The organism is Devosia yakushimensis (assembly GCF_030159855.1).
In the GTDB taxonomy this organism is placed as follows: Bacteria; Pseudomonadota; Alphaproteobacteria; order Rhizobiales; family Devosiaceae; genus Devosia; species Devosia yakushimensis.
This window is the reverse complement of the sequence record NZ_BSNG01000001.1, coordinates 225,696-687,068: the sequence shown is the minus strand read 5'-3', so window position 1 is coordinate 687,068 and position 461,373 is coordinate 225,696. Positions and strand designations below refer to the sequence as shown.

At 62.7% G+C, this 461,373-nt stretch carries 429 protein-coding genes, 2 tRNA genes and 2 pseudogenes (2 of these 433 running past the window's edge); 207 read left to right on the top strand and 226 right to left on the bottom strand.

The annotated features are described in order from the left end of the window. Positions 1-262 carry the 5' portion of a GatB/YqeY domain-containing protein gene (locus QQL79_RS03240; protein ID WP_284387872.1) on the bottom strand. It extends 191 nt beyond the left edge of the window, so the window shows 262 of its 453 coding nt (coding positions 1-262); its start codon is at positions 260-262; its stop codon lies off the left edge, out of view. 191 nt (positions 263-453) lie between these two features. On the opposite strand from QQL79_RS03240, the gene carA reads away from it, so the two are divergent. The 3 genes from carA to QQL79_RS03225 all read left to right on the top strand — a co-directional run bounded on the left by carA (position 454) and on the right by QQL79_RS03225 (position 3,388). Beyond that, positions 454-1,659, top strand: coding sequence for a glutamine-hydrolyzing carbamoyl-phosphate synthase small subunit (gene carA / locus QQL79_RS03235; RefSeq protein WP_284387870.1), 1,206 nt, complete (start codon positions 454-456; stop codon positions 1,657-1,659). A 3-nt stretch (positions 1,660-1,662) separates the two neighbouring features. Then, positions 1,663-2,400: a GNAT family N-acetyltransferase gene (locus QQL79_RS03230; RefSeq protein ID WP_284387867.1), complete on the top strand. Its 738-nt coding sequence runs from the start codon at positions 1,663-1,665 to the stop codon at positions 2,398-2,400. A gap of 76 nt (positions 2,401-2,476) precedes the next feature. Beyond that, positions 2,477-3,388: an NADP-dependent oxidoreductase gene (locus tag QQL79_RS03225; protein ID WP_284387865.1), complete on the top strand. Its 912-nt coding sequence runs from the start codon at positions 2,477-2,479 to the stop codon at positions 3,386-3,388. Here QQL79_RS03225 and ypfJ read toward each other — a convergent pair. From ypfJ to QQL79_RS03210, 3 genes are all read right to left on the bottom strand, one after another. After that, on the bottom strand, positions 3,385-4,317 hold the full coding sequence (ypfJ, locus tag QQL79_RS03220) for a KPN_02809 family neutral zinc metallopeptidase (protein WP_284387863.1): 933 nt from the start codon (positions 4,315-4,317) through the stop codon (positions 3,385-3,387). The two genes, QQL79_RS03225 and ypfJ, sit on opposite strands and share 4 nt — an antisense overlap. A gap of 184 nt (positions 4,318-4,501) precedes the next feature. Next, positions 4,502-5,401 (bottom strand): haloalkane dehalogenase, encoded by a 900-nt coding sequence (locus tag QQL79_RS03215; protein ID WP_284387860.1) that lies wholly within the window; start codon positions 5,399-5,401, stop codon positions 4,502-4,504. A 62-nt stretch (positions 5,402-5,463) separates the two neighbouring features. Continuing rightward, on the bottom strand, positions 5,464-5,841 hold the full coding sequence (locus QQL79_RS03210) for a DoxX family protein (protein WP_284387858.1): 378 nt from the start codon (positions 5,839-5,841) through the stop codon (positions 5,464-5,466). A 125-nt stretch (positions 5,842-5,966) separates the two neighbouring features. Here QQL79_RS03210 and QQL79_RS03205 point away from each other — a divergent pair, with 125 nt between their 5' ends. Beyond that, positions 5,967-6,362, top strand: coding sequence for a winged helix-turn-helix transcriptional regulator (locus tag QQL79_RS03205; protein WP_284387856.1), 396 nt, complete (start codon positions 5,967-5,969; stop codon positions 6,360-6,362). Positions 6,363-7,020: 658 nt separating this feature from the next. Continuing rightward, positions 7,021-8,997, top strand: a complete 1,977-nt coding sequence (locus QQL79_RS03200) for a bifunctional 2',3'-cyclic-nucleotide 2'-phosphodiesterase/3'-nucleotidase (protein WP_284387854.1) — start codon at positions 7,021-7,023, stop codon at positions 8,995-8,997. Positions 8,998-9,045: 48 nt separating this feature from the next. Here QQL79_RS03200 and QQL79_RS03195 read toward each other — a convergent pair whose 3' ends face one another. After that, on the bottom strand, positions 9,046-9,447 hold the full coding sequence (locus QQL79_RS03195) for a GFA family protein (RefSeq protein ID WP_284387852.1): 402 nt from the start codon (positions 9,445-9,447) through the stop codon (positions 9,046-9,048). A gap of 165 nt (positions 9,448-9,612) precedes the next feature. Continuing rightward, entirely contained in the window at positions 9,613-10,020 is a 408-nt protein-coding gene (locus QQL79_RS03190; protein WP_284392805.1) for a MarR family winged helix-turn-helix transcriptional regulator, read from the bottom strand. A gap of 141 nt (positions 10,021-10,161) precedes the next feature. On the opposite strand from QQL79_RS03190, the gene QQL79_RS03185 reads away from it, so the two are divergent. After that, a complete protein-coding gene (locus QQL79_RS03185; protein ID WP_284387849.1) occupies positions 10,162-10,590 on the top strand; it encodes an organic hydroperoxide resistance protein in 429 nt (142 codons plus the stop codon). Positions 10,591-10,654: 64 nt separating this feature from the next. Here the strand turns inward: QQL79_RS03185 and QQL79_RS03180 are convergent, their stop codons facing one another. Further along, a complete protein-coding gene (locus QQL79_RS03180; protein WP_284387847.1) occupies positions 10,655-11,881 on the bottom strand; it encodes an MFS transporter in 1,227 nt (408 codons plus the stop codon). A 250-nt stretch (positions 11,882-12,131) separates the two neighbouring features. On the opposite strand from QQL79_RS03180, the gene QQL79_RS03175 reads away from it, so the two are divergent. Next, the gene (locus QQL79_RS03175) at positions 12,132-12,878 is read left to right on the top strand and encodes an ABC transporter ATP-binding protein (protein WP_284387845.1); all 747 of its coding nucleotides are present in this window, start codon (positions 12,132-12,134) and stop codon (positions 12,876-12,878) included. Then, positions 12,875-14,407, top strand: coding sequence for a permease (locus QQL79_RS03170; protein ID WP_284387843.1), 1,533 nt, complete (start codon positions 12,875-12,877; stop codon positions 14,405-14,407). Before QQL79_RS03175 ends, QQL79_RS03170 begins: the two co-directional genes overlap by 4 nt. Here the strand turns inward: QQL79_RS03170 and QQL79_RS03165 are convergent, their stop codons facing one another. After that, the gene (locus tag QQL79_RS03165) at positions 14,408-15,592 is read right to left on the bottom strand and encodes an MFS transporter (protein ID WP_284387840.1); all 1,185 of its coding nucleotides are present in this window, start codon (positions 15,590-15,592) and stop codon (positions 14,408-14,410) included. A 112-nt stretch (positions 15,593-15,704) separates the two neighbouring features. Here QQL79_RS03165 and QQL79_RS03160 point away from each other — a divergent pair, with 112 nt between their 5' ends. Together QQL79_RS03160 and QQL79_RS03155 are read left to right on the top strand one after the other, a co-directional pair. Further along, positions 15,705-16,028 (top strand): ArsR/SmtB family transcription factor, encoded by a 324-nt coding sequence (locus QQL79_RS03160; protein ID WP_284387837.1) that lies wholly within the window; start codon positions 15,705-15,707, stop codon positions 16,026-16,028. Between the two features lie 70 nt (positions 16,029-16,098). Then, positions 16,099-16,566, top strand: coding sequence for a GNAT family N-acetyltransferase (locus tag QQL79_RS03155; RefSeq protein ID WP_284387834.1), 468 nt, complete (start codon positions 16,099-16,101; stop codon positions 16,564-16,566). Here the strand turns inward: QQL79_RS03155 and QQL79_RS03150 are convergent, their stop codons facing one another. The 5 genes from QQL79_RS03150 to QQL79_RS03130 all read right to left on the bottom strand — a co-directional run bounded on the left by QQL79_RS03150 (position 16,567) and on the right by QQL79_RS03130 (position 20,306). Then, on the bottom strand, positions 16,567-17,403 hold the full coding sequence (locus QQL79_RS03150; protein WP_284387832.1) for an aldo/keto reductase: 837 nt from the start codon (positions 17,401-17,403) through the stop codon (positions 16,567-16,569). It lies immediately after the preceding gene. Between the two features lie 17 nt (positions 17,404-17,420). Further along, the gene (locus QQL79_RS03145; protein ID WP_284387830.1) at positions 17,421-17,594 is read right to left on the bottom strand and encodes a DUF1328 family protein; all 174 of its coding nucleotides are present in this window, start codon (positions 17,592-17,594) and stop codon (positions 17,421-17,423) included. Positions 17,595-17,666: 72 nt separating this feature from the next. Beyond that, a complete protein-coding gene (locus tag QQL79_RS03140; RefSeq protein ID WP_284387828.1) occupies positions 17,667-17,939 on the bottom strand; it encodes a DUF2277 domain-containing protein in 273 nt (90 codons plus the stop codon). A gap of 58 nt (positions 17,940-17,997) precedes the next feature. Further along, positions 17,998-19,683, bottom strand: coding sequence for an alpha/beta hydrolase (locus tag QQL79_RS03135; RefSeq protein WP_284387826.1), 1,686 nt, complete (start codon positions 19,681-19,683; stop codon positions 17,998-18,000). Then, positions 19,680-20,306 carry an exopolysaccharide biosynthesis protein gene (locus QQL79_RS03130; protein WP_284387824.1) on the bottom strand — a complete coding sequence of 209 codons (627 nt, stop codon included), beginning with the start codon at positions 20,304-20,306 and terminating at the stop codon, positions 19,680-19,682. The genes QQL79_RS03135 and QQL79_RS03130 overlap by 4 nt, the downstream gene beginning before the upstream one ends. A 187-nt stretch (positions 20,307-20,493) precedes the next feature. Here QQL79_RS03130 and QQL79_RS03125 point away from each other — a divergent pair, with 187 nt between their 5' ends. After that, the gene (locus tag QQL79_RS03125) at positions 20,494-22,080 is read left to right on the top strand and encodes an EAL domain-containing protein (RefSeq protein ID WP_348523167.1); all 1,587 of its coding nucleotides are present in this window, start codon (positions 20,494-20,496) and stop codon (positions 22,078-22,080) included. Between the two features lie 195 nt (positions 22,081-22,275). Here the strand turns inward: QQL79_RS03125 and QQL79_RS03120 are convergent, their stop codons facing one another. Continuing rightward, positions 22,276-23,625: an autotransporter outer membrane beta-barrel domain-containing protein gene (locus QQL79_RS03120; protein WP_284387822.1), complete on the bottom strand. Its 1,350-nt coding sequence runs from the start codon at positions 23,623-23,625 to the stop codon at positions 22,276-22,278. Between the two features lie 469 nt (positions 23,626-24,094). Here QQL79_RS03120 and carB point away from each other — a divergent pair, with 469 nt between their 5' ends. The 5 genes from carB to QQL79_RS03095 all read left to right on the top strand — a co-directional run bounded on the left by carB (position 24,095) and on the right by QQL79_RS03095 (position 30,361). After that, positions 24,095-27,406: a carbamoyl-phosphate synthase large subunit gene (gene carB, locus QQL79_RS03115; protein WP_284387820.1), complete on the top strand. Its 3,312-nt coding sequence runs from the start codon at positions 24,095-24,097 to the stop codon at positions 27,404-27,406. Positions 27,407-27,649: 243 nt separating this feature from the next. Further along, entirely contained in the window at positions 27,650-28,450 is an 801-nt protein-coding gene (locus QQL79_RS03110; protein ID WP_284387819.1) for a phytanoyl-CoA dioxygenase family protein, read from the top strand. Between the two features lie 128 nt (positions 28,451-28,578). After that, positions 28,579-29,211, top strand: a complete 633-nt coding sequence (gene catB / locus QQL79_RS03105) for a type B chloramphenicol O-acetyltransferase (protein WP_284387817.1) — start codon at positions 28,579-28,581, stop codon at positions 29,209-29,211. 85 nt (positions 29,212-29,296) lie between these two features. Next, a complete protein-coding gene (locus QQL79_RS03100; protein WP_284387815.1) occupies positions 29,297-29,797 on the top strand; it encodes a hypothetical protein in 501 nt (166 codons plus the stop codon). 57 nt (positions 29,798-29,854) lie between these two features. Continuing rightward, the gene (locus tag QQL79_RS03095) at positions 29,855-30,361 is read left to right on the top strand and encodes a hypothetical protein (RefSeq protein WP_284387813.1); all 507 of its coding nucleotides are present in this window, start codon (positions 29,855-29,857) and stop codon (positions 30,359-30,361) included. On the opposite strand, the gene ltaE is transcribed toward QQL79_RS03095, so the two are convergent. The 3 genes from ltaE to QQL79_RS03080 form a co-directional block, all read right to left on the bottom strand. Beyond that, positions 30,358-31,374: a low-specificity L-threonine aldolase gene (gene ltaE / locus QQL79_RS03090; RefSeq protein ID WP_284387812.1), complete on the bottom strand. Its 1,017-nt coding sequence runs from the start codon at positions 31,372-31,374 to the stop codon at positions 30,358-30,360. The genes QQL79_RS03095 and ltaE overlap by 4 nt on opposite strands. A gap of 60 nt (positions 31,375-31,434) precedes the next feature. Then, positions 31,435-32,628 (bottom strand): glycoside hydrolase family 5 protein, encoded by a 1,194-nt coding sequence (locus QQL79_RS03085; RefSeq protein ID WP_284387810.1) that lies wholly within the window; start codon positions 32,626-32,628, stop codon positions 31,435-31,437. Between the two features lie 64 nt (positions 32,629-32,692). Continuing rightward, positions 32,693-33,691 (bottom strand): class I SAM-dependent DNA methyltransferase, encoded by a 999-nt coding sequence (locus tag QQL79_RS03080; protein ID WP_284387808.1) that lies wholly within the window; start codon positions 33,689-33,691, stop codon positions 32,693-32,695. Between the two features lie 511 nt (positions 33,692-34,202). Between QQL79_RS03080 and QQL79_RS03075 the strand changes: the two genes are divergently transcribed. Further along, positions 34,203-34,412, top strand: coding sequence for a cold-shock protein (locus QQL79_RS03075; RefSeq protein WP_092421346.1), 210 nt, complete (start codon positions 34,203-34,205; stop codon positions 34,410-34,412). A gap of 58 nt (positions 34,413-34,470) precedes the next feature. Here the strand turns inward: QQL79_RS03075 and QQL79_RS03070 are convergent, their stop codons facing one another. Beyond that, positions 34,471-34,848, bottom strand: coding sequence for a VOC family protein (locus tag QQL79_RS03070; protein WP_284387802.1), 378 nt, complete (start codon positions 34,846-34,848; stop codon positions 34,471-34,473). A 662-nt stretch (positions 34,849-35,510) separates the two neighbouring features. Further along, positions 35,511-36,668 carry a PQQ-dependent sugar dehydrogenase gene (locus QQL79_RS03065; RefSeq protein WP_284387800.1) on the bottom strand — a complete coding sequence of 386 codons (1,158 nt, stop codon included), beginning with the start codon at positions 36,666-36,668 and terminating at the stop codon, positions 35,511-35,513. A gap of 199 nt (positions 36,669-36,867) precedes the next feature. Here QQL79_RS03065 and greA point away from each other — a divergent pair, with 199 nt between their 5' ends. The 7 genes from greA to QQL79_RS03030 all read left to right on the top strand — a co-directional run bounded on the left by greA (position 36,868) and on the right by QQL79_RS03030 (position 43,720). Further along, positions 36,868-37,341 carry a transcription elongation factor GreA gene (greA, locus tag QQL79_RS03060; protein WP_284387798.1) on the top strand — a complete coding sequence of 158 codons (474 nt, stop codon included), beginning with the start codon at positions 36,868-36,870 and terminating at the stop codon, positions 37,339-37,341. 299 nt (positions 37,342-37,640) lie between these two features. Then, complete coding sequence (trxB, locus tag QQL79_RS03055) at positions 37,641-38,591, top strand: thioredoxin-disulfide reductase (RefSeq protein ID WP_284387796.1); 951 nt, start codon at positions 37,641-37,643, stop codon at positions 38,589-38,591. Between the two features lie 36 nt (positions 38,592-38,627). Next, a complete protein-coding gene (locus tag QQL79_RS03050) occupies positions 38,628-39,521 on the top strand; it encodes a LysR family transcriptional regulator (RefSeq protein WP_284387794.1) in 894 nt (297 codons plus the stop codon). 35 nt (positions 39,522-39,556) lie between these two features. Further along, the gene (locus QQL79_RS03045) at positions 39,557-39,925 is read left to right on the top strand and encodes a VOC family protein (protein WP_284387792.1); all 369 of its coding nucleotides are present in this window, start codon (positions 39,557-39,559) and stop codon (positions 39,923-39,925) included. A gap of 44 nt (positions 39,926-39,969) precedes the next feature. After that, complete coding sequence (gene lepB / locus QQL79_RS03040) at positions 39,970-40,575, top strand: signal peptidase I (protein WP_284387790.1); 606 nt, start codon at positions 39,970-39,972, stop codon at positions 40,573-40,575. 1 nt (position 40,576) lies between these two features. Then, positions 40,577-41,287: an HAD family hydrolase gene (locus tag QQL79_RS03035; protein WP_284387789.1), complete on the top strand. Its 711-nt coding sequence runs from the start codon at positions 40,577-40,579 to the stop codon at positions 41,285-41,287. A 1,320-nt stretch (positions 41,288-42,607) separates the two neighbouring features. Continuing rightward, positions 42,608-43,720, top strand: coding sequence for a hypothetical protein (locus QQL79_RS03030; protein ID WP_284387787.1), 1,113 nt, complete (start codon positions 42,608-42,610; stop codon positions 43,718-43,720). Positions 43,721-43,970: 250 nt separating this feature from the next. Here the strand turns inward: QQL79_RS03030 and pip are convergent, their stop codons facing one another. From pip to QQL79_RS03015, 3 genes are all read right to left on the bottom strand, one after another. Beyond that, positions 43,971-44,924, bottom strand: coding sequence for a prolyl aminopeptidase (gene pip, locus QQL79_RS03025; RefSeq protein WP_284387785.1), 954 nt, complete (start codon positions 44,922-44,924; stop codon positions 43,971-43,973). Between the two features lie 2 nt (positions 44,925-44,926). Then, entirely contained in the window at positions 44,927-46,129 is a 1,203-nt protein-coding gene (locus QQL79_RS03020) for a pyridoxal phosphate-dependent aminotransferase (RefSeq protein WP_284387783.1), read from the bottom strand. Between the two features lie 73 nt (positions 46,130-46,202). Then, on the bottom strand, positions 46,203-47,282 hold the full coding sequence (locus QQL79_RS03015; RefSeq protein WP_370461241.1) for a LacI family DNA-binding transcriptional regulator: 1,080 nt from the start codon (positions 47,280-47,282) through the stop codon (positions 46,203-46,205). Between the two features lie 126 nt (positions 47,283-47,408). On the opposite strand from QQL79_RS03015, the gene QQL79_RS03010 reads away from it, so the two are divergent. After that, entirely contained in the window at positions 47,409-47,609 is a 201-nt protein-coding gene (locus tag QQL79_RS03010; RefSeq protein ID WP_284387779.1) for a hypothetical protein, read from the top strand. Positions 47,610-47,675: 66 nt separating this feature from the next. On the opposite strand, the gene QQL79_RS03005 is transcribed toward QQL79_RS03010, so the two are convergent. Continuing rightward, complete coding sequence (locus tag QQL79_RS03005; protein ID WP_284387777.1) at positions 47,676-48,089, bottom strand: DUF4864 domain-containing protein; 414 nt, start codon at positions 48,087-48,089, stop codon at positions 47,676-47,678. A 97-nt stretch (positions 48,090-48,186) separates the two neighbouring features. Here QQL79_RS03005 and QQL79_RS03000 point away from each other — a divergent pair, with 97 nt between their 5' ends. Beyond that, positions 48,187-48,522, top strand: coding sequence for a hypothetical protein (locus QQL79_RS03000; RefSeq protein WP_284387775.1), 336 nt, complete (start codon positions 48,187-48,189; stop codon positions 48,520-48,522). Between the two features lie 154 nt (positions 48,523-48,676). Beyond that, positions 48,677-49,105, top strand: coding sequence for a CBS domain-containing protein (locus tag QQL79_RS02995; protein WP_284387774.1), 429 nt, complete (start codon positions 48,677-48,679; stop codon positions 49,103-49,105). 361 nt (positions 49,106-49,466) lie between these two features. On the opposite strand, the gene QQL79_RS02990 is transcribed toward QQL79_RS02995, so the two are convergent. From QQL79_RS02990 to QQL79_RS02960, 7 genes are all read right to left on the bottom strand, one after another. Next, positions 49,467-51,041, bottom strand: a complete 1,575-nt coding sequence (locus tag QQL79_RS02990) for a DHA2 family efflux MFS transporter permease subunit (RefSeq protein ID WP_284387772.1) — start codon at positions 51,039-51,041, stop codon at positions 49,467-49,469. 61 nt (positions 51,042-51,102) lie between these two features. Next, entirely contained in the window at positions 51,103-52,278 is a 1,176-nt protein-coding gene (locus QQL79_RS02985) for an HlyD family secretion protein (protein WP_284387771.1), read from the bottom strand. Continuing rightward, a complete protein-coding gene (locus QQL79_RS02980) occupies positions 52,279-52,749 on the bottom strand; it encodes a MarR family winged helix-turn-helix transcriptional regulator (protein WP_284387769.1) in 471 nt (156 codons plus the stop codon). It abuts the gene before it with no gap. A gap of 206 nt (positions 52,750-52,955) precedes the next feature. Then, a complete protein-coding gene (locus tag QQL79_RS02975; protein ID WP_284387768.1) occupies positions 52,956-53,693 on the bottom strand; it encodes an ABC transporter ATP-binding protein in 738 nt (245 codons plus the stop codon). Next, entirely contained in the window at positions 53,690-54,535 is an 846-nt protein-coding gene (locus QQL79_RS02970; RefSeq protein WP_284387766.1) for an ABC transporter ATP-binding protein, read from the bottom strand. The genes QQL79_RS02975 and QQL79_RS02970 overlap by 4 nt, the downstream gene beginning before the upstream one ends. After that, positions 54,522-55,424, bottom strand: coding sequence for an ABC transporter permease (locus QQL79_RS02965; RefSeq protein WP_284387764.1), 903 nt, complete (start codon positions 55,422-55,424; stop codon positions 54,522-54,524). The genes QQL79_RS02970 and QQL79_RS02965 overlap by 14 nt, the downstream gene beginning before the upstream one ends. Continuing rightward, positions 55,421-56,449, bottom strand: coding sequence for an ABC transporter permease (locus QQL79_RS02960; RefSeq protein ID WP_284387762.1), 1,029 nt, complete (start codon positions 56,447-56,449; stop codon positions 55,421-55,423). The genes QQL79_RS02965 and QQL79_RS02960 overlap by 4 nt, the downstream gene beginning before the upstream one ends. 244 nt (positions 56,450-56,693) lie before the next feature. Here QQL79_RS02960 and QQL79_RS02955 point away from each other — a divergent pair, with 244 nt between their 5' ends. From QQL79_RS02955 to QQL79_RS02940, 4 genes are all read left to right on the top strand, one after another. Beyond that, positions 56,694-57,413, top strand: coding sequence for a FadR/GntR family transcriptional regulator (locus QQL79_RS02955; protein ID WP_284387759.1), 720 nt, complete (start codon positions 56,694-56,696; stop codon positions 57,411-57,413). A gap of 63 nt (positions 57,414-57,476) precedes the next feature. After that, positions 57,477-58,451, top strand: a complete 975-nt coding sequence (locus QQL79_RS02950; RefSeq protein ID WP_284387757.1) for a mannonate dehydratase — start codon at positions 57,477-57,479, stop codon at positions 58,449-58,451. Positions 58,452-58,478: 27 nt separating this feature from the next. Then, entirely contained in the window at positions 58,479-59,381 is a 903-nt protein-coding gene (gene kdgD, locus QQL79_RS02945; RefSeq protein ID WP_284387756.1) for a 5-dehydro-4-deoxyglucarate dehydratase, read from the top strand. Between the two features lie 249 nt (positions 59,382-59,630). Next, positions 59,631-60,413, top strand: coding sequence for a TatD family hydrolase (locus QQL79_RS02940; protein ID WP_284387754.1), 783 nt, complete (start codon positions 59,631-59,633; stop codon positions 60,411-60,413). Here the strand turns inward: QQL79_RS02940 and QQL79_RS02935 are convergent. The 3 genes from QQL79_RS02935 to QQL79_RS02925 form a co-directional block, all read right to left on the bottom strand. Continuing rightward, positions 60,405-61,103, bottom strand: coding sequence for a YoaK family protein (locus QQL79_RS02935; protein ID WP_284387751.1), 699 nt, complete (start codon positions 61,101-61,103; stop codon positions 60,405-60,407). The two genes, QQL79_RS02940 and QQL79_RS02935, sit on opposite strands and share 9 nt — an antisense overlap. Before the next feature lie 65 nt (positions 61,104-61,168). Next, positions 61,169-63,082: a DUF5054 domain-containing protein gene (locus QQL79_RS02930; protein ID WP_284387749.1), complete on the bottom strand. Its 1,914-nt coding sequence runs from the start codon at positions 63,080-63,082 to the stop codon at positions 61,169-61,171. Between the two features lie 10 nt (positions 63,083-63,092). After that, positions 63,093-64,142: a LacI family DNA-binding transcriptional regulator gene (locus QQL79_RS02925; RefSeq protein ID WP_284387748.1), complete on the bottom strand. Its 1,050-nt coding sequence runs from the start codon at positions 64,140-64,142 to the stop codon at positions 63,093-63,095. Positions 64,143-64,450: 308 nt separating this feature from the next. Between QQL79_RS02925 and QQL79_RS02920 the strand changes: the two genes are divergently transcribed. From QQL79_RS02920 to QQL79_RS02900, 5 genes are all read left to right on the top strand, one after another. Next, entirely contained in the window at positions 64,451-65,800 is a 1,350-nt protein-coding gene (locus QQL79_RS02920; RefSeq protein ID WP_284387746.1) for an extracellular solute-binding protein, read from the top strand. A gap of 212 nt (positions 65,801-66,012) precedes the next feature. Further along, entirely contained in the window at positions 66,013-66,948 is a 936-nt protein-coding gene (locus QQL79_RS02915; protein WP_284387744.1) for a carbohydrate ABC transporter permease, read from the top strand. A 3-nt stretch (positions 66,949-66,951) separates the two neighbouring features. Next, positions 66,952-67,782: a carbohydrate ABC transporter permease gene (locus QQL79_RS02910; RefSeq protein WP_284387742.1), complete on the top strand. Its 831-nt coding sequence runs from the start codon at positions 66,952-66,954 to the stop codon at positions 67,780-67,782. Between the two features lie 12 nt (positions 67,783-67,794). Further along, a complete protein-coding gene (locus tag QQL79_RS02905; protein ID WP_284387741.1) occupies positions 67,795-68,907 on the top strand; it encodes an ABC transporter ATP-binding protein in 1,113 nt (370 codons plus the stop codon). Then, positions 68,904-70,307 (top strand): CehA/McbA family metallohydrolase, encoded by a 1,404-nt coding sequence (locus tag QQL79_RS02900; protein ID WP_284387739.1) that lies wholly within the window; start codon positions 68,904-68,906, stop codon positions 70,305-70,307. The genes QQL79_RS02905 and QQL79_RS02900 overlap by 4 nt, the downstream gene beginning before the upstream one ends. 243 nt (positions 70,308-70,550) lie before the next feature. On the opposite strand, the gene QQL79_RS02895 is transcribed toward QQL79_RS02900, so the two are convergent. Continuing rightward, a complete protein-coding gene (locus tag QQL79_RS02895) occupies positions 70,551-70,940 on the bottom strand; it encodes a GNAT family N-acetyltransferase (RefSeq protein WP_284387737.1) in 390 nt (129 codons plus the stop codon). 133 nt (positions 70,941-71,073) lie between these two features. Here QQL79_RS02895 and QQL79_RS02890 point away from each other — a divergent pair, with 133 nt between their 5' ends. Together QQL79_RS02890 and QQL79_RS02885 are read left to right on the top strand one after the other, a co-directional pair. After that, positions 71,074-71,700, top strand: a complete 627-nt coding sequence (locus QQL79_RS02890) for a Spy/CpxP family protein refolding chaperone (RefSeq protein ID WP_284387734.1) — start codon at positions 71,074-71,076, stop codon at positions 71,698-71,700. A 235-nt stretch (positions 71,701-71,935) separates the two neighbouring features. Beyond that, entirely contained in the window at positions 71,936-73,159 is a 1,224-nt protein-coding gene (locus tag QQL79_RS02885; RefSeq protein ID WP_284387729.1) for an aminotransferase class V-fold PLP-dependent enzyme, read from the top strand. Between the two features lie 151 nt (positions 73,160-73,310). Here QQL79_RS02885 and QQL79_RS02880 read toward each other — a convergent pair whose 3' ends face one another. Then, entirely contained in the window at positions 73,311-73,700 is a 390-nt protein-coding gene (locus tag QQL79_RS02880; protein ID WP_284387727.1) for a DUF2147 domain-containing protein, read from the bottom strand. Positions 73,701-74,070: 370 nt separating this feature from the next. Here QQL79_RS02880 and QQL79_RS02875 point away from each other — a divergent pair, with 370 nt between their 5' ends. The 5 genes from QQL79_RS02875 to QQL79_RS02855 all read left to right on the top strand — a co-directional run bounded on the left by QQL79_RS02875 (position 74,071) and on the right by QQL79_RS02855 (position 77,407). Then, positions 74,071-74,676, top strand: coding sequence for a thymidine kinase (locus tag QQL79_RS02875; protein WP_284387724.1), 606 nt, complete (start codon positions 74,071-74,073; stop codon positions 74,674-74,676). After that, entirely contained in the window at positions 74,666-75,052 is a 387-nt protein-coding gene (locus QQL79_RS02870; protein ID WP_284387722.1) for an acyl-CoA thioesterase, read from the top strand. The genes QQL79_RS02875 and QQL79_RS02870 overlap by 11 nt, the downstream gene beginning before the upstream one ends. A gap of 83 nt (positions 75,053-75,135) precedes the next feature. After that, the gene (locus QQL79_RS02865; protein WP_284387720.1) at positions 75,136-75,864 is read left to right on the top strand and encodes an SH3 domain-containing protein; all 729 of its coding nucleotides are present in this window, start codon (positions 75,136-75,138) and stop codon (positions 75,862-75,864) included. A gap of 205 nt (positions 75,865-76,069) precedes the next feature. Further along, complete coding sequence (locus tag QQL79_RS02860) at positions 76,070-76,726, top strand: SH3 domain-containing protein (RefSeq protein WP_284387718.1); 657 nt, start codon at positions 76,070-76,072, stop codon at positions 76,724-76,726. A 123-nt stretch (positions 76,727-76,849) separates the two neighbouring features. Then, a complete protein-coding gene (locus QQL79_RS02855) occupies positions 76,850-77,407 on the top strand; it encodes a peptidase inhibitor family I36 protein (protein ID WP_284387716.1) in 558 nt (185 codons plus the stop codon). 343 nt (positions 77,408-77,750) lie between these two features. On the opposite strand, the gene QQL79_RS02850 is transcribed toward QQL79_RS02855, so the two are convergent. Next, positions 77,751-80,894, bottom strand: coding sequence for a putative Ig domain-containing protein (locus QQL79_RS02850; protein ID WP_284387715.1), 3,144 nt, complete (start codon positions 80,892-80,894; stop codon positions 77,751-77,753). 282 nt (positions 80,895-81,176) lie between these two features. On the opposite strand from QQL79_RS02850, the gene uvrB reads away from it, so the two are divergent. The 13 genes from uvrB (at position 81,177) to QQL79_RS02785 (ending at position 97,971) form a co-directional block, all read left to right on the top strand. Beyond that, positions 81,177-83,795 (top strand): excinuclease ABC subunit UvrB, encoded by a 2,619-nt coding sequence (gene uvrB / locus QQL79_RS02845; protein WP_284387712.1) that lies wholly within the window; start codon positions 81,177-81,179, stop codon positions 83,793-83,795. 28 nt (positions 83,796-83,823) lie between these two features. Beyond that, positions 83,824-84,441, top strand: a complete 618-nt coding sequence (locus QQL79_RS02840) for a hypothetical protein (RefSeq protein ID WP_284387711.1) — start codon at positions 83,824-83,826, stop codon at positions 84,439-84,441. A gap of 8 nt (positions 84,442-84,449) precedes the next feature. Beyond that, on the top strand, positions 84,450-86,381 hold the full coding sequence (locus QQL79_RS02835; RefSeq protein WP_284387710.1) for a caspase family protein: 1,932 nt from the start codon (positions 84,450-84,452) through the stop codon (positions 86,379-86,381). 90 nt (positions 86,382-86,471) lie between these two features. Next, positions 86,472-86,759: a hypothetical protein gene (locus QQL79_RS02830; protein ID WP_284387709.1), complete on the top strand. Its 288-nt coding sequence runs from the start codon at positions 86,472-86,474 to the stop codon at positions 86,757-86,759. Positions 86,760-86,833: 74 nt separating this feature from the next. Next, a complete protein-coding gene (locus QQL79_RS02825; protein ID WP_284387707.1) occupies positions 86,834-87,205 on the top strand; it encodes a hypothetical protein in 372 nt (123 codons plus the stop codon). 368 nt (positions 87,206-87,573) lie between these two features. Further along, positions 87,574-87,915 carry an SH3 domain-containing protein gene (locus QQL79_RS02820; protein ID WP_284387705.1) on the top strand — a complete coding sequence of 114 codons (342 nt, stop codon included), beginning with the start codon at positions 87,574-87,576 and terminating at the stop codon, positions 87,913-87,915. Between the two features lie 53 nt (positions 87,916-87,968). Then, positions 87,969-90,335 carry a thiamine pyrophosphate-binding protein gene (locus QQL79_RS02815; RefSeq protein ID WP_284387703.1) on the top strand — a complete coding sequence of 789 codons (2,367 nt, stop codon included), beginning with the start codon at positions 87,969-87,971 and terminating at the stop codon, positions 90,333-90,335. A gap of 378 nt (positions 90,336-90,713) precedes the next feature. Then, positions 90,714-92,318 (top strand): peptide ABC transporter substrate-binding protein, encoded by a 1,605-nt coding sequence (locus tag QQL79_RS02810; RefSeq protein WP_284387702.1) that lies wholly within the window; start codon positions 90,714-90,716, stop codon positions 92,316-92,318. Between the two features lie 68 nt (positions 92,319-92,386). Next, positions 92,387-94,147 carry an ABC transporter ATP-binding protein gene (locus QQL79_RS02805; protein WP_284387700.1) on the top strand — a complete coding sequence of 587 codons (1,761 nt, stop codon included), beginning with the start codon at positions 92,387-92,389 and terminating at the stop codon, positions 94,145-94,147. 10 nt (positions 94,148-94,157) lie between these two features. Then, positions 94,158-95,087, top strand: a complete 930-nt coding sequence (locus tag QQL79_RS02800; protein ID WP_284387698.1) for an ABC transporter permease — start codon at positions 94,158-94,160, stop codon at positions 95,085-95,087. Then, positions 95,084-95,968 carry an ABC transporter permease gene (locus QQL79_RS02795; RefSeq protein WP_284387696.1) on the top strand — a complete coding sequence of 295 codons (885 nt, stop codon included), beginning with the start codon at positions 95,084-95,086 and terminating at the stop codon, positions 95,966-95,968. Before QQL79_RS02800 ends, QQL79_RS02795 begins: the two co-directional genes overlap by 4 nt. 1 nt (position 95,969) lies before the next feature. After that, positions 95,970-97,169 carry an aminotransferase class V-fold PLP-dependent enzyme gene (locus QQL79_RS02790; protein ID WP_284387694.1) on the top strand — a complete coding sequence of 400 codons (1,200 nt, stop codon included), beginning with the start codon at positions 95,970-95,972 and terminating at the stop codon, positions 97,167-97,169. A 73-nt stretch (positions 97,170-97,242) separates the two neighbouring features. After that, positions 97,243-97,971 (top strand): FadR/GntR family transcriptional regulator, encoded by a 729-nt coding sequence (locus QQL79_RS02785; RefSeq protein ID WP_284387692.1) that lies wholly within the window; start codon positions 97,243-97,245, stop codon positions 97,969-97,971. 149 nt (positions 97,972-98,120) lie between these two features. On the opposite strand, the gene hemH is transcribed toward QQL79_RS02785, so the two are convergent. The 4 genes from hemH to QQL79_RS02765 form a co-directional block, all read right to left on the bottom strand. Beyond that, positions 98,121-99,146, bottom strand: a complete 1,026-nt coding sequence (gene hemH / locus QQL79_RS02780; protein WP_284387690.1) for a ferrochelatase — start codon at positions 99,144-99,146, stop codon at positions 98,121-98,123. Between the two features lie 305 nt (positions 99,147-99,451). Beyond that, complete coding sequence (locus QQL79_RS02775) at positions 99,452-101,137, bottom strand: HoxN/HupN/NixA family nickel/cobalt transporter (RefSeq protein ID WP_284387689.1); 1,686 nt, start codon at positions 101,135-101,137, stop codon at positions 99,452-99,454. Positions 101,138-101,146: 9 nt separating this feature from the next. Further along, a complete protein-coding gene (locus QQL79_RS02770) occupies positions 101,147-102,049 on the bottom strand; it encodes a LysR family transcriptional regulator (protein WP_284387687.1) in 903 nt (300 codons plus the stop codon). A gap of 3 nt (positions 102,050-102,052) precedes the next feature. Continuing rightward, the gene (locus tag QQL79_RS02765) at positions 102,053-102,841 is read right to left on the bottom strand and encodes a creatininase family protein (RefSeq protein WP_284387685.1); all 789 of its coding nucleotides are present in this window, start codon (positions 102,839-102,841) and stop codon (positions 102,053-102,055) included. Positions 102,842-102,989: 148 nt separating this feature from the next. On the opposite strand from QQL79_RS02765, the gene QQL79_RS02760 reads away from it, so the two are divergent. The 3 genes from QQL79_RS02760 (at position 102,990) to QQL79_RS02750 (ending at position 105,201) form a co-directional block, all read left to right on the top strand. Beyond that, positions 102,990-103,412 carry a winged helix-turn-helix transcriptional regulator gene (locus QQL79_RS02760; protein ID WP_284387684.1) on the top strand — a complete coding sequence of 141 codons (423 nt, stop codon included), beginning with the start codon at positions 102,990-102,992 and terminating at the stop codon, positions 103,410-103,412. A 113-nt stretch (positions 103,413-103,525) separates the two neighbouring features. Continuing rightward, positions 103,526-104,506 carry a ParB/RepB/Spo0J family partition protein gene (locus QQL79_RS02755; protein WP_284387683.1) on the top strand — a complete coding sequence of 327 codons (981 nt, stop codon included), beginning with the start codon at positions 103,526-103,528 and terminating at the stop codon, positions 104,504-104,506. A gap of 194 nt (positions 104,507-104,700) precedes the next feature. Continuing rightward, positions 104,701-105,201 carry an SH3 domain-containing protein gene (locus tag QQL79_RS02750; RefSeq protein ID WP_284387681.1) on the top strand — a complete coding sequence of 167 codons (501 nt, stop codon included), beginning with the start codon at positions 104,701-104,703 and terminating at the stop codon, positions 105,199-105,201. Positions 105,202-105,237: 36 nt separating this feature from the next. Here the strand turns inward: QQL79_RS02750 and QQL79_RS02745 are convergent, their stop codons facing one another. Continuing rightward, entirely contained in the window at positions 105,238-106,161 is a 924-nt protein-coding gene (locus QQL79_RS02745) for a DMT family transporter (protein WP_284387679.1), read from the bottom strand. 83 nt (positions 106,162-106,244) lie between these two features. Further along, positions 106,245-106,574 carry a hypothetical protein gene (locus QQL79_RS02740; protein ID WP_284387677.1) on the bottom strand — a complete coding sequence of 110 codons (330 nt, stop codon included), beginning with the start codon at positions 106,572-106,574 and terminating at the stop codon, positions 106,245-106,247. A 222-nt stretch (positions 106,575-106,796) separates the two neighbouring features. On the opposite strand from QQL79_RS02740, the gene QQL79_RS02735 reads away from it, so the two are divergent. The 6 genes from QQL79_RS02735 (at position 106,797) to QQL79_RS02710 (ending at position 112,398) form a co-directional block, all read left to right on the top strand. Further along, a complete protein-coding gene (locus QQL79_RS02735; protein ID WP_284387674.1) occupies positions 106,797-107,579 on the top strand; it encodes an SDR family oxidoreductase in 783 nt (260 codons plus the stop codon). Then, a complete protein-coding gene (gene uvrC / locus QQL79_RS02730) occupies positions 107,576-109,468 on the top strand; it encodes an excinuclease ABC subunit UvrC (RefSeq protein WP_284387672.1) in 1,893 nt (630 codons plus the stop codon). The genes QQL79_RS02735 and uvrC overlap by 4 nt, the downstream gene beginning before the upstream one ends. 334 nt (positions 109,469-109,802) lie before the next feature. Beyond that, positions 109,803-110,876, top strand: coding sequence for a 3-deoxy-7-phosphoheptulonate synthase (locus tag QQL79_RS02725; RefSeq protein ID WP_284387670.1), 1,074 nt, complete (start codon positions 109,803-109,805; stop codon positions 110,874-110,876). A 259-nt stretch (positions 110,877-111,135) separates the two neighbouring features. Continuing rightward, positions 111,136-111,702, top strand: a complete 567-nt coding sequence (gene pgsA / locus QQL79_RS02720; RefSeq protein ID WP_284387669.1) for a CDP-diacylglycerol--glycerol-3-phosphate 3-phosphatidyltransferase — start codon at positions 111,136-111,138, stop codon at positions 111,700-111,702. Beyond that, complete coding sequence (moaD, locus tag QQL79_RS02715) at positions 111,699-111,950, top strand: molybdopterin converting factor subunit 1 (RefSeq protein ID WP_284387668.1); 252 nt, start codon at positions 111,699-111,701, stop codon at positions 111,948-111,950. The genes pgsA and moaD overlap by 4 nt, the downstream gene beginning before the upstream one ends. A gap of 1 nt (position 111,951) precedes the next feature. Beyond that, the gene (locus QQL79_RS02710) at positions 111,952-112,398 is read left to right on the top strand and encodes a molybdenum cofactor biosynthesis protein MoaE (protein WP_284387666.1); all 447 of its coding nucleotides are present in this window, start codon (positions 111,952-111,954) and stop codon (positions 112,396-112,398) included. Positions 112,399-112,966: 568 nt separating this feature from the next. Here the strand turns inward: QQL79_RS02710 and QQL79_RS02705 are convergent. Continuing rightward, the gene (locus QQL79_RS02705) at positions 112,967-113,857 is read right to left on the bottom strand and encodes a branched-chain amino acid aminotransferase (RefSeq protein ID WP_284387664.1); all 891 of its coding nucleotides are present in this window, start codon (positions 113,855-113,857) and stop codon (positions 112,967-112,969) included. Positions 113,858-114,021: 164 nt separating this feature from the next. On the opposite strand from QQL79_RS02705, the gene QQL79_RS02700 reads away from it, so the two are divergent. Next, a complete protein-coding gene (locus tag QQL79_RS02700) occupies positions 114,022-114,513 on the top strand; it encodes a MarR family winged helix-turn-helix transcriptional regulator (protein WP_284387663.1) in 492 nt (163 codons plus the stop codon). A gap of 96 nt (positions 114,514-114,609) precedes the next feature. On the opposite strand, the gene proC is transcribed toward QQL79_RS02700, so the two are convergent. From proC to QQL79_RS02685, 3 genes are all read right to left on the bottom strand, one after another. Then, complete coding sequence (gene proC / locus QQL79_RS02695; RefSeq protein WP_284392803.1) at positions 114,610-115,401, bottom strand: pyrroline-5-carboxylate reductase; 792 nt, start codon at positions 115,399-115,401, stop codon at positions 114,610-114,612. Between the two features lie 29 nt (positions 115,402-115,430). Continuing rightward, the gene (locus QQL79_RS02690) at positions 115,431-115,931 is read right to left on the bottom strand and encodes a type III secretion system chaperone family protein (RefSeq protein WP_284387662.1); all 501 of its coding nucleotides are present in this window, start codon (positions 115,929-115,931) and stop codon (positions 115,431-115,433) included. Positions 115,932-116,303: 372 nt separating this feature from the next. After that, positions 116,304-116,558, bottom strand: a complete 255-nt coding sequence (locus QQL79_RS02685) for an accessory factor UbiK family protein (RefSeq protein WP_035103542.1) — start codon at positions 116,556-116,558, stop codon at positions 116,304-116,306. Between the two features lie 122 nt (positions 116,559-116,680). On the opposite strand from QQL79_RS02685, the gene lgt reads away from it, so the two are divergent. From lgt to QQL79_RS02645, 8 genes are all read left to right on the top strand, one after another. Next, positions 116,681-117,499 (top strand): prolipoprotein diacylglyceryl transferase, encoded by an 819-nt coding sequence (gene lgt / locus QQL79_RS02680; RefSeq protein ID WP_284387659.1) that lies wholly within the window; start codon positions 116,681-116,683, stop codon positions 117,497-117,499. Next, a complete protein-coding gene (locus tag QQL79_RS02675) occupies positions 117,499-118,581 on the top strand; it encodes a class I SAM-dependent methyltransferase (protein WP_284387657.1) in 1,083 nt (360 codons plus the stop codon). Before lgt ends, QQL79_RS02675 begins: the two co-directional genes overlap by 1 nt. Then, positions 118,578-119,345 carry a peptidoglycan editing factor PgeF gene (gene pgeF / locus QQL79_RS02670; protein WP_284387655.1) on the top strand — a complete coding sequence of 256 codons (768 nt, stop codon included), beginning with the start codon at positions 118,578-118,580 and terminating at the stop codon, positions 119,343-119,345. The genes QQL79_RS02675 and pgeF overlap by 4 nt, the downstream gene beginning before the upstream one ends. Positions 119,346-119,460: 115 nt before the next feature. After that, entirely contained in the window at positions 119,461-120,393 is a 933-nt protein-coding gene (locus tag QQL79_RS02665) for a ribose-phosphate pyrophosphokinase (protein ID WP_284387653.1), read from the top strand. A gap of 213 nt (positions 120,394-120,606) precedes the next feature. Then, the gene (locus tag QQL79_RS02660) at positions 120,607-120,957 is read left to right on the top strand and encodes a YciI family protein (protein ID WP_284387651.1); all 351 of its coding nucleotides are present in this window, start codon (positions 120,607-120,609) and stop codon (positions 120,955-120,957) included. Positions 120,958-121,044: 87 nt separating this feature from the next. Further along, a complete protein-coding gene (locus QQL79_RS02655; protein WP_284387649.1) occupies positions 121,045-121,398 on the top strand; it encodes a YciI family protein in 354 nt (117 codons plus the stop codon). Positions 121,399-121,407: 9 nt separating this feature from the next. Further along, on the top strand, positions 121,408-121,758 hold the full coding sequence (locus QQL79_RS02650) for a YciI family protein (RefSeq protein WP_284387648.1): 351 nt from the start codon (positions 121,408-121,410) through the stop codon (positions 121,756-121,758). After that, on the top strand, positions 121,758-122,993 hold the full coding sequence (locus tag QQL79_RS02645) for an RNA polymerase sigma factor (RefSeq protein ID WP_284387646.1): 1,236 nt from the start codon (positions 121,758-121,760) through the stop codon (positions 122,991-122,993). Before QQL79_RS02650 ends, QQL79_RS02645 begins: the two co-directional genes overlap by 1 nt. On the opposite strand, the gene QQL79_RS02640 is transcribed toward QQL79_RS02645, so the two are convergent. Together QQL79_RS02640 and QQL79_RS22555 are read right to left on the bottom strand one after the other, a co-directional pair. Then, entirely contained in the window at positions 122,990-123,244 is a 255-nt protein-coding gene (locus QQL79_RS02640; RefSeq protein WP_284387645.1) for a BrnA antitoxin family protein, read from the bottom strand. The two genes, QQL79_RS02645 and QQL79_RS02640, sit on opposite strands and share 4 nt — an antisense overlap. A 19-nt stretch (positions 123,245-123,263) precedes the next feature. Then, positions 123,264-123,521 carry a BrnT family toxin gene (locus QQL79_RS22555; RefSeq protein WP_370461171.1) on the bottom strand — a complete coding sequence of 86 codons (258 nt, stop codon included), beginning with the start codon at positions 123,519-123,521 and terminating at the stop codon, positions 123,264-123,266. A gap of 177 nt (positions 123,522-123,698) precedes the next feature. Between QQL79_RS22555 and QQL79_RS02635 the strand changes: the two genes are divergently transcribed. The 4 genes from QQL79_RS02635 (at position 123,699) to QQL79_RS02620 (ending at position 127,515) form a co-directional block, all read left to right on the top strand. Next, positions 123,699-124,331, top strand: a complete 633-nt coding sequence (locus QQL79_RS02635; RefSeq protein WP_284387643.1) for a 50S ribosomal protein L25/general stress protein Ctc — start codon at positions 123,699-123,701, stop codon at positions 124,329-124,331. Between the two features lie 75 nt (positions 124,332-124,406). Then, the gene (pth, locus tag QQL79_RS02630) at positions 124,407-125,105 is read left to right on the top strand and encodes an aminoacyl-tRNA hydrolase (protein ID WP_284387641.1); all 699 of its coding nucleotides are present in this window, start codon (positions 124,407-124,409) and stop codon (positions 125,103-125,105) included. 206 nt (positions 125,106-125,311) lie between these two features. After that, positions 125,312-126,034: a thermonuclease family protein gene (locus QQL79_RS02625; RefSeq protein ID WP_284387639.1), complete on the top strand. Its 723-nt coding sequence runs from the start codon at positions 125,312-125,314 to the stop codon at positions 126,032-126,034. Next, positions 126,031-127,515 carry a M48 family metalloprotease gene (locus tag QQL79_RS02620; RefSeq protein WP_284387637.1) on the top strand — a complete coding sequence of 495 codons (1,485 nt, stop codon included), beginning with the start codon at positions 126,031-126,033 and terminating at the stop codon, positions 127,513-127,515. Before QQL79_RS02625 ends, QQL79_RS02620 begins: the two co-directional genes overlap by 4 nt. Positions 127,516-127,530: 15 nt before the next feature. On the opposite strand, the gene QQL79_RS02615 is transcribed toward QQL79_RS02620, so the two are convergent. Genes QQL79_RS02615 through argJ form a run of 4 tightly spaced genes read right to left on the bottom strand, consistent with a single transcriptional unit; the run spans position 127,531 to position 130,147 of the window. Then, positions 127,531-127,725: a Flp family type IVb pilin gene (locus tag QQL79_RS02615; RefSeq protein WP_284387635.1), complete on the bottom strand. Its 195-nt coding sequence runs from the start codon at positions 127,723-127,725 to the stop codon at positions 127,531-127,533. Between the two features lie 21 nt (positions 127,726-127,746). Next, positions 127,747-128,145, bottom strand: coding sequence for a (deoxy)nucleoside triphosphate pyrophosphohydrolase (locus QQL79_RS02610; protein ID WP_284387633.1), 399 nt, complete (start codon positions 128,143-128,145; stop codon positions 127,747-127,749). Beyond that, complete coding sequence (locus QQL79_RS02605) at positions 128,142-128,894, bottom strand: GNAT family N-acetyltransferase (protein ID WP_284387631.1); 753 nt, start codon at positions 128,892-128,894, stop codon at positions 128,142-128,144. The genes QQL79_RS02610 and QQL79_RS02605 overlap by 4 nt, the downstream gene beginning before the upstream one ends. Positions 128,895-128,914: 20 nt before the next feature. Then, entirely contained in the window at positions 128,915-130,147 is a 1,233-nt protein-coding gene (gene argJ, locus QQL79_RS02600; protein WP_284387629.1) for a bifunctional glutamate N-acetyltransferase/amino-acid acetyltransferase ArgJ, read from the bottom strand. A 159-nt stretch (positions 130,148-130,306) separates the two neighbouring features. Between argJ and QQL79_RS02595 the strand changes: the two genes are divergently transcribed. Then, positions 130,307-130,383, top strand: a tRNA-Arg gene (locus QQL79_RS02595). A 188-nt stretch (positions 130,384-130,571) separates the two neighbouring features. On the opposite strand, the gene QQL79_RS02590 is transcribed toward QQL79_RS02595, so the two are convergent. The 12 genes from QQL79_RS02590 to QQL79_RS02535 form a co-directional block, all read right to left on the bottom strand. Next, positions 130,572-131,291 (bottom strand): ribonuclease activity regulator RraA, encoded by a 720-nt coding sequence (locus QQL79_RS02590; RefSeq protein ID WP_284387627.1) that lies wholly within the window; start codon positions 131,289-131,291, stop codon positions 130,572-130,574. Positions 131,292-131,301: 10 nt separating this feature from the next. Beyond that, on the bottom strand, positions 131,302-133,038 hold the full coding sequence (gene araD / locus QQL79_RS02585) for an L-arabinonate dehydratase (protein WP_284387625.1): 1,737 nt from the start codon (positions 133,036-133,038) through the stop codon (positions 131,302-131,304). Then, positions 133,035-134,426 (bottom strand): enolase-like domain-containing protein, encoded by a 1,392-nt coding sequence (locus tag QQL79_RS02580; protein WP_284387623.1) that lies wholly within the window; start codon positions 134,424-134,426, stop codon positions 133,035-133,037. Before QQL79_RS02580 ends, araD (QQL79_RS02585) begins: the two co-directional genes overlap by 4 nt. Next, positions 134,426-135,442 carry a hydroxyacid dehydrogenase gene (locus QQL79_RS02575; RefSeq protein WP_284387621.1) on the bottom strand — a complete coding sequence of 339 codons (1,017 nt, stop codon included), beginning with the start codon at positions 135,440-135,442 and terminating at the stop codon, positions 134,426-134,428. Before QQL79_RS02575 ends, QQL79_RS02580 begins: the two co-directional genes overlap by 1 nt. A 5-nt stretch (positions 135,443-135,447) precedes the next feature. Next, the gene (locus QQL79_RS02570) at positions 135,448-136,263 is read right to left on the bottom strand and encodes a sugar phosphate isomerase/epimerase family protein (protein WP_284387619.1); all 816 of its coding nucleotides are present in this window, start codon (positions 136,261-136,263) and stop codon (positions 135,448-135,450) included. A gap of 3 nt (positions 136,264-136,266) precedes the next feature. Continuing rightward, positions 136,267-138,144, bottom strand: a complete 1,878-nt coding sequence (locus QQL79_RS02565) for a GH39 family glycosyl hydrolase (RefSeq protein ID WP_284387617.1) — start codon at positions 138,142-138,144, stop codon at positions 136,267-136,269. A 28-nt stretch (positions 138,145-138,172) separates the two neighbouring features. Next, positions 138,173-139,003 (bottom strand): 5-deoxy-glucuronate isomerase, encoded by an 831-nt coding sequence (locus QQL79_RS02560; protein WP_284387615.1) that lies wholly within the window; start codon positions 139,001-139,003, stop codon positions 138,173-138,175. Beyond that, positions 139,003-140,055: an ABC transporter ATP-binding protein gene (locus QQL79_RS02555; RefSeq protein ID WP_284387613.1), complete on the bottom strand. Its 1,053-nt coding sequence runs from the start codon at positions 140,053-140,055 to the stop codon at positions 139,003-139,005. Before QQL79_RS02555 ends, QQL79_RS02560 begins: the two co-directional genes overlap by 1 nt. Further along, positions 140,052-141,110, bottom strand: coding sequence for an ABC transporter ATP-binding protein (locus QQL79_RS02550; RefSeq protein ID WP_284387611.1), 1,059 nt, complete (start codon positions 141,108-141,110; stop codon positions 140,052-140,054). The genes QQL79_RS02555 and QQL79_RS02550 overlap by 4 nt, the downstream gene beginning before the upstream one ends. Then, positions 141,085-142,221: an ABC transporter permease gene (locus QQL79_RS02545; protein WP_284387609.1), complete on the bottom strand. Its 1,137-nt coding sequence runs from the start codon at positions 142,219-142,221 to the stop codon at positions 141,085-141,087. The genes QQL79_RS02550 and QQL79_RS02545 overlap by 26 nt, the downstream gene beginning before the upstream one ends. Before the next feature lie 14 nt (positions 142,222-142,235). Continuing rightward, positions 142,236-143,222: an ABC transporter permease gene (locus tag QQL79_RS02540; RefSeq protein WP_284387607.1), complete on the bottom strand. Its 987-nt coding sequence runs from the start codon at positions 143,220-143,222 to the stop codon at positions 142,236-142,238. A 105-nt stretch (positions 143,223-143,327) separates the two neighbouring features. Further along, positions 143,328-145,250 carry an ABC transporter substrate-binding protein gene (locus tag QQL79_RS02535; protein WP_284387605.1) on the bottom strand — a complete coding sequence of 641 codons (1,923 nt, stop codon included), beginning with the start codon at positions 145,248-145,250 and terminating at the stop codon, positions 143,328-143,330. A 192-nt stretch (positions 145,251-145,442) separates the two neighbouring features. On the opposite strand from QQL79_RS02535, the gene QQL79_RS02530 reads away from it, so the two are divergent. Beyond that, on the top strand, positions 145,443-146,450 hold the full coding sequence (locus QQL79_RS02530) for a LacI family DNA-binding transcriptional regulator (protein WP_284387603.1): 1,008 nt from the start codon (positions 145,443-145,445) through the stop codon (positions 146,448-146,450). 28 nt (positions 146,451-146,478) lie between these two features. Further along, positions 146,479-147,792: an alpha-L-fucosidase gene (locus tag QQL79_RS02525; protein ID WP_284387602.1), complete on the top strand. Its 1,314-nt coding sequence runs from the start codon at positions 146,479-146,481 to the stop codon at positions 147,790-147,792. Positions 147,793-147,845: 53 nt separating this feature from the next. On the opposite strand, the gene QQL79_RS02520 is transcribed toward QQL79_RS02525, so the two are convergent. The 5 genes from QQL79_RS02520 to QQL79_RS02500 all read right to left on the bottom strand — a co-directional run bounded on the left by QQL79_RS02520 (position 147,846) and on the right by QQL79_RS02500 (position 151,388). Beyond that, on the bottom strand, positions 147,846-148,865 hold the full coding sequence (locus tag QQL79_RS02520; RefSeq protein WP_370461170.1) for a LacI family DNA-binding transcriptional regulator: 1,020 nt from the start codon (positions 148,863-148,865) through the stop codon (positions 147,846-147,848). Between the two features lie 70 nt (positions 148,866-148,935). Further along, on the bottom strand, positions 148,936-149,271 hold the full coding sequence (locus tag QQL79_RS02515; protein ID WP_284387601.1) for a hypothetical protein: 336 nt from the start codon (positions 149,269-149,271) through the stop codon (positions 148,936-148,938). Continuing rightward, positions 149,268-150,155, bottom strand: coding sequence for an NAD(P)-dependent oxidoreductase (locus tag QQL79_RS02510; protein WP_284387600.1), 888 nt, complete (start codon positions 150,153-150,155; stop codon positions 149,268-149,270). Before QQL79_RS02510 ends, QQL79_RS02515 begins: the two co-directional genes overlap by 4 nt. Continuing rightward, on the bottom strand, positions 150,152-150,637 hold the full coding sequence (locus QQL79_RS02505) for a gluconokinase (protein ID WP_284387598.1): 486 nt from the start codon (positions 150,635-150,637) through the stop codon (positions 150,152-150,154). The genes QQL79_RS02510 and QQL79_RS02505 overlap by 4 nt, the downstream gene beginning before the upstream one ends. A 1-nt stretch (position 150,638) precedes the next feature. After that, a complete protein-coding gene (locus QQL79_RS02500; protein WP_284387596.1) occupies positions 150,639-151,388 on the bottom strand; it encodes an SDR family oxidoreductase in 750 nt (249 codons plus the stop codon). Positions 151,389-151,481: 93 nt separating this feature from the next. On the opposite strand from QQL79_RS02500, the gene QQL79_RS02495 reads away from it, so the two are divergent. Together QQL79_RS02495 and QQL79_RS02490 are read left to right on the top strand one after the other, a co-directional pair. Continuing rightward, entirely contained in the window at positions 151,482-152,432 is a 951-nt protein-coding gene (locus tag QQL79_RS02495) for a 2-hydroxyacid dehydrogenase (RefSeq protein ID WP_284387594.1), read from the top strand. Further along, the gene (locus QQL79_RS02490) at positions 152,432-153,469 is read left to right on the top strand and encodes an L-idonate 5-dehydrogenase (RefSeq protein WP_284387593.1); all 1,038 of its coding nucleotides are present in this window, start codon (positions 152,432-152,434) and stop codon (positions 153,467-153,469) included. The genes QQL79_RS02495 and QQL79_RS02490 overlap by 1 nt, the downstream gene beginning before the upstream one ends. A 29-nt stretch (positions 153,470-153,498) precedes the next feature. On the opposite strand, the gene QQL79_RS02485 is transcribed toward QQL79_RS02490, so the two are convergent. From QQL79_RS02485 to QQL79_RS02425, 13 genes are all read right to left on the bottom strand, one after another. Next, the gene (locus tag QQL79_RS02485) at positions 153,499-155,397 is read right to left on the bottom strand and encodes a LysR family transcriptional regulator (RefSeq protein WP_284387590.1); all 1,899 of its coding nucleotides are present in this window, start codon (positions 155,395-155,397) and stop codon (positions 153,499-153,501) included. Positions 155,398-155,469: 72 nt separating this feature from the next. Then, positions 155,470-157,083 (bottom strand): HAL/PAL/TAL family ammonia-lyase, encoded by a 1,614-nt coding sequence (locus tag QQL79_RS02480; RefSeq protein ID WP_284387588.1) that lies wholly within the window; start codon positions 157,081-157,083, stop codon positions 155,470-155,472. 38 nt (positions 157,084-157,121) lie between these two features. After that, entirely contained in the window at positions 157,122-158,396 is a 1,275-nt protein-coding gene (locus QQL79_RS02475; RefSeq protein ID WP_284387586.1) for a Zn-dependent hydrolase, read from the bottom strand. Positions 158,397-158,401: 5 nt separating this feature from the next. After that, complete coding sequence (ertD, locus tag QQL79_RS02470; protein WP_284387584.1) at positions 158,402-159,787, bottom strand: hydantoin-5-propionate amidohydrolase; 1,386 nt, start codon at positions 159,785-159,787, stop codon at positions 158,402-158,404. A gap of 15 nt (positions 159,788-159,802) precedes the next feature. Further along, positions 159,803-160,303 carry a TIGR02444 family protein gene (locus QQL79_RS02465; RefSeq protein WP_284387582.1) on the bottom strand — a complete coding sequence of 167 codons (501 nt, stop codon included), beginning with the start codon at positions 160,301-160,303 and terminating at the stop codon, positions 159,803-159,805. Between the two features lie 10 nt (positions 160,304-160,313). After that, entirely contained in the window at positions 160,314-161,321 is a 1,008-nt protein-coding gene (locus QQL79_RS02460; RefSeq protein WP_284387580.1) for an ABC transporter ATP-binding protein, read from the bottom strand. Then, positions 161,311-162,339, bottom strand: a complete 1,029-nt coding sequence (locus tag QQL79_RS02455) for an ABC transporter ATP-binding protein (RefSeq protein WP_284387578.1) — start codon at positions 162,337-162,339, stop codon at positions 161,311-161,313. The genes QQL79_RS02460 and QQL79_RS02455 overlap by 11 nt, the downstream gene beginning before the upstream one ends. A 1-nt stretch (position 162,340) precedes the next feature. Further along, positions 162,341-163,261, bottom strand: coding sequence for an ABC transporter permease (locus QQL79_RS02450; protein ID WP_284387575.1), 921 nt, complete (start codon positions 163,259-163,261; stop codon positions 162,341-162,343). Beyond that, entirely contained in the window at positions 163,258-164,205 is a 948-nt protein-coding gene (locus QQL79_RS02445; RefSeq protein ID WP_370461240.1) for an ABC transporter permease, read from the bottom strand. Before QQL79_RS02445 ends, QQL79_RS02450 begins: the two co-directional genes overlap by 4 nt. Positions 164,206-164,295: 90 nt before the next feature. Beyond that, complete coding sequence (locus QQL79_RS02440) at positions 164,296-165,228, bottom strand: isocitrate lyase/PEP mutase family protein (RefSeq protein WP_284387571.1); 933 nt, start codon at positions 165,226-165,228, stop codon at positions 164,296-164,298. Between the two features lie 118 nt (positions 165,229-165,346). Next, entirely contained in the window at positions 165,347-166,963 is a 1,617-nt protein-coding gene (locus QQL79_RS02435; RefSeq protein ID WP_370461169.1) for an ABC transporter substrate-binding protein, read from the bottom strand. Between the two features lie 85 nt (positions 166,964-167,048). Next, positions 167,049-167,630 carry a UbiX family flavin prenyltransferase gene (locus QQL79_RS02430; protein WP_284387569.1) on the bottom strand — a complete coding sequence of 194 codons (582 nt, stop codon included), beginning with the start codon at positions 167,628-167,630 and terminating at the stop codon, positions 167,049-167,051. Positions 167,631-167,633: 3 nt separating this feature from the next. After that, on the bottom strand, positions 167,634-168,968 hold the full coding sequence (locus QQL79_RS02425; protein ID WP_284387566.1) for a UbiD family decarboxylase: 1,335 nt from the start codon (positions 168,966-168,968) through the stop codon (positions 167,634-167,636). 377 nt (positions 168,969-169,345) lie between these two features. Here QQL79_RS02425 and QQL79_RS02420 point away from each other — a divergent pair. Together QQL79_RS02420 and QQL79_RS22550 are read left to right on the top strand one after the other, a co-directional pair. Further along, a pseudogene (locus QQL79_RS02420) lies at positions 169,346-169,481 on the top strand (thiolase family protein); the annotation flags it as partial. A gap of 17 nt (positions 169,482-169,498) precedes the next feature. Further along, positions 169,499-169,662 (top strand): annotated as a pseudogene (locus QQL79_RS22550) (acetyl-CoA C-acetyltransferase); the annotation flags it as partial. On the opposite strand, the gene QQL79_RS02415 reads toward QQL79_RS22550, so the two are convergent. The 6 genes from QQL79_RS02415 to QQL79_RS02390 form a co-directional block, all read right to left on the bottom strand. Further along, a complete protein-coding gene (locus QQL79_RS02415; protein ID WP_370461239.1) occupies positions 169,649-170,878 on the bottom strand; it encodes an ABC transporter substrate-binding protein in 1,230 nt (409 codons plus the stop codon). The pseudogene QQL79_RS22550 and the gene QQL79_RS02415 overlap by 14 nt on opposite strands. A gap of 47 nt (positions 170,879-170,925) precedes the next feature. Next, complete coding sequence (locus QQL79_RS02410) at positions 170,926-171,690, bottom strand: helix-turn-helix domain-containing protein (RefSeq protein ID WP_284387563.1); 765 nt, start codon at positions 171,688-171,690, stop codon at positions 170,926-170,928. Positions 171,691-171,785: 95 nt separating this feature from the next. Further along, on the bottom strand, positions 171,786-172,631 hold the full coding sequence (locus QQL79_RS02405; RefSeq protein ID WP_284387559.1) for a phytanoyl-CoA dioxygenase family protein: 846 nt from the start codon (positions 172,629-172,631) through the stop codon (positions 171,786-171,788). Positions 172,632-172,758: 127 nt separating this feature from the next. After that, positions 172,759-173,460: a GntR family transcriptional regulator gene (locus QQL79_RS02400; protein ID WP_284387557.1), complete on the bottom strand. Its 702-nt coding sequence runs from the start codon at positions 173,458-173,460 to the stop codon at positions 172,759-172,761. A 149-nt stretch (positions 173,461-173,609) separates the two neighbouring features. Further along, on the bottom strand, positions 173,610-174,683 hold the full coding sequence (locus tag QQL79_RS02395; RefSeq protein ID WP_284387555.1) for a Gfo/Idh/MocA family protein: 1,074 nt from the start codon (positions 174,681-174,683) through the stop codon (positions 173,610-173,612). 62 nt (positions 174,684-174,745) lie between these two features. Then, entirely contained in the window at positions 174,746-176,026 is a 1,281-nt protein-coding gene (locus QQL79_RS02390; RefSeq protein ID WP_284387554.1) for an ABC transporter substrate-binding protein, read from the bottom strand. Positions 176,027-176,141: 115 nt separating this feature from the next. Here QQL79_RS02390 and araD (QQL79_RS02385) point away from each other — a divergent pair, with 115 nt between their 5' ends. Beyond that, the gene (araD, locus tag QQL79_RS02385; RefSeq protein WP_284387552.1) at positions 176,142-177,896 is read left to right on the top strand and encodes an L-arabinonate dehydratase; all 1,755 of its coding nucleotides are present in this window, start codon (positions 176,142-176,144) and stop codon (positions 177,894-177,896) included. A gap of 137 nt (positions 177,897-178,033) precedes the next feature. Here araD (QQL79_RS02385) and QQL79_RS02380 read toward each other — a convergent pair whose 3' ends face one another. From QQL79_RS02380 to QQL79_RS02355, 6 genes are all read right to left on the bottom strand, one after another. Next, the gene (locus QQL79_RS02380) at positions 178,034-179,149 is read right to left on the bottom strand and encodes a TRAP transporter substrate-binding protein (RefSeq protein ID WP_284387549.1); all 1,116 of its coding nucleotides are present in this window, start codon (positions 179,147-179,149) and stop codon (positions 178,034-178,036) included. 29 nt (positions 179,150-179,178) lie between these two features. After that, positions 179,179-180,807, bottom strand: a complete 1,629-nt coding sequence (locus QQL79_RS02375) for a TRAP transporter large permease (protein ID WP_284387548.1) — start codon at positions 180,805-180,807, stop codon at positions 179,179-179,181. Positions 180,808-180,822: 15 nt separating this feature from the next. Beyond that, positions 180,823-181,371 (bottom strand): TRAP transporter small permease subunit, encoded by a 549-nt coding sequence (locus tag QQL79_RS02370; RefSeq protein WP_284387546.1) that lies wholly within the window; start codon positions 181,369-181,371, stop codon positions 180,823-180,825. Positions 181,372-181,517: 146 nt separating this feature from the next. Beyond that, a complete protein-coding gene (gene mctR / locus QQL79_RS02365; protein WP_284387544.1) occupies positions 181,518-182,147 on the bottom strand; it encodes a two-component system response regulator MctR in 630 nt (209 codons plus the stop codon). Continuing rightward, positions 182,144-183,517, bottom strand: a complete 1,374-nt coding sequence (gene mctS / locus QQL79_RS02360) for a two-component system sensor histidine kinase MctS (RefSeq protein WP_284387542.1) — start codon at positions 183,515-183,517, stop codon at positions 182,144-182,146. Before mctS ends, mctR begins: the two co-directional genes overlap by 4 nt. Positions 183,518-183,621: 104 nt before the next feature. After that, on the bottom strand, positions 183,622-185,724 hold the full coding sequence (locus QQL79_RS02355) for a TonB-dependent receptor (RefSeq protein WP_284387540.1): 2,103 nt from the start codon (positions 185,722-185,724) through the stop codon (positions 183,622-183,624). 305 nt (positions 185,725-186,029) lie between these two features. Here QQL79_RS02355 and QQL79_RS02350 point away from each other — a divergent pair, with 305 nt between their 5' ends. Further along, positions 186,030-186,533 carry a CAP domain-containing protein gene (locus QQL79_RS02350; RefSeq protein ID WP_284387537.1) on the top strand — a complete coding sequence of 168 codons (504 nt, stop codon included), beginning with the start codon at positions 186,030-186,032 and terminating at the stop codon, positions 186,531-186,533. Next, positions 186,523-186,750 (top strand): sulfurtransferase TusA family protein, encoded by a 228-nt coding sequence (locus QQL79_RS02345; protein ID WP_284387536.1) that lies wholly within the window; start codon positions 186,523-186,525, stop codon positions 186,748-186,750. Before QQL79_RS02350 ends, QQL79_RS02345 begins: the two co-directional genes overlap by 11 nt. Positions 186,751-186,957: 207 nt before the next feature. Here QQL79_RS02345 and QQL79_RS02340 read toward each other — a convergent pair whose 3' ends face one another. Next, the gene (locus QQL79_RS02340; protein WP_284387535.1) at positions 186,958-188,124 is read right to left on the bottom strand and encodes a D-alanyl-D-alanine carboxypeptidase family protein; all 1,167 of its coding nucleotides are present in this window, start codon (positions 188,122-188,124) and stop codon (positions 186,958-186,960) included. Between the two features lie 167 nt (positions 188,125-188,291). Between QQL79_RS02340 and QQL79_RS02335 the strand changes: the two genes are divergently transcribed. The 3 genes from QQL79_RS02335 (at position 188,292) to aac(3) (ending at position 190,130) form a co-directional block, all read left to right on the top strand. Further along, positions 188,292-188,861 carry a DJ-1/PfpI family protein gene (locus QQL79_RS02335; RefSeq protein ID WP_284387533.1) on the top strand — a complete coding sequence of 190 codons (570 nt, stop codon included), beginning with the start codon at positions 188,292-188,294 and terminating at the stop codon, positions 188,859-188,861. A 70-nt stretch (positions 188,862-188,931) separates the two neighbouring features. Continuing rightward, positions 188,932-189,348, top strand: a complete 417-nt coding sequence (locus tag QQL79_RS02330; protein WP_284387531.1) for a winged helix-turn-helix transcriptional regulator — start codon at positions 188,932-188,934, stop codon at positions 189,346-189,348. A gap of 5 nt (positions 189,349-189,353) precedes the next feature. After that, complete coding sequence (gene aac(3) / locus QQL79_RS02325; RefSeq protein WP_284387529.1) at positions 189,354-190,130, top strand: aminoglycoside 3-N-acetyltransferase; 777 nt, start codon at positions 189,354-189,356, stop codon at positions 190,128-190,130. A gap of 49 nt (positions 190,131-190,179) precedes the next feature. Here aac(3) and QQL79_RS02320 read toward each other — a convergent pair whose 3' ends face one another. Beyond that, entirely contained in the window at positions 190,180-191,535 is a 1,356-nt protein-coding gene (locus QQL79_RS02320) for an MATE family efflux transporter (RefSeq protein WP_284387527.1), read from the bottom strand. A 289-nt stretch (positions 191,536-191,824) separates the two neighbouring features. Between QQL79_RS02320 and QQL79_RS02315 the strand changes: the two genes are divergently transcribed. The 3 genes from QQL79_RS02315 (at position 191,825) to QQL79_RS02305 (ending at position 194,060) form a co-directional block, all read left to right on the top strand. Then, complete coding sequence (locus QQL79_RS02315; protein WP_348523166.1) at positions 191,825-192,778, top strand: alpha/beta hydrolase; 954 nt, start codon at positions 191,825-191,827, stop codon at positions 192,776-192,778. A gap of 176 nt (positions 192,779-192,954) precedes the next feature. Beyond that, the gene (locus QQL79_RS02310; protein ID WP_284387524.1) at positions 192,955-193,374 is read left to right on the top strand and encodes a hypothetical protein; all 420 of its coding nucleotides are present in this window, start codon (positions 192,955-192,957) and stop codon (positions 193,372-193,374) included. A 71-nt stretch (positions 193,375-193,445) separates the two neighbouring features. Further along, positions 193,446-194,060: a general stress protein gene (locus QQL79_RS02305; protein ID WP_284387522.1), complete on the top strand. Its 615-nt coding sequence runs from the start codon at positions 193,446-193,448 to the stop codon at positions 194,058-194,060. Between the two features lie 89 nt (positions 194,061-194,149). Here the strand turns inward: QQL79_RS02305 and QQL79_RS02300 are convergent. Continuing rightward, a tRNA-Leu gene (locus tag QQL79_RS02300) sits at positions 194,150-194,233 on the bottom strand. Between the two features lie 223 nt (positions 194,234-194,456). Between QQL79_RS02300 and QQL79_RS02295 the strand changes: the two genes are divergently transcribed. The 5 genes from QQL79_RS02295 to QQL79_RS02275 all read left to right on the top strand — a co-directional run bounded on the left by QQL79_RS02295 (position 194,457) and on the right by QQL79_RS02275 (position 199,127). Continuing rightward, positions 194,457-195,140, top strand: coding sequence for an outer membrane protein (locus QQL79_RS02295; protein ID WP_284387521.1), 684 nt, complete (start codon positions 194,457-194,459; stop codon positions 195,138-195,140). A gap of 17 nt (positions 195,141-195,157) precedes the next feature. Continuing rightward, positions 195,158-195,979 carry a DUF72 domain-containing protein gene (locus tag QQL79_RS02290; RefSeq protein ID WP_284387519.1) on the top strand — a complete coding sequence of 274 codons (822 nt, stop codon included), beginning with the start codon at positions 195,158-195,160 and terminating at the stop codon, positions 195,977-195,979. 76 nt (positions 195,980-196,055) lie between these two features. After that, positions 196,056-196,574: a disulfide bond formation protein B gene (locus QQL79_RS02285; RefSeq protein WP_284387517.1), complete on the top strand. Its 519-nt coding sequence runs from the start codon at positions 196,056-196,058 to the stop codon at positions 196,572-196,574. 76 nt (positions 196,575-196,650) lie between these two features. Then, positions 196,651-197,748, top strand: a complete 1,098-nt coding sequence (gene ychF / locus QQL79_RS02280) for a redox-regulated ATPase YchF (protein ID WP_284387515.1) — start codon at positions 196,651-196,653, stop codon at positions 197,746-197,748. Positions 197,749-197,885: 137 nt separating this feature from the next. Further along, positions 197,886-199,127 (top strand): MFS transporter, encoded by a 1,242-nt coding sequence (locus tag QQL79_RS02275; protein ID WP_284387514.1) that lies wholly within the window; start codon positions 197,886-197,888, stop codon positions 199,125-199,127. Positions 199,128-199,831: 704 nt separating this feature from the next. On the opposite strand, the gene QQL79_RS02270 is transcribed toward QQL79_RS02275, so the two are convergent. Further along, complete coding sequence (locus tag QQL79_RS02270) at positions 199,832-200,761, bottom strand: helix-turn-helix domain-containing protein (protein ID WP_284387512.1); 930 nt, start codon at positions 200,759-200,761, stop codon at positions 199,832-199,834. A gap of 163 nt (positions 200,762-200,924) precedes the next feature. Between QQL79_RS02270 and QQL79_RS02265 the strand changes: the two genes are divergently transcribed. The 5 genes from QQL79_RS02265 to QQL79_RS02245 all read left to right on the top strand — a co-directional run bounded on the left by QQL79_RS02265 (position 200,925) and on the right by QQL79_RS02245 (position 208,348). Beyond that, the gene (locus tag QQL79_RS02265; RefSeq protein ID WP_284387509.1) at positions 200,925-203,018 is read left to right on the top strand and encodes an ABC transporter substrate-binding protein; all 2,094 of its coding nucleotides are present in this window, start codon (positions 200,925-200,927) and stop codon (positions 203,016-203,018) included. 61 nt (positions 203,019-203,079) lie between these two features. After that, entirely contained in the window at positions 203,080-204,084 is a 1,005-nt protein-coding gene (locus QQL79_RS02260) for an ABC transporter permease (protein WP_284387508.1), read from the top strand. A 56-nt stretch (positions 204,085-204,140) separates the two neighbouring features. After that, positions 204,141-205,286 carry an ABC transporter permease gene (locus QQL79_RS02255; protein ID WP_370461238.1) on the top strand — a complete coding sequence of 382 codons (1,146 nt, stop codon included), beginning with the start codon at positions 204,141-204,143 and terminating at the stop codon, positions 205,284-205,286. Between the two features lie 11 nt (positions 205,287-205,297). Further along, positions 205,298-206,965 carry an ABC transporter ATP-binding protein gene (locus QQL79_RS02250; RefSeq protein WP_284387504.1) on the top strand — a complete coding sequence of 556 codons (1,668 nt, stop codon included), beginning with the start codon at positions 205,298-205,300 and terminating at the stop codon, positions 206,963-206,965. A gap of 15 nt (positions 206,966-206,980) precedes the next feature. Continuing rightward, a complete protein-coding gene (locus QQL79_RS02245) occupies positions 206,981-208,348 on the top strand; it encodes an alpha-glucosidase/alpha-galactosidase (RefSeq protein ID WP_284387502.1) in 1,368 nt (455 codons plus the stop codon). Positions 208,349-208,517: 169 nt separating this feature from the next. Here QQL79_RS02245 and QQL79_RS02240 read toward each other — a convergent pair whose 3' ends face one another. Next, positions 208,518-209,972, bottom strand: a complete 1,455-nt coding sequence (locus QQL79_RS02240; RefSeq protein WP_284387500.1) for an alpha-glucosidase/alpha-galactosidase — start codon at positions 209,970-209,972, stop codon at positions 208,518-208,520. A gap of 80 nt (positions 209,973-210,052) precedes the next feature. On the opposite strand from QQL79_RS02240, the gene QQL79_RS02235 reads away from it, so the two are divergent. The 8 genes from QQL79_RS02235 (at position 210,053) to QQL79_RS02200 (ending at position 215,139) form a co-directional block, all read left to right on the top strand. Then, positions 210,053-210,925, top strand: coding sequence for an AraC family transcriptional regulator (locus QQL79_RS02235; protein ID WP_284387498.1), 873 nt, complete (start codon positions 210,053-210,055; stop codon positions 210,923-210,925). Between the two features lie 64 nt (positions 210,926-210,989). Further along, complete coding sequence (locus QQL79_RS02230; RefSeq protein WP_284387496.1) at positions 210,990-211,469, top strand: MaoC family dehydratase; 480 nt, start codon at positions 210,990-210,992, stop codon at positions 211,467-211,469. Then, positions 211,466-212,023, top strand: coding sequence for a MaoC family dehydratase (locus tag QQL79_RS02225; RefSeq protein WP_284387495.1), 558 nt, complete (start codon positions 211,466-211,468; stop codon positions 212,021-212,023). Before QQL79_RS02230 ends, QQL79_RS02225 begins: the two co-directional genes overlap by 4 nt. A gap of 31 nt (positions 212,024-212,054) precedes the next feature. Beyond that, positions 212,055-212,399, top strand: a complete 345-nt coding sequence (locus QQL79_RS02220) for a hypothetical protein (protein WP_284387493.1) — start codon at positions 212,055-212,057, stop codon at positions 212,397-212,399. 196 nt (positions 212,400-212,595) lie between these two features. Further along, positions 212,596-213,615 (top strand): TerC family protein, encoded by a 1,020-nt coding sequence (locus QQL79_RS02215; protein WP_284387492.1) that lies wholly within the window; start codon positions 212,596-212,598, stop codon positions 213,613-213,615. 362 nt (positions 213,616-213,977) lie between these two features. Continuing rightward, positions 213,978-214,154: a hypothetical protein gene (locus tag QQL79_RS02210; protein ID WP_284387491.1), complete on the top strand. Its 177-nt coding sequence runs from the start codon at positions 213,978-213,980 to the stop codon at positions 214,152-214,154. A gap of 103 nt (positions 214,155-214,257) precedes the next feature. Continuing rightward, positions 214,258-214,650, top strand: a complete 393-nt coding sequence (locus QQL79_RS02205; protein ID WP_284387489.1) for a VOC family protein — start codon at positions 214,258-214,260, stop codon at positions 214,648-214,650. 87 nt (positions 214,651-214,737) lie between these two features. Beyond that, entirely contained in the window at positions 214,738-215,139 is a 402-nt protein-coding gene (locus QQL79_RS02200; protein WP_284387487.1) for a GFA family protein, read from the top strand. 164 nt (positions 215,140-215,303) lie between these two features. Here QQL79_RS02200 and QQL79_RS02195 read toward each other — a convergent pair whose 3' ends face one another. From QQL79_RS02195 to petA, 5 genes are all read right to left on the bottom strand, one after another. Further along, the gene (locus QQL79_RS02195) at positions 215,304-215,837 is read right to left on the bottom strand and encodes an adenine phosphoribosyltransferase (protein WP_284387485.1); all 534 of its coding nucleotides are present in this window, start codon (positions 215,835-215,837) and stop codon (positions 215,304-215,306) included. Between the two features lie 33 nt (positions 215,838-215,870). Beyond that, entirely contained in the window at positions 215,871-216,065 is a 195-nt protein-coding gene (locus QQL79_RS02190; RefSeq protein ID WP_284387483.1) for a hypothetical protein, read from the bottom strand. 139 nt (positions 216,066-216,204) lie between these two features. Continuing rightward, a complete protein-coding gene (locus tag QQL79_RS02185) occupies positions 216,205-217,050 on the bottom strand; it encodes a cytochrome c1 (protein ID WP_284387482.1) in 846 nt (281 codons plus the stop codon). Positions 217,051-217,067: 17 nt separating this feature from the next. Further along, a complete protein-coding gene (locus QQL79_RS02180) occupies positions 217,068-218,318 on the bottom strand; it encodes a cytochrome b (RefSeq protein ID WP_284387478.1) in 1,251 nt (416 codons plus the stop codon). A 14-nt stretch (positions 218,319-218,332) separates the two neighbouring features. Beyond that, a complete protein-coding gene (gene petA, locus QQL79_RS02175; protein ID WP_370461168.1) occupies positions 218,333-218,863 on the bottom strand; it encodes a ubiquinol-cytochrome c reductase iron-sulfur subunit in 531 nt (176 codons plus the stop codon). Between the two features lie 247 nt (positions 218,864-219,110). Here petA and QQL79_RS02170 point away from each other — a divergent pair, with 247 nt between their 5' ends. The 4 genes from QQL79_RS02170 (at position 219,111) to QQL79_RS02155 (ending at position 221,890) form a co-directional block, all read left to right on the top strand. Next, positions 219,111-219,581 carry a tRNA (cytidine(34)-2'-O)-methyltransferase gene (locus QQL79_RS02170; RefSeq protein WP_284387474.1) on the top strand — a complete coding sequence of 157 codons (471 nt, stop codon included), beginning with the start codon at positions 219,111-219,113 and terminating at the stop codon, positions 219,579-219,581. Continuing rightward, positions 219,578-220,474 carry an oxygen-dependent coproporphyrinogen oxidase gene (hemF, locus tag QQL79_RS02165; protein ID WP_284387472.1) on the top strand — a complete coding sequence of 299 codons (897 nt, stop codon included), beginning with the start codon at positions 219,578-219,580 and terminating at the stop codon, positions 220,472-220,474. Before QQL79_RS02170 ends, hemF begins: the two co-directional genes overlap by 4 nt. Positions 220,475-220,484: 10 nt before the next feature. After that, positions 220,485-221,630 carry an AAA family ATPase gene (locus tag QQL79_RS02160; protein ID WP_284387470.1) on the top strand — a complete coding sequence of 382 codons (1,146 nt, stop codon included), beginning with the start codon at positions 220,485-220,487 and terminating at the stop codon, positions 221,628-221,630. 62 nt (positions 221,631-221,692) lie between these two features. After that, the gene (locus QQL79_RS02155; RefSeq protein ID WP_284387468.1) at positions 221,693-221,890 is read left to right on the top strand and encodes a DUF1059 domain-containing protein; all 198 of its coding nucleotides are present in this window, start codon (positions 221,693-221,695) and stop codon (positions 221,888-221,890) included. 58 nt (positions 221,891-221,948) lie between these two features. Here QQL79_RS02155 and QQL79_RS02150 read toward each other — a convergent pair whose 3' ends face one another. The 3 genes from QQL79_RS02150 to QQL79_RS02140 form a co-directional block, all read right to left on the bottom strand. Then, positions 221,949-223,130, bottom strand: a complete 1,182-nt coding sequence (locus tag QQL79_RS02150) for a CCA tRNA nucleotidyltransferase (protein ID WP_284387466.1) — start codon at positions 223,128-223,130, stop codon at positions 221,949-221,951. Beyond that, complete coding sequence (locus QQL79_RS02145) at positions 223,127-223,753, bottom strand: CoA pyrophosphatase (RefSeq protein ID WP_284387465.1); 627 nt, start codon at positions 223,751-223,753, stop codon at positions 223,127-223,129. Before QQL79_RS02145 ends, QQL79_RS02150 begins: the two co-directional genes overlap by 4 nt. Positions 223,754-223,825: 72 nt before the next feature. Next, positions 223,826-224,389, bottom strand: a complete 564-nt coding sequence (locus QQL79_RS02140; protein ID WP_284387463.1) for a GNAT family N-acetyltransferase — start codon at positions 224,387-224,389, stop codon at positions 223,826-223,828. Here QQL79_RS02140 and QQL79_RS02135 point away from each other — a divergent pair. Both QQL79_RS02135 and QQL79_RS02130 read left to right on the top strand, forming a co-directional pair. Then, positions 224,388-224,729, top strand: a complete 342-nt coding sequence (locus QQL79_RS02135) for a hypothetical protein (protein ID WP_284387461.1) — start codon at positions 224,388-224,390, stop codon at positions 224,727-224,729. The two genes, QQL79_RS02140 and QQL79_RS02135, sit on opposite strands and share 2 nt — an antisense overlap. Before the next feature lie 16 nt (positions 224,730-224,745). Continuing rightward, the gene (locus QQL79_RS02130) at positions 224,746-225,705 is read left to right on the top strand and encodes a glutathione S-transferase family protein (RefSeq protein WP_284387460.1); all 960 of its coding nucleotides are present in this window, start codon (positions 224,746-224,748) and stop codon (positions 225,703-225,705) included. Between the two features lie 171 nt (positions 225,706-225,876). On the opposite strand, the gene QQL79_RS02125 is transcribed toward QQL79_RS02130, so the two are convergent. Further along, the gene (locus QQL79_RS02125; RefSeq protein ID WP_284387459.1) at positions 225,877-226,353 is read right to left on the bottom strand and encodes an NUDIX domain-containing protein; all 477 of its coding nucleotides are present in this window, start codon (positions 226,351-226,353) and stop codon (positions 225,877-225,879) included. 110 nt (positions 226,354-226,463) lie between these two features. Between QQL79_RS02125 and QQL79_RS02120 the strand changes: the two genes are divergently transcribed. Further along, positions 226,464-227,354, top strand: coding sequence for a metallophosphoesterase family protein (locus tag QQL79_RS02120; RefSeq protein WP_284387457.1), 891 nt, complete (start codon positions 226,464-226,466; stop codon positions 227,352-227,354). Between the two features lie 80 nt (positions 227,355-227,434). Here the strand turns inward: QQL79_RS02120 and QQL79_RS02115 are convergent, their stop codons facing one another. From QQL79_RS02115 to QQL79_RS02085, 7 genes are all read right to left on the bottom strand, one after another. Further along, positions 227,435-228,226 carry a hypothetical protein gene (locus QQL79_RS02115; RefSeq protein WP_284387456.1) on the bottom strand — a complete coding sequence of 264 codons (792 nt, stop codon included), beginning with the start codon at positions 228,224-228,226 and terminating at the stop codon, positions 227,435-227,437. Further along, the gene (locus QQL79_RS02110) at positions 228,223-229,254 is read right to left on the bottom strand and encodes a Gfo/Idh/MocA family protein (RefSeq protein WP_284387454.1); all 1,032 of its coding nucleotides are present in this window, start codon (positions 229,252-229,254) and stop codon (positions 228,223-228,225) included. Before QQL79_RS02110 ends, QQL79_RS02115 begins: the two co-directional genes overlap by 4 nt. Then, the gene (locus QQL79_RS02105) at positions 229,251-230,129 is read right to left on the bottom strand and encodes a sugar phosphate isomerase/epimerase family protein (protein ID WP_284387452.1); all 879 of its coding nucleotides are present in this window, start codon (positions 230,127-230,129) and stop codon (positions 229,251-229,253) included. Before QQL79_RS02105 ends, QQL79_RS02110 begins: the two co-directional genes overlap by 4 nt. A gap of 92 nt (positions 230,130-230,221) precedes the next feature. Next, the gene (locus QQL79_RS02100; RefSeq protein ID WP_284387449.1) at positions 230,222-231,289 is read right to left on the bottom strand and encodes an ABC transporter ATP-binding protein; all 1,068 of its coding nucleotides are present in this window, start codon (positions 231,287-231,289) and stop codon (positions 230,222-230,224) included. Positions 231,290-231,294: 5 nt separating this feature from the next. After that, positions 231,295-232,122 (bottom strand): carbohydrate ABC transporter permease, encoded by an 828-nt coding sequence (locus QQL79_RS02095; RefSeq protein ID WP_284387448.1) that lies wholly within the window; start codon positions 232,120-232,122, stop codon positions 231,295-231,297. 4 nt (positions 232,123-232,126) lie between these two features. Beyond that, positions 232,127-233,041 carry a carbohydrate ABC transporter permease gene (locus tag QQL79_RS02090; protein ID WP_284392799.1) on the bottom strand — a complete coding sequence of 305 codons (915 nt, stop codon included), beginning with the start codon at positions 233,039-233,041 and terminating at the stop codon, positions 232,127-232,129. Next, positions 233,041-234,303, bottom strand: a complete 1,263-nt coding sequence (locus tag QQL79_RS02085) for an ABC transporter substrate-binding protein (protein WP_284387447.1) — start codon at positions 234,301-234,303, stop codon at positions 233,041-233,043. The genes QQL79_RS02090 and QQL79_RS02085 overlap by 1 nt, the downstream gene beginning before the upstream one ends. Before the next feature lie 279 nt (positions 234,304-234,582). On the opposite strand from QQL79_RS02085, the gene QQL79_RS02080 reads away from it, so the two are divergent. Further along, positions 234,583-235,650: a LacI family DNA-binding transcriptional regulator gene (locus tag QQL79_RS02080; RefSeq protein WP_284387445.1), complete on the top strand. Its 1,068-nt coding sequence runs from the start codon at positions 234,583-234,585 to the stop codon at positions 235,648-235,650. 8 nt (positions 235,651-235,658) lie between these two features. Here the strand turns inward: QQL79_RS02080 and QQL79_RS02075 are convergent, their stop codons facing one another. Together QQL79_RS02075 and QQL79_RS02070 are read right to left on the bottom strand one after the other, a co-directional pair. Next, positions 235,659-236,450: an alpha/beta fold hydrolase gene (locus QQL79_RS02075; protein WP_284387442.1), complete on the bottom strand. Its 792-nt coding sequence runs from the start codon at positions 236,448-236,450 to the stop codon at positions 235,659-235,661. Positions 236,451-236,484: 34 nt separating this feature from the next. Continuing rightward, on the bottom strand, positions 236,485-236,901 hold the full coding sequence (locus QQL79_RS02070) for a YciI family protein (RefSeq protein WP_284387441.1): 417 nt from the start codon (positions 236,899-236,901) through the stop codon (positions 236,485-236,487). A 146-nt stretch (positions 236,902-237,047) separates the two neighbouring features. On the opposite strand from QQL79_RS02070, the gene QQL79_RS02065 reads away from it, so the two are divergent. The 3 genes from QQL79_RS02065 to QQL79_RS02055 all read left to right on the top strand — a co-directional run bounded on the left by QQL79_RS02065 (position 237,048) and on the right by QQL79_RS02055 (position 240,065). Beyond that, positions 237,048-238,376: a MurL-like N-terminal domain-containing gene (locus QQL79_RS02065; protein WP_284387439.1), complete on the top strand. Its 1,329-nt coding sequence runs from the start codon at positions 237,048-237,050 to the stop codon at positions 238,374-238,376. Continuing rightward, entirely contained in the window at positions 238,366-239,655 is a 1,290-nt protein-coding gene (gene murD / locus QQL79_RS02060; protein WP_284387436.1) for a UDP-N-acetylmuramoyl-L-alanine--D-glutamate ligase, read from the top strand. Before QQL79_RS02065 ends, murD begins: the two co-directional genes overlap by 11 nt. A 77-nt stretch (positions 239,656-239,732) precedes the next feature. Next, entirely contained in the window at positions 239,733-240,065 is a 333-nt protein-coding gene (locus QQL79_RS02055; protein ID WP_284387434.1) for a DMT family transporter, read from the top strand. Here QQL79_RS02055 and QQL79_RS02050 read toward each other — a convergent pair whose 3' ends face one another. The 8 genes from QQL79_RS02050 to QQL79_RS02015 form a co-directional block, all read right to left on the bottom strand. Then, positions 240,066-241,748, bottom strand: coding sequence for a tetratricopeptide repeat protein (locus QQL79_RS02050; protein WP_284387432.1), 1,683 nt, complete (start codon positions 241,746-241,748; stop codon positions 240,066-240,068). 571 nt (positions 241,749-242,319) lie between these two features. Further along, complete coding sequence (locus QQL79_RS02045) at positions 242,320-242,850, bottom strand: MgtC/SapB family protein (RefSeq protein ID WP_284387431.1); 531 nt, start codon at positions 242,848-242,850, stop codon at positions 242,320-242,322. 65 nt (positions 242,851-242,915) lie between these two features. After that, positions 242,916-243,701 (bottom strand): SDR family NAD(P)-dependent oxidoreductase, encoded by a 786-nt coding sequence (locus QQL79_RS02040; RefSeq protein WP_284387429.1) that lies wholly within the window; start codon positions 243,699-243,701, stop codon positions 242,916-242,918. Between the two features lie 9 nt (positions 243,702-243,710). After that, positions 243,711-244,004 carry a barstar family protein gene (locus QQL79_RS02035; protein ID WP_284387427.1) on the bottom strand — a complete coding sequence of 98 codons (294 nt, stop codon included), beginning with the start codon at positions 244,002-244,004 and terminating at the stop codon, positions 243,711-243,713. Then, positions 243,997-245,049 (bottom strand): NAD(P)-dependent alcohol dehydrogenase, encoded by a 1,053-nt coding sequence (locus QQL79_RS02030; protein ID WP_284387425.1) that lies wholly within the window; start codon positions 245,047-245,049, stop codon positions 243,997-243,999. The genes QQL79_RS02035 and QQL79_RS02030 overlap by 8 nt, the downstream gene beginning before the upstream one ends. Positions 245,050-245,217: 168 nt before the next feature. Beyond that, complete coding sequence (locus tag QQL79_RS02025) at positions 245,218-246,030, bottom strand: ATP-binding cassette domain-containing protein (protein WP_284387423.1); 813 nt, start codon at positions 246,028-246,030, stop codon at positions 245,218-245,220. Further along, a complete protein-coding gene (locus QQL79_RS02020; RefSeq protein WP_284387421.1) occupies positions 246,027-247,103 on the bottom strand; it encodes an ABC transporter permease in 1,077 nt (358 codons plus the stop codon). The genes QQL79_RS02025 and QQL79_RS02020 overlap by 4 nt, the downstream gene beginning before the upstream one ends. Before the next feature lie 178 nt (positions 247,104-247,281). After that, positions 247,282-248,307 carry a sugar ABC transporter substrate-binding protein gene (locus tag QQL79_RS02015; RefSeq protein WP_284387419.1) on the bottom strand — a complete coding sequence of 342 codons (1,026 nt, stop codon included), beginning with the start codon at positions 248,305-248,307 and terminating at the stop codon, positions 247,282-247,284. A 285-nt stretch (positions 248,308-248,592) separates the two neighbouring features. Here QQL79_RS02015 and QQL79_RS02010 point away from each other — a divergent pair, with 285 nt between their 5' ends. Further along, entirely contained in the window at positions 248,593-249,807 is a 1,215-nt protein-coding gene (locus QQL79_RS02010; RefSeq protein ID WP_284387417.1) for an ROK family transcriptional regulator, read from the top strand. Between the two features lie 95 nt (positions 249,808-249,902). Then, entirely contained in the window at positions 249,903-252,146 is a 2,244-nt protein-coding gene (locus QQL79_RS02005) for a putative bifunctional diguanylate cyclase/phosphodiesterase (RefSeq protein ID WP_284387416.1), read from the top strand. Between the two features lie 4 nt (positions 252,147-252,150). On the opposite strand, the gene QQL79_RS02000 is transcribed toward QQL79_RS02005, so the two are convergent. Both QQL79_RS02000 and QQL79_RS01995 read right to left on the bottom strand, forming a co-directional pair. Beyond that, positions 252,151-253,149, bottom strand: a complete 999-nt coding sequence (locus tag QQL79_RS02000; RefSeq protein ID WP_284387414.1) for a DNA topoisomerase IB — start codon at positions 253,147-253,149, stop codon at positions 252,151-252,153. 3 nt (positions 253,150-253,152) lie between these two features. Next, a complete protein-coding gene (locus QQL79_RS01995; RefSeq protein ID WP_284387412.1) occupies positions 253,153-253,311 on the bottom strand; it encodes a hypothetical protein in 159 nt (52 codons plus the stop codon). Between the two features lie 134 nt (positions 253,312-253,445). Here QQL79_RS01995 and ade point away from each other — a divergent pair, with 134 nt between their 5' ends. Together ade and nadN are read left to right on the top strand one after the other, a co-directional pair. Beyond that, complete coding sequence (gene ade, locus QQL79_RS01990; RefSeq protein WP_284387410.1) at positions 253,446-255,155, top strand: adenine deaminase; 1,710 nt, start codon at positions 253,446-253,448, stop codon at positions 255,153-255,155. A gap of 82 nt (positions 255,156-255,237) precedes the next feature. Further along, positions 255,238-256,995 (top strand): NAD nucleotidase, encoded by a 1,758-nt coding sequence (nadN, locus tag QQL79_RS01985; RefSeq protein WP_284387408.1) that lies wholly within the window; start codon positions 255,238-255,240, stop codon positions 256,993-256,995. A 17-nt stretch (positions 256,996-257,012) separates the two neighbouring features. On the opposite strand, the gene QQL79_RS01980 is transcribed toward nadN, so the two are convergent. The 11 genes from QQL79_RS01980 to uraH form a co-directional block, all read right to left on the bottom strand. After that, positions 257,013-259,178 carry a malate synthase G gene (locus tag QQL79_RS01980; RefSeq protein ID WP_284387407.1) on the bottom strand — a complete coding sequence of 722 codons (2,166 nt, stop codon included), beginning with the start codon at positions 259,176-259,178 and terminating at the stop codon, positions 257,013-257,015. A 228-nt stretch (positions 259,179-259,406) separates the two neighbouring features. After that, entirely contained in the window at positions 259,407-260,708 is a 1,302-nt protein-coding gene (gene guaD, locus QQL79_RS01975) for a guanine deaminase (RefSeq protein WP_284387405.1), read from the bottom strand. Next, positions 260,705-261,931 carry a urate hydroxylase PuuD gene (locus QQL79_RS01970; protein ID WP_284387402.1) on the bottom strand — a complete coding sequence of 409 codons (1,227 nt, stop codon included), beginning with the start codon at positions 261,929-261,931 and terminating at the stop codon, positions 260,705-260,707. Before QQL79_RS01970 ends, guaD begins: the two co-directional genes overlap by 4 nt. Before the next feature lie 235 nt (positions 261,932-262,166). After that, complete coding sequence (locus QQL79_RS01965) at positions 262,167-263,255, bottom strand: BMP family ABC transporter substrate-binding protein (protein WP_284387398.1); 1,089 nt, start codon at positions 263,253-263,255, stop codon at positions 262,167-262,169. A 55-nt stretch (positions 263,256-263,310) separates the two neighbouring features. Next, complete coding sequence (locus tag QQL79_RS01960; protein WP_284387396.1) at positions 263,311-264,234, bottom strand: ABC transporter permease; 924 nt, start codon at positions 264,232-264,234, stop codon at positions 263,311-263,313. A gap of 1 nt (position 264,235) precedes the next feature. Continuing rightward, positions 264,236-265,318, bottom strand: a complete 1,083-nt coding sequence (locus QQL79_RS01955) for an ABC transporter permease (protein ID WP_284387394.1) — start codon at positions 265,316-265,318, stop codon at positions 264,236-264,238. Then, on the bottom strand, positions 265,302-266,846 hold the full coding sequence (locus tag QQL79_RS01950) for an ABC transporter ATP-binding protein (protein ID WP_284387392.1): 1,545 nt from the start codon (positions 266,844-266,846) through the stop codon (positions 265,302-265,304). The genes QQL79_RS01955 and QQL79_RS01950 overlap by 17 nt, the downstream gene beginning before the upstream one ends. Further along, a complete protein-coding gene (xdhC, locus tag QQL79_RS01945; protein WP_284387390.1) occupies positions 266,836-267,696 on the bottom strand; it encodes a xanthine dehydrogenase accessory protein XdhC in 861 nt (286 codons plus the stop codon). Before xdhC ends, QQL79_RS01950 begins: the two co-directional genes overlap by 11 nt. Before the next feature lie 289 nt (positions 267,697-267,985). Continuing rightward, positions 267,986-270,313: a xanthine dehydrogenase molybdopterin binding subunit gene (xdhB, locus tag QQL79_RS01940; protein ID WP_284387388.1), complete on the bottom strand. Its 2,328-nt coding sequence runs from the start codon at positions 270,311-270,313 to the stop codon at positions 267,986-267,988. Continuing rightward, positions 270,313-271,770 (bottom strand): xanthine dehydrogenase small subunit, encoded by a 1,458-nt coding sequence (xdhA, locus tag QQL79_RS01935; protein ID WP_284387386.1) that lies wholly within the window; start codon positions 271,768-271,770, stop codon positions 270,313-270,315. Before xdhA ends, xdhB begins: the two co-directional genes overlap by 1 nt. A gap of 3 nt (positions 271,771-271,773) precedes the next feature. Further along, entirely contained in the window at positions 271,774-272,130 is a 357-nt protein-coding gene (gene uraH, locus QQL79_RS01930; protein WP_284387385.1) for a hydroxyisourate hydrolase, read from the bottom strand. A 108-nt stretch (positions 272,131-272,238) separates the two neighbouring features. Between uraH and QQL79_RS01925 the strand changes: the two genes are divergently transcribed. Together QQL79_RS01925 and puuE are read left to right on the top strand one after the other, a co-directional pair. Beyond that, positions 272,239-273,228, top strand: a complete 990-nt coding sequence (locus tag QQL79_RS01925; protein ID WP_284387383.1) for a LysR family transcriptional regulator — start codon at positions 272,239-272,241, stop codon at positions 273,226-273,228. 119 nt (positions 273,229-273,347) lie between these two features. After that, positions 273,348-274,763: an allantoinase PuuE gene (gene puuE / locus QQL79_RS01920; protein ID WP_284387381.1), complete on the top strand. Its 1,416-nt coding sequence runs from the start codon at positions 273,348-273,350 to the stop codon at positions 274,761-274,763. A gap of 7 nt (positions 274,764-274,770) precedes the next feature. On the opposite strand, the gene QQL79_RS01915 is transcribed toward puuE, so the two are convergent. From QQL79_RS01915 to QQL79_RS01900, 4 genes are read right to left on the bottom strand one after another with little or no spacing between them, the layout of a single operon-like run. Then, positions 274,771-274,917 (bottom strand): hypothetical protein, encoded by a 147-nt coding sequence (locus QQL79_RS01915; RefSeq protein WP_284387379.1) that lies wholly within the window; start codon positions 274,915-274,917, stop codon positions 274,771-274,773. Positions 274,918-274,977: 60 nt separating this feature from the next. Next, positions 274,978-275,427, bottom strand: a complete 450-nt coding sequence (locus QQL79_RS01910) for an SRPBCC family protein (protein WP_284387378.1) — start codon at positions 275,425-275,427, stop codon at positions 274,978-274,980. Positions 275,428-275,454: 27 nt separating this feature from the next. Beyond that, positions 275,455-275,817 carry a VOC family protein gene (locus QQL79_RS01905; protein ID WP_284387376.1) on the bottom strand — a complete coding sequence of 121 codons (363 nt, stop codon included), beginning with the start codon at positions 275,815-275,817 and terminating at the stop codon, positions 275,455-275,457. Continuing rightward, the gene (locus QQL79_RS01900; RefSeq protein ID WP_284387375.1) at positions 275,814-276,266 is read right to left on the bottom strand and encodes an SRPBCC family protein; all 453 of its coding nucleotides are present in this window, start codon (positions 276,264-276,266) and stop codon (positions 275,814-275,816) included. The genes QQL79_RS01905 and QQL79_RS01900 overlap by 4 nt, the downstream gene beginning before the upstream one ends. 52 nt (positions 276,267-276,318) lie before the next feature. Here QQL79_RS01900 and QQL79_RS01895 point away from each other — a divergent pair, with 52 nt between their 5' ends. The 8 genes from QQL79_RS01895 to QQL79_RS01860 all read left to right on the top strand — a co-directional run bounded on the left by QQL79_RS01895 (position 276,319) and on the right by QQL79_RS01860 (position 282,999). Beyond that, entirely contained in the window at positions 276,319-276,654 is a 336-nt protein-coding gene (locus tag QQL79_RS01895; protein WP_284387374.1) for an ArsR/SmtB family transcription factor, read from the top strand. Positions 276,655-276,711: 57 nt separating this feature from the next. Continuing rightward, positions 276,712-277,539: a bifunctional allantoicase/(S)-ureidoglycine aminohydrolase gene (locus tag QQL79_RS01890; RefSeq protein ID WP_284387372.1), complete on the top strand. Its 828-nt coding sequence runs from the start codon at positions 276,712-276,714 to the stop codon at positions 277,537-277,539. After that, complete coding sequence (locus QQL79_RS01885; RefSeq protein ID WP_284387371.1) at positions 277,539-278,039, top strand: ureidoglycolate lyase; 501 nt, start codon at positions 277,539-277,541, stop codon at positions 278,037-278,039. The genes QQL79_RS01890 and QQL79_RS01885 overlap by 1 nt, the downstream gene beginning before the upstream one ends. Before the next feature lie 75 nt (positions 278,040-278,114). Next, the gene (locus QQL79_RS01880) at positions 278,115-278,876 is read left to right on the top strand and encodes an META domain-containing protein (RefSeq protein ID WP_284387369.1); all 762 of its coding nucleotides are present in this window, start codon (positions 278,115-278,117) and stop codon (positions 278,874-278,876) included. 15 nt (positions 278,877-278,891) lie between these two features. Further along, positions 278,892-279,515, top strand: a complete 624-nt coding sequence (locus QQL79_RS01875) for a nucleoside deaminase (RefSeq protein WP_284387368.1) — start codon at positions 278,892-278,894, stop codon at positions 279,513-279,515. An 88-nt stretch (positions 279,516-279,603) separates the two neighbouring features. Next, entirely contained in the window at positions 279,604-280,380 is a 777-nt protein-coding gene (gene otsB, locus QQL79_RS01870) for a trehalose-phosphatase (RefSeq protein ID WP_284387367.1), read from the top strand. Positions 280,381-280,596: 216 nt separating this feature from the next. Then, entirely contained in the window at positions 280,597-282,009 is a 1,413-nt protein-coding gene (locus tag QQL79_RS01865) for an alpha,alpha-trehalose-phosphate synthase (UDP-forming) (RefSeq protein WP_284387365.1), read from the top strand. A gap of 132 nt (positions 282,010-282,141) precedes the next feature. Beyond that, a complete protein-coding gene (locus QQL79_RS01860; RefSeq protein ID WP_284387363.1) occupies positions 282,142-282,999 on the top strand; it encodes an intradiol ring-cleavage dioxygenase in 858 nt (285 codons plus the stop codon). 24 nt (positions 283,000-283,023) lie between these two features. Here the strand turns inward: QQL79_RS01860 and QQL79_RS01855 are convergent, their stop codons facing one another. The 5 genes from QQL79_RS01855 to QQL79_RS01835 form a co-directional block, all read right to left on the bottom strand. Next, the gene (locus QQL79_RS01855; protein WP_284387361.1) at positions 283,024-283,914 is read right to left on the bottom strand and encodes a 2-dehydropantoate 2-reductase; all 891 of its coding nucleotides are present in this window, start codon (positions 283,912-283,914) and stop codon (positions 283,024-283,026) included. Between the two features lie 104 nt (positions 283,915-284,018). Then, the gene (locus QQL79_RS01850) at positions 284,019-285,560 is read right to left on the bottom strand and encodes a DEAD/DEAH box helicase (RefSeq protein ID WP_370461167.1); all 1,542 of its coding nucleotides are present in this window, start codon (positions 285,558-285,560) and stop codon (positions 284,019-284,021) included. A gap of 462 nt (positions 285,561-286,022) precedes the next feature. Further along, positions 286,023-286,814 carry a molybdopterin-dependent oxidoreductase gene (locus QQL79_RS01845; protein WP_284387359.1) on the bottom strand — a complete coding sequence of 264 codons (792 nt, stop codon included), beginning with the start codon at positions 286,812-286,814 and terminating at the stop codon, positions 286,023-286,025. Beyond that, positions 286,811-287,656, bottom strand: a complete 846-nt coding sequence (locus QQL79_RS01840; RefSeq protein ID WP_284387357.1) for a cytochrome b/b6 domain-containing protein — start codon at positions 287,654-287,656, stop codon at positions 286,811-286,813. Before QQL79_RS01840 ends, QQL79_RS01845 begins: the two co-directional genes overlap by 4 nt. A gap of 141 nt (positions 287,657-287,797) precedes the next feature. Beyond that, on the bottom strand, positions 287,798-288,145 hold the full coding sequence (locus tag QQL79_RS01835; protein ID WP_284387356.1) for a hypothetical protein: 348 nt from the start codon (positions 288,143-288,145) through the stop codon (positions 287,798-287,800). A 189-nt stretch (positions 288,146-288,334) separates the two neighbouring features. Between QQL79_RS01835 and QQL79_RS01830 the strand changes: the two genes are divergently transcribed. Continuing rightward, positions 288,335-288,859: a sigma-70 family RNA polymerase sigma factor gene (locus QQL79_RS01830; RefSeq protein WP_284392798.1), complete on the top strand. Its 525-nt coding sequence runs from the start codon at positions 288,335-288,337 to the stop codon at positions 288,857-288,859. Continuing rightward, complete coding sequence (locus QQL79_RS01825; RefSeq protein ID WP_284387354.1) at positions 288,856-289,494, top strand: NrsF family protein; 639 nt, start codon at positions 288,856-288,858, stop codon at positions 289,492-289,494. Before QQL79_RS01830 ends, QQL79_RS01825 begins: the two co-directional genes overlap by 4 nt. A 231-nt stretch (positions 289,495-289,725) precedes the next feature. On the opposite strand, the gene QQL79_RS01820 is transcribed toward QQL79_RS01825, so the two are convergent. Both QQL79_RS01820 and QQL79_RS01815 read right to left on the bottom strand, forming a co-directional pair. Continuing rightward, a complete protein-coding gene (locus QQL79_RS01820; protein WP_284387353.1) occupies positions 289,726-290,382 on the bottom strand; it encodes a ThuA domain-containing protein in 657 nt (218 codons plus the stop codon). A gap of 196 nt (positions 290,383-290,578) precedes the next feature. Continuing rightward, positions 290,579-291,040 carry a GtrA family protein gene (locus QQL79_RS01815; RefSeq protein ID WP_284387351.1) on the bottom strand — a complete coding sequence of 154 codons (462 nt, stop codon included), beginning with the start codon at positions 291,038-291,040 and terminating at the stop codon, positions 290,579-290,581. Between the two features lie 494 nt (positions 291,041-291,534). On the opposite strand from QQL79_RS01815, the gene QQL79_RS01810 reads away from it, so the two are divergent. Next, positions 291,535-293,139, top strand: coding sequence for a bifunctional metallophosphatase/5'-nucleotidase (locus tag QQL79_RS01810; protein ID WP_284387349.1), 1,605 nt, complete (start codon positions 291,535-291,537; stop codon positions 293,137-293,139). Positions 293,140-293,210: 71 nt separating this feature from the next. Here the strand turns inward: QQL79_RS01810 and QQL79_RS01805 are convergent, their stop codons facing one another. Next, entirely contained in the window at positions 293,211-293,462 is a 252-nt protein-coding gene (locus tag QQL79_RS01805; RefSeq protein WP_284387348.1) for a GlsB/YeaQ/YmgE family stress response membrane protein, read from the bottom strand. Positions 293,463-293,642: 180 nt separating this feature from the next. Between QQL79_RS01805 and QQL79_RS01800 the strand changes: the two genes are divergently transcribed. Continuing rightward, positions 293,643-294,272: a VOC family protein gene (locus QQL79_RS01800; protein ID WP_284392797.1), complete on the top strand. Its 630-nt coding sequence runs from the start codon at positions 293,643-293,645 to the stop codon at positions 294,270-294,272. A gap of 42 nt (positions 294,273-294,314) precedes the next feature. Here QQL79_RS01800 and QQL79_RS01795 read toward each other — a convergent pair whose 3' ends face one another. The 6 genes from QQL79_RS01795 to QQL79_RS01770 form a co-directional block, all read right to left on the bottom strand. Next, a complete protein-coding gene (locus QQL79_RS01795) occupies positions 294,315-295,358 on the bottom strand; it encodes a Gfo/Idh/MocA family protein (RefSeq protein ID WP_284387345.1) in 1,044 nt (347 codons plus the stop codon). 161 nt (positions 295,359-295,519) lie between these two features. Next, positions 295,520-296,302 carry a ThuA domain-containing protein gene (locus QQL79_RS01790; RefSeq protein ID WP_284387344.1) on the bottom strand — a complete coding sequence of 261 codons (783 nt, stop codon included), beginning with the start codon at positions 296,300-296,302 and terminating at the stop codon, positions 295,520-295,522. Between the two features lie 170 nt (positions 296,303-296,472). Further along, positions 296,473-297,480 carry an ABC transporter ATP-binding protein gene (locus tag QQL79_RS01785; RefSeq protein ID WP_284387343.1) on the bottom strand — a complete coding sequence of 336 codons (1,008 nt, stop codon included), beginning with the start codon at positions 297,478-297,480 and terminating at the stop codon, positions 296,473-296,475. Positions 297,481-297,494: 14 nt separating this feature from the next. Beyond that, the gene (locus QQL79_RS01780; protein ID WP_284387342.1) at positions 297,495-298,340 is read right to left on the bottom strand and encodes a carbohydrate ABC transporter permease; all 846 of its coding nucleotides are present in this window, start codon (positions 298,338-298,340) and stop codon (positions 297,495-297,497) included. Further along, positions 298,340-299,257 carry a carbohydrate ABC transporter permease gene (locus QQL79_RS01775; RefSeq protein WP_370461237.1) on the bottom strand — a complete coding sequence of 306 codons (918 nt, stop codon included), beginning with the start codon at positions 299,255-299,257 and terminating at the stop codon, positions 298,340-298,342. The genes QQL79_RS01780 and QQL79_RS01775 overlap by 1 nt, the downstream gene beginning before the upstream one ends. Positions 299,258-299,408: 151 nt before the next feature. Next, positions 299,409-300,677, bottom strand: coding sequence for an ABC transporter substrate-binding protein (locus tag QQL79_RS01770; RefSeq protein ID WP_284387339.1), 1,269 nt, complete (start codon positions 300,675-300,677; stop codon positions 299,409-299,411). 488 nt (positions 300,678-301,165) lie between these two features. Here QQL79_RS01770 and QQL79_RS01765 point away from each other — a divergent pair, with 488 nt between their 5' ends. The 3 genes from QQL79_RS01765 to QQL79_RS01755 all read left to right on the top strand — a co-directional run bounded on the left by QQL79_RS01765 (position 301,166) and on the right by QQL79_RS01755 (position 303,555). Next, complete coding sequence (locus QQL79_RS01765) at positions 301,166-302,188, top strand: LacI family DNA-binding transcriptional regulator (protein WP_284387337.1); 1,023 nt, start codon at positions 301,166-301,168, stop codon at positions 302,186-302,188. Between the two features lie 200 nt (positions 302,189-302,388). After that, positions 302,389-302,991, top strand: coding sequence for a uridine kinase family protein (locus tag QQL79_RS01760; protein WP_284387334.1), 603 nt, complete (start codon positions 302,389-302,391; stop codon positions 302,989-302,991). Between the two features lie 69 nt (positions 302,992-303,060). Then, on the top strand, positions 303,061-303,555 hold the full coding sequence (locus QQL79_RS01755; protein WP_284387332.1) for a GNAT family N-acetyltransferase: 495 nt from the start codon (positions 303,061-303,063) through the stop codon (positions 303,553-303,555). 41 nt (positions 303,556-303,596) lie between these two features. Here the strand turns inward: QQL79_RS01755 and QQL79_RS01750 are convergent, their stop codons facing one another. The 6 genes from QQL79_RS01750 to QQL79_RS01725 all read right to left on the bottom strand — a co-directional run bounded on the left by QQL79_RS01750 (position 303,597) and on the right by QQL79_RS01725 (position 309,735). Beyond that, positions 303,597-303,992: a hypothetical protein gene (locus QQL79_RS01750; protein WP_284387330.1), complete on the bottom strand. Its 396-nt coding sequence runs from the start codon at positions 303,990-303,992 to the stop codon at positions 303,597-303,599. 71 nt (positions 303,993-304,063) lie between these two features. Next, complete coding sequence (locus QQL79_RS01745) at positions 304,064-304,564, bottom strand: GNAT family N-acetyltransferase (RefSeq protein ID WP_284392796.1); 501 nt, start codon at positions 304,562-304,564, stop codon at positions 304,064-304,066. A gap of 23 nt (positions 304,565-304,587) precedes the next feature. Further along, positions 304,588-305,679, bottom strand: a complete 1,092-nt coding sequence (locus QQL79_RS01740) for a DUF1513 domain-containing protein (RefSeq protein WP_284387328.1) — start codon at positions 305,677-305,679, stop codon at positions 304,588-304,590. 2 nt (positions 305,680-305,681) lie between these two features. Next, a complete protein-coding gene (locus tag QQL79_RS01735) occupies positions 305,682-306,749 on the bottom strand; it encodes an imelysin family protein (protein WP_284387326.1) in 1,068 nt (355 codons plus the stop codon). Continuing rightward, complete coding sequence (locus QQL79_RS01730) at positions 306,749-308,263, bottom strand: di-heme oxidoreductase family protein (protein ID WP_284387324.1); 1,515 nt, start codon at positions 308,261-308,263, stop codon at positions 306,749-306,751. The genes QQL79_RS01735 and QQL79_RS01730 overlap by 1 nt, the downstream gene beginning before the upstream one ends. A 218-nt stretch (positions 308,264-308,481) precedes the next feature. Continuing rightward, a complete protein-coding gene (locus QQL79_RS01725) occupies positions 308,482-309,735 on the bottom strand; it encodes an imelysin family protein (RefSeq protein WP_284392795.1) in 1,254 nt (417 codons plus the stop codon). A 545-nt stretch (positions 309,736-310,280) separates the two neighbouring features. On the opposite strand from QQL79_RS01725, the gene QQL79_RS01720 reads away from it, so the two are divergent. The 7 genes from QQL79_RS01720 to QQL79_RS01690 all read left to right on the top strand — a co-directional run bounded on the left by QQL79_RS01720 (position 310,281) and on the right by QQL79_RS01690 (position 319,661). Next, positions 310,281-311,390, top strand: coding sequence for an ABC transporter substrate-binding protein (locus QQL79_RS01720; RefSeq protein ID WP_370461165.1), 1,110 nt, complete (start codon positions 310,281-310,283; stop codon positions 311,388-311,390). Positions 311,391-311,576: 186 nt separating this feature from the next. Further along, positions 311,577-312,458 (top strand): ABC transporter permease, encoded by an 882-nt coding sequence (locus QQL79_RS01715; protein WP_284387322.1) that lies wholly within the window; start codon positions 311,577-311,579, stop codon positions 312,456-312,458. After that, entirely contained in the window at positions 312,455-313,246 is a 792-nt protein-coding gene (locus QQL79_RS01710) for an ABC transporter permease (protein WP_284387321.1), read from the top strand. Before QQL79_RS01715 ends, QQL79_RS01710 begins: the two co-directional genes overlap by 4 nt. A gap of 1 nt (position 313,247) precedes the next feature. After that, positions 313,248-314,315 carry an ABC transporter ATP-binding protein gene (locus QQL79_RS01705; RefSeq protein WP_284387319.1) on the top strand — a complete coding sequence of 356 codons (1,068 nt, stop codon included), beginning with the start codon at positions 313,248-313,250 and terminating at the stop codon, positions 314,313-314,315. Between the two features lie 93 nt (positions 314,316-314,408). Continuing rightward, positions 314,409-315,239 (top strand): 3-mercaptopyruvate sulfurtransferase, encoded by an 831-nt coding sequence (gene sseA, locus QQL79_RS01700; RefSeq protein ID WP_284387317.1) that lies wholly within the window; start codon positions 314,409-314,411, stop codon positions 315,237-315,239. Positions 315,240-315,363: 124 nt separating this feature from the next. After that, the gene (locus QQL79_RS01695; protein ID WP_284387315.1) at positions 315,364-316,530 is read left to right on the top strand and encodes an efflux RND transporter periplasmic adaptor subunit; all 1,167 of its coding nucleotides are present in this window, start codon (positions 315,364-315,366) and stop codon (positions 316,528-316,530) included. Between the two features lie 17 nt (positions 316,531-316,547). Then, on the top strand, positions 316,548-319,661 hold the full coding sequence (locus QQL79_RS01690) for an efflux RND transporter permease subunit (protein WP_284387313.1): 3,114 nt from the start codon (positions 316,548-316,550) through the stop codon (positions 319,659-319,661). Between the two features lie 78 nt (positions 319,662-319,739). Here the strand turns inward: QQL79_RS01690 and QQL79_RS01685 are convergent, their stop codons facing one another. From QQL79_RS01685 to chvE (QQL79_RS01665), 5 genes are all read right to left on the bottom strand, one after another. Next, the gene (locus QQL79_RS01685) at positions 319,740-320,789 is read right to left on the bottom strand and encodes an MraY family glycosyltransferase (protein ID WP_284387311.1); all 1,050 of its coding nucleotides are present in this window, start codon (positions 320,787-320,789) and stop codon (positions 319,740-319,742) included. 188 nt (positions 320,790-320,977) lie between these two features. Beyond that, positions 320,978-322,258 (bottom strand): multiple monosaccharide ABC transporter permease, encoded by a 1,281-nt coding sequence (gene mmsB, locus QQL79_RS01680; RefSeq protein ID WP_370461163.1) that lies wholly within the window; start codon positions 322,256-322,258, stop codon positions 320,978-320,980. Then, complete coding sequence (mmsA, locus tag QQL79_RS01675) at positions 322,255-323,787, bottom strand: multiple monosaccharide ABC transporter ATP-binding protein (protein WP_284387309.1); 1,533 nt, start codon at positions 323,785-323,787, stop codon at positions 322,255-322,257. Before mmsA ends, mmsB begins: the two co-directional genes overlap by 4 nt. A gap of 75 nt (positions 323,788-323,862) precedes the next feature. Then, positions 323,863-324,927 carry a multiple monosaccharide ABC transporter substrate-binding protein gene (gene chvE, locus QQL79_RS01670; RefSeq protein WP_370461236.1) on the bottom strand — a complete coding sequence of 355 codons (1,065 nt, stop codon included), beginning with the start codon at positions 324,925-324,927 and terminating at the stop codon, positions 323,863-323,865. Positions 324,928-325,430: 503 nt separating this feature from the next. After that, on the bottom strand, positions 325,431-326,459 hold the full coding sequence (chvE, locus tag QQL79_RS01665) for a multiple monosaccharide ABC transporter substrate-binding protein (protein ID WP_284392791.1): 1,029 nt from the start codon (positions 326,457-326,459) through the stop codon (positions 325,431-325,433). A gap of 466 nt (positions 326,460-326,925) precedes the next feature. On the opposite strand from chvE (QQL79_RS01665), the gene QQL79_RS01660 reads away from it, so the two are divergent. The 16 genes from QQL79_RS01660 to QQL79_RS01585 all read left to right on the top strand — a co-directional run bounded on the left by QQL79_RS01660 (position 326,926) and on the right by QQL79_RS01585 (position 345,859). Then, a complete protein-coding gene (locus tag QQL79_RS01660; protein ID WP_284387307.1) occupies positions 326,926-327,687 on the top strand; it encodes a FadR/GntR family transcriptional regulator in 762 nt (253 codons plus the stop codon). Positions 327,688-327,921: 234 nt separating this feature from the next. Next, a complete protein-coding gene (locus tag QQL79_RS01655) occupies positions 327,922-328,875 on the top strand; it encodes a sugar-binding transcriptional regulator (RefSeq protein WP_284387305.1) in 954 nt (317 codons plus the stop codon). A gap of 161 nt (positions 328,876-329,036) precedes the next feature. Next, the gene (locus QQL79_RS01650) at positions 329,037-330,347 is read left to right on the top strand and encodes an ABC transporter substrate-binding protein (RefSeq protein ID WP_284387303.1); all 1,311 of its coding nucleotides are present in this window, start codon (positions 329,037-329,039) and stop codon (positions 330,345-330,347) included. 229 nt (positions 330,348-330,576) lie between these two features. Further along, positions 330,577-331,449 (top strand): carbohydrate ABC transporter permease, encoded by an 873-nt coding sequence (locus QQL79_RS01645; RefSeq protein WP_284387301.1) that lies wholly within the window; start codon positions 330,577-330,579, stop codon positions 331,447-331,449. Positions 331,450-331,460: 11 nt separating this feature from the next. After that, entirely contained in the window at positions 331,461-332,291 is an 831-nt protein-coding gene (locus tag QQL79_RS01640) for a carbohydrate ABC transporter permease (protein ID WP_284387300.1), read from the top strand. A gap of 191 nt (positions 332,292-332,482) precedes the next feature. Further along, positions 332,483-333,487, top strand: coding sequence for an ABC transporter ATP-binding protein (locus QQL79_RS01635; RefSeq protein WP_284387298.1), 1,005 nt, complete (start codon positions 332,483-332,485; stop codon positions 333,485-333,487). Between the two features lie 273 nt (positions 333,488-333,760). Further along, complete coding sequence (locus tag QQL79_RS01630; RefSeq protein WP_284387296.1) at positions 333,761-335,236, top strand: mannitol dehydrogenase family protein; 1,476 nt, start codon at positions 333,761-333,763, stop codon at positions 335,234-335,236. Further along, positions 335,182-335,922: an HAD family hydrolase gene (locus QQL79_RS01625; protein WP_370461162.1), complete on the top strand. Its 741-nt coding sequence runs from the start codon at positions 335,182-335,184 to the stop codon at positions 335,920-335,922. The genes QQL79_RS01630 and QQL79_RS01625 overlap by 55 nt, the downstream gene beginning before the upstream one ends. Before the next feature lie 2 nt (positions 335,923-335,924). After that, complete coding sequence (locus QQL79_RS01620) at positions 335,925-337,511, top strand: FGGY-family carbohydrate kinase (RefSeq protein ID WP_284387292.1); 1,587 nt, start codon at positions 335,925-335,927, stop codon at positions 337,509-337,511. 115 nt (positions 337,512-337,626) lie between these two features. Further along, on the top strand, positions 337,627-340,977 hold the full coding sequence (locus tag QQL79_RS01615) for a transglutaminase family protein (RefSeq protein ID WP_284387291.1): 3,351 nt from the start codon (positions 337,627-337,629) through the stop codon (positions 340,975-340,977). A 5-nt stretch (positions 340,978-340,982) separates the two neighbouring features. Then, the gene (locus tag QQL79_RS01610) at positions 340,983-343,394 is read left to right on the top strand and encodes a circularly permuted type 2 ATP-grasp protein (RefSeq protein WP_284387290.1); all 2,412 of its coding nucleotides are present in this window, start codon (positions 340,983-340,985) and stop codon (positions 343,392-343,394) included. A 4-nt stretch (positions 343,395-343,398) separates the two neighbouring features. Beyond that, positions 343,399-344,277: a transglutaminase family protein gene (locus tag QQL79_RS01605; protein WP_284387289.1), complete on the top strand. Its 879-nt coding sequence runs from the start codon at positions 343,399-343,401 to the stop codon at positions 344,275-344,277. A gap of 139 nt (positions 344,278-344,416) precedes the next feature. Beyond that, positions 344,417-344,584 carry a hypothetical protein gene (locus QQL79_RS01600; RefSeq protein ID WP_284387288.1) on the top strand — a complete coding sequence of 56 codons (168 nt, stop codon included), beginning with the start codon at positions 344,417-344,419 and terminating at the stop codon, positions 344,582-344,584. Positions 344,585-344,626: 42 nt separating this feature from the next. Further along, positions 344,627-344,785, top strand: a complete 159-nt coding sequence (locus tag QQL79_RS01595) for a DUF3309 family protein (protein WP_113121451.1) — start codon at positions 344,627-344,629, stop codon at positions 344,783-344,785. Between the two features lie 268 nt (positions 344,786-345,053). Then, positions 345,054-345,419, top strand: coding sequence for an ElaB/YgaM/YqjD family protein (locus QQL79_RS01590; protein ID WP_284387281.1), 366 nt, complete (start codon positions 345,054-345,056; stop codon positions 345,417-345,419). Between the two features lie 5 nt (positions 345,420-345,424). Further along, the gene (locus QQL79_RS01585) at positions 345,425-345,859 is read left to right on the top strand and encodes a hypothetical protein (protein WP_284387279.1); all 435 of its coding nucleotides are present in this window, start codon (positions 345,425-345,427) and stop codon (positions 345,857-345,859) included. Here the strand turns inward: QQL79_RS01585 and QQL79_RS01580 are convergent, their stop codons facing one another. The 4 genes from QQL79_RS01580 to QQL79_RS01565 all read right to left on the bottom strand — a co-directional run bounded on the left by QQL79_RS01580 (position 345,860) and on the right by QQL79_RS01565 (position 350,684). Next, positions 345,860-347,371 carry a sensor histidine kinase gene (locus tag QQL79_RS01580; protein ID WP_284387277.1) on the bottom strand — a complete coding sequence of 504 codons (1,512 nt, stop codon included), beginning with the start codon at positions 347,369-347,371 and terminating at the stop codon, positions 345,860-345,862. It abuts the gene before it with no gap. Between the two features lie 184 nt (positions 347,372-347,555). Further along, entirely contained in the window at positions 347,556-348,452 is an 897-nt protein-coding gene (locus tag QQL79_RS01575; RefSeq protein ID WP_284387276.1) for a diacylglycerol/lipid kinase family protein, read from the bottom strand. Positions 348,453-348,463: 11 nt separating this feature from the next. Beyond that, positions 348,464-349,882 carry a sensor histidine kinase gene (locus tag QQL79_RS01570; RefSeq protein WP_284387274.1) on the bottom strand — a complete coding sequence of 473 codons (1,419 nt, stop codon included), beginning with the start codon at positions 349,880-349,882 and terminating at the stop codon, positions 348,464-348,466. Between the two features lie 109 nt (positions 349,883-349,991). Further along, positions 349,992-350,684, bottom strand: coding sequence for a Crp/Fnr family transcriptional regulator (locus tag QQL79_RS01565; protein WP_284392790.1), 693 nt, complete (start codon positions 350,682-350,684; stop codon positions 349,992-349,994). Between the two features lie 202 nt (positions 350,685-350,886). On the opposite strand from QQL79_RS01565, the gene QQL79_RS01560 reads away from it, so the two are divergent. Further along, on the top strand, positions 350,887-351,264 hold the full coding sequence (locus QQL79_RS01560; protein ID WP_284387273.1) for a response regulator: 378 nt from the start codon (positions 350,887-350,889) through the stop codon (positions 351,262-351,264). Here QQL79_RS01560 and QQL79_RS01555 read toward each other — a convergent pair. Both QQL79_RS01555 and QQL79_RS01550 read right to left on the bottom strand, forming a co-directional pair. Then, a complete protein-coding gene (locus QQL79_RS01555; RefSeq protein ID WP_284387272.1) occupies positions 351,252-351,806 on the bottom strand; it encodes an RNA polymerase sigma factor in 555 nt (184 codons plus the stop codon). The genes QQL79_RS01560 and QQL79_RS01555 overlap by 13 nt on opposite strands. 4 nt (positions 351,807-351,810) lie before the next feature. Beyond that, the gene (locus tag QQL79_RS01550) at positions 351,811-352,014 is read right to left on the bottom strand and encodes a NepR family anti-sigma factor (protein ID WP_370461160.1); all 204 of its coding nucleotides are present in this window, start codon (positions 352,012-352,014) and stop codon (positions 351,811-351,813) included. Between the two features lie 169 nt (positions 352,015-352,183). On the opposite strand from QQL79_RS01550, the gene QQL79_RS01545 reads away from it, so the two are divergent. From QQL79_RS01545 to QQL79_RS01535, 3 genes are all read left to right on the top strand, one after another. Continuing rightward, positions 352,184-352,978 carry a response regulator gene (locus QQL79_RS01545; RefSeq protein ID WP_284387270.1) on the top strand — a complete coding sequence of 265 codons (795 nt, stop codon included), beginning with the start codon at positions 352,184-352,186 and terminating at the stop codon, positions 352,976-352,978. Positions 352,979-353,115: 137 nt separating this feature from the next. After that, positions 353,116-353,280, top strand: coding sequence for a DUF1328 domain-containing protein (locus QQL79_RS01540; RefSeq protein WP_284387269.1), 165 nt, complete (start codon positions 353,116-353,118; stop codon positions 353,278-353,280). An 89-nt stretch (positions 353,281-353,369) separates the two neighbouring features. Then, positions 353,370-354,338, top strand: a complete 969-nt coding sequence (locus QQL79_RS01535; RefSeq protein WP_284387268.1) for a sensor histidine kinase — start codon at positions 353,370-353,372, stop codon at positions 354,336-354,338. Here the strand turns inward: QQL79_RS01535 and QQL79_RS01530 are convergent. After that, on the bottom strand, positions 354,323-355,123 hold the full coding sequence (locus QQL79_RS01530; protein ID WP_284387267.1) for a YdcF family protein: 801 nt from the start codon (positions 355,121-355,123) through the stop codon (positions 354,323-354,325). The genes QQL79_RS01535 and QQL79_RS01530 overlap by 16 nt on opposite strands. A gap of 207 nt (positions 355,124-355,330) precedes the next feature. Between QQL79_RS01530 and QQL79_RS01525 the strand changes: the two genes are divergently transcribed. The 6 genes from QQL79_RS01525 (at position 355,331) to QQL79_RS01500 (ending at position 361,464) form a co-directional block, all read left to right on the top strand. Continuing rightward, entirely contained in the window at positions 355,331-356,128 is a 798-nt protein-coding gene (locus tag QQL79_RS01525) for an ABC transporter ATP-binding protein (protein ID WP_284387266.1), read from the top strand. A 43-nt stretch (positions 356,129-356,171) separates the two neighbouring features. Beyond that, positions 356,172-356,924 (top strand): transporter substrate-binding domain-containing protein, encoded by a 753-nt coding sequence (locus QQL79_RS01520; RefSeq protein ID WP_284387265.1) that lies wholly within the window; start codon positions 356,172-356,174, stop codon positions 356,922-356,924. A gap of 189 nt (positions 356,925-357,113) precedes the next feature. After that, positions 357,114-357,923 carry an ABC transporter permease subunit gene (locus tag QQL79_RS01515; RefSeq protein ID WP_284387264.1) on the top strand — a complete coding sequence of 270 codons (810 nt, stop codon included), beginning with the start codon at positions 357,114-357,116 and terminating at the stop codon, positions 357,921-357,923. Next, positions 357,924-358,658, top strand: coding sequence for an ABC transporter permease (locus tag QQL79_RS01510; protein WP_284387263.1), 735 nt, complete (start codon positions 357,924-357,926; stop codon positions 358,656-358,658). A 4-nt stretch (positions 358,659-358,662) separates the two neighbouring features. After that, complete coding sequence (locus QQL79_RS01505; protein WP_284387262.1) at positions 358,663-359,802, top strand: succinylglutamate desuccinylase/aspartoacylase family protein; 1,140 nt, start codon at positions 358,663-358,665, stop codon at positions 359,800-359,802. A gap of 300 nt (positions 359,803-360,102) precedes the next feature. Further along, positions 360,103-361,464 (top strand): aminotransferase class I/II-fold pyridoxal phosphate-dependent enzyme, encoded by a 1,362-nt coding sequence (locus tag QQL79_RS01500; protein ID WP_284387261.1) that lies wholly within the window; start codon positions 360,103-360,105, stop codon positions 361,462-361,464. Between the two features lie 43 nt (positions 361,465-361,507). Here QQL79_RS01500 and QQL79_RS01495 read toward each other — a convergent pair whose 3' ends face one another. From QQL79_RS01495 to QQL79_RS01480, 4 genes are all read right to left on the bottom strand, one after another. Beyond that, on the bottom strand, positions 361,508-361,903 hold the full coding sequence (locus QQL79_RS01495; protein WP_284387260.1) for a response regulator: 396 nt from the start codon (positions 361,901-361,903) through the stop codon (positions 361,508-361,510). 15 nt (positions 361,904-361,918) lie between these two features. Next, on the bottom strand, positions 361,919-363,760 hold the full coding sequence (locus QQL79_RS01490) for an ATP-binding protein (protein ID WP_284387259.1): 1,842 nt from the start codon (positions 363,758-363,760) through the stop codon (positions 361,919-361,921). Positions 363,761-363,896: 136 nt separating this feature from the next. Further along, a complete protein-coding gene (locus QQL79_RS01485) occupies positions 363,897-364,244 on the bottom strand; it encodes a DUF4326 domain-containing protein (RefSeq protein ID WP_284387258.1) in 348 nt (115 codons plus the stop codon). Next, on the bottom strand, positions 364,241-364,855 hold the full coding sequence (locus tag QQL79_RS01480) for a trimeric intracellular cation channel family protein (protein ID WP_284387257.1): 615 nt from the start codon (positions 364,853-364,855) through the stop codon (positions 364,241-364,243). The genes QQL79_RS01485 and QQL79_RS01480 overlap by 4 nt, the downstream gene beginning before the upstream one ends. 85 nt (positions 364,856-364,940) lie before the next feature. On the opposite strand from QQL79_RS01480, the gene QQL79_RS01475 reads away from it, so the two are divergent. Further along, positions 364,941-365,561, top strand: a complete 621-nt coding sequence (locus tag QQL79_RS01475; RefSeq protein ID WP_284387256.1) for a hypothetical protein — start codon at positions 364,941-364,943, stop codon at positions 365,559-365,561. Positions 365,562-365,612: 51 nt separating this feature from the next. On the opposite strand, the gene QQL79_RS01470 is transcribed toward QQL79_RS01475, so the two are convergent. From QQL79_RS01470 to QQL79_RS01395, 16 genes are all read right to left on the bottom strand, one after another. After that, entirely contained in the window at positions 365,613-365,948 is a 336-nt protein-coding gene (locus QQL79_RS01470; protein ID WP_284387255.1) for a cupin domain-containing protein, read from the bottom strand. Positions 365,949-365,958: 10 nt separating this feature from the next. Next, complete coding sequence (gene kduD, locus QQL79_RS01465; protein ID WP_284387254.1) at positions 365,959-366,711, bottom strand: 2-dehydro-3-deoxy-D-gluconate 5-dehydrogenase KduD; 753 nt, start codon at positions 366,709-366,711, stop codon at positions 365,959-365,961. Further along, positions 366,708-367,496, bottom strand: a complete 789-nt coding sequence (gene kduI, locus QQL79_RS01460) for a 5-dehydro-4-deoxy-D-glucuronate isomerase (protein WP_284392789.1) — start codon at positions 367,494-367,496, stop codon at positions 366,708-366,710. The genes kduD and kduI overlap by 4 nt, the downstream gene beginning before the upstream one ends. A 350-nt stretch (positions 367,497-367,846) precedes the next feature. Continuing rightward, entirely contained in the window at positions 367,847-369,256 is a 1,410-nt protein-coding gene (gene lpdA / locus QQL79_RS01455; RefSeq protein ID WP_284387252.1) for a dihydrolipoyl dehydrogenase, read from the bottom strand. A gap of 27 nt (positions 369,257-369,283) precedes the next feature. Beyond that, the gene (locus tag QQL79_RS01450) at positions 369,284-369,916 is read right to left on the bottom strand and encodes a LysE family transporter (protein ID WP_284387250.1); all 633 of its coding nucleotides are present in this window, start codon (positions 369,914-369,916) and stop codon (positions 369,284-369,286) included. A 92-nt stretch (positions 369,917-370,008) separates the two neighbouring features. Next, a complete protein-coding gene (locus QQL79_RS01445; RefSeq protein WP_284387248.1) occupies positions 370,009-370,461 on the bottom strand; it encodes a hypothetical protein in 453 nt (150 codons plus the stop codon). 157 nt (positions 370,462-370,618) lie between these two features. Then, positions 370,619-371,893: a 2-oxoglutarate dehydrogenase complex dihydrolipoyllysine-residue succinyltransferase gene (odhB, locus tag QQL79_RS01440; RefSeq protein WP_284387246.1), complete on the bottom strand. Its 1,275-nt coding sequence runs from the start codon at positions 371,891-371,893 to the stop codon at positions 370,619-370,621. 12 nt (positions 371,894-371,905) lie between these two features. Further along, positions 371,906-374,908, bottom strand: coding sequence for a 2-oxoglutarate dehydrogenase E1 component (locus tag QQL79_RS01435; RefSeq protein WP_284387244.1), 3,003 nt, complete (start codon positions 374,906-374,908; stop codon positions 371,906-371,908). A gap of 355 nt (positions 374,909-375,263) precedes the next feature. Further along, entirely contained in the window at positions 375,264-376,172 is a 909-nt protein-coding gene (gene sucD, locus QQL79_RS01430; RefSeq protein WP_284387242.1) for a succinate--CoA ligase subunit alpha, read from the bottom strand. 8 nt (positions 376,173-376,180) lie between these two features. Continuing rightward, complete coding sequence (locus tag QQL79_RS01425) at positions 376,181-376,558, bottom strand: cupin domain-containing protein (RefSeq protein WP_284387239.1); 378 nt, start codon at positions 376,556-376,558, stop codon at positions 376,181-376,183. Further along, a complete protein-coding gene (locus QQL79_RS01420) occupies positions 376,555-377,067 on the bottom strand; it encodes a hypothetical protein (protein ID WP_284387237.1) in 513 nt (170 codons plus the stop codon). Before QQL79_RS01420 ends, QQL79_RS01425 begins: the two co-directional genes overlap by 4 nt. A gap of 4 nt (positions 377,068-377,071) precedes the next feature. Next, positions 377,072-378,265 carry an ADP-forming succinate--CoA ligase subunit beta gene (gene sucC, locus QQL79_RS01415; RefSeq protein ID WP_284387235.1) on the bottom strand — a complete coding sequence of 398 codons (1,194 nt, stop codon included), beginning with the start codon at positions 378,263-378,265 and terminating at the stop codon, positions 377,072-377,074. A 164-nt stretch (positions 378,266-378,429) separates the two neighbouring features. Next, positions 378,430-379,392, bottom strand: a complete 963-nt coding sequence (gene mdh / locus QQL79_RS01410; protein WP_284387233.1) for a malate dehydrogenase — start codon at positions 379,390-379,392, stop codon at positions 378,430-378,432. 376 nt (positions 379,393-379,768) lie between these two features. After that, a complete protein-coding gene (zapE, locus tag QQL79_RS01405) occupies positions 379,769-380,920 on the bottom strand; it encodes a cell division protein ZapE (RefSeq protein ID WP_370461159.1) in 1,152 nt (383 codons plus the stop codon). A 231-nt stretch (positions 380,921-381,151) separates the two neighbouring features. Then, positions 381,152-381,802, bottom strand: coding sequence for an AprI/Inh family metalloprotease inhibitor (locus QQL79_RS01400; protein ID WP_284387230.1), 651 nt, complete (start codon positions 381,800-381,802; stop codon positions 381,152-381,154). Between the two features lie 188 nt (positions 381,803-381,990). Next, entirely contained in the window at positions 381,991-382,224 is a 234-nt protein-coding gene (locus QQL79_RS01395) for a hypothetical protein (RefSeq protein ID WP_284387228.1), read from the bottom strand. A 373-nt stretch (positions 382,225-382,597) separates the two neighbouring features. Between QQL79_RS01395 and QQL79_RS01390 the strand changes: the two genes are divergently transcribed. From QQL79_RS01390 to QQL79_RS01365, 6 genes are all read left to right on the top strand, one after another. Then, entirely contained in the window at positions 382,598-383,689 is a 1,092-nt protein-coding gene (locus QQL79_RS01390) for a microcin C ABC transporter permease YejB (RefSeq protein ID WP_284387226.1), read from the top strand. Further along, positions 383,686-384,816, top strand: coding sequence for an ABC transporter permease (locus QQL79_RS01385; protein WP_284387225.1), 1,131 nt, complete (start codon positions 383,686-383,688; stop codon positions 384,814-384,816). Before QQL79_RS01390 ends, QQL79_RS01385 begins: the two co-directional genes overlap by 4 nt. Beyond that, positions 384,813-386,414, top strand: coding sequence for an ABC transporter ATP-binding protein (locus QQL79_RS01380; protein WP_284387223.1), 1,602 nt, complete (start codon positions 384,813-384,815; stop codon positions 386,412-386,414). The genes QQL79_RS01385 and QQL79_RS01380 overlap by 4 nt, the downstream gene beginning before the upstream one ends. A 76-nt stretch (positions 386,415-386,490) precedes the next feature. Beyond that, positions 386,491-388,338 (top strand): extracellular solute-binding protein, encoded by a 1,848-nt coding sequence (locus QQL79_RS01375; protein WP_284387221.1) that lies wholly within the window; start codon positions 386,491-386,493, stop codon positions 388,336-388,338. A 434-nt stretch (positions 388,339-388,772) separates the two neighbouring features. Continuing rightward, positions 388,773-390,623, top strand: coding sequence for an autotransporter assembly complex protein TamA (locus tag QQL79_RS01370; protein ID WP_284387219.1), 1,851 nt, complete (start codon positions 388,773-388,775; stop codon positions 390,621-390,623). After that, on the top strand, positions 390,623-394,963 hold the full coding sequence (locus QQL79_RS01365; protein ID WP_284387217.1) for a translocation/assembly module TamB domain-containing protein: 4,341 nt from the start codon (positions 390,623-390,625) through the stop codon (positions 394,961-394,963). The genes QQL79_RS01370 and QQL79_RS01365 overlap by 1 nt, the downstream gene beginning before the upstream one ends. Before the next feature lie 136 nt (positions 394,964-395,099). Here the strand turns inward: QQL79_RS01365 and QQL79_RS01360 are convergent, their stop codons facing one another. Together QQL79_RS01360 and QQL79_RS01355 are read right to left on the bottom strand one after the other, a co-directional pair. Further along, positions 395,100-397,058 carry a MacB family efflux pump subunit gene (locus QQL79_RS01360; RefSeq protein ID WP_284387215.1) on the bottom strand — a complete coding sequence of 653 codons (1,959 nt, stop codon included), beginning with the start codon at positions 397,056-397,058 and terminating at the stop codon, positions 395,100-395,102. Further along, a complete protein-coding gene (locus QQL79_RS01355; protein WP_284387212.1) occupies positions 397,055-398,257 on the bottom strand; it encodes an efflux RND transporter periplasmic adaptor subunit in 1,203 nt (400 codons plus the stop codon). The genes QQL79_RS01360 and QQL79_RS01355 overlap by 4 nt, the downstream gene beginning before the upstream one ends. Positions 398,258-398,595: 338 nt before the next feature. On the opposite strand from QQL79_RS01355, the gene QQL79_RS01350 reads away from it, so the two are divergent. From QQL79_RS01350 to QQL79_RS01330, 5 genes are all read left to right on the top strand, one after another. Further along, a complete protein-coding gene (locus QQL79_RS01350; protein WP_284387211.1) occupies positions 398,596-399,369 on the top strand; it encodes an SDR family NAD(P)-dependent oxidoreductase in 774 nt (257 codons plus the stop codon). A 204-nt stretch (positions 399,370-399,573) separates the two neighbouring features. After that, on the top strand, positions 399,574-400,467 hold the full coding sequence (locus QQL79_RS01345) for an aromatic ring-hydroxylating dioxygenase subunit alpha (RefSeq protein WP_284387208.1): 894 nt from the start codon (positions 399,574-399,576) through the stop codon (positions 400,465-400,467). Positions 400,468-400,699: 232 nt separating this feature from the next. Then, a complete protein-coding gene (locus QQL79_RS01340; protein WP_284387207.1) occupies positions 400,700-402,397 on the top strand; it encodes a Rieske 2Fe-2S domain-containing protein in 1,698 nt (565 codons plus the stop codon). A 3-nt stretch (positions 402,398-402,400) separates the two neighbouring features. Next, complete coding sequence (locus tag QQL79_RS01335) at positions 402,401-403,051, top strand: glutathione S-transferase family protein (RefSeq protein ID WP_284387205.1); 651 nt, start codon at positions 402,401-402,403, stop codon at positions 403,049-403,051. A 327-nt stretch (positions 403,052-403,378) separates the two neighbouring features. After that, positions 403,379-404,365 (top strand): magnesium transporter CorA family protein, encoded by a 987-nt coding sequence (locus QQL79_RS01330; RefSeq protein WP_284387204.1) that lies wholly within the window; start codon positions 403,379-403,381, stop codon positions 404,363-404,365. 152 nt (positions 404,366-404,517) lie between these two features. Here QQL79_RS01330 and QQL79_RS01325 read toward each other — a convergent pair whose 3' ends face one another. The 5 genes from QQL79_RS01325 to epmA form a co-directional block, all read right to left on the bottom strand. After that, positions 404,518-405,825, bottom strand: coding sequence for a hemolysin family protein (locus tag QQL79_RS01325; RefSeq protein ID WP_284387202.1), 1,308 nt, complete (start codon positions 405,823-405,825; stop codon positions 404,518-404,520). A gap of 97 nt (positions 405,826-405,922) precedes the next feature. Next, positions 405,923-406,309, bottom strand: coding sequence for an MAPEG family protein (locus QQL79_RS01320; protein ID WP_284387201.1), 387 nt, complete (start codon positions 406,307-406,309; stop codon positions 405,923-405,925). A 121-nt stretch (positions 406,310-406,430) separates the two neighbouring features. Next, positions 406,431-407,165: a phosphotransferase enzyme family protein gene (locus QQL79_RS01315; protein ID WP_284387200.1), complete on the bottom strand. Its 735-nt coding sequence runs from the start codon at positions 407,163-407,165 to the stop codon at positions 406,431-406,433. 1 nt (position 407,166) lies between these two features. Continuing rightward, positions 407,167-408,222, bottom strand: a complete 1,056-nt coding sequence (locus tag QQL79_RS01310) for a lysine-2,3-aminomutase-like protein (protein WP_284387199.1) — start codon at positions 408,220-408,222, stop codon at positions 407,167-407,169. Between the two features lie 173 nt (positions 408,223-408,395). Further along, positions 408,396-409,406: an EF-P lysine aminoacylase EpmA gene (epmA, locus tag QQL79_RS01305; RefSeq protein ID WP_284387198.1), complete on the bottom strand. Its 1,011-nt coding sequence runs from the start codon at positions 409,404-409,406 to the stop codon at positions 408,396-408,398. A 198-nt stretch (positions 409,407-409,604) separates the two neighbouring features. Between epmA and efp the strand changes: the two genes are divergently transcribed. Then, positions 409,605-410,174: an elongation factor P gene (gene efp / locus QQL79_RS01300; protein WP_284387197.1), complete on the top strand. Its 570-nt coding sequence runs from the start codon at positions 409,605-409,607 to the stop codon at positions 410,172-410,174. 51 nt (positions 410,175-410,225) lie between these two features. Here efp and QQL79_RS01295 read toward each other — a convergent pair whose 3' ends face one another. Further along, on the bottom strand, positions 410,226-410,447 hold the full coding sequence (locus QQL79_RS01295) for a DUF2934 domain-containing protein (RefSeq protein ID WP_284387195.1): 222 nt from the start codon (positions 410,445-410,447) through the stop codon (positions 410,226-410,228). 164 nt (positions 410,448-410,611) lie between these two features. Between QQL79_RS01295 and QQL79_RS01290 the strand changes: the two genes are divergently transcribed. Continuing rightward, positions 410,612-411,331 carry a class I SAM-dependent methyltransferase gene (locus tag QQL79_RS01290; protein ID WP_284387194.1) on the top strand — a complete coding sequence of 240 codons (720 nt, stop codon included), beginning with the start codon at positions 410,612-410,614 and terminating at the stop codon, positions 411,329-411,331. 47 nt (positions 411,332-411,378) lie between these two features. Here the strand turns inward: QQL79_RS01290 and QQL79_RS01285 are convergent, their stop codons facing one another. The 12 genes from QQL79_RS01285 to QQL79_RS01230 all read right to left on the bottom strand — a co-directional run bounded on the left by QQL79_RS01285 (position 411,379) and on the right by QQL79_RS01230 (position 426,876). After that, positions 411,379-412,026, bottom strand: a complete 648-nt coding sequence (locus QQL79_RS01285; protein WP_284387193.1) for a ThuA domain-containing protein — start codon at positions 412,024-412,026, stop codon at positions 411,379-411,381. Continuing rightward, a complete protein-coding gene (locus tag QQL79_RS01280) occupies positions 412,023-413,666 on the bottom strand; it encodes an acyltransferase (RefSeq protein WP_284387192.1) in 1,644 nt (547 codons plus the stop codon). The genes QQL79_RS01285 and QQL79_RS01280 overlap by 4 nt, the downstream gene beginning before the upstream one ends. A gap of 165 nt (positions 413,667-413,831) precedes the next feature. After that, positions 413,832-414,842: a hydroxyacid dehydrogenase gene (locus QQL79_RS01275; protein WP_370461235.1), complete on the bottom strand. Its 1,011-nt coding sequence runs from the start codon at positions 414,840-414,842 to the stop codon at positions 413,832-413,834. Then, positions 414,839-416,692, bottom strand: a complete 1,854-nt coding sequence (locus QQL79_RS01270) for a DUF2264 domain-containing protein (protein WP_284387189.1) — start codon at positions 416,690-416,692, stop codon at positions 414,839-414,841. Before QQL79_RS01270 ends, QQL79_RS01275 begins: the two co-directional genes overlap by 4 nt. Beyond that, a complete protein-coding gene (locus QQL79_RS01265; RefSeq protein ID WP_284387187.1) occupies positions 416,693-417,730 on the bottom strand; it encodes an ABC transporter ATP-binding protein in 1,038 nt (345 codons plus the stop codon). Continuing rightward, positions 417,727-418,749, bottom strand: coding sequence for an ABC transporter ATP-binding protein (locus QQL79_RS01260; protein ID WP_370461234.1), 1,023 nt, complete (start codon positions 418,747-418,749; stop codon positions 417,727-417,729). The genes QQL79_RS01265 and QQL79_RS01260 overlap by 4 nt, the downstream gene beginning before the upstream one ends. Continuing rightward, on the bottom strand, positions 418,739-419,863 hold the full coding sequence (locus tag QQL79_RS01255) for an ABC transporter permease (RefSeq protein WP_284392788.1): 1,125 nt from the start codon (positions 419,861-419,863) through the stop codon (positions 418,739-418,741). The genes QQL79_RS01260 and QQL79_RS01255 overlap by 11 nt, the downstream gene beginning before the upstream one ends. 15 nt (positions 419,864-419,878) lie before the next feature. Then, entirely contained in the window at positions 419,879-420,871 is a 993-nt protein-coding gene (locus QQL79_RS01250; RefSeq protein WP_284387183.1) for an ABC transporter permease, read from the bottom strand. A 280-nt stretch (positions 420,872-421,151) separates the two neighbouring features. After that, a complete protein-coding gene (locus QQL79_RS01245; protein WP_284392786.1) occupies positions 421,152-423,011 on the bottom strand; it encodes an ABC transporter substrate-binding protein in 1,860 nt (619 codons plus the stop codon). 201 nt (positions 423,012-423,212) lie between these two features. Next, positions 423,213-425,033, bottom strand: coding sequence for a heparinase II/III domain-containing protein (locus tag QQL79_RS01240; RefSeq protein WP_284387180.1), 1,821 nt, complete (start codon positions 425,031-425,033; stop codon positions 423,213-423,215). Positions 425,034-425,282: 249 nt separating this feature from the next. Then, positions 425,283-426,284: a LacI family DNA-binding transcriptional regulator gene (locus QQL79_RS01235; RefSeq protein WP_284387178.1), complete on the bottom strand. Its 1,002-nt coding sequence runs from the start codon at positions 426,282-426,284 to the stop codon at positions 425,283-425,285. A gap of 91 nt (positions 426,285-426,375) precedes the next feature. Next, on the bottom strand, positions 426,376-426,876 hold the full coding sequence (locus QQL79_RS01230; protein ID WP_284387176.1) for a flavin reductase family protein: 501 nt from the start codon (positions 426,874-426,876) through the stop codon (positions 426,376-426,378). 183 nt (positions 426,877-427,059) lie between these two features. Between QQL79_RS01230 and QQL79_RS01225 the strand changes: the two genes are divergently transcribed. Then, positions 427,060-428,733 (top strand): electron transfer flavoprotein-ubiquinone oxidoreductase, encoded by a 1,674-nt coding sequence (locus QQL79_RS01225; protein ID WP_284387174.1) that lies wholly within the window; start codon positions 427,060-427,062, stop codon positions 428,731-428,733. Positions 428,734-429,125: 392 nt separating this feature from the next. Here the strand turns inward: QQL79_RS01225 and QQL79_RS01220 are convergent, their stop codons facing one another. Continuing rightward, on the bottom strand, positions 429,126-430,622 hold the full coding sequence (locus tag QQL79_RS01220) for a CoA-acylating methylmalonate-semialdehyde dehydrogenase (RefSeq protein ID WP_284387172.1): 1,497 nt from the start codon (positions 430,620-430,622) through the stop codon (positions 429,126-429,128). A 179-nt stretch (positions 430,623-430,801) separates the two neighbouring features. Between QQL79_RS01220 and QQL79_RS01215 the strand changes: the two genes are divergently transcribed. Further along, on the top strand, positions 430,802-431,680 hold the full coding sequence (locus QQL79_RS01215) for a LysR family transcriptional regulator (RefSeq protein ID WP_284387170.1): 879 nt from the start codon (positions 430,802-430,804) through the stop codon (positions 431,678-431,680). Between the two features lie 115 nt (positions 431,681-431,795). Beyond that, positions 431,796-433,412, top strand: a complete 1,617-nt coding sequence (locus tag QQL79_RS01210) for a GMC family oxidoreductase (RefSeq protein ID WP_370461157.1) — start codon at positions 431,796-431,798, stop codon at positions 433,410-433,412. Between the two features lie 363 nt (positions 433,413-433,775). On the opposite strand, the gene QQL79_RS01205 is transcribed toward QQL79_RS01210, so the two are convergent. After that, the gene (locus tag QQL79_RS01205; RefSeq protein ID WP_284387168.1) at positions 433,776-435,230 is read right to left on the bottom strand and encodes a xylulokinase; all 1,455 of its coding nucleotides are present in this window, start codon (positions 435,228-435,230) and stop codon (positions 433,776-433,778) included. A gap of 266 nt (positions 435,231-435,496) precedes the next feature. On the opposite strand from QQL79_RS01205, the gene QQL79_RS01200 reads away from it, so the two are divergent. The 10 genes from QQL79_RS01200 to QQL79_RS01155 all read left to right on the top strand — a co-directional run bounded on the left by QQL79_RS01200 (position 435,497) and on the right by QQL79_RS01155 (position 446,190). Beyond that, a complete protein-coding gene (locus tag QQL79_RS01200; protein WP_284387167.1) occupies positions 435,497-436,438 on the top strand; it encodes a substrate-binding domain-containing protein in 942 nt (313 codons plus the stop codon). Positions 436,439-436,856: 418 nt separating this feature from the next. Then, a complete protein-coding gene (locus tag QQL79_RS01195) occupies positions 436,857-438,368 on the top strand; it encodes a sugar ABC transporter ATP-binding protein (RefSeq protein ID WP_284387165.1) in 1,512 nt (503 codons plus the stop codon). Positions 438,369-438,372: 4 nt separating this feature from the next. Further along, positions 438,373-439,341: an ABC transporter permease gene (locus QQL79_RS01190; protein WP_284387163.1), complete on the top strand. Its 969-nt coding sequence runs from the start codon at positions 438,373-438,375 to the stop codon at positions 439,339-439,341. Next, positions 439,338-439,940: a nitroreductase family protein gene (locus QQL79_RS01185; protein ID WP_284387161.1), complete on the top strand. Its 603-nt coding sequence runs from the start codon at positions 439,338-439,340 to the stop codon at positions 439,938-439,940. The genes QQL79_RS01190 and QQL79_RS01185 overlap by 4 nt, the downstream gene beginning before the upstream one ends. A 65-nt stretch (positions 439,941-440,005) precedes the next feature. Continuing rightward, positions 440,006-440,980, top strand: a complete 975-nt coding sequence (locus QQL79_RS01180) for an ATP-binding cassette domain-containing protein (RefSeq protein ID WP_284387159.1) — start codon at positions 440,006-440,008, stop codon at positions 440,978-440,980. Beyond that, a complete protein-coding gene (locus tag QQL79_RS01175; RefSeq protein ID WP_284387158.1) occupies positions 440,977-441,789 on the top strand; it encodes an ABC transporter permease in 813 nt (270 codons plus the stop codon). The genes QQL79_RS01180 and QQL79_RS01175 overlap by 4 nt, the downstream gene beginning before the upstream one ends. Further along, entirely contained in the window at positions 441,786-442,607 is an 822-nt protein-coding gene (locus QQL79_RS01170) for a substrate-binding periplasmic protein (RefSeq protein ID WP_284387156.1), read from the top strand. The genes QQL79_RS01175 and QQL79_RS01170 overlap by 4 nt, the downstream gene beginning before the upstream one ends. Before the next feature lie 193 nt (positions 442,608-442,800). Further along, positions 442,801-443,433, top strand: coding sequence for a c-type cytochrome (locus QQL79_RS01165; protein WP_284387154.1), 633 nt, complete (start codon positions 442,801-442,803; stop codon positions 443,431-443,433). 50 nt (positions 443,434-443,483) lie between these two features. Continuing rightward, a complete protein-coding gene (locus tag QQL79_RS01160) occupies positions 443,484-445,247 on the top strand; it encodes a pyrroloquinoline quinone-dependent dehydrogenase (protein ID WP_284387151.1) in 1,764 nt (587 codons plus the stop codon). Between the two features lie 121 nt (positions 445,248-445,368). Next, entirely contained in the window at positions 445,369-446,190 is an 822-nt protein-coding gene (locus tag QQL79_RS01155; RefSeq protein WP_284387149.1) for a substrate-binding periplasmic protein, read from the top strand. Between the two features lie 93 nt (positions 446,191-446,283). Here QQL79_RS01155 and QQL79_RS01150 read toward each other — a convergent pair whose 3' ends face one another. Together QQL79_RS01150 and QQL79_RS01145 are read right to left on the bottom strand one after the other, a co-directional pair. Next, positions 446,284-446,889, bottom strand: coding sequence for a zinc metalloprotease (locus QQL79_RS01150; RefSeq protein WP_284387147.1), 606 nt, complete (start codon positions 446,887-446,889; stop codon positions 446,284-446,286). A 103-nt stretch (positions 446,890-446,992) separates the two neighbouring features. After that, positions 446,993-447,307, bottom strand: coding sequence for a plasmid stabilization protein (locus QQL79_RS01145; protein WP_284387145.1), 315 nt, complete (start codon positions 447,305-447,307; stop codon positions 446,993-446,995). A gap of 313 nt (positions 447,308-447,620) precedes the next feature. Here QQL79_RS01145 and QQL79_RS01140 point away from each other — a divergent pair, with 313 nt between their 5' ends. Continuing rightward, positions 447,621-448,073 carry a hypothetical protein gene (locus tag QQL79_RS01140; protein ID WP_284387143.1) on the top strand — a complete coding sequence of 151 codons (453 nt, stop codon included), beginning with the start codon at positions 447,621-447,623 and terminating at the stop codon, positions 448,071-448,073. Between the two features lie 53 nt (positions 448,074-448,126). Here QQL79_RS01140 and QQL79_RS01135 read toward each other — a convergent pair whose 3' ends face one another. Further along, the gene (locus tag QQL79_RS01135; RefSeq protein WP_284387141.1) at positions 448,127-449,800 is read right to left on the bottom strand and encodes a GMC oxidoreductase; all 1,674 of its coding nucleotides are present in this window, start codon (positions 449,798-449,800) and stop codon (positions 448,127-448,129) included. Between the two features lie 226 nt (positions 449,801-450,026). On the opposite strand from QQL79_RS01135, the gene QQL79_RS01130 reads away from it, so the two are divergent. Together QQL79_RS01130 and QQL79_RS01125 are read left to right on the top strand one after the other, a co-directional pair. Further along, positions 450,027-451,505 carry a lipopolysaccharide biosynthesis protein gene (locus QQL79_RS01130; RefSeq protein WP_284387139.1) on the top strand — a complete coding sequence of 493 codons (1,479 nt, stop codon included), beginning with the start codon at positions 450,027-450,029 and terminating at the stop codon, positions 451,503-451,505. Positions 451,506-451,655: 150 nt separating this feature from the next. Further along, positions 451,656-452,759 carry a glycosyltransferase family 2 protein gene (locus tag QQL79_RS01125; protein WP_284387137.1) on the top strand — a complete coding sequence of 368 codons (1,104 nt, stop codon included), beginning with the start codon at positions 451,656-451,658 and terminating at the stop codon, positions 452,757-452,759. 18 nt (positions 452,760-452,777) lie between these two features. On the opposite strand, the gene QQL79_RS01120 is transcribed toward QQL79_RS01125, so the two are convergent. The 7 genes from QQL79_RS01120 to QQL79_RS01090 all read right to left on the bottom strand — a co-directional run. After that, positions 452,778-453,527, bottom strand: coding sequence for a TIGR02186 family protein (locus tag QQL79_RS01120; protein ID WP_284387135.1), 750 nt, complete (start codon positions 453,525-453,527; stop codon positions 452,778-452,780). Next, positions 453,527-454,459, bottom strand: coding sequence for a sulfite exporter TauE/SafE family protein (locus QQL79_RS01115; protein ID WP_284387133.1), 933 nt, complete (start codon positions 454,457-454,459; stop codon positions 453,527-453,529). The genes QQL79_RS01120 and QQL79_RS01115 overlap by 1 nt, the downstream gene beginning before the upstream one ends. 76 nt (positions 454,460-454,535) lie before the next feature. Beyond that, positions 454,536-455,405 (bottom strand): formylglycine-generating enzyme family protein, encoded by an 870-nt coding sequence (locus QQL79_RS01110; protein ID WP_284387131.1) that lies wholly within the window; start codon positions 455,403-455,405, stop codon positions 454,536-454,538. A gap of 65 nt (positions 455,406-455,470) precedes the next feature. Next, positions 455,471-457,936 carry a beta-glucosidase gene (locus tag QQL79_RS01105; RefSeq protein WP_284387129.1) on the bottom strand — a complete coding sequence of 822 codons (2,466 nt, stop codon included), beginning with the start codon at positions 457,934-457,936 and terminating at the stop codon, positions 455,471-455,473. 5 nt (positions 457,937-457,941) lie between these two features. Beyond that, a complete protein-coding gene (locus tag QQL79_RS01100; RefSeq protein ID WP_284387128.1) occupies positions 457,942-459,486 on the bottom strand; it encodes a sulfatase family protein in 1,545 nt (514 codons plus the stop codon). A gap of 22 nt (positions 459,487-459,508) precedes the next feature. Beyond that, on the bottom strand, positions 459,509-461,290 hold the full coding sequence (locus tag QQL79_RS01095; protein WP_284387126.1) for a sulfatase family protein: 1,782 nt from the start codon (positions 461,288-461,290) through the stop codon (positions 459,509-459,511). A 77-nt stretch (positions 461,291-461,367) separates the two neighbouring features. Beyond that, a protein-coding gene (locus tag QQL79_RS01090; RefSeq protein ID WP_284387124.1) for an ATP-binding cassette domain-containing protein crosses the window boundary here: on the bottom strand, positions 461,368-461,373 show its end. Its footprint extends 816 nt past the window's final position; only the last 6 of its 822 coding nucleotides appear in the window; the start codon falls outside the window, past its right edge; the stop codon is at positions 461,368-461,370.

Below are 461,373 nucleotides of genomic sequence, written 5' to 3'. Positions count from 1 at the left end.
GAATATCGATCTCTTCCTTTTCCACCGTGGCCAGGTCCGCGCGCCCAGCCTGCGCATAAATGGCAAAGCTCTCCTCACGCTGCTTCACCATCTTCTGAACGATGGCCAGAATCTCTTCATTCGTCGCGGGCCCGCGATTCTCGGGCCGGATGGCGATATCCTTGTCCTTGATCGCCGCATTGATAGCCCGAAGCGTCGCCGTCCGCCGCAAATCCCGCGCCTTGAGCGCCGTCTTGAGCCCTTCGCTGATCTCGTCGCGCATGGGTTTTCATCCTCTTGCTATGCATTTTTCGTGGCCCATATAGGCACAATAAGCGTCGCGCGCCACTTGCGCTGGCGGCCATGGGCTTCTAATACGAGGCCTCAATCGACATCATTCAGCGCGGTCCGGAGAAGTTGCCCAACTTTGCCGGTTGTTCCGCGCGACCACGAAACTTACCTTGGAGGCCCACCGTGACCGGCTGGCAGCAATCCCCCGCGACCGCCCTTTTGATCCTTGCGGACGGCACGCGCCTGGAAGGCCGCGGCATTGGCGCGATCGGCCATGCGGCCGGCGAAGTCTGCTTCAACACCGCCATGACGGGCTATCAGGAAGTGCTGACCGATCCTTCCTATGCGGGCCAGATCATCACCTTCACCTTCCCCCATATCGGCAATGTCGGCACCAATGACGAAGACATCGAGACGGTGAACATGGCCGCTCTCAGCGGCGTCCGCGGCGTCGTGCTCAAGGCCGACATCACCAACCCGTCCAATTACCGCGCAGCCGAAAAGCTCGATGCCTGGCTCAAGAAGCGCAACATCATCGGCATTACCGGCATCGACACCCGCGCCCTGACCGCTCAGATCCGCGAGCATGGAATGCCCAATGGCGTCATCGCCCATTCCGATGTCGGCTATTTCGACGAGCCCTCGATCCTGGCCGAACTCAAGGCCTTCCCCGGCCTTGAAGGGCTCGACCTCGCCAAGGAAGTCACCACCGCCCAGACCTATCACTGGGACCAGACCGGCTGGAAATGGAACGAGGGCTACGGCAAGCTCGACAAGCCCGATTTTCACGTCGTCGCCATCGATTACGGCGCCAAGCGCAATATCCTGCGGTGCCTCGCCGATCAGGGCGCTCGCGTCACCGTGGTCCCGGCGACCGCTACGGCGGCCGACGTGCTCTCGCACAATCCCGATGGCATTTTCCTCTCCAACGGCCCCGGCGATCCGGCCGCGACCGGCAAATATGCCGTTCCCACCATCCAGAAGCTGATGGAAACCGGCAAGCCGGTCTTCGGCATCTGCCTTGGCCATCAGCTGCTCGGCCTGGCCCTGGGCGGCACCACGTCCAAGATGCATCAGGGCCACCATGGCGCCAATCACCCGGTCAAGGACCTGACCACCGGCAAGGTCGAGATCACCTCGATGAACCATGGCTTTGCCGTGGATAAGGAAAGCCTGCCCAGCGGCGTCACCGAGACCCATATCTCGCTGTTCGACGGCTCCAATGCCGGCCTCAGCGTCGATGGCAAGCCCATTTTCTCGGTGCAATATCACCCCGAAGCCAGCCCCGGCCCGCGCGACAGCCACTATCTCTTCACGCGCTTCCTCAACCATGTCCGCGCCCAGAAGGGCATGGAACAGCGCCCGGAATACGTCGCTCCCGCCGCCTGAACCATGGCCATTGCGCTGCTCTCAGCCAAGGATCGCCCAGACCTCGTCGACGCCGCCGAGGCCATGGGTGGTTCCTTGTGGCCGCAATGGCTGACGACGGCTGCGCAGCGCTCCTATTGGTCCGCGCTCTACCAACCGAACCTCGCCGCATTCCAGACCATTGCCGTGGACGACACCAGCGGCGAAATCGTGGGCCTCGCCAATAGCGTGCCCTTTTGGCGCGGCGACGCCTTGCCCAATACGGGCTGGGATTGGGTCCTCGAACACGGCGTGCTGGCGGCGCGCTCCGGCAGCGCCACCAATGCGCTTTCGGCCTTGGCCGCAGCCGTGCTTCCCAGCCAGCGCGGCACCGGCCTGGCGCAACGCCTGCTAGAGGCCATGAAGCCTCCGGCCCGTGCTGCGGGCCTGACCAGTATGGTGGCGCCGGTCCGCCCGACCCTGAAGGCGCTCTATCCCCTGCAGGATTTTGCCACCTATTGCGCCTGGCGGCGTGATGACGGCACCCCGTTCGACCCCTGGCTGCGCACCCATGAGGCCATGGGCGCCCATGTGATCGGCCCCGCCATGGCATCCCAGACTATCACCGGCACACTCGCCCAGTGGCAGCACTGGACTGGCCTCAAATTCCCGGCCAGCGGGCGCTACGCCATTCCTGGCGCCCTTGCCCCGCTCGACATCGATCTGGCCGCCGATCTCGGTATCTGCCTCGAGCCCAATCTCTGGATGGAACATCCGCTCTAGCATCGGCGCAAAAGGGTCTGGAACACCAGGCCGAATTCCCCCAGACTGCCGCCCGATACGACATACGGAGCATCCCATGCGCGCCGCTCGTTTTGCGACCTTTGGCGGTCCTGAAGTCCTCTCCATTGACGAGATCGCCACGCCCGAGCCCGCCGCGGGCGAGGTGCGTGTGCGCATCAGGGCCGCAGCGATCCAGCCCTTCGATCGCCGCGCCCGCATCGGCGACATTCCCCTGCCGCCCGGCATGAGCCTGCCGCTCACCACCGGCAATGAATTTGCCGGCGTGGTCGATGCCCTGGGCGAGGGCACCACCGGCTTTGCCATTGGCGACCGCGTCGCCGGCCGCCGCACCTTTGGCGCGGTTGCCGACTATATCGCCGTCGCCGCCACCGACATTGCCCTCATCCCCGCCGAGCTCAGCTTTGCCGAAGCCGCCACCATGGGCGGCACCGCACAGACGGCCGATGCCGTCATGGACGCGCTCGCCATCGGCCCCGGCGATATTTTCCTGATCAATGGCGCAGCCGGCGGCGTCGGCTCCTTCGCCGGCCAGCTCGCCCGCCTGCGCGGCGCCACGGTCATCGGCACCGCCAGCCCCGCCAATCAGGATTATCTGCGCTCACTTGGCATGATCGCCCTGCCCTATGGCGAAGGCCTCGCCCAACGCCTGGCCGCAGCCGCCCCCAATGGCGTCACCGCCGTGCTCGACTGCGCAGGTGGCGAGGCGCTCGATCTCTCCATGACGCTGGGCGCACCCCTCGACCGCATCACCTCGATTGCCGATCCCCGCGCCAAGGCCCTGGGCATTCGCGGCATCGAGGGCACACGCAGCGGCGCCCGCGTCGCCAAGCTCTTCGCCCTGGCCGCCAGCGGCCAGCTCAAACCCCAGGTCCGCCGCACCTATCCCATGGACCAGATCGTCGCCGCCCATAACGAGCTCGAAACCGGCCACGGCCACGGCAAGATCGTCATCGAGATCAGCCCCTAGACATTCCCCGAGAACGTATCGCAATCGCTCGGATTACCCGACTGATAGCCGCGCTCGAACCAGGTCTTGCGCTGCGCCGATGTGCCGTGGTTGAACGTCTTGGGCACGGCAAAGCCCTGCATGCGCTTTTGCAGCGTATCGTCGCCGATTTGGTCGGCCGCGTTCAGCGCTTCCTCGAAATCGCCCTGCTCCACGATATTCTGCTGGCCGGCATAATTCGCCCACACCCCGGCATAGCAATCGGCCTGCAATTCGATGCGGATCGAATAGGCATTGGCGTCGGTTTCGCTCATCGCCTGGCGGCGGCGATTGAACTCGGGCAGCACGCCGGTAATGTTCTGGATGTGGTGCCCCACTTCATGGGCCAGCACATAGGCCTGGGCAAAGTCGCCCGGCGCGCCAAACTGGTCGCGCAATTGGTCATAGAAACTGAGGTCGATATAGACCTTCTGGTCCCCCGGGCAATAGAACGGCCCGGTCCGCGCATCGGCGCCGCCACAGGCCGTATTGACCTGGCCCGTAAACAGCACCACCGCCGGCGCCGGATAGCGCTCGCCCGATGCCGCGAACACCTCGGTCCACAAATCCTCGGTTTCCTTCACCACCACGCCGACGAAGTCGCGCAGATCGTCTTCCTGCCCGCTTGTCGGCAGTGACGACGAGGAAGGCGCCGCCGATTGCGTCTGCGGGCTCGCCCCGCCCGTCAGCATGTCGAGCGGGTTCTGCCCCGTGGCAAACCAGATAATCCCCAGAATGACGATGACGCCGATCACCCCGCCAATACCGCCGCCCGAGCGCCCGCCGGTCGGAATCCGAATACCGCCGCCACCGCGTCCGAACGGGCTACCGCCAAGGCCGCCCATCCCGCCGCCGATCTGCCCGCGCCGATCCTCGATATTGGAGCTCTGCTGCCTGCCGCGCCACTTCATGGAATAATCCTCATGCCCATCACTCTTGCCGCCCGGACATAAGCCATAACGCGCCTTACCGGTTCCGCGCCAGAGCTAAGGAGATTTGGGGACGTTTCGAATGGAGTGGCGGGCCGACAGTCTACTTATGCAACGGGCAGCGTCAGTCACGGCGAGCCAACGCTGCTCCAGACATTCAGTATCGCTAGGCGGCGTGTGCGCGAAGCTTCCGGACAAACTCGGCGATCGCCAGCCCGACTTCGTCCGGACTGGTCTCCTGGACGTAATGGGCGCCTTTGACGGTGGCCTCCGTCTGATTTGGCCAGCTTTGGGCAAAATCGAGCAGCCGGTCCCTGAGCAAGTACCCCGGATCGGCGTTGATGAGCAGCTTGGGGATCGAGCTTTCGGCGAGCCACGTTGAATATGCCTCGACAATTGCAGCAGTATTCTCGGGGTATCCACCAACCGGCAGATCGAACGAAATCATGGGGCGACGGTCCTCGCCAGGCACGAGGAAGGGCTTTCGGTAGTGCGCCTGTTCGATTGCCGAGAACTCACGCGCGCCGAGCAGGAATCCTTCGAGGAATCCGAGATCCTGAAGACTTGCTTCCATGGTTTCCGGTGTCGCACTGCGGAGCGCTTCCTGGACGTAAACCGGAAAATCGGTGACCCGCAGCGGCATGACTATGGATTCCATATAGGCGATGCCCTGAACGCGTCCACGGTTCTGGTTCGCCCAATCGAAACCGAACATGGACCCGGTGTCGTGCAGGACCAGGATCACGTTGTCGCCCAGATCGAGCTGGTCCCAAAGTCCATGCAGATATTTGCGCTGCTCTTCGAATGAGTACCTAGACCGGCCGAGCGAAGCACCGAGCTTCTCGGAATCGCCCATCCCCATGAAGTCCGCAGCGATCAATCGGCCCATATTCTTGAGGTGGGGCATGACATTGCGCCACAGATAGGACGACGTGGGGTTGCCATGCTGGAAGACGATGGCGGGCCCTTGGCCCTCATCGATATAGGCCATGCGATGGCCATGGATGTCCTTGTATTTCTTTTCGGCGAAAGGTTGTTCAGATGTCCTGGATTGGATTTCGGTCATTTTGCAACTCCATTTTTGATTAGGCGAGGAAAGGCTGGGCCTTTGAGGCTCAGCGGCATGACTCACAGCCCGTACGGGGACGGGATTGCGCGAACTGCGTTCTGGGTGAGGAAGGATGCCGCAAGGAAAAAAAGCCCCAACGCGGCGGGAAGAGCGCCAATCGGTTTCTTCGTTCCAAGATGGGCGAGCGCGGAAATTAGCAGATGGTAGAAAACGCCGGCATATGCCAGGTCGCTCAAGCCCACGTTGAAGCGAGACACGATCGCCAAAGGGGCAAGAATCTTGATGACGATCAGGAACGGAATGAGGTTCGTGGCCGAATAACCCAGATCAGACTGGGCCTTTTTTACTGCCTCCGGCTTGGCGATGTAGAATGCGGCCGACGAAAGGTACAGCAGTGTAAGCAGGGCCGTACTGGCCCAGTAGGTATAAAAAAGCATCTCTCACCTTTTTTAGATTTATCCTGCCAGGGACCCCAAAGGGTGCTTGGCGGATTTTGTTTCTTTGGCGAGAAATGGCGTGCTATTTTAATTTTCACAAGTAGGATGAATTGGAGCATGCAGGTATGGAAAAACATACTACGGACGCTGGCGCCATCAACATGCACGACGAAATGCGCCGGGCTTTCGGCCTGTTATCTGGGAAGTGGAAGCTCGAGATCATGTGGCTTCTACATCAAAGGGTGTTCCGCTTTGGCGAGTTACGCAAAGCCATTCCGGGAATAACACAGCATATGCTGACCGTGCAGCTCCGCGAGCTCGAGGCGGATGGCCTTGTCTTGCGTACCATTTTTCCCGAGGTCCCGCTCCGCGTCGAATATGAAATAACCGCAAAAGCCCGCGGTTTAACGCCAACGCTTGAAGCATTGATGGCTTGGTGGCAAGAGTTTGGGGACACCCTGCCGGCTCGTCCGGAGGGACGCGGGCGTAAGGCGAATATTACAAAGAAAACAGCGAGATAGCCTAAGTTGGACTGCGATTTTTGTTGCCAGGCGGGAAGCGTTTGGTTTCGTCGATAGGCGACTGACTGAAGATTGCTGTTTGTGCGTAGATGCCGGCTCCAAAAAACTTATCCCCGCCCCAAAACCCCATGCCATCATGCCCCTATTCCCGCCAGTTACGCGGTCCCGACGCAGGGCCGGGTGGGGAGGCCGTGGGAGAGGGGCGCCTTTCCAGTGGGGTTGGAAACTCGGCAGCCGGACCTGCAATAATGGTACCGCCTGAACCGGACCTTGCGCAAAAGCGGATCGTGACGGGCGGCCTTTGGCTCCCCTAGACTATACTGGCTCGAGTCAAAGGCCGCCCGTTACCGTATAACCGCGACGCCTCAGGGCCGGGCGGAAATTTCGGCTGTCCGGCGTTTAGATACTGGGGTCGGCCGCCGACCTCCAGGCACCCCCAAAAAATTCCGCTGCTCACCCCACTGTCATAAATTGACCAACCGGTCAAAACTTCCTAGCTTGGCCGCTGCGCTGTCATGGCAACGTCACCTGCCAGCGGCATGAGCATGGTTGCCGGCAGCGCCGGTCCGCAATTCGCCGGAGCCGCTCCGGCCGCCCGGGAGCGGAGGCCCCCGAGCTCAGTTCCAGTTCATCAGTGAACGCCCAAGGGAGACGATCAATGAATTTCCTGCCAAAACTGTCGCGACGTACATTCCTCGCCGGTTCGGCGAGTCTGGGGGCCATGGCCGCAATGCATCCGTTTGCCACCAGCGCCCAGGCCAACCAGGCCCATTTGCGCATCCTGGAAACCACCGACCTGCACGTCGCTGTTTTCGCTTACGATTATTATGCTGACGCCCCCAACGACACGATGGGCCTGGCGCGCACCGCCTCCATCATCGAAGCGATCCGCGCCGAAGCCGGCAATTCCATGCTGATCGACAATGGCGACATCATCCAGGGCAACCCGATGGGCGACTATATCGCCTACGAAAAGGGGCTCGATGGCAATGTCCACCCCATCATCGCCGCCATGAATACCCTGGGCTACGAAGCCGCGACCCTGGGCAATCACGAATTCAATTATGGCCTCGAATATCTCGACAAGGCCCTGGCCGGCGCCACCTTCCCCTTCGTTTCGGCCAATCTGGTCAAGGGTGAACTGGCCGCCGATGCGCTCAGCGACACCACCTATATCAAGCCCTATCTGATCGTCGAAAAACAGCTGACCGACGGCGCCGGCGCCACCAAGACCATCAAGGTGGGCCTCATCGGCTTCCTGCCGCCCCAGATCATGACCTGGGATGCCACCCATTTGACCGGCAAGGTCAGCACCCGCGACATCGTCGAAACCGCCACGGCCTATGTGCCCAAGATGAAGGAAGAAGGCGCCGATCTCATCATCGCCCTCTCCCATTCCGGCATTGCCGCCGGCCAGACCGCGGGCGCGGAAAACGCCTCCCTGCAACTGGCCGCCATCGAAGGCATCGACGTGGTCCTCACCGGCCACCAGCATCTGGTCTTTCCCGGCCCCGATTATGAAGGCGTCGAGGGCGCCGACATCACCGCCGGCACGCTCAACGGCAAGCCCGCCGTCATGGCCGGCTTCTGGGGCAGCCATATGGGCCTGATCGACTTGCTGCTCGAGCAGGATGCCGACGGCAAATGGTCCATCGTCTCGCACACGTCCGAAGCCCGCCCGATTTCCGAGCGCGTCGAAGGCAAGGTCAATGCGCTGGTTGAGGACGAAGCCGAAGTCGCCGCCGCCGCCCAGACCGATCACGACGAAACGCTCGAATATGTGCGCCGCGCCGTGGGTGAAACCGCCGCTCCCCTCTATTCCTATTTCGCCCTCGTCGCCGACGATCCCTCCGTCCAGATCGTGAGCCAGGCCCAGACCTGGTATATCGAGCAGATGATGAAGGGCACCGAATGGGAAAGCCTGCCGATCCTGTCGGCTGCGGCGCCCTTCAAGGCCGGCGGCCGTGGCGGCCCCGATTACTATACCGACGTCCCCGTTGGCCCGGTCGCCATCAAGAATGTGGCTGACCTTTACCTCTATCCCAACACCATCCAGGCGGTGGTCATCACCGGCGCCGACGTCAAGAACTGGCTGGAGCGTTCTGCCGGCATGTTCAACCAGGTCCCGGCCGGTTCGGCCGATGCCGAGCTGATCAACCCCGATTTCCCGTCCTACAATTTCGACGTGATCGACGGGGTGACCTACAAGATCGACCTCACCCAGCCCTCGCGCTTCTCCTCGGATGGCAAGGCCGAGCCCAATCCCGATGCCAGCCGCATTGTCGATCTGATGTATGATGGCAAGCCGATCGATCCGGCCGCCAAATTCGTCGTTGCCACCAACAATTACCGCGCCGGCGGCGGCGGCACCTTCCCCGGCATCGGCCCCGATGTGATCGTCTTCAAGGGTCCCGATACCAATCGCGACATCATCGTCCGCTATATCGTTGAGAACGGCACCATCGACCCCAAGGCCGACAGCAATTGGTCGCTCGCGCCCATTGCCGGCACCACGGTCCTGTTCGCCACCGGCCCCAAGGCCGCCGACTATGTCGATGACGTGACCGCCGTAAAGATCGAAACCACCGGCGAAACCAATGCCGACGGCTTCGGCATATACCGCATCACGCTCTGATCAAGCCGCTTGCAATCAGGCCCTCCCCCAAGGGGGAGGGTCTCCGTTCTATCCGGGCAACCCGTCCAGCCTGGGCACATCCTCCAGCCGCTCATCCCATTCCGCCCGGCTGGCGTAGCAGATATGCGCACTGGGTTTGATATCGATCGGACTATCAAGACTTCCCGCCGGCACGACGAGCATCGTTCCTTGCATGGCAGGCACCGCCGCTCCGCATGCAACGCAAAAGCTCTTTTCGTGCCGTGTATCAGGCACCCGATAGGTCCTGATGCTGTCCTGGCCCGACTGCCAGTCGAGTACCGCCCGCGCGGAAAAGAGATTGGCCGCATGCGCCGATCCCGTATCCTTGCGACAGCGTCCGCAATGGCAAAAGAAAAACGCGTCGAACGCGCCAGAAATTCGAAATGTCACCGCGCCGCACTGGCACGACCCATGAACGCCCTCAGTCACAGCCTCTCCCCCATTCAATACTAAGCTGACCAGCTCGGCCGCTAGACCGATCACTTATCCCCCTCGGTCCCTGCCGGTCATAAGATGTCCACAAGGGGGGAAACGATGTCACCAATTCTCAAAACACCAAACCTGACATTGCGGCCGGCGATTGCTGTCAGGCCCTCACCCAACCCCATCCAGCCGCTCGCGCAGGCTCACCAGCTCGCGCCGCAGCGCATCGGCTCCCGCAATATCCAGCCCGCTCGCCTTGCCCACGGCCAGCGGAATGCTCAGCGCCTTTTCGCGCAACGCCTTGCCCTCGTCGGTCAGCAATACCCGCACCTGCCGCTCGTCTTCCTGGTCTCGCCGCCGCACCACCAGTCCCCGCGCCTCCAACCGCTTCAGCAGCGGCGTAATGGTTCCCGAATCCAGCAGCAGCCGCTCCCCCAACGCCTTGACCGTAAGGCCATCGCCCTCCCACAGCACCAGAAACACCAGATATTGCGGATAGGTCAGTCCCAATGCGTCGAGGCGGGGCTTATAGAACCGGTTGAAGGCATGCCCGGCGGCATAGACCGCAAAGCACAGCATCGAATCCAGCTTGAGCAGGTCGGGCTTATCGGCCACGCCAATCTCCATTCAGAACGCGTTCGTCGGTGAGCATATCATGTCTTTTTCAATTGCACACAATTTAATTGTACGCTATATGATCGGCATCCAAGGAGACCAGAAATGATCAAGTCAGCTATCTACACCGCTCACGCCACCTCCACCGGCGGCCGCACCGGCTCCAGCGCCACCGATGACGGGCGCCTCTCGGTAACCCTTGATACGCCTAAGGAAATGGGCGGCAATGGCGGCCCCGGCACCAATCCGGAGCAGCTCTTCGCCGCCGGCTATTCCGCCTGCTTCCTCGGCGCCATCAAGGCTGTCGCCCGCGGCGAAAAGATCAAGGTGCCCGACGAAACCAGCATCAACGCCGCCGTTTCCTTCGGCGAAAACGCCAATGGCATCGGCTTCGGCATCGCCGTCGCGCTCGAAGTCACCATTCCCGGCATGGACCGTGACGCGGCCCTGGCGCTGGTGGAAAAAGCCCACCAGGTCTGCCCCTATTCCAACGCCACGCGCGGCAATATCGACGTCAAGCTCAGCGTCGCCTGATCGAAAAAACGGCCGCCGGGACATGGTCCGGGCGGCCGTAATCTCTCGGAAATTACGATGGTTGTCAGGCCGCCTCGGCAACCACTTCCAGCGGCTCCCAGCGCTGCGTCCGCCGGTCCAGCGCCAGCGAGATGAAGAACAGGATCAGCCCGCCAACGGCCATGATCGCGCCAACCACGCCGGTCGATCCCCAGCCATAGCCCGCCGAAATCGCTGCCCCGCCCAGCAAGGCTCCCAGCGCGTTCGCCATGTTGAACGCCGCATGATTAAGCGTCGCCGCCAGCGTCTGGCCATCCGCCGCCACGTCCATCAGCCGCGTTTGCAGTGCCGTGCCAATGGCCACGGTGAACCCCACCAGCAGCACGCTGATCGATGCCGTCAGCCAGAACTGAGCCGTCAGCGGAATGATCGCAAGGCTCACCACATTGAAGGCCAGCATGCCGCCAATGGTCGCCATCAGCGCCTTATCAGCCATATAGGCGCCCAGGATATTGCCCAGCGTCATCCCCACGCCAAACAGCGCCAGCACCAGCGGCACCCAGATCATCGGGATACCAGCCACATCGGTCAGCAGCGGCACGACATAGGTGAACACCGCAAACATCCCGCCGCACCCGACCGCGCTGATCCCCAGCGTCAGCCACACCTGCGGCCGCCGGAGCGCACTCAATTCACGCAGCGGGCTCGCACCATCGGCAATCGCGATCACCGGCGCAAAACGGGCGATCATCACGAGCGCCAGCACCCCGACAATGCCAACGCCGGTAAATGTCGGGCGCCACCCCATATATTGCCCCAGCCACGTCGCCATCGGCATGCCGATCAGCGTCGCAATGGTCAGCCCCAGCATCACCCGGCCAACGGCCCGGGCGCGATAACCGACATCCACCATGGATGCCGCCACCAGCGCCGCAATGCCGAAATAGGCCCCATGCGGCAAGCCGCTGATGAACCGCAGGGCGATGAGCGAGAGATAATCGGGGGCGGCGGCGCTGCCGAAATTGCCCAGCGCAAACAGCGCCATCAGGCCCAGCATCAGCGGCTTGCGCGACACCTTGGCAAAAAGCACGGCAATGAGTGGCGCCCCCACCACCACGCCAAGCGCATAGGCGCTGATGACATGCCCCGCCTCCGGTTCGGTGATGCGCAGATCGCCGGCGAGGTTGGGTAATAGCCCCATAATGGCAAACTCGCCTGTGCCGATGCCGAAGGCGCCAATGGCCATGGCGAAGATCGCCAGCTTGGTGGATAGCGAGCCGAGCCCGGCAGAAGGACGGGAGGAAGCGGTCACGGCAAATACTCCGGCAGAAACACTGGCACGGCACAGAGAGGCCGTCGCCGTCAGCAATGTGGGATGGCCGCAAGAGGGATTGCGGTTCATCGCCACACTAAAATGTCGGCCGGCCAAGCCACAATGCCGGTTTCTGCAGGGCGGCTTTGCAACAATTGCCTGCCCTACAAGGATAATCTTTAACGCTGCCGATTCATCGGGACGAAAGGGCTTGCCGCTAAGCTCGCGCCGCATTCCCCGGAGCGACGCCATGTCCGTCCCAGCCCTCGCCGTAAGCAATCTCACCAAACGCTATGATCGGCCGGTCGTTACCGACCTTGCGCTCAATGTCCGGGCCGGCGAATTCTACGCATTGCTGGGCCCCAATGGCGCGGGCAAGACCACATTCCTGCGCATGGTTGCCGGGCTGCTCCAACCCGATGCAGGCGAAATCTCCATCTTCGGCATCAATGCCCGCCGCGATCCGATCGCAGCCAAGCGCATCACGGCCTGGGTGTCCGACGAACCCATGGTCTATGACCGGCTCACCCCGCTGGAATATCTCGAATTCGTCGCCGGCCTCTGGCAGATCGATGCGAGCGCGGCGCAACGCCGCGCCCACGAGCTCATCGGCTGGCTGGGCCTGGCCCCGCATGCCAACGAATTATGTGGCAGCTTTTCCAAGGGCATGCTGCAGAAGGTCGCGCTTGCCGGCGCCCTCGTCCACGAACCGCGCCTGATCATCCTCGACGAACCGCTGACCGGTCTTGATGCCGGCTCCGCCCGGCAGGTGAAAGATGTGCTGCTGGGCAAGGTCCGCGACGGCGTCACCGTGATCATGACCACCCATATTCTCGAGGTCGCCGAGCGCATGGCCGAACGTATCGGCGTCATCGCGCAAGGGCGGCTCATCGCCGAGGGCACGCTGGCAGAGCTGCGCTCCCGCATCGGGCGCCAATCCAGCCTCGAAGATATCTTCCTCGATCTCGTCGCACAGGGCGGGGCCGAGGCCGCATGAGCGCACAACCAGCCTCGCTGTTCTGGTTTGCGCAGCATGAAGTAACCCTGGCCTGGCGCGAATGGCTGGCCATGATAACCGGCGGCCGCCGCGCGCGGGGCATTGGTGCGGCCGTGGCCATCACCATAGCCCTGCTGCTGTTTCATCTGCTGGCGTTCGGCCTGGTTGCTCCCTGGGTCGCCCATGGCATTGCGCCCGACAAGCCGACCCTGGTCATGCTGGCCGGCAGCGGCTTGCTGTTCTGGTCGGTCATGCTGTCGCAGGCGCTCGAAGCCGTCACCCGGGTCTATTATGCCCGCTCCGATCTTGACCTCATCCTGTCCTCGCCGGCCTCCTCGCGCCGCATCTTCGCCGTTCGCACCGGATCGGTGGCACTTTCCACCACCCTGCTGGCCGCCTTATTGGCGAGTCCGGTCATCAATATGCTGGCAGTGCTGGACGGACCGCATTGGCTGGCCAGCTATGGCGTACTGGCTGCTGCCGGCGCACTCGCCACGGCCATCGCCGTCACCGCAGCCATCGCGCTGTTCCGTTTCGTCGGCCACAAGCGCGCCCGGCTCGTCGCCCAGATCATTGCTGCAATCGTCGGGGCAGGCTTTGTCATCGGCGTACAGGCCGCCGCTATTCTGCATTATGGCAGCCTGTCCCGCTTCACCCTGCTGCAATCGGCCGATCTCATCGCCTTGGCCCCGACGGCGGATAGCCTGTTCTGGCTCCCCGTCCGCGCCACCATGGGCGAGCTTCCCGCCCTGTTCACGGTTCTTGCCATCGGATTTGGCGCTCTTGGCGGGGTGCTGGCCTTTACCGCTTCCAGCTATGGGCATCACGCCATCTCCGCTTCCGGCTTGAGCCACATTCGCAGCCAGCGCCGGCCGCGCATGGCAGGCTTCCGTCCCGCTTCGCAGCGGCAGGTCTTGCGCAGCAAGGAGTGGCGGCTGCTGCAGCGCGACCCCTGGCTGCTGTCGCAAACGCTGATGCAGATCCTTTACCTGCTTCCCCCCGCCCTGATGCTCTGGATCAATTTCGGCGACGCGGCCGGCGCCAATGTTGTCGTGGTTCCCGTGCTCGTCATGGCAGCAGGGCAATTGGCCGGCGGCCTCGCCTGGCTCGCCATATCGGGCGAAGACGCTCATGATCTGGTGGCAACGGCCCCGGTCACGCCCCGCTCGATACTGATCGCCAAGATCGAAGCCGTGCTGATCATCATTGCAGTGATCTTGATCCCCCTGATTGCACTGCTGGCGCTTTCTTCGCTCTATATCGCGGCCGTCACCGCCCTTTGCGCCGGTCTCGCAGCCAGCTCGGCCACCGCCATCCAGCTCTGGTTCCGGGTTATCGCACGGCGGTCCATGTTCCGCCGGCGCCAGGTCGCATCGCGCGCCGCCACGCTAAGCGAAGCCTTTGCTTCCATCATGTGGGCCGGTACCGGCGCGTTACTGGCGGTGCAATCGCCGCTGGCTCTGCTGCCAGCAACGCTCGCCCTTGCCATCCTCGGCATTGCCCGCCTGATCAGCCCACGACGGCGCTAGCTACCCCATCCGGGCCATGCTCGGTCGCCTTTCATGCCGCCGAATGGCGGCCAGGCCAATTCCGGCCAATGACAGCGCCGGCAGCGTCGCACCGACCCAGCCAAGATCACCCGCCGAACCGAACTGCAACACCAGCCCGGCAATCAGCGAGCCGCTGGCAATCCCCAGATAAAGAGCGGACGCGTTGAGCGAAAGCACCAGCGGCGCGCTATTGGGCGCCAGGCCAAGCAGGTAGCTCGATTGAGCGGGCGGAAAGGCCCAGCCGGTGGCGCCCCAGACGAAGATCAGGACGAAAAAGGCCGGCCCGACAAGGACCATCGGCAAGTGCGCCACCATCGATATGGCAACGAGCATGGTCATGTTGAGCGCCACGGCCGCAACGACCGTGGGCCGTGCCCCAAGCCGGTCGGCCAATTGCCCGCCTGCCGCATTGCCGACCGCCGCCCCGACGCCGAAGGCCAGCAACACCGCCGGCACCAGCTCTGCGGCCAGGCCCATCGATTGCGTGGTCACCACCGCAAGGTAGATGATGACCGTGAAGGCCCCCGCCAGATTGAGCCAGGTGGTCACCAGAGCCCCCGGCACTCCGGGCAAGGCCACCGCGGCAACACGCTGCCGCAGGCTCAATTGGGCGCCCCGCAGCCCGGCCGGCAACATGATCCAGATCGAGGCCGCCGCGATGGTGCCGAACAGCGCAACCATCAAATAGCTGCCGCGCCACCCCACCAGGCCCGCAACCAGCGCACCGAGCGGCGCACCAAAGGCGACCGCCATGGTTGTGCCGCCAACGATTACCGAAATTGCCCGCGCACGATGGTCGGCCGAAGAGATCGCGACGCCCGTGGCTTGCGCGGTGGCAGTGTAGAGCCCCGCCGCAAAGGCCATTACGATACGGGCGGCCATGAGGTCGAAATAACCCTGCGACAGAGCCGCTCCGATGGCCCCGGCCGAAAAGAGCAGCGCAGTAATCGCCAGCGTCCGGCGCCGGTCAGCGGTACCCGTCAATGCGGCCAATACGGGCGAACCAAAGGCATTGGCCAGCGCAAAGGCAATCACCAGATACCCAGCCTGGGTCAGGCTGACACCAGTGGAATCGGCGATCTGCGGCAGCAGGCTCGGCACGGCAAAGCTCTCGACGCCTATGGCAAAGGTGCCGACCGCCAGCCAGATGAGACGGATATCCATGAAAAGCGTCCTTGTCCAAAATTTATTGGACAATTGGACCTCGCGGATCATTGTGTCAACCACTAGTCCAAAACTTATTGAACTAACTAGCATCCGGCGTTACATATCCGTCATGTCACTGCCGCATCCAGACGCCGACCAGATCACCATGCCAGCTGTCCTCGCCGCCCTTGGCGACGAGACGCGGCTGGCCATTGTCGGTCATTTGTCCCGCTGCGAAGACGTGGGCATGGTCTGCGGTCAGTTTCACGATCTGACCTCCAAGACCAACCTCACCTATCACCTGGCCAAATTGCGTGAAGCCGGTGTGGTCAGCGTCACGCCCGAAGGCACGCGACGGCGCGTCACCCTGCGTCGTGCCGACCTGGAGGAGCGTTTCCCCGGTTTTCTCGATACGATCATCGCCGCAGCGGTCAAGTCGCCACTGATGGCCTGACCAGAACGCCGGCTTGCCATGGCGCTGGCCAGATGATCATGTGCTGCCGCCTTTCCTTAAAGCGACGCCCATGACCAACCTGACCTTCCGCGACGCCACCCCGGCGGACATCCCCACCATGATCCAGCTCAGCCATGCCGGCGATGCACGCGGCACCGATACGCCACCGCTGGATCCGGCAACGCTGGACGATCCACGCTATCGCGCCGCCTTCGACGAGATCGCCGCCGATCCCAAACATCGCCTGATCGTCGCTGATCTGGATGGTGAGGTCGTCGGTACCCTCCAGATCAGCTATCTACCCGGCCTGCCCAATTTCGGCATGAAGCGGGGCCTGCTCGAAAACGTCCATATCCGCGGCGACCTGCGTGGCGGCGGCCATGGCAGCACCATGGTCAAATGGGCCATCGAGCGCTGCCGCGAAGCCGGTTGCGGCCTGGTTCAACTAACCTCGAACAAGATCCGCCTCGACGCCCACCGCTTCTACGAAAAGCTGGGCTTCGCCAAAAGCCACGAAGGCTTCAAGCTCAAGCTCTAGCTACCAGATGGCATTGTTGGTGGCCGGATCGCTGCCCACTTTCCCGTCGCGGCGGTCCAGCTTTGCAATGCTGGCCATGTCATCGGCATCCAGCTCGAAATCGAACACATCGATATTGGCGCGAATGCGATCGGCATGGGTGGATTTGGGGATCACGATCAACCCCTCCTGCAAATGCCAGCGAATGATCGCCTGGGCCGGGCTCTTACCGTGCTTGCTGGCAATCGCGCCGATCGTCTCGTTGTCGAGCGCCGCCCCGCTACCCAGCGGGCTATAGCTTTCGATGGCGATATTGTGCTGCCGGTGCAACGCCCGCACGTCACGCTGCTGGAATTCGGGATGCACCTCGATCTGATTGACGGCGGGCGCGACCCCGCTATCCCCGATAATGCGATCGAGATGCTCCGGCAGGAAATTGGACACCCCGATCGAGCGGATGCGGCCATCGCGCTGCAATTGCACGAAAGCCCGCCAGGTGTCGGAATATTTGTCCTGCGCCGGCACCGGCCAGTGGATCAGGAACAGGTCAAGATAGTCGAGCCCCAGCCGGTCCAGCGAGCCCATGAATGACTTGAGCGTCGCGTCATAGCCCTGATCACGCGTCCGCAGCTTGGAGGTGATGTAAAGATCACTCCGCGCGATGCCGCTATCCCGGATGGCCGCCCCCACGCCCTTCTCATTGCCATAGCCCTGCGCCGTATCGATTGACCGGTAACCGGCGCCAATCGCCTCGGCCACGGCGCGGCCCACCTCGTCATTGGGTATTTGCCAGACGCCAAATCCCAATTGCGGGATGGTCTTGCCGTCATTGAGCTCTATCGCGGGAATAGCGGACATCTCGATAATCCTTCAGGTCAGAACAGAACAGCCAGGCCCATGACCGCCAGGATGAGGATAATGGCGATGCCGGCCAGCATGAGGAAGAAAATGATCTTGGCCAGCGCCGCCGCACCGGCCGCAATGCCAGTAAAGCCGAGCGCGCCGGCGACCAGGGCGATGACGACGAGAAGAATGAGCAATTGCAGCATGGATATGTCCTCGGGAAGGTATTCCCGTCGTCAACGCGCTGCTCCTCTGCCCGTTCCGCCCTGTATGCGGCGTCAGGCGGTGCCGTATCGCAGTTTCGCCCGCTCCCGGGCCTTGGCCGCGACCACCTCCCGGTCCCGGGCGGGCGCATCGGTATCGAGCGATTTCAGCAGGTTGCGGACCACCTTCTCGATCTCTTCGACCGCTTCGTGAAACGCCGCCTCATTGGTCTTGGAGGGATGAGTATATCCCGAAATCTTGCGCACGAACTGCAGCGAAGCGTCATGCATTTCGTTGCGTGTGGCGGGTGGCTCGAAATTGAACAGGGTCTTGATGTTCCGGCACATGATCAGTCTCCTCGTACCCCAAGGCTGACTCGATCACGGCCCCGGCGCAAGCCCGAACCTAGTCGCGGAACCATCCGGCTCCGATCAATGCGCGGTCGCCATGCCGCGTCAGCCTTGCCTTCAACGCGGCCAGGGCCTCTGCCGTCCAGCCCGGCGGGTCGGTCACCGCCACCCAGCCGTCAAAATAGTCCTGCGGTGCGTAAACATGGCCGAAGCCGACCGGCGCCGTCTGGGCCAGTGCCATATCGAGCGCCAATTGCAGGAACGTCACCACCGGATACCAATTCAGCAGCGGCGACACATCGGGCGCCCGCTTGCCTTCGATCCATTCCGGCGGGCGGTAGAAGGCGTCAGGCTCGAAAAAGACGATGGGATCGCTCGGATACTGCAAATAGACCAGCCGGATCGGCCCCCATTGGGCCCCGGGAATATCGAGCGCATTACCCTGATTGGTAAAGCGGATGATCGAGCCATCCTCGAAGCGCGGCAGCCATTCCGGCGTGCTGGGGTCGCGATTGGCTGTCGTCGTCCGCCAGGTTGCGCTGGCAAAAGGCGGTCCGGCCCAGAGCGCCCCATCGAACGGATCGGCCAGAATCTCGTAGAGCGTGCCCGAGGCCTGCGAGGCATAGGCACCCAGGCTCAGCCCATGCAGATAAAGCTTGGGCCGCGTCTCCTTCGGCAAATCCGTCCAGTAATGATAGACCGCGCTGAACAGCGCCTGCGCCGCCGATGTGCCCACATCCGGCTCGACCACCAGCGACAGCCAACTGGTCAGATACGAATATTGCAGCGCCACGCTCGCAACGTCTCCACCATGCAGGATTTCGAGTGTGTCGATCGCCGGCGGATCGACCCACCCCGTGCCCACCGGCATGATCAGCACCAGCACCGACCGGTCGAACGCCCCCACCCGCAGCATCTCGGCCAGCGCGAGGGCCGCCCGCTCCTGCACGGTTTCCGACGATCGCAAGCCCACATAGACCCGCAGCGGCGTCTCAGCAGGCCGCCCGATCATTGCCGAGATTTCCTCGGCAGTCGGCCCGGACTCCACATAGACCCGCGCATCCAGCCCGATCGTATCCCAGGGGATCAGCGACGCGGCACTGCCCGACTTCAACGGATCGGTTGGCGCCGGATCGTCACGCCCGGCTATGGTGTCGAATTCGGCATAGAACCGATCGGCGGTGTAAAGCGCCCAGCGGATCACCACGCCATTGACGAAAAGGCTCGCGACCAGGCCGACAACCAGCACGCCGCCGACAAAGGCCACACGGCGCGGGATGATGCGGCGCAACATGGCCGACACCAGGCGCACCCCCTGCACGATCAGCGTACCAATCCCGATCAGCAGCGTAGCCGGCACAATCGCAATGGCCGCCACCCAGAGCGGCTGGATACTCTCGACCGGCTCGACGCCCATCACCGCCCGGATAGAATTCTGCCACCCGGTGGAGAACCACAAAAACGCCACCACCAGACCAGCACAGGCCAAGGTAATTCCCTGCTTGATCCTGCGCGCCCAGACATCATTGGGCAGGCTTAATTCGAGAAAGGTCCAAAGCCATTCGAGAAAGACACCGATGCCATAGCCCGCCGCGAAAACGCAGCCGGTCAAAATCCCCTGCACCACGAAATTGCGGGGAATGAGCGATGGCGTCAGCGACAGCGCAAAGAACAGCAGCCCCAGCATGATGCCGCCGGTCGAAAAGCGGTTGAACCAGGCAAGTGCGCGAGCAAATTTCATCCGCCTGTCCCTACTATATCGCCGGCCGCAAGACCCAGCGAGACGACACCCCAGATCAGCAGGCCCGCAATAGTCAGCCCGATCAACCCGATAATGGCGCCCACGATCATGCCTGCGCCGTCCCGATTGATCCGCGACAAGCAGATTACCGCAATGCCCACATTGGGCACGGCGTTGATCAGGGGAATGGGTATGACCATCGGAATACTGAGCACCAGAATGGAGAACCCGACTGCCATCCGCCCCCGTTCCGCGGCCAGAAATTCCACCCGTGGTGCGGAAAACCGCGCCACCAATTTCGAGAACCAGCGCAATTGCTGCACCATGCGCGACGCCAGCCTCGGCGACAGCCGCCGGTCGCTGATAAAGCGCGGCAGTGCCGGCGGCCGTCCCACGATCATCGCGACGGCAAAAGCGATGATGGCGCAGGCAATCGTGCCGCCATAGCCGGGCGGCCCAGGGAGCATGTTGAGCACGCAGAACACCAGGATGACGAAGCTGTGCGACTGATCGCCCAGAAGGGCAATGATCTGCCGGACGGTTAGGGCCTCGCCTCCTGCCGCCTCGGCCTGTTGCAGGCCTGCGGCGATGGCGTCGATCTGCATCTCGACTGGGCTGGGCATATCATTCATCGGATGGCGATATTCCGGGCATCGTTTCTCCAAGGTTAGGTCGGATTCGGAAACCAGGGCAATCGATCTGCCGCCATGCCGGCTTACCAAAAGTTAGCTACCGCCCCGATCTGGCGTTGACCAGGCTGCCTTGCGCCGTGAAATACCCTGCCGCATGGGGCGGCGAGGGACTCAGCCTGTGAAGTCGCGCCATGTGGTATTGCTGAGCATCGCCATGGCCATTGCCGGCGCGGCTATCCCCTTGGCCGCAGCGGCCTATCTGTCCTGGCAGCTTGCGCTCGGCGCCGAACAGGGCCGCCTGAGGGAACTCGCCGATCGGCTGATCACGCGCACCACCTCCACCCTGGCGGACGCTTCGGAAGCATTGGATGCAATCGGGGCCGCTGGCCTCGCCCCCTGTTCCCCCGACCACATCGCCGAAATGCGGCGATTGACCACCAGCCGGTCGATCAAGGAGATCGGCTATGTCGAGCAGGGCCTGGTAAAATGCACGTCATGGGGCCCTACCACGCCACAACCGGCAGCGGCGTCCGTCGATTTCCGTACAATGGACGGCCTTGGCATCACCGCCCCATTCATTTCCAATGTGTTGGGCGGCGGCCAGCCGATGATGGGCGTGCAACGCGGCGCCTACACGGTCCTGATCGACCCGCAAGGGTTCACCGATGTCGTCGACAGTACGGGATCGGGTCTCACCATCGCCCATGACGGCGGTCCGGTGCTCAGCGCAAGCCACGCCCTCGACCCCGCCCTATTGGCCTCGCTTCTCGCCGCCCCCCGAAGCGGCGCGGACGACAATACCATCTTCGCCATAGCCAGGCGCGATGGCTGGCTGGCCGTGGCAGCCAGCCCGCGCGGCGCCATATTCGCCAATCTTTGGCGGCAATTGCTGATATTGCTGCCCCTGGGCATGGCTATCGCGGCCCTGCTCGTTGGCGTCGTCGTCTGGATGTCGCGCCGGCGCCTGTCTCCCCTGGGCGAACTGACCCGGGCCGTGCGTCATCGGGAATTCGTGGTCCACTATCAACCGCTGATGGAGCTCAAATCCGGCATCTGCGTCGGCGCCGAAGCGCTCGTCCGCTGGCGCCGCCCCGACGGCACCATGGTCCGGCCCGATCTATTTATCCCGCTTGCCGAGGAAAGCCGGCTGATCCTGCCCATTACCGATCAGGTCATCGACGCGGTGATTGCCGAACTCGGCCCGACCCTGGTGGCCGACCGCTCCTTGCACATCGCCATCAATTTCTCCGCCGACGACATCAAGACCGGGCGCATGCTGCCGCTTCTCGAGGAAAAGCTGCGTGCGGCGGGCATCAAGCCGCAGCAGATATGGCTCGAGGCAACCGAACGCGGTTTCCTCGATATCGAAGCCGCGCGGGCGACCATGGCCAAAGCCCGCGCCATGGGGCATTCGGTCGCCATCGACGATTTCGGCACCGGCTATTCGAGCCTGCAATATTTGCAGGACCTCCCGCTGGACGCTCTGAAGATCGACAAATCCTTCATCGACACCATTGGCCGGGGCAGCGCCACCAGTTCGGTGACGCCGCACATCATCTCGATGGCCAAGACCCTCGGGCTCTTTTCTGTCGCCGAAGGCATCGAAACCCAGGAGCAGGCCGATAGCCTGATCGCCCAGGGCGTCGAATTCGGGCAAGGCTGGCTCTATGGCAAGCCTGTTCCAGCCGCCGCCTTCGCCGCCTTCCATGCTCAAAACAAGGCCACAAAAGGCAGCGCCCCCGAGATCATGCGCGCCTCACCCTAGCCCCGCAGCGGGGGACCGGGTGTGATCCTCCCACCTCTGACCCCACCCACCGTCGCTTCACTCCGGCTTGACCCGAGGGTCACTCGCCGCTTGTGCCGGGTTGAGAAAGGCCCTTGGGTCAAGCCCGAGGAAGCGACGGTAGTGTTTGGAGATGGTGCAAATTTGCTGGTCGCACATGCAATCGAAGAACCGCGCCTAGCGCAGTGGCACGGACAAGGTGCCGCTGGCATTGAACATGCGGCTATCGGTACCGATGCCGCCATAGCCCAGCGTCGTCTTCCATCGCGCCCCGGCCGGCAGGATGATTTCCACAGTCCCCTCAAGCCGGCCACTCACCCCCTCAAATCCCCCCGAACTGCTCATCAGAGTGGCGGTCGTATTGAGCCGCAGGCCCGTATTGACGACCACATTGTTCTGCGTTGTCAGCCGATAGGAGAGCCCCGGCCCAATGGCGAGCCGGCCCCGCCCCAATTCCTGCCCGCTCACCAGATTGCCACCGGCATCGAGATAGGGCGCGATTTTCTCGTCGAAATAGCTGAGCCGCGCCTGGGGGCTGAAGGTCCAGTCCCCCGCGCGCCACTGGCCCAAAACGGCCGCCGTCAGCAGCCAGGACTCGGCGGCAAACCGTCCCGCCACGCCCTGCGCTTGCGTCACCCCCAGCGACGTTCCACCCCCGCCCAGCACATCCACATAAACATTGTCGAGCACGCGCGCCGTGGCATAGCCACCGGCGATCCAGCCCCCGCGCGACAAAGCCGAGGCATCGTTCCACTCCCGCACCATGGTATCGGCCTGGACGAACCCGCCCAGGAGAACGTCCTCGTTCACCAGCCGGTCCATGCCCAGCGCGGCAACGCCGAACCGCCCCGCCGCGCCCTGCTCGCTGGCCAATGCAAACGTGCCGCGCATCCAGATATCCCAGGGATTGCGCTGCTCATTGCCAACAATCCTGTCAAAGGCGCCCAGCGAAGCCGCCAGCGGTATCGGCTTGCCAGCCACAATGCCCGGCAGCGCATTCATGAACCGCTGCGGAGAATCGGCCACCGCTATGGATCCCTTGAGCCGGTTGATACGATCCTCGCTGGGCGGCAGGCTGGCCAGCATCAGATCGCCGCGCGCCGGAACCAGGCTCTCGATCAACTCCGTGGCCCGCTCCGGGGCGCTGGCGACGGTAAAGGTGCAGACCAGCATCTCCCCCGCATCGAGCCTGAAGCTTACGCTGCCCGCGTCGCCATGGCCGCGGCCATCCGCGCAATCGGCACCCTTGAGGGACATGCCCAGCCCGCTGAGGTCGTCGATTTCAATCCGGTAATCCCCGGCCGGCAGGACAATGGGCAGACTCTCGGCCAGACCGCCGATACTGGTCAGATAAAGATTGAGCGCGGGCGTCGGCGAGGTAAAGCCGAAGACCGCATCCGCGCCTGTAGCGCGGATGATGACAATCCCCGGATCGGCGGCCGGTTGCGCAAACGCCGGGAATGTCGTTGCCAGAACCAGGCACAACCAAACGCCGCCGGGCCGGAATAGCCGGGCGAGCGAGAACATCCCGCTTTGTCCCGTCCGGTATGACCCGGACAATCCAGCCATGTGCAATTGCCGTCCTTGCCTGCTCGGCGCCTGCTCGCGGCCAAACTGGCCACAGCGCCTCCTGCATCAAGAGAGCCCCGGGACTGACGCTGGCTCTCCGCTCACCCCGAATAGGGCTATGGCAATGGTCACCCCATTTGGCGTCACAATCCACCCCTCTGACCGCAAGGGAGTCATGACCTGAGAGGGCAACTGCGCGCCTGGGGACAAGAGCGGCGCCGAAATCCGCAGCCGCCACAAAGGGGAACGCCACCCCTTCCCTTTCCGCCGCTTCTCCGCTAGACAGCCCACCTAACCACCCCGTCCAAGCCTTCCCCAAGCGCCGCAACGCCCTGTTGTCGTGCGCGAATGGTGCGGGTGGCCTGAGCGTCTGGTGATTCTTCCTCGCCCGACCCGTCCGTAGACCGAGCCGAGCGAGCCCAAGAAAATGCCAAAGCGTACCGACATTAAATCGATCCTCATCATCGGTGCGGGTCCGATCATTATCGGGCAGGCTTGCGAGTTCGATTACTCGGGCACCCAGGCGTGCAAGGCACTCAAGGAAGAGGGCTACCGCATCATCCTGGTGAACTCGAACCCGGCGACGATCATGACCGATCCGGACCTGGCCGACGCCACCTATATGGAGCCGATCACCCCCGAAGTGGTCGCCAGGATCATCGAAAAGGAACGTCCCGACGCCCTGCTGCCCACCATGGGTGGCCAGACGGCACTGAACTGCGCACTGTCGCTGCGCAAGATGGGCGTGCTGGAGAAGTTTGGCGTCGAGATGATCGGCGCCACGGCCGAAGCCATCGACAAGGCCGAAGACCGCGAGCTGTTCCGCGACGCCATGAAGAAGATCGGGTTGGAAACCCCACGCTCCATGCTGGCGCATAACGCCATCGAAGCGCTGCAGGCCCTTGAGGTCATTGGTCTTCCCGCCATCATCCGCCCCAGCTTCACCCTGGGCGGCACCGGCGGCGGCATTGCCTATAACCGCGAGGAATATCTGGCGATCTGCGAAAGCGGCATCGATGCCTCCCCCACCAATGAAGTGCTGGTGGAAGAAAGCGTGCTCGGCTGGAAAGAGTACGAAATGGAAGTTGTCCGCGACAAGAAGGACAATTGCATCATCATCTGCTCGATCGAGAATATCGATCCGATGGGCGTCCATACCGGCGACTCCATCACCGTCGCTCCAGCCCTGACGCTGACCGACAAAGAATACCAGATCATGCGCGACGCAAGCCTTGCCGTGCTGCGCGAAATCGGCGTCGAGACCGGCGGCTCCAACGTGCAGTTCGGCATCAACCCCGCCGATGGCCGCATGGTCGTCATCGAGATGAACCCGCGCGTGTCCCGTTCCTCGGCCCTCGCCTCCAAGGCCACTGGCTTCCCCATCGCCAAGGTCGCCGCGCGCCTCGCCGTCGGCTACACGCTGGACGAATTGGACAATGACATCACCGGCGGCATGACCCCGGCGTCCTTCGAGCCCACCATCGACTATGTCGTGGTGAAAATCCCGCGTTTCGCCTTCGAAAAATTCCCCGGCGCCGACAATCGCCTTACCACCTCGATGAAGTCGGTCGGCGAAGCCATGGCCATTGGCCGCACCTTCCAGGAAAGCCTGCAAAAGGCCCTGCGCTCGCTCGAAACCGGCCTCACCGGCCTCAACGAAATCGGCATTCCGGGCCTGGGCGAAGGCGAAGACAAGAACGCCATCAAGGCCGCTCTTGGCACGCCCACGCCCAATCGCCTGCTGCATGTGGCCGAGGCCATGCGCCTGGGCATGAGCCTCGAAGACATTCACGAGGCCTGCAAGATCGACCCCTGGTTCCTCGAGCAGATGCAGGGCATTGTCGACACCGAGGCCAAGGTGCGCGAATTCGGCCTGCCCCAGGACGCGGCCAATCTGCGCGCTCTCAAGGGCATGGGCTTCTCCGACGCGCGTCTCGCCCAGCTCGCCGCCCTCAAGCCGTCCGACGTGCGCAAGCTGCGCCATTCGCTCGACGTGCGCCCGGCCTATAAGCGCATCGACACTTCGGCTGCCGAATTCGCTTCGCCAACGGCCTATATGTACTCGACCTATGAGACCACCTTTGCCGGCGTCGTGGCCGACGAAGCCCGCCCGTCCGACCGCAAGAAAGTGGTCATTCTCGGCGGTGGTCCCAACCGTATCGGCCAGGGCATCGAGTTCGATTATTGCTGCTGCCATGCCGCCTTCGCACTGGCTGACGCGGGCTATGAAACCATCATGGTCAACTGCAATCCCGAAACCGTTTCGACCGACTACGACACCTCCGACCGCCTCTATTTCGAGCCGCTGACCGAGGAAGACGTCATCGAAATCCTGCTGCGCGAAAAGCAGAATGGCACCCTGCATGGCGTCATCGTGCAGTTCGGCGGCCAGACCCCGCTCAACCTGGCCGAGGCCGTGCAAAAGGCCGGCGTGCCGATCCTGGGCACCCAGCCGGACGCCATCGATCTGGCCGAAGACCGCGACCTCTTCTCCAAGCTGCTCAACAAGCTGGAGCTGACTCAACCCAAGAACGGCATCGCCTATTCCCTTGAACAGGCTCGCCTTGTTGCCGAGCGCCTGGGCTATCCACTGGTCATCCGCCCCTCCTATGTGCTGGGCGGCCGCGCCATGGCCATTGTCCACTCGGCCAATGATTTCGAGCGCTATGTGCAGGACACGCTGACCGGCCTGGTCCCGCCCGATATCCTGCAGCGCTATCCCAATGACAAGACCGGCCAGATCAATTCGGTCCTGTCCGACAATCCGCTGCTGTTCGATGCCTATCTGTCCGGCGCCACCGAAATCGACGTCGATGCCCTTTGCGATGGCAAGGACGTGTTCGTTGCTGGCATCATGGAGCATATCGAAGAGGCCGGCATTCACTCGGGCGACAGCGCCTGCTCGCTGCCGCCGCAGAACCTGACGCCCGAAACCATGGCCGAACTCAAGCGGCAGACGGCCGAACTGGCCTTCGCCCTCAAGGTCGGCGGGCTGATGAATGTGCAATATGCGCTCAAGGACGGCGTGATCTACCTGCTCGAAGTCAATCCGCGCGCTTCCCGCACGGTGCCCTTCGTCGCCAAGGTGATCGGTGAACCCATCGCCAAGATCGCCAGCCGCATCATGGCCGGCGAGAGCCTCGCCAGCTTTGGCCTCGTCGAAAAGACCTTCAAGCATGTCGCCGTCAAGGAAGCCGTGTTCCCGTTCAACCGCTTCCCCGGCGTCGATACGGTCCTCGGGCCCGAAATGAAGTCGACCGGCGAAGTGATTGGCCTCGATACCAATTTCGCCATGGCCTTCGCCAAGTCGCAAATGGGTGCCGGCTCCAAGGTCCCCACCAGCGGCACCGCCTTCATCTCGGTCCGCGATGCCGATAAACCCCATATCGTCGATATGGCTCGCCATCTCGCCGAGGCCGGTTTCACCATCCTCGCCACCAGCGGCACCCAGCGCTATCTGGTGGAAAACGGCATCGCCGCCACCAAGATCAACAAGGTGCTCGAAGGGCGTCCGCATATCGTGGACTCCATGAAGAATGGCGGCGTGCAGCTGGTGATCAACACCACCGATGGCATGAAGTCGATCAGCGACAGCCGCGACATCCGCCGCACGGCCCTGCTCGCCAAGATCCCCTACTACACCACCATCGACGGCGCCCTCGCCGCCGTGGAAGGCATCGTGGCCCTCAAGCAGGGCAGCCTCCAGGTCCGTTCGCTGCAGAGCTATTTCGCGGCCTAATCGCCAGATACTCGATCTGTCCCTCCCCCTATCAGGGGGAGGCTAGGAGGGGGTACTCCAATGCCCCATCTTGACTCCTAATCACGCGTCACTATCCTGCCCGCCACCATGATGATGTCCGAAGCAACTAAGTTCGCAGTGCACTTGAACGCCTAACGGCGCTCTTGGAGCACTCCCGACGAGCGGCATTCCGCTCGATCCGGCTGTCCTCGCGACGGCCACGCGAACTTATGGACATATCTCATGCCCTCTCATTTTGCTGCGCTCAGCGAAGCGCAAATTGCTGCCTTCATCACTGAAGGTTTCGTCCGCATCGACAATGCCTTCCCCCGCGACCTCGCCGACGAGGCTCGCGCCATCCTGTGGCGGGATACCGGCTGCGACCCGGACAATCCTGCCACCTGGACCAAGCCGGTCATCCGGCTGGGCGGTTATTCCGACCTCCCCTTCCGCGAAGCGGCCAATACCCCGCTGCTCCATGCGGCCTATGACCAGATCGTGGGCAAGGACAGGTGGGTAGCGCCGCAAGGGCTGGGCACTTTCCCGGTGCGCTTCCCCTCGCCCGATGATCCGGGCGACGCGGGCTGGCATGTCGATGTCAGCTTCGGCTGGCAGGACAACCCGACCGATTTCCTGGCCTGGCGCGTCAATGTCATGTCACGGGACCGGGCCTTGCTGATGCTGTTCCTCTTCTCCGATGTCGGTGAATTGGACGCGCCAACCCGCATCCGGGTCGGCTCGCATCGCGACATTGCTCGCCAGCTGGAACCCGCCGGAGCAGCCGGACTAAGCCTGCGCGAACTGGCCGCCGATAGCTTTGCCGGCACGGCCCATTGCCCGGAAGTCCTGGCGACTGGGGCCGCCGGCACGGTCTATCTGTGCCACCCCTTCCTGGTCCACGCGGCCCAGCCGCACCGGGGGACGCAACCGCGCTTCATGGCCCAACCGCCGCTCCAGCCCAGGGAACAACTCTCCCTGGACCGGCCCGACGGCGCCTATTCCCCGGTCGAAACGGCCATCCGCCAGGCGCTCAATCGCGCCTGACACACACAATTTGCTCCCCACCCACCGGGTCATTCCGGCGCAGGCTGGAATCCATGCTGAGATATCAGGATGGGTTCCAGCCTTCGCCGCGCCGACACCGTGGATAGGCAAACCCACAAGAGACAAACATGACCAACTATTTCAAAGACGCCTTCAGCGGCATCCGGCTTGATGAGCAAGTCACCAATCCGAACATCATCGTGGGCCGCTACAGCTATTATTCCGGCTACTACCACGGCCATAGCTTCGATGATTGCGCCCTCTTCCTCATGAACACGCCCGGCGTCGACAAGCTGATCGTGGGCAGTTTCTGCTCCATCGGCTCCGGCGCCGCCTTCGTCATGGCAGGCAATCAGGGCCATCGCTACGATTGGGTCAGCTCCTTCCCGTTCCACTACATGCCCGAAGTCCCCGGCTTCGGCACGGCCGCCGATGCCTTTGCCAGCGCCGGCGATACCATCATCGGCAATGACGTGTGGATCGGCACCGAAGCCATCATCATGCCAGGGATCAACATCGGCCACGGCGCTGTCATCGGCACGCGGGCGCTCGTCACCAAGGATGTCGAACCCTATGCCATTGTCGGCGGCAACCCGGCCCGGACAATCCGTAAGCGGTTCAGCGAGGAACACATCACCATGCTGCTCGAAATGGCCTGGTGGGATTGGCCGCACGAACAATTGCTCGCCGCCATGCCGCTTATGACCAGCGACGATATCCCTGCGCTGCATAGCCATTGGCAGCAGAAAATACGGACCTGACCGGCGCGCGGGCGGACATCAATGTCCGCCCGCTTGACCACCAATATCCGTCCGCCTAATGCTGCGCGGCAATCTGGAGACGCCCATGCGTTTGGCCCTGCCCCTGCTGCTGCTTGTCGCGCTGCCTGTCGCCGCCCATGCGCAGAACACCGATTTCAATCCCTACCAGGCAGTGCTCGACCATATGCCCCAGGCCGAAGCGGAGCCCCTGATTGAAGCGGCCCATGGCCCGATCCAGACCCGCCAACCGGGCAATCCCGAAATCGATGGCAATGCCGAGATGGTGTTCGCGGGGGGCACAGGACCAAATCTCACCGTGTTCCTGTTCTGCGACGGCAAGCTCACCGCAGCATCGGCACCGGTCACCGCAAAGGTCGCAATGGACGTCTTGCGCCCGCTGACGACATCACCCGATCTGGGCACCGTCTACCCAACCGAAGACGGCGTCACCTTCCTGCTGCAGGATGGCGCCCTGAACGTCACCTATTGGGGCATTGGCACGGACGCCAGCGGCGTAGGCGTTGCCTACCCCACTGGCGTATTCAATAATTATCAGACCTGCGCCGACCTGGCGGCTAATCCCTAGACGCCAAAGGCCCCGAGGGCCCAGTTTGGACCCTCGGCATCTCATCGTGGAGGTATCATGCGGTCGATCTATGTCGTCGTGCTGGCGGCAGCCATTGCCACGCCTGCCCTGGCCCAAAGCGAGGACTTCAACCCCTATCAGGCCACGCTTGACCGCATGCCGCTGGCCGAAGCCCAAACCGCGATCGAGGCGGCCTATGGGCCCATTGCCGATCGCAGCCCCGGCTCGGCGACCTCCAAGGACAAATCGGCGCTGGTCCTGACCGTCAAGACCTTGCCCAATCCCAGCTTTTTCCTGTTCTGCCACGAGCAGATGGCCGGCTTTTCAGCACCCGTCACGCCAGCCCAGGCGGGCGATATCATCAACGCGCAAACCGGCGCCGGCAAGACGCCACCCGCTGTCTACGGCACACCCGACGGCGTTACCGTCTCGCTGCAGGATCGCGCCCTGTCCATCTCCTACCTGGCCGTCGGCACGGAGCAAAACCGGGTCGAAATGACCTATCCGACGGAGGTCTTCACCCTCTTCAATACCGACGCACTCTGCGCCGCATTGATCGGCTAGCGGAAAAACTCCGCCACCTCGGCCAGCGCCCCATCCACGGCCTCGTCATCCACATCCAGATGCGTCACCCAACGCTGCTGGCCATAGCGACCGGTGATCCCGATGCCGCGTTCGGCCAGAAAAGTGTTGAACCGCCCGCCCAATTCCGCCTCGCTGTTGAGGAAGATGATATTGGTATGTGGCATGGTCACCTTGAGCGCGGGATAGGCAGCCAGCCCCTCCGCCAGTCGTCTGGCCCGCCGATGGTCATCAGCCAGCCGCGCCACATTGTGCTCCAGCGCATAAAGCCCTGCCGCGGCCAGAATGCCCGACTGGCGCATCCCGCCGCCCAACATCTTGCGATTGCGCCGCGCCGTCTCGATCAAATCGGCCCGTCCGATCAACACCGAGCCCACCGGGGCACCCAGCCCCTTGGAAAGACAGATCGACACCGTATCGAACGGCGCCGTGAACTGCTCGATATCCAAGCCCAGCGCAACGCTGGCATTGAATGCCCTTGCGCCATCGAGATGCAGGCCAAGCCCGCGCTGCCGGGCCAGTTCCCCCACTGCCGCCATATAGTCCACCGGCAGAATCTGCCCGCCATGGGTATTTTCCAGCGCGATCACCCGCGTCGTGGCAAAATGGCTGTCTCCCGCCTTGATCGCCGCGGCAATATCGTCCAGCGCCAATGTGCCATCCGGCTGATGCGCAATCGGTTGCGGCTGGATCGAGCCCAACACGGCCGCGCCGCCGGCCTCATACTTGTAGCAATGCGCATTCTGCCCGGCGATGAATTCGTCGCCACGCCCGCAATGGCTCATCAATGCCAAGAGATTAGATTGCGTCCCCGAGGGCACAAAGAGCGCGGCATCCTTGCCCAGCATGGCCGCCATACGCTGTTCCAGGCGGCTGACCGTGGGGTCATCACCAAACACATCGTCGCCCACCTCGGCCTCGGCCATGGCTGCTCGCATTGCAGCGGAGGGCCTGGTGACGGTGTCGGAGCGGAAATCGTAGCGAATGGTGTTCATGCGGCAACCTCAATAGATCTCATCAGAGGTCTATTGAGGCGCCGCTGGCTTGTCAGCCCCCTACTCGCGCAACCCTGCCTGAATGGCATCCCATAGCGGATTTGGCTTGTAGGGCATCACCGGCGGCTCGCCCTTCTCCACCGCCTCCCAATATTTCCAGCCCAGCGCATCGCTGCCCAGCTCGTAGTCGAACCCGTCATATTCATCCTCGCGGAACGAATAGAAGGCCCAGTGAATGTCATGGCTGTTCAGATTAGCCATGACATCGGTGAGGTAATCAGCACAGCCCTCATTGCGCCGCATACAGCCGAATTCGGCGGCAACGATGCGATTGGCGGGAATGGCCTGCTTGTCCGCCCAGTCATAGACGGGCTGCAGGAATTCATTGACCGTGCTCGCGTCCCAGGCCACATCGCCCGTCCCGAACGGCACCGTGCCGGGATAGACATAGCCCAGCTTGTCGCGAAAATTCTTGCCGGCGGTAAAATTGTACGGCTCGTACATATGGAAGGCGTAGAGCACCTTGTCGTCGTGCAAGGCATTGGGCCAGCCGCTGAAGGCTCCCGCATTGGCGTACCACCCGGCATCCACCATGATCGGCGTATCGGGATCGACCGAGCGGATGGCGGCGATGACCATTTCATAAAATGCTGGCAGATCGCGCGCCGTGCCTTTATTGGCTTCGGCGAAGGCGACATGGCTTGCAACATCGCCCGGCGCCGTATTCTCGGCCGCCCCAGTGCCGCGCTCCGGCGCCGGCTCATTGACGATATTATAAGCCAGCACGCCCGGATTATCCTTCAGCTCGGCAGCAAGATCGCGCCAGAAATCGGCCGTCTGCTGCCAATAGGCTTTATCCTCCCAAATCCGCCCGTCGAACTTATCGCCATTATTCTGGCTCCAGCGCATGCCGGGCAGGCTCAGCGGCGCGATCACCATGCCAACCCCGGCACCATGGGCCCAGCCCAGCACTTCCTTGAGCCGCGCCACGTCCGGCTGGACCAGGCCGTCATAATGGTCGGCGTCGCCGATCAGGAAGTCGCGGCCGGTGGCGTCCCATTTGTCATAGGCCAAGCGCCCCCATTGGATGCCGGCGGCATGGGCTTCGGCAAATCGTTCGGGCGACGGCACGACGGAAAAGAAGTTGCTGCCCTTGCGCTGGGTGTCCCAGAAACCGATCGTATCGCCCGCAAACGCCGGGAAACCGGTGAGAAACAGAGCGAGCGCCAGGCCCGCCTTTGCTGCAATTTTCATAAAAGTTCCGCCTGTTTTGCTGGGCGGAACCGAAATCCCCAAAACGGGGCGTGACTGTGGCAGGCTAGGCCGCGACACCCCCGGACGCACCAAACCCCATTGTCATCTCGTCATCTAATGTTAGCAGACTGTTAACATTGGCGGACCGCCGCGCCAAAATCAGCATGCCCGCTATGGGCGCCCCGCGATCCTGCCGGAGCGTTGCCATTTCGAATTGCAGGATTTCGAGACCGGCATCGGTCAGCGCCTGCCGCGTAGCGGCCACCCCATGGGCATAGCGCAGCGAGGGTCGCAGGAAGACCGGCTCCTCGCCGTCATGGGCTTCAAGCGAAAATGCCAGCAGGCCCCCCGGCATCATGGCGGGAACCACGGCGGCCAGCACCGGCGGCAGGGCGCCGCAATAGATGAAGACATCGGCGGCGGTGACCAGATCGGCCTCGGCCGCACGGCCGGTCAGCGCGACGACCAGCTCGGCCTTGTCCAGCCGGTCGTAAATGCCCTTCTTGCCGGTTTCGGCAATCATGGCGGCGCTGAGATCGACCCCTTCGAGATAGGACACCCTCGAGCGCACGCGCTCGCCCATCAGCCCGGTGCCACAGCCCAGATCGATAGCCCGGGCGAAATGGTCGATCCCCAGCCGCCCCATCTCCGCACCGAGCATACCATCGAGCAGGGCCGGCACCTGATAGCCCAGATTTTGCAGCAGCGCGCTTTCAAAGCGCGGCGCATATTGGTCGAACAGCGCCTCGACATAGCTGACCGCCGTGCCCTCGCCCGCCCGCGCTGCGCCATGCGCCGCCAGTTTGAGGCTCGCGCCGAACAGGCCTTCGTCATCAAGAGCTTCGAGGTGCCGCCAGGCCGAAATGGCGCCGGATATGTCCCCGGCCTTCTCGCTGTAATTGCCCAGCAATTCCCAGCCAGCCGCCCATTCGGGCGTCAGCTCGAGCGCCTGAGCCATCAGATCGGCGGCAGCAGCATGGTCCCCGCCCTCGGCCAGCATCCTGGCATAGCCGGAACGACGGTCGGCGATGACATCGCCGGAAGAATGAAACGCCTTGGTCAAGACGAAGTGATCTCTGGAGGGCTACCGGTCCCGCTGGCCCGGCGAGCGGGGGATTTGCCGCAAAACCGGGACGAAATCAAGCCGCTCTTTGCACTGCATAGCAGGGGTGCGACCAAGAGTGCGGTAGCCAAGCCCGGCAATCGGAGTAGTATGGGTTTGTCCCGATCCGGTCATTGGCAACCGGGTTGGCGGCAGGACGCCCTTGATTAAAAGTTCATCGCGCGTCAGCACCCGGTTCCCCAAGACCTGGCGCAAATACTTGACGGAGTTCAATTTTCTCCTGGCAGATCCCTCGATCGGCCGGGCCTTTCGTCATGTGTAAACAAATTATTGAACGCCGCTTTTTTTGCAGCTAAGCTCGCCCGATCGAATATTGCGGCCGACAGATCTGATCCTGCGAAGACCATTCGCGCATGCTGACGTCACTTTCCGATATTTCGATATCATCAAGTCTTGGTCATCATGACTGGGACCGTTCTACCGCAGCGATTGCACGAGGGAAACGCGCATCATGGCAACTGGCACTGTGAAGTGGTTCAACGGCCAAAAGGGATATGGCTTTATTCAGCCCGATGAAGGTGGTGCGGACGTCTTCGTCCACATCTCCGCCGTCCAGCGCTCGGGCCTCAATGGCCTGGATGAAGGCCAGAAGGTCACCTACGAAATCGTCAAGGACAAGCGGACCGGCAAATCCGCCGCCGACAATCTGACCGCCTCCTGACGGGCCTGAACCAAAACGAATTAAGGGCGCATCGAGGGGATGCGCCCTTTTTTGTTGGCTAGATCACCTGGCCGACATCGATGCGATTTCCGTCCGGGTCCTCGAAGACGAATGCGCGCAGACCATAATCCTTGTCCTGCAGTCTCTTGATGATCCTGGCCCCATACTGAACGCAAATGGCGTGCAGTGCGTCGGCATCATCCACCATCAGATGCGCGATGTTGAAGTTAGCGGCCTTGTGACCCGGCTGGAGCGTCAGGTGCAACTCGCCCTGATCGCGCTTGAGGATCATGAACCCGACAGGGTTTCCGTTCTCGAAGGTTTTCTCAAAACCCAGAGCCCCGGCGTAAAAGGCCAGGGCCCGGTTCATATCGCTGACGGGCAGCATCGCGGCAATTCGTCCGAACCGGACAGTGTGAGGGGCGATAACAGTCATGGCAGTGCCTCTGCTAGCGAAGTCGCGATCACCCGCCAGTCGGTGCCGGCTGAGGTGATGCACTCCATCATTTTGGATCAGCAGGGCGGTGCCTACAAAACCAAACCTATCGCGGCTTTTGCTCGAAAAACAGGCCCAATATCACTGTGGCGGTGGGGAGGTTGGAGCATCTTGGGATGCGCGGAGCACTCAACCAACCACCGGGTCATTCCGGCGCAGGCCGGAATCCATGCTGTGCTCTGACCGCGTGCGGGATGGAGTGGATGGCCTTCAGAATGGATTCCGGCCTGCGCCGGAATGACATCGGGGGCGGGGCGGGATGAGGGCGCATACACGATGGGATGGTTGGGCACCCACATACTTTGCCCGAGCCCCTTCGCCCCCCTGCCCACCGCCGCCTTCCTCGGGCTTGACCCGAGGATCATTCGCCGCTTGTGCCCTGTTGAGAGTGACCCTCGGGTCAAGCCCGAGGGAAGCGACTGTGGGTGGGGGAGCGTGTTCTAAGCACCAACCGCTCAAGCACCAACCGCGTCATTCCCGCGCAGGCGGGAATCCATTCTGAAATCGACCCGTGCAGATCAAGAGTGGATTCCCGCCTGCGCGGGAATGACGCGATGGCAGGACGCCGTGTGGAGCGTCCTAGCTCCTCATAGGCCCTCTCCTCACACCCCTTCCGGCGCAACCCGGATCAGCCGGCCATTGCCGGCATCAGTCAACGCATAGATGGCGCCATCCGGCCCCACTCGCACATCGCGGATGCGGCCCAGCTGGCCTTCGAACAGCCGCTCCTCGCCCACCACGGCATCGCCTTCCATGTCGAGCCGTACCATGACATTGCCGCTCAGCCCGCCGGCAATCAGATCGCCCTGCCAGCCTTCGATCAGCGCGCCTTCATAAAAATCGAGGCCCGACGGCGAAATGGAGGGGTCCCAAAAATGCAGCGGCTGCTCCAGCCCCTCTTTCTCGGTGCCTTCACCAATCGAGGCGCCGGAATAGTCCACGCCATAGGTAATGACCGGCCAGCCATAATTGCCGCCGGCGCGCGGCATGTTGACCTCGTCGCCCCCGCGCGCACCATGCTCGACGGTGAACAGCGCGCCATCGCTCTCGCGCAACGTCGCCCCCTGCGGATTGCGGTGCCCCTTGCTCCACAATTCCGCCGCCCAGCCCTCGACCTGGGGATTGCCCTCGGGCACGGAGCCATCGGGCGCAATACGCACCACCGCACCCGCCAGATCGGCCATATCTTGCGCACGATCGGCCTCGCCCCGCTCGCCCAGCGTGACGAACAGATTGCCGTCATTGCCGATAACGATGCGTGACCCATAATGGCGGTCGGTGCCGGTGAAATTGTTCATGCGGAAAATGACATTCTGCTCGCTGAGCGCCCCGCTATCCCCATCCAGGGTCAGCTTGGCCGAAAGCACCGCCGTACCCTGCCCGCCGCGCAGCCCGGCATCCTCAGCCGCCTCGGAAAAGCTCAGGTAAATCCGCCCGCTACTGGCAAAGTCGGGCGCCAGCGCCAGATCGAGCAACCCGCCCTGCCCCCGCGCTACGACACGGGGCACTCCTTCGATCGGCGCTCCCACCGCTCCATCCTGCCCTACCACGCGCAATTGCCCGCTGCGCTCGGTGACCAGCATGCGGCCATCGGGCAGAAAGCCCAGCGCCCAGGGATGATCCAGCCCCTCGGCAATCACATTGGCCGTGAGGCGCCCGGCGCTGGTATCGATGGTCTGCGCCACGGCAGGGGAAGCCAGAAGAGCGGCGAACGCGGCGCCGGAAAGAGTTGCGAAGCAAAACGGGTACACACGGATCATGCTGGGGGCCTTTCGGTGGGAACACTGGCAAATCTTGAATGGGTATGTGGAGATAACCATCTTCATGATGCACCCCCGCTTGACCGGAACGCGGCAGGCGGGCAAGTTGAACCTATCTCCCCCAAAAACTTATCGTGATGCACACGCCGGGTTTGGCTGGGGAGTTTGACGTTTTTGCCGTGCCGAATGGAGGCGACGAATGGACAAGATCCCGATGACGGTCGGTGGCCACAAAACCCTGACCGCCGAATATGAGCACCGCACCGCAACCGAACGCCGTCGGATTATCGACGCGATCGCTGAAGCACGCGCCCATGGGGACCTGTCTGAAAACGCCGAATATTCGGCCGCCAAGGAACAGCAGAGCCTCAATGAAGGCCGCATCCAGGAACTGGAATCGATTCTGGCCCTCGCCGACATCATCGATGTCAGCAAGCTGTCGGGCGCCAGCGTCAAATTCGGCGCCACCGTGACATTCCTCGACGAGGATACCGAAGAGGAAAAGACCTATCAGGTCGTGGGCGATCCGGAGGCCGATGCCTCGGGCGGCCGAATCTCGATTTCTTCCCCCATTGCCCGCGCCATGATCGGCAAGGGCGAAGGTGATTCGTTCGAAGTTTCGGCGCCCGGTGGGGCCCGCAGCTACGAGATCGTCCGGATTCGGTACATCTAACAGGACCGATCAGCATTCATCTCAGGCCGAATCGAAAATGGTGTTTTCGAGAACCGGACCGGAGCGTACCTTTGGGTACGTGAGGACCGGAAGCGCAGAAAACGCCATTTGCAGACGGCATCAGATGAATGACGGCGGTTCTGGCGCCCATTTCTTGGGCATTTGCCCTAGGCAGGCTGTGACATTTTCGTTCGTTCCACAGTCACGAGCGCCACAAAAACGACTTAGCCTTGAAAGAGTACACCTTCGCCCCTTAACTTAGGGCCGAGGGTTACTCGCATTTGTTGGAGAGCGTTGCGATGCACGCGAAAGTCATCATCATCGGTTCCGGCCCTGCCGGCTACACCGCTGCGATTTACGCGGCGCGTGCCATGCTCGAACCGGTGATGATTCAGGGTCTGCAGCCCGGCGGCCAGCTGACCATCACCACCGATGTCGAGAACTATCCCGGCTTTGCCGATGTCATCCAGGGCCCCTGGCTCATGGACCAGATGAAGGCGCAGGCCGAACATGTCGGCACCAAGATCGTCAATGACCTGATCGTCAATGTCGACCTCGACAAGCGCCCCTTCGTTTTGACCGGCGATAGCGGCGATATCTATACCGCCGACAGCCTGATCATCGCCACCGGCGCCCAGGCCAAATGGCTGGGCATTCCGTCCGAGCAGAAGTTCCAGGGCTTCGGCGTGTCCGCCTGCGCCACCTGCGACGGCTTTTTCTACCGCAACAAGGAAGTGCTGGTGGTCGGCGGCGGCAATACCGCGGTCGAGGAAGCTCTGTTCCTCACCAATTTCGCCAGTAAGGTCATCGTTGTGCATCGCCGCAACGAATTCCGCGCCGAACGCATCCTGCAGGATCGCCTATTCAAGAATCCCAAGATCGAAGTGCGCTGGAATACCGAAATCGCCGAAGTCGGCGGCTCGGCCATGCCGCCCTCGGTCAATTCGGTCACGCTGCGCGACACCACCACCGGCCGCACCTATGAGCAGCCGATCGACGGCATTTTCGTCGCCATCGGCCATGCCCCGGCAACGTCAATATTTGCTGGCAAGCTCGACATGAAGCCGGGCGGCTATCTCCTGGTGAAGCCGGGCACGACCGAAACCAATGTTCCCGGTGTCTTTGCCGCCGGGGACGTGACGGACGATATTTACCGTCAGGCAATCACTGCCGCAGGCATGGGTTGCATGGCGGCACTCGAAGCAGAACGATACCTGGCTGAACACGAGCTCGCCGAAGCGGCGGAGTAGACTGACCGACGACCCAAATAGAAAGCGTCACAAGAAATGCTCGACTGGGACAAGCTCCGGATTTTCCACACCGCCGCCGAGTCGGGCAGCTTCACACATGCCGCTGAAAAGCTCGGCATGAGCCAATCGGCCGTCAGCCGCCAGATCTCGGCGCTGGAGGATGATCTCGGCCTCAAGCTCTTCATCCGCCACGCGCGCGGGCTGGTGTTGACCGAAGTGGGCGAACAATTGTTCCGCACCGCCCACCGCATGCACTGGGAGCTGCAGCAGGTCGAAACCCAAATGTCCGAAAGCCAGGACGTCCCGACCGGCCCGCTGATCGTCACGACCACGGTGGGTATCGGCTCGACCTGGCTCAGTTCGCGCCTCGATGAATTTCTGAAACTCTATCCGCTGATCCAGCTCGAAATCCGCCTCAATGACGCCGAGCTCGACCTGGCCATGCGCGAGGCCGACGTGGCCATCCGCCTGCACCGGCCCAACCAGTCCGAGATGATCCAGCGCAAGCTGTTCACGGTGCATAACCACTTCTACGCCGCCAATAGCTATGTCGATGAAGTGGGCATGCCCGCCACGGTCGATAATCTCGAAGACCACCGCATCATCAGCTTCGGCGAGCCGGTGCCCTCCTATCTGGGCGACATCAACTTCCTCGAACGCATGGGGCGCTCCGATTCGAGCCCCCGCCGCGCCACGCTCAAGGTCAATTCGATCTATGGCATGCTGCAGGCCTGCCGCGCCGGCATCGGCATCGCCATGCTGCCCGATTACGTGACGGAAAAGGAAGACGGTCTGGTCCAGGTGCTGCCCGAAATAGAGCTGCCGGCCTACGAGGCCTATTTCGTCTATCCCCCTGCCCTCAAGAATTCCAAGCGCGTCGGCGTGTTCCGCGACTTCCTGGTCGGCAAGGCCCGCGAGTGGAGCTTCTAGCTCGCTCGCCGTCCACATTCTCATAGGGGCGTTGCGTGAACCTGATTGCCCATGTCGAAATTCCGGTCACTGACCTCGAACGGGCGATGCGTTTCTACAGCGCCGTTTTCGACGTGACCTTCGGCGAGGTCGTCACCATCCACGACAACAAAATGGCCTACTTCCCTTTCGAAGCAGGCAAGGACGGCGCCAGCGGAGCGCTCGCCCAGGGCGAGGTTTACGTTCCCACCCGGGACGGAGCCATTATCTATCTCAGCGTCGCCGATATTGACGATATTCTTGCCAGGGCCGTCGCGCAGGGAAGCGAGATACTGTTTCCAAAGACGCCGGTCGGTGAAAACGGGTTTGTCGCCGAAATTGCCGATAGCGAGGGCAACCGCATCGCGGTTCAATCGCTCCGATGAGGCAAATCTCATCACCACAATCGTCTCGACGGCAAGGCCCACGAGTGGTCGCGCTGGCGCTGGGCCTTGCGGCCAGCCTGCAACCCGCCGCGGCCATGCCGCTGTTCAACATCCCCTCGACCTCGATGATGCCCACACTGCAAGCGGGCGAGGTGATCCTGGCCGTTCCGCTGACCGCCCCGCCTCAGCGCGGCGATATCGTGGTCTATACGATGGACGATCAATCCTGGCTTGGCCGGGTCATCGCCTTTGCCGGGGAGAGCGTGGAATTGCGCCACGGCCAGATCTTTATCGACGGCACCGCCCTGCCGCAGACCCCGCTTGCCGATGCGATAGAGGATGGCTGCCCGGACTTCCTGCAGCCCGATGCCACCTGCACATTTCTGCGCGAAACAATGCCGGACGGCAGGAGTTACGCCATCATCGACAGCCTGCCGGACAGCATGGTCGACACCATGCCCGCCCAGCGCGTGCCCAAGGGCAGCGTCTTTATCATGGCCGACAATCGCGACAATGCGGTGGATAGCCGCCTGCCCCAGCACGGCGCGGTCGCCGTCAGCGCCATACTGGGCATGGTCCAGAACGTCGTCGTCAGCGCCCATCTCGGCACAGGGGCAGACCGTCTGGCCGGATTTCCCGAGGCAAGATAGCATGCCCCTGATCACCACGATCGCCTTCGATGCCGATGACACGCTCTGGCAGAACGAACACTTCTTCCGGCTGACCGAGCAGCGCTTCGCCGACCTGCTCAAGGACTATACCGACGCGCCCGATCTCAATGCGCGCCTGATCAAGGCCGTCACGGCCAATCTGCAATATTACGGCTTCGGCATGAAGGGTTTTACCCTCTCCATGGTTGAAACCGCGCTGGAGGTAACCGACCATCGCGTGCCTGGCACGGTCATCGCCGAAATCCTCGCCGCCGGGCGCGAATTGCTGACCTATCCGGTCGAAACCCTGCCCTATGTCGACCAGGTGCTGAGCCAGTTGCAGGATACGCATCGCATGATCGTCATCACCAAGGGCGATGCCTTCGATCAGGAACGCAAGCTCGCCGCGTCCGGCCTGGCCGATTATTTCGCCGCCGTCGAAATCGTCACCGACAAGAATCCGGCCACCTATAGCAGTATTTTCGAGCGCCATTGCGATGGGCCGGAACGAACCCTCATGGTGGGCAATTCGCTCCGTTCCGATATTTTGCCCGCCTTGGCGGCCGGTGGTTTCGCGGTCTATGCGCCCCATGCGCTGACCTGGTCCTATGAGCATGCCGAGGAGCCCGTGGGAGAATCGCGCTATGCAAAAATTGAGCATATTGGGGAGCTTCCCGCAGCCATTGCCGCCTTCGAGGCCAGCCATGGCTGAGATAACCTGCCGTTTTTCAGGCAGTTTTGTCGCTGCTCTGCCTGCGACATACCGTACCGCTTGTTACAGCTATTCTTGATTTCATTACGATTTTCGGCCTCACATGCTCGCCATGCATGGCTGACATGTAGCCTGCCTAATTGTTGAGCGCGGTGCCGCCTCTTATATGAGCGTCATCACAGCGGCGCTTCCCTCCTCCCTTGCGCGCTGCTGCGTTCCCTCCTGGCGGGATTTTGTCCCGCTCCCTTGTGGCTTCGCTCTCCCCTCGAGCGAGGCCACTTTTGTTTTAAGCCCCAGACATTTGCCCGCGCGTTTATGCATGGCTGGCATGTAGCTTTCCGTATTGCCGACTAGTTCAGTAGAGTTCATATAGAAGGTGTCGCTGAGACGCGCTCCGAATCCTCCTCCCTCGGACCCCGTATCGCGACACCGAACCAGGGCCGTATCCTCCTCCCTCGGCCAGGGTTCAACGGTAGAGCGCATATCCTCCTCCCTTGCCTCTACCCCACTTTCGATTTGGCTTCGGCCCAGTCATCGGCCCCATCCTCGGATGGGGCCCTTTTTTTTCGCGCCGTGTGGAACCTATGCAGCAAGGCCGCATTGCTCTGCTGCACAAAGAATGGACAACTTGTCGCAGTGCCTATTGCATGGCTGACATGTTTAGACATGTATTGCTGACCGAACGGTCAAAATCTATATGTGTACTCGTCGCTGGGACGCCGCTCCGTATCCTCCTCCCTCGGACCCGCGTTAAGGCGACACCGGATCAAAGCCGTATCCTCCTCCCTCGGCTTGGGTCCAACCGGTTTGGTGCATATCCTCCTCCCTTGCACCGGACCATTACTTACGATTTGGCTTCGGCCCTATCATCAGGCCCCATCTTCGGATGGGGCCCTTTTTTTGTTTTGAGGTACGTGGGCCAAGCGGCATCGTCAGAGCTCGGCGTCATTCCCGCGCAGGCGGGAATGACGTTGTGGCAGAACCGGCCGGGATGCCGGGGATCCATCTTCCTCTCCCTTGAGGGGATTAGATCAGGGCCCCTCTACCCCCTCACGCATGGCTGACCTTCCGATTGAGCGTTTGTTCCGCAGCGGCACATGGAAGATAACTGCGCCAGGTTTTCCGCTTCGGCGGAAGGCCCTTGGCCTCGCCCATCCCCTCGGGCGGGGCCTTTTCGTTTTCCAGCCGGATAATTCCTGCCGCCGCCCGGCAAGTTCTGCCGCCCCCGGAATGGCCCATTACGCTAACCCATTGAAACGGTTGAGCATGGCTTCGGCATGCCGCTTGCAACGCCTTCTGGCAAAGCCAGGAGAAACGCCCATGGTTGCCGTCAACACCGCCTATAGTGCCAGCACCTATTATAGCGCCGCGGCCAGCCAGACCGGCAATACGGCCACCACCGGCAATGCTACATCCACCAGCACTACACCGGTCGAGACCGCCGCAACCTCGGTGACGCTTTCGGACGCCGCCAAGGCAGCGCTGGCCACCAAGGATTTCGCCACGGTGCTCACCGAAACCCACGCCAAGCTCAAAGCCTTGCTCAAGGAAGCCGGCCCCACAAATCCGCTGGAAAAAGACAAGCTGGCGCTGGACCTGTCGAGCCTCGATGCGCGCGAGCTCTATGCCATGGCCAGCAATGACGGCTTTACCAGCGACGAGCAGAAGGCGGCCGGCCTCGAAATGCAACGCCGGCTCGAAGCGGCGCTGGCCGGCCCGGCAGCCGTCAGCAAGGTCACCGGCAATTATCACGGGCTCTATAAAGCGGCGGCCGAATATCTCGATAGCCTCGGCCCCGAGGAAAAGGCGGCGCCCGACTGGGTCGCCGCCCGCGCAGCCATTACCGAAGGCCTCAAGCAGCTGCAGGCCGACCCCAAGAAACTGCCCGATGCCGGCAAGGACGATCCGGTCGCCATCTATCTGGCGCTGGTCAATTCCGGCGAAACCACCACGCCCCGGCCTATTACCGACATCGCCACGACCGCCCGCAAGACCCTCGATACCCTCTATGCCGACGCCACCGCCGCAGGCAAGGCGGCCACGTTCAACAAGAATACGACCGTGGGCACCTATATCGACATGTCCAAATTCGACAGCCGCACGCTGTCATCCATCGTTCTGGATACATCGGGCCAGTTCACCACCGAGGAAACCCGGGCAGCCAATATGGCGCTCAAGGCCAAGAGCGGCGCAGCCCTGCTGGCCGGCTTCCAGAGTGCCGCCAAATCGAGCGACCCCACCGCCTTCAGCCAGAACGTCATCTCGATCTATTCTTCGATGAGCGCCGAAGAACGCCTGGCCGCCGGCTGGAGCGAAGACTTCTACAAGGCAGCGCTCGGCAGCTACCAATCCACCGCCAATCTACTCAACATGTTCTCCCAGGCCACCAGCTCCAACAGCGGCACGGGCATAATGAGCTGGTTCGCGCAGTAGCGGGCAAGCGGCAAAGCCGAATTAGGCGATATCCCAGCCCTCCCCCAACGTGATATGAGCGCACAAAACCTCACCCCACCACTGCGCCTCCCTCGGGCTCGACCCGAGGGCCATTCTCAACCCGGCACAAGCGGCGAGTGGCCCTCGGGTCGAGCCCGAGGGAGCGGCGGTGGTAGGGATAGATTGGGGACCCAACGCGATCTATCGCGCGATGCCCCATCCGGGGTTTCTAACGAATGCAGACCAACCGCTATCCCGCAAACCCATCCAGCGCCGAGACAATCGCTTCGCCCATGCCGGCGTCGCCGCTGGAATGGCCGGCGCCTTCGATGATCACCAGCCGGGCAGCGGGCCAGGCGCGGCTCATGTCCCAGGCGGTCGTCAGGGGCGCCTGCAGATCGAGCCGCCCCTGCACCATCACGCCGGGAATATCAGCCAGTGCGGATGCCCCGGAGATCAGCGCGCCCTCCTCGAGCCAGGCGGCATGGCGGAAATAATGCGTCACGATGCGGGCGCGGGCCAGGATATAGGCGGGATCGTTCCAGCGTTCGGGCCAGCCGGCATTCGGGTCCGACGAAATGGTTGCGGCTTCCCAGAGATGGAAATCGAGCGCGGCCTTGTTGTGGATCGCGCCATCGGGGCTGAGGAGCAGATCGCCATAGGCCGCAATCAAGCCGCTATCGGACGTTCCCGCCGGCGCGCCCGCGCGAAAGGCTTCCCATTGCGCGGGAAAGAGCGGGGCAAGGCCCCGATAGAGCCAGCCGATTTCCGATTGCCGCGTCGTGGTAATGCCCGCCAGCACCATGGCCCGCACCCGTTCGGGATGCCGTTGGGCATAGGCAAAGCCCAGCGTGGTGCCCCAGGACATGCCATAGAGCACCCAGCGCTCGACGCCCAGATGCAGGCGCAGCGCCTCGATATCGGCCAGCAGATGCCCGGTCGTATTGGCGGAAAGGTCGGCCCCTGCCGCTCCGGCATGGGGCGTGCTTCTGCCGCAGCCGCGCTGGTCGAATGCGATGATGCGATAGCGCGTGGGATCGAAGAACCGTCCGGTCGAAGCCGCCACACCCGAACCCGGCCCGCCATGCAGGATCAGGGCGGGCACGCCGTCGGGATTGCCCGAAATGCTCCAGAAGATGGCGTGCCCCTGCCCCACATCGAGCATGCCCTGGGCATGCGGCTCGACGAGGGCATGGAATGCCATTCTTACGCGATCCCGGCGCAGAAGCCCTGAATGCGCCGCACCGCCTCTTCCAGCTCGGCATTGCTCGCCGCATAGCTCAGCCGGAAATGCCCCGGCAGGCCAAAGGCCGTGCCATGCACCAGCGCCACGCCGGTCTCTTCCAGCAGCGCCATGACGAAGTCCTCGTCAGTGGTCAGCAGCTTGCCGCCCGCGCTGGTCTTGCCCAGGAGCCGCTGGCAGGAGGGGAACACGTAGAACGCGCCCTCCGGCACCAGGCAATCGAGCCCGGTATTGGCATTGAGCCCGGCCACGACCAGGTCGCGCCGCTGCTGGAATACCTGACGCCACTCGGCCAGGAACTCCTGCGGCCCATTGAGAGCCTCCACCGCCGCCCATTGCGAAATGGACGAGGGATTGGTGGTCGATTGCCCCTGCAGCTTGGTCATCGCCGCCAGCAGCGGCCGCGGGCCGGTGCAATAGCCGATGCGCCAGCCGGTCATGGCATGAGACTTGCTGACGCCATTCATGGTCAGCGTGCGCGGGCGCAGGGCCGGCTCGACCTGGGCGATGGTGGCGAAGACGCCGCCATCATAGACCAGCACCTCATAGATATCGTCGGTGAGGATATGCACATGGGGATGGCGCAGCAGCACATCGGCCAACCCGCGCAGCTCGGCCGCCGAATAGGCCGCGCCCGTGGGGTTGGACGGCGTATTGAGGATCAGCCACTTGGTACGGGGCGTGATCGCCGCCTCCAGCACCTCGGGCGCAAGCTTGAAACCGGTCGAGGCATCGGCCACGGCAAATACCGGCTCGGCGCCGCACAGCCGCACGATTTCGGGGTAGCTCACCCAATAGGGTACGGGCACCACAACTTCATCACCCGGATTAAGTGTCGCCATCAGCGCATTGAAAATGATCTGCTTACCGCCCGAGGAGACGAAGCAATCCGCCGCCGTCACATCGAGCCCATTGTCACGCCGGAACTTGGCCGCCACCGCTTCCTTGAGCTCGGCAATGCCATCGACATTGGTGTAGCGCGTCTTGCCCTCGTCCATGGCCTTGATCGCGGCCTGGCGCACATTGAGCGGCGTGTTGAAATCGGGCTCGCCGGCCGAGAGCGCGATAATGTCCCGCCCCTCCTCGGCCATGACCCGGGCTTTCTGGCTGATGGCCACCGTCGCCGAGGGAGCTACCCGCGCCAGTGCATCGGACAAGAACGCCATTTCATTTCTCCCGGGAAAAAATACCGGGGGATTGATAGGGCGTTAGCGGCAGCACGGCAACTGGCCAGATGTCTTATTTCGCGCGCGGCGGCGCCGTCGATTCCCGCACCACCAATTGCGTCGGCAGCACCCGCCGGCCTTCGACCTGGCTTTCGCCCAGTGCCGCATCGACGGCGAGCCGGGCAATGTCATGCATCGGCTGGGCCATGGTGGTCAGCTTGGGCGTCGCGACGGCCGCCTCAGGCACGCCATCGAAGCCAACCACCGACACATCGCCGGGCACGGTCCGGCCCGATTGGAACAGCCAATCGACGGCATACATGGCAATCTTGTCCGACATGGCCAGGATCGCCGTTGGCGGTTCGGGAACGGCGAAGATCTGCGCCATGGCCGCATGGGTGCTGGCCTCGTCCTCCCGCGTTCCGAAAATAGGCGCCGATAGCGGATCGATCCCGGCGGCCTGCAGCGCCTGCCAATAGCCCAGGGCCCGATCCCGCGAGGTGGAATACCAGGCCTGCCGGACCAGGGCCTCATCCGCCCGCCCGGCATGACCATCACGCAGCATGGTCGAGAGGATGGCAATGCGGCGATGCCCCAGCCCCAGCACATGCTCCGCCGCGATGCGCGCGCCGTTCAGATTGTCGACGCCTATGGCCGGGACGGATTGGTCGTCCGCGCCGATGGCCAGCGCCACATAGGGCAATTGGCGCTGCCGGGTGATGTCGACCAGCCGCTCGCCGCCCTCGACGCAGAGCAGGATGAACCCATCCACCAGGGCCGAGCCGATATTCCAGGCCAAGCGCTCATCATTGCGCGCCGACACCAGCGCCACCCCCGCGCCGCGGCTGTCGCAGATATCGGAAATCTCCGCCATCAACTGGCGCGCCCAGAGGTCCTCGAAGAAATAGCTGAGCGGCTCGATGGCGGCGACGCCCACCGCATTGACCTTGCCCGCCCGCAGCAGCCGCCCGGTGACGCTGGGCCCGCCATAGCCCAGCTCCTTGGCCACGGCATGCACCCGCTCGCGCACTTCCTCGCGGACGATTTCGGGCCGGCTGAACACATTGGACGCGGTGCCTTGCGACACGCCAGCCGCCTTGGCCACGTCCTTGAGCTTGATCTTTTCGGAGCCTTTGACCGTCATGCGGCTGATTTAGCATGATTTTTGGATCGATTCAATTTTTGCTTGACGTGGCGCTTCTGACGGCCTAGATTTGAACCGGTTCAACGACACAGATCCGCCGACGGATTGAACCGATTCAATATTCAGGAGGAAGAGATGATCCCCGCCAGCTACATGTATAGGGATATCTATCACCAGCATTGGGAAGTGGCCGAAACGGAAGCCGCTTCCGCCCGCCCGGCACCGCGCGGCGGGATCACCATTCCCATGCGCGATATCGTGGCGCTGCTCGGCCGGGCCGTGGAGAGCCTGCGGCGCCGGCCAGTCGCCGCCGGTCAAGTCCAGCCCTGCCCGTAGAGCCCTTGTTTGGTCGCGTTTCCGAGCGGCAAAACCGTTGCCACTTTGCTGGAAACGCTCCAGGGGCTAGATGCCCATGCCGGGCGCCTTGCGCAGGATGACGCCCCGCACCCGCCAGCCGAGGCCGGGCTCATTGCCCAATTGATAGAGCGCCTCATAAAGGCTTTGGTCGGGCCCGACCAACCGCACCACCTGGGCCACTTCGGTTTCACTCACCCGGGTAAAAGGCCCGAAACTATGCGACCGCGAGGCGACGATCGGCCCATAACCGGTCGCGACGATAGCGGCGATAAAAACATCGGGATCGGAAAACTGCTGGCGAAAACCGGCGCCCGCAAAGCCCAGCGCCGCCTCTCCATCACCCGCCCGAAACGCCTCGATCTGCCCGCTCACCACGGCCTGCCAGGCCTGTTCCTCGGTCTGCGCCGAGAGAGGCACTGCAAGCGCCAGCATCATAGCCAAAGCCAGAACAACGCGCATTTCCGCCTCCAACGGGCCAGTGCCACAGTTCTGCCGCCAAATGGTACGCCAAGCGACGCATTGGCTACAAACTCGAACCGCATTCGCATGGTTTCATTTGATCGTCGCAACGAACAAAGACGACGTCGATCCCATGCACAAATCTACGTCTCCCAAGCGGAAAAGTTTCAGGCTCTTTGCCATCGCGTCGGCCGCCCTTCTGGCTGTCGGCTCGGCTGGTGCCCTGATCGCTGGCGTCACACCGGCGACCGCTGCGAGCCTGGCCAACCACGCTGATACGCAAATTGCCGTCTTCATGGTGCCGCTGACTATTCTGCTTGTTGCGATCCTGTATGAGGCCGCACGTATTGCCCTTCGCGGCAACCTGCCCGTCGAGGCGCCCGCGCGCCGTGCGGCGGGCCGCTATTGGTCCCCCGACCGTGGCGAAGGCTGAATACAGTCTTATCTGATCTCCCTAGTTCCCTGACCAACGTCACACTGGACCGGCCTCGCGCCGGTCCTTTTCTTTGTGTCCGCTGTTCGACCAACCGACTATTGCCCCCGCCCCCCTGCAGGATCACACTGGTCCACGTGAGGAGGACTGAACCATGCTGGTTGATACCATACTGCAAAACAAGGGTTCGCTGGTCTACACCCTGCCCGAAACGGGCACGCTCGCAGACGCCGTCGCCATGCTCAACACCCACAATATCGGCGCCGTCGTCATCACCCATCAGGACGGCACCATTGCCGGCATTCTATCGGAGCGCGATGTGGTGCGGCGCCTCGGCGAGGACACCGCGGCAGCATTGGCCCTGACCATAGCCGAATGCATGACCCGCTCGGTCTATACCGCCAGCCGCCAGACCCATATCGATGACATCATGGAGCGCATGACCCATTCGCGCGTCCGCCACATGCCGGTCACCGAAAACAAGAAACTGGTCGGCATCGTCTCGATCGGCGACGTGGTGAAACTCAAGATCGAACAGGTCGAGAAGGAAGCCGAGGAACTGCGCGAATATATCGCGTCGTGAGCTAGGCATCGTGGCTCCATCACTCCCTCCCAACCTCCCCCATCATGGGGGAGGTGCCGGGCCGGTGGATGGGGCAGTATTTCGCCCATTCACCGGGTTCACCCTCCCCCTTGATGGGGAGGGGTGATGGGAGCCCGGATATCGGAACTCCCGCTGGTGACGCCACGACCTCCATTCCCCCCAAAACCACAGCGTCATTCCCGCGCAGGCGGGAATCTATTCTTCCAAAAGAGTGGATTCCCGCCTGTGCGGGAATGACGTGGTGGCTGGAAACAAAAGAGAGCCACGATCCCAGCTTTTTCGCGTACGCGAAAAAGCTGACCTCCCCTCAAGGGAGAGAACAGGATCGGGGCTCGCCCCCTTACTCCGCCATGGCATGCGCCCGTTCGAGCGCCTTTTCCTCGTCGGTCAGGGGCTTGTCCGGCTTCTTTGGTCCGCGCAGCAGCAGGATCAGCGGCACGGCGCCCAGGCTGAGCAGCAGCATGAGCCAGAAGTCGTCGAGATAGGCCAGCATCTGCGCCTGCTGGGTGACCAGGCCATTGACCATCGACACCGTCACCGGATTGCCCGTGAGCAGAGCCGGCATCTGGTTCATCACGGCCTGCGACGTGGCGGTGATCCGCTCGGCCAGCTCGGCATGGTTGACCTGCATCATATTGGCCAGCACCGCCGTCACCAGCGAAATGCCCACGCCCTGCCCCATATTGCGCACCAGCGCGAACATCGAGGTCGCGTCGGCCCGGAATTTGGGGGCAATGGTGGCAAAGGCCAGCGTCTGCAGCGGCACGAACAGGAAGCCCATGCCAAAGCCCTGGATACAGCCGGTGATGATCACTGGCCAATAGTCCATCTGCAGGTTGAAGCTGGTCATGCCGTAGAGCGAATAGGCCATGCAGCCAATGCCGAACAGCATCAGCAGGCGCGCATCCACCTTGCCCGAGAGCCGGCCCACAATGACCATCGAGGCCATTGTGGCAATCCCGCGCGGCGCCATGATCTCGCCGGTCAGCACCACCGGATATCCCATCAGGTTCTGCAGCAACGGCGGTAGCAGGGCCAGCCCCGAGAACAGGGTGATACCCACAATGAACATCAGGATCGAGGCCAGGGCGAAGTTGAGATCCTTGAACAGGCGCAGGTCGATGAACGGATTTTCCGTGGTCAGGCAATGCACCACGAAAACCCAGAGGCCCGTGATCACCAGCCCCAGCTCGATCCAGGTCTCCGTGGATTCGAACCAGAAATTCCCTGCCCCGCGGTCAAGCAGCAATTGCAAGGCCCCGACGCCCAGCGCCAGCATGGCAAAGCCGAAGAAATCAAAGCGCCGCTGCCTGATATCAGTATCGGGCATGAAGGCCAGCAACATCATGACCGTCACCACGCCGACCGGCAGGTTGATCAGGAACACCCAGCGCCAGTCATAGCTCTCGGTCAGCCAGCCGCCCAGTGTCGGCCCGATGATCGGCGCCACCATGATCCCCATGCCATAGATGGCCATGGCCTGGCCCATCCGTTCCTTGGGATTGATATTGAGCATCACCGTCTGCGCCAGCGGCGCGATGACGGCACCGAAAATGCCCTGCATCACCCGGAAGATCACCATTTCGGGCAGGCTTGTGGCAATGCCGCACAGCGCCGATGCCACGGTAAACCCGATCACGGCGATGAGGAACAGCCGCTTCTGCCCGATGCGGTCGCTGACCCAGCCTGTCAGCGGCGTCGCAATGGCGGCCGCCACGATATAGGAGGTGAGCACCCAGGTAATTTCGTCCTGCGCGGCGCCGAGCGAGGCCGCCATATGCGGCAGCGCCACATTGGCAATGGTGGTATCGAGCACCTGCATGATGGTGGCCAGCATCAGGGCTCCGGTGAGGAGCCCCTTGTGCTTGACGACCAATGTGGGTGCGGAAACGGCTTGAACTGGGGCTTTGGCCATGATCGGCCTCCAAACGTCTAGCGGCGCGGACTTTCGGCGCGGTTCGAACCGCGCCGAAGCCTTATTTGCTCATCATCTTGTCGAGCGTCGACCGCCCGGTATCGACCGACACGGTCGCGCTCATCCCCGTCTTGAGCATGGCAAGTTCAGGATCGTTCGGCAGCGCGATCCGCACCGGCAGCCGCTGCACTACCTTGACCCAATTGCCGGTGGCGTTCTGCGCCGGGATCAGGGAAAATTCCGAACCCGTAGCCGCGCCCAGGCTGTCGACAGTGCCATGCAGCACACCGGGATAGGCGTCGACATGGATATCGACCGGTTGCCCGACCTTGAGCTCGGCCAGCTGGGTTTCCTTGAAATTGGCCTGGACCCAGGTCGCCTGGCTTTCGACCAGCGATGCAATCGTGGTGCCCGCGGCTATGAACTGGCCCACATTGAGGCTCGACACATTGGCAACGACCCCGTCAGATGGCGCGACAACCGTCGTCTTGCTCAGGTTGCGCTCCGCCAGATCGACGGCGGCGAGCGCTGCCAAGACGGTCGGATGCGTGTCGGTGGGAATGTCGGGATTGCCTGCCAGCGCTGCCGTGGCGGCAGCAACCTGCTGATTGGCCAGATCCACCGAGCTTTGCGCCTGCTGGTAGGCCAGCTTGGTATCGTCCAGCGTCGCATTGGCATTGATGCCCTGCGTTACCAGCGTGCTCTGCCGGTCGAACGCCGCCTTGCGAATGGCCAGCGTGTCTTCCGATGACTTAAGCTGGGCCTGCGCCGTGCCATAGCTCACCTTGAGCTGCTCGACGTTGACCCGCGCCGTCGCCAGCGCTGCATTGGCCTGGCTCAAGGCGATCTGGTAGGGCTGCGGATCGAGCGTGAACAGCACGTCGCCAGCCCTCACGGTCTGGTTCTCGGCCACTTCGACGCCGGAAACGCGGCCCGCCACATCGGCACTCAGCGAGACCTTGGCCTGCTGCACATAGGCATTGTCGGTGTCTTCAAAGCGGCCGCCGGTCAGCCAGAACCAGCCCCCACCGGCCACCAGCAAGAGCGGCACGCCGAACATCAGCAGCATGCGGCCGCCATTGCGCTTCTTGGGTGCAGCGGCGGGCTGGGCGATTTCGGCGGCAGGCGGCGGCAACGCAGTCTCGGGCGCCTCGACCGCCGGCGCGGACTTCTCCAGGCGCGGCATGGCGACGACGCTAGCTTCACCGGCTTTCGGATCAGTAACGCGGGCGTTCATTTAAACGGCTTCCTTTTCTTGATCGGCCTCTGGGCCGAGATTGTTGAGATTGTCCCGCATGCGGGTCAGCCCCGAAATGAGAGTGTCGCGTTCGGCCTCCGACAGACCGGCCAGCGCGTTCTGATACAGTTCAAATCCGACATGGCGGGCTTCGCCCACCAGCTCCATCCCTTCGGCCGTCAGCCGCGAAAGCTTGGCGCGACTGTCTTCGGGATGGGCATAGCGCTCGATAAGGCCGCGCTTTTCCAGCCGGTCGAGAATGCCGCTCACCGTCATCGGGTCGGCATCGATATAGCCGGCCAGCTCCACCTGGGTGACCGCCTCTTTCCAATGGATGGCCCCAAGCGTCCGCCACTGCGCCAGGGTCAACCCATGCGCCCGCGCCTCTTCCTCGAAACGCCGGCGGAACAGGCGCGCCACCTCGTGAACGAGGTAGCCGATCGGCCTTTCCTTCTTCACATCGGGATGCATCTGCACCTCATAAGTACACTTATTGTCTGCGGGTATATAATAAGCACACCGACCAATTCAATCGCAATGGGATCATTGCTCCCATGCGCCGGTATTGTGGCTCGAGATGCAAAAAAGCCGCGCCACCCGGTTGGGCAGCGCGGAGACTATGAAGAACAATCAGATTTGCGCGATGCGTTGGAAGCCGCGATCGCGGCTCTCAGTCCCTAAAGGAAACTGGCCTCAAACAACGTCTTGGAATAGGCCTGCGTAATCTCCCCGCCCCGGAACGCCTCCGGGGTCAGCTCATCGACAAACACGCCATCCTTCATCACCAGCACGCGGTCGCACATATGCGCGATCACCGACAGATCGTGGCTGACCAGCACATAGGTCAACTGCTGCGCCTCGCGCAGATCGCTCAGCAAATTGAGCACTTCGGCCTGCACCGAAACGTCCAGCGCCGAGGTCGGCTCGTCCAGCAGCAGGATCTGCGGCGCCAGCATCAGCGCCCTTGCGATAGCAACACGCTGCCGCTGCCCGCCGGACAATTCATGGGGAAACCGTTCGGCGAACGCGGCCGGCAAGCCCACCCGTTCCAGCGCCGGCACGACACGATCCCAGCCCTCGCCACGCTTCATGGCGCGCAGCGGTTCGGCCAGCACCCGCTCGATGCGATGGCGCGGATGGATCGAGCCATAGGGGTCCTGAAACACCATCTGGGCCAGCTCGAACTGTTCCTTGGTGCGCTCCTTGGCCACATCCTGCCCGGCCAGCGCGATGCGGCCGGTCCAGTGCCGGTCGAGGCCCGCGAGCGAGCGCAGCACGGTGGATTTGCCGCACCCGGATTCGCCCACAATGCCCAGCGTCTCGCCCTTGGCGACCTTGAACGACACCGATTTGACGACCTGCTTGCGATCATCGCCCTTGCCGAAGGCGACTTCGAGATTTTCGACTTCGATCATGGCCGCGCCTCCGCTGCGTCGATTGCCTTGCGGTCGAGCACCTGCAGGCGCTTCACCGGATGGCGGGGATCGGGCATGGCCGCGATCAGGCCCTTGGTATAGGGATGGCTGGCGTCTTCCAGCCGCGTCAGGCTTTCCACCACATGGCCCTTGTACATGACGAGGATGCGCTGGCAGAACGCGGCCACCATGCGGATATCATGGCTGATCAGCACCAGGCCCGAATTGTTCTCGGTGACCAATTCATCGAGCAGCTTGAGCACATCGCCGCGCACGCTCACATCAAGCGCCGAAGTCGGCTCATCCGCAATCACCACGGCCGGCTTGGCCAGCAGCATCATGGCGATCATCACGCGCTGCCCCATGCCGCCCGAAATCTGGTGCGGATAAAGCCGCATCGTGCGCTCGACATCGGCAATCCGCACCCGCTCCAGCATGGTCGCGGCCACCGCATAAGCCTCACGCTTGCCCAGGCCCAGATGCAGCTTGGCGGCCTCAGCCACCTGCTTGCCCACCGACAGCACCGGGTTCAGCGAATAGCGCGGGTCCTGCATGATCAGCGCCATCTTGTTGCCGCGCAGCTTGCGCATATGGCCTTCGCTAAGGCTCAAGAGAGGCGCGCCTTCGAAGTCGAGCCGCTCGGCCTCAACGCGGGCCGAATTGGGCAGCAGCCGCATGATGGCGCGGCCAACGGTGGATTTGCCCGAACCGGATTCCCCCACAATGCCCAGCCGTTCGGCGCCCAGCTCAAAGCTCACATCATTGACCGCCCGCACCTGGCTTTGCGCGAACCGCACCGACAGCTTGCTGACGCTGAGAATGGTCTGATCAGGAGCGGACATGGCGCGGATCCAGCAGGTCACGGAGGGCATCGCCCACCAGATTGAAGGCAAGGCTGGTGATGAGAATGGCCAGGCCCGGCATCACCGCGACCCACCAATAATCCAGCATGAATTTGCGGCCATTCGAAATCATCGCGCCCCATTCCGGCGCCGGCGGCTGTGCCCCAAGGCCCAGAAAGCCCAGTGCCGCAGCGGTCAGGATAATGCCGGCCATATTAAGCGTCAGCCGCACCACCACCGAGGGAATGCACATCGGCGCGATATAGAGGAACAGGATGCGCAGGGGCGAAGCGCCATAAAGCCGGGCCGCCGCCACATAATCGGTATTGCGCACGACCAGAGCCTCGGCCCGCGCCAGGCGCGCGATCGGTGGCCAGCCCGTCAGCGAAATGGCGATGATCGCCGTTTGCAGCCCCGCCCCCATGGCGGCGGCAAAAGCCAGTGCCAGGATCAGCGAGGGAAAGGACAGCACGATATCGGTGGCGCGCATCAGGATGGCGTCGGTACGGCCGCCAACAAAGCCGGCCACCACGCCGATGACCAGCCCCACCGGCCCGACGATCAGCGTCACCGCCAGCACCGTCTGGATGGTGATGCGGGTACCGTGGATCAGACGCGAGAGAATATCGCGGCCGAATTCATCGGTACCAGCCCAATGCGCCCAGCTCGGCGGCTGCAGCGCCTGCGGCAGGTTCTGCGTTACCGGGCTATAGGGCGCGATCCAGGGGGCAAAGATGGCGATGATGACCAGCAAGGCCAGCACGATGAAGCCAAGCATGCCCAAAGGCTCGCGCGACAGCTTGGAGAGGCTCAGCCGCAGCGTCGTCGTTATGCGGCCCACAAGCCGGCCAAATCCGCCGCGCCCGGGAAGGGTCTCGACATTACTCATGAGGTCGCCTCGCGGGTACGGGGATCAAGAAAGACATAGGCGAGATCGGCCACGAAATTGAGCAGCATGAAGATCAGGCCGATGATGAGCGTCGAGGCCAGCACCGCATTCATGTCGCCGATCATCAGCGCATTGGTCATGTATTGGCCGATGCCCGGCCAGGAGAACACGATCTCGGTGACCACCGCGCCTTCCAGCAGCCCGCCATAGGAAATGGCGAGAATGGTGACGAGCTGCACCGAGATATTGGGCAGGATATGCCCGATAACGATACCGGCCGAGGACACGCCTTTGGCGCGGGCGGCGGTCACATAATCCTGGTTGAGCTGCTCCAGCGTGAAGCTGCGCGTCATACGGGTGATATAGGCCATGGCCGAATAGGCCAGGATACAGGCGGGCAGGATGATGTGGCTGATCGCGTTCCAGAACACCTCCATGTCCCCAACCAGGAGGCTATCGATCAGCAATAGACCGGTGCGCGGCTCCACCAGCCCTTCGAGATAGATATCGACTCGCCCCGGCCCGCCGACCCAGGCGAGACCGGCATAGAAGATGACAAGCCCCACAATGCCGAACCAGAAGACGGGAATGGAGTGCCCCACCAGCGAGACGACGCGGGCGATCTGGTCGATCAGCGAGTCGCGATAAAGCGCCGCCGCCATGCCCAGCGGCACGCCGACCAGGGTGGAGATGATGACGGCCAGCGTGGCCAGTTCCAGGGTCGCCGGAAAGGCCGAGGCCAGATCCTGCGTCACCGGATTGCCGGTGAGAATGGCCGTGCCCAGGTCGCCGCGCAGCAGCGAGGTCACATAGATCCAGAATTGCTGGTAGAGCGGCAGGTCCAGCCCGAGACGCTGGCGCATGGCTTCGAAAGCCGCGGGGTCAGCCAATTCGCCGACAATGGCCCCCACCGGATCGGTGGGCAGCACGCGGCCGATCACGAAGGTAACCAGCAGCAGGATGAACAGGCTCACCAGCAGTTGCACGAACCGCTGGCCCAGTTCCTTGAAGTTGAATTCTTTCATATTGGCCGCTCTGTTTCAGATGGCATACGGCCTGGCAAGCCTGCCAGGCGCGGCCGTCGGATGTGGAAATACCGACCGGGCAGCGTCCACGCCCAATCGAATCGAAAACAGTTCCATTTTTCCTCCGGCATTGGTACCTTTGGCGCTAAGACGTCATTGGTATCTCGTCATATGACTTACTTTATGTGATGAAGGCTGGCAAGCCGCTTGGAATCACGGCTCAATGACGAGCAAGGGGGACGCAATGAACAGCGACGGCAAGAGCACGACCCGCCGAAGGCAACGGCTGGCCCAGGCCGTCATCGACACCCTGCGTGACCGTATCGTCACCGGCGACCTGGGCATTGGCGACCAGCTCCCCACCGAAATCCAGCTCGAGCTCGAATTCGGCGTCAGCCGTACCGTCGTGCGCGAGGCCATTGCCGAATTGCGCGCAGCGGGCCTGGTCACCCCCGTTCAGGGCAAGGGCATTTTCGTGGCCGAGCCCCAGGCGAGCGGGCGGCAGCTCCACCTCACCCCGGGCGAGCTCAAAAGTATCCCGGAAACCCTGGAATTACTGGAATTCCGCCTCGCCATCGAAGTTGAGGCCGCCGCCATCTCCGCCTATCGCCGCTCACCCCAGCAGGAAGAAGCGATTCGCGACGCCAACCAGCACATGGCCGCCAATATCCATGCCGGCGCCCCTACGGTGGAGGCCGATTTCGCCTTTCACCTGGCCATCGCGCGGGCCACCAATAATCACTATTACATCGACTCGATGACCGGCTTCGGCCCCCGTTCGATTCCGCGCGGCCAGTTCCCGACCCTGCCCGATGCCAGCGATGTCGACTATCTCAACGGCGTCATCGCCGAGCACGCCCGCATCATCGACGCCATTGCCGACCAGGACCCCGATGGCGCTCGCGCCGCCATGCGCGAGCATTTGCTCAACAGCCAGAAACGATATCGCCGGCTGGCGCGCTAATCGCTCGACAGACTTCAAAATTCATATTATGTCATACCTCATTGATGAAATGGGGAGTATGTCATGTATGTAGGAACTCAGCTCGCCGCCCGTGACGACGACGATTATCGCGTCTGGGCGCAGCTCGGCATCAAGCACATCTGCGCCGATCCCGAGACCAAGCTCGGCACCTGGACGCTCGATGACCTCAAGCGCCTGCGCGACAAGGTCGAAAGCTTCGATCTGATTCTGGACATGATCCAGCTCCCCCTGCCCTCGAGCCCCATCGAGACGGCGACCTATCCCGATATCCTGCTGGCCGGCCCCGAGCGCGATCGCCAGCTCGACGCCATCTGCCAGCTGATCGAGAACCTGGCCGCGGCCGGCATTCCCGCCGCCAAATACAATCTCAATCTCATCGGCATTCCGCGCACCCCCGACGAATTGGGCCGCGGCGGCTCGCGCAATGCCTCCTTCCGCTGGGACAAGACCGACCAGAAGGCTGCGCCGGGCCTTGCCGGCGTGCTGTCGGAAGAGGAAAACTGGGAACGGATCGACTATTTCCTCTCCCGCGTCGTGCCCGTCGCCGAATCCAACAAGATCCGCCTCGCCTGCCACCCGCACGACCCCTATACCCCGCCCGGCTATAAGGGCGTCACCCGCGTGCTCGGCACGGTCGAAGGGCTCAAGAAGTTCGTCACCCTGCATGAAAGCCCCTATCACGGCCTCAATTTCTGCCAGGGCACGGTCGGGGAAATGCTCGACAATCCGCGCGAGGAAATCGACGACGTGATCCGCTGGTTCGGCAGCCGGAACAAGATTTTCAACCTGCATTTCCGCAATATTCGCGGCCACAAGCTGTCCTTCATGGAAACCTTCCCCGATGAAGGCGACATGGACATGGCCCGCTCGCTCAAGGTCTACAAGGAAGTGGGCTACCAATACATGGTCATGCCCGACCACGTCCCCACCATTGATGGCCGCGATCCGCAGGGCGTCGCCTTTGCCTATTGCTATGGCTACACCGCCGCGCTGCTGCAGGCGCTCGACACCTATTAATTCCCGTATTCAGAGGACTTCTCTTCCATGACTCCCAGCGAACTCAAAGTGGCGCTCGGCAGCGGCCTGCTCTCCTTCCCCGTCACCACGTTCAATGCCGACCTCACCATCGATGAGGATGCCTATCGCACCCATATCGATTGGCTCGACGGGTTCGGCGCTGCCGTGCTGTTCGCTCCGGGGGGCACGGGCGAATTGTTCTCGCTGACCCCGGCCGAAGTCGCCCACGTCACCAAGATCGCCAAGACCACGGCCGGCAAGACCCCGATCCTGGGTGGCGCCGGCTATGGCACCGCCATGGCCGTGGAAATGGCCAAGGCTGCCGAAGCCGCCGGCGCTGATGGCGTGCTGCTGTTGCCGCCCTATCTGATGTTCTCCGAGCAGGAAGGGCTCGTTGCCCACGTCAAGGCGGTCTGCGATGCCGTGGGCATCGGCGTCGTGGTCTATAACCGCGACAATATCGTGCTCACCGCCGATAGCCTGCAAAAGCTGTGCGATCAGTGCCCCAACCTGATTGGCTTCAAGGATGGCTATGGCGAGGTCGACCGCGTCATCGAAATCACCACCAAGCTGGGCGACCGCCTGACCTATATTGGCGGCATGCCGACGCATGAACTCTACGCCACCGCCTATTTCGCCGCCGGCGTCACCACCTATTCCTCGGCCGTGTTCAACTTCGTCCCCGAACTGGCCCAGCGCTTCTATAAAGCCCTGCGCGCCGGCGACACCAAGACCACTGACGGCATCCTCAAGGACTTCTTCTTCCCCCTCACCACCCTGCGCAACCGCCGCAAGGGCTATGCCGTCTCGATCATCAAGGCGGGCCTCGAAGTCCGCGGCCGCAAAGCCGGCCCGGTACGTCCGCCCCTGGTCAACCTGACGGGTGAGGAACTGGCCCAGCTCAAGGCCTTGGTCGACGCGAATATCTGATCTTTACGATCGGGGCCAGAGAGCCCCGATCCGTCCCCTCCCCCTTGAGGGGAGGGCTAGGGTGGGGGTTCTGCGCCCACCATGAACTCCATGCCGATGGAAAGCTCAGAACCCCCACCCTCAATCCCTCCCCTCAAGGGGGAGGGAGGCAGATCGTGGCTCCCCGCATACCCGAAATCCTCCCAACGCCCTGCCCTATCACCAGCGCCCATGCTACCTATCCCGCACCACCGCCGGATAGGACTCCCCGTGCTGATCGATAGCCACTGCCACCTCGATTTCGACGAGTTCAACCCGGACCGCGACGCCATCCTCGCCCGCGCCACCGCGGCCGGCGTCGATGCCTTTCTCACCATCGGCATCCGCGTCCGCCAATTCGCCCGCGTCCTGGCCGTGGCCGAGCAATACGACAATGTCTATTGCACCGTGGGCACCCTGCCCCATTTCGCCGACGAAGAACGCGACGTCACCACCGCCGAACTCGTCGCCCAGACGGCGCACCCCAAAGTCATCGGCATCGGCGAAGCCGGCCTCGACACTTTCTTCGGCAATGCCTCCTGGGACGCGCAGATCGACGTCTTCCGCGCCCATATCCATGCCGCTCGCCAGACCCAATTGCCGCTGGTGATCCACTCCGTCCGCCAGGACGACGCCATGGCCCAAATCCTCACCGAGGAAAGCCGCAAGGGAGGCTTCCCCATCCTGATGCACGCCTTTTCCGGCGGCCCGCAACTAGCCGAAACCGCGCTGTCCCTAGGCGCCTACCTCTCCTTCGGGGGCCTGCTGACCTTTCCCGAAAACGAGACCTCCCGCCAGATCGCCGCAGCCGCGCCTGCCGATCGCCTCCTGGTCGAAACCGACGCCCCCTCCCTCGCCCCCGTCCCCCACCAGGACGAACGCAACGAGCCAGCCCTCATCATCCACACTGCGCAATTGCTGGCCGATCTCCGCCACACCGATCTGGCAACGATAGGCCAGCAGACCAGCGAGAACTTCTATCGCCTCTTCACCAAGGCAAGGCGGTCAGACTGAGGCCCGGGCCTTGAGCACTTCGGGAATCGAGATCAGCAACAACAGCGCCGCCGAAATCAGCAGCATCACCCCACCCACAGCCTGATAGGCCACCACGCCCGCTATCCCCCCGAGGAAAAAGGCCAGAATGGTCGTGCAATGAAGGCGCAGGCGGTGCAACACCTCCGCGCTGGCGCCCCCTTTGTTGAACAGGGCCGCGAGCCCCAGCCCAATATCGGTGGCCATGCCGGAAACATGGGTCGTGCGCACGCGAGCGCTGGAAATCCGCGTCGTGGCGGCATTCTGCAGCCCCATCAGGAAGCTCAGGCCCAGAATGACGAAGGAACTGCTATGCACGGCGGCAATGAACAGGTCCGCCACGCCAAGCGCCACCAGCAACCCGCCTTCCGCCGCGATGCTATAGGCATAGATAGCCCTGATGCCGCGCTGCCGGCCCACTTCGATCAACAGCCCGGAAAAGAAGGCGCCCAGGATAAAGGCCACCACAATCGAGCCAAACAGCGCCGCCAGCCAGAGATTGCCCAGCCCCAGATAATCCGACAGCGCCGAGACATTGCCCGTCATATTCGCCGAGAAATAGCCCACGGCATGAAAGCCCGCCGTATTGAGGCCGCCCGCTATCGCCGACAGCATGGCGGCCAGCCGGATATCGATGGCCGCCGTCCGCTCCTCGCCCTCATGCACCAACATGCCAAGTCCCCCAGTCACTGTCCTAGGGTTGGCCGGACGCCCGGGGAAAGTCCAGAGGCCCCGCTCTAGATTGAGAGCACCAACCGGCTGACAATCGTTCCCTCGCACCACATGGGGAAATTGGTGCCCCATTTATTGTTGTGCAGGTTGACGCGGAAGCCACCGGCGAAATCCGGCCTTTGCGGCTGGAACGGCATGAAAGGCGCCGTCGCCGGAGCCACGAGCGCACTATCGAGAAGCTGCACCGAAATGGGTGTTGCCCCAACCACCGCCCGCATTGCCTCGACAGCCTGCAATTGCCCGCCGCCGCGTTCGACGATAGCGGCCGCATCCTGCCACAGCCCCATCTTGCGCAGGGCCCAATGGCTGGTATCCTCTGGCGTGAAGGCGAGGAAACTGGCTTCGGGCATGCGATTGGCCGGCTTGTCACGCAGCACCAGCGCAATCTCCAGCTGCCGCTCGTCCAGCGCGCGGAAAGCCAGCTCGATCCGCGGCGGCGCGCCCAGCGTCTCATGCGCCAGCGCCGGCATTTCCGCCAGTGCGGTCTTCCCCGCGACGCCCTTGAAACGCGGCGCGAAACTCTGCGTCAGTGCAGTCTTCGCCTGCGCCAGGCCGGGCTTGTCATGGTCGAGAATGGCCCATTCCAGCCGGTGCTGCAGATAGCTGTCGAGATGCCGCTGCAACTCGGCCCAGTCATAGGTCTCATAGCGATAGCCCAACAGCGAACCACCAGCACCCTCAATGACCACGCCAGCAGGCGAAACAATCCGCGCAATGTCGCCGGTCTGGGGATCAAGCGTCACCACCCAACCGCCATCGCTCAGCTCATGCCCAGCCGCCAGCGCCCCCGGCAGATCCGGCTCCCACTCCGCACCCTCAGCCAGCGCCCGATCCTCCGGACCCAAAGCCGCCACCGCCGCATCGAGATAGTCCCGCTGCTCGGCCCAGGACTGCTCGGCATAAGCAAAGCGATAATCGCCTTTGCGCGCCGCCTCAAAAGCCGGCCGGTCCCACGCCTTCTCGTCCCGCAGATAGGTCTTGATATCGACGCCCCAGGTATGTTCGGCCACCATGGCGAGCCCACGCCCGAAGGCCAACCGCTCCGGCGTCAGCTCTGCTTCAAAGCCATCATAGAGCCGCTGCAAGGCCCGGAACCGCGCAATCTTGCCGGGATCGCTCCCCGCGCCATGGATCCAGCTATCGCCGATCTCCTCCGTCACCGCCGGAAAGCTGTCGCGCCGCTCCCACATGGCGGCCCCGAAAGCATCCAGCGTCGACGCCACGATCTCCGCGCCCGGCTGCGCATGCCCCAGCGCCCGCACCGCCTCCATCGTCTGCCCCACGCTTTGCGGCCCGATATTGTCGTTAGTATGGGCAAAGCTCAGCCCGATATCGTCACCCGCCGGAAAGTCCGTCTCCCCATAGGAGGCCTGGTACATCACCACCACTTCCGACCCATCCGGCGCCCACCAGCGGAAAATCGGCGGCACGTCGGGTACCGGGCTCGCCGTATTCACCCCCAGATGCAGGAATTTGACGCCCGCCTCAGCCAAAAGCGGCACCATGCCCAGCGTATGCCCCGGCACATCGGTCATCTTGGCCGCGATCGTAGACTTGCCAAATCGCCTGTCCAATTCCTGCCCATAGCTCAGTCCCGCCCGGAACACCGCCGGCGACATCAGCTCGGTATGGGTCGTAAACGGCAGCGCATGCCACGCAATCAGCCCCCGCTCGATAGCCCGCTCCAGCCGCCTGACCCGCTCACCATCCTGGCTATTGAGATGATCCCAGATCAGCCATGCGCCAGTGGTCCAGATGAAGCCAGGCCGCGCGGGATTCTCCGCATAAAAATGCTCGCCCGTGGCGATGGCCTGCGGAATGAACTGCTCATGATATTGCCGCCGCACGCGGGCGGCATGGTCGGTAAAGCCGATATCGAGATGGGTCTTGAAGACCAGATGGATGCGCTTGTTGGTCATGAAAATCCGATCAGCCAACCGTGCCGCGCACGACCAGCCTTGTTTGCAGGGTTTCTTCGAAGGCGGGCGCATCCGGATCGTTGAGCCGCCGCAGGATCAGCCGCACCAGCGCCCGCACCCGCTCAGCCAGGTCGATCTTGACCGTGGTGAGACTGTAGCTCTTCCAGTGCGATTGCTCGATATCGTCGAACCCGACCACCTTGACGTCCTGCGGCACACGCAGCCCGAATTCATGCCGCAACGCATCGATCACCCCGAAGGCGCCCACATCGTTGGCGGCAAAAATGGCATCCGCCCCCTGCCCCACGCGGAACAGATCGACGGTCGCCGCATAGGCCGTGTCATAGGTAAAATCGCCCGCGAATACCTGCGGTTCGCCCAGCCCCCGCTCGGCCATCACACGGCGCAGGGTCTGCTCGCGCGCGACGCTCGCCAGCGATCGCGGCAGGCCGGAAAGATAGGCGATGCGCTTGGCGCCATAGCCCTGCACCAGCGCCACCGCCTGTTCCATGCCATTGCGCTGCAGGATATTGAGCCGGTCATGCAGCGTCTTATCGGCGGCCAACACACCCGTTTCGGGCTGCCCTTCGAGCGGATAATGCACATAGATCGGCACCGCGCGCCCCAGCACGCGCGCCAATATGGCCGGCTTGATATTCTCGACAAAGGCGATGACCGAGTCCGGATTGAAGCCCTTCATATAGGTCAGCAGCGTCTCGTCCATGCTCATATCGGTCTGGGTCTTGAACAGCAGCGTGGCAAAGCCCTCGTTCTGCAGCGCCGTGGTCAGCGCGTCGATTTCCTGGCTTTCCCAGGGGCTGCAGACATCGGGCACGATGACGCCCACCAGATGCGAGCGCCCGCTGACCAGCGCCCGCGCCGCCCGGTCCGGCGTGTAATTCAGCTCCTGCGCGATTCGGAGGATCAGCTCGCGCTTTTCCGGCTTGAGCGAGGTATGGGGATTGAAGGCGCGTGACACGGCGACCCGCGAGACCTTGGCCCGCTGCGCCACCATCTGTGCCGTCGCACGCTCCCGCGCGGGCGCCCCGCTATCGCTCAAACAATCCTCCCACACGTTTATGAAATCGTGTTCAAAACACTGGCTCTCGCCTGCGGCACTGTCAAGCACGAGGCTTTTTTCCGCGCAACCGAAATCCACGCACTTTGTCACGCAACCTTTGCAAAACATGCTCACCATGCCCCGGCACGTTTCTGCCTCGTCCTGTCCAGTCAAATGCCGCGCATTGACGAGCAGTGAAAACGTGTTCATTGTTGATGGGTTCGTGCCTATACCGGTCAGCGCCGGGGGCCACGAACCAACACCGGCTACCGGACCAATCCGGAGCCAATACATGGGAGGTTTTTGCGATGAGCAATCGTCTGCGCGCCCTGGCCTTTGGCCTTGTCGGCGCTACTGCAATGGCCGGTCCGGCTTTCGCCGTCGACCTCGAGATCACCTGCCGCTGCGTCATTGGCGGCGTCAATAGCGGCACTGCCGAGTGGATTCAGAACAGCGTCATTCCCGCCTTCGAAGCGGCCAATGCGGATACCAAGGTCACGCTCAACCAGTTTGGCGGTGAAGACGCTCAGCTCACCCAGCAATTGGCCCTCGATTTCTCCACCGGCGCCGGTCCCGACGTCACCGCATTTGACGGCTTCCTGATCCCCAGCTTCGTCGAAGGCGGCCTGCTCAAGCCCCTCAATGAAGTGGCCGGAGCCGAAGTCGATGACTGGTCCGGCTGGGCCGCCCTGTCGGAAGGCTCGCGCGCCCTGATGCTCTATCAGGACAAATATTACGGCATTCCGCTCGGCACCGACGTGCGCATGCTCTACACCCGCAAGGACATGCTGACCGAAGCCGGCATCGACGCCGAAACCTGGCAGCCCAAATCCTGGACCGAAATCCTCGATGCCGCCCGCGCCATCAAGAAGGTCAAGCCTGACAGCTTCCCCATCCAGCTCAATGCCGGCGTCGCCATGGGCGAAGCCACCACCATGCAGGGCTATTGGCTGGCGTTGCTGGGCACGGGCGAAACCGTGCTCGACGAGAACGGCAAATGGATCGTGGGCAGCCAGGGTATTCTGGACACGCTCAACCTCTACAAGACCATCTATGTCGATGAGCAGCTCGGCGATGCCCGCGCGCAATTGCTGGCCGATGGCCGCAACCGCTCCTTCGCCAATTTCCGCGATGGCGTGACGGCGCTGCTGTTCGAGGGCGATTATTTCTACCGCTCGGTCACCCCCGAAGGCTCCGAATTCGCCGTGGCCGACCGTGACAATGTCATGGGCTGGGTCAAGATTCCCGCCGAGGAACCCGGCAAGGGCATTCGCGGCCAGGATTTCGTCACCATTTCGGGCGGCACGGGCTTCGTGCTCAATCCGGCCACCGACACCCCCAAGGAAGCCTGGGCCCTGCTCTCCTTCATGAACGAGCCCGCCCAGCTCGAGGCCTTCCAGGCGATCCAGCCGCGCATCACCGCGCGTACCGATGTGCCGATCCCCAACAGCCCCTTCCTGACCCAATCCAGCCAGGAACTGTTGCCGATCACCACCGCCCGCCCGAACGATCCCGATTACAACGCGGTCTCGGCCGAAATCCAGCGCATGACGGAAAGCGTCGTCTCGGGCGAACTCTCGCCCGAAGATGCCATGGCCCAGTATCGCGACGCGGTCATCCGCATCGTCGGTGAAGAAAACACCGTCAGCCTGCTCTGACGGCAAGAGGTTCCTCCCCGAGCCGCCCGGTGTCCCACGGGACATCGGGTGCGGAGGAGAGGCTCCAAGCTCTCCTCCCACAGTGTCATTCCGGCGTAGGCCGGAATCCATGCTGAAGGCCATCCACGCCATCCAGCTTGAGGAGGGAACACAGCATGGATTCCGGCCTACGCCGGAATACACCGCATACTGGACGAAATCAGGAAAACGGCATGACGGCTGAACCAACGACACCGGAACCCAAACCCGCCCGCCGCTTCGCCCTGCTCTCCAACCGCGCCGGCGCCGTCTTCCTCACTCCGGCTGGAATTCTCGTCGCGCTCTTCGTGATCATCCCCTTCTTCTGGGTGATCTTCGTATCCTTCACCAACCGCACCCTGCTCGGCCGCACCGCGCTCAATCCCGAATTTGTTGGCCTCGCCAATTACTTCGCGCTGTTCGACCCCTCCAATTTCTTCCAGCGCGGCCAGTTCGGCTTCTCGCTTATCCTCACCACCCAATTCGTGCTGGCCTCGGCGCTGATCGGCCAGGCCCTGCTCGGCCTATTGCTCGCCTGGCTGATCCAGACCGTGCCGCCCTGGATCAAGCGCCTCACCGAAACCTTCGTCATCGCCGCCTGGATTCTGCCCGAAGTGGTGATCGGCTTTGCCTGGTTCGCTTTCCTCGATCGCGATCAGGGCACGCTCAATGCGATCCTGGGGAGCGTCGGCCTGCCCAAGGGCGATTTCCTGCTGCAACAGCCCTTCTGGGTCATCGTGGTGTTCAATACCTGGCGCGGCGCCGCCTTCTCCATGATGCTGTTCAACTCGGCCTTTTCCTCGATCCCGCCCAGCTATTTCCAGGCGGCCGACGTGGCCGGCGCCTCCTCCTGGCAAAAGTTCAAGGATATCGCCCTGCCCCTCATCCGGGGTCATGTGGTGACCGATCTGATCCTGATCACCATGTGGACCTTCAACACCTTCACCCCCTTCCTGCTGACCAATGGCGGGCCCTCCTACCGCACCGAATTGCTCTCGATTTACAATTACCGGGTAGCCTTCCGCGATTTCGAATTTGGCAAGGGCGCGGCGGTCGGCGTCATCATCATGCTGATCAATCTGGCTTTCGCGCTGATCTATCTCACCATCGGCCGCAAGAAGAGGGCTTGAGACATGAAACTCACCTTCCCCGCCTTTGCCGGCCGCATCGCCTTCTCAGCCCTCGCCGCGTTGATCGGCGCCATTTTCGCGCTACCGCTGATCTGGTTCATCTTCGCCCCCTTCAACGCACGGGCCGAATTGGGCGTTACCATCCCCGATCCCTGGACGCTGTCCAATTTCATGACCGTGTTCCAGAACAACTTTGCCATGCAGGCGCTGTGGAACAGCCTGATCCAGTCCATCGGCGGCGTCATCCTCGTCGGCGCAGCCGCAACGCTGGCCGCCTATGCCCTCAGCCGCTCCTCCATCCCCGGCAAAGGCGCCGTCACCTATATCCTGCTGCTGTTTTCCTCGGTCGTGTCAGGCTCGGCCGCCATGGTGCCGATCTTCCTCATTGTCTCGGCCATGGGGCTGATCGATAGCCACCTGGCCGTCATCCTCACCTTCGCCGGCGGGCTCCTGCCCACCGCCATGTTCATCCTGCGCGACTTCATCGATTCCATCCCCAAATCCTACGAGGAAAGCGCCATGGTCGCCGGCGCCTCCCCCGTCCAGGCATTTTTCGATGTCGCTTTGCCGGTCATCCGCCCCGGCATTGTGGTCGTCGTGGTCTGGGCGTTCGTGAACATCTGGGGCAGCTTCCTCATCCCCTTCATCCTGCTGCGCAGCGACAAGCTGATGCCGGCCTCGGTCGCCATCTATTCCTTCTATTCAGAAGCCGGCACGCCCACCGTCACGCTCCTTGCCGCCTATTCGCTGATCTATTCGCTCCCCGTCATCATTCTCTACCTGTTCGTCAGCTGGAAGTTCGGCTTCCGGTTCTTCGGCGGCATCAAAGCCTAGGGCTCCCATTTCATGGCTTCAGTCGAATTCAAAAACGTCACCAAGAGCTTTGGCGCCTTCAACGCCGTTTCCGATGTCAGCTTTGCCATTGGCGATGGTGAATTCGTGTGCCTGCTCGGCCCCTCCGGCTGCGGCAAGACCACCAGCCTGCGCATGATCGCGGGCCTCGAAACCCCCAGCAGTGGCCGGGTGCTGATCGGGGGCGACGATGTCACCAATCTGCACCCCAAGGACCGCCAGATTTCCATGGTGTTTCAGGATTATGCGCTCTATCCGCATATGAACCTGGCCGACAATATCGCCTATCCGCTCAAGGTGCGTGGCGAACCCATCCAGAAGCGTCACGGCCGCGCCAAGGAAGTGGCCGATGTGCTCAAGATCGGCCATCTCATGGATCGCCTCCCCAGCCAGATTTCCGGCGGCCAGCAGCAGCGCACTTCACTCGCCCGCGCGCTGGTCTATCCCTCCCGCGTCTATCTGTTCGATGAACCGCTTTCCAATCTCGACGCCAAGCTGCGGCTGGAAGCCCGCGGCTTCCTCAATCACCTGCAACGCGACATGGGCATGACCGCCGTTTACGTCACCCACGATCAGGCCGAAGCCATGGCGCTCGCCACAAGGATCGCCGTGATGGACCAGGGCCGCATCGTGCAATATGCCCCACCCATCGAAATCTACCGCCGGCCGGCCACCACCTTCGTCGCCAATTTCGTCGGCAATCCGCCCATGAATCTGGTGCCCGTGGAAGCGAGCCATGGCGACGGCCAATTGCAGCTCAAGGCCGATGGCCTGACCTTGTCGTCACTCCCCATGTCCTCCGGCATCGCGGCCGCCCTCGCCAAGGACAAAAACCTCACCCTCGGCATCCGCCCCGAACACCTCGCCATCGCTAATCCGGGCCTCGCCAACACCATTTTCGGCACCCTTTTCGCCAACGAAAACATGGGCCCCGAAAGCCTCGTCACCATCGAACGCCCCGACACCTCCCGCCTCACCGCCCGCATCTTCACGGATGACCACATCACGCTGAGCGAGGCGGTGGTGCTCAGCTTCTCGCCCGAGCACATCCACCTCTTCGACAGCACCGGGGCGCGCATTCCGGCGGACGGGGAACAGCCGCTGTGACCACAATCACCACCCCCATCACCCGCGCCGACCAGTCAAAAAATCCCTATTTCTACATCCCCTTCGACGTCCCCGCCGGCACCACGCGCATCGACGTCACCCTCGCCTATCCCAAGGCCGAAGACTGCATCATCGACCTCGGCGCCTTCGACTCCAGCGATACCGGCTATCCCACAGCAGAAGGCTTCCGCGGCTGGAGCGGCGGCGCGCGCGACCATTTTTTCATCGCCACAGACGACGCCACGCCGGGCTATATCCATGGCGATATCCCGCCCGGCCGCTGGAACGTCATTCTGGGCCTCTACAAAATCCCCGAAACGGGCACCCAGGCCTCCGTCACCATCACTCTCGACAGCGCCGCCCGCCCCCTCGCGCCACAGCCCGCCCGCACCTTCCCCATCCGCCGCGAACCCGGCTGGTACAAGGGCGACCTGCACTGCCACACCTACCATTCCGACGCCAAAGGCGCCCCCGAACTGCTCCACGCTGCGGCCAAACAGGCCGGCCTCGATTTCCTCGCCATTGCCGACCACAACACCATCACCCAGCGCCGCTATTTCCACCCCCATTCCAGCCCCGATCTGGTCTTCGTGCGCGCCATGGAAATCACCACGGCAGTCGGCCATGCCAATGTCTTTGGCGTCGATGACTGGATCGATTTCCGCATGACCCAGCCGTCCGATGCCCACATTCTGGCCCAGTCGGTGCACGACAAAGGCGGCCTGCTTTCGATCAATCACGACAAGCCCACCATCCCCTGGGATTATGAGCTGCCCGAAATCGACTGCATGGAAGTCTGGCAATCCACCTGGCTGGCCTGGAACTGGATTTCCCTCGAGCGCTACCAGCGCCGCCTGGCCGCCGGCCTGCGCATCTCTGCCATCGGCGGCTCCGACTATCACCAGCCCGACCGCCTCCTGCCCGAAGGCCCGCTCGTCCTCGCCCGCCCCACGACAGTCCTCTGGCTGGACGAACTCTCCGAAGACGCCGTCCTCGCCGCCATGAAAGCGGGTCACGGCTACATCACCGAAAGCCCAACCGGCCCGCATCTCTCCATCACCGTCGATGGCCATCCCATGGGCTCAACAGTCAATGGGGCAGCCACGACCACGGCAAATATCCGCGGCGCCGCCGGCGACCGCCTGCTCTGGATCGATGCCAATGGCCCCCTGGCCGAAGTCACGATTCCCGATGACGACTGGCGGGCCGAACTGCCCCTGTCCGACGCAAAAACCTTCATCCGCGCCGAAATCATCGCCCAGGCCAGCCGCGAAAGCCTCATCGCCGACTTCACCGCTACCCTGGAAAATCGCGAACTACCCTGGCAGCTCAAGGGCAGCGACCTCACTCAGCAACCGATAAGACGGGCGCTGAGCAATCCGGTCTATCTAACGCGCTAGAGGCTTGCTGCGGGGCCTGCATGAGCCCCTCTTCCCCTCGCCCCTTGAGGGAGAGGGATAGAAAATCCGCGTTCAGCGGATTTTCGAGGGTGAGGGGTACTGCGCCCACCTATGCTTGGATGCCCGCTCCCCCACAATGTCATTCCCGCGAAAGCGGGAACCTCCGTTTTCTTCTCCAGTATCCCGAAACAGAGGTTCCCGCTTTCGCGGGAATGACACCGTGGATGGCGAGGACTTAGAGCCTCACTCCCCCAACCGCATCAACCCCGCCGCAGTCCCCCGGAACCCGCAGCCCCGATAAAACCCCTCCAGATGCGCTTCAAAATCCACATGTAGCCATTCCGCGCCCCGTGCCTCGGCCAGCTCCGCCGCCCGCGCCACCAGCGCCGTCGCAATACCCTTCCGCTGATGCTCCCTGTGCACCGACGTATCGAGCACAAAGGCATGCGCGCCGCCATCCCAGGCCACATTGACAAAGCCCACCAGCACGCCCGCCTCATAGGCCCCGACATGCGCCAGGCTCCGCTCCAGCACCTTGCCATAGCCCGGCGCCACGGGGCCGTTCCACGCGCTCAGCCACAGCGTGTTCAGCGCCTCAATACCCGGAAAGGGATCGTCGACAATCTCAACCATTCGCCGTCTCCCCGCTGCACCTTACCAACCTGACCAAGTCTTCATGCCGCCGCAAGGTCGGGAAGAGTTTGCCTGCCCTATGGTCCTTTCCATACCGGACGACCCGGTCCCATGCAAAAGGACGTAAACCTCCATGAAGACGCTCTCCCGGACCGCCATTGTGGCCCTCGTGACTGCCGCCCTCGGCCTGACCTCTGTCGCCCCTTCCTTCGCCCAGCAAACCCCTGCCCCTCTGGCTGCCGAAGCGCAGAAGGACAATCCCGGCCATAACCGCTTCCAGCGCCCGGGCCAGTTCCCCGGCTTTGGCCCGCGCCATATGGAAATCCGCAATGGTGGCGGCTTCCTCAATTTCGAACGCGGCGCGGAAGCCGCCGAAATCGGCCTGGTTCGCCTCAGCCATCGCATCGAACTCACTGCCGAGCAGCAGCCCCTGTTCGACGCCATGAAGTCATCAATCCTGGCCGCCGCCGAAAATTTTGAAACCGCCGCCAAGGCAGCTCGTCCCGCCGAAGGCGCCGAGCGTCCCGATGTCACGGCCCGCCTCGATACCCGCATCGCCGTCGTCACCGCGCAGCTCTCCGCACTCGAAGCCGTAAAACCCTCGGTCACCGCCTTCTTCGATAGCCTTACCGACGAGCAGCGCCAGGCGCTGGCGCCGGAGCGCGGCGAGCGCCCCAACTGGTCCGGCAAGCCCGGCGGTCCGCGCCATCCCGGCCCCGACGCCGCCCAGCCGGCCCTGCCCGCGCCAACCAACGGCTGAACCAGGCACCCCCCTCCGTGGGGAGGTTGGGAGGGTGTTAAGAGCCTGATCTTCGGGTCATCCGGGCCCTCCAAAATTCCCTCCGGCGCTGCCTATACCTCCTGTGGCAGCACCGTCATTGCGGATCATCCGGCCGACCCTCCCCGGACCCGCACAAGCCCCGGCCCGCAATGGCCGGGGCTTGCATTTGTCCAATCATCCACTACCAATCTCTGAGTTTTGTTTGGATGATGTAATGACCGCCCTGCCCCTCGACCCCGCGCGCATTCGGGCGCATTTCCCCGCCTTTGCCGAACCCTCCCTTGCCGGTCAGGCCTTTTTCGAAAATGCCGGGGGCTCCTATACGGCCCGCGCCGTGCTCGACACGCTCGAGCATTTCTACCGCGCCACCAAGGTCCAGCCCTATGGCGTCTACCCCGCCTCCATCGCGGCGGGCGACGCGATGAACCGCAGCTATGAGCGCATTGCCCAGGCCTTCAATGTCGATCCCGACTGGATCCATTTCGGCCCCTCCACCTCCGCCAATACCTATGTGCTGGCCAATGCCTTCGGCGCCTGGCTCAAGCCCGGCGATGCCATTGTGGTCACCAATCAGGATCACGAAGCCAATACCGGCAATTGGCGGCGTCTCGCCGCGCGCGGCATCGAAGTGCGTGAATGGCAGGTCGATCCGCAAACCGGCCGCCTCGATCTGGCCGGCCTCGACGCCATCCTCGACGCCAAGGTGCGTCTCGTCGCCGCCCCGCATTGCTCCAACATCGTCGGCGAGATCAATCCTATCGCCGAAATCTCGGCCCGCGCCCATGCCGTGGGCGCTGTCACCGCCATAGATGGGGTGAGCTACGCCCCCCATGGCCTACCCGACCTCAATGAACTCGGCGCCGATATCTATCTCTTCTCCGCCTACAAGGTTTATGGCCCCCATCTCGGCGTCATGGCCATCCGGCCCTCACTGGCGCTGGACCTGCCCAATCAGGGCCATTATTTCAACGACACCAAGCTGCGCTATCGCCTGACCCCCGCTGGCCCCGACCACGCCCAGATCGCCGCCGTCGGCGCCATTGTCGACTACTTCGAGACCGTGGCTGACATCTCCGGCGGCACCGGCAACCCCTTCGCTCGCGCCCGAAAGGCCATGCGGAGCCAGGAAATCGCCCTGGTCCAGCCGCTGCTCGATTACCTGCGCGGCAAGAACAATGTCCGCCTCGTCGGCCCCGACGACGCCGAAAGCCGCGCCCCCACCATTTCGCTGATCCTGTCCGAGCCCGGCGCTGCTGTCGCCGCCCGTCTCGCCAAACACGGCGTCATGGCCAGCGGCGGCAATTTCTACGCCGTCCACCTGCTCGAAGCCCTCGGCGTCGACCCCAACCACGGCGTCCTCCGCCTCTCCTTCGTGCACTACACCACGCCCGAGGAAATCACCCAGTTGATCGCCGCACTGGATGCGGAACTGCCGTAAGGCAGGCCGGCTTCAATACTCGCCCACCCACCGCGCCTCCCTCGGGCTTGACCCGAGGGCCTCTCTCAACCCGGCACAAGCGGCGAGTGGCCCTGGGGTCGGGCCCGAGGGAGGCACCGCGCTTCTTGATGCACCTCGACGGCCACAATCCTCAATCACCGATCCGATACATCTGATAGGTCCGGCAGACGACGAACATGAAGCACCCCTGCAGCGAGATGGAGGTGTCGCTCGTCTGGGTAATCGTGCCGCCGGCCTGCTGGCCGTAAAGGTGCAGCGTGCCCTTCCATTCGTTGGCCGCGGTCTGCGGCGCCCGGTCGATCAGGAGCGTATTGAGATAGGGCAGGTTCTCGGCATTGTCGGCGCCATTGCCCAGCCAGACAAGTTCCGCGCAAAGCTGGGTGCCGTCGCCGCATAGCGTGACCTTGTAGCGCGAATCCCCGCTCTCGATTTCCCACAACCCCTCGGGCGAGGCCAGCACCGGCAGGCTCGCCGCCAGAACCAATGCCATTGCGGCCAATGCGCGAGCCATGATCTTCATGCCAATTCTCCGGTTCTGACCGCTAGATAGTGCTTCAGTTTGCTTGCGGCAAACTGAACTCGCGCTGAACAAATCGTGTCACGCCCACGTCATAGAAGGCCGCTAGCCTCTGCCTTGTCCCGGCGATCCCCCATGCAGCCCGGACTGCCGCGCCCCACGTCCCCAACGTCGCGCCCGGCCATTTGGAGCCCGGCCGCCAACCCCGGCTCCGCCGATCAGATCGGCATTTTTGGCCGCCCTCGGGCGGCCTCTTTTTTCGTCGGCCCGCAATGAGCTGTTGAACGCCGCCGGCAAGGCTTCTAGCCGGCCCTGTTCCGGTCTATTGGCTTGTGCTGTCCCCTGCGCAACACTGAGTCCCCCCGCATCCCGCATGGCCAAGCTCTATTTTTCCTACGCGGCAATGAATGCGGGCAAATCGACCCTGCTGCTGCAAGCTGCCTATAATTACCGCGAACGCGGCATGCGGCCGCTGCTCTATACCTCCGCGCTCTATGCCGAAAATGGCATCGGCCTCATCAGCTCGCGCATCGGCATTGCCGAGCCGGCCGAACTCTATTCCGCCGATGACGATCTCTATCTCGCCATTCGCGAGCATATCGACGAGGCCAAGGTCGATTGCGTCTTCGTCGACGAAGCCCAGTTCCTGACCGCTGAACAGGTGTGGCAGCTGGCGCGCGTCGCCGACCGGCTCAAGGTGCCCGTCATGTGCTTTGGCCTGCGCACCGATTTCCGCGGCAAGCTCTTTCCCGGCTCCATGCAATTGCTGGCCATTGCCGATGTGCTGCGCGAAATCCGCACCATCTGCGAATGCGGCGCCAAGGCCACCATGGTAGTGCGCCAGGATATTTCAGGCCGCGTCCTCACCGATGGCGATCAGGTCTCGATTGAAAAATCGGTTTATGTTTCTCTCTGCCGCAAGCATTGGGAAGAAGCGGTTGGCCGCTGGCCCGTGAAAGGACCTGAACATGAACGCTGACCAGACCGAGCCCAAGGGCGCTCTCACCATCCGCACCCTGGCCATGCCGGCCGATACCAATCCCGCCGGCGATATTTTCGGCGGCTGGGTGATGAGCCAGATGGATATTGCCGGCGCCATCGCCGCGGTCGAGCGGGCCCAGGGGCGCGTTGTCACGGTGGCCGTCGAAGCCATGACCTTCATCGCGCCCGTCAAGGTGGGCGATATTCTCTGCGTCTATACGACTGTCGAACGCGTCGGCACCACTTCGATCACCATCGGCATCGAGGCCTGGGCCCGCCGCAACCGGCTCGACGATCGCGTCAAGGTCACCGAGGGCCGCTTCGTTTATGTTTCGCTGGGCGAGGACGGCCAGAAGCGGCCAATTCCAACCTGACGCCATCGTTCAGCCCGCGTTCACCTCGATAATGGTTATTGAGCGTCATCAACCGCCGATTGGCGGCACTCCGGGGAGCAAAAATGAAGTCCTTCCGCCTCGCCATTTTCACCGCCATAGCCGTTGTCACCGCGGCAAGCGCGGCCTTTGCCGCGCCGGCAACCGTCACCACCAATGTCAATGTCCGCTCCGGCCCCAGCCAGCAGACCGCCGTGCTCGACGTGCTGCAGGCCGGCACCCGGGTCGATGCGCAATGCGACAGTAGCGGCTGGTGCCAGGTCAGTTACGGCCGCATCTCCGGCTGGGTCTCGGCCGCCTATATTTCCACCGGCGGCGTATCGATGAATCCCAAGCCCCCGCGCCCCACCGAGCCGCAGCCGGTTCCGCTGCCCGAGCCCATTCCCGGCAATCCCTGGCCCGGCAATCCTGGCAACCCCTGGCCGGGCAACCCCGGCAATCCGTGGCCGGGCAACCCCGGCGGTGGCTGGAATCCGGGCAATCCCGGCTGGCCGCAGCCCCCGCGCCCGCCGCGTCCGCAGCCGCAGCCGCCCGTTTATGAAGATGCCGGCGCCTGCTTCTATAGCGAGCGCAATATGCGCGGCCAGAGCTTCTGCCTCGACCAGGGCGAGACCATGGATCGCCTGCCCCGCGGCTGGAATGACAATATCCGCTCGGTCGAAGTCTTCGGCGGCGCCCGCGTCGACCTCTGCTCCGACCAGTTCCAGTACGGCGCCTGCATCACGCTCCGTTCCGATACCCCCCGCCTGCCCGGCCGCCTCGACCGCCAGGCCTCCTCGGTCGACGTGTACTAAGCCGGCTACCAAAGGCCGTATTTGCGCCCTTGATCCCTCCCCCATAATGGGGAGGGATGCTCTGCATCCCCACGCGCCACCAACCCCACCGCAGTTAACCTAGTCCATTGATTTGGCAACCATATCGGGAACTCCCGCTCACCGCTTCCCATTGCTTGCGCTAGAATGGCCAAAATTGTCTGGCGTTGAGTGAGGAGCGTCATTGATGAACCATAAAAGCAAAGTGCTGCTCAGGATTGTCGGGGCCCTTGCCCTGGCGGTAGCGGCGGTCGTGGTCTTCCTGCCCGCGGCCCAGGCCGCGCCTGGCACCGTCACCACCAATGTCAATGTGCGCTCCGGCCCAGGCACCAACTATGCCGTCGTCGATGTCGTGCGCGCCGGCACCCAGGTCGATGTGCAGCGCTGCCAGGGCTCCTGGTGCTACATTGCCAAGGCCGGTCCCGATGGCTGGGTTTCGGCCAGCTACCTCACGGCCGGCGGCCGCCCGGTCAATCCAAACCAGCCGGGCCTTTCCTTCGGCTTCACCATTGGCGGCCCCAATGGCTCGGTCAGCATCGGCATCGGCCAGCCCAATCCGCCGCGTCCCCCGCGCCCGCCGATCATCCAGCCGCCCGCCTTCTACCCCGAAGTCTGCTTCTTCGATCGCACCCGCATGCGCGGCGACAGCTTCTGCCTGCAGGCCGGCGATGCCAATCGCGATCTGCGCAACTGGGTCGACCGCATTTCTTCCATCGACAATCCCGAAGGGCTCGAAGTGCAGGTCTGCTCGGAAGTCAATTTCCGCAATTGCCGCGTCTACACCACCAGCGCCAGCTCCCTGGGCGATTTCGACGACTATATCGCCTCCATCCGCGTGCGCTGATCGGCACCATCGCAACACGGGCGCCAATCTTGCGATTGGCGCCTTTTCTTTATGCCTCCGGGGCTTGGAGATAAGACGCGGGCGCGCTAATCTCCGCGCGCTTTGTTCGCGAGGGTTTCCATCATGCGTCTTATTTCCGCTCTCACTTCGGCCTGCCTGGCCATCGTCATGCTGTTTGGCGCCACCACGGCCAGTTTTGCGGAAGAAGCCGGCACCCATGCCTGGGCCATCAAGCCGCTGATCCTGGCCTCCGGCCCCGGCCGTTCCTATGACGTCACCGGCCACATCGCCAGCGAAACCGCCATCAAGGTGCTGCGCTGCCAGCGCGACTGGTGCCTGGTCTCGGCCGAGCGTCAGCGCGGCTGGGCCTCGATCCACTATGTCGATTTCGGCCGCAACCCGGCGCCCATCATCACCCATGGCGGCGCCGGCGAGGTCTGCTTCTTCTCAGGCACCAATTTCACCGGCACCTCGTCCTGCTTCTCCGGCAGCCAGAGCGTCGACGATCTGGCACTGCTCAATCTCGACAATAACTTCGCCTCGGTTCAGCTCAACGGCCGCACCTCGATCTCGGTCTGCCGCGACCGCTTCTTCAAGAGCTATTGCGAGCGCATCGTTCGGTCCGAACCCGCCCTCAACACCTATCTGCGCGGAAACGTCTCCTCGATCCGCATTCACTAGGCGTTTGTCGTATCCCGCATCCAAGGCCCGCCAGTGCGGGCCTTTTTGGTTTGACCCCTCTGAGGCGCTTACCCAGCCTCTGTTCTCCCACAACGTCATTCCCGCGCAGGCGGGAATCCACTCTTCCTGAAAGCAGTGGCAAACAGAATGGTTTCCCGCCTGCGCGGGAATGACGTTGTGACTGCTGGTGGGAATGGGCCGCGGGAGGGCCCTGGAAGGAAGGGAAGGGAAACGAAGAAACCGCGAGCCATCAGTTTGCGCCTCCCTCCCCTTGATGGGGAGGGATTGAGGGTGGGGTGATGAGAGCCCGCATCTCGAGACGATCGCCGTTCTCTCCCGCCCCCTATCGCGCCGGCAAACTCAGCGTCAGTCCGAGGCTGCCCTTGGTTCCCTCGCCGGCCCCGATCCCGTCGAGCCGTGCCGATACGCCAAGATTGGCGCCGCCAACCAGCCGCAATCCCACCGTCCCCGAAAGCCGCGCCTGCACATCGCCCAGCGCCAATCCGCCATCATTGGCGATGTCGAACACGCCTTCGGCCCGCAGCCCCAGATTGACCACGACGCCACTCTCCAGCGTCAGCCGGTAGCCGATCCCCGGCCCCACCGCCAATTGCCCCAGCCCGACCGTCACCGCGGGAATACCGGCGCCCAGACTATCCACATAGCTGTCGCTGGTTTCCTCGAAATAGCTCAACCGGGCGCGTGGCGAGAAGGTCCAGTTCTCATGCGTCCATTGCCCCTGCAGCGACGCGCTCAGCAGATAGCGCGTGGCATCGAACCGGTCCTCGTAACTGCCGTCCGGGCTGATCTGGTTGTCCGACTGCCCGCCCGCGGCCAGCAGGTCGAGATAGAGATTGTCGCTCAGCCGCGCGGTTACATAGGGTCCAGCCAGCCAGCCGGTCCCCGATATGCTGGCCGGGTCGTCGGCAAAGCGCCGCGACAGATGGTCGAACTGCACGAAACCACCAACCAGCAGGTCCGGATTGAGCAGATAGTCCGCACCCAGCGCGGCGCTATTGAACCGGTCGCGCGGCCCCCCGCTGTCGAACAGCGAGAATGTGCCCTCGAACCAGGCGTCGAACGTCCCTTGCTGCTGGTTGCCCGCCATGGCATCGATCGCCGCCAGCGAGGTCGATACCCCCAGCGGAGCACCATCGGCCGCTCCCGACAGATAGCCCAGCAACGCCGAGCCCGAGAAACCACCGCCTGAGACATTCCCGTTCAGGCGATCGATGCGGCGCTGCTCATCAGGCGCATTGACCAGGATCAGCTCTGCGCGGCTGCCAAGAAAATCCTCAATCAGCGCCGTCGTCGCCTCGGCCGAATTGACCGAGGTAAAGGTGCAGATCACCACCTCCCCCGCCGCCAGCTCGATCTTGGCCGTCCGGCTGGCAATATCGCCCAGGCTATCGCCGTCATTGCAGGCTAGCCCCGTCAGCACATAACCCGCCCCGCTCATATCGTCGCCGGTCACCGCATAGGAGCCGGCGGGCAAGGCAATGGCGGCGCTCTGCCCCACCCCGTTTGCCGTGGAAATCGCCACATTGAGCCCCGCCGTGGCCGAGTGGAAGCCGAATACCGCATCGCTTCCGCTGGTTTCCTGGCGGATCGTCACCGAACCCAGCGCCGCCGCCTCTACCTCAAGGCTGACCTGCCGCGTCGTATTCCCGCTGCCATTGGTCTGGTTGACGAAGGCCACGCTGCCGCCAACCGTTCCGGCCGCCAGCCCATTGGCGCTGGCATTCAGGTTGACCGTGACATTGGCGCTTCCCCCCGCCACCAGGGTAAACGGCACCCCATCGGTCGCACCGGCAAGGTCGAACACGCCGCCCGGACCATTCACCACCACCGAGATATCGCTCGCCCCGCTATTGGTCAGCGTCCAGGTCTTCGATGAGGGCGTGAATGGCCCCCCAACCGGTCCCGAAGCGGAGAGATCTCCGCCATCCACCACGTTCAGCGCGCCGGGCGTCAGATAGGTGTAACCATTGGTCAGGGTCGCGGACAGCGCTCCCTTGCTCAGCGTAACGTCCACCGGGCCGCCGGATGCCGCCGGGGGCACTGTTGCGGTAATCGTGCTTGCAGAATTGACGGTGAAACTCGCAGGGATGCTGCCGAAGGACACGACGTCCACATTGACAAAATTGCTACCCCCAATGACGACGGTCCCTCCCCCGGCCACCGGCCCGCTGTTCGGCAGCACGCTCGTCACCGTCGGCGGCGTCAGGCCTACAGTGATCGTGGTGATCGAATTATCGGTATAGAGGGCATTGGCAACGCTGACCTCAAAAGTGTCGGTCCCCGAAAAATTCGTGTTCGGGGTATAGGTAAAGCTGCCATCACCATTGAGCACGACTGTGCCATGGACCGGTGGCACGGCAAGCGAAGCCGTAAGATCGCGCCCGATATCATTGGTCAGCACATTGCCTGTCACCGGCACATTGTCCTGCGTGGAAACGACATCGTCGACCGCGACAACCTCGATGCCATCGACCAGAACGCCATTCGTCGCCCCCACGGAATTAAGCGTCGTATCGGCATCGACACCTGACGCATTGCGGATGCTGCCCGTATTGAGCGCCATGGCCCCCACGGCGATGCCATCAAAGTCCAGGTCGCCGGACTGGATGACATAGGTAAATGTCAGCACCGATGTGCCCGAGCCGCTCACATAATTGGCTGCCCGCGTGGTGGAGCCGACAGTTACCGCTATGCTGGGCGTGCCGGTGACAACCACTGGCTGATCGAACAGGACCCGGAAGGTCAGGCGATCAAGGCTGGTGCCGACGCCATAAGTGCCATTGCCGGGAACCAGAACCGACGTCACGCTCGGCGCGGCGGCAGGGGCAAAGGTGATGGAATAACTATTGGTGACCTGGAACGGCGCCCCCGTGCCTGTCGTACTGTCGGCTGCAATTATATCGAAGCTGACAGTGCCTACCGACGAGGATACGCCGCTCAGCGTACCCGTAGTCGTGTCAAAGCCCATGCCACCCAGATTGCCGGAGCTTACCGCAAGGGAATAATTAAGAGGCTCCGTTCCGCCGCTGGCAGAGAAAGTCTGGCTATAGGGAGACCCGACCGTACCACCAGGCAAAGCCCCCGACCCTGGCGACAGACTTAGGGCCGGCGCCACAACCGTCACGCTATAAGACTGGTTCCCGCTGCCGGAATTGTCATCGAAAGCCCTGACCGTAAAGTTGAACGTGCCAACTTGCCTCGGCGTACCACTGATCGTGCCGGTCGCTAAATCAAGGGTCAATCCGGTCGGCAGCGTGCCCGACAAGATGGTATAGGCATAGGGCGCCGTTCCGCCACTCGCTGTCACCGTCTGGGAATAGGCGACCCCGGCCCGCGGTGCCGGCAGTGTCGATGGGCTGAACGTGATCTGTGCCAGTGCCGGCACGGCCAATGCCGCCAGCGCCAACATGGCCAGCACCAGCGGCCGCACAAAGCGCCAGACTCCGGCCGGCGCCAGCGCGCGCATTGCCCCAAACCCCATCATGCCGCCCCACGCACTGACTCAGTCCCTGCCCTTTCTTACGGTGCAGGCGCCCTCAAGGGCAACCAAGCACCCCATCTTTTGGTCATAATAGGGAGAATAATTTTGCGTGGCACCATAGGTTTACGACAGGTAACCAGCATGCTGACACGGCCTGTCAGCAGTCCCTGTTCCGTCTCCGTTCATGCGGTGCTAGTGTGGGCGGAACATTGCATTATGCTGTGCCGTTCCCCATCTTGAACGCTCCCCCGAGCAACGGTGTCTTTCATGGCCGATAAATCCGCGCGCCCCGGAAAAGCTGAGTTTTCCATCGACGACTTCCTCGGCGAAATCGAGAAGGCCGAAGACCTGGCCGCCAACAAGCCCCTCTATGCCGAACGCATGCGCAACAAGCGCGCGCTCGACCGTGCCGACCAGAAGGCCGCCGCCGAAGCCGATGCGGCCGAGAAAAAGACCGCGCTCGAAAAGCGCCGCACGACCAAATCGAGCCACGACACCGCCACCGGCATGTCCAAGCGCACCTCCAAGACCAAGATCAACTCGGTCGACCGCATCGACTTCTCGGGGCTGGGCGAAAGCCCCCAGGCCGGCTTCGGCCACGTGCCCTCGCAAAACGAGAAGCTGACCGCCCGCGACATTTCCCGCGCCGCCGCCAAGGATCCCGAGACCCAGGCCAAGCTGCGCGACGCCCTGGCCAGCGCCCGCTCCAAATCCGGCTCCAGCCGCACCGTGGAGGATGCCCAGACCGTCGGCGTCACCGCCACGGTCAAGGCCCTCGAACAGATCATCCTGCATGGCCGCAAGGAGGTGGAAGGCTCCTCCCCCTGGGTGCCGCACAAGGCCACCAACCACCTCGAAAAGCGCCTCGCCGGCAAGCCCTTCCGCATGGTCACCGACAAGCAGCCCGCCGGCGACCAGCCCACCGCCATTGCCGAGCTGGTGGAAGGCATCGAGAATGGCGAAACCGACCAGGTCCTGCTCGGCGTCACCGGCTCGGGCAAGACCTTCACCGCCGCCCAGGTCATCGCCCGCACAAATCGCCCCGCACTGATCCTGGCTCCCAACAAGACCCTGGCCGCCCAGCTCTATGGCGAGTTCAAGAGCTTTTTCCCCGACAACGCGGTCGAATATTTCGTTTCCTACTACGATTACTATCAGCCCGAGGCCTATGTGCCGCGCACCGATACCTATATCGAGAAGGAATCCACCATCAACGAGCAGATCGACCGCATGCGCCACTCGGCCACGCGCGCGATCCTCGAGCGCGACGACGTCATCATCGTCGCCTCGGTCTCCTGCATCTACGGTATCGGCTCGGTCGAAGATTACACGGCCATGACCGTCGACCTGCAAAAGGGCCAGAAAATCGACCAGCGCGAGGTCATCGCCAAGCTCGTCGCCCTGCAATACAAGCGCGGCGATACCGGCTTCGTGCGCGGCACCTTCCGCGTCCGCGGCGACACGATCGAACTCTTCCCCGCCCACTATGAAGCCGCCGCCTGGCGCGTCTCCCTGTTCGGCAACGAGATCGAATCCATCGTCGAATTCGATCCCCTGACCGGCAAAAAGAGCGCCGACCTCACCTTCATTCGCGTCTTCGCAAACTCCCACCACGTGACGCCGCGCACCACCATGAACCAGGCCATCAAGGCCATCCGCAGCGAGCTCGCCGCGCGCCTGCAGGAGCTCAACGGCGCCGGCCGCTTCCTCGAGGCCCAGCGCCTCGAACAACGCTCCCTCTTCGATCTCGAAATGATGGAAGCCACCGGCTCCTGCGCCGGCATCGAGAATTACTCGCGCTACTTCTCCGGCCGCAAACCCGGCGAGCCGCCCCCGACCCTGTTCGAATACCTGCCCGACAACGCCCTGGTTTTCGTCGACGAAAGCCACGTCACCATCGGCCAGCTCGGCGCCATGTATCGCGGCGATCTCCGCCGCAAGGCGACCCTGGCCGAATACGGCTTCCGCCTCCCCTCCTGCATGGACAATCGCCCGCTGCGTTTCGAGGAATGGAACGCCATGCGGCCGCAATCGGTCTATGTCTCGGCCACGCCCGGCTCCTGGGAAATGGACCAGACCGGTGGCGTCTTTGCCGAACAGGTCATCCGCCCCACCGGCCTGATCGATCCCCCGGTCGAAATCCGCCCCGCCAAGGCGCAGGTCGATGACGTGGTCGATGAAATCCGCAAGACCAACGCTGCCGGCTACCGCACGCTCCTCACCGTCCTCACCAAGAAAATGGCCGAGGACCTCACCGAATACCTGCACGAACAGGGCATTCGCGTGCGCTACATGCACTCGGACGTGGACACCATCGAGCGCATCGAAATCATCCGCGACCTGCGCCTGGGCGCCTTCGACGTCCTCGTCGGCATCAACCTGCTGCGCGAGGGCCTCGACATCCCCGAATGCGGCCTCGTCGCCATTCTCGACGCCGACAAGGAAGGCTTCCTGCGCTCAGAAACCAGCCTGATCCAGACCATCGGCCGCGCCGCCCGCAACGTCGACGGCAAGGTCGTGCTCTATGCCGACCGCGAAACCGGCTCCATGCAACGCGCCCTGGCCGAAACCAGCCGCCGCCGCGAAAAGCAGCTCGCCTATAATCTGGAACACGGCATCACGCCCCAATCCGTCCGCTCCAACATCCACGACATCGTCGACAGCGTCTACGAACAGGACCACGTCACCATTTCCATCGGCAAAGGCAAGGACGGCAAGGAACAGGTGGCCGTCGGCGCCAACCTGGCGGCTGTTATCAAGGACATGGAAGCCCAGATGCGCGAGGCGGCCACGAACTTGGAATTCGAAAAGGCGGCAAGGCTGAGGGACGAGGTGAAGCGGCTGAAGGAGATGGAGCTGGATACTTTGAGTGGGGAAGTTTCCTAGTGAACTATCTGAACTCGGCCAACCTGCAATGAAGAAGTCCAAACCAGAACGCGACTTCGACGACGCCATAACCCGCGCTGCGGCAGACGCGGTGCACAAACGCAACTCGACATACATAGCCGAAGAAAACGTCCTTCAGTATCGCCATGGCAGCCAATGGTCCCACGTGGACGCAAACGATGGGAAAGAAAATACTGGAACCTTTGTCTCACACTCTGCCGAGTTTTCCATGGGAGTGGAAAGGCTAATTGAGCGGGATACTTCGACCCTTCAACGGTTTATACACACCATGAGTGAAGAACTGCATGGACAATTTGTGGGGTCACTTTTTCAGATGATTAGCGAAGAGACGGAAAAGATCGGCAATTCGGTCCAGATTGGCCCCAAGCTGCCCGATGAGGATGCTGATCAAGCCATGCAGGACGGTTTTCTTGAGATGTTCCGGAAGGTAGAACTTGGCATCTCGAGGTACGGTACTGTCACCTATCCAACACTCTTTGTGCACCCAGACAACAAACGCGTCTTAGACTTAATTGAACAACCGGTCCCAGAACAGCACCAGCGCGAACTTGACAGTGCCCATTACGCCGCTGAGATATCCGCCATTTCTCGCGAAGCCGGTCGCCTTTCGAGGTATAAGCGTTGACGAGGGTGTTGCTGTCGATCGGTTGCGACAAGTACGAGCATGTCACTCAACTAAATTCCGCGGAGAGTGACGCTCGCGCTATTTTCGAGAACTTGTGTGTTTCTGACCGCTACGCCTACCTACCCGAGAAAAGCATCCTCAAACTTTCTCCCACGCTTTCTCAGCTAAATGCTGCGTTGCTCGAACTCTATGAAGCTAAACCTGACGACGTAGTAGTCTATTTCGCAGGCCACTCTGAGAGTCGAGATGGCCGGCTCTATTTGAAGGTATCGGATACACAGGATACCGCCCTGCCGATCACCTCCCTCACATTTGCGGATCTAGTAGAGAAGATCGCCCACATACCCTCGCTTCAGCGGCTCAATGTGGTACTCGACTCCTGCAATTCCAGCGGCCTTACCACCGATCTGGCAAATGTACTTAGTGACAGGCTGCGATCAAATCTTGGCAACATCAGCATATCCATACTTGCTGGCGCAGCGCCGCACTTGGCCGCTAAATCAACACGTAGCGGCGGCCACTTGACCGCAGAAGTACTGAAAATATTGGGTGGGACGATTACCGCCCAGCGATGGAGCCCTTTTCTGGAACTCTCTCAGATCGCCGAAACCGTGAAAAGCGCTCCAAGCGTTCAGCGACAGGAGCCATCCTACTGGGGAATGAACATCAGGGGGCCTAACCCCTTTGCTCGCAATCCTAACTATGACCCGGCACTGGGAGCGACCGCCTTACCTGAAACGTTCTTTGGGTCGGACGTCAAACTCTCTCCGGACCAAGTTGCTGTAATCCGTAGGTTTGTTGCCCAAGTTTCTACTGACGGCTATTCGCCAGATTTGCTCAGACCTGTACAATCCTCCCTAGAGCCTCTGACGACTGCCCAACAAATTTCAGTATTTTTGGGGTTAGCAGAGACTCTTTGGCCCCGAGACGATGAAACCATCGGCCCACCTGACGGCGTGATGCTTCTAATTCAGGCACTAATACCACTTTGCTCGGATAAATCAGCAGAAACGATACTTTCGTTTCACGCGCAGCGCCTCATAAGCGAGATAAAGACTAGAATTTTGTCAATTAGCAAAAAGGTAAAAGACGACCCAATAACGTTAGCGCGCGATTTTGGCGGCGCTATGTCTGGTTTCTATTTTTTCCCGATTGAAATATCAATAATACTTGGATGGATCGGGATTTTACTATTACATGATGACAAAATCAGCGCTGAAGATATTGGAGATGTTATTTCATTAATTGAAATTATAACTGAAAAATACGGAAACAACCTGGTTTGCATGGAGGATAGACAGGCTCCAGGCATTTTGATGTTCTGTCTTGCGGCTCGCATGCGCGGTTGGAAGGAGCAGGCCGATGCGGTAATTTCGCTATACTTCAACGACCTATGGAGTTCGGGCGGGCGAGTGGCGCGAGACGAGCTTGAGGCCGATGAGAGGCTCAAATTCGTCCTCAACAAACCAAATCCCTTGGCAAACCTTGACGGAATATTACAGAATCCAAGTGAATTACTCGGAATAATTCTATTCGCCGGAGCAATCTCTGGCCTAGACGACGAATGGGATGGCCTTCTCATCCAAATCGATCACGCCAACCTGAATTTCTTCATATGCGATGGCTTCACAAATTTTTCTGCAAATAGAATAGAAACAGGAAAGAATATTACACTTCGCGTCGGAGGCGAATTTTGGTCATTGTTTGATCTGCGTCAATTTATTCATGAACAAATTGATAAATGGACTGGTACAAACGATACACTATCCCTGTCTATGAATGCCTTATCCGTATATTTTGGAGATCGAACAAATTGGTCATATGTTTTTGGCCTCCTTCATGATCGCAAGATTATCATGGAATCTGCCTGGCGGCGTTTGACAACTACAGACGTAGAGTCTGAGGAACGGATCATATTGTTCGAGAAAGGTGAGCGATAATGAGCGCGCCAGCCTCCCATAACCCCACCCAATCCCCCAATCGAAAACATTCATTGGACGTCCCGCTCTCACCCGGTCGATCATCCCAGCATGACCGAGACGTCCCATCCGCCCTGCCTCTCCAATAACGGCCCGCCACTGGATGATGACCCCCGCCCCTGGGGCGCCAATGGGATCGGCACCTATTTCGAATGGGAGGCGTCGCGAAAGAAGGCATTCGACGTGCCCTATGACATCGCCCTGCTGCGCGCCCGGCGGGCCGAGAAGCTGGGCCTGACCTATGACGAATACACGCTCGAAATCCTCGAACGCGGCCGCTATCTCAATGCCGAAGACGCCGAGCGCATCGCCGCGATTCTGCGTCGCCGCCCGCTCTGAGCCGCCTGCGGCAAACTTATCCCCGCCCACACCCGCGCTGCTATCCTCACCGGTTTCATCTCCGGGAGAACAGCATGTCCAGCAAGCCTCATCTCAGCCAACGCGCCATTGTCGCTTATAATCGGCTGAGCCGCGAAGTCGCGGCGCTCAATTATCTCGTCAGGGTCGCCAAGCCATCCGGTACGCTGGGGGAAATCGGGCGGGAATGCCTCGACCGCGCCCTGCGCATCGCCAATCGGCTCTATCGCCGCGAGCCCGGCCTGCCCGCTTTCGGCCGGATCGATACCAGGGAAGCCCTGACCGCGGCCGATGTGAGCCTGCTGGTGGCCCGCCTGAGCGCGGCCGGCATTGCCTTCGAGGAACGCTATGCGCACCTCACCGCTTCCGGCCAATCCGCACAGGCGGCCCGCCTCTCCGCCGACGGCCTGCCATCGCCCCATGCCTGACCGGCGCAAAAACTTATCCCCGCCCCATTGGGCGCATGCAATTATGCCTCATCCCGCCAGTCACCGGCCCCCACGCAGGGCCGGGCGGGGTGACCGTGGGAAAGGGGCGCCTTTCCATTGGGGTTGGAAACTCGGCAGCCGGGCCTGCAATAATGGTACCGCCTGAACCGGACCTCATGCAAAAGCGGATCGTGACGGGCGGCCTTTGGCTCCCCTAGTCTATACTGGCCTTGAGTCAAAGGCCGCCCGTTACCGTGAACCCGCGACGCCTTAGGGCCGGGCGGTTCTTCATCATGTCCGCAGCAACGGCTTGAAACCGACGCGGCGCTGGCGCATTTCACTGGAGACGAGTTTTCTGGGAGACCGATATGCGCGCCCTGCCCCTGGCGGCCCTTGCCGCCCTTCTGCTGGCGACCCCGGCCTTTGCCGAGCCCCTGGCCCGGGTCAAGGGCGGCAATATCGATGTGCGCACCGGCCCCGGCGCCAATTACCGGGTCATCGGCAAATTGGCCGATGGCGCCGAAGTCCAGCTCGATGAATGCACGCGTGACGATCGCTGGTGCCTGGTGAGCGGCGCCGGCTGGGTGCGGGCCAGCTATCTCGTCGGCTGGTCGGCCAAGATGCGGGTCACCCCGCCCGATTTCATTGGCGGCGGCCCCTGGTTCACCTTCGATGATAGCGACGATGACCGCCACGGCATTTTCGAGTGATTTGACGCAAAGCCGGCAATAGGCTCCTCTCTCCCCAAAACGGGGAGAGCCGAATGACCGACCAGCGCATTGCCACTATCGAGGCCCTGACCAGAAAGGCGCTGTGGCTCTCCAACTGGATGATCCACCACGCCAATCACATCCGGCCCAATGTCGATGGGGTAAAGGTCGGCGGCCACCAGGCCAGCTCCGCCTCCATGGCAGCGATTCTGTCCGCGCTCTATTTCGGCATTCTCCGCCCCGAGGACCGCGTCGCCGTAAAACCCCACGCCGCCCCGGTCTTCCACGCCATCCAGTATCTGTTCGGCAAGCAGAGCCTCGAAAAGCTGCAGAATTTCCGCGCCTTCGGCGGTGCCCAATCCTACCCCTCCCGCACCAAGGACACCGACGACGTCGATATTTCCACCGGCTCGGTCGGCCTGGGCGTCGCCTTCACCGCCTTCGCCTCCCTCATCCAGGACTATGTCCGCGCCAAGCCCTGGTCCCGCAAGGACAGTCCCGAAGGCCGCATGATCGCCCTGGTCGGCGATGCCGAACTGGACGAAGGCAATGTCTACGAATGCCTGCTCGAAGGCTGGAAACACGGGTTGCGCAACACCTGGTGGGTCATCGACTATAACCGCCAGAGCCTCGACGGCGTCGTCCGCGAAGGCCTTTACGACCGCATCGAAGCCATTTTCCGCGCCTTCGACTGGCAGGTGATCACCCTCAAATACGGCGCCCTGCAACGCGCCGCCTTTGCCGAGCCGGGCGGCGAGCGCCTGAAAGCCTGGATCGACGCCGCCCCCAACGCCATCTATTCGGCCCTCATGTTCCGCGGCGGCGCCGCCTGGCGCGAACGCCTGCTCGATGAAATCGGCGATCAGGGGCCCGTCACCGCCCTCCTCGCCCGCCGCAGCGATGCCGAACTGGCCGAGCTGATGGCCAATCTGGGCGGCCATTGCACCCAAAGCCTGCTCGAGCAATTCGAAGCCGCCGGCACTGACAAACCCACCGTCTTCATCGCCTATACCGTCAAGGGCTGGGCCACCCCCCTGGCGGGCCACAAGGACAATCACGCCGGCCAGATGACCGGAGCCCAGATCGAAACCCTGCGCCAGTCGATGCATGTCCGCGAGGGCCACGAATGGGACAAGTTCGAAGGCCTGGCCGACCCCGCCGCTACCGAGCGCTTCCTGGCCGAAGTCCCCTTCAATACCACCGAGAGCCGCCGCCGCACCTCACCCCCGGTCCCCACCATCGGCCCGCAATTCGTCGGCACATCAGCGACTTCGACGCAAACCGCTTTCGGCAAGATCCTCGACGCCATCGCCAAGACCGATAGCGACCTCGCCCAGCGCATCATCACCACCTCGCCGGACGTGACTGTCTCGACCAACCTGGGCACCTGGGTCAATCGCCGCAATCTCTACGCCAATCGCGAAATGGTCGACGTGTTCCAGAAAGAAGCCATTCCCAGCGCCCAGAAATGGCGCTTTACGCCCGAAGGCCAGCATCTGGAACTGGGCATTGCGGAAATGAACCTCTTCCTCGCCCTGGGCGCGGCCGGCCTCTCCCATTCGCTCTTCGGCGAGCGCCTGCTGCCCATCGGCACGCTCTACGATCCCTTCATTTCCCGTGGCCTCGATGCCCTGAATTACGCCTGCTACCAGGATGCCCGTTTCCTCCTGGTCGCTACGCCCTCCGGCGTCTCCCTCGCCGGCGAAGGCGGCGCGCACCAATCCATCGCGTCTCCCCTGATCGGCATGGCGCAGGATGGCCTGGCCTCTTTCGAGCCGGCTTTCGCCGACGAACTCGCCATCATCATGGACTGGGCCTTCGACTATATGCAGCGCCAGGGCGATGCCCGCCCGGATCTGGCCGATTGGCCCCGCGACGTCACCGGCGGCTCGGTCTATCTGCGGCTTTCCACCCGCAGCATCGAGCAGGTCCCCCGCGAGGCGGACAAGGTCCTGGCTGATGGCATCATTCGCGGCGCCTATTGGCTGCAGCCCCCCACCCCGCAATGCGAGGTGGTCGTCGCCTATCAAGGCGTCCTCGCCAGCGAAGCCATCGCCGCCGCTGCCGCAATCGGTGGCGACCGGCGCAATGTGGCCGTCCTCGCCGTCACCTCGGCCGATCGCCTCAATGCCGGCTGGCACGGTGCCCAGCGCGCCCGCCTCCACGGCGATGCCAAGGCGCGCAGCCATATCGAGCTCCTGCTGGAACAGGTCCCCTACCGCGCAGCCCTGGTCACCGCCATCGATGCCCATCCGGCCACTTTGGGCTGGCTGGGCAGTGTGCTCGGCCACCGCACCACGAGCCTTGGCGTCGAGCATTTCGGTCAGACCGGCACGGTCAACGACCTCTATGCCCATTTCGGCATCGACGCCGCGACGATTGAAACAGCAGCCCGCGCCACGATGGGCGGCCGCTCCTAGCACCAAACCCTCAGTCGACACCCTCCCCATCATGGGGAGGGTCAGGGAGGAGACCTCAACACCCCGCCACCGGGGCGGCTCATTGGCCAGAATAGTATCGCTCTCGTCCTTTCCGGGACGCATCCCAGCCTGCCCAAATTATCACCCGGCCGCGGCCTGCGGATAAGTTATGGGCAATTCCTCCACAACCAACCTTGCCAAGCCGGAACCTATTTGTCAGACATATGTCATTGGACAGATTTTGAAGGGGAAATCGATCGGTCCATCGCGGAGGGGCATGTTTGGCCCGCCGCCAAGAGAGTGACCGGTGCGCTGGGCTCCGTCCAGACAGCCGGCATCAGGGAACGTCCGAATGGCTCTGCACCAAGGAGGGAGCTTATGAACATAGTGTTGAAGGCAGCCGCTGCGCTGGCCGTCGCCACGGCTTTGACCGTGCCGGCACTGGCGCAAACCACGATTGTCGCGCCGAGTGGCGTCACCACCGGCACCTACATGGACTACATGAAGACCGTCTATGCCCGCGCCACCCTGGCCGAATTGCTGCAGGTACCGCTGGCGACCTTCGACAAGGAATTCGAGCTGACGCCCATGGCGGCGGAAAGCTGGAGCCAGTCCGAGGATGGCCTGACCTGGACCTTCAAGCTCCGTCCGGGCCTGGTCTGGTCCGATGGCGAACCGCTCACCGCCGAAGATTATGTCTTCGCCCTGCAGCGCGCCGCCACCACCGGCTATGACTTTGCCTGGTATTGGGACTTTGCCGGCGGCATCAAGGGCTGGAAGGAAGTCACCGAAGGCAAGGCCGACGTCTCGACGCTTGGCCTCAAGGCGGTCGATGACCTCACCATCGAGGTCACCACCAATGCGCCCAAGCCCTACCTGCCCTCAGTCACCAGCCTCTGGTATCCCGTCCCCAAGCATGTCGTTGACAAGCTGGGCGACGATTGGGCCCTCAATGTCGACACCGTCGTTTCCTCCGGCCCCTTCGATCTGGAAAGCTGGGAGAAGTCCAACAATTCGGTCGTGCTGACCAAGTCCGATACCTATACCGGTCCCTGGCAGGCCCAGATCGATCGCCTTGAGGTCGACCCCACCCTGGCCGCGCCCGAAGTCGGCCTGCCCGCCTTCCTCGCCGGCGACGCCGATTATTCCTTCCTCAATACCGGACAGGTCCCGGTCGCCACCCAGCGCTTCCCCGACGGCATCCGCAAGAACGCCGTGTTCGCCACGTCCTACATTTCATTCGACATGGATTCGCCGCCCTTCGACAATGTCGATGTCCGCCGGGCGCTCTACTATGCGGTCGACCGCGCCGAGCTGACCTCGACCGTCCTCAAGGACATTGCTATCCCCGCCGGCTCCATCCTGCCGCCCGGCTATCCCGGCTATAATCCGGAGATCGCCGCCCAGGCCGTTTTCGATCCTGAGAAAGCCAAGGAACATCTGGCTGCCGCCGGCTTCCCCAATGGCGAAGGCTTCCCTGAAATCGAAATCTGGTACCGCGAAGAGGGCGGCTACAATGGCGCCATCGTCCCGGCCATGGCCCAATATCTGCAGGCCGAGTTCAAGGAAGTGCTTGGCATCACCATGAATATCCGCGTCCTGCCCGGCCAGGACTGGATGGATGGCCTGCTTAACAAGAAGAACAATATCTTCATCGCCCCCTACGAATACGACTATCTCGATCCGTCCAACTTCTACGGCATTTTCTACAATGGCGGCCGCCATGGCTATCATGTGCAGGAATATGACGACCTGGTCGCCAAGGCGGATTCCGAACCCGTCTGGGAAGAGCGCCTCAAGCTCTATGCCCAGGCCGAACAGGTGATGATCGACCAAGCCGAAATCGTCCCCCTGGTCCATCCGATCACCATTGCCGTGATCTCCGACCAGCTCGGCGGCGATGCGGCGACGCCCAATTCGCTGGGCTTCACCCCGCTCGACCGGCTCGGCCACTACTTCTTCACGCACCTGACCAAGCAGTAGTCGCACCAGCCAAACGCTTCCCGGGTCCCAGGCCGGGAAGCGTCCTTTTTCCAAAACCAGGGATGACTATGCCCCTCGTCGAAATATCCGGCCTCAAGGTCAGCTTCAGCCAATATGGCGGCCAGGTCGATGCGGTGCGCGGCGTGAGCTTTCACGTCAATGAAGGGGAAAGCCTCGGCATTGTCGGGGAATCCGGCTCCGGCAAATCGGTCTCCTGCAGCGCCCTGCTGCGCCTGCTGCCCGCCACCGCCAATGTGTCAGCCACCACGCTGAAACTCGACGGCGTGGACGTACTATCAGCCAATAAGGAAGACCTCGAACGCCTGCGCGGCCGCACCGCCGCGATGATCTTCCAGGACCCGATGACCGCCTTCGATCCGGTCTTCACCATCGGCCACCAGATTGCCGAAACCATCATCGCCCACCGCGCCACCAGCAAGCGCGAGGCCATGAAGGAAGCCGAGCAGCTCCTGCCGCGCGTCGAAATCAAGAACGCCAGGGATATTCTCGGCTATTACCCGCACCAGCTTTCCGGCGGCATGCTGCAACGCGCCATGATCGCCATGGCCCTGTCCTGCCGGCCCAAAATCCTGATTGCCGACGAGCCAACCACCGCGCTCGACGTCACCATCCAGGCCCAGATACTCCAGCTCATCAAGAAGGTGCAGGCCGAGTTCGGCATGGCGCTGATCATGATCACCCACGATCTCGGTGTCATCGCCGAGACCACTGATCGCGTGCTGGTCATGTATAATGGCGAGGTCAGGGAAGAAGGGCCGGTCGAGCAGATTTTCGACGCCCCCAAGGACGATTACACCAAATCGCTGCTCGCCAGCCTCCGCGCCGGTTACAGCAAATCCTCGCCCGCCCCTGATGATGCGGCGCCCGCCCTCGAGCTGCGCGGCCTCGCCAAGGCCTATCGCATCCGCCGGCGCAATGGCTTCTTTGGCAGCACCTATGGCGACTTCCACGCCGTGCGCGCGGTCGACATGGTGCTGCCGCGTAACCAGATCGTCGCCTTGGTGGGGGAATCCGGCTCGGGCAAAACCACGACCGGTCTCATGGCCATGCGGCTCACGGAGCCCTCCAGCGGCCAGATCCTGGTCGATGGCGCCGATATTTCCGCCCTCGGCCCCGATGACCTCAAGGCCTATCGCCGCCGCATGCAGATCGTCTTCCAGGACAGCTATTCCGCGCTCGATCCGATGATGACGCTGGCCCAGATCATTGCCGAGCCGCTGCATATCCACGGCATCGGCACGCCGCGCGACCAGACCGAACAGGCGCTCGACTGGCTCGAACGCGTCGGCCTCGACCGCAATTTCGGCTCCCGCTACCCGCACGAACTCTCCGGCGGCCAACGCCAGCGCGTCGCCATCGCCCGCGCACTTATTCTCGAACCCACAGTCCTCGTCGCCGATGAGCCCACCTCCGCCCTCGACGTCACCGTCAAGGCGCAGATCATTGGGCTATTGAAAGCGCTGCAGGCCGAAATGGGCCTCTCCATGCTGCTGATCAGCCACGATCTCTCCACGGTCAAATCGCTGACCGACAGCGTCATCGTCATGTATCGCGGCCGCGTGGTGGAAGCCGCGCCCACCGCCGAAATCTTCGCCAATCCGCGCCACCCCTATACCCGCGCTCTGCTCGACGCCATTCCCGCCACCAATCCGCGCGACCGCCGCACCCGCACCTTCCTCGCCGCCGAGGACATCGCCGCGGCCACCCCGCGCTACACCGTGATCCAAACCGGCCTCGCGCCCCATCCCGACCCGCAACTGATCACCATCGCCCCCAACCACCGCGTCGAAGCGATTGTGACGACATGAGGCCCCCGGCATGATCCTCTACATCCTCCGCCGCCTCCTCTCCGTCGCCGTCACCTTCTTCGTGGTGTCGCTCATCATCTTCCTGATGATGCACTCCATTCCCGGCGGACCCTTCGATGGCAATGACATGCCCGTCTCCGCCGCCGTACGCGAGCAATTGATGAGCCGCCTCGGCCTCGATCAGCCGCTCTGGGTCCAGTACGTCCGCTACATGACCGGCGTACTGCAATTCGATTTCGGCGTGCCCTATCAAAGCCCCGGCGAAACCGTCATCCAGCTCCTCTCCCGCGCCTGGATACCAAGCCTGGTGCTCGGCGGCCTCGGCGTCCTCATCGGCACCCCGCTCGGCATCCTGCTCGGCATGGCCGCCGCCCTCAATCGCAATACCTGGATCGATTATCTCGCCTCGGGCTTCGCCACCCTGGGCCTGACCGTGCCGGTCTTCGTCACCTCCATGCTGCTGATCCTGGTCTTCGCCGTCTGGCTCAACTGGCTCCCCGCCAGCGGCTGGGGCAAGCCCGAGCGCTGGATCCTGCCCATCGTTGCCTACGCGGCCATCCCCATCGCCACCTATGCCCGCTATACCCGCTCGGCCATGCTCGATACGCTCAACCGCCCCTTCGTCACGGTGCTGCGCGCCAAGGGCCTCAGCGAACGCCGCATCATCTTCCAGCATGTGCTGCGCAATTCAGCCATCCCCATGGTCACGGTCTTCCTGCCCATGTTCATCGGCACCGCCACCGGCTCCATTTTCGTCGAGGCCATGTTCCGCGTACCGGGCCTGGGCGCCTATTTCGTCTCCTCCATCCAGACCCGCGACTACCCCCTCGAAATGGCGCTGATGCTCATGATCACCTTCATGTATTGCATCGCTTATCTCCTCAGCGACATCGCCTATGCCTGGCTCAATCCCCGTATTCGCACCGGAGGCAGTCAATGAGCGAGGCCCTCGTCACCGCCCCCAAATACCGCCAGCGCAGCCCGTTCTGGTTCGCCTGGAAGCGCTTTGCCGGCAACCGCGCGGCCATTGCCGGCGGCCTTGTGCTCGCCATCCTGATCCTCATGGCCATCTTCGCTCCGCTGATCACCCCGTCCGATCCGACCGCGCAGACCTTCCGTGCCGAAGCGCTGGCCTTCCCCTCCGCCCAGCATTGGTTCGGCATCGATAATCTCGGCCGCGATTTCTATACCCGCATCGTCTATGGCGCCCGTGTCTCGCTGACCATCGGCTTCAGCGCCGCCATTTTCAGCGTCATCATCGGCATCCCATTGGGGGCATTGGCCGGCTATTTCGGCGGCAAGACCGACTGGTTCATCATGCGCGTCATCGAGCTGTTCTCAGTGGTCCCGCCATTGCTCGCGGCCATGCTGCTCGGCGCCCTCACGCGCGGCGGCTACTTCACCATCCTGCTGATCGCGGCGCTTTTCGGCTGGGTCAATGTCTGCCTATTGGTCCGCGCCGAGATCAAGGCCTTCCGCGAAAAGGAATTCGTCCGCGCCGCCCAGGCGCTCGGCGCTTCCCCCTGGTACATCATTCGCCGCCACCTCATCCCCAATTGCGTTTCGCCCATCATCGTGGGTTTCGTACTGGCCATTCCCCTCGCCATGATGCTCGAGGCCAGCCTCAGCTTCCTCGGCATCGGCGTGCCGCCACCCACCGCCACCTGGGGCCAGATGATCAGCGAAGGCATCGACTTCATGTTCTTTTACTGGCATCTCGCTCTCTTCCCCACCGCTGCCCTCGCCATCACCGTTCTGGCCACCACCCTCTTCGGCGATGGCCTGCGCGATGCGCTCGATCCGACCCTGAAAGGCCGCTGAAGTGTCTGAAAATCTCGCCCGGCAATTCCTCCTCCGCGAGGATGTCGTCTTCCTCAACCACGGCTCCTTCGGCGCCTGCCCGCGCCCGGTCTTTGAGACCTACCAGCGCTGGCAGCTCGACCTCGAACGCCAACCGGTGGAATTTCTCGGCCGCAACCTCACCGAGACCATGCGTGTGCCCCGCATCGCGCTATCAGCCGAACTCGGCTGTTCTTCCGACGACCTCGTCGGCCTCACCAACGCCACCACCGGCCTCAACATCGTCGCCCAATCGCTCGACCTCAAACCCGGCGATCAGATCCTCACCACCGATCACGAATATTCCGCCCTCGAAAAAACCTGGGCCTATGTCGCCCGCCGCACCGGCGCCGAGATCGTCGTGGTCAAGGTGCCCATGCCGCTGCTTACCGAAGCCCAATTCACCGACACCATCATTGCCGGCATGACCGAGCGCACCAAAGTGCTGTTCCTCAGCCACATCACCTCCCCCACCGCCCTGCTCTTCCCCATCGAGCGCTCCATCGCCGAAGCCCGCAAACGCGGCATCTGGAGCGTCATCGACGGCGCCCACACCCCCGGCCATATCAAGCTCGACCTCGACGCACTCGGCGCCGATTTCTATTCCGGCAATTGCCACAAATGGCTGATGACCCCCAAAGGCTCGGCCTTCCTCCACGCCCGCCCCGAAGTGCAGAACCTGCTCAATCCCTTGGTCATCAGCCATGGCTGGACCATCGACAGCAAACAGCCCGGCGCCAAAGGCGCATTCGGCAATTCCCCCTTCATCGACGGCATCGAAATGCAGGGCACCCGTGACCCCGCTCCCTGGCTTACCGTCCCCGCCGCCCTCGATTTCCGCCGCGACAATGACTGGACGTCCGTGGCCGCCCATTGCCAACAGCTCGCCCAGGACACCGCAAGCCGCCTCGGCGAATTGACCGGCCTGGCCCCGCTCAGTGCCTCCCAATTCTGCGCTCCACAAATGGTCGCCATGCCACTTCCCGAATGCGATGTCGTCGCGGTCAAGGACGCGCTGCTCGACAAATACAATATCGAAATCCCGGTCTTCAAATGGCAGGACACCTGCATCGCCCGCCTGTCGGTGCAGGGCTACAATTCCCGCCCGCAAATGGATCTGCTGATCGGGGCCCTGACCGACCTGCTCGGGCTCACGGCCGGTGCGAAACGGCAGGCCTCATAGCGGCAAAAAGCTGACAAGCGCCGCAAACTATGGTGTGTGGCTGATAGAGCCGCATCGGAGGAGAGTCGGCACGGTGACACGTGAAGGCGCATTGAGCTATCTCGAACCGCTGGAAACCCGCACGCGCGGCGTGGCGGTGCTGGATGCGCTTGCCGAAATGATCGAGCGCGCCGGCCTCACCATCGGCGATCGCCTGCCGCCCGAAGTCTCCCTCGCCACCACGCTCGGCGTCGGCCGCTCCACCATCCGCGAAGCCCTCAATCGCTGGGAGGGCCTGGGCATCATCAAGCGCCGCCGCGGCGACGGCACCTATCTCTCGGCTCGCGTGCAAACCTCGCGCGGCCTCGTGCCCACCATGGTCCGCCTCGAAGGCGAAGCCCTGCTCCGCCTCATGGAAATCCGCCGCACGCTCGAAAACGACGTCGTCCGCAAGGCCACGATCAACGCCACCCCAGCCCAGCGCCGGGAAATCTCCCGCCTCTGCGACCTGCTGCTGATCGAAGTCAATGCCGGCCGCCCCTGGCGCAAGGCCGACCACGCCTTCCACGGCGCCATCTACGACGCCTCGGGCAATCCCATGTATGGCCAATTGCTGGTCAACCTGGACCACGCCCTTGAGCGTGGCGGCTCATCCCCCTTTGCCGCCGACAATTTCGGGCTCGATTCCTTCCCCATCCACCGCGACCTCGCCGACGCCATCGTGGCCGCCGACCCGGAACTGGCCGTCTCGGTGATCAATCACCTGCTCGATACGGTGGAGCGCGAAGTCAAAGCCATCATCGAAGGCGGCAAGCCCGGCTGATCGCCCTAGGGCCAATCGACATTCACTCAGGCTGAGCCGAAAGTGATGGTTTTCGAGAACCGGCGCGCAGCGTACTTTTGGGTACGTGAGCACCGGAAGCGCAGAAAACTGCCATTTGCAGGCCAGCATCAGCTGAATGTCGATTGGCCCTACAGCCAGCCCGCCAATTCCCGCCGCACCATGGCTTCGATCATATCCATGCCCGCCGGGGTGTCATTCAAACACGGAATATAGGCAAACCGCTCGCCCCCCGCATGCATGAAGGTCTCTTTCCCCTGCATGGCGATTTCTTCCAGTGTCTCGATGCAATCAGCCGAAAAGGCCGGCGCCAGGATCGCGACTTTCTTGACGCCCTGCCCCGGCAGCTTCTCCAGCGTATCGGCCGTGGCCGGTTCCAGCCATTTGGTCGGCCCGAACCGCGATTGGAACGTCACCAGCAATTTGCCCTCGGGCCAGCCCAGATATTCGCCCACCAGGCGCGTCGTCTCGCGGCAATCATGCTCATAGGGGTCGCCGCGATCGACATAGCTCTGCGGCAGCCCGTGATAGCTGGTCAGCACCAGATCGGGCTCGAAATCCAGCGCGGCAACGCCATCACGGATCGAATTGCCCAGCACCTCGACATATTTGGCATCACTATAATAGGCCGGCGCCGTCCGCACCGCCGGCTGCCAGCGCATCTCGGCCAACGCATCGAACGCCTTGTCATTGGCCGTCGCGGTCGTCGTCGCCGAATATTGCGGATAAAGCGGCACCAGCAAAATCTTCTGGCACCCCGCCTGCTGCAGCTTGTCCAGCACGCTGCGGGTCGATGGATTGCCATAGCGCATGGCAAAATCCACCATCACATTGCTCTCGCCCGCCAGCCGCTGCGCCAGCGCCTCGGTCTGGTCGCGGGTAATCACCCGCAGCGGGCTTTCATTCTTTTCCTTGTCCCATATCTGCGCATAGGCATGCCCGCTTTTCTGCGGTCGGAAGCTGAGGATGGCGAGATTGAGAATCGGCCACCACAGCCATTTGGGCGTCTCGATGACACGCGGATCGCTCAGGAATTCCTTGAGATAACGGCGCACGCTCCAATAATCCGTCCCATCGGGCGTGCCCAGATTGAGCAGCACCACGCCGATTTTCGGCGTCTGCGCAGGCGGATGATCGGCGGGAAAAGCTTGGGACATGAAATGGAGCTGTTTGGAAGAATTCTAACGTTTGGGCGCACCATAACGCCTAACGCCATAACCGCAAGGCGGCGATGGGTCGCGCTTTCTTCACCACCGACCTCCCCTCTCCCCTTGAGGGAGAGGGACGGCAATTCTGCGTCCAGCAGAATTGACAGGGTGAGGGGTTCTGCGCTCGCCCATGCTTCAATGTCCATTTCCCCACCGCGTCATTCCCGCGAAAGCGGGAACCTCTGTTTGCCAATCTTGCATCCAAAGCGGAGGTCCCGCTTTCGCGGGGATGACATTGTGGATGGAAAAGCCCCCTACAAACTCGCAATCAGCAACAACACACCAAACACCAGCACCAGCACGGCCCCCGCCAGCTCCGCCCACCACAGCACAGCCCCCGTCACCGGGTTATCGACGCCGCCAATTTTCCGCGCCAGCCCCTTGGCCGTCACCGCCAGCGTCGCCAGCGCCGCCACGGTGATCGCCGTCCCCGCGCCCATCAGGAAAACGGCAACGATCCCCGCCGCCAGCAACCCCTGCGACAGTGCAAAGACCAGCACTACCAGCGCCCCCGAGCAAGGCCGCAGCCCCACCGCCAGCACCACACCCAATTGCTCCCGCCACGTCCCGCTCGCCGCCTCCGGCGTCACGATATGCTGGTGATCGTGATGGTCATGGCCGTGCTCATCATGATCATGGTGATCATGCCCATGGTCGTGATCATGATGATGATGATGCTCGTGCTCATCATGCTCATGCAGATGCGCATGCGCTTTCTTCGCCATGTCATCGGGCTGCTGATGGTGGTGGTGCGAATGCCCCCAGCCAAAAATCTTGCGCGCGATCAGCCACAGGCCCAGCAGCGCCACCAGCCCATAGGAGACGATGCCGATCCAGTTCGCCGCATCGCCCATGGCAATGCTGGTCATCCCCAGAATACCGGCCGCCACCAGCACGAACAGCACCGCCACCAGCGATTGGATCATCGCCGAGATGACGCTCAGGATCACCCCGCGCCGCACCTGCGTTTCATTGGCCAGCATATAGGATGAGATCACCACCTTGCCGTGCCCGGGCCCCGCGGCATGGAACACGCCATAAAGAAAGCTCAGTCCGCCCAGGAGCCAGAATGCCGTCCAATCGGTGCGCAGCGCCGCCAGCGACGCATTCATCGCCCCATAGAAATGCCGCTGCTGCTCCTGCAGCCAGCCGAAAAACCCGGTGCGCGGCAGGTTGAGTCCTGGCTCCGGCGGCGGCCCGCCAAAAGGCATGGAAGGCTTTGCCACCGCCACATTATTGACCGCATCGAGCGCCGTGGCCGGCGCCGCCGGCGGCGCATCACCACAGGTGATGACAATCATGCCCTGCGTGCCCCGCATCGCCGCAGCGAGGTCGGGCGGCAATTCCATTACATCGGGCCCCAGCGCAAAGAGCCGCTCCTGCACGGCCGGATCCATTTCCTTGGGCGGATCCAGGCTCACCGCGCAATTGCCTGGCGCATTCTCCAGCGTCACATCGCTGGGATCGGCAAAGGTGATCGCCACATAATAGTCCGGGTCATAAACCCCCAGCTCGAACCGCGGCCCGGCCGGATGCGGGCGCTCGGTTTTGAGCGAATAGCTGAGCGTCACCCGCCCATCCTCGTAAACCATGCGCTGGTCGCCCGCGGGCTGGAAATGCAGCAGATCGTCCTGCGAGCCGGCAAAGGTATAGAATTCGAAATCGGCCAGCCCGGTCATGTTCTCGTCGGCCAGGCCCTGCATTTCCTCCGAGCTCGTGACCCCATCGCCATTGGTGTCGAGCCCCTGGATCACCCAGGCCGAAAATGCCGCGTCGAACGTCCAGTCATGCTTGAGCCCGATGACGGCCCCGCTGTCGTCGAACACCACATTCACCTTGGCGTCGATGAAAATATGCGGATGCGCCCAGGCCGGCGTCATCAGGGCCAGCAGCCCGGCCAAAACCACCGCCACCCGGCGGGCAAAATTCCAAACCGTCACACCGCGCCCCTAACTGATCGGATGCGTCTGGAACCACTCGACCAGATGGTCGATCAGCGCCCGCACCTTGCCCGCCAGATGCCGCCGGTGCGGATACACCGCCTGCAGCGTCTGGCCGGTCGGCAGATAGCGGGTAAGCACAGGAACGAGCTCACCTTTAGCCACTGCCGGATCAGCGAGGTAGGAGGGCAATGCGGCAAAGCCGAGACCGAGAATGGCCGCCTGCCGCGCCGCTAACGGAGAATTGACCCGCACCGGCCCGCTGACCGGAATGGAGATGGTCTTGCCATCTTCATCGATGAATCGCCAGTTCGATTGCCCCTGCAGATTGGTATCCACAATGCAGGGCATGGTCCGCAATGCATCGGGATGCTCGGGCGTTCCCAGCGTCTTGAGCAGCGATGGCGCGCCCCCGATCACGATATGCATATCGGCAATCTTGCGCGCGATCAGCGAAGAATCCTGCAGCGTCGATATCCGCAGCGCCACATCGATCCCTTCATCGACCAGATCGACATAGCGATCCTCCAGCCGCAGATCGAGCGTCACCTTGGGATATTTGGCCAGATACGCAAAAATCGCCGGCGCCAGCGTGTCCTCGCCGAAATTGCGCGGCGCCGACACCCGCAACAGGCCGCGCGGCTCGGCCGTCTGGTCGGTAATCGTCGCGTCGAGGTCGTCCAGTTGCTGCAGCAGCGCGCTGGCCTCGCGATAATAAGCCTCCCCCGCCTCGGTCAGGCTCAGCTTGCGCGTGGTGCGGTTCATCAGTCGCACGCCCAGATAATCCTCGAGATCGGTCACATACTTGCTGAGCAGCGCCTTGGACCGCCCATGCTGGCGCGCCGCCGACGAAAAGCCGCCGGAATCGAACACCTGCACGAAGGCGCGAATGCGGGCGAGATCCTGTGTCATGTCCTACTCCAGCCTGCCGAGGTCAAACGCGGCGACCTCGTCAATCAATTGGGCAAACCCGGTCAGCGCATGCTCGGCGCTCGCCGCCCCCTTTTCCGCACTCGCCAGCAGGGCATTGCCCATCGCCCCCTGCGGGTTGAGATCGCGGCTCAACCAGCCCGGCCGTGTCCGCCCATGCGTCTTGAGCCAGGCCGTCCCGGCATCCCACTCCATTGCCGCCGAAGCGAAGTCGGCGAGATGCCCACCCCGCACCGCCTCGGGCCGGTAATGCAGCATCAGCGAGGTTTCCACATCCCCGCCATGAATGCCATGCTCCAGCTCATCCGCGTCAAACAGCCCTTCCGGCTGCCCGAACCGCAGCCATGCGGCATTCACCGCCAGCATGTCGCGCTCCGCCCGCAGCCGCGTCGCCAAGAGCCCCACCACTTCCGAATTGCCGCCATGGCTCGAAACCACGATCAGCCTGCGCACCCCCGCCGTAACAACCGCATCCACCACATCGGTCCAGGCCCGCAGCAGCGTCTCGGCATTATGGGTAAACACGCCGGCAAATCCCGAATGCTCCAGACTATGTCCGATCGCCTGCAATGGCAGCACCAGCACATCCCGCTCAGGGCTCACATACGCCGCCAGCCGGCTCAAATGCCCCCGGGCGATATCGCAATCGGTCGACAGCGGCAGATGCGGCCCATGCGGCTCGATCGCCGCCACGGGCAGCACGGCAATAGTCTGTGGCCCGGCAAAGCGGGCAAATTCCGGTGCGGTCAGCTGTTCGGCAAAATGGGTGGCCAAGCTGCGCTCCGTTCGATTTTATGGGGGCAATCAACGCATAACTCATCTGCGCGCAGTGAACAATAACGGGCCTTGGTCGTTACCCGATTAACGATAGGATGGAATGGCTGATCGACGCGCCCAAGGAGTTCGGACTATTTTCCCGCTTATGTCCAAACCCTCGTCCCGCTCAACGCTCTACCGGCTGATCGAAGCCGGCCAGCTGGCCCACCGGGCCCTGCTGCTGCCCCTGGCGGAGCGCGGACTTGAGCCGGGCGACGATGCCATCCTCTTCGAACTCGGCCGCTCCGGCGCCACCCAGGCGGACCTCGCCGCCACACTCGGCCTGCCGCTCGACAATCTCGAGGCCCGCCTCGCCCGCCTCATCGACCGCGGCCTGGTCGGTCCCCAGGCCGTCGGCCCCGAACTCGCCCCCGGCATAGCCCTCACCGACCGCGGCATCCGCATCCGCAACGGCCTCTCCGACCACTGGACCCAGCTCGAAGAGGCCCTATTGGGCGAACTCAAACCCAAACACCGCAAAAAACTCGCCACCACGCTCAAGCGCTTCGTGGATTTGCTGAAGCTTTAGACGCCAACGCTATGCGCCTAGGCGCTCGCTAACTTGTTCTCTCCAATGAAATACGGCCGCCATAGCGTAGAGCGTCGTGCGCACGGTGCCCGCGACATTTCAGGAGAATAATCGTGTCGCAATACCAACAGGAGTCTCTGGCCGGAGGCATTCGCACGTGGGTCAATGACGGTTCGACGATACCATATTGGATACAACATCGAATATCGGAAGACAGATCTCCCAATGGAACCTTCATAATCCCAACTGCCCTCGGCCTCGCTCGTGTCCATATTGGTCATGTCGTCCTCGAATATCGTGGCAAGTTATGGAGTCGTAAAGCGGAAGAGGTGCCGGAGCTTCTGGCAGGCTTCGCCGCCTCCCTCAGTGTCGACAGTTCCTATCAGCGATCTATCGACAATGATGGGTCGCGCCGCCTTATTGCGAGCATTGCTGCAAATTTTGACTGGCGGCTCTGTGCGCCTTTGGTGGTATCTCGTCGGCAAGGTGACTTGAAGGTGATTATCGATGGACAGCATCGATGGGCGGCAGCGATACGTCGGGGTGATTTGCCCCAACTGCCATGTTGCCTCTTTACCTACGACAGCCCAGAGGACGAAGCCCGCATGTTTATTGTTGCGAATAGGGCGCGGAAGGCAGTGAACCGTATGGACGACTTCCACGCTGCCCTTGCGGCTGGAGACGAGGATGCCCTGGACATCCAGCGGCTTGTGTCGGAGGCAGGGTTAGCCGTTTCCCGAAGCACCTCAGCTACCACACGGAAGCTAGGTGAAGTTACGTTTACCTCTTCGATCGCCACTGCGCGTCGCAGGCACGGTGATGCAATTGTGTCGGCCGCCCTGACCTCCATGGCAGAAGCGTACAAGGAGCAGCCGCTTACACATGGCGCTTCAATCTTTGGAGCGCTTGTGCGCATTTTTGTCGATCCTCCAGAAGACTTCGATTCTGATAAGTTAGTACCAACGCTGCGTCGCTTCCCAATGGCGGAGTTGAGCAGTGTTGTCCGCGACGAGAAGGGCGGCGACGCGCGCGCCCTCCTATTGTCGAGAATGATCAGCGGGGCACTAAGCATGGGGGACGACGTGACCAAGTGACGGCTGCATGTCGCGCTTCCTTAGAGTGCGACATGCTTGTAACTAAACGGAGTGCATCGGTGGCGCGCCCCATTAGTTCGCACAGCGCCCACCCCACTCCCACATGACCAACCCATTCAGCTCCAGTTCATCGACAATGGTGTTTTCTCTGCTCACAGGCACAGAGGTGCTTAACAGGGATAAGGAGTTCAACAATGGCTTTGAGGAACAAACTCATCGCTGGCGGACTGGCGGCGTTTGCAATGCTTGCAACGGCGACGGTCGCTATGGCTGCCCCGGCCTATGTCACCAGCAATGTTAACGTCCGGTCCGGCCCGGGCACCGGTTATGGCGTCGTCGACACGCTGCGCCGTGGCGAACAGGTCGATGTGCAGCAGTGCCGCGGCAGCTGGTGCTATGTGGAAAAGCGCGGCCCCGATGGCTGGGTCTCGGCCAATTACCTGAGCGCCGGCGGCAATGGCGGCGGCTGGGGTGGTGGTGGCTGGGACAATGGCTGGAACCGTCCGCCTCCGCCCCCGCCGGTCTGGAACCCGCGTCCCCCGCGTCCGCCCCATTGGGGTGGTGGCTGGGATCGCCCGCGCCCGCCCCATTGGGGTGGTGGTTGGGATGGCCGCCCGCCGCGTCCATATCCCGGCAATCCCGGTGGCAGCGTCTGCTTCAATGGCCCGAACGGCTACGTCTGCATGGGCAACTAGCCAAAATAACAACGCCGCCCCTCGGGGCGGCGTTTCTCATTCATGACCAGGCAGGCCCGGCTCGGGCGCCACGGCCACCTTGCGCATTCGCTCCCGCGCCATCACCACCAGCCCCGCCACCACGATGATCACCGCCCCGATCAGCGATATCCCGTCGATCCAATGCCCGAACACCACCGCGCTCAGCAGGATCGCCCAGGGCAGCGAGAAATAGTTGAAAGGTTGGATCACGCTGGCCGGCGCCATCGAGAGCGCATAGATCATCAGCCCATGGCCCGCGCAGGTCGTCACCATGATGATGCAGATCAGCATCACATCGATCCAGCCCATGGGCTCCCAGAAGAACACGCCCACCGCGCTCGACAGCACCAGCCCCACCACCCCGGTATAGGCCATGCTGGTGGCCGCGCTGTCATACTGGCTGACCTTGCGCGTGATCACGAGGTAAAGCGCATAGAGCACCGAGGAAAGCCCGGCAAAGGCCACCCCCCAATCAAGCGGTAACCCACCCGGCCGCACGATGATCATCGCCCCGGCAAAACCCACCAGCACGGCGACGAAGCGGAAAATGCCGACTTTTTCGCCCAGGAGCGGAATGGCGAACAGCGTCACCAGCAGCGGATAGACCAGCGAAATCGCCTGCAATTCGCCCAGCGGCACGCTCTGCAGCGCCCGCGCAAAACACCAGATTTCGATGATCAACAGCGAGCCGCGCAGCACCTGCAGCAGCGGCACTCGGGAGCTCAACGCCTGCCGCAGCGGCGCCTGGCGCATCACCAGCCACAGCGAAAAGGCGGCAAAGCCCCAATAACGCATCATCGTGACCTGGAAGGTCGAATAATTCTGCACCAGGATTTTGGAAATCGCATCCTGCGCGCCGAACACGGCAATGGTCACAAGCGTCAGGAGGATGGCGCGGCCGACAAGATCGCTGCGCCCGTCTGCTGCAGTAACGGACATGAAAAAGGTCGCCGCCAGTCATTGAATGGCGCTCCGATTCGGGCCGAACCGGAGCGCGGGAACTCGCAAGGAGCTGACGAAACTTAGCCCTTGGCGGTCGCCGATTTGATCATGCCGGCAATGGCGGTCAGGATGCCGCCGCCGACCAGACCCGTGGCGCCCTGGCCGACCAGTGCACCAATGTCGAGCCCGCCCGTGGCAGCGCCCGTCGCTGCCGCAGCCGATGCTCCGCCCACCAGGCCGCTCAGGCCGGGGATCAGGCTGGCGAGCCAGGTGCCGCCGACGCCACCAACAGCGCCAGCGATCGTGTTGCCGGTCGGTCCGAGATTGAGACTTTTGACGATCTGGCCGATCACGTTTCCGCCGGCCCCACCGGCAATCAACTGCACGAGAATAGGTACGATGACTTCCATGATGTCCCTCTTCTGGACGCCGTGCGAGCCCTCCGCCCCACGGACATTCACAATGTACTGCCGATTGTTGCGCAACAAAAGGACATGACTACTGTCTAATTCTGTCAGGATGCTTGGCTAGGGATTTGGCGAATATTTCAGCGTTCCCCATATGTACGCGGAGATTGATGTGCCAGCCCAAAGCGGCCTATGGTCCCGCAAAACCACCGAATCCAGCCATCCATGACTTTGCCAATACCCGAATCGCTGCCCGCTTCCGCCGCCCTTGTCACCGGGGCCGGCGAGCGTATCGGCGCGGCCATTGCGCTGGCCCTGGCCCGGGCCGGCCACCCCGTCATCATCCATTATCGCAGCAATGAAACGGGCGCCCGCCGAGTCGCGTCCGACATCGAAGCCATTGGCGGCCGCGCCGCAATCGTCCAGGCCGATCTCGCCGATCGCAGCCAGCGCGCCCGCCTCATGGCCGATGCCACCCGGCCCTTCGGCCCCCTCGGCATCCTGATCAACAATGCCTCGCTTTACGAACGCGACAGCGCCCGCGATCTCGACGAAAACCTCTGGGACACTCACTTCGCCATCCACGCCGAGGCCCCCGCCTTCCTCTCGCGCGATTTCGCCGCCCAACTGCCCCAGGGTGCCACGGGCAATATCATCAACATCATCGACGAACGCGTGCTCGATCTCTCCCCCGCCTATTTCAGCTATACCCTGAGCAAGTCGGTGCTCTGGACCATGACGCGCACCCTGGCCCAGTCCCTGGCGCCCGCCATTCGCGTCAATGCCGTCGCCCCCGGCCCCGCCGTCGCGCCGCCGCATATCCCCCAGGCCAAGTTCGACCAGCGCCGCGCCGAACTGCCCCTGCAAACCGCCGCCGATGCCGCGGGCATCGCCCAGGGCGTCATCGCCATTCTGAACCTACCCAGCATGACCGGGCAGATGCTTGCCCTCGATGGCGGCGAACATCTCGAATTCCCGGCCCGCCGCGGGCCGACGCCACGATCATGACCGACGATATCGCCACTCCGCCCCCGCCCAGCGGCCACGAAGTCATCCGCGCCTTCGTGCGCACCCTGCCCGCCGCCCCCGGCGTCTACCGCATGCTCGATGCGGAAGGCGAGGTCATGTATGTGGGCAAGGCCCGCAATCTCAAGGCCCGCGTCACCAATTACACCCGCCCCGATGTCCTCGAAGTGCGCCTCCAGCGCATGATCGCTGCTACCGTGACCATGGAATTCGTGCGCACGGAAACCGAGTCCGAAGCGCTGCTGCTCGAAGCCAACATGATCAAGCGGCTCAAACCCCGCTTCAACGTGTTGCTGCGCGACGACAAGAGCTTCCCCTATATCCTGATCGCCACCGATCACGAGGCGCCCGAACTGACCAAGCATCGCGGCACAAGACGCCGCAAAGGCCATTATTTCGGCCCCTTCGCCTCGGCCACCGCCGTCGGCCGCACCATAGCGAGCCTGCAAAAAGCCTTCCTCCTCCGCAATTGCTCGGACTCTTTCTACGCCGCCCGCACCCGCCCGTGCCTCCAATTCCAGATCAAGCGCTGCGCCGCCCCCTGCACCCGCGAAATCAGCCTCGAAGGCTATGGCGAGCTGGTCGAAGACGCCCGCCAATTCCTCTCCGGCAAGTCCCAGGGCGTGCGCGACCACCTGCAGCGCGACATGAACCAGGCCGCCGAACAGCTCGATTTCGAGCGCGCCGCCCTCATCCGCGACCGCCTCTCCGCCCTCGCGCTCATCCAGAGCCAGGGCGACGGCACCGCCAAATCAGTCGAAGAAGCCGACGTCTTCGCCATCCACCACGAAGGCGGCCAGTTCTGCGTGCAGGTCTTCTTCTTCCGCGCCTTCCAGAACTGGGGCAATTACCCCTATCGCCCCCGCGCCGATGCCAGCCTCAGCGATGCCGAAGTGCTCGAAGCCTTTATCGGCCAATTCTACGAAAACCGCACCCCGGCCCGCCTCGTCCTCATCAGCCACGACCTGGCCGAACCCGACGTCATGGAAGAAGCCCTCTCCACCCGCGCCGGCCGCCGCGTTTATATCGAACAACCCAAGCGCGGCGAAAAGCGCGACCTGGTCAATCACGCCCTCAACAATGCCCGCGAAGCGCTGGGCCGCCAGCTCGCCGAAGGCGCCACCAACCGCACCCTGCTCGAAGGCGTGGCCGAAACCTTCGGCCTCGAAGAGGTGCCCCGCCGCATCGAAACCTACGACAACTCCCACATTTCTGGCACCAATGCCGTGGGCGCCATGGTGGTCGCGGGGGAGGAAGGCTTCGCCAAGAAATTCTACCGCACGTTCAATATCAAATCGACGTCGATCACCCCCGGCGACGATTTCGGCATGATGCGCGAAGTGCTGACCCGCCGCTTCACCCGCCTCGCCAATGAAAGCGAAAACGACGCCGAAGACGAAAATACCGGCATGCCGGACTGGCCCGACGTGGTCTTCATCGACGGCGGCGCCGGCCAGCTCAACGCCGTGCGTGAGGTCATTGCCGAACTCAACCTGCCCAAGGAAGTGACCTTTATCGGCATCGCCAAGGGCGAAGAGCGCGATGCCGGCCGCGAAAAATTCTTCATGGAAGGCCGCGAAGCCTTCATGCTCCCTCACCGCGACCCGGTCCTTTACTACGTCCAGCGCCTGCGCGACGAAGCCCACCGCTTCGCCATCGGCACCCACCGCGCCAAGCGCAAAAAAGACGCCATCAAGAACCCCCTCGACGAAATCGAAGGCATCGGCCCCACGAGAAAACGCGCGCTCCTCAACCATTTCGGCTCCGCCAAGGCGGTGGGCCGCGCCAGCCTGCTCGATCTCGAAGCCGTCCCCGGCATTTCCGGCGCCATGGCGCAGCTGATCTACGATCATTTCAATCGCGTAGACTGAGGGGCACGGTCCATCCCACCCACCAGCCTGTCCCTCCCCCTATCAGGGGGAGGCTAGGAGGGGGTGCCCCACCCAAGACTCTTCCATTCGCTCCCCCTCCAAACGTCCAATATCTCCCCCCTCGACTCTTGCCCAAACCCGCGCTACATCTCCTGCCATGATCTCCGTCGCAACCATCTCGTTTTGGTATTTTAGCTATCCGCTCCCGGCGGAGGCTATTGTGCGCTTGATCTGATCTCACCAAGAGACGACCAAACCCGAAGCCAGCCGCCCGACCCACGAGGCGGCTTTTTTGTTGGCCGCCGTCGAGCAAGACACACCGAGGAACCGACAAATGCTTAAGACCACCGATGATCTGCGGATCAATTCCATCACCGAACTGACCACCCCAATCGAGGTGATGCGCCAGCATCCGCGCACCGATGCGGCCACGCGCACCGTCATCAGCGCCCGCCATGATCTGCATAATATTCTGGCCGGCAATGACGACCGCCTCTCCGTCATCGTCGGCCCGTGCTCGATCCACGATACCAGGGCCGCCATGGATTACGCGCAGCGACTCGTGGCGCTGCGCGAAACCCTTGGCGACCGGCTTGAGATCATCATGCGTGTCTACTTTGAAAAGCCCCGCACCACCGTGGGTTGGAAGGGCTTGATCAACGACCCCAATCTCGACGGTACTTTCGACATCGATACGGGCCTGCACACCGCGCGCGCCCTGCTGCTCGACATCAACAATCTGGGCCTGCCCGCCGCCTGCGAATTCCTCGACATGACGACGCCTCAGTACATTGCCGATCTGGTCAGCTGGGCCGCCATCGGCGCCCGCACCACCGAAAGCCAGATCCACCGCGAGCTGGCCTCGGGCCTGTCCTGCCCGGTCGGCTTCAAGAACGGCACCGACGGCAATCTGCAGATCGCGCTCGACGCGGTCAAATCCGCCAGCCAGCCGCACCATTTCATGGCCGTGACCAAAAATGGCCGCTCCGCCATCGCCTCCACCACCGGCAACGAGGACTGCCACGTCATCCTGCGCGGCGGCAAAGTGCCCAACTACGACGCCGCCAATGTCGACGCTGCTGCCAAGGCCGCCACCAAAGCCGGCGTGCCCGCCACCATCATGATCGACGCCAGCCACGCCAACTCGTCCAAAAAGCCGGAAAACCAGCCGCTGGTCCTCGCCGATATCGGCCACCAACTCGCCGCCGGCGACCGCCGCATCATCGGCGTCATGATCGAATCCAACCTCGTCGCCGGCCGCCAGGACCTTATCCCCGGCCAGCCGCTGACCTACGGCCAGTCCATCACCGACGGCTGCATCGATTGGGACACCACGGTCACGGCGCTGCAAGCATTGGCCGAGTCGGTAACCCAACGCCGCGCGGCGACCAATCAGGCGGTGGCATAACCAACAATCTCTAAGTCGACACCCTCCCCCTCGCGGGGAGGGATCAAGGGAGGGGGGCGGCTAGCCCGAATATTGGGGCTCTCATTACCCCCACCTAACCTCCCCCTGATAGGGGGAGGAACCGCCTTGTGGCCAAAACTCAATCCAGCCCCAAGCACGAAGAGATCCCTCCCCCTATCAGGGGGAGGCTAGGAGGGGGTACTCCGATCCCCGGTCAAACCATCTTGACCCCCTCGCCCCCATCCTGTTCTGTCCCCTCATGGCCAGAAACCCGCTCCTGCTCGTCCCCAATCTCATCACCATCGCGCGCATTCTCGCGATCATCCCCATTGTCGCCCTGGTGATGGAAGGCAGCACCGCGCTGCGCATTCTCGCGCTGGTGCTCTACATCCTCGCCGCCGCCAGCGACTGGCTCGACGGCTATCTGGCTCGCGCCTGGAATCAATATTCCCCCCTCGGCCGCATGCTCGACCCCATTGCCGACAAGCTCCTCGTCGGCATCCTCATCGCCGCCCTGGCCTGGGACGGGAGCCTCTCCGCCCTCGACATGATCCCTGTCACCGCCATCCTGTTTCGCGAATTCTTCGTCTCGGGCCTGCGCGAATTCCTCGGCAATGCCGAAGTGGTCCTGCCGGTCAGCCAGCTCGCCAAATGGAAAACCACAGTGCAATTGGTGGCCCTCGCCATCGTGCTGGTCGAAGGCATCGTGCCCGGCCTGGGCCTGATCAGTGACATCGTGCTTTGGGCCGCCGGCATCCTGACGCTATGGACCGGCTGGCAATATCTGCGCGCCAGCTGGCCGCATCTGTCGGGCGAATCCAAATGAAAATCCTCTATTTCGCCTGGCTGCGCGAACGCCTCAATACGGGCGAGGAAGATGTGACCCTCCCCCCCGAAGTCACCACCATCGCCAACCTGCTCGATTGGCTCGCCGCCCGCGACGAAGCCGCGGCCCTGGCATTGGAAAAACGCAGCCTCATCAAAGCCGCGATCAACGCCAAACTGGTGCAACACGACGCCTCCCTCGCCGGCGCCCACACCGTGGCTCTCTTCCCCCCCATGACCGGCGGCTGACATGGACATCCGCGTCACCCAGACCCCGTTCGATCCCGGCGCCGAATCCAACGCCTTCATCGCCCGCGGTGCCGCCGCCGGCGCCGCCGTGACCTTTACCGGCCTTGTCCGCTCCCTGCCCGACGATCCCATTCTGACGCTGACGCTCGATTGCTATCCCGAGCTCGCCATCAACCAGCTCACCGCCCTCGCCACCACGGCCACCGAGCGCTTCCACCTGGCCGACGTCACCATCATCCACCGCTATGGCCGCATGCTGCCCGGCGAGCCGATCGTGCAGGTCATGACCCTTTCGGCCCACCGCCAACCCGCCTTCGACGCCGCCCAGCTGATCATGGACCACCTCAAAACCGACGCCCCCTTCTGGAAGAAGGAGCAAACGGCGCGGGGTGAGCACTGGGTAGAGGCCAAATCCGACGACGACCAAGCCAAGGCGCGGTGGGAGTAGCGCGCAGCGACAGGCAACCGCTACCCCACGTAGCGACCCCAGCCCCACCGCAATCGCTCCTTCGAGCTCTACCGAGGGCATGCCCGCTCCAACCCGTCCCACCCACAATCGCCTCCCTCGGGCTTGACCCGAGGGCCTCTCCCAACCCGGCACAAGCGGCGAATGATCCTCGGGTCAAGCCCGAGTAAAGCAACGGTGGTTTTGGTGGGGAAGGTGCAAACCACCCCCCGATGTCATTCCGGCGAAGGCCGGAATCCATGCTGAAGGCCATCCACCCATCCCATGTGAGGAGAGAGCACAGCATGGATCCCGGCCTCCCCGCCGGGATGACACCGTGCAAGGAACATCGCTTGGGAACGCCCAAACTCACCCCACCCACCGCTCTCCCTCGGGCTTGACCCGACGGCCACCCGCCGCTTGTGCCGGGTTGGGAGAGGCCCTCGGGTCAAGCCCGAGGGAGAACCGTGGTGTTTGACCATCACGCCCCAACCACCCAAACGCCTCCCACCAAAAACAAAAAAAGGCCGGGCTTCCACCCGGCCTCCTGAACTCACAATGGCAAAAAGCCCTACTCCGCCGCTGCCCGCTTCGGCTGCACTTCCGCCGTATAAGCATCAATCAGCGTCCGGCAAGCCTCGCCCGGCGTGAACTTGAACTCGCCGATCTCGCTCACCGGCGTCACTTCCGCGGCCGTGCCGGTCAGGAAGCATTCGTCGAACTGGCTTAGCTCCTCCGGCAGGATATGCCGCTCGGTCACCGTGAAGCCATTGCGCTTGGCCAGATCGATCAGCGTCTGCCGCGTAATGCCGTTGAGGAAGCAATCGGGCGTTGGCGTCGTGATCTCTTTGCCCTTGATGAAGAACACATTGGCGCCCGTGGCCTCAGCCACATAGCCACGATAGTCCAGCATCAGCGCATCGGCATAGCCATTGGCCATGGCCGCGTCCTTGGAGAGCGTGCAGATCATATAAAGACCGGCAGCCTTGGCCGAGGACGGGATCGTCTCCGGCGACGGGCGCTTCCACTTGCTCCATTCGAGCCGAATACCCTTGAGCTTTTCCTCGACCGAGAAATAGCTCGGCCACACCCAGGCAGCGATGGCCAGATGCACCTTGTTATTGCGCGCGGGAACGCTCAGCTCTTCCGAGCCGCGCCAGGCCACGGGACGCACATAGGCATCGACCAGACCGTTCTTTTCCAGCACCTGGCGCTTGGCTTCCTCGATCTGCTCGACCGACCAGGGAATGGTGAAATCCAGCGTCTTGCCCGAACGGATCAGCCGTTCGGTATGCTCGCGCGACTTGAAAATCTCGCCGCCATAGGCGCGCTCACCCTCAAACACCGAGCTGGCATAATGCAGCCCGTGCGTCAGCACGTGAATCTTTGCGTCCTTCCAGGGTTTGAACTCGCCGTCAAACCAGATCCAGCCATCGCGCTGGTCCATTGGCACGCCTGCCATGATCCTCTCCCGCATCCTATGATTATGCTGATGCCACAACGGCACAGCGCTTTGGCGCCGATCATGCCCCAGGCCCAAGCCCTTGGCAAACCACAAAGGCTTTGGGATAAGACTGATTGGCGTCCGATGGGAAGACAATGGCAGCAAACCAAAAAAATGTCAACATGGCTGACATAAATTCCACCACCGTGGATCGCGGCGCATTGCCGCTCGATATCATGGGGTTGTTTTTCTTTGCCTATCGGGATTTTACCGGCGATGCCGATGCCCTGCTGGAGCGCCAGGGCTTTGGCCGTGCCCACCACCGGGTGCTCTATTTCGTCAATCTGCGGCCCGGCATGCCCGTCGCCGACCTGCTCGATATCCTCAAGATCACCAAGCAGAGTCTTGCCCGCGTGCTCCGCCAATTGATCGACAACGGCTATATCGAGCAGAAAACCGGCCATTCCGACCGCCGCCAACGCCTGCTTTTCGCCACCGACAAGGGCCGCCAGCTCTTCGCCACCCTCTCGGCCTCCCAAGCCAGCCGCATCGACGCCGCCATCAACGCCCTCCCCCCCGAAGGGGCCCGCCTCGTCCGGCGGTTTCTGGTCGGCATGGTCGAACCGGGTGATCGCACGGTACTGGATCGCTTGAATTTGACGGGCGGGCTGTAGCGCCAGATCGTCCCACCCACCGAGCCTCCCTCGCCCCTTGAGGGAGAGGGGCCGAGCGTGGGGGTCGGCGCGCCCTAGTGCAGGAGTCGCAAAGAACTAGCTCCGCCCCAATTCCTCACTCCGCTTCCGCGCCGCATCCACCGCCCGCTCCATCAGCGGCGTCAGCCCATCATCGGCCATCAACACCGCCAGGGCCTCGGCAGTTACCCCCTTGGGCGAGGTCACATTCTGCCGCAACACCGCAACCGGCGCCGGATCGGCCTCCATCAGCGCCGCAGCGCCAATCACAGTCTGCCGGGCCAATTGCATGGCCAGCGCCGGAGCCAGCCCCTGCTGCTCGCCGGCGGCCGCCAGGGCCTCGACCATGTTGAACACATAGGCCGGGCCGCACCCGGAAATGGCCGTCAGCGCATCGATATCGCCTTCATCGGCCAGCCAGACTACCTGGCCGGACGCGCTCAACAATGCATCCACGCTCGCCTTTTCGGCAGCCGTCACATCTGGAGCCGCAACAGCGCCGGTAATCCCCTTACCGATCTGCGCCGGCGTATTGGGCATGGTGCGCACCACCCGCCCCGTCCCCGTCCCTCGCGCCAGCCGGGCAATATCGATGCCCGCCGCAACCGAGACAACAAGCGTTTGCGGCCCGACAACCGGCCGCAAGGTTTCCATCACCCCGTCGATAACCTGGGGCTTGACCGCCAGCACCAGCACATTGGGCAACAACCCACTGGCCTCGGCATAGATCTGCAGCCCATAATCCTCGGCAAACGCCTTGGTGTACTCACCCGGCGACGGGTGGATCAGAATGAGATTGCTGGTCGGCAGCCCCGCGTCGAGCCAACCCTTGGCCATGGCCAAGCCCATTTTGCCGGCGCCAACCAGCATGACCGGCCCGATATCGCGCAGGGACGTGCTCACGCCTCGCCAACCGTTTCAAACATCACATGGGTCAATGCGTCGCCCGCCGTCTTGCCGGCCCACACCACGAATTGGAACGCCTGGTAATAGAGATCACAGCTATCGGTAGCCGAGCGCAGCAGCGCCTCGCATTGCTGCGGCGACACTTCCGCGCCCCCGGTCAGCAGGTGCGAATTGCGGAACAGCACCACGCCTTCCTTGTTCCAGATGTCGAAATGGCCGATCCACAGCTGCTCGTTGATCAGCGAAATGAGCTGCTTGATTTCGTTGCGCCGCCCCTCGGGCACCTTGAGATCGAAGGCACAGGCGATATGCAGCGATTCCAGGTCTTCCATCCAGTTGAACGAGACATGGTAGTCGCTCCAGCCGCCCCGCACCGAGATCGAAATCTCGTCCGCATCCTGGCGTTCGAAACTCCAGTCATTGATCGAGGCGATGTGCTCGATGATGTCCACCGGGTGGACGACGCGATCCGGCTCGACTTGAAGGAGTGACATTGACGATTCTCGTCCTGGCAGCGCGTGTGTTCGAGGCATGCGGCCCGCAATGGAACCGGCACGATTTCGGGGTAGTCAGGCAACTGGCCGCAACGCATTACGCTTACGAATCGTCCTGATGTTTTGACCCTACACCGCCCCACTGATTCAGGGGACGCGCGGCAGAAGGAGGACGGCAATCTCTTGTGGATGATCAGCCCGTCAACGTTAACAGTCTGTTAACAGGGCCCAGCTTTTCGCCAGGAAAAGCGGCCCGAAAGGGAACAGTTTTTTGGAGCAGCAGGCACAGCCAAGATGCTGCATGCCCAATCCCCCACAAGGTTCCCGCGAAAGCGGGAATGACCTTGTGGCTGAAGACGTGACTTAAGAAAATCAGGCCTTGGCGGCCTTGCCGCCCTTGAGCGCCGCCAGTTCCTTGCGCAGCGCATCAATCTCCTCGCCCTGCACCTGAACCAGCTCGCGCAGCGCATCGAAATCCTCGCGCTTGACCAGGTCCATATCGGCGACGAAACGCTGGGCCTGCGACTTCACCGCGGTCTCCACTTCCCGCCGCACGCCGTCGGCCACGCCAGCCGCTTCGTTCATCACCCGGCCCAAACCGTCGAAAAGCTTGCTGTTCTGGGTCATCGCACACCTATATTGTTGGCCGCCGTCGCGGGCACTCTTTGTTGATATCTAGGCCCTTGATCCCGACTTGACCAGAGCAGGCGAAGCGGCAATGGTCCGCCCGATTGCCGCAGGAGCCGCTTTTGCCCTTCCCCAATATCGACCCAATCGCCCTCTCCATCGGCCCGCTCGCCATCCGCTGGTATGCGCTGGCCTATCTGTTCGGCGTAATCCTGGGCGCAGGCTATGGCTATCTGCTGCTGGCCAATACCAGGCTCTGGCACAAGGGCGAACCGCCCTTCAAAGCCGCTGATATCTGGGACTTCGCCTTCTGGACCATGCTGGCCATCGTGCTGGGCGGCCGTGTCGGCTATATCCTCTTCTATAACCTGCCCTATTACCTGGCCAATCCGCTCCAGGTCTTCAACACGCTTGATGGCGGCATGTCCTTCCATGGCGGCATGCTCGGGCTGATGCTGGCGGCCATCGTCTTCACCCGCTCCAAGGGCGGCAATTGGCTGAGTTCGCTCGATCTGATCGGCGCTGTTTCCACCATCGGCCTGCTACTGGGCCGCATCGCCAATTTCATCAATGCCGAGCTTTACGGTGCCCCGACCACCCTGCCCTGGGGCGTCATTTTTCCGACCGACCCGCTCGGCACACCGCGCCATCCCAGCCAGCTCTATGAGGGGCTGTTGGAAGGCGTCGTGCTCTTCCTGGTCATTCGCGTCGCCACCCATGTCTTTTATGCCCTGCGCCGGCCCGGCCTGGTCGCCGGCATTTTCGGCATTGGCTATGCCCTCTCGCGCATCGCCGTCGAATTCGTGCGCCTGCCCGATAGCCAGCTTGGATATCTCTATGGCGGTTGGCTCACCATGGGCCAGGTCCTCAGCCTGCCCATCCTGGTGGCCGGCATCGGGCTGATCGTCTACGCCATGCGCAAGCAAAGCGACCTGCGCTAATGGCTGAGCCCAATCCCACCCTGCCCGAACTCATCGACATGCAGATCCGCGCCACCGGGCCAATGTCGATCGCCACCTATATGGGCCTGGCGCTGACCCATCCCCGGCAGGGCTATTACAAGGGCGCCGACCCGCTCGGAGCCAGGGGTGACTTCGTCACCGCCCCCGAAATCTCCCAGATGTTCGGCGAACTGATCGGCTTTTTCTTCGCCAATATTTTCCAGCAGATGGGCTCGCCCAAGGCTTTCACCCTGCTCGAACTCGGCCCCGGCCGCGGCACGCTGATGGCCGACATGCTGCGCGTCGCCTGCCGCGTCGAAGGTTTTCGTGACGCGCTCGATCTCCGCCTCTTCGAGACCAATCCGTCCCTCATCGCCGAGCAGCATGCGCGGCTCGAACCTTACGGTCCCAAATGGATCGACGGCTTCGACAAGGTGGGCGACGGCCCGCTGCTCGTCGTCGCCAACGAGTTTTACGACGCCCTGCCCATCCGCCAATTCGTGCGCGGTGCCGAGGGCTGGCACGAGCGCATGGTCGGCCTGGTCGATGGCAAGCGCGCCTTCGGCCTCTCCCCCACACCGATCCCGCAATCGGCCATGCCCGACGCCGTGGCCGATGCCGAACCCAATGCCGTGTTTGAAGTCGGTCTCGCCGCTGGCGAAGTCTCCGCCCGGCTGGCCCGCACCATTTCCACGCAGGGCGGGGTCCTGCTGGCCATCGACTACGGCTATGGCACGACGCAAACCGGGGAAACCCTGCAAGGCGTGCGCCGCCACGCCTATGACGATGTCCTCGCCTCGCCCGGCGACACCGACCTCTCCGCCCATGTCGATTTCGAGGCCATCGGCGCTGTGGCGCGCAAGGCCGGCCTTGCGGTTCATACCCTGCTGACCCAGGGCCAGTTCCTCACGCGTCTGGGCATCAACGATCGAGCCAAGGCGCTGAGCGGCGCCAATCCTGGCTCGGCCGCCGATATCGCCGCAGCAAAGTCCCGCCTGATCGCGCCGGACCAGATGGGTGAGCTGTTCAAGGCCTTCTGCGCCGCCAGCCCCGGCCTGATGCCACCCGGATTTACCCAATGAACGTTCCCCACGAGCAAAGCGCCGGCCTCATCGCCATGCCCGACGTGCGGCATGCCTTTTTCGGCCGCCAGGGCGGCTTGTCGACCGGCATCTTTGCCGGCCTCAATACCTCCGATGCCGGTGGCGATGATCCATCCATCGTGGCCGACAACCGCAAGATGGTCATGGCGACGCTCGGCTTCGAGCCGCACCAATTGGCGCTGGTCAAACAGGTCCATTCCAATAAGGCCGTGACGATAACCGGCCCCCATTCCGGTCCCCGCATCGAAGCCGATGCCCTCGTGACCAACCGGCGCGGCATAGCGCTGGGCATCCTCACCGCCGATTGCACCCCCATCCTCTTCGCCGATCCCGAGGCCGGCATTGTCGGCGCCGCCCATGCCGGCTGGCGGGGCGCCGTCGATGGCGTCATCGGCAATACCGTGGCCGCCATGACAGCGCTGGGCGCCGTTCCGGCCCGCATCGCCGCCGCCATCGGCCCCACGGTGACCGCCCCGAATTACGAAGTCGGACCGCAATTCATGGCCGATTTCCTCGCTTTGCATCCCGGCGGCGCGCATTATTTCACCACCCCAACGGGTGGTCGCGAACATTTCAACCTGCCCGCTTTCGTGGCCGACCAATTGGCCGCGGCAGGTATCCGCACCATCGACCGGGTCGGCGGCTGCACCTATGGCAATCCCGGCCGCTACTTCTCCCATCGCCACGCCACGCACCAGGGCACCACGACTGGCCGCCAGATCGCCGTCATCGCCCTGACGTGAATCTAATTTAGCCATCATCCATTTGTTGCGTTGCGAGTCCGGTTGGGACTCGCTAAAGCTGCCCGCGAAACTGGAACGCCCCTGCTCGCGGGCGCTGTTGAGACAGGATCGCAACATGAAGCTGGTCACCGGCAACGCCAACCGTGCTCTCGCGCAAGCCATCGCCAGCTACCTCGAACTTCCCCTCACAGATTGTACGGTCAAGCGCTTCGCGGACAATGAAATCTATGTCGAGGTGCATGAGAATGTGCGCGGCGAAGATGTCTTTGTGCTCCAGCCCACCAGCTTCCCGGCCAATGACAATCTGATGGAGCTGCTGATCATCACCGATGCGCTGCGCCGCTCCTCGGCCCGCCGCATCACCGCCGTCCTGCCCTATTTCGGCTATGCCAGGCAGGATCGCAAATCGGCCTCGCGCACGCCCATCTCGGCCAAGCTCGTGGCCAATCTCATCACCGAGGCCGGGGTCAATCGCGTCATCACGCTCGACCTGCACGCCGCCCAGATCCAGGGCTTCTTCGACATCCCCACCGACAATCTCTATGGCGCGCCGGTCATGGTCCGCGACATCCAGGAGCATTACGGTTCGGGCAATGTCATGATCGTCTCGCCCGATGTCGGCGGCGTGGCCCGCGCCCGCGCCATCGCCCAGCGCATCGGCGCTGACCTCGCCATCGTCGACAAGCGCCGTCCCCGCGCCGGCGTGTCCGAAGTCATGAACATTATCGGCGATGTGTCCGGCCAGGCCTGCATTCTCATCGACGATATCGTCGATTCCGGCGGCACCCTGGTCAACGCGGCGGAGGCCCTGCTCAAGGCCGGCGCCAAGGAAGTTTCGGCCTATATCACCCACGGCGTGCTCTCCAACGGCGCCGCCGAGCGCATCGCCGCCTCCAAGCTCAAGGAATTGGTGATCACCGACTCGATCGAGGAAACCGACCTCACCCGCGCCGCCGCCAATATCCGCCGCCTGACCATTGCCCCGCTGATCGGCGAAGCCATCGCCCGCACCGCCAGCGAACAATCGGTATCGAGCCTGCTGGACTAGGGCCACGCCCTCCAATTTTCGCGACGTCATTCCCGCGAAAGCGGGAGCCCCTGTTTCTTCGCTGAAATAGCAAACGGAGGCTCTCGCTTTCGCGGGAATGACGTCGTGGGTTGAACATCCACTCAGCCATTTCTCACCATCACTGTCGAAATCTCCTCCCCTCGCGCGACATAGCCAAGACGGGCTATGGTGCTCGTCGGAAGGAGACGAGCGATGAAGTATTTACTGATGCTTTATGCCGACGAAAACGCCGGCGCCGCCATTCCACCCGATCAGATGGCCGGTTTCATGGGCCAGATGCATGCCTATCAGGAAACGCTCGAAAAGGCCGGCGCCTTTGTCGCGACCAGTGGTCTTTCCCCCACCTGGGACGCCAAGACGATCCGCCGCGAAGCGGGCGAACTCAAGGTCCATGACGGCCCCTATGCCGATACCCGCGAGCAATTCGGCGGCTATTTCATCATCGAAGCCGCCGGCATGGATCGCGCCACCGAACTGGCTGCCCTCTGCCCCGCCGCCAATTGGGGCGCCATCGAAATCCGCCCGTTCCACGCCGGCCGATAGATTTTTTAGCAAAGAGTCGAAACCCGCCTCTTCCCTGCGACATAGGTTCATCGGGGCGCCGCTCCGATCCAAGCAACGGAGATGAAAATGAAGTTCATGCTGCTGATCCACGGGAACGAACAGGCGATGATGGCCGCGACCCCGGTCAACCAAGCCGGAATGAACCCCGAATACGCCGCCTATAACGAAGCCCTGGTCAAGGCCGGCGCCTTGCTGGAAGGCGAACGCCTGCGCCCCACCTCGAGCGCCGCCAGCGTGCGCATCCGCGACGGCAAGACCGAAGTGTTCGATGGCCCCTATGCCGAAACCAAGGAGCAATTGGGCGGCTATTATGTCATCGAGGCCGCCGACATGGATGCCGCCATGGAATGGGCCACCCGCTGCCCCGCCGCACAATGGGGCACAATCGAAGTGCGCCCCATCTGGCCAACCCGGGATTGAGGGCTCGACATGCGCTTTATGATGATCATCCATCACGATAACGACGCCTTGTCCAAGGCCCCGCAGCAGGAATTGTGGGCGGAATATGCCGCCTTCAACCAGGCGCTGCGCAAGGCCGGCGAGGGCTTTTCGGGCGGCGAGCGGCTGGCCGAGAGCAACAGGGGCACCATTGTCCGCACAACGGCGGGCAAGACCGACGTGATCGACGGCCCCTATGCCGAAACGCGCGAACAGCTTGCGGGCTATTTCTTCATCGACGTGCCGGGCCTCGAACAGGCCATCGAATGGGCCAAGCGCTGCCCCAGCTCCAAATATGGCGCCATCGAAATCCGCCCTATCGTCGATCAGAACGCGCCCTGATGGCCGATGCGGCGAGCCGGGCGGCCGAGCAGGTGGCGAGAGAAAGCTACGGGCGTCTCGTCGCCTTCCTCGCCGCTCGCACCCGTGACGTCGCAGGCGCCGAAGATGCGCTGGCGGAAGCATTCGCCAGCGCCCTCAAATCCTGGCCAGAGGACGGCGTTCCGGCCAATCCCGATGCCTGGCTGCTCACCGTAGCCCGGCGCCGGCAGACCGACGCCGCCCGCCGCCGTCAGACACGCATTGCCGGAGAGGTTCATATCCAGCTCATGGCCGAAGAACTCGACGAGGCCGCCGCAAATCCCCAAGCCATTCCCGACCGGCGCCTCGCGCTGATGTTCGCCTGCGCCCATCCGGCCATCGAGCGCGGCATGCGTGCGCCGATGATCCTGCAGACCATTCTGGGCCTCACCGCCATCGACATCGCCGCGGCCTTCCTCATCCCGCCCGCCACTATGGGCCAGCGCCTGGTACGCGCCAAGACACGCATCAAGGATGCCGGCATTCCCTTTGCCATTCCCGAACGCGAGGATCTGCCCGAACGGCTCGATGCGGTGCTTGAAGCCATTTATGCCGCCTATGCCAAGGGCTGGACTGAGATCGGCGACACCGCTGCCGACCGCCTTGCCGATGAAGCCATCTGGCTCGGTCGCCTGGTGGTTTCGCTATTGCCCGATGAACCCGAGGCCAAGGGCATGCTCGCCCTGATGCTCTATGCCGAAGCCCGCCGCCCGGCCCGGCGCGACACTGTGGGCGGTTATGTCCCGCTGGAGCGGCAGGATGTCGAGCTTTGGGACGAACCCCAGATCATGGCCGCCGAGGCCCTGCTCCGTACCGCCAGCCGGGCGGGTCCCACCGGCCGCTACCAGATCGAGGCAGCCATCCAATCGGCCCATATCGCCCGCCGCGTCACCGGACAGCCCAATTGGCCCACCGTCGTCAGGCTCTACGATATCCTGCTCGGTCTCACCGATTCTCCCGTCGTCATTCTCAACCGGGCTGCCGCCCTGGCTCAGGCAGACGGCCCGGAAGCGGCGCTCGCCAGCCTCGACACCATTGCCGATGACAAGCGCATGAGCGACTACCAGCCCTATTGGGCCGCCCGCGCCCATTTCGCCGCCCGTGCCGGCCGCAAGGACGAAGCGCATGAGGCTTTCACCCTCGCCATCGGCCTTTCAAGCGACGAAGCCGTGCGGCAATATCTGACTAGCCAACGCGCGGCACTGCAGGACGGCTAAGCCTTCTTGCGCTGCCGCACAACATTGGCGAGCTCCTCATTAAGCCGCGTCTGCCAACCCGGACCATCGGCCTTGAAGAAGTCCACGATCTCGTTGTCGAGCCGCAGGGTCACCTGCTGCTTGCCATTACCGGTCGGCGGACGGCCCGGTTTGCCGGGCAATGGAAGACCAAGCTCGACAAAAACCTCGCGCGCCGGCCGGAGCCGCTTGATCTCTTCGTCCGTCAAAGGAGCGGTCTCGAAATCGACCATGAACGGATCTGGCTTGTGCTTAGATGCCATATTTCCTGGCCTCCTTGTCGTGTACGCGTCGCACACTGATAATCCGGGTCTCACTCCCACGAACCGTAAAGGCGATACACAGGCGAAACCCCGAAGCCCACCCAAAGGCCCTGTATCTTATCTCGCCATAGTCCTTTCGGTCGTCTCGCTCGACGATCGCGGCAGACCAATTGAACTCATTCGCAATCTCGAAACCGAAGCCGCGCGTGATGCGGTTCCGTTCCGACTTCTCCTCGTCCCATTCCAAGCGCGCCCCCTTGCTTGCCTGAATAATGTAGTTACATAATTCATCGACTGCAAGCCACGCTTGCCCCCAACTCCCCTTTAAGCTATAGCCCGCGCCATGAAGCGCTCGTCACCCCTGGAGGACGGGCGCGTATGTCGTTGTAGTGGCGGCATACACCAACCCAGAATGGATATTTCCATGGCTGCGACCAAAGTGCTCAAGGCACAGGCGCGTGAGGGAGTGGGCAAGGGGGCCGCTCGTGAACTGCGTCGTCAGGGACTCGTTCCCGCTGTTATCTACGGTGACAAGAAGCCCCCCGTCACCATTTCGATCGCTTACAAGGACGCGATGAAGTCCATCTATGCCGGCGGCTTCCTCAGCCACGTCATCGAGCTGGACGTCGACGGCACCAAGCATCAGGTGATCCCGCGCGATTACCAGCTTGATCCGGTCAAGGACTTTGCCATGCATGTGGATTTCCTCCGCATCGGCAAGGGTGCCAAGCTCAACGTCCAGGTGCATGTGAACTTCATCAATGAAGAACTCAGCCCGGGCCTGAAGCGCGGTGGCACGCTCAACATCGTGCACCACACGCTCGACCTGACTGTCGATGCGGCCAATATCCCCGAGGAAGTGGTCGTGGATCTGACCGGTCTTGATATCGGCGATGCGGTCCATATCTCCAATATCAAGCTGCCGGCCGGTGCAACCGACCACAGCCATGAAGCTGACGTGACCATCGCAACCATCGTTGCCCCGTCGGCCCTCAAGTCCTCTGAAGGCGGCGAGGCCGAGGCCAGCGAAGGCGAGGAAGAGCCGAAGGCCGAGTAATCGTCCTTTCGTCTGTTCATGCCAGACTATTGGGGCGGCCTTCGGGTCGCCTCATCCATTTTAGGAGCTTTTCCGATGAAGCTGCTCGTGGGCCTAGGTAATCCGGGCAACCAATACTCCGAAAACCGGCACAATATCGGCTTTATGGCCATCGATGCCGTCGCGCGCGAGCACAATGCCGGCCCCTGGAAGAGCAAGCATTCTGCCCTTCTGGCGGAAGCCACCATCGAGGGCGAAAAAGTGCTGCTCCTCAAGCCGCAGACCTTCATGAACCGCTCGGGCGACAGCATTCAGCAGGTCGCCCAGTTCTATAAGATCGCGCCAGCCGACATCATCGTGCTCTATGATGAACTCGACCTCGCCCCCGGCAAGGTCCGGGTCAAGACCGGCGGCGGCAATGGCGGCCACAATGGCCTGCGCTCCATCGATCCGCAGATCGGTGTCGATTATAAGCGCGTCCGCCTCGGCATCGGCCATCCCGGCAAGGAATTCGTCACCCACCACGTATTGGGCGACTTTGCCAAGGCCGATCAGACCTGGGTCGATCCCCTCCTCGACGGCGTTGGCAAACATATCGGGCTCGTGCTCAAGGGCGACGACAATGGCTTCATGAACAAGCTGGCATTGGCCACCGCGGCCGACCCGGCCCCGGCCAAACCCGCCCCCAAGGCCCAGAGCCATATCCGTCAGGCGCGCGCCACCAAGCCGCAGGTCGCCCTGCCCGAAACCGGCCCCATGGCCGCCATGCTCAAGAAACTGTTCAAGGGCGAATAGCACTGCACGAGCGTCACAACTGCGCGACCTTTCGGCCACACACCGGCTAAAGTTATCATCCGGTAATGATTTTTTGGCCTATTTGGGTGCATGGTGAACGAAATCTTCCGGGGTTCGATTTGCTTAAGTCTAGTCTAGCCAGCCTCGCCGCGATTGCGGCGCTGTCGTCTGTTTCAGCGGCAGCACTCGCTTGCGAGGATTTGCGCATGGCTCCCGGCGGCATCGTGACCGAAGTTACCGATGGCGATACCGTCGTGCTCGATAGTGGTCTGGTCGTCCGTATGATTGGCACTCAGGCGCCCAAGCTGCCGCTGGGCCGCGAGGGGTTCGAAACCTGGCCGCTGGCGCCCGAAGCCAAGGCGGCGCTTGAAGCAATGGCGCTCAATAAGCCCGTCCGGCTGGGCTATGGCGGCGAAGAGGTCGACCGCTATGAACGGGCACTCGCCCATGTCTTCGTCGACGGGCCCGATGGCGAAATCTGGGCGCAACAACAGATGGTGGCCAAGGGCCTTGCCCGCGTCTATTCCTTCCCCGACAACCGCAAATGCCTCGATCTGCTGTTTGCCGCCGAAGGGCGTGCGCGCTTGGCTGGGCTTGGCATCTGGGCCGATCCCTATTACAGCACTCGTCTGGCGGACCGGCCGGCCGATCTTTTGGATCGGCAGGGTCATTATGAGCTAGTCGAGGGACGTGTCCTGCTTGCCGATCAATCCGGCGGGCGGATCTATCTGAACTTTGGCCGGTTCTGGAAAGAAGATTTCACCGCCGTGATCGAGGCCTCTGCGCTCAAGCTTTTTGCGGCGGACGGCTTCGATCCACTAGCCCTAGAAGGGGCGCTCATTCGCATTAGAGGCTGGGTCGACGATCGGGATGGCCCACGCATCGAGGTTACCCATCCCGAGCAGATCGAGGTTCTGGCAGCACGATGACGCGCACCAAGCACATCATCAACAAGGGTTTGCGCAATGGCTTGCTGGCGGTATCGCTGCTGGCGCTATCGGCATGCACCAGCTTTACCGGCTCCCAGATCGCCGTAACGCAGACCGGGGATATTCCCGCGCCGACCGTGGTGCCCGAGGGCACCGACCCCGAGGACGTGGTCATCGGCCGCCGCGAGCATCCGCGCATCATCGCGGCCTATGGCGGGGTCTATTCCGATCGCGCTGCCGAGATCATGGTGGCGCGCATTGTCGGGCGCCTACTGGCCGCCGCCGATCAGCCCAATGCCCAGTTCCAGGTGACCATTCTCGACACCTCCGAGGTCAATGCCTTCGCCCTGCCCGGCGGCTATATCTATGTGACGCGCGGCATTCTGGCGCTGGCCTCAGATACCAGCGAGCTGGCCGCCGTGCTGGCGCACGAGATCGCCCACGTTACCCTGCGCCATGCCCGTGCGCGCACCGACCGCACCCGCACCACCGCAATCGTTGATCGCGTCATCACCGGCGTTCTGGGCGGCGATACCTCGACCGACGCCACCGCCAGCCGCACACGGCAGTCCATGGCTGCTTTCGGTCAGCAACAGGAACTCGAAGCCGACAGGGAAGGCATCAAGTTCGCCGGCAAGGCCGGTTACGACCCGCAGGCTGCCGCCCGCTTCCTGGGCGTCATGAGCCGTTTCGCCACCTTCTCGGCCGGCCAGAACGGCAATAGCGACGGCTTCCTCTCCTCCCATCCCTCGACGCCTGCCCGTATTCAGAAGGCGCTGGACACCGCCCGCACCATGTTCGGCCAGGCCCAGGTCGGGGAAACCGACCGCGCCGGCTATCTCGATTCCATCGCCGGCCTCACTTTTGGCGATAGCCCGGCCCAGGGCTCGATCGTCGGCCGCAAGTTCATCCATTCGGCCAGCAAGTTCACCTTCAGCGTGCCCGATGGCTATACCCTGCAGAATTCGCAGAGCGCAGTCGTCGGCGTGGCCGGCGATGGCGAAGCCGTGCGTTTCGACAGCGCCGATGTGCAGGCCAATGTCGGGCTTGCCGACTATCTCAAATCCGGCTGGATCGCCGGCCTCAAGACCGACAGCGTCACGACCCAGACCGTCAATGGCATCGAGATGGCCTCGGGCGTCGCCCAGACCGATCAATGGTTCTTCCGCGTTTCGGTGGTGCGGCTCGACGGGCAGGTCTACCGCTTCATTTTCGCCGCCAAGGCCGATAGCGCCCGCTTTTCGGCCGGGGCCCAGACGACCCTCGCCAGCTTCCGCCGCACCGATAGCAGCGACCTCAGCGCCATCCGCAAGGTCGCCGTGCGCGTCGTCACGGCCAAGGCCGGCGACACCGCCGACAGCCTGGCGCGGCAGATGGCCGGGCTCAATCGCGGCGCGGACCTGTTCTACATCATCAACGATCTCTATCCGGGCGATCCAGTGCAACCGGGACAGAAATACAAGGTCGTCGCGCTGCAATAGGCTGGAGCGGCCGCCTCAGAGAGTGTCGGCCGCCTCACCGATAATGGCTGCGGGTCCGCCGGCGCCAGTGCCGAACAAGCTGCTGAGGCTATCGCCCAGAACGGCGAAGGAAGCGGCCAGCGCAACGGCCACCAATACACCCAGCAGGGCATATTCGATCGCCGTGGCCCCGGTCTCATCCCGGAGAAATTGTAACAGCGCCGTCCTCATGCCTACCCCCGAATAACCGGGCTATAGAAGATCGCAGAGCGCAGCGATCAGCGGTTCGTCGGCTGGTGGCATCGGATAGTCGCGCAGGGCCTGCGGTCGCACCCATTTGAGGGCGGAATGTTCCTTGGCTTGCGGCTGTCCTTGCCACTTCCGGCAGACATAAAGTGGCATTAACAGGTGAAAACTCTCGTAAGAATGACTGGCGAAAGATATCGGCGCCAGGCATGCCGTCTTGGTCGAGACGCCCAGTTCTTCTTCCAGCTCGCGGATCAATGCCGCCTCGGGACTCTCGCCCTGCTCGACCTTCCCGCCGGGAAATTCCCAGAGACCGGCCATGGCCTTGCCTTCGGGCCGCTGGGCAATCAACACTCTGCGGTCAACATCGACCAGCGCGCAGGCGACAACCAGCAGCAGCTTCATTCCGGCGCCCGCCTGTAGTGATAGGAATAGACCTCGGCAAAACCCAGTGAGCGGTAGAGCGACTGCGCCGTCTCATTGTCACCCAGCACCTGGATGGCGGAACGCTCCGCACCCGACTGGCTGGTCCAATTGAGCGCGGCATGCATCACGGCCCGGCCATAACCCTGCCCCCTGGCCGACGGGTCCACCACGACATTGAGGAAAATGGCGATCCCATCCGCATTGATGGCGAGCGCGGCGCCCACCGGTCGATAGGCATCGTCATAAACGAGCACGCCACGGGCTGGCACGGCGATCTTGTCCAGAATGCCGGCCAGAGCACTGCTCTCGGCCTCGCCATACCCCGCCATCGCCCCCTGGGCCTGCCGCCATTCGGGGTCGGCTGCCTCGAACAATCGCGTCGTTGCCGCGACCGGCCGCGCACGCTTGGGCAATTCCATCGCCAGCACCAGGCTCGGCTCATAAAACGCCCAGCCCTTGTCGTCGAGCGCGGAAAGAACCCCTGCCCCCACCAGCGGCGTCACCCGGAATGTCGGCCGCAGACCGCGCTGCCGATAGGCCTGCGCCACCGCCTCGATCCGCCGGGGCGCATCCTGGTCGTCATCGACATCAAGGCTCTGCACCGAATTGGCGCGCTTGGTATAGCCATTGGCAAAGCGCGCGATCCAGGCGCCATAGCGCTCTTCTTCGAGCGCCGGCCAGGCCTTGAGGCAGGCATGTTCAATCTCGGGGGCTGTCGGCAGGCTCATCGTCAGATCTTCCGTGGAGCCTAGCTCCGATAGTCGCCATTGATGGTGATGTAACCATGCGTCAGGTCGCAGGTATAGACACTGGCCGTGCCCTCGCCGAGCCCCAGGCTCACCGTCAATTCAAGCTCTTCGCCCTTCATATAGGCGCTGGTTGCCGCTTCGTCGTAAACGGCGGCACGCTCACCATCCTTGGCCACCAGCAGGTCGCCGAAGCGAATAGCCAGCCTGTCGCGATCGGCCGGTTCGCCCGCCTTGCCCACGGCCATGACCACGCGGCCCCAATTGGCGTCTTCGCCGGCAATGGCGGTCTTGACGAGGGGCGAGTCGGCAATCGCCTTGGCAATGCGGAAGGCGCTCTGGTCCGAGGTCGCCCCTTCGACATGGATGGACACCTGCTTGGTCGCCCCCTCCCCGTCGCGCACCACCTGAATGGCCAGGTCAAACAGCACATCGGCCAGCGCCTGCCCGAAGGTCTCGGCCCGCGGATCATCGAGGCTGACAATCGCTTCGACGCCGGCCTTGCCGGTGGCAAAGGCCAGCAATGTGTCGGACGTGGAGGTGTCACTATCGACCGTTATGGCATTGAAGCTGGTCTGCACGTGTCGCGCCAGCAATGCCTGCAGCACCGGGGCGGCGATCGGCATGTCAGTGACCACAAAGCTCAGCATGGTGGCCATGTCAGGCGCAATCATGCCGCTGCCCTTGGCAATGCCGTTGATCTTGACTTCGACCCCGTCGATCTCAAGCAAGGCGCCCGAGAGCTTGGGGAAGGTATCAGTGGTCATGATGGCCTTGGCCGGCTCCATCCACGGCCCCGCATCGACACGGGCAGCCATATTATCCAGCACGCCCGCAAATTTGGATGCATCGAGCGGCTCCCCGATCACCCCGGTCGAAGCCAGGAAAATCTCCGACGGCGCGCAGCCCAGCGCCTTGGCCGCATAATCGGCCGTCAACTCGACGCTCTTTTGCCCCTTGATGCCGGTAAAGGCATTGGCATTGCCCGAATTGACCACCAGGCCCCGCGCCAGCCCGCCGGGCAGGTTGGCCCGGCACCAGTCGACCGCCGCCGACGAGCATTTCGAGCGCGTCAGAACGCCTGCGGCCGTCGTGCCCTCATCGAACGCCATCAGCAGCACGTCCGTCCGGTTCTTGTACTTGATCCCGGCCTCCGCCGTCGCGAAACGCACACCGGCAATCGCCGGCAGGTCCGGATAGGATTTGGGGGCGAGCGGGGAAACGGGATGGGCCATCTGGGCTGTCCTCTTGGGGGGCAAGTTCAGCCCCCGGTGTGCCTCAAACGCAAGACGTCCGCAAGACAGCTCTGCGGATGTCCGCGCACCGAGCATCTTGGAAAGATGCAGCAAAATGACTTTATTCGTTTATCCTCTTTGTCTAAGTTGCGCCCGGCTGGCCCCGTAGCTCAGCAGGATAGAGCACAGGATTCCTAATCCTGGGGTCGTGGGTTCGAATCCCGCCGGGGTCACCATCGCAGATCATGTCTTGGGCCAAATTCGGCCTGAACCGATGCCGAGAAATCGTGAGTCGGTTTGGCGCAAATGCGGGCTTTAGGGACGATCTTTGCTTAGGTCCCTCTGCGCCCAAGCCCGTCATTGCCAATCGATTTGTTGATGACAGGCGGCCGCACCAAGCTGCGCTCCACATGGTTCGCTGATGTCAGCGTTTATGCTTGGCGCGCCAAGCGGCAAAATCCTCCAGATTCTGCTGCTGGGTCGCCGGGTAAAGCCCGATAATGGTTTGCCCGGCCAGCACCCGCTCGGTGACGAAATCCTCATAGGCGATCATCTCAACAGCCTCATCGGCAATCTCGTCAGCCAGAGCCGCCGGGATGACGATCACCGCTTCATCGTCCCCGACCAGAATATCGCCGGGCCACACGGCCACGTCGCCGCAGCCGATCGGCACATTGATATCGAGCGCTTGATGCAGCGTCAGATTGGTCGGCGCTGACGGACGATTGTGATAGGCGGGAATGGCCAGGTCAGCGATCTCCGGGCTGTCGCGAAACCCGCCATCGGTAACGACACCAGCCACGCCCCGCACCATCAGCCGGGTGACCAGAATGGAGCCGGCGGAAGCCGCGCGTGGATTCTTGCGGCTATCCATGACCAATACCGCGCCGGGCGGGCAGCTTTCGACAGCGGCGCGCTGGGGGTGCTCGGGATTGCGGAACACTTCGAGCCCGTTGAGGTCCTCGCGCGCCGGGATATAGCGCAATGTATAGGCCGGGCCGACCATGTTGCGGCCCTTCCGGCCGACCGGCTGCACATCCTGAATGGTCTGGTTGCGCAGGCCGCGCTTGAACAGCGCCGTGCTGATCGTGGCAACGCTGACCCCCATCAGTTTGTCCCGCGTCGCATCCGCAAAAGTGCTCATCCATATGCTCCTAGAAAATATCGGGCTCCCCGGCCGCCGGGCCAAACTCAGGCAGCAGGTAATCAAAATCACAGCCCTTGTCGGCCTGGCTGACATGGGCGGCATACATCCAGCCATAGCCCCGCCCGAACCGGTCGGCCGGCTTGACCCAGGCAGCCCGGCGGCGCGCCAGCTCGGCATCGTCCACCAGCATATCCAGCCGGCGGTTTGGAATATCGATGCGGATAATGTCGCCATTGCGCAGCAGAGCCAGTGGCCCGCCGACATGCGCCTCGGGCACCACATGCAGCACGCAGGCACCATAGCTGGTGCCGCTCATACGGGCATCCGACAGGCGCAGCATATCGCGATGGCCCTGTTTGAGCAGCGCCTTGGGCATGGGCAGCATGCCCCATTCCGGCATGCCCGGACCGCCCAGCGGACCGGCATTGCGCAGCACCATCACATGGTCCGGGGTAATATCCAGGTTTTCATTATCGACAGCCGCCTTCATCTGCGGATAGCTGTCAAACACCAGCGCGGGCCCCTGATGCACATGAAAGCGGGGATCGCAGGCCACCGGCTTGATCACCGCGCCATCGGGCGCCAGATTGCCCTTGAGCACAGCCAGCGATCCCTCGGGATAGATCGGATTGGACAGCGGCCGGATCACATCGTCATTATAGACTTTCGCATCGGCCAGCGCCGCACCTAGGGTCTCCCCCGAGACCGTCATCGCGCCCAGGTCCAGCCGGTCGCGAATTTGCGCCATCAGCGCTAACAGGCCCCCGGCATAATAGAAGTCTTCCATCAGATAGGTCTGCCCGGAGGGGCGGATATTGGCCAGGACCGGCGTAGTGCGGCCCAATGCGTCCAGATCATCCAGCGTCAGTACCACCCCTGCCCGCCGCGCCATGGCGAGCAGATGGATGACTGCATTGGTCGAACACCCCGTCGCCATGGCCACGATTGCCGCGTTGCGCACTGCGGCCGGAGTGACGATCTGATCCGGCGTCAGCCCCTCCCAAACCATTTCAACGACGCGCCGCCCGCTCTGGGCCGACATGCGGATATGGTTGGCATCGGGCGCAGGAATGGAGGACACCCCCGTCAGTGTCAGCCCCATCGCATCAGCGATGGCCGTCATGGTGGAAGCGGTGCCCATGGTCATGCAATGGCCATAGGAGCGGGCAATGCCCCCTTCGACGCCCTGCCATTGCTTGTCCGATATCGTGCCCGCGCGCCGCTCGTCCCAATATTTCCAGGCGTCCGAGCCGGAGCCAAGCTGCTGGCCGGCATAATTGCCCCGCAACATCGGCCCCGCCGGCAGATAGATCATCGGCATTCCGGCGCTGAGCGCCCCCATGATGAGGCCCGGCGTGGTCTTGTCGCAGCCGCCCATCAGCACCACGCCATCCACGGGATGCGCGCGAATCTGCTCCTCGGTCTCCATCGCCAGGAGATTGCGATAGAGCATGGTCGTCGGTTTCATGAAGTTTTCCGACAATGCCAGAGCCGGCATCTCGACCGGAAAACCACCGGCCTGCAACACGCCGCGCTTCACGTCATCCACACGATGCTTGAAATGCGCGTGGCAGGGATTGAGGTCGGACCAGGTGCTCAAAATGCCGATCAGCGGCTTGCCGGCCCAGTCGCTGGCGTCGTAGCCCATCTGCATCAGCCGCGACCGATGCCCGAAACCACGCAGATCATCCGACGCGAACCAGCGCGCCGAGCGCAGCTCACCCGCTGTCTTGCGGGCGCTCATGCCAATGGCTCCATCGCATCGAAATCGGGCAAGGCGCCGCTGGCATAGCCCACCGCCGCCAGCGAGCCGATGGCGATCTGACCATCGCGGATCGACAAGAGCGGCCCATCGGCACCCGGCTCATAGAGGCCTGCATGGGCCGCCGCGAAGCGCGCCTTCTCCGCCGCCGGAGCGCCCTGCATGCCCGCGACATAATGATGCCCATTGCGCTCGACATGAGACAGACCAAGCAGGGAGACCAGCGCCAGATCCTGCTGCACGGCGAGCCCGGCCTGACAGGTCAAATCCTCACCCGAGACAAACAGCCCCGGCGCGGTGCCGGTTTTGATGCGGATCACCTTGAGCAGCGAGCGATAGATGCCTTTGCAGGTTTTCGAGGACACCCCGGTATAGCCCAGCGCCTTGGCGCGGGCGAAAGCGGCATCGGTGTCGTCGCTTTCGTCGATCAGGAACGGCAATTGCCCCGCCAGACCATCCAACGGCGTATCCATAGCGATCCCGCGCGAAAAAGGCTGTTCGACAAAGGCAATGGCCGCACGCAGCCGGGCTAGTCTGGGCGTAGCCCCAATGCGGGCCAGCAAGGCATCAACCTGTTCTGCGGCCTCGAATTGTTCATTGCCATCGAGCGTGACCCGATAATCGGGCACGCACTCCAGCACGGCGGCTATCTGCAATAGCCGCTCAATGTCGGCATCCCCATCACCGGAAAGCTTGATCTTGAACCAGCGATTACCATAGCGCGCAATCACCGCCTCCAGGCTCTGCGGCAAGCCGTCATGAGCGGGATCGGCAATGTCAGCTTCGCTGATCGGATCGAGCAGACCGATCGTGTGGCGGGCCGCAATCGACGTGCCGGGCCTGAGCGTCGCCAGCACGGCCTCCGCCGCCGTACCGTCGATATCACTGGGCAACATCTCCCCGCCGACACCAATCAGATTGCGCCGCACCGCATCGAAAAACGACAGCTCCGCCAGCCGGCAATAGCCATCAAGCGCCGCCCGCGCGATGAGGGCGGGGCCGAAGCCCGCGGCCAGCGCATTTCCCGGCAGGCGGCGGCTGGTTTCCAGCTCATTGAGCCGGGCGGCGGCAAACAGCGCCATCGGCTCGCTCATCTCCAGCGCGGCGGCAGAGGCCACGCGGATCGAGCTACGCAATTGCTCGACATTCTGCGCCGGCGTCAGTGCCGGGTCTTTGTCGAACCATTTGGGCACCATCATTTCGGCGGCCCCGCCAATGGCGGTTCTCCCGCTCGCATCGGCCACAACCACCCGCACAAAGGCCTGCGGCGCCCGCTCCAAAGTCGCCGCGCCAAACCGGAACGGCAGCCGCAATCGCGTATCCCGCTCGAACGCGTCGATCTCGATGGTCCTTATGCGTGGCGCAGTCATCACGCCATGGTCTCAAGCATGGCGCGCGACACTTCGTGCCATAGCGGCTCATTGCGCAGATGCCGGCGGATTTCATCGACCATGGCCTGCCCCTGACTGCGATGCCCCTCTTCGGTATGGCCCGCCGCATGCGGCGAGATAGTAACATTGCCCAGCGCCGGATCGCGGAACGGACTGTCCTGGGGCAGCGGCTCATCGTCAAACACATCCAGCGCCGCCCTGATGCGGCCCGAGCGGATTTCCGCCAACAGCGCCGCCTCGTCCACCAATTGCGAGCGAGCAGTATTGATGAACAGCGCGCCGGGCCGCAGCAGCGCCAATTCACGCGCGCCGATCATCCGGCGCGTTGCCGGCAGAACCGGCGCATGCAGCGACACGACATCGCTTTGCGCCAGCATATCGTCCAGGCTCACACTGGTAACGCCAAGGGCCGCGGCCTTATCGGCGTCCAGCATCGGATCAACAACCAGAACCCGGCACCCAAACGCCACCAGCAGCCGGATGACCGAGCGCCCCACATAGCCCGCTCCCACAATGCCCACGCTCTGCCCGCCCAGCAGCCGTTGCGGCACCGAGGCGCGCACATCGAGCCATTCACCGCCACTGCGCAATCCATGGTGCAGCAGAGGAATGCCGCGCATAGCCAGCAGCGCCTCCGCCACCACGAATTCGGCCACCGAAGCGGCGATCTTGGACGCCGCATGGGTGACCCTTAGCCCCTCGTCGAACAATTGCGCCGGCACCAATGTCCGCACGCTGCCGGCGGAATGGGCAACCAGCGCAAGCTGCGGATGGCGCTGGCGCGTCGCCACATCGAATGCCGGCGTGCCCCAGCCGGTGAGGCAGGCCGTAGCGCCCTGCAGCAGGGCGTCAACTTCGCCCGCACCAATGGTCGGCCCGGCCGGCCAGCGTACATCGCCAAGTCCGTTCAACTGGGCGATGGAGCCATCGTCCAGCATCATGCGGCGTGTTTTTTCGGTCAGCAGCACCGCAATCACGGGAGTCTGTTTGGTCATGATCTCTACTCTTTGCTTGCGGCCAGACGCCGGAAATAGGCCAGGTCGGCGCGGACCTTGTCGAGCGCCTGCTGGCGGGGAACCCGGTATTGGGAATGCAGCGAAACCACCCCGGCAAAGCCGCTGCGCACCAGATGCGGTACGATCTCATTCCAGGGCACCATGCCCTCGTCGAGCCCATACCAATCCGATTGCCATCTGCGCTGCCCATCAGCGCCATAGGCAGCGGGAAACCAGCCGCCATTCTTGACGCCGATGCAGCAGAACCAGGGCTCAAGCAGATCCAGCGTCACCCGCCAATCCTCGCTGCCTTCGCGCACGATCTGATTGGCCGGGTCGGGATAGGCCCCGATCCGTGTGGGGTCGCGCCCCGCCAGCAATTGTAGGGCCAGGGCGCCGGAACTGTGCAGCGTGCCGCCATGCAATTGCACACTCAGCACAATGCCCAAGCGGCCCGCCAAGGCCTCGAAACCATCGAGATCGCGGCGCGCATCATCCACCTGCGCCTGCCAGCGCCGCATCGGATCATAGCGCCAGAACCCCAGCCGCACTTGCCCGATACCGGTCTCGGCGCAATGCCCCAGCAGCCGAGCCGCCGCCTCATCGGGCCGGGTAGCGTCGATCGTCGCCATAGGCATCCGCACGCCATTCGCGCCGAATACCTTCGCCGCACGGGCAATATCCTGCGGCACCCCCGGCGACACGACATGCCCCTCGCGAATCAGCAGATCGACACAGTCGAAGCCCAGATCGGCGGTAGTCTCGGCGGCCTGTTCCAGGGACAGGCCTTCCAGCGTCTTGGTAAAATAGGCGATATGCATCGATCAGCCCTGCGCCGGAGCAATACAAAGCGGGCTGCGGCGGCCGAAGGCATCGCGGGCGCGGACTGCGTAACGAACACCCGCTGGCGGCGACATATGCAGGAACGCCGTCGAGAGCAGCGGCACGGCACTGACCTGGGTGAAGTTCTCGCCATCACTGCTGGTCAGCACCTCGTAGAAAATGGCCGGCTGCGCATCGCCCGGCGCCCAGAACAGCATGCGCTCTTCCCGCCCACCCAGACCGCGATAGCGCTCAACCACCAGAGCCGTGGGCGCCGCCGGCGGTGTATCGGTATCGGGCACCACCAGCACCTGCGTCAGCGAGGGTAGCGGCACATCGATATCCACGCTCACCCGGCCGTCCTCGGCCTCGATAATGCTGATCGGATGCAGCAAGGCTGGCTCCTGCGCCTTGCGCAGCTCGGCAAATTGCGCCTCGGTGGGTTCGCGCGGCGCGCCGACCGGCTCCCAAGGGCCACGCGGATTGCTCTCGTCGTGCTGGGCTTCCCAAACCTCCATCGGATTGCTGAATTCGTCATCGATCCGCAGCAGGCACAGCCCATGCCGCCCCGCCGCCAGCCCGCTCACCTCCAGCCGGACAGCGGTCCGGCCCGATCGATTGATGGCATCGACGCTATGAATGAGCGTGATCGAGGCCCCGCCCCCTTCCAGCCTGGTCGGCAAAATGGCCAACCCGTCCCCGTCAGGATCAAGCGCCGGCTGCGCGGACACCGCGCAGACCGTGTCGCCAAGCGTCGCCAGCAATTCCATGGAGGTCAGGCCGGGCTTCTTGATCAGCTCGAAGGGCGGCGCGGTATCGACATCGGTCGCCAGTTTACCCAGGTCCGTCTTGTGCTCCCACTGCGCCTTGCCGAAATTGCGTGGCCCGAAATAGGCAAAGATCGTGCGCTGGCCCCAGCCGCCGATAAAGGCGTGGTCATTGCTGAGAAAGGTGAAATCGGCTGCCCCCGGCGCAATGATCCGCCGGTCATGCTGCTCGATGATCTTGGCGATGATACCGGCATAATAGGCTTTGCCATGCCAGGAATGGCGGTCCGTCCAGCCCAATTGCGGGTCGCATTCGTCATTGACGATCGGCAGCCCGGCAAGGCTGGGGTGATGCCGTTTGAGATAATCCACCACCAGCAGCGTACGGTCCACAATGGCTGATGTGTTGGGCGTCAGGTCCTCGACACTGCCATTCACGCCCTTCTCGTGGATCGAGATATAATCGAGGCGCGGCTTCGTGCCGGTGAGGCAGCTCACCCCCGTATCGCAATGCACCATCAGGGCCCGGAAGATCGGCGACAGCGTCCGCGCCGTGCCGGGGCCGCCCATGGGCAGACCAGGATCGACCGCATCGAGCCCGGCGACGCAAGCATCATAGTAATTGGTGTAGCCCTTCTCGCCATAAGTCCACCAACCGGAATCGGCCTCATTGGTCGTCTCGAAATACCAGCTGCGCACCTCGTCCATGCCGTAGCGGCCGACATAGCGCTCGACCGTCGCCGTCACGAGGTCGCGCCAAAGCCGGACCTGGTCCATGTCCTCATAGTCGGTGAACAGGCCCGACGGATTGCCCATCAGCTCGAAAAACGGCTTGAGCCGATGTTCGATCATCACATCGAGCGCGCGGTCGAGCAGCGACCAGTCATACTCCACCCTGCCCGCGCTGCTGGTGGCGCTCAGCAGATTGTAGAGATAATGCACGCGTAGGAAGCGGATACCTTCATTCGGCAATCCTCCAATATGGGCCAGCATCTGGCGCATTTCGGGTTCCAGCAGCAGTTCGGCCGGCGAAAAGCCCGTGCCGCGCCAGAACCGGTTGAACGGGCGCAATGCCTGGCTGGCATCAACAATTATGCGAGTGCGTTCGCGCATGAAGCTGTCGTCTCCTCGGCCGGGCCGATTATTTGAACTTGTCCCGCATCGCATCGATGCCGGGGATCACGCTGGTCAGGTGCTGGTGGGCCGGATCAAATTGCTGGATCAGGCCGCGCCGGTGCTTGCCGACGAGAATGGTGAAGATGTAGCCGCGATGCCCCGGCGAGGTGACGGTGGGGTGATAGCCCCGGTCGAGCAGGAAAGTGTCGCCATGCCGGGTCATCAGCGTCTTGACCGGGCCATCCTGATCATAGGTGAGCTGGCCGCCAAACCCCGTCTCGGGCAGGAAGCGATAGTGATAAAGCTCCTCATGATGGGTCTCGACATCGCCGCTTTCGGTGTCGTGCTTGTGCGGCGGATAGCCCGACCAGCACCCCTCCCCGGCATAGAGTTCGCTCACCAGCAGATTGCCGCAGCGCCCATTCTGCCGCTGCCCGAGCAGATGCACGATCCGACGCTGGCTATGGGTTTCGCGCGAGCCGACTTCGACCGCGTCCACCTCATCGGGCCGAACCCGAAATGGCGCATAGCGCGTGCTGCAAAGCCCGCCGGCAATAGCGACCTCCGCCGAGCCGCGCGCCGTAACCTGCACCTCGGCACCCACCGGCGTGTAGACCGAGTCCGCATTGCCACCCCAGATATCGTCCCGTCCACCAACCCCTTCGAACAAGGTCCCGTCGACTGCAATATCCACCTGCCCCGACAGCACGACATAGAGGCTTTCATGGTGTGGCAATTGCCGCGTGTCCTGCCCTCCAGCAGGCAACGTCAGCAGGTCGAAATAGATCAGTTCCAGCGTTGCCGAAGACGCGTCGACAATTGGCCGCTGGGCGGAGCGCGCGATGAGTTCGGGCATCAGGTCAGCTCCGGGACAGGACTATTGGCAAAGGGATTGAGCGTCAGCTTCTCGGCATGGTGGCAGGCCACTTCGTGCCCCGCGGACGTGACGCTGCGCAATTGCGGCACTTCCTGCCGGCACAAATCCGTGGCGTAGCGGCAGCGCGGATGAAAGGCGCAGCCCGATGGCGCATTGGCCGGATCGGCGACTTCGCCGGCCAAACGAATGCGCTGGCCACGGCGCCGCAGCCGCGGATCGGGGATCGGCACGGCCGAGAGCAGCGCTTCGGTATAGGGATGCAGCGGGCGCGAGAAGATTTCGGCCGTCGGCGCCTTCTCGACCACTCGGCCCACATACATGACCGCGATATTGTCCGAGATATGCCGCACGACCGACAGGTCATGCGCGACGAAAAGGTAGGTCAGGCCCAGCCGCTCTTGCAGGTCCTGCAGCAGATTGATGGTCTGCGCCTGCACGCTGACATCGAGGGCCGACACTGCCTCATCGGCAATCACCAGCCGCGGATTGGAGGCCAGTGCACGAGCAATGCCAATGCGTTGCCGCTCCCCACCCGAAAAGGCATGGGGATAGCGCCGCATATATTCGGGCCGCAGACCCACGCTCTGCATCAGTTCGGCAACCCGATGCTCCAGCTCCTGCCCCTTGACGATGCCGTTAATGCTGAGCACTTCCCCGATAATGTCGATCACCGGCAGGCGCGGATTGAGCGAGGATTGCGGGTCCTGAAACACCATGCGCAGGTCGCGGTGAATTTCGTTGAGCGCCGGTCCGGATAATGAGGCTAGATCGACCGTGCCGCCGCTGCGGTTGCGATAGCGGATTTCTCCACTGGTGGGCTGATAGATGCGCAGCACAGTGCGGGCGAGCGTCGACTTGCCACAGCCCGATTCCCCCACAATACCCAGCGTCTCGCCATCCTCGACGCGCAGCGAAACGCCATCGACGGCTTTGACATGCCCCACAACCCGCCGAAAGGCACCCTTGCGGATGGGAAAATGCATGCGCAGATCGTCAAGCTCGAGCAGCGGCGCGGCAGTAGGCGCGGTCATGATTGTTCTCCCTGATGGAGCAAGCAGCTGACCACATGGCCATTGCCCACACTGACCGGCCGGGGATCTTTGCGGTCGCAAAGGCCGACCACGGCCTCCTTGCAGCGTGGATGAAAGCTGCAGCCTTGCGGTCGCTCGAAGCGCGACGGCACCATGCCTTCAATGATCGCCAGCCGTTCGGTCGGCTCCCCGTGCATGCGGGGCACCGATTGCAGCAGCGCCTTGGTGTAGGGGTGGGACGGCGCATGAAAGATCGTGTCGACATCGCCCGCTTCGACCACCCGGCCGAGATACATCACCACCACCTCATCGGCGATTTCGGCCACCACGCCCAGATCATGGGTAACGAACAAGACCGACAGGCCGAATTCGGCCTGAAGCGAGGACAGCAGGTCCAGAATATTGGCCTGCGTGGTTACATCGAGCGCCGTGGTCGGCTCGTCAGCAATCAGCAGCTTGGGCCGGCAGGCCAGCGCCAGAGCAATGCAGACGCGCTGCCGCATGCCGCCGGAGAATTGAAACGCATAGCTTTCCATCCGGTCGGCCGGCCGAGGAATGCCAACCAGCGCCAGCGTTTCGATGGCATGTTCCCGCGCTTCCTTGCGGCCCATTTTCAGATGCAGGCGGATCACCTCCATCATCTGGTTGCCGATCGTATGCACGGGCGACAAAGCCGCCATCGGCTCCTGGCTGATCAGCCCGATCTGGGCGCCGCGAATGGCCCGCATTTCGCGGCCGCGTGGGTCGAGCCCCACCAGGTCAACCGCTGGTTCCGCCGGATCGGGCCGATAGCGAATGGCGCCCGATACGATGCGCCCGCCACGCGGCACCTGGTTGAGAATGGAACGGCCGGTAATGCTCTTGCCGGAGCCGGATTCCCCCACCACGCAGACGGTCTTGCCGCGCGGAATGGTGAAGGATACGCCATCGACCGCCCGCACCATGCCAGCCCCGCCGAAAAAATGGGTGGCCAGATTATCCACCTCGATCAGCGGATCGGGATCAACCTGCGGCATGCGGGCGGCGGTATCAATATTCATAGGGGTCTGCAGCATCACGAAGTCCATCGCCGAGGAAATTGAGGGCCAGCACGGTGACGATCACGGCCAGGCCGGGAAGGAACAGCCAGGGCGCGCTGGAGACGGCGAGAATGTTCTGGGCTTCCTGCAGCAACACGCCCCAGCTCACCACCGGTGGACGTAGTCCGATGCCAAGGAAGGAAAGCGCGGTTTCCGCCAGGATCATCGTCGGAATGGCCAGCGTCACCGAAGCGATGATGTGGCTCATGAAGGAGGGCACCATATGCCGCCAGATGATGCGCATCTGCGAACAGCCATCGAGCCGCGCGGCAATGACGAAATCCTCGGTCTTGAGCGACAGGAACCGTCCGCGCACCACCCGCGCCAGATCGGTCCAGCCGATCAGCGACAGGATGATGGTGATCCAGAGATAAACCAGCAGCGGATCGGCACTGATCGGCACTGCCGCCGCCAGCCCCATCCACAACGGAATGGTTGGGATCGAATTGAGCAGCTCAATGCAGCGCTGGATCACATCGTCGAGCCAGCCGCCATAGAGCCCGGACAGCCCACCTAGAATAATACCCAGCACGAGGCTGATAGTGACCCCGATCAGCCCCACCGACATGGAAACCCGAGTGCCGTGGATAGTGCGACTGAACACGTCGCGGCCCAGCCGGTCAGCGCCGAACAGATAGAAGGGATTGCCCGCCTCCACCGGTCCGATCAGGTGCCTGTCGGATTCGAACAGGCCCCAGAGCTTGTAGGGCTCGCCTTTGACGAAAAAACCCACCGGGATGACGATCGAGGGATCGACCTCATAGGTGCGATTGAGTGCGATCGGGTCGATCTTGACGCTATAGCCATTAACGTAAAGGGGCTGGAACACACCCGAACTATCGTAGCCGGCGAACCTGACCTGCTGGGGCGGTGCGTAGGTGTATCGGGAATCGTAGGTTTGGGAGGAGAGCGGCGCCAGGAACTCGGCAAAGATCGCCACCATATAGATCAGCAGCAGAATGACACCCGAGGCCAGAGCCAGCCGGTGGCGGCAGAAGCGCCACCAGATCAGCTGCCACTGCCCGGCGGCAGCAACCTTGTTTTCGGCCTTGGGTTCAGGCGATAGCGCAATGGCTTGATCAGTCATTTCAGTCAAATCCTTCAGCCGTTGCGAATGCGTGGATCGAGCCAGGCAAGCAGCAGGTCGGAAATCAGGGTGCCGATCAGTGTCAGCATGCTCATCAGCAGGATGAAGCTGCCGGCCAGATACATGTCCTGGGCAAAGAGCGCGCTGAGCAGTAGCGGCCCGGTTGTGGGCAGGCTCAGCACAATGGAAACCACCACCGCGCCCGACACGAGATGCGGCAACACCCAGCCAACGGTCGAAATGAATGGGTTGAGCGCCACCCGCACCGGATACTTCAGCAGAAGCCGGATCTCGCCCAGACCCCGGGCGCGGGCCATGTCTACATAGGGCTTGTTCAGCTCATCGAGCAGATTGGCCCGCATGATGCGGATCAGCGCGGCTGTGGACCCGGTGCCGAGCACGATTATCGGTATCCACATATGGGACATCAGATCGGCGAACTTGCCCCAGCTCCAGGCGGCATTGATGTAATCGGGCGAAAACAGCCCACCCACGCTCTGGCCGAAATATTGGGCCGAAACGAACATGAGCACCAAAGCCAGCAGGAAATTGGGAATGGCCAGCCCGAGAAAGCCCAGGAAGGTGGCGAAATAGTCGCCTACCGAATACTGTCGCACCGCCGAATAGATGCCGATCGGGAAGGCTACGGCCCAAACAAAAATCAGCGTCGTGACCGAAACCACCATGGTCAGGTTGAGCCGGCCCCAGATCAGCTCGCTGACCGGCTTGTTCCAGTCGAAGGATTGGCCGAAATCGCCACGCAGCACGATGCCGCTGATCCATTTCCAATATTGCACGACCCACGGCTGATCGAGCCCATAGCGCTCACGCAGGCCAGCCAGCACGCCGGGATCGATGGACTCGCTCTGGGACGCCAGACGCGCCGTCATGGCCGTCAGAAAATCGCCGGGTGGCAATTGGATGATGATGAAGGTGACCATGGAAATCACTGCCATCATGGGGATCATGTAGAGCAGGCGTCTGATGATGTAGCCAACCATGTGCAAGTTCCTGACAATTAGGCGAACGGGCAAGCGCGCGGGTGTCCGGGCGACCACAATGGGCAGGGCGGCGCCCGATGGCGTCGCCCCGCTAGCTGCGTGTCGTTACTGTGCGTAGTAGAAGGTCTCGGGCTTGGCCGGCCCCGGCATCATGTAGAATGACGTGCTGGGGATGACGTCGGGCACGTTGTGCATATTGGTCTTGACGATGCCGACGCGATCCGGCTCGAGATTGGTGCCGATGATGTAGAACTCGTCGCGGGTGATGGCGAGCAGCTCCTTCATCAGGGCCAGGGCCGCCTCGACCGTGGGGGCTTCCTGCACCTGCCGGTAGAGATCCATCTGCTTCTTGGCGGCCGGGCTCGGCTCCTCGGCATTGGGATCATTGGGGTTCTGGTAATAGAGGCCCCAGGCCGTGGCAAAGCTCGATTCCTGCTCATGGGGGAAATACCACTTGGGATCGAGCAGGCCGAGGAAGTCGTAACCGCCGCCGCCAACCCAGCCGAGCCCGTCATTGTCGTTGGTCTGCAGGCGCGCAAAGATCAGCGAACGCTCGGCCGGACGGGGCTGCATGTCGATGCCGACGGCGCGCCAATAGCGCTGGATCATTTCGAGCGCATCGACCTGGATCGGGCTGCCCGTCAACGCGTCGATGGCAAAGGTGATCCGCTTGCCGTCCGACCCAAGCCGGAACCCTTCGGCATCGCGTTCGGCAATGCCCGCCTTGTCGAGATATTCATTGGCCAGATCGACATTGTATTCGAGATATTGCGTGGCCATCTGCTCGTCATAAAGCGCAGTGCCTTCGCGTGGCGCCGCCTGATAGGGCTTGGCCTGTCCGGCATAGATGAGCTGGTTCAGCTCCTCGCGGTTGATGGCGTGGCTGAGCCCGATGCGGAAATCCTTGTTGGAAAACACAGCGCGCAAAGCCGGGTTCTTATGCGTCTGGTTGAGCGTGATCAATAGGGCATTGGACCAGGCCGGCCTGGCGATGAACAAGTCATAGCCGCCCTTTTCTCGGTTCTGCACGATCACCGGACGGGCGTCGGTGGTTTCGATAAAGCGGTTCTGCATATCGATATCCCCGCTGATCGCCTTGAGGATGATCGCCTGGGTATCTTCCATCACGTCGATGGTGATGCGGTCGATATAGGGGAGCTGATTGCCCTCAGTATCGACCTTGGGATAGTAGGGATTGCGCTCGCCCACGACCTGGGTCGTGCCGCTATAGGGCGAGCTCATGACCCATGGATCAAGCGTGGGCCGGCCCAGATCGCGCCAGCGGCCGGGAAAGCCGACCTTGTTGTTGAACAGCTGCACCCAATCGGTCGCACCGGCAGCCTTTACCAGCGCTTCGATCCCATCGGGATTGAACTCCTTGTGGAACTGCCGCAGATAATGCGCCGGTGCGCCGGCCAGGATATCGGCGCCGCGCACCGTGGCCATGTTCATCAGGAACAGCCCGTTCGGCGCGGCGAATTTGAAGGCAACCTTGTTGTCGCCGAGATCTTCCACTTTGACGGGCTCTCCGCCCGCCATCAGCCAGGCCGGCGGGGATGGCGTGATCTCGGTATTGCGCAACACATTCTCGTTCCAGAACACCAGATCGTCGGCGGTGAACGGCTCGCCATCGGACCAGCGGGTGCCCGCGCGCAGCGTGAACACATATTCGGTGGCGTCCGCATTGACCTCGACGCTTTCGGCAATGTCGGGGATCACTTCGGTCCATTCGAAATTCCAGCGCACCAGCCGCGAATAGCCGATGGTCCGCTCGATTTCGCTGTCGCCGCCGCCAAAGGTGGCGGTGCGCCAGGTGCCGCCATAGCTGCCCACCGATTCAAGCGGGGTCAGCACCAATGGGTTCGTCGGCAGCCGCTCCTCAACGGGTGGCAACGAACCGGCATCCACCAGCGCCTTGAGCTGTGGTGCCTCCTGAAAGCCGAAAGCGGCGCCGGCCCATGTACTGGCCAGCATCGCTATTGCAACGGCAGACACAACCTGCCGTCGCAGAACTCCGAAATTCTGCATCCAATCCTCCCATGATTTCGAGCTACGTTATCGTTAACGTCGTTTCTTATTTTTCGGAACGTTATCGTTACCGTTATTTCTTGTCAAAGAGATTCGATATGCCCTATATTTGCGCCGGAAACCCTTGGAATTTCTGGCGCCTATGTTAGTTATCGTTACCGTAAAGTGCTATAATTTGATGAGACAGCGCCGTTGAGACGCCCCAAAAATACCGAACCCAAGATCACCATTGCCGATGTCGCCCGCGCTGCGGGTGTCTCGCCGATGACGGTATCGCGGGTGCTGAACGATCGCGGCGGCGCCAGCGCCGAAACCAGCGAACGTATCGTCGCGGCGGCGAACGAGCTCAACTACCGCCCCAATCCCTTTGCCCGCGGCCTGCGCTCGGATCGCTCCAAAACCATCGGCCTCCTGGTGCCCGACATCACCAACCCCTTCTTCCCCGAAGTCATCCGCGGCGCCGAGGATGCAGCCAGCGCCGCCGGCTACAATCTGCTGCTCTCCAATGTGGTGGAAAGCAGCAAGCGCGAGGAAGAACTCATCGAAGCGCTGCTGCTGCATCGCGTTGATGGCATCATCGTCTGTAGCGCACGCCTGCCCGACGCCGCCCTGCACAAGGCGCTCGAACCCCATCGCGCCGTCGTGCTGATCAACCGCGAAGCCCCCAACGACGTCGCCGGCACCATCACCACCGATTACGAAGCCGGTGCCTCGCTGGCCATCGATCATCTGGTCCAGCGCGGCCGCCGCAAGATCGGCATCATCGCCGGCCCGCGCAGCTCCTTCGGCGGCAAGAGCCGGCTGGTGGGCTTCCGCGCCACCCTGGCCGCGCATGGGCTCAAGGCCCAGGGCATCGTCTATTGCGACCCTACGGTCACGGGCGGCCAGAGCGCCGCCACCCAATTGCTGGCCGAGACGTCCGATATCGACGCTCTCGTCTGCTACAACGATCTCAACGCCATCGGCGCTATGAAGGCCTGCCGGGCCGCCGGCATCGCCATCCCCGAACAGATCGCCCTGGTCGGGTTCGACGACATCCCCATTGCCGAATTGCTCTCGCCCACCCTCACCACCCTGCGCGTGCAAAAACGCGAAATGGGCGAAGAGGCCGTGCGCCTGCTGCTCAGCCGCATCGCCACCAAAAACCATCAGCATGGCATCGTCATCGTCCCCGAACTCATCGTTCGCGAGACCAGCTGAGCTTTCATCACCCGGAGGAGGACTATCCATGTCAGCACAGGACCTGCAGCCGCTCGCGCTGCACCAAGACAAGAAAGCCTGGTTCATTCACGACCGTTTCGGTCTCTTCGTGCATTGGGGGCTCTATGCTCTCCCCGCGCGCCACGAATGGGTCAAGAGCCGCGAAGAGCTCTCCGACGCGGACTATCAGAGATATTTCGACAATTTCGATCCCGACCTCTACGACCCCAGGGAATGGGCCCGTCGCGCCAAGGCCGCCGGTATGAAATATGTAGTGCTGACCACCAAGCATCATGACGGCTTCTGCCTGTGGGACACCAAGGCCACCGATTTCAAATCGACCAACACCCCCTATGGTCGCGACCTGCTCACCCCCTTCGTCGACGCCTTCCGTGCCGAAGGCCTCAAGATCGGCTTCTATTATTCGCTGATCGACTGGCACCACCCCGACTTCACCGTCGATCCCCGCCATCCCCAGCGCAACCACCCCGACGCCCTCAAGATCAATGAGGGCCGCGACATGCACCGCTACGCCGCCTTCATGCGCGAGCAGGTGACCGAATTGCTGACCCAGTTCGGCCGCATCGACATCATGTGGTTCGATTTCAGCTATCCGCAGTGGAAGCAGGGCGAACTGGTCGGCAAGGGCCACCAGGATTGGGAAAGTGAAAAGCTCGTCCGCCTGGTGCGGGAGCTAGCGCCCGATATCATCATCAACAACAGGCTCGATCTGGCGGGCCTGCCCGCCGATATCACCACGCCCGAGCAATATACCCCGCGCGCCTGGCCGCAACGCGGTGGTAAGCGCGTCACCTGGGAAGCCTGCCACACGCTGAGCGGCTCCTGGGGTTATCACCGCGACGAAGACACCTGGAAAAGCACCGAACAACTGGTGCAAATGCTGATCGGCACGGTCGCCATGGGCGGCAACCTCTTGATGAATGTCGGCCCCACCGCCCGCGGCACGCTCGACCACCGCGCCATCGCCGCTCTCGATGCCTACGAACAATGGATGGCGGCGCACGAACGCAGTATCGTGAGCTGCACCCAATCCGAATTTGCCGCCCCCACCGATTGCCGGCTGACCCAGAATGGCGACAAGCTCTACATCCACCTCTTCAACTGGCCGTTCAAACACCTCCATTTCGACGCCCTGGCCGGCAAGGTCGAATATGCCCAATTCCTGCATGACGGCAGCGAAGTCACCTGGCTGAAACCCGCTGCCAATGCGCTCTGGGCCAATACCCAGTTCCCCGTCAGCCCGGATGAAATGACCTTTGTGCTACCGATACGCCGTCCCCAGGTCGTCGTCCCGGTCATCGAGGTCACACTCAAGCACTAGCGGTTTGGGTCGGCGTCGCTCGGCGCCGGCTCGCCCAAACTTCAGTTGACGTTTCAGGACAAGGTCGAGGCGCGAACAAGCAGTTCAGGCGAAATTTTGGAGTTTTGGGGCAAGTTATCGGCCGATAGTCCCAGCAGGCTCAAAAGTGTCGCAGCCGTTTGCCGGCCAATCTGTTCTGGAAACGGATTGACGGTGGTCAGCGGCGGCACGCAGATTTCTGCAACCTCGTAATTGCCGAAACCGGCTATGGCCATCTGATCGGGCACGGCAATGCCCAGGCGTTGGCATTCTGTCAGCGCACCGAAGGCAACGAGATCGGAGACGCAGAGGACAGCATCCGTATCAGGCGCCTGCTGCAACAGGGCGCGGGTGGCGGCGGCGCCTTCGAGCATGGAAACCGGCGGGACGCCGGCCGCGATCAGGCGGGTGGCGTCGAGGCCGTGGCGCTGCATGGCCGCGATGAAGCCTGCCCGGCGGTCGGCGCCGCGGGAGTCCCGCCCCGCTTCGCCGCCGATGAAAGCGATACGCGTTCGGCCCGTACTCACCAGATGGTCGATGAGCATGCCGGCCGCTGCAGCATTGGAAAAGCCGACGACATGCCCAACGGGCTGACCCGGAAGATCCCAGATTTCGACAACGGGGATGCCGGCGCTTTCCAGCAGGCGGCGGCAGCGCGGAGTGTGCTGCCCGCCAGTGACGACGATGGCCTCCGGGCGGCGACGGAGCAATTGCTCGACCAGCGCCTCTTCCTGGTCGATGTCATAGTCGGTGTAACCCAGGAGCGGCTGCAGGCCGTGCACCTTCAGCCCATCGGAGAGCCCCCGCACCGTGTCGGCAAAGTTGGCGTTGTTGATGGAGGGGATGGTGACGGCGACGAAGCCGGTGCGCTGCTGGCGCAGGTTGGCGGCAGTGCTGTCGAATACATAGCCGAGCTCCTCCACCGCCTGTCGGATGGCTTCGCGCGTCTGTGTATTGACGGAAGTGCCGTCACGCAGAGCGCGGCTCACGGTCATGGGAGAGACGCCGACCTTGCGGGCAATGTCCTGCATGGTCGGCGGTTTGCGCGGCGGCATCAGCAGTCCCGGCGAGAGCGAATTGGCACGGCCAAGTGATCAGCAAGCGACATGTTGTTCAAGCCAGAACTCAAAGCTCTTCATAATCTTCCGCCGACATCACGTGATGGTGGATACGGCCGGTGAAGAAGCGGGCAAGCACGGACTCGGTGGCGGCACGTGCTTCAGTGCGGATCGGGCTGGCAAGGGCTGCATCGACCGCGGCCACATCGGGATAGGAGACAGACAGGACCATTGGAAATTCGGGGGCGCCATCATCGCGCTTGACGGCATAGCTCACGCGCACCGAGAGGGCACCGGGGAAGCGCTTCCAGAGCGGCAGGATTTCCGTGGTCACCGCAGCACGGAATGCGGCCCCCTGACCCTCGCTCACCTTGCCTTCGAACAGCGCGTAACGGGTAATCACTCAAACTTCTCCTTGCTGGGACCGCTGAAAAATTCCATCAGCGCGGCCTGATCCTCGCCCCCAAGGCCCGCTGCGGTGAGCAAGCGATGAATCTCCGCCGCAAGAGCGGTCAGGGGCATACTGGTCTGGGTCTGGCGCGCCAGTTCGCGGGCGCCATCGAGGTCCTTGACCATATTGTCTATGCGACCGGTGCGTCGATAATCTCGGGCGGCAAAGCGCGGCATGTATTCCTGCAGCAATGCGCTGTCGGCCCGGCCGCCTTTAAGGGCCGATGGAATGCGATCGACTTTGACGCCGGCCGCCTCGGCAAGAGCGGTGGCTTCGGCGACGGCCATGAAGCCAAGGCCGCAGAGGACCTGATTCACGATCTTGGTCGTCTGGCCGGTGCCCACATCGCCCATATGGGTCTGGTTGGACGCCACATGTGCGAGAATATCCTGTGCCTCGCGGACATCGGCTTTGGCCCCACCTTGCATGAGCGTCAACTGGCCGATTTCGGCTTTGGGCGCGCCACCGGAAAGCGGACTATCGACCCAGCGCAGGCCGCGTTCAGCGGCCTCGACCGCCAGCGCGCGCGTTTCGGCAGGATCGATGGAAGACATGTCGATGATGAGGAGCCCCCGTTCCGCACCAGCCGCAACCCCTTCGGGTCCGAAGACTGCAGCGCGTACAATACGCGGGGCGTTGAGACTGAGGATGACGGCACGGGCGCCCCTGGCGGCTTCGGCCGCACTCATCGCGGCAATTGCGCCTTTGGAGACCAGCGCCGCGACCTTTTCCTTATCGAGATCAAAGACCTTTAGCGGCGCACCGACACCGGCAAGACGCGCGCCGATGGCGCCACCCATGGCGCCGGCACCAATCAGACCAATATGACCGGTCATGAGCGAACTTCTCCTAAAGCAATGCAGGCAGCGTCGATCAATTGGTCGACCGGCCGGGCAATATCGAGGGTGATGGCTTCGTCCGGTCCCGGCGCCTCAAGTGCCGCAAACTGGCTATCGAGCAGGCTTGCCGGCATGTAGTGACCACTGCGCGCTGCCATTCGTTCGGCGATCAAGGCCCTGTCGCCGGCCAAATGCACGAAGACTACCCGACCGCCCGCCCCCTGCCGGATGCGGTGGCGATAGGCGCGCTTCAGGGCGGAACAGGATACCACCGCGGGATGCTTGAGCGTTTCGGCGACCCGATCGAGCCACGGCCAGCGGTCCTCGTCGGTCAGCGGCGTACCACTGCGCATTTTTCTGACATTGGCAGCCGAATGCAGCGCGTCGCCCTCGAAATAGGTGAGGCCAAGCCGGCTGGCCAAGGCCTGGCCGAAACTCGACTTGCCGCAGCCGGACACGCCCATGACCACGATGCGCATGTCAGAGCGAGGCCGTGATGCCGCCATCGACATAGAGCGTGTGCCCATTGACGAAGCTGGATGCCGGCGACGCGAGAAAAACACAGGCGCCGACCAGTTCTTCCACATTGCCCCAACGCCCAGCCGGCGTGCGCTTCTCGAGCCAGGCCGAAAAATCCTTGTCGGCGACAAGAGCCGCATTGAGCGGAGTGTCGAAATAGCCCGGAGCGATGGCATTGCATTGGAGCCCGTATTTCGCCCAGTCGGTGCACATTCCCTTGGTGAGATTGCCCACGGCGCCCTTGGTCGCCGTATAGGGCGCGATCGAGGGGCGAGCCAGCGCGGTCTGGACGCTGGCAATGTTGATGATCTTGCCGGAGCCGCGTCCGATCATGTGGCGGGCACAGGCCTGGCCGACATTGAAGACACTGGCCACATTGGTTTGCAGCAGCATGGCGAAGGCGTCGGCCGGAAAATCCTCGAGGGGCGCCCGGAACTGCATGCCGGCATTGTTGACGAGAATGTCGATGGCGCCCGTGCTCGCCTCGAACGCGTCGATCGCCGCGCGGGCGGCGGCGTGGTCGGTCACATCGAAGGCGATCGTCGTAGCCCCGGGGACGTCCTTGGCGGCGGCGGCAAGCTTGGATTCATCGCGACCGTTGAGCACCACCGCGGCGCCGGCCTCAGCCAGGCCCTTGGCCAGCGCCAGCCCAATCCCCTGCGAGGACCCGGTGACCAAGGCACGGCGGCCGGTGAGATCAAAAATCTGCATTGCATGCTCCTCGAACGAAACGGGCTCGACAAACACCGTTTCCTCTGTTTTGTTATCGATAACATTTCCTGTCAAGCCAAAAGCTGAGTGCCGATGACCAAGCCGCATATTCTCCAGATGGGCCCCTATCCTGAATGGGACCAGGTGCCGCTCGACGGCCAATTTACCGTCCACCGCTATTTCGAGACAGAGGACAAAGCAGGCCTTCTTGCCAGGGTTGGTGGCGATATCCGCGGCATTGCGACCCGTGGTGAACTGGGTGCCAGTGCCGAGACCATTGCCGCCTGTCCAAATCTCGAAGTGATCAGTGTTTATGGTGTTGGCTATGACGCGGTGAACCTCGAGGCCTGCCGCGCCCGCAGCATTCGCGTCACCAATACGCCGGACGTGTTGACCAAGGATGTCGCCGATCTCGGTGTCGCGATGATGCTGACCCAGTCACGCGGCATGATTGGCGCGGAGAGCTGGGTGCGCGACGGATCATGGGCCACCAATGGGCTCTACCCCCTCAGGAGCCGCGTCTGGGGCAAGCGCGCGGGCGTGCTGGGCCTCGGCCGCATTGGCTTCGAAGTGGCCAAACGCCTTCACGGCTTTGATCTCGAAATCTCCTATAGCGACGTTTCCGCCAAGGATTTTGCGGCGGCCTCCTGGCGCTTCGTGGCAGACCCCGTGGCGCTGGCCCGGGATGTCGACTTCCTCTTCGTCACGCTCGCCGCTTCGGCTGAAACGCGCCACATCGTTGGTGAAAAGGTGATCTCTGCGCTTGGTCCACAGGGCATGCTGGTCAACATTTCCCGCGCCTCCAATATCGATGAAGAAGCCCTCCTCACGGCCCTTGAAAACAGAACGCTCGGTTCAGCGGCGCTCGACGTTTTCGAGGGCGAGCCCAAGCTCAATCCACGCTTCCTCGCTCTCGACAATGTGCTGCTGCAACCCCACCACGCCTCGGGTACTTTTGAAACCCGCAAGGCCATGGGCCAACTGATGCGCGACAATCTTGCGGCTCACTTTGCGGGCCGCGATCTCCTCACCCCGGTGCTCTGATGAAAGCCATTGTCATTCATGCCGCCAAGGATCTTCGTGTCGAGGATCGTCCGGTTGAAAAACCGGGTCCCGGCGAAGTTTCGCTGCGCCTTGCAACTGGCGGCGTCTGCGGTTCGGACCTGCACTACTACCACCATGGCGGCTTCGGCACGGTTCGCCTGCGCGAGCCAATGGTGCTAGGCCACGAGGTTTCGGCCTATGTGGAGGGGCTTGGCGAAGGTGTGACGGGGCTGGAGCGTGGTCAATTGGTGGCCGTCTCCCCTTCTCGGCCCTGCGGCACCTGCCGCTATTGCCAGCAAGGCATGCAAAATCAGTGCCTCAATATGCGCTTTTACGGCTCCGCCATGCCGTTCCCGCACATTCAGGGGGCGTTTCGCGAACAGCTTGTCGCCATGGCCAGCCAATGCGTACCGGCTGACGGTCTCAGCGCGGGCGAGGCCGCCATGGCGGAACCGCTTGCCGTGACCCTTCATGCAACCCGTCGCGCTGGTCAGCTTTTCGGCAAGCGCGTTCTCGTTACCGGTTGCGGACCGATCGGCATGCTGTCGATCCTCGCAGCCCGTCGTGCCGGCGCCATCGAGATCGTTGCCACCGACCTTTCGGACTTCACGCTGGCCATTGCCAAGGCCGCTGGTGCCGATCGCGTCATCAATACCGGCAAGGAACCAGATGGCCTGGCGCCCTATGGCGCTGACAAGGGCTATTTTGATGTACTCTATGAGTGCTCGGGCGCCGCTCCGGCCCTTGCCTCCGGCATCGGCGCTCTGCGTCCCCGTGGCATCATCCTGCAACTGGGTCTGGGGGGCGACATGACCATTCCCATGCAGGCGATCACCGCCAAGGAACTCGACCTGCGCGGATCGTTCCGGTTCCACGAAGAGTTTGCCATCGGCGTCGAACTGATGCGCAAGAGGCTGATCGACGTGAAGCCGCTGATTACCCATTCGGTACCGCTCGCCGACGCAGAAACGGCCTTCAAGCTGGCATCGGACCGGTCTTCGGCCATGAAAGCGCAGATCGTCTTCGCGACGGCCTGAGCCCTGTGCTGACCCGCGACGTCCGCGGGTCAGTCCCCCGGCATGTCGATCGGTGCAGCACCCCGGCTGGGGCGAAATACGCGGACAAATTCCTGCACGATGATGCGCTCTGCCTCGGACAGCTCACGATCGGCAGAAAAGATAACCGAAAGCGCGCCAGAAACTTCTTCCTGGCGGATGGGCACGGCCACGAGGTTGCCGGCCTCGATATCCGCACGCACCGAAGAGGCCGGCAGGATGGTGCAGAGAGGCGCCTGCCGCACCATTGCGATGGCGAGGGCGAGCGAGCCAACCTCGATCACCGATTTTACGCGAAGCGAACGCTCCCGTGCCGCATCGGCAAAGCTCTGGTGGATGCTGAGATGGTGGCGGCCCAGAACCAGAGGCAAAGCAACGGCGTCTTCCAGCCTGAACTCCTTGCGCCCGCCAAAGTTGATCGTGGGATTGCCGATGACGCAGAGCGGCTCCGTGGGGCCCAGGCTGATGCGCGCAACCTGGGAATGCACCATGCCGACCAGGGCCAGGTTGAGATCTCCCGAACGCACGCGTTCATGCAGCATGGTGTTGGAGCTTTCGACAATCTGCAGCTGCCAATCCGGATGCCGGCTATAGATGCGCGTCATGACATGGGCGATCTTTTCGGTGAGCGCGCTGTCATGACCGGAGCTGGGAAGCGTGCCGATGGTCACCCTGGCCTCGGAATGGGCCGCGATGTCATATGCCTTGCGGATAATCCAGTCCTGGCGCTCTTCAATACCCACCGTCTGCGTCCGAACCTCCTGGCCGAACGGAGAAAGCGTGGCCCCCTCCTCCGTGCGCAAAAGCAGCGGCACCCCGATTGCCTCTTCCATCTGGCTGATATGCTTGGATGCAGAAGATTGAGCCGTATTGGCGACGCGCGCGGCGGCCGAAATGCTGCCGGTCTGGGCCACGAGATTGAAGAAATGGATCTGGCGCGTCGTCAAAAGTGGCGTGAAGACTGCGCTTTGTTCCTCGATCAAGTTGCGCCGCATCACATCAAGGAATGCCTTGCCATATCGCCCCGCGGCACCACTGGCCTCGCCATAGAGCGAGGACACGAAGCGAGGCGAAAAGGGGGCTTCCACATGCCGCGTCAGGCCCAGGCGGCGCGGCATCAGATTTGCTGGCATCAGCAAACGGAGCTGCGGGTGGTCGCGCAGAATCGCCGAAACCTGGTTCGGCTCTTCATCGCGATAGCGTAGACGATCGGCAAAGCCACGCTCGGTGGCAAAAACGGTCATAGCATCAAGGATTTCCCGGCGCATGCGCAGCAGCGTAACATGCTCTTCGGGATGGAACGCATCCACACGGCTGCCCTTGCTGCCCACGATGATCCAGGGATCGTCGTAAAGGCGCAGTGCACCGGGGCCGGTGTTGACAGCGTCACCGTAGAAAATTCGAAGATGCCCGGACTTGTCGGGCAGTTTCTCGGAGCCAGCGAGCCCTGTCGGATCCCCGATATCGTCATCGTCGAGGCCGGCAAAGTGCCAGTCGACCAGAAGTTCGGGAAAGATCGCGATCATTTGCTGTGCGGTCCGCAGCAGCGCTTTCGACACCCGGCCGATGGCGAAGTTCAGGTCGAGTTCGATGGAGAGCTTGATGAGGCGGCGGCCAGGCTTGTTGTGAGCTTCGCGGGCATGCTGCTCAAGATAGAGCAGATGCGAACCGCTGCGAAACAGCCAGAAGGCCGATGGCAGGAGATCGAGCCCACCACTGCGGCGCTCGAACAGCCTGAGGCCCAGTCTCTCCTCGAGGCCGTGGAGGGCGATGCTGAGCGCGGGCGGGGTCTGGCCAAGGTCCTTTGCCGCATCGGCAAGGCGGGACGACTGGCAGGCGAGAACAAACTTTGAAAGCAGCGAAAGTTCGAGCCCGACCTTGTCCATGAGGGGCAGCATAGGCCTGGCCATATATCTACTCAAGCAGGCCAAAGCTCCGGCCGAACCCGCAGCAGGCCAAGCTGCGGGTCCGCGAGGCGCCCTCTAGTTCAACGCACCAATGGCGATTTCGGCGGCAGCGAGGACGCCGCCATCGTTCAGCAACTTGATCATCGGGACGATCTGATCCTGCATGTAGCCATCCTGCTCCTGCAGCGGCACCACGTCGGCAACCGCGTCGTAGATCGCTTGGGTACCCTTGCCGAGGGCGAACTGGCCGAGCGCATCACGGGTCAGGAAGATCGCCTTGGTGGCAAGGAGGCATTCGACGGCGACAATCTTGGGCATATTGCTCAAGACCTGCTGCGCCTTGCGGCAGGACCAGGCGGCCATCGACACGTGGTCTTCCTGGCTCGACTTGGTCGGGATGGTATCGGCGACCGAGGGGAAGGCGAGCGTCTTGTTTTCCGAGGCGACGGCGGCAGCGGCGGTCGAGAGAATGCCATAGCCATAGTTGAGGCCGATGGGGCGGCCGGCCAGGTTGGGCGGCAAGCCGTAGTTCAGCGTCGTGTCGCAGAGCGCGAAGAGGCGGCGCTCGGAGATATTGCCGATCTCGATCAGCGCGATGGCGAGGATGTCCATGGCGAAAGCAATGGGTTCGCAGTGGAAATTGCCGCCCGAGAGGAATTCGAGCGCGCCGGCTTCGTTCCAGAACACCAGCGGATTGTCGGTAGCCGCGTTCAGTTCACGGGTCATCAGCGTCTTGGCGTGCTCGAGCTGGTCGCGGCACGAGCCGTGAACCTGCGGCAGGCAACGGAAGGAATACTGGTCCTGAATGCGCGGGTGGAAAGTCGGATGCAGGATATCGTCTTCAAGACGAACGGCCCGCGAGGATTCCGAGGTGCGGCGCGAGCCCTTGATCATGCGACGCACGTTTTCGGCAATGGCAATCTGGCCCGGCTGCTTGCGCACTTCATGAATGCGCGCATCGAACGCGGCCTGCTCGCCACGAATGGCTTCAAGGCTGAGCGCACCGATTGCATCGACGGTCTTCATGAGCTGCTCGGCATCCCACAGTGTCAGCGAACCCATGCCGGCGCAGAGGCTGTTGCCATTGATGAGAGCCAGACAATCCTTTGCCTTGAGGTCGAACTTGGTCGGCGAGATCCCGGCAAGTTCGAGCGCCTTGGGCGCGGACATGCGCTCACCCTTGAACCAGGCCTCGGCCTTTTCGTAACCGATCAGCACCGACACCATGTGGGCAAGCGGGGCGAGATCGCCCGAGGCGCCAACCGATCCCTGGATGGGCACAACCGGGTGTACTCCGCAATTGAGCATTGCAACGAGACGATCGACGACCTCGATACGCAGGCCCGAGACGCCGACGCAGAAGGCATTGATGCGCACCGCCATCATGGCGCGCACGATTTCCTCCGAAGCCGGATCGCCCAGGCCCGAGCAGTGCGACAACACGATATTCATCTGGAACTGCTCGTTGTCGGCCTGGTTGATCTTGTAATCCTTGAGCTTGCCGACGCCGGTATTGAAGCCATAAGTGGCCGGGGCGTTTTCGGTCAGCCAGTTCTCTTCGATATAGGCGCGCTTCCTGACGATTTCGGCGCGGGCTTCAGGGGCCAGCTCGACCTTGACGCCTTCGCGGGCGATGCGGACGACCTGCTCGATGGTGAGGCTGTTGCCGTCGAGGACTATGGTGCTCATTGTTCTATTCCTTGGAGGGAGGCGCCTGGCGCCAATGGTCAGGCCGCCGGGGCAAGCGGCCGCTGATCGAGGGTTGAAAGGGTCAGCGCCAGAACGTCAGCGGCGCGGGCGATGGCTTCGGTATCGGTCCATTCTTCGGGGGCATGGCTGATGCCACCCTTGGAGGGCACGAAAATCATGGCGGCCGGGGCAATGCGCGCGACAAAGGCCGCGTCGTGGCCGGCGCCAGAGGCGAGTGGGCGCGTGGCAAGGCCGTGGACTTCGGCGGCCTCGCCAATGAGCTTTTGCAGCCTGATATCGCAGGCCACAGCAAAGGTGCGGCTCAGCCGTTCCGCCGCCGCTACACGGCAGCCCTCGGCAGTCGCGGCCTGTAGGGCCAGCATGTCGATAGCCATGAGATAGTCATCCATGGCCGCATTATTCTCGGCGCGAACATCGACGATGGCTTCGGCCGCGCCCGGCACGACATTAGCCCCGTTGGGCTCGAGCCTCACGACGCCGATAGTGGCGGTAAAATGCCCCCTGCTCTTATTGGCTTCGGCGCGCGCCGTATCGCGCAGCGACAGCATCAGCCGCGCCATGGCCATGCCAGCGTCGGCGCGCATCGCCATGGGCACGGTGCCGGCGTGGCCCGCCTCGCCTTCGAGACGCAGGCGGACGCGGGCAATGCCGGCAATACCGCTCACAATGCCGAGGGGAATATCCTCAGCTTCGAGAACAGGGCCTTGTTCGATGTGAATTTCGACAAAGGCGCCGACATCGCTGCGAACTGAATTGGCAATCCCGTCCGGCACGCCGCCCATTCGGATGATGGCGGTATCCAGGCGTTCGCCGTCCGGACCAATCATCGCGAAATGCTCGCCATTGAGCGCACCGACCATGCCGCGGCTGCCAATGCAGGAAAGGCCCCATTCGCTGGGCTCTTCGGCGAGGAAATCGACGAGATCGATGCTGTGCTCCGGCTGGTAACCGGCAAGACGCAAGGCGCGAATGGCGGCAAGGCCGGCGAGAATACCGGCGATGCCATCAAAACGTCCGCCGCTTGGCACGGTGTCGCTGTGCGACCCGGTCATCAGCACCGGAGCGCCGGAATTGCTTCCTGCCCAACGGCCAACGAGATTGCCGGCGGCGTCGATATGCGTCGTCAGACCTGCTTCGGCGAAGCGCTGCGCAAGATAGTCCCGTCCCTTGAGGAATATCGGCGTGAAAGACCGGCGCGTCCAGGGCCTGCCGGGTTCGGTCAGTGCAGCAAGGGCGTCGAAATCCCGCTGCAACTGCTCCCGATCCACCTTCAGTGGGACATTTGAACCCAAGGCGTTCATGCCGCAGCACTTACGTTGGCCGACGCAACGCGGTTCGGCTTGACGAAGCGGCCGGTGCCAGGCTGGGCGAGAACATTGGTGCCGTCAAAGACCATTTCGCCGCGCAGGAAGGTTGCGACGGGAGCGTGGCGGATCAAGCGGCCTTCGTAAGGGCTCCAATCCACGATGTTATGGCCACTGGCAGACGGATCATAGTGGCGCGGACGTTCGGTGAAGACGGCAAAGTCGGCATCGAGGCCGAGGCCGAAACCACCCTTCTGGTCAGCTATGCGGAAGAGGCGCGCCGGATTGGCGGCAAGCAGCTTTGCCGCATGCGTCAGCGACAGGTTGCGATCGGTCAGGCCATCGAGCAGCAGGCTGGGCAGGACTTCAAGGCCCGGCATCCCCGACGCGTTTTCCAGCATGACTGGCGACGACTTGCGCTCAAGCCCCCAGGAAACGTGATCGGTCGAGACAATGGTGATGTGACCGGCGGCGAGGTGTTTCCAGAGCTTTTCGCGTTCGGCGGCCGAGCGGATCGGCGGATTGCACTTGGCCCGGCCGAGCAGGCGCGACACATCCTCTTCCTCGCTGCAGACGAGATAATGGATGCAGGCTTCAATGGTCGCATCGACACGCTGGGCACGATAGGCCTCGGCGAGCTCGTAACCCCGGCCGACCGAGCAATGCACGATATGGGCCGAGGCCCCGGTGGCCTGCGCGATCTCGTAGACTTCGGCAACGGCAAGGGTTTCGGCGATGGCCGGCCGGCTCTCGCCATGGGTGCGATAGTCGGTGCGGCCGGTTGCCATGATGGCTTGGCTCCACACTTTTACGCATTCGTCGTTCTCATTGTGGACGCCGGCGATCAGCCCGGTTTTTGCGACCTCGGCAAAGGCCGCATGGAGCAGTGGCGTCGGGATACGCGGAAAGCGATTGGGGTCGGTATCAAACGTCGAGAATTTGAAGGCCGCAGCGCCGGCCTCGGCCATCTCGGCGATATGTACCGGGCCTTCGGAGGGGCGAATAGTGCCATAAAGCGCAAAATCAACGCGCGCCTGTTCGCCAGCACTGCGGGCCTTTTCGCGGATCATGTCGCCGGTCGAGATCAGCAGGCCGGCATCATAGGGCATGTCGACAATGGTCGTGACGCCGCCAGCGGCAGCCGAACGGGTCGACCAAACAAAATCTTCCTGATCCTTTTGCGAGCGTGAATGCACCTGGCCGTCGATGACACCCGGCAGCACGATGGCATTGCCGAAATCGTGCACATCCTTGGCGGCCGGAACCTGGCCCGAGCCGAGAAGCGCAATCTTGCCGTTCCGCACGGCCGCAAAGCCACGCTCGACAATGCCGGCTTCGCCAACGAACCTGCCCTGGATTACCGTATCGAAATCACTCATCGTCTTTTCTCCCCGTCAATCCAGCACCGCGACAGGCAAGACCTGCGCGTCATAGGCGAGATTGAAAGTCTTCAGGAATTCAGTGGCGGCCGTGGCGGCAACGCCGCGCATGGCCAGATACAAAAGCGCGGTGCTTTCGCCATTCGCGGCGGGTGGCGGGAAAGCTTCGGCGAGGCGCTGCACATGGAGCCGTTCGGCCTCGAGTTCGAGCCGCTTGACGTCGTCGCGCAGTCCGGCTTCTGAAGGAGCCGTGAAACGCCCCTTCATTGCTTGCCGCGCGTGACGCAGTGGCTGGATGACGATGCCCCGCCAGTCCTCGCTCTCGACGATCAGCGCTTCAAGACCGGCCCGCCCGACGCCGTGTCCAGCCCTGTCGGCAATGCAGAGCAACAGCAGCAGCGGCACATCGGCAGCATATTTTTCCTGCATATCGAGGCATGCACGCCCGAGCGCAGCATCCCGATAGGCGGCACACATGTCCGGCCAGACGCGACGAAGAAATGCGAGGCCCGTCATCTCGGCTTCCTCACGCTGCCATGCCCGGCGCGGGCTCATCGTGCGGATGATGGCACGCCACCATCTGGCCACGCGGTGCCGGCTGGAGTGTCGGAACGTTTTGGGCACAAACCTCGCTCGCCCGCGGGCACCGGCTGCGGAAGGCACAACCACCCTCTGGACGATTGCGCGATGGCATGACCGTGCGCTTGCCATCGGGCTCGATCTTGTGGGTGGCATCGACCACCGGGACGGCTTCGAGCAGGGTTCGGGTATAGGGATGAGCGGGGCGCTCATAGATCTGCGGCCCGGTGCCGATCTCCACGATCCGCCCCATATAGAGAACAGCGACGCGATCGCTCACGTTCTTCACCACGGCAAGGTCGTGCGAGATGAAGATCAGCGCCAGATTGCGGCTTTCCCGGATGTCCTGCAGCAGGTTGATGACCTGCGCCTGCACCGATACGTCGAGCGACGCGACCGGCTCGTCGCAGACGATGAGTTCGGGCTCGACGGCAAGCGAACGGGCGATGGCGATGCGCTGGCACTGCCCGCCTGAAAACTGGTGCGGCCTGCGGCCGGCGACACTCGCGGGATCGAAGCCGACGGCGGAGAGGGCCGCCTCAACGCGCGATTTGCGCTCGCTCGCCGGCCTGCCCTGAATGACAAGGCCTTCAGCCACGATGTCTTCCACGTTGCGGCGCGGATTGAACGAGGACAAAGGGTCCTGAAAAATCATCTGCAACCGATCGCGCATGTGGCGCATATCGGCGTTGGAAAGCGTATTGAGATAGGTCTTCTTGTAGCGGACATCGCCTTCGGCCTTGGTATTGGCGTCGGGCAGAAGGCGCAGGATGGCGCGGCCGATCGTGGTCTTGCCGCTGCCGCTTTCCCCCACAAGGCCAAGGGTTTCGCCGGCCGCCACGGTGAAGGACACATCGTCGACGGCCTTCATCTGCTTGCCGCCGCGAGAAAAGCTCACCGAGAGATTGCGGACCTCAAGGATCATGTCGTCGTTCGGTTCGATATCACTCGACATGGGCAGAATCCGAAGATGCCGGGCGGGCGATTTCCGCGAGCGGGAAGTGGCAGGCGAAGCGATGGCCTGGATGCACGCCCGGGGCCATGGCGGGCATGACTTCATGGCACTTGGCCTGGGCCGAGGCGCAGCGCGGCGCGAAGGGGCAGCCGGTAGGGCGATTGGCCAGGTTGGGCGGCTGGCCCGGAATGGTGCGCAGCCGGGTATGAGCGGGCTGATCCATGGCCGGCATGGCCGAGAGAAGTGCCTCGGTATAGCGATGGCGCGGATTGCGGAAAACTTCCGAGGTCGGGCCATATTCGACGACATTGCCGCCATAGAGCACCAGGATCTCGTCGGTCCGGCCCGCGACAACACCGAGATTGTGCGACACCAGGATCATCGACATCTGCCGCTCGGTCTGGATGGTCTGCAGCAGGTCGAGCACTTCCTTCTGCACGGTCACATCGAGCGCCGTGGTCGCTTCGTCCGCGATGAGCACGTCCGGCTGACAGATCAGGGCTGCGGCGATCATGATGCGCTGCTTCATGCCGCCCGAGAACTGGTGCGGATAATAGTCGTAGCAATCCTCGGGGTCGGGAATGCCGACGAAGGACAAGAGCTCGATGGAGCGAGCCCGAGCTTCGGTCTTGCTCAAGCCGAGATGGATGCAACCGGCTTCCTCGATCTGCCGTCCGATCTGCACGAAGGGATTGAGCGAGCTCATCGGGTTCTGGAAGACGATGCCGACCTTGCGACCGATCAGCTTGGCGCGCTGTTTCGGTTTGAGCGAGGACAGGTCCTGCCCATCCAGCTCGATCTTGCCGATCGTGCGCAAACCACGGGGCGCAATGCCCATGATCGCCTTGATCAGCATGGATTTGCCGGCCCCCGATTCACCGACAATGCCAAGGGCACGACGAGTATCGAGGCTGAAATTGATGTCCTGCAGGATCTGCAACGGACCCGAAACAGAGTCCATCTCGCAGGTCATGGCCGTGCACGAGAGGACCGGCTGGGAGGCAAGCGTAGCGTCCATTTCAGCTCTCCCGCTCACGATTGTTGAGCCGTTGGGCGAGATAGTCGCCGATAGTGTTGAAGGCATAGACCGTCAGGACAATGGCGAGGACGGGCCCGACAATCAGCACCGGGAAGCGGCTCAGCAGGTCGGTCGAGCTGGCGATCATGCCGCCCCAGCTCGGCGCCGGCGCCGGAATGCCATAGCCGAGGAAGCTCAACGAGCCTTCGGTGATGATGAGGCCGGCCATGAGGGTGGGCATGACGGCGGTGAGCGCCGGGATGAGATTGGGCAGGATTTCCTTGAGCAGGATACGCCCGTCAGTGGCGCCCATCGCGCGAGCCGCCAGCACATAATCGCGATTGGACTGCGAGATGACGCCGGCCTTGGCGACGCGGGCATAGGTACCGATATCGAAAATGCCCAGCACGACGATGATGGTCACGACCGAGGGGCCGGTAACGGCGACAAAGGCGAGCACAACCAGCGTTGAGGGCATGGCGGCCAGAGCATTGGCGAAGAGATCGACGCCACGCTCGAAAATGCCGCGATAATACCCTGCCAGCATGCCGAGCAGCAGCCCGGAAACGAGCGCGATAGTGGTCGAGATGGCCACGATCATCATCGATGTTCGCGCACCATGCAGCACGCGCGAGAAGATGCTGCGGCCGATATCGTCGGTGCCAAGAAGACCATTGAGCGACCATTCCGGCAATTGCGAGAAGTCGCCATAGGGCAGCTTTGGGCTGACAAGGCCGGGAACGAAGTCGACGAGCAATGCAACGAGAACGAGCAGCACGAGGAAGATCGCGGCCAGCATTTCGAATGGCGTGGCGCCGGGCAGCTTCAGCTTGCTCGACCACGGCATGGCGTGGCGGACGATGTCACCGAGCTTGGCATTCGGACCGGGCTTGAAGGCGGGCATGTTACCGATATCGGTCATGAGACTTTCACCCGCGGATCGATGAGTGCATAACCCAGGTCGACCAGCATGAAGACGATGACGAAGATCACTACGGTAAGCGACAGGATGGCCTGGACGAGCGGAATGTCGTGGCTCTTGACGGCGCTGAGGATGGTCCAGCCGATGCCGGGCACGGCAAAGTAGCTTTCGACCACGAAGGAGCCGGCAAGCATGTAGGTCAGTGACAGGCCCATGACCGTCAGGATCTGCGGCATGGCCGGGCGCAGGGCATGATTGAAGAGGATATAGGAGAGCGGCAGCCCCCTGGCGCGCGCCACCGCGATATAGTCTTCCTGCAGCGTCGCCACGAACTCGTTGCGCGCCACCCGATAGAGATAGGCGGTCTGGTGCAGGCTGAGGCACAATACCGGCAATGCCACATACCAGAGATTGGCCACCGGGTTCTCGGTAAGCTTTGCCCAGCCCGTCGCAGGAAACCAGCGCAACACCATGGCGAAGAGATAAGAAAACAGGACGACGATCACGAAGGTCGGCACGGCGAGGAGCACGGTCGACACCGAGCGCATGATCTTGTCGGTCAGCTTGTTGGGGTGGCTGGCGGTGTACATGGCAACCGGAATGCCGATCAGCGATACGGCCATGGCAAGGAAGGCAATTTCAAAGGTGACGGCCGCGCGCTCAAGCACCACGCCGAGGATCGGCTGTTGGCTGAACAGGGTCACGCCGAGGTCGCCGCGCAACAGGTCGCCGAGCCAACTCAAATAGCGCTGCCAGATCGGCAGATCGTAGCCATATTGGGCATTGAGCGCAGCGATCTGCTCGGGCGTTGCATAGTCGCCGAGGATCAATTGGGCAGCCGAGCCGGGGGCCAGGCTCGAAAGGGCAGTCGCGCTGAAGGTCACCAGCAGGAAAACCAGAATGCCGGTGAGCAATCGCGTCGATATGGCCCGCAAATAGGGCATTGCGCTGTTCAGCACGTCATTTCCCTTTCCTGTTCTGACGGTGAGCGGAGACCACCCACCGCCGCGGTTGCGTTACGGGGAAGGAGGCGGTCAGATGCGCTTCCACTCTTCTTCCGCGTCCATCCAGCCGATGTCGCGTTCAAGCAGGTTCCGCTGCTCTTCCCTTGTATAGCCGCCCATGTCGTGCTCGTCCGAGTAGCGGGTGCTCATGCTCTCGAAGACCTTGCGCCCATAGTCCATCATGCCGAACATCGAGCCCTTCTCGAGGTAGTGCATCGTGACGAGGTTGAAGCCCAGCGCGCCGATGTCTTCGAGTTCCACGAAAGGCTTGCCGTTGACGACGGCGATGTCGCCGAACATCTTCCAGCCCGGCAGTGCCTTGTTAACCTTCTGGCACTCTTCGAGGGTGCGCAGGCCGTGGACATAGGTCATCTCGGCACCAAGTTCCTCGGCCTTGACGCAACGCTCGATGGCGTCGTCGAGGCCCTTTTCGAGCTTGGACTCGGTGCGGGCGATCACCACGCAATCGGTGTCGGCGCAGGCATCGAGTGCGGCCTTGATCTTGGCCAGCCAAAGTTCCTGCGACACGACAGGATGATCGATATTGCCGTCGAGCTTGCCTTCCAGCGTCGCCTTTTCCATGGCGCGGCCGAAGCGGGCATAGCCACGCTCGTTCGGAGTGTCTTCAAGAAGGATCGCGGCAGCGCCGGCCTTGGCGAGGCGCCGGCAGGTGCGATAGGCCTGCGCCACGTCACCGAAGCAATCGTCGGCATCGATGATCAGCGGCAGTGGCGAATAGTCGGAGATGCGATCGGTGGCCCAGACCAGCTCTTCCTGGTTGTGCAGCCCCATATCCGGCACGCCCGACATGCTGAAGCCAAGCGAGGCACCGCTGAGCAGAATAGCCTCGAAACCGGCCATTTCGGCGGCCTTGGCGGAGTAGCAGTCCCATACGCAGGGAGTGAAGACCTGCTTCTCACCGAAGAGCTGGCGGAAGGTCTTTCTGGGGCGTTTGTCAAACATCGGGTTACCCTTTGGGTATCATGAGGCGGACGGGCATTGGCCAGGTCCAGGAAATCTGCGGTGCCACCGGACGCGACACCGCCCCGCCGGAGCGACCGGCGGGGCTTTGTGTCACGACCTATTCCGCGGCGCAGGCATCCTCACAGACGTAAAGATACTGCTTCTGCAGAATGCCGCCGTTGGACGGCACGATACCGCCGGTATTGTCGCGCAGCAGCAGGAAGCGGGTTTCCGAGCCGAAGATGTAGAGCGGCAGATCTTCGGCCACGACCTTCTGCACATTGGCATAGGCCGCCTTCACTTCGGTTTCGTCCATGGTCGCATTGGCCGCGGCCAGGAACCCGTCCATGGCTTCGCTCGAATACTGGCCCCAATTGTCGACGCCACCGGTCTTGAGAAGGTTCGAGATGATCGGCTCGGCACCATTGGCCACCAGCACGCCACCATCGACGCAGAGGTCGAAATTCACCTGCGTCTGGCACTGCGGCTTAAGCATGGCCTGATCGACGAGTTCGAGTTCGACCTCGACGTTTTCGTAGGCCGAGAGAACCTGCTGGACATAGGAGGAAAGACGCTTCAAGTCGGAGTTGGTATAGGTCACCAGCTTCATCTTGAACGGCTTGCCGTCGGCAGCCAGCTCGTTGAACAGCTCCTGAGCCTTGGCCGGGTCGTAGGTTGGAAGAGTGTAGGTTGGGTCGTAGAACGGCGAAGCCTGGGTGAAGTAGTTCGTGGGAATGACGTAGCCTTCGACCTGAGTATAGGCCTGCATCAGACGACCCGGATCGATCGCGTGGTAAAAGGCTTCGCGGGCGCGATGATCGGTGAACGTGCCGGCCTTCTGATTGAAGTAGGCTCGGTAGAGGCCGGGGATCGGGATCTCGTGGGTGGCAACGCCCGGTGCCTCGGCATTGGCGCCGAACTGGTAGGGATAGCCGGCCATCATGGTCGCGCCACCTTGCACCACCGTCGAGATACGGCTGTTGGTTTCAGGAATGATCGCGAATTTCAGCGTGTCCAGATAAGGACGCGGCTGATCCCAATAGTCCGGATTGCGCTTGAACGAGAGCGAAATGCCCTGGTCCCAGCTTTCAAAGAGGAAGGCACCGGCGCCAACTGGTTTGATGGCGGCCTTGTCGCTGCCGGCGGCCTCGAGAGCGGCAGGCGAACCCACAAAGGGGGCAGACTGGGCAAGAGTCGAACCGAAATTGCGGTTGGCGGTCGGCAGCGTGATTTCGATTGTCAGCGGATCGACGATCTTGACGCCGTCGATCCAGGACGAGACGAAGGGTTGAGCTGGGGCGAGCGTGTCTGGATTGGCGGTGCGCTTCCAGTTGTACGCCACCGCTTCGGCGTCATAGGGCGTGCCGTCAGTGAATTTTACCTCGGGGCGCAGCTTCAGCGTCCAGACCACAGCATCGTCGCTGGTGAGGCTTTCGGCCATGCCGCCCTGAACCTTGCCCTCGAGATCGACATAGACGAGGAAACCATAGACGGCATCAAGCTGGTCCATCGGACCGCCCGGGAATGTGCCCGAGGTGATGGCCGGGTCCCAGCTCTTGATGTCCGAGCCGGCGATGATAGTCATTTCGCCACCGCTTACGGCCTGTTCGTCAGCCTGGGCGAAAGCGGCGCTGGTTATGCCGGTCAGTACCGAGCTGCCGAGCAAAAGCGCAATGGCGGCGGCCCGGCCCATGCGGGCGGCGCTCGACTTGCGGGTAAACTGCATGAAGTTCATTTGTCTCTCCTTGTTGGCTCTCTTTTCCCGAAGAGAGCCTCGTTCCCTGGTTCTTCACTGGCTGAGCCAGCCAGCAGGCACGTCCCTAGCTGAGACCTCCTTCTTTCCATCGGCGCACGCTGGGGTGGTCGAAATCGAACTGGTCCAGCGCACGGCCCACCGTCTGGCTGACCAGATCGTCGAGCGTTTTCGGACGAGTGTAGAAGCTGGGCACAGGTGGCATGATAATCGCCCCGCTGCGCGTTGCCGTATCCATCAGGGCGATGTGACCGGCATGGAGCGGGGTCTCCCGCACCATCAGCACCAGCTTGCGTCGTTCCTTGAGGCAAACGTCGGCAGCGCGCGAAATCAGATCATCCGTGTAGCAATGGGCAACGGCGCTAAGAGTCTTGATTGAACAAGGAGCGATCAGCATGCCTTCGCATTTGAACGAGCCGGAGGCGACCGCTGCGCCGATATCCTTATGCGGGTAGCAGACATCCGCCAGCGCCCGAATGTCCTCGGCAGCGGTGGCAACACCCTCCTCTATCGCGGTCCGGATGCCGGCACTCGACATGATCAGATGCGTTTCCACATCCTCGATGTCGCGCAGCATCTCGAGCGCCCGCACGCCGTAGCAGGCACCGGAGGCCCCGGTAATCGCAACGATCATGCGGCGCTTCTTCATGGTTCAGCGCCCCTTGGCGCGGGCGAGTACACCGCGCATGCGTTCGTAGGACGCTTCCGGTGGGAGCGCTTTATCGAAGCCTTCCTTCCGGTCAGCCTGGCGGATGGTGGCGTCATAGCCGATCTTGGCGACCATGCCGCCCGCTTCCTGCGGCTCGGAACGATCGGCCGGCAGGTCGGCGACGATCAGAACGTCGCGTTCGGCGCGCATGCGGGTGGATTTGGCCAGTTCAACCGCTTCCGTATCCCAAGGGTCGACATCGCTGTCCACGATGGTGATGTTCTTGATGATGCTCACGGCACCCCAACAAATGGCCATGGCGCGGCGGGCCTGGCCAGGACGCGGATTATGGAGTTGCACCACGACATTGTTGCGGCCCGAACCGGATGCGGTCACGGCGACTTCGCCGACATTGAGGATGGAACGGGCGAGCTGCGCCCTGAGGCTGGCCGCAATGGGAATCGCACCGAGATAGATATGCTCGGCATGGTAGCCCGGCTCGATGACCTGGAACATGGCATCGGAGCGCCTGGTCATGCGGTGGAATGTCGCCAGCACGCCGACCCCGTAGTCTTCGTACATACCGTGGTACTCAGACACATAGCCTTCCTCGACGGGCTTATCCGCATGGATAAAACCTTCAAGGACAATCTCGGCATCGGCCGGCACCAGAATATCGTTGGTGAGGCATTTGGTGACGCGCACCGGTTCGCCGAGCAATGCGCCTGCGCAGTGCATTTCGTCGTCGCCAAGGCCAAGATAAAGGCAGGCGGCAAGCTGGATAGCCGGGTGGGCGCCCAGCACGACGGCGAAGGGCAGCGGCTTGCCCATGACGGCGGCCTTGCGGGCCATGATCGCAAGGTGATGGTTTGGCGCGATGCCGATCAGGGCCTCGTTCGGGGCTAATATCTTGAGGCGGGCATAGGAAGCATTGCCCAGCCCGGTTTCCGGGTCCACCGCAACCATCATGCCGGCGCTGATGTAAGGGCCGGTCTCCCTGGCAAAGAAGGTGGGGACTGGCAGGCGCGCAAGAACGCCATCGGCAAAGTCGAGCTGCTGTACCGGCGCATTTTCAACCACGACCGGCGGAATGGGCCTCTTCACCGAGCCAAGCAGCGTGTCCTGAATTTTGGCTGGTTCGACGCCGAGAGCCATTCCAATGCGCTCGCGATCAGACAGCAGATTACCAAAGGCCGGCATGTCCGAGCCCTTGAGGCGATTGGCCTGTACGGCCATGGTGTCGTGCGTCAGGGAGAGCAGAGCCGAAAGGTCGAAGACGGGATCGATCTCCTCGTCGACAACGAGCAAATCGTCTTGAGCGGCAAGCTGTGCGAGCATGGGGCGACAGGATTGGTCACGCAAATCCGTGGCTACGTCGTCCGCCTCAGCCGGAAAGGTCGTCAGAGTGTTCGCGGCTGAAGTGTGGGCCGACATCGGCAGACCTCGATGCTCAAGTGACTATTTGATAAGCATGCGCGGTGAAGAGAAAGCCGAGTAGCCACTTCCAGTTTATGAAGGATATCGTGTATTTTTAATTCGACAACTCAGCTGGAAGAACATCGGCGCAGATCAAAGATCGGTTGGTCACGCCTGGACTACACAACGATCCGGAAAACCGTTGCCGCGCCGGAAGCCGTCGGGTTCTTGGTCCGCTGAGTACACCCCCATGAGTTGGGCGCCACTGCTATCGCGCGGGCCCGTCCACTGATGCCATGGACAAGGTCATCCTGGGCCCAGGTGCTGATGGCCGGTGCTGGTCAAAACCCCGCCCGGCAGGCCGCGATCAAGGCCGACATCCCCAAATCGGCCACCGCCTTCGGCGTCAACCGGGTCTACGGCTCGGGCTTGCGCCCCGGCCCGAGGCATGCAGCAATGCCTCGGGCCTCAATGACGGCGCTGCCGCCCTCGTGTTGATGCATGAAGATGAAGCCCGCCCGCCGCGGATTGACCCCGATCGGTCCGCATCGCCAGCTGGGCCACAGCGGGCGTTGATCCCGTGATGCAGATCCTTCTGCCCGTCAGCCGGCCCGCGCCAGGATATCATTGGCCCCGCTGACCATTTCGGCGCCCCCTGCCTCGGGCGTTTTGGCGCCGAAGGCGATTTCCTGGCTGATGGTCCGCAACAGTGACAGATCGATTTCGCCCGCCGCGGCTGGTGGCGGTGGCGGAATATCACCAAGCAGATCGCCAAGATTGGCAAAGAAGTCCACGGTCTGCTTCTCAAGATCAGTGAGCCCGGTCACGATATGCTCGCGCGACGCCGCCGAGCAGGGAATACCGCGCTCCAGCCCCAACACGCTTGCCGCCTCCAGATCGTGGGTGAAGAAATTGGCCAGGTCCACCGCCTCGTCCTTGAGCGTGGACGTATTGGCCAATGTCCAGAGCATGGTGGGCTTGCGGTAATGCCCGCCTTTGCCGCCCGCCGCCACCAGCGGCATATTGGTCACCTTCAGCGTGTCCTGCACCAGAGCCTGATAGGCGATGAGCTCGTTGACCCCGGTTATCCCGGTCGCCGCCTTGCCCGACACCAGCATGCTGGTATCGATCGTGCCGGTGGAAAGCGCCTGGACATCGGCGGGCACGCAGACGCCCTTGCCCCGCAGGTCGGCCCATAGCGCAAACCATTCGCTGGCATCGGCCGCATCGAACGCCAGTGCCCCATCCGGCGTATAAAGAGCCTTGCCCCGCTGACGCAGCCAGTTCTCCAGGGCCGGTTCGTTCCCGGAAGCATCCATCAGCATGTGCATGCCCGCATTGGCGGCGTTGAAATCGCTGACCATGCCGGCAAGATCGGCATAGCTCGTCTCCGGCCCCGGCGCCGGCAGGCCAGCCCGCTCGAAGGCGCTGGCATTGACCTGAAGGCAGAATCCGCCCGCCCCCAGGCTGACGCCGTAAAGCTTGCCATCCACTTTGCCGGCCTCGACCTGGTCGGCATCGAAGTCGGAAACATCCAGCGCACCGCCAAGATAGCCATCCAGCGGCGCCAATGCACCGCGCCGCGCATATTCAACGATATAGCGGTAATCCATCTGGATCAGGTCCGGCGCATTGCCGCCGGCGGTGAGCGTTGCCACCTTGGCCCAATAATCGTTGAAACCCATAAACTCGCTGGCGACCGGCCCACCGCCGCGCGCCGCGCTGAACAGGTCGAAGACCTTGAACGTGCGTTCCGCGCGGGCCTGCCCGCCCCAAAAGATCGTGCGCAGCCCAGTCTCTTGGGCGCGGATAGCTGGCGCGAGCGCGGCCATGGCGCCCAGGGCAAGCCCATTCTTGATCAACTGCCGGCGATTTAGGTTCATTTCTTCTCCTCCTGTTTTTTGCCGTTATTGGCTTGCGCCCGGCGCCGGTCCTCCCCCGGCGTCGTGGCGAAGTATGATTTGTACTGGCGGGTAAAATACTGCGTGCTCGCATAGCCGAGCTGCGCGCTGATCTCCCCAATGCTCATGGTGGATGTCTGCAACAGGTTGCGTGCCTTGAGCAGCTTGGTGGATTTGACGAACCGCGCCGGGCTCACCCCATAGATGCGGCCGAAGGTGCGCGTGAAATGCGCCCGGCTCCGCAGCACCTGCCCGGCCAGGCCCGAAATGTCATCGAACTCCGCCGGCATTTCGAGCACCTTGTTGGCAAGCTCGATCACATCGCGATCCAGGCGCGATGTCGGCGCACTGGCCTGCTGCATTTGCCGGGCCGACAGCGCCAGCTCATCGAGCGCCGCCCGCAACAGCATGGCCGTGCGCGTGCCATTGTCCGCCATGCCCGCCAGCTCCGCCGCATGCAGTTGCACGATCTTGCGCGTCACCGCATCGACGAACAAAAAGTCCGCCGTCCAGCACCAGAGGGGCGGCAGCGGCGCGTCGCCGTCGCCATAGGCATAGTTGAGAAACGTCACGCCCAGCCGGTTGGCCGGATTGTGCCGTGCCTGATAGATGCCGTCCGGCCGCATGATCACGGTGACCCCCGGCATCAGCGCAATGGTCTGGCCATCGGGCGCAACCAATTCCCCCTCACCCGACCAGATGAACCACAGCCGGTAATTGTCGGTCTTGCTCGGGTCGGACACGAAGCTCCAGTTCGGCTCGCAGACCATGCGGCCGACAGGCGCCCGGAGCTCAACCCCGGGCGTGCCATCATGCAAAGCGTCGATGTGCTTGGGTTTCAGCAGGTTGCGCCGGCCCCTTCGCCGCCAAAGATCGCCAGCCGCTCTGCCGCGTCGGCCGGCTGGGCCTGCTGGTCCATATAGTGAAACTGCAAGGCCCGCCGCCGCTGCGCCGAATTGTTAGAAGGCGTGCCATGCGGCAAAAGCCCGTCGAAGAACATGCCGTCGCCCGGCTCGAGCGGGAAAGCCACCGATCTACGGCCCATCATATCGGTGTCGCAGATCTGCCAGTCGCGGCGGCGGAAATGGTGGATCGGCCCGGCCAGATGACCGCCATCGAGCACCTGCATACAGCCATTGGCAATGGTGGCTTCATCCACCGCGATCCACACGCCGACAATGCGCGTGCCCAACGGATAGTCAAAGAAGGCATGGTCCTGATGCCAGGGCTTTTCGCGGCCGCCCCGCGGTGGCTTGAGCAAGGCCATGTCCTGAAACAGCCGCACATCCCGCTCAAGCAAATGCCGGCAGATCGAGGTAATGCGCTCACCCAGTGCAATACTGGCCAGGCGCTCTTCATGCGGCACGAAATCGTAGAGCTTCCGCACCGCGTCATAGCGCTCTTCGGCGCTCATCGCCTCGATATTGCCGCTATGGCTCTTCTCGTAGGAAACCCCAGAGAACACCGGCACCCGGCCATAAATCAGATCGTCGATCGCGGCCTTGGCAGCGTCGAGTTCCCGCTGATCCAGCAGCCCCTTGACCGACAGCCAGCCGTGCTGACGATAGTGATCGCGCGATGGCGGCGTCAGCGCCTGGGCGATATCGATGCGCGGCGCGGTTTCCTGGGGGTCATAGAGCCCATCCTGATAGACCCCGCCCTGTTCCTGATCAAATTGCAGCATTGTCCATTTCCGTCAGCATCGGCCGCCATTACGGCGCCCCATGTCACGGATAATCGGGCGATTATGCGCAAATGCCTAGATCACGAAACCTGCGAAATTGTGCACGAAACGCGCATAGTGAGCGAGATCAATCGCCCGCCGGAGACTGCCCGGAAAAGACCAGGCGGAGATAATGTTCCCCCGAACGCACCACATGGTCGCGCATGGCCCGCTCGGCCGCATCCACCTGGCCTGCCGCGATAGTCTCGGCAATCAACCGGTGTTCGGCCAGCGCACGCGCCCGCTCATCGGGGTCTGAATGAATGATCCGCCGCGTACCCTCGTCGTAAAAACGCTGCCGCTCGATCAGCCGCGCCAAGTAGACACAGTGCGAGGCAACATGGATTTGCTCGTGGAACACTTCGTTGAGTTCGATCAGCCGGCCGGCATCGCCTGCCGAGCTGGCCTCGCTCATGGCCGCGATCGTTGCCTGCAGCGCCACCGCGCCTGGCCTGTCGATCCGCCGCGCCGCCAAATGCGCAATCATGGATTCGAGCGCGGCCCGCGCCAAGATCATCTCTTCGGCCCAGGTGCGGCTATAAAGCACGACTATGCCCCGGCGCGGCAGCGTCGAAATCAGCCCCTCGGTCTCCAGCTGTCGCAGCGCTTCCTTCAGCGGCGTCGTGCTCACGCCCAGCTCCTCGGCCAATTGCCGCTCATTGAGCTTTGCCTGCGGCGCAAAACGCCCCGACAGGATCGCCATGCGCAATGCCTTGTGCACGTGATCGCGCAGCGTCAGGCTGAGCTTGGGATCGAGCCGTTCCAGCCGCGTACCAACATGATCCTGCATGACAATTTCTCCGCAACAAGCCTGATTGGTATATCAAGTTTCAGCTTGTCTGGCACCATGCCATCCACCCACCGGGTTCACCCTCCCTTGCTGGGGAGGTCAGCTTTTCGCTAGCGAAAAGCGGGGGAGGAGTGGAGGGAGGCCCCGATCTAAGCCGGCGCCCATCCCTTATATTTCGGATGCCCCGCATCCAGTGGCAGCACGATATCGGTCCCGGTCTCGGAAGAATGATAGATCGCCGTCACCAGCTCCAGCGCCTGCCGTGCATCCTTCGTCGTCACCGGCAACGGCCCGCCACTGGTGATGGCCTGATGAAACAGCTTCAATTGCGTCGTATGCCGCGACGGCACGAATTGCCAATCGGCCAGCACCGCGTCGATCCGCGTGCCGATCTCGGGTGTCTTGGGAATGATCTGCCAATCCGCCGCGCCGGGCTGGTAGGGCGCATGATCGCTTTCAATGGTCAGGTTCTCAAATGCCAGCCGAATACGGGTCAACTGATCCGCCGACCCCAGCGTCGCCGTCAGCGATACCAGCGCCCCATTTTGCATGCGCAATGACGCCGACAGACAATCCTCGACCTCGATATCGTTGACGCGGGTATCCACCCGGCCGAACACCCGGTCCACCGGCCCCATGAGATAAGTCATCATGTCATGCGGATGGATGGCATGGGCCATCAGCACACCGCCCAGCTCGGTCTTCCATTTGCCGCGCCAGGGCACGGCATAATAATCCGGCCCGCGCCGCCAGAAGGTTTCGACCGTTCCGGCATAGGCCTTGCCGGCCAACCCGGCATCGATCACCGCCTTGGCCTTGGCCACCCCATTGCCATAGCGATATTGGAACACCGGCATCAGCCGCCCGACCGAACGCGCTTCTGCCGCCATGATCACATCGATCTCGGCCAGTGACCCCACCAGTGGTTTCTCGCAGACCACATGCTTGCCCGCCGCCAAAGCCGCCAGACTCTGTTCCAGATGCAGCCCCGGCGGGGTGCAGATGTCGATGACATCGAGCTCGGGCATGGCCAGCAGCGCCTCGAACGACGTCGTCCGCCCCGCAATGCCGAACTCATCGCCCACCGCGGCCAGCCGCTCGGTATTGAGATCGCAAAGCGCAACCACCTCGAACAAGTCGGCATTGGGCGCATAGCCCTCAACCAGATGGGTGCGGCCCGCGCCGCATCCGACGATCCCGACCTTAAGCTTGCGTGTGGCCATATCAAATCCAATTGTGCCATTGCGGTGCCCGGCCCGTCGCGAGCCGGACACCATCAGGCCTTTTAGCCGCGCGCGACGGCCTGCGCCATGCCGGTCACGAGATCGGCTGCGCCTTGCTCGGTCGATTTCGCCTCGAACGCCACTTCCTCGGCCACGCTCATCAGAACTGTGGTCCCCTCGCCCGCGCCCTGCGGAGGAGCGGGCGGCAACGTACCGATCACCGAAGCAATGCTGTCGAGATAGGTCAAAGCCGCCTGTGAGGGCTCATCCAGCGACGGCAGGATAGCCTGCCGCGTTTCCGGCGCTTCGGGCGCGCCGCGCTCGACGCCAAGGATTTGCATGGCCTCGGGATTGTTGATGAAGAAGTCGAGGAACTTGCCGGCCAGTTCGGGGTCCTTGGTCTGCGAACTCAGGCTGAAATACATCGAGGGCTTGAGATATTGTCCCGGCTTGCCGCCCTCGATCACCGGAATGCTGGTCATGCCCAGCCGGTCGGTATTGGCTTTCTGGTAGCTGACCAATTGGTTGGATTGGGCAATGCCCGTCGCGGCCTTACCCACGGTGACAACGCTGGTATCGACATTGCCCTGCGAGAGGGCCTGCACCTCTGCCGGCACGCAGGCCTTTGCCTTGCGCATCTCCGCCCAAAGATCGAGCCAGGCCTTGGCGTCGGTTTCGTCGAACCCCAGGCTGCCATCATTGGCATACACGGCCTTGCCGCGCTGGCGCAGATAGGTCTCGAACGAGGTCTCGTGCCCGCTGGCATCCTGCGTGCCATAAAAATCCGCGCGCTGCGTCTTGCCGCTGAACTGGGCGCAGAGATCGGCAAACTGCTCCCAGGTCGTGCCCACTGTCGGCGGCTCGATTCCGGCCTCTTCCCAGGCCGAAAGGTTGAGGATCACCGCACCGGTATTGGCGCCCAGGCTGATGCCATAGACCTTGCCGTCCACCCGGCCGACTTCGATGCGCTCTTCCGGCCAATTGGAGAGATCGATGGTCGAAGCCATCAGCTCGTCCAGCGGCAGCAGCACGCCGCGTCCGGCATATTCGAAGATATAGCGGTAATCCATCTGGATCACGTCGGGCGGATTGCCGCCCGCGGTCTGGGTGGCAAGCCACGTCCAGTAATCGCCCCCGCCCGGCAGGGTCTGCCCCTCGATTTCCACCCCGGCATTGGCCGCCTTGAACAGGTCGATGATCTTGTTGGTTCTTTCGGCCCGCTCGGCATTGCCCCACCAGCTCAGGCGCAACCGGCTCTCCTGGGCAAAAGCCCGGCCGCTTCCCACCAGGCCCGCCAGTGTCAGTGCAGAACTCGCGGCCAGAAAACTCCGTCTCGTTAGCATCTAGGGTTCCTCCTCCCCAATAAATGTGAAATCTGATATATCAAATTTACAATGCCGGTCAAGGCTAGTATGGAAGCGGCAAACGGCCGATAAGAACTCTGCTGGAGGAACAAGAATGGCATCAAACGAGCAGAGCGCAGCCCGCAAGCGGCCCGAGGATTTGCGCAGCGCGCGCTGGTTTGCGCCCGATGATCTACGCGGCTTCGGCCATCGCTCGCGCCTGATGCAGATGGGCTATAGCCCCCAAGATTGGGTCGGCAAGCCGGTCATCGCCATCCTCAATACCTGGTCCGACACCAATCCCTGCCACGGCCATTTCAAGCAGCGCGCCGAAGACATCAAGCGCGGCGTGCTCCAGGCCGGCGGCTTCCCCATCGAGCTACCCGCGCTCTCGGTCTCGGAGACCTTCCTCAAGCCCACCTCCATGCTCTATCGCAACATGCTGGCCATGGATGCCGAGGAGATGATCCGCGCTCATCCGGTCGATGGCGTCATCCTGATGGGCGGCTGCGATAAATCCACCCCGGCTTTGCTGATGGGCGCCACCAGCGCCAACCTGCCCACCATTTTCGTGCCCGCCGGCCCCATGCTGCGTGGCAATTGGCATGGCAAGGAATTGGGCTCGGGCTCCGACGCCTGGAAATTCTGGGATGAACGCCGCGCCGGCAATATCACCCAGCAGGATTGGAACGAGATGGAAGGCGGCATTGCCCGCAGCGCCGGCCATTGTATGACCCTGGGCACCGCCAGCACCATGACCGCCATTGCCGAAGCCATCGGCATGACGCTGTCGGGCGCCTCCTCTATCCCCGCCACCGATTCCGCCCATATCCGCATGTGCGCCAATGCCGGCCGCCGCGTCGTGGACATGGTGTGGGAAGACTTGGTGCCCACCCGCATCCAGACCCGTCCGGCTTTCGAAAACGCCATCACCGTGGCCATGGCCATGGGCTGCTCGACCAATGCCATCATCCACCTGATCGCTCAGGCCCGCCGCGCCGGAGCCGATATCGGGCTCGACGATTTCGAAAAAGCCAGCCGCCGCGTCCCGGTCCTCGCCAATATCCGGCCCTCGGGCGACCGCTACTTGATGGAAGACTTCTACTTTGCCGGCGGCCTGCGCGGGCTGATGAACCGGCTGGGCGACCACCTGCATCGCGATTGTCTGACGGTCGAAGGCAAGACCCTGGGCGAAGTCGTGGCCGATGCCAAAATCTACAATGACGACGTCATCCGCCCGCTCGACAACCCCGTCTATGCCGAAGGCGCCCTCGCCGTGCTACGCGGCAACCTCGCCCCTGACGGCTGCGTCATCAAACCCAGCGCCTGCGACCCGCGCTTCCTGCGCCATTCCGGCCCGGCTTTGGTCTTCGACAGCTATCCCGAGATGAAAGCCGCGGTGGAGGACGACACTCTCGACGTCACCGCCGACCACGTCCTCATCCTGCGCAATGCCGGCCCATTGGGCGGCCCCGGCATGCCCGAATGGGGCATGCTGCCCATCCCGCGCAAACTGGTGAAACAAGGCGTGCGCGACATGGTCCGCATTTCCGACGCCCGCATGAGCGGCACCAGCTATGGCGCCTGTATCCTGCACGTCGCGCCGGAATCCCACATCGGCGGCCCGCTGGCTTTGGTTCGCACTGGCGACATCATCAGCCTCGACGTCGCCGCCCGCACCATCAATATCGAGATAACAGCCGAAGAACTCGCCGCCCGCCGCGCCGCCTGGCAACCTCCCGAGCCGCATTACCATCGCGGCTATGGCTGGATTTATTCTCAGCATGTGCAGCAAGCCAATGAAGGCTGCGACTTCGATTTCCTGCGCACCGAATTCGGCCCGGCAGCGGGCGAACCCGCGATCTACTAGCACACACCGGGTCATTCCCGCGAAAGCGGGAACCTCTGTTTCGCGGTACGTGAGAAGCAAACGGCGGTTCCGCTTTCGCGGGAATGACTCCGTGGGATTTCGGCGCGGCGGTCCGAAACCGCCGCGCCACTCATTCCTTACTGACCGGCCGCCTGCGCCGCATACATGTAGCTGTCATAGGTATATTCGGCGACGCGGAACCATTCGAAGCTCTCGTCGCGGAACTTCTTCCAGCTCGGATAGATCGCCGCCCATTGCGGATTGTTGGCGCTATATTCCTCATAAAGCTCGAACGTCGCCTTGTAGGCGGCGTCGAGCACGTCACGCGGTAGCGGCCGCAGCTGCACGCCCTTGCCCACCAGCGAACGGATCGCGGCCGTGTTCTTGACGTCGTAAAGCGCCTGCATGTTGATATTGGCCGCCTTGCAAGCGGTATCGAGCGCGACCTTATAGGTCTCCGGCAAGGCTTCGTACTGCGCCTTGTTGATATAGAAGTGGATGGTCAGCCCGCCTTCCCAATAGGCCGGATAATAGTAGTAGGGCGCGATCTGGTAGAAGCCCAGGCGCTCGTCGTCATAGGGCCCGACCCATTCGGCCGCATCGATCGTGCCGCGTTCCAGTGCGGGATAGATATCGCCACCCGGCAATTGCTGCGGCACGACGCCCAGCCGCGACATAACCTCGCCCGCCACACCCGCGATACGCATCTTGATGCCGGAAAGATCGGCCAGGCTATTGATTTCCTTGCGGAACCAGCCACCCATCTGCGCACCTGTGGCGCCGCCCGGAATGCCGACAACACCATATTCCTCAAGGAACGTATTATAGAGCTCGTTGCCGCCGCCATGATAGAGCCAGGCATTCTGCTGGCGGGCATTGAGCCCGAACGGAATGGTCGAGCCGATGGCGAAAGTCGGGTTCTTGCCGGTGAAATAATAGCCGCAGGTATGGGCGATTTCGACCGTATTGGCCTGCACGGCATCGATCGCCTGCGCGCCCGGCACCAACTCGCCCGCCTGGAACACCTGGATCTGGAACTTGCCCTCGGTGATTTCCGACAGCGCCTCGGCCATCACGACCGCGCCGCCATAGATGGTGTCGAGATTGTTCGGGAAACCCGAGGTCAGGCGCCAGCGCAGGGTCGGTAGTTCCTGGGCAATCGCGGGGGTGGCAAGCACTGTGCCGGCGGCAGCGGCGACGCCGGCGGCAGCGCCCTTGCCGAGAAAATTACGTCGATTGAGATCAGCAGTCACGTTCAGTCCTCCTCAGGATGTTTAGGCGTTCAAGGTGCGGGAGCCGCCGGAGCAGGCTCGGCACCGAAAGAGGGAGCGGCAGGAGCCGCATCTGGAGCAGGCGCGCCAAAGCTGGGCGCGGCTGGGGTAACAGGAGCGGCCGGAGCCCCGAAACTGGGCGCCGGGGCACCAAAGCTCGGAGCCGGTGCGCCACCGAACGGCGCGGCGGGCGCGCCGAAGGGATTTTCCCCGCCCGCGCCAGGCATGGGCACGTTGAGCTGGATGCTGGCCGGGTCGACCACCGCCGCGCCGGATTTGTAGTGCGTCACCAATTGCGGGAAGAACATGACCAGCAGCACCATGACCAGCTGGATGCCCAGGAATGGCAGCGCCCCCATATAGATTTGCCCTGATGTCACCGGCTGGATGGTCGCACCGGTCACCCTGTCCTTGTAGGACCGGGATGGCGCCACCGATCTGAGGTAAAACAGCGAGAAGCCGAAGGGCGGATGCATGAACGAGGTCTGCATGTTGATCGCCAGCATCACACCGAACCAGATGAGGTCGATCCCCAGTGCATGTGCCACTGGCGCCAGCAGTGGGATGATGATGAAGGCCAGCTCGAAATAATCGAGGAAGAAGGCCAGGAAAAAGACCAGCAGATTGGCGATGATCAAAAAGCCGATCACCCCGCCCGGGATCGAAGTCATAAGATGCTCGACCCAGACATGGCCATTGACGCCATAGAAAGTCAGCGAGAAGACGCGCGCACCAAGCAGGATGAAGATCACGAAGGACGAAAGCTTGGCCGTCGAATAGAGGGCCGATTTGAGCATCGGGAGGTTGAGCTTGCGATTGAGCGCCGCCAGCGCCAGCGCACCGACCGCGCCCATCGCGCCGCCCTCGGTAGGCGTGGCAAAACCGATGAAGATCGTGCCCAACACCAAGAAAATCAGCACCAGCGGCGGCACCAGCGAGGTCACCACGCGGCCGAGCAGCTTCCATCCACGCAGCGTGCGCGCCTCGGGCGGCAGCGCCGGAACGCTCTTGGGATAGATGATCGACATGACGATGATATAGGCGGCATAGGCGGCCACCAGCATCAGGCCGGGCACCAGCGCGCCCTTATACATATCGCCCACCGACCGCCCGAGCTGGTCGGCCAGGATGATCAGCACCAGGCTGGGCGGAATGATCTGCGCCAGCGTGCCCGAGGCTGCAATCGTGCCAGCCGCGACTTTGCGGTCATAGCCATAGCGCATCATGATCGGCAGCGAGATCAGGCCCATCGAGATGACCGAAGCCGCCACGACACCCGTGGTTGCCGCCAGGATCGCGCCCACGAAAATCACCGCAAAGGCCAGGCCCCCGCGCACCGGCCCGAACAATTGCCCGATCGTATCGAGCAGGTCCTCGGCCATGCCGCTTCGTTCCAATATCAACCCCATGAAGGTGAAGAATGGAATGGCCAGCAATGTCTCGTTGGACATCTGCCCGAAGATGCGGTCGGGAATGGCCCCGAACAGATTAATCGGCAGCAGCCCCATTTCGATGCCGACAAAGCCGAAGGCGAAGCCGACAAAGGCCAGTGCGAATGCCACCGGATAGCCGAGCAGCAGCACGACGATCAGCGACAGGAACATGATGGGCGCGAGATTTTCCGCGAAGAAGGCAAACATGATGATTATCCCGGCTTAAAGAGCTGCAGCTTCGGCATCGGCAAGCGATACCGGGTCGGGAATCTGCCCGCGCAGAATGGCGATGCGCTTGATCAGCTCGGACACGCCCTGCAGGAACAGCAGGCCAAACCCAGCCGGGATCAGCGCCCAGACCGGCCACAGGATGAGCCCGCCGGTATTGTTGGACACTTCCCCGCTGGCAAATTTGGCAGCCACCATCGGCCAGGCGAGATAGATGGTGATGAGGCAGAACGGGAACAGGAAGAACAGCGTGCCCAGGATCTCGATCCAGAGCTGCACCCTGCGCGGCAACTGTCCATAGACCAGGTCGACCTTGACGTGTTCGCTGTTGAGCAGCGTATAGCCGGCCGCGATCAGGAACACGGCCGAGAACAGATACCACTGCGCCTCGAGCCACGCATTGGAGCTGAGATTGAACAGCTTGCGGGTCGTGGCATTGATGGCGCTGATCAGCACGGCCGCCAGCAGCAGCCAGGACACCGCTTTTCCGATAAAAGTATTGGTCGCGTCTATCGCACGCGACAGCGCCAGCAAACCAGACATGGTATCCTCCCGAGGGTTCCGCACATTGGCGGACAGCCATTTGGGAGCTAGCTAGAACGCAGGGCCCGGGCCGGACAATATAGCCAAATGGCCCAAATGCAGGAGCCTACCCACTATTGGGTATAGGACTGCCCTGCCCCGGTTTTTCAGACCAATCCATTCTCGATGGCATAACGGGTAAGTCCCGCCGTGGAAGAAACGCCGAGTTTCTTCTTGATCTTCTTGCGATGCGTTTCCACCGTCGCCGCCGAGATCGACAACGCTTCGGCCACCTGCTTGTTGCTCTGTCCGGCGGCGATCAGCAGCAGCACCGAATATTCGCGCGCCGTCAGCGGCTGCGACGCTTCGGCCGAGCGGCGTTCGAGCAATACGTCGGAAACGCCGGACGAAAAATAGGTGCCCCCTGCCGCCACGGTTTCGATGGCCGAAACGATCTCCTCGGTCGAAACGTCTTTCAGCACATAGCCCGAAGCGCCATGCATCACCGAGGTCGAGATATATTCCCGGCTGTCATGCATGGAGAGCATCAGCACCCGCGCCTCGGGCACCTGCTCGCGGAACAGCTCCAGCGCCTCGATGCCGTTGACATGCGGCATATTGATATCCATCAGCACAACCTGCGGCCGGCTCGCACGGGCAATGTCGAGCCCTGCAAGCGCCAGTCCGGCGACACCCACCACCTCGATATGCTCGAATGTCTCCAGGATCGCCTTGAGCCCGTCGAGCACCAGCGGGTGGTTGTCGACCAGCAGCACCTTGATCGGCTTCTGGCTCATGCGACCTCGCTCAGCGGCGCCTGCGGCAGGTTTGCCGATTTCGGCAGGCTCGCCTGCAACCTGGTTCCCTCCGCCGATGTCTGGATCAGCAATAGGCCACCGAAATGGGCCATGCGCTCCTGCATGTTGCGCAACCCCAGCCCACCCGAACCGCCCTGTTCGGCAAAGCCCCTGCCGTCATCCTCGATGATCATCTGCACCCGCCCCTTGGGGCTGGCCAGCGTGATCGACACATTTCGCGCGCCCGCATGCCGCTCGACATTGTTGAGCGCTTCCTGCGCAACCCGGTAGAGCGCCGTGCTCGCCTCGGCCTTGGGCCGCGCCTTGAAGCCGCTGCATTCGAGCCGTGTCGCAATCCCCGTCCGCTCCGAAAAATTATGGCACAGCGCCTCGAGCGCCGGGCTCAGTCCCAGATCGTCCAGCACCCGCGGCCGCAGGTCGTGTGACAGCCGCCGCACTTCCTTGATGGCTCCGTTAAGCGCTTCGGCGCCCCGCTCGATGGCTCCTATGGCATCGGCGCTGTCATTGCTGGCCTTGCGCCGCGCCAGGTCGATCGCATAGCGCACCCCGATCAGGTTCTGCGAAATCCCGTCATGCAGCTCCCGCGCCAGCCGCGAGCGCTCCTCTTCCTGGGTATCGACGATCCGCTGCGTCAATTGCTTGAGCTTGCCATCGGCCATGCGCCGCTCGCGGGCATTGAGCAGCATGCAGGTGGCAAAGACGATCAGCACGGCCGGCACCGCGATCAGCGCCACGATAAAGAACGTCTGCCCTATACTGGCGCGCAATTCGGCCTTGGCCGCCGCGGTCTGGGCAAAGACATCGTCGAGATAGACGCCGGTCCCCAGCATCCAGCGCCACTTGTCCAGCCCCACGGCAAATGACAGCTTGTCCGCCATCAACCCGGCCGAGGGCTTCTCCCATTTATATTGGTGCAGCCCTCCGCCCTCTTTGGCGCGCTGGATCAGATTGGCGATCACATGGTCGCCATCGGGATCAACCAAAGCGAGCCAGTTCTGCCCCGGCCGGTAGAGCTGGCGCGGATGAACGACATTGTTGCCGTCATAGTCATAAACGAAGAAGTAGCCGTCCTGCCCATAGTCGAGCCGGGTCAGGATGGCTCGCACCTCCTCCTTGGCGGCATCATCATCGGGGCCGGCCCGCTGATAAATTTCGTCGATCGCCGAGATCGCCAGATTGGTGAGGTTCAGCAGCTCATCCTGCTTGGCCTGCAGCAGGTTGCTCTCGAACGTATCGATACTGGTCTGCGCCAGCCGGGTCGATTGCCAGGTAATCAGCAGCGTGATGGCCGAGATCGCCACGATCAGCGGAATGATCGCCAATGCCAGGATCTGATATCGCAGGTTCACCGCACTTTTCCCTTCGGCCCAATTCAGCCTCGTGGTTGTGCGGCCAAACGCGCGCTATCGCAAGCGGGTGCATGCGGGCGGCGTTGCGCCGCCCGCCCAGACCGTCAGAACTTGCCCTTGTAGCTGATCGAGAAGGTCCGGCCCGGCCCCTTGACGTTGTAATAGTCGTCATAGCCATAGGCGGGCACCGAATAGGCCTGCTGCACCACCGGCACATAATCGGCATTGAGCAGGTTCTCGACACCCAGCGTCAGCGTGCCATTGCCGACCTTGAAATCGGCCGCGGCATCGAGCACCACATAGGGCTCTATGGTCTGCAGCCCTAGGAATTCGCTGCTGTCGGGGTCGCGATAGCCCGAGAACAACCCCATCAGCCGATAGACCGACCAGTCATTGGGCGCATATTCGGCATAGGCCGTGATCTTTGCCGGTGCGATGCGGTCCGAGGGCAAGTCGGAATCGTTTTGGCCGTCGCCATCGGTATCGTAGCGGCCTTCGAGCCAGGTCAGCGTGCCACCCAGCGTCAATCCATTCTCAAAGGCATATTCGCCAGCCACTTCAATGCCATAGACCGTCTCAGGCGCCAGCACCAGGTCGAGGTCGGCCGAGTAGCTCACCCCATTGTCCGAGGTGCTGTAGAAGCCCGTGGTCGTGATGTTCCAATTGTCGCGATGAAAGCGCACGCCCGCTTCGTAGCTATTGGTCTTTTGCCCATTGGCCGCCAGCGATGCCACGCTGGGCACATCATTGTCGGTGGCATAACGCACCAGATTGCCCAGCTGGTAGCCCTGCGAAAATCCGGCGAACAGGGTCGCAAATTCGGTGAGGTCATGGGAGGCGCTGACATTGAACAGCGGCTCGGCAACATCCACCGTTCCGCCCTGGACGGTAAAGCCATTGGCATTGACGAAGGTTGGAATCTCCAGCTCCATCGCCTCGTAGCGCACGCCGCCGGTAACCCGCGTTGTATCGTTGAGATCGATTTCGAGCTGCGCAAAAGGCGCTATGCCCGAGAGCGTGGCATCGGGCGTGCCCGAGGGCCCGTCGATGTCGTTGACCACGGTCTTGTCGTGCAGATAGTCGACGCCCCACACCACATTCATGTCGGGGCCCAGCACAGGCAGTGGCGTATCGAAGGTCAGCCGCGCCCCATATTTGTCCGAGGCCGTCTCATATTGCGGATATTGAAAGCCGAGGAATTCGGTGCGGGTAAAGGTCGTGGTGTTCTGGTTGTAGAACACCTGCAGATTCATGCTGCCGCCCAGCACTTCCTCATTGGAATATTTGCCGCTGATGGTGAGGTTGTCGACGCCCGGCGTGAGCGTATTGAGATTGCCCAGTGACGGGACAGCGCTGGTATTGTCCTCGACGCTTCCGCCGCCCACCGGCCCCGCCCATATGCTCTTCTGGGCATTGTCATAGCGGTTGATCATCACCTCGAACCGGCTCGACCCCATCTGGTAGCCAAGTTTGCCCAAAATATTATAGGCCGTGACATCGTCGAGCCCACCCTGCGAGCCGAACGAGTCGGGCGGGCGGCGCTCGCCATCGGCGGTAAAGCTGCTGCCGGTCTTCTCGAAACTTCCGTTCAGCAGGAAATCCACATCGCCATCGCGGCCGCTGAGATTGACCACGCCGGTATAGGACATCGAGTCACCGATATCGGTCGGTGAGAATTTGATGCCGCTGCCATATTCGACGTTGAACCCATCGTCCTGCGGGGTCTTGGTGATGATGTTGACCAGCCCGCCTGGCGCGCCAAAACCGTAGGCAGCCGTTGCGCCGCGCACCACTTCGATCTGGCCGACCGCCAGGCTTGAAATGGTATTGAGGCCACGGAAATTATTGTTGAGCGTATTGGTTTGCGGCACGCCATCGATCAGCGTCAGGAAATTGCGCCCGCGCAGCGACTGACCATAATCGGTCATATTCTCCGCGCTCTGGCTGAAGCCCGGCGTGGTCTTGGCCAGGATCGAGCCGATAGGCGTATTGACGCTCGATTGCTTGGCGATGGTTTCGTCGTCGATCACCGTCACCGAAACGGTGGACTCGCTGACCGGGGTTTCCGTTCGGTTGGGTCCCGAAACGATCAACCGCTCGAGCATGATCACTTCATCGGAAAACAGCGTGGATTCCTGCCCAAAGGCGGTTGTCGCCAGCAGCAGGCAGGGAAGCGCGCACAGCAGCGCGGAGCGTGACACAGACATAAAGCCCCCTTCATAGTCACAAGGTCAGGCCCTGGCTTGTCGTCCCCTCCGTTAAAGTTGACTGGCTTAGGCAGGTTTTTCGATAGGGGCTTCCCCCCGCGCACGCAAGAGTGTCCCGCTATCGTCCACAGCTTGCGTCACGTTTTTGTCACACCGCCGGCACGGGCACGAAAAATTGACGTTTGCCACGCAACATCGGGCGAAATACCGGCCGCCCACCACATTGCTGCGGCACGCGCCATAGTAGAACCGCATTTGCCGCGAGGTATCGCGGACTTCACGCCTCACATGACGAAGGAATACCCATGACGCATCCCGCCACGCCGCGCCGTTTTGCAGGCACCCTGCCCCACCTTGCCGTGGCCCTGCTGACAGCCGCCGCGCTCGCCGGATGCAGCATGGGCGGCGGCGGTGGCGCCAGCGTTGCTGCGCTGCATCCCGGCCTCAGCGCCCGCATGGACCAGCCCGGCGCCAGTCTCGACCGCGCCCAGGCCCTCGGCATCGTCAATGCGTACCGGGCCACCAATGGCATTACGGCCCTGGCGCCCGATACCGGCCTTGATGGCACCGCCCAGGCCCTCGCCAACCAATATGCCCAGACCGGCACCCCGCCCAAGACCCCGCAGGGCCTGCGTGTCATGAAGCTCAGTGCCGGTTACGCCACCTTCGCCGAGACCTTCTCCGGCTGGCGCAACAATCCCGCCGATGCGGCTGGCCTGACTTCGGCAGGCAGCAAGGCCGGCGTTGCCATGGCCTTCAATCCGGCCTCCAGCTATGGCGTCTATTGGGTGCTCGTGGTTGGCGACTGAGCCCGAGCTCATCGACGCCAGGGGGCTAAAATGCCCCCTTCCGGTGCTGCGCATGGAGAAACGGCTCGCTAGCCTCCCCTCCGGCGCGGCCCTTATCGTGCTGGCCACCGATCCGATGGCCAAGGTGGATATCCCCCTTTACTGCCGCCAGAACAGGCACGACTGCACCCTCACCAGCGAAGGTGATGTGCTGCGGTTCGCTATCGTGAAAAGCTAGGGCGAGCCTTTGTGGCTCTCGTCACGCCACCCCTGCTTTTTCGCTACAGCGAAAAAGCTGACCTCCCCATCATGGGGAGGGAGGCGCAGGCTGAGGACTCACGGCTCTTTCGTCTCCCTCCCCCTTGTGGGGAGGGATTAAGGGTGGGGGTGAGTCACAAGCACAATCTAAACATTACCCTCAACGGGTGCCGACTAGATCGGCCCCTCAAAACACCGGACGCGGCCGGGGAAACGGAATATCGCCGCTCGCCGCAACCGGCAGGCCCGGCCGCAACCCGCCATCGAGAGCTGCCTCAGCCGTCGTCGGCACGGCAAAGATCGGCACATGCGCCGGCCGCGGACGTGGCAGGGCAACACCCACCGCCATGCGACCCAGATCGGTCGCCACATAGCTATTGGGCACCACCGTATCGGTCAGATAGCTCGGCTGTCCCTTGAGACCCATCGGAAACGCTGCTTCCTGCGCCTTCACATAGTCCTGCGATCCCTTGCCGCAGATATTGGGCCGCATATCGACCGGCGCCGCGCCCGGATTGTTGGCGAGGGTCAGCACTGTCTGCCCGCTGGATTGCACGCCCCCCGATAGCCCCTTGAGCACCAGTTCGGCCGCCCGCTCATTGCGCTCGCGGGCCGATGAACCGCCCAGCACGATAGCCAGAAGCCGGCGCCCGCCGCGCTCCACCGTCGCCACCATATTGAGCCCCGAGGCGCAGACGAAACCGGTCTTCATCCCCGTGGTCCCGGCGAATTTGGTCAGCAATTCATTCTGCGATTCCAGCCTCGCCTTGCCCACCTGCACCACTTCGGTACCGAACATGGGCAGGTATTGCGGAAAGCTCTGCCGGATATAAAGCGTCAACACCGCCAGGTCGCGCGCCGACATATATTGTCCCGGATCATGCAGCCCATTGGGATTGCTGAAATGGCTGGCCGTAAGCCCCATGCGGCCCGCCACGTCATTCATCTTGGCGACGAACCCCGCTTCGCTCCCCCCGACCGTCTCGGCAATAGCCATGGCCGTGTCATTGGCCGATTTGACGATCATCACATAGAGCGCGTCCTTGAGGCTCATGGCACTGCCCACCGGCAGGCCCGAGCGCGACGGCGCCTGCTTGAGCGCCTTGGCCGACAAGATCACCGGCGTATCGAGCGTCACGCTGCCCTTGGCAATTTCCTCGAACACCACATAGGCCGTCATCATCTTGGTCAGCGATGCCGGGTGCCACGGCTGGCCGGCTTCCTGCGCATAGAGCACATCGAAATTGTCCATGTCGACCAGCAACATGGGCGTAGCGCGCGCGGCGCCCAGGGCGGCAGCGAGAGTGGCAAGACAGGCAAAGACGAACAGACCAAGACGGCGGGCAAGCGGCAAGTGACACAGACTCCGTTATGTCGGGAAGGCGGCTTTCTCTTATCAGCGCGCTCCCTCTATCTCAATGCGGCCAGGCCCCTGGTGACGGGCTTTTGACCGCTCCTGACACCATCTGGCAGCACAAGCGTTCAACAGTGTGGCGACTAAGACACGGGGAGAATTCGACCATGACCGCCATCGTCACCATCCTGGCCGACGGCTTTGCCGATTGGGAAACCGCACTGCTCAATGCCGGCGCCAGCGGCTATTTCGGCATCGACACCAAATTCGCTACGCCCGGCGGCAAGCCGGTCACCTCCGCCGGCGGTCTCAAGGTCACCCCGGACCTGGCAGTGGAAGACATCGACCCGGCACGGCTGGATGCGCTCGTCGTCTGCGGCGGCACCGCCTGGGCCGGTGAAACCCCGCCCGACATAGCGGCGGTTCTGCTGGCCACCCGTGACGCCGGCAAGACCGTGGCGGGCATTTGCGACGGCACGCTCGCGCTGGCCCGCGCCGGCATTCTCGACAATGTGGCCCACACCTCCAACTCGCCAGACAACCTGCCCCCAACCGGCTATGCCGGCGCCGCGCACTACAAAGACCAGCCCCAGGCCGTCATTGACGGCAGGATCGTCACCGCACCCGGCACCGCGCCGGTCAGCTTCATGGGTGGCGTTCTGGAAACGCTGGGCTTGCGCGACGGCAATCTGGACTATTATCTCGGCCTCTACGGCGCCGAACACCGGGCCGGATGAGCCCCCCTAGGCACAAGCAGTAACCGTGTCTATATTTGTGCCTAAGGTTCTTCTAGACGAAAGCATAGTCATGTCTCTCACCGACACATCCAAATCCGCCAATTGCCTGGCCATGTCCGACGTGCTCAACCGCATCGGCGACAAGTGGAGCGTGATGGTCGTGGGCATTCTCGGCCAGAACGGCACGCTGCGCTTCAACGAGCTTAAGCGCATGATCAACGGCGTCTCCCAGCGCATGCTGACCCTGACCCTGCGCAATCTCGAGCGCGATGGCCTGGTCACCCGCACCATCTATCCCGAGGTGCCGCCCCGCGTTGAATATAGCCTGACCGAACTGGGCAAGACCCTGCAGGTGCCGATCAGCGGCCTCTGGGACTGGTCGGCCGAACATCACGGCGCCATCATCGACGCCCGCGCCATCTACGATGCCCGCGAAAACGCCACCGTGGCCGCCGAACCCCGCAAGGCCGCCTACGCCCGAGGCTAAAGCCAATGCTCTGGACGCAAAACCAGCTGGCCAGCCAGCTGGTCGAACTCGGCCTACAGCAAGGCGACGCCGTGCTCGTACACGCCGCCCTGCGCAAGGTTGGACCAATTCTTGGTGGTCCCGACACGCTGATCGATGCCATTCGGACGATTGTTGGTCCCGAAGGCACCATGCTGGCCTATTGCGACTGGCAGGCCGATGACGACATTCTCCAGCGCGCCGACCTGCGCGACGAGATACCGCCCTTCGATCCCCAGCGCTCTCGCTCTATCCGTGACAATGGCGCCTTCCCCGAATTGCTGCGCACCACGCCCGGCGCCTTGCGCAGTGCCAATCCCGGCGCCTCCTGCGCCGCGCTTGGCGGCAAGGCCGAGTGGTTCACTGCCGATCACGCGCTCGACTACGGCTACGGCCCGCAATCGCCCTTCGGCAAGCTGGTCGAAGCAGGCGGCAAGACCATGCTGATCGGCGCGCCGCTCGACACGATGACCCTTCTGCACCACGCCGAACATGTCGCAGATTTCCCCAACAAGCGCCTCCGCCGCTACGAAGCGCCCATTCTCGTCGATGGCAAGATTGTGTGGCGCCATTTCGAGGAATTCGACACCGCCGATCCGCCGCACGGCCTGCCCGACGACTATTTCGCCACCATCGTCGAGGCCTTCCTCGCCACCGGCCAGGGCAAACGCGGCACTATCGGCGCGGCCCCTTCCATATTGGTGGAGGCCGCGCCCATGATTGCATTCGGCGTTACGTGGCTGGAAGACCGTCTCGGCTCCTAGGGCCAATCGACATTCACTCAGGCCAGCATCAGCTGAATGTCGATTGGACCTAGATCAGCGCGACGATCTTCTTCTTGCTCCAGACAAAGCGATACCAGGCGGCTTGCGCCACCAGCATCACGCTGAAGCTCGCCGCATAGGCGATCCAGATGCCATGCAGCCCCAGGCTCGTCCGGCTGAGCACGATAGCCCCCGGCAATTCCACCAGCAGGATCGCCGCCAGCGAGATCACCATGGGCGCCACCACCGTGCCGCTCGACCGCATGATGCCCGAAAACACCACACTCCAGCCAAAGCACAGCATGCTCCACAGCACGATATGCAGCAGCGTCTCGGTCATCTCGATCACCGCCGGATCGGTGATGAACAGCGCCACCAGATGCTGGGAAAAGAGATAGGCAACCAGTATCAGGCTGCCGGTGATGATGAGGTTAAGCACCAGCGCCGTCTTGGTGATCCCCCACAATTGCCCCGCCTGTCCGGCGCCGATGGCCTGTGCGCCGAAAATCGACGCCGCAATACCGATCGACATGGCCGGGAATTGCACATAGCCCACCACCTGGTTGACCGCGCCATAGGCCGCCGTGGCGTCCGAGCCAAAGCCATTGACCAGCCCGACGACAACGATGGCCGAGATCGACGAGATCACCATCTGTAGCCCCGCCGGCACGCCCAGCCGCAGGATCAGCCCCAGCAGTTTGAAATCGGGCACCATGGCCGCCAGCAGCTCCCCATCGGGCGCCAGCGGCATCTTGCGGGCACGCATATAGATGAACAGGAAGATCAGCACGCTGACGAACCCGGCGATGAAGGCATAGGCCGCGGCCAGCAGCCCCAGCTGCGGCAGCCCGAACCAACCCTGGATCAGCGCCGGGGTCACCAAAAGGCTCACGATGAGCGAAATGATCAGCGCCACGAGCGGCGTCACCGTATCGCCCACCCCGCGCAGCACCGACGTCACCACCAGGAACACGAAAAAGCCGGGCATGCCGATCAGCACGATCCGCGCATACTCGGTCGAAAGCCCCAGAATATTGGCCGGCGCGCCCAGCACCTGCATGATCTGCGGGGTAAACAGCGCCCCGATAATGGCGACCACCACGCCCAGCGCGATCGTTGCGGTCAACGTCGTACCGGCAATCTGCTTGACCTTGGCCACATTGCGCGCACCCCAGGCCTGCCCGATCAATACGGTAGCGCCCGAGGAGAGCCCGATGATGAAGCTCATCAGGAAAAAGAGGATCGGGAAGAAGGTGGAAATGGCCGCCAGGGCCTCCACGCCAACCAGTTGGCCGACATAGACCGCATTGGCCGTCCCCGACAGCGACTGCAGGATGTTGGAGATCATCAACGGGATCAGGAAAAACGTAAACCGCTGCCAGAGCGGCTTGGAAATGGGGTTCATCAGAACGCTCCAGAAAACCTCGACAAAACACGCATCACGTCAGACCCCGGACGCAGCTGCCGTCCCAAAATACTGGGAAAAGCTGCGGGGACCATTTTCACACCCAAAAGATCGGGTGCCGGCTGGACGGGCGCTTGAGGCTTGGAAATGACACGGGCGATTGTCTACGCCCGCGCCGAGGGGCCGTCAACGGCACACCCCACGACACCATCCGGCGGAGCCAAATCCCGCGCCATTGCCGCTCTTCCTCCACACCGCTATCCTGCCCGTCTGTCCCCGCGGGTCGCCCATGATGGTCAAGGCTTTCCTCCTCGCACTATTGCTTGTCCTGCCGTGCCCCGCCCTCGCCGGCACCCTCGAAAGCCAGTCCTTCCCCAGCCCCGGCATGGGCGGCACGATCAAAGCCCTGATTTATCGCCCCGACGGCAATCCGCCACCCAGCGGCTGGCCGGTCATCTACCTGCTGCACGGCCTGGGCGGCGACGAAACCAGCTGGCGCGATCTGGGCCATATCCAGCCCACGCTCGATGACATGATGGGCCAATCCATCAAACCCGCCCTCGTGGTCATGCCCGGCGCGGGCCCCGAAAGCTGGTATGTGGATTCCCGCGCCATAGGCGGCCCCGGCGATTCCGAAACTGCCATCGTGAAAGACCTGCGCGCGGCCATCGAAGCCACCTATCCGGTGCGAAAGGACCGGGGCGGCCGGGCGATTGCCGGCCTTTCCATGGGCGGCTACGGCGCTCTTCGCCTTGCGCTTGGCCATCCCGATCTCTTCGCTGCTGCCGCAAGCCTCTCCGGCGCCATCTGGCAGAACGTGCCCAGCGATCAACTCGACCTCGCCCCCGAGGCCATGGCGCTGATCATCGACAGCACCTATTTCCATCACAACGACCCGGCCGATATTTCCACCGGCATCGACCTGCCCCCGGTCCCGCCCCATTTCGGCAGCGCCTTCGGCAATCCCTTCGACGCAAGGCGCTTCAACAGCCAGAATGTCTTCACCTTGCTGGCTGCCGCCATTGCCGAGGACACCGCGCTCCCTGCGCTGTTTCTGACGGTGGGCGACGATGACAGCCACAAGCTCTGGCGCGGCGCTATTGCCTTTTACGAAACCATGCAGGCGGATAATCGCCCCATCGAATTCCGCGTCACCAATGGCGACCATTCCTGGGATGTCTGGTCAACCAGCATCCGCGATGCCTTGCGCTTCATCGACAGCCAATGGCAGGCACCACGCTGACATTGGCGGGCCCCTGGCTTTTGAATCAAAAGCCACTGCTCCCCGCCACAGGATGGCTGCATTTTATGAGCAATCCTCGAGGTCGATCGACACACAGCTCAGGAGAGCCGAACCAAGGTCCGCGCCGGCGAATATGGCGGGTTTCGATTAATTCAACCATCGATCCGAGAGGCCCCATGCCGAAACAAGTACGGCTGGTCCGCGACCAACTGGAACAGGCCCTGTTCACGCTCCCCAAGGATCCTCAGAGCCCCACGATCGGCCTGCTGATCGAGGAAGCGATCGAGGTCGCCCTCGAAATCGAGTTCACCAATCCCACCCCTTCGGCCCCCGCTTGTGCTAAGGAGAAAGCCGAAGAGGAAAAGCCGATGCCCGTAAGCTATCGCGTGATCGATCTGGCTTCGGGCGGCGCAGAGCCGGTCGAACATGTAGTCGATGGGGTTGCCACGCCCGAGGCGGCAGCCGAAAAAGCCCTGGGAGCAAGGCTCTTCCGCAGCGGCCGCAAGCCGGAGCTGCGCGCCCGCGTCTATTTCCAGCGCCCCGGCATGCCCCTCAGCATGGTTCGCCTTTACGCCAAGGCCGCCAAGCTCGGCTGAGATCACGCCTTCGGGAACACTCGCCCGGGTCTCATCGTTTTCCGTCCACACATCTGGATTGGAGACGTGCCATGAAAACCATGACCGCCCTTTTCGACGACTACAACCAGGCAGCACAGGCCGTGCGTGCGCTGGAAGCGGCCGGCTTTCCCGAGGATGAGATTTCCCTTGTCATCTCCACCCTTGACGACGAGGTCGGCGAAGACACCACCGACGAGAGGGCTGCCGGCGGCGCCGGTGCCGGGGCAGGGATCGGCGCCCTGATTGGCGGCGCGGGTGGATTGCTGGCCGGTGTCGGAGCCCTTGCCATACCCGGCCTGGGCCCCGTAATTGCCGCCGGTTGGCTGGTATCCACTGCCATTGGCGCGGTTGCCGGAGCCGCTTTGGGCGGCGCTACCGGTGGCGTCATCGGCGCCCTCACCAGCTCGGGCATACATGAACAGGATGCCCATATCTTTGCCGAAGGCGTGCGCCGCGGCGGCAGCGTCGTCTCGGTCCGCACCGACGAAAGCAGGGCTGGCATTGTCGAGGACATTTTCGTCAAGGCCGAGCAGGTCGACATAGCCGAGCGCCGCGCCCGCTACGAAGAAGAAGGCTGGCAATATTTCGACCCCACCGCCCCCGGCTTCAACCGCGACCGTGACCGCGAACGACACGGCCTCGATCACTTGCAGGGCCCGTTCTGATCCAACGAACCCGCATTGCGCGAACCCGATGCCGCAAAAGCCCAGGCACCAGAAAGCGCGGGTCGCGTCACTTCGATTATGGGGAAAACTGGTGCCCCCCGCCGGACTCGAACCGGCACGCCTCGCGGCGGAGGATTTTGAGTCCTCTGCGTCTACCATTCCGCCAGAGGGGCACAAGGCAAGCTCTCTAACCCAGCTCGCATCGCTCCGCAACAGCATCGCTCATCGCCGGCCGACTTTTGTGCCGCCACCCCGCTCTCTGCCCTCCCCTCGAAAATGTGAACGCTGACATATGGTTAAGACGGCTCCGTTAACCACGTTCCTTACCGCCGCGTTAATTCATTCCGTCGCATTTTGCATAAAAATCAACCTATCTCCCGACTGACGAGGACGACCATGAATCGCCAGGCCATTGCGCTTGCCACTGCACTGCTAGTCACCACCCCGGCATTCGCCGCCGATCTTGGCTGGAATGGCGGCAATAGCGGCAGCTCCTTCTATTCGCCAACTTCCGTCTCGAACTGGAGCGGCTTTTATGCCGGCGTCAACGGCGGCTATGGCTGGGGCGAGCTGACCCGCAAGCCTGTCGGCGGCGGCGTCACCACCGAAAACAATTCCGGCGGCTGGAACCTGGGTGCCCAGGCCGGCTACAATGTGGACATGGGCGGCTTCGTGATCGGTGGCGAAGCCGACATCAACTGGGCCAGCATCGGCCATGACGAAGACATTGCCGGCGTCGGCAATTCCAAGGTCGGCATCGACGCCTATGGCACCCTGCGCGGCCGCGCCGGCGTGGTCTTCGGCCAGGTCATGCCCTATGTGACCCTGGGCGCTGCCTGGGGCCGCGGCACGGCCAGCGTCACCACTCCCGGCGACGTGATCACCAGCCAGAGCAAGAACCATCTCGGCTGGACGGCCGGTCTTGGCCTCGAAGCCGCCGCCACCGAAAATATCACCGTCAAGGCGGAATACCTCTATGTCGATCTGGGCACCCAGACCTATAGTGGCTTGCCCGGCGGCAATATCGACGCAACCCAACGCTTCAGCGTCGTCCGTGCGGGTGTGAACTACAAGTTCTAGCCTCTCGGGGGGATTGCATGACGATCAGAACGGGCACGGCGGGCTGGGTTTACGAACCCTGGCGCGGCACCTTCTTCCCCGAAGGGCTCGTTCAGAAAAAGGAGCTGGCCTATGCCAGCTCCCGCCTCGGCACCATCGAGATCAACGCCACCTTCCGCGCCACCCAGAAACCGGACAGCTTTGCCAAATGGGCCGGCGAGGCGCGCGAGGGCTTCGTCTTCTCGATCAAGGGCCCGCAGCTCGTCACCCATATCAAGCGGCTCAAGGATTGCCGGGCCGAATTGGCCAATTTCTTCGCCTCGGGCCCCTTGGCCCTGGGCGCAAAGCTCGGCCCCTTCATCTGGCAGCTGCCGCCCAATCTCAGCTACAAGCCCGACATCTTCGCCGCTTTCCTGGCGCTGCTGCCCAAGACGCCCGAGCAATATGTAGCCCTTGCCGGGGAAGCCGACGGCCGGCTCAAGACCCCGCCCTTTCTCGCCACCGATGGCGTCACCACCATCCGCCACGCCATCGAGCTGCGCAATGCCAGCTTCGATACGCCCGAAATCCGCGACCTGCTGGCCAGCCATAATGTGGCGCAGGTCATTGCCGACACCGTCGAAAACCCGGCCCGCACGCTGACCGCCGATTTCGCCTATTGCCGCCTGCAGGGCCCTGCCCGCCCTGCTGCTCAAGGCTACGAAACCAGCGACATCGCCGACTGGGCCGGAACGATCGGCGCCTGGGACAAGGCCGGCAAGGACGTCTTCGCCTATTTCGTCCACGAGGACAAACTCCACGCCCCCGCCAATGCCATCGCCTTGCGCCAGGCCCTGGGCATCACCCTGCCCGGCGATTGATCACATCGCCGTTCCCCGCTGGAAATTGCCCCAATTCGGTTTTATCGACGCAGCCAAGCGTCATACGGAATCTGCCATGCCCGCCACCAAATCTCGGCCGCTCGACAAGATCACTGCCGGCATCGCCTTCGTGCTGGGCCTGGCCGCCATTGCCGGGGCCTGGGGCAGCCAGTTGATCGGTGGCCTGGTGCCCTGCGAACTCTGCCTCGAACAGCGCCTAGCCTATTATTGGGGCCTGCCCATCCTGCTGCTCGTGCTGCTGACCTGGAACCGGCTGCCGCTGACCGTCTGGTACATCGCCATGGCCATCGTCACCGCTATTTTTCTCTGGGGCACCTTTATGGGCGGCTTTCATGCCGGGGTCGAATGGGGCTTCTGGCCCGGCCCCACCGCCTGCACCGGCGTCGGCGATCCCATGGATTTCAACGCCCTGAGCAATATGAACGACGCCCACGTCATCGGCTGCGACGTCGTCCAGTTCCGTTTCCTCGGCATTTCGCTCGCCGGCTACAATGCCCTGATCTCGGCGGGCATCGTCGTGCTGCTGCTGGTCTCGATCGCCGCCCAATGGCGGGGCAACAAACGCACCGCATAGGCGCTCCGCCACAGGTTCGGATTGACATCTCAGCCCATCCGAACCATGTGGAAGCCAACAATTTCCGGAGTTCCCCATGGGTTTCAAGATGGGCATCGTCGGCCTGCCCAATGTCGGCAAGTCGACCCTTTTCAACGCGCTCACCCGCACCGCTGCCGCCCAGGCCGCGAACTTCCCCTTCTGCACCATCGAGCCCAATGTGGGCGAAGTCTCGGTGCCCGATATCAGGCTCGATAAGCTCGCCGCCATCGGCAAGTCGATCAATATCCTGCCCGCCCGCATGAGCTTCGTCGACATTGCCGGGCTGGTGAAGGGCGCATCGCAGGGTGAAGGCCTGGGCAACCAGTTCCTTGCCAATATCCGCGAATGCGACGCCATCGCCTATGTGCTGCGCTGCTTTGAAGACAACAATATCATCCACGTCGCCAACAAGGTCGATCCGCTGGCCGACGCCGAAGTGGTCGAAACCGAGCTGATGCTGGCCGACCTCGAAAGCCTCGAAAAGCGCCGCGCCGGCGTCGAGAAAAAGGCCAAGCAGAACGACAAGGACGCCAAGCTCACCCTCGAGCTGATCGACCGCGCCCTTGTCCTGCTGCGCGACGGCAAGTCCGCCCGCTTCGTCAAGCGCGATGCCGAGGAAGAAAAAGCCTTCCAGGAGCTGCAGCTCCTCACCTCCAAGCCCGCCCTCTATGTCTGCAATGTCGACGAAGGCTCGGCCGAAAACGGCAACGCCATGAGCAAGCTGGTCGAAGACTATGCCCATAGCCATGACGCGGGCGTCGTCATCATCTCCGCCGAAATCGAAAGCCAGCTGGCCCAGCTCCCCGATGCGGAACAGGCCGAATATCTGGAATCCCTGGGCCTGCACGAAGCCGGCCTCAACCGGCTGATCCGCGAGGCCTATGCCTTGCTGGGCCTACAGACCTATTTCACCGTCGGCCCCAAGGAAACCCGCGCCTGGACCATCCATAAGGGCGACAAGGCCCCTGCGGCAGCCGGCGTCATCCACTCCGATTTCGAACGCGGCTTCATCCGCGCCCAGACCATCGCCTACGATGATTTCGTCACCCTGGGCGGCGAAGTCCCCGCCAAGGAAGCCGGCAAGGCCCGCGACGAAGGCAAGGAATATGTCGTTAGGGATGGCGACGTGATGCTGTTCAAGTTCAATACCTGAGTGTCACGCCGGGACTGGCGAGTATCCGCCAGTCCATCCATCGGCCTCTCGACAGGGAGGAGATCTCGGGAGCTTTATTCTAGCCATTTGCCCTTCGCGGCAGTTACGGTCCCCGCTGTAGGAGGGACTGGACGCCAATGACTGATACCCCAAAGCAGCATCGGCTGATTCCATTGTTTCTATCCGCTACTGCGACGAGCTTTGCGGATTGGATCGACTATCTGGCAATCGTGGCCCTGCTAACGCATTGGCAAGTGGGCGCCTGGGGTCTGGCATGGTTCGCCATTGCGCTCGCCGCACCGCGCCTTTTTGTCGGGCCGCTGGCCGGAATGCTCACCGACCGCTTTCCGCACAAAAGCGTTTACCTGGGTGCCAATATAGGTCGGGCATTAATTTGTGGCGTCATGATCTTTTCGCCCAATCCAATCATTCTGCTCATTCTCGTCGCGCTGAGAACGAGTTTCGCCTCCGCCTCCCTGCCCGCCTCTCAAGCCGCAATTCCAAATCTTGTCGGCCCCGATCAGCTCACATCGGTCAATTCCACCCTGTTCACCATCCGCCAGCTCACGCGCATATTGGGCCCGGCACTCGGCGGCGCGCTCTTGCTGGCCCTGAGCAGTCAATCGCTTTTTGTCCTCACGGCCGCTTTGTCGGTCTTTGCGGCACTGACCTTCTTGTTGCTTGAAATGCCAGGCGAAGGCCGGAAGAGCCACCAGGTCTCAGAAACATTCCTCGTAAACTTCAAGGCGGGACTGACAGAAATCACCGGCCAACCACTCCTGCTGCTGGCAACCGTCTATTTTGCCGCCAGCATGTTCGCCACTTTTCTCTATGACAGCTTTGCCGTGCTCTATCTGGATAGCCTGGGCATGCCGGCAAGTTTTCTTGGCGCCGTAATGGCGGCGCTCGGCGCTGGCGGCATAGCCGGCGCCTTGCTGTTGGGACGTCTCAGCCTCACGACGCAAAAAGCATTCGTTTCCATGACGGTCTCCAGCGCAGCAATTGGCGCTCTGATCATGCTTGCGGGCGTTCTGCCCTACATCACGCAATCAGCCTCCGCACTATTTCTCACCGTGCTGTTTTTCGTCGTTGGCGTGGCCAATTCGTTCGCCCTGATCCCCTACCGCACAATCGTCCAATTGGAGACATCGAAGGATAAGATGGGCCGGGTCACCGCGCTGAGCGATGCCTTCGTCACGGCAACCATGGTCAGCGCCCCCTTCTTCGGCAGCGTTATTATTTCCGTCTTCAAGATTGGAGCCGCATTTCTGGTGAGCGGAGCCATCACGCTGGCAATCGCCGCACTGACTTGGATACTGGCGCAACGCATCACCAAGCCTGCCGCAGCCCCGGCATCGACGAATAGCATGGGTACCTGATCCCGCGAACCTGCCCCGCGCTGCCAGCGTCTACCCCCAATCGTATCCTTCTCGGCGTCATCCCATAGAGCCTTGCGGGAATGCTCGTAGAACTGCCTCTGGTTCACGAACCCAGATTGAAACGCGATATTGACGATCAACAAATTCCCGTCGAACAACATCGGTCCGGCACGAGCGGTTGAAATGGCTGCTCCGGAGTACGTTGTTTGCTTCGCTGGATGAGCGAAATAGCGTCAAAACCTGCCCTTCCAAAAAACTTATCCCCGCCCAAAAAAACCGTGCGACTATACCCCCATTCCCGCCAGTTACGCGGCCCCGACGCAGGGCCGGGCGGGGAGGCCGTGGGAGAGGGGCGCCTTTCCATTGGGGTTGGAAACTCGGCAGCCGGACCTGCAATAATGGTACCGCCTGAACCGGACCTCATGCAAAAGCGGATCGTAACGGGCGGCCATTGGTCCACTCTTTAGTCTTCGGAAGGCCCAATGGCCGCCCGTTACCGTAAATCCGCGACGCCCATGCCGGGCCGGGCGGCGTTTTCGGCTGTCCGATAAGGAGGAGCCCCTAGGGCCAATCGCCATCCACTCAGGCTGAGCCGAGAATGGTGGTTTTCGAGAACCGGAGCGCAGCGTACGTTTGGGTACGTGAGCACCGGAAGCGCAGAAAACTGCCATTTGCAGGCCAGCATCAGTGAATGGCGATTGGTCCTAGCCCTCGATCGTATCCTTGCGCATCTGGCTCGGGGTCATCCCATAAGCCTTGCGGAAATGCTCGTAGAACTGCGTCTGGCTGACAAAGCCCGACTGAAAGGCAATGTTGGCAATGGAAAGGTTCCCATCGAACAGCAGCGACCGTGCCCGGATCAACCGCATCCGCACCACGAATTTCTGCACCGAAATGCTCATGACCTTGGTGAAGAGGTTGGTCGCGTAATTGGGATGCAGCCCAACCACACCGGCAATATCCTCGGCGGTCAGCGGCTCGGTGATGTTCTCAACGATATGGCGCACCATGCGCACCACATAGCGCACCGGCGAGCCCGTCCGCGTGCGGCTGCCTGCCGGTTCGATCCAGGCCGGCAGCAGCAGGTCCCAGCCGGTGATCGCCGCACGGCGGAATAGCGTGCCGATTTCCAGCCGCACAATGTCGGTGCGCAGCGAATTCCCGCTCCGATAATCGCTGTGCCAGCGCTCCAGCGTATCGAGCCCGATAGCCTCCGGTTGAAACAGGATCACCCCGCCGCCCATCAGCGTTTCGGTCAATCGTCCCAATTGCGGCATGTGCAGGAATGAATCCATCGGCAGGTAGATATTGTGCTGCCGGCCGGCAATCGCCTCCTCGCTCAATCCCACAGTCTGGTGCGGTATCCCCGCCCAGAACGCCACGAGCCGGTTGGCGCTCACGGTCACCGGTCGGCCGTCGAACACATAGTCCATCGTGCCATGGGTCAGCCAGTTGAACTCGATATGGCCATGGCTATGGGGCGCCGGCATCAGCTGGGGCGTGAAGGCCCGCATGCCAAACCGGCCAAAGGCCTTGCCCGAGGCATAAAAGCTCCGGTCGGGCCGCGGCGTGGGGCGCGGCGCCCGCTGCCGGGGCAGCCGGACCAGGTCGCCGGCGGCATTGAGTTCATCCATGTGGACGACGATCCAAATCTTAGAAACCCGGAAGAAGTCTCTATCATCCCGGATTGTTTCGGCCATGGCAAGGCGTACCATTCAAGCGTTGCACGGAAAGACGAGCACGAATTGGAATGTTCGGCTCCTGGCCAATCGCCAGTCCGTTGCCATGGGAGGAATTATGAAACATTACGCTAAGGCCCTTGGCGGGGCCGGCCTCATGCTGGGCATTTCACTGATCGCGGCCCAGGCCCAGACAGTGGCCCCCACCACCCCGCCCGATCCGCCGAAATTCGACGCACAGCAGGTTCCGACCTTTGTCGGGGTCAAGGACATTCTCGAATTCAAGGCATTGCCCGAATATCACGAGCCCGACTACGTCAAGGCCTTCGTCGATGCCGGCAAGCTGCCGCCGGTAGCCGAGCGGCTGCCCAAGGAGCCCATGGTCTACAAGACTGCCAACATGCCCGATGGCATCGGCGTCTATGGCGATGTCATGCGCCATGTCATCGGCGGCCGCCCGGAAGGCTGGAACTATAGCGGCGGCCAGACCCAGGGTTGGGGCGGCATCGATATCGGCCTCTCCGAATGCCTGACGCGCACCGGCCCGCTCTTCCAGGTCAAGGCCGAGGAACTCGAACCCCTTCCCAACCTCGCCAAGAGCTGGGAATGGTCCGAAGACGGCCATGAGCTGACCATGCATCTGATCGAAGGCGCCAAATGGTCCGACGGCGACCCCTTTGATGCCGAAGACCTCATGTTCTATTGGAACGACGTGCTGCTTGACCCCCAGGTCACCCCGCTCAATGGCGCCTCACCCGAGACCTTTGGCGTTGGCACCACGCTCGAGCAGATCGATCCCTATACGGTCAAGTGGACGTTCAAGGACGTCAAGCCGACGCAGTATCTCTACGCCATGGCCTATGGCAATTTCTGCCCCGGCCCCAGCCACATTCTCAAGCCCGAACACCCCGCCTACAAAACTGGCGCGACCTATGACCAGTTCAAGAATGCCTTCCCGCCCGAATATCTGAACATCCCGGTCATGGGCGCCTGGGTGCCGGTGGAATATCGCGCCGACGACATCATCGTCATGCGCCGCAACCCCTATTATTGGAAAGTCGACGAGAACGGCAACCAGCTCCCCTATCTCAACGAGCTGCAATACCGCCTCTCCACCTGGGCAGACCGTGACGTGCAGGCCGTGGCCGGATCGGGCGATCTCTCCAACCTCGAGCAGCCCGAAAGCTACGTCGAAGCCCTCCGCCGCTCGGCCGAGGAAAGCGCCCCGGCGCGTCTCGCCTTCGGCGCTCGCACCATCTCCTATTCGATCTATCCCAACCTCTCCGGCAATGGCTGGGGCGAGCCCGATGCCCGTGGCCAGGCTGTGCGTGAGCTCAATCGCAACCTCGATTTCCGCAAGGCCGTCAGCTATGCGCTCGATCGCCAGGCGCTGGGTGAAGCCCTCGTCAAGGGCCCCTTCACCTCGCCCTATCCGGGCGGCCTGATGGCGCCCACCAGCTATTACGACAAGGATTCCACGGTCTATTATCCGTACTCACTGGAAGACGCCAAGGCGCTGCTGGAAAAGGCCGGTCTGACCGACACCGACGGCAATGGCTTCGTCAATTTCCCTGCCGACGTGCTGGGCGGCGCCGATGTCGAGATCACGCTGCTCGCCACCTCCGACTACCAGACCGACAAGAGCCTGGCCGAAGGCGTGATCGCCCAGATGGAACGGCTCGGCATTCGTGTCATCGCCCAGTTCCAGGCTGCCAATCAGCGTGATGCCAATTATCAGGCTGGCAAGTTCGACTGGCAGATTCTGCGCAACGGCTCCGACCTGGTTACCGTCGTGCAGAACACCCAGAACCTGGCGCCCACCGGTCCCCAGATCAGCCAGGGTCACCGCGCCGGCACCGATGGCACCCAGGATCTGCTGCCCTTCGAGCAGGAGATGGTCGCTACCATCAACAGCTTCGTGGGCACCGCCGATCCGGCCGAGCGCATCGAACTGATGAAGAAGTATCAGAACCTCTATACCGAGAACCTCTACGGCATCGGTCTCACCCAATATCCGGGTGCGCTGATCATCAACAAGCGCTTCGTCAACGTGCCTGCCGGCACCCCGATCCTGCAGTTCAACTGGGCTGAAGACGGGCTGATCCGCGAACGCCTCTATGTTCCGACCGACCGGCAGTCCACCAACGAGCTGTTCCCCGATACCCTGCCGGGTGCTCCCGGCGCCGGTAACGGTCCGATCAAGAGCAACTAAGACGCTCCCCGGCGAGGGGCCCTGCCCCTCGCCACTCCTCGATTAAGATGAGCCGAACCAGATGATCCGTTTCCTCATATCGCGCATCCTGTCGGCGATCCCCATTCTGCTCGTGCTGAGCATCGTGACCTTCGCCATCATCCAGGCGCCTCCGGGCGACTATGGCGACTATATCCGCTCCATGGCCATCAATCAGGGCGGCGCCTCCGTCGAGGCCGCCAATGCCCAGGCCGAAGCCTATCGCGAGGCCAATGGCCTCAACGATCCCCTGCCGGTCCAGTATCTCAACTGGATGGCCGGCATCCTCACCCGCTTCGATTTCGGCCACTCGCTCTATTTCAACAAGCCCGTGGGCCAGGTCGTCGCCGAACGCCTGCCCGCCACCATCCTGCTGGCCCTGACCTGCCACATCCTGGCCTCCGTCATCGGCATCACCATGGGCATTGTCGCCGCCACCCGCCAATATAGCTGGGTCGATAGCCTCTTCGGCTTCATCTCCTTTCTGGGCATGACCGTTCCGCGCTTCCTGCTCGCGCTGGTCATCATCTACTTCCTCGTCTTCCGCATGGGCGTGCAGGATGTGGGCAATTTCTTCTCGCCCCGCTATGGCGGTGCGCCCTGGAGCTGGGACAAGTTCGTCGACCTGGTCAAACATGTCTGGCCGGTCATCGCCATCGCCACTTTTGGCGGCCTGGCCTATAATATGCGCGTGATGCGCGCCAATCTGCTCGACGTGCTCAATTCGCAATATATCGAAACCGCCCGCGCCAAGGGCCTCAGCCAGGGCGCCGCCGTGATGAAGCATGCCGTGCCCAATGCCCTGCACCCGCTTGTCGCCTATCAGGGCGTGGTGCTGCCCTATATGCTGACCGGCGAAATCGAAGTCGCCATCGTCTTCGGCCTCGCCACTGTCGGCCCCGCCATCACCGGCTCCATGGCCGTGGGCGACGTCTGGGTCACCGCCACTTTCATGCTGGTGCTCGCCACCACGCTGATCATCGGCAACATCATCTCCGACGTGTTGCTGGCCCTTCTCGATCCCCGCGTTCGGTTGGGAGACGCATGATGAGCCGCGATATCGTCGACCAATCCATCCCCCTGCCCCCCGATGCCGGCACCGCTATGCCCACGCCAGCCCACGAGTCGCAGGCCGACGTGCATCCGGCGGCCGCCGCCATCAATCCGCGTTTTGCCCATAGCGAAAGCTATCTGAGCCTGGTCTGGCGCCGGCTCCGCCGCTCGATCATGGGCATGATGGGCCTCGTCCTGGTGGCGCTGATGCTCTTCGTGGCGGTCTTTGCCGATTTCTTCGCACCGATCGACCCCAAGCAACCCAATATCGGCTTTGCACCTCCCGATACGATCAGCTTCTTCCACGCCGATGGCAGCTTCACCCCGCTCCCGGTGATCTACCCGATTGCCGAGGGCGAAGAACTCGATCCCATCACCTTCCAGCCCATTGTCGGGCCGGATTATGAAAACCCCACCGAATTGGGCTTTTTCGTCCAGGGCTATGCCTACCACATCCTCTGGCTGATCCCCGCCAATATCCACTTCTTCGGCCCCACCGATCCAACCAAGACCCTGCATCTGCTGGGCACCGACAAATTCGGCCGCGATATTCTCTCGCGCGGCATAGTCGGCTCCCGCATCTCGCTCACCATCGCCCTCATCGTTACCGCCCTCACCACTATCGTCGGAACGCTGGTGGGCATTACCTCGGGCTATCTGGGCGGGCGGTTTGACCGCTGGACGCAGAAATTCGTCGAATTCGTGCTCGCCTTCCCGCAATTGCCGCTCTATCTGGCGCTGACCTCGCTCATCCCCATCACCGCCCCCTCCAATATCTTCATCGCCTTTGTCATCGGCGTCATGGCGGTATTGGGCTGGGCGCAATTGAGCCGGGAAGTGCGCTCCAAGACGCTGTCCCTCGCCCGCATCGAATATGTGCGCGCCGCCATTGCGGTGGGCTCGTCCGATGGCCGCATCATCACCCGCCACATCCTGCCCAATGTGATGAGCCATATCATCGTGGCGGTGACGCTTTCGGTCCCCTCCGTAGTGCTGCTTGAAAGCTTCCTCGGCTTCCTGGGTTTTGCGGTGAAGCCGCCGCTGATCTCCTGGGGCCTGATGCTGCAGGATACCGGCTCCTTCTCGGTCATCGGCTCCTATCCCTGGATCCTCTCGCCCGTCATCTTCGTGCTGATCACGGTCTTTGCGTTCAACGCATTGGGCGATGGCCTGCGCGACGCTATCGATCCGTATTGAGGAACAGGCCAATGACCAACACAACCAGCAAGCCTGTTTCCGACACCCGCCACGACCTGGGCAGCCATGGCCGCGAACTGATCCTTGATGCCCGCAATATCGGGGTCAATTTCAAGGTCGAGGGCGGCGTGGTCAACGCCGTGCACGACGTCTCGTTCCAGCTGCACAAGGGCGAAACCATTGCTCTGGTGGGTGAATCCGGCTCGGGTAAGTCCGTGACGGCCCGCACGCTGATGAAGCTTCTGACCAAGCGGGCGACCATCCTGCCCAATTCGCGCATCACGCTCTCGGGCAAGGATGTCGTCGCCACCAGCGAGCGCGATATGCGCAAGCTGCGCGGCAATGACATTGCCATGATTTTTCAGGAGCCGATGAGCTCGCTGAACCCGGTCTATACGATCGGCCAGCAGATTTGCGAAATCCTGCATCTGCACAATCGCATCTCCCGCAAGGAGGCCATGGAGCGCGCCGAAAAGCTGCTCGAGGAAGTGCAGATCCCCGATCCCGGCGCGCGGTTGCGCCAATATCCGCACCAGCTCTCGGGCGGTCAGCGCCAGCGCGTCATGATCGCCATGGCGCTCGCCAACCGGCCGGACGTGCTGATTGCCGATGAACCCACCACCGCCCTCGACGTGACCGTGCAGGCCCAGATTCTCAATCTGATCAAGGACCTCAAGGACAAATACGGCATGGCGGTGATCCTGATCACCCATGATCTGACCGTGGTCCGCCAGTTCTCGGACTATGTCTATGTGATGCAAAACGGCCGTGTGCAGGAGCACAACGCGACCGAAGCGTTGTTCGCCAATCCGCAGCACGCCTATACCAAGCACCTGCTCAATTCCGAGCCCAAGGGCACGGCCAATCCGCTGGTCGGCGAGCATGACACTGTGCTCGAAGGCAAGAGCGTCAAGGTCGCCTTCACCCTCAAGCGCGGCGGCTTCTTCAAGCCCGATTTCTTCGAGCTGAAGGCCGTCGACGATCTCGATCTCAAGCTCTCCCGCCACGAAACCCTCGGCATTGTGGGCGAGTCAGGTTCGGGCAAGACCACATTCGGCCAGGCCCTGATCCGGCTCATCAACAACCAGGGCGGTGAAATCTACTTCGACGGCCAGCCGATCCACGACAAGGACCGCGCCGCCATGCGCCCGCTGCGCAGCCGCATGCAGATCGTCTTCCAGGATCCGTTTGCGAGCCTCAATCCCCGCATGTCGATCCGCCAGATCATCGAGGAAGGCCTGATCGTCAACAATATCGGCGCCAATGGCCGCGAACGCCTCGATCGCGTCCGCCAGGCGCTCAAGGATGCCGGCATGCCCGATGGCATTCTCAACCGTTTCCCGCACGAGTTTTCCGGCGGCCAGCGCCAGCGCATCGCCATTGCGCGCGCCGTGGCGCTGGAGCCAGAATTCATCCTGCTGGACGAACCCACCTCGGCGCTGGACCTGTCCGTCCAGGCGCAGATCATCGATCTGCTGCGCAAGCTGCAGAACGAAAAAGGCCTCTCCTACCTGTTCATCAGCCACGACCTCAAAGTCGTGCGCGCCCTCTGCCACCGCGTCATGGTCATGCAGCGGGGCAAGATCGTGGAACAGGGTCCGGTCGCCGATGTCCTTACCAATCCCCAAACCGAATATACGGCAAGGCTGGTCCGCGCCGCATTCGAAATAGCCGCCTAGTACTGGAGCATTCCTATGGCAAATCCCAAGATCACATTCATCGGCGCCGGTTCGGCCGTGTTCATGAAGAACATTGTCGGCGATATCCTGCAGCGCCCGGCGCTCGCAGGCGCCACCATCCGGCTGATGGACATCAACCCCACGCGGCTTGAAGAAAGCGAAGTCATCGCCAAAAAGCTCGTCGCCACCCTTGGCGTTCCGGCCAAGGTCGAAACCTATGCCAACCAGCGCCAGGCTCTCGACGGCACCAATTTCGTTGTCGTCTGCTTCCAGATCGGCGGCTACGAGCCCTCGACGGTGGTCGATTTCGAAGTGCCCAAGAAGTATAATCTCCGCCAGACCATTGCCGATACCCTCGGCGTCGGCGGCATCATGCGCGGCCTGCGCACCGTGCCTCATCTGTGGAGCATCTGCGAAGACATGCTCGAAGTCGCGCCCGACGCGATCATGCTGCAATATGTCAACCCGATGGCCATCAATACCTGGGCCATTTCCGAGAAATACCCCACCATCAAGCAGGTCGGCCTCTGCCATTCCGTGCAGGGCACAGCGATGGAGCTGGCCCACGATCTCGAAATTCCCTACGAGGAAATCCGCTATCGCTCGGCCGGCATCAACCACATGGCCTTCTACCTCAAGTTCGAGCATCGCCAGCCCGATGGCTCCTACAAGGATCTCTATCCCGATCTGTTCAAGGCCTATGCCGAAGGCCGCGCCCCCAAGCCGACCTGGAACCCGCGCTGCCCCAACAAGGTGCGCTACGAGATGATGACGCGCCTGGGCTATTTCGTCACCGAAAGCTCCGAGCACTTCGCCGAATACACACCCTATTTCATCAAGGAAGGCCGCGAGGACATCATCGAAAAGTTCGGCATCCCGCTCGACGAATATCCCAAGCGCTGTGTCGAGCAGATCGCCAAGTGGAAGAAGACCTCCGAGGACTACCGCAACGCCGACCGCATCGAGGTTCAGCAGTCCAAGGAATATGCCTCCTCCATCGTCAATTCGGTGTGGACGGGCGAACCTTCGGTGATCTACGGCAATCTGCGCAATAACGGCGTCATCACCTCCCTGCCCAACAATGCGGCCGTGGAAGTGCCCTGCCTGGTCGACAGCAATGGTCTGCAGCCCACCTATATCGGCGAACTGCCGCCCCAGCTGACCGCACTGATCCGCACCAATATCAACGTCCAGGAACTAACCGTTCGCGCGCTGATCGAGGAAAACCGCGAGCACATCTACCATGCCGCGATGATGGACCCCCACACCGCCGCCGAACTCGATCTCGACCAGATCTGGAACCTGGTCGACGATCTCATCGAAGCCCATGGCACCTGGTTGCCCGAATGGGCCCGCGGCTCCCGGAAGCAGCGCGTCGCCTGACGCATCTACCTCCCCTGCTTCCAAAAAGCGGCCCCGGCGCTCTGCGCTGGGGCCGTTTGGTTTTGGAGCTGCCCCGGCCGCGCCAAGGATAATTTTATGCTGCCCAAAAACCAAAACGGGCGCCCACTTGGAGCGCCCGCTTCGGGAGGTGTGTCGATAATCCTTTGGGCTAGTGGTGTCCGCCGACCACTTCGCGCAGTTCTTCCACTGAGCGGACCTTCTTGCGGGCGGCGCCGTCCCAGTCCTTGGTCTTGACGGTGCCCTTGGCGAGGCGTTCCTTGGCGGCGGGGACGGCGTCCTTGTATTGCGGCAGCCATTGCGCCTGCGTCACAACCAGTTCGTCCACCATCTGCCAGACTTCGTCCGGCGTGCAGATGGCGCCGACCAGCGGATCATGCAGCACAGCGAGCTTGAGCAGGTCGATATCGCCGGTCATGGCGGCCTCCACGCTCATGCGCTGCACCGAAATCGAGGCCGAGCAGGTGGCGGCGCAAGCCAGCGGCAGGGTGATGCCCTCCACCATGTTGAGGCCGAAACGATCAACAAAACCGGGGCTTTCAATGATCGCATCATCCGGCAGATTAGTGATGATGCCATTGTTGCGGACGTTGAAATGCCCGCGATAGACGCGGCCGGTTTCCATCGCCTCGATAATGTAGGAAGCGTGCTCCGAGGTGCGCTTGTGCTGGTCGAGCGGCTTGGCCGCCTGTTCGAGGAACATCGGGAAATCGGTCTCGAACCAGTTCCGCCGCTCGGTCGAATAGCGCAGATAGCCGCCGGTTTCGCCGTGGATCCAGTCGCTCATGTCGATCCACTTGGAGATTTCCTCCGGGCGCTTGCGATACCAGGGCAGGTACTCGCTGAGATGACCATTGGACTCCGTGGAATAGACGCCGAAGCGCTTCAGCACGTCGATGCGGACCTTTTCCTGCTTGGAATAGACCGGATGGGCCTCGAAAGCGGCGATCAGCTCGTCCTTTTCGATTTTGTGGCCCTTGGCGCGGATGTCGATATACCAGGTCTGGTGGTTGATGCCCGAGCAGATATAGTCCAGCTCGCTATCGGCGACACCCAGCACCTGGGCGATCTGATGGGCGCCATGCTGCACGCCATGGCACAGCCCGATTGTCTGCACGCCGCCATAGGCATTGGCGGCCCAGGTATTCATCGCCATGGGATTGGCATAGTTGAGGAACACCGCGCCGGGCTCGGCCACTTCCCTGATATCCTTGCAGAATTCGAGGATCACCGGGATATTGCGCTGGCCGTAGAGAATGCCGCCGGCACACAGCGTATCGCCCACGCATTGATCGACACCATATTTCAGCGGCACGGAAATATCGGACGCAAAGGCCTCAAGCCCGCCCACCCGCACGCAGCTCATGATATAGCGGGCGCCTGTCAGCGCCGCACGGCGATCCGTCGTCGCCGTCACCTTGGCCGGCAGATTATTGACAGAAACGATCTTGGCGATGATCTGGTGGACCATATCCAGATTGTGCGGATTGATATCGGTCAGCGCGAATTCGCAATCGGCAAATTCGGGGACCTTGAGCAGATCCGAGATCAGCGTCTTGGTGAAGCCGACCGAGCCGGCGCCGATGACGGCAACTTTGAATGACATGACATTCCTCCTGTTACACCACCACTAGCCGCCGCCACCGTAAAGGAGTAGAGAAAGGTTATGCCAATAAGGGTAATTTTGTGCTCCAGACGCTCCAGGACTACGGCCACAAAGTCCGCTCCCTAACCCTCCCCAAGAGCCCCATCCCGCTGCATTGCATGGCGATCAGCGCCGGTTATGAGCAGCGCATCAACGAGGTCTACTCCTGGGACGGGATGCAGCGCGGAACCGCGCCGTTCCTGGTGATTCAGCATACTCTGGTCGGCGAGGGACGGCTCGATTTCGCCGGCACGCAGCATCGTTTGACACCCGGCCAGACCATGATCCTGAGCCTGCCGCATGCCCATCGCTACTGGCTGGAACGCGGCCAGCACTGGGAGTATTTTTGGCTTGTCCTCAACGGCCGCGAGGCTCTGCGCCTGGCCCGCGAAATCATCGATACCGCCGGCCCGGTGGTCACCCTGCCTCCCAGCATTATCGATCGCATGGCGGCAGCCTGCCACACACTGATCGACAAGCCGGCCATCTCCCCCGGCGAAGCCTCCAGCGCCGCCTATAGCGCTATGGCCGCCTTGCATGACGGTGTATTCGGCAATGACGCCGCGCCCGATTTCACGCTGCCACCCGCCATCGCCCGCGTGGTCACCTATATCGACGCCAATTTGAACCGCCCCCTCAATGTCGACCGCCTTGCCAGGGTGGCGGAGATGAGCCGGAGCCATTTCGTCCGCCAGTTCACCATCGCCACTGCCCGCGCCCCCTCGGCCTTCGTGCAGGAACAGCGCATTGAGCGTATCGAGCGCCTGCTGGTCGCCACCGACATGAATGTCGCCACCATCGCCGCGCTGACGGGCTTTAGCGACCCCAATTATCTGGCAAAGACCTTCCGGCGCCTGCGCGGCATGACGCCGGTCGACTACCGCGCCGCCCGTCGCTTACCCAGCAGCATCTAGGCGCACCGGCGCTTGCCCAACCCGGCAAAAGGGTGCAAAAGGCATTGACGTATAGGGAAGTTCGATGACCAATCCTGTAACCCGCGATCGCCGCCACTTCGAAGACCTCGCCATGGGCGAAATCATCGACCTGGGTCAGACCAAAGTGACCCGCGAGATGATCACGACCTTCGCGCGCGAATTCGATCCCCTGCCCTTCCATCTCGATGAAGCCGCCGCCAAGGCGTCGCTGCTCGGTGGACTGGCGTCCAGCGGCTGGCAGACCGGCGCACTGAGCCTGCGCATGCTGGTCGATAGCTTCCTCAACAAAATCGCCTCGGCGGGCGGGCTGGGCTTTACCAACCTAAAATGGAAAAACCCGGTCATGGTGGGCGATACGATCGGCGGCACGGTGACCATTGCCGAGCTGCGCCGCTCCGCCACCCACCCGCAATGGGGGATTGTCACGCTCGACTTTGACATCCGCAACCAGAAGGGCAAGCCGGTGCTGACCATGCGCCTGGCCAATATGGTCGAAACGCGCGGCACGGAAGCAGAAGCATGACCCGCTGGTTTGAGAATATCACGCTGAACGAGGTCTTCCCCCTTGGCAGCCATACATTCACGGCCGAAGAAATCGTGCGCTTTGCCAGCCTTTATGATCCGCAATATTTCCACCTTGATCCAGAAGCGGCCAGGCACAGCCATTTCGGCGGCTTAGTCGCCAGCGGATGGCACACTGTCAGCGTCGGGCATCGCCGCATGGTTGACGCGCTGGAGGCCGAAGAGGAGCGCCTTCGCGGATTGGGCGAGGAACCGGGCACTTCCGGCCCCTCCCCGGGCGTCAATACCATGGAATTCAAAGTGCCCGTGCGCCCCGGCGACACGGTAAGCTATGAGCTGGTCGTTACCGACAAGCGGGCCTCTAACTCAATTCCTGGCTGGGGCCTGTTGTTCAATTCCATCACAGCCACCAATCAGCACGGCGAACTGGTCTATCGCGCCGAGGTGGTCGGCTTTTCCAAATTGCGCGACTATCGCGCACCTGCGGGACAGCGACTGTTGCTCGCGCTCACCAGCTGGCCCCTGATCGGCGGATTGCTCAAGCGACGCTCTTGAATGCGACAGCGCCCATCGGCACTGTTCTGCCATGCGCCGAATCGCCCTTATCTCCGCCCTGCTCGCCCTTGCCACCACGCCCGCCCTGGCCCAACAGTTTCAGGGCAATTGGTCATGCCGGGACGGCAACGCCAACCGCGCGGGCATTCTGACCATCTATGGCTCGGTCTATGGCTTCGCCTCGACCACCTATGGCGATACCTCCTCGGGCACCGGAACCATCATGGGCTATCAGGACGGCGTGGGCTTCAGCGACGGCCCGCTGCGCGCTGCCCGCAACGTGCAGGCCGGACGCATCATTCCCGACCCCAATTACGGTGTCGCGATACAGCTGGAAACCACCGATGCCATCATCATGCTGTGTACGCCCCGGTAGCGAGCCATGATCTGCATCTCCTTTCGGCGGGAAGACGTCGATCGGAGTTCCCCATGCTGGACAAAAAATAGAGGGGCTTGAATTCCTCCCGCCCTACGCGCATTATTAGAGCGCGGCGCCGGGCCCCTCTGGCGAGGGCACTTATGCTCTCGCGATGTCGGAGCTGCTCCAATTTTCTCATGGAGATGGTCCGGCGATGGAATCGCTTCTTGCCGCCCTATCGGGTGATTTTCTAGGTACCCCCGTCTATTTTTGGATCGCGTTCATCACGATCGTGATCGCTCTATTGGTTTTCGACCTCGGTGTCCTCCACAAGGACGAGCACGAGATCGGCGCCAAGGAGAGCCTGACACTTTACGGCTTCTACGTCGCTATTGCCCTGGCCTTTGGTGGCTGGGTGTGGTGGCAGCGCGGCGCGCAAGCCGGTCTCGAATTCTATACCGGCTATTTGCTCGAACAGAGCCTGGCGATGGACAATATGTTCGTCATCGCCACCATTTTTGGCTTCCTCGCCATTCCCCGCATCTATCAGCACCGCGTGCTGTTCTGGGGCATTCTGGGCGTTATCCTGTTCCGCGCGGTCCTGATCGGCCTCGGCGCAGCGCTGGTCAACGAGTTCAACTGGATATTGTTCGGCTTCGGTGCCTTCCTGGTCTTTACCGGCATCCGCATGTTCGCCCACCAGGACGAAGAACCCAATCTGGAAGAAAACAAGGTCTTCCAGTTCATCTCCAAGCGCTTCCGCGTGACCAAGCAACTGCATGGCCGCAATTTCACGGTCAGGCAGCCCGACCCCAAAACCGGCAAGGTCGTTCTATGGCTGACGCCGCTGGCCGTGGCGCTGATCATGGTGGAAGTGGTTGACCTGGTATTTGCGGTGGATTCTGTGCCCGCCGTCTTCGCGGTGACGCAGGACACGTTCATCGTCTATACGTCCAATATCTTCGCCATTCTCGGCCTGCGTTCGCTCTACTTTGCCTTGGCCGCTGCGATGAACCGCTTCCGCTACCTGCAGGTGTCGTTGGCGATCATTCTGGTGCTGGTGGGTATCAAGATCTTCCTCGTGCCGCTGCACATCCATATCGACACATTGCTCTCGCTGCTTGTGACGATCAGTATCCTGGCGGGCGGGATTATCTTCTCGCTCTACAAGACGCGCAACGAGCCCGATATCTCAGCCGAACAGCAGCCGAAAACCGGCCAGCTCGAACCTTAATGCCACAACGCGCCGGCGGTTGACGCCGGCGCGTCTCTTTGCCTATGATTTGGTCATTCCAAAGATGAGGTCTCGCGCCAAATGATCTGAAATTCGTTCAGGACGCCCAGTCAGTGTCTTCCGCCTGCCCATGCATGCGCAAAGACTATGGATGCCGTTCGGAGCGATCATGATCTTGCGCGTCAGCCAGCCGGCCCAGCCGGGGCCTGAAGCCTCCTTCCCTCCTGACGACACCCACTGCGTCCGCCCAAAACCACGCTTAGCCGCGCGGTAGCGGTTGCTTGTACCGGACCCGCGCATCGACATTTTCAATCCCACTACCGAGCCGGTTGCGCCGGGGTGGGAAAGCGAAAGGCTGTGTCATGCCCAAAAACATGTTCCAACGCCCCGTGCGTGTAACGCCCGCTCATAATGTCCCCCGCCATGGTGCGGCCGTGCCGGGCAAGAAACAGGAGGTGCCCAAGGCGCTGAAGCCGAAGCCGGAGGCACCAGCCACCCTGCCCCCGCTGGCGGCCTTGCTGGCCAAGACCAGGCAATAGCAGCTCCTCCCCAGGCCCGGCGCAAGCGCCGGGCCTTCCCGCAAGCCCAGTCTTGCCTTAATCTCGGTTTAACGAACGAGAAAACGACCACAGGAGCTAAGGCATGGGAGCCATCCAGGAAATCGTGTTCGATTGCGACAAGCCGGCCAAGCTGGCCCAATTCTGGGCAGAAATGCTCGATGGCTATGCTGTTCGCGCTTATGACGAGGCAGAGATCGCCCGGCTGGCGGCACTGGGGTTCACACCCGATACAGACCCCACCGTGATGGTCGACGGTCCCGGTCCCAGCATCTGCTTCCAGAATGTCGAAGGGCGCCGCTACGACAACAATCGCGTCCATTTCGATATCCAGGTGGCCGATCGCAATGGCGAGGTCGAACGGCTCAAGCAAGTAGGCGCCGAAACGGTGCGCGTATTGCCCACCTATACGGTGATGCGCGATCCCGAAGGCAACCAGTTCTGCCTGGTGGACCAGCGCGAGGCGCTGGCCGCATAAACCCTGTACGGCGCACGGCCAAACTGCTGACACGGGCTGGCAGCACGCCGGGATAGGCTGACTTCATCACCTGCACGGAGTTCTGTCATGTCCCTCATCGCCACCTGTCATTGCGGCCAGACGAAAATCGAACTGCCCCATCTGCCCACCACCGCCAAGACCTGCAATTGCAGCTTCTGCGGCCGGACCGGCGCGGTCTGGGGGTATTTCGGCGAAGGCGAGCTCAAAATGCTCTCCACCCAGGACGATAAGATCTATTCGGCCAGCGGCGGCATGAACCAGCACCATTTCTGCGGCAATTGCGGCATGCAGACCTGGGGCGATTCACCCGACTGGGCCTCGATGTACAATAGCGACGGTACGCCCAAGAACGGCGATCCCAACAGCTTCCCCACCACACGCACCTATGCCGTCAATCTACGGCTGGTAGACGGGCTGGACCTGTCGACCATCAAAATCGAGCAGATGAATGGGCGGAATAGCTGGTAGCGCGGGCGAGCGGGCGCCGCGTTGTTCCCCCGCCCGCGGCGTCATTCCCGCGCAGGCGGGAATCCATTCTACGCCCAGCGGGCCCTAGCAAGAGCGGATTCCCGCCTGCGCGCGAATGACGTTGTGGGCAAGGCAAGTGGAGTTGATGCGAGCGGCCCGCCCCCTCAATGCCCCTGAAACGCCATCAGCGTCGACACTTCCACGCCCTCGGCCTCGAGTTTGGCTGCGCCGCCCAGGTCGGGCAGGTCGATGATGAAAGCGGCATTGGCCACCCTGGCCCCGGTGCGCCGCAACAGGCCCACCGCAGCAATGGCCGTGCCGCCCGTGGCGATGAGATCGTCGACCAATAGCACCGTGTCGTTGCTGTCCAGCACATCGGCATGGATTTCGATCGTGTCGACGCCATATTCGAGCGCGTAGTTTTGCCCGATGGTTTCGCCCGGTAGCTTGCCCTTCTTGCGCACGGGAATGAAGCCAACGCCCAGCGCGATCGCCACCCCCGCTCCGAAGATGAAGCCGCGCGCCTCGATACCGGCCACATGGGTCACGCCCAGATGGCGATGCGCCGCGGCCACCTGCTCAATGCTCGCCTTGAAGCCCTCGGGATGCTCGATCAGTGTGGTGATGTCACGAAACAGGATGCCCTTTTTAGGATAGTCCGGAATCGTGCGCACAAGGGCCTTGAGGTCGAGCGTCATCGCTATCCTGCAAATTGAAAATGGTCTGGAAAATCAGGGAGTGCGGCGGCCCACGATGTGCCGCGCGATCACGCCAGCATTATAGGCGGCCGAGCGTGTAATGCCGATAGCGGTTTCGCGTGTCTTGGGATTGCTGACAAGGGCCTGCACCCCGGCGCGCACCACCGGGTGGCGGCTGACAGTGATGGCGGCGCTGACGACGGTCACTGCGATGCGAACTGCGGACATGTCGGCTGCCTCGCGATTGATTTGGCTTGTTCCATCATATTGCGGCCCCGCGTCCAATTGGCAAGAGGCTGAAGCCGATGTGACCGCCGCAAAAAACAAAGGGCCCCAGCTGGGGCCCTTTGCCGGATTTCAGCGAGCCTTAGTGCTCGATACCCTGCCACAGCTTGCGCTTGGTGGCATACATCAAGCCCGCGAAGGCGATGAGGAACAGCAGCACCTTGAAACCAGTTTCCTTGCGGGAAACCAGGCCCGGCTCGGCCAGCCACATCATGAAGGCAGCGACGTCGTGCGAATATTGCTCGACAGTCATCGGCACCGGCTCCTGGCCCTCGGCGGCTTCATAGGCCACCAGATCGTCCTGCAGCGGGGGCCCCATGCCAATGGAGTGGCCGGGGAAATAGTCGTTGTAGAACTTGCCCTCGGGCAGCTCGAACCCTTCAGGCGCTTCATCGTGATAGCCGTTCAGCAGCGCGTGGATATAATCCGGGCCGCCTTCCGAATAGCCGGTGAAGTAATTGGTGATCCACCAGGGGAAGGCATCCTTGACACCACGAGCCTTGGCCAGCACCGAGAAATCGGGGGGCACGGTGCCGCCATTGGCGTCGCGTGCATCCTGATCGGTTGCGAAGGGCGAGGGCCAGCGATCGGCCGCAACGGCGGGACGAACGCCGCCTTCGGCGGTCGGATCGGCCACTTCATATTCGGCCGCGAGCGCCTTGACCTGGCCTTCGGTAAAGCCGGGGCCGCCGTCTTCGCCGAGGTTACGGAACGCCAGCAGCCGGGCGCTGTGACAATTGGCGCAGACTTCGCGGAACACCTGGAAACCGCGCTGTAGCTGGTTTTCGTCATAGGTGCCGAAAATACCGGCAAAGCTCCAGCTCTGCTTTTCGACAGGTGGTGCCGTGCCTTCGGCCGCGATTGCCGGTGCTGCCGCCATGCCGGCGGCAATGGCGATGGCAGCGATGATGGTCTTGATCTTCAACATTGAACCTGCCCCGCCTTTCACGAATGTGCCTTGCCGAGAACGCTCTCGGAAATGCTGGTCGGCAACGGCTTGGCTACCTCGATGCGCGACAGTACGGGCAGGATGACGAAGAAGTGCAGGAAGTAGTAGCCGGTGCAGACCTTGGCCAGCGTGGTGTAGGGCTCGATGGCCTCCTGCGCCCCCAGATAGGCCAGGGCAATGAAGTCCAGCACGAACAGGGCATAGAACCACTTGAACATCGGGCGGAAGCTGCCCGAGCGGACCTTGCCGGTATCCAGCCACGGCACCAGCAGCAGCGCCAGCATAGACAGACCCATGGCGATCACGCCGCCAAGCTGCGAGTTGATGAACAGCACGTTGAAATCAACGGCGCGCAGGATGGTGTAGAAGGGCAGCAGATACCATTCCGGCACGATGTGCGACGGGGTGACCTGCGAGTTAGCCTGGATGTAATTGTCCGGGTGGCCCAGGATGTCGGGGGCGAAGAACACGAACCACGCGAACGGGATCATGAACAGCACCATCGCGAACAGGTCCTTCATCGTATAATACGGATGGAAGGGCACGGTATCGCGCTTGTCCTTGACCTCGACGCCGATCGGGTTGTTGTTGCCCGGCACGTGCAGCGCCCAGATATGCAGCACCACGACCGCCGCGATGATGAACGGCAGCAGGTAATGCAGCGAGAAGAAGCGGTTGAGCGTGGGATTGCCCACGGCAAAACCACCGCGCAGCAGCTGCAGCAGGCTCTCGCCGACCACCGGGATGGCCGAGAAGATATTGGTGATAACCGTGGCGCCCCAGAAGCTCATCTGACCCCAAGGCAGCACATAGCCCATGAAGGCGGTGGCCATGGTCAGGATGAAGATGACGACGCCCAGGATCCACAGGATCTCGCGCGGCGCCTTGTAGGAACCGAAGAACAGGCCACGGAAGATGTGAATATAAAGGGCCGCGAAGAACATCGAAGCGCCCACCGAGTGGACTGCCTGGATGATGCGGCCGCCATTGACGTCACGGCGGATATGCTCAACCGAGTCAAAGGCCAGCGCCACATTGGGCGTATAATGCATCGCAAGAATGATGCCGGTGACGATCTGCACGCCCAGGCACAAAACCAGGATGGCGCCGAAGGTCCACCAGTAGTTGAGGTTCTTCGGCGTGGGGAAATCCATCAGGTGCTCTTTGGCAAACCTGACGACGGGCAGGCGCTCGTCGAGCCACTTCTCGGCGGCGTTCCCCGGAACGTAAGTCGAATGTTCTGACATCGGAAAAGCCCCCACTAACCGATCTGGACCAGCGTATCGCTGATGAATTCATAAGGCGGCACCACCAGATTCTTGGGTGCGGGACCTTTGCGGATACGGCCGGCACTATCGTAGTGCGAACCATGGCAGGGGCAGAACCAGCCATCAAAATCACCCGACTGGCCGATCGGCACACAACCAAGATGGGTGCAATTGGCAATCATGATCAGCCATTGTTCGTGGCCAGGCTTGGTGCGCTGCTCGTCGGTCTCGGGGTCCTTGAGATCAGCCAGCGGAACCGCTTTGGCCTCATCGATCTCGGCCTGGGTGCGGTGCCGCACGAAGACCGGCAGGCCACGCCAGGTGATGGTCACCGACTGGCCTTCAGGAATGTTGGCGAGATTGAACTCGATACTGGCCAGCGCCAGGGTCGACGCATCGGGATTGAGCTGGTTGATGAGCGGCCAGACCACTGCCGCCGCACCCACGGCGCCAACGGCGCCAGTTGCGACATACAGGAAATCCCGCCGCGTCGATGAATGTTCTGCTTGCGTAGCCAAGGTCACGATCCCCGTACAATACACGCCCGACGCGGCCGGTAGCGGCGAGGCTCCTCACGCATAAGCGGAATCAGCCGCCGTCCACCCTCAAGCGGCCCGTCAGTCCGGGGTTCTTTTTGCACTGTCACAGGAACTTGTCCAGTGCGCCCGGCAATGACATGGATCAAGTGCGACACTATTCCCAGGTCGATTGCCGCGAGGGGCCGAAAAGTCCCCGGCCGACAGCCCCGATACCACCCAGTCCGAGGACCACATGGCCGTAGAACTTGCCCTCTATCAGCCCGATATCGCCAACAATACCGGCACGCTGATCCGGCTCGGCGCCTGCCTGGGCACCACCATTCACATCATCCATCCGACCGGTTTCCCCTTCTCGGCCAAATCGCTGGCCCGCGCCGGCCTCGACTATGTGGATCACGCTACGGTGCACGAGCACACCGGCTTTGCCGCCTTCGAGCAATGGCGCCAGGCCGAAAGCCGCCGACTTGTATTGCTCAGCACCAAGGCCACCTTGTCGGCCTATCAGGCACAATACGAGGCCAATGATATCCTCATGGTCGGCCGCGAAAGCGCCGGCGTGCCGGACACAGTGGCCGATATCGCCGACTTGCGGGTCCGCATTCCGATGCGTGACGGTTTGCGCTCGATCAATGTGGCGCTGGCGGCAACGCTTATCCTGGGGGAAGCAAAAAGACAGACCGATGGGTTTACAGGGCTGCAATGACGGTTCATTTCACTTCCACCATGACTCTTCCCGCCGATATCGCCGACAAGAAAACCACAGCAGCCGCCTGGTTCCGCACCCTGCGCGACCGGATTTGTGCCGCTTTCGAGCAGTTGGAGGCCGATGTAGCCGGCCCCAATAGCCACCTGCCCCCGGGGAAATTCGAGCGCACCCCCTGGGATCGCGCCGCCGGCGGGGGCGGGGAAATGTCCATGCTCCATGGCCGCGTCTTCGAGAAGGCGGGCGTCCATATTTCGACCGTTCACGGCGAGTTCTCGGCCGACTTCGCCAAGCAGATGCCGGGTACCGAGGCGGGCGCCCAGTTCTGGAGTTCAGGCATCTCGCTTATCGTGCACCCCTGGAACCCCCATGTTCCGGCCGTGCATATGAACACGCGCATGATCGTCACCGGCAAGCAATGGTTCGGCGGCGGGGCTGATCTCACGCCCGTACTCGATCGCCGCCGCAGCCAGCAAGACCGCGACACGCTGGATTTCCACGCGGCCATGCGCAGCGCCTGTGAGAACCGACCCGGCGTCGATTACCAGCGCTACAAAGACTGGTGCGACGAATATTTCTTCCTGCCACACCGCAATGAGCATCGCGGCGTGGGCGGCATATTCTACGACCACCATAATTCGGGCGATTGGGCCGCCGATTTCGATTTCACCAAGGCAGTCGGGGAAGCATTCTTGGGCATTTACCCCGAACTGGTGCGCCGCAATTACGAAACGGAATGGACCGAGGCCGACCGCAACGAACAACTGATCCGGCGCGGCCGCTATGTGGAATTCAACCTGCTTTACGATCGCGGTACCACATTCGGCCTCAAGACCGGGGGCAATGTGAACTCGATCCTGTCCTCCATGCCGCCTGAAGTGCGCTGGCCGTAAACGAGATGCCATGGGCCTGACCGATATCCATATCGCCGGCTATCGTTCGGTCCGGTCAATCTACTTCCCCGTGCGCCAGCTTTCCGTGCTGGTCGGGGCCAATGGTGTGGGCAAGACCAATCTCTATCGCGGGCTAGAACTGGTCCAATCCGCCGCCACCGGCACGTTGGCGCTCGATATTGCGCGGGATGGCGGGCTGGGCTCGGTGTTCTGGGCTGGCGAACGCAAGGCCGGCGAAGCGCCACGGCTGGTCCTTTCGGTATCGCTGGAGGATGTCGGGAGCGGACCGCACAACTATTCCCTCGAGCTCGGCTTTGCCCCCAGCTACGAAATAGAGATCGGTTTCCGCGTCCCAACCGCCGCGGCCTTCCCGCTCGAAGCCCAGATCAAGGCGGAGCGGCTGACGCTGAAGCAAGGTCCGCGCCCCGTCGTGCTGATGGAGCGCAAGCAAGGCTCGGTCTGGGCGCGCGACAATGAGGGCCGCCGCGTGCTGGCCGATGACAATCTGCTGGCCAGCGAAACAGCACTCTCGGCGCTGCGCGGCTATCCCGAAATCGACGCCGTGCGCGAAACACTCTCCGCCTGGCGCTTCTTTCACAGCTTCCGCACCGATGCGACCTCGCCCATTCGCCGGCCAGGATTGGCAGTCGCGGCACCCTTTCTGGATGCCAATGGATCAAACCTTGCAGCAGTTTTCGCCACTTTGCGCCATATCCGGCAGGACACCGTCGACCTCGACCACGCTATCGAAGACGCCTTTCCCGGTGCGCAGCTCGACGTGCCGGTTCCGGAAGAAAATGCCAGTTTCACCCTGACCTTCCCCGACATGCCCAAGCGCGCCTTCGGGGCGGCCGAACTGTCGGACGGCACACTGCAATTTTTGGCGCTGATGGGCGCGCTATTGTCCTATCGCCTGCCGCCACTGATCGCGCTCAACGAACCCGAATCGAGCCTGCACCCTGAATTGCTGCCTGCGCTTGCGCGCGTGATCGCCAAGGCGGCTGAGCGCAGCCAGGTCTGGGTGGTCACCCATTCCACCGTGCTGTCGGACGCCATCGCCGCCGAAACCGGCATCCTGCCGCGCGAAGTGATCCGCAAAAATGGCGGCACCTGGCTTGAAGGATTGAGCCAGGTCGGGGTTTTTGCCGACGATTGAGAGCGGAACCCCTCGCCTGCCTCGCACGTTCCCTCCCACTGCTCAAACCAAGGGAGATGCAGATGAAACGCTTTGATTCGGGCTCACTGATCCCCGGCTCCACCTGGCATGCCGAGGCCGAGAGCGAAGCCGAGGTGGTTCGCCGCGCGGTCGAAAATCTCAAGACCCTGCACGGCGAAACCGAAGTGCGCCCCGATATGATTGAGCGCATCAAGGAGCGCATCGTCGATATCGACGCGCCCAAGGCGACCAAGCACTAGGAGCCTGATCAGGAAAAGTTGCAGACTTTTCCGGTTCGATCACGCGACAAACAAAAGCTCAACGCCTGACCTGCGCCAGCAGCGCCTCCCGGTCCAGCGCGAAACCGCTATCGATCCAGAGGCGTTCAAGGCGCGCCAGTTCCTGACCCAGGGCCGGTCCCGGTTTCATGCCGAGGCCGGCAAGGTCGTTTCCGGAAATCGGAAATGGCACCAATTGCACCGCCGCCAGCGAACGAGCGGCCTCGGCGAGCCGGTCGGTCTTCCAACCGCCCCGCGCCGCCGCCAATGCCAATCCTTCGACGGCCGCTTCCCCGAAGCGGTAAGCCGCCTCGCCCAGCCGATCTTCTTCCACCGTGTCGGCGGCACCAGCAACGGTCTGCGCCGCCCGCATGACCTCGTTCGAGAGCCGCCACTGCTTCTGGAGGTCATCTGCGTCCCGCCCGCCGATGAACACGGCCAGCCGCGTGGCAGAGGAAAAGCCGCCCAGTTCCTCATAGGCCTTGAGTGTCCTGAGCTGATCTGCATCGACCGCGATCAGACCTATCGCGGCCATGGCGCCAAGCGTTTGCGCGATATCGGGCAACGCGAGCATGCGCAGCATTTCGGCGCCAATGCGTTCGGCCGATAGGTGCCCCAATTGCCCCACCGCGGCGGCACAGGCCGCAAGCCCGTCGGCATCGAGCTTTTCCCCGCCATGGCTCGCCGAAAACCGGAAGAAGCGGTAGACGCGCAAACCATCTTCCGCGATGCGCCCGGCAGCATCGCCGATGAAACGGATACGGCCGTTAAGGGCATCGTTGATGCCGCCCAATGGATCGAACAGGGCGCCATCGGCGCCGCAATAAAGCGCATTGAGCGTGAAATCGCGCCGCGCCGCATCCTCGGCCCAATCGGTGCCGAAGGCGACAATGGCGTGGCGGCCGTCGGTCTCGACATCACGCCGCAGCGTGGTGACCTCGGCCAGTGTCTCGCCCAGTTTCAGCGTCACCGTGCCATGGTCGATTCCGGTGGGATAATGAGCAATGCCATTGGCCTCGGCCCGCGCGATGACCTCCTCGGGGCTCAACTCGGTCGCAAGGTCAATGTCTGGATTGTCCCGCTCGCGGTCCAACAGGGTATCGCGCACCACGCCGCCAACTGCCCGCGTGCGGCCTTTGTCGCCATCAAGCGCAGCGAAAATCGCCTGCGTTTCCGGGCGCACCAGCCATTCGGCCCGCGCCAGCCGCTCCTCCGGGCTCACGGCACAGCCTCGCCCAGCGCCAGATCACGAAACTGGCGGGTCAAATTGGCCGTAATGCCCCAGATGACATGCCCGTCATGGTCGATCTGCCAGGTGCTGTGCTCCTTGCCATTCCGCTTGATACGGAACCGGCCATAGCTCTCGGGATCAAGAATCCGCTGCAGCGGCACTTCGAACACCGAATGCACTTCGCCGGGATTGGGAACAAAGGGCCCGCTGGGCTCGACTTCGGCCACGACCGGCGTGATCAGATAGTTCGTGCCGGTGAAATAGGTCGGCATGAAGCCCAGAATACGGGCATCCCTGCGCCGCATCCCGACTTCTTCATAGGCCTCGCGCAGTGCCGCGGCGGCGGCATCGCTATCGGCCGCGTCTACCTTGCCGCCGGGAAAGGCCACCTGGCCGGAATGCGCCCGCAGGTCGGGCGAACGCTCGGTATAGAGTACGGTATGCCCCTCGGGCCGCCGAATCAGGGCGATCAACACCGCTGCAGGCACTGGCGGACGATCGAAGCTACGCTCGGGCAACCAGTCCGGCACCAGTTGATCGGGCGCCGGCAAGGCAGGCGGATCAGCCAGCAGCCGCGCGGCAAGATCATCGATGACGGAAGCGTCCAGCGACAAGAGGCACCAGGAAATCAAATCGGAAGCAGGAGCTTAAGCGAGCATGCCCGCCCCTGCATCCCTTTTATCGCGCTAGGCGTCTTTGCGCCGCCAGGCCGCAATCGACCCGGTCAGCGTCGTCGCCAAAGACTTGTCCTCGGAATAGAGCAGCACGCGGGTCGGATCGACCGGCCCTGGGAACTTTATGGCACCCAGCGTGGTCGGCTCCCAGCCGAGCGGGCAATAATAGTCGCGGTCACCCACCAGCATGACGAATTGGCCATCGCCCCGCGCCAAGGCGCGCTTGGTCACTTCGCGGGCCAGGAGCTTGCCGGCGCCAAGCTTACGGAAATTGGGATGGGTCGCCAGCGGTCCGAGCATCCAGCCATTGATGCCGCCAATGCTGATCGGGGTCATCCAGACCGAACCGCATGCAGTGCCGTCCACCTCGGCGACGAGGCTCAGGCTCCTGTCGATCGGGAACCGCTCGCGGATGCGGAAGGCCGTGCGGGCAAACCGGCCCGGGCCAAAGGCAATAGCCTGCAATTCCTCGATGAACGCATCATCGGCATCGGTTGCATAACGAACACTGGGGACCCGAACGGGCGAAGCGGAGACAGCAGCGGCCGCAGCCGAAGGCGCAGAATGAAGGCTCATGACAAGATCCAAGATCCAGAGGATGGAACGCGTAGGACAAATCCGGCGCCCCAAGGGCACCGCTTCAAGGACCGCTTACGGTCGTCGTGTCACCAGCAAAACCTTTGCCATCCTGGGCGCCTCCACGCCTGAAAATCGCATTAGCACCAAGGGGGCCTCGCGTAAACAGAAAGGTATTGTGGCGCCGAAGAATTTCAAGACCTTCGGCCGGCTCTGTGTTCAATATGCACAACGGTTCGTCGCGCCATTGCGTTCTTATCCTTTGCGTCGCCAGGCGCTATCTGCATGGCAAAGCATTCGACACGCGGATTTAGACCGCGCAAACGAGACGACAACATGACGGAAAGGGTACGATCATGGGACAATTGATCGACGGCAAATGGTCCACCCAATGGTATGATACCAAGAAGACAGGCGGCAAATTCGAACGCAGCCAGGCCGGGTTCCGCAACTGGATCACCGCGGACGGTAGCACCGGCCCATCGGGCACAGGCGGCTTCAAGGCCGAGGCGGGCCGCTACCACCTCTATGTGTCGCTGGCCTGCCCGTGGGCGCATCGCACACTGATTTTCCGCAAGCTCAAAAATCTCGAAGACCTGATCACCGTCTCGGTCGTCTCGCCCAAAATGCCCGACGAAACCGGCTGGAGCTTCAAGACCGACGAAGGCTCGACCGGCGACAGCCTGCTGGGCAAGGATTTCCTCTGGCAGGTCTATACAAAGGCCGTGCCGGACTATACCGGCCGCGTCACCGTGCCTGTGCTCTGGGACAAACAGACCGGCACGATTGTCTCCAACGAAAGCTCGGAAATCATCCGCATGTTCAACTCGGCCTTCGACGAGCTGACCGGCAATACCGACGACTATTATCCCGAAGCCCTGCGCGCCCAGATCGATACGATCAATGCCCGCATCTATGACGACATCAATAATGGCGTCTACAAGGCCGGCTTTGCCACCAAGCAGGAGGCCTATGACGAGGCGGTCGCCAAGCTGTTCGAGGCGTTGGACTGGGTCGAAGGCCTATTGGGCGAAACCGCCTATCTCACGGGCGACACCATCACCGAGGCCGATTGGCGGCTATTCACCACGCTGGTTCGGTTCGACGCGGTCTATGTCGGCCACTTCAAATGCAACCGCCGCCGCATCGCCGACTATCCCAATCTCAGCCACTACCTCAAGGCGCTCTACGAGGTTCCCGGCGTCAAGGAGACGGTCGATCTCGACCATATCCGCACGCATTATTATTGGAGCCACATCACTATTAATCCGACGCGGATTATTCCGGTTGGGCCGGAATTGCCGTTTTTGAAGTGAGCGCCCCTTTCTACCCTCTCCCCTTGTGGGAGAGGGACCGACCTGACGCGTTCAGCGGAAGGTCAGGGTGAGGGGTCCTGCGCCATCCCATGCTTTAATGCCCGTGGAAGCGCCCCTCATCCGCCCCTTCGGGGCACCTTCTCCCACGAGGGGAGAAGGAAAGAACCGCCCTTAATACCCCCAAATCTCCCGCTTGGGCTGCCCATCGAAATATTCATCGATCCGCTGTGATGTCGCCGGGGTCACCCCCTGCGGCAGCGCCTTGCGATCGAACCAGCCGGCCTCGGCTATCTCCCGGTTCGGCTTGAAGGCGCGCTCCAGCGTGTGGGTCTTGGCGACATAGAAGGCGACGTGATCGCGATCGGTCACCGGGCTCGCATTATGATAGATGCCGAACAGCTCGACCGGTCCGGTCACCCGATAGCCGGTTTCTTCCAGCGCCTCGCGTCGCGCCGCCGCTTCCATGGTTTCCCCAGGATCCACGCCCCCGCCAGGGAATTGCCAGCCGGGCACATAGGTATGGCGGATCAGGAACACCTTGTCCCCATCCACCAGCATGATGCGGGCGCCTATCGTCATCCTGTGCCAAAGGCCCTTGAGCGTCAGGAAGACCTTGGCGCGCACCTGCTGGAATCGATTCATCTGCATCGCTGGCTCCGTTTTCGCCCTATCGGTAGCAGAGCTTTGATGACGACAAAATTGACGTTACAGGCGATTGCCCGTTTTCTTGCCCCTCCCCTTCTGGCATTACGCCCATAATGATCACCCTCGCCCATATTTCCGACATCCACCTTTCGCCCATGCCCGACATCGCCCTGCGCGATCTGTTCGGCAAGCGGCTGACCGGCTTTCTCAACTGGAAGATCAAGCGGCATGGCGAGCTCAATAGCGAGACGCTGGCGAGCCTGGTTGCCCATATGCAGGCCCAGAATGCCGATTTTACGGCAGTAACGGGCGATCTGACCAACCTGGCGCTCGATATTGAGATCGAACGCGCCGGCAAATGGCTGGAAGCCCTGGGCAGCCCGGACCGCATCGCAGTCTGCCCTGGCAATCACGACGCCTATGTGCCTGGCGCGCTGGAGGAAGCCCAAAAGCAATGGGGCAACTATCTCAGAGGCGAAACGCTGGACGGAGCCGCTTTCCCCTTCGTGCGGCGGGTTGGCGAACTGGCCGTCATCTCCTGCTCAAGCGCCGTGCCGACACGCCCTTTCCTTGCTATCGGGCGGTTCGAGGAAAAACAGGCCGACCGGCTGAGCCGCATTCTCAAGGCCATGGGCGATGCGGGTTATTTCCGCACCGTGCTCATCCATCACCCGCCCAATGCTGAATTGCAGCACCCCTCTTTCGGGCTCAAGGGTCACAAACTGTTCCGCCAGGTGATTGCCGAACACGGTGCGGAGCTGATCCTGCACGGGCACACCCACCGCTCCTCGATCCATTCCATTCCGGGCAAAAACCACGAAGTCCCCGTAGTTGGCGTCGCCGCTGCCAGCGCGGCACAGGGCGGCACGCTGGACGATCCGGCGCGCTACAACCTCTTCCGCATCGAAAAATCCGGCGAGGGCTGGACCTGCACCATGCGTGAATACGGCTTCCAGCGCCTCGGCTCGGACATCGTCATGCGCCTGCAAATGCGAATCTACTGAGCACCTTCGGACTTATCGTTCGATTGGTTTTGGCATTGGGCACGCAACCCACCTATCGAAAATCGGCTTGAGGGTTCCTCTCATGCTGCATCCTCTCCGTGCACTGAGCTGAGTGCCGCAAGTTCGCGCGCCAAAGCGTGTAGCCGGCTCAGGTCCGGCCAGCGGGGCGCCGCCTTGCCCTCCGTGAGGTCGGACACGACCGCACGCCAGAAGCAGCGGAGGCCTGTCTCGAATATGCCGTGCGGTTGCTGAAGCCCGCCGGCAGTACCATGACGAACCAGCAAAGGACGCGCCGAACCGTCCAGGACACCGCTCACTTCAAGCCGCTCGGATAGGCCGATAATATCCAGTTCATAGTCGGACTGGCCGGTGTCAATACGGCCCGACCAATTGACGACAATACCACCCTGGGTCTGCGCCGTGCCGATGTGTCCATTGTCTGAGCTGGCCAGAATGCGCACCTTCGATATCGGCCCAAGCACGGCCTCAAGACCGGCAAGGTGCTCCAGCAGCACCTCATGTATCGTGCCGCGCCAGCTCAAACGACTGCGCACAAGACCTGCTGAGGCAAGGGTCGCGCCGGTATCGAGCAAGCGCAGCCTCGGCGCCAGCGCCAGAGCCGGGAACACCGGAACGGCAGCCTCGCCCAGGATGCCGATCGCGGCGTCGTCGAGCAAAGCTGGCTGCGTCACCACCAATCCTTTCGGCGAGACCGCAAGGGCCGCCGTGATGGATCTCAGGTCTGGTGTCGTGGTTGCGATATCAGCCTGCCCCGCGCCGACCACCCGAAGACTGGCAGGAAGGCTGGCTATGGTTGCGGCATGGTCGAGATCAAGCGAGCCGAAGGCCCGGACGGTCAGAAAACTGTTCATGCCGCTGCCTCCAGCAGCCGATCAATGCCATCGGCAAGATCGAGGGCGAAGCCAAGATCGGCGATGACTGTATCGAGATCGATGGGGGGCTCGGCGCCGCCGCGGACGGTGCCGGCAATGGCCTGCCAGAGTGCCTGGTAGCCATTGACGCCGGACTGGAAGACCTGCGTGCCATCGGGACCGGCCAGCTCCACGCGGGCCGAGCCGGCCATGACATAGGAGGGTGGCATATCCGCCCGCAGGCAATGGGTCTTGCCGAGCACTTCGAAGGTCCATTTCGGCGGCCACTGCCCCGGCATCATTCCGCTCAGCTCGGCGGTCGAGCCATTGGCGGCGCTGACCAGCGTGTAGCCGAATGGCGGCAGGAATTGTGCGAGTTCCAGAGTACCCACTTCGGGGTGGAAGTCCCGGACGAGCGGGATATTGTGGATGGCAAGGCCCAGCATGGCGCCCCGCATCATGGCCTGCTTCATCGCCAGATCGGGTGGCCCCGAAGGCCGGGGTATGGGTGGCACGGGGACCAGTTGTGTTGCCTGATCGGTGAACACGTCATTGGTCGGCAGGAAGATGCCATTGCGCACCTGCACGGCCGTATCGCCGCTGGCCCGCCATGCCGCGCGGGCCGCGAGATAGGCCGGATCATAGGCATGCATGGTACCCACGAAGATCACCGTGCCGCTGGCTTTGGCAGCATCCCGGATCATCTCGGCTTCGGCCTTGGAGACAGCGAGCGGCTTCTCGCACAGCACCGCTTTCTTGCCGGCACGGCAGGCGGCAATCACCTGGTCGGCGTGAAAGGCATTGGGACTGCAGATGGCCACGACCTCAACCGCGGGGTCTTCATAGATGGGGGTAGCGTCGGTCGAGCCAACCGCGCCGTAGCGAGCGGCGACCTCATCGGCCACCACCGGATTGACGTCCATCACGCGAATAGTCCGGAACTGCCCACCCAGCGTGGCGATGGCCGGGAGGTGGATGGCCTGCGTGACAGGACCGCCGCCGATAAAGCCGATGCCGATCGGGTTCATGACCGGGCCTCAAGGCGGGGCCGCAGCCACTGCGCTGCAACGCGGGCGCTTTCCTCCACCGTCGGCTGGTCGGCAATGTCGACCTCGACGACGAACCAGCCATTAAAGCCGCCAAGCGCCTTGAGCGCGCCGTCGAGATCGATGCTGCCACGACCCGGTTCGGTCCAGATGTGGGCAGCGCCGGCATCGTGATAGCCTTTGCCTGCCGCGCGCGTGTCATCGGCCACCGCTTTGCGGTAGTCCTTGATATGTACGGCGCCGACGCGGGAAGCGTGCCTCCTCAAAAAGTCATTGAGATCAGCGCCCGCCCAGCTGAGGTGGCCAGTATCGGGCCCCACCAGCAAGATGTCGGCACCAACGCGGTCCAGCACGAAATCGGTCTCGGCAACAGTCTCGATCTGCGTGCCGACATGGGCATGGAGGCAAGGAATGACGCCTTCCGCCGCCATGGCAGCGGCCACCTTGCCAAGGCCATCGGCAATGCGGGCCAGGGTTTCGGGATTGCTGCCCACGCCCACGGCCGGCGTAGAAATGCGAGCCGGATTGGCCCCGAACTGTTCGGCGATGAAGATGCGGTCGAGGCCCAGAACGGCGTGATCGGCGGCCGCCTTGCGGGCCGCCTCCATGGTCGCCGGCAAGGCCGCGGCGTCGGCGAAGTTGGACTGGAAATAGCCCGGCGCCGGCTTGAGGCCATGATCGCCCAGCAGCGTGGCATAAGCGGCGGCGGTGCTGCCCTGCGGGACTTCGGCGTGGATGCCGTCATAGCCGGCATTCTTGACGATGGTCAGGATGGTGGGGAGAGGCGGGGCGAGCTCCGGCTTCCAGCCTTCGGCGGTGAGCGAGAAGGAGAGCGGATTATAGGCCATTTGGGTCATGCGAATATCTTTCATTAGGAATGGGGCGGGACGCGCTCCGGGAGAAAAGCGCGTCCCGGAACGGCCGGGAGGACGATCCGGCCGTTGACTTGTCAGTCCAGCCGCCGGCCGGACGCCTTGTCGAACAGGTGCGCCTTGCCCGGCAGCACGCGGATGTGGATGGTGTCGCCCGGCTGGACCTCGATGCGGCTGTGGAACAGTGCCAGCAGGTCGGACTTGCCAATGCGCAGCGTGACCTGGGTTTCCGATCCCGTGGGTTCGGTGACAACCACCTGCCCTGCCATGGCGCCCTCCGAACCGGCAGCTGCCAGTTCCAGATGTTCCGGACGAACGCCCAGGACCAGGCTCGCGCCTTGTTGCGCGGTGAGGCCAGGGACCGGAATAGTGGCACCGGAGGCAGTGGCGAAGCTGCCGGCCGTTTCCGCGGTGCCGTCGATGAGATTCATCGATGGCGAGCCGATAAAACCGGCGACAAACAGGTTGGACGGCTTGTCGTAGAGATCGAGTGGGCGCCCGATCTGTTCCACTACGCCGCCATGCATGACCACGATGCGATCGGCCATGGTCATGGCCTCGATCTGGTCGTGGGTAACGTAGACGATTGTGGTGCCGAGCCGCTGGTGCAGTTCCTTGATCTCGGCCCGCATCTGCACGCGCAGCTTGGCGTCGAGATTGGACAGCGGTTCATCGAACAGGAACACTGCGGGATTACGCACAATGGCGCGACCCATGGCAACGCGCTGGCGCTGCCCACCCGAAAGCTGCTTGGGCGTGCGCTCGAGCAACTCCCCCAGCGCCAGGATGTCAGCCGCCTTGCGGACAGCGGCGTCGATCTCGGCTTTGGGACGACGGGCCAGCTTGAGCGAGAAACCCATATTCTGCGCGACAGTCATATGCGGGTAGAGCGCGTAAGACTGGAACACCATGGCGATATCGCGCGCTTTGGGCGGCAGGTCGTTGACCACGCGGTCGCCGATCATGATCGTGCCGCCGGTGATCGATTCCAACCCGGCAATCATGCGCAGCAGGGTGGACTTGCCGCAGCCCGAGGGGCCGACCAGGATGAGGAATTCCCCATCCTTGATATCAACATCCACGCCATGCAGCACCGGCACTGTGCCGTAGTTCTTCCTGGCCGATTTAATCGTGAGTGAAGCCATTTGAATTATCCCTTCACGCCACCGGCGATAGCGCCATGGGTGATGAATTTCTGGACGAAGAGGAAAAGGATCAGCGTCGGCATCATGGTCAGCGTTGCTGCTGCCATCAGACTGCCCCAGTCGGTCGAGAACTGCTGCATGAACATCTGGATGCCCACCGGCAATGTCATGGCCTCGGTGGTCCGCAGGAACACATTGGCGACGAAGAACTCATTGTAGGAAAAGAGGAAAGCGAAGATCGACACTGCGGCAAGGCCTGGTCCCGACAGCGGCAGAACGATGCGGATGAAGGCTTCGATGTGGCCGCAGCCATCGATCAGCGCCGCTTCCTCGAGCTCGCGCGGAATGGTGTCGAAATAGCTCCGCGCCATCCAGGTGACAAAGGGCAAGTTGACCACCGCATAGACGATGATGACCGACACCGGCGAGTTGATGAAGCCCAGCGGCCGGAACAGCAGGAAGAGCGGGATCAGGGCCAGGATGATGGGAAACATCTGCACTGCGAACAATGCGGTCGAGTAGGCGTCGAGCAATCCATTGCGGAAGCGCGATAGGGCATAGCCGGCCAGCACCGCCGCGGTAACGCTGAACGCCGTCGCGCCAAGCGAGACGATCAGCGAATTGCGCAAATAGGTGAAGAACGGCGTATTGGTCAGGCCCTCGTAATTGGCGAGGGTGAAGCTGGCTGGGATGATGCTGCGCGAGGCCAGGATCTGCTCGGTCGTCTGCAGGGAATTGAGCATCAGCAGGATGATTGGCAGGTTCACCAGCAGCACGATGACCGTCATCGCCCCAGTCAGACCCCAGCGCTTGAGCAGCGTGTCATTGGTCATGGCATCAACTCCGGCGCTGCAGACGGAGCAGGAAGAAGACCAGCGCCATCAACACAAACAGGGTAACGAAGGAAGTCGCAGCGCCCATGCCGACATCGTTGCGGGCAAAAGTGTAGCGATAAGCCAGAACGACGAGGTTTTCCGTGGCATTAGCCGGCCCACCCTGAGCCAGTAGCCACGGCGTATCGAAGTCGTTGACGCTCCAGATGGTCATCAGCAGGCAAAGCACGATCGAGATGTTCTTGATCTGCGGCAGCGTAACGTTCCAGAACGACTGCCATTTGGTGGCGCCGTCGATGGCCGCAGCTTCATAGAGCGAGCGGTCGATGCTCTGCAAAGCTGCCAGCAGCGACAGCATCATGAAAGGGAAGCTGCGCCAGATCTTGATCAGGATGACGATCGTCACGGCCCAATTGCTGTTGGACAGGAAATAGATCGGATCGCCGCCGAACAGGGTGATGACCTGGTTGAACAGCGCCTTCTCGTCATTGACCATCCAGCGCCAGGACACGATCGACACCAGCGACGGCACGATCCACGGCAGGAGCAGCAGCACGCGGAAAACCCCGCGACCGGGCATGTCCATCTGCAGCAGCAGCGCCAAACCGAGCCCGAGCAGATAGCAACCGGCAATATTGCAGGCGGCAAAGATCGCGCTGAAGCGCAGCGAGTGCCAGAACGCCGGAGAGGTCAGCAACTTGGTATAGTTTTCAAACCCCACGACATCGCCGCCCTTCATCAGCGAGCCATCGGTGAAACTGAAAAAGAACCCCTGCACCATCGGATAGGCGATGACGACCAGCAGCAGCAGCACCGATGGCGCCAGCAGGATTGCGGGGGTGACGAATTCGGGGGCCAACATCTGCCTGGCGCGGGTACGCCAGGCAGGAGCCTCGTTGCTATCGAGGGCGACAGTCATCAATCAGCCATGATCTCTTCGAGATGGGATTGGGCGGCGGCAAGATTGTCGCCGAGCGGCTGGCCCTGCCAGATTGACTGCATCAGGCTCATCAGGAAGCCGTCGCCATCGATCTCGTTGAGCTGCGGAAAGGTTCCACCCACTGCCGCCGACATGGTCTTGGACACCGGCAAATAGGTGTCGATGATGTATTTGACGCTTGGATTGTCCTGGAAATAAGCGTCGGCCTGGATCGACTGACGCGCGGGGAGGTTACCCGCCTTGCCTTCGGTCCACAGCGGCAGCGCGTTATCGCTCCACCACTTGAGGAAGGCCATGGTTTCGGCCGGGTGCTCGGTCTGGTTGTAAACCATGATGTTGTTGACCCAGTAGACCGTGCCGACATCGCCATGCAGCGCCTGCATCGGCGGGACGATGCCGATCTGGTCCTTCACACCGCCGGCCTGGTCAGGCAGCAGGGGACCGTTGAGCAGGAAAGCCGCCTCGCCGCGGAAAAAGGAACCGCGCGCATCGTCATTGACATAGCCGACGCTGGCCGGATTGACGGAGCCATCGGTCTTTAGATCGGTCAGGTATTGCAGCGCCTCGGTGGTGCGCTCGCCGTTCAGTGCGGCATTGCCATCGGCATCGAACAGGCCACCGCCATTATTGATAGAACTGGCCAGAATCCAGTGCATTCCGCCCGAGTCACCCGACGACACGAGACCGAACTTGCCGTCTGCCGTCAGCGTCTTGGCAGCGGCACGGAATTCTTCCCAATTGGTCGGAACAGCCACCCCTGCGGCCTCCAGCACGTCCTTGCGATAGAACAGCACGCGCAGGTCCACGGCCCAAGGCAGGCCGACATAGTGGTCGTCGTAGCGCAGCGCGTCGAGTGCGCCGGGAGCGAAGTCATTGGCATCAAGCTGGGCGACCACCTCGTCCACCGGCATGATGGCGCCCTGGTCATAAAGCTGCACCGCCTGGAAGCCGGCGCCAGTCGAGATATCGGGCGCGCTGCCCGAGGCGATCGCGGTGACGAAGGTCTCGTACCAGTTCGTCCACGGTACGGAGCGGTAGACGACCTGCACGTCCGGATGCTCGGCATTGTACTTGTCGACCAGCGCCTGGGCTGCGGCCGGATAGGTCGGTCCGCCCCAGATCATGTCCCAGAAATCGATGGATACGGGCTGCGCAAGGGCCGGGCCCGCGCATAGGCCCAGCGCGGTGCCGGCTAGCGCCAGCTTGATCATGTTGCGGCGCATGAAATTGGGTCTGCTCATGTTGGATTCCCTCCCAGGTCGAGCATCGTCGTTCGCGCTCCGGGCATCCGGGCGCGGTCTTGGTTTGTGATTAGAGATGCGCAGGCCGTTTCCTCGTCTCGGCCGGCCCTGGCCATCCTCCTACCCGGACGCCCCTGCAAGCGCCGGGCAGTCAATGCGCCACCCCGAGTTCTCTTGTTGGAATTCGTATGGTGACGTCATCATGTTGACGTCACCATATTGCCTTGAGTTTGGCAAGAGGGCATTTGTAGGCGTGTGGAAAGAGGAGATCAGTCAAGGATGAAGGCGAGTAAAGCCACCATGACGGACGTGGCGCGCCGCGCCGGCGTTTCAGCAGCCACGGTGGCGCGCGTTCTGTACAACAACGGCTATGTGAAGGAAGAAACGCGCATAGCTGTGAAAAGCGCCGTGGAGGCAACAGGTTACCGGCCCAACATGGTGGCCCGCGGCCTTCGCACCAGCCGCAGCTACACGCTTGGTCTCGTGGTCAGCGAGTCACGGCTTAACGCCTTCCATCCGGCAGTGGCGCATTTCGTGCAGATGGAAGCACTGCGCCAAGGCTATACCGTGCTGACTTTGAACAATAATGCCGATTCGGACATGGAGGCCGCGGGGGTACGGCGCTTCCTCGATCATCACGTCGATGCAGTCATTTTCTGCAGCGCCAGGGACCCCAGGAATGTCCGCATCATTGCCCAGAACGGCATTCCCACGGTCCAGGTCGAGCGGCACATCGCCCATGTCGGCGCCGTTGTGACGGTGGATGCGCATGACGGCATGCGGGAGGCCGTTGATCACCTCTATGGCCTGGGCCACCGGCGCTTTGCCTTCATTGGCGGCGACGTGGATTCCAGCAATATGGAGGGGAATCTCGACGACGCGATCGAGGCAGTCCGCGAGCGGCTGTTTCGCGAGAACCTAGCACGACATGGAATTGACGTGCCCGCGGCCAATATGCTCCGTGCCGTCTATTACGACGATAGCAAGCCGGTCCGGCAACCCGGATACCACCTGATGCGCCGCTTGCTGGCGCTTCCAGAGCGACCTACGGCAGTGATTTTCGGCTCCGACCTGCTCGCCGCCTCGGGGCTGCAGGCGATCAGCGAGGCTGGACTGAGCGTTCCCAACGACATTTCGATCATCGGCTATGACGACAGCATGGCCGAAATCCTGACGCCGGCGCTGACCAGCATCGCCCAACCCATCGGCGAACTCGGACGCCTCGCCGTGACCATGGCCCTTGCCGCAATCGAGAATTCGGAGAACGCAGAACCGGCCATTTCCACTGTGACCAGGCTTGTCATCCGCGAGTCGACAGCCACTGTACCAAACGAAGGGTCCGAGTGAGCTGAGCGCTACTGCATAAGGAAGGCCGTCGCGACCTCGGTAAGGAGCGGCGAGTCGATCAGGCTGTAATGTGTCGTGTTGGGAAGGATAGCGAGCTGGCCGGCGGGGCGCTGGGAGCCGTCAAGTCCGGCGTCGTGCAGACCGCCCCCGAGCAGCTGCCAGAACTCGACCATATGTTCGGGCCGTATGGAATCCGCATCCGCAAAGACCAGCAGAATCGGGGCCTTGATCGTCTTGATGCCCTCGGTCCAATCGTGGCCGGGCAGATTCATCTCGCCGCTCTTGCGCATCACGCTCTCCCAGTCGACGCCGGGGTAGAGCTGCGCGAGCGGCGAGGCCGCCAGTTGCTGGCCGATAGCGGCGGCCATATCAGGCATTTTCGCGAAGGCCTGCCGGACCTCGGGAAAGTCGCCATCGGTGCGGAAGGCCACGGAGACGACCACCAGCTTTTCGACCAGTTCTGGGTGCCGGATCGCGACCTGCAGTGCCACGGCGGCACCGAGCGAATAGCCCATGAAGCGAGCCTTGCCGATGCCGAGCTGCCGGAGCACGGCCGCGACATCGTCGGCCATCAGCTCGGACGACCACGGCCCGTCGCCGTCCGTGCTGAAGCCGTGGCCGCGCATATGAATGGCGATCACCTTGTGCGTCTTGGCCATCACGGCCAGCGGGGCGCCGAAGGTTGCAGACGGGTTGACGCCGCCATGCAACAGCACCAGCGACGGCCCGTCGCCATGGATCTCGTAGTAGATTTCGGCGCCGCCGACCGGGACCTTGCCCGTGTTGCTGGTGGTGCTCATCGGATTGTCTCCTGCGGTTTGAGCAATGATGGCGCTAATTGGATTTATCGCGTACCCGATTGTGAATTTCGGCCACATCGGAGGTCATGGCCTCGCCGAAATCACTCATCTCGAATACCGGACGGATTTCCAGCACGCCGCCGCCGTCCATGGGGTTGGGACAGCGCCGGGCCCAGGCCACCGCCTCCTCCATGTCCTTGACCTCCCAGACCCAGAAACCGGCAACCAGCTCCTTGGTCTCGGTGAAGGGACCGTCGATGACGGTGCGGCTTGAGCCGTCGAACAGGATGCGCTTGCCCTTTTTGGAAGGTTGCAGCCCATCGCCGCCCTTCATGATGCCGGCATCGACCAGCTCTTCATTGTATTTGCCCATGGCTTCGAGCAGCTCGGTGGAGGGCATTACCCCCGCTTCACTGTCTTCATTGGCTTTGACAAAAACCAAGACACGCATTTTTCGTCTCCTCAAATTGGACCGCCTCGCGGCCTTCAGACATACAACGAATGACATGTCCGGTTTTCGACACAAAAAAGCGCCCCACTCCCGCCACGGCGGCAAATCACTTATATGATTGGCAACTTAAAGGTGTGATCAGCCCCGTGACCGAACAATTTCTCATCGAGCGCCCTACCTTCAATCCGGCGACGGGCCAGGCCGTTTTCACCTATGGCCTGGGCGGCAAAAGTTTCACCGAGACCCTGACGCTGCCAGAAGCTGATGCGGAAAAAGCGGCCAGCCCCGCCTTCGTCAAGCTGCTCGACCTGACGGCAATCGTGCTGGGTGTCAGCTATTTCAAGCTGCGCGCACCCTTTGAGATTACTGCCCCCAATATTGCGCTGAGCGAGGCCGAACGGGCTTTCGCCATCGATGTCTATGAAAATGGGCTGGGCGAGTTCTATGCCCGCAACAATCTCGCCCGTTTCGGCAAGTTGACCATCTCGGCCCCCCATGACGCCGAAGCCGTCAAGCCGGCGGTGTCGCTGCCCGATCGTGCATTGCTGCCGATTGGCGGCGGCAAGGATTCGCTGGTCAGCGTTGATCTGCTGACCGCGGTCGGCCTCGATTTCACGCCCTTTGCCGTCAATCCCAAGGGTCCGATCATCACCTCCGTCGACAAGATCGGCACCAAGCCGGTCTATGTCACCCGCACCCTCGACGCCGAGATGATCCGCCTCTCCAGGGAACCCGGCTATTACAATGGCCATGTGCCCTCGACCGCGATCAATTCCATGATCGCCGCGCTCTGTGCGGTGCTGTTCGGTTTCAACCAGATCGTGCTCTCCAACGAGCGCTCGGCCAGCGAGGGCAATGTCGAATTCGACGGCCGCGAAACCAACCACCAATATTCCAAGTCGCTGGGCTTCGAACTGCTGATCGCCTCGATCCTGTCCGACGCGACCGGCGGAGCATTGAAATACTACTCCCTGCTGCGTCCCTATTCGGAAGCGCGCATCGCCTCGCTCTTCACCCATGAGACCAAGTTCGACCACGTCTTTTCCAGTTGCAACCGCAATTTCCGGCTGACCGGCAATGACGGCCCCCTCTGGTGCGGCGAATGCCCAAAGTGCCATTTCGTCTTTCTGATCTTTGCTCCCTTCATGGCCAAGGACAGGCTGCTCTCCATCTTCGGCAAGAACCTGCTCGACAATCTCGACAACGAGGCCTCGTTCCGCGAACTTTCGGGCCTGGCCGGGCAAAAGCCCTGGGAATGCGTGGGAGAAATCCTCGAAGCCGCGGCGTGCCTCTATACGCTGACGCGCCATGCCGATTGGCATGAGGCGGCCGTGGTCCGCGCGGTCAAGGCCGACCTGTTCGCCCAATATGGCGAACCCAAGCTGCAGGCTGCCATGGCCGAATGCCTGACAGACAGCCACGATCATCACATTCCGCCGGCGCTTGCCGCCAAGGTGGCCGCCTATGCGGTTTGAGGAACCTGTCCTGCTCTATGGTGCGGGCCGCGAGGCCATTTCCACCGCTGGCTTCCTGAAGGCCCGCCAGCCCGATCTCAAACTCTATGTCACCGTCGACAGTGGCGCGGCCGATATTCCGGGCACCGAACAAATCGCAACCGAAGATCTCGGAGCGGCCATTCACGAGCATCGCTTCGGCATCATCGTGAAAAGCCCGGGCGTCTCACGCTACAAACCGGTGTTCGACATTGCCCGCCATGCCGGCATTCCGGTGACGTCCAATCTCAACCTCTGGGGCGCAACCTATCGCCACGGCCGCACGGTCATCGCCATTACCGGCACCAAGGGCAAATCGACCACCGCCACGCTGACCCATCTGATGCTGACGCGGTCGGGGATCGATGCGGGGCTCGCCGGCAATGTCGGCGTCGCCCCGCTCGACATCGCCGATCGCCATCCGGTCGTCATCTTCGAATTGTCGAGCTACCAGACCTCGGACATGAATTTCCTGCCCGACATAGCGGCGGTCACCAATCTTTATCCCGAACATGTCGACTGGCACGGTTCGGTCGAGCGCTACTTCCACGACAAGCTGCATCTGATCGACCGGGAAGGCAGTTTCCCGGTGGCGCTGGGCGCGGGAGCCAGGGGCAATGCGCTGGTCGCTCAGGCCGTACGCGACCATCGCCGCCTCTTGCGCGATTTGACGCGCGAGGAGCGGGCCGCCATCGACAAGGCAGCGATGGGCTCGCGCCTCAAGGGCAGCCACAATATCGACAATGCCCGCCTTGCCGCCCAGATCGCCCTGGCGGCCGGAGCAAGCCTGAATGGCGTGGTGGCCGGCATCGCCGCCTTCGTACCCCTGCCCCACCGGCTCGAGGAACACCAGTTCGGCGGCACCATCTTCGTCAATGACTCGATCTCGACCACCCCCGAGGCGACCAAGGCGGCACTGGCCGCCTATAAGGGCTTTCGCATTGCCCTTATCGCCGGTGGCCATGAGCGCGAGCAGGACTATACCGAGCTGGCAAGCCTGCTGGCAGGCTATGGCGTGACAACTCTCGCCTGCCTGCCGGTGACGGGCGCGCGCCTGGCCGCTGCCACGCGGGTCGCCGCGCCACATATTACCGTCCTGGCCGAGCCCGATCTCGAAACGGCCATGCATGCCCTGCACGCCTACAAGGAGCGTTTTGATGCGCTCATCCTCTCGCCGGGCGCGCCTTCCTATAACCAATTCAAGAATTTCGAGGAGCGCGGGGTCCGATTTGTCGGACTTGCACAAGCCATTTTTGGCTAAGCTGTGCAACAAACCCGGCTGTCCGGCGCATATCCGATGGCTTAGTCTGGGATCAATTCCCATGCGTTGGAGGGGCCATGAACGGCGCCGTCTATCTATTGATCGCCATTGTCGGCGAAGTGATCGCCACGTCCTTCCTGCGGGCCTCGGCCGGGTTCACCCAGCTGGGCCCTTCGATCGTGGTGGTGGTGGGCTATGTCATTACCTTCTATTTTTTCTCGCTGGCGCTCCAGACCATTCCGGTCGGCATCGGCTATGCTATCTGGTCCGGGGTCGGCATCATTCTGGTCTCGATCATTGCCTATTTTGCCTATGGCCAGACGCTCGATCTACCGGCGTTGATCGGCATTGGCCTGATCCTGGCGGGCGTGCTCGTCATCAATCTTTTTTCCCAGTCATCGACGCATTGATCAAAACCGGCCATTGAGCGACGACGGCGGCACACCAGCCGCCGCCAACGTCGCCCCGATCCGCCCCAATAGGCCGGCATCGCTGATGCGCTTGCGCAATTGCGGCAATACGCCCGCCGCCCGGAAACTGGCAATTTCCAGCACCTGGGGCAGATAGCGATTGACGATGGCGCTATCCCCGGCCTCCTGCGCCGCCATGATGGCCAGCACCGGCCCCAGTTCCCGATCCGCCGCGGCATAGATTTCGGCATCGGCTATCGCCGTGGAGAAGTCGCGATCGCGCAGCGCCAAGAGCGCCGGCACACCGAAATACCAGGCGGGCGGACTGGGCGCCGCATTGATCGATTGCTCCGCCAGAGATCTGGCATCGTCGAGCCGGCCGGAAAAAGCCAGCAGCCGGGCATAACCCGCCAGGGCATCGGCACTGGCCGGATTGAGTTGCGTAGCCGAGCCGAAAGCGGCTTCCGCCTCGACGATTGCACCCAGGGTTTCGAACAATCGTGCCTGCTGCTCCCACACAAATGCACTGACCGGGGAACCGGCAATGGCCCGCGCCATATCGGCCTGGGCCGTGCGATAGCGGTCCGTTGCCGTGCTGTCTTCGCCCATTTCGGCCATGAGGCTCGCTGCCGCCGCCAGAGCCACCGGCTTTTCGCCTTCGCTTTGAGGCACAGCCGCAAAGCACGTCCTGGCCCGATCCGCCGCCTCGGCACTGCCCGTATCGCGATAAAGATCGAAGGCCACCCGGCAGAGATAGGCGTTTTCATTGCCGGTCAATGGGGCGCCGGAAGCCAGAAACTGCCGCGCCTGGGCATGGACCGGCCCTCTTGTGCTGCCCAGCACAAGGCTGAGCCGGCGCGACACCTCGTCAAGCGCCAGAGGTTCGCTGGCCCGCGCCAATGGCAGCGAGATGACATCGCTCCAGACGATATCGCTGGTGCGCGTATCGGTGAGAATGGCACTATATTGCACCATATCGGCATCGATCCGCGCAATGCCGCTAAGCGCGAAGCCACCCGGCGAAGCCGGTTGGGCTGCGGGCGTCGGACCGCCGTCATAGCGCACATCCATGGTGTCAAAGGCTTCGAGATCGGTCACCAATTCGATGGCAAGACCCGATACCGACAAGGGTCCCCGCCCCTGCCCGGTGAGATTTTGGAATTCCGACACACCCAGGCTGGGTCGCTGCACCGCGCCGGCAGCCAGGGTCAGCGCCTCCTGTCGGGGCTGCCAGGTCGCCAGGGAGAACGCAAGCGCCCCCGTGCCCAGCGCGATGACGGCCAGCGCAAACCAGGAAAGCGTTATGCTCCCCCGTGGCCTGGATGGCGCGGGGACCGGCTCTTCCTCGACGACAGGCGGCGCCGGCAATGTCTCGGTATCAACCAGGTCGAAGTCAGGCACATAGCGGCCCACGGGCAGGCGTATCCGCACACGCTCGCTGGCTCCGGCGCCCTGATAATAAGTGTGGAGCAAAGCCCGCAGCCGCCGCGCCTGCACCCGCACGATGGGGTCTGCCTGCGGGTCGAAATCGGCCGGGCGGCCGAATACGTCCACCGCTATCGAATAGGCCTTGATGGCCTGCTGCTCGCCATCGAGCGTGCGTTCGACGATATAGCTGGCAAAGCGCGCCAGCTGCGGCGAGCGCGCAATTTCGGGCCACTCGAGCAACCGGCCGAGTGCCACAAGGATCTGATCACGCTCTGGCACAGAGGGACTAACGGTACACCTCCCCGGGCAGCGCGGAGATCATCCTCCTTTACATGTAAAATTCAAGCGAATGTTACCTTTGCATTACCCCGCTTTGCCTGTTTCCCACCGCCGGCTTCGCGCATAGGCCATGTGTCGGCGCCTGTTTGTGGCGCGACCTCGTCTGCGGTGGTGCGGCGCCTCCGCTGACATTCTTGACCATGCAAGACTCGCTCGGCCCCCGCCAGCAATGGCGGTGTGGCCGATTCTCTTTGTTTCCGGATGCCAATCGTCCGGCGCCAGTTGGCATGCAACTCCTGCGTCCACAGGTTGCATGCCTCGGCGGGGAGCGACGCCCGCAAGTTCTGCCTTTGGGCTGGCCTTGCATTCCCAAGCTCCCTCCCCGCCATTCGTCTAACCCGTCCGGCAGCTTGCACCTTGCGCCGGAGGGGATGTGCCGGCCCTGCTCCAAGGGGGCGAGGCACCAGGGCGCGGTCGCGACACCTCCCGGTCGCGTGCCGTACGGGGGGAGGAGCAGGGCTGCGCGCATGTCCCTCCGCGCGCGCCATCAATCTCCATCTGCTTCTCCCCGCGGCCCTTTTCCCTCATGGGCGCCCGGCTGGGCATCGCGCCCCACCACCTGATGGGCAAAAAATCGCAGCATGGCGAGAATTGCCACCGCCAACACCGCCACGCCCAATGCAATCAGATAATAGCCAAGCGCCGTCGCGACGCCCACCGCCCCTGCCAGCCACATTCCCGCGCCGGTGGTGAGCCCCTGCACACCCCCGCCGCGCCGGAAAATGGCGCCGGCCCCAAGAAAGGCTATGCCGGCCGTCACCGCCTCTACGGCACGGATCGGGTCGGGATTGGAGCGTCCTTCCCCCTGGATGGTATGGAATATCTCGAAGGCCAGAATCGTGAAAAGCGCGGCCGCCACCGCGATCAGGATATGGGTGCGCAGCCCCGCTTCGGCCGTGTGCCATTCCCGCTCAAAGCCGATCATCGCCCCCAGGATGGCCGCGATCAGCAGGCGAATGGCGATGATATGCTGGGGCAGGAAAGTATCGACATAGCCGAATGCATTGCCGGCATCCATGGCACAGACCCTGATTGTGGCGCTGCTGTCACAACCGGAAGCCTGCTCGCTTGGTTCCGCAGCCCTCAGACCGTCTTGAGCCAGCCACCATCGACAAAATAGGTCGAACCAGTCGAATAACTGGCCTTGTCCGAGCACATGAAGACGAAGAAATTGGCCAGCTCCTCGGGCGTCGCAAAGCGCTTCATGCCGCCCGCCTCGTCGGCCACCCCTTGCAGATGCGCCTGCCAGCCATCTTCCCCGGCAATCTGCTTGGCGGTCTTCACCCAGTCCGGCGTCAGCACCAGCCCGGGATTGATCGTGTTGACGCGGATATTGTCGCCCACCACCTCATTGGCCAAAGTCTTGGAAAACATCATCAGGGCCGCCTTGGTGGTGTTGTAGATCGGCTCGTACCACAGCGGCTGCACCGCGCAGATCGAGGCATTGTGCAGCACCACGCCGCCGCCGCGCTTCTTCATCCCCGGCACCAGCCCTCGCGCCAGCCGCACCGCGGCCATCACATGCAGGTCCCAATAATATTGCCACTTGGCATCGTCGGCTTCGGCAATGGTCTCGTTTGAGCCGGTCCCGGCATTATTGATCAGGATATCGGCCCCGCCAAAGGCTTTGGCCGTGCCCTTGATCACCGCATCGCACCCTTGCGCGGTCGCGACATCGGCGCTGATCGCCGTGGCGATAATGCCGAACCTGTCGGCTACCCGCGACGCCGCGTCATCACCCCGCAGCTTGTCGCGGCCCACCAGCACCAGGTTTGCCCCCTCCGCCGCCAATCCCTCGGCAACGGCCAACCCGATACCCACTGTTCCACCCGTGATAACGGCGACCTTGTCGCGCAGATTCAAGTCCATGAGGCTCTCCTAGTCGAGAATGGTGAGATCGACGTCCTGGCCGCTCGCTCGCGCCTCGGCAAAAACAGCGGCAATATCGGCAATGGTTTGCCGCGCCTCGGCGCCGGCAGACCCGGCACCGCGCACCAGCAGCGCATAGGGTGGCTTGAGGACGCTATCTTCCGGCGTCCGCAAGATATCCCAGAGGGCATCGAGATTGCGCCCGAAATAGCTGGGGCCAATGGCGATCTCGATGGCCTGGTAGACATCGTCGCGGCTCTGCCACGACGCGCCATCCAGCACCACCTGCCGCGTTTCAGCCATCGCTGCTCACGCGGATCTGCAACTTCACATCGCTCGGCCGCGCTTCCACCGCCCGATCAAACGCCTTGATCGAATCCTCAAAGGCAAATGTCTCCGAGATCAGCGGCTTGAGGTCCACCCGCCCCGAGGCGAAGAGCGCAATGGCGCGGTCATATTGATGGGCATAGCGGAAGACGTTTTCGATCCGCACTTCCTTGGTCGAGGCCGCGGCGATGTCGACGGCGACCGGCTCGACCGGCAGGCCGACCACGACAATGGTTCCACCCGGCCGCGGCAGGTCCATGATGGTCTTCCAGGCATGGGGCGAACCCGAGCATTCGAACACCACATCGGCGCCCCAGCCATCGGTGAGGCGCGACACTTCCTCGACAATATTCTTCTCGCGGATATTGACCGGAATGACGCCCTGATAGCGCGCGGCGATATCGAGCTTGGGCTGCGCCAGATCGGCCACGATCACCCGCGCACAACCACCGGCCAATGCGGCGATAGCGACCATGGTGCCGATTGGCCCGGCACCCAGCACCACCGCGGTATCGCCGGGCGTGATCCTGGCCTTGGTCGCCGCCTGCATGCCCACGGCAAAGGGCTCAACCATTGCCCCTTCGGCAAAGCTGACATTGTCGGGCAGCTTGAAGGTGTAATTGGCGGGATGGACCACCTCGGGTGTCAGCACACCATGTATCGGCGGCGTCGCCCAGAAGCGCACGGCGGGATCGACATTATACATGCCCAGCCGGCTGGCCCGCGAATTGGGATCGGGAATACCCGGCTCCATGCAGACCCGGTCGCCAACCTTAAGATGGGTCACACCCGCGCCCACTTCGGTGACGGTCCCCGCCGCCTCATGCCCCAGCACCATGGGCGCATTGACCACGAAAGGCCCAATCTTGCCATGGGTGTAATAATGCACATCCGAACCGCAGACACCCACGGTGTGAATGGCAATCTTGACCATGCCCGGCCCCACATCGAGCGGCAGATCGATATCGCGCAGCGCCAGTTCATGCTGGCGTTCGAGAACGAGGGCGCGGACTTTGGTCATCGAGATATTCCTATGCATATCGGCCGATAGACTGAGCATCTGCCCAGCAGGTGAGCCATTTGTAACTCACGGCGTCATTCCCGCGAAGGCGGGAATCCATTCTTGGGTTCGGTGCACGAGAAAGAATGGATTCCCGCCTTCGCGGGGAAGACTCGGCGGGGTTGGGCGTCAGGAGGGCGGTTTCATCGCCCCCGTCATGATCGCCACCGCATCCGACATCGAAAAGTCCTTCGGATTGATCACCGCGATCCGCCGTCCCAACCGGTGGATATGAATACGGTCGGCCACCTCGAACACATGGGGCATATTGTGGCTGATCAGCACGATGGGCAGGCCACGCCGCTTGACGTCGAGCATCAGTTCCAGTACGCGGCGGCTTTCCTTGACGCCCAAAGCCGCCGTGGGCTCGTCCATGATCACCACGCGCGAACCGAACGCTGCCGCCCGTGCCACGGCCACGCCCTGGCGCTGGCCGCCCGACAGTGTTTCAACCGACTGGTTGATGTTCTGAATCGTCATCAGCCCCAATTCGCTCAGCTTTTCGCGGGCCAGGCGGTTCATGGTCGAACGGTCGAGCAACCGGAAGATATTGCCAAGCGGCCCTGGCTTACGCATCTCGCGGCCCAGGAACAGATTGTCGGCAATCGACAGGGCGGGCGATAACGCCAGGTTCTGGTAGACCGTCTCGATCCCCGCCAGCCGCGCCTCCATCGGCGATTTGAAATGCACCGGCGAACCGTCGAGCTTGATCGTCCCTGCATCGGGGATCACCGCGCCGCACAGCGCCTTGATCAGGGTCGATTTGCCCGCGCCATTGTCGCCGATCACCGCCAGGATTTCCCCCGGCATCAGGTCGAAATCGGCATTGTCGAGCGCCACCACCTTGCCATAGCGCTTCTGCAGCCCCTGGGCGCTGAGAATAGGCTGGGGCCCGGCAATCGGGGTGGCGGTGAGGCTCGTTGCAGTTTGATCCAGACTCATGCCGAAATCTTCCTGATCCACTGGTCGGTGGTAACAGCGATGATGATAAGCGCGCCCACGGCAAATTCCTGCCAGAGCACGTCGACCCCGGCCAGCGCCAGGCCATTGCGGAACATGCCCACGATCAGCGCCCCCAACAGCGTCCCAATGATCGAGCCACGCCCGCCGAACAGCGACGTACCGCCGATCACCACGGCAGTAATGGAATCGAGATTGGCTGTCTGACTACCCAGCGGTGAAACGGCCCCGACCCGCCCGATCAGCACCCAGCTGGCCAGCGCGCAGATGAAACCGGCCAAGGTATAGACGCCGATCAGCGTCATGGTGGTGTTGATACCGGCCAGCCGCGCCGCTTCCGGGTCGTCGCCCGTGGCATAGATGTGCCGTCCGAAGGCCGTGCGGTTGAGCAGATACCAGACACTCGCCGCGATCAGGATCATCACCATGGAGCCCGCCGTGAGGATCGCCCCGCCGCCCAGCGCCACCCGCGCACCCATCCATTGCAGCATGGGCGCGATCGCCGCGATGTCCTGGCTGCGAATGGTCTCGGATTGCGAAATGAAGATGATCATGGCGCCATAGATCGACCAGGTGCCCAGCGTGACGATAAAGGGGGGCAGCTTGACCAGCGCCACCAATACGCCATTGATCAGCCCGCATAAAATGCCTGTGCCGATGCCCAGCACGAAGGAGATTTCCACCGGCACCCCCGCGACCACCGACAGCCGCCCCATCACGATGGAGCTGAGGATCATGATCGCCCCCACCGACAGATCGATGCCGGCCGTGAGGATGATCAGCGTCTGGGCAATGCCCAACACGCCGATAATGGTCACCTGCTGCAACACCAGCGACAGGTTGAACGGCGCGAAAAACTTGCTGCCCGCCGCCACCGAGAAGATGGCGATAGCCACGATCAGCACGATGAACGGAATGGCGGTCGGATTGGCATGGAGAAACGCCTGCAACCGCCGGATCGGGCTGGGCGAATCCTCCTCAAAGCTCGCCACTGCCTGCGCGGCTCCGGCCAATCCCTTCTCCGCCACGGCCGAGCCGCCTGCGTCATCACTCATGCACTTGTCCTCCCCAGGGCAGTGACTCAAAACTCGAATGTCTCACTCTCACCGGCACCTTTCCCGGGACTTGATCCGGGGCCTCCAGTCGCTTGCGCTGGAGGCGAGTGCCCCGCGGATCAAGTCCGCGGGAGGCGATTGTGGGGTGGGAAGCATATGTTTCCCACCCGCACAAAAATCAGCCCCAGCAGAGCTCCGCGCCCTTGGTGGTGTCGATCGACTCCACCCCTGCCACCGGCTTATCGGTCACCAGCGCGGCGCCGGTGTCGAAGAAGTCTAGCCCTTCGGTCACGGCCGGCTTTTCGCCCGTGTCCGCGAACTTCTTGATCGCCTCCATCGCCATCGACGCCATCAGCAGGGGATATTGCTGGCTGGTCGCGCCGATCACGCCGGCCTTGACGTTGGCAACGCCCGGGCAGCCGCCATCGACCGATACGATCAGCACGGAACCATCATCCCGGCCGATCGCCTTGAGCGCTTCGAAGGCGCCCGCCGCAGCCGGCTCGTTGATGGTATAGACCACATTGATATCCGGGCATTTCTGCAGCAGCGTTTCCATGGCGGTCCGGCCGCCATCTTCGGCGCCGCCCGTCATTTCATGCCCGCAAATGCGCGCATCGTCCTCGTCGCCATATTTATTGGGATCTTTGACGTCGATGCCGAACCCGGCCATGAAGCCCTGGTCGCGCAGATAGTCGACCGTCGGCTGGTTCACCGCCAGATCGAGGAAAGCCACTTTGGCATTGGCCGCGGCATCGCCCAGCGTGCCCTTGGCCCAGGACCCGATCAGCTCACCGGCCTTGCGATTATCGGTGGCAAAGGTCGCGTCGGCCGCATCGATCGGATCGAGCGGCGTATCGAGCACGATCACCAATAAACCCGCATCGCGCGCTTGCTGGATGGTCGGCACGATGGCGCTGGAATCCGAGGGCACGATGGCAAAGCCCTTGGCCCCCGCGGCGATCAGATTTTCGATTGCCGCGATCTGGCTGTCATTGTCGCCATCGAACTTGCCGGCAAAGGTCCGCAATTCGATGCCCAACTCATCCGCCTTGGCCTGGGCGCCTTCGCGCATCTTGACGAAGAAGGGATTGCCTTCCGTCTTGGTGATCAGCCCGACAATGGCTTCCTGCGCCATAGCCGAGGTGCCCATCAGCCCCAGCATCACGGCTCCTGCGGCCGCCATTCCGATAAACCTACGCATATTATCTCCTCCCGAGAGTTGCTGCTGCCCCTCGGGCGCAGCGGATTGAAGTCCGCGTGGCGCTCTCCTCCGGCCACCCGTCCTCGGCGCCATATCAGCCGCCAATTTTGCCTCTGTCAATAAATTAATCCAACTGATTTATTAATTGACAGACAGTCGCCATCCGAGCCACCTAATGGCGGGGAGGAACTTCAAGCCAATGAAAACGATTGCGAATTCGCGCCCGTTTGGGCTAGCTGCGCCATGGCAAATTATTGGCCTGGTTAAGAAAATAGGGGCGGAAGGATGGATGAGGCAGGCGGCGTTCGGGCCCGTTCGGACGATCTGAGCCGCGGCACCAACCAGACGGGCGTCCGCCTCTATAATGAGCGGCTGGTGCTCTCGCTGATCCGCCGCCACGGCGCTCTGCCCAAGGCCGATATTGCCCGCCGCACGGGCCTGTCGCCCCAGACCATTTCGACGATTGCCAATGCGCTGGAGCGCGATGGCCTGATCGTGCGGCAGTCACCCTTGCGCGGCAAGGTCGGCCAGCCGCTCGTTCCCTATGCGCTCAATCCGCGCGGCGCCTTTTTCCTCGGCCTCAAGGTTGGCCGGCGCAGTTCCGACATCGTGCTGCTCGATTTTGCCGGCACCGTGCTCGGCCGCATCCACGAACCGCACCCCTACCCCACACCCGAAATCGTCCAGGCGCTGGCCCGCCGCGGCATTGCCGAGCTGACAGCCCCCCTCAATTCGGCCGAACGCAGCCGCATTGCCGGCTTCGGCATCGCCTCGCCCTTCGAACTCTGGAACTGGGCCTCCCAGCTGGCGGCACCGCCCGAAGTGCTCGAAGCCTGGCGCAATGCCGATATCCGCCGCGATATCGCCGCCCTCTGTCCCTGGCCGGTCTATCTGCACAATGACGGCACGGCCGCCTGCGCCGCTGAACTGGTGCTGGGCAATGGCCAGCATGGCGAGGACTTTCTCTATATCTTCCTCGGCTCGTTTCTCGGCGGCGGCGTCGTGCTCAACGGGCATCTGTTTCCCGGCCGCACCGGCTATGCCGGCGCCATCGCCCCCCTGCCCGTCCCCATTCCGGGTGGCTTTCAGCAAATCCTGCGTAGCGCATCCATCTATGTGCTGGCCGACCGGCTCAAGGCCGCCGGCCTCGACCCGCAAGTATTATGGCTCGATCCCAGCGATTGGGGCCCGCTTGGTGCTCCGCTCGACGATTGGATCGCCGAGGCCGCCCAGAGCCTGGCGCTTGCCTGCGTCTCCGCCGTGTCGATCATCGACTTCCCGACTATCGTCATCGATGGCGCATTTCCACCCGCCATACGCAAACGCCTGGTTGAGGCCACGCGCATCGCATTCGGCCAGTTCGACCGCCAGGGCCTGGCCCCATTCGACATTGCCGAAGGCACGATCGGCTTCGGCGCGCGCGAAGTTGGCGGCGCCTGCCTGCCGCTTTTGGCCAATTTCACGCAAGACCGCGAGGTTCTGTTCAAGGAAAATAGCTGATTAAGGCCAGACTGCGGAATTATGCCAAGGCCGGTAACCAGTCTGCAAGTTTACCCGGTCTAGGTTAAGGCCGCATTTGGCCCGGTTTTCATTTGATGCAGACGCAAACTTCAACGACTGAGCGTTGGCAGTTCATAACGGCTGTTCTGTTGCCCGTCGTGCTGGCATTGGTTGCGACGGCGGCGGCCGTTATCGGCTTTGTGTTCTGGTCGACCAACAATATCGACCAGCGCGCCATCGAACGGCAGACCACCATGGTCACCCAGGTCCTGCAGTCCAAGCGCGATGCCCTGCTCAAGGATCAGGGCGGCGTCGCCATCTGGGACGAGGCCGTGCTCCATGCCGATCGGACATTCGATCGGGAATGGGTCCACGCCAATATGGGCCTGTGGATGCACAGCTTCTTCGGCCATGATCGTTCGGTGCTGCTCGACGCGCAAAACCGCCCTCTCTATCTGATGGAAGAGGGCAAGGCCGCGCCAACCAGCCGCTTCCAGAATATTGCCAGCGGCGTGATGCCTCTGGTCCAGCAATTGCGGACGCTGATCGCGGCCGGACAACTCGACGATTTCCTCGTCGGCAGAACCGAAGCGCCGCCCACCGTCTGCGATTTCGCGCTCGTCAACGGCCAGCCGGCCATTGTCGGCATCAGCCCCATCGTCAGCAATACCCGGACCCTGGCACATGTGCCAGGGTCCGAGAGCCTCATGGTTTCCGTGCGCTTCCTGGGCGCTGATACCGTCAGCGAGATGATGGAGCAATATCTGATCGACGACGCCGCTTTCGTTCGCACGCCATCGGCCGATCCGGACCGTATCTCCTATCCCGTGATCAACCAGGCGGGACGGTTCGTCGCCTTCTTCGAATGGACCGGCGACCGGCCGGGCCGGCTCATGCTTGGCCATACCGTGCCGGTCCTCGTAGCCGTCATCCTGGCTGGAGCCGTGCTGTTCCTGCTGCTGCTGCGCAAATTGCGCAGCTCGTCGGCCGCCCTTCAGGAGGGGCGCCGGCTGGCCGAGCATGAGGCCGCGCACGACAAGCTCACCGGCTTGCCCAACCGGACCAATTTCGATGCGCATCTGGCGCGTATTCTGCGCGAGCAGAAAGCGCCGGGCACCAGTATCGCCCTGCTTATGCTCGATCTCGATCGCTTCAAGCAGGTCAATGACACGCTGGGCCATCAGGCCGGCGACGACCTCATCCGCAGTGTCGGCGAACGCATCCGGCTGGTGGTGGGCACCGATGTCATGGTAGCCCGGCTTGGCGGCGACGAATTCGCCATCCTGGCGGTCACCCATAACCGCCCCTTCGACGCCATGGCAGTCTCCGACCGCATCATCGAAACCATTGGTCGCCCCTTCGATCTCGGCCATTTCAAGGCCCATGTCGGGGTCAGCATCGGCATTGTCGAAGACAATGCCGCCGCGGCCGAGCCGCGCGAACTGGTGCGCAAGGCCGATATCGCGCTCTACGAAGCCAAGGCCAGCGGCCGCAACCGCGCCATGGTCTATGAAGAGCACATGAACGAGCTGCTGCAGCTCCAGCACACGATCGAAGGCGAGCTGCGCGCCGCGCTCAATCGCAACGACCAGCTTTCCGTCGCCTTCCAGCCGCTGGTCGATCAGAAGTCGCGCAAGGTCATCGGCGCCGAGGCGCTGGCACGCTGGTATCACCCCAAATATGGGCAGATTTCCCCCGGCCGCTTCATTCCCGTGGCGGAAAATACCGGCCTCATCGAATATCTGGGCGAATTCGTGCTGCGCCGCGCCTGCGAACTGGGCGCCAGCGCGCCCGGCCGCACTATCGCGGTCAATATTTCGCCCACCCAGCTGCGCAATCCCTATTTTTCCAATCAGGTCTTCGACATCCTGCACCAGACCGGCATGCGCCCGGTCGATCTGGAGCTCGAGATCACCGAATCCATCCTGCTTGATGACGAAAACATTTCGGGCCAGAACCTGCGCACCTTCCGCGCCGCCGGCATCCAGATCGCGCTGGACGATTTCGGCACGGGATATTCGTCCCTGAGCTATCTCAAGCGCTACCCCGTCGATCGCATCAAGATCGACCGCTCCTTCGTCAGCCAATTGGCCGAGGGCCACGTTTCGGTCGCCATCACCCAGGCTATCGTCACCCTGGCCCATGCCATGGATATCGAGGTTACCGCCGAGGGCGTGGAATCGGAAAAACAGGCCACCATCCTGGGCAAGCTGGGCTGCAATACGCTGCAGGGCTTCCTGTTCTCGGGCGCCGTACTACCAGCCAAGATCACCACCATCTTTGCCGACCCGGCCAATGCGCCTGAACGTCGCCGCCGCTTGCGCACCCACGCCGCCTGAGGATTCAGCCGGCCGCCGCGAGCACTGCGCCCAGCCGCTTTTCCCGCGCTGAAAGTCCGGTCCGCCCGCGACCGGCAACGGCCCATATCGCCTGCAACTTGCCCTGATCGAACAGCTTGAACAGGCATGGCGCGATATAGGACTTGCGGCAGATCGCCGGCGTATTGCGCAATTCCAGCGCCACCTCGCGGGCGACCTGCGCCATCTGCCGCCGCCGCGCCGATAGGGAGGTGCCGCTTTCCATCCGCGCCAGTGCCTCGCCCGCCATGGCGCTGGCATGGAGCGTGCGGAAATCCTTGGCCGAAATATCCACGCCCGCCAGCTCGCGCAGATAATCATTGATGGCGCCGGTCTTGATCGGCCGCGTCTTGCCCTTTTCGTCGCGACAAACCAGCAGGCGCTTGCCCGGCAACTGCAATATGCGGGTCAATGCCGCGGCCAGTTGCTTGTCGAGGATGCGATAATCGGCCCGCTTGCCGCCCTTGGCCGCAAAGCTCATGCATATTTCATCGCCCTCGATTTTGACGTCGCGAGCGAACAGGGTGCCCGCCCCGCGCGTACCGCTGCTTTCGAGGTATTTTTCCCGCCCCACCCGCATGGCCGTCCGGTCGATCAAAGCCATCGCAATGGCCAGCGCCAGCTCTCGGCTGCCTGTTTCGGCGCTGAGACCCGCGCGTATCTTGCGGCGCACCTTGGGCAGGACCCCGGTCAACACCGCCAGCCGCTTGAGCTTGCGGCCCTCGCGCTTCAGCTCCCAATCGGGGTGGTAAATATATTGATCGCGCCCCGCCTCATCCTCGCCCAGCGCCTGGATATGGGCGCGCGGATCGCCCGCGATCCGCACATTCTGCCAGGCCGGTGGAATGCCCAGCGCCATGATGCGCGCCCTGGTCCGGGCGTCGCGGATAACGGTGCCATTCGCATCGGCATAGCTGAAGCCCCGGCCTCGCCTCTGGCGGATGATGGTCAGGTCTTCGCGTTCCGCTCTGATCAGCCGCACCATGGGTCAGGTCGGGTTCGGCTGGCTCATCGTGAAGATCAAATAGATGATGGCAAACAGCACGACGATGCCAATCAGCGAAATGACCAGCACGAGCATATTCATCCTGCGTGGACTGGCCTGCCGGACCTCGGTCGTATTCTTGTGCGGGTCATAGGTTTCCAAGCTGGCTCTCCTGTTGGCGCGCCTCATGTGAGCAAACGCCGGCCTGCTGCCCAAGTTCCGGATAAGCGCCCAGCGGCACTTGACGCCATCGCGCCCCCGGCCGACTTTCAGCAATGGCCATCCAGGATACATCGATGACTGATCCCCAAACCCTCACCCGCATGATCATGGCCGGACAGGGCAAGGCATCAGCCGATCTCGTCATCAAGAATGTGCAATTGCTCGACGTCATCACCGGCGCCATCACGCCGACCGACATCGCCATAGTCGGCGACCGCATCGTGGGCACCCATGCCAGTTACGAGGCCGAAACGGTCATCGACGGCGCCGGCCGCTATGCCGTGCCGGGCTTTATCGATACGCATTTGCATATCGAATCCTCGCTGGTCACGCCCTTCGAATTCGACCGCTGCGTGCTGCCGCATGGGGTCACCACGGCCATCTGCGACCCACACGAAATCGCCAATGTGCTGGGCGCCGAGGGCATTCGCTATTTCCTCGATAGCGCCGAACAGACCATCATGGATGTGCGGGTGAACCTGTCATCCTGCGTGCCGGCCACCGGCTTTGAAACCAATGGAGCGACACTGGAGATCGAAGACCTCGAACCCTTCCGCAGCCATCCCAAGGTCATCGGCCTGGCAGAAATGATGAACTTTCCCGGCGTGCTGTCGGGTGATCCGGGCATTCTCGCCAAGCTCGTGGCCTTTCAGGGCGGCCATATCGATGGGCATGCCCCATTGCTGCTGGGCCAGGGCCTCAACGGCTACCTCGCCGCCGGCATCCGCACCGACCACGAAGCCACCAGCGCCGCCGAGGCCCGCGAGAAACTGGCCAAAGGCATGGCCATCCTGATCCGCGAGGGTTCCGTCTCCAAGGACCTCAAAGCCCTGGCCGAAATACTGGACGAAAACACCTCAAGCTTCGTCGCCCTCTGCACCGATGACCGCAATCCGCTCGACATTGCCGAGGAAGGCCATCTCGACAGCTCTATCCGCCGCCTCATCGCCATGGGAAGGCCGCTGCATCACGTCTATCGCGCCGCCAGCCACTCCGCCGCCCGTATTTTTGGGCTGCGCGATCGCGGCCTGCTCGCCCCCGGCTGGCGCGCCGATATCGCCCTGCTCGATAGCCTTGAGGATTGCCGCGTTTCCGATGTGCTGACCGGCGGCAGGTTAGTGCGTCCAGAACTTTTCGCCGCTCGCAAACCCGTGGCGCCGGTGGGCCTGACCTCAGTCAAATCCCGAAACATCGTCGCTGATGATTTCATCGTCTCGGCCCGCGCCGATCGCAACCAGACCCCGGTCATCGGCGTAAAGCCCGGCCTCATCCTGACCTTCCGCGAATCCGCGGCGCTGGCGGTGAGCGACCGGGGAACCCAGGCCGATATTGCGCAAGACGTTTTGAAATGCGCAGTCATCGAGCGCCACGGCCGCAACGGCAATATCGGCCGCAGTTTCGTCACCGGCTTCGGCCTCAAGCGCGGCGCCATCGCCTCCTCGGTCGGCCACGATAGCCACAACATCACCGTCATCGGCGCCAATGACGAGGACATGGCCATCGCGGTCAACCGGCTTATCGAGCTGCAAGGCGGCTTTGCGGTTGCCGATGGCGGCAGGATAACTGCCGAGTTGGCGCTCCCCATAGCCGGGCTGATGAGCCTCAATCCCTTTGAAACCGTCGCCCATGACCTGCATCAATTGCGCGACGCCGCCTTCGCTCTGGGCTGCGTCCTGCCCGAACCCTTCCTCCAGGTCGCCTTCCTCGCCCTGCCGGTTATTCCCCACCTCAAAATGACCGATCGCGGCCTCTTCGACGTCGATAAGTTCGATTTCGTCGACTAGTCGCGGGCGGCCTAGCCGACATGAAACCGTTACGCGCGGTTGCTAGGCACCTGCCAATCTCGGATGCCAAAGGAGCGCCGCCATGGGAGCCGTCAGGATCATCGCCGCCATACTGCTGGCCAGTGCCGCCGCACCCAGCCTTGCGCATGGGCTGGAACTGCAAATCCTGCACACCAATGACCATCACTCCCACCTCGACGGCGCCAGCCAGGACATCACCCTGGCCGGCACCACCTATCGCGTAGAAATGGGCGGCTTCTCGCGCCTGGCCGGCCTGATCGAGGGCCTGCGCACCGACAATAGCCTGGTGCTCAATAGCGGCGAGCTGAACGGCACGCTCTATTTCAGCCTGTTCCGTGGCGAGCCGGACTTCAAGCTCTTCAACGCCCTGGGCATCGACGCCTACCAGATCGGCAATCACGAATTCGACGAAGGCGAGGACGTGCTGGCCGGCCTGATCAAAATGGCCGAATTCCCCGTCCTCGGCGCCAATATCCACCCCACCGAAGCAAGCCCGCTGCATGGGCTCGACATCAGGCCTTACATCGTCAAGGAAATCGAAGGCGAAAAGGTCGCCGTCCTTGGCGTGCTCAAGGTCGAAAAAACAGTCAATTCGTCCATGGTCACCGACGCCGTCCAGTTTTCCGAGGAAACCGAGACGGTCCGGCGCACCATCGCCGAGCTGGAAGGCCAAGGCATCGACAAGATCGTCGTCCTCAGCCATCTCGGCTATGAAGGCGATATCGCCCTGGCCGGCGAGGTATCGGGCATCGACATCATCATTGGCGGCGACACCCACAACCTGCTCGATTCGACGGGCGAACTCGCCGAAATGGGCCTGCCGGTCTCAGGCGAATATCCGACAGTCGTGGACTCACCCGAAGGCACGCCCGTCTATATCGCCCAGGCTTGGGAAATGGCCCATGGCCTGGGCGTGATGAACGTCACCTTCGATGACGCCGGCAAGGTCACCGCCGCCAGCGGCAATATCCTGCTGCCGGTCGACCGGCCATTCCAGGTGCTCGGCGCCGACGAAAAATTCGCCGATCTGGACGCTGCCGGCGAAACCGCGCTGCTGACCGCGATCGAAAACGCGCAAACCCTGGTGCTGCAGCAGCCCGACCCGCAAGTAGCCGAAATCCTGGTGCCCTATAGCAAGGAGCTCGAAAGCTTCCGCGCCCAGGATCTCGGCACCGTGGCCCAGACCATGCCCTTCGAGCGCATCCCCACCGCCTTCGCGCCCGGCGCGGCCCCCACCGGCAGCTATGCCGCCCATGTCGTCGCCGACAGCTTCCTGGCCTACCTGCCGCATGCCGATATCGCCATTCAGAATGCCGGCGGCGTGCGCACCGAGTTCCTCAGCGGCACCTTCACCGTGGCCGACGCCTATACCATGCTGCCCTTTTCCAACACCGTGGCAACGCTCACCATGACCGGGGCACAGGTCGTGGCCGCGCTTGAGGATGCCGCCGATTACGCGCTCAATTCCGGCTCGACCGGCGCCTTCCCCTATGCCTCCCACCTGCGCTTCGACGCCAATCTGGGCGCCGCCAAGGGCAGTCGCATCCTCGCCGTCGAGGTCAAGGATCGCCAGAGCGGCCAATGGGCGCCGATCGACATGGCGGCCAGCTATCGCGTCGTCACCAATTCCTTCACCGCCCTGGGCAAGGATGGCTACGACACCTTCGCCACAGTGATCGCCACCGACCCCGCGGCACATGAGGACAGCTCTGTGGCCTATGCAGTCCCACTCGTCGAGTATTTCCGCGAGCATCTGCAGGACGGCGCCCTGCCGCCGCTTAACAGCGACGACTACAGCCTCAAGTCAGTAACCGAATAGGCAGCCGGCGGAGCGGCCTAGCCCCGCTCCGCTTCCCGCGCCTTGACCTTCCGCCGTGCCGCATGCAGCAGCGGCTCGGTATAGCCCGAGGGCTGGTCAGCGCCATGCAGCGCCAGATCGAGCGCGGCCTGGAAGGCGACGGATTGGAAATTTTCGGCCATGGGACGATAGAGCGGATCGCCTTCATTCTGCTGATCGACCACGCCGGCCATGCGCTCGAAGACTGAGGTGACTTCGTCTTTGGAAACCAGGCCATGGCGCAGCCAATTGGCCACCGCCTGCGAGGAAATCCGGCAGGTGGCGCGGTCTTCCATCAGGCCGACATTGTTGATGTCGGGTACTTTGGAACAGCCCACACCCTGCTGCACCCAGCGCACCACATAGCCCAGAATGCCCTGCGCATTGTTCTCCAGCTCGCGGGTGATTTCTTCCCGGCTCAGCGAATAAGGCACCTGGATCGGCATGGAGAACAGCTCCGCTAGCGGCGGCACGGGCTGGTTGTGGCGGCGCTGCTGCGCCTCGAACACGTCGATCTGGTGATAATGCAGCGCATGCAGCGTCGCCGCCGTCGGCGAGGGCACCCAGGCGGTATTGGCGCCGGCATTGGGATGGCCCGATTTGGCCGCCATCATCGCCGCCATATCGTCGGGCCGCGCCCACATGCCCTTGCCGATCTGCGCCTTGCCGCTGAGGCCACAGGCCAGCCCGATCAGCACATTGCGATCCTCATAGGAGGCAATCCAGCGCTCGGACTTGATCTCGTCCTTGCGCAGCACCGGGCCGGCTTCCATCGAGGTATGGATCTCGTCGCCGGTGCGGTCGAGGAAACCGGTATTGATGAAGAACACCCGCTCGCGGGCGGCATGGATCGCGGCTTTCAGATTAGCCGAAGTGCGGCGCTCCTCGTCCATAATGCCGATCTTGATGGTGAGCGGGGCCAGGCCCAGCAGCTTTTCCACCGAGGCAAAAATCGCGCAGGCAAAGGCCACCTCTTCGGGGCCATGCATCTTCGGCTTGACGATATAGATCGCACCAGTGGCGCTGTTGAGCGTGTCATGCATGGCGCACAACACGGTCAGCGCGGCATCCATCAGTCCTTCGCCAATCGGCTTGCCATCGAACAACACGGCATCAGTCGTCATCAGGTGGCCGACATTGCGCACCAGCAGCAGCGACCGGCCCTTGAGCACCAGCGGAGCGCCGTTGACGTCCTTGTAGCTGCGGTCGGCATTGAGCTTGCGGGTGATCTGGCGTCCGCCCTTTTCGAATGTGTCCTGCAGACTGCCATTCATCAGGCCCAGCCAATTGCGATAGACCCCGACCTTGTCTTCGGCATCGACGGCGGCAACCGAGTCTTCGCAATCCTGAATCGTGGTGAGCGCAGCTTCGACAATGATGTCGCTGAGGCCGGCTTTATGCGCTCCGCCGATGACGCTGCCCGGCTCGATCACCAGAATGGCATGCAGGCCATGGTGGCGCAGCACCAGCTCGCCCTTGGCCTCACTGCCGCCATAACCAACAAAAGCGGTAGGGTCCTTGAGGGCGGTGCGGCCCGAAGCGGTATCGACGACGAAGCGGCGGACGCCATCTTCCTTGATCACATGATAGCCAGTGGCGTCGCGATGGCTGCCGCTTTCAAGCGGGAAAGCCTCGTCGAGGAAACTCGCGGCCCGATCGACCACGGCTGCGCCGCGCGCCGCATTGTAGGCCTTGCCCGGCGCGAGATCGCCGCTGCGCTCGATAACGTCGGTGCCGTACAGCGCGTCGTAAAGGCTGCCCCAGCGCGCATTGGCGGCGTTGAGCGCATAACGCGCATTGCTGACCGGAACCACCAGCTGCGGGCCGCAAAGCGTGGTGATTTCGGGGTCGAGGCCCGTGGTTTCAATGCTGAAATCAGTCGGCTCGGGCACCACATAGCCGATATCCTTGAGGAAGAATTCGTAGCCCTGGGGATTGTTAGCGACCGGGCCATAGCGGCGATGCCAATCATCGATCCGGCCCTGCAAATCCTCGCGCTTGGCGAGCAGAGCGGCATTGGTGGGGCCATGTTCGGCCACCAGCGCGGCAAAGCCAGACCAGAATTGATCGGCCGAAACGGAGAGGCCCGGGAGCGCTTCTTTCTCAACAAAATCGACCAGCAGAGGGTGAACTGAAAGGGTCGATTTCGTCAGATAGTGGCTCATAAATTCTCTTCCTCAAATGGCTCGTCATGTTCGATGCAGCACCCTCCCCTTGCGGGGCCTGCTTTTTCGCTGCTAGCGAAAAAGCTTGAGTTGGGGAGGGGGCCATTGACCCAATATCGGGGCTCATGCACCCCTCCCACCCTCCCCCGTCAAGGGGGAGGTGCGCATCGTGTTCGCTTCTGGCGCAGTGGCCAAAACCCAGGGCAACCTAGGCGAAGGTATCCATCCTCACAACCCGCCTAAAGTTGACTTGGCCTGTGCGCCAGCGACATAGACCTCAGCAATGGAGCGATCATCGCCCAGGGTCTGGAGCAGGAAGAGCTCTTCGACCAGACTGGTGACCGTCTCCATGCGCAGCCGCATGGCGGGCGTGGCGCTGGCATCAAGCACGACCAGATCGGCGGCATTGCCCGGCGCGATGGACCCGATTGTGCCTTCGAGCGAGAGCGCCCGGGCATTGCCCAAGGTCGCCATATAGAAGGAATTGAGCGGGGTCAGCCGCTGGCCGCGCAATTGCAGCACCTTGTAGCCTTCGTCCAGCGTCGCCAGCATGCCGTAATTGGTGCCGCCGCCAATGTCGGTGGCAATGCCGATCCGCACCCCGGCCTTGGCCAATCGGTCGCGGTCGAACAAGCCACTTCCCAGGAACAGGTTCGATGTCGGGCAGAACACTGCCACCGATTGCGTCTCGGCCAGCACCTGCGTTTCGCGGTGATTGAGATGGATGGAGTGACCCAACAGGGTCTTGGGGCCGAGCAGGCCATAATCCTCGTAAATGCCGGTATAGTCGGGGGAATCCGGATAAAGCTCCATCGAGAAGCTGATTTCAGCGGCGTTTTCGCTCAGATGGGTCTGCACATAGCACTCGGGATGCTCGACCACGAGCGCCCGCGACGCCTCCAGCTGCGCCGGGGTCGAGGTAATGACAAAGCGCGGCGAGATGGCATAAAGCCCCCGGCCCCGCCCATGCCAGCGCTCGATCAAAAGCCTGGTATCGTCATAGCCCGATTGGGCGGTGTCGCACAGCGCTTCGGGCGCATTGCGATCCATCATCACCTTGCCGCCCACCATCAGCATATTGCGCTTTTCGGCCTCGGCAAAATAGGCATCGACCGAGCGCGGATGGCTCGAGCAATAGGCCACGGCCGTCGTCGTGCCATTGCGGATCAGCTCGTCATAAAAGGCCGCCGCAACAGCGCCGGCATGGCCCTGCTGGCTGAATTTCTGCTCTTCCACAAAGGTGTAAGTATTGAGCCATTCGAGCAGCGAGCCGGCATAGGAGGCGATCATCTGGCTTTGCACATAATGCAGATGCAGATCGATAAAGCCGGGCAGGATCAGATGGGGCCGATGGTCGATGATCTCGGCATCGCCCGCCACACCGGCATCGTAATCGCCAACGCTCGCCACTTTGCCATCGGCAATGACCACCATGCCATCGGCGAAATAGCGATAGCTCGCCGTGTCATCAATGCCCTGCGGCTCGCTGACAAAGCTCAGCACCCGGCCGCGCAGAATGGTCCGGTTCATTGGCCCGAGCCTTCGCGGAACCACTCGACCAGCAAGGCCCGTTCGCCCAGGGTCATTTCGGTGGCATTGCCGGGCGGCATGGCGTGCGAATAGCCGGCCTGGATGGCGATATCCCTAGCGTGATTGGCCACCGCAATATCATTGTCGAGAATGACATTTTTGGGTGCTTCATAAATGCCCGGCCAGGCGGGTTCGGCGGTGTGGCACATGGCGCAGCGGGTCTGCACGGTCAGGCTGGCCTCAGCGAAATGGCCTGCTGCGAGAAAGGGTTCGGCCGCCCGAGACGCCACCTCCTCTCCCGCCGAGCCCGGCAGCTTGGGCGCGGTGGAGAGCCACGCAATGATCAGGAACAGCACCACGGCCACCGCCCAGGTCCAGTGCGGATTGCCCTTGCGGGCATGGCGCGTGTTGAAATAGTGCCGGATAACCACCCCGACTAGGAAGATCAGCGAAGCGATGATCCAGTTCCACTGCGTGGCAAAGGCCAGCGGATAGTGGGACGAGAGCATGAAGAAAATGACGGGCAGCGTCAGGTAGTTGTTGTGCAGGCTCCGCTGCTTGGCGATCTTGCCATATTTGGCATCGGGCACCCGGCCGGCCTTGAGATCGGCCACCACGATTTTCTGATTGGGGATGATGATCATGGCCACATTGGCCGCCATGATGGTCGCGGTGAAGGCGCCCATATGCAGCATGGCCGCGCGGCCGGTGAAGATCTGGGTATAGCCCCAGCTCATCGCGACCAGAATGGCGAACAGCACCAGCATCAGCCCGGTGGTCGATTGCCCGATGGGGGATTTGCACAGGCTATCGTAGAGCACCCAGCCCAATACGATCGAGGCCAGCGACAGGGCTATCCCACCCCATTGCGGCAGGTCGAGCACTGTGCGGTCGATGAGATAGATATCGGCGCCGACATAATAGACCAGCACCAGCAGCATGAAGCCGGAAAACCAGGTCCAATAGCTTTCCCATTTGAACCAGGTCAGGTGCTCAGGCAGGAATTCGGGCGCCACCAGATATTTCTGGACGTGATAGAACCCCCCGCCATGCACCTGCCATTCCTCGCCATGGGCGAGCGGGGGCAGGCTCGGCGTCTTGCGCAGGCCCAAATCGAGCGCGATGAAATAAAACGACGAGCCGATCCAGGCGATCGCGGTGATGACATGCAGCCACCGGACTGCAAACATCAGCCATTCATAGAAAATTGCAAAATCGCCCATCGACCCGTCTCCTTCTACCCCTCTCCCCTTGAGGGAGAGGGACAGATCATTCCGTGTTCAGCGGAATGATCAGGGTGAGGGGTTCTGCGCTATCCCATCGCCTCGCGGCATCTGGCTAGCGCAGAACCCCTCATCCCAACCGAATTCGCAAACGCGAACTCGGTGACCCTTCGGGCACCTTCTCCCTCAAGGGGAGAAGGCCACCACCCTAGCCCCGGCGGCGCACCAGCAATATTTAAGCCGGCTGCTCAACGCCTTCGACATACCAGTCCATGCTGAGCAGTTCGGCATCGGTCATGGTCACCCCGGCAGCGACGCGTTCGGCGCCGGTATTGTCCTTGATCGGGCCGGTGAAGATGTGGAACGAACCATCGATCTGCCCAGTGCGCACCTTTTCCGCGTCGGCGACGACATCGGCCGGCACCTTCGCGTTGTAGGGGCCCATCTGGACCACGTCTTCCTTGAGGCCTTCCCAGGTGTCGCCGGCCACCCAGGTGCCATCGATCACCGCCTGGGCAGACGCCAGATAATGCGGGCCCCAATGATCGATAATGGCGGTGAGCTGGGTCTCCGGCGCGAAGGCGCTCATGTCGGCGCCCTGCCCGAACCCGCCGATAATGCCGCGTTCCTGCGCCACCTGCAGCGCCGCCGGACCATCGGTATGCTGGGCAATGATGTCGATGCCCTGGTCAATCATGGCGCGGGCCGCGTCGGCTTCCTTGGCCGGGTCGTTCCAGGTCGAGATATAGACCGGCTTGACCGTGAAGTTCGGGTTGATGCGGCGGCCGGAAAGGGCGAGCGCATTGATGCCCATCACCACTTCGGGGATCGGGAAGGAGCCGATATAGCCCGCCTTGCCGGTCTTGGAGAGGTGCCCGGCAATGGTGCCGCAGACCGCACGACCCTCATAGAAGCGGGCATTGTAGAGGCCCACATTCTCGGCCTTCTGGTAGCCGGTGGCATGCTCGAACTTCACGTCGGGAAACTGCGGAGCGACCTTGATCACCGAGTCGCCAAAACCGAAGCTGGTGGCGAAGATCAGCTTGTTGCCCTGCTGGGCCAGTTCGCGCAGCACGCGTTCGCAGTCCGGGCCTTCCGGCACATTCTCGACATAGGTGGTTTCGACCGCGTCCCCGAGATGCTCCTCGACATAGAGGCGGCCCTGATTATGAGCATAATTATAGCCATTGTCGTTGATCGTGCCGACATAGATGAAGCCGATCTTGAGCGGCTCGGTCTGGGCGAAGGCCTTGGAGCCGAGCAGCGGCAGGGCTGCGGCAGCGCCGCCGATCTTCAGAATATTGCGCCGTGATAAGGTGGTCATGGTTCTCTCCTGATTGACGTCTTGATATTCGATTGAGCCGGTCATTGGCGCCGCCTCAATTGCTGGGCAGAAACGGCTTGCCGAGGCAGGCCGGTGCATTGCTGGTCGCATCGCGCCGGATCGAGATCAGGACCAGCACGATGATCGTCGCGAGATAGGGCAGAGCCGCCCACAGCTCGGAGGGAATAGCCGAAAGCGGCCCGCCGCCCGCCTTGGCATAAAGCTCCATGGTCATGACCAGCCCGAAAAGATAAGCGCCCGCCAGCAGGCGGAACGGTTTCCACGAGGCAAACACCACCAGCGCCACCGCGATCCAGCCGCGGCCCGCCGTCATCCGTTCAGCCCATTGCGGGGTCAGCAGCAGGGGGAAACAGGCCCCGGCAATACCGGCCATGGCCCCGCCGAACAGGACCGCTGCATAGCGCACACCCTGCACCGAATAGCCGATGGAATGGGCCGACACGTCATTCTCGCCCACCGCCCGCAGGGTGAGCCCGGAGCGGGTACGGTGCAGAAACCACCAGATGGCCACGACCATGAAGAACGAGAAATAGACCGGGAAGGAATAGCCGAACACCACCCGCCAGACCGGATGGGTAGCGAGTTCGGCTGGAAACAGCGGCCGCATCAGCTGCACGGGCCGCGCCGAAAACGGCGCTCCGGCCAGCGCCGAAAATCCCGTGCCGAAAATCGTCAGCGCCAGGCCCGTTGCGGTCTGGTTGGCCGAAAGGCTGAGCGTCAAAAACCCGAAGATCAGCGACGATGCGGCCCCGGCAAAGGCGCCGCACAGCAGCGCGAAATAGGGATTGCCGGTATAGAATTGCCCGGCAAAGCCGGCAATGGCGCCGACCAGCATCATGCCCTCGACGCCCAGATTGAGCACGCCGCTCTTTTCGACGACCAATTCGCCCAGGGCAGCAATCAGGATCGGAGTGGCGGCGCCGACCAGGGTGACGATGATGGCGATATAAATGTCCACGCTAGGCCGCCCCCGCCGCCGGTTGGTTGACCACCCGCTTGAGGCGGTAGCGCACCAGAATATCGCCCGCCAGCAGGAAGAACAGCACCATGGCCTGGAAAATGCCGGTGGCGGCATTGGGCAGGCCAATGGTGGTCTGGGCCACTTCGCCGCCAACAAAGGTAATGGCCATGACGATACCGGCCAGGATCACCCCTAGCGGATTGAGCCGGCCGAGAAAGGCCACGATAATGGCGGTGAAGCCGTAATTGGTGGGGAAGCCCGGCACCATGCGCTGGAACGGTCCGGCCACTTCCAGCACGCCCGCCAGCCCCGCCAATGCCCCGCTGACCAGCATGGCCAGCCAGATCGTCTTGTTTTCCGAAAACCCGCCATAGCGCGCGGCATGGGGTGCGGCGCCAACGGCTCGCATCTGATAGCCGAACACCGAACGCGTCATGATGAACCAGGCCACCAAAGCCACGAGAATGGCTATCGGCACGCCCAGATGCACGATCGTGCCGGGAATGATGGTGGGCAGGCGCGCGGCCTCCGAGAAGAGCCGCGTTTGCGGGAAGCCCATGCCCATCGGGTCCTTCCAGGGCGCACGGATCAGATAATAGATCAACTGCACCGAGGCATAGGTCAGCATCAGGGAGGTGAGGATTTCATTGACGTTGAGACGCGTTCTGAGCAGCGCCGGAATGGCGGCATAGAGCATCCCGCCCACCACGCCGGCCAGGATCATCAACGGCAAAATCCACGGCCCCGTCATGCCATAGGTGGCCAGCGCCACCCAGGTTCCGGCGAGGCCCCCAATAATGTATTGCCCCTCCGCGCCGATATTCCAGACATTGGCGCGGTAGGCGACCGAAAGGCCCACCCCGATAATGATCAGCGGCGCGGCTTTGACGCCCAGGTCCTGCCACTTATAGGCATTGGTCAGCGGCGTGAGGAAGATTTCGCGCACCGCGCCGATCCCGTCATAGCCGATCAGCGAGAAGATGATGGCGCCGATGATCATGGTCAGCAGCACGGCCGCGACCGGCGTGACATAGAGCATGAGCCGGCTCGGCTCGGGGCGCTTTTCAAGCCGGAATTGCATCTTCTGCCTCCGTCGCGCCATGCACCCCGCCCATCAGCAGGCCAATTTCTTCCACCGACATTTCGCCGACCGGCTGGGCGGGCGATAGCCGCCCCAGATTGATCACCGCCAGCGTATCGCTCAGCGCCAATAGCTCATCCAGATCCTGGCTGATAACGACAATGGCCGACCCGGCCGCGGCCAGATCGACCAGCGCCTGATGGATGGCGGCGGCGGCGCCCGCATCGACGCCCCAGGTCGGCTGGCTGACCACCAGCACGCTGGGCTTTTGCAGGATTTCGCGGCCCATAATGTATTTTTGCAGATTCCCGCCCGAGAGCGAGCCGGCCGTGGAGCCCGGCCCCAGCGCCTTGACGGCAAAGTCGGCAATCACCTTGCCGGTATAGGTCTTGGCAGCGCCCGAATTGATCAGCCCCAGCACGACCATGCCCAGCCGGTCGCGCGCCGTCAGCACTGAATTGTCGCTAAGGGAGAAATCGCCAATCGCCGCATGCCCATTGCGCTCCTCTGGCACCGCACATAGCCCACGCTTGCGGCGGCCGGTGGTGTCGAGCAAGCCGAGCGGATAGCCGTCAATGGTAACGGCATCCTTGTCATCGCCAATGATCTCGCCGCTGAGCGCGTCGAGCAGCGCGTTCTGCCCATTGCCCGCAACCCCGGCAATGCCGAAGATTTCCCCGGCCCGCACGGTAAAGCTCACGCCATCGACCGGCACGTCGAAATGGCCCGCTTTCTTCGTCGTCAGCCGCGATACCACCAATTTGGGCGCGCCCATGGTGCGGCCCGGCTGGCGCACAATGTCCTTGAGCCCCGCGCCGATCATTTTCTCGGCCATGGAGCGGGACGTTTCCTGCTTGGGATCGCAGGTATCGACCAGCTTGCCGCCGCGCAGAATCGTCGCCGTGTCACACAAGGCTTTGATTTCATGCAGCTTGTGGGAAATGTAGAGGATGGAACATCCCTCTGCCGCCAGCTTGCGCAGCACGTCGAACAATTGCTCGACCTCCTGCGGCGTCAGCACCGATGTCGGCTCATCCATGATCAGCAATTTGGGGTCGAGCAGCAGCGCCCGCACGATCTCGATGCGCTGGCGCTCGCCCACCGAAAGCGTCGCCACTGTGCGGTGCGGGTCGAGGGTGAGGCCATACGTGGTCATCACCTCCCGGATGCGCGCTTCCAGCTCACGCGCCGGAATCTTGCCATCCATGCCCAAGGCAATGTTCTCAAGCACGGTCAGCGCCTCGAACAGCGAGAAATGCTGGAACACCATGCCAATGCCCAGCTTGCGGGCCGCCTTGGGATTGGCCACCACCACGGGCTGCCCGTTCCAGGCGATTTCGCCGGCATCGGGCTGCATGATGCCATAGATCATTTTGACCAGGGTGGATTTGCCCGCGCCATTTTCGCCCAGCAGCGCATGGATTTCGCCGGGCTTGACCGCAAAGCTGACATTGTCATTGGCGCGCACGCCGGGAAAGCTTTTGGTGATACCGGTCAATTCGAGCCGAAACGGCATACTAGCGTCCATTCACGGCTCCCAGTTTCCTGGCGCCCCGCCCACGCACAATCTCAGCTTCCCGCTGACCAATGTGGACCATAATTTCCGCCGCCGCCAGTGCCGCAATTATCGCTGGCCTCTTATCCCCAAGCCCTTGGCGGCCAATAGGAGAAATCAGCCGTTCAAGCAATGCCGGATCGCCTCCTTCCCCCCGGAACCAGCTGGAGAACTTTGCCCGCTTGGTCTGCGACCCCACCATGCCGACATAGGGACTATCGGCCCGTTTGAGCGCTTCAGCGACAATGAGGAAATCAAGCGCGTGATCATGGGTCAGCACGACATAGCTGCTGCCCGGCGGCGCTGAGCGCACCACTGCCTCGGGCATGGCAACCCGCCGCCAGGATACGCCGGGCGGCAGGGCACTCAACTCCTCCTGCCGCGTATCGATCACCTCGGACCGCACCGGCAACAATGCCAGGATTTGCGCCAGAGCCCGCCCGACATGGCCGGCGCCGAAAATGTAGATCTGCGGCTCCTTGGCCTCTTCGGCGGCGATCCGTTCGACAAGCGTCGCCCGCACCGCGGCATCGGCATGGCGCAGGTCGACGCCGACCCGGCCGCCGCAGCATTGGCCGATTTCGGGACCAAGCGGCACATCCATCACCTCTTCGGCACGGCCCTCGGCAATGAGGCGGCGCGCATGCTCGATGACCATATACTCCAGCGCCCCACCACCAATGGTCCCAAAGATCGAGCCCATGGCAACCAGCATGAATGTGCCCTGCTCGCGCGGGGATGAGCCGCGCACGGAGGTGAGTTCGCAAGCGATTATGGTGTGATGGGCGGCAAGGAAATCGGCGAGTTCGGAGGAGCGGGTCATCTTGTCCTCGCAATTTTTGAAGGGGATACCCCCTCCCAACCTCCCCCTGATAGGGGGAGGGGTGGCACGGTGTATTGACCACCATCGTGCCACAAAAGCGGAGCGGTCCCTCCCCCTATCAGGGGGAGGCTAGGAGGGGGTACTCCGATGTCGGGGCCATACGACCCCCACCCCGGCCCTCCCCTCAAGGGGGAGGGAGGGCAAAACTCTGAACTCAGTGGGTGTGTGCTCCCCTCCCCCTTGAGGGGAGGGGTCGGGGGTGGGGGTCGGCGGTCTTGGCGCAAAGCCGTCACCCCCGCGCCTCCCGCTTCAACCGCTCACACCCCATCAACACCCGTTCCGGCGTCACCGGCGTATCCAGCCGCGGCGCGATCCGGTAATCCGCCACACTCGCCACCGCCATGGACAGCGCCTCGACCACGCTCATCGCCAGCATCAGCGGCGGTTCGCCCACCGCCTTGGAGCGGCCAATAGTGGGCTCCTTATTGACCGACCATTCGGCCAGCCGCACGTTGAACACCGGCGGCACGTCGCTCGCCAACGGAATCTTGTAGGTCGACGGCGCCTTGGTGCGCAGTTGCCCCTTGTCGTCCCAAACCAGTTCCTCGGTGGTGAGCCATCCCATGCCCTGGATAAACCCACCCTCGACCTGGCCGATATCGATGGCCGGATTGAGCGAGCGGCCGACATCGTGGAGGATATCGACGCGGTCGACGGTATATTCGCCGGTCAGCGTATCCACGGTGACCTCGCTCACCGAAGCGCCATAGGCGAAATAATAGAACGGATGCCCGCGCCCGGTCGCCCGATCCCAGTGGATTTTCGGCGTCTGATAGAAGCCGGCAGCCGAAAGCTGCACGCGGTTCATATAGGCCGAGGCGATCAGCTCGCCAAATTCAACGAATTGCTCGCCGGCCTGGATACCACCTGGAACCCATTCCACCGCCGCTTCATCGCATTGATAGAGCTTGGCCGCATGAGTAACGAGCCGCGCCTTGATCTGCCGCGCTGCATCCCACGCCGCCATGCCGTTGAGATCGGAACCGGAGGAGGCGGCGGTGGCCGATGTATTGGGCACTTTGCCGGTCGAGGTGGCCATAATCTTGATGGCATCGAGCCCGACGCAGAACGCATCGGCCAGAACCTGCGCCACCTTGATATAGAGCCCCTGCCCCATTTCGGTGCCGCCATGGCTGAGATGGATCGAGCCATCCTTATAGACATGCACCAGCGCGCCGGCCTGATTGTACCAGGTGGCGGTGAAGGAAATACCGAATTTGACCGGGGTCAGCGCAATGCCCTTTTTGAGAACAGCGCTGCCCGCATTATAGGCCAGGATCGCCTTGCGGCGGGCCTGATAATCGGCGGATTGCTCCAGTTCCTCCACCACGCGATGGATGACATTGTCCTCCACCGCCTGGTGGTAGGGCGTCACATTATTGGTGTCGGTGCCGTAGAAATTGGCCTTGCGGATATCGAGCGGATCGCAGCCCAGATCATAGGCAATATCCTCGATCCAGCGCTCGGCCGCCATCATGCCCTGCGGGCCACCGAAGCCGCGAAAGGCGGTGTTGGACACCGTATTGGTATAAAGCGGCTCGGACCGCACCCGCACGGCGGGATACCAATAGGCATTGTCGGCATGAAACAAGGCCCGGTCGGTGACGGGGCCGGAAAGGTCCGAGGAAAACCCGGCGCGGGCGCCATAGACGGCATCCACCGCCTGGATTTTTCCCGTCTCGTCATAGCCGACATCGTAGTCGACCACGAAATCGTGCCGCTTGCCGGTGGCGGTCATGTCGTCGTCGCGGTCGGGCCGAATTTTGCAGGCGCGGTTCCACTTCTTGGCCGCAATGGCCGCGACCGCCGCAAAGAGGTTGCCCTGGGTTTCCTTGCCCCCAAAGCCGCCACCCATGCGGCGGACATTCACCGTCACCGCATGCTGCTGAATATTGAGCACATGGGCCACCATCAGCTGCACTTCGCTGGGATGCTGGGTGGAGGAAAAGACGGTCACGTCCTCATCCTCGCCCGGCACCGCCATGGCGATCTGGCCTTCGAGATAGAAGTGATCCTGCCCGCCAATGGCAATGCTGCCCTTGACCCGGCGCGGCGAATTTTCCAACCCGCCCGCCACATCGCCCCGCTCCAGCTTGAGCGGCTCGGTGACCAGCTGCCCGCCCGCCGCCTGCGCGGCCCGGACATCGAGAGCGAATGGCAGGTCGCAGTATTCAACCTTAGCGAGATGGGCCGCGCGGCGGGCCTGGTCGCGGGTTTCCGCGATCACGGCAAACAGCGGCTGGCCCCAGAAATGCACTTTGCCAATGGCAAAGATCGGCTCGTCATGCTTGTGGCTGGGGCTGACATCATTCTCGCCGGGAATATCCGCGGCGGTGAGCACGCCGATAACGCCGGGCGCGGCTTTGACCGCGGCATAATCGATACCAACGATGTCGGCATGCGGCTTGGTTGAAAGCGCGAGATAGGCATGCATCGTGCCAGCCGGCTCGATCATGTCGTCGATATATTCGGCCGAGCCGGAGACATGCTTGGGCCCGCTATCATGGCGGGTGGCTTCGTGGAGCGTCGAGCGGGAGATGGTGGGGTGCTTGTTCATCACGCCACCTCCCGCCGCAATCTCTGCCCCTGCCCGGTCGTCTCAAGGAAAAACCGGCGCAGCAGATTTTGCGCCGCCAGCAGGCGATATTCCGCCGATGCGCGCATATCGGAAATCGGCTGATAATCCTCAGCGAAAGCCGTGATGGCCGCTTCAATCGTCTCAAGATTCCATGGCTTGCCGACCAAGGCGGCCTCCACCGCTTTGGCGCGCTTGGGCGTTGCCGCCATGCCGCCAAAGGCGATGCGGACCATGCCGACCACGCCGGCATCATTGACGAACACGCGGAAGGCGCCGCACAGCGCGGAAATGTCCTCCTCGCGGCGCTTGGAAATCTTGTAGGTGGCGAAATGCTCGCCCGCCGGCAGATAGGGAATGGTGACGCTCTCTACGAACTCGCCCGGCTGGCGGTCCTGCTTGCCATAGGCGAGGAAATAATCCTCAAGCTTGATCTCGCGGCGATGCTCGCCCCGGCGCAAATGCAGCTTGGCCCCCAGCGCAATCAACGGCGGCGGCGTGTCGCCAATGGGCGAACCATTGGCAATATTGCCGCCAATGGTCCCCATATTGCGGATCTGCTCGCCCGCGATACGATCCCACAATTCCCCCAATTGCGGGAAATTGGCCGCAATGGACGGCAGCGCTTCCGAATAGCTGACCCCAGCATAGAGCCGCAATTCGCTGTCGTTTTCGGCGATGCCTTTCAGCTCTTGCAGATGGCCGATGAAAATCACCGGGCCAATGCGGCGCATGAATTTGGTGACCCACAGGCCCACATCGGTGGAGCCGGCAACAATGGTCGCGCCCGGATTGGCCTCGTAAACAGCAGCAAAATCATCAAGGCTGGCCGGCACGATGATCTGGTCGGCAATCTCGACCCGACGCCCGTCATGGATCGCCTTGATCTTACCCTTGAGCGCAATGCGCTCGGCCCGTAGCGGATCGGCTTCCGGCGCGCCATAAGAGGAAATCGCCTTGGCGGCGCGGATGATCGGGGCATAGCCGGTGCAACGGCAGAGATTGCCCTGCAATGCCTTTTCAATCGCCCCCTGGCTCGGATTGGGATCGCGCATCCACAGCCCATAAAGGCTCATTACGAACCCCGGCGTGCAGAAACCGCACTGGCTGCCATGTTGATCGACCATGGCCTGCTGCACGGGATGCAGCGTACCATCCTTGGCCCGCAAATGCTCGACCGTCACCACATGGGTGCCGTGCAGGCTGCCCACGAAACGAATGCAGGCGGTGACCGAGTCATAGATCATCTCATCGCCATGCAGCCGCCCGACCAGCACCGTACAGGCCCCGCAATCGCCCTCGGCACAGCCTTCCTTACTGCCGCGCAGCCGCTTTTCCAGCCGCAGAAAATCGAGCAGCGTCGTATCGGCCGCCACATCGGTCAGCGCGATTTCCTCGTCATTGAGGATGAAACGGATGGCGTTGCCGACCTGGACCATCTCTCAGCTCCCCCGATAGGTCGAATAGGCGAACGGGCTCACCAGCAGCGGCACGTGATAATGCTTGTCCTCGGAAATCGTGAAGCGGATCGGCACCACGTCGAGGAATTGCGCCTCCAGCTCCACCCCCAGCCGCTCGAAATACTGCCCGACATGAAAATGAATTTCGAATTCGCCATGCTGGAATTGATCAGTGTCGAGCAGCGGCTGATCGACCCTACCGTCAGCATTGGTATAGCTATCGGCAATGTGGTGCGTGTGATCGCCATGCACATAAAGCAGCTCAAGCCGCATCCCCTTGGCCGGCTTGCCATGCATTGTGTCCAATACATGCGTCGTCAGGCGTGCTTCACCCGCCATAAGCTGCTCCTTGCGTCGTCCCCACACAAACCATAGCGCGCGTGGATTTGTTCTTGATACTCTCAATTTGGGAGCATTATGCTGCCAAATCGGCAACATGGTAGAACCATGGATTCCAGACCAAAGCCACAGGACCGCCCCCGCGAACATGCCCTTTCCACGGGCCTTTTGGCGCGCGTGTTCCACCAGCCCTCGCTGATCTACTTCAACGCGGTCGCCACCCATTTATCGATCCGCGAGGCAGCGCGGCGGCTCGATATCGCCTCCTCGGCCATCACGCGGCAGGTGGCCCAGCTCGAAGACGCCCTGGGCATTGCCCTCTTCATCCGCGAAAAACGGCGGCTGCGCCTCTCACCCGCCGGGGAAATCCTCTTCCGCCATTCCCGGCGCCTCGCCGCGCCTATCGAGGCGGCCGTATCGGAAATCGAAATGCTGCGCGGCATCAAGTCCGGCTCGGTCCGCATCGCCGCGGCCGAAAGCATTGGCCTGTCCTTCCTGCCCCGCCTCATCACCGATTTTGGCCGCCGCTATCCCCGGCTTAATCTGGATGTCTCGGTCACCTCATCCTCCGGCGTCATCGAACGCCTGCTCGACGAGCGCGTCGATATCGGGCTGGGCTTCATCGCCAAGCCGCCCCGCCAGATCGATATCGCCTTCCGCCGCGATGTACGGATCGGCGCAGTGATGGCCCCGGACCATCCGCTGGCCACCAGCAAACATCTCACCATGCGTCAATGCATCGAACACCCGCTGGCCGTGGCCAAGCCGGAAATCTCCATCCGCGAGGTGATCGAGCCCTTCCTGCGCAGCTCGGCCTCCATCCTGCCGCCCATGGTCGAGGTGGATTCGATCCGCCTCATGGTCGAGCTGGCGCTGGGTGGTCATTATGCCTCGATCATGACCCCCATCGGCGCCCAGAACGAGATCGAACGCGGCACCCTGGTCTTTCGCCCGCTGGAAGATAGCGGCCTGCCCACCAATCGCTTCGGCATCATGGTCCGCGGCAGCAGCGCCCTGCATCTGGCCCCGGCGATCTTTTTCGAACACGCCAAGGGGTATTTCGAGGGGGTATCCCTGCCGGGGGCGGTGGCGCAGTAGATCTCATTGTTGGCAGAAACAAAGGTTCCGCTTACGCGGGAATGACACATCGGGGTGGACTAGCGCAGCACCCCCGCTTCTGCTTACCTTGTCTTCCGACCTTTCCACGAGACAGTCCAATGCGTTACCCCCGCGACCTCAACGGCTACGGCCCCACCCCGCCCCATGCCAATTGGCCGGGCGGCGCCCATGTCGCGGTGCAATTCGTGCTCAATTACGAAGAGGGCGGGGAGAACAATATCCTGCATGGCGACGCTGCTTCCGAAGCCTTCCTGGTCGATGTGGTGGGCGCCGCGCCCTGGCCTGAAAAGCGCCACTGGAACGTTGAATCCATGTACGAATATGGCGCGCGGGCCGGTTTCTGGCGGCTGCATCGCCTGTTCACCGAGGCCGCCCTGCCCGTCACCATCTATGGCGTCGCCACCGCCTTGATGCGGGCTCCCGCCCAGCTCGCCGCCATGCAGGACGCCGGCTGGGAGATCGCCAGCCACGGCTATAAATGGGTCGAGCACAAGGACATGACGCCCGAGCAGGAGCGCCAGCAGATCGCCGAGGCGATCCGCCTGCACACCATCGCCACCGGCACCCGCCCCACCGGTTGGTATACCGGCCGCTGCTCGCTCAACACAGTCGATCTGGTCTCCGAAGCCGGCGGCTTCGCCTATATTTCGGACACCTATGACGATGACCTTCCCTATTGGCGCGTGCATCAAGGCCGGCCGCAGCTCATCATTCCCTATACGCTCAGTGCCAATGACATGCGCTTCGTCACCGCCAGCGGCTTTGACAATGGCGAGGAATATTTCCAGTTCCTCAAGGACAGCTTTGATTGCCTCTATGCCGAAGGCCAGGCCGGTTCACCCAAGATGATGTCGATTGGGCTGCATTGCCGCCTGGTCGGCCAGCCCGGCCGCTTCCAGGGGCTCAAGAAATTCGTCGATTACATCAAGGGCTTCGACAAGGTCTGGGTGCCGACGCGGCTCGATATTGCCCGCCACTGGGCCAAGGAACACCCCTACCAGGCCCCCGAATTCATCCCCTCGCAACTGCCCAAGACAGAGTTTGTGGAAAAATTCGGCTCGATTTTCGAGCATTCTTCCTGGATCGCCGAGCGCGCTTGGGAGGGCGAATTGGCGCCCGCCAATAACACGGCCGTCGGCCTCCATTTCGCATTGCGCACCCAGTTCCGGCTGGCCAGTGACGAGGAACGCCTCGCCGTCTTGCGCGCCCATCCCGATCTGGCCGGGAAGCTCGCGGCCGCCAAGCGCTTGACCGCCGCCTCGACCGAGGAACAGGCCTCCGCCGGGCTCGATGCCCTGACCGATGCAGAGCGCGAGAAATTCACGACGCTCAACACCGCCTATGTCGAAAAATTCGGCTTTCCGTTCATCATCGCGGTCAAGGACAATACCAAGGCCTTGATCCTTGCCGCTTTCGAAACACGCATCAACAACAATGCCGCCGAAGAGTTCAAAACGGCCTGCGCCCAGGTGGAACGCATTGCGCTGCTGCGGCTAGGGGCGATCCTGCCGTAGCGCCAAGCTAGCCGTCCAGCTCTGTGGGCTTCTCGCCCATCGGCGTGCCGTCGCGCTCCAGCCCGAAGAGTATGGCGAGCATGGCCAGCCAGGGCAGATTGTGCTGCACCCAGTGGTGTTCGATGCTGCCGATATTGAGGAGCAGGTTACGCATAGGTCCAGAATAGGCCGGAAAGTTGAACAATTGGTAACCCTAACCAGCCGCTAATGCCGCTCAGACCAAGGCCAGGTCGATCGCCTTGAGCATGGACGTCCACGCCTTGGCCGTGGGCTCGATATAGTCGGCCCATTCGGCGCTCATCTCGTGGCTGATCGTCACCGCGCATCCCCTGTCCTTGGGGGCAATCTCGATGGTGACGAGCGAATTGTCCTCTGCTTCCTCTTCCGGCGTCACGAACCAGGTAAAGACGATCCGGCGCGGCCTTTCCAGCACGCGATAATAGCCCCAGACGTCCGAGTCTTCCCGCGTATCGGCGAAGTCGAAGCGCCCGCCCGGAACGGGGTCGGTCTCGATCCGCGTCACCTGTTCACCAGGCATGCTCTCCTTGAGATGGCGCGCCATCCACACGCCCAATGTGGCGGCATCGAGCCAGGCGGAATAGACCTGTTCTGGTGTGAGGCTGCCGAAATCATGCCGCGCAATCGCACTGACCTTGTCAGTCATTTGTAAAACCCCTCGCAAAGCATGCCGCTACCAGGCGTCGGGCGTGCGCACCAGATGGACGATACCCGCGGGGTTGAAGAACCAGCCGCCCTGGAACCCCTCGCCAAGCGGCTCGATGCCATCATTGCGAACCACGCCCGCCCCTTCCAGCGCATCGGCGGCGCCGGGAAAGTCCGGCGTGAACAGCTCGAGCCACACTTCCGCTTGCGACAATTGCGGCACATGGTCGATCCACAGCCGGTTGGGCCCATAGACAAAGCCCATGACATCCGGCTTCTCCGGCACCCGCTGCAGCTTGAGCGTATCCCGGTAGAACGCCACCGTGGCGTCGTAAGAATGGGTCGGCACCTTCATGGCGATATTGATGCCGCCACCGATCTGCGGGCTCATTTGTAGAAGCCCTCGCGCAGGTTGATGCCGTGCTCGATATAGACCTTGAGCGCGCAAAGCATGCCGGTCCAGCCTTCGCAATTGCCCAGCGCCGCCTTGAGGCCCGCCGCGCCATCGCGCCAGCCCTTTTCCTCGATGGTCACCAGCGTCCGGCCGTCGTCCAGCCCGGCAAAACTCATGGTGACCGTGGTGTCATAGGCCGGCCCGCCATCATCGGCGGCCTGCCAGTGCAGCACGATTTCCTTGTCCTTCTGCACCCGCTCGACCCGCACGGGGAACGCGCCGGGGAAATCGGCGAAGTCCCAGGTCACGGTTGCGCCCGTCTCCAGCCGCCCCTCGGCGCCGCCCGTGGTGAAATAGCCCGATAGCTGCTTGGGGTCGGCCACCGCCTCAAAGACCTCATGGACCGGCTTGGCGATCCGGCCGCTCACCCTGAAATCATAGGCCATCTTGTCTCTCCTCACGCTTGACTGACATCACCATATGTTATAAAAATATAACATGTCAATCGAAGACGAAAACGATGCCATCTTCAAGGCCCTGGGACACCGGGCGCGCCGGCATATGCTCGATCTGTTGAAGGCCGAGCCGCGCACCACCGGCATGCTGTGCGACCTGCTGCCCGAGCTGGACCGCTGCACCGTCATGCAGCATCTGAAGGTCCTCGAAGAAGCCGGCCTGGTCGTTGCCGAACGCCGTGGCCGCGAGCGCTGGAACCATCTCGACGCCCTGCCCGTCCACGCCATTCACGAGCGCTGGATTGGCCCCTATGCGGCCTATGCCGCTGCCATGCTGAGCAAGCTCAAGCGCCAGGTGGAAGCGCCCGAGCACTCTTGACGAAGCGGGCGCCGCGCTGTCCAGTCAGCCCATGCCGCTTTGCCGCCAGGAAACCAATTGACCACGTCCCCCTACGCCACCCCGATCGCCGGCCTGCCGGCACAGACCGCCCTCCATACCGGCCGCGCCGTCTTCACCGAGGCCTATGCGGTCATCCCGCGCGGGGTAATGCGCGATATCGTCACCAGCTATCTGCCCCATTGGACCGCTACCCAGGCCTGGGTCATCGCCCGTCCTCTCTCCGGCTTCTCTGAAACCTTCTCGCACTACATTATGGAAGTGGCACCCGGCGGCGGCAGCGAGCGGCCTGAACCTGACACCGAAGCCGAGGGCGTATTGTTCGTCGTCAAGGGAGAAGCCAGCCTCACCATGGATGGTGCAAATCATATTCTGGCCGCGGGCGGCTATGCCTTCCTGCCGCCGGGCTGCGTCTGGACCCTCCATAACAAATCCGCCGCTCCGGTCCATTTCCACTGGATACGCAAGCGCTACGAACTGGTCGAAGGCATCGACCTGCCCACCGCCTTCGTCGCCAATGAGCAGGATACTCCCATCCGCTGGATGCCCGGCACCGACGACCGCTGGGGCACCACTCGCTTCGTCGAGCCCACCGACCTGCGCCACGACATGCATGTCAATATCGTCACCCTCGAACCCGGCGCCTCCATCCCGTTCGAGGAAACCCATGTCATGGAACATGGCCTCTATGTGCTCGAGGGCAAGGCGGTCTACCGGCTCAACCGCGACTGGGTCGAGGTCGAGGCGGGCGATTACATGTGGCTGCGCGCCTTCTGCCCCCAGGCCTGTTATGCTGGCGGCCCCGGGCGCTTTCGCTACCTGCTCTATAAGGATGTCAACCGCCACATGAAGCTGGGCCTGCGCTGATGAGTGGCCCCGCCATCTTCATCGAGCCGCTGACCGCCGAGGCCTTCGCGCCCTTCGGCCAGGTGATCGAGACGCGGGGCGCCCACCACTATCCCATCAATGCCGGCATGACCGAGCGCTTCCACGATCTGGCCCGGGTGGAGCTGGGCGGCGCCAATCCTCGCCCGCTGATCTCGATCTTCCGTGGCCAGCCCTATGATATCCCGCTCACCCTCAAGCTGGTCGAGCGGCACCCCCTGGGCAGCCAGGCCTTCTACCCGCTGTCGGAGCGCCCGTTCCTGGTGATCGTCGCTCCAGATCTCGACGGCACGCCCGGCCAGCCGCGCGCCTTCCTCACCGGGCCGGGGCAAGGGGTCAATATCGCGATCAATACCTGGCATGGCGTGCTGACGCCGCTGGAGCGGGAAAGCGAGTTCCTCGTGGTCGACCGCGGCGGGGATGGCAACAATCTGGAGGAATATCTTTACCCCACGCCATTCATCGTGCGGCATGCCGATTGAAACCGTTCCGGGCGAGCATCCATAATGCCGCCAAGGCGTTACCTCAGATCACGCGCGCTTGAGAGGAGAACAAAAATGTTCAAGATCGTGCTGACTTTGCTGCTGCTCATGGTCGGCCCGGGCGCCGCTGCCGCCGCCGAGGATCTGACCTTTTCCGGTGACGTCACCTATCGTCAGCGCATCGCCCTGCCCCCAAATGCCCAGCTGCGGGTAACGCTCGTGACTCTGGGCACCGACGGCGAAGCCAAGCCTGTGGCAGGCGCCACGGCCCTGATCTCGACCCCGGGCCAGGTCCCCCTGGCCTTCGCTTTCGATGTCCGCTCCAATGTCGTCTCTGCATCAGGCCAGTATGGCCTTTCCGCCGAAATCCTCTCCGGCAATATCGTGGTCTTCCGCGATGCCGCCCCGGTTCCTGTGGATATCGAAGCCATCGCGCCGGTCACCATCATCGTCCATCCTCTCCCGGTTCCCGCCGAGCCGGTCGCCACGCTCGATATCATGCCCGCCATTTTTGAAACCGAATGGGCCGTGGACAGCATTGGCGGCACGCCGGTACTACCAACGGCCGTCCCCACCCTCTCCATCGCGCCCGAAGGCCGCGCCGGCGGCCATGGCGGCTGCAACAGCTATTTCGCCGAAGCCGCCTTTGCCAATGACGGGTTGACCTTCGGCCCGGTCGCCGGCACCCGCATGGCCTGCGCTCCCGACGTCATGACCCAGGAAGCAGCGCTCTTTGCCGCGCTCGCCGCCACAAGGGCCTACCGCATCGATGGCGCCATCCTCCACCTCACCGACCACGCCGGAACCAGCCTGCTGGAATTGCACGCCGCGCCATAGACTTAAGGATACTCGATGGATAATGCCGCCTTGATCGATCGCCTGTTCGACGTCATCGAACGGGATATTGTTCCTGTGACCCAGCGCGGGGTCGCGCGCGGCAACAAGCTCTTCGGAGCGGCCATCCTGCGCAAATCCGATCTCTCCGTCGTGGTGGCCGAGACGAATAACGAGATCGAAAACCCGCTCTGGCATGGCGAAATGCACGCCATCAAGCGCTTCTTCGAACTGCCCGCCGAGCAGCGCCCCGACACCAGCGATTGCCTGTTCCTCGCCACGCACGAACCCTGCTCGCTATGCCTGTCCGGCATTACCTGGTCCGGCTTTGACAATTTCTATTTCCTGTTCAGCCACGAAGACAGCCGCGACAGCTTCGCCATTCCCTACGACATCCAGATCCTTAAGGCAGTCTACGCCACCCCCGATCCCGAGACCGGCACTGTCTCGCCCGACCGCCCGCTCTACAACGCCACCAATCAATATTGGACCAGCCACAACCTCACCCGCATGATCGCCGCCCTCGACCGCGGCCACCGCGAAACCCTTCTGGCCCGGCTGGACGATATCGGCGCGATCTATACGGATCTGTCCTCGGCCTATCAGAAGGACAAGGGCAAGAAGGGTATCCCACTGGCCTAGCCAGCTCCCACATACCAGCCATGCCCCGGCGAACCAATTCACGCACCATGCGTTGGTGTTTCAGAATTGTTCCATCCCGAGGCACGCTATGTCCCAGATCGACCATGCAGCGCCGCGCGCCGTTCCGCGTCTGGCGATCTTTACTGATTTTGACGGCACCCTGGTCGAACTGGCCGACACGCCGGACGCCATCGACGTTCCCGTTTCGCTGGCCCATCAGCTCGAACGCACCGCGCGCGAACTCAACAGCGCCTTCGCCGTGCTGACCGGTCGCGAGATCGAGGATATCGACAAATATCTGGCACCGCTGACCCTGCCGGTCGCCGGCGCCCATGGCACCCAGCGCCGCCGCGCCGATGGCTTTGTTGAAACGGTCGATCCTGCCGCGGTCCTTGCCGCCGAGGAAATCGCCCATGCCATCGAGCCCCTGGTGGTCGCCCATCCCGAACTGGTCATGGAAGCCAAGGAAGGCGCCGTGGCGCTGCATTTCCGCCAAGCGCCCGAGCTCGAGGATGTTTGCCGCCATGCCATGGAGGAGGCGGTCAATAGCGTCACCGACTTCACCCTGGTTGCCGGCAAGATGGTCATCGAGGCGCGCCCGCGCAGCATGAGCAAGGGCACCGCCCTCCGCGCCTTCATGCAGGAAGAACCGTTCCTGGGCCGCACCCCCATTTTCATCGGCGACGACACCACTGACGAAGACGGCTTCATCGCCGCCCAGGAACTGGGCGGGGTCGGCATCAAGCTGGGCGAAGGCGAAACATCAGCGCGCATGCGCATCGCCAACGTTGCCTCGGTCCACGCCCTGCTGCAAGGCCTGGGCGACATCGTCGCCCGCGACCGGGAATATGAGCAGACGCATTAGGGATCCTGCACCACTGGCGTCGGCTTACCGTGGATGCATCGGTTCGTCGCCTCCCTCCCCCTTGAGGGGAGGGATTGAGGGAGGGGGTCGTCGTTTTGACCACTGAAGGCCCCCCACCCCGGCCCTCCCTCCCCTCAAGGGGGAGGGAGGGCCAGAGCCGGCAGTTCTGGCCGGCGGGTGGCCAATAGTGTGAGTCAAACATCAGGGGCAAAAACCATGAGCCGATTAATCGTCGTTTCCAATCGCACGCCGGGAAAAGGCCCCGCCGCGGGCGGATTGGCTATTGCCTTGCGCAAGACGCTGGCGGAGCGCGAAGGCTTCTGGTTCGGCTGGTCGGGCCGATTGGTCGACCAACCCGACCGCGAGGCACGGTTCGAGGACATTGACGGCCTGTCGGTCGCCCAGATCGATCTGACCCGCGACGATCACCACGATTATTATGCCGGCTTTTCCAATTCCATCCTCTGGCCCAGCTTCCACCTGCGGCTCGACCTTGCCACCATCGAGGCCCATTGGTATGAGGGCTATCGCCGCGTCAATGTGCAGTTCGCCCGCGCGCTGCTGCCCCTGCTCAAGCCAGATGACGTGATCTGGGTGCATGATTATCACCTGATGCCGCTGGCCAGCGAATTGCGCAATCTGGGCGCCCGCAACCGCATCGGCTTTTATCTGCACATCCCCTTCCCCACCTCCGACGCACTCTACGCCATCCCCCACCACAATGACCTCATGCGCGATCTCTCGCGCTATGATCTCGTCGGCATGCAGGCCAAGCGCGACGTCGCCGCCTTCACCGAATTCGCCGATCACCAATCGCCGTCATCGCTGTCGGGCAATCCACTCAAATCGGTGGATTTCAGCCGCACCGAAGTGGATTCCTTCCCCATCGGCTCGGACCCGGATGCTTTCGCCCGCCTCTCGGTCAGCCCCGCGGCGACCAAGATGGTCAAGCGCATGGAACGGGTGCTGCGCGAGCAAAAGCTGATCCTGGGGGTCGACCGGCTCGATTATTCCAAGGGCCTGCCGCAGCGCGTCGAGGCTTATGAAAAGCTCCTCGCCAATAACAGCCGCTTCCGCCGCCAGGTGCATATGCTGCAGGTGGCGCCGCCCTCGCGCGACACCATCAAGGAATATCAGGAAACCAGCGACGCGCTCGACGCCATGTGCGGCCGCGTCATGGGCCGCTTTGCCGAACCCGATTGGCAGCCCCTGACCTATGTCAAACGCGCCTATGGCCAGCCCAGTCTTGCCGGGCTTTACCGGCTGGCCAAGGTGGCTTTGGTCACCCCGCTGCGCGACGGCATGAACCTCGTCGCCCACGAATATGTCGGCTCGCAAAACCCGGCCGACCCCGGCGTGCTGGTGCTTTCGCGCTTTGCCGGCGCCGCCGAGATCTTCGATGGCGCCATCGAGGTCAATCCCTTCGACACCGACGAAACCGCCGAAGCCCTGCGCATCGCCCTCGACATGCCGCTCGACGAGCGCATCGACCGTTGGACCAGGCTGATGCACGCCGCCCGCGAACACAATGTCGACGCCTGGGCCGCGCGTTTCCTCGAACGCCTGGCGCCCGCCACTACCGCCGGCAGCGGCACGCGTGATATCCTCTATCTGGCATCGGTGGCGTGATCCCTACCAAATGGTCATGCGCCTTTCTGCCTTGTAACGCCCTTCTTCCGTTGCAAGTCGCTATCTGGACTATTCATGGCCGGCGTTGAGCGGATTATCCGAGCTCCGGCAGAACGGTAAGAAGGGGATTACATGACCAGGATCAATCGCCGCGATGCCTTCCGGGGCCTTGCGATTACCGCTTCGGGCGGCCTGCTGATGAGCCAATCGGCTTTCGCACAGGAAGCCGCCGCCTCTGCCAGCCAGACCGCCGCCCTGCTGCAAGGCGCCGATGTCTGCGTCATCATTCCTGAGGTCACCGAAGGCCCTTATTATTTCGATCCGGCCATGGAGCGCGCCGACATTACCGAGGGCCGTCCGGGCATTCCCACCCGCCTGCGGCTGCAGGTGGTCGATGCCGCTTGTGTGCCAATGAGCGGCGCCCGCGTCGATATCTGGCATTGCGACGCCAGTGGGGTCTATTCCGGCTATTCCGGCCAGGGCGATGACGGCAGCGTCGATACGACGGGCGAGACCTTCATGCGGGGGACGCAGTTCACGGCGGAAAACGGCATTGTCGAGTTCGAGACCGTCTATCCCAGCTGGTATCGCGGCCGCACCACCCATATCCATTTCAAGGTGTTTCTGGACGAAACCAATGTGCTGACCGGCCAGATCTTTTTTCCGGACGCGCTGAGCGAATATATCTACCTCAACGTCGCCCCCTATAACGACCGCAGCGGAGCGCGCGACACGCTCAATTCCAATGACAGCATCGCCGCCCAATCCACTCGCGCCGCCTTCGCCTTCGTCAAGGAATTGGAGGCCGAATATCTGGTGGCCATGATCGTGGGTGTGGACCCAACTGCGCAGTCAGCCGTGGGCTTTGGCGGCGGTGGCAGACCAGCCGGCGGACCGCCCCCGGATGGTGCAGGTGGCCCCCCGCCCGGTGGCGGTGGACCGACGGGCACGGCGGAGCAGAGCACCATGACGCCGCCGGTCAAGGGGTAAATTCAAACCACGGCGTGCCACGCCCTACTTAGAAATCCACGGACTCCCCGAAGCCTCCAGCAGCGTCACCAGCACCCCGTTCATCGGCGTCGGAATGCCGTGCTTGCGGCCCAGTCGCACGATCACCCCGTTGCGGGCGTCCACCTCCAGCCTATGACCGGCCAGCCGGTCGGCGTGGAAGGAGCCGGAAACGGCGCCCTCGCGCATGGTCATCGACGCCGCGATCGCGGCGTCGATGACCGATTGCGGGATCGTCGCGCCCTCGGCCCGTCCCACCGCCGCGCATTCTTCCACTACGCCACGCACGATGTTTTCGAGCGCCTCGTTCCATACCGGCCCCGGAGCCCGCAGCGTCAGCGTCGGCACGATGGACTGGCTGTTGGTCGTCAGCTTGATCCATAGCTGCGAGGTGAAATCCTCATGCGCCGTCGCTTCGATCTCGGTCTTGTCAAACAGCGCCGCAAAAGCCTCGCCATTCGGCCCGGCCGGCACGGCGATGATGCCATGCCGGTGCTGCACGATCTGCCCTGGCGCGTTTCGCACGGCCGGCAGGTTGATCATCACCGGCACGATAGTCTGAGCGGGCACCAGATGGGCGAAGAGCTGCACATGTTCGACGCCATTCTGCACGATTGCCACCCGCGTCTGCGGCCCCGCCAGTCCTTCGAGCCAGGGCCTTGTGGCCTCCGCGTCATAGGTCTTGGTGCAGACCAGAACCCAGTCCACGACCTGGGCCTGGGAAGGGTCGCTGAGAATGTCCGGCTGGGCCGTGATCACGCCCTCCGGCGTCTCGACCCGCAGCCCGTCAAAAGGCGTCCGTGCGCAGACCGTCACCGCGAGCGCAGGATCCTGCGCCAGCCAGGCGGCCAGCGTCCCGCCAATCGCGCCCGGTCCGATAATGGCGATTGTCGTCATGGGCTGCCTCCAAAAGCAAAAGGGCGGCCACTGGGGCCGCCCTCTTCATATCCGATTCCGCAAGGGCGGCCACTGAGGCCGGCCTTGCTCAATTCAAAAGTCCCTTACGAAGCCGCGCGGCCGCGTTGGCGGTCGGCATTGGAGCGGCCATTGGTGCGGGCTGCATCCTTCTGGGCCTTGCCCCAGCGCTGCTTCTTGGCGGCTTCCGGCTTGGCACCGACGGGCTTGCCCGTCTCATGGTCGCGGCGCACGCGGTTGACCTGCCCATCCGTCCGCGCACGCGGCGCTTCGGAAGGCTGGTGATGCTGGCCGGCCTTGTTCGCCTCCTTGCCGAATTCGGCAAAGGGACGGCGCTCGGCCGGCGAGCGGCGATCCACCGCCCCATTCTTGGGATTGCGTGCCGAGCGCGGACCCGGACGGCCACCATTGGGCTTCTTGTAGGCCGAACGCGGCGCTTCGTTGACGCCGGTCGTATTGCCCAGGCTCAGATCGCCCGACACCGGCAGCGTGCGGCGGATCAACCGCTCGACATCGCGCAGCTTGCCGCGCTCGGTGCTATCGCACAGGGTAATGGCAATGCCCGAAGCCCCGTTGCGGCCGGTGCGGCCGATGCGGTGCACATAGTTTTCCGGGTCATCGGGCAGCTCGTAATTGACCACATGGGTAATCCCGGGCACGTCGATACCGCGCGCCGCGATATCGGTCGCGACGAGGATCCGGACTTCACCCGAGGCAAAGCCCTTGAGCGCATTCTGGCGGGCATTCTGGCTCTTATTGCCATGGATGGCCGCGGCCTTGTGGCCGTCGAGATCGAGATTCTTGGCGACGCGGTCGGCGCCATGCTTGGTGCGCGAGAAGATGATCACGCGTTCCATGTTTTCGGTCTCGCTGGCCAGCAGCTCATTGAGCACGCCGCGCTTGGCCTTGGCACCGGAAAGGATCACGCGCTGGTCGATCTTGACCACGGTGGAGCCGGCAACCGAAGCGTCAACGCGCACCGGATCGTTCAGCAGGCCCTTGGCCAGGTCGGCGATTTCGGGCGCCATGGTGGCCGAGAACAGCATAGTCTGGCGGCGCTGGCCGATAGCCTTGGCAATGTGCTTGACCGGGGCGATGAAGCCCATGTCGAGCATGCGGTCGGCCTCGTCGAGCACCAGCCAACGGGTTTCGTTCAGCTTGATCTTGCCGTCATCCATCAGGTCCTTGAGACGCCCGGGAGTGGCGACAACAACGTCGACGCCTTTGGCAATCTTCTGCACCTGGTGGTAGCGCGACACGCCGCCCAGCACGAGTACGGTGGAAAGCGCCATCTTGGAGCCGGCGAACTTGCGGATATTTTCGTCGATCTGCACGGCCAGCTCACGCGTCGGCGCCAGGATCAGCGCGCGGGTGGTCATGGGGCGTGCCTTGCCGGTGAGGGTGAGAATGCCGGCCAGGATCGGCAGGCCGAAAGCAGCCGTCTTGCCCGAACCGGTCTGGGCAATGCCCATCAGGTCCTTGCCTTCAAGCAGCTTGGGAATGGCCTGGGTCTGGATTTTGGTGGGCACGGTAAAGCCGCCAGCGGTAAGGCTGTCGGTCAGAACGCTGGGCAGGCCGAGGGAGATAAAATCAGTCAATGTTTGGTCTTTCTGCGCCTCATGGCGCATGGCGGCGCGCAGAACAATGCAGCGCGCATATCGCCAGCCGCACCTGCGGTGGCGAGGGTCAACAAATGCAATCGGGCGATAAAGGGAGATATCGCGCGGGTGCTGGCTCGAACCCGGACATATCGGGAGCGTCTCGAAGACGCGACCAATGTAGTTTCCGGGCTGACTTCGCCGCTCACCGCTAGGATCGATAAGAAGAGAAGTCCGTCGCTAATAGGCTTGCCGGCAATTTCCGGCTGCGACGATGAGGCTTAAATGGGGGAACGGGGCTGAAATAGCAAGGCAATTCGTGTTTTGGAGATGCATGGCGGGGTTGCGCTTGCAGGATTGGGGCTCTCGTTACCCCCTCCTAGCCTCCCCCTGATAGGGGGCGGGACCGCCTTGTGGTTTGGACTCGATCGAGTTCCAAGAGTGGAGAGATCCCTCCCCCTATCAGGGGGAGGCTAGGAGGGGGTATCCCCTTCAAATCCCCCCATACCAGTCATACCCATTGTCCGGCCAATACCCGCCCTTGCCCTGCCCGAAGGGCGAGAGGTCATCCACCAGCTCGATCGTATGCACATATTTGGGCTGCTTGTAGCCCAGCGCCCGCTCGATCCGCACGCGGATCGGCGCGCCATTGGGCACGGGCAGCACCTGGTCGTTGAGCCCATAGGCCAGGATCGTCTGGGGGTGATAGGCGTCGATCAGGTCCGAGCTCTCATAATAGAGAATGTCCCCGGCCAGCGAGGTCTGGATATTGTCGTAGCAGTGATAGACGCAGAACCGCGCCTCTGGCTTCACCCGCGCCATATCCAGAATTGGCCCTAGAGCCGTGCCGGTCCATTTGGCGATGCAACTCCAGCCCTCGACGCAATCATGCCGCGTGATCTGGCTGCGCGCCGGCATATTGCGCAATTCGGCCAGCGAGAATTGCAGCTCCTGCTCCACCATGCCCTTGATGGTCAGCTTGTAATTGGCGAAATCGGCCGCCCGCAGCGCCGAATATTCGGCCGTGCTCGGATTGGTCGAGCCGTTCGGCCGCTGCCCCTGGCGGATTTCGCTGGCCGAATATTCCCGCGCCAGCGTCTGCTCGCCGATCAGCTTGCGCTGCACCTGATAGGTCAGCACATTGGCCTGTTCGAGCACCGCCCGCACCTGATTATCGCGCTGGCCGAGAAAGTCGAACTGATCGCAGCCGGACAGGATCAGTCCCGACCCAGCGACCGCCGACATGCCCAGAAACTTGCGGCGATTGAGCCTCAAACCGCTCATGGCTTGTCTCCCTGGCTGGCCGGCGTGCCGGGGCTGGCGCGATACCAGCCGGTGATCATCGAGCGCAACTCGTTGAACGGTCCCGCCGCCAGCACCATGATGATGTGGATGATGAAAAAGCCCACCAGAGCCAGCATGACGATGAAATGGATGGTCCGCGCCGTCTGCCGCCCACCAAAAATATCGAGCAGGAAGGGCGCGATGGCATTGATCCCTGGCGACATGGTGAGCCCGGTCAAAACGATCAGCGGGAAGAGGATGAAGAACACGGTGAAATAGCTGAGTTTCTGCAGCGGCCCATAGCGGCGGCCATGGTGAAACCGGAGCCGGGCATGCGCCGCAATATCGGCCGGCACTGCTTTGAGATCAGCCCCCAAAGGCACGATGTCCCGCCTGATATGCCCATTGATGAAACTGGCCAGAAACCAGACGAACATGGTCAGCACGAACACCCAGCCAAAGAAGAAATGCACCACCCGCCCTGTCGCCAGGTCCCGATAGGAGGGAATGGTGACGGCGCCCGGAAAGGCGGTGAATTGCGGCCGCTCGGCCGAACCGCTCATCCCCAGCACGCCGGTCGTATCGAACGTCCTGCCGAAAATGGTCGTCTGCCCGCGCGCCCCGGCATCGGTATTGACCGCGCCGATCTCAAGCACGGCATTGTCGAATTCAAAGCCCGATTGCTGCCCGATATAGAGGGCGGGATGGGCATTGAAGATCTGCAGCCCCGACAGCAGCAGGAAGAACAGGCAGATCGCCCAGACCCAATGGGTCACCCGCGTCCAGATCGACTGGCGGTAGATCAGCGGGCCCTTGCCCTTATGGCTGGTTTGTTCCGTCATAGTCACCCCTATGGGCACATCTGTCCCGCGCCTTCCGGAGCGTTTCCAGCAAAGCGGAAGCCACTTTGCAGCTCGGAAACGCGGCCAGACATGATCTAGCAACGGTAGCACGCGGGACAAATGGTCACGATCACCTAACTGTTATTGCTGGGGCGCCATGGCCCCTCCCATGGCATTGGGTGCCAGGGGGTTGGCTTCCATTGCCTCATCCATGCCCAGCGAACGGATGGCGCCGAGCACATCCATGCCCTGGTGCATGCCATTGCAGGCCACTGTCGCGGCCGTCATCGCCTCGGGAAAGGTAAGCGCCGCCGCCTGGGTGAGGCAGAGCTCGAAATCGGCATCGCTGAGCATTTCCGTGGGAGCCATGGCATCTGTCGCGGGCGACATGGCATCCGTCGCGGGCGCCATGGCGTCCTGCGCCAGGGCCGGCAGACCAGCGGAAAGGGACAGGATGGCGGCGGCGGCAAGTGTCTGAAAAGCCTTCATGGCGGAAAATCTCCGGTTCGACCGCACCCCTCTGGCGCCGTCCATGCCAGCCATTCGGCGCGGCGGCGCCGCCGGTTACCTGGTCACCGCCTCGTGATTACAGCTCAACTTTCCTCGCGCCGCCATGTAACCATAGGGCCGCAGACCACGAATGAGGTCCCGATGCAGGCCGACGAAACCGAGATGCGATTGCGCGGGCTGATGCTCGGCGCGCTCGATGGCGATGCGGCCGCTTATCGCCGGTTGCTCGCCGATCTCACGCGCTATCTGCGGCCCTATTTCGCCCGGCGACTGAGCCCGGCCCATGCTGCGCATGCGGAGGACCTCGTGCAGGAAACCCTGCTGGCCATACATACCAGGCGCATGACCTACGACCCGACCCGTCCGTTCACCGCCTGGCTGCATGCCGTCGCCCACCACAAATTCGTCGACCATGTCCGCCGCCATGCCATCCGGCCCACCGTGCCGCTCGACGATGACTCCCCCATCTTTGCCAGCGACGACAGCGCCAATGCGGCCAACCGGCTCGATGTCGAGGCCGTGCTGGGCGAAGTCTCCCCGCGCACGTCCGATCTCATTCGCCAGACCCGCCTTGAAGGCGCCAGCGTCACCGAGGCGGCCGCCCGCCACGGCATGACCGAAACGGCCGCCAAGGTCTCCATCCACCGCGGCCTCAAATCGCTGATGGCGCGCTTTGCCGGAGGCGAAAAATGACCGACGATCTCATCACCCGCCTCGCCGGCGAGCTGAAGCCGACCCCCAAACGCGCCGTCGAACGCCGCCTCCTGCTGGCCCTGCTGGTCGGCGTGCTGGTAACCGTCATCGGCGCCTATCTGGTGCTCGACCTCATGATGGGCCGCCCCTTTGGCGGCGCCGATAGCGCCGTGATGTTCTGGACCAAGTTCGGCTACACCTTTGCCTTCGGCCTGCTCGGCCTGGCCGCCGCGCCCGTGCTGGTGCGGCCCGAGGGCAGGATCGTCTGGCCGCTTGCCGCGGCGGGCATCCTGGCGCTTCTGGCGCTGAGCTGGGGCAGCATGATGTGGATGCGCGCCGACTGGGCGATGGAGATGGTGATGGGCAAGACGGCAATGGTCTGCCCCTGGCTCATCGTGCTGGCCGGCCTGCCGGTGCTCACGGCCCTGCTCGCCGCCATGCGCAGCCTGGCGCCACGCTCGCCCACCCTGGCCGGCTTTGCCGCCGGACTGATCGCCGGCGGCTTCGGCGCCTGGGCCTATAGTTTTTATTGCGGCGAGACGAGCATGATGTTCATGGCCGTCTGGTATTCGCTGGGCATCGCCCTGACCGCCCTACTCGGCGCGGCTTTGGGAAAACTGGTCCTGCGGTGGTAGCAGCAAGGCTGGAGGGCCCCGACCCCTCAGCGATCGCCTCCCTCCCCCTTGAGGGGAGGGAATGAGGGAGGGGGTCGGCGAGCTTTCGCACAAGGACCACACGACCCCCACCCCGGCCCTCCCCTCAAGGGGGAGGGAGGAAAAGAGCCGCAAGTCCCCAGCCTGCATCTCCCTCCCCCTTGAGGGAGCCGGATCGGGCTTCCCCTACCAGAAACCTGAATATCGGTTGGCTTAAGCCTGCATATCCTCACGCGCCGCCCAGTTGATACCGCGGCGCAGGATGGTCGCCATCTCGGGCACATCGAATTCCTTGACCGAATGGCCGAGCGTCGAATGAAACACCCGCCCCGCCCCATGCCGGCGCTTCCACACCACGGGCATCACCACCCCATCGATCCATGGCGCATACTCGCCGCTGAACGTGGTGGTTGCCAGCACCTCGTTGGAGGGGTCGACATGCATGTAATATTGCTCGGACGTATAGGGAAACGAGCTGATCCCCGCCATGATCGGATCGTCCGGCTTGGTCACGTCGACCGTAAAGTCGATGATATTGCCGGGATGGGCCACCCATTGCCCGCCCACCATGAACTGATAGTCGACCGCATCGCGAAAGGCGTCGCTCATGCCGCCATGGTGGCCCGCAAGGCCCACGCCGCCCTGCACCGCCTTGCTGAGATTGGCCACCTCTTCGGGGGCGATCTTGCTCATCGTATAGATCGGGACGATCAGCGACAGGTCGTGAATGGACGGATCGGCAAAGGCGCTGGTTTCGGTCGCGGTGCGTACGGCAAAGCCATCTTCATGCAGCCAGCGGCGATAGATGGCCGCGCATTCCTCGGGGTCATGGCCTTCCCAGCCACCATAAACAATCAAAGCACTGCGCATACCAATTCCCCGCAAATCAAAACGCGGCGGAGCTTATCGCAATGAGGAATGATTGGAACCCTTGAGGGTGGGCCTTGGGAGTACCCCCTCCTAACCTCCCCCTGATAGGGGAGGGACCGTCTAGTGATTGGGACTCGATCCAGGTCAAAGAGTGGAGAGATCCCTCCCCCTATCAGGGGGAGGCTAGGAGGGGGTACTACGATGCCAGCCCAACCACCTGCCCCCGCTGCGCAAAGGCCCAGCCCCGCAGCACCACAAAATTCACCGCCGCCGTGAGCCCCGCCACAATGGTGGAAGCCCCGACCGCCGCCAAATCGAACAGCCCATGCACGACAAAGGAAAACAGCGCCACCAGCAGCACGGAAAGCAATTGCACGCCCACATAGCGCGGCAAGGCCTGCCCATGCGGCGCGTTCGAACCGAACGAAAACCGGCGATGCAGCAGATAGACCGGCACGATCATCGCCGCATAGCTCAGCCCATTGGTGAGCCAGAGGGGCAGTCCCGTACCCAAACCCGCCACCAGGCTCGAAAGCGCGATAAAACCCATTGCGCCGCTGCCCCCGATGCAGAGGAACGCCGCCAGATCGAGCAGTACATGCCGCTCCGTTCCGGCGCGCCCCATATCGGGCAAGAGGCTCTGCAGCGCTGCGTTCAAAGCGGATCGTCCTGCCATTGTCAAAGACCAGCCCCACCTATAGGCGCGCCACAGGCTCCAACGCCTTGCCGGCCATCCCTTGGTAGCGCCAAATTGTGTGAGATGGTTGACGCCACATGAACCCCCATTTGGCGCATGGCACGCTTGAGCGATGGGCAGGGGGATCAAGATTGTACCGGGGGACCCACTCTTGATCCCTCCCCACAAAGGGGGAGAGAGACGGACGCGCCGTGCGTCCTCAGCCTGCGCCTCCCTCCCCCTTGTGGGGAGGGATTGAGGGTGGGGGTCCTGAACCCTCCACGGGCGCGAAGTCTTCGGAGATCGCAGCCCCACTCGAAATTTGACCAAAGGGTCCACTTTCGCCCGTCATGAAGACCTGTTTAACTGCTCTTTCGCCGCGGCCGGCATGGGAGAGCTGCTGGTTTTGGGAGATCGCCCGGGGACGGCGGTCGCGGGGTCTATTGCCGTCAAGCAAAATCAAAGGGATAACAGGGATGAAACGATTACTTCTGGGCGCTACGGCGCTGACCCTCTGCGCTGGTTTCTCCGGTGCCGCCTATGCGGATTTCACACTCAACATCCTGCATATCAACGATTTCCATTCCCGCTTCGACCCGATCACCGGCACCGATTCCAATTGCGACGCCGAAACCGACGCGGCCGGGGAGTGCTTTGGCGGCATAGCGCGCCTCAAGACCATTATCGATGACACCCGCGCCAAATATGCCGACGGCAATTCGCTGCTGCTTTCGGCCGGCGACAATTTCCAGGGCTCGCTCTACTACACCACCTACAAATCCAAGGTTGTGTCCGACTTCTTCAACCAGATGGGCTTTGACGTGGTCGCCACCGGCAATCACGAATTCGACGATGGCCCCGAGGAATTCCTCAAATTCATCGAAGCAGCCAAGTTCCCGATCATCGGCGGCAATTTCGATGTCAGCCGCGATGAAAACCTGCGCGGCAAGATCAAGGGCTCCTTCGTCATCGAAGTGGGCGGGGAAAAGATCGGCATTATCGGCGCCACCACCGAGGACACGCCCGACATCGCTTCGCCCGGTCCCGATATCGAATTCACCGATGTCATCCAATATGTCCGCGGCGCTTCCGAAGCGCTCGATGCCGCCGGCGTCAACAAGATCATCCTCTTGAGCCATATCGGCTACACCGTCGACCAGCAGGTCGCCGCAGCTCTGCCGCTGGTGGACGTGATCGTGGGCGGGCACAGCCATACCCTGCTCTCCAACACCGCCGAAGGCGCTGCCGGCCCCTACCCCACCATGGTCACCAATCCCGATGGCGTGGAAGTGCCGGTGGTGCAGGCCAACCAATATGGCAAATATCTGGGCGATATCGCCATCACCTGGGACGATAATGGCGTCGTCACCAAGGCCGAGGGCGAACCCTTCCTGATCGACGCCTCGGTCAAGGGCAATGAAGACTTCGCCGCTCAGCTCGCCGATCTGGCCGGCCCCATTGCCGACCTGACCGGCAAGGTCATCGGCTCCTCCACTGCTCCGCTCGAAGGCGCCCGCGAAGTCTGCCGCGCCATGGAATGCTCCATGGGCAATCTGCTCGCTGACGCCATCCTTGATCGCGTTGCCGACCAGGGCGCCACCATAGCCTTCCAGAATGGCGGCGGCATCCGCGCCTCCATCGACGCCGGCGAAATCACCGTGGGCGACGTGCTGACCGTGCTGCCCTTCTCCAATACCCTCGCCACCGTCCAGATTTCGGGCGGCGACGTGATCGAGGCGCTGGAAAATGGCGTCAGCGATGTGGAGAACGGCGCCGGTCGCTTCGCCCAGGTCGCGGGCCTCAAATATTCCTTCGACCTGCGTGAACCCGCCGGCAGCCGCGTCAGCGACGTTCTGGTCAAGGACGGCGAAAACTGGGTGCCGATCGACGAAGAAGCCACCTATACCATCGTCACCAACAATTACGTCCGCGGCGGCGGCGACGGCTACGAGCCCTTCGCCAATGGCGAAAACCCCTACGACTTCGGCCCTCCGCTGGAGGAAGTCGTCGCCGACTACATCGCCAAGCTGGGCGGTGAATACACCCCCTATACCGACGGCCGCATCACCGAGATCAAGTAAGATTTTGGCTTAGCTGCAAATACGAAGGGCGCCCTTGCGGCGCCCTTTTTGTTGGACTGGCCGAGGACCCCTCAAACCCGCCGCGCCAACTGCCCCCAGGCCAGCAGGATAATCACCGCGCCCACAATGGCTCCGATGAAATTGGCCCCGTCGCCGGGCTGATACCAGCCTACCTGCTGCCCCAGCCAGGTCGCCAGCACCGAGCCGACAATGCCCAGCACCGTCGTCAGAATAAACCCGCTCGGCTTGCGATCCCCCGGCGTGATCCACTTGGCGATCAGGCCGGCCAGAAACCCGATGATAATGGCCCAGACAATGCTCATGACGACGCTCCATGTTTGCTGCAAGCATACGTCGTAATACCCGGCTTTGGTTGCAAGAGGCAGGACCAGACTTGACCTGCTAATGTCGAGACCCTAGCCTGACCACGCTTCTGCAGGGCGCAACGGTATCAGGCCGAAGGGGCATTGCCCGCCTGCGATCCATCAACCGTAATTGCGCCGATGCCGAATCTCGAGCACCTGAAAAAGCAGGCCAAGCTTTACCTCAAGCAGCACCGTGACCAATATTATCCCGTCGCCGCCGCTATCAGGACGGTTTTGCCACGCTATGGCCATCTGGACGATAACCAGATCCTGAATGCCAGTTTCAAACTGGCTGATGCGCAGGAGCTGGTCGCCAGGAAATCGGGTTTCGAGAGCTGGCAGGCGCTCAAGAAAGGCCTGCAGACAATGAGCGACCACAGCGATAACCCGGTTTCCAAACCATTCCTGGTTTTGGCCGAACCGCAGCTATTCGTCTCCGACATCCACAAATCCTGCGATTTCTACGTGAACCGGCTCGGCTTCATGCTGGGTTTCCTCTATGGGGAGCCGCCCTTTTATGGCCAGGTTTGCCGAAACAGCGCGCGGCTCAACCTCCGCCACGTCGACCGGCTGCCTTTTGACAGGGACCAGCTCGCACAAGAAGACCTGTTGTCGGCAACTATCGTGGCCCAAGAGATAAAGGCCTTGTTCCTCGAGTATCAGGAAAAGGGCATCCTCTTTCACCAGTCGCTGCGGACCGAGCCCTGGGGCGCCCGCACCTTTATCGTGGCCGATCCCGATGGCAACCTGATCGCCTTTTCAGGCTGATCGGCCCCAGCAAAAAGGCCCGCATTTCTGCGGGCCTTTCCGTCAAACCTTGTGCTCGGTCCGGTCCCGGTCCGTCACCACCGCCAGATCCAGCACTTTCTGGATATTGGTGGCGTGGCGGAAGCTGGGTTCGAGGTTCTTGCCCGCCCGCACCGCCTCAACGAAGCGCATGTAATTGGTCGACACCGGGTCGACCTCGACCTCAGTCCAGGTGCCGGTTTCGGCATCCGCGCCCAGGCAGGTGAAAAGCTTGGACCAGTCATGCCGGTGCTGCACTTCGACCGACCCCAGCTCGCCATAGACGCGCAGGCGCAATTCGTTGAAATGGCCGGTAGCCCAGCGTGTGGCGTGGATCACGCCCAGGGCGCCGCTTTCCAGCTGGGCCGTCATGGCAAAGCTGTCATTGGCATCCAGGTCATATTCCCCGATGCGGTTATTCTCGGCCTTTTCGAACGTCTCCAGCCGGCAGAACACCTTGGAAAAATCGCTGCCCGCGCCATAGGCGGCAAAGTCCAGGATATGCACGCCGATATCGCCCAGCACGCCATTGGAGCCATGCTTTTTGCTGAGGCGCCACAGCCACTGGCTCTCGGTGCGCCAATCGCCCCAGGCCTTGGACACCAGCCAGCTTTGCAGATAGCTCGCCTCGAAATGCTTGACCTTGCCCACTGCGCCCGACTGCACGATCTCGCGCGCCTTCTGCAGCTGGCTGACATTGCGATAGGTGAGGTTGACCATATTGATCAATCCCATCCGCTCGGCCGTCTCGGTCATTTCCATGGCCTTGGCATGGTCGGTCGCCAGCGGCTTTTCGCAGAACACATGCTTGCCGGCCTTGAGCGCCGCCATGGTCGTGGGGTGGTGGATGGAGTCCGGGGTGACATTGGCCACCGCATCGAACTCGCCCCAGGCAATCGCCGCATCGAGCGAGCCGAAGCCCCGCTCGATATTATGGGTGGTATTGAACGCCTCGACCCGCGCCGGGTCCACGTCCACGCCACCCACCAGGGTCACGCCCTCGATGGCGGCAAAATGTTTGGCATGCTGATTGGCCATGCCGCCGGTACCCAGAATGAGCAACCGCATCTTCGTTATTCCTTATGCGGCGCCCTGGGACGATCCGCGATGTTTCAACTATCTCGGTGTCATCCCGGCGCAGGCCGGGATCCATCCTGAGATCTCGAGATGGGCCCCGGCCTGCGCCGGGGTGACATTGTGGTTGTGGCTAGAACGTGCCGAACAGCAGCTTACTTGAAGCCTTCTTCGCGGCCGTGATGCAATTTGGGGCCGCGCTCTTCGATCTTTTCCAGCGCCTCATCGACCGGCGTGTTGGGCGCGTCCAGCAGCTGCGGGAACTGATTGGCGTTATAGGCCCAGTTGACCGCATTGCGCAGCACCAGCCCGACCGTATCGTCATGATAGGTCGGATAGGTTTCGTGGCCGGGGCGGAAGTAGAAGATATTGCCCGCGCCACGGCGATAGGTCAGGCCGCTCCGGAACACTTCGCCACCCTGGAACCAGGAGACGAACACCGTTTCCAGCGGCTCGGGCACGCTGAAGGGCTCGCCATACATTTCTTCCATTTCGAGCTCGAAATAGGCCGGCAGGCCCTTGGCGATCGGGTGGCCCGGATTGGTGACCCAGAGCCGTTCGCGTTCGCCCGCTTCGCGCCAGTGCAGCGCGCAAGGCGAACCCATAAGGCGCTTGAAGATCTTCGAGAAATGGCCCGAATGCAGCACGATCAGGCCCATGCCTTCCCAGACCCGCTTGGCAATGCGCTCGACGATCTCGTCGGCCACGTCGCCATGCGCCGCATGACCCCACCACACCAGCACATCGGTATTGGCCAGCGCCTCGACCGTGCAGCCATGCTCGGGCTCCTGCAGCGTCGTGGTTTTAGCAACGATATTGCTGTCTTTGCTCAGCAGCGAGGCGATCTGGTTGTGCATGCCCGTGGGGTAATTGTCCGCCACGATCTTGTTCTTCTGCTCGTGAACGTTTTCGCCCCACACCAGGGTACGGATCGGCATTGGTAGTCTCCTAAAGTCCGGGTCGCTGATTGAACCCGATGGTTTGGCTTAGCTCTGTGTCATTCCCGCGAAAGCGGGAACCCCTGTTTCGCGAAACGGAGGTTCCCGCTTTCGCGGGAATGACACAGTGGATGAGAAAAGGTCGGGCCTTAGTCCGGCCTTTTTATGGTTCAGCCGATCGGCTTGCCCGCTCCATCGAAGCGGTGGATCTTGTCCTCCATCGGCGCGATATGGACCGTATCGCCGCTGTGATAGGTATTGGCGCCGTCGAGCCGCACCACGACCGGCTCTTCCGTGCCCATTTCGAGATAGACATAGCTGTCCGCGCCGAGATTTTCGGTGTGGATCACCTTGCCGCTCCAGGTGCCGTTATCGGGCACGATAGTGATGTGCTCGCCGCGAATACCCACCGTATGAGCCCCGAAGGACGAGGCCTTTTCCCCGGAGATGAAGTTCATCTTGGGGCTGCCGATAAACCCGGCCACGAAAACCGAATTGGGCTTGTCGTAGAGCTCCATCGGCGTGCCGACCTGCTCGATCAAGCCATCGCGCAACACGCAGATGCGATCGGCCAGCGTCATGGCCTCCACCTGGTCATGCGTCACATAGATCATGGTGACGTTGTTCATGCTCTCATGCAGCTTGGCGATTTCGATACGGGTCGCCACGCGCAGCGCCGCATCGAGATTGGACAGCGGCTCGTCGAACAGGAAAACCTTGGGGTCGCGCGTAATGGCGCGGCCAATGGCCACGCGCTGCCGCTGCCCGCCCGACAGCTGCTTGGGCAACCGGTCGAGATATTGCCGGATCTGCAGCATGTCGGCGGCTTTTTCCACCCGCTGGCGGATCTCTTCCTTGCCATGGCCCTTTTCCAGGGTCAGCCCGAAGGCCATGTTTTCATAGACCGTCATATGCGGATAAAGCGCATAGGACTGGAACACCATGGCAATGCCGCGCTTGGACGGGGCCAGCGCATTGACCAGCTTGCCGTCAAACAGCATTTCGCCCGAGGTAATGTCTTCCAGCCCCGAAATCAGGCGCAGCAGGGTAGATTTGCCGCAACCGGAGGGGCCCACGAACACCATGAATTCGCCGGACCGCACTTCGAGGTCCACGCCCTTGATGACTTCCACCGCGCCAAAGGCCTTGCGGATATTGCGAAGCTCGATGCTTGCCATTGTGGTAACTCCCCTTAGCCTTTCACGCCGCCGGCGGTGAGACCGCTGACGATCTTGCGCTGGAAGATCAACACCAAGATCACCAGCGGCACGGTAACGATGACCGAGGCAGCCATGATCAGGCCCCACGGCGTTTCATATTGCGACCCGCCCGATAGCAGCGCGATGGCCACCGGCACGGTACGGGTATTGTTGGACGAGGTGAAAGTCAGGGCGAACAGGAACTCGTTCCACGCCCCGATAAAGGCCAGCAGCCCCGTGGTCACCAGCGCCGGCCACATCAGCGGCAGGAAGACGCGGGTGATGATCACCCAGGGCGAAGCCCCATCCACGATTGCCGCTTCCTCGATCTCCACCGGCAGGTCACGCATGAAGGTGGTCAGCACCCATACGGTAAAGGGCAGCGTGAAGATGGTGTAGGAGAAGATCAGCGCCCAGGGCGTATTGTAGATGCCCAGCGCACGGATCACCTCGAACAGGCCCGCCAGCACCGCGATCTGCGGAAACATCGAAACGGCCAGGATCGTCATGAGCAACAGGCTCCGGCCCCGGAACCGCACGCGGCTGAGCGCGAAGCTCGCCGTCACCGCCAGGAACAGCGCCAGCAGCACCGTGACCGATGCCACAAAGATGGAGTTCAGCAGGTTGCGCGGGAAACTGCCGGTATTGAGCACCGACAGGTAATTGTTCCAGCTGAACGAAGTGGGCCAATAGGTGATGCGGAACAGGTCCGTGCCCGATTTGAAGCTGGTCAGGATGGCGTAATAGAACGGGAACACCGAGACCACGACGATGAATAGCACCAGCGCATAGAACAGCACTGTCTTGGTGAGGCCCCAGAGGTTGAGCGTGCCGACCATTAGCGGTCTCCCCCGTCGAAATTCACCTTGCCCAGCCAGATATAGAGAATGGTGAAGGCGGCGATGATCAGGAACAGCAGCGTCGATTGCGCCGAGCCATAGGCGAACTTGTCGAAATCGAACAGGTTCTCGCGCGCCAGCACCGACATGGTTTTGGTCGCCGCGCTATTGGGCGTCAGCACATAGATCAGGTCGAAAATGCGCAGCGCATCGAGCACGCGGAAGATGATGGCCACCATCAGCGCCGGACGCACCAGCGGCAGCGTGATCTTGAAGAATTGCTTGACCGGATGCACGCCATCGATTTCGGCGGCTTCGTAGATATCCTTGGGGATCATCTGCAGACCCGCCAGGATCAGCAGCGCCATGAACGGCGTGGTCTTCCAGATATCGACCACCAGCACCGCGGTCATCGCCGTTTCGGCGGTGGCGGTCCAGGCGACCTTCTGGCTGAGCAGGCCCAGCCGCATCCCGAGATCGTTGAGAATGCCGAACTGGTCGTTGAGCATCCAGCTCCACATGCGGGCCGACACAATGGTCGGGATGGCCCAGGGAATGAGAATGGCCGCGCGTACAATACCGCGCCCACGGAATTCGGCATTGAGCACCAGGGCGACGATCATCCCCAGCACGGTTTCCCACAGCACCGACCAGAAGGCGAAGCGCACCGTGTTCCACACCGCGTTCCACCACGCCGGATCGACCAGCAGGCCCCGATAAATGGTGCGGCCGCTATCGAGCGTGCGCCAGGTGAGGTAATTGCCGATGCCGATCCATTCAGCGCCATAGAGATTGGTCAGCGATGCATCGGTGAATGAAAAATAGATCGAGCGAAGCAGCGGCCAGCCGGCCACCACGGCCAGCGCGATCATCATGGGCAGCAGGAACCAGCGCGCAGCGCGCACCCTTTGCTGCATCAATTCGGATTTGATCTTGGGCCTGCCAACAGTGCCCGCGGTCGCGATGGTATCGGTCGCCATCCCCTACTCCTCCCGTTTTCCTTATGTCCTTATGCGGCACGGGCGGCGGGGCAAACCGCCGCCCGTGCCTTGGCGCTATCGGGAGGTCTTACCAGGCGTCGCCCTTGAGATCGGACAGGTCGGCTTCGAGAACTTCCAGGTTCTCGGCGGCCGAGCCATTGCCCGAGAGCGTATTGTGAACGGCGCTCCAGAACAGCGAGGACACTTCGTTATACTTGACCTTGGTGGGCGCGGACGGACGCGGCACCGCGTTCTGGAAGATTTCCTTCCAATTGGCCATGAACGGAGAAGCGGCCAGCACATCGGCGTCGTCATAGAGCGCTTCGATGGTGGGCAGGTTCGACTGGTTGATGGCGCGTTCCTTCTGCACTTCGGGCGAGCTCAGGAACAGAGCGAGCTTGATCGCCTCTTCCGGATCGGGCGAGTACTTGGAAACGGCGATATTCCAGCCGCCCAGCGTTGCCGCCGAGCCAGCGCCTTCGCCGTCACCGGCGGGAAGCGGAGCCACGTCGAACTTGCCCTTTACCGGGGAGTCATCGCCATTGCCCAGCGCATAGGCATAGGGCCAGTTGCGCATGAACACCGAATTGCCCAGCTGCCAGACGCCGCGGCTTTCTTCTTCCTGATAGGCCAGGTTGCCTTCCGGCGAGATGGTGCCGATCCAGGTTGCGGCGCGATCGATAGCGGCAGCAGCCTGCGGATTGTTGATCGAAATCGTGCCATCGGCCTCGACGATCTGCCCGCCGCCATTGGACTTGACCCATTCGAGCGCATCGCAGGTCAGCCCTTCATAGGCATTGCCCTGGAACACGAAGCCCCACATTTCGGCATTGCCGGCAGCGCGCTCGCCATCCATGACTTCCTTGGCGGTGGCGGCCATTTCTTCCCAGGTGGTGGGAACGGGCTTGTTGTACTTTTCGAGCAGATCCTTGCGGTAGAACAGGGCCGGCGCGTCGGTAAAGGCCGGCAGGGCAACGAGCTTCCCATCCACGGTCTGCGACTCGATGATCGAGGGGAAGTGCGCGCCCACCACATCCTTGGCCGCATCGGTCAGGTCGAGGAACTGATCGGCCAGCTGGGGCGCCCAGATCACGTCGGTCTGGTAGACGTCGATATCGGTATTGCCCGCGGCGAGCCACAGACGATACTGGCCGAACTGGTCCGAGGTCGAGGACGGCATCGGCACCACGGTCACCTTGTTGCCGGTTTCCGCTTCAAACTTGTCAAGCTGGCTGCGCAGGAATGCCAGACCATTGCCGGTATCACCCGACACGATCGACAATTCTGCGGCCTGGGCCGAGCCCACCACCAGCGTCACGCTCGTCAGCAAACCAGCGAGCAATGTGTTGATTTTCATTACTTTCCTCCCGAATGAAACCATCCATGAGGAGGCAGGCCAACCAGCCCCGCGCCTGGCGCGCCGGTCCAGCCTGAAATCCTCCCCCCAAAAGCGCCTCGGCAGCGGCTCAAACCGCAAAGCTTTCAAAGCGCTTTGAATGAAAAACAACCAGAGGGCCGAACATCTGTCAAGCAGCCGCAAGTCAGATTCTCACGGCTTTAGCGGGTGATGAAAAAAATACTAAGTAATATCAATATGTTACAGAAGTCAGACATTTTAAGGCCGCGTTTACACCTTCCGACACCTGATGTACGCACCTCATCCAAACCGGCGTAAAAATGCTCTCTTGCATCAAAATTTGAAATCGCTTTGAATGGATATGGAGGAGGATTGCGGGAACCGCTGTTCAAAGCGGCCTGCTCGCCCTAAAGCCTGTGCGGCTTAAGGCTTTGTGCCGGATTTATCCGCGCCGGGCTGCCGTATTATCGCTCCGGGCCAGAACGCCAATGAGACTGAAAGACCTCGCCGAACATCTCGGCCTGTCGCAAACCACTGTCAGCCGCGCGCTCAATGGCTATCCCGAAGTCAACGAGGCGACGCGCCGGCGCGTCGCCGAAACCGCCCAGCGCCTGGGCTATCGGCCCAATGCCAGCGCGCTGCGCCTGGCCACCGGGCGCTCGGGCGCCATCGGCATGGTGCTGCGCGGCTCCTATGAATTCGGTCCTCATACCAGCGAATTTCTCGGCGGCGTCGGCGAGCGGCTGGCCGATGAGGAGATCGACATTCTCCTCACCACCGTCGAGACCTACGAGGATGAAGTGGCCGCCTATAAGCGCGGCGCCGCCAGCCAGAAGGTCGATGCCTTCATCCTTCACTCCCCCACCCTGCGCGACGAGCGCGCCGAATTGCTGCTCGATCTCAAAGTGCCCTTCGTGCTGCATGGCCGCACCAATATCGGCAAGCCCGTGGCCTGGCTCGATATCGACAATACCGGCGCGGTCGAGCGCGCCACCAGCCATTTGCTCGATCTGGGCCATCGCCGCATTGCCTTGCTCAACGGCATCAAGGGTCGCACCTTTGCCGAGCACCGCGAAATCGGCTATCTCGCCGCCCTCTCGGCCCGCGGCGTGCCCTTCGATCCCGCCCTGATGGGCAATTCGGTCTTCACCGACGAAGTCGCCTTCCGCATGGCCCAGGCCATGCTCGAGCTGCGCCCCCATCCCACCGCCTTCCTCGCCGGCTCGATGATGACCGCTTTGGGCATTTTCCGCGCCATCCGGCAGGCGGGATTCGTCTTGGGCAAGGACATTTCCATGATCGCCCATGACGACGTCTTCCCCTATCTCAACGCCGACAACATGTACCCCACCATGTCCACCACCCGCTCCTCCATGCGCCAGGCCGGCATGCGCGTCGCCGAACTGATCCTGCACATCCTGGGCGGCAAACCGGTCGAAGACGTCCACGAACTCTGGCCGGTGGAACTGGTCCTGCGGGAGAGTTCGGGCCCGGCGCCAACTGCCCAATAGACGCTCCGCCACCCCCAACCACGACATCATTCCTGCGCAGGCGGGGACGAGCTTGTGGCACCCGCAGCTTCCCCACCCACCACGTCATTCCCGCGCAGGCGGGAATCCATTCTTCAGGCCACGGCGCGTTGATAAAGAGTGGATTCCCGCCTGCGCGGGAATGACGTAGTGCTACGCTGCTGCATGTCGGGGAAGCACAGATGAACGAGGAAACTTCCGGGTCGAGCCGCGGCCCCACCCCTCTCGACTTCACTCAAGCCATAACCCTCGCCGCCGCCACCAGCGCCCGCTTCATCGCCATTGACGGCCTGCCGGTCAGCGGCAAGACCACGCTGGCCGACAGGATCGCCCCGGCCATCGGCGCCGAAATCCTCTGGCTCGACGAATTCGTCCTGCCGGAACAGGACTGGCGCGGCAAAGCCCAGCCAGCCTTCCCCTTCGCCTATTTCCGCTACGACGATTTTCTGCACGCGGTAACGACCCTGGCCGAAACCGGCCAATGCACCTACCACCCCTATGATTGGACCACCGGCGAGGCCCGCCCCACCGCCCGGACCATCACCCGTAACCAGCCGGTCATCGTGGAAGGCGTCTCCTCCCTTCATCCGGACCTGATCCCGCTCTACGATCTGCGCCTATGGGTGGAAAGCGCCCCCTCAACCACCCTCACCGCCGCCCTCGCCCGCGGCGTCGGCGATTGGGAGCACGAATGGCGCAATCTGTTCATGCCCAGCGTCGAACTCTATCTGCAAACCAACCCACGCAGCCGGGCGGACTATCTGGTCAAGGGCCGGGGCGTCTGAGCGCTCCGCCCACCCACAATGTCATTCCCGCGAAAGCGGGAACCTCTGTTTACCTGCAAGGGCCTCCACATGACGGAAACAACAATCCGGCTAGCGACCGAAAGCGACGCCGCCGCAATCCTCAAGCTCCTCCAATCCGTCGCCCTTTGGCTCGAAACCGACGGACCAGGCAAGTTGTGGCCGGCATCGAGCTTCAAGCTGATCGACATTTCCGCCAAGGCGCAGCGATCTGAAATCCTCGTCCTCACCGTCGACGAAGATATTGCCGGCTGCCTCTATATGGAGGAGAGCGACGATGCCTTTTGGCCTGAAGCCCTGCCCGGCGAAGCGCTCTATCTCCACAAGATCGCCGTGGACCGCGCCTTTGCCGGACGGGGCTTTGCCCGGCAGCTCATCGATTGGGCCGCGCAACATGCAGCCCAAAAAGGCCTGAAATTTCTGCGGCTCGACTGCGCGCCACGTCCCCGGCTTGTGCAGGTTTATCGCGATGCGGAATTTGAGCGGGTGGGCGAGGATGCGCTGATGGGAGGGTTTCTGGTCGCGCGCTTGCAAAGGGCGGTCTGAAATATGCCAGGTCTCCCGGGCCGCAAACAGAGGTTCCCGGCTCACTTTGGCAGGCGCACCGGCAGGTAGCTCATGGGGATGAGGCTGCTCTCGACGGCGGGACCTTTGGGCTGACCAGGATCATAAAAGGCGCCGTTGTCGGCGTCATAAAGGATGAAATGGTCACCTTGGACGTGAACTATCGCCACCCCGCCAATGTCGTCCCATTTCTCCGCCGCGCGCAATTCGCCGGTGCTCCATTCCAGCTCGGCCAAGACCCCGCGCAATTCCTTCCATGTAGTGTAGTGATTGGTCCGAACACCCCAATCGATCATGCCGGCAAGTTGCTCATAAGGCCTGCCCGTCAGCATCTGCAACACGAATAGACCGCAGCCATCATCCCTTGGCCGTTGCGTGGCAAATTGAAAGCGAACGTTCTCGGATGCGGGAAGCGTCAATGTTCGGTTCCTGGGTCAATGTCCATAATGCATGCCATGCGAGCCAGCTATCAAGGCCCGCCCCACCGAGTTTAGTAATTGCCAGCCTCAAACGCAGAAGCGAACTTCAGCTCCCCCTGCGGAGCAGGGCCAAAAAAGCGCATCCATTGAACAAGATGAGTTGGCAGGTTTTCATAGGTTAGCTTGCCGTCGCTCTCGAAACCAAACCGGCTGTAAAGAGCGGGGTCCCCGATAAGAGCACATCCGGCAGCCCCTCGCTCCCTTAGCGTTGCAAGCCCGGAGGAAATCAAGGCCCGTCCGGTGCCGGAGCGCTGAATTGCGCGCTCAACGGCAATGGGCCCCAGACCAAACCAGCCATGCAGGCCGTCAATGGTCACGGGAGAAAACGCGACGTGTCCGACGATCCTGTCATCCAGCTGCGCAACGAGCGACAGGGACAATTGGCCCGACCTGCGCAATGCGCGGATGATCAGCGCTTCCGAGCCGTCGCTGAACGACATTGGCTCAAAGGCACTTACCGTCAGATCGTGGATAGCGTCTTCATCCCCGGCACGTTCGGGGCGGATCAACAAATCTGACCGCATAGGTTTGCCCCCTACCCCACCCGCAACATATGATTATCAAACGAAAAATCGAACTTCTGCCGGTCGCGCTCGGCCCCGGCAATGCCGATCATTTCGCCCATGCCGCTGGTGGCCACGAACCCCGACCCATCCGCCGCCAGCCCACAGCCATTGCGCAGGGTTTCGACCAGCACAGGCCGGCCCCCTTCGGCATCGATTGCTACCAGAAGATCCCCCTCCGGCGAGGACACCGCCACGGTACCGCCATCGGCCGAGACGGCAACCGAGCCGACATAATTGCGCAGGTCGCGCAGCGTATCGATCGGCAATTCGATCAGCCGGATTTCCCCATCGGCCGTCGCATAGCCCACCAATTGCGGGCTGTCGCTTGGCGCGCCCTTATATTGGCAGCCGAACCACGCCCGGCCACGCGCATCCACGGCCATGTGCCGGATCGAAAGCTGATGCAGCCCGCTTTCAAGCCGCAATTGCCCGATGAGATGCCCATCGCGCCGGTCGATAAAGACCACCGAGGGGTCCATCGTATCGAGATTGAGCTCCGCCCGGCCGTAATCGGGATGGGTCTCGATGCCACCATTGGCCACCACGAAGGTCACCCCATCGGGCATCAGCAGCATTTCATGCGGGCCCGTGCCATAGGTGGGAAATTCTCCCACGCGCTTATAGCCATCGGTCGCGTCATAGATGCCGATCACGCCCCTGGCCGCCTCGAAATCGCTTTCCGTGGCGTAGAGCAGCCTGCCATCGGGTGAGAACACGCCATGGCCGAAGAAATGCCGCCCCTCGATGCTGGTCAGCGTCACCGGGGCCTCCCGGCCAGCCGGATCGAACACCACGGCAAAGGTTCCCGGCTGCCGCGCAAAGACCACACCCCGCCCCGCTTCGGCGCTGATGGTAATATCGTGCCCGCGATCGGGCAGGGCGATCTGGGAAATGACATCGCCACGCTCGCCCATAAGCACCGCGCCATATTTTCCCGCGCTGGTCTGCACCGAACTGGCAAACACCAGCTCGTTACGCTCCAGCGCCAGCAATTGACGCGGCAAGAGGCTCGCCGCAAAGCCCGCGCCCGCCGCCTTGAGGAATGCCCGCCGCTGCCACATGGTCAGTCTCCGTCCAGCGAGGAAAAGCCGACGCTCAGCCCCAGCGCCGCCGACAATTGCTCGCCCACCAGCGTCTGCAGCGATTGGGTGACGATGACGAGATAGGCCAGCGCCTGAGCCTTTTTGGGGTCGGCCACCGCCTCATCCACCGGTCCCGTCACCAGGCTAATGGCCCGCTTGGCATTGGCAAATTCGAAGCGCACCGAATTGTCCAACCCGCTCTCGGCGGCCCCGCCCACCAGCGCCATGCCGGAAACGGTAAAGAGCTTTTCCAGCCCCTCCACATTGGCCCGCGCCATGGCCATGGTCAGCCCCGAGCGCCAGAACAGCGCCTGCTTGGGCGCCGCCGCCCGCTCGCCCTGGGCGATAAAGGGATTGATGCGGGTGTCCCGCACCCCCTCAACGCCGTGGGAGATCAAGCCCACCAGCGCTTCGAGCGCCTCGGTCTCGGTGCGGTAATCGGCATAAGCGGCGCTGGGCGCCATCAGATGCGCCGCCGTGCCATCGGGCGCATACCAGCCCGCCGCCAGCTCATCGGCAATTGCGGCCAGATTGCCGGCAATGGCCGCGCCATAACGGCAACGGAACGCTCCCTCGGCTCCGGCCAGTGTCTCTGCCCCAGTGCCGAACAGCACGAATTCCAGCGCCGTCAGCCCCTGCACGGCAACGCTCTTGCCCCGCAGTGTATCGAGCGAAGTGGCCGTCTCGTCCTCATCGGCCAAAATCGCCTGCACCTGCCGCAGGGCAATCCCCTTGCGGTCGGGCCAGAACAGCAGCCGGTCGCTGCGATTGTCCTCCATCAGCGGCCCGATACGAATAAATTCCACTCTTCCATAGGCCGTCGCGGTCCGGCCAAACCGGTCCTGCGCCAGCGCCTGCGCATCCGCCGATGGCTCCGCGCAAAATGCGCCCATGGCGTCGACCAGGCCATGCGCCTCGTTGCGCAATTCGGTAAAGCCCGGCCGGATCACCTGCTCGACCGCATTGGCCATCACCGCACTGGTGGTCAGCTCCTGCGCCATGGCCGGCGCGGCGCCCAAAAACAGCAGCATGGCAATGAGCAGGCGCATCACAGCGACTCCAGGAAAGTGATCAGGTCCTTGCGCGTGGCCTCGGACATGGCGGCAAAGGCATCGCGCGCCGCCTGGCCTTCCCCGCCATGCCACAGAATGGCCTCGGTCAAGTTCCGCGCCCGCCCATCATGGAGGAAAAACGTGTGCCCCGAAACGGTCTGGGTCAGCCCGATGCCCCAGAGCGGGGGCGTACGCCATTCATAGCCATCCGCCTGCCCCTCGGGCCGGTGATCGGCGAGGCCCTCGCCCATGTCATGCAGCAGGAAATCGGCATAGGGCCAGATCAGCTGGAACCGGTGCGCCGGATTGGGCGCATCGCGGCTGGTGACGAATTTGGGCGTGTGGCAGCTGGCGCAACCCGCACCATAAAACGCCGCCTTGCCGGCCAGCACGGCGGGGTCTCCCACATCGCGCCGCTCCGGCACGCCCAGCGTCTGCGAATAAAACGTCACCAGGTCCAGCACCGGGTCGGGCGCTTCCGATACGCCCAGCCGCGCCTGTTCCCCGGTGGGCATGGCCAGGCACTCCGGCTGCCGCTCGGTGCAATCGCCATGCGGCAGGTTCACCAGCGGCGTCGAAATGCCGATATCGCCGGCAAAAGCCGCCGCCGATTGGCTGCGAATGGTCGGCATCCCGGCCTTCCAGCCAAACCGGCCCAGCATGACGCTCTGGCTTTCCGGGTCGATAACCCAGTTCGGCCGCCCCGAAATGCCGTTCCCATCGAGGTCATCCGCATCGGCCAGCGCCAGGATATCGGCGGCCGGAATCTGCTCGATCAGCCCCAGCCCGATCATCGGCGGCGCCACCCGCGGCGACAGCATCACATCATCGGCCATCGGCCCATAATTGAGCTCGGCCACCGAATAGGCGGGCTGGCGCAGGGTCACCACCGTCCCGTCGTCCAGCGTCACGGGCAGGTCGGTATAGTCCACCACCATCCGCCCTTCCGCCTTGAGGCCCGGCACGGCAAAATCCTGCAATTGCGTGCCATAGGTGGGCTCGCCCACCTCCCCGGCAAAAACGCCGTCCAGCGCCAGCCGCGTATCGTTCTCGCCCGGCGGCACCGATAGCCGCAGGAACATCGATACCCCGCTTTCCCGGCTCGCATCGAACGGGGGATGGCCCCGCCCGTCCTTCAAATGACAGCTCTGGCAGGCCCGCGCATTGAACAGCGGCCCCAGCCCGTCCGAGGCCTGGGTGGAGCTGGGCGAACTCACCCAGAGCTTGCGGAACAGCGCATTGCCCAGCTTGAACTGCTCTTCCTGCTCGAAGCTGAGGCTGGCGAGGAAATGGGAGAACGCATCCTGGTTGACGATCTTTTTCGTCGTCCCCTTGCCCGCCTGCATGGTCTCGAAATTCTCGGGCGCCGAAAAATCCGTCGCCGGCGCCGTCACCCGCGCCACCCGGCCGAGGTCCTCAGGCGTCAGATCGGACCGAACCGCTCTGTCCTGCGCCAAAGCGAGGCCCGTTGCGAGCAGGGCGATGAGGGCAAGGGTCAGGCGGATATGCATGTTAAGTCCACGGCGTCGTTCCCACACAAGCGGGAACCATCGACAATTGCCTTACCCGTTCCGTCCATGAGGCACCATCTCCCCCACCCGCAATGTCATTCCGGCGCAGGCCGGAACCCATCCTGAGATGACCAAGCACGCACTGGCCGCCTGAAGACCTCAGGATGGACCCCGGCCTGCGCCGGGGTGACACCGTTGTAAGCTGAAGGGCCGCGCTCCTACTGGAACACCGCATCCGGATTGGACAGGCTATCGCTGTCCTCGATGGTCACATCGTCCAGCTGCAGCAGCGCCACGGCGCGTTCGATGCCGCGGGTCTGGGCGATCAGCCCGTCGATGGCCGCCTGCACCACCGCATTGCCCTCTTCATTGCCTTCCCCGATCTGCTGGTCATAGGCCTCGCCATCCTCGGCGCGCTTGGCCATGATTTCCATCTTGGCCACGGTGTCGTCGATAAGGCCGGCAATTTCGGTGTCGAGCGCCCCGTCCTTGGCCGCGATCAGGTCCGAGATCGCCGGCCCTTCCACCACCGAACCATCGATGCGCGTATAGCTGCCCGAATAGACATTGCGGATACCGATCGCATCGTAGAGATGGGAAATATGGGTATTGTCCGAGAAGCAGTCATGCTCTTCCTCGGGATCGTGCAGCAGGAGGCCCAGCTTCATCCGCTCGCCCGCCAATTCGCCGAATGACAGCGAACCCATGCCCGTCAGAATGGCCGAAATGCCCAGATCGGGCAGTGCCGCCCGCGCCGCGCCATCGGCCGTCCAATTGCCCACCATCTCTTCGAGATCGCTCACCAGCAGCGTCGTCGCCGCCTTGAGATAGGCCGCGCGGCGATCCGCATGCTCGGCCGTCGAATAATCGGTAAAGGGCCTATTGCCCGCGCCTGGGCCGGTGCCATTGAGGTCCTGGCCCCAAAGCAGGAATTCCACGGCATGATACCCCGTCGCCACATTGGCTTCGATCCCCGCCGCTTCCTGCAGGCTATCCTGCAGCAGCGCCGGCGTGATCTCGGTCGCATCCACCTCGACGCCGTCGATGGTGAGCTTGGGATTGGCAATGACATTGGCCACGTAAAGCGCATTGCTGTCGCTTTCCATGCCGTAGCCGGCATCGACATAGTCGATCAGCCCCTCGTCGAGCGGCCAGGCATTCACCCTTCCTTCCCATTCATCCACGATCGGATTGCCGAACCGGAACGCCTCGGTCTGCTGATAGGGCAGGCGCGATGCCTTCCAGGCCTCCCGCGCCGCCAGCAGCGTGGCCTCGCTCGGATCGGCGATCAGCGCATCGACCGCCGCGTCCAGCGCCTTGGCCGTGGTCAGCGCATCCTCATATCCGGCCAGCGCGATATCGGCATAATTGGCCAGCACATCGGCCTCATCTGGCGCCTGCGCATAGGCGGCCACCGGGGCAACGGAAAGCGTAAGCGCCAAAACCAGGCCGCGCAGCGTCCCCTTGGAAATCATGGATCGTCCTCCAGGCTGAAATCTCAAAGCGGAGTATCCCTCTCACCTTATAAAAGCAATTCAATTTCAATAGTTTAGAAGAAGTCTAAAGTATCGGAACGGCGAGATTTGCAATTTTCCCAATAGTTTCGGGACCTTGCTGTTTCCCCACCACGGCCCCTCAATCGTCCACCCTCTCCCTTGTGGGTGGATCAGATCGTGCCACACCCACCGGCAGATCCCTCCCCCTGTCAGGGGGGCTAGGAGGGGGTACACCAATCCCTCCGCCAACCACCCAATGCCTCATTCCCAAAATTTTTGACCATCTGGACTAAACTGTCACAAAGGGGCACTGTCACAATTGCGACTGGGAGGGAGCGGAGAGATCGGCACTGGCAGCTAAGGGGGGCGCGCGAGCGGGCTTTTTCGTCGGCATGCCGACTGTCACATTGTCGTCCCGGCTCTGTCATTGCACTGTCACACCGCCTCACTACTCCCTCCGCCAGTCCGCCACGGCAGCCACCAATGGCTGCCGGCGAACGACCAATTCAGGGAGACTGAACATGACCTTCAAGAATGTGCTTGCCGCGTCCGTCTCGATGCTGGCCGTGCTTGCCGTTTCCGCCCCGGCCTTCGCCCAGGCCGATCTCGACGCCCTCTATGCCGCCGCCAAGGCCGAAGGCCAGCTCACCGTCATCGCGCTGCCCCACTCCTGGTGCAATTACGGTGGCGTCATCGAAGGCTTCAAGGCCAAATACCCCGACATCACCATCAACGAGCTGAACCCCGATGCCGGCTCGGCCGACGAACTCGAAGCGGTTCGCGCCAATATCGGCAATACCGGCCCGCAGGCCCCCGACGTGCTCGATATCGGCCTGGCCTTCGGCCCCCAGGCCAAGGATGAAGGCCTGCTGCAGGCCTATAAGGTCTCCACCTGGGACGAAATTCCGGACGACGCCAAGGATGCCGAGGGCTTCTGGTATGGCGACTATTACGGCGTGCTGGCTTTCGGCATCAACAAGGACGTGGTCACCGGCGACAACCCGGTTTCCTGGGCCGATTTGAACAAGGACGAGTTCGCCAATTCGGTTGCCCTGGCTGGCGATCCGCGCACCGCCAATAACGCCATCATGTCCGTCTTCGCGGCTGGTCTCTCGACCGGCGCCGCACAGGACGCCGCTGCCCAGGCCGGCCTCGAATACTTCAAGGCGCTCAACGACAAGGGCAATTTCGTCCCCGTCGACGCCGAAGCCGCCGCCATCGCCCAGGGCACCACGCCCATCGCGATCAACTGGGACTACAACCTGCTGGCCGCCCGCGACAACCTCAATGGCAACCCGCCGATCGACGTGGTCGTGCCCTCCGATGGCGTCGTGGCCGGCGTCTATGTCCAGGCCATCTCGGCCCATGCGCCCCATCCCAACGCTGCCAAGCTCTGGATGGAATACCTCTATTCGGACGAAGGTCAGCTCGGCTGGCTCGCCGGCTATTGCCACCCCATCCGCTTCAACGCCCTGGCCGAAGCCGGCAAGCTGCCTGAAGACCTGATGGCCAAGCTCCCCGCCGCCGAGAACTACGCCAAGGCCGTGTTCCCCTCGATCGAAGAGCAGAACGCCAACAAGACCACCATCACCGGCGGCTGGGACTCCACCGTCGGCGCCAGCGTGCAGTAATCTCCACGCGCAGAACACCGGTTCTGCCCTCCCTCCCCCTTGAGGGGAGGGTAGCGTCGCTAGGCCCTGATGGGCCGTAGCAAAGCTGGGGTGGGGGTCGATTTGGCGCATAACCACACGACCCCTCCCTCAATCCCTCCCCTCAAGGGGGAGGGAGGCGAAAGCCGATATCTTCGGGGCAGCACCATGACCGATACAACCCTACCACCGCCAAAACCGCCCCGCCGCATCCCCTGGGACAGCCTTGCGGTCTTTCCCTTCGTCATTTTCGCGGTGATGTTCCTGTTCCTGCCCACCCTCTCGCTGGTGGGCGCCGCCTTTACCGACCGGGCCGGCAGTTTCACCTTCGACAATATTGCCGGCCTCTTCACCGACCAGATCCTTGCCGCCTACTGGATTTCCATCCGCATCTCAGGCGCCTCCGCCATTCTGGGCGCGCTGATTGGCCTGGCCATCACCCTCGCCATCATCCGCGGCCGGCTGCCCGCGGGCCTGCGCTCCGCCGTCATGACCTTTTCCGGCGTCGCCTCCAATTTCGCCGGCGTACCGCTGGCCTTTGCCTTCATTGCGACTCTGGGGCGGCTGGGCCTCGTCACCATCATCCTGCGCACTGTCTTCGGCTTCGATCTCTATCGCTCGGGCTTCAACCTTTTGAGCTTTTGGGGCCTTACCCTCACCTATCTCTACTTCCAGATTCCGCTGATGATGCTGACCATCGCCCCGGCAGTGGATGGCCTCAAGAAAGAATGGAACGAGGCCGCCCAGATGCTGGGCGCCAGCCAGTGGCAATTCTGGCGCTATGTCGGCCTGCCCATTCTCTGGCCCAGCTTTCTGGGCACGCTGTCGCTGCTGTTCGCCAATGCCTTCGGCGCCATCGCTACTGCCTGGGCCCTGACCGGCTCCAACCTCAATATCGTGACGGTCCTGCTCTACAATCAGATCCGCGGCGATGCCCTGCAAAATCCCGGCCTCGGCGCTGCCTTGGCACTCGGCATGATCGTCATCACCAGCCTTGCCAATGTCATCTATCTGGTCGTCGCCGCCCGCGCCGAGAGGTGGATGAAATGAAGACAAACCGCTTCTGGGCCTGGCTGGTCTTTGCCATTGGCGCGGCCTATTTCATCATCCCGCTGCTGGCCACCTTCGAATTCTCGCTGCGCATGCGGCGCGGCGAATATAGCTTCGATGCCTATGCCTCGGTCTTTGCCGACCCGGCCTTTGCCCGCAGCTTCACCTATTCGGTAGTCGTGGGCATTTTCACCATTATCGTGGGGGTTCTGGTCGTCGTGCCAGCCGTCTATTTCGTGCGGCTGCGCATGCCCTGGCTCAGGCCCTTCATGGAATTCGTCACCCTGCTCCCGCTGGTCATCCCGGCCCTGGTGCTGGTCTATGGCTATATCCGGCTCTACAATTCCAGCTCCTTCATCCCCTTTACCGGCAGTGCGCTCGGCACCGATATCCTGCTGACCTGCGCCTATGTAACCCTGGCCCTGCCCTATATGTATCGCGCCGTCGACAATGGCATGCGCACCATCGATATCGGCACCCTGACCGAGGCCGCCCAGATCATGGGCGCCAACCAGGCCCAGATCATCGGCCAGATCATCCTGCCCAATATTCTGGTGGCCATTCTGTCCGGCGCCTTCCTGACCTTCGCCATCGTCATCGGCGAATTCACCATAGCGAGCCTGCTCAACCGGCCGGCCTTCGGCCCCTATCTCGTTGGCATCGGCACCAACCGCGCCTATGAGCCGGCTGCTCTCGCCATCATTTCCTTCATTATCACCTGGGGTGCCATGGGCATGATCAACGTGCTCGGCCGCTTCGCCCCCCGCACCTCCGCACGGACCGATTGATATGACCCAGGATTTCCTGTCCGTCCAAAACGTCACCAAATCCTTCGGCAGCAACCGGGTGGTCAAGGGCATCAGCTTCGGCTTCGGCAAGGGCGAGTTCATCTCCCTGCTCGGCCCCTCCGGCTGCGGCAAGACCACCATCCTGCGCATGATTGCCGGTTTCGAAAACCCGACCTCGGGTACGATCAGCATTGATGGGCAGGACATCACCCACCTCAAGCCCAACCAGCGCCAGCTCGGCATGGTGTTTCAGGCCTATGCGCTCTTTCCCAATCTCAATGTCGGCGACAATATCGCCTTCGGCCTCAAGATATCGGGCATGCCGGCCGAGCAGCGCCGCGCCCGCGTCGATGAAATGCTGAAACTCATCGGCCTGTCCGGCTTCGAAAAGCGCTACCCCTATGAAATGAGCGGCGGCCAGCAGCAGCGCGTCGCCCTTGCCCGCGCCATCGCCCCCCGTCCCCGCATGCTCCTGCTCGATGAACCGCTCTCGGCCCTCGACGCCAAGATCCGCGTCTCCCTGCGCGAAGAAATCCGCGCCATCCAGATCGATCTGGGCATCACCACGGTTTTCGTCACCCACGACCAGGAAGAGGCCCTCTCCATCTCCGACCGCATCGTGGTGATGAATGCGGGCAATATCGAGCAGCTCGGCGCGCCGCACGAAATCTACAACAAGCCGGCCACCCGTTTCGTCGCCACCTTTGTCGGCCAGCTCAACACCATCGAAGCAAAAATCGTCGATGTGGCGGCCAAAACCGTCGCCATTGACGGCCAGACCGTTCATGTCAGCCAATTGCCAGCCAATGCTACTGCCGGTGCTAACAGTCTGGTGACATTGCGGCCCGAAGTGCTGTCCGTCGGTGCACGCGAAGGCAATGATATTACCCTCGCCGGCACCATTGCCGATGTTACCTTCCTCGGCTCGGTCATCCGCCTGCGCGTGGCGCTGGGCCAGAATATTCTGAGCCTCGACACCTTCAACGACCAGCGCACCGCCCCACCCAGCCGGGGCGAACCCGTCACCATCAGCTTCGCCAGCAAGGACCTGCTGGCGCTGGACGTCTGATTTCAAAAAACCTTGTTATGCCAGTTACCTAGGGGTTTGACGTTACCGCCGGGAAGGCCCATCCTAGGGGTCAGAACCACACAGGAATCCAGCATGGACACCCCCTTCGTCACCACCGAATGGCTCGCCAACCATCTGAGCGACCCCAATCTGGTGGTGGTCGATGCCAGCTGGCACATGCCCAACGCCGCCCGCAATGCCCAGGCCGAATATCTCTCCGGCCACATCCCCGGCGCGGTCTTCTTCGACATCGACGGCATAGCCGACACCAGCTCCCCCCTGCCCCACATGCTGCCCTCTCCCGCCGATTTCGCCCATATGGTCGGCGCCCTGGGCATCTCGGACCAGTCGACCATCGTCGTCTATGACGAACTGGGCCTCTTCTCCGCCCCCCGCGTCTGGTGGACCTTCCGCACCATGGGCGCCCGCAATGTCTACATCCTGGCCGGCGGCGGTCCCAAATGGCGCGCCGAAAAACGCGCCGTCCAGACCGGCACCGTGACCCGCCGCCCCGCCATTTTCGCAGCCCGCTTCGACCCGCATCGCGTGGCCGATTTCGAAACCGTGCGCGACCGCAGCCACGATCACGCCACCCAGATCGCCGATGCCCGTCCAGCCCCGCGTTTCCATGCCGAACAGCCCGAGCCGCGCCCCGGCTTGCGCGGCGGCCACATTCCGGGCAGCACCAATGTCCCCGTGGGTCTCCTGACCGAAAACGGCCAGATGCGGCCGGTTTCCGAACTCCGGCAAATCTTCGCCGATCGCGGCATCGACACCGCCAAGCCCATCATCACCTCCTGCGGCTCGGGCATCACCGCCGCGACGCTCGCTCTGGCCCTCGAGGTCAGCGGCGCCAGCAATGTCGCGGTCTATGACGGCTCCTGGGCCGAATGGGGCGGCCGCTCCGACGCCGAAATCGAATAACAAGCCCGCGATCCTTACGGCTTTGTAATGTCGTGCGGTTAGCGCCGCTGCTACAGTCCCGCTGATGTCCCGGCGCCCTTTCCGCCGGATTACTGACAGCTCAGCATTTTTCAGGGTCCAAGGCTTGATACGGCAGCTTCTGGCTTCACTCATAATTCTGGCCGCCGCATTGGCGGCCTGGGCCTTTTTCGTTCCCGGCGCCAGCGAAACCCTGGCCAATTACGGCATCACTCTGCCCTTCGCTGCTTCGGAGCAAGCCGCGACCGGCCCCGGCCAGCGCCCCGGCGGCGGACGGCCAGGCGGCGCCCGCCAGAACAATGTGGTGACCACAGGCGTCGTGCTCGCCACCATCAATTCCACGCTCAGCGCCGTCGGCGAAGGCACGGCCACCCGCTCGGTCACCGTCGCTTCCCCCGTCGGCGGCACGCTGGCAGATGTCGACGTGCGCCCGGGCCAGGCCGTGGCGGCCGGCGACATCATTGCCCTCCTGGATTCGGACGCCGAGCAGATCGCGCTGGATCGGGCCCGGCTCGCCGTGGACGACGCCCAGGCCACCCTCGCCCGCACCCAGGGCCTCGCCAATTCCAATGTCGTCGCCCCCACGGCCCTGGCCGCCGCCCGCCTCGCCGCGGCCAATGCCGATCTCGAATTACGCAATGCCAGCGTCGCCCTCAGCCGCCGCACCATTACCAGCCCCATTGCCGGCACGATCGGGCTAATCCAGGTTACTCCCGGCAATTACGTCCCCGCGCAAACCACCGTCACCACGGTCGACGACACTTCCGCCATTCTCGTCGATTTCTGGGTGCCCGAGCGCTATGCCGCGTCCATCGCCCCGGGCATGCAGGTCACCGTCACGGCTATCGCCCTGCCCGGCCGCACCTTTGCCGGCGAGGTCAATGCCGTCGATAACCGCCTCGATCCGGCCAGCCGCACGCTGCAGGTCCAGGCCGAAATCCCCAATGACGACCGGGCCCTGCGCGCCGGCATGTCCTTCACCGTCGCCCTGCGTTTCCCGGGCGAGCAATTTCCAGCGGTCAATCCTCTGGCCATCCTGTGGTCGGCCCAGGGCTCCTATGTCTGGAAATACATGGATGGCAAGGCCACCCGTGTCATGGCCGAAATCGTCCAGCGCAACAGCGACGGCGTCCTCGTGCGCGCCGACCTTAATCCCGGCGACGCCATCATCACCGAAGGCATCCTCCAGCTCAGCGAGGGCAGCGAAGTGACCCTGTTGAGCGGACCCGATGGCGCATCCGCTACCCGTGAAGCCGAGGCTACACAACCCTGATCCGATAAGGACCGCCAATGTCGATTGCCCAGAAGAACGAACGTGGCGGAACCTTGGCGGCGCTCTTCGTGCGCCGTCCGGTCCTGGCGGTCGTGATCAATGCCATGATCGTGGTGGCCGGGCTCGCGGCCCTGCTGGGCGCCGAAGTGCGCGAATTGCCCAGCGTCGAGCAGCCCGTGCTCACCATCTCCACCAGTTTCACCGGCGCCGCCGCCGAAACCATGGATCGCGAAATTACCGCTGTGGTGGAAGGCGCCGTCGCCCGCGTCCAGGGCGTCACCGGCATTTCCTCCAGCTCCTCGACCGGGCAGAGCCGGGTCACTCTCGAATTTTCCGACAGCACCAATCTCGATGTCGCCACCTCCGATGTGCGCGATGCCCTCAGCCGCATCGGCCGTTCCCTGCCCGACAATGTCGACGATCCGGTGATCTTCAAGGCCGATTCCGACGCCCAGCCGGTAATGCAGCTCGCCGTCACCTCCGACACCATGAGCATGGGCGACTTGAGCACCTTGGTCGAAGACGTGATTTCCGAACGTCTCGGCGCCGTCGCCGGCGTTGCCGAGGTGCAGGTCTATGGCACGCGCGAAACCACCTTCGATGTCGATGTCGACCCGGTCAAGCTCGCCAGCCATGGCCTGACCGTGGCCGATGTGCGCAATGCGCTCGCCACCATCGCCTTCGACACCCCCGCCGGCTCGATCAACGGCCCCAACCAGAACATCACCGTCCGCGCCATTTCCGAGGTCACGACGCCGCAGGATTTCGAGGATATCATCATCAATGGCCGCACGCTTCTGGGCGATGTGGCCAGCGTCGTGTTCGACGCCTCCGCCAGCACTTCATCGCTCCGCTCCAATGGCAAGCCAGGCATTGGCCTGGGCATTATCCGCCAGGCCCAGTCCAATACGATCGAGATTTCCCAAGGCATTCACAATGCCGTCGCGGTGCTGAACCAGACCCTGCCGGCCGGCGCCGAAGTCACCATTTCCAGCGACGATGCCGTGTTCATCGAAGGTGCGCTGCATGAGGTCGAGATCGCGCTGATCGTGGCGCTGGTCGTGGTCGTCGCCATCATCTTCCTCTTCCTGCTCGATTGGCGGGCCACCATCGTTCCCGCCATTTCCATGCCCATCGCCCTGCTCGGCGCTGTGGCGGGCATCTATGCCATGGGCTTTTCGCTCAACATCATCACCCTTTTGGCGCTGGTGCTGGCGACGGGCCTGGTGGTCGATGACGCCATTGTCGTGCTGGAAAATATCGTGCGGCGCAAAGGCATGGGCGCCGGTCCCCGCGCCGCCGCTGTGCTCGGCACCCAGGAAGTGTTTTTCGCTGTTATCGCCACCACGCTGACCCTGGCCGCCGTCTTCATCCCGCTCTCGTTCCTCTCGGGGCAGACGGGCCGGCTGTTCCGCGAATTCGGCTTCACCCTCGCCATCGCCGTGCTGCTCTCCTCCATCGTCGCCCTCTCCATGGGCCCGATGATCGCCTCGCGCTTCCTCAAGCAAGGCGAGCACAAGAGCCATGGCGGCATTCTGGGCGCCTTTGGCCGGGCCTGTGCCCGCTTCTACCGGGTGACGCTGCGTGTCGCGCTGGCCAATCCCTTCGTCGTGGTGCTGATCGCGCTGCTCTTTGCCGCCTCGTCCTATTTCGTCTATGGCAATCTGCGCCAGGAAATCACCCCGCCCGAGGATCGCTCGCAAATCCAGCTGCGCATCCAGGCGCCCACCACAGCAAGCCTCGACTATATCCGCACCCAGCTCACCACGGTCGAAACCATGCTGCAACCCTTCGTTGCCAATGGCGAAGTGCGCTCCATCTTCGTGCTCTCCGGCTGGGGCAGCGGCGGCTCGCTGACCCTGACACTGGCGCCCTGGGGCGAGCGGCAGCGCAGCCAGCAGCAGATTGCCGCCGATATCACCGCGCTCATGGCCCAGGTGCCCGGCGTGCGCGCCTCGGTGGGCCAGGGCAATTCCCTGGGCATTCGCGGTGGCGGCTCCGGCCTGCAATTTGCCGTGGTCGGCTCCAATTACACCGTGCTGGCCGACACCGCCGAAACCATTGCCGATCTCATGGAAGAAGATGGCCGCTTCGGCCGCGTCACGGTCAATTTCGATACGACCCAGCCGCAACTGACCCTGAGTGTCAATCGCGAGCGCGCCGACGCGCTGGGCATCGACATCAACGGCCTTGCCTCCACCATGCAGGCCATGATCGACGGCAGCGATATCGGCAATGTCTTCATCGATGATACCAGCTACACCGTGCGCATGGTCTCGACCAGCAATCCGATCAACGATCCGCGCGACCTCGAAAGCCTCTTCGTACGCACCGGCGACGGGCGTTATGTGCCTATGTCCACCATAGCCACCATCACCGAATCCGCCGTGCCGCCCACCCTGCGGCGCGAAGCGCAGCGCCGCGCCGTCAATGTCACGGCAAGCCTTGAAGACGGCCTCGCCCTGGGCGACGCCTATAGCCAGATGCTCGAAATGGCCCGCCCCATCCTGCCCGAAGGCACCTCAATCCTGCCGCTGGCCGAAGCCAAGACGCTGGGCGAATCCACCAACGGCCTCTTCGTCACCTTCGGCTTCGCACTGGTCATCATCCTGCTCGTTCTCGCCGCGCAATTTGAAAGCGTGTGGAGCGCCGTCATCGTCATGACCACCGTGCCCTTCGGCGTTGCCGCGGCGCTGTATGCGCTCTTGGTCACCGGAGGGAGTCTGAACATCTTCAGCCAGATCGGCCTGGTCCTGGTGGTCGGCATCATGGCCAAGAATGGCATCCTCATCGTCGAATTCGCCAACCAATTGCGCGACCGCGGCATGCCGGTGCGCGAAGCCATCGAGGAAGCCTCCAATATCCGCCTGCGGCCCGTGATGATGACCATGATCGCCACCATCCTGGGCGGCCTGCCTTTGGTGCTGGCCAGCGGCGCCGGCGCCGAAGCGCGTGCTGCGTTGGGCTGGGTCATGGTCGGCGGCCTGAGCTTTGCCGCCGTTTCGACCCTCTACCTGACGCCGGTCGCGTATCTCCTGATGGCCCGCTTCAGCAAACCCAAGGTCGAGGAAGAAGCAAGGTTGGAACGGGAGCTGGATGCAGTCAACGGGATTGGCGAGCCGGCGGAGTAATCCGGTATCACGGCTCTTGCCCCAACTCGCCCCACCCCCAACGTCATTCCCGCGCAGGCGGGAATCCATTCTTTGCTCCTACCGCACCTTGATCAACAGGATCACCAGCAGCCAGATACTCGCCACATGGATGAGCAAAAACCGCAACAACACCTGCGCATTGGACCAGTGCAGGTTCTTGCGCACATGATCGTGGAACGGAAACCGGATCGATCCCAAAATCCGCCAGCCGAACAGCCGCATCAGCGCCACCTTGGCCAGCCCCGTCGCGCCATTGAACAGCAACAGCGCGCCGACGAAAAACACCGTCGCCGGATTGCCGGTGACCACCACGCACATGCCGACAAACAGCCCGATAGGCCGCGATCCCGCATCGCCCATCAGGGCCGCGCTGGGCGGCGCATTGTGCCAGAGATAGCCCAGGATCGCGCCGCAAAACACCGCCGCCGCCAGCGCCCAGCTGGCCGCGTCGGGATTGTAGGGGATCAACAGGTATTTGGCATTGTTGGCATCGCCCACCACGAAATACAGCAGCAGGCCCAGCACGCAGATCGTGACCGATGAGAGCGTGCCGGACACTCCATCCACGCCGTCATTGCAATTGACCGCATTGATGCACAGCCAGATGACCGGGGTATAGAGCAGCACCCCGCCCCACCAGGGCAGGGTAATATGCGCCGAGGTAAAGGGCAGCCAGACTTCGGTGGCATTGCCGCCCATCAACACCATGCAGACAAATAGCGCTATGGCGAGATCGGTCAGCCCCAGCGTCAATTCGCTCAGCCCGCCCGGCGTCCGGTCATCGACATAGCCGACGCCCGAGGCGATCAGCAGCGCGCCCAGGCAAAAATAGATTTTGGGATCATAGGGCAGGCAGACCACCACGACGCCCACCGTGATCAGCACGATGAAGCCCCCTACCCCCACCGGCTTGCCCACGCTTTCTTCCGCGTTGACAGCATGCGCCCGGCCCTTGTCGGTGGTCAGGACGTGCCAGATGCGCGGCAGCACCAGCAGCGACAGCATGGCCGAGACCAGCGCCCCCAATGTCGCCAGCACGGTATAGGAGGTGAACAGTCGCGCCGGTCCCCAATAGGGAGCAATGAACTCGGACAGATAGGTAAGCATTATGGGCCGATCGAAAATGAATGGCCGCCCCGCTTGAGTCGGGCCGGCACGACATGATTGCTTGGGAACCTTGGCAGATCAATGTTGGCGGCCTGCCAGCCATCGTGGCCCTCGGGAGCAGCAATCCAAGCAGGCCAGCAAAAAGCCGCCGGGTCACCCCGGCGGCTTGATGCGCAAAGCCCGAAAAATCAGGCCTTGTTCTTGTTGTAGAGGTCGAAGAACACCGCGGCCAGCAGCACGATGCCCTTGATCATCTGCTGCCAATCGATGTTGACGCCCATGATCGACATGCCGTTGTTCATCACGCCCATGATGAAGGCGCCGATCACCGCGCCGGCCACGGCACCCACGCCGCCCAGCGCCGAAGCGCCGCCGATGAACACCGAGGCGATCACGTCCAGCTCCAGCCCCTGCCCGGCCTTGGGCGTGGCCGAGTTGAGGCGGGCCGCATAGATCATGCCGGCCAGCGCCGCCAGCGCGCCCATAATGGCAAACACATAAAAGGTCAGCCGCTCGGTCTTGATGCCCGACAGCGCAGCGGCCTTGAGGTTCCCGCCCAGTGCGTAGATGCGGCGGCCAAAGGTCATGCGCTTGGTGATGAACACAAAGAGCGCGATCAGCAGCGCCATCACCACCAGCACGTTGGGCAGCCCGCGATAGGAGGCCAGCATATAGCCGAAGAACAGCACGATGGCGGCCACCACCAGGTTCTTGGCGACGAAGAGGCCGAACGGCTCGCTTTCATAGCCACGCGCCTTGCGGCGGGCCCGGCCGTGAATGGCAAAGCCGATCATGGCCACCACGCCGAGAATGGCGATGACGAGACTGGTGGTATGCAGGGTTACGGCCTGCACGCCTTCGCTAGCCTCCACCAGTTTGGTCGGTCCGATCACATCGGGGATGAAGCCGGCCGACAGCAGCTGGAATTCGGCCGGGAACGGGCCCACCGACTTGCCGGCCAGGATGGCCAGCGACAGCCCCTTGAAGATCAGCATGCCGGCCAGCGTTACGATGAAGCTGGGGATCTTGTGATAGGCGATCAGATACCCCTGCGCCGCCCCGATCACCGCGCCCACCACGATGCAGATCGCCCCGGCAACGAAGGGATTGGCGAGGAACGCGAATTCGGGCGGAAACCGCCAGCCCACCATCAGCATGGCCGCGAGCGCGCCCACAAAGCCCGAAACCGAGCCGACCGACAGGTCGATATGCCCGGCCACGATGACCAGCAGCATGCCCAGCGCCATCACGATGATATAGCTGTTCTGCAGGATGATATTGGTCAGGTTCACCGGCTTGAACAGCACGCCATTGGTGAAATACTGGAAGAACAGCATGATCAGGATCAGCGCCAGCATGAGCCCGTAATCGCGCATATTGGCCTGGAGCGCGCCCCAGACGCTGAGTTCCTGAACCTTGACCTTTTCGCCGGTCGCGGTAACGCCCGACGGGGCGGTTTCTGTGGTCATGATGCCTTCCCTTCCGCGCGAACGATCGCGCGCATGATCTTTTCCTGGCTCGCCTCGGCAGTGGGCATCTCGCCCACCATGCGGCCTTCGTTCATTACATAGAGCCGGTCGGTGATGCCGAGCAGTTCGGGCATTTCCGAGGAAATGACCAGGATCGCCTTACCCTGCGCCGCCAGCTGGTTGATGATGGTATAGATTTCATATTTCGCGCCGACATCGATGCCGCGCGTCGGCTCGTCCAGGATCAGGATTTCCGGATTGGCGAACAGCCACTTGCTGAGCACCACCTTCTGCTGATTGCCGCCCGAGAGATTGCCCGTCACCTGATAGACGCTCGAGGAGCGGATATTGGTGCGCCTGCGATAGTCATTGGCGGCGTCGAGTTCCGCCAGGTCGTCGATCACCCCAAAGCGCGACACGCCCGCCAGGTTGGCCAGGGTCGTATTGTTCTTGATGTGGTCGATGAGGTTGAGACCATAGGTCTTGCGGTCCTCGGTGGCGTAGGCAATGCCATGCGACACGGCCTTGCCGACGCTTGAGGTATCGATCTTCTTGCCATGCAGGAAAACCTCGCCCGAAATCTTCTGGCCGTAGGATTTGCCGAACAGGCTCATGGCAAATTCGGTGCGGCCCGAACCCATCAGCCCGGCAATGCCGACCACTTCGCCCTTGCGGACATTGAGGTCGATATTCTTGATCACCTGCCGGTCGCGATGCTGGGGGTGATAGACGCTCCAGTTCTTGACCTCGAACACCACTTCGCCCACCTGCGGCGTGCGGCTGGGATAGCGATCATCGAGCGAGCGGCCCACCATTGAGGTGATGATCCGGTCTTCCGAGATCTGCTCCTTGTTCATGGTCTCGATGGTCCGTCCGTCGCGGATCACGGTGATCCGGTCGGCGACCTTGCTGATTTCGTTGAGCTTGTGGGAGATCAGGATCGAGGTAATGCCCTGGCGGCGGAATTCGACCAGCAGGTCGAGCAAAGCCGCGCTATCCTTCTCGGAGAGGCTGGCCGTGGGTTCGTCCAGGATCAGTAGCTTGACCTCTTTGGACAAGGCCTTGGCAATCTCCACCAATTGCTGCTTGCCCACCCCGATATTGGTCACCAGCGTATCGGGGTCTTCCTTGAGCCCGACCATGGACAAGAGCTTGCGCGCCCCATCGCGCGTCTCGTCCCAGTCGATCACGCCGCCCTTGGCCTGCTCATTGCCCAGAAAGATGTTTTCCGCGATCGACAGCAGCGGCACCAGCGCCAGTTCCTGGTGGATGATGACGATGCCGACATGCTCGCTGTCGCGGATGGATTTGAAGTGTTGCTCGGCGCCCTTGTAGACGATCTGGCCGTCATAACTGCCGGAGGGATAGACCCCGCTCAGCACCTTCATCAGCGTCGACTTGCCGGCGCCGTTCTCGCCAACGATGGCGTGGATTTCGGCTTCGCGAACATCGAGATTGACATCCTGCAGCGCCTTGACGCCGGGGAACGTCTTGGTGATGCCGCGCATCTCTAGAATAGTTTCGGTCATACTGCACTCACCGGCACGGGGGTCGTTGCGAAGGGGCTCGCTTTATCTGCGAGCCCCCGGTTTGGTCAATCGCCTTTATTTCAGGTCTTCTTCCTTGATGTAGCCCGAGTCAACCACGAGCTCCTTGTAGTTGCTCGCGTCCACTTCATAGGGCGTGAGAAGGATCGAGGGCACGACCTTGATCCCATTGTTATAGGTGGTGGTGTCGAGCCCTTCGGGCGTGCCACCGCTCAACACGGTGTCGACCAGGTCGCCGGTGACCCGGGCCAGCTCGCGCGTATCCTTATAGACTGTGGAATACTGCTCGCCGGCGATGATCGCCTTGACCGAGGGGACTTCGGCGTCCTGCCCCGAAATGATCGGATAGGGCAGATCGCCCGAGCCATAGCCAATGCCCTTGAGCGAAGAGAGAATGCCGCGCGCCACGCCATCATTGGGCGAGAGCACCGCATCGACCCGGCTGCCGTCGGAATAATTGGCGGAGAGCAAATTATCCATGCGGGCCTGGGCAGTCGCCCCGTCCCAGCGCAGCGTGCCCACCTTGTCCATGCCGGTCTGGCCGGATTTGACCACCAGCACGCCGGAATCGATCAGCGGCTGCAGCACGCTCATGGCGCCGTCATAGAAGAAGAAGGCGTTGTTATCGTCGGGCGAACCGCCGAACAGCTCGATATTGAACGGCCCCTGCTTTTCCGGATAGCCGAGCCCCTTGAGGATCGAGTTGGCCTGCAGCACGCCGACCTTGAAATTGTCGAATGTGGTGTAATAGTCCACATTGGGCGTATCGCGGATCAGCCGGTCATAGGCAATGACCTTGACCCCCGAGGCCGCGGCCTGTTCCAGCACGGCGCTGAGCGTGGTGCCGTCAAGCGCCGCGATGACCAGGGCCTTGGAGCCCTTGGTGACCATGTTTTCGATCTGGGCGAGCTGGTTGGGGATATCGTCACCGGCATATTGCAGGTCGACGGTATAGCCCTTGGCCTCCAGCGCCGCCTTGAGCTCGGCACCATCCGAGTTCCAGCGCAGCGTGGTCTGTTCCGGCATCGAAATGCCGATCGTGCCCTTGTCCTGGGCCATGGCCAGGCCTGCCGAGCCCAGCACGAAAGCGCCAGTCAAGGCGACAGCCGCGAACGACTTCAGAATGTTCATTCTAGTCTCCCTTACGATGTTGTGCAGTCTTGCGGAGGCAGGCGCAAAAACGGTGTCCGTCACGGCCTTGAGGCGGCGCAATGATCGAACGAAACCGGACAATACGCGATGGCGGTCTGCTTCGACCCTCCCATTGGCGTCTTTGCGCCTTGGCCCTCCCAAGCCAACATCGTCAGAATATGGCACGGCCGAACCGTTCGCAAGAAATTTGAGGTACGTGCATCGATCTTGCATTTATTTCGATCAGCCACAGATTGTTACAAAGCCGAACCGAGGCCCGAGAGGCCAGAGAGCCCCGATGCCGTCCCCTCCCCCTTGAGGGGAGGGCTAGGGTGGGGGTGCTGCGACATCCATTTGCTCAATGTCGGTGGACAACTCAGCACCCCCACCCTCAATCCCTCCCCTCAAGGGGGAGGGAGGCAGATCAGTGCACGCAAACACCCCAACGGAATGAGCCCCGCGTCACCGCGGGGCCCTTTGCGTCAGAAGCCGGCTTACTGCAGGTCTTCCGCCTTGATGTAGCCGGAGTCGACAACCAGTTCCTGGTAGTTCGACTTGTCGACTTCATAGGGGGTCAGCAGGATCGACGGCACGACCTTGACGCCATTGTTGTAGGTCGTGGTGTCGAGGCCTTCCGGCGTACCGCCGCTCAGCACGGTGTCGACCAGGTCGCCGGTGACGCGAGCCAGCTCACGGGTGTCCTTGTAGACGGTCGAGTACTGCTCGCCGGCAATGATCGCCTTGACCGACGGAGCTTCCGCGTCCTGGCCCGAAATGATCGGCCAGGGCTGGTCGGCAGTGCCGTAGCCGATGCCGCGCAGCGAGGAGATGATGCCGCGGCTCAGCCCGTCATAGGGAGCCAGGACCGCATCGACACGCGAACCGTCCGAGTAGTTGGCCGAGAGGATATTGTCCATGCGCGCCTGGGCGACAGCACCGTCCCAACGCAGGGTACCCACGGTATCCATGCCCATCTGGCCGGACTTGACCACCAGCACGCCGGAATCGATCAGCGGCTGCAGCACGCTCATGGCGCCGTCATAGAAGAAGAAGGCGTTGTTGTCGTCGGGCGAACCGCCGAACAGCTCGATATTGAACGGACCCTGCTTTTCCGGATAGCCCAGACCCTTGAGGATCGAATTGGCCTGCAGCACGCCGACCTGGAAATTGTCGAACGTGGTGTAATAGTCCACATTCGGCGTATCGCGGATCAGGCGGTCATAGGCGATGACCTTGATGCCGGCATCGGCGGCCTGCTGCAGCACGGCGCTGAGCGTGGTGCCGTCGATCGAGGCAATCACCAGCGCTTTGACGCCCTTGGTGACCATGTTTTCGATCTGGGCCAGCTGGTTGGGGATATCGTCTTCCGCATATTGCAGGTCGATCGTATAGCCCTTGGCCTCGAGGGCCGCCTTGAGTTCGTTACCGTCCGAGATCCAGCGCAGCGACGACTGGGTCGGCATGGCGATGCCGATCTGGCCCTTGTCCTGGGCGAAGACCGCAGTCGAAGCGGTCAGCGCCATGGCGCCGACGGCCAGCACGGTGGCAAGCGTCTTGAAAACCTTCACGTCTCGACTCCCTTTTTGTCTTTCGAGTTCATAAAGCCTTGGAATGGTCGTCAGGGAGAGCTGGTTCGACATGCAGGGCGGAACCACCGGAAACCGGCATCGATTCCACAACGGGTGACCGCCGGGCTGACACCCGGACGCACACACTTGGTCGTCGCTGCATGAAAATCCTCCACAAGGAACGGCAATGCCGTTTGGGCCCTCCCAAGCCCACGTCCGGAAGCTAGAATAGTCTGATACCTTTTGTAAAGCCGCTTCCGCCGCGCCTGGCTAACAAGCCTGTGTGCCATACCAGACGATTGTTGCAGTTGCAGCGCGCCACAACGCGCTATATCGTCCGCCATGCCTTCGGGAGGAATCTGTCCGAGAAGCCGTTCAATGGCCCCAACAGATGTAAAGGTATCAGATATCAGGAGGGGAAGTGGTCACTCACGAGGGAGAGGCTCGCTCCGATCAATCGGCGGCAAGCGTGGTTGCGGACGACCTGGCGAACATGATTCTGGGCGAGCTGGTGCCCGGCACCAGCCTGCCTAGCGAGGCCGAATTGGCGGCGCGCTACGATGTCAGCCGCCTCACCATTCGCGAGGCGGTCAAGCTGCTTGAAGGGCGCGGCCTGCTCGAGCTGGCCCGCGGCCGCCGCGCCGTGGTGCGCGAGCCCGATGGCGCCGCCTTTGCCGACTTCCTCACCTCGCTGATCCGCTACGATCCCAAGGGCTTGTTCGACCTTGTCGAAGTGCGGCTATCGCTCGAAGTCCAATCGGCAACCCTGGCCGCCAAGCGCTCTACCCGCGCCGGCCAGACGGCCATTGAAAGCGCCCTTGAAGGCATGCGCGAAACGCTCGCGCTGGGCCTCGACACCCCCGAGCGCGAGCTGCAATTCCACACCTATGATGTGGGCTTCCACGAGGCCATCGCGCTGGCCAGCGGCAATCGCGTCCTGGGTTTTCTCTTCGAAGCCATGGCCCAGCCCCTGCGTGAAGGCTTTTTCATCAGCCGCCGCGGCCATGAACAGCGCGGGCACACCCTCGCCCACACCATCGAAGCCCATCAACGCATCCTCGACTGCATCCGTCAGGGCAATGGCCGCGCCGCCGCCGAAGCCATGCGCTTGCACCTCAAGGACACCGAACGCGACATCCGCACCGCCCTGACCCAATTGCGACAGGGCTTGCCTAAAGCATAGGGATAGTGGAAGCACAGGGCACTAGCCCACTAAATTCTCAGTCGTCACCCTCCCCCTCGCGGGGAGGGTCAGGGAGGGGGGCGGTTGGCCCCAATATCGCGGCTCTCAACACCCCCTCCCAACCTCCCCCGTCGAGGGGGAGGTGCTGTTCCGTGGGTGCCCCAGCATCGCATTCCCCTTGCAGCAACACCCCCCTCGCCCCAATATCCCGCCGCATGAATCCGAGGAACCGGCATGGCCAACAAAACCGATAGCCCCAGCACGCGGCTCGACGACGCCGCGCGGGCCGGCTGGCTCTATTACGTCGCCGGCAATACCCAGGAAGAGATCGCCGCCAAGCTCGGCATTTCCCGCCAATCCGCCCAGCGCCTCGTCTCGCTCTCGGTCAGCGAGGGCCTGATCAAGGTCCGCCTCGACCACCCCATCGGCCGCTGCATGGACCTCGCCGCGCGCCTGAAATCCCGCTTCGCGCTCGACCTGGTCGAAATCGTCCCCTCCGACCCCGCCAGCACCTCCACCACGATCGGCCTCGCCGAAGCCGCCGCCGCCGAAATCGAACGCTGGCTCAAGCGCACCGACCCCATCGTCATGGCCATCGGCACCGGCCGCACGCTCAAGGCCGCCATCGAGCAGCTCATGCCCATGGAATGCCCGCATCACAAGGTCGTTTCCCTCACCGGCAATATCGCCCCCGATGGTTCGGCCGCCTTCTACAACGTCATTTTCAACGTTGCCGACACCGTCAAGGCGCGCAGCTTCCCCATGCCCCTGCCCGTCATCGCCTCCTCGGCCCGCGAACGCGAAATGCTGCATACCCAGCCCATGATCCGCGATACCCTGGCCCTGGCCGCCCAGGCCAATGTCACCTTTGTCGGCGTCGGCGAAATCGGCCCCGACGCCCCGCTCTATCTCGACGGCTTCATCACCGACGACGAGCTCAAGGCCCTGCAAAAGGCCGGCGCGGTCGGGGAAATCTGCGGCTGGAGCTTTGACGCTGATGGCAAGCTCATCGAAGGCCTCACCAATGAGCGCGTCGCCTCCGCCCCGATTCCTTCGCGCGAACACTCCCTCGTCGTAGCAATTGCCATGGGCCGCAAAAAATTGCCCGGCATCCGCGCCACCCTCAACCGCCGCCTGGTTAACGGCATCATCACCGACGAGACCACCGCCGAAGGTCTTTTGGCCTAGCCACAAGCCTTTGATCTAAAACCAGAACCGCCCTTCCGTAAACGTTTTCTGCACCCGCCGCGCCACCACCCCGGCGCTGCACACGCTTGACTCTGCCGCCCAATATGTGAGTATTTGCCCATGACTGGAACAAATGCCCGTTCTGGTTCGGGAGGAAATCGATGAAACTGACACCGCTTTTCGTGAGCGCCTTGACGCTCGCGCTTGCCACATCCGCGTCCGCGCAGACCCTCACCATTGCCACTGTGAACAATGGCGACATGGTCCGCATGCAGGGCCTGTCGTCCGCCTTCACCGCCGATACCGGCATCGAACTCAATTGGGTCGTGCTCGAAGAAAATACCCTGCGCCAGAACGTCACCACCGACATCGCCACCAATGGCGGCCAATATGACGTGATGACCATCGGCACCTATGAAGCCCCGATCTGGGCCAAGCAGGGCTGGCTGGTCCCGCTCGATGGCCTCAGCGCCGACGCCGCCTATGACGTCGACGACCTGCTGCCCCCCATCCGCGATGGCCTCTCCTATGAGGGCAAGCTCTATGCAGCCCCCTTCTATGGCGAAAGCTCCATGGTCATGTATCGCAAGGACCTGATGGAAAAGGCGGGCCTGACCATGCCCGACGCCCCCACCTGGGAATTCATCGGCCAGGCCGCCCGCGCCATGACCGATCGCGCCAATGACATCAACGGCATCTGCCTGCGCGGCAAGGCTGGCTGGGGCGAGAACATGGCCTTCCTGACAGCCATGTCCAATTCCTTCGGCGCCCGCTGGTTCGACGAAAGCTGGAAGCCCCAGTTCGATCAGCCCGAATGGAAATCGACCCTCGATACCTATCTGGGCCTCATGGCCGATGCCGGCCCCGCCGGCGCCTCGTCCAACGGCTTCAACGAAAACCTGACCCTGTTCCAGCAGGGCAAGTGCGGCATGTGGATCGACGCCACCGTCGCCGCCTCCTTCGTCATCAACCCCAATGATTCAACCGTCGCCGACCAGGTCGGCTTTGCCCTGGCGCCCGATAATGGCCTGGGCAAGCGCGGCAACTGGCTCTGGGCCTGGTCGCTGGCCATCCCCAAGAGCAGCCAGAATGCCGAGGCCGCCGAAAAGTTCATCGATTGGGCGACCAACAAGGCCTATCTCGATACCGTCGCCGCACAGGATGGCTGGGCCAACGTGCCTCCGGGCACCCGCACCTCGCTTTACGAAAACGCCGAATACCAAGCCGCCGCGCCCTTCGCCAAGATGACGCTGGATTCGATCAATTCGGCCAATCCGAGCGAGCCCACCGTCAAGCCCGTGCCCTATACCGGGGTGCAATTCGTGGCCATTCCCGAGTTCGCCGGCATCGCCACCAATGTCGGCCAGCTCTTCTCGGCCGCTCTCGCCGGCCAGATGTCGGCCGATGACGCCCTGGCCCAGGCCCAGGACGCCACCACCCGCGACATGACCCGCGCCGGGTACATCAAGTAGGCCTCCAAAGCCGAACCCGCCCGGTCAAAGGTCCCCTCTGGAGGCCGGGCGGTCTCGCCAACTGCAACGCATGAGTGTGGGGATGCATTGCACCCCTCCCTTCCCTCCCCACTAGGGGGAGGGTGATCTCCACTCCGTGGCACCATCTCGCCACAACCACCGCAGTCACCCTCCCCCTTGTGGGGAGGGCCAGGGAGGGGGTTCCCTCCGTCACCTCGGGATCACAAGCATGGCCACCGCCCAAACCCGTACGCTCTCCCGCATCATGATGGCGCCTGCCGTCATCGTGCTGCTGATCTGGATGATCGTCCCGCTGGTGATGACCCTGTGGTTCAGCTTCCAGAACTATAGCCTGATCAACCCGATGATGACCGGCTTTGCCGGCTGGGCGAACTATATCTACGTCATCGGCGATCCCAGCTTCACCCAGTCGCTGGTCAATACCCTGATCCTGGTCGGCGGCGTGCTGCTGATCACCGTTATTGGCGGCATCCTGCTGGCGCTGCTGCTCGATCAGCCCATCTGGGGCCAGGGCATTTTGCGCATTCTGGTCATCTCGCCCTTCTTCGTCATGCCGCCCGTCGCGGCGCTAATCTGGAAGAACGGCTTCATGCATCCCGGCTATGGCATGCTGGGTCATCTGTGGAAGGCATTTGGCCTCCAACCCGTCGATTGGTTCAATCAATATCCGCTGTTTTCGGTGATCGTCATCGTCGCCTGGCAATGGCTGCCCTTCGCCACGCTGATCCTGCTGACCGCGCTGCAATCGCTGTCCGAAGAACAGCGCGAAGCCGCCGAAATGGACGGCGCCAATGCGCTCAACCGCTTCTACTATATCATCCTGCCGCATATGGCCCGGGCGATCACCATTGTCATCCTGATCCAGACCATCTTCCTGCTCGGCATTTTCGCTGAGATTCGCGTTACCACCGGCGGCGGCCCCGGCTATGCCTCCACCAATATCGCCTTCCTCGTGTTCCGCACCGGTATCCTCTCCAACGACATCGGCGCCGGTTCGGCCGGCGGCGTGGTGGCCGTCATCATCGCCAATATCGTCGCATTCTTCCTGATGCGCGCTGTTGGCAAGAACCTGGACGCTTAGGAGGCACGACAATGGCCCGCACCGTCTCCACCCAGACCCGGATCGGCTTCACCGCCCTCGCCTGGATTGTCGCGCTCCTGCTGTTCTCGCCCATCCTGTGGACGATCCTCACCGCGTTCAAAACCGAGGCCGAAGCCATTGCCGCCCGGCCCACCTTCTTGCCCGAGACGTTCACGCTGGAAAACTTCTCGGCCGTGCAGGATCGCTCCGACTATATCAAGCATGCCATCAATTCGATCCTGGTCTCGGTGGGCTCCACCCTGTTGGGCCTGGCCATCGCCATCCCCGCCGCCTGGGCCATGGCCTTTGCGCCCACCAAGCGCACCAAGGACGTGCTGATGTGGATGCTCTCCACCAAGATGATGCCCGCCGTGGGCGTGTTGATCCCGATCTACCTGATCTTCCGCGACCTGCGCCTGCTCGATACCGTGCATGGCCTGACCCTGATCATGACGCTGATCAACCTGCCGATCATCATCTGGATGCTCTATACCTATTTCAAGGAAATCCCGGTCGATATCCTGGAAGCCGCCCGCATGGATGGCGCCGAGCTGTGGAACGAAATCGTCCACGTCCTCGTCCCCATGGCCGTCCCCGGCATTGCCTCGACGCTCCTGCTCAATGTGATCCTGGCCTGGAACGAAGCCTTCTGGACCATCACCCTGACCTCGGGCCGCGCCGGCACACTCACCGCCTTCATCTCCTCCTTCTCCTCGCCCCAGGGCCTCTTCCTCGCCAAACTCTCGGCCGCTTCGCTGCTGGCCATCGCGCCCATCCTGCTCATGGGCTGGTTCAGCCAGAAACAACTCGTCCGCGGCCTGACATTTGGAGCGGTGAAATGATGGTCCTTGCTTTCTTCACCTCTCCCTCTGGGGGAGAGGTCGCCCCTCTTGGGGCGGGTGAGGGGGCCTTCCCCCAACATTTGACCCAGAAAAGGCCCCCTCACCCGTCGCTGCGCTCCGACCTCTCCCCCAAAGGGAGAGGTAAGAAGAATCCTGCCCCCCATATGTCGTCGACAAAGGACCACTGAAAAATGGGTTCCATCCAACTCTCCCACGTCAACAAGTCCTTCGGCGAAGTCCAGGTCATCCCGGACATTTCACTTGAGATCAATGATGGCGAATTCGTCGTCTTCGTCGGGCCATCCGGTTGCGGCAAGTCCACTCTGCTCCGCCTCATCGCCGGGCTCGAAGACACCACATCCGGCACCATCCTGCTCGACGGCCAGGACATGACCAAGGCGCCACCGGCGCGCCGGGGCCTCGCCATGGTGTTCCAGTCCTATGCGCTCTATCCCCACATGACCGTGCGCGACAACATCGCCTTCCCGCTCAAAATGGCCAAGGCATCAAAGGAAGTGATCGACCAGAAGGTCGAATACGCCGCCCGCACGCTCAACCTTTCTTCCTATCTCGACCGCCGCCCGCGCGCCCTGTCCGGCGGCCAGCGCCAGCGCGTCGCCATCGGCCGTGCCATCGTGCGCGAGCCCAAGGCATTCCTGTTCGATGAGCCCCTGTCCAATCTCGACGCCGCCCTGCGCGTCAACATGCGCCTCGAAATCACCGAACTGCACCAGCAGCTCAAGACCACGATGATCTATGTAACCCACGATCAGGTAGAGGCCATGACAATGGCCGACCGCATCGTCGTGCTGAACGCGGGTAATGTGGAGCAATTCGGCTCCCCGCTCGATCTCTACAACAAACCCGCCAATCGCTTCGTCGCCGGCTTTATCGGCTCGCCAAAAATGAACTTCGTCGATGGCCCCGAAGCCGCCAAGCACAATGCCCATGCCATCGGCGTCCGCCCCGAACATTTCAAGCTCAGCCGGGAGCAACAGGCCGGCGCCTGGAGGGGCAAGGTCAGTGTCGCCGAACAATTGGGCAGCGACACGTTCCTGCACGTCCAGGTTGAGGGCCTGGGCCTCATGACCATCCGCACCGATGGCGACCAGACTTTTGAGCACGGCGACGATGTGTATCTGACGCCCGATCAAACCCGCATCTATCGGTTCGACGCGGCCGGCAAGGCGATCTAGGTGCGCGACCATTCCACCAATGCAGCGGCTCCTGCGCATCCCTCGTCCTTGAGGGGCTTTGGAGCGATCCGCAGGGGCAAATCGCTCCACTGGAGCGATTTGAGCGAGAAAGGCCATGAGAGCTACGCTCGAATGGCTGTCGAGGGTGGGGGTGTCGTGCCCTCCTCGATCATCGGGCTCGTTGAAACCACGACACGCCTACCCCCAACCGCTCCCCTCAAGGGGGAGGGGAATAGCTCGACGCCCGACCACTCCCTATCCGGGGCCTAACCCATGACCACCAAACTCTCCGCCGCCGCCCTGCCCGCCATCACCACGGCGTCCACCCCCGCTTATAACCGCGGCACCCTCCGCGCCGGCATCGTCCATTTCGGCGTCGGCAACTTCCACCGCGCCCACCAGGCCGTCTATCTCGACGATCTCTTCGCCACCGGCGCGGGACACGACTGGGCCCTGATCGGCGCCGGCGTGCGCGAGGCCGACGAGGCCATGCGGCAAAAGCTCAGGCAACAGGATTGGCTGACCACCGTGGTCGAGCAGGAAGCCGATTCCAGCTCCGCCCGCGTCACCGGCCCCATGATCGATTACCTCAAGCCCGGCGATAGCGACGCGGTGATCGAGCGGCTGACCGATCCGGCCATCCGCATCGTGTCGCTGACCATCACTGAAGGCGGCTATTACATCGACCCGGCCAGCCAGACATTCGATCCCGCCCATCCCGATATCGCCTGGGACGCGGCCAATATGGCTGCCCCCAAAACCGCCTTCGGCCTCATCCTGGCCGGCCTCATCCGCCGCCGCGACCTCGGCATCCGCCCCTTCACGGTGATGAGCTGCGACAATATCCCCGGCAATGGCCACGTAACCGAAAACGCCGTGGCCGGCCTTGCCGCGCTGATCGACCCCGCCCTTGCCCAATGGGTCAAGGCCAATGTCGCCTTCCCCAATGGCATGGTCGATCGCATCACCCCGGCCACTTCGCCGCGCGAGATTGCCCTGCTCGCCGAAACCTTCGGCATCGAGGACAATTGGCCCGTCTTCTGCGAAAGCTTCCGCCAATGGGTGCTGGAGGACAATTTCCCCGCCGGCCGCCCCGCGCTGGAAAAGGTCGGCGTGCAATTCGTCGCCGACGTCGCCCCCTACGAGCACATGAAGATCCGCATCCTCAATGGCGGCCACGCCACCATCGCCTATCCGGCCGGTCTCATGGATATCCACTTCGTGCACGAGGCCATGGAGCATCCCCTGGTCGCCGCTTTCCTCCGCAAGGTCGAAGAAGACGAGATCATCCCCATCGTGCCCCCGGTGCCCGATACCGATCTCAACGCCTATTTCGCACTGTGTGAAAAACGGTTCGCCAACCCCAAGATCGGCGATACTGTCCGCAGACTGGCTCTGGACGGGTCGAACCGGCAGCCCAAATTCATCATTCCATCCGCGCTCGAGCGAAGCCAACGTCAACAGTCTGTTAACGGATTGTCACTCGTTTCGGCCCTCTGGTGCCGCTATTGCTACGGCACAACCGACAGCGGCGCAGTCATCGAACCCAACGACCCCAGCTGGGATCGCCTCACCGCCCAGGCCCAAAAAGCCAAGGTCGATCCGCGGGCCTGGCTCGAAATGGCCGATATCTACGGCGAGCTGGCCCATAGCCCCGCCTTCATCGCCGCCTTCAGCAAGGCATTGAAAACGCTATGGGAAATCGGCACCAAGGCGACGCTGGAACGGTATCTGGCAGACCAGTTGTGAGCCGGGCCATCGATCTCATCATCTTCGATTGCGATGGCGTGCTCGTGGATAGCGAGCCCCTCGCCATGCAGGTGCTCATCGCCGCCATCGCCCGCCAGGGCGCCGCAATCACCCCCGCAATGGCCTATCGCGACTATCTCGGCCGCTCCCTCTCATCCATCTCGGCCAGCCTGCTGGACAGCCACGGCATGCCGCTGGGAGAAGCCGCCCTCGCCTCCATGCGGCAGGATCTCTATGCCCTCTATCGCCAGCAATTGCAGGCGAATCCGGGCCTTCCCGGTATTCTCGACCAGCTCGAAATCCCGTTCTGCGTCGCGTCCTCCAGCCAGCCCGAACGCATCCGGATCAGCCTGGAGTTGACTGGCATGCTGGCCGCCTTCGAGCCCAATATCTTCTCCGCCACAATGGTCCAGAACGGCAAGCCCGCGCCCGATCTCTTCCTCCACGCCGCCCGCGCCATGGGCGTTTCCCCCGCCCGGTGCCTCGTCATCGAGGATAGCCCCGCCGGCATAGCCGCGGCCCGCAGCGCCGGCATGAAAGTGTTCGGCTATCTGGGCGGCAGCCACATCGCTCCTGCCGGCCTGGCCGCCACTATCACCACAATGCAGCCCGACCGCATTTTCGACGATATGCATTCCCTGCCTGATCTTGTACGCTCCCTGCGAACCGAGAAGAGGGCGCTCTAGTCTTGTTACAAAGCCTCCTGGTTGCTGTCGATGTGGGCACGGGGAGCGCCCGGGCGGGCGTGCTGACGCCCGAAGGCCTGCTGCTGGGCCGCGCCGAGCATCCCATTTCCATGAATCGCACCGATGCCAACCATGCCGAGCATGACAGCGAGGAAATCTGGCGCGCCGTGTGCACAGCAGTACGCAGCGCCATGTCGCTCGCCGGCGCTGCGCCCGAAGCCGTAGCCGGCCTTGCCTTCGATGCCACCTGTTCGCTGGTAGTCCGCGCCCGCGATGGCGCCCCGGTCAGCGTCTCCACCAATGGCGATGCGCGCTGGGACACTATTGTCTGGCTTGATCACCGCGCCCTGGCCGAAGCCGAAGAATGCACGGCCACCGGCCACCTCGTGCTCAATTTCGCGGGCGGCGTCATGTCGCCGGAAATGGAAGTGCCCAAGCTGATGTGGCTCAAGCGGCATATGCCGCAGAGCTGGGCCAGCGCTGGCATGATGTTCGACCTCGCTGATTTCCTCTCCTGGAAAGCCACCGGCTCGCTCGCCCGCAGCCAATCCACCCTCACCTGCAAATGGACCTATCTGGGCCATACCAGCCCGGCCTGGCGGCAGGACTTTCTGGACCTCGTGGGCCTTGATGACCTGATCGAACGCGCCGCACTGCCCCAGGCGGCCAGCCCCATCGGCACCGATCTGGGCACGCTCACGCCGGCCGCCGCGGCCGATCTTGGCCTCACCACCAATTGCCATGTCGGCGCCGGCCTCATCGACGCCCATGCCGGGGCCCTGGGCCTGCTCGGCGCCTTTACCGGCGATGTCGGCACCATCGATCGCCACCTGGCGCTGATCGCCGGCACATCGAGCTGCGTCATGGCGCTATCGGCCGAAGACCGCCCTACCGCCGGGGTCTGGGGCCCTTACTATGGCGCCGTGCTCCCGGGCGTCTGGCTCAATGAAGGCGGCCAATCGGCCACCGGCGCGCTGCTCGATCATCTCGTGCGCTGGCATGGCGCGGGCGGCGAACCCACCCGCGAGCGGCACCGCGCCATCGCCGAACGCATCATGGCCCTGCGCGCCGACGAGGGCCTGGGGCTGGCGAGCCGGCTGCATGTGCTGCCCGATTTCCACGGCAACCGCTCGCCCCTGGGCGACCCCTTCGCCCTCGGCGTCATCTCTGGGCTGACGCTGGACAGCGATTTCGACAGCCTCTGCCGCCTCTATTGGCGCGCCTGCGTCGCCATCGCGCTGGGGGTCCGCCACATCCTCGAAACCCTCAACACCCGCGGCTATGCCATCGATACCCTGCATATCACCGGCGGCCACACCAAGAGCCCCTTGCTGATGGAGCTCTATGCCGACGCCACCGGCTGCACGGTGGTGCAGTCCTCGGCCCAGGACGCAACCCTGCTCGGCATGGCCATGGTCGCCGCCACCGCCGCCGGCCTCTATCCCAGCCTCGACGCGGCTTGTGTGGCCATGCACCAGCCCGGCAGTTCGCGAGCGCCTGCCGCCGCTGCGCGGGTTCAATTCGATAAGGACTATCGGATTTTCCTCGAAATGCTGCGCCAGCGGCAGGTCATTGACGCGATGGAGTGAGGGTAACTCCGTCCCCATCATAGCCACTCCGCCACCCTATCCCTCCCCCAAAATCCCCGCTAAGCTCCTTATCGGGAAGTCGAAATACGTGGCCTGAAATGAGCGACTGGAACGCATGTCGATCAAAGCCGCCGTCTACCATCTGACTCACTACAAATATGACCGTCCGGTCCTCCTCCAGCCCCAGATCATCCGGCTGCAACCGGCGCCGCATTCCAGAACCAAGGTGTTGAGCCACTCCCTGCGGGTGTCTCCGTCGCTGCATTTCGTCAATGTGCAGCAGGATGCCTATGGCAATTTCCTGACCCGTTTCGTGTTCCCCGAGCCGGTCACCGAGCTCAAGATCGAAGTCGATCTCGTCGCTGATATGACGGTCTATAATCCCTTCGATTTCTTCGTCGAGGAGACGGCGGAAACCTTCCCGTTCCAATATCCCGAAGACATTCGCGAGGACCTCTCCATCTATTTGCGGCCCGAACCGGTCGGCCCGCTGCTGCAGCGTTTCATCGACGGCATCGACAAGACGCCGATGAACACGGTCAATTTCGTCACCGGCATCAATGCCTCCATCCAGCAGCACATTGCCTATATCGTGCGCATGGAAACCGGGGTGTGGACGCCCGAGGAAACCCTGGGCAATGCCAAGGGCTCCTGCCGGGATTCCAGCTGGCTGCTGGTCCAGACCCTGCGCAATCTGGGCTTTGCCGCCCGCTTCGTGTCGGGCTATCTGATCCAGCTCAAGCCCGATCTGGTCTCGCTCGATGGCCCCGCCGGCACCGATCATGATTTCACCGATCTGCATGCCTGGTGCGAAGTCTACCTGCCCGGCGCCGGCTGGGTCGGCCTCGACCCTACCTCGGGACTTCTCACCGGCGAAAGTCACGTACCGCTGGCCGCCACCCCGCATTATCGCAATGCCGCGCCGATCTCGGGCTTTGCCTCTTACGCCGAAGTCGATTTCGCCTTCGACATGCGAGTCACCCGCGTTGCCGAACATCCGCGCATCACCAAGCCCTTTTCCGACGCGTCCTGGGATCAGCTCAATGCCCTGGGCAAACAGGTCGACACAGTCCTCGCCGAAAACGACGTGCGCCTCACCATGGGGGGCGAGCCAACTTTTGTTTCCATCGACGATTTCGAAGCCGACGAATGGAATACCGGCGCCGTCGGCCCCACCAAGCGCGCCCTGGCCGACGACCTGATCCGCCGCCTGCGCCAGCGCTTCGCGCCCACCGGCCTGCTGCATTACGGCCAGGGCAAATGGTATCCCGGCGAAACCCTGCCGCGCTGGACCTTCTCGCTCTATTGGCGCGTCGATGGCAGGCCCGTTTGGCAGGATGAGGCGCTGGTGGCGCGCGAAGGCGTCAAGACCGCCGCGACCCATGCTGATGCCCGCAAATTTCTCGCGGCCTTTGCGAACAATCTCGGGCTGACCGGGGAAACCATCGACGAGGCCTATGAAGACCCCGGCGAATGGCTGCTCAAGGAAGCCAATCTGCCCGCCAATGTCGATCCCACCAATTCCGAACTGGCCGATCCCGAAGCGCGCTCCCGCATCGCCAAAGTGTTCGAACGCGGGCTGACCAACCCCACCGGCTATGTGCTGCCCGTGCAGCGCTGGAACGCAGCCGCCTCCAGCCCCTGGCTCACCGAAAAATGGAAGACCCGGCGCGGTAAACTCTTCCTCGCGCCTGGCGATAGCCCGGCCGGGTACCGGCTGCCGCTGAGTTCCCTCAAGCATATCAAGCCCACCGCTTATCCCCATGTTGTGGCGCAGGACCCGGGCGCGCCGCGCGGCCCCCTGCCTGATCCGCTGGAAATTCTGACACGCCAAACCTCCGGCATCGAAGCCGATCCACGCGCGCAGACCGCCTCGTCTTTCACTGCCGCCAGCGAGCAGCAGGACCGGGTCGAGCAGGAAATCAGCGAGATCGAGGGCGAGGTGCGCACCGCCGTCACCGCCGAAATCCGCGATCATCGCCTTTGCGTCTTCCTGCCGCCGGTCGAAAAGCTCGAAGACTATCTCGAACTGATCGCCGCTGTCGAAGCATCAGCCAAAGCCATCGGCTTCCCCGTGCATGTCGAGGGCTATTCCCCGCCCCACGATCCGCGTCTCAATGTCATCCGCGTGGCGCCCGATCCGGGTGTCATCGAGGTCAATATCCACCCCGCTTCCAATTGGGACGATTGCGTCGCCACCACCACGGCCATCTATGAAGAGGCCCGCCTGTCGCGGCTGGGCGCCGACAAATTCATGATCGATGGCCGCCACACTGGCACTGGCGGCGGCAATCATGTGGTCGTGGGCGGGGCCGTGCCCGATGACAGCCCCTTCCTGCGCCGCCCCGATCTGCTCAAGTCGCTGGTGCTGCATTGGCAGCGTCACCCGGCCATGAGCTATCTGTTCTCGGGCCTGTTCATCGGACCCACCAGCCAAGCCCCCCGCTTCGACGAAGCCCGGCACGACAGCCTCTACGAACTCGAAATCGCCATGGCCCAGGTGCCCCATCCGGCCTCGGGCGCCTTGCCGCCTTTGCCCTGGCTGGTCGATCGGCTATTCCGCAATCTTCTGGTCGACGTCACCGGCAATACCCATCGCTCGGAAATCTGCATCGACAAGCTCTATTCGCCCGATGGCCCCACCGGCCGGCTGGGTCTGGTCGAATTCCGCGGCTTTGAAATGCCACCCAATGCGCGCATGAGCCTTGCCCAGCAAGTGCTGATCCGCGCCCTCATCGCCCGCTTCTGGACCGATCCGCTGGAGGGCAGCTTCACCCGATGGGGCACAACGCTGCATGATCGCTTCATGCTGCCCCATTATGTCTGGCAGGACTTTCTCGACATCCTCGCCGATCTCGACGCCCACGGTTTCAAGCTCGATCCAGCCTGGTTCGCAGCCCAGCTCGAATTCCGCTTCCCCTTCTGCGGCGAAGTCGAATATGACGGCGTCCGCCTCGAACTGCGCCAAGCGCTCGAGCCCTGGCATGTCATGGGCGAACAGGGCGCCATTGGCGGCACGGTGCGCTTTGTCGATAGCTCGGTCGAGCGGCTACAGGTCAAGCTCGATGGGCTCAATCCCGAACGCTATGCCGTCACCTGCAACCAGCGGCCCATTCCCCTGCGCAAGACCGATACGGCGGGCTCGGCCGTTGCCGGGGTGCGCTACAAGGCCTGGCAGCCCGCCTCGGGCATGCATCCGGCCATGCCGGTCAATACGCCGCTAGTGTTCGACATCTACGACACCTGGACCGGCCGCCCCGTCGGCGGCTGTACCTATCACGTCGCCCATCCGGGCGGGCGCAATTACGAAACCTTCCCGGTCAATGGCAACGAGGCCGAGGCAAGACGCCTCGCCCGCTTCGTGCCGCATAATTACACCCCGGGCGGCTACGATCTGCGCGCCGAAAAGCCTGCGGACGAATTCCCGCTAACGCTTGACCTGCGCCGCCCGCCACGCTTCTGGTAAAACCCATGAATACGCGCAGTCAAAAGCCCCGTGGCAAGCCCCCAGCCGGTCCCAGCATCATCGCTGATTACCGGCTGCAACCGGGCGTGCCCGACGAAATGATTGACCCTGCCGGCAATATCCGGCCGGGTTGGGCTGCCTTGATGACTGCATTCGACAGGCTCGGCCCTGCCGAGCTTGCCGCCCGTTTCGAGCGCGCCGATCAATATCTGCGCGATGCTGGCGTATTCTACCGCAAATATGATGGCGCCGAGGGCAAGGAGCGCGATTGGCCACTGGCCAAGATTCCGCTGCTGATCGACGAGGCCGAATGGTCCACCATCAGCGCGGGATTGACCCAGCGCGCCGAGCTGCTCGAAACCGTCATTGCCGATATCTATGGCGACAATACCCTCGTGCAACAGGGACTGCTGCCGCCCGAACTCATCGCCCGCAATGGCGAATTCCTGCGCCCCCTGGTCGGTGTCAAACCCGCCAGCGGCCACTACCTGCATTTCTGCGCCTTCGAATTGGGCCGCGGCCCAAATGGCGCCTGGTGGGTACTGGGCGACCGCACCCAGGCCCCATCCGGCGCCGGCTTTGCACTGGAAAACCGCGTCGCCACCACCCGCGCCCTGTCCGACATCTATGCCGATATGAACATCCAGCGGCTAGCCGGCTTCTTCCGCGCCTTCCGCGATACCCTGTTCACCCAGGCCAAGCGCGATGGCGGCCGCGTCGGCATATTGACGCCGGGTCAGCTCAACGAAACCTATTTCGAACACGCCTATATCGCCCGCTATCTCGGCCTCATGCTGCTTGAGGGCGAAGACCTGGTGGTCGAGGATGAGCGCGTCATGGTGCGCACCGTGGCGGGCCTGAAGCCGGTGACCGTGCTGTGGCGGCGCATGGACGCCTCCTATATCGACCCGCTGGAACTACGCTACGACAGCCGCATCGGCACGCCCGGCATGGTCGAGGCGCTGCGCCATGGCTCGATCTCGATGATCAACGCGCTGGGCACCGGCCTGCTCGAAACCCGGGCGCTGGCCGCCTTCATGCCGCGGCTGGCGCAAAAACTGCTGGGTACCGATCTGCTATTGCCCGAAATCGCCACCTGGTGGTGCGGCCAGCCCGGCGAGCAAAAACACGTGCTCGACAATTTCGACAAGCTGATGATCGGCCCGGCCTTCGCCACCACGCTCCCCTTCGATGATCAGCGCGGCACCATGCTCGGCTCCGCCGTGCCCGCCGACCAGCGCGAAGCCCTGCTCGACCGCATCCGAACCAATGGCGCCGATTATGTCGGCCAGGAACAGGTCCAGCTGTCCACCGCCCCGGTCTATGTCGATGGCAAGCTCGAACCCCGCGCCATAACCCTGCGCGTCTATGCGGCCCGCACCGAAGACGGCTGGACCATCATGCCCGGCGGCTTCGCCCGGGTCGGCTCTACCAGTGATGCCTCGGCCCTGGCCATGCAGCGCGGCGGCCAGGCGGCCGACGTCTGGGTCGTGTCGTCCAAGCCCGTGGAACAGGTGTCGCTGCTGCCACGCGATGGGCAGAAGCTGGTGCGCAATTCGCCGGGCAGCCTGCCCAGCCGCGCCGCCGATAACCTCATCTGGCTTGGCCGCTATGCCGAACGCTGCGAGGCCACGGTCCGCATTCTGCGCGCCTATAATGCCCGCCAGGCCGAGCTCTCCAAGACCGACCTGCCGATCCTCACCCATTGCGCCGCCTTCCTTGAAACCATCGATGTCGATGTTGCCGATGCCATGCCGCTGGGCTTGCTCTCCTCCATCGACAGCGCCGTGCACAGCGCCAGCCAGATCCGGGATCGCTTCTCGCCCGATGGCTGGCTCGCTCTGGTCGATCTGCAAAAGACTGCCCAGCGCTTTGCCACCCGGGTCAGGCCCGGCGACGACGCCACCCGCGCCATGACCGTGCTGCTGCGCAAGCTGGCCGGCTTTTCCGGCCTCGTGCACGAAAACATGTACCGCTTTGCCGGCTGGCGCTTCCTCGAACTGGGCCGCCGGCTCGAGCGCGCCATGCAGATCGCCCGCGCCACCGCCTGGTTCACCGGCAAGGAGGCGCCCGACGGCTCGCTCGAAATGCTACTCGAAATCGGCGACAGCGTGATGTCGCATCGCCGCCGTTATTCGGTCAGTGCGGGTACGGAGAGCGCCATCGACCTGCTGACGCTGGACCCGCTCAATCCACGCTCGGTGATCTTCCAGCTCACCGAACTGCAAAGACAGATCGAGATGTTGCCTGGCGGCGTTGCCGATGGTCAGCTTTCACCCGCCGCCAAGGCCGGGCTGCAATTGCATACCCAATTGCGCATCGCCGAGCCCGCCGACATGACGCCCGACCGCCTCGACAAGCTCGCCGCCGATATCGGCGTGCTCGCCAGCCTCGTGGCCGCGGCTTATTTCGTGTAGCGCCATGCTCTACGATGTCCGCCTCGACCTGCATTACGATTACGACGCTCCGGTCCATGGGGGCCGCCACCTCATCCGTGTCGCCCCCATCACCGTTCCCGGCATTCAGCGTGTCATAGCCTCGCGCCTGTCCTTCGAACCGCGGCCGCAGCGTGAAAGCACCTTCACCGACTTTTTCGGCAATGCGGTAACCACGCTCACCTATCTGACGCCACACGATCACCTCGATATCCGCCTGACCGCCCGCGTTCAGGTCGAGGACACTCACCCTCCAGCCGATCTCTCGCCCTCGGTGGACCAATTGCGCCAGGAGGTCACCCGCTTCTGGTCGGTCGAGTCCGATAGTCCGCACCATTTCCTGGCTGAATCGGGGAGCGTGCAGCTCGTGCCGGCCATTACCGGCTACAGCCAGGCCGTCATCGGCGATACCGCTTCCGTATTGAGCGCGGCAAATGCCCTTTGCATGGCGATCCACCGCGATTTCATCTACGACCCCAAGGCCACCGACGTTCAGACCACGCCGGCCGAGGCCTTTGCCCTGCGCAAGGGCGTCTGCCAGGACTTCGCCCATGTCATGATCGCCGGCCTGCGCGGCGTCGGCATACCCGCCGGCTATGTCTCGGGCTTCCTGCGCACCAATCCACCGCCGGGCAAACCGCGGCTGGAAGGCGCCGACGCCATGCATGCCTGGGTCCGCGTCTGGTGCGGCCAGCATATGGGCTGGGTCGAGTTCGACCCCACCAATGCCATGATTGCGGGAGCCGACCATATCTCCATCGGCCATGGCCGCGACTATGCCGATATCTCGCCCATTGTCGGCGTCCTGAAAACCCACGGCTCGCACGAAACAACCCAGTCCGTCGACGTCATCCGCGTTGAATAGCAGCTATCCGCACGCTGTTTTCGAGCTGCACGCGGAACTAAAGTTGATCCCTCGCCGTTCTTAGAGCAGGCGCAATAAAGCGCGGCTTTTCAAAGATATCGGCGACCACGTGATCGGTCGCCGACCGGTGGAGACCACTATGACACACGCTGAAATCCGAGCACTGGAAGATGCCAGCCGCGCCAATTTGGCTTGGTCGACCGAAAGCTATGATGGCCAGACCCATTATGCCGACGTGCTCAAGGCACTGACCCCGGCATTTCTTATTCTGCTGGTCGCCACTGGATTGCTGCTCGCGCTGTTCTGAGCGGGCTCTTAGCGTCACAATAACAAAAGAAGGATCGGCCCTATGACCTTAGGCACAATTCTCATCATCATCTTGATCCTGCTGCTGATCGGCGCCCTGCCCAATTGGGGTTATTCGCGCGGTTTCGGCTATGGACCATCCGGTATTCTGGGCGTCGTCCTCGTCGTCATCCTCATTCTGGTTTTGATGGGACGCATCTGACGCACCAGCCGATAAAGGGCGCGACCAGTATTGGAGTCCACGACAGTGGAAAGCGCCCCGCGGGTTGAAGGTCGCCCCCCTTTCACCCGCCCCTGGTCACCCCGGTACGCACACCGCGTATCGGGGTGTCTTTCTGTTTGAGGCTAGAGGCAGCAGGGCCAGGGCCAATCGCCGTTCACTCAAGCTGGCATCGGCGAATAGCGGTTGGCCGTGGCAGGAACCTACCGCCCGCTATGACGTTGACTGACATCAACTTATGGAGCGTTCAATGGCTAGTACACCCGAAATGGCACCCACAAGGCGCAAGACTTCCAACGGTGCCTCCCGCGCGGCCGCCAGCCGCGCCAAGGAAAAGCAGCTCGAGGATCAGATTGCCCAGTTGCAGGATGATCTCAAGGGTATCGCCGCAACGCTGGCTCGCCTCAGCAGCGAGAAGGTGAGCGAAGTCAGGAACGTTGCCAAAAACGAAGCCCAGCAGCTCAAGAACCAGGGCCAGCATGTCATCGAGGACGTGCAGGAACAGGCCGGAGCGCTGGAACAGCAGCTCAAGGATACCATTCGCGAAAAGCCGCTGACGGCCGTGGCCAGCGCGGTGGGCATCGGCTTCATTCTCGCCCTGCTCTCACGGCACTAGTCATCATGAACCTGTTGACTCCCCTCGCGGCCCTGCTCGGCATCGAGGTCGAGGCGATCACCGACCGGGCCAAGAAGCTCGTGATCGTTTACGCGGTGATTGGCCTCTTCCTGCTGATCGGCTGCGGCTTCCTGGTCGCAGCGGGCTTTTTCGCGCTCACCACGCAAGTCGGGCCGATCTATGCGGCGCTGATCCTGGGTGGCGGTTTTCTGGTGCTGGCGCTGGCGGTTTTCCTCGGCGCCCAGATCGGGGAAGGCAATCGCAAACGCCGCGCCACCGAACGGCGCCGGTCCAGCGAAACCAGTGCCTTCGTCACCACGGCGGCATTAACCGCCCTGCCCGTGCTGATGCGTTCGCCGGCCGTGCGCACGCTGGGCCTGCCCGCGGTAGCCCTGGTGGCATTCCTGCTGGCGCGCAAGGCCGACGACAAAGAGGATTGATCAATCCTGCTCGGAAGGCAGGGGCATCCAGATTTCGGCGGCCACGCCGCCGGGATCGAATTCCAGCTTCACATTGCTGTCGAGCACCTTGGCTAGGCTTCGCTCGATCAGCCTGGTGCCCAGGCCATAATCCCGCGGCGGCGCCACTTTGGGGCCGTCGGTTTCCCGCCAGCGCAATATCAGCCCCGGCACCGGTTCCTCGCGCTTCTCCCACTCGATATTGACGATGCCCTGATCCGTAGACCAGGCGCCATGCCGATGCGCATTGGTGGTCAATTCATGCAGGATCAATCCCAGCCCCACGGCATGATCGGCCGGCAGCATCATATCGGGTCCCCGCACCTCGGCACGATCGGGATGATCGAGGAAGTCAGGACCCAATTGGGAAGCAATCACCTCATAAAGATGCACCCCACTCCAATCGCGATTGGCGAGCAGCACATGGGCGTCCGAGATCGTCCGTAGACGTCCGGAAAACGCCTCCATGAAAGCCTTGGGATCGGGATTTTGCCGAATGGTCTGGCGCGCGACGGACTGGATCATCGCCAGGGTATTCTTGACCCGGTGGTTGAGTTCGCGCAGCAGCAGCCGCGTATGATCCGCGCTCTGCTTGGCTTCGGTGATATCGGTGGAGGCGCCCATCATGATCAGCGCCCGGCCCTCGGCATCGCGCTGATAGACCCGCCCGCGCATGGTCCGCCACTGGCCAGTCTCCCCCGCGCGCACCTCGGCGATGAAGTCGACGCCTTCCTCCAGGCTCGCCCGGATGCTTTCCTCAATGGCCGGCCGGTCGCTGGGATGGATGGTGTGCAGCACCTGCTCGAACTGGATCGGACCGCTTTCGGGCAATTGATACATCCGGCGGAACATGTCGTTGCAGACCACTTCCCCCGTGCGGATATCCCAGATCCAGCTGCCGACATTGCCGGCCTCCAGCGTCAGGGCATGCCGCCACTCTTCCTTGAGCAAGGCCGCGGCCGTGCGAGCCCGCACCCGCGCCTCGTCCTTGAGGGCGAACAGCGTCGATGCCAATCCGGCGAGGTCTGTCAGTTGATCGAGCAGGCCCGGTTCGACCGCCGCGCGCGGCGTCCGGCCGATGACGCAAAGCGAACCCAATCGCTGGCCGGCAACCACGATGGGCGCCCCGGCGTAAAACCGCACATGCTCTTCGCCGGTAACCGGGGCATTGTGCATGAAGCGGGGGTCAGCCGCCGCATCAAGCACCACCATTGCCTCTGTCCCGGCAAGAACGTGAGCGCAAAAGCTGTCGCCCGGCGCCATTTCCGTCAGGTCGGTGCCATGGGATGCGCGAAACCACTGCCGATCGCTATCGATCAGCGTCACAAGTGCGATTTCAGCGCCAAAGATATGAGCCGCCAGGCGGGCGATCCGGTCAAAATCAGCATCGGGACCGGTGCCGAACACTTCCAAAGCCGCCAGGGCCTGCAATCGGGATGGATCATCCAGAACCCTGCGGACCTCGTCCGGAAGGGTGGAATTCACTTCTGTCACTTTTCGTCCTGACGCTTCCGCGACAATTGCACAAAGTCATACTGGGCAAGGTGGGAAACGGCAGAAACCGGAGGCCTTGCAAAACGCCAAGCCCCAATAACCGCAGATAAATCGCTGCGATATACTCGGACCCGATGCCGTTAAACTCCAATGGGGCGGCATGGTTCCACGCCCGGGGCAAAAATCATGCGCCGGCTTTGGGCAGCAACACCTTGAGCGCGCCGGGATGTAGCTTGAGCACCACGCTGGGCGCCAGCCTGATCAACTCGCCATCGATCACCGCTTGGGCGCCGCGCTTGCGCCGGGGAAAACTCAGCGTCACCTGCTCAACCTCCTGCTCGGAGACGGCGGGGCTCGACCGCCACCTACCCAGCAGGACATCCACCGCCAGCCGGATCAGCGCCCAGGTGGACATCGGCGCCGCCAGATAAACGCCCAGCACGCCCGCGTCGAGCCGGTCGGCATGGGGGATATGCCCGTCGCCCAGCGGATTGTTGGAGACCGCAATGCCCGAGACGCGCCGCCGCTCCCGCCCATGCCTGGTCTGGATTTCGGCCTCGAAATCGGGCGGGCGCACCGCCGCCGAAACCACTGCGCGCAGGCTCGCCAGCATTTTGCCGATCCGGCTGCGATAGACCATGCGCTCGCGGATGCGCACCAGCCGGGCATGCACGCCCACCCCGAACTGATGCACGAAGGCCCGGTCATTTGCGGTGGCGATATCCACCGCGCCGATCTCCCCATCGGCAAGGGCTTCCATGGCCGCCGTCAGCTCCAGCGGCATTTGCAGGGCTCTGGCAAAAAGGTTCATCGTGCCAGCCGGCAGCACGGCCAGCGGCATCCCCGTTGCAAAGGCAATGCCTGCCGCCGCCGAGACGGTACCGTCGCCGCCTGCCGCCAGCATGACATCGACGCCCGCTGTCCCGGCAATCCGCTGCAACTCAGCCTCGACCGCTTCTCCCGCCACGATCCGGCAGTCGAGCACATGGCCATGCCGAGCAAAAATCCCGATTGCCTGATCGCAGAGCCCATCCAGATCCATGGTTCGCAGCGTGCCGCCATCACGGTTCAGAACCGCCACGACATGCAATTCTAGATCTCCCCACGCGGCCCGTCGGGCGCCGCATTGCGCTCGACGCCGGGCAGCGGCACGGTTACCACAATGCCCCCGGAGGGACGGCGCTCATAATGCGGCGCGCCAGCGAACTGGTTGGCGAGCTGCTTGACGATGACCGACCCCAGCCCGCCCTCGCCGGGGTTCCGTTCGGCATCCATGCCGACGCCGTCATCGGCCACCCGCAGGGTGGGAATATTGGCCTCGTCCCGCTTGAAACTCACCTCGATGCTGCCCGCCCTTCCATCGGGAAAAGCGTGCTTGAGGGCATTGGTCACCAATTCCCCAACCAAGATGCCGATTGTCGTGGCGTCGCGTGCGCCGATCTCCACCGGCGCGAAATCGCCCTTGAGCGTCACCGCCTTGGCCCCGGTAGCCGTATCGTCCAGATCGTCCAATACGGCGCCCAGAAATTCGGCCGCGCTTACTGTCTCGAGATCGTCGCCGAGCCGCAGGCGCCGGTGGGCCGATGCGACCGCGTGAACGCGAGCGCGCGCCGCTTCGAGCGCATCGCGCACCTCGCTCGAACTGGTGCGCATCAATTGCAGTCCTAGCAACGAGGACACAGTGGCCAGCGAATTGCCGACTCGATGGTTGGTGTCCCGCAACAGGGCCTCCACCCTTTGCCGTTCATATTCGGCATGCTCGCGCGCTTCTTCGATCGCCTGGGTGCGCTCACGCACTTCGGCCTCCAGCGCCTCGTTCTGCGTCAATAGCTGCGTCCGGCTTTCCGCCAGGGCGCTGATCTGCCGCTGCGTCCGCGACAGCAGCGAATAGGACAGGATCGCTGCCCCCGCCAGCGCCACGATAATCGCCCCTACCAGGGCCCGACGCGACAGGTCGATGCCCTTGTTGCGCTCCAGCAGCTTGGCATTTTCCTCGCCGATGAATTGTTCAAGCCCGCTGCGCAGCTCGTCCATCAACCGGGCGCCCATGCCGCTCTGGATCAGTGTCTGGGCTTCGCCGGGGCGCTGCGATTGCACCAGATCCACGGTCCTGGCCATCTCCGCCATCTTGATGGAAATGGCTCTGGCGATCGATGCCACCCGTTCGGATTGCTGCGGATCGGCCAAGGTGATCGCGGTCAGTGTCTTGATCCGCGTGTCGATGCCCGCCACCGCCCGTCGATACGGCTCCAGATAGCTCTGGTCCCCTGTCAGGATGAACCCACGCTGGCTGCTTTCCGCCTCGGTCAGCGCAATGGTCAGCTCGCGCGCCTGGTTGCGCACTTCATAGGTCTGGATGACATCGGCCAGTTGGCGGTCGATGCCGGTCGTCATGATCAGCGCCGCCGCCGCTGCCAGCACGACAAGCGCCAGCGAGGCGAGAACGGCAAGCCGCGGCCGCGCCCGGCGCGGTGGTCTGGTTTCGCGTTCCTGCTCGTCTGTTTCGGCCACCACAACTATCCCGGCAATCCAGCGGAAAGCTCAGGATAGACCTGCCCCCCTGGAAGTATCGTGCCAGTCGCACTGCACCACCGCAATGGCGGTTTTGCGACCACATTCATCAGATCAACGGCCGCCTGCGTTCGGGCAGGCCATCCCACCCCGACAGCGCCTTGAGCCCGGCCACATCGAGCACCTGGCAGGTGCGATCCAGCCATCGGATCAGCTGGCGGTCGGCCAGCTTGCGCAGTGTCTTGTTGGTATGCACGACGGAGAGGCCCAGGGTATCGGCCACATGCACCTGGGTGATCGGCAGGGTTATCGCGCCATGAGCCGAAAGCCCCACCGCCTTTGCCCGCTCATGCAGGAAGGCCAGCAGATACGCCGCGCGTTCCAGCGCGCTGCGGCGGCCCAGGCTCAGCAGATGCTCATCAAGCATGCGTTCCTCTCGCGAGGCGAGCCAGGCAATGTCGAACCCCAATCCGGGATGATTGCGGAACACTTCATCGAGCCGGTCGCGCTGGAATACACAAAGCACCGATGGCGAAAGCGCCTCGATCGAATGCTCCATCTCGCCAATGACCGACCCCTGCAGGCCCAGCAGGTCGCCCGGCAGCATGTAATTGAGAATCTGCCGGCGGCCATCTTCCAGCGTCTTGTAGCGGAAGGCCCATCCCGACAGTAGCGTATAGAGATGAGCGCTATGTGCGCCCTCGGCCAGCAGCATCATGCCGGTCTCGGCCACCAGCTCGCCGATTTTGAAGGACGCGACGAACTTCAGTTCCTGCGGCTCGAACGGCCGGAATTGCGGCATTGCACGCAAGGGACACTGCTCGCACGCCACCCTGCGCCCGGGGCCGGGAAGAACAAGACTCAATGCACACCATATGTCGGGAGGGGAAAAGAATGCAGCAAGCCAACGCCTTGGACGCCAACCCGTTCCGCGACATGTCAAATTTAAATGACAGCTTTCGTGCCGCGCCCCATGAAGTGGCTTCATCGTTGCGGACCAAACCATGCTCAGCGCGCAGACAATTCTCGTCGTCGAGGAAGAATTTCTCATCGCCCTCGATATCCAACGGGTGTTGGAGGATCATGATGTCGGCCAGTGCGTCTTCGCCCGCAGCATTGCCGAAGCCCTGGCCCTCCGCGAGCGCTGGAGCGACTATGGCCTTGCCATAGTCGAGTTGCAGGCCAACCACGCCGATGGTCTCGAATTGCTACAGGGCCTCAAGGCCGCAGGGCTCGCCCTTGTCGTGACGACGGCCGATCTTTCGCTGCGGCCGGGTCTGTCCGGCCTGCCGGACGTCGGTATCCTGATCAAGCCATTCCCCGAGGCAGAGCTGGTAAGCGCCATAAAACAGGCGCTCACCAGTGTTCCTCAGAACGAATGATTATGCGTGGTCACCTGGGCGGAGACGGCATCGGGCCCGTAATCGGCCTCGCCGCTGATCTTGAGAATATCCTGCAGGCGGGTGCGCGCCCGGCTGACCCGGCTTTTCATCGTGCCGATGGCGCAATCGCAGATTTCGGCGGCCTCTTCATAGGAGAAGCCCGAAGCCCCAATCAGGATAATCGCTTCGCGCTGGTCATCGGGCAACTGTGCCAGGGCCTTTTTGAAGTCCTGCATATCCATCGAGCCATATTGGGACGGATGCACGGAAAGCCGCTCGGTGAACGAGCCGTCGCTGTCCTGAACCTCACGGCCACGCTTGCGCATCTGGCTGTAGAATTCATTGCGCAGGATGGTGAAAAGCCAGGCCTTGATATTGGTGCCCATCTCGAAGCTGGACTGCTTGGCCCAGGCCTTCATGACGGTGTCCTGCACCAGATCGTCGGCCTTGTCGTGCTTGCCCGTAAGGGAGACGGCAAAGGCGCGCAGGCTGGGCAAGGTTGCAAGCATTTCGCGCTTGAACGAGGTCGGTTCGGCGCTCATGCCGTTACTCCCCGTCACGAGAAGTGGTTTTGGCCTTCTGCGCCTGTTCGGCGCTGTCGAGCTTTTCCAGCAAGTCGAGGAGTTGTTCGGGAACGCCCTCGTCCTGAACTGCCCCATAAAGTGCACGCAAACGCGCGCCGATATCCGAATTCGGACCCAGCCCATCATCTGCCCGCCCCGCCTGCGTTCGCATACGTTGCTGGGTCACCAGTTTGTCCTTTATCATGCCTATGTCTTTGCCGTCCGAATTGGTCCGCCCTTAGGCGAGCTAAATGTAGTTTCTGCCGAAAAGTTCCACCACGAGGGGAACTTTTGCCCCAACGAGCCGTTGGTTCGTTTCGTGGATCCACGATCCAAGCGTCACTGGGAGTTCTTATATGACTTTGTCCACGCGGATTGCTCCGCACCTGCCGTATTTGCGGCGGTTTTCGCGCGCGGTAACCGGATCGCAAACGTCCGGGGACGCGTATGTAGCGGCAACGCTCGAAGCACTCATTGCAGACATTTCGTTGTTCCCTGAAGCATCGAACGACCGCATCGCCCTCTATAAGCTGTTCTCCGCTCTTTTCTCGTCCTCGGCCATCCCGATTCCCGAGCCGGCCTCCAGCTTTGCCTGGGAAAAGCGCGCAGCGCACAACCTGGCCAATCTCGGGCCGAAGCCGCGTCAGGCCTTTTTGCTGGTCGCCGTAGAAGGCTTTACCCACGCCCAGGCCGCCGAAATCCTGGCGATTAACGAGGGTGAATTTGCCGCTCTGCTTGAGGAAGCGTCCATCGATATCTCGCGCCAGGTGGCGACCGAGATCATGATCATCGAGGATGAGCCCCTGATTGCTATGGATATCGAGCAATTGGTGGAAAGCCTCGGCCACAAGGTGGTGAGCGTTGCCCGCACCCATAAGGAAGCGGTCAATCTGTTCAACCAGACCCATCCGCGCATGATCCTGGCCGATATCCAGCTGGCCGATGGCAGTTCAGGGATCGATGCCGTCAACGACATCCTCAATACCCATTCGATCCCAGTGATCTTCATCACTGCCTTCCCCGAGCGCCTGCTGACCGGCGAGCGGCCCGAGCCGACCTTCCTCGTCACCAAGCCGTTCAACCCCGATATGGTCAAAGCCCTGATCAGCCAGGCGCTGTTTTTCGACGAAGGCTCGCGGGCCGCAGCGTAAGACACGGCAATTTGTTGATACAAAAATGCGCTAAGGGCCGGGTTTCCCGGCCTTTTTTATTTGTACCCGGAACCCCGCCACCAACCGGCACGTTGTTTAGCCAAGAGATTCAAGCAAACAATTCAAAGGAGAGTCTCATGCTTTACTATGCCCTCGTCTTTTTCGTGATCGCGCTCATTGCCGGCGTTCTCGGGTTTGGCGGCATTGCCGGCGCTTCGGCCGGTATCGCCCAGATTCTGTTTTTCCTGTTCCTGGCTTTCCTCGTCATCTCGCTGGTTGTCGGCCTCATTCGCCGGGTCTAGCCATGACTATTGATGCCCTGAACCGAAAGGCGGCTCCGCTCCGGCGCGGCCGCCTTTTGCACCCCGCCGGCCATGCAAGGACCCACGCTATGTCTTCGGCAACCACCGAGCGCCACCTGCACATGCAGCTGCGCACTCTTTCCGCCGGTCTGGGCGGTCGGGGGGTCAGCGTGCTGCACCAGGACCGCAATCATACCTACGATCTGGCTGAAAACCTGCCCGATGAGTGGATCGGCCATGGCGTTATCGGCCAGCGCGAGGCCGATTTCCTGGCGCTCCCGCTTGCCCATAGGCTGATCGAGGCCTTCGACGCCTGCATCAAGTCCGGGCAATCCCAACGGCTGGGATTTGAACTGGCCGATCCCATCCGGCGCCGGCAATTCCAGGCGCAGCTCCTGCCCGATATCGATGGCGTTATCACCATTGTCACCGACGTAACCGAGGAGCGCAGCCGGGAGGCCGCCATCAACGAGCTCTTGCGGGAGGTCAGCCACCGCTCCAAGAACCTGCTCGCCATCGTGCAGTCGGTCGCCATGCAAACCGCCCGCCACAGCACCACAATCCAGCAGTTTCTCGACCGCTTCCGCGGCCGGCTGCACGCCCTGTCCAGCACGCAGGACCTGGTGACCGAAAGCAATTGGCGCGGCACCCATCTACAATCGCTGGTCACCTCCCAGCTTGCTCGCATCGGCCCGACGGCGCTGGGCAATACCCGCATGACTGGCGAAAACCCGGTGCTGGGCCCCAATGCCGCACTTCACATTGGCCTGGCCATCCACGAGCTTGCCGCCAACGCGGCATTGCATGGCGCCCTGGCGCATGACGGCGCCGGCCATATCTGGGTCGATGCGAAACTCTCTTCCGACCAGAGGCAACTGATCATCGAGTGGCAGGAAACCGGCACCGGGCCCTCCAAGGGCCGCCAGCCAGCCCGTTTCGGAACCATGGTGCTGGAACATGTCGTGCCGCTATCGGTGGGCGGAGAAGCGCTATTCAGCGTCGACGCCGACCACGTCTCCTACCGGCTTTCCATCCCGGCCGATCAGTTCAGCGCCTGAGCGGGGAACAATTCGCTCGTCCGGCCGATCCAGGAATAGACCACCAGCCCGATCCACTCCCGGATCGCCACGCCGGTTGTCGTTACATTGAGCACCGGATTGACGATATCAAAACCGGCCGTCTCGTCGCCCGCGCTGCGATAATCGGTCGGCCAGGCAATTACATCCATGCCCACCTGCCGGAAAATGCCGATCGACCGCGGCATGTGAAAGGCCGATGTCACCAGCACGACATTGCCCGAAATCTCTCCCAGCAGCGTCTGTGTCAGCTTGGCATTCTCGTCGGTATTGCGCGAGGCGTCTTCAAGCACGAGCCGGGCGGGATCGAGCCCGAGGCCGGTGAAAAACCGCTCTGCCGTCGCCGCCTCGGACTCCCCGTCCGGCACCATCAGGCCCGAGCCACCGCTCACCACGACCTTTGCCTCGGGATAAAGCATGGCCAGCCGCAATGTCTCGGCCAGCCTGTCACCGGCCTCGTTCAATTCCGGAATCTGCCGCCTCGTGCTGACCCGCCCGGCCGTGGCGCCACCCAGCATGATGATGGCCGAGACCTGCTCGGGCATATCCACCGGCCGCACAAACCGGTTTTCGAGCGGCATGATGAGGAGCGCTCCGGCAGTTGTGAACGCGGACATACCCAGGAAAACCAGCGCCGCGCCCACTGCAATCAATCCAGCCACGCGTCTCCGGAATACGATCAGCAGCCAGCCCAGAAAGACCAGCAAAAAGACCAGGCTGACCGGCTGGACCAGCAACCAGAAGATTTTTGAAAGCACAAACAGCATCGGCAAACCACGGCGAGAGATCGTCCGACACTACGGAAGCTGACGCGGGCTGGCGAGGCGGAAATCTGTGCCTGCCCCGGCTTCCCCGTCAATTTCGCTTGCCATCCACCGCGCTTTTGCTTTTGTAGAGGGCGGTCAAGACTGCCCGCCTCAAAATAAGGCAGTCACCAGTCAGGAAGCGCCCGCCCAAGCGGGCAATAGGTGAGCATGGCGCAATCGAAGCCTGTCGAGGCGGCGAAATTGCCGGTCGTTGCAATTGACGACCTGCACAAGTCCTTCGACGACCTTGAGGTTCTCAAGGGCATATCCTTCTCGGCGCGCGAGGGCGAGGTTGTCTCGCTGATCGGCTCATCAGGCTCCGGCAAGTCGACATTGCTGCGCTGCATCAACATGCTCGAAATACCCGATCAGGGCACGGTCGCCATCGATGGCGAGGTGATCGCCCTTCGCGGCAGCGGCAATCGCCGCCATATCGCCGACGAAAACCAGATCCGCCGCATCCGCTCCGAACTGGGCATGGTCTTCCAGTCGTTCAATCTCTGGGCCCATATGACGATCCTGGAAAACGTCATGGAAGTGCCCCTGATCGTGCAGCGCCGGGAGCGGACCGAGGTCGAGGCCGAGGCTCTGGCCATGCTGGACAAGGTCGGCATTTCGGCCAAGGCATCGAACTATCCCAACCAGCTTTCCGGCGGCCAGCAGCAACGCGCCGCCATCGCCCGCGCGCTCTGCATCAATCCGCGCGTCATGCTGTTCGACGAACCCACTTCCGCGCTCGATCCTGAGCTGGAAGTCGAAGTTCTGCGCGTCATCAAGCTCCTGGCCGATGAGGGCCGCACCATGATCCTGGTGACCCATGACATGGAATTTGCCCGCTCGGTCTCCGATCGGGTGATCTTCCTCCACCAAGGCCTGATCGAGGAAGAAGGCACACCCGATCAGGTCTTCGGCGCCACCAAATCGGCCCGCCTCAGACAATTCCTCAATGCCGCCAGCCATGCTTAACGCGCTGGGCACAAACAAAACTACTCAACGGAGAGACGTGAAGATGAAGAAGATTATCCTCGCCGCCGCTGCAATCCTGGCGCTGTCTTCGGCGAGCCAGGCCCAGGAAAATGTGCGCATCGCCACCGAAGGCGCCTATGCCCCCTGGAACTTCCTCGACGATGCCGGCAAGCCCGCCGGTTTTGAAATCGAGCTTGGCGCCGCCATCTGCGAAAAGGCCGGCATCACCTGCGAATTCATCATCAATGACTGGGATTCGATCATCCCCAACCTGTTGGCCGGCAACTACGATGTGATCATGGCCGGCATGTCGATCACCGATGAGCGGCTTGAAACCATCGATTTCAGCCAGAACTATTTCCCGCCCGATCCGTCCAAATTCGTTGCCGCCACCGGCGCCGGCATTGATCCTTCGGCCTTGGAAGGCAAGCGCGTCGGCGTGCAGGGCGGCACTATCCAGGCCGCCTATGCCGAGGAAAATCTCGGGGCCAACAATACCGTGGTCTCCTTTGGCACGGCCGACCAGGCCATGGCCGACCTCGCCGCCGGCAATCTCGACACCATCCTGGCCGATGGCGCCTATCTCGAGCCCGTCGTCGCCGCATCGGGCGACGCACTCGAATTCGTGGGCGAGGACATTCTGATCGGCGACGGCGTCGGCGCGGGCCTGCGCAAGGACGAAGCCGAGCTCAAGGGCAAGTTCGATACCGCCATCACCGCCCTCAAGGCCGATGGCACGCTCGACACCCTGATCGCTAAATGGTTCGAAGGCCGCGGGCCGTATTTCGCTGAATAGCTAAAACCCTGGGCTCCTGCCCACCCTCCCCCTTGTGGGGAGGGCCCGGGTGGGGGTCGTTGGGCTTTGCGCCAAACTTTGTCGACCCCACCCTTGCCCCTCCCCTTAAAGGGGGAGAGGAACCAATTGCGAGATCGTGATCAGCCGCATGCCAAATTCAAATTCTGATCTGATCCGGGCGGCCGCTCCATGACCGACGATATCGCCTTCTGGTTCTCCTACCTGACCAATGGCAAGCATCTCACCTGGTATGCCAGCTTCCAGTTCACCATCTTTGCCGCCCTGGCAGGCGGCACCTTGGCCGTGGTTTTCGGCCTGATCGGCGCCACCCTCAAGAATTCGCGCTTCTTTCCGCTGCGCCTGATCGGCACGATCTATTCCTCCATCGTGCGCGGCGTGCCCGATGTGCTGTTCTTCCTGTTTTTTCCACTCGCCTTCGAGCAGGCGGTCGAATGGCTGGTAGCGACGCAGGTCTGTTCGCCCGAAGCAATCGCCGCCCAGTCATCAGTCTGGCCGCCCTGCAAGGAAGCCAATTGGTTCCTGGGCACCACCGAATATTTGCTGCTCGCCAGCGTCTCGCTCGGCCTGGTCTACGGCGCCTTTGCGACCAATGTGATCCATGGCGCCATGCGCGCGGTGCCCCAGGGCCAGCTTGAGGCCGCCCGGGCCTATGGCATGTCGTCCACCCAGGTCCTGTGGCGGGTCCATATCAGGCAGATGTGGGTCTATGCCCTGCCCGGCCTCTCCAATGTGTGGATGCTGATCGTCAAGGCAACCTCCCTGCTCTCGCTGCTGCAGATTGCCGATATCGTGCTGTGGGCCGACCGGCTCGGCGCGCCCAATTTCCTGCCTGCCGTGGGGCTGGTGCATGAGGACTGGCGCTGGCGCTACTATCTCCTGCTCTTCGTCTTCTACATCCTCGTGACGCTGGTCTCCGAGAAAGTCTTCAACGCCATCATGCGCCGCGCCGGGCGCGGCATTCTGAGCGAGGCGCGATAGATGGAGCGCTTCCTGCAAGAACTGGCGTTGTTCGCCCCCGCGGTGCTGTTCAACATCTACTTTGCCGCGGTTTCGATCCCGATCGGCTTCGTGCTGGCGGTCGCCTTGGCCCTGGGCAAGGCTTCGCCCAACCCCTGGCTGTCGCGCCCCAGCCGCACCTTCATCTATGCCTTCCGCGGCTCCCCACTCTTCATCCAGTTCTTCATGTTCTATTCACTGGCGCTCTCGCTCAATGTGAGCCTGTGGAAGCCCCTGGGCCTATCCTGGTTCGTGCTGCATCCGCTGTTCATCGGCCCGCTGGTGCTGACGCTCAATACCGCCGCCTATACGGCGGAAATCTTCTATGGCGCCTTGCGCGCCGTGCCCCGCGGCGAGGTCGAGGCTGCTCGCGCCTATGGCATGTCGGCGCGCCAGCAGTTCCGCCAGGTCATCTGGCCCAATCTCATCCGGCTGGCCTGGCCCGCCTATACCAATGAAGTGGTCTTCCTGTTCCACGCCACCGCCATCGTCTATTTCGCCCTGCCGGTCATCGGCATGCAAAAGGACCTGATGATAACAGCCAAGGAACTCTTCGAGCGCGACTACAATGCGTTCCTGCATTTCTCGGTCGCCGCGCTCTATTTCCTGGCGGTATCGCTGGTGGTTTTTTTCCTCTTCGGTCTGGTCTACCAACGATTGATGCGGCATATGCCGGCCCAGCCGCGCATGCGCTTCAGGCCAAAATGGATTCGTTGATCCCATGACCTTCCAGTTGCACGAGACCACATTCTCCGGTGATACGCCCGGCACGACGACCAGCCTTTATTGGTATACGGCCGGCCGCGAAGACGCAGCGGTCAAGGTCCACCTGCAGGCTGCGCTTCACGCCGATGAACAGCCCGGCACCATGGCGCTGCACCACCTCCTGCCCATGCTGGCCGAGGCTGACGCCGCCGGTACCCTCAAGGCCCGCTTTGTCATCTTCCCCTCGGTCAATCCGCTGGGCCTGGCCAATCGCTCGCTGCGCCACCATATCGGCCGCTACGACATCGAGACCGGCGTCAATTACAACCGCCGCTGGCCCGATCTCTATCCGCTGATCGCCGACGCCATCGCGGGCAAGCTCGGCACCGATCCCACGGCCAATATCGCCACCATCCGCGCCGCCGTCGGCGCCTGGATTGCCGCGCAGAAGCCAGGCTCGGCCGCCCAGCAATTGCGCCTGTTCGTGCTCGGGTCCGCCCATGACGCCGATATCGTGCTCGATCTGCATTGCGACGACGATAGTCTGATGCACATCTTCACCTCGCCCGAATTGATGCCCGGCCTGCAGGACCTGGCCGATTGGATGGGCGTTGCCGCCACCCTTACCGCCGAAGACAGCGGCGGCGGCTCCTTCGATGAAGTCCTGCCCTCGCTCTACCGCAAGGCGCGCCTTGCCAATCCGGACCACCCCATCCCCAATGGCGCGGAAACCGCCACGCTCGAATATCGCGGCCGCGCCGACAGTTTCGATGCGCTGGGCAAGGTGGATGCCGAAGGTCTGTTCGGCTTTTTCGCTGGCCGCGGCCTGATCGCCGCCGATGTAGAGGCTCCGCCCGCCGCGCCGCCTGCAACCCCGTTCGAGGCCACTGAAGTCTTGCGCACCGCTGCGCCGGGCCTGTTGGCCTATCACGTTGCACTGGGCGACCGCGTCCACAAGGGGCAGCCGATTGCCGACCTGATCGCCATGGATGGCCCAGGTGCCTTTCTCGATCGCCGGCCGATTCTGGCCGGAACGGATGGCTTCGTCCTTTCCCGCGCCAGCGCCAAATATGTCGCCCGCGGCGCTGGGATCGCCAAGATTGTCGGCACGGAAGTACTGCCCGCCCGGGCCGGAGCCTATCTCCTGGAAGACTAGGGCCAGTCTTCATTCTATCCGGCCGAGGCCGCAAAGACGGCCCCTCGCCCATTCTACCAATAGCGAAGAACCCAACCGGTCATTTGCATATCGCAAATCACGCGGTCGTGATGGCTCGCGTTAACCTTACCAAGAATCTCTTTAGACGCCCCTTTGCAAAGTTAACAAAACGTTGCATTTTAAAAATAGGTTAAAATCTTCTTAAAAAGCTGCGCTGCGACAGAGATGGCAGAGGAGGTTTTCGAGCGCCCTCCGTAGTTTCGCCAGAGTAAGGCCTGTTAGTCAGATTAGGAGAGCGTCATGGAAAGTAAGTATAAGTCCGTGCCTGAGGCGGCACTCAGGGGCAGCCTTCGCGATTACCGCGCGCCCGCCGGCGCCAATCTGATCGGCCGGATTGCCGGCTTTTACGAATGGCAGAACCTCCGCCGCCAGCACGAACTGTGGCCCTATGCCCGTTCCACCTCCACCGCGCCTAAGGCTCGTTGCGAGGCGCGCAGCGATGCGGGGCAGGACTTTTCCGGCATCAACTTTGCCAGCCAGGACTACCTGAGCCTTTCCTCGCACCCTGCCGTGAAGCAGGCCGCCATCGAGGCCATTGGCGAATATGGCGTGCATAGCGCCGGTTCCGCCGCCCTGCTCGGCAATACCGCCAATTCCCTGCGCCTTGAACACGCCCTGTCCGACTTTATCGGCGGCCGCGAAATCGTGCTTTACCCCACTGGCTGGGCTGCCGGTTACGGCTCGGTCCAGGGTTTCGTGCGCGCCAACGATCATATCGTGATGGATATTCTGGCCCATTCGTGCCTTCAGGAAGGCGCCAAGGCCGCTACACAGAATATCCATCACCACGGCCACCTGAACCTGCAGATGCTGGAGCGCAAACTGTCCCGCATTCGCGCCAGCGACGCCGAAAACGGCATTCTGGTGGTGACGGAAAGCCTCTTCTCCATGCATTCCGACACGCCCGACCTGGGCGCCATGCGGGCGCTGTGCGACAAGTATGACGCCACTCTCCTGGTCGATTGCGCCCATGACCTTGGCTCGATGGGCGAGGATGGCCTTGGGCATCTGGGCATGCAGAAAATGCTTGATGCCGCCGATATCATCATTGGCAGCTTCTCCAAGACCTTCGGCTCCAATGGTGGCTTCATCGCCGTCCGCGACAAGGCGACCGCCGAATATCTCAAATATTACAGCGCCACCCACACCTTCTCGAACGCCCTCTCGCCGGTCCAGGCCGCCACCATTCTGAGCGCGCTCAACATTGTCCGGTCCGACGAAGGCCGCGCGCTGCGCCGCAAGCTGATGGACAATATCGTCTATCTGCGCCAGCAGATGACGGAAGCGGGCCTAGAAGTGCTTGGCAATCCTTCGCCCATCGTCCCGGTGAGCCTGGGGCTGGAAAGTGTCGGCCGCTATGCCTCACGCCACCTGATGGCGCTGGGTGGCATTGCCAATCTGGTGGAATACCCGGCCGTGCCGCAGGGCGCTGCTCGCTTCCGCTTCCAGGTCATGGCCGCCCATACCCACGACGATATCGATCAGGTCGTGGCCATCCTCGCCCGCGCCATGCGCGATGCCGATCTCGAATACCGGCTGGGCCATGAAGGCCAGCCCCAGATCAGCAAGCATATCGACGCCAGCGTGGTTCCTGCGGAATAACCGGGCTTTCATCCCTTCACCTCTCCCCGACGGGGAGAGGTGATTAGCCCTCGACCAGCGCCGCGGCCGGTGTTTTGGGGCCGAGCACGGCCTGCATTTTGCCCAAGAGGCGCGGCAGGTCCACCGGCTTGGTATCAAAATCGATGCAGCCGGCGGCCAGCGCCTTGGCCCGGTCGGATTCGAAGGCACTTGCCGTCAAGGCGATGATCGGCAGCGCCGCGGTTTCCGGATTGGCGCGGATGCGGCGCGTCGCCTCGCAGCCATCCATTTCCCCCAGCCCCATATCCATCAGGATCACGTCCGGCATCAGTTCCTGGGCAGCGGCAATCCCACTCGGGCCATCTTCGGCAAACCGGATCGCATAGCCCCGCCGTTCCAGCCGCCGGCCCAGCACGTCACGATTGATGGGATTGTCTTCGACGATCAGAACCAATGCCATGGCACGCGCTCCTGCCTATTCGTTGACTGCCCGGGCTTGCCGCGTTCCGCGTGCGGCCTTGAGGCTGGCAACGGCAGCCCTGACCTTGTCTCCATCCAGCGGCTTGAGCAAGATGCCATCCGCCCCCGCCGCTAATGCCTTGCTGCGTTCGGACAGGATGGAAATCATCAATACCGGGATATCGCGGGTAATCGGATCCGCCTTGAGAGCCGCCAGCACATCCCAGCCATCATAGCCCGGCATCAGAATATCGAGGAAGATCGCCGACGGCTTGACGGTGCGGGCGATCTGCAGCGCCGATTGCGGCGCATCGGTGCAGATCGGGGTGAGGCCCTCCTTGCTGAACAGACGCTCGGCCAATTCCAGGAAGTTGCGGTCGTCGTCCACGATCAGCAGCCGCAGCCGCTCGTCACCGCCAGCCGTGCCGGAAATGCGATCGTTGAAATCCTGCACCTGCTCGCCATGCAGGGGCACGATGGCGCCCCGCACATTGGCCAACGGATCGTGCGCCGTCTCCTCGTTCTGCGCCGGCAGGCGAATGGTGAAGGTCGAACCCTTGCCCAGCTCGCTTTCGACATCGATCTGCCCACCCATCAGGCGGCAGAGATTCTGGCTCAGTGACAGGCCCAGGCCCGTGCCGCCGTAAACCGCGGCAATCTTGGGATTGGCCTGCGCGAAATTGTTGAACAGCGCCTTTTGCTGCTGCGCGGAAATGCCGATCCCCGTATCGGCCACCGCGATCTCGATCCATTCCTGCCCCGCTTCCGGGCGGCGGCGGATCGAGAGGGTGATATTGCCATTGTGGGTGAACTTGGCGGCATTGGACAGCAGGTTGAAAATGGCCTGGCGCAGCTTGGTGGCGTCGCAGCGGATCGAGCCCAGCTCTCCGCTCCTTTCCACCACAAAGCTATTGGCATTCTTGACCGCCAGCGGCCGCGCGGTGGATTCCACCTCGTTGATCAGCTTGTCGAGATCGACCGTCTCGATATGCAGCGCCATCTTGCCGGCCTCGATCTTGGAGATATCGAGGATGTCATTGACCATGGCCAGCAGATGCTTGCCCGCGGCACTGATCTTTTGCAGATCGGCAATCTGCTCGCCGCGCCCGTCCAGTTCGGCGTCTTCGAGCAGGATTTCCGAATAGCCCAGCACGGCATTGAGCGGCGTGCGCAATTCGTGGCTCATCTTGGCGAGGAATTCGGACTTGGCGCCATTGGCGCGCTCGGCCTCTTCCTTGGCGATGGTCAGGGCGCGCAGCGTATCCTGATGGCGCTCCACTTCCTTGATCAGCTCGGACTGGCTGTCCACCACACTGGAATAATAGGCCGCCATCATGAAGACATAGATATTGCAGCCCAGCGCCGAGAGTACGCCGGCCACTACCATGTTCTCGACCGGAATATGGTCCGGGAAATCGCCGAGCAGATAGAAGACGTAAAGCGCGCCAAGGCCCAGCGTGAACTGGGCAAACACAAAGATACGCGCCGTCCAGGTGGCCCCCAGATACATGAACGCCAAAAGCGGCGTCAGCACCAGCCAGACCAGGAATGGCGAGCTGGTGCCCCCGTAATTATAGGTGCCCCACAAAATACAGAAGGTCAGGTTCAGCACCGAGAACATGGCCAATTGCGTATAGGCGCGCGGGAACAGTTTCAGCAGCGCCAGGAACGGCCAGAAGGCATAGATCGACGCTGCCAGGATGGGCACCTGCGGCTCGGGCGCCGGGTCCGCGAACCACAGGAACAGCGGAATCGGTGTCGCGATAATCGGCCCGAACATGTGGCTCATGATGAACATCTGCACGCGCTTTCGCGTGTGCAGATCGCGCTGCAATTCCTGCGGCGTGAACCATGCCATCGTTCGCTGGAAAAGACCCAAAGGATCCATGGGAGTGCCTCGACCGGCCAATGCCGAGCACCGACAATGATCTTAACACTTTGACAAGTGGTAAATCATGCGCACTAAAGCGCAATACCTGGCAAAAATCGACTAATCAGCTGTTTGCCAAATCGATCAGCGCATCGGCATGACAAGGTGTTCCTGCCCGGCACCAGCAGGCCAGATTTTTCCCGGCCAGCGTGGCCCGGATGTCCTCGAGTGCCAGCGGCGCCGCGCCGGTCGCCAATTGCCCACGCACCCAGCGGCCATAGCGGGCCACCGCCTCGGCCTGCGCCGCGGCCTTGTCGACGCCCATCTCGGCCATGACATCGGCAATGGTGAAAGGATTGCCCCAGGGCCCCGGCCGCGCCACCGATTGCGCCGGAAGGCCATTAAGGGCCAGCGAAGTCGCCTGCAGGTCAAACCCCGCCCGGCGCGACAGCACGATCCGTTGCGGTTTCATCGTAAATCCTTGTCATAGACGAATTTGGGCATTTCCCATTTCAGGATCAACGCAACGACACGCAGTGTAAACCCAACGGCAATGGCCACCAGCATCACCAGATCGGGCGGCAGATTGGCCTGCAGCCCGAAATAGTAGAGCACCCCGGTCACGATCGAAACGGTGGCATAGAGCTCGCTGGAAAATACCAGCGGCACGTCATTGCACAACACATCGCGCAGAATGCCGCCGACAATCCCTGTAACCATGCCCGCCACGATGATAATAAGCGGATGCTGCCCCATTTCGATGGCCACATTGCACCCGACAATGGTGAAGACCACCAGGCCCAGCGCATCGAGCAGCAGGAATGGCCAGCGCAGCTTGTCCACCACCCGCGCCATGGCGATGGTCAGCAACGCCGCGCCGCAGACCAGCAGCAGGACATAGGGGTTGTGCACCCAATAGAGCGGGTAATGCCCTAGCAACACGTCGCGCGCCGTGCCCCCGCCCAGCGCGGTCACGCAGGCCAGGAGGCACACCCCGAACCAATCCATCTTGCGCCGCCCCGCCGCCAGCGCTGCGGTCATCGCCTCGGCGGTTATGGCGATAAAGAACATCGCTTCAAGCATTGAAAAATCCTGCTGCGGCAAAACCGGGTTGTCGCCCAGACGTTACCCCAAGACAATGCCCCATGCATCAATCGGAGGCAGCACCATGCGCCAACCCAGATCCGTTAAGGGTCTCGAAGAATTCGGTCGCGTCCGCCTGTCAGAAAGCTTTTTCATGCGCGATTTCCTCTATTCGGAAATCGCCGCCATCAATGGCTTTCCTAACATTCCCGCCGACCCGGATCTTGCCATCGCCGCCGGCAAGGTGCTGTGCGAAACCTTGCTTGAGCCGTTGCAGGCGCGGTTCGGCCGCATCTCGGTGCGCTCATCCTACCGCTCCCCCGAGGTCAACGGCTTCGGCAATGCCAACAAACTCAATTGCGGCAGCAATGACAGCAATTTCGCCGGCCATATCTGGGACCGCCGCGACGCGCAGGGCCGCATGGGCGCCACCGCCTGCGTCGTGGTCAACCGCTTCATCCCCTATTACCAACGCACCGGCGATTGGGAAGCCATGGCCTGGTGGGTGCACGACCACCTGCCCTATTCCGACATGGAATTCTTCCCCAAATACGCCGCCTTCAACCTGCAATGGCGCGAGGACCCGATCCGGGGAATTTACAGCTTCATCCCGCCCCGGCGCGGGCGGTTGACAGAGCCGGGAAAGCCCAATTGGGCGGGACGGCACGAAGCCGCCTATGCCGCGATGCTGGCGGAGATTGGGTAGGCCCTCCCCCTGGAAATCCAGGGCGAGGGAGGTTTCTTCGCTTGCGCTGAGCTACAAAAAATCCTGCCGCATCGGCGTGAACACATCGATCAACCGCCCATCGGTCAGCGCCACCACGCCATGCTCGATCCCACTGGGCACAATGAAACTACCGCCCTGCTCGACCACTTCGGTTTTGCCACCAATGGTCACCTCGAACCGCCCCTCGGCCACATAGCTCACCTGCACATGCGGATGGGAATGCAGCGCGCCGACCGCGCCCTGCTCGAAGCCAAATTCCACCTGCATTAGCTCAGGCGTATGGATCAGCACGCGCCGCCGATTGCCCGGTGCCAGCTCGGTCCACTCTGTCGCCCCCGGCTGCGCAAAAATCGCCTGTCTGCTCATCGCTCTCTCCTCATCGTGCCAGCCAGCCGCCATCCACCGGGATCACGGCGCCATGCATATATTTGGACGCCCGCGACAACAGGAACACCGCCGCATCGCCAATATCGGACGGCTCGCCCCAGCGCCCCGCCGGAATGCGCCCCAGAATGGAAGCCGACCGGTCCGGATCGGCCCGCAGCGCCTCGGTATTATTGGTCTCGATATAGCCCGGCGCGATGGCGTTGACGTTGATTCCCCGGCCCGCCCATTCATTGGCCAGCAGCCGCGTGATGCCCAGCACGCCACTCTTGGACGCGGTATAGCTGGCCACCCGAATGCCGCCCTGAAAGCTCAGCATCGAAGCGATATTGACCACGCTGCCACTGCCGCGCTCCAGCGCCTTGCGCCCGAAGGACTGGCACAGGAAGAACATCGTCTTGAGATTGATGTCCATTACCGCGTCCCAGTCGGCCTCGGTGAAATCGACAGCATCGACCCGTTTGATGATGCCGGCATTGTTGACCAGCCCATCAATCGGCCCATGTTCGGCCCAGGCTGCCTCGAACATGGCCTGCGCCGCGCCCGCCGACCCCAAATCGGCCGCAACGCCTACAAAGCCATCCCCCACCAGCCGCGCCGTCTCGTCCATCGAGGAACGGCCCACGCCGATCACCCTGCCGCCGGCCCGCCCGATCGACACTGCAATGCCCTGCCCGATGCCCGTATTGGCGCCGGTGACCAGCACGGTCTTGCCGACGAGGCTGAACGCCGACAGATCGCTCACCGCAGCGCTTCCATCGCCACCTTGTCGACATCGGTATAGTCGACATTGTCACCCGCCATCGCCCAGATAAAGGTATAGGCGCCCGTGCCCGCCCCCGAATGGATCGACCAGGGCGGCGAGAGCACAGCCTGCTCATTGCGCACGATCAGGTGCCGCGTCTCGTCCGGCTCGCCCATCAGATGCACCACGAAGGCATCGGGCTTGAGGTCGAAATAGAGATAGGCCTCCATGCGCCGGTCATGCACATGGGCTGGCATGGTGTTCCACACCGAGCCGGGCGCAAAGATCGTCAACCCCACCACCAATTGGCAGGTCTTGGCGCTGTCGGCATGGATGAACTGGAAGATCGACCGCTCATTGGCCGTTTCCTGGCTCCCCAGATCGAGCCGCTTGGCTTCGCTGATTTTGATCAGCCGGGTCGGGTGGCGCGCATGCGCCGGCGCGCTCAGCAGATAGAACTTGGCCGGTTCATTGGCATCGTCCGAAGCGAATTGCACCGCCTTGCTGCCCATGCCGATATAAATCATGTCGCGCGGCATGAGCTTGTGCTCGACACCGTCCACCGTGATCGTCCCGGCCCCGCCGACGTTCGCGGCGATCAGCTCCCGCCGGTCGAGGAAATTTTCGGTCCCGGTCGGCTTGATTGGCTCGAGCGCAAGCCCCGCGGCGCCAGGCATCACGCCGCCCACGGCCATGCGATCATAATGGCTATAGGTCCAGTTGACCCCGCCCAGCGTGAACAATTCCTCGATCAGGAAATGCTCGCGCAGCTCATCGGTATTCATGGTCCCGGCCGTCACCGGATCGATGGCAAAACGAATATCGTAATCGGTGCTCAAGCGATCCTCCAACGCAACAGAACCCTGTCCTTCTACCCCGCATCGATCTGGTATGGAAGAATAAGGCGGGCAAAAAAGAACCCCGGACTTTGCCGGGGTTCATCACAAAAGGCGTCACACCTGGAGTGTCAGCATCTTGCGCCATCTCCCCCACCCGCCGTCGTTTCCCTCGGGCTTGACCCGAGGGTCACTCTCCGCCTGTGCCGCGTTGAGAAAGGCCCTCGGGTCAAGCCCGAGGGAAACGAACGTGGGTGGCGAGAGGCTTCCGGCCAGCCAGCCCGAAAGCTGCCTTCCAATCAAATATGAATAGCCCCATCGCCGAGCGACAATGCCGCTTCGCGCACCGCTTCCGACAGGGTCGGATGGGCATGCGTGCTGCGTGCCAAATCCTCGGACGACCCCGAGAATTCCATCAGCACGACCAGTTCATGGATTATCTCGCCGGCATTCTTGCCCACGATATGGGCGCCCAGCACCCGGTCGGTATTGACGTCGGAAAGGATCTTCACGAAGCCCTGCGTCGCCAGCATGGCCTTGGCGCGGCCATTGGCGGTGAAGGGGAATTTGCCGATCTTGTATTCGACGCCATCGGCCTTGAGCTCGTCTTCCGTCTTGCCGACCGAGGCGATTTCCGGATTGGTGTAAACCACGGCCGGGATCGCCGCATAGTTCACGTGGCCGGCCTGGCCGCTCAGGATTTCGGCCACCGCAATGCCCTCGTCCTCGGCCTTGTGCGCCAGCATCGGCCCGGCAATCACGTCGCCAATGGCGTAGATGCCATCGACCGAGCTCTTGTAATGCCCGTCGACCCGCACCCGGCCACGCTCGTCCAGCGCCACCCCGACAATGTCGAGCCCCAGCCCTTCGGTATAGGGCTTGCGGCCGATGGCCACGAGGGCCACATCGGCGTCGAGAATTTCCATATCGCCGCCCTTGGCCGGTTCGACCCGCACCTTGAGCGAGCCATCATCCTGCTTGTCGATGGCGGCGACCTTGCTCGACAGCTTGAATTCCATGCCCTGCTTTTGCAGCATGCGCTGGAATTGGCGGGCCACTTCGCTGTCCATACCCGGCAGGATGCGATCGAGATATTCGACCACGGTCACCTGTGCGCCCAGCCGTGCCCAGACCGAGCCCAGCTCCAGCCCGATCACGCCCGCGCCGATCACCAGGAGCTTGCCCGGCACCTTGTCCAGCGTCAGCGCGCCAGTGGAGCTGACGATCTGCTTCTCGTCGACCTCGATACCCGGCAGGTTAGCCGATACGGAACCCGTGGCGATAACAATATTCTTGGTCTCGACTGTCTGGGCCGAACCCGATTGCGGGGTGACCAGAACCTTGCCCGCCGCAGCAATGGTTCCGGTGCCGCGGAAGACAGTTATCTTGTTCTTTTTAAAGAGATAATCCACCCCACCTACATTGGCGGCAACGGTTTCGATCTTGTGGTTCATCATCTGCGGTAGGTTCAGCACCGGCGCGGGGATATCTATGCCCAGCGCCTTGAAGCTATGGCCGGCTTCCTCGAACAATTCGGAGGCATGCAGCAGCGCCTTGGAGGGAATGCACCCGATATTAAGGCAGGTACCGCCCAGGGTCGGCCATTTTTCCACCACGGCAACCTTCATTCCCAGCTGCGCTGCGCGGATGGCCGCGACATAGCCGCCCGGGCCCGAGCCGATAATGGTGAGGTCGAAGATGTCTGCCATTCTGATGCCCCGATTACTGAGAGGTGCCTAGTGTTGCTGCGCGATCGCCACGCGGACTGCCAGCAGGATGAATGTAATGCCGGTTACCCGATTAAACCACCGGCCGAACCGGAAAAAGCCTTGCCGTACAGAGGGTGTCGTAAAGAAAATCGAGACCAATGCGAACCAGGCAAAAAGCATAAGGCTCATGGCCAGCACGTAGATAACTTTAACGTCGCCGCCGGTATGGGCCGAGACCAGGCTGGTGAACAGCGCCAGGAAGAACAGCACGGCCTTGGGGTTGAGCAGATTGGTGAGGAAGCCAAGGCCGAAGGCGGCGAAGTCACCGCGCCTGGCGCCTGCAAGATCACCCGCTTCGGGCGGCCTGGGCGGTGGACTGCGCAGCGCCGAAATGGCCAGCCAGATCAAATAGGCCGCGCCTATCCACTTGAGAATATTGAACAATAACAGGGATTGCCCGACGATCAGGCCAACGCCCAGCAGGGTATAGCTGCCATGGACCAGGATCGAGGTGGCAATGCCGGCCGAGGTGAACAGGGCCGCGCGCCGGTCATGCACGATGGATTGGCGCAGCACCGTGGCGAAATCGGCGCCGGGGATAACTGCATTGATGCCGAAGGCCAGCATCAGGCCGGCAAATTCGAACCAGGGAAAATCCATCACGGGCACCGCCGAGTCATTGCGCCCCAGCAGTTACACTAGCCTGCTTGTCCGGGCAACGCGTCTGCTCGGCATCCCCTCTTGCCGGGCCTTTATTGAGCGGCAATGTCCTGGGCGCGCTTGAGCACGGCGGGCAATTGCTTGTCGATATCGAGCGAGCCGCTATCGACACGTTCGAGGAAGGATTTGCAGAATGCGTCCTTGTCGCCGGCCTGGTTGAAGGCGCTCATGATCTGCGTGCCGCCATAGGTTTCGGCCGCTTCCACCTGCCCCTGGGCCGCCCCGCCCAGCTTGGCGATCACCCGGTTGGCCAGATCGAGAAAGCCGATATTGCGCAAGTACCAGTTATCATTGGCGGTTTTGTAAGCGCTGTTGAGCCCGGTGGTTTCGTAGCAATGGGTGGTCATTGCCGACACGATGGCCCGCGAGCCGTGGAAGGCCATCAGCTCACCGACCAGTTCGGCGTCGGCGGTCTCCTGCGCGGTGGCCGCAGCGGGGATAAGTGCGGCAAGGCAAAACATGGCAGGGAAAAACAGGGAACGCACCAGGCGCTTTACTCCGAAATATCTGGTTAGCACACTGTGTCATCTGAGGCTTCGGCGTTAACAGACTGTTAGCACCGGCAATAACCCCGATCACGATAATGCCAACAAAAAGGGCCCGCCGCGGCGGACCCTTCAGCATGCCTAAAATTGTGTCGTTCTAGAGGTCGAGCACCAGCCGCTCGGGCGCCTCAAGGCTTTCCTTGACGCGGACCAGGAAGGTAACGGCTTCCTTGCCGTCAACCACACGGTGGTCATAGGAGAGCGCCAGATACATCATCGGGCGGATCACAATCTGGCCGCCAACGACGACCGGACGCTCCTGGATCTTGTGCATGCCCAGAATACCCGACTGGGGGGCATTGAGGATAGGCGTGCTCATCAGCGAGCCATAGACACCACCATTGGAGATGGTGAAGGTGCCGCCCTGCATGTCGGCCATGGACAGCTGAGCATCGCGCGCCTTCTTGCCCAGGCTGGCGATTTCCTTCTCGATCTCGGCAATGCTCATCTGGTCGGCATTGCGCACCACCGGCACGACAAGACCCTTGTCGGTGCCGACGGCGACGCCGATATGGGCGTAGTTCTTGTAGATCAGGTCATCGCCATCGATCTCGGCATTGACCGCCGGGATTTCCTTGAGCGCATGCACCACGGCCTTGGTGAAGAAGCCCATGAAGCCGAGCTTGACGCCGTGCTTCTTCTCGAACAGCTCCTTGTAGGAATTGCGCAGGTCCATCACCGGCTTCATGTCCACCTCGTTGAAGGTGGTGAGCATGGCGGCAGTGTTCTGCGCATCCTTCAGGCGCCGGGCAATGGTCTGGCGCAACCGGGTCATCTTGACCCGCTCTTCCTTGGCCGCATCGTCGGCGGCAACAGGGGCACGCGGCGCAGCCGGGGCCTTGGCTTCGACGGCCTTGGGCGCAGGAGCGGCAGCGGGCTTGGTCAAGGCGGCCAGCACGTCTTCCTTGAGCACCTGGCCGCGCTTGCCCGATCCTTCGATCTCCGAGCCATTGAGGCCCTTTTCGTTGATCAGCTTCTGCGCGGAAGGGGCCGGGGGCATGCTCGTGGCAGCGGCGGGTTCGGGCTTGACCGGTTCGGGACCGGCAGCATTGGCGGCGGGCACTTCGGCCTTGGCCTCCGCCGGTTTGGCTTCGGCAGGCTTGGCTTCGGCAGGCTTGGGCGTGGCAACCGCGCCAGCGCCACCGATGGCGCCCAGCAGCGCACCCACATCGACCGTATCGCCCGGCTGGGCGGCAATGGCTTCGAGCACGCCGGCAGCGGGGGCCGGCACTTCGATGGTCACCTTGTCGGTTTCCAGCTCCACAAGCGGCTCATCGGCGGCAACATTGTCGCCAACCTGCTTGAACCACTGGCCGATCGTGGCCTCGGTCACGCTTTCGCCCAGGGTCGGTACGCGGATTTCTGTCGACATTATTTTGTCCTTTTAGCTGCCAAGGGCTTCGTCGAGGAAGGCCTGCAATTGGGCAAGATGGGTCCGCATCAGACCCGTAGCAGTGGAGGCGGAAGCCGGGCGGCCGGTATAGCGCACGCGCTGGCCGGTGCGGCCCATCTGGTCGAACACCCATTCCACATAGGGCTGGATGAAGGCCCAGGCGCCCATATTCTTGGGCTCTTCCTGGCACCAGATGATCTCGGCATTCTGGAAGCGGCTCAATTCGTCCAGCAGCGCCTTGGCCGGGAACGGATAGAGCTGCTCGATGCGCAAGAGATAGACATCGTCGATGCCCTTCTTCTCGCGATCTTCCAACAGGTCATAATAGACCTTGCCGGTGCACAGCACGACGCGGCGGATCTGATCGTCGCTTTTGAGCTTGATCGTGGTCTTGGGTGCGCCCGGCGCCTCGGCATCGTCCCAGAGCAGGCGATGGAAGCAGGAATCCGGACCCAGCTCGACCAGGCCCGAAGTGGCGCGCTTGTGGCGCAACAGGCTCTTGGGCGTCATCAGGATCAGCGGCTTGCGGAAGTCGCGGGTCACCTGGCGGCGCAGGGCATGGAAATAGTTCGCCGGCGTCGTGCAATTGGCGACCTGCATATTGTCTTCAGCACAAAGCTGCAGGAAGCGCTCGGGACGCGCCGAGGAGTGCTCCGGCCCCTGCCCTTCATAGCCATGCGGCAACAGCATCACGAGGCCCGACATGCGGAACCACTTGCGCTCGCCCGAGGAGATGAACTGGTCGATCACCACCTGCGCGCCGTTGACGAAGTCGCCGAACTGGGCTTCCCAGATGGTCAGGGCCTTGGGCTCGGCCAGCGAATAGCCGTATTCAAAGCCCAGCACCGCTTCTTCTGAGAGCATCGAATTGATGACTTCGTAGCGGCTCTGGTCCTCGGAGAGGTTGTTGAGCGGGGTATAGGTCTTGTTGTCGACCTGCTGGTCGTTCAGCACCGAATGACGCTGGCTGAACGTACCGCGTTCGACATCCTGGCCGGAAAGGCGCACGGGATGACCCTCGGTGACCAGTGTGCCAAAGGCCAGGGCTTCCGCCGTCGCCCAGTCGATGCCTTCGCCGGATTCAATAGCGGCGAGCCGGTTATCCATGAACTTCTTGACCGTGCGGTGCACGTTGAAGCCCTCGGGCACACGGGTCAGCGCGGTGCCGATCTTGACCAGCCGGTCGATCTCGACACCGGTATCGCCGCGGCGCGGGCCTTCCTGGTCGGCGGGGCGGAAATCCTTCCACACGCCATCGAGCCAGTCGGCCTTGTTGGGGCGATAATCCTGGCCGGCTTCGAATTCGGCATCGAGCTTGGCGCGCCAATCGGCCTTGAGCTTATCGACATCGGCCTCGGTCAGCAGACCCTCGCCCACGAGCTTGCCGGCATAGATATCCAGCGTCGACTTATGCGCGCGGATCTTGGAATACATCAGCGGCTGGGTGAAGCTGGGCTCGTCGCCTTCATTATGGCCAAAGCGACGATAGCAGAACATGTCGATGACGACGGGCTTGGCAAACTTCTGCCGGTATTCGACAGCGATCTTGGCCGCAAACACCACAGCTTCCGGGTCATCCCCGTTCACATGCAGCACCGGCGCCTCGATCATCTTGGCGACATCGGTCGGATAGGGCGAGGAGCGCGAATACATCGGCGCCGTGGTGAAGCCGATCTGGTTGTTGATCACGAAATGGATCGAGCCGCCCGTGCGATGGCCCTTAAGGCCGGAAAGCCCCAGGCATTCGGCAACCACGCCCTGGCCGGCAAAGGCCGCATCGCCATGGATCAGCAGCGGCAGCACCATGGAGCGATCGGGCTTGCCGTCCGTTGCGATATTGATCAGCTTGCCATCGGGCGCAATATGCTGGTCCTGCTTGGCACGGGCCTTGCCCAGCACCACCGGATCGACGATCTCCAGGTGCGACGGATTGGCCGTCAGCGACAGGTGAACCTTGTTGTTGTCGAACTCACGGTCCGACGAGGCGCCCAGGTGATACTTGACGTCGCCTGAGCCTTCCACGTCATCGGGGTAGAAGGCGCCACCCTTGAACTCGTGGAACAGCGCGCGATGCGGCTTCTGCAGCACCTGCGTCAGCACATTGAGCCGGCCACGGTGCGCCATGCCCAGCACGATATCCTTGATGCCAAGGGCGCCGCCGCGCTTGATGATCTGCTCGAGCGCCGGGATGGTGGCTTCCGAACCGTCGAGGCCGAAGCGCTTGGTGCCGGTATATTTGACGTCGATGAATTTTTCGAAGCCCTCGGCTTCGATCAGCTTGTTGAGGATCGCCTTCTTGCCCTCGGGCGTGAAGGTGATTTCCTTGTCCGGCCCTTCGATCCGTTCCTGAATCCACTGCTTGGCTTCAGGATCGGAGATATGCATGAATTCGATGCCGAGCGTGCCGCAATAGGTGCGCTCCAGGATCGTCAGCATTTCGGGGATGGTGGCGTATTCCAGCCCCAGATAATTGTCGATGAAGATCTTGCGGCCGTAATCGGCTTCGGTGAAGCCATAGCTCTTGGGATCGAGCTCGGGAGCCGGCTCGTCTTCCTTCATCTTGAGCGGGTCGAGATCGGCATGCAGATGACCGCGCATGCGATAGGCCCGGATCATCATGATGGCGCGGATGGAATCCCGCGTGGCCTGCAGCACGTCAGCGACGCTGGCCTTGGCCACGCCCATGGCCTCGGCCTTTTTGGCGATGGCCTTCTCGGTCTTGATGGCGACTTCGCCCCAATTGCCGTCCAGCGCGCTGACCAGTTCGCCATTGGCGCTCTGCGGCCAATCCTTGCGGCCCCAGCTCGGGCCGTCGGCGCTCTTTTGCGCGTCGCTGTCATTATCGTCGAGCCGGCCGAAGAAGCTCTTCCAGGTCTCGTCGACGCTGTCGGGATCGCTTTTATAGCGGGAATAGAGTTGTTCGATGTAGTCGGCGTTCCCCCCATAGAGGAACGAGGTCAGCAAGAACGTGTCGTTCTTTTCCTGTCGTGTCATCGCTTTTTGTCGCGAGGCCCACGCCCCGCCATCCTTCTCAACAACCGGACAAGCCGGTCCATGCGGTCCCTAATTTCGATCGGATACTGACCGCTTATCCTTAGTATCCTGTTAAGTGTAACGACCCCTGAGCAGGGCCGTGGCTCAATTCATCTATACCCGTTTCGGGCACAGCTGGCGTAACACCGTTCTGTGTCCGAAGCGCGACCGACATTGGTCGCATTCTTGGCAGGGATACCCCACCTAACCTCCCCCCTGATAGGGGGAGGGATCGATCGGGGCCTCCCAAAAATCGCAGTCCACCACCAGCCCGTCCCTCCCCTGTCAGGGGGAGGCCAGGAGGGGGTATCCGATCTCAGCCCTTCAGCACTTCCGCCAACGTCCGGCCGATGCGGGCCGGCGACTTCGACACGCGGATGCCGGCGGCTTCCATCGCGGCGATCTTGTCTTCGGCGCCGCCTTTACCACCCGAAATTACGGCGCCAGCATGGCCCATGGTGCGGCCGGCCGGAGCCGTCAGGCCGGCGATGAAACCAGCCATCGGTTTCTTGCGGCCGCGCTTGGCTTCGTCGATCAGGAACTGGGCCGCGTCTTCCTCGGCCGAACCGCCGATTTCGCCAATCATGATGATCGACTTGGTCGCTTCGTCGGCCAGGAACATTTCGAGCATATCGATGAACTCGGTGCCCTTGACCGGGTCGCCGCCGATGCCGACAGCGGTGGTCTGGCCAAGGCCTTCATTGGTGGTCTGGAACACTGCTTCATAGGTAAGCGTGCCCGAGCGGGAAACAATGCCCACGCTGCCCTTGGAGAAGATCGAACCGGGCATGATGCCGATCTTGCATTCTTCCGGCGTCAGAACGCCCGGGCAGTTCGGCCCGATCAGGCGCGACTTGGACTTTTCGAGCTTGGCCTTGACCCGCACCATGTCGAGCACCGGCACGCCTTCGGTGATGCAGACGATCAGCGGAATCTCCGCATCGATCGCTTCCTCGATGGCGGCAGCGGCGCCCGGAGGCGGCACATAGATGACCGAGGCATTGGCCCCGGTCTTTTCCTTGCCTTCGGCAACGGTGGCGAAGACTGGCAGGCTGGCCGAGGCATCGACGCCGCTGGTCCAGGTTTCACCGGCCTTTTTGGGGTTCACACCACCCACCATCTTGGTGCCGTAATAGGCCAAAGCCTGCTCGGTGTGGAACGTGCCGGTCTTGCCGGTCAGGCCCTGTACGAGAACCTTGGTGTCTTTATTGACCAGGATGGACATGAGTTTTCCTATAGTCGGTTGAGTTCGGTGACAGTGCGCGCGCTTGATGTCGCAGTGCCGGTGTTGATGGTGGTGGATGGCTCGACCATGAGCACGATGGGCTCATGGGTCAGCGAACGGGGACGATGCTCGACGGATTTGGGCACGACGAGGAATTCCCCTTCGCCCAGTTCCACCACCCCGTCGCGGAAATCGATGGCGATGCGGCCCTTGAGCACGAGAAAGCCTTCGTCCTCATGCTCATGGGCATGCCAGTCGAAGACCTCGCCGAATTTGGCGATCTTGACCTGGCTGTCATTGATATCGCCGGCGATATGGGGCTGCCAGACGGCCTTGATCGTATCGCTGGCGGCCTGCACCAGATTGATCTTGCGCGGAACGCTCATTCGGTCTCCGCCTGCGGCCGGATGACCGTCAGCTGGATCACGAAGCTGGTTTCGCTGTGATGGGCGAGCAACAGGGTGTCCGGATCGCCGGCGCCGGTAAAGCTGCCGAACATGCCATCGTCATTTTTGGTGGTCTTGCCGTCATAGCGCTCCAGCGCATCGATGGGCTCGATCTCGGCTACGGCATCCCCGCTGGGCTCGCTGGCGTCGACGCGGCAATAGCCGAACATCTTGCCCGGATAATCCTCGATCAGCACGGTCAACTCGGCATAGCCGATGCCCGGAATGTCCTTCTCGCCGGTATAGAACCGGACATAGGGGCTTTCGCCATCTTCGTCGTAAATGGTCCAGCCGTGCTCTTCGGCGTTTTCGCGCGCCAGCACGTCGCCGGTGGCGAATTTCTCGCACACCTCGAGCACCTGCACCGATTGGGGCACCTTGCTCTTGGACTGCGCGACGGCGGGCGTCGCGCAGGCAAGAAGCAGCAGGAGGGCGGGACCGGCGCGCATGGCGCTAGCCCTGCACCGCCTTGACGATCTTCTGGGCTGCATCGTCGAGATCGTCGGCCGAAATCACGTTGAGGCCGGATTGATCCAGGATCGCCTTGCCTTCCCTGACATTGGTGCCTTCGAGACGAACCACGAGCGGCACGGCAAGACCCACTTCCTTGACCGCAGCGATCACGCCTTCGGCGATCACGTCACAGCGCATGATGCCGCCAAAGATATTGACCAGAATGCCCTTCACCGCCGGATCGGCCGTGATGATCTTGAACGCCGCCGTCACCTTCTCCTTGGAGGCGCCGCCGCCAACGTCGAGGAAGTTGGCGGGCTCGGCGCCATAGAGCTTGATGATGTCCATGGTGGACATGGCAAGGCCTGCGCCATTGACCATGCAGCCGATATTGCCGTCCAGCGCCACATAAGCGAGGTCGAACTTGGAGGCTTCGATTTCCTTGGCGTCTTCCTCGGTGAGGTCGCGCAGGGCCTTCAGCTCTTCATGGCGGAAGGCGGCGTTGTTGTCGAAGCTCACCTTGGCGTCGAGCACGCGCAGATGCCCGTCGGTCATCACGATCAGCGGGTTCACTTCCAACAGGCTCATGTCGGTATCGGTGAAGGCCTTGTAGAGGATCGGGAACAGCTTGGCCGCATCCGCCTTGGCATCGCCATCGAGCTTGAGCGCCGCAACGATCTCGGCAATGTTGGCTTCGGTGACGCCAGTGGTCGGGTCGATATCGACGGCGATGATCTTTTCGGGCGTATCATGCGCCACCGCTTCGATATCCATGCCGCCTTCGGTCGAGATCACGAAGGAAACGCGGCCAGTGGTACGATCGACCAGCAGCGAGGTGTAAAGCTCGCGGGCAATATCGGCGCCGTCTTCGATATAGAGGCGATTGACCTGCTTACCGGCTTCCCCGGTCTGCTTGGTCACCAAGGTGTTGCCCAGCATTTCCTTGGAGAAGGCCACGACATCGTCGATGGTCTTGGCGAGGCGCACGCCGCCCTTGGCGTCGGGCCCCAGTTCCTTGAACTTGCCCTTGCCGCGCCCACCGGCATGGATCTGGCTCTTGACCACATAAAGCGGACCCGGCAGCGACTTGGCAGCAGCCTCGGCTTCGTCAGCCGAGAAAATCGCCACGCCCGCAGCGACCGGCGCACCGTAGGACTTGAGCAGCTCTTTGGCCTGGTGTTCGTGGATGTTCATTCGTGTTCCCCTTGGATGGGCAAATCTGCTGTGGTCACGGAGCGCCTCGCTCCCACCACGTCATTCCCGCGCAGGCGGGAATCCATTATTCATACTCGTCGCTGTGCCAGAGTGGATCCCCGCCTGCGCAGGGATGACGCTGTGGCAAGCTGCGCGAAAGCGAACTAGGCCAGTTTCGGCGCGATCTTCTTGCAGGCTTCGATCAGGCCTTCCACCGCGCCAACCGACTTGGCGAAGGCCTTCTGTTCAGCAGAGTTCAGTGAAATTTCGATGACCTTTTCAGCGCCACCGGCACCGATCACCACCGGCACGCCAACATAGGTGCCCTTGACGCCATATTCGCCATTGAGGAAAGCGGCGGAAGGCAGCACGCGCTTCTTGTCCTTGAGGTAGCTTTCGGCCATCGCAATGGCGGAAGCTGCCGGCGCATAGAAGGCCGAACCGGTCTTGAGCAGGCCGACAATCTCAGCGCCGCCATCGCGGGTGCGCTGGGTGATGCTGTCGAGCTTTTCCTTGCTCATCCAGCCCATCTTGACGATGTCGGTGAGCGGAATGCCGGCAACGGTCGAATAGCGGGCCAGCGGCACCATGGTATCGCCATGGCCGCCCAGCACGAAGGCATTGACGTCTTCGACCGAGACATTGAGCTCTTCGGCGATGAAATGCACGAAACGCGAGCTATCCAGCACGCCGGCCATGCCGATCACCTTATTGGTGGGCAGGCCCGAGAACTTCTGCAGCGCCCAGACCATGGCGTCGAGCGGGTTGGTGATGCAGATGACGAAGGCGTCTTTGGCGTATTTGGCAATGCCCGCGCCCACCTGCTCCATCACCTTTAGGTTGATTTCCAGCAGGTCGTCGCGGCTCATGCCGGGCTTGCGCGGCACGCCGGCCGTGACGATCACCACATCGGCGCCCTTGATGTCCTTGTATTCGCTGGTACCGGCCAGCTTGACGTCAAAGCCCTGTGCGGGGGCAGACTGGGCGATATCGAGCGCCTTGCCGGGGCCGACGCCGTCGACCACGTCGAACAGCACAACATCCCCCAGCTCCTTCTGCGCCGCCAGCAGAGCCAGCGTACCACCGATCTGACCCGAGCCGATAAGAGCGATTTTCTTGCGCGCCATTAGTCCTCATCCCAGACTGCGTTGAATTGGCGCACCTATTAACGCCCCGGGCTTTGAGGGGCAAGTGAACCCTTCGTCTAAACAGAGATTTGAGCCTTGCTCATGGGCGATGGGGTGGTGCCGGATGGGCAAGGAAGGGGTTTTCTCCCCGCGCCTGAAGGAAGCGATGCATCCTCATCCACCGTCGCCTTCCTCGGGCTTGACCCGAGGACCGCTCTCCATTCGTGCCGCGCTGCGAGTGGCCCTCGGGTCAGGCCCGAGGGAAGCACAGGTGGGAGGGAGACATCGAACTCTATCCGGGACATAGGATGTGGGGAAAGAACACAGCATGGATTCCGGCCTGCGCCGGAATGACATTGTGGTGCGGAAAATCCCCCTACCCGACGGGCACCGTATCCCGCAGCGCCTTGCCCAAATATTCCTCCGACTGCATCTCATCGAGCCGCGACACCGTGCGCTGGAACTCGAACGCGGTCTTGTCGTCCTTGCCCAATTGCTCGAGCGGCACGTCAAAGCTGGCTCCCAGCTTCACCCCCCGGTCATAGAGATTGTCGATCAAGAGGATAAACCGCTTGGCGGCATTGGATTTCAACCGGTCCATCTGCGGCACGCCATCGATGATGATGGAATCGAACTGATGGGCAATCCGCACGAAATCGCGCGAACCCAGCGGCTTTTCACACAGATCGGCAAAGCCGAACCGCGCCGCGCCCATGGCCATCAGCGGCACGGCGATTTCCCGGCCGATGCTTTCAACCACGCCCGGCTCGCCCACGACGCCGCCGGTGATGCGCAGCCAGAGCTGATCCATCGCCGCCTTGACCTCCGGCCCCGTGCCGAAGGCATAGACATGCTGGCCGGCAAATTTGAGCCGCCGGTAATCGCGCGCTGCCGGCAGCGCCGCCACCGTCACCTGGCGCTTCAGCAGATCGATAAAGGGCAGGAACAATTGCCGGTTGAGCCCATCCTTGTAGAGCTCGTCCGGCACCACATTGGACGTGGCCACCAGCGTCACGCCATTGGCAAAGAGCTTGTCGAAGAGCCTGTAGAGCAGCATGGCATTGGTAATGTCATGCACATGAAATTCATCGAGGCACAGCAACCGCAGCCCCGATTTGACGATCGGCTTGACCACTGCCTCGACCGGATCGGCATCATCGCTCTTGCTCTTGGGCGACTTGCGGAAGGCAGCGATCCCGGCATGGATTTCATCCATGAATTCATGGAAATGCACGCGCCGCTTCTGCTTGAGCGGCACGGCGGCAAAGAACAAATCCATCAACATGGTCTTGCCCCGCCCCACCTCGCCATAGAGATAGAGCCCCTTGACCGGCTCGGGCTTGTCGAACAGCCGCCCCAGCAACCCCTTGGGCCTTTCCGCAGCAAGGCCTGCCGCAATGCCATCAAGCAGCGCCGCGGCTTCCACCTGGGCTGGATCGGCCGCCAGCGCTTCGCGCGCCACCAAGTCTGCGTAAGCAGCACTGACAGGGCCTTGCAGGGTGGCGATTTTTCGGGGTTTGGACGACACAGGGGTCAATCGGGATTCAGCTTTCTGATCGGCGGAGAGCCACAATCCGCCTCCCTCCCCTTGAGGGGAGGGATTGAGGGGCGTCGAGCTGTCCCTCGGCATAGAGTATGTGGAGGCCGCGACACCCCCACCCTAGCCCTCCCCTCGAGGGGAGGGGACCACATCGGGGCTTTCGAAATTCTCAAGCGCTAAATCAGCTCGGCCTTGGGCCAGGCTATCCTGACCCAAATATCAGCGCTGCAGCGCGATGGGCTGGCCGCCGCCCATGGTGCCGACATAGCGGCCGCCATTGGGGGCGAGGAACGCGGCGATATTGCCGTTCTCATCATAGAGCTGGAGCTGGCTACCCACCTGCTGCCAGCCGCCGACCGAAGCCAGCTGCGGCACGCTGCAGCCCGGGGCCGAGGCGCGGTAATAATTGGTGCCGGCCTTGGTGGTGAGCGGCAGATTGAGCTGGCACTGGGCCGAGCCGGCCACCACGGTCCAGGCGCCCTCGGGCCCCGCGCTCATGCCGCTTGCGCCCGGCTGGGCCAGCGGATCGAGCGAAACGATCGAGCCGCCCGGTGCGGCCGGCGCGCCGGGGGTCGTGCCCGGTGTGCCAAAGCCGGGATTGGTCATGCCGGGCGTAACCGCCGCAGTCTGCGCCGGAACCCCGCCCAGCACCGGCTGGCCGGACAGGCCCGGAGCGGGCGTGCCCGTTGCGCCGATGGCGGGAAGCGTTCCCTGCGACACAGTCGAATTCTGCACGGGCTGGAGCTGCTGGGGCGCACCGATCGTATTGAGGTTCGCCGTATTGGAGCCGCCAGTGGTACACCCCGCCACCAGCAGCGCAAGTGCCGCTGCTCCAGCGGCGGTGAACGATCCACGCTTCCAAACCATCATCGGTTCGCTCCTGCCCTAGGGCTTAACAAAGGTTAACAGCTTTGGCTGGCTTATAGCCAAACCAGCTTTTGTGTTCAACAGCCCGCCCACCACATACGAGCGCGCAACAATGTGGCCGATTTAGAGCGCCAGCCCCCGGCACACCAGTGACTTTCCGACAAATCCACCGCTACCGCAAGGACTTGGTCCTAGTCCTCCCCGGCCTGCATTTGCTTTAACAAATCCAGCGCCAGAACGGTTGCATCGGCGGCTTCCGCCTCTGGCACCTGCACCGGCACCCCCTTGGGCCCGAACAGGCCGCGCACACCCGGCAAACCGCCCTCCCCGCCTTCGAGCGGGTGAAATCCATGCGCCTTGAGCGCCACCACCAGCACGCGGGCCTGGGAAGGGTCTTCGACTTCAACGATCGTCTCAAACGACATGCAGCGCTCCGGCTTGGGTTCAGATCGATCCTGACGGGCAAAGAGGCAAGAGGCAAGGCTGGACCTTCGCGCCATACAAAGCTGGACTTTCGCGCGGTAACAAACACCACGTCATTCCCGCGCAGGCGGGAATCCACTCTTTCGTGCCACTGAACAAAGAAGAATGGATTCCCGCCTGCGCGGGAATGACGCCGTGGGTGGTGCGGCGTCGCATAACCCGGCCATGCCCCGCGCTGGACAAGCCGTCGCCAAAATGTTGCATTAGCCGCTAGATCGCTTCACCGCTTGGTGATTTGCCCGTTCGGGCCATCCAGCATCTAGTTTTGCAAGACCAAGGCTCCGGGCAGCTTTGCCCGGATATCGCGGAGACCCAATGGGCGCCTATATAGTCCGCCGCCTGCTCCTGATGATCCCGACCGTGCTCGGCATCATGGTGGTTTCCTTTCTCATCACCCAATTCGCACCCGGCGGCCCGGTCGAGCAGGCGCTTGCCAATATTTCCGGCCAGAACGCCTCGCTGACCGAACGCGTCACCGGCGGCGCCGGCGATATGGTGGAGCCGCCCCAGGGCGGCCAGGGCTTGGCCTATCGCGGCTCGCGCGGCCTCTCACCAGAACTGGTGGCGCGCATCGAAAAGCAGTTTGGGTTCGACAAGCCCCCCCTCGAACGCTTCGGCATGATGCTGTGGAACTATCTCCGCTTCGATTTCGGCGAGAGCTATTACCGCGACATTTCCGTCATCGACCTCATCAAGGAGAAGATGCCGGTCTCCATCTCGCTGGGCCTGTGGATGACGCTGATCGCCTATGGCATTTCCATTCCGCTGGGCATCCGCAAGGCCATTTCCGATGGCTCGCGCTTCGATGTCTGGACCTCGACGGTAATCATCGTGGGCTATGCCGTGCCCGGCTTTCTCGTTGCCATCGCCCTGGTCGTGCTGTTTGCCGGGGGCAGTTTCTGGTCGATCTTTCCGCTGCGCGGGCTGACCTCGCCCGGCTTTTCGAGCTTCCCCCTCTGGCGGCAGGCGCTCGATTATTTCTGGCATCTGGTGCTGCCGCTCACCGCCATGTCGCTGGGGGCCTTTGCCACGACGACCCTGCTCACCAAGAACTCGTTTCTCGACGAGATCGGCAAGCAATATGTGATCACCGCCCGCGCCAAGGGCCTCACCGATGGCCAGGTGCTCTACCGCCACGTCTTCCGCAACGCCATGATGCTGATCATCGCCAGCTTTCCCGGCGCTTTCGTTGGCGCTTTCTTTGGCGGCTCGCTGCTCATCGAAACCATTTTCGGGCTGGATGGGCTGGGGCTATTGGGGTTCACCTCGGTCGGCAATCGCGACTATCCGGTGGTTTTCGCCACGCTCTACATCTTCTCCCTGCTCGGTCTTGTCATCGCGCTCATTTCGGACCTCGCCTATATGTGGGTCGATCCGCGCATCGATTTCGAAAGCCGCGAGCTATGACCGACCTCGCCGCTCCCGCAGCACCGGTCCGTTCGCGGCTCTCGCCCATCAACCGGCGGCGCCTCGCCAATTTCCGCGCCAATCGCCGCGGCTTCTGGGCGCTGTGGATTTTCCTCGTGCTGTTCGTCGTTACCCTGGGCGCCGAATTCATCGCCAATGACCGGCCCATCCTGGTCTCCTACAAGGGTGAATTGCTGGTTCCGGCCCTGGTCGACTATCCCGAATCCAAGTTCGGCGGCTTTCTCGCCACCACCAAATATCGCGACGATTTCATCGCCGAGGAAATCGCCGCCAATGGCTGGGCCATCTGGCCGCCCATCCGCTTCAGCTACGCCACGGTCGATGGTTTCCTGCCCCATTCCGGCGCCGTCGCGCCCGCCTGGCTGATGAGCAAGGCGGAAAATTGCGCCAGCTACCCGCTGCAGGCGGCCGATCCGGAATGCCACTGGGGCAATTTCCACTGGCTGGGCACCGACGATCGCGGCCGGGACGTGCTGGCCCGCCTCATCTATGGCTTTCGCATTTCGATTCTGTTCGGCCTGACCCTCACCCTCTTTTCGTCCATCATCGGGGTCGCGGCAGGCGCGGTGCAGGGCTATTTCGGCGGCTGGATCGACCTCATCGCCCAGCGCGTCATCGAAATCTGGACCGCCGTGCCCGCGCTATACCTGTTGCTGATCATTTCGAGCGTCATCACGCCCAGCTTCTGGGTCTTGCTGGGTATATTGCTGCTCTTTTCCTGGGTCACGCTGGTCGGCATTGTCCGCGCCGAATTCCTGCGCGCTCGCAATTTCGAATATATCGCCGCCGCCCGGGCGCTGGGCGTCTCCAACGGCACCATCATCTGGCGGCACCTGCTGCCCAATGCCATGGTGGCCACCCTTACCTTCATGCCCTTCATCCTTTCAGGGTCGGTTGTGACCCTCACTTCGCTCGATTTCCTCGGCTTCGGCCTGCCCCCCGGTTCGCCTTCGCTGGGGGACCTCTTGGCGCAGGGCAAGGACAATCTCCAGGCCCCCTGGCTGGGCCTTACCGGCTTTTTCACCATCGCCATCATGATGACCCTGCTGGTCTTCATCGGCGAAGCCGTCCGCGACGCCTTCGATCCCAGGAAGACGCTGGCATGACCCCGCTCCTGTCCATCCGCGATCTCACCATCGCCTTCGGCGACACTGTGGCGGCGCGCAATGTCGGCCTCGATATCGCCCCCGGCGAGACGCTGGCTTTGGTGGGGGAAAGCGGATCGGGCAAGTCGGTCACCGCTCTTTCGGTGCTGAAGCTCCTGCCGCCCACGGCCAGCCTTTCCGGCAATATCATCTTCAAGGGCCAGAACCTTGTCGCGGCCAAGCCCTCCCAATTGCGGGCGGTGCGCGGCAACGATATCTCGATGATCTTTCAGGAGCCGATGACGAGCCTTAATCCGGTGCACACGATCGAGCGCCAGATCGGGGAAGTGCTGGCCATCCACCAGGGCCTGCGGCCCAACGCAGCCCGCGCCCGCGTCCTCGAATTGCTTGACGCGGTCGGCATTCCCGATCCCAAAAGCCGGCTCCAGGCCTTTCCACACCAGCTCTCGGGCGGCCAACGCCAGCGGGTGATGATCGCCATGGCTTTGGCAAATGAGCCCGACCTGCTGGTAGCAGACGAGCCCACCACGGCGCTGGATGTGACCGTGCAGGCCCAGATTCTCACCCTGCTCAAGCAATTGCAGCAGCGCCTGGGCATGGCCATGCTCTTCATCACCCACGACCTGGGCATTGTACGCCGCATTGCCGACCGCGTCTGCGTCATGACCAAGGGCGAGATCGTCGAAGCCGGCCCGGTCGCCGCCGTCTTCGACACGCCGCAGCACGGCTATACCAAACACCTGCTCGCGGCCGAGCCGCGTGGCGCCCCGCCCAAATCCGATCCGGCCGCCCCCGCCATTGTCGAGGCCCGCGATCTCAAGGTCTGGTTCCCCATCAAGCGCGGCCTGTTGCGGCGCACCGTCGGCCATATCAAGGCGGTGGATGGGGTCGACCTGGCCATCCGCCAGGGCGAAACACTGGGCATTGTGGGCGAAAGCGGCTCGGGCAAGTCCACGCTGGGCAATGCCATTTTGCGCCTCATCTCTTCGGAGGGGCGCATTGTCGTGCTGGGCAATACGGTTTCGGAACGCTCCTGGAAGGCCATGCGGCCGCTGCGCGCCGATATGCAGGTGGTGTTCCAGGACCCATTCGGTTCGCTCAGCCCGCGCATGTCGGTGGCCGAGATTATTGGGGAAGGGCTCAAGGTCCATGCCCCACGCCTCTCCGCCGCCGAGCGCGATGCCCGTGTTGCCAAGGCCCTCGAAGAAGTGGGCCTGCCCGCCAATGCCGGCCTGCGCTATCCGCATGAATTTTCCGGCGGCCAGCGCCAGCGCATCGCCATTGCCCGCGCCATGGTGCTCAATCCCAAATTTGTCGTGCTGGACGAGCCGACCTCGGCGCTCGACGTCTCCATTCAGGCCCAGATGGTCGACCTGCTGCGCCAATTGCAGACACGCCACGGGCTGACCTATCTCTTCATCAGCCACGATCTCAAAGTGGTCCGGGCCCTCGCCAATACGATCATCGTCATGCGCAATGGTCGCGTCGTCGAGCAGGGCGCCACCGCCGAGATTTTCGCTGCGCCGCAAAGCGATTACACCAAGGCCCTGATAACGGCCGCTTTCGACCGCACGGCCGTCGGGGTGGCAAATCTTTGATGCGCGCCCTCTGTCGCGCCCGCCGCAATCCGCCTAATCTCCCGTCACAAATCTGCAAAATGCCCGGAGCCGCCCGATGAAGCTCACCTCTGTTTTTGCCGCCGGCCTCGTGCTGCTCTCAAGCCTGCCGGCCCTGGCCCAGGCAGACAAACCCGACACCTGGCTGCACGCCACCTCGGCCGTGAACGAACCGAAATATCCCGAGGGTTTCACCCATTTCGACTATGTCAATGTCGACGCCCCCAAGGGCGGCACGGTGCGGATGGGGACCATGGGGAGTTTCGATACCTTCAATCCCATCCTGCCCAAGGGGCAGGTCGCCAGCGGCGTCGGCTTGCTCTACGAAACCCTCATGTCCCCGTCCATGGATGAGGTGTTGACCGATTATGGCCTCTTGGCCGAAGCGACGAGATTTCCCGCCGACTATTCCTCGGTCACCTTCCGCATGAACCCCGATGCCAAATGGCACGATGGCGAGCCGATCACGGTGAGCGACGTCATCTGGTCGTTCAACAAGCTGGTCGAACTCAATCCCGACCGCGCCCAATATTACCACAATGTCACTGGCGTTGCTGAAACCGCGCCAGGCGAAGTCACCTTCACCTTCGACCAGCCCGGCAATCGCGAACTGCCCAAAATACTGGGCCAGCTGATGGTGCTGCCCCAGCATTGGTGGGAAGGAACCGACGCCAAGGGCAATAAGCGCGATATCGGCGCCTCGACGCTGGAGCCGCCCCTGGGCTCGGGCCCCTATGAACTGGCCAGCTTCGATGCCGGCCGCACCGTCACCTATAAGCGGGTCGAAAATTACTGGGGCAAGGACCATCCGACCCAGGTCGGCACCAATAATTTCGACGAATATCGCGTCGAATATTTCCTCGATCTCAATGTGGCCTTCGAAGCCTTCAAGGGCGACCAATTCGACTGGTGGGTGGAAAATACCGCCCGCCGCTGGGCCACCGCCTATGACTTCCCGGCCGTCAAGGAAGGCCGCGTGGTGCAGGAACTGTTCCCGCAGGATTACAACAATTACGGCTACATGGTCGGCTATGTCCCCAATCAGCGTCGCGCCATCTTCCAGGACGAGCGGGTGCGCGAGGCGCTCAATTATGCCTTCGATTTCGAAGAGCTGAGCAAGACCCAGTTCTACGGCCAGTACGAACGCATCAACAGCTACTTCTTCGGCCTGCCGCTCGCCTCTTCCGGGCTGCCGCAAGGGGAGGAGCTAGAAATCCTGCAATCGCTGGGCGACAAGATTCCGCAACGCGTCTTCACCGAGCCCTATACCAATCCGGTCAGCGGCGACGCCTCCAAACTGCGCGCCAACCTGCGCACGGCGCTGGGTCTGTTGCAGGAGGCGGGCTACACGCTGGATGGCAATCGCCTGGTCGATGCCAATGGCACTCAGCTCAGCTTTGAAATCCTGCTCAACGGCCCCACCAACGAGCCGGTGGCCACCAATCTCGTCACCAATCTCAACCAGATCGGCATTGCCGCCACCATCCGCACGGTCGATAGCCCGCAATATATCAACCGCGTCCGCAGCTTTGATTACGACATCATCTATTCGGGCTGGGCGCAGACCGTATCGCCGGGCAATGAGCAGCGCTTCTTCTTCGGCTCGGCCAGCAAGGACGAGGAGGGCTCGCAGAACTATGCCGGCATTGCCGATCCCGGTATCGATGCCCTGATCGACAAGATCATCTATGCCGACGACCGCGAGACGCTGGAAGCGGCTACCCGCGCCCTCGACCGCGTGCTGCTGGCCCAGCACAACATCGTCCCCAGCTATGGCCTGCGCAACACCCGCGCCGCCCGCTGGGACCGTTTCAGTCACCCCGGAACCCTGCCCGAATATTCCGCCGGCTTCCCGTCCATCTGGTGGTATGACGAGGCCAAGGCGGCAAAGACCGGCGGGCCGTAAGAACTCATTTCCATCCGCTCCTTTGGCCGCTTACCGCCGCTTCCCGGGCTTGACCCGGGGGTCGCTCTCAATCCGGCACAAGCGGCGAGTGGCCCTCGGGTCGAGCCCGAGGGAGGCGATGGTGTGAGCCATTCCACCCGTTGCCCATCGGCCACGTTCGCTCACGGAATTGAGAACAATTTTTCCTAAACCTTGTCTCTTGTCATCAAGCAGCCCTAAACTGGCCACGAAATGACCGCCTGTTGGGCGCGTGCAGCGTCGGAGGGTCGGGACGGGGTCTGGTTTAACCAAATCTTTCGGTCCCAGAGGGCAATATCGGCTTCTGTCCTTCTTGGTAGAAGCGTAAACGGACGGGAATTGGTCCACTGCATATCGCGCGTCTGGTAACGAGTTTTAGCGCCCTTTTGCTTGCTGCGACCTCTCTAGGCCTTGCGGTGGCGCCGGCTTCTGCATTCGAAATTTTCGGCATCAAGCTGTTCGAAAGCCAGAGCGATGCCGACGCCGAGGCAGTGATCGCCGATCCCCAGCCCTATAAGGTCAATCTCTCCGTCACCGAGACCGGCGCTCCCGAAAACGCGGTGCGCAATGCCTCCGCGCTCATTGCCGACGAAAGCGAACCCGCCTCGGGCGCCGTGGGCCTGCTCGCCAAGGCGCGGGGCGATTACAAGCGCATCATCGCCGCGCTCTACAATGAGGGCTATTACGGCGGCACGGTCAGTATCCGCATTGCCGGCGCCGAAGCCGCCAATCTGCCGCCCGATACCAAATTGCCCAAGCCGGTCGATGTCGCGATCCTGGTGACGCCCGGTCCGCTGTTCCATTTCAACAGCGTCAATATCGTCAACCAGGCGCCCCCGACATCGGACCCGTTCGACCATGTCGAGCCGCCCTCTTCGCGCGGTTTCGGCAGCGGGGAAATCGCCAAGTCCAGCACCATCCTCAGGGCCGAGCAGCTGGCGCTCGAAGCCTGGCGGCAGCAGGGCTATGCCAAGGCCGTGGTCGTCACCCGCGATGTGGTGGCCGACCATGCCAGCAGCAGCGTCGATGTCACCATCACCGTCAATCCGGGCATGAAGGCTGCCTTTGGCGAGGTGAGTGTTTCGGGCACCGAGCGCATGGACCCCGAATTCGTGCGCCGCCAGACCGGGCTTACCGTGGGCGAGGAGTATGACCCCGACGAGCTGGCGCTGGCGCAAAAGCGGCTCGACCGGCTCGAAGTCTTCCAGGCCGCGCGGCTGGAAGCGGCGCAGTCCATCAGCCCAGACGGGCTGCTGCCCTATAATCTGATCGTCCAGGAATCGGCCGGCCGGCGCTTCGGCATCGGCGCCACCTATTCCACCGTCGATGGACTGGGCGTCGAAGGCTTCCACCTCTGGCGCAATCTTTTCGGCCAGGCCGAACGGCTGCGGCTCGATGCGCGCGTTGCCAGCATTGCCTGGCCGCTCGATACCGAAGAATTCGACTATATGTTCGGCGGTACCTTCACCAAGCCCGGCTTCCTGACCCCCGATACCGACCTGGTCGCCGCCATTTCGGCCGAGCGCACCATCTATCCGACCTATATGGAAACCTCGGCCAATGCCAAGCTGGGGCTGACCCATTTCTTCTCCGACCAGATCACCTTCGAGGGCGGCGCCGTGTTCGAGCGCAGCCAGTTCGAGGACGATGTGTTCGGCACGCGCGATTTCATGACGGCCGGCGTTTATGCCAGCGCCACGCTCGATTTCCGCGACAACAAGGTCGATCCCACCAGCGGCTGGTATCTCAAGGCCGACCTCGAACCCTTCTACGAATTCAATTACGAGAACCCCGCCGCCCAGATCGTGGTGGAAGGCCGCACCTATTTCGGCTTCGGGGAGGAAGACCCCTTCGTGCTGGCCGGCCGCTTCAAGGCCGGGGCACTGGTCGGCCCAGACCTCAGCGAAATCCCGCCCGACAAGCTCTTCTTTGGCGGCGGTGGCGGCTCGGTGCGCGGCTATGCCTTCAAATCCATCGGCGTCGATGACGGGCTGGGCAATGTCACGGGCGGGCGCTACCTGCTCGAAGGCTCGCTCGAGGCCCGCGCCAAGGTGACCAGCGATATCGGCGTGGTCGGGTTCCTCGATGGCGGCTATGTCGCCGCCGATACCTTCCCCGATCTCGAAGACCTGCGCTTGGGCGCCGGCGTCGGCGTGCGCTACTATACCGGCCTCGGCCCCCTGCGGCTCGACGTCGCCGTGCCGCTCAACAAGCGCGCGGGCGATCCCGATTACGCCATCTATGTCGGCATAGGGCAGTCTTTCTGATGGCCCGGCTCCTCACCATGCCACGGCGCGTTGCCATTACCCTGCTCGTATTGTCCGGGCTCGGCGTCGCCGTGCCCGCCGTCATCGTCGCCCAGGATGTGCTGACGATGGATAATGAGGAACAAAAGGATTGGCTGACCAGCTTCGTGCAGGATCGCCTCTCCACCCCGGAACGCCAGATCCGCCTCTCCAATATCGATGGCATATTGGGCTCCAATGTCTCGGTGCGCGAGATCACCATTTCCGACGCCGAGGGCGTGTGGCTGCGCGTTAACAATGCCACCCTCACCTGGAGCCAGGCCGCCCTTTTCCTGGGCCGGCTCGAAGTGCAGTCGCTCAAGGCCGATTCCATCGAATATCTGCGCAATGCCGTGCCCGCCGAGGGGGGTGCCGACCTGCCCCCGCCCGAAGCCGGCTCGCTGCAAATTCCCGAATTCCCGGTCGCGGTGATCCTGCAGGAACTGGCCATACCCAAGGTCACGTTCGGCGAGGGCGTGTTCGGCCTCGGTTCGGAAATCTCCCTCAATGGCGCCTTCACGCTCGAAGGCGGCAATCTCGCTACCAATCTCGATATCGTCCGCCTCGACGGTCCGGGCGGCACGCTCGATCTCGACGTGGATTACAAGAAGGCCGAAAACACCATCGATCTGGGCCTGGCATTGGTCGAGCCCGCCGATGGCGTCATCGCCAACCTGCTCAATATCGAAAACCGCCCGGCGGTGAACCTGTCGCTCAAGGGCTCCGGCCCGGTGGCCGATCTGCGCACCGAACTGGTGCTGCAGGCCAACCAGCAGACAGCGCTTTCGGGCGTCGCCACAGTCACCCAGCAGCCCGAGGGTTTTGCCATCGCCGCCGACCTGCGTGGTCCGCTCTCGACGCTGATGGCCGAACCCTATCGGCCCTTCTTCGGCGCTGAAACCGCGCTCACCGCCAATGCACTTGTGCGCTCGGCCGGCGGCCTCTCCATTTCCGGTCTCAAGCTCACTGGCGGCCAGCTGGCGCTCGAAGCCTCGGCCGAAACCACGCCGGACAATTTCCTGCGCCAGCTGGTGCTCAACGCCCAGATTGCCGACCCCGCGGGCGGACCGGTGACCCTGCCCGTCCCCGGCAGCGCCACCCGGGTCCAGTCGGCCCAGATCAATGTGGATTTCGGCACCGGCAATTCGGAAGATTGGACGTCCAATCTCACCATTGGCGGCTTCGAGACATCTGGCTTTGCCGCGCAGAACCTGACGCTGGGCCTGGGTGGCGTCGCCGCCAATCTCTCCGACCCCGCGGCACGCCGCCTGACCTTCAACGGCGACGGCACGCTTTCGGGTATCGACGCAAGCGAGGAAGTCGAGGCGGCCCTGGGCGACAGCATCGGACTGGGCATTGCCGGCCTCTGGAATGCCGGCCAGCCCGTGAACCTGGCCGAATTCCGCGTGGTCGGCCAGGCCCTGACCGCAGCCTTGAGCGGCCAGCTCGACGGCCCCAATTTCACCGGCGACATTGGCCTGCAAACCGCCAGCATTTCGCCCTTTTCCGGTCTTGCCGGCCGCGAGCTGGATGGCGCGCTGGATTTGAAGGCTACCGGCTCCATCCTGCCGCTGACCGGTGGGTTCGATCTCACCCTCGATGGCTCGGGCACCAACCTTGCCATCGACGACGACACCGCCGACCGCCTGCTCGCCGGCACCGTCGCCCTTTCCGGCCGCGTGGCCCGCACCGAGGCGGGTCTTGAGGCCGAAAATTTCCGCATCGCCAATAACCAGGTGCAGATGCTGGCCGATGGCACCTATTCCAATGCCCTGGCCGATTTCACTTTCAATCTCGACCTGAGCGATCTGGGCCTGCTGTCCGAGGCCGCCAGCGGCCCGCTCAAGGTGGTGGGCACCGCCAAGGGCCAGGAAAACGTCATCGACCTCAATCTCGATGCGACCGTCGCCAGCGGCACCCTGACCGATCGCCGCCTGCGCGACGCCAATATCGGCTTTGCCGGCCGCTACAATGTCGACCGGCTCGATGGCAAGCTGACCGGTGCCGCCGAGCTGGATGGTTTCCGCACCAGCCTCGCTGGAGACATCGCCGTCACCCAGGCCGAACAATCCCTCGCCAATCTCGATTTCCAGGCCGCGGGCACGCGCATCACCGGCGGGGTTACCCGCAATGCCGAGACGAGCCTCCTCGATGGCGCGCTCAGCATGGTTGCGCCCGACGTTTCGGTTGCCGCAGCCCTGGCGCTGCTCGAGGCCAAGGGCGCGGTCAATGCCGATATCCAGCTGTCTCCCGCCGATGGCAAGCAGGGCGCTACAATTCGCGGCGATATCAGCAACCTGGCCGTCAACGACATCACGGTCGGCGCGGCCGATCTCAATGCCACGATTGCCGATCTCTTCGGCGTTCCGGTCATCGATGGCGCGGCCAATGCGCGCAATGTCGCCGCCGCCGGTGTCACCATCAATACCCTGACCGCCAGGGCTAACCAGACCGGCAATACCACTGCCTTCGACGCCCAGGCAGCACTGGCCACCGGCACCAATGTGGATGTGGCCGGCTCGCTCACCCCCATTGCAGAGGGTTACCGGCTGGCGCTGGACCGCGCCCAGCTCCGCCAGGGCCAGCTCGCCGCCGCCTTGGCCCAGCCCACCGTGCTTGCTGTCAGCGGCTCGACCGTGGCGCTCGACGCCGTGCGCTTCAATGTCGGCTCGGGCAGCATCACCGCCAATGGCACGGCGGGCGAAGCGCTCAACCTCACCGTCGATATCAACGCCCTGCCGCTCTCCATCGCCAATGCCATCATGCCCGATCTCGGCCTGGCCGGTACGGTCAATGGCCGCGCCACCATTGGCGGCACCGGCAGCGATCCCCGCGTCAGCTTCGAGGCGCGCGGCCAGGGCATCAATGCCGCCGCCATCAGCGAATTCGGCATTGCCCCGCTGACCTTCACCACCAATGGCAGCTTCGCCAGCAATGTCGTGACCCTTTCCGCACTCAGCGCCAATGGCTCGGGGGGCCTGACCATGACCGGTTCGGGCACCGTTCCGCTCGCCGGCAATGGCCTCAATGTCAGCGTCAACGGTTCGGCGCCCCTGGCCCTGGCCAATCGCTTCGTCGCCGACCGCGGCGGCCAGCTCAGCGGCACGGCCACGCTCGACGCCCGCGTCACCGGCTCCATTTCCGCCCCCCAATTCGGCGGCACCGCCTCGATCAGCAATGGCGGCTATGTCGATCCCGAACTCAATGCGCGGCTGCAGGCCATTACCGGCTCGGCCACGCTGTCGGGCGAACGCGCCGTCATCAACAATTTCTCGGCCAATCTCTCCACCGGCGGTTCGGTTTCCGCCTCCGGCTCGGTCGGCCTCAGCGCCAATTTCCCGGCCGACCTGCGCATTGCGCTCAACTCCGCGCGCTATGCCGATGGCAACCTCTTCGTCGCCACCGCTTCGGGCCAACTGGCGCTGACCGGCAACCTCACCGGTTCGCCCCTGCTGTCAGGCGATGTCTTCGTCGAGGAAGCCAATATCACCGTGCCCGACAGCTTTGGCGGCGGCGCCGAGCTGATCGATGTGCAGCATGTGCGCACCCCCATTGCCGTGGAACAAACGCTGGCCCGCGCCAAGGTCGACGAGCGCGGCCGGCCTATCCCCCAGACGCGTCCCAGCGGGGTCGTGCTCGACATCAATGTCAACGCGCCCAACCAGATCTTCATCCGCGGCCGCGGTCTCGATGCCGAAGTGGGCGGCTCAGTCCGCCTCACCGGTCCGATCAGCGATATCCAGCCGGTGGGCGCCTTCTCGCTCAATCGCGGGCGCCTCGCCATTCTGGGCCAGCGCGTCACCTTCCAGAGCGGGGAAGTGACCCTGGTGGGCGACATGGACCCCTTCCTCAATTTCGTCGCCGAAACCGAGGGCGAGGGCATTACGGTCTATGTGACGGTCTCCGGCCGCGCCTCCGACATTTCGGTCAGCTTCACCTCCACCCCCATGCTGCCGCAGGACGAGGTGTTGAGCCGGCTGATCTTCAACCGCTCCATGAGCGAACTATCGCCCTTGCAGCTGGCCAAACTGGCGGCCGCCGCGGCCTCGCTGATGGGCGGGGGCGGCAATGACCTGGTCGATAGCCTGCGCGGCGCTGCCGGGCTCGACGATCTCGATATCGTCACCGACGATAACGGCAATGTCGCCGTCCAGGCCGGCACCTATATCCAGGACAATGTCTATCTGGGCGTGCAGGCCGGCGCGGGCGGACAGAGCAAGGTGACCATCAATCTGGACGTCACCAACGACCTCAAGGTTACCGGCGCGGCCGGCCAGGACGGGAATACCAGCGTCGGCGTGTTTTACGAGAAGGATTACTAGGGGATACCCCCTCCTAGCCTCCCCCTGATAGGGGGAGGGACCGCCTTGTGATATTGACGCGATCCAGCTCCAAGAGTGGAGAGATCCCTCCCCCTATCAGGGGGAGGTTAGGAGGGGGTACTCCGATGCCCGGCCCCTACTCCCGCGCCAACGCCTCCACCGGATCCAGCCTTGCCGCCGACCGTGCCGGCATGAACCCGAACACCACGCCGATCAGGCTCGACGACACGATCGCCAGCACGATCGACTCCGCCGAATAGCGCACGGTCGCCCCCTGTACGAGCGCCGTCAGCGCGCTCCCCAGCCCGAAGCTCAGCGCCACCCCGGCCGCCCCGCCGACAAAGCACACCAGCACCGCCTCGATCAGGAATTGCCGCAGGATATCGCCGCGCCGCGCGCCCACCGCCATGCGGATGCCGATCTCCTTGGTCCGCTCGGAGACGCTCACCAGCATGATATTCATCACCCCGATGCCGCCCACCACCAGCGAAATCACCGCAATGGTCGAGATCAGCAGGGTCAGCGTCTGCGAGGTGGATTCGATGGTTTCGCGGATGGTCGCCGTGTTCTGCAGGAAAAAGTCCGTCTTGCCGCCATGGAGCCGCGTCAGCAGCTCGGTAATGTCGGCCTCGGCCTGGGTCATGTCATAGCTGTCGGCCACGCGCACGGCGACCGAACTGAGATAAGACTGCCCCAATATCCGGCGCATCGCGGTCGTATAGGGCACATAGACATTAGCGCTGTTGCCGCCCGGACCGAAGCCGGTGACATTGGCCACCACCCCGATCACCCGCACCGGCACATTGTCGAGCATGATGACCTGCCCCACCGGGTCCTCGCCATTGACGAAGAAGGCGTCGCTCGCATTCTTGTCGATCACGGCTTCCTGCGTCATCTGGCTGACGCTGGTTTCGCTAAAGCCCACCCCATCGGTAAAGGTGCGGCCATTGACCTGGAAATAGCCCGCGCCCACCCCGGTCACCGTCGCATTGGACGAGGTGGCGCGGAACAGCACCGTGGCATTGGAGCTCACCTGCGGCGAAACGCTGTCGGCAAAGGGCTGCTCTTCCAGCGCCGCCGCGTCGGAGGGTACCAGCGTTTCGATGCGCGCCGAGCGCCGGTCGCCAAACCCGGTGCCGGGATAGATATTGATCGTATTGGTGCCGATCGAGGCGATATTGTTGAGCACGGTCTGCTGGCTGCCCTGCCCCAGGGCCACCACGCTCACCACCGAAGCAATGCCGATGATAATGCCCAGCATGGTCAGGAACGTGCGCAGCTTATGCGCCACCATGGCCCGCAGCGCCATGCGGAAGGCCTCGCCCGCCCGATCCAGCCCCTCGCGCCAGCGCGCGATGCGGCGGATGGTTTCCTTGGTCCGGCTGGTGCGGGTCTCCTCGCCATTGCGCCTGTCGGCAATGATCACCCCGTCGGAAATCTCGATCACCCGCTCGGCCTGGGCGGCAATGGAGGGATCATGCGTCACGATGATGATGGTGTGCCCATCCGTATGCAATTCATGCAGCAGGCCCAGCAATTCCTTGCCGCTATGGCTATCCAGCGCACCGGTCGGCTCGTCAGCCAGAATGACCTCGCCGCCATTCATCAGCGCCCGCGCCACGCTGACGCGCTGCTGCTGGCCACCCGATAGCGCATTGGGCCGGTGGCTCAGCCGCTCGCCCAGCCCCAGCCGGGTGAGGAGGTCGATGGCCCGCTGCCGCCGCGCATTTGCGTCCACCCCGGCATAGATGGCCGGGATCTCGACATTCTCCACTGCATCGAGATCGGGCAGCAATTGATAGCGCTGGAAGATGAAGCCGAAATGCTCGCGCCTGAGCTCGGCCAGGGCATCGGGCCCCAACCGGCCGACATCCTTGCCGCCGAATTTGTAGGTGCCCGAGCTCGCCTTATCGAGGCACCCCAGAATATTCATCAGGGTCGACTTGCCCGAGCCCGATTGGCCGATGATCGCCACCAGCTCGCCCTGGTGGATATCGAGATCGATATCCCTGAGCACGGTCACGGCCTCGCCGCCGGTGGCAAAGACCCGGTTGAGCCCCCGCACCGAAATGATCGGCGTCTTGCTGTCCGTCATGGCCTGGGGCCGCCCATCATCACCATGCCGCCGCCACCGCCCATGCGCATGCCCTGCCCGCCGGTCGGCACCCGCACGCTGGCGCCGGTATTGGAGACCACTTCGTCGCCCTCGTTGAGCCCGCTCTTGATCTCGGCCATGACATTGTTGTTGAGGCCCACTTCCACCCGGCGCGGCTCGGTCTGTTCAGTCGCCGGGTCGTAGACCATCACCATGGCATTGCCGTCGGGCCCGCGCCGCGTCACCAGGCCCGATGACAGCACCAGGGCATTTTCCACCTCGTCGAGCACGATGGTCACCTGCGCCGTCATCGAAATGCGCAGCTTGTGATCGGGATTGGGCACGTCGAACAGCCCATTGTAATAGATGGCCGTATCGGTCGAGGTGCTGTCCTCGCTGATCGAGGTGGGCGCCGGTTCGATCTCGCGCAGGGTGGCGTCGATCTGGTTGTCCGGCTCGCCCAGAATGGTGAAATAGACCCGCTGCCCGGCCGCGACGCGCACCACATCGGCCTCCGAAATCTCGGCCTTGATCACCATGGTATCGAGATCGGCGATCTTGACGATGGTGGGCGTGGTCTGGTTGGCATTGACGGTCTGCCCCGCCTCCACCAGTACGGCCACGACCGTTCCGTCATTGGGCGCCACGATCTGGGTGCGCGACAGGTTGAGCTTGGCCGATTCCACGCTCAATTCGGCCTGCGCGATCTGCGCATCGAGCTGGTCGATCTGCGCCAGCGATGAATCCACCGCCGCCTGCGCGCTGTCGAGATCAGTCTTGGACACCAAATTGCCCGCGCTCAGCGAGGTATTGCGCACCAGTGCGGCCTGCGCCTGCACCAATGTCGCCTGCTGCGCGCGCTTCTGCGCCTGGATGGCAGCGAGCGCGGCCTGGGCGGTCTTGACCGCATTTTCCTGGTTCAGCGAGTCGATCTCGGCGATCAGGTCGCCCTTCTTGACGTCCTGCCCGAGCTTGACATGCACCGCATCGATCCGGCCGGAAACCTCGGCACCCACGCTCACCAGCGAATTGGCCTGCAACACGCCCGACGCCAAGACGGTCTGTTCGATATCGGCGCGGGCGACCGTCACCGTATTGGGCACCGTCGCGGCCTTGGGCGCGGCAAAAAACCACCACCCGGCGCCCGCCGCGCCGCCGATCACCAGCAAGGCCACCACTATCTTCGCGACTGTCTTCAAGCCCGTTCATCCCCAGATTGTACTGTCCAACCATATCCCCCCCGCTGCGCCCATCACGTTAGCTCTCGGTAAGCCGGGTTAAGTTTTGGAAAGGTGGGTATGGACATGGCATTCAATATTTCACAGCGTCATTCCCGCGCAGGCGGGAATCCATTCTTCTCTTCCCTTGTGCGCCAAAGAGTGGATTCCCGCCTGCGCGGGAATGACGTGGTGGGAGAAACAAGCGGTGAAGCAACGGAACACTCACCCGACGTCGTCACCGAGACACCCCCGTTGACGCTCCCACCCTCGCCGGTCCACCTTGCCCACCCTTCCCGACTATTCTTCAGGACATCGCCATGTATCAGTTGCTCGATCCCAAGAGCTTCGTCGTCTTCATCACCGGCGCCACCTCCGGCTTTGGTGCCGCCGCGGCGCGCCGCTATGTCGAGGCGGGCGGCAAGGTGATCGCGACCGGCCGCCGTACCGACCGGCTCAAGGCGCTGCAGGCCGAACTGGGCGCTGAAAACTGCCACATCATCGAGCTGGACGTGCAGGACCGCACAGCCATCGACGCGGCAATAGCCGCCCTGCCCGCGCCCTTCGACAAGATCAATATCGTCCTCGCCAATGCGGGTCTGGCGCTTGGCTTGCAGCCGGCCGCCGAAGCCGACGTGACCGATTGGGAAACCATGATCGCCACCAATATCACCGGCCTGGTCTATACCGTGCGCGCTTTGCTGCCCGGCATGATCGCCCGCGGCGGTGGCCATGTGGTGACCCTGGGTTCGGTGGCCGGCGACTATCCTTATCCCGGCGGTTCGGTCTATGGCGCCACCAAGGCCTTCGTGAAGCAATTCGCCCTCAATATCCGCTCCGATGTGCAGGGCAAGAATATCCGTGTCACCAATATCGAGCCGGGCCTGACCGAAACCGAATTCTCCCTGGTCCGCTTCAAGGGCGATGAAAGCCGGGCGGCCAAGCCCTATGAAAACACCAAACCCATGAATGCCGAGGACATTGCCGAAACCATCATCTGGTCGACGCTCCTGCCCCACCACGTCAACGTCAACCGGCTGCAGGTCATGGCCACGACGCAGGCGTTTGGGAATTTTGATATTTATCGGGGGTAGCGGATACCCCCTCCTAGCCTCCCCCTGATAGGGGGAGGGATATGCCGGTGGTTGTGACTCGATCCAGTTCCAAGAGTGGAGAGATCCCTCCCCCTGTCAGGGGAGGTTAGGAGGGGGTACTCCAATACCGGGGATGTCACACCCACCTCTTGCCCCACGCGCCCCCACCGCCCTATGCTGCGCCCAGCAAGCCACGGATGCCTCATGCCCAATATCGACCCCCTGACCCGCGACCTCTGGCAGGTCGTCGCCGCGACTGATGAAATCACGCCCGGCGTGGTCGAAACCACGATACTGCTCGATACCCCAATCGCCATCACCCGCGACAGCACCGGGGCCCCGATCGTCTGGCGCCGCACCGATGAGGAACAGGGCGACGAGATCAATCCGGCCAGCATTGCCGAGCGCCTGCCGGTCACATCAGGCTATGGCTATATCTGGACCAGTTTCGGCAACCCGCCCGCCGAGCTCTTCCCCATTCCTGAATATGCCGAGGCCGATCGCGTCAATATGAGCTGCGGCTCCATCGGCATTCACGTCTCGGCCCCGCGCGCCGTCGAAAATTTCCTCGATATGGGCCACTTCCCATACGTCCATACCGACATTCTGGGCGCCGAGCCGCATACCGAGGTCAAGGAATATGACGTCGAGGTCTCGGAAGAACGCGACGAGGTCCTGGCCACCAGATGCCGCTTCATCCAGCCGCGTGCCGCCAAATCGGCGACCAGCGCGATGGAAGTGGAATATGTCTATCGCGTGCCGCACCCCTTCTGTTCGGTGCTCTACAAATCCTGCCCGGAAGACGAGAGCCGCCGCGATGTCATCGCCATTTTCCTGCAGCCCATGACCGAGGAACGCTGCCGCGCGCACCTGCTGCAATCGATGATCGATTCCACCTCGACCATCACCGATCTCAGGCGTTTCCAGCAGACCATTTTCGGCCAGGACAAGCCCATTCTCGAAAACCAGTTTCCCAAGCGCCTGCCCCTCGATCCGCGCTCGGAAACCCCCATCCGCGCCGACAAATCCGCCATCGCCTACCGCCGCTGGCTCAGCCAGAAAGGCATCACCTATGGCGTGATCCCGGCGGCGGGTTGACCGGGGATGTCCACGGCAACAGCGGTTCTATTGCTTCCCTCCCCCTTGAGGGGAGGGACCGAGGGAGGGGGTCGTTGGGCTATCATGCCAAACTTCGTTACCCCCACCCCGGCCCTCCCCTCAAGGGGGAGGGAGGGCCCTTCATCAGCATCGAGCCGCCCCGTACGCCAGGGTAGCTCAACCGACCTCATCCGATCGTGGCGCGATCTTCGTAATATCTTCGGATGATCCCATGACCTTCACCCTCTCCGATCCCACCTGGTACCCCATCGCCAGCTCCGAGGACCTGCCCTTCCGCCACGTCTATCAGGGCCAGTTGCTCGGCCGCGAGCTGGCCGTCTGGCGGGCTGACGACGGCAATGTGAACGTCTGGGAGAACCGGTGCCTGCATCGCGGCGTGCGTCTCTCCATCGGCATCAATGAAGGCGCCGAGCTCAAATGCCAGTACCACGGCTGGCGCTATGCCAACCGTTCGGCCGGCTGCACCTATATTCCCGCCCACCCCGCCGATGCCCCTGCCCGCCGCATCCAGAACCGCACCTATCCGGTGCGCGAGGCCTATGGGCTGATCTGGTCGGCGGCCAATGACGAGCAGCCTTTCCGCCCCTTCCCCGGCGCCGAGGACAAGGATTGGCTGCCCCTGCGGCCCATGCCGGTCAATGCCGAGCCCGAGGATGTGCTGGCGGCACTGGCCCGCCTCGACCAATACGCCGATATCCTGCCCGGCCTTTCCATCCGCTCGGGCAATGTCATCTGGTTCGTCCAGCCGGTGGATGCCGGCCGCGCCGTCATCCGCGGATTGCTGGCCGACCAGCCCGCCGAACCGCTAGCCGAACTGCGCCGCTACAATGAGCTCCTGACTGGCCTGCGTGATCGCCTCGAACGCGCCGCCACCCGCAAGCCGGCCCCCGCGCCGCTGCAACCCATCTTCGAAAAGGTCTCGGCCGATCTCGCCACCATGCCCGAAATCGCCATTCCGCGCGGCAATACAATGACCGTCGTGGTCAAGCGCAAATGGCAATCGGCCGATGGCGTCATCGGCTTCGAGCTCGCCGCCCGCCAGGGCCATCTACCCACCTTCCAGCCGGGCGCCCATATCGATGTGCACCTGCCCAATGGCATGACGCGCCAATATTCCATCACCAATGGCCCGGGCGACCTCATGAGCTATGTCATCGGCGTCAAGGCCGAGAGCGCCGGCAAGGGCGGCTCCAAGGTGCTGGTCGAAACCGTACGCGAGGGCGATCTGCTCGCCATTTCCGAGCCGCGCAACAATTTCCCGCTGCGCCGCGACGCCACCCGCACCGTGCTGATCGCCGGCGGCATCGGCATCACCCCCCTGCTCTCCATGGCCCGCTTCCTCGATAAATCGAGCCTGCCCTATGAGCTGCATTATTTCGTGCGCAGCGGCGAACAGGCCGCCTTCCGCGACCAGCTCGAAGCCCTCCATGGCAAGGTGATCATCCACCAGGGCCTGCCGCGCGATGAAATCGCTGCCACCATCGCCACGAGCTTGGGAGAGTGGTCGATGGCCCAGCATGTCTATGTCTGCGGGCCCTCGGCCATGCTCGAATCCGTCCGCGCCACCGCCGCGGCGCAGGGCTGGCCAGACGAGGCCATCCATTTCGAATATTTCAAGAACGACAAGGTCATCGACAATTCCTCGTCCTTTGAGATCGAGCTGGCCCGTTCGGCCATGACGCTGCATGTGCCGGCCGGCAAGACCATCCTCGAAATCATGCGCGAGGCGGGCCTCACCGTGCCTTCCTCCTGCGAACAGGGCGCCTGCGGCACCTGCCTCACCACGGTCATCGAAGGCGAAATCGACCACCAGGACGTCTATCTCAACAACAGCGAAAAAGCGTCCAACGCCTGCATGATGACCTGTGTGAGCCGGGCGAAGTCGGCGCGGCTTGTTCTGGATATCTGACCCATGACCATCACCCTTTACGACTTCGAACTCTCGGGCAATTGCTACAAGCTGCGCCTGCTGATGAGCATCCTCAAGCTCCGCTACGACATCGTGCCGGTCGATTTCTTCCCCGGCCGCCAGCACAAGGCCGATTGGTTCCTGAAACTCAATCCCTTCGGCCAGCTCCCCGTGCTCAGGGATGGCGATCTCACCCTCTCCGATTCCGGCGCGATCCTGGCCTATCTCGCCAAGCAATATGACGAGACCGGCCTCTGGTTCCCCGACGATCCGGCCATCACTGCCCAAGTGCTGCGCTGGCACGCCGTGGGCGACGACATCACCAGCACCGCTTCGGCCGCCCGGCTGGCGCTGGGTTTCGACTACGATTTCAACATCGAAAAAGCCCAGAAATCCGCCCACCGCATTTTCCGTATCATGGACGAGCATCTCTGGTTCGGCGAGCGCGAGGGCCGCGACTGGCTCTGCTCACCCGCCCATCCCACCACGGCCGACATCGCCTGCTTTCCCTATGTGATGCTGAGCGAGGAAGGCGGCATTTCCCGCCAGGATTATCCGGCTTTGCGCCGCTGGACCGACCGCGTCCGCCGCATCCCCGGCTTCGTCGTCATGTCCGGCATCTTCCCGGCGGGACGGGCGCTGGAACAGGCCTGATCTCGGCCCCGATACCACCCAACCACAATCGCCTCCCTCGGGCTCGACCCGAGGGCCATTTCCAGCCCGGCGCGCGCTCGTAAGGAACCTCGGATCAAGTCCGAGGGAGGCGTCGGTGCATGGGAGAGCGTAATCGCTCTAACCCCAATTGACAGAACCGAAATCCGGGCGCATGGACGGTCTGTCGATGGCCCAGCCATTTCACACGCGAGAAACAAGATGAACCCCGACAGTCGAAGTCGATCTTCGACCCCGCGCACGGCCTTCTCGACCTGACATCTTGTCGGCTCGGTAGCCCGCGCGCGGTCTACCTTAGGAGCCTACCCAATGCTGCGCGCATATCACAACGAAGCCGCCCGGCTCGTGCAAAGCACCCTTCCGCTCGACCCCGCCAGCGTCACTGGCCTGGTCTGGCTCGATCTTCTCCAGCCCACGGCCGAGGAAGACCGGCTGGTTGAACAATTGCTGGGTGTCGACATTCCCAGCCAAGCCGAAATGGAGGAAATCGAGCTTTCCGCCCGCCTCTACAGCGAGGACGGCGCCGAGTTCATGACCATGACGGGCCTGCACAAGCTCGATAGCGACGAGCCCGGCAAAACCCCCATCACCTTCATCCTCAAGGGCGAGACGCTGGTCACCGTGCGCTATGCCGAGCCCAAGCCGTTCCTGGCTTTCACGCTGCGCGCCCAGAAGGCCAAGAGCACGGCCTGCGGCTCGGGCGAACAGGTCTTTCTGGGCCTGCTCGAATCCATGATCGACCGCACCGCCGATGCGCTGGAACGCGTCGGCAACGAGATCGACCAGATCTCGCGCGACGTCTTCGGCAAGAAAAAGAGCAGCGCCAAGCAATTGCAGCAGGACCTGCGCTCCATCATCGAGCAGATTGGCGCCAAGGCCGAGCTCCTGACCATGGTGCAGGAAAGCCTGGTCAGCATTTCCCGGCTGATGGCCTTTCACATCGCGCCCAATGGCGATGTCACAAGGGCCGGCCGCGATGCCCGCCAGCTGGTCAAGCTCATCCAGCGCGACGCCGTCTCGCTGGGCGAACATGCGCGTGCGCTCTCGAGCAAACTCAATTTCCTGCTCGATGCCACGCTTGGCCTGATCAATCTTGAGCAGAACCAGATCATCAAGATCTTCTCAGTCGCCGCCGTGGTCTTCCTGCCGCCCACGCTGGTCGCCTCGATCTACGGCATGAACTACGACATCATGCCCGAGCTGAAATGGGAATTCGGCTATCCCTTCGCCATCGCGCTGATGATCCTGTCGGCGGTGCTGCCCTATCTCTATTTCAAGAAGCGCGGCTGGCTGTAGAAACCGCTCTACCGCCACCCCTCACCCACCACGGTGTCATTCCCGCGAAAGCGGGAACCTCCGTTTTACGATGTTGGGAAGGTAAACAGGGGTTCCCGCTTTCGCGGGAATGACCCGGTGGGTGGGGGCGGTAGGTTGGCACAGAATGCCACTCACGCCCCCGCCTTCTTGCCCGCCACTTTCGTCACCAGCAGCTGGTTGAGCCGCATCTTGTCGGCATCCACCACTTCGAACACAAAGCCCGCCGCCTCGATCCGGTCGCCCTTGCGCGCCGCCCGGCGCAGCCGGTGGACGATGAAGCCGCCAATGGTCTCGTAGCTTGCCTCGGCCTCCAGGTGCTTGATCCCCAGCGCCCGCGTCACATCGATGAACGGGGCTACTCCATCCACCAGCCAGCTCTGCTCGTCGCGCTTCAAAATGGCCTGTTCTTCGAACGGATTGGCCAATCCCTGCATCAGCGCACCCATGAGATCCTTGAAGGTCACAAGCCCCACGACCAGTGCATATTCACTCACCACCAGAGCAAACCCGGTACTCTGCGCCTGGAACTCGGCCAGCACTTCCCAGACATTCAGTGTATCGGGCACCGAAAGCACGTCGCGCCGCGCCTTGGCGAAATCCACCTGTTCAGAACGGTCCATCACGGTAGCCAGGACATCCTCTGCCCGCACACAACCGATCACCGCATCGATCCCGCCATCACAGATCGGATAATGCGAGAATGGCCGCCGCCGCACCTTATCCTGCTGCACTTCAAGCGGATCGCTGAGATCGAGATAAACGATGTCGTCGCGTATGGTCATGATCGAGGTTACGCTGCGCAGTTCGAGCGCCAGCACATTCTCGATCAGCCGATGCTCGTTCTTCATCAGCACGCCCGAGGCGGCGCCGCCGGCCAGGATCATGCGGAAATCTTCGGCCGTCACCGCATCGGCAGGCACTTTGGGTTCGAGCCTGAGGCGTCCGATGATCCAGTCGGACATATTGCCGAATAGCCATACCAGGGGCTTCAGCAGCTTAACCGCAAGCTCCGGGAACCAAACCATTCCCAGCGCCACATCTTCGGGCACCAGCATGGCGATGCGCTTGGGCGTGAGATCGGCGAAAAGCACGAAAAGCCCGGTGACCAGGCAGAAGGCCAGCACCGAGCCAATAGGGCCGGCGGCTCCCGGCGGCACACCCAGCACCAGCAATGCCCCGCCGAAGACCGGGCCGAGCGCATCCTCACCCAATGTCCCCGCCAGGATCGACACCGCATTGGTAGCGATCTGCAGCGCCGTGATCACCTCGCCCGACTTGGCCCGCAGCGCCACAAACCGCAGGGCTTTCGTGTTGCCCGCCTCGGCCAGGGACCGTATCCGCACCTCCCGCGCTGCCGCAAAGGCGATTTCGGAGAGGGAAATGATCACGCTGGCCCCGATCAAAACCAGGATCAGCACAATGCCAAGAATGGGATTCATCGCGATAACTGAACGCTCTATGGCCGGGACCCGGTTCTAGCACGGCTCCCGGCCTAAAGCGACGTTGCGGCAATTGCCCCGGACGGGCGGGTGCGGCTCAGAAATATGTGACCACCAAAAACCCCGCCGCCCCCAGCATGGCCACTTGCGTCAGCACGCCCCCGGCGATCCGCAGCGGCGCTGCCGGGTTGGTCACATTGAGCCCCGCGACATGGGCCAGGCGCCCCACGATCAGCACCACTCCCATGGCATGCAGCCAGGGCGCCGGCAGGCCATGGGCCTCGCACAGGCCCATCAGGATCAGGGCCAGGGGAATGTTCTCGACGAGATTGCCATGCCGGCGCATCCACAGCGCCAGCGTCATGTCATCGCCATGCAGGATCGAAACCTTGGCCCGCGCCCGCTGCGCGCTGACAACATTGGCCAGGACGATAACGAAGACGGTGAAAATCGCGGCATAGAGGGCAGTGATCTGGAAAGTCATGATTTGCTCCATCGCTTGAGGTCCAGTCCCCCCGATGTCGCGCATCGCCTCGCGCTTTCGACAGGCACGATGAGAAATTGTGGTAGGGAAGATGGTGCGAAATTGCTGGCACGCTGCAGCGCTAAAGCCCACTCCGCGCCAGCGCCAGCAACCGCTCGGCCTCCGCCGGCACGTTTTCCGCCAATCGCGCCGCCGCCAGCACCGGGAGCCAGTCGAGTACCGCCGCACGCGGCAGACCCCAATGCTGCTCATAGCCAGCAAGATAGGGTTCCGCCATGGCGGGCAAATTGTGCAATAGCAACAGATAGCTGCGCCCCACATCCGCTGCGGGAGGGCCGCTGCGCGCATCCGGCCAATCCACGATCACCGGGTGTTCGAGCGAGCCGATAATATTGGCCGGGTGGAAATCTCCGTGACACAGCCGGTCACCATCCGGCAGGGCAGCAAGGCGCTGCATCAGGCCCGCCTGTTCAACCGCCTCCAGCCCCTCTGCCTGGCCGATTGCCGCGGTCAATCGCGCCTTGTAGCTCTCGAGCCCGGTGCCGGGCTGTGCATGGATGCGGCCATGCAGCATTGCCGTGCCCTGAGCTATGGCCTCGATCGTGTCGTCCCGCAGATCGGCGGCCAGCGGCTGGCCCACGGCGCGGCTCATCACCAGGCCCCAGCGGCCATCGATCTCGACCACGCCGCGCAATTGGGGCGCCGGCAGGGGCAAATCCGCAAGCCGCGCCAATATGCCGGCCTCGCGCTCCACTACTGGCTGGCCAACACCGGCCCGATAGAGCTTGAGCACATCCTCGCCGGCCTCGAAGACCTCGGCCTCCTTGCCCCGGCCGATCAGGCGCCCGGGCCGCATGTCAGGCCATGTCGGGTGGGTAGCGATGTTCGCCACCACGGAAATCGCGCACGGTAAAGCATCCATCCCCACCGCTGATACTGCTCGCCCCGATATCGGCCTTGCCGTAGCCGCCCGGAATATCGAGAATATAGGTCGGCTGACAGAGGCCCGAAATCGTTCCGCGCAGGGCACTCACCAGGGCCTGCCCTTCTTCGATGGAAACGCGGAAATGGCTGGTTCCCGGCGCCAGGTCCGGGTGGTGCAGGTAATAGGGCTTGATGCGGTTTTCGACAAAGCCGCGCATTAGCGCCGCCAGCGTCTCCACATTGTCATTGACGCCCCTGAGCAGCACCGATTGGCTGATCAGCACCACGCCACTATCGGCCAGGCGCGCAATCGCTGCCCGCGCGGCGTCGGAAAATTCGCGCGGATGATTGGCATGGACCGCTAGATAGGTCGTCTTGCCGCTGGCCTTGAGCGCCGCGATCAGCGCGTCATCCACCCGCTCGGGTTCGACCACCGGAACGCGGGTGTGAAAGCGCACGATTCTGACGTGACTGATCGCTTTGAGCCGCCCCATCATCTCGCCCAGCCGCCGCGCCGACAGCACCAGGGGATCGCCGCCGGTGAGGATCACTTCCCAGATTTCGGGGTGGTTTTCGATATAGCCGATAGCCGCGTCCATCGCATCAGGCGTCAGCGTTCCCAGCCCGGCCGGGCCCACCATTTCACGCCGGAAACAAAAGCGGCAATAGACCGGACAGACATGCACCGCCTTGAGCAACACCCGGTCGGGATAGCGGTGGACGATCCCCTCGACCGGGGAATGGCTCAAATCCCCGATCGGATCGGCCCGTTCCTCGGGCGTGGTCACCAGCTCCGCCGCCGTCGGCACGAACTGCCGCGCCATGGGATCATGGGCATCGTCCCGGTCGATCAATCCGACAACGGCAGGCGTCAGCGCAATGGCATAGCGTTCCGCCACCGCCGCCAAAGCGTCGCGCTGCTCATGCCGAACCAACCCGGCCGCCACCAGATCATCCGCATTCTTCAAACTGGCCTTGACGGCACCCATTAGAAATCTCTCAATTTTGGCGCTCCCGCGAGAGAGCCCGATGCAGTCCCCTCCCCCTTGAGGGGAGGGTTAGGGTGGGGGTGTCGCGCCCTCAGCGAACACCATGTCGGCGGAGAATACAGACCCCCCACCCTCAATCCCTCCCCTCAAGGGGGAGGGAGGCAGATCGCGGTTCATCCAACCACCGGCGCCCACACTACCATATCGATGCGCGGCGCGCCGGTTGCCAGCATGACCAACCGGTCAAATCCCAGCGCCACCCCACTCGCCTCGGGCATCAATTCGAGTGCCGCCAGGAAATCTTCATCCAGCGGATAGCGCTCGTTATAGATCCGTTGCTTTTCGTTCATCTCGGCGGCAAATCTGCGACGCTGCTCGGCCGCATCGGTCAATTCGCCAAAGCCATTGGCCAGCTCCACGCCGCAGGCGTAAAGCTCGAACCGCTCGCTGACCCGCTGATCGTCACCCGCCCGCCGCGCCAGCGCCGCCTCCGCCGCCGGATAGCGATCCAGCACAGTCACCCGCCCAATCCCCAGATTTGGCTCGACTTTTTCCACCAGCACCCGACTGAACAGATAGCTCCAGCTGCGATCCTCCGGCACATCGAGCCCGACCGCTATCATCGCCGCAGCCAGCGCCTCGCCATCGGTTTGGCCCGCGCCATCCATGGTGGCGAACAAATCTATCCCCGCATAGCGCGCGAAAGCCTCCACGACGCTCAGCCGCTCGGCCGCGGCAAAGGGATCGCATTCCCGGCCCTTGTAGCGCAGCATTGTGCTGCCCACCGCTTCGGCCGCCAGCCTGAGCATGGCGAGGCAATCATCGATGATCACCCCATAATCCTCCCCCGCCCTATACCATTCGAGCATGGTGAATTCGGGATGGTGCAACGCGCCCCGCTCCCGGTTGCGCCAGACATGTCCGAGGCTCGCAATCCGCTTTTCGCCTGCCGCCAGCAGCTTTTTCATGGTGAATTCGGGCGAGGTGTGGAGGTAAAGCGTCTCCCCCATTCCGTCATTGCCAATGGCGGTGGTGGCAAAGGCATGGAGATGGGTTTCATTGCCCGGCGAGCGCTGCAGCCCCGGCGGATCCACCATGATGAAATCGTTGGCGCAAAGATATCCCCGCAGGGCCGCATCGATCCGGCCGCGCCCAATCAGCAGCGGGCGCCTGTCGGCATGCACCTGCGGGCTCCACCAGGGCGAGGCTTTTTGCGAAGACGGGGCGGAAGACAATCAATCGGCTCTTTCTCGGCTCGGGTCTGGCGGTTTGGACCGAATTATTGTATCGGGCAGCACCAAGGAAAAAATATCAGCGCGCCCGGCCCGGCCCCCTATGCCGCTCCTCTAGGCCGCCGCCACCGCTTGAACAAGGAAGAATTGATGGTCAAGGTCATCGCCTCATCGCTGCGCAAGGGCAATGTCGTCGAACAGGACGGCAATCTGCACGTCATCCTGACGGCGGAAAACGTCCACCCCGGCAAGGGCAACTCCATCACCAACGTCAACATGCGCCGCATTTCCGATGGCGTGAAGGTTGTCGGCCGCTGGCGCACCGTCGAGATGGTCGAAAAGGCCGATGTCGACGATCGCGAATATGACTATCTCTATTCCGACGGCGAAGGCCACCATTTCATGGAGCCGGCCACCTATGAGCAGATCACCGTCCCCGACGATGTGATCGGCGACCAGAAGGCCTATCTCGTCGATGGCATGAAGGTTCACCTGATGACCTTCGAGGGCACTGCCCTCTCCATGGAACTGCCCCAGCGCCTCACCTTCGAGATCGTCGAGACCGAACCGGTCGTGAAGGGCCAGACGGCCTCGTCGTCCTATAAGCCGGCCGTGCTCAACAATGGCCTGCGCGTCATGGTGCCGCCCCACATCGGCACCGGCACCCGCATCGTCATCCTCACCGATGACAATTCCTATGTCGAACGCGCCAAGGACTGATCCGGCGCTGCCAATCGCGATACGGGAAACGGGCTCCATCGGGGCCCGTTTTCATTTCTCGCCCAGGTCGTGCCGCGCCTCGTGCCAATGGCGGTCCGCGCGGTCGTGGGGTGTTCCGTCCGCCAGCCATTTGTCATAGGCGAGCTGGCGCAGATGCATTTCCTTGGCGCGCAACCAATAGTCAAAACTGCGCCCTGGCGGTCGCCCGTCATTCTCCCATAGAAAATATGCGGTCTTTCTGACCATCTCGGCCAGCGCCGAATTCTTGTGCATGATAGATATCTGCCGCAACATGCCCCCTGGTGGGGCTTGCGGGGCAACGGCACGGGCATGGACAGGGTTCCGCCCTTCCCGGCCCCGCATAAACATTTGATCGCTGGCCTAGCGGAAACCGCCCGCGTACTATCGCAAGCTCCGTCCACCGGCGAGCCGCCTCGATGACTGCCTCGATCTATCCCGCCGATTTCTACGACAATCGCCGCGCCCATACCGCCCACGCAGCCGCCCGGCTGCTTGCCGCCCTGCCCACGGGGCTTGCCCGGCGCAGAGTTGCCGATATCGGCTGCGGCACGGGCACCTGGCTCGCCGCCGCCCTGGCCGATGGCGCGACCGAGGCTTTCGGCATGGAAGGCGATTGGGTCACCCCGGACATGCTGGACGATCCCCGCATCGTCTTTGCCCCGCAGGACCTGGAGCAGAGCTTTACCGGCCCTTGCGTCGATCTGGCCATCTCGCTGGAAGTGGCCGAACATCTCTCGCCAAGACGCGCCGCCGGCTTCATCGCCGACCTCGTGGCCCTTGCCCCGGCCATCCTGTTCAGCGCCGCCGTGCCCGGCCAGGGCGGGGTCGGCCATCTTAACGAACAATGGCAAAGCTATTGGGCCGGGCTTTTCGCCGCCCATGGCTACCAGCCCCACGATGTGCTCCGCCCCCAGATCTGGACCGACGAAGCCATCCCCGCCTGGTACCGGCAGAATGCCGTGCTCTATCTGGACCAGGCCACCGCTGGCCGGCTCGCCCTCACACCGGACGACCCGGCCCTTCTCGACACAATCCACCCCGCCTTCTGGAACCGCGCCAATCGCGAACTGAAATACGCCAATGCGCTGCCGGAGTCGGAAGTGCTGCGGCGCCAGGCGCAGCAGGCCCAGCAGTAAATCGCGGAGCGATCAGTCGGGACACCCTCCCGGCGGCTAGCCAGAAATCACCGCGCCGCCCAGATCAGCCCGCGCCCCAGGATCGTCCGCACCTGCGGAATCTCCAGCTCATCGGCGGTATGCCCGAGCGAGGAATAGAACACCCGCCCGGCCCCGTGATTGGTGGTGAACACCACCGGCATCACCACATCCTTGCGCCAGGGGTCGAACTCGCCCGAAAACCGTGTCGTCGCCAGCACCTCAACGGCCGGATCGTAATTGAGATAATACTGCTCGGACGTGTGCTCGAAGCTCTCGATCCCGGCCATGATCGGGTGATCGCTGCGGCTCACATCGACCCGATAGGTGATGATATTGCCCGGATGGGCCACCCAATAGCAGCTCGCCGCATAACGAAAGGCCACGCTGTCGCGGAAACTGGTCGCCAGCCCCATGTGATAGCCCGCCAACCCCGTGCCGGCCCGGATCGCAGAGACCAGATTGGCCATCTTTTCGCGCGGCAATTGGCCATCGGTAATGACAGGCACAACCAGATCGTTTTCACCGACATCCGCCGCGCCCAAAGCATCATAATCGGACGTCACCACCACCGAAAAGCCTTCGGCCTCCAGCAGCGCGCGCACGACATTGGCGCCCCGCTCGGGCGTGTGCAGCTCCATCCCGCCCCAGACCACCAGGGCCTTGCGCGCGCTCACAATCCCAGTCCCACGGCTTTGGTGCGATGCACGCCCTTGGGCACGAAGGCAAAACTATAGGCAATCCCCAGCAGGTCGGCTGCCAGATGCACCACCGAGAGCCACATTTCGGTGCCCTGCAGGCCCGGCTGCTGGCCATCGGCAAAGGCGAAACCCTCGCCTGCCACCCAGCGCTGCTCGGCGCGCTCGATCACCGCCCGCGCAATCGCCTCCGCCTCGCCCCGCCGATAATCGGTCTGCTTGAGGCACAGCAGCAGCGGATGAATGGTGTCGAGCAGGTTGCAGGCCGTATAGGTCGGCCCCGAAAAGCCGCCGTAATTGCGATAATTCAGCAGCACCGAGTCAATCGCCCGCTCAGCCTGCGGCACTGGCAGGCCGAATTGCGCATAAGTGCCGCGCGTCAGCCGGTAGAACCCATTGACCGGCTGCAATAGTCCCTCGGCCGTCGTTGGCGAGCCCCATAGCCCGGTGCCACGATCCTGCTTCAGCGCCAGCCAGCCGAACAGCGTTTCCCGCGTCCGCCCGGTGCTGAAATAGCGTGCGTTGAAATAGAGCGCCGTGCCGATGGCATCCACCACCGATCCCGCGCTCCAGGCCCGCTCCCGCCAGCTCAATCCATCGAGCCAGTCGCAAAGCTCGCCCGCGCTCAAATCCTCGACGGCCGCGATCTTATGCAGAGGCTGCCCGCCCAGCACTTCGATGGCATAGCCCACCGAGAGCACATTATAGAGCGCCAGCCCATTGTCCCGCATGGCCTGCCCAGCCGCCGGCTTCTGGTGCGGGTCGGGGAAAAGTCCGGTCGCCGGGTCCTGCAGCGTCTGCAATTCGGCCAGCGTCGCCGCCACGTCGAGCCCTTCCGGTACCGCTCCGAACCCAGCGGCAATCTCGATGGCGTCATTGCGATGCCGGGCGCTGCGCCGCGCCTGCCCATCGGCCTCGCGCGAGACATACTCACCCTGCTCACGATGCCGCGCCAAAATGTCCGGCCATTGCGCCTGTGCTGCCGCACCCAGCCGGGCGAGCACGGCCACCGCGTCGCCCCGGTTGGCCTTGCCCTGCCCGCGATAGCGCACGACCTTGGCCGGCACACCGCCGACAATGGCCAGCGGCGGCACATCCTTGCTGACCACGGCCCCCGCTGCAATCACCGCGCCACGGCCCACCGTCACGCCATCGAGCACCACCGCATTGGCCCCGATCCACACATCATCCTCGATGGTGATGCCCAGGCTCTCATGCTTTTGCGTGTGGATCGGCATGCTGGGATCGTCGAACCCGTGATTGAACCCCACGATCGAGACATGGCTGGCAATCCGCACGCCGTTCCCGCAGCGCACCTTGCCCGAAATCATCGCATAGGGATTGACCGTGCTATGCGCGCCAAATTCCACATCGCCCCGCACCAGCGCATGTCCGGCGATCCAGCTCTGCTCGCCCAGCACCAGATGGGTGGTAAAAATCGCCGCTTCCGCCGCCACATAGGCTGTTGGCGCAAAACTCGCCCCCGCCACCCGCGCCCAATGCGCCAATCGCGCCTTGTGCTCGGGGCTATCGATATCGGCCGGCGTCCGGTCCCAGGTCAGAAATTGTAACCGGGCTTCGTGGTCGGGATCAGTTTGGGCAATATTCGCAACCGACATTCAATTCTCCATCGGGGCTCTCGCCACCCCTCCCGGCCTCCCCCATCAAGGGGGAGCTGTTGGCGCAGTGGGTGCCGAGCCTCGTACCCACCAGACATCCAGTCGACACCCTCCCCCTTGTGGGGAGGGATCAAGGGAGGGGGTATGCTCCCGCAACCACCGCTCTCAGGCCAGTCGTTCCAACGCCTCCGGCACCACCGCATATTCCAGTGGCCGCCCCGCGACAAACCGCTCGATTTCCTCGATGGCCATCTGCCCCAGCCGCTGCCTTTCGGTGCCCACTGCCCCCGCCACATGCGGGGTCAGGAACACATTGGGCAGATCATAGAACGGCGAGCCCGCCTCGGGAATCTCGGGATCGGTCACATCGATCACCGCATGAATGCGCCCAGTGCGCAATTCGGCAATCAGCGCCGCCTCATCGATCAGCGCACCGCGCGCCGTATTGATGAACGCAGCCCCGTCCTTCATCAGCTTGAGCTGCCTTGCCCCAATCATCGCCCGGGTCGAGGGCAAGGACGGGGCATGAATGCTCACCACATCGGAACGCGCCATCAGCGTATCGAGATCAACCAGCTCAACGCTTTTGGTAATGGGATCGTTGGCGCTGACAAAGGGATCGCTCAACAGCACCGTGAAATCGAACCCTTCGAGGAACTTGGCCACCCGCCGCCCGATGCGCGAGGCGCCCACCAGCCCGATCGTGCGATGATAATTGCCGATCGGCTCATCCATCACCGCATAGGTCGAGCGCCGGCTGTGATCGGCGCGGTAGAGATCGCGCAGCTCGAACACCCGCTTATTGGCATAGATGATCGAGGCCAGCGTGAACTCGGCCACCGGCACCGCATTGGCGTCGGCCGCATGCGTCACCACAATCCCGGCCTCATAGACCGCCGGGTCCAAAGTGAACTTCACCGTTCCCGCGGCATGAGCGATCAGCTTGAGGTTCGGCGCCGCCGCCACCACCGCGGCCGTTACCACCGGGCAGCCCCAGCCGGTTACCAGAATATCGATCTGCCCCAGCACGGCCCGGGCCCCGGCTGCTGAAAAATCCTCCAGCGGTTCAGCCGCAACGATATCGCAAGTTTTCGCCAGCCGGGCGAGCGCCTGCTCGTCGAACACATATCTGGTCTTGTCCGCCGCCATGGCGAAGGCGAGTTTTGGTCGCATCAGAACCGCTCCGCCACCTGAATGGCTGTGACCTCGATACCCTCTTCCCGGATCAGCGCCTCCAGCACTCCGAGATCGGGGGCCGCCGGCACCTTGTCGAGCGAGGTTTCAGCCGCCGCACCGGCCGGCAATGCCAACACCGCCGTCATCAGGACAGTCGTGCCCGCCGGAATCTCCCCGCGCAATTGCGGCACGATGGTTTTGGCCACGATGAGATTGGTATTGGGCAGCGCCTTCTGCGCCCGCCCATCGCGCTGCCCGCCAAGATCGACAATGGCGCTCACATCGCTCTGGCTGCGCGCCACCGCCCGCCCGGCCCCCTCGCTGAGCTTATCCGCATTGAGGTCGGCCCGGCCGATGGCGAACCCGCCTTCAGTGCCATGAAGGGCGCGGGGCGTGGTAATCCTGTGTACCCGCACATGCCAATCGCCCTGCGGCACGAGCCAAGTCTCGACGCTCACATCGGCCCAGGGCTTCCATTGGGCAAAGAGCGTATGGCCGGCAATCTGGGCCACCTCATTGCTCTCGCGCACGCGATAATGCCGGCCATCATCGCTCAACCCCAGCATGCCGTCGAAAGCCGCCCCGTTATAGGCCCGCTCATCGCTCTCGACCGAAAAGCCATAGCGCGAGGAATAGACGAATTTGGCATATTTCTCTGCGCCCCAGCGCATCTGCCAATTCTGCTGCCCGCTCGACAGGGCCACCACATTGCCTGCCGTGTGCTGCACCACCATGCCCGGATGCTTGAGCGGCACCGGCTCGCTCGGCGTCACCGCGGGAGCCTCCTCCGCCGTCCAGAATGGATGGTCAGCCGGCAAAGCCAGCGGCAAAAACGCCTTGAGCGCCCAATAGGGCGAACCCGCCGAATTGTAATTTTCGCTCATGATCAGGTTGGGATAGCCATAGCCCACCGACAGCACACCGTCGCGATTGGCAATCGGCTGGGTACTCCACCAGCGCAGATGGCGCATGAACTGCCCCTTGATCTCGCCCCAGGGCAGGGCTTCGAGATCGGCAAAGGCCAGTGCCCCCCAGATGCCGCCACAGGCAAAGCGATAGGTAAGGCTCCGCCCAAAGGCCAGCGTGCCGCCATCCTCATCGAACCAGTGGCGGATATCCTTGGCAAACAAGGCCGCCCGCTCCCGGTAGGCCGCGACGCGCTTGTCGTCATTCCTGGCGAGCTTGGAATAGATCAGCCCATAAAAATGCATGGCGAAGGGAATGTAATGGTCCACGCGCCGCACATTGCCGTCGCGATACCAGCCATCGCCCAGATAAAAGCCATCGAGTTCTTCGAGATATTTCTCGGTCAGCGAGCGGTCGAATTCGACCCCGCATTCTTCCAGCCCCAGATCGACCAGGATGCGGAAGAATTTCCAGTTATTGTCGGCGTAATCGAATTGCCGCGCATGCTTGAGATAGGCGGCGAGGTTATCCTTGGCCTTTTGCGGCAGCGGCTCCCAGACCAGATGCGGCAGGAGGCGCAGCGTGAAGCCGATGGCCGCCAGCTCCACCATGCGCTGGTCGGTCGAATTGACCTGCCCCCAATATTCGGGATGCTCGGGATCGGTGCCATTGGCCAGGCCACGGCGATAGAGTTCCCAATGGTCGAATTCCGCCCCGCCCGCCGCCAGGGGCGTCAGCCCCCAAAGCGGCCGCGCAAAGCCTTCGAGATCGGCCGCAGCCCGGTCGAAATGGGCAGCGCCACCATCGAGCCGCACCCGCGCGGCACCCTCGGAGAAATAGGGCAGGAGCGGATTGAACAGGTCGCGCAGGCCCTTTTCGACATCGGCGCGCGTCTTGAGCGGATTGCCAAAAAGCGGATTTGCGGAGGCTGGATCGTAAGTCATCTATGCATAGGTCCCGGTCACGGGCGCATCTTCGTAAGCGCCCTTCAATTCCAATGTTTCGGCAAAGTGGCAGGCCGCTTCCTGGGCGGTGCCATTGATGGACCGCAGCACCGGTTTTTCCGTGCGGCAGCGGTCCTGGGCATATTTGCAGCGGGTGTGAAACGGGCAACCCACGGGCCGATTGCCCAGATAGGGAATTTCCCCGCGCACTTCGGTCTTGCGCCCCTTGCGCCGTGTCGGATCGGCAATCGGCAGGGCTTCCAGCAGCACTTCGGTATAGGGATGGCGCGGCCGCTCGAACAGCATTTCGGTGGGCGCATTTTCCACCACATGGCCCAGATACATCACCACCACCCGGTCAGCGATGTAATTGACCACGCCCAGATCGTGGCTGATGAAAATATAGGTCAGCCCGAATTCGGCCTTGAGGTCTTCCAACAGGTTCAGCACCTGCGCCTGGATCGAAACATCAAGCGCCGATACGGCCTCGTCGGCAATCACCAGCTTTGGGTCCAGCACCAGCGCCCGGGCAATGCCGATGCGCTGCCGCTGCCCGCCGGAAAAGGCATGCGGATAGCGCCCCACGGCATCGGCAGATATGCCCACCTTGGCCAGCGTTGAGATAACCCGCTCTTCCAGCTCGCGGCCCTTACACACTTTATGGATGCGCAGCGGCTCGGCGACGATGTCGAACACCCGCATATTGGGGTTGAGCGAGCTCATCGGGTCCTGGAAGATCATGCGGATATCCTGCCGCCAGGGCTTGATCTGCCGCTTGTTGAGCGCCGTCAGCTCGACATCGCCGCCCGTTTTCGGGTGATAAACCACCCGCCCGCCGCTCGAAGGCTGCGCATTGATGATGCAGCGGCCCAGAGTGGTCTTGCCGCACCCGCTCTCGCCCACAATGGCCAGCGTCTCTCCCGCCTCGACAGTCAAATTGATATCGGTCAGCGCATCGAGCTGCCGCATCGGGGCGAATATCCCGGATTTGACGGTATAGTGTTTGGACAGGTTCTCGACGGTCAAAAGCGTGCTCATGCCAGCGCCTCCGTCTTGGCCCGGGTCAGCAGATGACACCGCGCATGATGGTTGGCGCCCACCGCCGTCCGTTCCGGGGTCACGGTGGAACAGGGTTCGAACGCATAGGGGCAGCGGCTGGTAAAGGCACAGCCCCTGGGCCGGTCCTTGGGCGAAGGCACCGTGCCCTTGATGGGCGAGAGCCGCACGCGCTCGGCCTTGCGCGCCATTTTGGGAATGGAGGCCATCAGCGCCTGCGTATAGGGGTGCTGGGGCGCCGAGAACACGTCATAGACGCTGCCCTGCTCCACCACGTCGCCCAGATACATCACCGCCACCTCGTCGGCGATTTCGGCCACCACACCCAGATCATGGGTGATGAACAGCATGGCCATGCCGTAATCGGCCTGCAATTGCCGCAACAGGTCCAAAATCTGCGCCTGCGTCGTCACATCCAGCGCCGTGGTCGGCTCGTCGGCGATCAACAGGTTGGGTGTACAGGCCAGCGCCATGGCAATCATCGCGCGCTGCCGCAGCCCGCCCGAGAGCTGGAACGGATACGCATCCGCCCGTTCCCGCGCACCGGGAATCCCCACCTGGTCGAGCAGGGCCACAGTGCGTTCGCGCGCCTGCTTGGGTTTGAGCCCTTCATGGATCACCATCATCTCGTCGATCTGGTCGCCAATCGTATGCACCGGCGACAGCGAGCTCATCGGCTCCTGAAAGATCATCGAGATATGATTGCCGCGTACCGCCCGCATGGCGGGGCTGTCGGGCTTGAGCGCCGCCAGGTCGACATTGGCGCCACCCGGCTCGTCGAACAGGATGCGGCCGGTGCCGATCTTGGCGTTCTTGTCGAGCAGGCGCAAAATCGCCCGCGCCGTCACCGACTTGCCGCAACCGCTTTCACCCACGAGGCACAGCGTCTTGCCCGGCGTCAGCGTCAGGTCCACCTGGCGCACGGCTTCGATATCGGGCTCGTCCGGCGAGGAGAAGCTGATCGACATATTCTCGATTTTGAGGAGCGGCTTATCGGCCATGGGGGTCTGCAGCATCGCGCAATCCATCTCCGAAGAAATTGAGGGAAAGAATGACAATCACCACGCAGAGCCCGGGCGCCAAAAGCCACGGTGCACTGGCCAGGGTGCGGATATTCTGGGCGTCCTGCAGCAGCGTGCCCCAGCTGACGATGGGCGCCTGTAGGCCAAGTCCGAGGAAGGACAATGCCGTCTCCGCCAGGATCATTCCCGGCACGGCCAGCGTCGCCGCCGCAATGATATGGCTCATGAAACTGGGCACCATATGCCGGGTGATGATGCGCCAGTCGCTGGCCCCATCAAGCTGCGCAGCAGTCACGAAATCCTCGGTCCTCAGACTGAGGAACCGCCCACGCACCACGCGCGCCAATTCCGTCCAGCCTATCAGGCTGAGAATGATGGTAATGGCGAAATAGGTCTGGAGCGCGCTCCAATCCTTGGGCAGCGCCGCCGCCAGCCCCAGCCACAGCGGGATCGTCGGCATGGAGCGGATGAACTCGATCACGCGCATCACGGCGCCATCGAACCAGCCGCCATAATAGCCCGAGAACCCGCCGATAATGATGCCGAAAAACAGGCTCAGCGTCACGCCCGCCAGGCCAATGGACAGCGAAATGCGCGTACCATGGATCAGCCGGCTCAGCAGGTCGCGGCCCAGCCGGTCGGCCCCCAGCACATAAAGCGGCGCCCGTGGCTCGGTGACGCCGAACAGCTTGACCGACATCGGAATGACGCCCGCCAGCATATAGGGCTCGGACGGCACGAAGAACTGCACCGGAATCTTGGTCTCTTCGTCGATAACGAAGGTCCGGCGCATCGCCTTGGGGTCGATCTCGCTCTTGTACCCGTTCACATAGGGCCCGAACGACCACGAGCCATCCTCATTGGTCGAGAAAAATTCGATCCCCTGGGGCGGCGCATAGGTATAGCGCGGATTGTATTGCGACGGATCGAATGGCGCCAGGAACTCGGCCAGCAGCGCCACCAGGTAAAAGGCCAGGATGATCCACAGGCTCACCAGCGCCAGCTTGTGCTGGCGGAACCGCCGCCACATCAGGGCGAACTGGCTCTCGCGCTTGGCCTTCTTGATTACGATGGGTTCGGCAATATCGGTCATGGTGTCTGCCGCCATTTATCGGCTCCCATAGCGGATGCGGGGGTCGATCCAGGCCAGGATCAGGTCGGAAATCAGCGTGCCGATCACCGTCAGAATGCCCAGCAGCATGATGATCGCGCCGGCCAGATACATGTCCTGGCTGGTGAGCGAGCGCAGCAGCAGCGGGCCGGCCGTCGGCAGGTTCAGCACCACCGACACGATCACCGAGCTCGACACCAGCGCCGGCAACAGCCAGCCAATGGTCGAAACCAGCGGATTGAGCGCCACGCGCACGGGATATTTGAGAATGGCCCGGGTTTCCGAAAGCCCCTTGGCCCGCGCCGTGGTCACATAGGGCTTTTTCAGCTCATCGAGCAGATTGGCGCGCAGGATGCGGATCAGCTCGGCCGTGCCCGCCGTCGACAGCACCAGGATGGGTGCCCAGGCATGGCTGGCGAAATCCCAGATGCGTTCGAGGCTCCAGCGGGCATTTTCCATGCCCGGCGAGAACAACCCGCCAATGGTTTCCCCGAACCAGACAAAGCTGAGATACATCAGGATCAGCGCGAAGAAGAAATTGGGAATGGCGAGGCCAATGAACCCGCCAATGGTGGCGAGGTAATCGCCCAGCGAATATTTGCGCACCGCCGCATAGATGCCGATGGGCAAAGCCACCAGCCACATCACGATAACGGCCAGCCCTTCGAGCAGGATGGAATTGCCCAGCCGTCCCCAGATCAGCGTGGTAACCGGCGCCTTCCATTCAAAACTCTGCCCGAAATCGCCACGCAGCACGATGCCGCTGACCCATTTCCAATATTGCACCAGATAGGGTTCGCCGAACCCATATTGCCGGCGCAACGCCTCGATGGCAGCAGGGTCGACCCGGTCGCCATTGGCCGCGAGCGTCGCCATATAGGTCGTGAGGTAATCGCCCGGCGGCAATTGAATGATGGCAAAAGCCACAAAGCTCACCGCCCAGATGGTCAAGACCATCGCAATCAGCCGGCTCGTCACGAAACGCAGCATCTCGGCGTCTCCAATCTAAACTATCGAGCTCTCCGACCTTTCAGTCGGGCCACCCTCCCCCTCGTGGGGAGGGAAGCGAGATAGGACCTAGCTTGCTAAGTCCGTGATCGAGCAGGGCGAGGGTATGCTGCCGCAAACTCCAGGTCCGTGGCTCTCGCCACCCCCTCCCAGCCTCCCCCATCAGGGGGAGGTGTCGTTTTGTGCTTGTGGCCAACGCGTGGCCTTAACCGCCCTCCATCCCCCGCAGCCGTCACCGGCCGCGAGGGTGGGGAGGAACCTGTTATTCCGCGGCGAAATACCACTGGAAGGGATCGTAAGGCGCCGGGGTCGGGAACAGGTAAGCCTGGAACAGGGTCGGCGGGATGTTCCGCATATTGTTCTTGGCGATGTAGTAGGTGTTGCCGGGCAGGCTGACGCCGATCACCGGGAAGTTCTCCTGCCCAAGGGTCAGGATCTGCTTCATCAGCTCGGTCCGCTTGTCCGGATCGCCTTCGCCGCGCAGCTGGTTGTAGAGGTCCATCTGCTGCTTGGCCCATTCGGCCGGCTCTTCGGCGATTTCGGGCCGCGAACCGTTGAACCACTGCGCCCAACGATAGGCCCAGACCGATTCATCGCCCGAAGCCATGTAGTAGCGCGGCTCTTGCACCACATCGAGGCCGCCATCGCCACCCCAGACCTGGGCATCATAATCACCCAGCGGGCGCTTTTCGTAATAGAGCGTGCGGTCGATATTGTTGATCTCGAGCTTGATCCCGGCGGCCTGCAACTGCAGTTGGATGAGTTCGAGCATGTCCGGCCATTCGGGGCGCAGCGAGGCAATGGTGTCGATGGTGATCACCAGCGGTGAGCCGTCGGCAAAGGTATACATGCCATCGCCGCCCTTGATCAGCCCGGCAGCCTCAAGATGCTGGGCCGCCAATGCCGGGTCGAACTCGGTATACTGCTTGGCATACTCCTCGTTGTAGAACGGGGATTCCGGCCGCGGGGCCACCTGGAAGGGTTCGCCCTGTCCGGTAAAGACCACGTCGATGATCTCGGCCCGGTCGATGGCATGGGAAATGCCGATGCGGAAATCCTTGTTCTGGAACAGCTCGCGCCGCTTGGGGTCGACGTGATTGAGGTTGAACTGGATGACCATGGTGTTGGAGGAGGACTGGATTTCCTCGCCCATGCGATAATCGCCCGCTTCCTGGCCGTCATAGAACAGGGGCTGGTTGGCGACGGTGGCGATATGGCGATCCTGGAAATCGATCTCGCCATTGAGCGCCAACAGGGTCAGCTCTTCCACCGAGTCCGACACGCGCATTTCGAGATTGTCGATATAGGGAAGCTGGTTACCCTCGGTATCAACCTTCCAGTAATAGGGATTGCGCTCGAAGGTTACCCGGGTGGCGCTGCCGGTCAGCGGCTCCTTGACCTTCCAGGCATTCATCATCGGCAATTCTGGATTGGCCCAGCGGATGGTTTCGGTGGCCCAGCTGCAGCGGTCCGTCATCCACAATTCCCAGGTCTCGAACCCGGCTGCCTTGGCCTGTTCGGCGGCGTCCGGATTGTATTTGGGATAGAACTGGCTGCAATATTCCTTGTTGAGCGAGACGATCGAGAAGCCATTGACGCTGGCCAGCTCGTCCATGATCACGCCATTGGGCTTTTCGAAAACGAACTTGAACGTGGTGTCGTCCACCACCTCGATGTCGACCGGATTGTTGGGGTTCTTCACGAACCCGCCGACCGAATAGCTCGGCTCCTTGAGCAACTCGACCGCAAAGGCGATATCGGCTGTCGTAAACGGCTTGCCGTTATTCCACTTGAGCCCTTCGCGCAGCTTGAACGTATAGGTCTTGGCATCAGCGCTGACTTCCCAGCTTTCCGCCAGGTTGGGAATGATCTGCTTCCACTCGCGGTCGTAGCGCACCAGCCCGTCATAGGCGACGGTGCGGGCGATCCAGGCATTGTCGAGCCCGCCGCGCAGCGCCGAGCGCCAGGTGCCGCCATAGGTGCCCACGCCCTCGACCGGTGTCACCACCAGCGGATTGGCCGGCAGGCGTTCGGCGACGGGCGGCAGCTCGCCGCTTTCCACCAGCGCGTCCAGCACTGGTGACTGCTGTTGGGCCAGCGCCGGGGCGGCTGCCGCAAGCATTGCCGCCACAGCGACTGCTCCCGCGAGGCCGCGGCCGGGTCGCCTGGTAAGTCGACGAACCAAGTCATCTTGTTGTTTCATTATGGTCCTCCCTTGCCCGGAACGTTTGCGCCGGGGTTATTCCTCCACGAATGAGCAGCAATCGAGCCGCCCCGCAGGACGCAAAGCCTTGCCTCCTGCCGCTCTTTGTCCCGACATCGCTCAGATGGGAGTGATGTCGAGGGCCACTTCGCCCTGCCCCGCCTTCCCTCTGGCTGAAAACAGGACGCGAGTGAGATCGACCGGGGGGGCATATTGCTTTTCCACCCCGGCATGATGTTCGGTTGATACCTCGACCTGCCCGGCGTCGAACGCGACCTTGACGCCGCCATCCGGCCCCCCGATCCGCACTTCGCCGGCACCGATTTCAACGGCCAGCGGCGTTACCAGCACGGATTGGAAAGCCCCGCCGCCATTGGCAAAGGCAAAACTGTCCTTGAGCGCGATCCTGCCGCCCGGCGCCTGGCGGTCGAACGCAATCGTCCGCTGCAATTGATTGAGCCCTGCCTCGGGCGGATAGGCCGCCGCCATTTCCAGCGCCAGTTCGTCCCGCGCGGCGCCATTAGAATGGACCAGCACCCTGGCGGCGCGCTCGGCGCCTTCGGCCTGTTCGAACCCATTGACCACCGGCACCGAATGGCCGCGCGAAGAGGTCATGATATTGGCGTAGCGCTCAGGCCCGAAATAGGCCTTGGAATAGCGCCCCCGGCCCGGATCTGTCAGCACGACCCTGCCGTTCTGCACCACGATCAGCGAGCCGACATCGTTCTGGTTGTGCATCTCGTCGTTATGACCGCCCTTGATGGCCAGCCGCAGCGATTTGGGATCAGTGGGATCGAGCCGGCAAATCATCCACCCCATATCGGCAAACCAGTCATGGTCGGTGCCACCAAAAGCCACCGCCTTGTCCGGCAGCGGCCAGGCATATTGGCGCAGCGGCCAGACGAACTGGTTGAAAATCTCCACGCCAAAATCATTGCGCATGCCCAGTTCGGTCAGCGCCGGCAGATCGAGGTTTTTGGCCAGATAGGACAACAGGCCAGGATGGAAATTCGGATTGCTGTCGGAATCCGAAAAACTCGCCCATACCCCCTGCGTCAACACCGTGCGCACCGGGAATTGCGCAATCTCGCGCACCATGGGCAGCGCCAATAGGTCGATCTTGCCGCCGGTGCGCTCCTTCAGCAGATGCGCCAAAACCACATAATTGCCAAAGCCATAGGACCAATAATCCGGCCCCTCGGACGATCCGCCCTGGCTGTCGAATGTCTCGAGATAATCGGCCAGGCTATGCAGCCCCCGCGCGATGATTTCGGCCAGCCGATCCAGGTCGGTTTCGAAATAACATGCCGCCCCAACCACGCCGGCCACGCACACCGCGGTCCAATTGTTGACCTGCTTGGCCGGCGTCGTATGCAGCCACCAATGATCGTTGCGCTTCAGAAACGGGGCAATCGTCCGCCGGTTCGTCTCGCTGCGGATGCGCGCCCGCAATTGCGGCGAGAGCTTATCGCCCAGCAGGTAATCGGTTTCGGCCAGGTCGAGCGCCGTCATCGCCGCGGCCAGGTCCACCGTGGGCCGATCGGGAAAATCGAGGCCCCTGGCATGTGCCGGCCAGGCCCAGTTGGTTTCCTCCAGCCGTGCCCAGAGCAGGTTTTCCACCGCCGGCACGAATTCCCCGCTTTGCTCCAGCCATTCGGCCAGCGTCAGCCGATAGAGCATATTGCGCCGCTCGCGCTGCGCATCCTCATAGCCCTCACGCCGTCCACTGCGCTGAAATTCGAGATAAAGTTCGGCCGGCAGCGCGGGAATGGGTGCACCGATATCGGTCCGGGCCCGTTCCAGCAGATTGGCCACCGCCGCCTGCCCCAGCCCTGCACGAAGGGCCGCGACGTCTGCGGCCTCGCGCGCAAAAGGCGCAAAACCGGCAACGCCTTCCAGCGTCATGCGAACATGTTTGACGTTCCAGCGCCGCAAGTCCATGTCGCTCTCCCGCATCCACCCTGGCCGGACTCCAGGTCGCTCGGGGCGGCCATTCTTGCGGTCCAGCGCAATGTGGTCACGCTATTTCACAAAATTTGCAAAATCAAGCACTTTGCGCAAATAGCGCAAATTACGCAAATTCATTCATTTTCTCTCGACGAGCCAAGGAGATGCGCCGGCACCGGCGTGGGAAAACCGCGCCGGCCGGGTCCAGAAATGGGGAAGACTACTAGGGAAAACGAGGCGAAGTCAGAGCGAGAACACCGTCTCGCCATCGACCATGCTGACGCCGGTTTCCACCTGCTGTACGGCGCGCTCGCCATCCATCTGCTGCATCAACAGCCGCACCGCCGATCGACCGATCGCCTCGCGATCGACACCAATCGTGCTGAGCCGCGGCGTGGCAATGCCCGCCAGCGGCAGGTCGTCGAACCCGATGATCGAAAAGCCCTTTGGCAGGGGACTGTCAGGAGCATAGAGCCCGCCAAGCATTTCGACGGCCGCGATATCGTTCCAGCTGAAAACCGCCGTCACATCATGAATCCCGGCCAGCAGATCGGCCAGCAGCTGGGCCGTCGGGCATTCCGAATTGTAGACAATCTTGCCCGTCACGCCCGGATTGGCAGCGATTGCGGCCTGAAAGCCGCGCTGGCGCTGCAGCAGCGTCGCCCGGTGCCTCTGCCCATAATGCAGGATCTGCCTGTGCCCGGCATCGATCAGCCGCTGCGTCGCCATGAAGGCGCCGTAGAAATTGGCCGGCGCCGCGCCGCTGATCTGCATTTTGGGATCAGCGCCATTGACCAGCACCACCGGACAATCGGCCTCGGCCGACCACTGCACGAGCCCGTCCCAGGCATCGATCCCGGCCAGCAGCACGCCTTCCGAATTGGTCAGCAAAAGCTGCTTCTTGATCAGCTCCAGCGTCACCACCGATTCATTGACCAGCCGCACGTCCAGCACCATGCCGGCTTCGGCGGCCTGGGCGCGCATGCCCTCGACAATGCCGAAATAGAACCCGGATAGCCCGCTTGTCGCACTCCCCAGCGGCACCAGGGCCACCGCGCGCTTGCCCCCGGCCGGGCCATTGCCATGCTTGCTCTTGTAACCCAGCGCCCGGGCCGTGCGCTGCACATCGCGTCGCACGGCATCGCTGATCCCGATTTCATTGGCCAGCGCCCGCGATACCGTGCTGACCGAAACACCAAGGCGCTCGGCTATATCTGACTGGTTTGCGCGCCGCTGCGGGGCCACTTCGCGATTCCGATGGGCAGTATTGCCTCCCTACGCAATATTTGCGTTTTTTGAGCAATGCAAGCCCTCGCTGCAATTTATGCTCGCGGAGTCACAGGGTTCCGCCCTTATAGGACACCAGCGGGGTCACATCGGGCGTTGCGCTGAACGCCACCACCCGGCCGATAACAATGGCGGTGCCAAACCGCTCGATCACCTCTTCGAGGCGGCAATCGATCACGCCCGCTGCCCCGTCCAGCGCCGGCGCCCCCGTCGCCAGCCTGCCCCAACGCCCCATCTGAAACCGGTCCGCGCCCTTGAGATCACCCTTGCCGCCAAATGGCCCGACCAGGTCCGCCTGCCCGCCCGCCAGATAATTGATGGCAAAATGCCCTGCATCGAGAATGGTCTGCAGCGCCGAGGTTTTCTTATCGACCGAGATCATCATCAGCGGCGGCTCGGCCGTCAGATGCGTTGCCGACAGCGCCAGAAACCCGCGCGGACCATCCCCCGCCTCGGCCGTCACAATGGCCGTGCCCACCGCCCGCAGGCCCACCGCCTGCCAGAAGGTGCGGATATCAATGACCTGTTCGGGTGTCGCAGCATGAGACATGGAAAAACTCTCGGCAGGGGGAAATACGTAGAAGACCAGGCAATGCTACGCCCCCACCCCGCCCCACCCAACGAAGTTTTTCTTCTCGCGCTTCCAGGGCCAAGCGGCGCAGAAAATGCGGGCCAAGCGGTCCCATTGCTGCTAATTGGGCACCGTTGAGAACACTTGCGGGAACAGGTCGGGATGACGGATACGGATGGTCTTAATGGCCGCGAAAGCATGGCCTTCGACGTCGTCATCGTCGGCGCCGGCCCGGCCGGCCTCGCCGCCGCCATCCGCCTCAAGCAATCCAATCCCGATCTTGCCGTCGTCGTGCTCGAAAAAGGCGCCGAAGTGGGTGCCCACATCATTTCAGGCGCCGTCGTCGATCCCATCGGCATCGATGCGCTGCTGCCTGGTTGGCGCGACGAACCCGACCACCCCTTCCGCACGCCGGTCACCCAGGACCGCTTCCTTTTTCTCGGCAAGACCAGCGCCACCGCCATCCCCGCCTGGCTGATGCGCCTCATGCCGCCGCTGATGCACAACCACGGCAATTTCATCGTCTCGCTGGGCGAAGTCTGCCGCTGGCTGGCCGACAAGGCCATGGCGCTGGGCGTCGAAATCTATCCCGGCTTCGCCGCCGCCGAATTGCTCTATGACAATGGCGCCGTTATCGGCGTCGCCACCGGTGATATGGGCCTTGAGCGCGACGGCACGCCCGGCCCCAATTTCGCCCGCGGCATGGCCCTGCTCGGCAAATATGTGCTGCTGGCCGAAGGCGCCCGCGGCTCATTGAGCAAGCTGGCCATCGCCCGTTTCGGGCTCGATCAGGGCCATGAGCCCCCAAAATTCGGCCTCGGCCTCAAGGAAATCTGGGAAGTCGCGCCGGAAAACCACCAGAAGGGCCTCGTCCAGCACAGCTTCGGCTGGCCCCTCGATAATAGCACCGGCGGCGGCAGCTTCCTCTATCATCTGGAGGACAACAAGGTCGCCGTGGGCCTCGTCGTCCACCTCAATTACGCCAATCCCTATCTCTCGCCCTACGAAGAATTCCAGCGCTTCAAAACCCACCCGGCCATCGCCAAAACCTTCGCCGGCGGCACCCGCCTCAGCTATGGCGCCCGCGCCATCACCGAAGGCGGCTATCAATCGGTGCCCAAGCTGACCTTCCCCGGCGGAGCGCTGCTCGGCTGCGCCGCCGGCTTCACCAATCTGCCGCGCATCAAGGGCAGCCATAATGCCGTGCTCTCGGGCATCGAGGCCGCCGACGCAGCCCTCGCCGCCCTCAGCGCCGGCCGCTCCGGCGACGAACTGACGGAATACGAAGCCAACTGGCGCAGCGGCCCCATCGGCCGCGACCTCAATCCCGTCCGCAACGTCAAACCGCTCTGGTCCCGCTTCGGCACCATCTTTGGCATAGCGCTGGCCGGTATCGACATGTGGCTGACCACCCTGCTCAACGGCTGGTCCCCCTTCGGCACGCTCGCCCATGGCAAGCCCGATTCCGCCACGCTCCACCCCGCCAGCGCCCACCAGCCCATCGCCTATCCCAAGCCCGATGGCGTGCTGACCTTTGATCGCCTGGCCTCGGTGTTCATCTCCAACACCAATCACAGCGAAGACCAACCCAGCCATTTGCTGGTCGCCGCTCCCGCGCTGCAAAAATCATCCGAACACGATATCTATGCCGGCCCTTCGGCGCGCTACTGCCCCGCCGGCGTTTACGAATGGATCGAGGACCCCACCGGCCCCCGCTTCCAGATCAACGCCGCCAATTGCGTCCACTGCAAAACCTGCGACATCAAAGACCCCAACCAGAATATTACGTGGGTCCCGCCCCAGGGCGGCGAAGGCCCGATGTACGGGAATATGTAGGGTACAATCGCGCCCAGCCACCATTCTAGGGGCGAATACGCGAGCGCCCCAGTAGACCTCATGGTGAGCTTGTCGAACCACGAGGTCGTGGCACCAAGCCCATCCCACCCACCGGCCCGGCACCTCCCCCTCGACGGGGGAGGTTGGGAGGGGGTGTTGAGTGCCCCAATCCCCCGGCAAAGCCACAAAACCGTGGCTCCCATCACCCCTCCCTAGCCCTCCCCGTCAAGGGGAGGGTGAACCCTGTGGGTGTAGCGGGATAGTGCCCAACACTCGATCGCTTCGCGGGACGTGGCAACATGCTGCCCCAAACTCAATGTCACCCTCCCCCTTGCGGGGAGGGCCAGGGAGGGGGTCTGCGATCCCCCCCGCCCACAAAAGCCCGAGCCGCCCTACTTCATCACCGGCATCTGGAATTCCGCCCCATCCTTGATTCCCGACGGCCAACGGCTCGTCACGGTCTTGGTGCGCGTCCAGAACTTGATCGAATCCATGCCATGCTGGTTCAAATCGCCAAACGCTGACGCCTTCCAGCCGCCAAAGCTGTGATAGGCGAGCGGCACCGGCACCGGCACATTGATACCCACCATGCCCACATTGACCCGGCTGGCAAAGTCGCGCGCCGCGTCGCCATTTTGCGTGAAGATCGCCGTGCCATTGCCATAGGGATTGTCCATGGTCAGCTTGAGCGCATCCTCATAGGTCTTGGAGCGCACCACAGACAGCACCGGCCCAAAAATCTCTTCCTTGTAGATATCCATTTCGGCGGTGACATTGTCGAACAGCGTCGGCCCAACGAAATAGCCGTCTTCATAGCCCTGCAGGCTGAAGCCACGGCCATCCACGGCCAGCGTTGCCCCCTGCTCCACGCCCTTTTCCACCAGCCCAAGAATCCGCTCCTTGGCCGCCTTGGTGATCACCGGGCCCATTTCGCTGGCCTTGTCCGTCGCCGGCCCAACCTTGAGCTTTTCGATGCGCGGCTTGAGCGCGGCAACGATCCGGTCTGCCGTTGCTTCGCCCACCGGCACCGCCACCGACACGGCCATGCAGCGTTCGCCCGCCGAGCCAAAACCGGCCCCCATCAGCGCATCGGCCGCCTTTTCGATATCGGCGTCCGGCATGATGATCATGTGGTTCTTGGCGCCGCCAAAGGCCTGCACGCGCTTCCCGTTCGCCGCCGCCGTGCCATAGACATAGCGGGCAATTGGCGTCGAGCCGACAAAGGACACGGCCGCGATATCGTCATGGGCCAGGATGCCATCGACCACCGACTTGCCGCCATGCACGACATTCAGAATCCCCTTGGGCAGCCCCGCCTCCAGCGCCAGCTGCGCCAGCCGCACCGGCACGGAAGGATCGCGCTCGGAGGGCTTGAGAATAAACGCATTGCCCGCAGCGATGGCCGGCGCCAGCATCCACAGCGGGATCATCGCCGGGAAGTTGAACGGGGTAATGCCCGCGCCAATCCCCACCGGCTGGCGCATCGAATACATATCGATCCCCGGCCCGGCCCCTTCGGTGAATTCCCCCTTGAGCAGATGCGGCGCCCCGGCCACAAATTCCGCCACTTCCAGCCCGCGCACGATATCGCCCTTGGCGTCGTCCACCGTCTTGCCGTGCTCGGTGCTCAGCAGGGTCGCCAGCTCTTCCATGTCGCGATTGATCAGCGCCACGAAATTGAAAAACACCCGCGCCCGCCGCTGCGGATTGGTCGCCGCCCACTTGGGCTGCGCCGCCGCCGCCGAAGCTACTGCTGCATTGAGATCGGCCGCATTGGCCAGCGCCACCTGCGCCTGCACATCGCCCGTCGCCGGGTTGAACACATCCTGAAATTGCTTGCTCTCGCCCGCAGTTTCCACGCCGTCGATGAAATGGCCGATAATGCGCATAAGGCTCTCCCTTGTTGTGAGAACAGTCTTCGCGCTATATTTTATGCAACTCAAGACGACAAAATTCGCAACCGATGTGCGAAAATTATACAACGATAGACGCGAGCCCCAATCCATCCCTCCCCCTATCAGGGGGAGGCTAGGAGGGGGTACCCCCTTACTAAAGAGGCCAAAAATCCATGAACTGGGACGACGTCCGCATCTTCCTCGCCGTCGCCCGCCACGGCCAAATCCTCGGCGCCGCCCGCAGCCTGGGCCTCAATCACGCCACCGTCGCCCGCCGCCTCACCGCGCTCGAAACGGCGCTCGGCAGCACGCTCTTCACCCGCAAAACCAATGGCTCGGACCTGTCCGGCGCCGGCGAGCGCTTCCTCAGCCATGCCGAAGCCATGGAAAGCGCCATGCTCGCCGCCAGCCAGACCGCCGGGGCCGATAGCGCCATCGAGGGCATAGTCCGCGTCGGCGCGCCGGACGGCTTCGGCGTCGCCTTCCTCGCCCCGCGCATCGGCCAGCTCACCGAGCGGCATCAGGGCCTGCGCATCGAACTGGTCCCGGTCCCCCGCGCCTTCTCGCTCTCCCGCCGCGAAGCCGACATCGCCGTCACCCTCGAGCGCCCCCGCGAGGGCCGCCTCGTCGCCCGCAAACTCACCGATTATCGCCTGGGCCTCTACGCCGCCAAATCCTACCTGGCCCGCCACGGCACCCCGCTTGCCCTGGCCGATCTATCCGCCCACCACCTCGTCGGCTATGTCGATGACCTGCTCTTCTCGGCCTCGCTCGACTATACCAGCGCCTTCCTCCCCGATTGGCGCTCGACCCTGTCCGTCTCCACCGCCATGGGCCAAACCGAAGCCGTCCGCGCCGGCGCCGGCATCGGCATCCTGCACGGCTTCATGGCCCAAGCCGATCCAAACCTGGTCCCAATCCTGCCCGCCCACAGCCTCACCCGCGCCTATTGGACCGTCGTCCACGAAGACCTCCGCACCCTCCGCCGCGTCACCATCGTCGCCGAATTCCTGGCCGAGATCGTGGGCAAGGAGCGGGCTATCTTCGCGTAAACTGCCGACCGCGCCCACCTGTCGAAAGCGAAAACTCGGCGCTAGCCCCCGTTTCCCGGCTCTGCGATAGTGCGCCTCAAAGCACGGAAACAAATCCGGCAGAGGGGACCTGGCCTTGGCGTCCAGCTACGATTTCATCATTGCCGGCGGCGGCTCTGCCGCTTCGGTTGCTGCCATGCGCCTCGTGCGCGATTTCGGCTGCTCAGTTCTCATCCTCGAGCGCGGCCCCGCCAAGACCGCCCGCCTCATGGATTTCCCCGCCGGCTATATGAAATATCTGGCGCGCGAGGATTTCCTCGAAATGCACCATACCGTCCCCCAACCCCAGCTCGGCGGACGCGGCCCCATCGTGCCCGTCGCCAAGGCCCTGGGCGGCGGCAGCGCCGTCAACGCCATGGTCTATATGCGCGGCCAGCGCGAGGATTACGACGGCTGGGCGGCGAGCCTGGGCAATAATGGCGCCTGGTCCTATACGGACCTGCTCCCGCATTTCAAAAATCTCGAAGCCAATGCCCGCTTCAACAATGTCTATCACGGCATATCAGGCAATCTGCGCGTCTCCGAGCCCGGCCAGATTTGCGACACGACCGAGGATTTCCTGCTCGCCGCCCAGGGCCTGGGCCATCCCTACAATCCCGATTTCAACGGCGTCCGGCAAAACGGCGTCGGCATCATGCAGCACACCTATGGCCTGTGGAACCGCCACAAGGCCCGCTCCGACGCCAAAAAGGCCTTCCTCGATCCGCTGCGTAAAGATGGGCGCCTGACCATCGTCACCGGTGCCCGCGTCGACCGCATCGTCATCGACAACAACCGCGCCATCGGCCTGAGCTACACCAAGGACGGCACGACCCAAACCGTCCATGCCGATCGCGAAGTGCTTGTTGGCGCCGGCACCTACAACACCGCCAAATTACTCATGCTGTCCGGCATCGGCCCCGCCGATCACCTGCGCGAACACGGCATCGAGGTCATGGCCGACCTGCCCGGCGTCGGCGCCAACCTGCAGGACCATCACGAAGTCCCCGTCATCGCCACCACCAAGGGCAAGTCCGGCTATTTCGGCCAGGACAAGGGCTGGCCCATGCTGCGCAACGGCCTGCAATATCTGCTATTCAATTCAGGCCCCGTCACCACCACCGGCATCGAAGCCTGCCTGTTCTACGATCCCGATGGCGGCGACCGCCCAACGATCCAGCTCTATTGCGCGCCCATTGTGTATCTGGACCGCGACGTCTCCTCGGCCAAACCCACCTATGGCGTCACCTTCACCTCCTGCCTGCTCCGCCCCAAGGCGCGCGGCAGCGTCAAGCTGCGCTCGGCCAATCCCGAAGACAAACCACTGGTCGATTGCAATTTCTTCGGCCATGCCGACGATCTGCGCCTGACGCTGGCCTCCCTCGCCGTCGCCCGCCAATTGCTCGCCACCGAGCCCTTCAAATCCAAGATCGCCGAAGAATTGCTGCCCGGCCCCGCCCTCACCGCCGAGGACGACCTGGCCCGTTTCGCCGGCCAGACCGTCAAAACCAATTACCACCCCGTCGGCACCGCCCGCATGGGCCCCGACAGTGACCCCATGGCCGTCGTCGACGACCGCCTGCGCCTGCGCGGCATCGACAGCCTGCGCATCATCGACTGCTCCATCATGCCCGCCATCGTCTCGGGGAATACCAACGCTCCAGCGATGGCAATCGGGTCGAAAGCCGCAGAAATGATCGGGATGGAGCGCTAAGCGCAGACAGGCACGAAGCCCAACCCTCGCCCCTTGAGGGAGAGGGACAGACCTGACGCGTTCAGCGGAAGGTCAGGGTGAGGGGTCCTGCGTCCTCCCATCGCTTCAACGCCCATTCCCCCCACAATGTCATTCCCGCGAAGGCGGGAACCTCCGTTTCCCTTACCGGTATCCGGGCTCCCACCACCCCTCCCTAGCCCTCCCCATCAAGGGGAGGGTGACATCGAGTTTTGGGCAACATGCCGCCAAGCCCGGACTTTCTTATGGATGGATGATCGAGCACCATCCCACCCCGACCACCAGGCTCACCCTCCCCTTGATGGGGAGGGAAGGGAGGGGTGGAGGAAGCCCCTATCTCACCGCCTAAAACCGCCCATTAAACCCGCGCAAATCCCCATATAACGCCTGATAATGCCCGAACCGCTCCGCATGATACCCCTTCACGGCCCCATCCGGCTCAAACACCCGATCATACCGCACCAATAGCCGCACCGCCTCCATGAGCGTCCCGCCAATCCCGCTCGCCTGCCCCGCCAAAATCGCCGCCCCCAAAGCCGCCGATTCCGGCGCCACACACCGCCGCAAGGGCTTGCCCAACACATCCGCCCTGATCTGGCACCAATCATCGGATAGCGACCCACCGCCCCCAATATTGATCACCGCCGGATCCACCGCCGCCGAGCGATACAGCGCCTCAAACGCCCAGCGACCGGCATAGGCCACGCCCTCCATAACCGCCCGCGCCATCTCCGCCGCGCCTGATCCAGGATCGAGCCGCGCAAACACTCCGCGCGAGGCGCTATCCCACAGCGGCGCCCGCTCCCCCTGCAAATGCGGCAAAAACAGCGGCGCCGACCGCCCCGGAACTGCGCTCGCGCCCAAAGCCGCCGCCTCGGCCGGTGAGCGCCCCAGCACGCCCGCAATCCACCCCAGCGACGCCCCGCCCGATTGGGTGGGCGCGGCGTGCATCACCACCCCCTCATAGGGCGGAAACAGGATCACTCCTGGCGTGGGCACAATCGTGCTCGACACAATCCCCGGCACGTCGCTCGTGCCGCTCTGATACATGGCGTCCCCATCGGCCACCACGCCCACTCCGAACATGCCGCCCCAGGCATCCATTGCCCCCACCACAACCGGCACCCCCGCACAAGGCAGCCCCGCCCGCACTACACCGGCAATCGTCGTAAAACTCGCCAGCGGCGGCAAGAGCTCCGCCGCCCGCGGCACCAGCGCCAGCAGATCGGCGACGTAATCGCCCCCCGCATCCACCAGCCCCACTGCCGCAATCGGGTCGCTCACCACCGCCCCGGTCAGCTGCAAAATACAAAAATCCTTGGGCGCCAGCACATGCCGCGTCCGCGCATAAATCTCGGGGCTCACCCGCCGCACATGCGCCATCCGCGCCAAGGCGTGGCTCGCATCAATCGGCATCGGCGTGCCGAACCAGCCAATCTTCTGCGCGTCACTCACCTGCCCATCCAGCGCCGCCGCATCCGGCGCCGAGCGTCCATCCTGCCAGATAATCGCCGGCAGCAGCGGCGTGCCAGCGCCATCGACAAACACATGGCTATTGACCTGGCTGCAAATCCCGATGGCCTTGAGCCCGCTCAGGTCATGTCCCCGCGCAAACGCATCCAGCGCCCCCAGCACCCCCGCCATCCAGTCGCGCGGGTCCTGCTCGGCATGGCCTTCCTGCGGCCGCCTAGTCGCATGCGGATGCGCAAACGCCGCCAACCGCTCCCCCGCCTCGTCGATCAGCACCGCCTTGGTGGCCGTCGTGCCCACATCCAAGCCGATCAGCATGATTTTCGCCACGTCACCCTCATTCCCAATACGCGTTTACCCACGATGTCATTCCGGCGCAGGCCGGAATCCATGCTGAAGGCTATCCCCGCCATCCCGGCTGCGGAGAGGGCACAGAATGGATTCCGGCCTGCGCCGGAATGACATCGTGCGGGTTGCGAGCCCGAGCACAATTGCACCCTTCCCGCATTCCGCCCTCTCCAATATGGTGCCTGCCGGCGAAAGGGAACCATCCCGGCAAGGCACCAGATGGCATTCGCATCCAGGGGAACACGCATATGACTTTCAAGACCATTCATTTCACCCGCGGCCTGTTGGCTGGCGCGAGCCTGCTCGCTGCCACTCTGGGCGCGAGCGGCGCCATGGCCCAGTCCAAGATCGCCATCATCACGCCCTATCTGGCCCAGCCCGGCACCCAATTCTATGTCGAGTCTTTCCAGGCCGCCGCCAAGGGCAAGGATTGGGACGTCAATGTCATCGACACCGCCGGCGACGTCGCCGCCGTGATCAGCCGCATCGAAGACATGGTCACCCAGAATGTCGATGCCATCGTCATCAATGTCGATCCCAGCCAGGTCGCCGCGGGCCTCCAGGCCGCCGCCGATGCCGGCATTCCGGTCATCGGCATGGATGCCGGCAGCGATCCGCTGCTGGCGACCAATGTCACCTCCAATGGCTATGCCATGGCCGCCGAAACCGCGACCTATGTGGCAGACCGCATCAGCGGGCAGGGCAATGTCGTGATGTTCATCTTCGAAGCTTTCCCGCCCGTCCAGGTGCGCGGCGTCGTGGCCGATGCCGTCTTCGGCAATTTCCCCGATATCAAAGTGCTCGATCGCGTCACCCCCGACGTCTCCGATGGCGGCATTGCGGATTCCCGCGCCAAAATGGAAGCCATCCTCGCCGCCAATCCCGAGCCCGGCAGCATCAAGGCCGTCTGGGCCGCCTGGGACCAGCCCGCCCTCGGCGCCCTGCAAGCCATCGAGGCCGCCGGCCGTGACGGGGAAGGCATCGTCATCACCGGCATCGACGCCAATCCCCAGGCCCGCGAGGCCATCGCCGCCGGCGGCAATTTCGAAGCCAGTGTCGCCCAGGACTTCGCCGGCATCGGCACCGCCACCGCCGACGCCGTCACCCGGGTCCTCGCCGGCGAAACCCTCAAGCAGCGGGTTACCTACGTGCCCACCAAACTGATCACTGCAGCCAACGCGGCTGAGTAACACTTGCTTCCCCTCTCCCCTTGAGGGAGAGGGACCGACCTGACGCGTTCAGCGGAAGGTCAGGGTGAGGGGTTCTGCGCTCTCCCATCGCTTCAATCCCTCAGTCGGCACCCACCCTCCCCCTTGTGGGGAGGGAAGCGAGATAGGACTTAGCTTCAGCTAAGTCCGTCCATCGAGCAGGGTGGGGGTATGCCTCCGCAGACGCGGGCCGTTGGTGTATCGAAATCTCAGCGCTCACCCCGCCATTTCCCAACCCACCGCATCTCCCTCGGGCTTGACCCGAGGGCCTCCCACCACTCGCGCAATACTGGGACAGGCCCTCGGGTCAAGCCCGAGGGAGGCGCGGTGGTTGCGGCACACGCTGACGCAACAACAACTCCGCTTGACGAACCGCCCCCAAACCAGCCAACACCCCTTCATGACCCTGCTCTCCCTCAAACACGTGACCAAAGCCTATGGCGGCGTCCCGGCCCTCAAGGGTGTGGACCTCGATATCGCGCCCGGCGAAATTCACGCACTGATGGGCGAAAACGGCGCCGGCAAATCCACCCTCATCAAAATCCTGGCCGGCGTCACCGCCCCCGACCGCGCCGATATCAGCCTCGACGGCACTCCGGTCCATATCGACAGCGCCCACCAGGCCCATCGCCTCGGCCTGCGCTTCATCCACCAGGAATTCAACGTCGTCCCGGCCCTGTCCGTGGCCGAAAACATCTTCATGGGCCGCGCCTATCCGCGCCGCGGAGGCCTCTTCGTCGATTGGAAAAAGCTCAACACCGCCGCGCAGCAAACCCTGCTCAAACTCGGTATTACCCATATCGATCCCCGCCAGAAGCTGGGCACGCTGACCCTGGGCGATCAGATGCTGGTGCGCATTTCCAGCGCCTTTGTCGGCGAGGCCGGCGCCCCCGCCCGCCTCTATGTGCTGGACGAGCCCACCGCCGCCCTCACCAGTGAGGAATCCGAACGCCTCTTCACGGTACTGCGCGAACTGCGCCTCCAGGGCGCCTCGGTGCTTTACGTCTCCCATCGCCTCGACGAGATCATGGCCATTTGCGACAAGGCCACCGTCATCCGCGACGGCACCAGCATCGACACCGGCAAAATCGCTGATATCACCCATGACGATCTGATCGCCCTGATGATCGGCCGCCGCGTCGAGGAAGCCTATCCAAGCCAGCTCACCCCGCCGCAAGATCACGCCGTCTTCACCGCCACCAACCTCACCATTCGCGGCCGCGCCCCACTCTCCCTGTCCGTCCGCGCCGGCGAAATCCTTGGCCTGGCTGGCATAGCCAATGCCGGCCAGCGCGAAGTGCTGCGCACCCTGTTCGGTGACCTCGCCCCCGCCGGCGGCGCCATGACCCTGGCCAACCAGCCCTATCGTCCGCGCAGCCCCGCCGATGCCTGGCGCGCCGGCATTGCCTATATCCCGCGCGAGCGGCGCTCTGAGGGGCTGATCCTCTCCCGCCCAATTTTCGAAAACACCACGCTGCCCCACCTCAAGGCCCAAAGCCGCTGGGGCACTCTCCTCACGCCCCGCCGCGAACGTCGCCTCACCGAGGAAAACGGCCAGCTCGTCCGCCTCAAATCCGCCGGCCCCAATCAGCGCGCCAGCGAACTCAGCGGCGGCAACCAGCAGAAGGTGGTCTTCGCCAAAGCTCTGGTCGGCAATCCGCGCCTGCTGCTGCTGGACGAACCCACCCGCGGCGTCGATGTCGGCGCCAAATTCGATATCTATACCGTGATCCGCGAAATGGCCGCCCGCGGCATGGCGGTCATTCTGGTCTCGTCCGACCTGCCCGAATTGCTCGGCATGGCCGACCGCATCGCCGTGCTGCGCGATGGCGTCATCACCGATACGCTCGAGGCAGCTGGCCTGAGTGAAGAAACGCTACTCAATGTCATCTATGGTCGCGCTCAAGGGTAACAGTGTGTTAACATTTCTCCGCCGTTACGGCACGCTTATCGGCTTCGCTGCGATCCTGATTTTCTTCTGGGCCAACCTGCCCGACACCTTCATGACCGCCCGCAACTGGCTCAATATCTCCCAGCAATTGTCCATGCTCATCGTGGTCGCCGCCGGCATGACCATCGTCATGGTGATGGGTGATTTCGACCTCAGCGTCGGCTCCATGGCCAGCCTTGCCGGCATTGTCGTCGCCATCCTGTTCACCCTCGGAATTCCCGTCTGGGCCGCGGTTTCCCTGGCTTTGCTGGTCGGTCTGGTGGGCGGCGCCATCAATGGCGCGCTGATCAGCTTCATCGGCATCCTGCCCTTTGTCGCCACCCTTGCCACCCTCACCATGTTCTCCGGCGCTGCCTTCGTCGTCAGCGGCGGCAAGACCATTTCGGGCCGCGCCATCCCCGAGGATTTTTCCCAATTCGCTCGTGGCGGCATACCTTTAGGCGATTGGGGCGGCGTCGCCGTCAGCATCCCAAACCTCACCCTCCTGGCTCTCGCCGTGGTCGTTTTGGCCTGGGTATTGCTCGAGCAAACCACGTTCGGCCGCCGCCTCTATGCCATTGGCGGCAATAGCGAAGCCGCCCATTTAAGCGGCGTTGCTGTGCGCAAACTCAAGCTCATCGCCTTCGCCCTCACCGGCAGCACGGCGGCCCTCGCCGGCATCATGTATGCCAGCCGCGTCGCCTCGGCCAATCCCACCCAGGGCTCCAGCCTCATGCTCAACGCCATTGCCGGCGTGTTCCTCGGCTCGACCCTCAGCGAACACGGCGAGCCGCGCATTCTTTATACCATTGTCGGCGTGCTCATCCTGGGCGTACTCGACAACGGCCTGACGCAAATGAGCGTCGATAGCTATGTCAGGCAAATCCTGGTCGGCGGCATCATCATCCTCGCCGTCTCCGCCAGCTCCCTCACCAAGCGCCTGCGCAGCCGATGACCCTTTCCCCCAACGAAGCGGCTCTCCGCCTGCTCGAAACCCGTCGCTCGGTGCCAACCAGCCAATTGGCTGACCCCGCGCCGAGCGAGGCGGAACTGGCCCGCATCCTCACCATCGCCACTCGCGTCCCCGATCACGGCGCGCTCACGCCCTGGCGTTTCATCATTTTCTCCGGCGCTGCCCGCCACCAGGTCGGCCAGCGCCTCTCCGCCGTCTATCGCCTTGAAAAACAAGATATGCCGCCCGAGCGCCTCGAAAAATTCGCTGGCATCATGACCCGCGTTTTCACCTATGCGCCGCTCGTCATCCTCATCGTCTCCAGCCCCGCGCCCGACGCCAAGATCGCCCTGCGCGAACAGGAGCTCTCCGCCGGCGCTGTCGCCATGAACCTGCTCAACGCCGCCCACGCCAGCGGCTATGGCGCGATCCTCCTCACCGGCTGGGCCGCCGAAAGCCGCGGCGCCGCTGATATCTATGGCCTCGCCCCCCACGAACACATTGCTGGCATCGTCCATATCGGCACCCCCACCGATATCCCCGCCGACCGCCCCCGCCCCGATCTGGCTGATCTCGTCACCCATTGGACCGCCCCGGAATGACACCGCGCGGTGGTTCAGATAAAGGAACCTCATCCGCGAACCACCCCAACGCGAAAGTGCCTGCCATGATCCCCGCCGCCGTCACTGTTGAAGATGTGCGCGCCACCTATGGCAGCAAGGCCGCGCTCGATGGCGTCAGCCTCACCATTCCGCGCGGCTCCAGCTTTGCCCTGCTCGGCCCCAATGGCGCGGGCAAAACTACGCTGGTCAATATCCTATGCACCCTGCGTCGCCCCGATGGCGGCCGCGCCGTAGTCGCGGGCGCCGATGTCGTGCGCCAGCCCACCAAGGCCCGCCGCTCCATCGGCGTCGTCTTTCAGGACTCAAGCTTGGATGACCGCCTCAGCGCCTGGGAAAATCTCGAATTCCATGGCCTGGTCTATGGCCTCGCGCCAAAAGTCCGCCGCGAACGCAGCGCCGCCGTACTGGCTCTCGTCGAGCTCGAGGACTGGCGCGACGAAATCGTGCGCAGCTTTTCCGGCGGCATGCGCCGGCGCCTCGAAATCGCCCGCGCACTGCTGCACGAGCCAGAAATCCTCTTCCTCGACGAGCCCACAGTGGGCCTCGACGCCCAGACCCGCCAGCGCATCTGGCAGTATCTGGACCAACTCCGCCGCGAGCGCGAACTGACCGTGCTCACCACCACCCATTACATCGAAGAAGTCGAAAGCGCCGATATGGTCTGCATCATCGACCACGGCAAGATCATTGCTCAGGCGCCGCCCGAAGACCTCAAGGCCCAATACGGCACGCGCTGGCTGCACATTCTCCCCCGCGACGCCGCCGCCACCGCCGCGATCCTGGCCCGCTACCCCAATGCCCAGCCCCTGGGCAGCCACAGCCTGGCCCTCCCCGCCGGCGACAATGCCGTGACCGACGCTTTCCTCGCTGAATTCCGCGATAGCCTCTCCGAAGTCCGCTTCCAGGAACCGACGCTTGAAAGCGTCTTCCTTTCCCTCACCGGCCGCGAATTGCGCGACCGGGCCGATGGCCAGCGCGACGCCGAAAAGGCCGCCGGCAAGCGCGGAGGCCGAAGATGACCAGCCCCATCATTCTCATGCGCGGCGTCTATGGCGTGTGGCTACGCGAAATCATGCGCGCCACCCGCGACCGCGGCCAGATGATCGGCGGCGTCAGCCGGCCATTGATCTGGCTGCTGATTCTGGGCGTCGGCCTCAATCCCTATTTCCGCGGCGAGGTCTATGGGGAGGTGCGCTACGTCATCCCCTATACCTATCTGCAATTCCTCTTCCCCGCCGTCATCGTGCTCAACATCATGTATACCTCGATCCAGTTTGCCGTTTCGGTGATCTGGGATCGCGAATTCGGGTTCCTCCGCGAAGTGCTGGTCTCCCCCATGCCCCGAGCGCTGATCCTGCTCGGCAAGGTACTGGGCGGCAGCACCGTCGCCATGATCCATGGCGGCCTCGTGCTCATTCTCGCCCGCTTTGCCGATGTCACGCTCAGCCTTGAACAAATGGCCATGGCGCTCGGCCTCATGTTCGTGCTGGCCTTTGGCCTCACCTGTTTCGGCGTCGTGCTAGCCGCCCGCGTGCGCAGCTTTGAAGGCTTTGGCGTCTTCTCCAACACCATCATCTTGCCGCTCTATTTCACCTCCTCCTCGGTCTTCCCGCTCGATCCCGCCCTCACCCGCACGCAGACCGCCACCGCTTATCCCGAATGGCTGGTCTTCATGGTGCAGATCAATCCGATCACCTATGCGGTCGATGCGCTGCGGGGCGTCGTCATCGGTTTCAACCAATTCCCGGCCATTTACGGCCCCGCTGTCATCTTCACCATGGCCGTGGTGTTCTTCATCATGGCGCTGATCGATTTCGGCCGCTCATGACCCGCACCCGCCCGCATCGGTGGCTGCAGGCCGGGCTCAACATCGCCTTCATCGCGGCTCTCCTTACCGCCATCAGCTTCCTGCCGCCCGACACGTCCCTCTCCGACCGGCAAAAGGCCGGCGTGCTCAAGGTCTGCGTTCCCCCGAGCTACCCCCCGCTCATCACCGGCAATCCCACTGAACCGGGCTTCGACGCCGAACTGGTCGCAGCGATTGCTGGTGAACTGGGACTGCGGCTCACGCTCAATACCCTCCCTGCCATCGGCCAGGACTTCAATCCGCGCAACTGGTTCCTCACCCGCGCCCAATGCGATGTGGTGGCAGGCGGCGTCGCCGATACGCTGCAGACCCGCGGGTTCCTGCAGACTATTCCCACCGATGCCGAAACCGGCTGGGTCGGCATCTCAGCCAGCGGCGCCATGCCCCCTTCCGGCAGCGCCGTGGGCGTATTGCCGGGCACATCTGGCCTAAACCGGGTGGCGCTTTCGGGCTGGTTGCGGCAGCAGGGCCTGCGCGCTCAATTAATGCGCAGCCCTGACCAGCTCCGGACCGCCCTTGAAACGGGCGCAATTGCCGCCGGCATAACGGAGCGATTCGTTGCCGGAACGATCGACTTGGAAGAAAATTCGTTCCGACTGTTCTGGTTACCCGAAAGCATCTTTCCACATTATCGAATGGCGCTGGGCCTCTGGAAAGGCGATCAGACGCTTAAACGGGCCATTGCCAATGCCTTGGACAAGCTTGCGAAAACCGGCGCTCTCACCGGGCTTCGCGAGCGCTACGGGCTCGATGGCACCGTTGCAGACACCGCGGAATAATGGTCAGGCATAAGACTTTAGTATGCCCAGCACCATCGCAAAACCCGCTTCCGGCTGGACGGATTTGAGCAAAGTGTCATTGTACTTTTATGCCGCATGTGCGACGGTGACGCATCACAATGAACCCCAGCGTTAACTGTCTGAACGTTAACGCGTTTTTGCATTGTGCTTTACAACTCATTGGGAGGGTACCGTGCCTTTCAGATCCAAGCGGATCACCGCCCCCGTCGCCTTGCTTGCTCTTACCGTCGGCGTGTTGAGCGCCGGTTCGGCCATGGCTGCCGGCTTCACCGCCGAACAGGCCACTGCCGGTAAGACTGCATATGATTCCAACTGCGCCCAGTGTCATGGTTTTCAGCTTGAAGGACCCGATGCTCCCGGTCTTGCCGGGCGGGACGTGATGCAGAATTGGGATACCGCAGGCGGGCTCTACGACTTTATTTCGGTCGCCATGCCCCCTTCTGCGCCGGGCCTGCTCGGCGAAGAGACTTACGTCAACATCGTCGCCTATATCATGCAGTTCAACGGCGCCGCTCCGGGTGATACCCCGCTCGCCACCGGTGACGCGATGTATGAAGTCTCCCTGGCCACCGAAACGGCCGCTGGCGCTGCCAGCATGGCCGCTGCCGCGCTCGATGCCGGTGGCGCTTCCGCCGATGCCTCCACCGAGCCTGCTATCGCCGTGCCGCAGGCCTTTACCTGGGGCAAGCAACTCCCCGGCGGCCTGGCGCCCGCCGACATGGCTCCCTCGGCCGACGCCGCTGCGCCGACTGTTCCGCAAGCTTACACCTGGGGTCAGACGCTCCCCACGGTCGGCAGCAAATAACCACGGTCAACTAAGGCGTGCGGGAAGCACGCTGAACTCTGGAGGTATCGATGAAAATCGATCTGATGAAGTCCCTGCTGGTGGCAACGACGGCGTTTATCGCGCTGTCCGCTCCCGCCCATGCACAGGGCGTAAAGGCCGACTACGTACCGGTCACCGACGAAATGCTCGCCAACCCGCCGGCCGAAGATTGGCTGATGTTCCGCGGCGCATACAACAACCAGGGCTATAGCCCGCTTGACCTGATCAACAAGGACACGGTCGGTCAGCTGCAGCTCGCCTGGGCCTGGCCCATGGCTGAAGCCGGCATCCAGGAAACCGCTCCCCTGGTGCATGATGGCGTCATGTTCCTGCAGACCAACAACAACATCGTCGAGGCGCTCGACGCCAAGACCGGTGACCTGATCTGGCAATATCGCCATGTTCTGCCCCAGCTCCCCACCTCGTGGAGCTACCAGATCAACCAGGCCCGCCGCCAGAAGAACTCCATTGCCCTCTACCAGGACAAGGTGATCCTCACCACGGCTGACGCCAAGATCGTCGTGCTCAACGCGGCCGACGGCAAGGTTGCCTGGGAAAAGCAAGTTCTCGACTACAATCTGGGCTATAGCTACACCGTTGGCCCGCTGATTGCCGATGGCAAGATCATCTCGGCCATTTCCGGCTGCTCGATCGCCGGCACCGCCGGCGGCTGCTACATCTTCGCCCATGACGTGAATACCGGCGACGAGCTGTGGCGCTTCAACACCATCGACGATCCCGATAACCAGGCCCAGCAGGACAGCTGGGGCGGCGTTCCCGCTGAAAACCGCTGGGGTGGCACGCCTTGGACCACCGGTTCCTATGATCCGGAAACCAAGACCACCTTCTGGGGCATCGGCATGCCTGGCCCCTATTCCGAGCTGATCCGCGGTTCGGGCGACGGTTCGGTGCTCTACACCAACTCGACCCTGGCTCTCGATATCGAGACTGGCAAGCTCAAGTGGTACTACCAGCACCTGCCGCGCGATAACTGGGATCTGGACAGCCCGTTCGAGCGTATCCTGGTCGACCAGGAAATCGACGGTCAGACGCACAAGCTGCTGATCACCGTCCCCGGCAAGAACGGCATCGCCTTCGGTCTCGATCGCGACACCGGCAAGTATCTGTGGTCCAAGGAAACCGTGGTGCAGAACGTCGTCACCGGCATTGATCCGGATGGCACCGTTCATATCAACGAAGACCTGATCTCCAAGGCTGTCGGCGAAGAACACCTCGCCTGCGCCTCGGTTTCGGGTGGCAAGCTCTGGCAGGCCGGCGCCTATAGCCCGCTGACCCAGGCTTACTTCGTGCCCCTGACCGAAGCCTGCAACACCGTCGCTCCGACCCAGACCGAATTCACTGCCGGTAACGCAGTGGGCGCCGTCAAGTTCGGTCCGCGCGTGCTGCCCGAAGGCATCACCGATGCGGGCCTCCTCCAGGCCCTCAGCATCAACCCGACCCAGGGCGACTCCAAGTGGCAGGTGCGTGAGCGCCCGTCCATGACCAGCTCGGTTCTGGCCACGGCCGGCGGCCTCGTGTTCGGCGGTGACGCCGCCCGCGAAGTCAAGGCATGGGATCAGGAAACCGGTGACGTCGTCTGGTCGCAGCGCCTCAACGCGCCAATCGGCGGCTATCCGATGACCTACGAAATCGACGGCGAACAGTATCTGGCGATTCCCACCGGCTACTCCAACTCGGCCAGCTCGATTTCCTCGGCCTTCCCGGAAATCCCGCTGCCCACCGGCTCGGGCAACTCGATCTTCGTGTTCAAACTGCCAAAAGCCGGCAGCTAAAACCCAAGCAAAAGAAAGGGGCTTCGGCCCCTTTCGTCTTTCTGGGCGCCGCAACCGGCACCATATTGTGACTGGACGCCACGGCCTGTTTGGCCTTGCTGGGCGCCCAAGGAGAATTCCGATGCTTCGTTATTTCACGCTTGGCCTGGCCCTGCTCATGGCTGGCAGCGCCTATGCGCAATCCTCCGGCATTCCGCCCGAGGAGATGGACAATTCCAGGCGCCTCGCCGGCGACGCCATCAATGTGTGCTTCGATGTCACGAGCCTGGGCCGCGCCTTTGACGAAGACGTCGCCAAGGCCATCGGCGACGCGCTCTTTCTCGAGGTCAATGTCGTGGAAGGCTTTGGCGGCTTTCCGCTCAGCGGCGATGGCTTCCTCGACGAACTGACCCTGGCGATGAACAATACCTGCGACATGTTCATGGGCGTCTCGGTCTCGGTCAATTCACCGGTATCCGATGCCTTCGCGCTGACCCGCCCCTATGCCACCATTCCCTTCGTCTTTGTCGTCGCCGATCCCGATTGGCAAAAGCTGGGCGATATTCCCAAGGATCGCAAGCTGGGCACCGCCATGGCGAGCCTCGGCGAGATGAACTACATCACCTGGGCCCAGCAGCAGCCCGAGGCCGAGCGCTGGGTGCGCTACCCCTATGCCAATTTCGACCTGATGACGACGCGCGTGCTCGATGGCACCATTGCCGGCATGGTGTTGTGGCAGCCCGCCTTTGCCCGCCTGCAGCAGGAGCGCCCTGACGCAACTGCGCTCCGCGTCATCGCCAACGATCCCATCCCCAATGCCGAAGTCCATGTCGGCGCCCTGGTATCGAGTCGGAACAGCTTCCTGCGCAACCAGGTCGATCAAGCCATCGACGCCCTGGTCGCGGACGGCACAATTGCCGGCTTCCTCGAACAATACGGCTATACCGGCCACGCCGGCGAATAACGCCGCACTGGCCGCATCTTTTTTGAAGGATGGAGCGCAATAAGGTGCCCGCCCTCCCCCTCGAGGGGAGGGACTAGATCGGGCTCTCCGGCGTTACCGCAACTGCACCCACGGCAACGGCATCGTCGCCAGATTGGGCAGCCAGCCCGCCACTATTCCCACGATCACCAGCGCCAGCCCAAACGGCTCAAGCCGCAGCAGGCGCCGCTCTTCGCCCGGCCAGATCGCCTGCCAAAGCACGCCGCCGATCAGGCCCGGAATGGGCAGCAGATTGAGCGCCACCGAAGCCAGAACCAATATCTGCAACTGGCTGAGCACATAGATAACCGCATAGCCCCCCGTTCGCGGCAGCATCAGCGCCAGCGGCCGCAGCAGGTCAATGACCGGCACCGTGGCCACCATCGCCGCCAGCGCCAGCACGGCCCCCAGCACCAGCCCCCAGCGTCCCAGCCGGTTCTGCTTCGGATCGAACCGCATCGGCCGCACCCAGCTCATGGCAAAGAGCGAAGCCATGGCCACGCCCCAGACCGAAACCTGTGCAAAGGGATTGCCCGTGAGCCGCCCGTCATATTGCGGACGCCTGTCCCCCATCATTCGGGCAATGACGGCAAGCAACAGCCCCTGAATGCCGGCATAGAGGATCACCGCCGCGATACGCGACACGATCTCGCCCATGCTGAGCTCTCTGAGTAAATTCATGGGCGCGATTCTCCGGCGCTATGCTCCACGCACTTACCGCGCCACAGCTGCCGGAGGCAACAAATCCCGTCGTGAACGGCCCGGCATCCCGCCGGGACAGAGCCTAGCTGGCGCGATGCTCCGCATTGCGCTTGCGGGTCGCGGCAGCTTTCCTGGCCGAAGCCGATCGGGCAGCCGCGGACCGGTTGGCCGCAGCTTCCCCGCCCTTGCGTCCGCCCTTATGCGCTGCAGGATGCCCGGTGTCCTTCCCCCGCCCCGAGCCCGATTTCTTGCCGCCACCATCATCCTTGTTGACCGTGGCCCAAGCGCGCCGTTCGGCCTCCTTTTCGGAGACACCGCGGGCTTCATAGCCTTGTTCAATATGCCCGGCCTTGCGTTTCTGCTTGTCGGTATAGGCGGATTTGTCACCCTGGGGCATGGTTCTACTCCTCATCTGGATGAGGCACGGCACGGGTGGGACAAGGGCTCGGCTGCCATTTCGTTGGCCGGACCGGGAAACCGGAAAAACCGGCCCGTTCCCCATACCACCGCGTCCGGTTGACGCGTGCCGGGCCTGCCTTGATCAACCCGGCGCGCCCGAACTCGTTCCCATCACGTTTTCTGGCAAAGCCCGGCGCAGCAGATGAACCGGACTTAAACAGCCGGTTCACGCCAGCGTGAACTGGGCTTGGCTATTAGCCCCTCATCCAAAAAACAGCGCATCCACGATGCCACAGATGAGGAGACTACCAATGACCAAGACCATGACTCTGACACTCTCTCTTGCCGTCGCCGTTCTGGGTTTGGCAGCAGCCGCTGCCCCCACACAGGCAGCTACCCGCCTGATGAGCAGCTCGCTCGAAGGCTTCGAATATCGTTGCGAACGCCATGGCGGCGTTTTCGAGCAGGCGGGCGCACTGGTCAGCTGCCAGACCCCGACAGTTCCCGTCGCTTGCGAATACTTCGCCGCCCGCCAAGCCGTCTGTGAGTGGCCAGGCATCGAAAACCAGATCGCCGTCATCCGGGTGATCGGCATCCTTCCGGCTGGCTACTACCCGACCGGCAGCAGCGATGATTCCGCTGGTGGTGGCGGCAATGGGGGTGGCAAAGGCGGCGGTTTCGACGGCCCCAAGGACATTCAGGACGCACCCCAGAACGATCCCAAGCCGAACTTCGACGGCCCCGACGATATCAAGGCTCCGTAAGACCAGAGCTGTCGACGATGAAGGCCATCCGTATCCGCGGGTGGCCTTTGGCGTTAGCGGCCCTGCGCAAATACCGGCACGCCAGCGGGCTCGCTGGTTTTGAGATGATCGGCCAGGCGCAGCGCCATGGCAATCATGGTCAGCGTAGGATTGGCATAACTGCCCGTGGGGAATACCGAACCACCTGCGATATAGAGATTGGCGATGCCATGCACCTTGCCATCGGGATCGACCACGCCCTGGCTCGGGTCCTCATGCATCCGCGTCGTCCCCATATTATGGTGCAGGCTGAGACCGACGCTATTGTCGATATTCTCCAGCTCCAGGCGCCCCAGCCCGACCGCCGCAAGCTGGCGCACCAGGATCGCCTGGGCACGGTGAATACTGTCCTTGTCCGAGGCCCCCCAATGCACGGTGAGTTTGGGCAGGTTTGACCCCAGCCGGTCGCGCCGCTGGCTGAGCGTGATGCGATTGTCCGGATTGGGGGACTGCTCGGTCTGGCTGGTCAGCTCGAACTTTTCGTAGCGCTTCTCGTTTCCCGCCTGGCTCGACCAGCCGCCCCGGCTCAAGCTGGGAAACAGGTGATCGCGGCAGACGGCATGCTTGTAATAGTCCAGCACGAAATCATCGAGATTGCCGGCGAAATCGGCCACGAGTTTACCCGCATTCGTCGGTATGCGGCGTTCCCGCATGGCCTGGCGGAATTCACGCACCGCCAGATGCGCCGGTGATTGCTGGCGGCGGGTACGCGGAAACAGCAGCGTGGTAAATCCCAAAAGCTCCTGGCGCCGCCTGGTTTCCTCCGCAAAGGTCAGCCTGCCCATTACGGTCAGCTTGTCGAGATAGCGCATGTCATAGAGCGCATGCGTGGCAAACGCGCTCTGCTCATAGGGAAACAGGAAACCGGTACGGATCACCGGGTGATCCATGAAAAACCGGCCAACCAGATCCTTGCCATTGCCGAGACCGGCCTTCTGTACCCGATTGGACGCCAGCAGCAGACGCGCATTCTCAATCGCGCCTGCGGCAAGAATGTATCGCCTCGCCTTGACGGCATAGTGCTGGCCCGACAATGCGGCCACCCGCAGCCCCACTATTTCGCTGGCATTGCCGCTGGCCTCGATCTCGAGAACATTGGCATAAAGATAGACCGTGACATTCGATGCGCCTTCGAGCGCGGCGCGGCCCTCGCCGAAAAACCGGATACTGGGTCCGAATTTGAACATTGTGGTCTCGAGCTCGCCGCCCGCAAATGGCAGCCGCTTGGAAAGCCGCGCCTCCCAGCTGTCCGCCGAATAGTCCAGCGATCCGATGCCGCAGATATCCGATGCACGCCGGTAAAAGGGGTCCAGATGGTCACGCGGAAAAGGCCAGCCGCTATAGGCGAGCCAATCGCGCTTCTCGAAATCGATGGCTTCGAAAGGGGCATGCCGCACCCCGTGCTGGGCATAATCCTCCACCTGCACGTTCCAGGCATTGGAAAGCCCCCCGAACTGGCGCCGGCGCATGCGCGAAAGGCTGACAAAACGGTCTCCCTGGCTTTCGCCCGCGGCCAGGGACTGCGTCATCGCATCCAGCTCGACCCCGCCACTTTCCAGCACGCAAACCCGGATGGAAGAGCCAATGAATTCCCGCGCCAGCGAGAGGCCGACCGGTCCGCTACCGACGATGCACAGATCGAACTCGACCGTGGTCCCATCCGGCAGATTGCGGATATCTTCTAACATGTGGTGGCAGCCCCAGGCCTGCGATCTGCACTATGATATTCGCAACTTTTATTTTTAGGAATCCCGTCATCTCTTGAAGATTTAGAATAATTAGGGACCGAGCGAAAATACTCTATTATCCGAATAATCCCATTCTCATCGACTATTGATCACACATGCAGACGGGAAGTAAGCTAAGCTGGACCTAGTCAACTTTTCATCGTTCCTCAGAGAATAGGCGCGTGGAATGAACTTCAAGCGCCAGTTCGTGGTGAGCGCCTTCTGGTCCAGCATAGGCAATGGGGCCAGCAGCCTTATCAGCTTTGTTGTTTTTGCGCTGGTTGTACACCTCGTTGAGGCCGAGGCGGTCGGTATTGTTGCCTTTGCCATGGTATTCATCGTCTTCGGGCGCGTTTTCGTCGAAGCCGGCACGCACGAACTCATTCTCAGGCGCAAGGAATTCGACGACCGCTATGCCTCGGTGGCCTTCTGGCTCAGTCTGGCAATCTCGGCAATTGCCGTGCTGCTCTTTGCCCTCATACTTGCCCCATTGATCGATCGCGTCTTCGCGCCGGGCAGCGGCATCGTCCTGACGGTGCTCTCGCTCAGCTTCCTGGTCGATGGCAGCCGGGTCGTGCATGAGGCAAAGTTTCGGCGGGATTTCAAATATCGCGAACTCGCCATCCGCTACATGGCCGGAACGCTGGTTTCCGGCATTGTGGGGGTATGGGCGGCCTATGCGGGATATGGGGTCTGGGCGCTGGTCGCCCAGCGGCTGGTCGCTTCATTGGTCACCACCGCGGTAACCTGGTTCTCATCCACCTGGCGCCCCAGCCTGCTCTGGTCGCGGGAATTTGCCTCGGAACAGATCGTTCATGGCGTCGGACTATTGGGCGCCAGCACGCTCAAAATCATCATCCAGCGCGTTCCCGAAGTTGCCCTGGGCCTGGCACAGGGCCCGCTCAGCGTAGCCATTTACGGCGTAGGCATCAGAACCTATGAGGCACTCTACCAGCTCACGGCCTTCCCCCTGCTGAGCGCCGCCATGTCGAGCTTCGCGCGCCTTCCCGATCGCGAGTCGCTGGCCAAGGCCTATGTCAGCACGACCGGCTTTTTCAGCACGTTCAGCTTTCCCCTCTTCTTCGGCATGGCAGTCATCGCCGAACAACTCGTCCCCTTGCTCTTCGGCCCGAAATGGCAGACCTCGGGCTTTGTCCTGATGGCGCTTGCCGTGAGCGCTCCTCCCAGCGTGCTGGGCGTGCTGCTTCATCCGGTGCTCAACGCGCTGGGGCGCACCGCACTCATTTTCAAGCTCAATCTCGGCTCCGCCATCGTCATGCTAGCCGCCTGCGCCATCTTCGCCGCCCATGGCCCGGTGGTCGTCGCCATTGTTCTGGCCATACGGATCTACCTTGGCCTTGCCTGCATCCTCTTCGTGCTGAAGCGCGAGGTCGGCATCGATCCGCGGGCAATCCTGCTGGCAAATGCCCCGCCATTTTTCAGCTCGCTCGCCATGCTGGCCGCGGCCATTGCGATACGCCATATCCTGCCCCATGACCTGCCAACGATACTGGTTCTGGCCGCCCTGGTGCTGACCGGCGCCGTGACCTACATGGCCGTGATGATCCTTGCTTTCCCGCGCCACAGCGCCCAGGTGGCCCAGGAGGCCAGCGAGATGTTTCCTGGCCTCAAGCGCTTTGCCCGTCCGCTGCTCCGGGCCAATTAGTCGCCGGGAAACTGGCCCGCCACAGCAATTTCAAAAACACCGCAACAGCGTTACTGGCGCCGTCATGTATTTCGGCGACAGATCTTTTCAAACTGTACTTGCTCGATCCGCGCCATTATTATTAATTGCGGGCGAGCCAGAGGGGGCATTATGCAGCGCCGGGAATCGACGCTTGATGCATTGAACCAGGCCGGTTCGGCAGGGGCTGCCGGGCCCCATCCGGACCTGCCCCTGGTCTCGATTTGCCTGCCGACCTACAAACGCACCACCTTCATCCGGGAAGCGCTGGAATCTGCCCTGCAGCAGACCTATCCGAATATCGAGATATTCGTGAATGACGACACGCCGGGAGATGATATCCGCGCGATAGTGGAAGGTTACGCCTCCCCCAGGCTTCGCTATCAACACAACATGCCCGCGTTCGGATTTGTGCCCAAGCTCAACAATTTCCTGAGCGAGGCCAAAGGCGACTGGATGGTGATCCTGTGCGACGACGATATCTTCGCGCCGCAATTCGTCGAGCGCATGGTCGACAATGCCCGCCGCTATCCCGAAGCGAGCCTGCTGCGATCACGCAATAACCGCATCGACCTGCACGGCCAGCAAATCCAGCTCGATCCGCAATCCCCGGAAATCTCCTCGCCGACCCGGTTCATTCTCGATCTCTTCCGTCCGCAATCGGAAACCTTCTGGGTGAACCTCACCGGCTTCATGTTCCGGCCCGGGCAACTCAGGACCCTGGGTGGCTTTACCGATCTCTATGCCGCGCGCCATGCCGACCGGCTCGCCTGGGTGCAATTGGCGACCCTGGGGCCGGTCATCTGCGACCAGCAGTCCCTGTGCAATATCCGGCTGCATGGCACGTCGGTCTCCTCCGCGCTCGAGAGCGGCTACAACGATGCCATCAATGCCACCCACATTGCCGAAAAGAAGATCATCGGTGTTCTCGACGCGCTTGAGGGAACGGCGCTCGACGCCGGGCAGCAAGACGAAATAGCCAAAACCCGGCAGCTGCTGGGTCCCTATATCAACGAACACATCGCGCGCACCCTTCGCCATAGCCTCGTCGCCGAACTCAAGAAGCCGGATGGCAGTGAAGACCAGTTGCGCCATCTGCGCGCGCAATGGAGCAAGCTCGGCTTGCCGGTCACCCGCCTCACACGGCTGATCTTCCTGGTCAGCACCCTGCCCCGCTGGATGCGGCAGCCCATCGTCAATGCCATGCTGAACTACAAGCAGGCCTATATGCATTGATAATAGCCCGGCGGCGGCTCATCGGCGGAAGAGCACCCCGCCCAGCCAGCCGGTGGCCAGCGCCAGCATGATCGTCGCCAGCCCATAAACCACCGGATTGCCGCGCGCGGCTTCGGCAACATAACGCTCGAACCCCTGCGTGCGCACGGTGAAGCGCGTCGTGGTTTCGGCGACGATTTCTCCATCCCTGACAATCAAGGCACGCGCCAGATAGGGCCCGTTAATGACATCGGAGGCAATGGGAACGCGCACCGAAAAGGCGGTGGGCGACAGCATGACGACTCCACGATCCGCCTGCAGAAAATGCCCTGACTTGAGCATCAGCCGCACGAATTCTGCATCATAGGCCGGCGCATCGGACTGGGCCCGGCGCTCATCCACCAATCCAGCGAAACGCAGCCGCGGCTGAGCCAGCACATCCGCATTGGCGATTTGCTCCAGCGGACTGCTGGTGAGAATGGCATAATAGCTGGGCACCCGATCGTAGCGCGCCGAGGCGGAATTGAGCACCAGGCCGAGTTGGCGCCGTTTTTCCTGCACGCGCCAATCCGCCGTCGGCCCCTGCACCAGAACGATGACCGAAAATGCCCCGCCGGCGTTTTTCGGCGGTGTCTCGATATTGCCGAACAGCGTGACCGCCTGCCCCCGGAAATTGGAGTGCACCGCCACGACGGGATCGGAATTGGTGAAAACCACATTGATCTGGTCTTGCGCCAAAGCCGGCGCGCACAACCCGGCCAGCAGCGTAACCAAGGCAAGAAACCGCATCATCCGTCTCCAAACCCAAGTCTGGTGAGACTGAACGGATCGGTCGGCGAGATCACGAGGCCTAGGCCGAACCGTATGGCAATGGCCAGGATCAGCAATGCCAATAGGCCCCGCAACTGCTCGCCCGGCAGATGCTGGCCGGCGCTGGCACCGAATTGCGCCCCCGCGACACTGCCGATCATCAGGCAAAAGGCCAGCAGCCCATCCACCGATTGCGTCTGCAGGGCATGCAGGAAACACGTCACCGCCATGACGGCAAGCAGATGTAGCAGCGAGGTGCCCACCACGACCTTGCCTGGCACCCGCAGGATGTAGACCAGCGCCGGCACCAGGACGAATCCGCCGCCAATCCCCAGTAATGCACCGATAATGCCGATGACAAAGCCGATACCGATCACCGGAACGACGGAAATATAAAGCTGCGATTTGCGGAACCGCGTTCGCCATGGCAAGCGCTGAACCCATGGCGCTTGCCCCGGCAGACGGCGGCGCACGGCTGGCCTTTCCTTGTTACGGTTCAGAAGGGCCCGGGCAGCCTCGACAAACATCAGGCTACCGATCGAGCCCAAAAGCAGCAAATAGCCGAGCGACAGGAACAGTTCCAGCTGCCCCATCGCGCTCAGTCTGCCGAAAATCCACACACCCAGGGCCGAGCCGAAGAGCCCGCCAAACACCAGATAGCCGCCCATCTTGATGTCCATGGCGCCACGGCGGAAATAGGACAGCGCCCCCGATGTCGAGGAGGCAACCACCTGCGCCGTCACCGAGGCGACCGCGACAGGCGCCGGAACACCGGCAAAAAGCAGCATCGGGGTCAGAAGGAACCCGCCGCCCACCCCGAAGAGGCCGGAAATGAAGCCGATGGCCGCACCGATCCCCAGCAGGAAAAAGAGGTCCACGGAGAGTTCGGCAATGGGCAGATAGATGGGCATTTAAAGGCCGGTCATCCGCGGCATGCTGCGGATCAAAGCGGTTGCGGTTTGCGAGCGGCCGCAAAGGCCGCCGCAGCTAGAGGTCGAACGCCACGCGGAACCCGGCATTGCTGGCGGCACTGTCAGGCGACAGGGCCATGCGCGCAGCGATGCGGTATCGGTAGCAATAGGAGATGTGGCAAAGGAACGAGCCGCCCTTGAGCACCTTTTCAGAGTGGGCGAGGGCCTGGCCATTGCGCAGCCGCGCTTGCTTGGACAGCGAGCGGACCCGGAAAGTGTCGCGCGTCCATTCCCACACATTGCCGGCCATATTGTAAAAGCCGAGTTCGCTGGGCTGAAAGCTGCGGGCCGGGGCAGTGCGCTCGAAGCCATCCACCAGGCTATTGTTATTGGGAAACTGTCCCTGCCAGATATTGGCAAGGATCGTCTGGTCATCGGGCTCTTGCTCACCCCAGGGAAAGCGGCGCTTGCGCGCGCCGCCCCGGGCTGCATGCTCCCACTCGGCCTCGCTCGGCAGGCGGCCGCCCACCCAGCTGGCAAAGGCATTCGCATCGGCCCAGGAAACCTGCGTCACCGGATGATCAAGCCTGTCATGGATCGTGCTGCCCACCCCCTCGGGCTGGCGCCAATTGGCCTCGTCGATCCGATGCCACCAGGGCAGGTTCGAACCGATCGCCGCCGCCGATTTCAGATGCGCCTCGTCGCCGAAGAACACGGCAGACCAGCCGAACCGCTCGGCCTCGGTCACATAACCGGTGGCCGCGACGAATGCGGCAAAGCGGGCGACGGTGACGGTCTGCGCCTCAAGCCCGAAATCGGCCAGCGTCACCTCGCGTTCGGGTCCCTCCCCATCCTGGGAAATTTCGGGGCGGTCGGTGCCGACAAAGCTCCGCCCGCCCGCGACGCGGATCACATCCACCGGCTTGCCACCGCTAACCTGCGGCAATGACGTGGCCGGGGCGGAAACTACCGCCCCGCCCAGATTTGCCCGTGATGATCCGCAGCAGGAACTCATGGCCGCAACACGATGGGGCTCGTGCGCAGAACGGTTTCCTCGCTCAACAGGGTTTCGGCATCGGTCCCCAGCACAAGCCGGTAAGTCCCCGGGGCCACCAGCCAGGCGCCGGTGCCGACATCGAAATAGGCAAAGGCGCGGGCATCGAGCGTCAGATCGACCCGCCGCGTTTCCCCCGGCTCCAGCGCCACCTTGGCAAAGGCCTTCAATTCCTTCTTCGGCCGCGCCACCGGCGCCTCGGCCGGCGACACATAAAGCTGGACCAATGTGGACCCGGCCCGTGTCCCGGTATTGCGCACATCAAGGCTCACCGAAACGGCGCCCTTGGCCTCGAAAGCGCTGGCATCGACCGCCATGGCCTCATAGGCAAAGCTGGTATAGCTGAGGCCAAAGCCGAAGGGGAACAGCGGACGTATGCCATGCTGGTCATAGTGGCGATAGCCGATGAAGACCCCTTCGCGATATTCCACTTCGCCATCCAGGCCCGGATAGACCCGCAGGTCCTGGCTGAAGGCGGGATTGTCCGACCATTTGGCCGGGAATGTCTGCGCCAGCCGCCCGCCGGGCTCAGCCTTGCCCAGCAGCACATCGGCAATGGCATTGCCCGCTTCCTGGCCCGGATACCAGGCCTGGACGATGCCGGCGACCTCATCCACCCAAGGCATCTCAACCGGCCCACCGGTCTGCAGCACCACTATGGTCTTGCTATTGGCACGGGCCACCGCGCTGACCAATTCATTCTGGGCGCCGGGCAGCTCGATCTGGGGCAGATCGCTGCCCTCGGTATCCCATTCGCCATTGCGGCCGATAAAGACCAGCGCAACATCGGCGCCGGCGGCAGCCTCCACGGCCGCTGCAATATCGGCCTCGCCCATGGGCAGGCCGATCCCCATGCGGAACGCGGCAACGCCCAGAACGGAATGGTCCTTGCTGGCAAATTCGATGGTGATATCAGCCGGCTTGCCGGCTTCCAGCGCAACTTCGCCCACCACTTCGTCGCACCCTTCTTCAAAGAAGGTGCGGCCGCGTGTCCAATTGCTCCAGGCATCGGCAACGAGCTTGCCATCGACATAGACCCTGGAGAGACCCGCCGAAGCGATGCCGACGCGATAGGTGCCGCTGCGCTCGGGAACATATTGAGCCGTGAGACGGGCGGAAAACTGATCGGCCCGGACCTTGCCGCCGCCAACCATATCGAGCCAGAAGGCCTCCGCCGCTTCCATGGTTTCGCTATGAACCGCTTCGCCCGACAGGGTGCGGTTGGCGAAGTAATCGATCTTGAGCGCGCCGGTCAGCAGCGGCTCGAACCGGGCATTGCCGCAGCCGGGAGCATAGACCAATTCCTCCTCGCCCAGCGCCGAGACGAGCCCGTCCCAGGGGCTGACGCGATAATGCGGATTGATCTGGGACGAGCCCCCGCCCATGATCTGCGCGATCTTGGCATTGGGGCCGATCACCGCGATCCGCTGGCCTGCCGGCAGGGGGAGCACGCTCTCATTCTTGAGCAGCACCATGCCTTCGGCGCCGGCCCGACGGATCAGCGCGCGATGCTCGGGACGATCCTCGGCCTTCTCTACATGGGGGCCTTTGTCTGCCAGTGCGCCGGTCCAGGCCATGACCGAAAGAATGGCGCGGACCCGATCCCCAATGGTCTCGCGCGACACTTGACCCGCTTCGACCGCGGCAATGAGCTTTTCCCCGCGATCGCGTGCGGGGCCCGGCATTTCCAGATCGAGCCCAGCATTGACCGTTGGCGCGGTGGAGTGGGAGCCGAACCAGTCGGACATGACCAGCCCGTCAAAGCCCCAATCGCCACGCAGCACGTCGGTCAGAAGCCAATTATGCTCGGATGCGAAATCGCCATTGACCTTGTTATAGGCCGTCATCACCCCCTTGGTGCCGCCCTTCTTCACCGCCCATTCAAAGGGGATCAGATAGACTTCGCGCAGGGTCCGCTCATCGATCACCGAGCTCATCGTGGTGCGCTCGATCTCGGATTCATTGCCGGCAAAATGCTTGACCGTCGCCGAGATACCCTGGCTCTGCAGCCCTCCGATATAGGCCGCGCCCAGCTCGGCGGTGAGGATGGGGTCTTCCGAATAGCATTCGAAATTGCGGCCATTGCTGACCGAACGCTGGATATTGACCGTGGGCGCCAGCAGCATATGCGCGCCCTTCGATTTCGTTTCGGCGGCAAGCGCCACCCCCACTTCCCGCAATAGCTCGACATTCCAGCTCGCCCCAAGGCTGATGCCGACCGGGAAAGCGGCGGCTTTGACGCCACCCAGCAGGCCCCCGCCGCCCCGCGCGCCATTCGGTCCATCCGAAACGCGCAGCTTGGCAATACCCAGCCGCTCGACCGCGGGAAGCGACCAGAAATCTTCGCCGGACAGCAGCGACACCTGCTCCTCCAGCGTCAGTGCCGCGATCAGATCGTCTATGGTCTTCGTCATATCGTTCATGTCCACTATGCTGCCAGCGCTGCGCGAACCAGGCTGCTGTCATGCTCAGGCAGGTCGCCGATCTCGGCCATCTTGGCATCGAGCTTGGACAACATATCTCCGAACACGCCGGCATAATCGGGGTTCGCAGCAACGTTGTTCAACTCATGTGGGTCCTTTTCGCAATCGAAAAGTTCCCATTCCGGCGGGGCGCCATTGGGCCGGGCGCCGAGCTGCCCCAGATCGTCATTGTACCAGTAGATGAGCTTGTAACGCTGGTCGCGCACGCCGTAATGCGCCCAGGCCTCGTGGATGTCGTCATTGTGCATCCAGTAGCGGTGATAGGTCAGCTGGTCCCAGTCATCGGGCGTCCTGCCTTCCAGCACCGGCCGCATGGTGCGGCCCTGCATATAGCTGGGCAGCGGCAGTCCGGCATAGTCGAGGAAGGTCGGAGCAAAATCGACGTTACAGGCGATATCGCTGCTCACCGAGCCCGGCTCGATGGCCTTGGGATAGCGCGCCAGGAACGGCATTTGCAGGCTTTCCTCATACATGAACCGCTTGTCGAACCAGCCATGTTCGCCCAGGAAAAAGCCCTGGTCGGAAGTGTAGATGACGATGGTGTTCTCGGCCAAACCCTTCTCGTCGAGATAATCGAGCAGCCGCCCGACATTCTCGTCGATCGATTGCACCGTCCGGAGGTAGCGCTTCATGTAGCGCTGGTATTTGAACTCGGCGAATTTCTGCGGGTCCTCGAAGGTGAAGTTTTCCCCGGTCGTCGAACAGATGACGGTGATGGTTTGCCCGGGTTGCAATTCGGGCACCTTGCGCATCCAGGAAATGACGTCGAGCATGAGGGGTCCGACTTTTTCTGCGGGGCCAGAAGGGGTTACGAGGCCGAGGTCCTCGTAGTTCATGTCCGAGCGGATGCGCATCTTGGCGGCGGCAGCGGCGGCGGCGCGGTTGGAATAGTCGTCGTTGAAGGTTTCGGGCAGCGGAATGTCTTCGTTGGCCCAGAGATGATCGTATTTCGGATGCGGCTCGAAATTGCGATGCGGCGCCTTATGGTGGCACATCAGGAAGAACGGCTGGTCGCCCGATTTCTCAATGAAATCAAGGCTCATATCGGTGATGATGTCGGTGGCGTAGCCGGGAATGCGGCTGCTGCCATCGGGGAAGATGAATTTGGGATCCCAGTAATCGCCCTGGCCGGGGACCACGGCCCATTCGTCGAACCCGGTGGGGTTATGCGCTTTCCCCTCGCCCATATGCCACTTGCCGAACATGCCGGTGCGGTAGCCGCCCTGGCGTAAGTGCTTGGCAACATTGGGCAAACGATTGTCGATTTCGGTATGGAGCGTGGTGACGCAATTGACGTGATTATAGGTGCCGGTGAGGATGGCGGCGCGGCTGGGGGTGCAGATGGAATTTGTGACGTAAGTGGCGTCGTGGCGCATGCCCTCATTGGCCAGCCGGTCGAGATTGGGCGTATGGTTGAGCCCTGCCCCATAGGCGGAAATCGCCCTTGCGGCATGGTCGTCGCTCATGATGAAAATGATGTTCGGGCGCATGCTAAAATCCTGAAATATAAAGCTATTCCGCAGGAATCACGGCCTGCAGCGAACGCTCGATAGCATCGAGCCGGGCCTTGTCGAGATGCGGCACCATGCCGGCGATTTCGAGCAGGGTCTTGTCATCGAAAATCGCCGCGATCCGGCTGCCGTCGAGCGCCGGCAGGGCGTTAACAACGATTGCCTTGGTGCTGTCTTCTGCTAGCAGACTGTTAACCGTGACAGTCGCAATCACAGCATCGGGGGAAAAGTCGGCGACGGTCGGCGCGCGGCGCTGCCCGGCCTCGACCTGCGCCCATTGTTTCTCGATGAGGAGATGGGCTTCGGTGACCTTCCCCGTGGCCGGAAGACCCAACCGCTCGAACTGGCTGGGGGGCGCATCGTTCTCGCGCATGAGCCGGACCAGAAGATCGGCCATGCGCAATTCGAGAGCGACATCGCGCAAGGGCGTGGTCTGGCCCGGATCGGTTTCGAGGTCATAGAGCAGAGTGCCGAATTCGGCCGGCCCCCGCATGGTCCAGCCCGGCAGGCGCAGCACGGGCGCGCCCTTGGTGAAGGAAAAGCCCGCTATCAACTCGGCCCCGACAAATTCGGACGGCTCGAAGCGCGACCGCATATGGGTGGGCATCAGGGTATGTTCCAGCAAGGGCCCGTTCGCCGCCTCGGCCGAGGCGCGCATATAGACATAGCGCCCGTCGGTGACGCTGACATGGCCGCCGAAAATGCCGAACAGCCCCCCTTCGCGCACCGGTTCGTCGCTGGCCACCGCCTGCCCGAGCGGCTGGCCCAGCATGTCCTGGGTCGGCGCAAGGCCAAAAAAGTCGAGCAGGGTTGGCGCGATATCAATGGTCTGCACCAGCGCCTGGCGACGCTCGCCGGCCACGCCGGAGCGCGGGTCCCAGACGAAGAAGGGCGTGTGGATGGTTTCGTCATACCAGGGCATGACCGACTTGCCCCACCAGCCACGCTCGCCCAGCATATAGCCATGGTCGGTGCAGACGATGAGCATGGTGTCCTGCCACATGTTCTTCTCGTCCATAAGGTCGAGCACGCGGCCCAGATTGGCGTCGCACATGGAGAGCAGCGCCAGATAGCGCAGCTTGGCGTTTTCGACCGTGCTGCCGGATTCTGTGACCCGCGCATAAGGCGGCCAGTCGAAATCCTCGCCATTGCCCAGCGGGCTCTCGGGATAGAGCTTGTGGTACTGCTCGTAGCTGAAAAACGGCTCGTGCGGATCGAAGGTCTCGAGCTGCAGCATCCAATTGTCGGCGCCCGCATTGGTCTCGATGAAATCGAGCCCGGCATTGAACGTCAGCGTCTGGGGGTGGTCGGCCTCGTCCTTGAGGTAATCGCGATTGATCCCATCCTGATTGTGCATCCGGTAGAAGATATCCCTGAGCCTTGTGCGGTCGGTGCGGGTGACATCGCCCTTCCAGAGATCGCCTTCCTGGCCGCGGAAGAACTCATAGCTCGAATAGCGGTTGTGATAGGTCGCCCCGCCATCTTCCCAATAATGCTGATGGTCGGTGACCAAATGGGTATAGACGCCATTCTTGCCCAGGATTTCCGGCATGGAATCGTCGAACGGCTCGATGGGTCCCCAGGAGCGGTGCAGGAAATTATAGCGCCCCGTATGCATTTCGCGGCGTGCCGGCATGCAGGGCATGGAGCCGGCATAGCAGCGGTCGAAGGTTGCGCTGCGCGTCGCCAGCCTTGCGAAATTAGGGGCATGCGTCTGGGTGTCGCCATAGGGCGGCAGCATGCGCCGGTTGAGGCTGTCGAACATGACAATAATGGCGCGCATCTTAGGCTCCGGTATTCAAGATGTCGGCGCCACATGCGCCAGCGTTTCGTTTTTTCACTGTGGGTAGGAAGCGCCCATTAGGC

Excerpts from the sequence above, each read along its gene's own strand:
- QQL79_RS03230 (WP_284387867.1), top strand. The coding sequence starts at position 1,663 with ATGGCCATTGCGCTGCTCTCAGCCAAGGATCGCCCAGACCTCGTCGAC.
- QQL79_RS03225 (WP_284387865.1), top strand. The coding sequence starts at position 2,477 with ATGCGCGCCGCTCGTTTTGCGACCTTTGGCGGTCCTGAAGTCCTCTCC.
- ypfJ (WP_284387863.1), bottom strand. The coding sequence starts at position 4,317 with ATGAAGTGGCGCGGCAGGCAGCAGAGCTCCAATATCGAGGATCGGCGC.
- QQL79_RS03215 (WP_284387860.1), bottom strand. The coding sequence starts at position 5,401 with ATGACCGAAATCCAATCCAGGACATCTGAACAACCTTTCGCCGAAAAG.
- QQL79_RS03210 (WP_284387858.1), bottom strand. The coding sequence starts at position 5,841 with ATGCTTTTTTATACCTACTGGGCCAGTACGGCCCTGCTTACACTGCTG.
- QQL79_RS03205 (WP_284387856.1), top strand. The coding sequence starts at position 5,967 with ATGGAAAAACATACTACGGACGCTGGCGCCATCAACATGCACGACGAA.
- QQL79_RS03200 (WP_284387854.1), top strand. The coding sequence starts at position 7,021 with ATGAATTTCCTGCCAAAACTGTCGCGACGTACATTCCTCGCCGGTTCG.
- QQL79_RS03190 (WP_284392805.1), bottom strand. The coding sequence starts at position 10,020 with ATGCTGTGCTTTGCGGTCTATGCCGCCGGGCATGCCTTCAACCGGTTC.
- QQL79_RS03185 (WP_284387849.1), top strand. The coding sequence starts at position 10,162 with ATGATCAAGTCAGCTATCTACACCGCTCACGCCACCTCCACCGGCGGC.
- QQL79_RS03175 (WP_284387845.1), top strand. The coding sequence starts at position 12,132 with ATGTCCGTCCCAGCCCTCGCCGTAAGCAATCTCACCAAACGCTATGAT.
- QQL79_RS03170 (WP_284387843.1), top strand. The coding sequence starts at position 12,875 with ATGAGCGCACAACCAGCCTCGCTGTTCTGGTTTGCGCAGCATGAAGTA.
- QQL79_RS03165 (WP_284387840.1), bottom strand. The coding sequence starts at position 15,592 with ATGGATATCCGTCTCATCTGGCTGGCGGTCGGCACCTTTGCCATAGGC.
- QQL79_RS03160 (WP_284387837.1), top strand. The coding sequence starts at position 15,705 with ATGTCACTGCCGCATCCAGACGCCGACCAGATCACCATGCCAGCTGTC.
- QQL79_RS03155 (WP_284387834.1), top strand. The coding sequence starts at position 16,099 with ATGACCAACCTGACCTTCCGCGACGCCACCCCGGCGGACATCCCCACC.
- QQL79_RS03150 (WP_284387832.1), bottom strand. The coding sequence starts at position 17,403 with ATGTCCGCTATTCCCGCGATAGAGCTCAATGACGGCAAGACCATCCCG.
- QQL79_RS03145 (WP_284387830.1), bottom strand. The coding sequence starts at position 17,594 with ATGCTGCAATTGCTCATTCTTCTCGTCGTCATCGCCCTGGTCGCCGGC.
- QQL79_RS03140 (WP_284387828.1), bottom strand. The coding sequence starts at position 17,939 with ATGTGCCGGAACATCAAGACCCTGTTCAATTTCGAGCCACCCGCCACA.
- QQL79_RS03135 (WP_284387826.1), bottom strand. The coding sequence starts at position 19,683 with ATGAAATTTGCTCGCGCACTTGCCTGGTTCAACCGCTTTTCGACCGGC.
- QQL79_RS03130 (WP_284387824.1), bottom strand. The coding sequence starts at position 20,306 with ATGCCCAGCCCAGTCGAGATGCAGATCGACGCCATCGCCGCAGGCCTG.
- QQL79_RS03120 (WP_284387822.1), bottom strand. The coding sequence starts at position 23,625 with ATGTTCTCGCTCGCCCGGCTATTCCGGCCCGGCGGCGTTTGGTTGTGC.
- carB (WP_284387820.1), top strand. The coding sequence starts at position 24,095 with ATGCCAAAGCGTACCGACATTAAATCGATCCTCATCATCGGTGCGGGT.
- QQL79_RS03110 (WP_284387819.1), top strand. The coding sequence starts at position 27,650 with ATGCCCTCTCATTTTGCTGCGCTCAGCGAAGCGCAAATTGCTGCCTTC.
- catB (WP_284387817.1), top strand. The coding sequence starts at position 28,579 with ATGACCAACTATTTCAAAGACGCCTTCAGCGGCATCCGGCTTGATGAG.
- QQL79_RS03100 (WP_284387815.1), top strand. The coding sequence starts at position 29,297 with ATGCGTTTGGCCCTGCCCCTGCTGCTGCTTGTCGCGCTGCCTGTCGCC.
- QQL79_RS03095 (WP_284387813.1), top strand. The coding sequence starts at position 29,855 with ATGCGGTCGATCTATGTCGTCGTGCTGGCGGCAGCCATTGCCACGCCT.
- ltaE (WP_284387812.1), bottom strand. The coding sequence starts at position 31,374 with ATGAACACCATTCGCTACGATTTCCGCTCCGACACCGTCACCAGGCCC.
- QQL79_RS03085 (WP_284387810.1), bottom strand. The coding sequence starts at position 32,628 with ATGAAAATTGCAGCAAAGGCGGGCCTGGCGCTCGCTCTGTTTCTCACC.
- QQL79_RS03075 (WP_092421346.1), top strand. The coding sequence starts at position 34,203 with ATGGCAACTGGCACTGTGAAGTGGTTCAACGGCCAAAAGGGATATGGC.
- QQL79_RS03070 (WP_284387802.1), bottom strand. The coding sequence starts at position 34,848 with ATGACTGTTATCGCCCCTCACACTGTCCGGTTCGGACGAATTGCCGCG.
- QQL79_RS03065 (WP_284387800.1), bottom strand. The coding sequence starts at position 36,668 with ATGATCCGTGTGTACCCGTTTTGCTTCGCAACTCTTTCCGGCGCCGCG.
- greA (WP_284387798.1), top strand. The coding sequence starts at position 36,868 with ATGGACAAGATCCCGATGACGGTCGGTGGCCACAAAACCCTGACCGCC.
- trxB (WP_284387796.1), top strand. The coding sequence starts at position 37,641 with ATGCACGCGAAAGTCATCATCATCGGTTCCGGCCCTGCCGGCTACACC.
- QQL79_RS03050 (WP_284387794.1), top strand. The coding sequence starts at position 38,628 with ATGCTCGACTGGGACAAGCTCCGGATTTTCCACACCGCCGCCGAGTCG.
- QQL79_RS03035 (WP_284387789.1), top strand. The coding sequence starts at position 40,577 with ATGCCCCTGATCACCACGATCGCCTTCGATGCCGATGACACGCTCTGG.
- QQL79_RS03030 (WP_284387787.1), top strand. The coding sequence starts at position 42,608 with ATGGTTGCCGTCAACACCGCCTATAGTGCCAGCACCTATTATAGCGCC.
- pip (WP_284387785.1), bottom strand. The coding sequence starts at position 44,924 with ATGGCATTCCATGCCCTCGTCGAGCCGCATGCCCAGGGCATGCTCGAT.
- QQL79_RS03020 (WP_284387783.1), bottom strand. The coding sequence starts at position 46,129 with ATGGCGTTCTTGTCCGATGCACTGGCGCGGGTAGCTCCCTCGGCGACG.
- QQL79_RS03010 (WP_284387779.1), top strand. The coding sequence starts at position 47,409 with ATGATCCCCGCCAGCTACATGTATAGGGATATCTATCACCAGCATTGG.
- QQL79_RS03005 (WP_284387777.1), bottom strand. The coding sequence starts at position 48,089 with ATGCGCGTTGTTCTGGCTTTGGCTATGATGCTGGCGCTTGCAGTGCCT.
- QQL79_RS02995 (WP_284387774.1), top strand. The coding sequence starts at position 48,677 with ATGCTGGTTGATACCATACTGCAAAACAAGGGTTCGCTGGTCTACACC.
- QQL79_RS02990 (WP_284387772.1), bottom strand. The coding sequence starts at position 51,041 with ATGGCCAAAGCCCCAGTTCAAGCCGTTTCCGCACCCACATTGGTCGTC.
- QQL79_RS02985 (WP_284387771.1), bottom strand. The coding sequence starts at position 52,278 with ATGAACGCCCGCGTTACTGATCCGAAAGCCGGTGAAGCTAGCGTCGTC.
- QQL79_RS02980 (WP_284387769.1), bottom strand. The coding sequence starts at position 52,749 with ATGCATCCCGATGTGAAGAAGGAAAGGCCGATCGGCTACCTCGTTCAC.
- QQL79_RS02975 (WP_284387768.1), bottom strand. The coding sequence starts at position 53,693 with ATGATCGAAGTCGAAAATCTCGAAGTCGCCTTCGGCAAGGGCGATGAT.
- QQL79_RS02970 (WP_284387766.1), bottom strand. The coding sequence starts at position 54,535 with ATGTCCGCTCCTGATCAGACCATTCTCAGCGTCAGCAAGCTGTCGGTG.
- QQL79_RS02965 (WP_284387764.1), bottom strand. The coding sequence starts at position 55,424 with ATGAGTAATGTCGAGACCCTTCCCGGGCGCGGCGGATTTGGCCGGCTT.
- QQL79_RS02960 (WP_284387762.1), bottom strand. The coding sequence starts at position 56,449 with ATGAAAGAATTCAACTTCAAGGAACTGGGCCAGCGGTTCGTGCAACTG.
- QQL79_RS02955 (WP_284387759.1), top strand. The coding sequence starts at position 56,694 with ATGAACAGCGACGGCAAGAGCACGACCCGCCGAAGGCAACGGCTGGCC.
- QQL79_RS02950 (WP_284387757.1), top strand. The coding sequence starts at position 57,477 with ATGTATGTAGGAACTCAGCTCGCCGCCCGTGACGACGACGATTATCGC.
- kdgD (WP_284387756.1), top strand. The coding sequence starts at position 58,479 with ATGACTCCCAGCGAACTCAAAGTGGCGCTCGGCAGCGGCCTGCTCTCC.
- QQL79_RS02935 (WP_284387751.1), bottom strand. The coding sequence starts at position 61,103 with ATGTTGGTGCATGAGGGCGAGGAGCGGACGGCGGCCATCGATATCCGG.
- QQL79_RS02930 (WP_284387749.1), bottom strand. The coding sequence starts at position 63,082 with ATGACCAACAAGCGCATCCATCTGGTCTTCAAGACCCATCTCGATATC.
- QQL79_RS02920 (WP_284387746.1), top strand. The coding sequence starts at position 64,451 with ATGAGCAATCGTCTGCGCGCCCTGGCCTTTGGCCTTGTCGGCGCTACT.
- QQL79_RS02915 (WP_284387744.1), top strand. The coding sequence starts at position 66,013 with ATGACGGCTGAACCAACGACACCGGAACCCAAACCCGCCCGCCGCTTC.
- QQL79_RS02910 (WP_284387742.1), top strand. The coding sequence starts at position 66,952 with ATGAAACTCACCTTCCCCGCCTTTGCCGGCCGCATCGCCTTCTCAGCC.
- QQL79_RS02905 (WP_284387741.1), top strand. The coding sequence starts at position 67,795 with ATGGCTTCAGTCGAATTCAAAAACGTCACCAAGAGCTTTGGCGCCTTC.
- QQL79_RS02895 (WP_284387737.1), bottom strand. The coding sequence starts at position 70,940 with ATGGTTGAGATTGTCGACGATCCCTTTCCGGGTATTGAGGCGCTGAAC.
- QQL79_RS02890 (WP_284387734.1), top strand. The coding sequence starts at position 71,074 with ATGAAGACGCTCTCCCGGACCGCCATTGTGGCCCTCGTGACTGCCGCC.
- QQL79_RS02885 (WP_284387729.1), top strand. The coding sequence starts at position 71,936 with ATGACCGCCCTGCCCCTCGACCCCGCGCGCATTCGGGCGCATTTCCCC.
- QQL79_RS02880 (WP_284387727.1), bottom strand. The coding sequence starts at position 73,700 with ATGAAGATCATGGCTCGCGCATTGGCCGCAATGGCATTGGTTCTGGCG.
- QQL79_RS02875 (WP_284387724.1), top strand. The coding sequence starts at position 74,071 with ATGGCCAAGCTCTATTTTTCCTACGCGGCAATGAATGCGGGCAAATCG.
- QQL79_RS02870 (WP_284387722.1), top strand. The coding sequence starts at position 74,666 with ATGAACGCTGACCAGACCGAGCCCAAGGGCGCTCTCACCATCCGCACC.
- QQL79_RS02865 (WP_284387720.1), top strand. The coding sequence starts at position 75,136 with ATGAAGTCCTTCCGCCTCGCCATTTTCACCGCCATAGCCGTTGTCACC.
- QQL79_RS02860 (WP_284387718.1), top strand. The coding sequence starts at position 76,070 with ATGAACCATAAAAGCAAAGTGCTGCTCAGGATTGTCGGGGCCCTTGCC.
- QQL79_RS02855 (WP_284387716.1), top strand. The coding sequence starts at position 76,850 with ATGCGTCTTATTTCCGCTCTCACTTCGGCCTGCCTGGCCATCGTCATG.
- QQL79_RS02850 (WP_284387715.1), bottom strand. The coding sequence starts at position 80,894 with ATGCGCGCGCTGGCGCCGGCCGGAGTCTGGCGCTTTGTGCGGCCGCTG.
- uvrB (WP_284387712.1), top strand. The coding sequence starts at position 81,177 with ATGGCCGATAAATCCGCGCGCCCCGGAAAAGCTGAGTTTTCCATCGAC.
- QQL79_RS02840 (WP_284387711.1), top strand. The coding sequence starts at position 83,824 with ATGAAGAAGTCCAAACCAGAACGCGACTTCGACGACGCCATAACCCGC.
- QQL79_RS02830 (WP_284387709.1), top strand. The coding sequence starts at position 86,472 with ATGACCGAGACGTCCCATCCGCCCTGCCTCTCCAATAACGGCCCGCCA.
- QQL79_RS02825 (WP_284387707.1), top strand. The coding sequence starts at position 86,834 with ATGTCCAGCAAGCCTCATCTCAGCCAACGCGCCATTGTCGCTTATAAT.
- QQL79_RS02820 (WP_284387705.1), top strand. The coding sequence starts at position 87,574 with ATGCGCGCCCTGCCCCTGGCGGCCCTTGCCGCCCTTCTGCTGGCGACC.
- QQL79_RS02815 (WP_284387703.1), top strand. The coding sequence starts at position 87,969 with ATGACCGACCAGCGCATTGCCACTATCGAGGCCCTGACCAGAAAGGCG.
- QQL79_RS02810 (WP_284387702.1), top strand. The coding sequence starts at position 90,714 with ATGAACATAGTGTTGAAGGCAGCCGCTGCGCTGGCCGTCGCCACGGCT.
- QQL79_RS02805 (WP_284387700.1), top strand. The coding sequence starts at position 92,387 with ATGCCCCTCGTCGAAATATCCGGCCTCAAGGTCAGCTTCAGCCAATAT.
- QQL79_RS02800 (WP_284387698.1), top strand. The coding sequence starts at position 94,158 with ATGATCCTCTACATCCTCCGCCGCCTCCTCTCCGTCGCCGTCACCTTC.
- QQL79_RS02795 (WP_284387696.1), top strand. The coding sequence starts at position 95,084 with ATGAGCGAGGCCCTCGTCACCGCCCCCAAATACCGCCAGCGCAGCCCG.
- hemH (WP_284387690.1), bottom strand. The coding sequence starts at position 99,146 with ATGTCCCAAGCTTTTCCCGCCGATCATCCGCCTGCGCAGACGCCGAAA.
- QQL79_RS02770 (WP_284387687.1), bottom strand. The coding sequence starts at position 102,049 with ATGACACAGGATCTCGCCCGCATTCGCGCCTTCGTGCAGGTGTTCGAT.
- QQL79_RS02760 (WP_284387684.1), top strand. The coding sequence starts at position 102,990 with ATGTCCAAACCCTCGTCCCGCTCAACGCTCTACCGGCTGATCGAAGCC.
- QQL79_RS02750 (WP_284387681.1), top strand. The coding sequence starts at position 104,701 with ATGGCTTTGAGGAACAAACTCATCGCTGGCGGACTGGCGGCGTTTGCA.
- QQL79_RS02745 (WP_284387679.1), bottom strand. The coding sequence starts at position 106,161 with ATGTCCGTTACTGCAGCAGACGGGCGCAGCGATCTTGTCGGCCGCGCC.
- QQL79_RS02740 (WP_284387677.1), bottom strand. The coding sequence starts at position 106,574 with ATGGAAGTCATCGTACCTATTCTCGTGCAGTTGATTGCCGGTGGGGCC.
- QQL79_RS02735 (WP_284387674.1), top strand. The coding sequence starts at position 106,797 with ATGACTTTGCCAATACCCGAATCGCTGCCCGCTTCCGCCGCCCTTGTC.
- uvrC (WP_284387672.1), top strand. The coding sequence starts at position 107,576 with ATGACCGACGATATCGCCACTCCGCCCCCGCCCAGCGGCCACGAAGTC.
- QQL79_RS02725 (WP_284387670.1), top strand. The coding sequence starts at position 109,803 with ATGCTTAAGACCACCGATGATCTGCGGATCAATTCCATCACCGAACTG.
- pgsA (WP_284387669.1), top strand. The coding sequence starts at position 111,136 with ATGGCCAGAAACCCGCTCCTGCTCGTCCCCAATCTCATCACCATCGCG.
- moaD (WP_284387668.1), top strand. The coding sequence starts at position 111,699 with ATGAAAATCCTCTATTTCGCCTGGCTGCGCGAACGCCTCAATACGGGC.
- QQL79_RS02710 (WP_284387666.1), top strand. The coding sequence starts at position 111,952 with ATGGACATCCGCGTCACCCAGACCCCGTTCGATCCCGGCGCCGAATCC.
- QQL79_RS02705 (WP_284387664.1), bottom strand. The coding sequence starts at position 113,857 with ATGGCAGGCGTGCCAATGGACCAGCGCGATGGCTGGATCTGGTTTGAC.
- QQL79_RS02700 (WP_284387663.1), top strand. The coding sequence starts at position 114,022 with ATGGCTGACATAAATTCCACCACCGTGGATCGCGGCGCATTGCCGCTC.
- proC (WP_284392803.1), bottom strand. The coding sequence starts at position 115,401 with ATGCTGGTTGGCGCCGGCAAAATGGGCTTGGCCATGGCCAAGGGTTGG.
- QQL79_RS02690 (WP_284387662.1), bottom strand. The coding sequence starts at position 115,931 with ATGTCACTCCTTCAAGTCGAGCCGGATCGCGTCGTCCACCCGGTGGAC.
- QQL79_RS02685 (WP_035103542.1), bottom strand. The coding sequence starts at position 116,558 with ATGACCCAGAACAGCAAGCTTTTCGACGGTTTGGGCCGGGTGATGAAC.
- QQL79_RS02675 (WP_284387657.1), top strand. The coding sequence starts at position 117,499 with ATGGCTGAGCCCAATCCCACCCTGCCCGAACTCATCGACATGCAGATC.
- pgeF (WP_284387655.1), top strand. The coding sequence starts at position 118,578 with ATGAACGTTCCCCACGAGCAAAGCGCCGGCCTCATCGCCATGCCCGAC.
- QQL79_RS02665 (WP_284387653.1), top strand. The coding sequence starts at position 119,461 with ATGAAGCTGGTCACCGGCAACGCCAACCGTGCTCTCGCGCAAGCCATC.
- QQL79_RS02660 (WP_284387651.1), top strand. The coding sequence starts at position 120,607 with ATGAAGTATTTACTGATGCTTTATGCCGACGAAAACGCCGGCGCCGCC.
- QQL79_RS02655 (WP_284387649.1), top strand. The coding sequence starts at position 121,045 with ATGAAGTTCATGCTGCTGATCCACGGGAACGAACAGGCGATGATGGCC.
- QQL79_RS02650 (WP_284387648.1), top strand. The coding sequence starts at position 121,408 with ATGCGCTTTATGATGATCATCCATCACGATAACGACGCCTTGTCCAAG.
- QQL79_RS02645 (WP_284387646.1), top strand. The coding sequence starts at position 121,758 with ATGGCCGATGCGGCGAGCCGGGCGGCCGAGCAGGTGGCGAGAGAAAGC.
- QQL79_RS02640 (WP_284387645.1), bottom strand. The coding sequence starts at position 123,244 with ATGGTCGATTTCGAGACCGCTCCTTTGACGGACGAAGAGATCAAGCGG.
- QQL79_RS02635 (WP_284387643.1), top strand. The coding sequence starts at position 123,699 with ATGGCTGCGACCAAAGTGCTCAAGGCACAGGCGCGTGAGGGAGTGGGC.
- pth (WP_284387641.1), top strand. The coding sequence starts at position 124,407 with ATGAAGCTGCTCGTGGGCCTAGGTAATCCGGGCAACCAATACTCCGAA.
- QQL79_RS02625 (WP_284387639.1), top strand. The coding sequence starts at position 125,312 with ATGGCTCCCGGCGGCATCGTGACCGAAGTTACCGATGGCGATACCGTC.
- QQL79_RS02620 (WP_284387637.1), top strand. The coding sequence starts at position 126,031 with ATGACGCGCACCAAGCACATCATCAACAAGGGTTTGCGCAATGGCTTG.
- QQL79_RS02615 (WP_284387635.1), bottom strand. The coding sequence starts at position 127,725 with ATGAGGACGGCGCTGTTACAATTTCTCCGGGATGAGACCGGGGCCACG.
- QQL79_RS02610 (WP_284387633.1), bottom strand. The coding sequence starts at position 128,145 with ATGAAGCTGCTGCTGGTTGTCGCCTGCGCGCTGGTCGATGTTGACCGC.
- QQL79_RS02605 (WP_284387631.1), bottom strand. The coding sequence starts at position 128,894 with ATGAGCCTGCCGACAGCCCCCGAGATTGAACATGCCTGCCTCAAGGCC.
- argJ (WP_284387629.1), bottom strand. The coding sequence starts at position 130,147 with ATGGCCCATCCCGTTTCCCCGCTCGCCCCCAAATCCTATCCGGACCTG.
- QQL79_RS02590 (WP_284387627.1), bottom strand. The coding sequence starts at position 131,291 with ATGAGCACTTTTGCGGATGCGACGCGGGACAAACTGATGGGGGTCAGC.
- araD (WP_284387625.1), bottom strand. The coding sequence starts at position 133,038 with ATGAGCGCCCGCAAGACAGCGGGTGAGCTGCGCTCGGCGCGCTGGTTC.
- QQL79_RS02580 (WP_284387623.1), bottom strand. The coding sequence starts at position 134,426 with ATGACTGCGCCACGCATAAGGACCATCGAGATCGACGCGTTCGAGCGG.
- QQL79_RS02575 (WP_284387621.1), bottom strand. The coding sequence starts at position 135,442 with ATGACCAAACAGACTCCCGTGATTGCGGTGCTGCTGACCGAAAAAACA.
- QQL79_RS02570 (WP_284387619.1), bottom strand. The coding sequence starts at position 136,263 with ATGCATATCGCCTATTTTACCAAGACGCTGGAAGGCCTGTCCCTGGAA.
- QQL79_RS02565 (WP_284387617.1), bottom strand. The coding sequence starts at position 138,144 with ATGCGCGAACGCACTCGCATAATTGTTGATGCCAGCCAGGCATTGCGC.
- QQL79_RS02560 (WP_284387615.1), bottom strand. The coding sequence starts at position 139,003 with ATGCCCGAACTCATCGCGCGCTCCGCCCAGCGGCCAATTGTCGACGCG.
- QQL79_RS02555 (WP_284387613.1), bottom strand. The coding sequence starts at position 140,055 with ATGACCGCGCCTACTGCCGCGCCGCTGCTCGAGCTTGACGATCTGCGC.
- QQL79_RS02550 (WP_284387611.1), bottom strand. The coding sequence starts at position 141,110 with ATGCTGCAGACCCCTATGAATATTGATACCGCCGCCCGCATGCCGCAG.
- QQL79_RS02545 (WP_284387609.1), bottom strand. The coding sequence starts at position 142,221 with ATGACTGATCAAGCCATTGCGCTATCGCCTGAACCCAAGGCCGAAAAC.
- QQL79_RS02540 (WP_284387607.1), bottom strand. The coding sequence starts at position 143,222 with ATGGTTGGCTACATCATCAGACGCCTGCTCTACATGATCCCCATGATG.
- QQL79_RS02535 (WP_284387605.1), bottom strand. The coding sequence starts at position 145,250 with ATGCAGAATTTCGGAGTTCTGCGACGGCAGGTTGTGTCTGCCGTTGCA.
- QQL79_RS02525 (WP_284387602.1), top strand. The coding sequence starts at position 146,479 with ATGTCAGCACAGGACCTGCAGCCGCTCGCGCTGCACCAAGACAAGAAA.
- QQL79_RS02520 (WP_370461170.1), bottom strand. The coding sequence starts at position 148,865 with ATGCCGCCGCGCAAACCGCCGACCATGCAGGACATTGCCCGCAAGGTC.
- QQL79_RS02510 (WP_284387600.1), bottom strand. The coding sequence starts at position 150,155 with ATGACCGGTCATATTGGTCTGATTGGTGCCGGCGCCATGGGTGGCGCC.
- QQL79_RS02505 (WP_284387598.1), bottom strand. The coding sequence starts at position 150,637 with ATGCGCATCGTGGTCATGGGCGTGTCCGGCTGCGGCAAGTCGAGTTTC.
- QQL79_RS02500 (WP_284387596.1), bottom strand. The coding sequence starts at position 151,388 with ATGCAGATTTTTGATCTCACCGGCCGCCGTGCCTTGGTCACCGGGTCC.
- QQL79_RS02495 (WP_284387594.1), top strand. The coding sequence starts at position 151,482 with ATGACCAAGCCGCATATTCTCCAGATGGGCCCCTATCCTGAATGGGAC.
- QQL79_RS02490 (WP_284387593.1), top strand. The coding sequence starts at position 152,432 with ATGAAAGCCATTGTCATTCATGCCGCCAAGGATCTTCGTGTCGAGGAT.
- QQL79_RS02485 (WP_284387590.1), bottom strand. The coding sequence starts at position 155,397 with ATGGCCAGGCCTATGCTGCCCCTCATGGACAAGGTCGGGCTCGAACTT.
- QQL79_RS02480 (WP_284387588.1), bottom strand. The coding sequence starts at position 157,083 with ATGAGCACCATAGTCCTCGACGGCAACAGCCTCACCATCGAGCAGGTC.
- ertD (WP_284387584.1), bottom strand. The coding sequence starts at position 159,787 with ATGAGTGATTTCGATACGGTAATCCAGGGCAGGTTCGTTGGCGAAGCC.
- QQL79_RS02465 (WP_284387582.1), bottom strand. The coding sequence starts at position 160,303 with ATGACGGGCCTCGCATTTCTTCGTCGCGTCTGGCCGGACATGTGTGCC.
- QQL79_RS02460 (WP_284387580.1), bottom strand. The coding sequence starts at position 161,321 with ATGTCGAGTGATATCGAACCGAACGACGACATGATCCTTGAGGTCCGC.
- QQL79_RS02455 (WP_284387578.1), bottom strand. The coding sequence starts at position 162,339 with ATGGACGCTACGCTTGCCTCCCAGCCGGTCCTCTCGTGCACGGCCATG.
- QQL79_RS02450 (WP_284387575.1), bottom strand. The coding sequence starts at position 163,261 with ATGACCGATATCGGTAACATGCCCGCCTTCAAGCCCGGTCCGAATGCC.
- QQL79_RS02445 (WP_370461240.1), bottom strand. The coding sequence starts at position 164,205 with ATGCCCTATTTGCGGGCCATATCGACGCGATTGCTCACCGGCATTCTG.
- QQL79_RS02440 (WP_284387571.1), bottom strand. The coding sequence starts at position 165,228 with ATGTTTGACAAACGCCCCAGAAAGACCTTCCGCCAGCTCTTCGGTGAG.
- QQL79_RS02435 (WP_370461169.1), bottom strand. The coding sequence starts at position 166,963 with ATGAACTTCATGCAGTTTACCCGCAAGTCGAGCGCCGCCCGCATGGGC.
- QQL79_RS02430 (WP_284387569.1), bottom strand. The coding sequence starts at position 167,630 with ATGAAGAAGCGCCGCATGATCGTTGCGATTACCGGGGCCTCCGGTGCC.
- QQL79_RS02425 (WP_284387566.1), bottom strand. The coding sequence starts at position 168,968 with ATGCTCGCACAGCTTGCCGCTCAAGACGATTTGCTCGTTGTCGACGAG.
- QQL79_RS02415 (WP_370461239.1), bottom strand. The coding sequence starts at position 170,878 with ATGGCCGCGCTCGCGCCAGCTATCCGCGCCCAAGAGACTGGGCTGCGC.
- QQL79_RS02405 (WP_284387559.1), bottom strand. The coding sequence starts at position 172,631 with ATGCTGCAATTTGATCAGGAACAGGGCGGGGTCTATCAGGATGGGCTC.
- QQL79_RS02400 (WP_284387557.1), bottom strand. The coding sequence starts at position 173,460 with ATGCAGGATCATGTTGGTACGCGGCTGGAACGGCTCGATCCCAAGCTC.
- QQL79_RS02395 (WP_284387555.1), bottom strand. The coding sequence starts at position 174,683 with ATGGCCACACGCAAGCTTAAGGTCGGGATCGTCGGATGCGGCGCGGGC.
- QQL79_RS02390 (WP_284387554.1), bottom strand. The coding sequence starts at position 176,026 with ATGCTAACGAGACGGAGTTTTCTGGCCGCGAGTTCTGCACTGACACTG.
- araD (WP_284387552.1), top strand. The coding sequence starts at position 176,142 with ATGGCATCAAACGAGCAGAGCGCAGCCCGCAAGCGGCCCGAGGATTTG.
- QQL79_RS02375 (WP_284387548.1), bottom strand. The coding sequence starts at position 180,807 with ATGTTTGCCTTCTTCGCGGAAAATCTCGCGCCCATCATGTTCCTGTCG.
- QQL79_RS02370 (WP_284387546.1), bottom strand. The coding sequence starts at position 181,371 with ATGTCTGGTTTGCTGGCGCTGTCGCGTGCGATAGACGCGACCAATACT.
- mctR (WP_284387544.1), bottom strand. The coding sequence starts at position 182,147 with ATGAGCCAGAAGCCGATCAAGGTGCTGCTGGTCGACAACCACCCGCTG.
- QQL79_RS02355 (WP_284387540.1), bottom strand. The coding sequence starts at position 185,724 with ATGTCTGTGTCACGCTCCGCGCTGCTGTGCGCGCTTCCCTGCCTGCTG.
- QQL79_RS02350 (WP_284387537.1), top strand. The coding sequence starts at position 186,030 with ATGACGCATCCCGCCACGCCGCGCCGTTTTGCAGGCACCCTGCCCCAC.
- QQL79_RS02335 (WP_284387533.1), top strand. The coding sequence starts at position 188,292 with ATGACCGCCATCGTCACCATCCTGGCCGACGGCTTTGCCGATTGGGAA.
- QQL79_RS02330 (WP_284387531.1), top strand. The coding sequence starts at position 188,932 with ATGTCTCTCACCGACACATCCAAATCCGCCAATTGCCTGGCCATGTCC.
- QQL79_RS02320 (WP_284387527.1), bottom strand. The coding sequence starts at position 191,535 with ATGAACCCCATTTCCAAGCCGCTCTGGCAGCGGTTTACGTTTTTCCTG.
- QQL79_RS02315 (WP_348523166.1), top strand. The coding sequence starts at position 191,825 with ATGATGGTCAAGGCTTTCCTCCTCGCACTATTGCTTGTCCTGCCGTGC.
- QQL79_RS02310 (WP_284387524.1), top strand. The coding sequence starts at position 192,955 with ATGCCGAAACAAGTACGGCTGGTCCGCGACCAACTGGAACAGGCCCTG.
- QQL79_RS02305 (WP_284387522.1), top strand. The coding sequence starts at position 193,446 with ATGAAAACCATGACCGCCCTTTTCGACGACTACAACCAGGCAGCACAG.
- QQL79_RS02295 (WP_284387521.1), top strand. The coding sequence starts at position 194,457 with ATGAATCGCCAGGCCATTGCGCTTGCCACTGCACTGCTAGTCACCACC.
- QQL79_RS02290 (WP_284387519.1), top strand. The coding sequence starts at position 195,158 with ATGACGATCAGAACGGGCACGGCGGGCTGGGTTTACGAACCCTGGCGC.
- QQL79_RS02285 (WP_284387517.1), top strand. The coding sequence starts at position 196,056 with ATGCCCGCCACCAAATCTCGGCCGCTCGACAAGATCACTGCCGGCATC.
- ychF (WP_284387515.1), top strand. The coding sequence starts at position 196,651 with ATGGGTTTCAAGATGGGCATCGTCGGCCTGCCCAATGTCGGCAAGTCG.
- QQL79_RS02275 (WP_284387514.1), top strand. The coding sequence starts at position 197,886 with ATGACTGATACCCCAAAGCAGCATCGGCTGATTCCATTGTTTCTATCC.
- QQL79_RS02270 (WP_284387512.1), bottom strand. The coding sequence starts at position 200,761 with ATGGATGAACTCAATGCCGCCGGCGACCTGGTCCGGCTGCCCCGGCAG.
- QQL79_RS02265 (WP_284387509.1), top strand. The coding sequence starts at position 200,925 with ATGAAACATTACGCTAAGGCCCTTGGCGGGGCCGGCCTCATGCTGGGC.
- QQL79_RS02260 (WP_284387508.1), top strand. The coding sequence starts at position 203,080 with ATGATCCGTTTCCTCATATCGCGCATCCTGTCGGCGATCCCCATTCTG.
- QQL79_RS02255 (WP_370461238.1), top strand. The coding sequence starts at position 204,141 with ATGCCCACGCCAGCCCACGAGTCGCAGGCCGACGTGCATCCGGCGGCC.
- QQL79_RS02250 (WP_284387504.1), top strand. The coding sequence starts at position 205,298 with ATGACCAACACAACCAGCAAGCCTGTTTCCGACACCCGCCACGACCTG.
- QQL79_RS02245 (WP_284387502.1), top strand. The coding sequence starts at position 206,981 with ATGGCAAATCCCAAGATCACATTCATCGGCGCCGGTTCGGCCGTGTTC.
- QQL79_RS02240 (WP_284387500.1), bottom strand. The coding sequence starts at position 209,972 with ATGTCATTCAAAGTTGCCGTCATCGGCGCCGGCTCGGTCGGCTTCACC.
- QQL79_RS02230 (WP_284387496.1), top strand. The coding sequence starts at position 210,990 with ATGACCAATCCTGTAACCCGCGATCGCCGCCACTTCGAAGACCTCGCC.
- QQL79_RS02225 (WP_284387495.1), top strand. The coding sequence starts at position 211,466 with ATGACCCGCTGGTTTGAGAATATCACGCTGAACGAGGTCTTCCCCCTT.
- QQL79_RS02220 (WP_284387493.1), top strand. The coding sequence starts at position 212,055 with ATGCGCCGAATCGCCCTTATCTCCGCCCTGCTCGCCCTTGCCACCACG.
- QQL79_RS02215 (WP_284387492.1), top strand. The coding sequence starts at position 212,596 with ATGGAATCGCTTCTTGCCGCCCTATCGGGTGATTTTCTAGGTACCCCC.
- QQL79_RS02210 (WP_284387491.1), top strand. The coding sequence starts at position 213,978 with ATGCCCAAAAACATGTTCCAACGCCCCGTGCGTGTAACGCCCGCTCAT.
- QQL79_RS02205 (WP_284387489.1), top strand. The coding sequence starts at position 214,258 with ATGGGAGCCATCCAGGAAATCGTGTTCGATTGCGACAAGCCGGCCAAG.
- QQL79_RS02200 (WP_284387487.1), top strand. The coding sequence starts at position 214,738 with ATGTCCCTCATCGCCACCTGTCATTGCGGCCAGACGAAAATCGAACTG.
- QQL79_RS02195 (WP_284387485.1), bottom strand. The coding sequence starts at position 215,837 with ATGACGCTCGACCTCAAGGCCCTTGTGCGCACGATTCCGGACTATCCT.
- QQL79_RS02190 (WP_284387483.1), bottom strand. The coding sequence starts at position 216,065 with ATGTCCGCAGTTCGCATCGCAGTGACCGTCGTCAGCGCCGCCATCACT.
- QQL79_RS02185 (WP_284387482.1), bottom strand. The coding sequence starts at position 217,050 with ATGTTGAAGATCAAGACCATCATCGCTGCCATCGCCATTGCCGCCGGC.
- QQL79_RS02180 (WP_284387478.1), bottom strand. The coding sequence starts at position 218,318 with ATGTCAGAACATTCGACTTACGTTCCGGGGAACGCCGCCGAGAAGTGG.
- QQL79_RS02170 (WP_284387474.1), top strand. The coding sequence starts at position 219,111 with ATGGCCGTAGAACTTGCCCTCTATCAGCCCGATATCGCCAACAATACC.
- hemF (WP_284387472.1), top strand. The coding sequence starts at position 219,578 with ATGACGGTTCATTTCACTTCCACCATGACTCTTCCCGCCGATATCGCC.
- QQL79_RS02160 (WP_284387470.1), top strand. The coding sequence starts at position 220,485 with ATGGGCCTGACCGATATCCATATCGCCGGCTATCGTTCGGTCCGGTCA.
- QQL79_RS02155 (WP_284387468.1), top strand. The coding sequence starts at position 221,693 with ATGAAACGCTTTGATTCGGGCTCACTGATCCCCGGCTCCACCTGGCAT.
- QQL79_RS02135 (WP_284387461.1), top strand. The coding sequence starts at position 224,388 with ATGACAAGATCCAAGATCCAGAGGATGGAACGCGTAGGACAAATCCGG.
- QQL79_RS02140 (WP_284387463.1), bottom strand. The coding sequence starts at position 224,389 with ATGAGCCTTCATTCTGCGCCTTCGGCTGCGGCCGCTGCTGTCTCCGCT.
- QQL79_RS02130 (WP_284387460.1), top strand. The coding sequence starts at position 224,746 with ATGGGACAATTGATCGACGGCAAATGGTCCACCCAATGGTATGATACC.
- QQL79_RS02125 (WP_284387459.1), bottom strand. The coding sequence starts at position 226,353 with ATGCAGATGAATCGATTCCAGCAGGTGCGCGCCAAGGTCTTCCTGACG.
- QQL79_RS02120 (WP_284387457.1), top strand. The coding sequence starts at position 226,464 with ATGATCACCCTCGCCCATATTTCCGACATCCACCTTTCGCCCATGCCC.
- QQL79_RS02115 (WP_284387456.1), bottom strand. The coding sequence starts at position 228,226 with ATGAACAGTTTTCTGACCGTCCGGGCCTTCGGCTCGCTTGATCTCGAC.
- QQL79_RS02110 (WP_284387454.1), bottom strand. The coding sequence starts at position 229,254 with ATGAACCCGATCGGCATCGGCTTTATCGGCGGCGGTCCTGTCACGCAG.
- QQL79_RS02105 (WP_284387452.1), bottom strand. The coding sequence starts at position 230,129 with ATGACCCAAATGGCCTATAATCCGCTCTCCTTCTCGCTCACCGCCGAA.
- QQL79_RS02100 (WP_284387449.1), bottom strand. The coding sequence starts at position 231,289 with ATGGCTTCACTCACGATTAAATCGGCCAGGAAGAACTACGGCACAGTG.
- QQL79_RS02095 (WP_284387448.1), bottom strand. The coding sequence starts at position 232,122 with ATGACCAATGACACGCTGCTCAAGCGCTGGGGTCTGACTGGGGCGATG.
- QQL79_RS02090 (WP_284392799.1), bottom strand. The coding sequence starts at position 233,041 with ATGACTGTCGCCCTCGATAGCAACGAGGCTCCTGCCTGGCGTACCCGC.
- QQL79_RS02085 (WP_284387447.1), bottom strand. The coding sequence starts at position 234,303 with ATGAGCAGACCCAATTTCATGCGCCGCAACATGATCAAGCTGGCGCTA.
- QQL79_RS02080 (WP_284387445.1), top strand. The coding sequence starts at position 234,583 with ATGAAGGCGAGTAAAGCCACCATGACGGACGTGGCGCGCCGCGCCGGC.
- QQL79_RS02075 (WP_284387442.1), bottom strand. The coding sequence starts at position 236,450 with ATGAGCACCACCAGCAACACGGGCAAGGTCCCGGTCGGCGGCGCCGAA.
- QQL79_RS02070 (WP_284387441.1), bottom strand. The coding sequence starts at position 236,901 with ATGCGTGTCTTGGTTTTTGTCAAAGCCAATGAAGACAGTGAAGCGGGG.
- murD (WP_284387436.1), top strand. The coding sequence starts at position 238,366 with ATGCGGTTTGAGGAACCTGTCCTGCTCTATGGTGCGGGCCGCGAGGCC.
- QQL79_RS02055 (WP_284387434.1), top strand. The coding sequence starts at position 239,733 with ATGAACGGCGCCGTCTATCTATTGATCGCCATTGTCGGCGAAGTGATC.
- QQL79_RS02045 (WP_284387431.1), bottom strand. The coding sequence starts at position 242,850 with ATGGATGCCGGCAATGCATTCGGCTATGTCGATACTTTCCTGCCCCAG.
- QQL79_RS02040 (WP_284387429.1), bottom strand. The coding sequence starts at position 243,701 with ATGGACTTGAATCTGCGCGACAAGGTCGCCGTTATCACGGGTGGAACA.
- QQL79_RS02035 (WP_284387427.1), bottom strand. The coding sequence starts at position 244,004 with ATGGCTGAAACGCGGCAGGTGGTGCTGGATGGCGCGTCGTGGCAGAGC.
- QQL79_RS02030 (WP_284387425.1), bottom strand. The coding sequence starts at position 245,049 with ATGACCAAAGTCCGCGCCCTCGTTCTCGAACGCCAGCATGAACTGGCG.
- QQL79_RS02025 (WP_284387423.1), bottom strand. The coding sequence starts at position 246,030 with ATGAGTCTGGATCAAACTGCAACGAGCCTCACCGCCACCCCGATTGCC.
- QQL79_RS02020 (WP_284387421.1), bottom strand. The coding sequence starts at position 247,103 with ATGAGTGATGACGCAGGCGGCTCGGCCGTGGCGGAGAAGGGATTGGCC.
- QQL79_RS02015 (WP_284387419.1), bottom strand. The coding sequence starts at position 248,307 with ATGCGTAGGTTTATCGGAATGGCGGCCGCAGGAGCCGTGATGCTGGGG.
- QQL79_RS02010 (WP_284387417.1), top strand. The coding sequence starts at position 248,593 with ATGGATGAGGCAGGCGGCGTTCGGGCCCGTTCGGACGATCTGAGCCGC.
- QQL79_RS02005 (WP_284387416.1), top strand. The coding sequence starts at position 249,903 with ATGCAGACGCAAACTTCAACGACTGAGCGTTGGCAGTTCATAACGGCT.
- QQL79_RS02000 (WP_284387414.1), bottom strand. The coding sequence starts at position 253,149 with ATGGTGCGGCTGATCAGAGCGGAACGCGAAGACCTGACCATCATCCGC.
- ade (WP_284387410.1), top strand. The coding sequence starts at position 253,446 with ATGACTGATCCCCAAACCCTCACCCGCATGATCATGGCCGGACAGGGC.
- nadN (WP_284387408.1), top strand. The coding sequence starts at position 255,238 with ATGGGAGCCGTCAGGATCATCGCCGCCATACTGCTGGCCAGTGCCGCC.
- QQL79_RS01980 (WP_284387407.1), bottom strand. The coding sequence starts at position 259,178 with ATGAGCCACTATCTGACGAAATCGACCCTTTCAGTTCACCCTCTGCTG.
- guaD (WP_284387405.1), bottom strand. The coding sequence starts at position 260,708 with ATGAACCGGACCATTCTGCGCGGCCGGGTGCTGAGCTTTGTCAGCGAG.
- QQL79_RS01970 (WP_284387402.1), bottom strand. The coding sequence starts at position 261,931 with ATGGGCGATTTTGCAATTTTCTATGAATGGCTGATGTTTGCAGTCCGG.
- QQL79_RS01965 (WP_284387398.1), bottom strand. The coding sequence starts at position 263,255 with ATGACCACCTTATCACGGCGCAATATTCTGAAGATCGGCGGCGCTGCC.
- QQL79_RS01955 (WP_284387394.1), bottom strand. The coding sequence starts at position 265,318 with ATGCAATTCCGGCTTGAAAAGCGCCCCGAGCCGAGCCGGCTCATGCTC.
- QQL79_RS01950 (WP_284387392.1), bottom strand. The coding sequence starts at position 266,846 with ATGGACGCTAGTATGCCGTTTCGGCTCGAATTGACCGGTATCACCAAA.
- xdhC (WP_284387390.1), bottom strand. The coding sequence starts at position 267,696 with ATGACCCGCTCCTCCGAACTCGCCGATTTCCTTGCCGCCCATCACACC.
- xdhB (WP_284387388.1), bottom strand. The coding sequence starts at position 270,313 with ATGAACAAGCACCCCACCATCTCCCGCTCGACGCTCCACGAAGCCACC.
- xdhA (WP_284387386.1), bottom strand. The coding sequence starts at position 271,770 with ATGGTCCAGGTCGGCAACGCCATCCGTTTCATCCTCAATGACGAGGAA.
- uraH (WP_284387385.1), bottom strand. The coding sequence starts at position 272,130 with ATGGCGGGTGAAGCACGCCTGACGACGCATGTATTGGACACAATGCAT.
- QQL79_RS01925 (WP_284387383.1), top strand. The coding sequence starts at position 272,239 with ATGGATTCCAGACCAAAGCCACAGGACCGCCCCCGCGAACATGCCCTT.
- puuE (WP_284387381.1), top strand. The coding sequence starts at position 273,348 with ATGCGTTACCCCCGCGACCTCAACGGCTACGGCCCCACCCCGCCCCAT.
- QQL79_RS01915 (WP_284387379.1), bottom strand. The coding sequence starts at position 274,917 with ATGCGTAACCTGCTCCTCAATATCGGCAGCATCGAACACCACTGGGTG.
- QQL79_RS01910 (WP_284387378.1), bottom strand. The coding sequence starts at position 275,427 with ATGACTGACAAGGTCAGTGCGATTGCGCGGCATGATTTCGGCAGCCTC.
- QQL79_RS01905 (WP_284387376.1), bottom strand. The coding sequence starts at position 275,817 with ATGAGCCCGCAGATCGGTGGCGGCATCAATATCGCCATGAAGGTGCCG.
- QQL79_RS01900 (WP_284387375.1), bottom strand. The coding sequence starts at position 276,266 with ATGGCCTATGATTTCAGGGTGAGCGGCCGGATCGCCAAGCCGGTCCAT.
- QQL79_RS01895 (WP_284387374.1), top strand. The coding sequence starts at position 276,319 with ATGTCAATCGAAGACGAAAACGATGCCATCTTCAAGGCCCTGGGACAC.
- QQL79_RS01885 (WP_284387371.1), top strand. The coding sequence starts at position 277,539 with ATGAGTGGCCCCGCCATCTTCATCGAGCCGCTGACCGCCGAGGCCTTC.
- QQL79_RS01880 (WP_284387369.1), top strand. The coding sequence starts at position 278,115 with ATGTTCAAGATCGTGCTGACTTTGCTGCTGCTCATGGTCGGCCCGGGC.
- QQL79_RS01875 (WP_284387368.1), top strand. The coding sequence starts at position 278,892 with ATGGATAATGCCGCCTTGATCGATCGCCTGTTCGACGTCATCGAACGG.
- otsB (WP_284387367.1), top strand. The coding sequence starts at position 279,604 with ATGTCCCAGATCGACCATGCAGCGCCGCGCGCCGTTCCGCGTCTGGCG.
- QQL79_RS01865 (WP_284387365.1), top strand. The coding sequence starts at position 280,597 with ATGAGCCGATTAATCGTCGTTTCCAATCGCACGCCGGGAAAAGGCCCC.
- QQL79_RS01860 (WP_284387363.1), top strand. The coding sequence starts at position 282,142 with ATGACCAGGATCAATCGCCGCGATGCCTTCCGGGGCCTTGCGATTACC.
- QQL79_RS01855 (WP_284387361.1), bottom strand. The coding sequence starts at position 283,914 with ATGACGACAATCGCCATTATCGGACCGGGCGCGATTGGCGGGACGCTG.
- QQL79_RS01850 (WP_370461167.1), bottom strand. The coding sequence starts at position 285,560 with ATGCGCCATGAGGCGCAGAAAGACCAAACATTGACTGATTTTATCTCC.
- QQL79_RS01845 (WP_284387359.1), bottom strand. The coding sequence starts at position 286,814 with ATGAGCGGTTTGAGGCTCAATCGCCGCAAGTTTCTGGGCATGTCGGCG.
- QQL79_RS01840 (WP_284387357.1), bottom strand. The coding sequence starts at position 287,656 with ATGACGGAACAAACCAGCCATAAGGGCAAGGGCCCGCTGATCTACCGC.
- QQL79_RS01835 (WP_284387356.1), bottom strand. The coding sequence starts at position 288,145 with ATGAAGGCTTTTCAGACACTTGCCGCCGCCGCCATCCTGTCCCTTTCC.
- QQL79_RS01825 (WP_284387354.1), top strand. The coding sequence starts at position 288,856 with ATGACCGACGATCTCATCACCCGCCTCGCCGGCGAGCTGAAGCCGACC.
- QQL79_RS01820 (WP_284387353.1), bottom strand. The coding sequence starts at position 290,382 with ATGCGCAGTGCTTTGATTGTTTATGGTGGCTGGGAAGGCCATGACCCC.
- QQL79_RS01810 (WP_284387349.1), top strand. The coding sequence starts at position 291,535 with ATGAAACGATTACTTCTGGGCGCTACGGCGCTGACCCTCTGCGCTGGT.
- QQL79_RS01805 (WP_284387348.1), bottom strand. The coding sequence starts at position 293,462 with ATGAGCATTGTCTGGGCCATTATCATCGGGTTTCTGGCCGGCCTGATC.
- QQL79_RS01800 (WP_284392797.1), top strand. The coding sequence starts at position 293,643 with ATGCCGAATCTCGAGCACCTGAAAAAGCAGGCCAAGCTTTACCTCAAG.
- QQL79_RS01795 (WP_284387345.1), bottom strand. The coding sequence starts at position 295,358 with ATGCGGTTGCTCATTCTGGGTACCGGCGGCATGGCCAATCAGCATGCC.
- QQL79_RS01790 (WP_284387344.1), bottom strand. The coding sequence starts at position 296,302 with ATGCCGATCCGTACCCTGGTGTGGGGCGAAAACGTTCACGAGCAGAAG.
- QQL79_RS01785 (WP_284387343.1), bottom strand. The coding sequence starts at position 297,480 with ATGGCAAGCATCGAGCTTCGCAATATCCGCAAGGCCTTTGGCGCGGTG.
- QQL79_RS01780 (WP_284387342.1), bottom strand. The coding sequence starts at position 298,340 with ATGGTCGGCACGCTCAACCTCTGGGGCCTCACCAAGACAGTGCTGTTC.
- QQL79_RS01775 (WP_370461237.1), bottom strand. The coding sequence starts at position 299,257 with ATGCAGCAAAGGGTGCGCGCTGCGCGCTGGTTCCTGCTGCCCATGATG.
- QQL79_RS01770 (WP_284387339.1), bottom strand. The coding sequence starts at position 300,677 with ATGAAAATCAACACATTGCTCGCTGGTTTGCTGACGAGCGTGACGCTG.
- QQL79_RS01765 (WP_284387337.1), top strand. The coding sequence starts at position 301,166 with ATGAGACTGAAAGACCTCGCCGAACATCTCGGCCTGTCGCAAACCACT.
- QQL79_RS01760 (WP_284387334.1), top strand. The coding sequence starts at position 302,389 with ATGAACGAGGAAACTTCCGGGTCGAGCCGCGGCCCCACCCCTCTCGAC.
- QQL79_RS01755 (WP_284387332.1), top strand. The coding sequence starts at position 303,061 with ATGACGGAAACAACAATCCGGCTAGCGACCGAAAGCGACGCCGCCGCA.
- QQL79_RS01740 (WP_284387328.1), bottom strand. The coding sequence starts at position 305,679 with ATGTGGCAGCGGCGGGCATTCCTCAAGGCGGCGGGCGCGGGCTTTGCG.
- QQL79_RS01735 (WP_284387326.1), bottom strand. The coding sequence starts at position 306,749 with ATGCGCCTGCTCATTGCCATGCTGCTGTTTTTGGGCGCCGCGCCGGCC.
- QQL79_RS01730 (WP_284387324.1), bottom strand. The coding sequence starts at position 308,263 with ATGCATATCCGCCTGACCCTTGCCCTCATCGCCCTGCTCGCAACGGGC.
- QQL79_RS01720 (WP_370461165.1), top strand. The coding sequence starts at position 310,281 with ATGACCTTCAAGAATGTGCTTGCCGCGTCCGTCTCGATGCTGGCCGTG.
- QQL79_RS01715 (WP_284387322.1), top strand. The coding sequence starts at position 311,577 with ATGACCGATACAACCCTACCACCGCCAAAACCGCCCCGCCGCATCCCC.
- QQL79_RS01710 (WP_284387321.1), top strand. The coding sequence starts at position 312,455 with ATGAAGACAAACCGCTTCTGGGCCTGGCTGGTCTTTGCCATTGGCGCG.
- QQL79_RS01705 (WP_284387319.1), top strand. The coding sequence starts at position 313,248 with ATGACCCAGGATTTCCTGTCCGTCCAAAACGTCACCAAATCCTTCGGC.
- sseA (WP_284387317.1), top strand. The coding sequence starts at position 314,409 with ATGGACACCCCCTTCGTCACCACCGAATGGCTCGCCAACCATCTGAGC.
- QQL79_RS01690 (WP_284387313.1), top strand. The coding sequence starts at position 316,548 with ATGTCGATTGCCCAGAAGAACGAACGTGGCGGAACCTTGGCGGCGCTC.
- QQL79_RS01685 (WP_284387311.1), bottom strand. The coding sequence starts at position 320,789 with ATGCTTACCTATCTGTCCGAGTTCATTGCTCCCTATTGGGGACCGGCG.
- mmsB (WP_370461163.1), bottom strand. The coding sequence starts at position 322,258 with ATGACCACAGAAACCGCCCCGTCGGGCGTTACCGCGACCGGCGAAAAG.
- mmsA (WP_284387309.1), bottom strand. The coding sequence starts at position 323,787 with ATGACCGAAACTATTCTAGAGATGCGCGGCATCACCAAGACGTTCCCC.
- chvE (WP_284392791.1), bottom strand. The coding sequence starts at position 326,459 with ATGGCGCTGACCGCTTCGACTGCGGTCTTCGCCCAGGACAAGGGCCAG.
- QQL79_RS01655 (WP_284387305.1), top strand. The coding sequence starts at position 327,922 with ATGGCCAACAAAACCGATAGCCCCAGCACGCGGCTCGACGACGCCGCG.
- QQL79_RS01650 (WP_284387303.1), top strand. The coding sequence starts at position 329,037 with ATGAAACTGACACCGCTTTTCGTGAGCGCCTTGACGCTCGCGCTTGCC.
- QQL79_RS01645 (WP_284387301.1), top strand. The coding sequence starts at position 330,577 with ATGGCCACCGCCCAAACCCGTACGCTCTCCCGCATCATGATGGCGCCT.
- QQL79_RS01640 (WP_284387300.1), top strand. The coding sequence starts at position 331,461 with ATGGCCCGCACCGTCTCCACCCAGACCCGGATCGGCTTCACCGCCCTC.
- QQL79_RS01635 (WP_284387298.1), top strand. The coding sequence starts at position 332,483 with ATGGGTTCCATCCAACTCTCCCACGTCAACAAGTCCTTCGGCGAAGTC.
- QQL79_RS01630 (WP_284387296.1), top strand. The coding sequence starts at position 333,761 with ATGACCACCAAACTCTCCGCCGCCGCCCTGCCCGCCATCACCACGGCG.
- QQL79_RS01625 (WP_370461162.1), top strand. The coding sequence starts at position 335,182 with ATGGGAAATCGGCACCAAGGCGACGCTGGAACGGTATCTGGCAGACCA.
- QQL79_RS01615 (WP_284387291.1), top strand. The coding sequence starts at position 337,627 with ATGTCGATCAAAGCCGCCGTCTACCATCTGACTCACTACAAATATGAC.
- QQL79_RS01610 (WP_284387290.1), top strand. The coding sequence starts at position 340,983 with ATGAATACGCGCAGTCAAAAGCCCCGTGGCAAGCCCCCAGCCGGTCCC.
- QQL79_RS01605 (WP_284387289.1), top strand. The coding sequence starts at position 343,399 with ATGCTCTACGATGTCCGCCTCGACCTGCATTACGATTACGACGCTCCG.
- QQL79_RS01600 (WP_284387288.1), top strand. The coding sequence starts at position 344,417 with ATGACACACGCTGAAATCCGAGCACTGGAAGATGCCAGCCGCGCCAAT.
- QQL79_RS01595 (WP_113121451.1), top strand. The coding sequence starts at position 344,627 with ATGACCTTAGGCACAATTCTCATCATCATCTTGATCCTGCTGCTGATC.
- QQL79_RS01590 (WP_284387281.1), top strand. The coding sequence starts at position 345,054 with ATGGCTAGTACACCCGAAATGGCACCCACAAGGCGCAAGACTTCCAAC.
- QQL79_RS01585 (WP_284387279.1), top strand. The coding sequence starts at position 345,425 with ATGAACCTGTTGACTCCCCTCGCGGCCCTGCTCGGCATCGAGGTCGAG.
- QQL79_RS01565 (WP_284392790.1), bottom strand. The coding sequence starts at position 350,684 with ATGCCGCAATTCCGGCCGTTCGAGCCGCAGGAACTGAAGTTCGTCGCG.
- QQL79_RS01560 (WP_284387273.1), top strand. The coding sequence starts at position 350,887 with ATGCTCAGCGCGCAGACAATTCTCGTCGTCGAGGAAGAATTTCTCATC.
- QQL79_RS01555 (WP_284387272.1), bottom strand. The coding sequence starts at position 351,806 with ATGAGCGCCGAACCGACCTCGTTCAAGCGCGAAATGCTTGCAACCTTG.
- QQL79_RS01545 (WP_284387270.1), top strand. The coding sequence starts at position 352,184 with ATGACTTTGTCCACGCGGATTGCTCCGCACCTGCCGTATTTGCGGCGG.
- QQL79_RS01540 (WP_284387269.1), top strand. The coding sequence starts at position 353,116 with ATGCTTTACTATGCCCTCGTCTTTTTCGTGATCGCGCTCATTGCCGGC.
- QQL79_RS01535 (WP_284387268.1), top strand. The coding sequence starts at position 353,370 with ATGTCTTCGGCAACCACCGAGCGCCACCTGCACATGCAGCTGCGCACT.
- QQL79_RS01530 (WP_284387267.1), bottom strand. The coding sequence starts at position 355,123 with ATGCTGTTTGTGCTTTCAAAAATCTTCTGGTTGCTGGTCCAGCCGGTC.
- QQL79_RS01525 (WP_284387266.1), top strand. The coding sequence starts at position 355,331 with ATGGCGCAATCGAAGCCTGTCGAGGCGGCGAAATTGCCGGTCGTTGCA.
- QQL79_RS01520 (WP_284387265.1), top strand. The coding sequence starts at position 356,172 with ATGAAGAAGATTATCCTCGCCGCCGCTGCAATCCTGGCGCTGTCTTCG.
- QQL79_RS01515 (WP_284387264.1), top strand. The coding sequence starts at position 357,114 with ATGACCGACGATATCGCCTTCTGGTTCTCCTACCTGACCAATGGCAAG.
- QQL79_RS01510 (WP_284387263.1), top strand. The coding sequence starts at position 357,924 with ATGGAGCGCTTCCTGCAAGAACTGGCGTTGTTCGCCCCCGCGGTGCTG.
- QQL79_RS01505 (WP_284387262.1), top strand. The coding sequence starts at position 358,663 with ATGACCTTCCAGTTGCACGAGACCACATTCTCCGGTGATACGCCCGGC.
- QQL79_RS01500 (WP_284387261.1), top strand. The coding sequence starts at position 360,103 with ATGGAAAGTAAGTATAAGTCCGTGCCTGAGGCGGCACTCAGGGGCAGC.
- QQL79_RS01495 (WP_284387260.1), bottom strand. The coding sequence starts at position 361,903 with ATGGCATTGGTTCTGATCGTCGAAGACAATCCCATCAATCGTGACGTG.
- QQL79_RS01490 (WP_284387259.1), bottom strand. The coding sequence starts at position 363,760 with ATGGCATGGTTCACGCCGCAGGAATTGCAGCGCGATCTGCACACGCGA.
- QQL79_RS01485 (WP_284387258.1), bottom strand. The coding sequence starts at position 364,244 with ATGAAACCGCAACGGATCGTGCTGTCGCGCCGGGCGGGGTTTGACCTG.
- QQL79_RS01480 (WP_284387257.1), bottom strand. The coding sequence starts at position 364,855 with ATGCTTGAAGCGATGTTCTTTATCGCCATAACCGCCGAGGCGATGACC.
- QQL79_RS01475 (WP_284387256.1), top strand. The coding sequence starts at position 364,941 with ATGCGCCAACCCAGATCCGTTAAGGGTCTCGAAGAATTCGGTCGCGTC.
- QQL79_RS01470 (WP_284387255.1), bottom strand. The coding sequence starts at position 365,948 with ATGAGCAGACAGGCGATTTTTGCGCAGCCGGGGGCGACAGAGTGGACC.
- kduI (WP_284392789.1), bottom strand. The coding sequence starts at position 367,496 with ATGAATACCGATGAGCTGCGCGAGCATTTCCTGATCGAGGAATTGTTC.
- lpdA (WP_284387252.1), bottom strand. The coding sequence starts at position 369,256 with ATGGCAGACATCTTCGACCTCACCATTATCGGCTCGGGCCCGGGCGGC.
- QQL79_RS01450 (WP_284387250.1), bottom strand. The coding sequence starts at position 369,916 with ATGGATTTTCCCTGGTTCGAATTTGCCGGCCTGATGCTGGCCTTCGGC.
- odhB (WP_284387246.1), bottom strand. The coding sequence starts at position 371,893 with ATGTCGACAGAAATCCGCGTACCGACCCTGGGCGAAAGCGTGACCGAG.
- QQL79_RS01435 (WP_284387244.1), bottom strand. The coding sequence starts at position 374,908 with ATGACACGACAGGAAAAGAACGACACGTTCTTGCTGACCTCGTTCCTC.
- sucD (WP_284387242.1), bottom strand. The coding sequence starts at position 376,172 with ATGTCCATCCTGGTCAATAAAGACACCAAGGTTCTCGTACAGGGCCTG.
- QQL79_RS01425 (WP_284387239.1), bottom strand. The coding sequence starts at position 376,558 with ATGAGCGTTCCGCGCAAGATCAATCTGGTGCAGGCCGCCAGCGATACG.
- QQL79_RS01420 (WP_284387237.1), bottom strand. The coding sequence starts at position 377,067 with ATGCGCGCCGGTCCCGCCCTCCTGCTGCTTCTTGCCTGCGCGACGCCC.
- sucC (WP_284387235.1), bottom strand. The coding sequence starts at position 378,265 with ATGAACATCCACGAACACCAGGCCAAAGAGCTGCTCAAGTCCTACGGT.
- mdh (WP_284387233.1), bottom strand. The coding sequence starts at position 379,392 with ATGGCGCGCAAGAAAATCGCTCTTATCGGCTCGGGTCAGATCGGTGGT.
- QQL79_RS01400 (WP_284387230.1), bottom strand. The coding sequence starts at position 381,802 with ATGATGGTTTGGAAGCGTGGATCGTTCACCGCCGCTGGAGCAGCGGCA.
- QQL79_RS01395 (WP_284387228.1), bottom strand. The coding sequence starts at position 382,224 with ATGTCGTTTGAGACGATCGTTGAAGTCGAAGACCCTTCCCAGGCCCGC.
- QQL79_RS01390 (WP_284387226.1), top strand. The coding sequence starts at position 382,598 with ATGGGCGCCTATATAGTCCGCCGCCTGCTCCTGATGATCCCGACCGTG.
- QQL79_RS01385 (WP_284387225.1), top strand. The coding sequence starts at position 383,686 with ATGACCGACCTCGCCGCTCCCGCAGCACCGGTCCGTTCGCGGCTCTCG.
- QQL79_RS01380 (WP_284387223.1), top strand. The coding sequence starts at position 384,813 with ATGACCCCGCTCCTGTCCATCCGCGATCTCACCATCGCCTTCGGCGAC.
- QQL79_RS01375 (WP_284387221.1), top strand. The coding sequence starts at position 386,491 with ATGAAGCTCACCTCTGTTTTTGCCGCCGGCCTCGTGCTGCTCTCAAGC.
- QQL79_RS01365 (WP_284387217.1), top strand. The coding sequence starts at position 390,623 with ATGGCCCGGCTCCTCACCATGCCACGGCGCGTTGCCATTACCCTGCTC.
- QQL79_RS01360 (WP_284387215.1), bottom strand. The coding sequence starts at position 397,058 with ATGACGGACAGCAAGACGCCGATCATTTCGGTGCGGGGGCTCAACCGG.
- QQL79_RS01350 (WP_284387211.1), top strand. The coding sequence starts at position 398,596 with ATGTATCAGTTGCTCGATCCCAAGAGCTTCGTCGTCTTCATCACCGGC.
- QQL79_RS01345 (WP_284387208.1), top strand. The coding sequence starts at position 399,574 with ATGCCCAATATCGACCCCCTGACCCGCGACCTCTGGCAGGTCGTCGCC.
- QQL79_RS01340 (WP_284387207.1), top strand. The coding sequence starts at position 400,700 with ATGACCTTCACCCTCTCCGATCCCACCTGGTACCCCATCGCCAGCTCC.
- QQL79_RS01335 (WP_284387205.1), top strand. The coding sequence starts at position 402,401 with ATGACCATCACCCTTTACGACTTCGAACTCTCGGGCAATTGCTACAAG.
- QQL79_RS01330 (WP_284387204.1), top strand. The coding sequence starts at position 403,379 with ATGCTGCGCGCATATCACAACGAAGCCGCCCGGCTCGTGCAAAGCACC.
- QQL79_RS01325 (WP_284387202.1), bottom strand. The coding sequence starts at position 405,825 with ATGAATCCCATTCTTGGCATTGTGCTGATCCTGGTTTTGATCGGGGCC.
- QQL79_RS01320 (WP_284387201.1), bottom strand. The coding sequence starts at position 406,309 with ATGACTTTCCAGATCACTGCCCTCTATGCCGCGATTTTCACCGTCTTC.
- QQL79_RS01315 (WP_284387200.1), bottom strand. The coding sequence starts at position 407,165 with ATGCGGCCCGGGCGCCTGATCGGCCGGGGCAAGGAGGCCGAGGTCTTC.
- QQL79_RS01310 (WP_284387199.1), bottom strand. The coding sequence starts at position 408,222 with ATGGGTGCCGTCAAGGCCAGTTTGAAGAATGCGGATGATCTGGTGGCG.
- efp (WP_284387197.1), top strand. The coding sequence starts at position 409,605 with ATGGTCAAGGTCATCGCCTCATCGCTGCGCAAGGGCAATGTCGTCGAA.
- QQL79_RS01295 (WP_284387195.1), bottom strand. The coding sequence starts at position 410,447 with ATGCACAAGAATTCGGCGCTGGCCGAGATGGTCAGAAAGACCGCATAT.
- QQL79_RS01290 (WP_284387194.1), top strand. The coding sequence starts at position 410,612 with ATGACTGCCTCGATCTATCCCGCCGATTTCTACGACAATCGCCGCGCC.
- QQL79_RS01280 (WP_284387192.1), bottom strand. The coding sequence starts at position 413,666 with ATGTCGGTTGCGAATATTGCCCAAACTGATCCCGACCACGAAGCCCGG.
- QQL79_RS01270 (WP_284387189.1), bottom strand. The coding sequence starts at position 416,692 with ATGACTTACGATCCAGCCTCCGCAAATCCGCTTTTTGGCAATCCGCTC.
- QQL79_RS01265 (WP_284387187.1), bottom strand. The coding sequence starts at position 417,730 with ATGAGCACGCTTTTGACCGTCGAGAACCTGTCCAAACACTATACCGTC.
- QQL79_RS01260 (WP_370461234.1), bottom strand. The coding sequence starts at position 418,749 with ATGGCCGATAAGCCGCTCCTCAAAATCGAGAATATGTCGATCAGCTTC.
- QQL79_RS01255 (WP_284392788.1), bottom strand. The coding sequence starts at position 419,863 with ATGACCGATATTGCCGAACCCATCGTAATCAAGAAGGCCAAGCGCGAG.
- QQL79_RS01250 (WP_284387183.1), bottom strand. The coding sequence starts at position 420,871 with ATGCTGCGTTTCGTGACGAGCCGGCTGATTGCGATGGTCTTGACCATC.
- QQL79_RS01245 (WP_284392786.1), bottom strand. The coding sequence starts at position 423,011 with ATGCTTGCGGCAGCCGCCCCGGCGCTGGCCCAACAGCAGTCACCAGTG.
- QQL79_RS01240 (WP_284387180.1), bottom strand. The coding sequence starts at position 425,033 with ATGGACTTGCGGCGCTGGAACGTCAAACATGTTCGCATGACGCTGGAA.
- QQL79_RS01230 (WP_284387176.1), bottom strand. The coding sequence starts at position 426,876 with ATGTCTCATGCTGCGACACCCGAACAGGTCATTGATATCCGCACCTTC.
- QQL79_RS01225 (WP_284387174.1), top strand. The coding sequence starts at position 427,060 with ATGACGGATACGGATGGTCTTAATGGCCGCGAAAGCATGGCCTTCGAC.
- QQL79_RS01220 (WP_284387172.1), bottom strand. The coding sequence starts at position 430,622 with ATGCGCATTATCGGCCATTTCATCGACGGCGTGGAAACTGCGGGCGAG.
- QQL79_RS01215 (WP_284387170.1), top strand. The coding sequence starts at position 430,802 with ATGAACTGGGACGACGTCCGCATCTTCCTCGCCGTCGCCCGCCACGGC.
- QQL79_RS01200 (WP_284387167.1), top strand. The coding sequence starts at position 435,497 with ATGACTTTCAAGACCATTCATTTCACCCGCGGCCTGTTGGCTGGCGCG.
- QQL79_RS01195 (WP_284387165.1), top strand. The coding sequence starts at position 436,857 with ATGACCCTGCTCTCCCTCAAACACGTGACCAAAGCCTATGGCGGCGTC.
- QQL79_RS01185 (WP_284387161.1), top strand. The coding sequence starts at position 439,338 with ATGACCCTTTCCCCCAACGAAGCGGCTCTCCGCCTGCTCGAAACCCGT.
- QQL79_RS01180 (WP_284387159.1), top strand. The coding sequence starts at position 440,006 with ATGATCCCCGCCGCCGTCACTGTTGAAGATGTGCGCGCCACCTATGGC.
- QQL79_RS01175 (WP_284387158.1), top strand. The coding sequence starts at position 440,977 with ATGACCAGCCCCATCATTCTCATGCGCGGCGTCTATGGCGTGTGGCTA.
- QQL79_RS01170 (WP_284387156.1), top strand. The coding sequence starts at position 441,786 with ATGACCCGCACCCGCCCGCATCGGTGGCTGCAGGCCGGGCTCAACATC.
- QQL79_RS01160 (WP_284387151.1), top strand. The coding sequence starts at position 443,484 with ATGAAAATCGATCTGATGAAGTCCCTGCTGGTGGCAACGACGGCGTTT.
- QQL79_RS01155 (WP_284387149.1), top strand. The coding sequence starts at position 445,369 with ATGCTTCGTTATTTCACGCTTGGCCTGGCCCTGCTCATGGCTGGCAGC.
- QQL79_RS01150 (WP_284387147.1), bottom strand. The coding sequence starts at position 446,889 with ATGAATTTACTCAGAGAGCTCAGCATGGGCGAGATCGTGTCGCGTATC.
- QQL79_RS01145 (WP_284387145.1), bottom strand. The coding sequence starts at position 447,307 with ATGCCCCAGGGTGACAAATCCGCCTATACCGACAAGCAGAAACGCAAG.
- QQL79_RS01140 (WP_284387143.1), top strand. The coding sequence starts at position 447,621 with ATGACCAAGACCATGACTCTGACACTCTCTCTTGCCGTCGCCGTTCTG.
- QQL79_RS01135 (WP_284387141.1), bottom strand. The coding sequence starts at position 449,800 with ATGTTAGAAGATATCCGCAATCTGCCGGATGGGACCACGGTCGAGTTC.
- QQL79_RS01130 (WP_284387139.1), top strand. The coding sequence starts at position 450,027 with ATGAACTTCAAGCGCCAGTTCGTGGTGAGCGCCTTCTGGTCCAGCATA.
- QQL79_RS01125 (WP_284387137.1), top strand. The coding sequence starts at position 451,656 with ATGCAGCGCCGGGAATCGACGCTTGATGCATTGAACCAGGCCGGTTCG.
- QQL79_RS01120 (WP_284387135.1), bottom strand. The coding sequence starts at position 453,527 with ATGCGGTTTCTTGCCTTGGTTACGCTGCTGGCCGGGTTGTGCGCGCCG.
- QQL79_RS01115 (WP_284387133.1), bottom strand. The coding sequence starts at position 454,459 with ATGCCCATCTATCTGCCCATTGCCGAACTCTCCGTGGACCTCTTTTTC.
- QQL79_RS01105 (WP_284387129.1), bottom strand. The coding sequence starts at position 457,936 with ATGAACGATATGACGAAGACCATAGACGATCTGATCGCGGCACTGACG.
- QQL79_RS01100 (WP_284387128.1), bottom strand. The coding sequence starts at position 459,486 with ATGCGCCCGAACATCATTTTCATCATGAGCGACGACCATGCCGCAAGG.
- QQL79_RS01095 (WP_284387126.1), bottom strand. The coding sequence starts at position 461,290 with ATGCGCGCCATTATTGTCATGTTCGACAGCCTCAACCGGCGCATGCTG.